The sequence below is a fragment of the Achromobacter sp. SIMBA_011 genome, from assembly GCF_046535435.1.
GTDB lineage: Bacteria > Pseudomonadota > Gammaproteobacteria > Burkholderiales > Burkholderiaceae_B > Achromobacter > Achromobacter dolens.
The window spans coordinates 1-456,008 of sequence record NZ_JAWRWN010000001.1 but is presented as its reverse complement, the minus strand read 5'-3'; the positions used below and the strand labels follow the sequence as shown (position 1 = coordinate 456,008).

The following is a 456,008-nucleotide window of genomic DNA, read 5'->3' as shown; positions in this document are numbered from 1 at the left end:
CGTCTACGACAAGACCGGGCCGCTGGAGGCCTACGCCAAGCAGACCCACAACGGCCTGATGCTGGGCCTGGAATACGCCACGCAAGGCACCATGACGGTGGCCGGGCGCAAGATCCGCGTGATCGAGAAGGACAACCAGGGCAAGCCCGACGTCGCCCGCGCCCAGCTCGCCTCGGCCTACGCCGACGACAATGCCGACATCGCGGTGGGCCCGACCTCGTCGGGCGTGGCGCTGGCCATGCTGCCGATCGCCGAGGAGTACGAGAAGATCCTGCTGGTGGAACCGGCGGTAGCCGATTCGATCACCGGCGACAAGTGGAACAAGTACATCTTCCGCACCGGCCGCAATTCATCGCAGGACGCCATCGCCAACGCCGTCGCCTTCGACCAGCCGGACACGTCTATTGCCATGCTGGCGCAGGACTATGCGTTCGGCCGCGACGGCGTCAAGGCCTTCAAGGGCGCGCTCAAGCAGGCCAGGATCGTGCATGAGGAATACCTGCCGGCCAACGCCACCGATTTCACGGCGGGCGCGCAACGCCTGTTCGATGCGCTCAAGGACAAGCCGGGCCGCAAGATCATCTTCATCCTGTGGGCCGGCGCCGGCAATCCGTTCAAGATCGCCGATCTCGACCCCAAGCGCTTCGGCATCGAGATCGCCACCGGCGGCAACACGCTGGCCGCGATGACGCCGCTCAAGTCGCTGGCCGGCATGGAAGGCGCAACCTATTACTACTACGGCATCCCCAAGAATCCGATCAACGACTGGCTGGTGGCCGAGCACCAGAAGCGCTACGGCCAGCCGCCGGACTTCTTCACCGCCGGGGGCATGTCGGCCGCCATCGCCATCGTGACGGCGCTGAACAAGAGCGCCGGCAAGAGCGACACCGACACGCTCATCAAGACGATGGAAGGCATGAGCTTCGACACGCCCAAGGGCAAGATGACCTTCCGCCCGGAAGACCACCAGGCCATGCAGTCGATGTACCACTTCCGCATCAAGAACGATGCCTCGGTGCCGTGGGCGGTGCAGGATCTGGTCAAGGAAATCACGCCCGACCAGATGGCGGTGCCGATCCAGAACAAACGCTGAGCCCTGCCCTTCATGCTGGAAACCCAATCGCTCACGATCCGCTTCGGCGGCCATGTGGCCGTCAACGCGGTGAGCTGCCGCTTCGCGCCGGGCAGCCTGACGGCCATCGTCGGGCCCAACGGCGCGGGCAAGACCACCTATTTCAACCTGATCTCGGGACAACTGCGCGCCAGCGCCGGCTCGGTGCGCCTGAATGGCCGCGACCTGACCGGGCTGTCGGCGCCGGCGCGCATGCATGCCGGCCTGGGGCGCGCCTTCCAGTTGACACAGCTTTTCCCGCGCCTGTCGGTGCGCGAGAACGTGCGGCTGGCGTTGCAGTCGCGCCAGCAGGGCCTGGGCTGGCGGCAGATCCGCTTCTGGCGCACCTGGGACGATGATCGGACGCTGCTGACGCGCGCCGACGCGCTGCTCGAACGCACCCGCCTGACGGCCCGCCGCGACCAGGCCGCGGCCGACCTGCCGCACGGCGACCAGCGCAAACTCGAGATCGCCATGCTGATCGCGCTGGAGCCGCAGGTGTTCATGTTCGACGAGCCCACCGCCGGCATGAGCGTGGACGATGTGCCCGTGGTGCTGGACCTGATTCGCGAGATCAAGGCCGACGCCTCCAAGACGATCCTGCTGGTGGAACACAAGATGGACGTGGTGCGCGAACTGGCGGACCGCATCGTGGTGCTGCACAACGGCGAATTGATGGCCGACGGCGAGCCCGCCGAGGTGATCGCCTCGCCGATCGTGCAGCAGGCCTACCTGGGCGCCGCCCTGCCGGAGAAGACGACATGAGCGGCGCCACCTTGCTGGAACTGAAGGACGTGCACACGCACATCGGCGCGTATCACATCCTGCACGGCGTGGATCTGTCGGTGCCGGCCGCCGGCGTCACCATGCTGCTGGGCCGCAACGGCGCCGGCAAGACCACCACGCTGCGCACCATCATGGGCCTGTGGAAGGCGACGCAAGGCCACATCGGCTTTGACGGCGCCGCGGTCGGCGGCCCGGGCGTGCGCACCTCGCCGCCCGACATGGCGCGCCAGGGCATCGCCTACGTACCGGAGAACATGGGCATCTTCGCCGACCTGTCGGTCAAAGAGAACATCCTGCTGGCCGCGCGCCAGGCGCGCAGCGCCGCGCAGTTGGACACCGCGCGGCTGGAATGGATCTTCGGCTTCTTTCCCGCGCTCAGGAAATTCTGGCTGTACCCCGCCGGCAAGCTGTCGGGCGGCCAGAAGCAGATGCTGGCCGTGGCGCGCGCCATCATCGAACCGCGCCGCCTGCTGCTGGTCGACGAGCCCAGCAAGGGCCTGGCGCCCGCCATCATCCAGAACATGATCGACGCCTTCATGGAACTCAAGCAGGCCTCCACCACCATCCTGCTGGTGGAGCAGAACTTCAACTTCGCGCGCCAGGTGGGCGACCACGTCGCGGTCATGGACAACGGCCGGGTGGTGCACGCCGGCGGCATGGCCGAACTGGCGCAGGACGACGCGTTGCAGACCCGGCTACTGGGCCTGTCGCTGGGAGCGCATCAGTGAGCGCCGCAGATATCGATACACCCCTGCCGCAGACCCGCGCCGACCTGCGCCCGGTGCTGCTGGTGCTGGCGCTGGCCGCCATCGCGCTGCCGCTGGTGGGTTCATTCTCGACCTGGGTGACGCTGACCTTCGCCGGGCTGGCGATGGGCATGATCATCTTCATCGTCGCCTCGGGCATGACATTGGTGTTCGGCCTGATGGACGTGCTGAACTTCGGCCACGGACTGTTCATCGCCATCGGCGCCTACATGGCTGCCACGGTCCTCGGCGCGATGTCCGACTGGACCCAGTCCGGCAGCCTGTGGCTGAACCTGGCCGCGGTGCTGCCCGCCCTGATCGTCGGCATGCTGGTGGCCGGCGCGGTGGGCGTGGCATTCGAGCGCGTGATCGTGCGGCCGGTCTATGGCCAGCACCTCAAGCAGATCCTCATCACCATGGGCGGCATGATCATCGGCGAAGAGATCATCAAGATGCTGTGGGGCCCGCAGACGCTGTCGCTGCCTCTGCCCGAGGCGTTGCGCGGCGCGCTGCTGGTCGGCGATGCGGCCATCGAGAAATTCCGCATCGTCGCGCTGGTGGTGGGCCTGGCGGTGCTGGGCGGCATGCTGTGGCTGCTGAATCGCACCAAGCTCGGCCTGCTGATCCGCGCCGGCGTCGAAGACCGCGAGATGGTCGAAAGCCTGGGCTACCGCATCCGCCATCTGTTCGTCGGCGTGTTCGTGGCCGGCTCGATGCTGGCCGGCCTGGGCGGCGTGCTGTGGGGGCTGTACCAGCAGTCCATCGTGCCGCAACTGGGCGCGCAGGTGAACGTACTGATCTTCATCGTCATCATGATTGGCGGCCTGGGGTCGACGGTGGGCTGCCTGATCGGCGCGCTGCTGGTGGGGCTGATGGCCAATTACACGGGCTTCCTGATACCCAAGGCCGCGCTGTTCTCGAACATCGCGCTGATGGTCGCCATCCTCCTGTGGCGACCGCAGGGCGTGTACCCGGTCACGAATCGCTAGGAATCGCACTCATGTCCTTCCGCCTGCTTTCCGGCGACCCGCCGCGCAGCGCGCTGCTGGCGGTCATGCTGGTCGCCATCGTCATCGCGCTGGCCGCCGCGCCGTTTCTGTTTCCCGGCCCCAAGTCGCTGGCCGTGGCGGCCAAGATCCTGGTGTTCGTGATCCTGGTGGCCAGCTATGACCTGCTGCTGGGCTACACCGGCATCGTCAGCTTCGCCCACACCATGTTCTTCGGCATCGGCGCCTATGGCGTGGCGATCGCCAGCCTGCGCCTGGACGCCAACTGGCTGTCGGTGCTGGCGGGGACGGCCGCGGGACTGGCCGTGTCGCTGGTGTTCGCGCTGGTGATCGGGCTGGCCAGCCTGCGCGTGCGCGCCATCTTCTACGCCATGATCACGCTGGCGGTCGCGGCGGCGTTCCAGACGCTGGTGTCACAGCTATCCGACCTGACCGGCGGCGAGGACGGCCTGAACTTCAAGGTGCCGCAGATGCTGCGCCCGGCCTACCGGCCATTCGCCGAGCCGCTGTTCGGCGTGACCATCGACGGCCGCATCATCACCTACTACCTGATCGCCGCCGTCTGCGTGGCGCTGTTCCTGATGCTGCTGCGCATCGTCAATTCGCCGTTCGGCCGGGTGCTGCAGGCGATACGCGAGAATCCGTTCCGCGCCGAGGCCATCGGCTACCGCACGGTGCTGTACCGCAGCCTGTCGAACCTGCTGGCGGCGGCCTTCGCCACGCTGGCCGGCGCGCTATATGCGCTATGGCTGCGCTACAACGGCCCAGACACCTCGCTGTCGTTCGAGATCATGCTCAACATCCTGCTGATGGTGGTGATCGGCGGCATGGGCACGATGTACGGCGCGGTAATCGGCGCCAGCCTGTTCGTGTTCGCGCAGAGCTATCTGCAGGACGGACTGCACGTGATCCATGACGCCGTCGCCGGCGTGGCGCCGCTGGCGCTGCTGTTCGAGCCGGATCGCTGGCTGCTGTGGCTGGGCATCCTGTTCGTGCTGTCGGTGTACTACTTCCCGACCGGGATAGCCGGGCGCTTGCGTGAGCTGGCGCGGCGGCGCTGATTGCCGGACAGGAATGCGGTGTGGCGCCAGTCACACCGCATCCCGCGCGCGTCACTTCACGCGGCTGCGCAGGTCATCCACGCTGCGCTTGACCTCGTCGATGCGGCGTTGCAGGTCCTCGACCTTGCGGCCGCCGGAATCGTTGGCGCTGCCCAGTTGCGACACGCTGCGCGACAGCTTGTCCAACTCGTTTTTCTGGCTGTCCACCTGCCGTGACAGCTTGTCCAGTTCGCCCTTCTGGCTGTCGCTGCTGCGGCCGCCGTCGCCCTGTCGGCGTTCCAGGTTGGCGATCTTCTGCGCCTGCTCCTCGATCTTGCGATTGAGCGCATCATTGCTGGCGCGCAACTGCTCCAACGCCTTGCCCTGATCGGCGACACGCTGCACCAGATTCTCCAGATCGCGCACGGTCATGCCGGCGCGCACCCGGCTGTCGTTGCCGACGACCACCAGGCTGTCGTCCCAGGGACGGGAAATGACCTGGTCCTTCAACACCGCCTGGGCCGAGGCGGCAAAGGCCGCCGAGCCTGTGGCGACCAGTAGCGCCAACCGCAACAACGCGACTTTCGAGACCGTGACACGCATATGCCTGACTCCTGATGGGGACGCTGTCCAGGCGCGGCTCGCGCCAGGTGGCCAGTTATATCAGGCCGATCGCGGTCCGATCGCGGCGCGCATTCGACAGTTGCTTCGGCGGGTTTCAAAGGACGGCGCCGCGCGGCGCCAGGCGGACAGAACGCCTAGCGCCCGCCCTGCCGCATCGTGTCGGCATCGCGCCGCAGATCATTGACCCGACGCTGCATCGTGTCCACGCTGCGCTGCGCGGCGCCGCCCAGTTGCGAGCCCGACGGCGTCGGCGCGAGCGGCGCCATGTTCATCGGCGCGCCGTTGTTCAGGGGGATCATCGCCGGCGGATAGGGGTCGACCGTGGCCGGCTTCTGCGTCAAGAGGCGCTCCAGCACCTGCAGTTGGTCGCGCTGCGCCTGCAACGCGCGTTCGTTATCCAGCACGGCCTGCTCGCCTTCATCGTCAGTGCCGAAAATGGCGGCGTGATCGAGCGACAGGCCATCCAGGCGCACGCGCGGGTCGGGGCCGGCGTTCAGGAGGCTGCGGCCGAGCGCGGCGGGGTCGGACGTGGGCATCACAACGCCGGCCGGCCCTGCCGGCGCGGCGCCCCCGGCGTCCATGGCGCCGGCCGGCGGTTGGCCTTGCGCCAGCGCGGATGCGGCGGCCAGGCCGCTCACAGCCAGCCACCCGAGCGCAAGCCCCTTCCTGAAACCTCGCATGATGTCTTCGTTCCCCGAGGGCACGCGGCGCGGCGTTCAGCGCCCGCCCGTTCATCCGTGCCGCGGGTAGTTTAACTTTCCGGCCGGCCGCGGACCACGCGCGGCCTCAGGCGGCGCATGTATCGAGCTTGTTGGCCATTTCGTCGAACGTGTCCATCAAGCGTCTGGTCTTCGCCAAGCCATGCTTGGCGCGGTAGGTGGCGGCCAGGCCCAGGAACCGCTCCGTGGTGCTCCGCGGGTCGACGAAGGCGAGGTACATGGCCATCTGTTCGCCGGTCAGTTGGTATGGGCGCACCATCGCGATCAGGCATTCGCAATCGACCACGACGATGTCGGCATCCGGATCGCGCGGCGGCTTCGCGGGAGCGGGCTGCGCCGTCGACCCCACGGGGGTCATCGCCGGGGTGGTGCACCAGTTCCGCAATGCATCCGTGCCGTCGCGGCCGGCGGCTGAAACAGCCAGAATACCGCGGCTGCGTGCGCCGATACCGAGATCCCCAGCGCCACGGGCCGCAGCCAGCCTCGCGCATACGCATGCTGTTGGACGCTCTCTATCGCCATGGCCGCCTCGACGCTGCGTGTAGACAGGCACAGGTATATCAAGCATCCGGATACAGTCCATTTCCCGCACGGCGATATTTGCTGCAACCGGTTTCATTGGCACTGGCCGCGGCGACATTCAGAACCCCACGCGGTCCTCGGCGGCCAGGGGCGCGCCCAGGTCGCGTTCGTCCATCTCCCAGATCAGGAGACGCGGCGGACTCTGCTTCCAGGCGGGACTCTTGAAGTACGACTGCGCCGCGCCGCCGAACTTGCCGCCGTCGCGGGCGAAGTTGCCGACCGCCACGCCGAGGTCCCGTGACAATTGCGGCAGGAACTCCGAGGTGCGCGAGAACGAGGTGCCCACCAGCGCCAGCGACGGCAAGGCGCTGTCGCCGAACAGGTCGTCGGCATCGCCGGCCGACGCGGCGGCCTCCGGCGTGTAGGTATGCAGCTCGACCACTTCGGCGCGCGGCTGCCAGGCCAGCGGCAGCCAATCGACCCCGGCCAGCCGCACCAGGTCGCCAGGCCGTGGCGCGGGAGGCTGGGCAGTGACGCGCCAGCGCTGCGGCGCCTGCAGCGCGACGCCGCTGGCGCGCACCTGCTCGGCGACGGCGCGCGCGGCGGCGCCGGCGCCGGCCTCGGTCCAGTGCGAGTCGTTGCGGTAATAGGCGTCCTGCGGCACGCCGCGCAGCGCGGCGCTCAGATCGACCGTCGCCACGCCCTGCGCGCGCAGCACGCCGACCCAGCTCGACAGCCGGTCCTCGAAGCCCGCCGAACGGTGCAGGCCGCACAGGCGCGCGGACTCGATGCGGCTCTTGTCCGGCACCACGGCCACCAGCAGCCGGATGCCGCGGGCAGCCAGCGCGTCGCGCAGCGACACGACGATGCGGGCCCGCTCGGCCTGGTTCTCGCGCGCGGCGGGATGGGGCTGCAGTTCATCGCCCAGGAACAGCCAACCGTCGCAGCCCCGCCGCACGCGCGGGCCCAGGTCGCCCAGCGTCAGCCAGCCCAGGCCACGTTGCAGGCGCGCGGCCTCGCTGCTGAATGTCATGTCGGCCAGGCGCAACGACAGGTCGTGCGTGACGCCGCCATCCAGCACGCGCGGCAGCGAGGTGTCGTCCGGCAGCACGTCGTGGTCCACGCTCCACCAGATGTTGCTGAGCATGGCGCCGGCCATGAAGAGCACCAGCGCCACGCCGGCGAGCTGGCTGGCGCGGCGGTTGGCCACGGAGGCATGGGCTATGGGCGGCGGGGCCGGGGTATCGTGATGGGCGCTCATCGTCTCCGGCCTCAGAATTGGAAGTAGAGGAAAGGCACGGCGCCGCGCGCCGCGATCAGCGCGTAGGCCAGCAGGAAGCCGGCCACCGGCCACACCGCGCTCCAGGCCGTGCGCAACATGCCGGCCGGCCGCGCCGACCACCACGGCTGCCAGGCGGGCAGGATGACGCACATGATGCCCAGCGCGGCGGCCAGCCAGTGGGTCGGCCGCAGCACATACAACATCGAATCGCCCAGGCCGATGCCATTCAGGCCGAACTGGCCCCGATACATGGCCAGCGCGGCATGAAAGTCGACCGCGCGGAAGATGGTCCAGGCCAGCATCACGAACAACAGTGTGGCGACGCGCGACAGCCAGCCCGGCAGCGCCGGCAGGCCATTGCCGCTCCAGGCGCGCGCCACGGCCAGCGCGGCGCCATGCGCCAGGCCCCACAGCAGGAAGTTCCAGCTCTCGCCGCCATGCCAGAGACCGGCGATGCCCATGGTCAGCAGCAGGTTGCGATAGGTCTTCCACACGCCCAGGCGATTGCCGCCCATGGGAATGTACAGGTAGTCGCGGATCCAGCTCGACAGCGACAGGTGCCAGCGCCGCCAGAAGTCCTGGATGCTGCGCGCCAGGTAGGGGTTGTTGAAGTTCTCCGGCAGGTGAAAGCCCATCATCAGGCCCAGGCCGATGGCCATCGCGCTGTAGCCGGCGAAGTCGAAGAACAGTTGCAGGGTGTAGGCGCCGCAGCCGATCCAGGCGTCGGCCAACGAGGGCGTACGCAGGGCGAAGGCGGCATCGACCACGGGCGCCAGCGTATCGGCCACCAGCACCTTCATGCTCATGCCGATCATGAAGCGGCGCGCCCCCAGGCAGAAATTGCGCCAATCCATGGTCCGATGGGCGATCTCCTTCTCGACCCAGGCCCAGCGGATGATGGGGCCGGCGATCAACTGGCCGAACATGGCCTTGTAGGCGGCGAAGTCGATGAAGTTGCGTTCGGCGCGCACGTCCTGGCGATAGACGTCCACCAGGTAGGAGATGGCCTGCAGCACGAAGAAGGACAGGCCCGCCGGCAGCGCCACCCGCTCCCAGGCCAGCGGCACGGCGCCCGCCATGGCGGCGACGTCGTTGAACGTCGACACCAGGATGTTGGCGTACTTGTACCAGCACAGCGCCGCCACATTGGCCGTCAACAGCAGGGTCAGGAGCACCTTGCGGCGATGGCCGGCGCGCAACTGCTCCAGCATCAGGCCGCCGGCCCATGCCACGACGGTGACCGCGACCAGCAGCAACAGGTAGATTGGCTTGAGCCAGCTATAGAAAATCCAGCTACCGACCAGCAGCACGAAATTGCGCGCGGGCTGCGGCGTCAGCGCGTAGACGACGAGGAACAGCGGCAGGAACAGCGTCAGGAATTCGAGGGACGCGAAGACCATGGCGGAGGGTGGCCGGAGATATTGTTATCGAAGCGGGGGCCGCGCCCCCGCCGTTAGGGGCCGGATCAGCGGGCCGTCTGGTCCGGCGCGTGCAGCAGGCGGGGACCCTGCGCCGACGGCAGCAGGAACACGGTGTGGCGTTCGCCGGCCTGCAGCGCGCCCAGATCCAGCTCCGGCCCCGCGGGCTGGCCCCCGCAACTGGCTCGCACCTTCAGGGACACGGGATTGACCAGTCGCCGCGCGGCGCCGCCATCGGCCACGTGCTCGAACATCGCCAGGTTGCGCGGCACGGCCAGCAGGCCGGCGTCGGCGCATGACGGATCGAGGTTGTAGAACCCCACCGAGACCTTGAGCGCGTTGAAGTCCTCGGGCTGCTCGCGCACGATGCGCGCCTGCAGGCCGTCCTTGCCGGGCAGGCCGACCACCGAGGCGAATTCGCCGGGCTGCACCGAAATGGCCACCTCCTGCTTGCGGCCGCCGCTTTCGAGCAGGCCCTGCATCTTCGCGCCCGCCTTGACCGGCATGAAATCCGACGCGGGATGGGCGGCGTCGAGCTGGATGCGCGCCTGCGATCCCTTGGCGCTCACCGCCATCGGCTCGGCGCCGCCGTTGACGAAGCGCACGAACGACGCGTCCTCGGCCGGGCCGGTGTCATAGAGCTGGATCTGCGCCGCGCCGGCAACGCCGGCGGCCAGGGCGAACGACAGGGCGGCCAGGCCGCGCGACAGGAGGATGCTCATCCGTTGTCCTTTGGAAGCGGGGATCGCGCGCGTCATTTCTTCTGCAGCGCCTTGACCTGCGGCAGCTCGCCCAATTGCTTGGCAATGGCGTCGCCCCAGGCCTTGTAGCCGGTGTTGGTGTAGTGCTGGCCGTCGGTGGTGGGCCACTGGCCGGGCGTCGAGAACTGGGTCGAATCGATGTACGCGCAGGGCGCCACGTTGCTGCCCAGGAAGGCCGACACCTGCTTGACCCGCGCGAAATTCTTGTTGTATTTGCCGCCCTCGGTGCCCCAGCTGGGACCGATCCAGACGCAGGCCGTGCCGGTGCCCGAGATGGCCTTGGTCAATGCGGTCGTCTGCTGCCAGGCCCAGGTCTTGGGAAAGGATGGATTGGTGTAGCCGGCCATGGTGTCGCCGAGCACGATCACCACCAGGTTGGGCTTTTTGGCCGCGATCAGGTCGGTGACCGGGGTGGTGCGGGCATCCTTGCCCTTGAGCACGATCTGGCCGTCGTTGAGGCGCTCGGCGCCGCCGCAGGTGCTGGGCGTGGTCTTGAGCCAGTCACCGGCATTGCTGCCGCACACGCCGATGGTCTGCACCACCGCGCCCTGCTTGACCAGGTCGTCCTGCAGGGTCGTGATCAGGTAACCGGGCGCGGCCAGATGGCTGTCGCCGATCAACAGGATGCTCATTCCGGCAAAAAGAGAGGTCAGCATGGCAATACTCCTTGATGAGACGTCCCTAGCGGGCGTACGGCGACTGATAGGGATTGACCGGCAGGTCCAGCGGACGCGTCTGCGGATAGAACGCGTAGCGCAGATAGAGCCCGCCCACGTATTGGCGGTAATCGGTGGCGTTGTCCATGGCCATGGTGCCGCCCAGGAACAGATTGGGCGACAACTGGTACTCGCCCGCCGCCGCCAGGTTGTAGCCCACGCCGGTGCGCGACTGCCCTTCGTAGGTCGCCGGGGCGCCATAGACGGCGCGGTTCGCCGCGTTGGCCGCCGCCTGCATGCCGCCGCTGGTCGGGAAATAGTCGGCGCCGTCTTCCTTGAAATGGCGCAGGCCGACCGAACCTTGCAGCTTGTAGGTGAAGCGGCCATCGCGCTGCGCCCAGGTCACGGGGACGCTCAGCGCGTAGAACTGCTGCGGGCTGAAATAGCCGCCGTGGCCGTAGGTGAAGAAGCGCTGGTTGTTGTCGTAGAAGATGGCGCCCAGGTTCAGGCCGGCCGTCAGCATGCGGTTGGTTTCGCGCGTCAGGTTCCAATAGATGCCGGTGCCGACCTCGGTGCGGCTGTTGGACTCGACATTGTGGCCGTCCAGGCTGCGCCACGAACCGTAGGCGTAGACGCCGTAGTCCTTGTTGTCCATGCCGATCTGGCCGCCCACGCCGGTGGCCGTGACCGCGCCCCAGCGCTGGCCGGTGCGGTCGTCGCGCGCGCCGGCGAAGGACACCAGGCTGTCGGTCACCGCGCGGCGCGACAGGTCCACGCTGTACCAGGTGCCCGCGCCGCGGTCGATGGGGCCGTTCAGGCGCACGCCACCGACCACGTTCGAATACTCGAAGCCCAGCGGCGTGGTGCCGATGTCGGCGCTCAGGCCCTGCATGGTGTAGCCGACCGACAGGCCCACGCCCGAGTCGCGCTGCTTGCCGGCTCCGCCCACCAATCCCGCCTGCTGCGCCGTGGCCGCCACCGGGCCGCCGCCAAAGCGGCTGTTGCTGGAATAGTCGTCGCCAAGGCGGCCAGCGTCCAGGGTCACTGGCGTCGCGCGCAGCGAGATCTTGCCATCGCCCGCCGGAATCAGGGCCTCGATGGGCGCGTCGATCTCGGTCATCTTGCTCATGCCGGCTTCACCGTTGTTTGACCGGACGAAGCCGCCCACGCGGACCTCGGCGCTGCGCTCCTGCATGACCTCGTCGAGTTCCCGTTGCAGGGTGGGCGACGCCGCGCCGCCGCCATAGGCCGCGGGCGGGTTGGCGGCCGCGCGCGAATCCTGCGCGCCGGCAATGACATAGGGCTCCTGACGCGACACCATGGGCGCGCCGTCATAGCTGGCGCCGTACCCTGCGGCATAGCCCGTGCCGTAGCCGGCGCCATAGGTGGGGACCTGCGGGTCGTTGAGGGCCTCTCCCATGACCTGCGTCACGCGGGTGGACCGCGAACGCTGGCCCGGCAGGCCGACGAAGGGGTTGCCGTCGGCATAGTTGGCGGGCGCCGCGCCGCTGGCCACCATGGTGCCGCCGCCGCGCGCCTGCTGGGCGGCGATGGCCTGCTGGTACAGCTCGGCGGCGCGCCCGGTCTTGCCGCGCGAACGGTAGATGCGCGCCGCGCCGGCCAGCACGTCGGGATCGTTCGGCGCCAGCGCCAGCGCCTTGTCCATCGAGGCTTCGGCCGAGCGCCAGTCATCGGCCTCGGCGGCGATGCCGGCGACGGCGATCTGCAACTGCGCGTTGTCGGGATCGCGCGCCTGCAGGCCACGATAGATGGCCAGGGCCTTGTCGCGGTCGCCGGCGGCGACATACATGCGCGCCAGCGCGCCCTGGGCCAGGGGATCGTCAGGCCGGCGCTTGAGCACCGGCTGCAGGATGTCGTAGGCAGCCACCAGGTCGCCGCGCTGGCGCATGGCCTCGGCCTGGCGCACGGTATACAGGCTGACCAGGTCCTGGAAACTGCGATGCTGGTCGGCGTCCATCGGCAGCTTCTGCACCTGGCGCAGCACGGCCGCGGTGCCGGCGTCATCGCCGCTCTTGAGCAGCACGCTGGCGTACGGGATCAACACATCCGGGCCGGCCGGCCGGCTTCCATCCACCAGCGGCCGCATCACGGCGAGCGCCTGCGGCGTGTCGCCCGCGTCGATATAGGCCTGGGCGATTGCGCCAAGCAACTCGGGATCGTTGCCCGCCGCGGCCTGCAAGCCAGCCAGGCGCTGGCGCGCCTGCGCCGCGTCGCCCGACTGCGCCAGGCGCGAGGCCTGGGCCGCCTGCTCGTGCACCCACACGTTGCGCTGAAAGCGCGTGATTTCCGGGGTGCGGCGGTTCTCCGGGATGCGCGCCAGGATGTCGTAGGCACGGCCCCATTCACCGCGCTCGGACGCGAACAGCGCGTTGGCGTGCAGCGCGTCGGCCGAGTCCGGTTGCACGCGCAACGTCTCGTCCATGATCTGTTGCGCGCGGACCGATTCACCGCTGCGCAACAGCAACCGCGCCAACTCGTAGGTGGTCCAGGGATTGCGCGGGTCCGTCCTGCGCGCGTCTTCCAGCATGCGACGCGCGCCGGCCGTGTCGCAGCGCTTTTCCGCCTCGCGCGCCTGGCCCGCCATGACGGCCGCGCGCAGGCGACTGACGTCGCCCGCCTGGCCCGCCGGCAGCGCATCGACCAGCCGCAGGGCTTCTTCGGCGCGGCCGGTCTGGGCCAGCACGTCGGCCAGGCCGCGCACCGCCTCGGGATCATTCTTGTGCCGGGCAAGCACGTAGCGATAGGTCTTCTCGGCGTTGGCCATGTCGCCGGCGCTGGCATAGGCCCGGCCGATGGCGTTGTAGGCGCCGGTGGCATTGCCGTCCAGCCGGATGGCCTGTTCGAGCAGCTTGCGCGCGCCGTCGCCGTCGCCCCGCTGGCGTGCCGCCTCGGCCTGGTCCAGCAGGTTCCAGTAGCGCACCCCCGCGAGGGCGCGGGTCCAGTTGCGCCCGGCACCGGGACGGGCCGCCGCGCGCGACAGCAGTTCCTGGGCCTCGGCGTTGCGGTCCTGCTGCATGCGCACCAGCCCCAGGCCGCCCAGTGCGTCCGGATCATTGGGGGTGGCGCGCAGCTTTTCCTGGAACGCGGCTTCGGCCGCGGCCAGGTCGCCGTTCTTCAACGCCGCGAAGCCGCGCGCCAGGCGCGCATCCTGGCGCCAGACCGGCGCCGGCGCGCCGCGTTTGGCCGACGGATTGTCGAGCACCGCGCGCACTTCCTTGTCGTCCGGATGCGCCGCCAGATAGGCCTCGAACAGCGGCTTCTCGCTGGCGTTCGGCGCGCCCAGCCAGATCAGGCCGGCGCGCCAGCTTTCGGTGGCGTCGGCGCCGACGTCCTTGCGTTGCGCCAACTGCGCCAGCATGCGCACGCCGTCGGCGCGCCGGTCTTCGTCGCGGATCAGGTGCTTGGCCAGGGCCAACTGGACGTTCGGATTGCCGGGCGTCTCGCGCGAGAGCCGCTGCAGGCCGGTGATGGCGCGCGACAGGCCTTTGTCCGAATAGCCGAGGAAACTGTAGTACTCGAGCGCGATCTCGCCCTGCGGCTCGCGGCCCTGCAGGGCCTGGTCGTAGGCCTGCATCGCCTTGTCGATCTCGCCCGAGGCCGCCAGCATGCGCGCGCGGTCGAGGTCGGCCGCGGCGGCGCCGCCGGCCAGGCCAATATCCTGCTGCAGGCGCTTGGTGAAGGTGCCGTTGGCGTTGAGCTGCTTGAGCCGGGTCAGGTAGCCCTGGGCATCGTCCAGGCGCTTTTCGCGCACCGCCGCCAGCCCAAGGCCGTACATCGCCTCCTGCTGCGAGGGATCGGACAGGAGCAGCTTTTCCCAGGCCTGCGCGGCGCGCTTGGAGTCGCCCTGGTTCTGCCAGTAGCGTCCCTGCTCCAGCAGCGAAGCGGTGGCGGCCGGTTGGGCCCAGCCACTCTGGTGCATCAGGGCGGCCAGAACGCCGATGGCCAGCTTGTGGCGGTTCAAGGACATTTCTTCTCCCACTCCAATGACACACGGCCGGTGGCACCGAACCGGTACCGCTGCTCGAACCAGCCCATCCCGAACAGGCTGAGTACGTAATCGTAATAAGGCGGCTGCTGAACCGCCAGCCGCGCAGGGGCCTGGCTGGCAGCCCAGGCCTCGCGCACGCGCCGCAACTGTCCCTGCAGCAGGTCATTCTGCCCGCGCGCCTGGAAATACGGCAACAGGGCGGCCGAGAAACCGAACGGCCCCTGGCCCTGGACTTGGCCGCTGTCCACGTCCACTGACTCGGGCGGCACGCCCGTGGCGCCGACGGCGGTGGCCATGCCTGACAGCGCAGCCAGTAGCGGCCGGGCGGCGGGATCTTCGGCCGGCGTCATGCCAGCCCACAGATACGTGCGGATCGCATCGTAGCTGCCCTTGGCGCCATGCGCCGGATCATTTTCGTAACGTCCCAGCGCCCCCCCCTCGCGAGACACATCGCGGTAGGCCACCCAGTCGGCCGCGTAGCCCTTGGGCGTGGTCGCCTGGATCACTCGCACCGTATTGTTGGCCACCTGGGTCCACGGCCCCTTCGCCGAGGCCTGCGCCAGCCGCCGCAGCACGGGAACCGGCAGGTAGCTCGGATTCAGGCGCCATAGGCCGGGCTGCGAAAAGCCCTCGGGCGCCGGCAACAGCATGCTGCCCAGGCCCGGTAATTGCGCCACTTCGCGCCCCTCGATCAAGGCCAGCAACGCCTGCGCGTCACGGGTGTAGGCCGGCTGGCGCCAGAGCCTGCCGGCCTCGAGCAAAGCATAAGCGAACCACAGGTCGGCGTCCGATGCCGCGTTGCTGTCGAGCACGCCCCAGGCGCCGTCGTCGCGCCGGCCCCAGGACCAGGCCGGCAGGCGCTGCGCGGCGTCGCCGCCGGCCAGGTTGGCCACGCTCCAGCGCCACAACCGCTCGAAGGTCTCGCGGTCATTGGCGACCAGGGCGAAGAACATGGCGTACGACTGTCCTTCAGAGGTGCTCATCTTGCGCGGCGTGCTTGCATCCACGACACGCCCGTCGGGCTGCACGAAATGTTTGACGAAGGCCGACCACTCCGGCCAGGCCACCGCCGTGCATACCGGCGCGGCCCGCGCCACGCCCGATGCCGCCAGGGCCAGGCCGAGCGCAAGCAGCGCCCGCCGGGCACGCTGGCGCCAGGCGGATCGGCGGCGAGCAGATCGGGCCGGATGCATCAGGCGTCCTTCTTGCGCAGGCGGCGTAACAGCGAGCGCAGCACGGCCAGCGCCACGGCGATGCCGACCAGCCAGAGCAGCCCCATCACCACCAGGCGCAGCAGGGTGTAGCCCGGCAACTGTGACGACACCCACCAGTCGATGCGCTTGAGCAAGGGCAACTGGCCCAGCGTATAGGTCTGGTCGCCGACCAGCGCGTCGATCTGCTTGCCGCGGATCACTGCCAGGCTGCCCTGTACGCTCTTGTCGAAGCCTTCGCCGCCGCGCAGCGCGGCCACGGCCGCGTCCAGCCCGTCGGGCTTGCTGCTGGCCAGCAACACCACGCTGCGCTTGGCGGCCAGCGGCGACTCGAAGCCGGCCACGATCGCGCTGACGCCTTCGCTGGTGTAGCTCATGGCCACGCGCGGCTCGCGGCGATCGAGACGCGGATCGGTATGGAACCAGTCGGTCACACGGTAGATCAGGTCCGACAGGCCGAAGTGCGCGCCCGACTCGTAGCTGCCCGGGATGTGGGGGGCCCAGGTCTTGAGCAGCGGATTGGCGGTGTCGCCCGCGATCACCAGCAGGTCCTTGCCGGCCTGCGCGCCGGCCTGCTGCGCCCGCGTCACGGTCACGCCGATGGCCGGATAGCCCGTGGCGTCTCCCAGGCGGCCCAGCACGTTCAGGTAGGCCGAATAGGCCGCCGCGCTGGCGCGGTCATCCAGCACCACGGCAGTTTCCGACAGGTCGGCCAGGCGCGTGAAGGGGAAGCCCGCCTGCGCGAATGCGCGCAGGTCCGGCATTTCGATGAAATGCGGATAGCCCGACAGGTCGATGGTCGACTCGGGTTCGATCATGCCGCGCACGTTGTCGATGATGATGTCGCGGCACTCGCCCTGCTTGACGTAGTCGTACATATAGCGGAACTGCAACTGGCCGTCCGACTTCAACAGGTCCAGCGGCACGTCCAACTGGGCGCGCATCGGCAGGCTCTCGTCGGGCAGCACCTCGGCGCGCAGCTTGTCGCCGCCCTCGATGCGCTCCAGCGCGAACAGCGGCATCGACTTGACGAACTCGCCGTTGACGCCGAACAGCAGCGAGGAATTGAGCGACGTCGGCTGCGGCGTATAGCGATAGCGCAGGTCGATCGGCACCTTCTTTTCCTGCCAGCCGAACAGGTCGGGCGGCACGCGCACGTCGATGCGGATGGTATCCGGGCTGAAGCCCGACACGTTCAGGCGCTTGGGGTCGATCAGGTCGCCGAAACGCACCGGACGGTCCGTTCGCAGCCAGCGCGGCGCGTCGTAGGGCTGGCGCGGCTTGACGTCGGCCAGGCGGGTGATGGCGGCCGATTGGCCGGCCAGCGTCTGGCTGCCCAGCGCCAGCGCGGCGGCTGCCTGCTTGAGGTCCTTGCCGTCGCGGCCCAGCACCAGCAGCAGCTTGCCTTCGGGATCGTTGGGGTTGGCGACGATGGCCAGCGTCGGACCGTTCACGGTGGCCTGGGTCAGCCCGGCGCTGGCCGCGCCCATCGCGAACACCACCGCATTGCCGCGGTTGGGCAACTGCGCCACCGAGGCCGGGAAATCCGAGCCGCGATAACCCGCCAGCCCGCCAAACCATGAAGACAGCGCCCCCGCGGCTTCCAGCGTGGCGTTGTCCGGCTCGGCCTGGAACACGAACGGCAGCACCAGCTTGCGCATGTCGCGGCGGTCGAAGAACGGCAGCGGCAGGTTGGCCAGCTCGTTGGGCAACGGCAGCGCGGCGGTGGCCAGGTCCAGCGTGCTCAGGTTGCTGATGTTGGCCCACAGGCTGGAATGCAGCGGATCCTCGCAATTCAGCGTGTAGTGGCCGATCAGTTGCAGGCGCAGATCGTTGTAGGGCGTGATCAGGTAGGGCGGGATCTCGATGGTCTGCCGCAGATTGCTGCCGGCCGTGTCGCGCGGCACGGCAATGGTGGCGGCCACCTCGTCGTTGACCAGCACGTTGATGTGCGACAGGTCGGGCAGCAGCGCGGGCGAATAGGCATAGCGCAGGTCGACCCGCGCGCCGGTCACCACGCGATCGTTGCGCACGCTGAAGTTCAGCGTGTTGCTGCCGTCCACGCCGCGCAGGTTGAGGGGATACTGCGCGCCGAGCTGCTTGAAGGTGTAGGTCTGGTCGGCCACGAACGGCGCCGGGGCCGGCGTGGCGGCAGGCACGGTGCCCGGCGCCTCGGCCGCGCTGGCCAGCAACGAGCAGCCGGCCAGCAACGCCAGCGAAAGGCGGCCCAGCGCATGCCCGGGGCGGCGCGGCGAACGGAACGGCGCCGCTTGCGCGATCGGCGGTTGGGTCGAACGGATTTTCTTATGCATGATCACGATCCCAGGCGGCGCTGAGCGCGGGCGCGCAGCGACAGGTAGAGCAACACGGCAATGACTAGCGCGCTCAGGAGCAACGCCCCCACGAGCGTGAGCGGATGGCGTGCGAAGAACCACTGCAGGCCCAGCCAGGTCGGCAATGAACCCACGTAATAGCTCTGCTCATCCTGCAGGGTATAGGCCTGCCCGCCGCTGATCACCGACAGGCTTCCGCCGATCCGGTCCTGAGGATTGTCGGCCTTGCTCTCGGCGTCGCGGCTGGCCAGCAGCGCCTGAACGGCGCTGGCCAGGCCATCGGCGCTGGTGCCCGACACCACAACGGCGCTGCGGCCTGACTGCAGCGGCGATTGCAGGCCAGCCAGCGTGGCCGTGACGCCGCCGCTGGAGAAGGCCAGTTGGATGTCGGCCTGGCGCTTGCGGTCGCGCGGATCGTTGCCAAACCAGGACGCGACGCCATCGACCCAGCTCGACAGGCTGAAGCGGCGCTCCTTGCCATTGAAGCCGCTCGGCAGCGCGTCGCCCCATTGCGCCAGCAGCGGCTGGTTGTCGCCGGAAGCCAGCACCAGCAGGTCCTTGTCGCGCTGCGCCGCGACCTGCGCGCCCTGGGTGACGGTGACGCCAGTGGCGGGATAGCCCGTCGCCTGCCCCATCACGCCCATCAAGGTCAGATAGGCCGAGAAGTCCGACACGCCGGCGCCCTCGGGCATGACCACCGCGGTTTCCGACAGGTCGGCCATGCGTGTGAACGGGAAGCCGGCGTCGGCAAACAGCGACAGGTCCGGCATGGCGGCATACTTGGGCAGGCCGGAAATATCGATGGTGGAACCCGGATCGATCGCGCTGCGCACGTTATCCAGGATGCTGTTCTGGCACTCGCCCAGCTTGGCGTACTCGTAGACGTAATTGAACTGCAGCGCCGTCTGCGGCGGCAGCAGATAGGTCGGCACCATCACCCGCGCCTTGCCTTCCGAGGCCGGCATGCCGGTCAGGCGGTTGTAGACGCCCGGTCCTTCGTGCAGCGCGAAACTGCGGACCAACTGGTTGCCGGCCATCATCTCCATCACCGACTGCCTGGCGCCGGGACGCGGCGAATAGCGGTAGATCAGGTTCACCGGCACGCCATCGCTATGCCAGCCGAACAGGCCCGGCGGCACGCGCAGGTTGACCTGCACCGGCGGCGGCCGATGGCCCGAGACGTTCAGGTCGCGGGTCGGCACCAGCTCGCCGAATGCCACCGGCCGGTCGCTGCGCAGCCAGTTGGGCGCGTCGAACGGCTTGCGCGGCCGCGGCGTCTCCAGGCGCGTGATGCGTGCCTGCGAGCCGGACAACGCTTCGCTGCCCAGCGCCAGCGCGGCGGCGGCCTGCCTCAGCTCCTTGGCGTCGCGCCCCATCACCAGCAGCAACTTGCCGTGCGGATCGCGCGGGTTGGTCTGCATTGCCACCGACGGGCCATCGATCGCGGGCGTCTGCAATCCGGCGACCGTGTCGCCCGGCAGCAGCAGCACGACTGCGTTGCCGGTCGCCGGCAGGTCCTGCAAATGGGCGTCGAACCTGGCGCCGCGATATCCCGCCAGGGCGCCGAACCACGAGGTCAGGATGCCGGCGCTCTCCAGCCGCGCCGCATCCGGACTAGCTCCCAGCACGATCGGCAGCGCCAGTTGGCGAATGTCTCGACTGTCGAAGAACGGCACAGGCAGCAGCGCCAGGTCATTGGGCAGGTCGACCGGCATCACGGTCAGTTCCAGCGTGCTGCGGCCAGCGACGTCGGCCCACAGGCTGGAATGCACCGGGTCTTCGCAACCCAGCGTGTAATGGCCGATCAGTTGCACGTCGAGCCGGTTGTAGTCGGCCAGCGCCGGCACCGGCAGCTCGACCGTCTGGCGGGTCGGCGTGGCCGCGGCTTCCTTCGGCAGCGCCACGCTGCCCGCCACTTCGCCGTTGAGCAGCACCTTCAAGTGCGACAGGTCGGGCAGCAGCGCGGGCGAATAGCTGTAATCCAGGTTGACGCGCGCCCCGATGACCTGCTGGTCGCGGCGCGCGCTGAAGCCCAGTCCATTGATGCCGTCCACGCCGCGCAACGGCAGCGCGCTCTGGCCGCTCAGGCGCGACAGGGGTACGGAGTAGATACGCGCGCCCGGCGGCAGGGTCGCCGCGGGCGCGGTCGCGGCGACCGGATCGGCAGCGACGGGCTCGGCCAGGGCCGGCATGACCGCCCCGAGGGCCAACAACGCCGATAGCAGCGCCCGACGCGGGACCGACTGTGCGGGGGACAGGCAAGGCCGGGGCGGCCAAGCATCAAGCCTGGGAATCATCGCTCTGTCGTCCTCTAGTTTTTGGTGGACACGGACGTGGGACGGCGCACGGCCGCAAGGCTGCGATCGCGCAACTGGCGCAGCAGCAACGAAAAACCGCGTACGCCGATGCTCGAGATCTGTCGCAATGCGACCCACGGCGAATCGGGCGCGTTATTGCCCCAGGTGCTGGCCCAGGTGTCGGCGCGGCCGAAGGTCATCTGCGCCAGCTCGCGTTCCTGCTCCAGCGTCAGTGACTGGAAGCTGATCCCCAGGCGGTCGCCGCGGCTGAACGTGACCAGCGCAGGGAACATGGCTTCCTCGTCATTGCGGAACAGCGACACGCTCAGCGGCATGCCGTTGGGCACCAGCACCCCGGGCGGCAGCACCAGGCCGAGGCCGCCCTGCGAGTAGTCGCTGGTGCGGCAGGCGACCGTGCGCCCGTCCGGCAGCAGCAGCATGGCGGCCAGCGAGATGGCCACCCGCGGCGTGTTGCGCAGTTGCCGCACTTCGCCGGCCACGGCCACGCTGGCGCTGGTCATCACGATGTTGTAGACGGTCCAGATCAGGTTCAGCACGATGGTCAGGCGTGCGTCCACGCCCCCGTACCCGGTGACCAGGCTGACCACGCCAACGATGAAGCCGGCCAGGTTCAGCCCCAGCAGCACCACGTAGGGCCGCGCCAGCGTCCAGTCGAAATACGATTCCCGGATGATGCCGCCCTTGGCCGTCACGTTGAACAGCGCCGTCTTCGGGCTGATCAGCGTCACCAGCGCCGGGCGCATGATGTACCAGGCCAGCACCGACTCGTAGACCTCGTTCCAGAACGAATGGCGAAAGCGCCCCTGGATGCGTGACCCGGTCAGGTTGGACAGAACGATGTGCGGCAAGGCGTAGGCCGCCACCATGATGGCCGACGCCTGGAACACGTTGGCATGGAAGAACAGATAGGCCAGCGGCGCCGTCAGGAACACCACCCGCGGCAGGCCGAAGAAGAAGTGCAGCATCGCGCTCAGGTAGCAAAGCCGCTGCCCGATCTTCAGGCCCTTGCCCAGCAGCGGATTGTTGGTGCGGATGATCTGCGCCATGCCGCGCGCCCAGCGCGTGCGCTGGCCGATGTGGCGCGACAGGTTCTCGGTGGCCAGCCCCGCGGCCTGCGGCACCGCCAAGTAGGCGGTATTGAAGCCCAGGCGGTTCATCTTCAGGGCGGTCAGCGCGTCCTCGGTCACGCTCTCGACCGCCACGCCGCCGACCGCGTCCAGCGCCGAGCGGCGCATCACCGCGCACGAGCCGCAGAAGAACGTGGCGTTCCACAGGTCGTTGCCGTCCTGGATCACGCCGTAGAACAGTTCGCCCTCGTTGGGCACGTTGCGAAAGGTGCCCAGGTTGCGCTCGAAGGGGTCGGGCGAGAAGAAGACGTGCGGCGTCTGCAGCAGCGCCAGCCGTTTGTCCTTCAGGAACCAGCCCATGCAGATCTGCAGGAACGAGCGCACCGTGACGTGGTCGCAATCGAACACCGCGATGAATTCGCCGTCGGTCTTGGTCAGCGCGGCGTTGATGTTGCCTGCCTTGGCGTGCTTGTTGTCCGGGCGCGTCAGGTAACCCACGCCAGCCAGCTCGCTGAACTCGCGGAACTCCTGCCGACGGCCGTCATCGAGCACGTAGACACGCAGCTTTTCCGCCGGCCAGTCCAGCGACTGCGCAGCCAGCACCGACTGGCGCACCACGTCCAGCGGTTCGTTGTAGGTGGGAATGTAGACATCCACGGTCGGCCAGAGGGATCGGTCAACCGGCAACGGCGTGGGCTTGCGGCGCAGCGGCCAAGCCGTCTGGAAGTAGCTCAGCAGCATGACCGTCAGGGCGTAGATCTCGGCCAGCAGCAGCCCGTAGCCGAAGAACGCGTCCAAGACATTGTGAAAGCCGATGGTGTCGGTGATGCGCCAATACATGTAGCGCAACGACGTGATGACCGACAGCATCACCAGCGTCAGCGTCGCCAGCCGTCCGCCCACGCGGTGCAGCAACAGCGCCACGATCACACAGAACGCCGCGAACATCATCTGTTGCGGCAGGCCCATCTCGACGGCCACCGCCAGCACCGACAGCACGCCGGCCAACATCAACGACAGCGCCCGAACCCAGCCCATCTTCCAGATGCGCCAGGACAACAGACTGTTGCCCATGCGCGAGAGACGCGGATTCTGCGCCGCGGTCTCGTTGGTCACCGACTTCATGGCTGGTCCTCCCGGGGCTCGCGCAATTGCCGCAGCAGCCATTGCGCGCTGATGCCGATGTCATTGCTGGCCTGGCTGTGCGGGGCGTGGTCGATCACGGTGGTGCCGAAGGCCAGCGCCTCGCTGACGGTGGCGTCGCGGTGGATCACGCCGGCCAGGCGGTCGGCCAGGATGCCGCGCATCACCTGCAGCGTGTCCTTGGCCAGCGGGGAGGCGCTGTCCGCCTGGTTGACCACGAAGGCATGGCCCATGAATTCCGGGCGTCCTTCGCAGTACTGCGCGATCAGGTTTTCAACCTGCGGCAGCGTCGCGTACGAGGCGGCGTCCGGCAGCGTCACGACCAGCACCAGGTCGGCGCAGCGCAGCGCCTGGCTGAGATAGATCGACGGTCCCGGCGGCGTGTCCACCAGCACCACGGTATCGGGCTCGAGATCGAGCGCCCGCAGGTGGTTCGCCAGCCAGGCGTCGTCCTGCCGCATCTGCTGTTCCAGCGCCATGCGGTCCGCCTCGTTGATCTGGCCGAATGGCAACAGGTAGGGGCCGGCGTCGCCCCGCACCACCGTTTCACGCCAGGGAATGCTGGCCAGGCTGGCGCGCGCCAGCCCGGCCTCGGCGGCCTGCGATTCGGCGCCCAGGTGAAAGCGCAACGCGTTCTGCGGATCCAGGTCAACCAGCAGGGCGGGATGGCCCGCCCGGCTCAGGGCCAAGCCCAGCGTGGCGGCTATCGTGGTCTTTCCTACCCCGCCCTTGGCGGAAACAATCGCGATGGTTTTCATTTTTTCGCCGCTTTCGAAGATGGCGGATCCTGGGCCGCGTCCACACGCGGCGTCCGCGCCAGGCGCGCGAAGACGCCTTGCAACGGCGTCGCGGCGCTGGCCGGCTCGGACTCGGGGGCCGTCGCCGCCGGCCGCTCGGGCGCGAGGGTGGGTTCGATGAGGACTTTCGGCGCGGGACGCGCGGGCGGCTCGGCGGCGCGCGGCTCCGTGGCGGGCGGCTCCGTGGCGGGCGGCTCGACGGCAGCAGGCTCGACGGCGACGGGCGCGGCGACAACCGGCGCGGCCGCAGGCGCCGGCGGGGCTTCCCGCGAGGACTGCCGCGGAATTTCCAGCGCATCCAGCGGCGGACGCTGCACGCGCGCGCCACGGATCAACGCGGCCACCTTGGCCGCATCCACCGCTGCGCCACGACGCACGGGCGAGAATCGGGACAACGGCAGCGCCGCCACGGCCGCGCCCGGCGCCAGCGGCCAGGCCGCGGCCCGCGCGGGGCGGTCGGCGGGCGAATCGCCGGCGGCGGGCGGCACGCCAGGCTGCCCCGGCCGGATGCGGCTCAGCAGCGGCCAGCGGCCGCGCGCGGCGCGGGCCCGGTCCTCGCGGCCGATCTCGCGATAGTTGCGGGGATCGCCCCCGAACTCGCGATACAGGCTGGTGATGTCGTTGTCGTCTCTCATCCGTGGTCCCGCATCCTAGCGGCCGAACCGGTAGAGAATGACACCGGATTCATCGGACGCGCGCTGCTGCGAGACCTTCAACTGCGCATCGGCGCCCAGCAGGCGCATCCACGATTCGTAGGCCCCCTCCAGGAACCCCGCGCTCCAGTCCAGGTGCGCGGCGCCGAACGCCGCGCGCAGCGGCGCGCAGTAGTGCGCCAGGGCCAGGTGATCCTCGGCCTCTTCGATCTCCACCCAGCCCCAGTCCAGCGGACGCCAGACCTGGTTGATGGCGGACTGCATCTCGGCGATCGACACGGCGCCCGACAGCGCATGCCTGTCGGCGAATGTCTCGCCGGCGCGCCGCATCAGCGCGCGCAAGCGCTGCACCGTCAAATCCTGCGACAACTCCTGGGCGAAGGCCGCCAGCACATCGCGCCACTGGCTGGCACAGAGTCGATCATCGAGGTGGGAGAGGATGGCGCTTTGCACGTCGTTCCTTCGTCATGGACAGGCGACAGGACTTGGCCCGCAAGCGTCAGCGCGACGCGCCACGGGACCAGGACAAGTGTTGAAAGGCAAGGCCGGCGGGCAAGCGACGAGCCAGGCAGAGGCCGCCATGCCGGGTTGTTTCGTACAGGCACCGACGAAAAACGAGGTCGCGCGCGGGAACCCGCGCGACACTCGACGCGAGGACGACACGAGGAACATCCTGGTTTTCAGGCTTTGCATAGCCTGCATCCGCGAGTTGGCAAGGCGGAGCTGCGGTACTTTAGGCCGCATTCTTGGAGCATGACCTTGCGTCTTAGACGGCAGCGCGCGGTGTCATCGGTTTGAAGTCTTTTCACGAATGCTCGTAAACGTTTTGTTTCGGGCAGTATTAACGCGTGCTGACTTATATTGCCGATAATAGCAAAATGCATCGATATATATGCATCCAACCTGCGCTGCGGCACAGTCTTTTAGTATAGTGAAGACAACAATCAAATTAAAGACATACACATCTTAAAGATCTTAAAGATTTGCAAACACTTTGCCACAGCCGATTGCGCAACCTTTATAGTTGAGGCCGTTGGCAGGACGTAGACCGTGTGCCGCGCCCGATAAGTACCCCCGCCCCCGCGGCGCCATGCGCCGTCAGCGACAGAATGCAAGGGACTTCCGATGTCGAGTACCACGCCGCAACTGCGTTCCGTTCTGCTGGTAGGCGGCACCGGCAGCCGCCTGTGGCCGCTGTCCCGCGGCAGCTACCCCAAACAGTTCCTCCCCCTGCTCGGCGCCCTTTCCCCGCTGCAAGCCACCTGTGAGCGCGTGGCCGGCCTTGGCAGCCAGGCGCCGATCTTCGTGGCCAACGAGGAACACCGCTTCATCGTCGCCGAACAACTGCGCCAGATCGGCCAGCAACAACCCACCGTCCTGCTCGAACCCGTCGGCCGCAACACGGCGCCAGCCATCGCCCTGGCCGCCCTGCTGGCGCAGGCCGACGGCGCCGACCCCGTGCTGCTGGTGCTGCCTTCCGACCACGCGGTGCCTGACGTCGAGCGTTTCCACGACGCCGTGCGCCAGGCGCTGCCCGCCGCCCACGCCGGCCGCCTGGTCACCTTCGGCATCAAGCCCACCTACGCCGAGACCGGCTACGGCTACATTCGCGCCGGCGCTGCCCGCGACGGCGCAGCCGACGTCGAGGCTTTTGTCGAGAAACCCGACGCGGCCACGGCAGCGCAATATCTGGCCAGCGGACAGTATTTCTGGAACAGCGGCATGTTCCTGTTCCGCGCCTCACGCTACCTGCAGGCCCTGCAGGCGCATCGTCCCGACATCCTGGCGGCCTGCCGCCAGGCCATGGCCGCGCCGCGCCAGGATGGCGATTTCCTGCGGATCGACGAGGCCGCCTTCGCCGCCTGCCCGTCCGACTCGATCGACTACGCCGTCATGGAGCGCGATCCGGACGTGGCCATGGTGCCGCTGGACGCCGGCTGGAGCGACATCGGCTCGTTCGCCTCGCTGTGGCAACTGGCGCCGCAGGACGCCGATGGCAACGCCCTGCGCGGCGACGTGGTGGCCGAGGACTGCCATGGCGTCTACGCCTATTCCAGCCACCGCCTCGTGACGCTGCTGGGGCTGGAGGACACCGTGGTGGTCGAGACCGCCGACGCCGTCCTGGTCGCCGCGCGCGACAAGGTGCAGGACGTGCGCCGCATCGTCGCCCGCCTGAACCAGGCCAACCGTCCGCAGGCCACGGCCCATCGCCTGACCTATCGGCCGTGGGGCAGCTACGACGCCATCGACAACGGCGACCGGTTCCAGGTCAAGCGCATCCGCGTGGCGCCCGGCGGTCGGCTCTCGCTGCAGATGCACCACCACCGGGCCGAACACTGGATCGTCGTCACCGGCACGGCGCGCGTCACGCGCGGCGACGAGGTATTCCTGCTGACGGAAAACCAGTCCACTTACATTCCTCTGGGTGTAAAACACCGCCTGGAGAATCCGGGTTCCATTGACCTGGAGCTGATAGAAGTGCAGTCCGGCCCGTATCTGGGCGAGGACGATATTGTGCGGTTTGATGATGTCTACGGTCGCTGATCCCCCCACCACCTTTTCCATGCTCACCTACGCGATGCCCAGCCACCCTCAGCGCTCCTTCATGGCCCTAACGGGCCTGATCTGCGCGCTGATCAACGCCGGCACCTTTCTTGGCCTGACACTGGCCGAGGAGATGGCGTCGCCCATCTTCCGCGGCTGGATTCCGGTCATTCTCGCCACGGGCGCCTTTGTCGCATTCGCCCGCTTCACGCTGCTGATCAGCGCCCGCAGCGTCTGGTGGATGCTGAGCCGCGGCGTGATGCGCTGGTTCAGCGTGCTGTTCCTGGCGCTGGTCACGCTGTTCTTCCTGCCCGGCAGCGCCACCGACACCGAATCGCTGCGCGTGCTGCTGCTGCAATGGACGGCTATCGCCCTGCCGCTGCAGGTTCTCGCCCTGTACGGCCTGCGCCGCACCGCCTATCGCCTGAACAATGCGTCCGCCAGCCGCCGTTCGGCGGTGTTCTTCGGCATGGGCCCCGAAGCGCGCAAGCTCGCCATGCGCCTGCAGCGCTCGCCCATCCTGGGCATCCACACCGCCGGCTACTACGCCGAGGAACAGGTGCGCACGCGCAAGGGCGAACCGACGCCGCCGCCCTACCTCGGCCGCTACCCGGACGCCCTCAGCCGCATCGAGGCGGGCGAGTACGGCATGGCCTTCGTCACGCTGGACGACACGAAGGACAACCCGGTCGTGCTCAACCTCATGAACCGGCTGTATGACTCGACGGCCGCCATCTATCTGATGCCAGAGTCGCCGTTCCTGGGCGAACTGACGGCCAGCAGCGCCGAAATCGCGGGCGTGCCGTTGCTGGCGTTGCACGAAACGCACATGCAGGGCCTGTCGCGCAGCCTCAAGCGCGCCATGGATTTGGCGCTGGGCGGGCTGATGCTGCTGCTGGCTTCGCCGGCCATGCTGGTGATCGCGCTGGCCATCAAGCTCGACTCGCCGGGGCCCGTCATCTTCCGCCAGATGCGCTATGGCGAACGCGGCATGCCGATCACGGTGTTCAAGTTCCGTTCCATGCGCGCCAACGCCGGCACGGAAGCCGACGGCAGCCTGCGCCAGGCGCAGCAGGGCGATTCGCGCGTGACACGCATCGGCCGCTTCCTGCGCAAGAGTTCGCTGGATGAGCTGCCGCAGTTGTTCAACGTGATGGCCGGCACCATGAGCCTGGTCGGCCCGCGCCCGCACGCGGCCGAGCACAACGAGATCTACCGCCGCATGATCCAGGGCTACATGCTGCGACACAGCGTCAAGCCCGGCATCACCGGATGGGCCCAGATCCACGGCCTGCGCGGCGAGACCGACACCACCGACAAGATGCTGCAGCGCGTGCGCTACGACCGCTACTACATCGCCAACTGGTCGCTGATGCTGGATCTGAAGATCCTGTTCCGGACCGTGCTCGTGATCTTCTGGGACCGCAACGCCTACTGAGCGCTCAGGGCTCCTCGCCCATCGGATCGCACATCGCCAGCTCCGGCCGACGCCATTGACAGTCGGTCGGCTGCATCATCAGCCGCAGGTTCTCCTTGCCGCGGCTGCCGAAGGTGTATTCCAGCCCGACGCGCACGAAATTCTGGTTGTAGCTGTCGCCGGCGGATTCGCCCATCTGCCGGTCGCGGTACACGTCCACGATCCAGCGCAGGTTGTCTTCCTGCTGCCATTGCACGCGCGCGCCGAAGCGGCGGATCTGCAGGGTCTGGTCGTTGCCGCCGGTGAAGGCGGTGTTGCGCTGGCGGGTCAGCTCGGCGCCCAACTGGAACGCGGTCTTGACCGTGGGTCGCCACGTCACCGAAGCCAGGCCGCCGGTCTGGATCGAATACAGCACCGTGGGGTCATCGTCATAGGCGTAGGGACGGCGCCAAAGCTGCAGGTCCAGGCGCGTCTTGGGCGAATAGTCCCAGGTCGCGCGGCCGGCGAAGGTGAACAGATTGGTGTCGCGATCGCCCAGGTGCACGTAGCTGCGCTTGAGAAGGCCGACGCGCGCCTGCAGCAGCGTCTTGGGGCTGTAGTCCCAGCGCGCCGCGACGAAAGCCTCGTTGTCCGTGTAGCGGTCGTCGATGGTCGGGACCAGGTCCGGCGTGCGGCCGTAGTAATCGACCTGGGTATGGCGCAGGCCCGTCTGCGCGAAGGAGCGGCCGAACCCGGCATAGCGCGCCGACAGTTGCCAGCCCTGGTCCTTGCGGTCATACAGGGTGCGGTTGATGTCCTGGTCGTAGCGCGTGCCGTTGGTGAAGACGCCGAACACCGGCAGCGTCAGCCGCTCCGAGATGCGCAGGCCCAGCTCGGCCGACTTGTTGTCGCGCGTCTGCAGGTCGCGGTCGGGCCAGGTGCGCGCCATGTTGGGATTGAGCTGGCTCTGGTAGCCGTAATCGAAGCGCCCGGCGAACAGCCGGCCGGCGCGCCAATGCAGCGTCGACAGCATGTTGCCGGGCTGGTGGTCGAGCTGCCGGTTATTGCTGTAGCGGGCATCGGCCAGCGTGCCGCCCACGTCCAGCCGGGTGTCGTCGGACAGCAGCGGCATGCGCAGCCCCAGGCCGACCGAATTGACCCAGACGCCCGCGCCCCGGATGTCGGAAGACGACTGCGGCAGGCGCGCGGGATTGCTCTGGTATTGGTAGGAACTGCCCAGTTGCACGGCGTAGTCGGCCGGCCCCGGCGCGCCCATGGCCTGGACGCCGCACATCATCAGGCTGGCCGCGGCCAGCTTGCGTCCGATCGTGACCGTGCCTCGCTTGGCCCCGCCATCCAAGGCAAGGCTGGCGCCGGGGCGCAAGATCACGGCGCCGAGCCGCGCCGCTTGCGCCATTGCCGCCAGCAAAGTCCCAGGAAGCGTGGATCGTCGACCAGATAACGGCGCCACAGGCGGCGCGGGTTGCTGGCCAGGCGCCACAGCCATTCCAGGCCGATGCGCTGCATCCACATGGGCGCACGGCGTTGCAGGCCGATGGCGAATTCCATGGCCGCGCCCACGCAAAGCAGGATCCCCCCGGGCAACTCGCCGGCGTGATGCAGCACCCAGTGTTCCTGCTTGGGCATGCCCACGCACAGGAAGACCACGTCGGGCCGGCGTTCGCGCACACGGTCGGCATAGGCCTGCCCCTCGGGTCCGAGCGGATCGAAGCGCATCGAGGGGCTGACGATATCGATGTTCAAACCCGGGTAATACTGCGCGAAACGCGCGAGCAGGTCGGGCTCGGAGCCAGGCATGCCGCCCAGCAGCATCACTTGCCAGCCCTCGCGCTGGGCGCGCTGGCACAGCGCGACGAACAGGTCGGAACCGGTGATGCGCTCGGGCAGCGGCTGTCCCAGGAAACGGCTGGCCCACACCACGGGCATGCCGTCGGCGAAGATGAAATCGGCCTTGGCGTAGCGCTCGCGGAATTCCGGCGAGGCATCCAGGCGCACCACATGATCGACATTGGGCGTGACCACGATGCGGGCGCGACCGTCGCGGCGCACGGCCGCCTGCGCCAGGCCCTCGACGGCCTCATCGAAGGAAACTGCCGCGATATCGAGGTCGAACAGCCGCACGACGGGCATGACGGGGATATCGTCGTTCGCAGTTCCGCGGGGGTCGGATACGTGCTCTGAACTGTGCAAGGAGGATCTCGCTACGAAGGGCGGTAAGCTCGGGAACAATGGTCTCACGTTTGCGTTTGAGAAAACCACATCCATCGAGCCGGCACGCGCGTATTGTATTTAAAATACCCATAGTGTGGCGTTTTGCTTCGGCTACTATTGGACGCGCGCAACCTTTAACCAAAGGATCGGAGAATAACGTGGCGTGTCTGACGACGATATGGCGGAAAGCGATGTTGGCGGCGCTGCTGGCCTGTGCGCATGCGGCGGGCGCGCAGGACCTGCCGATCCCCGACCCCGTGTCCCCGTCCCGTCCGGCGGCGCCCTCGCCCGACAACGACTTCAAGCGCTACAACGCGCCCTACGAGTCCCCCGCCTACACCCCCCCCGCCCCCATTGGCGCACCCGTGCGCCCGCAGCCGACCACGCCGGTCGCCGCTCCGCCCGCCGCCTACACGCCGCCGGCCGTGCCGCCCGCGGTCAAGAGCGGCAGCGGTGATCGCGGCACCGACCGCCACATGGCCGGCAACCGGTTGCCGGAAAACGGCGTCGTGCCCACCCCGCGCCAGGCCGCCGCGGCGCCGGCCGACCCGGCCCTGGAGCAGGCCATCGGCAGCGCCATCGGCGCGGTCGGGCCGGGCGACACGCTCAACATCAACATCCTTGGCACCGGCGGCACCCAGGCCCGCGCCACGGTCGATGCCGACGGCCAGATCGTGGTGCCGATGCTGGGCAACGTCCGCGCCTCGGGCCTGACGCCCGCGGCCATCGGCAAACGCATCGAGCAGGACCTGCGCAGCAAGGGCTACATGACCGATCCGCAGGTCGCCGTCGAGGTCGTCACGCTGCGCAGCCGCATCGTGTCGGTGCTGGGACAGGTCGCGAGGCCGGGCCGCTACCCCATCGAAGGCAAGCTGTCGGTGCTGGAACTATTGGCCATGGCCGGCGGCGCCACGGGCGGCGCTGGCGACGTTGCCACCCTGGTGCGCCGCGCCGGCGGCGGCAACGACCGCATCAATCTCTACGTGGGCAATCGCCAATCGCCCTCGCAAAGCCTGCAGGACACCGAACTGCAACCGGGCGACGTGGTGTTCGTGCCGGAAGCGCCGCGCTTCTACGTCTACGGCGAAGTCGGCAAGCCCGGCGCCTATCCGTTGGAACAGGGCCTGAACGTCATGCGCGCCCTGGCGGTCGCCGGCGGCCTGACGCCGCGCGCGTCCGACAGCCGCATCGACCTCAACCGCACGGACGCGCTGACCGGCGAGATCACCGACCGGCGCGCCAAGCTGACCGACGCGGTCCAGCCCGGCGACGTCATCCACGTCAACGAGCGCTTCTTCTGATGAACCGCCGCAGCCTGCTCTCGGCCCTGCTGCTGGCCCCGGGATGCGCCGCGCTGCCCGCATGGGCGCGCGACCAGCGCATCTACGCCGTGGTGGTCGGCGACTCCATCGCCGAAGGCGAGATCCAGCGCAAGGGCCGCCTGAACGTGCAGGGCCAGTTCGTGCCGGACTATCCGTCCAATCCGGGCCAGCTCTCCTACGACCTGGCGCGCTATTCCGGCGTGTTCCATTTCAACCATGGCATCGGCGGCCAGATGTCGGCGCAGGTCCGCGCCCGCTGGCGCCGCGACGTGCTGGCCGAGGAATACGATCCAGGCGATGGCCGCGGCGCGCGCACCCTGCCCGCCGGCTCGCGACCGAGCCTGGCGTATCTGCATGTCGGCATCAACGATGTCGCCGTCGGCATGGTGCCGCTGCAGACCCTGCAGGACAACTTCACCTACTTCGCGCAGACCACGGCGAAACTGGGCATCCCGCTGGTCGTGGACAACGTCGGCGCCTACCTCGGCATGACGCCGCCCATGATCGAGCTGACCCGCGCCTTCAACGACTGGCTGCTACAAGACCTGCCGCGCCAGTACCCGCATGTGCGGGTCGTGGACTACCTGTACTGGTCCAGCGGCGGCACCAACGATTTCCTCAAGCTGGCGCCGGGCATGTTCGCCGACGGCGTGCATCCGAACATCGCCGGCTATACCGCCTTCGCCGGCTACATCCACGAAACGCTGAAGCTGCCGGCGGGCGCCGCCGTGCGATACTGATGCCCTTGGTCCGCGCACGCGCGGCACCAGGTTTGCGGCGCCTGCCCGGAGCGACATGATGATCCTGGACGCCAACACCATTCCGAACGGCTCGACCCTCACCGCCGACCTGTGCATCGTCGGCGGTGGCGCCGCCGGCATCACGCTGGCCCTGGCCCTGCTGGACAGCGGCCTGGACGTGGTGCTGCTCGAAAGCGGCGGCCCGGCCGAGGACAAGACCACCCAGGCGCTCTACGCGGGCAGTGTCGCCGACGCCCGCATGCACCCCGAGCCCGAGCGCTACCGCCAGCGCCGCATGGGCGGCTCCACCACCATCTGGGGTGGCCGCTGCATGCCGTTCGATCCCATCGACTTCGAGCCGCGCGACTACATCGCGCACAGCGGCTGGCCCATCGGCCTGGACGACCTGCGGCCCTACTACCCGCGCGCCAACCAACTGTGCGAAGCCGGCGATTTCGCCTACACCGTCGAGACCGCCTTCCATCGGCCCGTGCGGCCGATGATCGAAGGCTTCGACAGCCCCGAGTTCTCCACCGATACCCTGGAACGCTTCAGCGTGCCCACCGATTTCGGCTGGCGCTATGCCGAGCGGCTGCGCCAGGGACCGGTGCGCGTGCTGCAGCATGCCAACCTGTGCAAGCTCGACAACGGCGCGGCCGGCGCGCCCGTTGGCCCGGCCCGCGTCCGCACGCTGGCCGGCAACAATGTCTTCACGGTCCAGGCGCGCGCCTACGTGCTCGCCACCGGCGGACTGGAAACCGCGCGGCTGCTGCTCGCCAACCCCGGCGCCAGCGGCCGCGGACTGGGCAACGCGCACGACGTGGTGGGCCGCTACTACATGTGCCACATCGCCGGCACCATCGGCAACGTCGACCTGGCCGGCGCCCGTTCCGTCTGGCACGGCTACGAGGTTTCCGACGAAGGCATCTATTGCCGCCGGCGCCTGGCGCTGCAACCCGAGGCGCAGCGCCGCCTGCACGCGGGCAACTTCATCGCGCGCCTGCACCATCCGCGCATTCCGGACCCCGGACACGGCAGCGGCGTCCTGTCGGCGCTGTACCTGGCCCGGCCCGTCGTTCCCTACGAATACGCCAAGCGCCTGTATGGCGACACGCCAGGTTCGCTCGGCCTGTGGCTCAGCCACCTGCGCAACGTGTTGCTGGGCGCCCCGGCCACCGCGCGCTTCATGTGGCACATGCTGACTGAACGCAAGCTGGCCGCGCGCAAGTTTCCGTCCATCATCGTCCACCCGCGCAACCGCCGCTACAGCCTCGATTTCCACGCCGAACAAGAGCCCAACCCCGACAGCCGCGTCACGCTGGGCAATGACGTCGACGCGCTCGGAATGCGCCGCCTGCACATCGACTGGCGCTACACGCCCCGCGATGTTGCCACCGTGCAGACCGCGCTGGCGGCGCTGGCCGAGGCCCTGGCCGCCAGCGGCGTGGGCCGCTTCGACTACGACCCTGGACAGGTCGAGGCCGAGATGACGCGCTATGGCGCCTACGGCGGCCACCATATCGGCACGGCGCGCATGGGGAACGATCCGCGCGACAGCGTCGTCAACGCTGACTGCCGCGTGCACGAAACCCCCAACCTGTACGTCGCCGGCTCGGCGGTCTTCCCGACCTCCGGCCAGGCCAACCCGACCCTGACCATCGTCGCGCTGGCCCTGCGCCTGGCCGATCACCTGCGCCGCGTTCACGCGTCCAGCGGCGCAGCCACGGAGACCCGCACATGAAACAACGCATTCTGGTCCTGGGCGCCAATGGCTATGTCGGCCGGCGCGTGGTGTCGGCGCTGGCCGCCAGCGACTGGGCCGACCCGGTGGCGGGCGTGCGCCGCGCCCGGCAGCAGGGCCGCGAGATCGTTCTCGACGCCACCGACCCCGCCGCAGTCACGCGCGCCCTGGGCGAAGTCGACGCCGTGGTCAATTGCGTGGCCGGCTCTCCCGACGCCATGACGGCCGGCGCCCGCGCCCTGGCGACCGCGCTCGACGCGCGCGAAGCGCGCCTGGTGCATTTCAGTTCCATGGCGGTCTATGGCGCGGCGCGCGGCGACATTGGCGAAGACCACCCCATGGCCGCGAACCTGCAAGGCTATGCCGGCGCCAAGGTCGAAGCCGAACGGCTGCTGGCCGCGCGCGAGACCGTCGTCACCTTGCGGCCGGGCTGCATCTACGGACCCGACAGTCCACAATGGAGCCTGCGCATCGCCGACCTGCTGCGCGCGCACCGCATCGGCGACCTGGGCGCGGCCGGCGACGGCTGCAGCAACCTCGTCTACATCGACGACGTCGTAGCGGCAGTGCTGGCCGGCCTGCGCACGCCGACCGCGGCTGCGGCCTACAACCTCGCCATGGCCGAAGCGCCCGACTGGAACGGCTACTTCCTGGCCTATGCGCGCGCGCTCGACGCCGTGCCGGTCAAGCGCATCGGCCCGCGCCGCCTGAAGATCGAAACGCATCTGCTGGCGCCGGTGCTGAAGATCGCCGAGATCGGCCTGCGACGCGTGGGCCTGCGCCTGCCGCCGCCGATTCCACCGTCGCTGGCGCGCCTCTGGCGCCAGCCCATCCGGCTGGTCTCGACGCGCGCCGAGCAGCAGCTCGGGCTGCGCTGGACCTCCCTGCAGCAGGGTCTGGCGGCGACCGTCGCCGCCGCCCGGACATGATGCCGCCAGAACCAGGAGAACCGGCCGTGGCCTACCCCTATCGCGTCGCCGCCCAGATCAGTATGTACCCCATGGACTATCCCCATGCGGCGCTGCTGCTGCCGCACCAGATCCGTGTCTGGGCGCCCATGGTCGACCGCATCCTCGTCACCATCGACACGCACCGCAGCCGATCGGGCCGCTATCGCGGCACGCACTTCGACGAATACCGCGCCAAGCTGCTGGCCCTGGCGCAAGACCTGCGCCGCGACACGCCCCAGCTCGACGTCATCGAGGTCGATTACGCCCCGGCTGCCCGGCGCGAGGTGGCGCAATCGTTCTTCGGCGTCGACGACATCCCGGTCAAGGCATGGGACGGCGGCCCGTTCTACGCCTACTTCTACGGCATGCACCACAGCCAGGCGCGCCACATCGTGCACTTCGATGGCGACATGCTGTTCGGCGGCGGCAGCCGCACCTGGGTAGAAGAGGCCATCGCCTACACCGAGCAGGATCCCACCGTGCTGCTGACCGGCCCGTTCCCCGGCCCCCCACGCGCCGACGCGGCGGTCCATGGCCACGGCCTGCCGGAACCCGAACGCGTCGATATCGCCGGCGCCCCCGCCTATCGCTTCCAGAACGCCAGCACGCGTATCTTCATGCTCGATATGGAACGGCTGCGCGCCACGCTCGGCCACCTGCCGCTGCTGCGGCCAAGCGCCGTACAGCGGACCAAATCGCATCTACTGGGCAACCCGCCGGACGTGCGCGAGGCCGAAGTCATCCTGAGCGAGGTGCTGCGCGCCAACGGCCTGCACCGCGTCGATCTGCTGGGTTCGGCGCCCGGGCTGTGGTCACTGCACCCGCCCTATCGCGGCGCGGAGTTCTACCGCAGGCTGCCGGAACTGATCGCCGCGGTCGAATCGGGCCAGGTGCCGGACGCCCAGCGCGGTCATTACGACATCCACGACAGCATGATCGACTGGACGCCGCAGCGCGCCGCGGCGCGCCGCCACAAGCGCTGGCTGCGCCTGCTCAAAGACCGGCTACGGATCGGCGGGTAGCGGCCTTGGAGGCCTCCTGCTCGCGCGGCTTCTTGAAGAGGTTGATCAGCGGCCGCTCCATCAACTGGTAGACCAGCAGCCCCACCACCGTGCAGGCCAGGATGCCGACGACGCAGAACGCCACCTGCCCGCCCGGCAGGCTGTCCAGGTGCAGCTTGCGCCAGCCCTGGCTGACGGCCGACAGCACGAAGGCGTGAGACAGGTACAGCGAGTACGAGGCGTCGCCCAGCTTGTGCAGGAAATTCAGGCGCGGCAGCGCCTGGAAGCGTTCCAGCAGAATCGCGCCCACCACGATCGCCGCCGCCGGCACGCCCTGCGCCAAGGGCCGCGAGGCGTTTGGCGCCAGCACCGACATCAGCCCGATCACCACGAAGCCGCCGAGCACCAGCGTCCAGCCCAGCCCCGCCGAGCCGCCCTTGTGCGGCCGCGAGAACCACCAGCCCACGCTCATGCCCAGCACGAACTCGAGCACGATGTCCGACGTATAGACCTTGAGAATGGGCGTGTCGTCGCCCACCACGAACCATCCCAGCATGCTCAGGCCGAGCAGCACGAGGGTCGTGGTCGCGAAGCGCCACGCCGTCGGCAGCACCAGCGTCAGGCCGAAAATGACGTAATAGAGCATCTCGTAATTAAGCGTCCACCCCACCGTCAGCACAGGTTCGATCAGGCCCGCCGGATTCGGCACCATCACGAACAGATACGAGGCAATCACATGGAACAGGCCGAAGCGGGTAGTCTGCAGCAGGTGCGGCGCGATCAACATCACCGCCACCGCCACCGAGGTCAGCACCCAGTAAAGCGGAACGATGCGCACCGCGCGACGGCGGTAGAACTCCAGCACGCCGACTTTCTTGCCGCGCGTCGTGATCCACATCAGGAAGCCGCTCAGGACGAAAAAGATGTCCACGCCGGCGGCCAGCCAATGCGGCCAGTAGCCCTGGTAGCCCATGCGCTCGAGCTGCGGATACAGGTGGACCAGCACCACCATCATGGCCGCGACGCCGCGCAGGTACTGAATCGAAAGAATGTCCATGAACGATTTACCTGGTACGGTAAGAATGGAAAGCGGGCATGCGCGCCGCCGGATGGCAAGGAGTCATGACCGCGCCTCCCGGATGGCGTAGCCGTCATCGCGCCGCACTTCGCGCCATGCCATGACGAGCACCGCCAGCCCATAGCAGGCTTCGCCGACCAGGATGCCGATGACCGCGCCAATGGGACCCAACTGCAGCATGCCGACATAGCTTATCGCCAATGCGATCAGCGCACAGACCAGGGTGGCCGCGCTCAGCGCGCGAAAGCGCTGGCGCAGCAGCGGCACCATCATGATCGGCTCGCGGATCACCATCAGCACGAACAGCCCGATCCACAGCACCAGCAGCAGGTCGCGCTGCGGAAAATCCTTGCGCATCAGGTCCAGGAAGATCCAGTCGCGCAGCAGCCAGATCACCGCCCCGTACAGCAGCGTGAACAGCGCCAGCGCCAGCGAGAACAGCATCAGGCGGCGCAGCGTACGGCGCGCGCCCATGCCGTGCATCCAGTCGGACGCCAGCGGCGTCAACTGCTTCTGCATGCCGGCCAGCAGCAGGTTGATCGGCATCAGCGTCAGGCGCGAGGCGGCCAGCGCCGCCACGGCCGCCAGGTCCAGCGTGGCCGCGGTCAGGAAGTTGTAGCCCTGGTTGAACAACCAATAGATGACGCCGCCCGAGGCAGCCCAGAACCCCATGCGGGCGATCTCGCGCAGGCGGCCGGGCGCCGCGTCGCGCTCGATATCGTTGGCCAGCACCCGGCGCAGCGCCCCGGCGCAGGCCAGCGCCGCCATCGTGCCTGCAAGCAGGGCGCCGGCCGCCGCCGCCGGCGTCCTGACCGCGAGCGCGCAGCCGGCCAGCAGCACCGCCACGTAGATCGCGTCCGCGCCCAGCACCTGTTGTGGACGGTGGTACATCAACAGGATGCCGCGCAGGTATTCGCGGTACAGCGCCGCCAGCACCAGGCCGATGGCCGCCACCACCACCAGCGTCGATCCGCCGTCGAACAGTCCCATCGCCCAGCCGGCCAGCGCCACGGCCAGCGCCAGCGCACCGCCCAGCGCCCCCAGCCATTTCTGGTCCCGCAGCAGGCTGCCCATCCACTGGCGCCGCGCCGCCTCGTCCAGGGCGGGCAGGCGGATCACCATCGGCGTGCCAATGAAGGTGCCCTGCAGCGTCGTCAGCAACATCATGGTGTTGAAGGCCAGGATGTAATAGCCGTACTGCGCCTCGGGCGCGTAGCGGATCAGGATCAGGCCGACGCCGAAGTTGGCTGCCGACAGCATGGCCTGATCGGCAATCGAGCTGCCGAACAGGCGCGCCAGGCCCGAGGCCGAAAAGCGTGTCCGCGTCACTTGGAATCCCGATCAGTTTTGATCCAATGCTTGTTGCGGCGGTTGCGCAACAGCACGTACAGTTTCCACAGCACGAAAAACGGCACGCGCAGCAGGTCCAGCAGCGCTCGCGGCCCCAGCGGCGACAGTTGCCAGCCGCGCAACGCGTGCAGCGCCAGCACGCCCAGCAGGACCAGCGCCAGCAGCGGCCATGTGGCCAGCCCGGCGCCGGGCAGCAGCCACGCGGCCAGCCCGCCCAGCACCAGCAACGCGCCGATCTGCAGCGCGATGTAGCCCAGCGGCATGGTCAGCAGGTCAATCGCCAGCTCCAGGCAGATCCAGCTCGGCCGCATGACGGCCTGGCGCAAGAGGCGGCCGACATAGGTCCGCATCACCGCCAGGCGGCCTCCCTCCCAGCGCTGGCGCTGCGTGCGCGAACCGCGCTCGGACGCCACCAGTTCCGCGTCGGCGCTGGCCTCGTCGATATAGACCACGCGGTGGCCATGCAGGCCCAGCACCACGCCATACTCCAGATCTTCGGCCATCGAATGGATATTGAACGGCACCTCGCGCAGCAACGCGTGCGTCATGCACATGCCATTGCCGCGCAGGCCGTTGGAGGCGCGCAACCGTTCACGCGCGCGGCCCCGCACCGCATGGAAGGCGCCATAGGCGATGGTGATGATGCGCGTGCGCCACGACTCGTCCGGATTGAGCACGCCATAATGCACCTGCATCACCGCCGCCCCCTGCTCGATGCGCGCGGCGTAGGCGGCCAGCAGGTTGGGCGTGACCTCGGTGTCGGCGTCGATCACCGCGACCGCATGCGCGAAGCCGTCGGCCGCGCTGCGCGCGATGCCGTACTCCAGCGCGTAGCCCTTGCCGCGATGCTGGTCGTCATGGCGCTCGATCACCTCGGCGCCCGCGGCGCGCGCCAGCGCCGCCGTGTCGTCGGTGCAATTGTCGGCGATGACGATGACGCGGTAATGCTCGCGCGGCCAGTCGATGGCCGCCAGGCTGCGCACCGTGCGCTCGATCACCGCGGTCTCGTTGTGCGCCGGCACCAGGATGTCGAAGCGCATGTCGCGCCGTTGCGGCTGTGGCCGCGGCAGGCGCGCCGACAGCAGCGTCAGCAGGCCCAGATAGGCGGTGGCCGCCGTGACGGGCAAGGCGATGATGAACAGGATCAGGTGCAGGAAGCCGGCCATGTGCTCAAGCGTACTCTTGGTAATGCCCGCCCCACAGCACGGACAGTTTTCCATAGTTGGCACAGGCGCGGCCCAGCCAGTGCACCGCGTGATGCCGGCCCAGCGGCCACGATACCAGCGCCAGGATGCCCGCGACCGCCATCTGCGCCAGCGCCCGCGCATAGAACGCCACGCGGCGCATGATCGCGGGGCGACGGTCGCGCAGGCGGCCGGCCTCGAAGTGGATGGCGAAATCCTGGCCGCCACGCAGGGCGCGCTTCAGGATCCAGCCGGTGCGCATCCGGCTCTCGGGCACGGGCTCCGTCACATACGCCTCGTCGCACCAGATCACGCGCGCGCCCTGGCCCATCAGGCGCATCAACAGGTCGCCATCCTCGCCACCGGTCAGGCCGTAGGCGGGATTGAAGACCTGCTCCTGGCGCCGCAGCCACGTGGCGGCAATGAAGCAATTGCCGGTACGCACCGCGTTGCGCGGCAAGACTTCGCCGGTACGAAAACGTGGCCAGTCGTAGAAGCGGCCTCGCCGTATCCAGGCCGGCGCGGTTGGCGGAATCTCCGGCACGACTGGCGCCTGCACCACGTCGGCGCCATGATCGCGGGCCGCCGCGGCCAGCAGTGCCAGCCACTGGGCCGGCGCGCGCTCGTCATCGTCGATCATCGCCAGCCAGTCGCCGCGCGCCAACGAGACCGTCATATTGCGGGTCAACGAAATATTCTTCTCGGGCTGGATGGCGTAGTCCAGCGCGACGCCCTGGGCCGCGAAGGCCGCGCGCCGAGCCTCGACCACGGCGCGCGCGCTGCCCTCGGCATCGTTGTCCACCACCACGATCTGCGCGGGCCTCAAGGTCTGCGCCGCAATATCGCCCAGCAGCAGGTCCAGCATCACCGGACGGCGGTAGGTGGCGATGCACACACTGATGGGGCCGGTGCTCATGGCGTTTCCTCGAAAACCAGTTCATACCAGGGGCTGGCGCCGTCATCGCGGGTCTGCACCCGCACGCGCACGCCATCGGTGCCCGAGGTCGCATCGGCGGCAGGCAGCGCCGCCCGGCGCCGGCCTTCGCCATCCAGCGGATAGACCGACAACCGGCCGGTGCGCGGCGCCAGGCCCAGCATGGCCGGCGTACGGTGCAGCCAGGCTGGCGAGCGTGTGGCGTAGCTGCCGGACGGCCCCGGCGAACCGGCGTCCGGCTCCAGCGTCGACCAGGCGCCCTGGCCGCGATAGGGCACCCGCAGCTTGGGCCGGGCCGGCATCGACCCCGGCTGCGTGCCGGTGGTGTCGTTGCCCAGGCCCAGCAGCATATGCCGCGACCGCGCCAGCGGCTGGCCGTCCAGCGGCGTAAGCATGGCGCTGGCCGCGCCCGCCGCGTCGAACTGCATCCAGACGGACGAACCGCCGATGCGGCCGCTGCCCACCGTGCCGAACACGGCCCACAGGGCCGGCGCGTCGATCACGATGCGGCCCGCCGACGCGTCGTGGCTCAGCAAGGGCGTCGCGTTCGCCAGGCTCGGCAGCGCCGCATCGGGGGCCGCGGCCAGGTCCAGTCCCACGCGGCCCCGCAACGCCCATTGCGGCTTTACGCCCAGGCCATCAGCCAGCCCGGTGGTGATTGCATCGAAGCGCCGGTCGGCGCCGAGCTGCAGGCGCTGCCGCGGCCCCACCGGCAGGGTGATCGCGTCTGGCAGCGCGGCCAACAGCGGCTGACGGAACAACCGCGCGCTCTGGCCCGCCAGCGCCATGCGTCCCCAGTCGCCGCTCAGGGCGAAGCGCGACGGCGATTGCGGCAGCCGCTGGGCGTCGCTGTAATCGAAATAGAACAGGCCATCCCAGTCCTGAAGGGCGCCGACCGCGCTCATCAGCGGCAGGATCTCGGCGCCGCGGGGGTTGGGGAAGGGCTGGTTGAATTCGCTGACCACGAAGGGCCGCTTGGCATCGCGCCGCAGCGACAGGGCCAGCACGCGGTCGAACTCGTTGCCGCTGGCGCTCAGGTCCGGGATGCGCCAGTCATTATCGGCGCGGATGTCAGGATGCCCGACGTAGAAGTGCTCATCGATATAGTCCATGGCGACCTGGGAATCGAAATTCAGCAGGCCGCCATAGCCCATCTGCGTGCCGGTCACCGGCACCCGCGGATCGGCGCTCTCATGCACCACGCGGCGCAGGCGCTCGAAATAGGCCTGGTCGGTCGCCGCCAGGAACGACAGGAAATCGCGTTCCCGCAGATCCACCTTGGCATCGCTGCCGAACAGCGCGTTGACGCGCCGCGCGATCCCCGAACGCAACTGCGCCAGGCCGCTCTCGTAGAGCGGCTGCTGTTGGCCCGGCACCGGGAACTCGACCGCGTTGTCGTTGCCGCCCGCGCAGCCGCCCCAGGCCGCGCAGGCCTGCGCCAGCGACCCATGGCGCAGCATAAGCCAGGCGCGCCACTGCCTGCGCAATTCAGGCGCATAGGCCGACGGAATCGCCGCGAGCCAATCCGGTCCCAGCCAGGCCGCCAGCAGCGACGACTCATTATTGAGCTCGACCATGGCGAGCGCCGGATTGTCTTTCAGGCCCAGCGCCTGGATCAGCCGTCGCGCATAGTCTTCCTGCATCGCGATCAGGCGCGGGTCGTACACATGGATCGGCGCTGTCAGCGGCGGCATCTCCGCGCCGCCATCCAGCGCCGGCAACCCATCCACCCGCGGGCGGAAGCGATAGCCCACGTGCAGGTTCAGGTTGACGTAGATGCCCTCGCGCGCCAGCGCCTCGATCAGTCCGCGCAGCCGCGCCACCGCCGTCGGGCTGAACGTCGGAAACGGCCCCGTCGTCAGGATGCTGATCGGTGCGTCCGGGTAGTCCGACGGCAGCGAATCCAGATGATGCAGGCGCACCGCGTTGAAACCCAGCTTGCGCAGTTGCCGCGCCAGCACGGCGGCCTCGACCGGATCGGGGAAGTTGGCGCCGAACGTCAGGTTCACGCCGAACAAGCGCACCCGCGCATCGTCGGCCGTTCCAGGCAGGCCGTCGGCGCCGACGCGATAGAAATGCCCGTCGCGCACGACAATGCGCGAGGCCGCGTCCAGCGGCCGATTCAGCGCCGACACATCCGGCGCGCCGGACAGCGCCGCCAGGTTCATCTCGAACCCGAACCAGCCGCCGGGCGCCGCCGCCGCGGCGCTCATCACCCACGCCAGCGCCAGGGCCGGGGCCAGCACGGCGCGCCAGCGCTTCATGCCTCGCGCTCCCGGCGCACGGCATAGGACCGCGCGGCGGCGGCGCGGACAGGCGGTGGCGCCGGCTTGGACGCCGCCGCCGCGCGCTGCCGCCAGCGTTCCATCGCCAGGCGGCCGCTGATCGCCAGCGACGAATAGATGAACATGATGTTCTGGAAATTGGTGTCCCGCAGAATCTGGCTTTCCGAGAAATTACTGACCATGATCGTCACGCAGATGCCCAGGTGCATCGCCGCGTCCTCGCGGTCGATCTTGAACAGGCGCATGATGCTGACCACGTGCCACAGCAGGCACCCCAGGAACAGCCCCATGCCGACCTGGCCCAGGTCCAGCAGGATATCGATATAGCCGTTGTGCGCCTGTCCCGGCAGCCAGCCCAGCTTGTCGGCGATGAACTGCGCCGGACCGCCTTCGCCCACCCAGAAGGCGCTGTAGCCGATGCCCCAGACGGGATGCCGCTGGATGGCCAGGTCCACCAGCGCCCAGATCTCGCCGCGGCCCGTCAGGTCATTGCTCTTGTTGAACAGCGACGTGACCACCAGCACCAGATCGTCGATACGCGGCATGCGGCCCACCGCCACGTAGAACATCAGCAGGAAGTACAGCGCCACCAGCAGCGCGGCCAGCATCAGGATCTGCCCGGTATGGCGGCCGCCGAAAAACCGCTTGCGCGTCAGCAGGTAGACCCCGGCGCCCAACCCCGTCACCAGCATGGCCGTCGCGCTCTTGGCCATCACCAGCATGAACACGCTGAACAGCAGCCCCACCGCGCTCAGGCGCCGGATCGACGGCGTCATCAGCCATTCGCGCAACCACAGCAGCACGGCGAAGCCGGCAATCGAGCCCAGCATGTTCTTCTGCCACGTGATGCCGCGCCAGGCGTTGCCCAGCAGGGTGTCCACCCCCATGCTCGGGATGAACACCGCCACCAGGCACGACAGCACCAGCACGATCGTGTACGTGCCCAGGATGACGCGCAGGAACTGGCGCGGATTGCTGAAGGGCGGCGCCACGGTCAGCCCAATCAGCACCAGCCCCGCGAAAATGATGGTGCGCTTGATCGTGATGTCCGGATAGGGCGACCAGGTCGCGCTGACCAGGCAATAGAGCACCAGCAGCATCAGGAACAGATTGGACGCGCGCAGGTTCATGAGCGCCGGGCGGACGTGGTGCCAGAGCACGAACAACGCGCCCAGGAACAGCGACCCGTACTGCACCTGGCGCAGCATCGAACCCTGCTCGATGGTGTGATTGGCCTCCGGACCTACCGCGTTGACCGACAGCGTGTCGGGCACGATGGCGAACAGCAGGCTCAGCCCCACCAGCAGCCAGACGGCCCAGCGATCGCCTCGGCTCTGTCCGCCAACCGCCACGACCGCGGGCGCGCCCATGGCCGTTCCCCTCAACGCCGCAGCCGCGCCGGCAGCAGCGCGCGCAGCCGGTCCTTCCAGCCACGCGGCGCATCCGGCTCGTATTCGTTGTAGACCGTGCCCAGCACGCGCACGCCGGCCGTCTCCAGCACCTCCGCGGTCCGCGTCAGGGCGCTCAGCGACGTCACGTCCTTGCGCGCCACCAGCACACAGGCATCCACCTGGCGCGCGATGCTTTGCGCGTCCGAGGAATGGGTCGCCGCCGGCGTGTTCACGATGAAGATCTCATACTGGTCGGCATAAGCGGCCAGCAGCCGGTCCAGCGCCGGCTCGCGCAGCAGTTCGGCGGGGTTGGGCGGTTGGGGCCCGGCGTCCAGTACGCCCAACGTCGGAAAACCCGGCACGGCGCGGCTGTCGCCAGCCGGCGCGCGTCCCGCCAGGATCGAGGACAGGCCCGCGCCGCTGGCGGCGCCCAGAATGTCATCCTGGCCGCTGGCGCGCAGGTTGGCATTGACCAGCAGCGTGCGGCGGCCGGTCTGCGCGAACGCCAGCGCCAGGCTGGCCGACAGGTAGGCGCGGCCCTCGCTGTCATCCGGGCTCACCACCGCCACCGCGATGCGCGGCAGGTCTTCCAGGCGGATCGAGATTTCGGCGCGCACCTGGCGGATCGCCTCGGCCTCCCGGCTGAATGGCGCCGCCGCGATCGCGAGCTGGATGTCGCCATGCTGGGCCGAGGCGTAGTCATAGCGGTATTGCTCGGCCAGCACCGACTGCACGCGCGCTTCCGACACGAAGCCGAGCTTCACGGCGGCCTGGCCAAAGCGCAGGCGCTCGGCCTGCTGCAGTTGGACCACGTGCTGCACCTGGTCCTCGGTCAGCAGGCCCAGGCGCACGAAGCGCTCGCCCATCTTCTCGCCCGGCACGGTATCGGGCGCCTGGTTCGAAGCGGGTTCGCCAGCCTGTTGCTGGTTGAGGCGGTCAAACAGAGGGCGCAGCGTGGAATCGCTCATGACGTCACCGTCGCGGGAGTCGGGTTGCGGCCGATGCGGCCCAGAACGGGCTGCCGCGTATTGCGCTCCAGGTCTTCGGCGCAGCGGATGCGGCGGCGGCTCAGCTCCAGCAGCATCGCCAGCGCCAGGCCCGCCAGCAGGCCCACCACCAGGCCCAGCGCCAGGCTGCTGCGCACCTTCGGGCGCGATGGCGAAGTCGGCACATCGGCCGCGCGCAGCACCGCCAGGTTGGGTAGGGAAATATTGCTGGCCATCAGGATACTGTCGTACTTCTGCAGCGCGGTCTGGTAAACCTGCTCGACGCCGGCGAACTGGCGCCGGTAGGCCGCGATGCGATCGCGCTTGGCCATCTGGTCCAGGACCTTGGCGCGCTGCGCATCGATATCGCGCTGCAGCGCCGCCTTCTGCGTCTGCAGGCGTTCCAGCTCGCCGCGCTGCGCCTCGATGGCGGCCTTGGACTGGCGCGAGATATCAGCCAGCATCTGCGAGCGTTGCGCCAGCAGCCCCGCCACGGTCGGGTGCCTCGGCCCCAGCGAGCCGCGCAATTGGCCGAGCTGGTGATCCACCACCGTCAGGCCGTTGCGCAGATCGTTGATGGGCGCAATCTGCCCCACCTCGGGCAGATCCTCAGGACGGATGCCGCTCTTGAGCAGGCGTTCTGTGGTTTCGTTGCGCGCCTTTGCCGCCTCCAATTGCGCGTCCAGCGTCAGCATTGACGTCGTCATGTCGTTGAGCGTGCGCACGTCGATATCGCCGCCGGTCTGTTCCGTGTCGACGATGCCGGTTTCCTGCTGGTAGCGCGTCAGCTTGTCCTGGATGGCGTCGACTTCGCCGCGCAACTGCTCGAGCTGCGCCGTGTACTGTTCGCTGCGCGCGCGGGCAGCCGCCGACGAGATGTTCTGGCTGACCGCCAGGTAGGAATTGACCACCGCGTTGGTGAATTCGCGCGCCTTCTGCGGCGTATTGGCGGAGAACGACACCGTCAGCACCCGGCTGTTCTGCTGCTTGACCACCTCCAGGTTGCGGCGGATGTAGTCCACAAGGTCGTTGTGCGCCTTGGTGCCCTGCGCCGCGTCCGGCCCCGACAGCAGCTCCAGGGTCGAGATCACGTGGTCCGCGACCGCCTGGCTGCGGATCATGTCGATCTGCGTCTGCATATAGCTTTCGTCGAGCAGCGCCGAAAACGAGCGTCCGTTGATCGGGTCGTTTTCGCGGTAGTCGATGAAGACGTCCGACGATGCCGTCCACACGCGCGGCAGCACCAGCAGCAGCAGGCAGGTCAACGCCAGCGTGGCCAGGGTCACCCGGGCGATCAACCTCGCGCGGGCGGCCAGCATTGCCCACACCTGATTCAACGAGAGCAGACTGTATTCGGGAGTCACGGCGGGATCTGGAGTCAGCGTGGCGTAATGACTGATTCTACCGGAGAGTCCGATCTGGGGGCCAGATGGGAAAAATACCGGAAATAAAACGCCCGATGACGGTATTTATGGCAAAAAAAAGGCAAGGGCCTGGACCCTTGCCTTTCTAGCCTGGAACGGCGGACCGCTCCAACAGCTTTCACTTAGATGATACGTGCGGCTTCAACCAGACGCACCACGCGCCACGACTTCGAGCGCGAGATGGGACGGCCTTCAGCGATTTCAACCGTATCGCCTTCGTTGTACTGGTTCGACTCATCGTGCGCCTTGTACTTCGCGGAACGCATGATGATCTTGCCGAAGATGGGGTGCTTGACGCGGCGTTCGACCAGAACGACGACAGTCTTGTCCATCTTGTTGCTGACGACCTTGCCGACCAGCGTACGCTGGCGCTTGGCCACTTGGGTGTTTTGGGTTTCGCTCATCTTTATTTCCCTGCCTTCTCGGTCAGCAAGGTACGCACGCGCGCGATGTCGCGGCGCACGTTACGCAGCTGGCTGGTGTTGGCAAGCTGCTGCGTGGCCTTCTGCATACGCAGACCGAATTGCGCCTTCAGCAGGCTTTCGAGCTCTTTGCCGAGCTCGGCGGCGTCTTTCGAACGGAGTTCGCTGGCTTTCATGTCTTAGTACTCCTTAAGCACCGATATGACGCGCGACGAACGTGGTCGAAATCGGCAGCTTGGCAGCGGCCAGGCGGAAAGCTTCACGCGCGAGCTCTTCGCTAACCCCTTCCATTTCGTAGAGCACCTTGCCGGGCTGAATCTCGGCGACCCAGTACTCCGGGTTGCCCTTACCGTTACCCATACGGACTTCGGCAGGCTTTTGCGAGATGGGCTTGTCCGGGAAAATGCGAATCCAGATGCGGCCGCCGCGCTTGATGTGACGGTTGATGGCACGACGAGCGGCTTCGATCTGGCGAGCGGTCAGACGGCCACGGCCGGTGGCCTTCAGACCGAATTCGCCGAACGACACGTGGGTGCCACGGGTCGCCAGACCGGTGTTGCGGCCCTTCTGCTCTTTGCGATACTTTCTGCGAGAGGGTTGCAGCATGGTTATTCTCCTTCAGGCGCCGGAGCAGCGTCCGCCTTGCGGGGACCACGGCCACGACCACCCGGACGACCGGTGCGAGCACCGTCCGGACGATCACCACGCGGAGCGCGGCGCGGACGACGTTCTTCTTCACGCGGGGCGGCGGTTTCCGGCGGCAGTTCGCCGTTGGCCAGCATGTCGCCCTTGTAGACCCAGACCTTGATGCCGATCACGCCGTACGTGGTGTGGGCTTCGGAGGTGCCGTAGTCGATGTTGGCCTTGAGGGTGTGCAGCGGCACACGGCCTTCGCGATACCACTCGGTGCGAGCAATTTCGATACCGTTCAGACGGCCCGAGCTCATGATCTTGATGCCTTGGGCACCCAGACGCATGGCGTTCTGCATCGCGCGCTTCATGGCGCGGCGGAACATGATGCGCTTCTCGAGCTGTTGCGAGATCGAGTCGGCGATCAGTTGAGCATCGGTTTCCGGCTTGCGGATTTCTTCGATGTTGACGTGCACGGGCACGCCCATCAGGCGCTGCAGATCAGCCTTCAGGCTTTCGATGTCTTCGCCGCGCTTGCCGATCACCACGCCCGGACGAGCCGAGTAGACGGTGATGCGGGCATTCTTGGCGGGACGCTCGATGATCACGCGACCGACGGAGGCGCTCTTGAGCTTCTTCTTCAGGTACTCGCGGACGCGGATGTCTTCGGCCAGCATGCTGCCGAATGCCTTGTCGTCGGCGAACCAACGCGAGGACCAATTACGGGTGACCGCGAGACGGAACCCAGTGGGGTGAATTTTCTGACCCATCGTGACTCCTTAAGCTCCGACCTTGACCGTGATGTGGCAGGTCTGCTTCTCGATACGGTTGCCGCGGCCCTTGGCGCGAGCGGAGAAGCGCTTCATCGACTGAGCCTTGTCCACGAAGATCGTGGTGACTTTCAGTTCGTCGATATCGGCGCCGTCGTTGTGCTCGGCGTTGGCGATGGCGGACTCGACAGCCTTCTTCAGGATGGCGGCGGCCTTCTTCGGCGAGAAGGTGAGGATCTCGAGCGCACGGCCGACCTTCTGGCCGCGGATCAGATCCGCAACCAGACGCGTCTTTTGAGCGGAGATGTGAACCCCACGGATAATGGCAGTAGTTTCCATCGCTTACCTCTTCGCCTTCTTGTCCGCGGCGTGACCCTTGAACGTACGGGTCAGCGCGAACTCGCCCAGCTTGTGACCGACCATGTTCTCGTTGATGTAAACGGGAACATGCTGCTTGCCGTTGTGCACAGCGATCGTCAGACCGATGAACTCGGGCAGGATCGTCGAGCGACGCGACCAGGTCTTGATCGGCTTCTTGTCTTTGCCCGCGACGGCCGTGTCCACCTTTTTGATCAGGTGAGCATCGACAAACGGGCCTTTCTTGATCGAACGTGACATAGTGTTCGCCTCTTACTTGCGCTTGCGCCGTTGGACGATCATATTGTTCGTCCGCTTGTTGCGACGGGTCTTGTAACCCTTCGCCGGGGTGCCCCACGGGCTGACCGGTTCGCGTGCTTCACCGGTACGGCCTTCACCGCCACCGTGCGGGTGGTCGACCGGGTTCATGGCCACGCCACGAACCGTCGGGCGGACACCGCGCCAACGCATTGCACCGGCCTTGCCGATTTGGCGCAGGCTGTGTTCTTCGTTACCGACTTCACCGATGGTGGCACGGCATTCGATGTGCACACGGCGGACTTCACCCGAGCGCAGACGCACTTGAGCGTAGGTGCCTTCGCGAGCCAGCAGGACGGCGGAAGCGCCGGCCGAACGGACCATCTGGGCACCCTTGCCGGGCAGCATTTCGACGCAGTGAATCGTCGTACCCACCGGGATGTTGCGGATCGGCAGCGTGTTGCCGGCGCGGATCGGGGCTTCGATGCCCGAGATCAGCGTGGCGCCCACTTCCAGGCCGCGCGGAGCGATGATGTAGCGACGCTCGCCGTCGGCGTAGCACAGCAGAGCGATGTGCGCCGTACGGTTCGGGTCGTATTCCAGACGCTCGACCTTCGCGGGGATGCCATCCTTGTCGCGACGGAAGTCGACGACACGGTAATGTTGCTTGTGACCGCCGCCACGGTGGCGGATCGTGATGTGACCGTTGTTGTTACGGCCCGAACCACGGGTCTTCTTTTCCAGCAGCGGCGCGTAGGGCTCACCCTTGTGCAGGTTCGGGCTGACAACCTTCACCATGCCACGGCGGCCAGCCGAAGTCGGCTTAACTTTTACGAGGGCCATTTACTTCACCTCCGCAAAGTCGATTTCCTGGCCGTCCTTGAGCGAGACGTAGGCCTTGCGCTCATTGCGGCGGCGGCCAACGAATCGGCCAAAGCGCTTGACTTTGCCCTTACGGTTGAGGACCTGCACGGACTCGACCTGCACCTTGAAGAGCAGTTCGACGGCAGCCTTGATTTCCGGCTTGGTAGCGTCAGCCACGACACGGAAAGCGACTTGCTGATTCTTCTCAGCGACGAACGTGGCCTTTTCGGTCACGATCGGAGCCAGAATGACTTGCATCAAGCGTTCAGCGTTCATCCCAGCATCTCCTCGAGTTGAGCGATGGCCGGCTTGGTGATCAGCACTTTCTTGTAGTGGACCAGCGACAACGGATCGGCATAACGGGGCTCGACAACGGCAACGTGCGGCAGGTTGCGGGTGGCGAGGTAAACATTTTCATCAACGTTGTCGGTGATGATCAGGACCGAATCCAGGCCCAGGCTCTTCAGCTTTGCAGCGGCGGCCTTGGTCTTGGGCGATTCCAGATCGAACGATTCGACGACGGCGATGCGGTCTTCGCGAGCCAGTTGCGACAGGATCGAGCGGATCCCGGCGCGGTACATCTTCTTGTTGACCTTCTGGCTGAAGTTCTCTTCCGGCGAGTTCGGGAAAATCCGACCACCGCCACGCCACAGCGGCGACGAGGTCATACCGGCGCGAGCGCGGCCGGTACCCTTCTGGCGCCAGGGCTTCTTGGTCGAGTGCTTGACTTCCGAGCGATCCTTCTGAGCGCGGTTGCCGGCACGGGCGTTGGCTTGGAAAGCCACCACGATCTGATGAATCAGCGCTTCGTTGAAGTCACGGCCGAAGATCGTGTCGGGCGCGCTGAAAGTCGCGGCCTGACCTTGGTCGTTCAGGAGCTTGAGATCCATTTACTTACGCTCCCTTCTTGGCCGGGGCCTTGATGGCCGGACGCACGACGATATCGGCGCCAGCGTGGCCGGGGACAGCGCCCTTGACCAGCAGCAGGCCGCGCTCCACGTCAACGCGAACGACGTCGAGGTTTTGAACGGTGCGGGTGACATCACCCAGGTGACCCGCCATGCGCTTACCCGGGAAAATACGGCCCGGATCTTGAGCTTGGCCGATCGAGCCGGGAACGCGGTGCGAACGGGAGTTACCGTGCGAGGCGCGTTGCGAGCCGAAGTTGTGGCGCTTGATGGTACCGGCAAAGCCCTTACCAATGGTGGTGCCCGTGACGTCGACCTGTTGGCCGGCTTCGAACACCGATTCCACGGCGATCACGGAACCCGCCGCAAATTCAGCGGCGCGGGCGGGATCAAGGCGGAATTCTTTGAGGATGCTACCGGCTTCAACGCCGGCCTTGGCGTAGTGGCCCGTTTGTGCTTGCGGCACGCGCGAGGCGCGACGAGCGCCATAAGCCACCTGGATCGCGGCGTAGCCGTCGGTTTCCAGCGACTTAACTTGGGTCACGCGGTTGTTCGACACGTCCAGCACGGTCACCGGGATGGATTCACCTTCCTCGGTAAAAATGCGGGTCATGCCGACCTTGCGACCCACCAGCCCCAGCCGGTGAGCGGCGGGCGTGGGTGTCGAATTCGACATCGTTTTCTCCATTCCCGACTGCGATTGGTCGGGGCTAATCAGGCAAAAGGTAACGGCCTTTGCCCTACGACTATGTTCAACCTGGCTTGGGGTTGCCGGCCCGGAAAATCCCGGACTTGCGCGCGCCTCACCATAGTTAGACCTGCCACAAAATGGCAAGCTTGGCATATTAGCACGTTTTTTTCAGGCAGCACAAGCACTTAGCGTGAAAAGGCGCCTGCCCTGCCCCCGGCGCGCCAGGCTGTGGCGCAAAAACAAATGGCCGCAGTCCCGAAGGATTGCGGCCATTCTGCACAAGTCCACTGGCGAAGGTAGCGGACTCGCGATACGCCTTACTGCAGCGCGATTTCGACGTCGACGCCAGCCGGCAGGTCCAGACGCATCAGGGCGTCAACGGTCTTGTCGGTGGGATCAACGATGTCCATCAGGCGCTGATGGGTACGGATTTCGAACTGGTCGCGCGACGTCTTGTTGACGTGCGGCGAACGCAGCACGTCGTAACGGCGAATACGCGTGGGCAGCGGCACCGGGCCGCGGACAACGGCGCCCGTGCGCTTGGCGGTGTCGACGATTTCAGCGGCCGATTGATCGATCAGCTTGTAATCGAAAGCCTTCAAGCGGATACGGATCTTTTGGTTTTTCATGGCGTTTCCTAAAGAACGAGAGGCGAGGGCTTTGATTCGCCCCCGCTGGTTGTGTGCTGCTTACGTGATCCGGATTACTTCAGGATCTTGGCGACGACGCCGGCGCCGACGGTACGACCGCCTTCACGGATGGCGAAACGCAGGCCTTCTTCCATGGCGATCGGGGCCAGCAGCTTGACGGTCATCGTCACGTTGTCGCCCGGCAGGACCATTTCCTTGTCGGCCGGCAGGTCGATCGTGCCGGTCACGTCCGTCGTGCGGAAGTAGAACTGGGGACGATAGCCGTTGAAGAACGGGGTGTGGCGGCCGCCTTCTTCCTTGGACAGGATGTACACCTCGGAGGTGAAGTCCGTGTGCGGGGTGATCGAGCCCGGCTTGGCCAGAACCTGGCCGCGCTGGACGTCTTCACGCTTGGTGCCGCGCAGCAGGATGCCCACGTTGTCGCCGGCTTGACCTTGGTCCAGCAGCTTGCGGAACATTTCCACGCCGGTGCAGGTCGTCTTGACCGTCGGGGTGATACCGACGATTTCGATTTCTTCGCCAACCTTGATCACGCCGCGCTCGATACGGCCGGTCACCACGGTGCCGCGACCCGAGATCGAGAACACGTCTTCGACCGGCATCAGGAACGCGCCGTCAACGGCACGCTCGGGCGTCGGGATGTACGTGTCCAGGGCTTGGGCCAGCGACAGGATCGCTTGCTCGCCCAGTTCGCCCTTGTCGCCTTCCAGCGCCAGCTTGGCCGAACCCTTCACGATCGGGGTGTCGTCGCCCGGGAAGTCGTACTTGCTCAGCAGTTCGCGAACTTCCATTTCCACCAGCTCGAGCAGCTCGGCGTCGTCAACCATGTCGGCCTTGTTCAGGAAGACGATGATGTACGGCACGCCAACCTGGCGGCTCAGCAGGATGTGTTCACGCGTTTGCGGCATCGGGCCGTCAGCGGCCGACACGACCAGGATCGCGCCGTCCATCTGGGCGGCGCCCGTGATCATGTTCTTGACGTAGTCAGCGTGGCCCGGGCAGTCAACGTGCGCGTAGTGGCGCGTTTCCGTTTCGTACTCGACGTGGGCCGTGTTGATCGTGATGCCGCGAGCCTTTTCTTCAGGCGCCGCGTCGATCTGGTCGTAGCCCTTGGCTTCGCCGCCGAACTTGGTCGACAGAACGGTCGTGATGGCCGCCGTCAGGGTGGTCTTGCCGTGGTCGACGTGACCGATCGTGCCGACGTTCACGTGCGGCTTGGTGCGTTCGAACTTACCTTTTGCCATGATCTCTATCCTTTGACTTTCAAGGAAACTTTAATTTCTGCCGGGACCGCCCGGATGGGGCGGGCCCGGCAAAGGGTTATTTACTTGGCCCGAGCGGCGATGACTTCGTCAGCGACGTTCTTGGGGGCCTCGGAGTAATGCTTGAATTCCATCGTGTACGTGGCACGGCCTTGCGTCAGCGAACGCAGGTTCGTGGCGTAACCGAACATCTCGGCCAGCGGAACTTCGGCCTTGATGGTCTTGCCACCGCCGACCATGTCGTCCATGCCCTGGACCATGCCGCGACGCGAGGACAGATCGCCCATCACGGTACCGGCGTAGTCTTCAGGCGTTTCGACTTCAACGGCCATCATCGGTTCCAGCAGCACGGGGCTAGCCTTGCGCATGCCTTCCTTGAACGCCATCGAGCCGGCCATCTTGAACGCGTTTTCGTTCGAGTCCACATCGTGGTACGAACCGAAGAACAGCGTGACCTTGACGTCCACGACCGGGTAACCGGCCAGGATGCCGGCGGGCAGCGTTTCCTGGATGCCCTTGTCCACCGCGGGGATGAATTCGCGAGGAACCACACCGCCCTTGATGGCGTCGACGAACTCGTAGCCGCCACCCGGCTCGAGCGGTTCGACCTTCAGGACCACGTGACCGTACTGACCACGACCGCCCGACTGCTTGACGAACTTGCCTTCGACTTCTTCGCAGGTCTTGCGGATGGTTTCGCGGTAGGCCACCTGGGGCTTGCCGACGTTCGCTTCCACGCCGAATTCGCGCTTCATGCGGTCGACCAGAATTTCCAGGTGCAGCTCGCCCATGCCGGAAATGATGGTCTGGCCGGATTCTTCGTCGCTGCGCACGCGGAACGACGGATCTTCCTGAGCCAGACGCGACAGCGCCAGGCCCATCTTTTCCTGGTCAGCCTTCGACTTGGGTTCGACGGCCTGCGAAATCACGGGCTCGGGGAACTCCATGCGCTCGAGCAGGATGTGCGAATCGACGTCGCACAGCGTTTCGCCGGTCGTCACGTCCTTCAGGCCCACCACGGCGGCGATGTCGCCGGCCAGAACTTCCTTGATTTCCTCGCGGTTGTTCGCGTGCATCTGCAGGATGCGGCCGATACGTTCCTTCTTGCCCTTGATGGGGTTGTAGACCGTGTCGCCCGACTTCAGGACGCCCGAGTAGACGCGCACGAAGGTCAACTGACCCACGAACGGATCGCTCATCAGCTTGAAAGCCAGCGCCGAGAACTTCTCGTTGTCGTCGGCATTGCGGTTGATGGCGTTGCCATCGTCGTCCTGGCCGTCGACCGGGGGAATGTCCACGGGCGAAGGCAGGTAGTCGATGACCGCGTCCAGCATGCGCTGCACGCCCTTGTTCTTGAAGGCGGTGCCGCACAGCATCGGCTGGATTTCGCCAGCGATGGTGCGTTGACGGATGGCCAGGTTGATTTCGGCTTCGTCCAAGGAACCCGTTTCCAGGTACTTGTTCATCAGCTCTTCCGACGACTCGGCGGCGGCTTCAACCAGCTTTTCGCGCCATTCGGCGGCGGCGCCTTCCAGCTCGGCCGGAATGTCCTTGTAGTCGAACTTGGTGCCTTGGCTGGCTTCGTCCCAGATGATCGCCTTCATCTTGACCAGGTCGATCACGCCTTGGAACGTGTCTTCGGCGCCGATGGGGATCACGATGGGCACGGGGTTCGCGCGCAGACGCGTCTTCAACTGGTCATAGACCTTGAAGAAGTTCGCGCCGGTACGGTCCATCTTGTTGACGAACGCCAGACGCGGCACGCCGTACTTGTTGGCTTGACGCCACACGGTTTCGGACTGGGGCTGAACACCACCCACCGCGCAGTAGACCATGCAGGCACCGTCCAGGACGCGCATGGAACGTTCCACCTCGATGGTGAAGTCCACGTGCCCCGGGGTGTCGATGATGTTGATGCGGTGCTCGGGGTAGTTGCCGGCCATGCCACGCCAAAACGCCGTCGTAGCAGCCGACGTAATGGTGATGCCACGCTCTTGCTCTTGTTCCATCCAGTCCATGGTGGCGGCGCCATCATGCACTTCGCCAATCTTGTGATTGACGCCGGTGTAGAACAGGATACGTTCGGTCGTGGTGGTTTTCCCTGCATCGATGTGCGCAGAGATGCCAATGTTGCGATAGCGCTCGATCGGGGTTTTGCGGGCCATGGTGGGTTAGTCCTTAAATTACCAGCGGAAATGGCTGAAGGCCTTGTTGGCCTCGGCCATCTTGTGCGTGTCTTCGCGCTTCTTCATCGCGGCGCCACGACCTTCGGAGGCGTCGATCAGTTCGCCAGCAAGACGCAGATCCATCGACTTCTCGCCACGCTTCTTGGCGGCTTCACGGAGCCAACGCATAGCCAGGGCCAGGCGGCGCACGGGGCGCACTTCAACCGGCACTTGGTAGTTGGCACCGCCAACGCGGCGGCTCTTAACTTCGACGATCGGCTTGATGTTGTTGATCGCCAGGCTGAACACCTCGATCGGCTCCTTGCCGGTCTTGGTGGCGACTTGCTCGAGGGCACCGTAGACGATGCGCTCGGCGACGGCCTTCTTGCCGTCCAGCATGACGACGTTCATGAACTTGGCGAGCTCGACGCTGCCGAACTTGGGATCGGGCAGGATCTCGCGCTTGGGTACTTCGCGACGACGGGGCATTGTTGCTTCCTTGTGTCTGTTCAGTTGAACCGTGTTTCATTACACGGCCATGGCCGTCCAATAAGACGACCCCTTACGTGCCGCGCACCTTCCCATGTTCCGGATGGCGCGGTTGCACTTCCCTAATGACGGATGGCCGCCACGCGGGGGTACTGCTGATTCGCGTTGCGAATCCTTAGGCCTTCTTCGGGCGCTTGGCGCCGTACTTCGAGCGGGCTTGCTTGCGATCCTTGACGCCTTGCAGGTCGAGGGAACCGCGCACGATGTGATAACGCACACCGGGCAAGTCCTTCACACGACCGCCACGCACCAGAACCACCGAGTGCTCTTGCAGGTTGTGGCCTTCGCCGCCGATGTACGAAATGACTTCGTAACCGTTGGTCAGACGCACTTTGGCAACCTTACGCAGAGCGGAGTTCGGCTTCTTGGGGGTGGTGGTGTACACGCGAGTGCACACGCCGCGGCGTTGCGGGCAGTTTTCGAGCGCGGGGCTCTTGCTTTTGATGATGCTGACTTCGCGCGGCTTGCGCACGAGTTGGCTAATGGTAGGCATGACCTTTGAAATCCCTTTTACGTACCACTGGTAAGTACTTACGTACTCGTCTCTTCGAGTGATGACTCTCGGAGAAGGCGGCTCGCGCAAATCCGCCTCAAACGTTCAGATACGTAAAAGAGCGGGCTTGCCAACAAACCATGACAAACGCACAAACCGGATGCTTCGGAGATGGCGGCGTCGGTTGACGGGGGCTCGTGACGCACCCCTGTGGCCTTGGGCCGCCAAGCTGGGCGCGAAGGCTTTGCTTGGGATATGGCCGGACCTGTCTTCCTGGCGCCTCAAATGCCAGTCCTGGCATCGACTTTGCGCGCGATTAAAGCAGTAAGCCCTTTAGCATAGCTTAGATTCTGGCGCACTGTCAAAATCTTTTGTAAGCGTTGCGTGGGGACACGTTGGCGGCAAAAGACGGCCAGTTAGGCGCAGGTCCGGCCCAGGTCGGGAAAATTGGGGCCAAATTGACGACGCAAAGGCGCGGGTCTTGGCCGCGCGGCTTTATTGGTCGGCGAACAGGTAGCCGCTGCCGTAGACGGTGCGGATCGGCAACATCAACCCCGCCATTTCCGCCTTGCGGCGCAGACGGCTGACGATCACATCGATGCTGCGCGTGCCGCTGGCGCGCGCGCCGCCGCCCTCCTGGCGCAACTCTTCGCCCAATTCGTCGCGGCCGACCGCCCTGCCCGCCACCTCGAGCAGCGAGCGCACGATCAGGCGTTCGTTGGCCGACAGCGAAATCGTGGTGCCGGACGGCGCCGCCAGGGTCCAGCCCTGGTCGCGCAGTTCCCACTGGCCAAGGGTGGGCTCCTCGGTCGCCAGATTGTCCTGTACGGCGGGCAGGCGTCGCGCCAGCGCCAGCAGGATGCAGGCCAATTCGCGAGGGTCGTGCGGCGGCGGCAGGCAGGCGTCCGCGCCGCTCTGCAGGCAACGCAGGCGGGTATCCAGGGACAGATTGTTGCCCATCACCACGATACCCAGCGGCGACGAGCCGTGCAGGCGGGCCACCAGGGCATAGCCGATTTCACCGAGGGTGCCCACATTCAGCACCACGGCGTCATAGGGACTGTTGCTGAGCAGGCCGAACAATTCCAGGGAAGTCGAGCAGCCGCGGGCCGAAATTCCAGCTTGAAGCAGCGCGGACACAGCGGTATTACGTGCAGCCTCGTCCGGCGACATCATCAGTACGCGCAATTGATTCATAGTTCTTTCCATCCCATCTGCCCCGCCCGCGCCCGGCAGACTGCGCCGGTTGACGGGAGGGGTCGGGACAGTGTGGCGCGTTGTTGTGCAACAACTCCAGTCAAGATTCGTTAAGTTTGCAATGTTTGACAGTTCTTGGCACAACGTAGCCAACAGTGACGCCACGCGAGTTATCATTCCATTACACAATCCTTTCTTCTTCTTGCAGTAGGGCGCCACAGGGCGCGCTTGCGCAGCCAACCTTCGCGAGACCACGTCTGATGAAAATCGCGTCGCTGGAAGACGACCTGGACCAGGCGAAACGTATCCAGCAAGTCCTGACTGCCGCCGGATATACCTGCACCAGCTATCAGCAAAGCCGCGACCTGCTTGCCGCTTTGCGCACTGAAACGTTCGACCTGGTGCTGCTGGACTGGCACCTGCCCGATATCGATGGCGACGATGTGGTGCGCTGGCTGCGCGCCAACATCGGCCCGCGCATTCCGGTCATCTTCCTGACCAACCGTTCCAGCGAGGACGACCTGGTCGAGGGCCTGCGCGCCGGCGCCGACGATTACATCGTCAAGCCGCTGCGGCCGCTGGAGCTGCTGGCGCGCGTCGCGGCGCTGCTGCGCCGCAGCCAGATCGCCGAGCCCGCCGATGAATCGTTCGACGTGGCCGACTACCGCATCGAGCCCGCCGCGCGCACGATCCTGCTCAAGGGCGCGGCGGTCACGCTGGCGCCCAAGGAATTCGAACTGGCGCTGCTCTTTTTCCGCAACCTCGGCCGCCTCATGTCGCGCGACGTGCTGGCCGAATGCGTCTGGAACCGCGAGATCCCCGCCACCTCGCGCACGCTCGACACGCACCTGTCGAACATCCGGCAGAAGCTGCAACTGCGCCCGGAACACGGCGTGCGCCTGAGCTCGTCCTATGCGCTCGGCTACCGGCTGGAATTGATATCCGCGTCCGAAGATAGCCCGCCCCCCGCGCCCTAGCGCCCGGCGGCATTACCTGGAGATTTGAACGACATGAGCCGCTGCCGCGCGCTTTCTTTGCTTGCCCTGCTTTCCGGCCTGCTGCTCGCAACCTCCTCCCACAGCCAACCCGCGGGCGCGCTGGGAGAGAACTTCATCTACCGCGTGCGCCAGGGCGACACGCTGATCAACATCGCCGCGACCTACACGCGCAACCAGGCCAACTGGAGCCCGTTGCAATCGCTTAACCAGGTCGCCACGCCCGAACGCCTGCCCATCGGGCTTGAACTGCGCATCCCCCTGTCGATGATTCCGGAGCGCGCCGCCGATGCGCGCGTGGTCCACGTCAGCGGCCAGGCGAACCTGGACGGCCAGGCCCTCAAGCCGGGCGCCAACGTGGCCGAAGGCAGCAAGGTCGTGACCGCCCCCAACGGCTTCGTGACCCTCGAGCTGGCCGATGGCTCCAAGCTCACGCTGCCGGCCGACGGCGCCGTCGAGCTGACGCGACTGCGACAATTCGAAGGCACCGACCTGACCGACTCGGTCATCCATGTCGAACGCGGCAGCGTCGAATCCAGCGTCGCGCCCGGCGGCCAGGGCGTGGGCCGTTTCGAGGTCCGCACGCCGGTGGCCGTGACGGGCGTGCGCGGCACGCGTTTCCGTGTGCAGAGCGGCAGCCAGGGCGTGCGCAGCGAAGTGCTGGAAGGCAGTGTGCGGCTGCAGCCGCACGCCCCCGGCGCCGCCCCGGCGCAACCGGTGGCGGTGGCCCGGGGCTACGGCGCCGCCATCGGCGCCGACGGCAGCGTGGCGGGCGTGCGGCCCTTGCTGGCCGCGCCCCAGCTCGGCGAGCCGGTGCGCGCCGGCGGTGGCAGTTGGACCAGCGCGTTCCCCCCCGTGCCTGGCGCACAGGCCTACGTCGTGCGCGTGGCCCGCGACGCCGACGGCACGCAACCGGTGTCCTCCACCCGTTTTCCCGGTCCGGACATCCGCTTCAGCGCCCCCGGTCCCGGCACTTTCTACGTTTCGGTGCGGGCCATCGACGAACTGGGCCTGGGCGGCCAGGACGCCACGGCCACCTTCACCGGGGTGAACCAGCTGATGACCAACAGCGGCCTGGGCGTCGCCACCGGCTTCGGCGGATTCGTGACGCTGAACGATTACTAGATCCACGCCCATGGCAGATGCCGCCGACCCCAACGACCGGGCCTCGCGATCAGGCCTGTGGTTGACGGTGGCGCTGGCGCTGCTGGCCGCGCTGCTCGGATCCTTCAATGGCCTGGGGCGCGTCGATCAGATCCTGTATGACCGCGCCGTCGCGCTGACAGGGCGCGACATGTCGCCCGACATCGTGATCGTGGCGATCGACGATACCAGTATCGATGCGCTCGGCCGCTGGCCCTGGCGCCGAGCAGTGCACGCGGCGTTGCTGGACCGCCTGCAGGGCGCGCGCGCGGTCGGCCTGGACCTGATCTTCGCCGAGCCCGACACCACTCATCCCGGTGACGACGCGATCCTCGCCGACAGCTTGCGCCGCAACGGCCGCACCGTGTTGCCGGTGGTGTTGGACCGCCTGGCCTACCCCTCCTCCATCAGCACGCCCATCCCGATCCTGGCGCAAGCCGCGGCGGGCAGCGGCTTCATCAACGCCAACCTCGATGCCGACGGCGTGCTGCGGTCGGCGGTACTGACGGCGCGTTTCGCTGGCGAGCGCTGGCAGCATTTCGCGTTGAGCATGCTGGACGTGGGCGGCCAGGCGGCGATGGCCGACCGACTGCTGCGCCGCGCGGGCAAGGACGGCGGCATCCTGATCCCCTACGCCGGCCCCGCGGCGCACACCCGTGCGGTGTCCTACCTGTCGGTCCTGCGCGGCGACGTGCCGCCCGAGCAGTTGCGCGGCAAGTATGTGCTGGTGGGCGCCTGGGCCACGGGCCTGGGCGACGCCTACACCACCCCGGTCTCGCACGAGGTGAGCGGCATGCCGGGCGTGGAGATCATCGCCAACCTGCTGCAGGCGGCCAACGACGACATCGCCTTCCGGCCGCCCGTGCCCTGGCTCAATGCCCTGTTCTCGGCCCTGCCGGTGCTGCTGGCCTGCCTGGCGCTGTGGCGCCTGTCGCCCAACCTCGCGCTGCTCGTCAACATCGGGCTGCTGGCGCTGGTGCTGCTGGCCAGCCTGCTGCTGCTGGGGCACAGTTATCAATGGTTCGCGCCGACCGCCGCGCTGGTGGGCGTGGCGCTGTGTTATCCCCTGTGGAGCTGGCGCAGCCAGGAGGCCGCGCTGCGCTACATGGACAACGAATTGCGCCGCCTGCAGCGCGAATACCCGCCCGTGCTGAACGAAGCCCGGGCGCAATCGGGCGGCCCCAGCGCCTCGCTGGAAAGCCGCGTCGGCGAACTGCGGCGCGCGCTGGCGCGGGTGCGCAACCTGCGGCGCTTCCTGGCCGACGGGCTGGATGGCATGCCCGACGCAACGCTGGTGTTCGACCAGGACGGCCGCATGCAATTTCGCAACCAGGCCGCCGTGATGTACTTCCAGCGGCTGGGCATGCGGCCGCCGCGGGTCGGCCATCCGGCCATCCACCTGCTGGAAAAGACCATCGGCGACGACGCCACGCGACAACGCGTGGCGCAGGTATTGAGCGGCCAGGGACACACGGCCGAGCAATCGCCCTGGAGCGCCGACCTGGAAGTGCGCGACCACGCCGGCCGCGACCTGATTCTGAAATGCGCGCCGATCCATACGGCCGAGGGCAACTTCGCCGGCACTGTCGCCACCCTGACCGACATCTCCGGCATACGCCAGGCCGAACGGCAGCGCGAAGAAACGCTGCGCTTCATCTCGCACGACATGCGCGCGCCGCAAAGCTCGATCCTGGCGCTGGTGGAAATGAAGCAGGATGGCGTGCCTCAGGACGGCCGCGACGAGACCCTCACCCGCATCGCCGCGCTGGCCAATCGCACGCTGCACCTGGTCGACGACTTCGTGCACCTGACGCGGGCCGAATCGATGGCCATCAACGCGGTCGAGCTCGACCTGGGCAGCCTGCTGCAGGACGGCGTCGATGAATTCTGGGCGGCCGCGCACAAGCGCGGCATCACGCTGGCGGTCGCGCCCTCGCTGCCGGTCGCCTACGTACTCGGCGACCAGACGCTGCTGGTGCGGGCCTTGAGCAACCTGATCGACAACGCCATCAAGTACAGCCCACCCGACACCCGCATCACCTGCGACATCGACCAGGCAGCCGGCTACTGGCGCGTGCACATCCGCGACCAGGGGCAAGGCATCGCGGCGCAGGATCTGGCGCGGCTGTTCGAACCGTTCGCGCGCGTCGGGGTCGCCACCCGCGGGGACGTAGGCGGCGCCGGATTGGGATTGGCCTTCGTGCGCACCGTGGCGCAACGCCACGGCGGCGAGGTCGAGGTGAACAGCCAGGCGGGCGTCGGCTCGGTGTTTACGCTGTGCCTGCCGGTGGCGCCCGAGGACACCACGACCCATTAGGACCTGGCGGCGTTCACATCACTGGAAGGTGTGCGAAATGACGGCCGGCTTGCCCGGCTTGACTTCCAGAGTCGCCCGATAGGGCGGCAGGTCGGCGTTGCGAAGCAATACTTGGTATTTGCCGGGAATCAGCCGCAATTCCTTGACCGGCGGACTGATGCCGCGCGCCACGCCATTGATCCACACTTCTCCCCACGGCCGGATGTCCAGGCGCACCAGCACGGGCACGGGCTTGGGTTTGGGCGCGTCGTCCTGCGGCGCCGCGGCCGACGCGGCGGGTTCCTGCACGCGTGGCGCGGCATTGGCGTCCGGCTCCGACGCGGCGGGCGGCGCGGAGGGCGCGGCCGCCCCAAGTCCGGCCGGAGGGACGGCGGGCGGCGTCGCCGCCGGGCCGCCCGCGTCCGGCGCGGGCGTATCGGGCAGGACGGCCTGCGGCGCGGGCGCAGCCGACTGTGGCGGCGTCGGTTCGGCGGCGGGAGCCGCGGGGCTGGCTGCGGGTGGCGCAACAGGCGCCGCCGGCGGATTCGGCTGCACCACTTCGGAACGGGTAATGAGGGCATTGCCGGTGCCGAGCCCCGAGCGGATCCAGGCGTAGGCGCCGGCCCCGATCAGCGCCACCAACAACAGCAGAAACAGCAGCGGCCGGCCGCCGCCGCGCGGCTTGGCGGCCACTGCCGCAGGCGCGGCCGGCACGGCCACCACCTCGGCCGCGGCCGTTTCCGGCGCGGCGGGCGACTCGTCCACGTAGACCGCGATGTCCAGCAGGGCGGCCAGCTCCCCCAGGGTCTGCGGTCGGTCGGCCGGCAGCATGGCCAGGCCACGATCGATCGCGTTCAGGAACGCCGGGCTGTATTTCGTCAGGCCCAGCGATGCCAGGGGCTCGTAACTGTCCGTGGCGCGGCGCTCCGGCGCCGGCGGCGGGCGCAGCCCGATCACCAGTGCGTGCATCACCGCACAGAGCGCGTAGACGTCTGTCCACGGGCCGCGCGGCCATTCGGCCGAATCCGTGTACAGCTCGAACGGGGCAAAGCCCGGCACGGGCGTCAGCCCCGAGCGGCGCGAGCGGGGCACCGACAGCTCCGGCAACAGGTGCGCACGCGCGCCTTCGTCCATGCCCACCGTATCCAGCGAGATGTCGCCGCATATTTCGCCTTGCGCATGCAGGCCCATCAGCGAAGGCAGCAGATCCGACAACAACCGCTTGATGCGGGTTTCCGGCACTCCGCCCGCCGCACTGGCGGCGATGGCGCTCAAGGGGCGCAACGCGAGCGGCGCGGCACCTGAAAAAGGGCTGCGCGGCGTGTGCAGGCCGGCGGGTGAGGACATGTTCAACATACTGCGCAAGGGGGCGCGAAAACGGGTTAAGGGCAGATAGGCGGAATATTATCCAATCCGTTACGCCAGGACATTGCCGAAAATGTCGGAGCGCATCAGGCTGTGGCACGATAGCGTATCGTCAAATTCCCCCACCTAGATGAAAGCCCATGAAAATTCGCCTGCTCGGCAGTTTGCTCGGATTATCGTTCGCCCTGGCCGGCTGTTCCGGCCTTCCGGTCGCCCAGCCCGACCATCCGCCCACGCCCGAGGCGCTGGAACAGTTGCAACAGGTTCGTGACCAATATAGCGCCGGGCACTACGGCGAGGTCATCCGCCGGGTAGCCAGGTCCGACGAGCTGGCCGGCTCCAGCAAGGCCGTGCGCATCGAGGCCTACAAGCTGCAGGCGTTCAGCTACTGCGTCAGCAAGTATCCGCAACTTTGCGAAGACAGCTTCAGCCGCATCCTGCAACTGGATCCCGCCTTCGAACTGGCGCCGAACGAAGCCGGCCATCCGGTCTGGGGCCCGGTATTCCAGCGCGCCAAGAACCAGGCCGCCAGGTAGCGTCAGCGCCCCGCCGCGCAGACAAAAAAAGGCCGCTGATTCGCATCAGCGGCCTTTTTGCTTCTGGCCTCCCCCGCCGGGCCTGCGCGGGGGGTGCACCGGACGTCGCCCTTATTCGGCGGCGTCCTCGCTGCCCAGGTCGGACGACGGGGCATCGGCGTCCAAGCCCACCGTGACCGGCGAGTCTTCGAACGGGTTGGCCAGCTGGCGGGCGGCTTCGCGTTCCGCGGCCTCCAGGGCTTCCTTGTCCTTGCGGGCATGGTGGTACGCCAGGCCGGTACCGGCCGGGATCAGGCGGCCGACGATGACGTTTTCCTTCAGGCCACGCAGGTCGTCGCGCTTGCCCATGATGGCGGCTTCGGTCAGGACACGCGTGGTTTCCTGGAACGAGGCGGCCGAGATGAACGAGTCGGTCGACAGCGAGGCCTTGGTGATACCCAGCAGCACGTTTTCGTACGTGGCCGGACGCTTGTCTTCAGCGTTGACGCGGTCGTTCTCGTTCAACAGCTCGGAGCGCTCGACCTGCTCGCCCGGGATGAACTCGGTATCGCCCGCATCGACGATGTTCACACGGCGCAGCATCTGACGAACAATCACTTCGATGTGCTTGTCGTTGATCTTCACGCCCTGCAGACGGTACACGTCCTGCACTTCGTCGACGATGTAGGTCGCCAGCTTCTCGATGCCCTGCAGGCGCAGGATGTCGTGGGGATCGGCCGGGCCGTCCACGATCATTTCGCCCTTGTTCACCACCTGGCCGTCGTGCACCAGCACCTGCTTTTCCTTCGGAATCAGGAACTCGTGGCTGACGCCTTCCAGGTCGGTGATGACCAGGCGCTGCTTGCCCTTGGTGTCCTTGCCGAACGAGACCGTGCCGGTGACGTCGGCGAGCATGCCGGCATCCTTGGGCGAACGGGCTTCGAACAGCTCGGCCACGCGCGGCAGACCGCCGGTAATGTCGCGGGTCTTTTGCGATTCCTGCGGAATACGCGCCAGGACTTCACCCACGGCAACCTGCTGGCCGTCACGCACCGTGATCAGCGCGCCGACCGGGAACGAGATGTTCACCGAGTGATCGGTGCCAGCGATCTTGACGTCTTCGCCGTTCTCGTTGACCAGCTTGATCTGCGGACGCATGACGATCTTGCCGCCACGGGTCTTGGGCGTGATGACGACGAGCGTCGACAGGCCGGTGACTTCGTCCACCTGCTTGGCCACGGTCACGCCTTCTTCGATGTTCTCGAAGCGGACGGCGCCACCGTATTCCGACACGATCGGACGGGTCAGCGGATCCCACGTCGCCAGGCGCGCGCCGGCCTTCACGGCCTCGCCATCGCCCACCAGCACGGTCGCGCCGTACGGGATCTTGTGGCGTTCGCGTTCACGACCGTTGTCGTCGAAGATCGCCAGTTCGCCCGAGCGCGAAATCGCGACGCGTTCGCCCTTGGCGTTGGTGACGTAGCGCATGGTGCTGGCAAAGCCGACCACGCCGCTGGACTTGGTTTCCACCGCGCTGGCCAGGGCCGAACGCGACGCCGCGCCACCGATGTGGAACGTACGCATCGTCAGCTGCGTGCCCGGTTCACCGATGGACTGGGCGGCGATGACGCCGACCGCTTCGCCCTGGTTGACCGGCGTGCCGCGGCCGAGGTCACGGCCGTAGCAGTGCGCGCACAGGCCATGGCGCGTTTCGCACGTCAGCGGCGTGCGGACCTTGACTTCGTCCACGCCGATGCGGTCGATCATGTCGACCATGTCTTCGTCCAGCAGGGTGCCGGCGGTGATCGCCGTTTCCTGCGTGTCCGGGTTGACGATGTCGATGGCGGCCACGCGGCCCAGGATGCGGTCGCGCAGCGGCTCGATGACTTCACCGCCTTCCACCAGGGCCTTCATGTTGTAGCCCTGCGAGGTGCCGCAATCGTCCTCGGTGATCACCAGGTCCTGCGTCACGTCGACCAGACGACGGGTCAGGTAACCCGAGTTCGCGGTCTTCAGTGCCGTGTCGGCCAGACCCTTACGCGCGCCGTGAGTCGAGATGAAGTACTGAAGCACGTTCAGGCCTTCACGGAAGTTCGCGGTAATGGGCGTCTCGATGATCGAGCCGTCCGGCTTGGCCATCAGGCCGCGCATGCCGGCCAGCTGGCGGATCTGGGCGGCCGAACCGCGGGCGCCCGAGTCAGCCATCATGTAGATGGAGTTGAACGACTCCTGGCGCACTTCCTCGCCGTGACGGTTGATCACGGGTTCGGTGGCCAGTTGCTCCATCATCGCCTTGCCGACCTTGTCGCCGGCCTTGCCCCAGATGTCCACCACGTTGTTGTAGCGTTCCTGGGACGTGACCAGACCCGACGAGTACTGCTTGTCGATTTCCTTCACTTCACGGCTGGCTTCGGCCAGGATGCCTTCCTTGGCCGACGGGATCAGCATGTCGCCCATGGCGATCGAGATACCGCCGCGGGTGGCCAGGCGGAAGCCCGACTGCATCAGCTTGTCGGCGAAGATCACCGTGTCGCGCAGGCCGCAACGGCGGAACGACTGGTTGATCAGGCGCGAGATTTCCTTCTTCTTCAGCGCCTTGTTCAGCACGGTGAAGGGCAGGCCCTTGGGCAGGATCTCGGACAGCAGCGCGCGGCCGACGGTGGTTTCGTGGCGGCGGATCACCGGCTGCCATTCGCCATTCTCGTCACGCTCGTGTTCCTTCAGGCGCACGGTGATGCGGCTTTGCAGCTCCACTTCACCGTTGTCGTAGGCGCGTTGCACTTCAGCGACGTCGGTGAAGAAAATGCCTTCGCCCTTGCCGTTGATGCGCTCGCGCGTCGTGTAGTACAGACCCAGCACGATGTCCTGGGACGGCACGATCGACGGTTCGCCGTTGGCCGGGAACAGCACGTTGTTCGAAGCCAGCATCAGCGTGCGCGCTTCCAGCTGGGCTTCCAGCGACAGCGGCACGTGGACGGCCATCTGGTCACCGTCGAAGTCGGCGTTGAACGCCGCGCAGACCAGCGGGTGCAGCTGGATGGCCTTGCCTTCGATCAGGACCGGCTCGAACGCCTGGATGCCCAAACGGTGCAGCGTGGGCGCACGGTTCAGCATGACCGGGTGTTCGCGGATGACTTCTTCCAGGATGTCCCAGACCACCGGTTCCTGGCTTTCCACCAGCTTCTTGGCGGCCTTGATGGTCGTGGCCAGGCCCATCATCTCCAGGCGATTGAAGATGAACGGCTTGAACAGTTCCAGGGCCATCAGCTTGGGCAGGCCGCACTGGTGCAGCTTGAGCTGCGGACCCACCACGATAACCGAACGGCCCGAGTAGTCGACGCGCTTGCCCAGCAGGTTCTGACGGAAACGACCGCTCTTGCCCTTGATCATGTCGGCCAGGGACTTGAGCTGGCGCTTGTTGGCGCCGGTCATGGCCTTGCCGCGGCGACCGTTGTCCAGCAGCGAGTCGACGGCTTCCTGCAGCATGCGCTTTTCGTTGCGCAGGATGATTTCAGGGGCCTTCAGCTCCAGCAGGCGCTTCAGACGGTTGTTGCGGTTGATGACGCGGCGGTACAGGTCGTTCAGGTCGGAGGTCGCGAAGCGGCCGCCGTCCAGCGGCACCAGCGGACGCAGGTCCGGCGGCAGCACGGGCAGCACTTCCATGACCATCCACTCGGCCTTGATGCCGGACTTCTGGAAGCCTTCCAGCACCTTCAGGCGCTTGGAGATCTTCTTGATCTTGGCTTCCGAGCTGGTGGCCTTCAGTTCGCCGCGCAGCGTTTCCACTTCGCGGTCGATGTCGATGGTGCGCAGCAGTTCGCGCACGGCCTCGGCGCCCATCAGGGCACGGAAGTCGTCGCCGTATTCCTCGGTCTTGGCCAGGAAATCGTCGTCCGACATGATCTGGCCGCGCTTGAGCGGCGTCATGCCGGGTTCGATCACGCACCAGGCTTCGAAGTACAGGACGCGTTCGATGTCGCGCAGGGTCATGTCGAGCACCATGCCCAGACGCGACGGCAGGCTCTTCAGGAACCAGATGTGCGCGACGGGGCTGGCCAGCTCGATGTGGCCCATGCGTTCACGGCGAACCTTGGCAACGGTAACTTCAACGCCGCACTTCTCGCAGATCACGCCACGGTGCTTCAGGCGCTTGTACTTGCCGCACAGGCACTCGTAGTCCTTGATCGGGCCGAAGATCTTGGAGCAGAACAGACCGTCACGCTCGGGCTTGAACGTGCGGTAGTTGATGGTCTCGGGCTTGCGAACTTCGCCGTAGGACCACGAACGGATCTTCTCGGGCGAGGCGATGCCGATCTTGATGGCATCGAATTGCTCGTCTTGCGAGACTTGCTTAAAGAGGTCGAGTAGCGCTTTCATTAGTTACGCTCCAAATCCATGTCCAGGGCCAACGAGCGGATTTCCTTGACCAGCACGTTGAACGATTCCGGCATGCCGGCATCGATGACGTGATCGCCCTTGACGATGTTTTCGTATACCTTGGTGCGGCCGGTGATGTCGTCGGACTTCACCGTCAGCATTTCCTGCAGGGTGTAGGCGGCGCCGTAGGCTTCCAGCGCCCACACTTCCATTTCCCCGAAACGCTGGCCACCGAACTGCGCCTTGCCGCCCAGCGGCTGCTGGGTCACGAGCGAGTACGGACCGGTCGAACGCGCGTGCATCTTGTCGTCGACCAAGTGGTGCAGCTTCAGGTAGTGCATGTAGCCGACGGTGACCGGACGCTCGAACTTCTCGCCGGTGCGGCCGTCGTACAGCCACGCCTGCGTGCGCGAGGGCGTCAGCGCCATGCGCTTGGCGACGTCGTCCGGATAGGCCAGTTCCAGCATCTTGGTGATTTCCTCTTCGGTCGCGCCGTCGAAGACGGGCGTCGCGAACGGCACGCCGTTCTTGAGGTTCTGGGCCATTTCCATGACTTCTTCGTCGGTCAGCTCGTCGATGCGCGCGCCGGTGCCGGTCGTGTTGTAGACCTTGTCCAGGTAAGCACGGACGTTCTTGACCTGCGCGGTGCGCTCGTCGCGCAGCATGTCGGCGATGCGGTGACCCACGCCCTTGGCAGCCCAGCCCAAGTGCACTTCCAGCACCTGGCCCACGTTCATCCGCGAGGGCACGCCCAGCGGGTTCAGAACGATGTCGGCCGGCGTGCCGTCAGCCATGTGCGGCATGTCTTCCACCGGGGTGATGCGCGAGACCACGCCCTTGTTGCCGTGACGGCCTGCCATCTTGTCGCCAGGCTGCAGACGACGCTTCACGGCCAGGTAGACCTTGATCATCTTCAGCACGCCCGGGGGCAGCTCGTCGCCCTGCGTCAGCTTCTTGCGCTTCTCTTCGAAGGCCAGGTCGAACTGGTGACGCTTCTGCTCGAGCGATTCCTTGGCCTGCTCCAGCACCACGGCGTGGGGCTCGTCGGCCAGGCGGATGTCGAACCACTGCCAGCGGTCCAGATCAGCCAGGTAAGCCTTGGTGATCGTGGCGCCCTTGGCCAGCTTGCGCGGGCCGCCGTTGACGGTCTTGCCGACCAGCATCTTCTCGATACGGTCGAACTGGTCGTTTTCAACGATGCGCAACTGGTCGTTCAGGTCCTGGCGATAGCGGCGCAGTTCATCGTCGATGATGGACTGGGCGCGCTTGTCGCGCACGATGCCTTCGCGGGTGAACACCTGCACGTCGATGACGGTGCCGGTCATGCCCGAAGGCACGCGCAGCGAGGTGTCCTTAACGTCGGACGCCTTTTCACCGAAGATGGCGCGCAGCAGCTTTTCTTCCGGCGTCAGTTGGGTTTCGCCCTTGGGCGTGACCTTGCCGACCAGCACGTCGTCGGCGCTGACTTCGGCGCCGATGTACGTGATGCCCGAATCGTCCAGGCGGTTCAGTTGCGTCTCGGCCAGGTTGCTGATGTCGCGCGTGATTTCTTCCGGACCCAGCTTGGTATCGCGAGCGACAACCGTCAGTTCCTCGATGTGCACCGAGGTGTAGCGGTCATCGGCCACGACCTTTTCGGAGATCAGGATCGAGTCTTCGAAGTTGTAGCCGTTCCAGGGCATGAACGCGATCAGCATGTTCTGGCCCAGGGCGAGTTCGCCCAGGTCCGTCGATGCGCCGTCGGCCAGCACGTCACCCTTGGCGACACGGTCGCCACGCTTGACGATGGGACGCTGGTTGATGTTCGTGTTCTGGTTGGAACGCGTGTACTTGATCAGGTTGTAGATATCGACACCGACTTCGCCGGCGACGTTTTCTTCGTCGTTCACGCGAATAACCACGCGCTCGGCGTCGACGTGGTCGACCAGGCCGCCACGCAGCGCCTGCACGGTGGTGCCCGAGTCAACGGCCACGGTGCGCTCGATACCCGTGCCCACGACCGGCTTTTCCGGACGCAGGCAAGGCACGGCCTGACGTTGCATGTTGGCGCCCATCAGCGCGCGGTTCGCGTCGTCGTGCTCCAGGAACGGAATCAGCGAAGCGGCGACCGACACGATCTGCGACGGGGCCACGTCCATGTAGTGCACGTTGGCCGGGGCGGTCAGCATGGTTTCGCCGGCTTCACGGCAAGCCACCAGGTCGTCCACGAACTTGCCTTCGTCATCGAGCGCGGCGTTGGCCTGCGCGATCACGTAATGGCTTTCTTCGATGGCCGACAGGTAGTCGATCTGGTCGCTGACGCGGCCGTCGACGATCTTGCGGTAAGGCGTTTCCAGGAAGCCGTACTCGTTCAGGCGAGCGTACAGCGCCATGGAGTTGATCAGGCCGATGTTCGGGCCTTCCGGCGTTTCGATCGGGCAGACGCGGCCGTAGTGGGTCGGGTGCACGTCACGGACTTCGAAGCCGGCGCGCTCGCGGGTCAGACCGCCCGGGCCCAGTGCGGAAACACGACGCTTGTGCGTGATTTCCGACAGCGGGTTGGTCTGGTCCATGAACTGCGAAAGCTGGCTCGAACCGAAGAACTCCTTGATGGCGGCCGAGATCGGCTTGGAGTTGATCAGGTCGTGCGGCATCAGGTTTTCGGTCTCGGCCTGGCCCAGACGTTCCTTGACGGCGCGTTCGACGCGCACGAGGCCGGCGCGGAACTGGTTCTCGGCCAGTTCGCCGACGCAACGCACGCGGCGGTTGCCCAGGTGATCGATGTCGTCGATCTGGCCACGGCCGTTACGCAGCTCGACCAGCACCTTGATGGTTTCAAGGATGTCTTCGTTGGTCAGCGTCATCGGGCCGGTGATGTCCTCACCACGGCCCAGGCGGCTGTTGACCTTCATGCGACCGACGCGCGACAGGTCGTACGTTTCTTCGCTGTAGAACAGGCGCTGGAACAGTGCTTCCACCGCTTCTTCGGTGGGCGGTTCGCCAGGACGCATCATGCGGTAGATGGCAACGCGCGCGGCCATCTGGTCGGCGGTTTCATCGGTGCGCAGCGTCTGCGAGATGTACGGGCCGCGATCCAGGTCGTTCGTGTAGAGCGTCTGGATGTCGTGCACGTTGGCGGCGCGCAGGGCGCCCAGCACGCTTTCGGTGATCTCGTCGTTGGCGTTGGCGATGACCTCGCCGGTATCGGCGTCAACGATGTTCTTGGCCAGCACGCGGCCGTACAGGAAGTCTTCCGGCACGGAGATGCGCTGGATGCCGCCGGCAGCCAGGTCGCGCAGATGCTTGGCGTTGATACGCTTGTCTTTTTCGACGATGACCTTGCCGGAGCGGTCCGCGATGTCGAAGCGGGCCATTTCGCCCTTCCAGCGCTCGGGCACGAATTCCATCATGGCGCCTTCGCTCTTCAACTCGAAGTTGTCGAAGTCGAAGAAGTTCGCCAGGATCGATTCCGGCGTCATGCCGATGGCCTTGCACAGGATCGTGACAGGCATCTTGCGGCGACGGTCGACGCGGAAGAACAGGATGTCCTTGGGGTCGAATTCGAAGTCCAGCCACGAGCCGCGGTAGGGAATCACGCGGGCCGAGAACAGCAGCTTGCCCGAGCTGTGCGTCTTGCCGCGGTCGTGTTCGAAGAACACGCCAGGCGAGCGGTGCAGCTGCGAGACGATGACACGCTCGGTGCCGTTGATGACGAACGAACCGGTGCCCGTCATGAGCGGAATTTCGCCCATGTAGACTTCCTGTTCCTTCACTTCCTTGACGGTGGGCTTGCTGACTTCGCGGTCAAGCAGCACCAGGCGGACCTTGGCTCGCAGGGGCGAGGCATAGGTCAGGCCACGTTGCTGACATTCCTTGACATCGAACACCGGTTCGCCGAGCACATAGCTCACGAACTCCAAGCGCGCCATACCGTTGTGACTAACGATCGGGAAAATCGACGAAAACGCCGCCTGCAAACCGTCGGCTACGCGATCGGACGGGGCGGTATCCGCCTGCAGGAAAGTTAGGTAGGATTGAAGCTGAGTCGCCAAAAGGAAGGGAACGTTTTGAACGTCTTCACGCTTGGCGAAGCTTTTGCGGATGCGCTTTTTTTCGGTGTACGAGTAAGGCATGAGCACTCCGACTCGAGGTTGCATGGGCCGTCAACCACGGCCCCAGGTGATACGACTCCAGGAAACCCCTCTGGAAAGGGCATAACCCCAGCAGGGGTTTCCTGGAAACGCAAAAGCCCGGGGACGGCAAATTGCGCTGTCCCCGGGCAAATTGACGCAGGTCTTACTTGACTTCGACCTTGGCGCCAGCTTCTTCCAGCTTCTTCTTGGCGGCTTCGGCGTCAGCCTTGGCAACGCCTTCCTTGACGGGCTTCGGCGCGCCGTCGACCAGGTCCTTGGCTTCCTTCAGGCCCAGACCGGTCAGCTCGCGCACGGCCTTGATGACGGAAACCTTGTTGGCGCCGGCTTCAGCCAGGACAACGGTGAACTCGGTCTGCTCTTCAGCAGCGGCGGCAGCGCCACCGGCGGCCGGAGCGGCCACGGCCACAGCGGCGGCAGCAGCCGACACGCCGAACTTCTCTTCCATTTCCTTGATCAGCTCGGACAGTTCGAGCACGGTCATGCCAGCGATGGCGTCAAGGATTTCAGCTTTGTTAAGTGCCATTTTTAAGAACTCCAAATATTGGGTAATGCCAGGGTTTGGGTGTCGCTCGGTCGTTCAGCGAATTTCCGTGAAGGGCGGGGATTAAGCCGCGGCCTTCTGGTCGCGCACGGCGGCGAGGCCACGGGCGAACTTGGTCGGAACTTCGTTGAGCGTACGCACGAATTGCGCGATGGGGGCTTGCATGGTGCCCAGCAGTTTCGACAGCAACTCTTCGCGCGAGGGCATGGTGGCCAGAGCCTTCACGCCTTCTTGGTTCAGCAGGCTGTTGGGCAGAGCGCCCGCCTTGATGACCAGCTTGTCGTTGCTTTTCGCGAAACCTGCGAGGACCTTGGCCGCCGTAACCGGATCAGCGCTGATGCCATAGATCAGCGGACCGGTCAGTTGCTCGGCCAACGGCTCGAAAGCCGTGCCGGCAACAGCACGACGGGCCAGCGAGTTCTTCAGAACACGCAGATACACGCCCGATTCACGCGCAGTTTTGCGCAGTACGGTGACAGAGGCGACGTCCAGACCACGGTACTCGGCGATAACAATCGATTGCGCCTTGGCCACTTCGGCCGAGACTTCCTCGATTACCACCGCTTTCTCTTGACGATTGAGACTCACGGTTTGAACACTCCATCAAAAGACGCCTGGGGCCGGAGCCTTGCGCGTCAACCGAATGCGGCGCCTGGTCGAGTTCTTCGGGTAAAGAAATCTTCCTGGGGACGCCGTCTACGCTGGATCCGAACTTTGCGAGCTTCGGGATTAAGCGGGGCAGCGAGGGTACTGCTTCCAGCGGAAGGAGAACCTTCGCGCTGACCTGCTCCAGCGGTCTTTGACAGCAGCATCCGGAGGAATCCGGATGCGGCCCAAAGTACGTTTACAACTGTTGGCTTAGTTGGTAGCCGACAGCGAGGCAATTTCCACGCGCGCACCGCCGCCCATCGTGGACGAAACGGCCAGCTTGCGCAGGTAGATGCCCTTGGCAGCGGCGGGACGAGCCTTTTGCAGGGCGTCGACCAGCGCGGCCAGGTTGGTTTGCAGCTGTTCCACGCCGAACGACGCGCGGCCGATCGTGGCGTGGATGATGCCGGCCTTGTCGGTGCGGTACTGAACCTGACCGGCCTTGGCGTTCTTGACGGCGGTGGCGACGTCGGGGGTCACGGTGCCGACCTTCGGGTTCGGCATCAGGCCACGCGGGCCCAGGATCTGACCCAGGGCGCCGACGACACGCATCGTGTCGGGCGAGGCGATGACCACGTCGAAGTCCATTTGACCGGCCTTGATCTGGTCGGCCAGGTCGTCCAGGCCGACGATGTCGGCGCCAGCGGCCTTGGCGGCCTCAGCCTTGTCGCCTTGGGCGAACACGGCGACGCGGACCGACTTGCCGGTACCGGCGGGCAGCACGACCGAGCCGCGGACCAGTTGGTCCGACTTCTTCGGGTCGATGCCCAGCTGCACGGCCACGTCAATCGATTCGTTGAACTTGGCGACAGCGGTTTCCTTGACCAGGGTCAGGGCTTCGGCGACCGGGTACAGCTTGGTGCGGTCGATCTTTTGCGCAATGGCGGCGGCGCGCTTGCTCAGTTTTGCCATGATTAGATCCCCTCAACCGTGATGCCCATGCTGCGGGCGCTGCCAGCGATCGTGCGGACGGCGGCGTCCAGATCAGCGGCGGTCAGATCGGGGCCCTTGGCCTTGGCGATTTCTTCAGCTTGCGCGCGGGTCAGCGTGCCGACCTTGTCGGTATGCGGCTTGGACGAACCCTTCTGCACGCCGGCGGCCTTCTTGATGAGGACCGTCGCGGGCGGGGTCTTCATGATGAAGGTGAAGCTCTTGTCGGCGAAAGCGGTGATCACCACCGGAATCGGCAGACCAGGCTCCATGCCTTGGGTCTTGGCGTTGAACGCCTTGCAGAATTCCATGATGTTCAGGCCACGCTGACCCAGGGCCGGGCCAATCGGGGGGGAGGGGTTAGCCTTACCAGCCGGCACTTGCAGCTTGATAAAGCCGACGATCTTCTTCGCCATGCTTTGCTCCTTGCGGGTTATATCGCCCTAGCGCGCGGCCAGGGCTCCCCGGGGGTTGAAATCAGGTCTTTTCGACCTGGCTGAAATCCAGTTCGACGGGGGTGGCACGACCGAAGATCGTGACAGACACGCGAACCTTGCTCTTTTCGTAGTTGACTTCTTCGACGTTGCCGTTGAAGTCCGCAAACGGACCTTCCTTGACCCGAACCATCTCGCCCACTTCGAACAGGATCTTGGGGCGGGGTTTCTCGACGCCCTCTTCCATCTGGGAGAGGATCTTTTCGACTTCCTTTTCGGAAATCGGGGTCGGACGATTGCCCGAGCCACCCAAAAAGCCGGTGACGCGGTTGGTGTTCTTGACCAGGTGCCACGTTTCGTCGGTCAGGTCCATTTCAACCAGGACGTAACCGGGGAAAATGCGGCGCTCGGTGATCGACTTCTGGCCACCCTTGACCTCGACGACTTCCTCGGAGGGCACAAGAATGCGGCCAAAAGACGTTTGCAGGCCCGCGCGCTCGATGCGCTCGTTCAGGGCCTTGTGTACGCTTTTTTCCATGCCGGAGTACACATGGACGACATACCAACGCTTACTCATTCGCCGTCCTTATTTCCAGCCCAACAACAGGCCGTAGAGAATCCATTCGATGCCCTTGTCGAGCACCCACATGAAAATGCCCATGACCGCCACGAACGCGAAAACGATGCCCGTCATCTGGGTCGTTTCCTTGCGGGTGGGCCACGAGACACGCTTGACTTCGTTGTAGGACTCGCTGGCAAAGCTCAGCGTGCGACGCCCCGGCTCGCTGAACCAGGCGATCACGGCCGCGATCACGAGGCCGCCGACAAAGACGCCGATACGAGCAGGCATCGGTTGTGCGCTGAGCACGGAAAACCCGACGATGCCAGCAATAACGACAAGAACCGCCAGCCCGAGCTTGACCCGGTCGGCGGTACTGGTTACGGTTTCTACGCTGGTATTAGACATATTGCGACGCGAGCCGCCGTGAATGCGTAACTCGCGATGATCTCCCGCGGGTTTATCCTGGCGGTGGCAGGGGCAGTAGGAATCGAACCTACAACCTTCGGTTTTGGAGACCGACGCTCTGCCAATTGAGCTATGCCCCTAAAACACTCACATTCGCACTCACGTGCACTGCACTTTCATCGTTCCGCTTCATCTATCAAGCCACTACCATGTGTAGCGGCTTGCGGAACCATACATCATACTACTTTTACAGCAAAGATGGATAGAGGGGCTTGAGAGCCCACTCTACCCATCCGGGTATTGCTTACTTCAGGATCTTGGCGACGACGCCGGCGCCGACGGTACGACCGCCTTCACGGATGGCGAAACGCAGGCCTTCTTCCATGGCGATCGGGGCCAGCAGCTTGACGGTCATCGTCACGTTGTCGCCCGGCAGGACCATTTCCTTGTCGGCCGGCAGGTCGATCGTGCCGGTCACGTCCGTCGTGCGGAAGTAGAACTGGGGACGGTAGCCGTTGAAGAACGGGGTGTGGCGGCCGCCTTCTTCCTTGGACAGGATGTACACCTCGGAGGTGAAGTCCGTGTGCGGGGTGATCGAGCCCGGCTTGGCCAGAACCTGGCCGCGCTGGACGTCTTCACGCTTGGTGCCGCGCAGCAGGATGCCCACGTTGTCGCCGGCTTGACCTTGGTCCAGCAGCTTGCGGAACATTTCCACGCCGGTGCAGGTCGTCTTGACCGTCGGGGTGATACCGACGATTTCGATTTCTTCGCCAACCTTGATCACGCCGCGCTCGATACGGCCGGTCACCACGGTGCCGCGACCCGAGATCGAGAACACGTCTTCGACCGGCATCAGGAACGCGCCGTCAACGGCACGCTCGGGCGTCGGGATGTAGGTGTCCAGGGCTTGGGCCAGCGACAGAATCGCTTGCTCGCCCAGTTCGCCCTTGTCGCCTTCCAGCGCCAGCTTGGCCGAACCCTTCACGATCGGGGTGTCGTCGCCCGGGAAGTCGTACTTGCTCAGCAGTTCGCGAACTTCCATTTCCACCAGCTCGAGCAGCTCGGCGTCGTCAACCATGTCGGCCTTGTTCAGGAAGACGATGATGTACGGCACGCCAACCTGGCGGCTCAGCAGGATGTGTTCGCGCGTTTGCGGCATCGGGCCGTCAGCGGCCGACACGACCAGGATCGCGCCGTCCATCTGGGCGGCGCCCGTGATCATGTTCTTGACGTAGTCAGCGTGGCCCGGGCAGTCAACGTGCGCGTAGTGACGCGTTTCCGTTTCGTACTCGACGTGGGCCGTGTTGATCGTGATGCCGCGAGCCTTTTCTTCAGGTGCCGCGTCGATCTGGTCGTAGCCCTTGGCTTCGCCGCCGAACTTGGTCGACAGAACGGTCGTGATGGCCGCCGTCAACGTCGTTTTGCCGTGGTCAACGTGACCAATCGTACCCACGTTCACGTGCGGCTTGGTACGTTCAAACTTGCCTTTTGCCATGGCTGACTCCTGACCTGGATTGCGCTTTTGACTGAAGCTGCTGACTGAAGATAAGACTTTGGAATTTGTGGTGCCCATGGCGCGGATCGAACGCGCGACCTCTCCCTTACCAAGGGAGTGCTCTACCACTGAGCCACATGGGCATGTGTACTGCTTGGAGCGGGTGAAGGGAATCGAACCCTCGTCGTAAGCTTGGAAGGCTTCTGCTCTACCATTGAGCTACACCCGCGGCTGTCCTTTCACCACCTCACTATCTATCCCAGACTTTCAAAACTAAGGCCTTGGAGAACCAGCCACCTTCGTTGCGAAGGCCGCCCAGTTCCCTAGGCCTACATTTTAAAATCCAGGCAAACATCGCCTGGATTCAGGTTTGGGTCTCTGGTGGAGGAGGTTGGATTCGAACCAACGTAGGCGCAAGGCCAACAGATTTACAGTCTGCCCCCTTTAACCACTCGGGCACCCCTCCAGCGGAGAACTTGAGATTATGAACACTTTCAAATCCGCTGTCAAACGCCTGGGACGAAAAATATTCAAAACTTTCGTTCTGCCTGCCGCGTTTCCGCGCAGAGGGGGCGAAGCTTACAAGATTCCGCGAACGGCTGCACGAAAAAGTTCGGCGTACTGGTCTGACGTATAGACGACGGGGTTGGTGCCGCCGGACGGATCCTCGCTGGCCATGCGCCCTACCCGCTCGGCTTGCGCGTCGTCGATGCCGATGTCGGCCAGGGTGTGCGGGATGCCGACGGTCTCGCGCAACGCCAGGACCCAGTCGAGCACGGCGCCGGGACTGTCGTCCGGCAGCGCCAGATAGCGCGCCAGCGCCTGCAGCCGCGGCGCGACCGCGTGCTGGTTGGCCTTGAGCACGTAGGGCATGAGGATGGCGTTGAGCATGCCGTGGTGGGCGTCGTACAACGCCCCCAGCGGATGCGCCAGCGCGTGCATCGCGCCGAGCCCGCGCTGGAATGCGGTGGCGCCCATGCTGGAGGCCACCAGCATCTGCTGGCGCGCCTGCAGGTCGGCGCCATCGGCCACGGCCTGCGGCAGGTATTCCTTGATCATTCGCATGCCTTCCAGCGCGATGCCGGCGGCCATCGGATGGAAGAACGGCGAACAGTAGGCTTCGAGGTTGTGCGACAGCGCGTCCATGCCGGTCGCGGCGGTGATGCGCGGCGGCAGGCCGACGGTGAGCTCGGGATCGAGGATGACGATCGCGGGCAGCATGCGCGCGTGGAAGATGATGCGCTTGACCTGCGCCGCCTCGTCGGTGATGACCGAGGCGCGCCCCACTTCCGAGCCCGTGCCCGCGGTGGTCGGCACCGCGACGACTGGCGCCATGCCGGCCACGTTCACGCGCAGGTAGTTGTCGCCCACGTCTTCGAAATCCCACAGCGGGCGTTTCTGTCCGGCCATCAGCGCGATGGCCTTGGCCGCGTCCAGCGCCGAGCCGCCGCCGAACGCGATCACGCCGTCGTGGCGGCCTTCGCGATAGCGCGCCACGCCATCGTCCACGTTCCTGCCGGTGGGGTTGCCCTTCACTTCGTGGAACAGGCCACATTCGAGTCCGGCCTGGCGGCAGCCGCGCACCGCGTCGGCGATCATGGGCAGCGCGGCCAGGCCGGGATCGGTGACCAACAAGGGGCGCGCCATGCCGAGTTCGCGGCACCAGTCGGGCAACTCCTTGATGCGGCCGGGGCCGGCCTTGATGGCGGTGGGATAGTTCCAGTTGACGCTGGGGACGGTCATGTCGGCTCCTGGTCGCGCGCTCAGGCGTTGCGGCGCAGATGGAAGGATTTGGCTTGGGTGAGCTGTTCGTAGCCGACGCGCGACAATGAAACGCCGCGGCCGGTGTGTTTGACGCCGGTCCACGCCAGCGCGGGATCGAGGTAGTCGCAGCGGTTCATGAAGACGGTGCCCGTGCGCAACTGGCGGCCGAGATGCAATGCGGCCTCTTCATCCTGCGTGAAGATGGCGGCGGTCAGGCCATAGGGGCTGTCGTTCATCAAGGCGACGGCCTCTTCGTCGCTGTCGACCGGCATCACGCCGACCACGGGGCCGAAGCATTCATCGTTCATGACGCGCATGCGGTGATCCACCTGCGTCAGCAGCGTCGGCGCCACATAAGGCGTGCCGGCGCGCGCGGCGTCGAAACGCGCGGCATCGACCAGATTGCGGGCGCCGCGCGCTTCGGCTTCGGCGATCACCTCGCGCACCTCGTCGGCGGCGCGCGTGCGCACCACCGGACCGAGCGTGGTGTCCGGCTGCAAGGGATCGCCCAGCACGTACTCCTGGGTCAGCGCCGCGGCGCGATCGATGAAATCCTGGTAGCGGTCGCGCGCCACGTAGATGCGCTGGATGCCGCAGCACGATTGGCCGGAATTGAAGAAGGCGCCGTCCACCAGCGTCTCGACCGCGTGCGCCAGGTTGGCGTCTGCGCGCACATACGCGGGGTCGTTGCCGCCCAGCTCCAGGCCCACGCCGATGAAGCGGCCGGCGGCGGCCTGCTCCACGCTCTGGCCGCCGCGCACCGAACCGGTGAAGGAGACATAGCCGATCTCGGGCGCGCGGATCAGGCGTTGCGCGATGTCGTGGTTCGCGTGCAGGTACTGGAACACGCCATGCGGCACGCCCGCTTCGCTGAAGGCGCGGCCGATGAGTTCGGCGCACAGCGGGGTCTGGTCGGAGTGCTTGAGGATGACGGTGTTGCCGGCCATCAGCGCCGGCACGATGCTGTTCACGGCCGTCAGCAGCGGATAGTTCCACGGCGCGATCGTCAACGCCACGCCGATCGGCTCGCGGCTGATGAAGCGCGTGAAGCCGGCGATCTCGGGCACCTGGATCGGCGCCAGCGCTTCGGCGGCGATGCCGATCATGTGGCGCGCGCGGGCCTCGAAGCCATCGACCTCACCCGGCGTGTAGCGCAGCGGACGGCCCATCTGGATCGTGATGGCGCGCGCGATCTCGGCCTTGCCGGCGACGAAGCGCGTCACCGCATCGGACAGGATGCGGCCGCGCTGCTCGATGCCGAGCGCGTGCCAGGCGCCCTGCGCGGCCTGCGCGTCGGCCAGCGCCTGCGCGACCTGCGCCTCGCTGGCGTAGGGACGGCGCACGACTTCGCGGCCGTCGATGGGACTGATGGTGATGAGTTCCTGCGTCATGGCGACCCTGTGCATGCGTGGTGAAAAGATGAAGCGGCGGCGTTCAGATGATCTCGAAATAACGAGCCAGTTCCCAATCGGTGACGTGACGGCGGAACTGGCGTTCTTCCCATTCGCGCGTGGCGGCGTAATGCTCGACGAAGGCATCGCCGAACAGCTCGCGCGCGGCTTCGGACTGGCGCAGGCGCTGCGCCGCTTCCCACAACGTCGTGGGCAGGCGCAGGTGCTCGGGAAACTGCTGCGTGTAGGCGTTGCCCTGCACCATCGGTTCGGGTTGCAGGCCCTGTTCGATGCCGCGCAGGCCCGACGCCAGCGCGGCCGACAGCGCCAGATACGGATTGGCGTCGGCCGAGCCGATGCGCACTTCGACACGCTGCGACTTGTCGCTGCCCGGAATGAGACGCAGCGCGGTGGTGCGGTTCTCCATGCCCCAGGTCGCGTCCAGCGGCGCCCAGTAACCCGGCACCAGGCGCGAATAGCTGTTGATGGTCTGCGCGTATAGCGCCATGAATTCGGGCAGGTAGCGTTGCACGCCGGCCATGAAGGCTTCCTGCGTCACACTCATGCCGTGCGGGCGCGACTCGTCGTGGAACGCCGAGCGGCCGCTGGTGCGGTCGCGCAGCGACAGGTGGATGTGACCGCTCTGACCGGGATGATCGTGCGACCACTTCGCCATGAAGGTGGCCATCAGGCCGTTCTGCTGCGCCAGCGCCTTGGTGAAGGTCTTGAAGAGGAAGGCCTTGTCGCCGGCGGCGGCGGCCTGGTCGACCGCGATGGCCGCCTCCAGCACGCCTGGGCCGGTCTCGGTATGCAGGCCTTCGATCGGCATGTCCATGCGCTCGCACATGTCGAGCAGCTTGCGATAGAAGTCGCCCTGCACCGTGCTGCGCAGCACCGAGTAGCCGAAGTTGCCGGGGGTCCAGTTCTCCATGTCGCGGTAGTGCTTGGCGCGCACCGAGTGCGGCGTCTCGCGGAACATGAAGAACTCGTATTCGAGCGCGGCGTAGACTTCGAAGCCCATGCCGGCGGCGCGGTCCAGCGTGCGGTGCAGCAGGCGGCGCGGGCAGATGTCGGCGGCGGGGCCTTCGAACTCGGCCAGGAACAGCAGCATGTCCTCGCCGCCGGGCCCCTGCTCCAGCGGCAACCGGCGGCAGGTGCTGGGCACGATGCGCAGCTTGGCATCGGGATAGGCCGTGTGCCAGCCGGTGTACTTGGTGTTGTCGTAGAGCTGGTCGTCCAGGTCCCAGCCGAACACCACGTCGCAGAACGCCAGCCCGCCGCGCAGCGCGGCCAGGAATTTGTCGCGCCTGACGTACTTGCCCAGCATGACGCCATCGACGTCGGACAGGCCGATCTTGATATGCGAAAGCGTGCTGGCCTGGACCAGCCGCTCCGCGTCTTCCACCGTTGCTACCCCTAGTGCATGCATGGCTCGTTCACCTTGTCGTGGCTGAAGCGTTGCGTTGACGTGCGGGGTCGCGGGGCGCGGTGTTTCAGGTCACGGCCGCCCCCAGCATCCGCATCGCCTCGCGATGCAGTTGCGGCGTGGCGGCCGCGATCACGCGGCCCTGCGACGCGAGGCCTAACGGCTGCCCCGACCAATCGGTAATGACGCCGCCCGCGCCTTCGATCACGGGCATCAGCGCCAGGTAGTCATACGGCTGCAGGCCGGCCTCGACCACCAGGTCGACATGGCCGCTGGCCAGCAGGCCATAGCTGTAGCAATCGCCGCCATAGCGGCGCATGCGCACCGAGCGCGCCAGCGCCTCGAACGCGTCCAGGTCGGCGCCTTCGAAGATGTCGGGCGAGGTGGCGTAGAGAATCGCCTGGCCCAGTTCGGTGCAGGGGCGCGCGCGGCAGGGTTCGCCATTCAGGCGCGCGGGCGAACCGGCAACGCCCAGCCAGCGTTCGGCCATCATGGGAATGTCGATCAGGCCCAGCACCGGGCGGCCGCGGTGCAGCAGGCCCAGCAGCGTGCCCCACAGGGGATTGCCGGAAATGAACGCGCGGGTGCCGTCGATGGGGTCGAGCGACCACACCCACTCGGCCTCGGCATGGCTGGCGCCGTATTCCTCGCCGAAGATGCCGTGATCCGGATACTGGCGGGCGATGGCTTCGCGCAGCGCCTGCTCGACCTCGCGGTCGGCACGGGTGACGGGACTTTCATCCGCTTTGGTTTCGACCATCAGGGGGTGGCGGAACCACTGGCGCGACAAGGGCCGGACCTGGTCCGCCAGCGTCTGGGCGAACGAGGAAAACGCGGCCAATTGCTGCGCGGTGGGCAGCGGCGAAGTTTGCATGACGAGCTCCGAGGCGTAACGCGGCGCGGAAAGACCCATGCGATTCGGGTTTTTCCAGTCTAGACACGTTGCCACAAATTTGCAAATATACCTAAAAACGCAACCCGGGAAACGCAACGTTTCCTCGCGCAACCCTACCGCCCCGCCCCGCAGGTCGCCGTTCGCAGAAAAGCAGCTTATCGCCGTTGCCGTGTATTCCTTTCCGGAGTCCCATCATGCAATGTAAGAAGAAGCTTGGTCTCGTGGTTGCAGTAATTTCCCTAGGTTTGACCCAGGCCGTCCACGCTGGCGCCATCACCGTCTACACCGCGCTGGAGGAAGACGAGATCGCCGCCTACCTGAAGGCGGCCAATGCCGCGCTGCCGGACGTGAAGGTGAACGTGCTGCGGCTGTCCACCGGCGACCTGGGTGCGCGCCTGATCGCCGAGGCCGGCAATCCGCAGCAGGACGTGATCTGGGGATTTGCCGTCAGCAACATGCTGGATCCGCGCCTGCAGAAGCTGCTGGAACCGTATGCGGCCAAGGGCATCGACGCGCTGCCCGCGCAATACAAGGCCGCCGACAACAAATGGTTCGCCGCCACCGGCTACGTGGCCGCGTTCTGTGTCAACACCGACCGGCTCAAGTCCAGGAACCTGCCGATGCCGACCTCGTGGGAAGACCTGACCAAGCCGGTCTACAAGGGCGAGATCGTCATCCCCAGTCCGGCCGCATCCGGCACCGGTTATCTGCAGATCGTGGCGCTGCTGCAGGGCCTGGGCGCCGAGAAAGGCTGGGCGCTGCTCAAGGACCTGGACAAGAACGTGGCGCAGTACACGCCGTCGGGATCGCGCCCCTGCAAGATGGCGCGCGCCGGCGAGTATGCGATCGGCGTGTCGTTCGCGTTCCCGGCGATGCAATCGATCGAGGAAGGCTTTCCGGTGAAGATGGTGATCCCGTCGAAATGGGTGGGCTATGAACTCGAGGCCTCGGGCCTGATGAAGACGGCGAAGAATCCCGCGGACGCCAAGCGCTTCCTCGACTGGACGCTGTCGGCGCAGGCCGGCGGGCTGTACAGCAAGTACAAGGAACTGGTGACGATTCCCGGCGCCGCCCCCAACAAGGCGGCCGAAGCCGCGGGCTTGCCCAAGGACCTGACCGCCGTGCTGTATCCGGTGGACTTCCAGAAATCGGCGGCGGAACGCGACGCCACCATCAAGACCTGGCAGGACACCATCAAACGCTGACGGCGCGCGCGGCCGGCGCCGCCGGCCGCCACGCCACCGCCTGGAGCGGCCATGTACCTGGAATTGCGCGGGATCCGCAAGACCTTCGACGGCGCGGTGGCGCTGGAAGGCATCGACCTGTCGGTGGGCGAACATGAATTCGTCTGCCTGCTGGGGCCCAGCGGCTGCGGCAAGACGACCCTGCTGCGTATCGTCGCCGGGTTGCTGCCGTTCGACAGCGGCACCATCACGCTGGGCGGACGCGACCTGTCGGCGCTGCCGGCGCGCAAGCGCGGCTTTGGCATCGTGTTCCAGTCATATTCACTTTTTCCCAACATGACGGTGGCCGAGAACGTCGGCTACGGGTTGCGCATCCGCGGCGAGACGCGCGAGCGCATCGACGCACGGGTGCGCGAATTGCTGGCGCTGATCAAGCTGCCGGATTATGCACAGCGTTATCCCCATCAGTTGTCCGGCGGCCAGCAACAGCGCGTGGCGTTGGCGCGCGCGCTGGCGGTGGACCCCGCGCTGATCCTGCTGGACGAACCCCTGTCGGCGCTGGATGCGCGCGTGCGCACCGACATGCGCGCCGAGATCCACGACGTGCAGCGCCGCCTGCGGATACCGACCATCATGGTGACGCACGACCAGGAGGAAGCGCTGACGCTGGCCGACAAGATCGTGTGCATGAATGAGGGCCGCGTCGAGCAGGTGGGAACGCCCTCCGATCTGTATCTGCGGCCGAGCACACGCTTCGTCGCCAACTTCGTCGGCCTGAGCAACCTGCTGCCGACCGACTGGGTGCGCGAGGCCATGCCGGCGTTGCTGGCGACCCGGCCCGATGGCGCCAGCGAGCGTTTCGAGGCCTGCCTGCGGCCGGAAAGCCTGCGCATCGCCGCCGACGAGCGCGGGCCGGGCCGGGTGCGCGAAATGACCTTCATGGGCAACCTGACGCGCGTGCGGGTGGACTGGCGAGGCCGCGAGTTGCTGGTCGAACAGCAGGGCGCGGCGGGCTTGTCGCAGGGCGCGGCCGTGCGGCTGGACATGGCGCCGGAGCAATGCGCCTGGGTTCGCGTATGAAAGCGTCCGCCACGCCGGCACGCGCGGGAGTCCGAGCATGAATACGGTTCGTATCGGCGCCGCCGCGTCGTCCCGCGCCGGCCGCGCGTCCGTGTCGCTGGACCGGGTGTTGCTCTGGACCTGCGTTGGCATCCCGATGGCCGGGCTGGCATTGTTCTTCCTGTATCCATTGGCCACGGTGGGCTGGCGCAGCCTGGTGGAAAAGGACGGCGCTATCGGCCTGGGCAATTACGCCGAGGTGTTCGCCACCCGCGGCATCCTGACCGCCACAGCCAACAGCCTGACGATGAGCGCGGCCACCACCGCCGTCAGCCTGCTGCTGGGCTTTGCCATCGCTTTCGGGCTGGACCGCAGCCGCATGCGCGGCAAGGCGCTGGTGAAGCTGGCGCTGGTGCTGCCGCTGCTGGCGCCGTCGCTGGTACAGGGGCTGGGGCTGATCTTCATCCTTGGACGCAACGGCCTGGTGCATCGCTGGACGGGCTGGGAATTCGATATCTACGGGTTCTGGGGCCTGCTGATCTCGAACGTGTTCTACGCCCTGCCCCAGGCCGTGCTGATCCTGCAGGCGGCGCTGCGCAACACCGATGCGCGCTATTACGACGCGGCCGAGGTGATGGGCGCGTCGAGCGCGCGGCAGTTCTTCGACATCACGCTGCCCAACTGCAAATTCGGGCTGCTGAGCGCGGCGTTCGTCGTGTTCGTCATCACCATCACCGACTTCGGCAACGCCGCGGTGATCGGCGGCAACTATCGTGTGCTGGCCACCGAGATCTACAGCCAGGTGTCGGGGCAGATGAATTTCGGCATGGGCTCGGTGGTCGGCATCCTGCTGCTGCTGCCGTCGCTGATCTCGGTGCAGATCGAACGAGTGGCGTCGCAGCGCCAGTTCGGCGCCGCCTCGCCCAGCGGGTTGCGCGTCACGCCGCAACCGGCGCGCGGCCGCGACCTGGCGTTCACGGCCGGCGTATTGCTGTGCGCCAGCGCCATCGTGGTGACGGTGGGCACGGTGGTGTTCGCCAGCTTCATGCGGCTGTGGCCCTACCGCATGGAGTGGACCTTGAAGCACTACGACATCACCGTCAGCGGCGGTTATGCGCCGTTGTGGACCTCGCTGTACCTGTCGCTGGCGGCCGCGGCCGGCGGGGTGCTGCTGCTGTTCTTCCTGACCTTCGGCGTGTGCCGCATCCCGCGCGCCTGGGCCAAGCTGGTGTACCTGGTGTCGGTGCTGCCCGTGGGCGTGCCGGGGCTGGTGCTGGGGCTGTCGTACATCTTCGCCTTCAATTCGCCCGCCAATCCGCTCTACGCGCTGTATGGCAGCGCCGCGCTGATCGCGCTATGCAACTTCTACCACTATCACACGCAGGGCTTCCTGACGATGATGACCGGCATGCGCGCCGTGCCGCAGGCGCTGGAGGAGGCGGTGAGCTGCCTGGGCGGCGGCACTGTGCAGGTGCTACGCGACGCGGTGCTGCCGCAGATCGCCCCAACGGTGCTGGGCGTGTTCTTTTTCCTCTTCATGCGCTCCATGGTGACGCTGTCGGCGGTGATCTTCCTGGTCACGCCGTCGGTCAGCGTCGCGCCGGTTTCCGTACTGCGGCTGGACGAAGCCGGGTTCGTCTCGCAGGCCGCGGCCTATTCGACGCTTATCATGCTGGTCGTGGGCGGTTCGCTGCTGGCGATGCGCGCGTTGATCGCGCTGCCGGCGCGACGCCGCAAATAGATTAGGAAGCATCCGATATGTGGCAAGAAGAGCGGTATCAGAGAATCCGCGCCCTGCTGTCTTCCCTGCAGCAGGTATCGACCGACCGTATCGTCGGCGAACTGGGGGTATCGCGGGAGACCGTCCGGCGCGATCTGCTGGAGCTGGAGGCGATGGGCGAATTGCGCCGCGTGCATGGCGGCGCGGTGCCGGTGCACAGCGAGCCGCCCATCACCGAGCGCGTGCACACCCGCGTCAAGTACAAGCGCGCCATCGCGCGCGCCGCCGCCGGCCTGGTGACGAGCGGCCAGACGCTGTTCCTGGACGCCGGCAGCACCACCAGCATGCTGGCGGACGAGCTGGCCAAGCTGAGCGGCCTGACCCTCATCACCAATTCGTTCGACGTGGCGCTCAAGGTCGGCGCCGCCGGCAACGGCGCCAATGAACTCATCATGCTGGGCGGATCGGTGGGCGGGCCGGTGTGCGCCACCGCCGGCGACATCACCATCGCCGAGATCCACCGCTACCGCGCCGACGTGGCGTTGCTGTCGCCGGTGGGCGTGGATGCCGAATGCGGCGCCACCAGCTACGACCTGCGCGAAGCCGAGGTGGCGCGCGCCATGGCGGCCAACGCCAAACAGCGCATCCTGCTGGCCGACTTCAGCAAGATCGGCCTGTGCAGCCGGGTGTCGTACTGCGAGGTGAACCGCATCGATCACCTCGTCACCAACACCAACGCACAGAAGCAGCCGGCCTTCGCGGCCCTGAAGAGCGCGGTCGGCAAGATGCTGGTGGTGTAGCGCCGCCTCAATCCACCGACACGCCCGCAACCTTCACCATGTCGGCCCAGTACGCGGTGTCCTGCTGCAGGCGCTTGCCGAACGCATCGGGCGCGCTGCCGACGGGCTGGCTGCCGCCGGCCTGGATCTTGGCGATCACATTGGGCGACTTCATGGCCTGCGCCACCGCCTGCGCCAGGTAGGCGACGCGTTCGGGCGGCGTGCCGGCCGGCGCGAACAGGCCGTACCAGTCGTCGGCCGTGATGCCGTCCATGCCGGATTGGCCAAGCGTAGGCGCGCCCTTGAAGATGCCGATGCCGTTCTCATGGCTCAGCGCCAGGATGCGCAGCTTGCCGGCCGCCACCATCGGCTCGGCCGAGGCCGGCGAGGTGATCAGCATGTCGACCGTGCCGCCCATCAGGTCGGTGATCGCGGGCGCGGCGCCACGGTACGGCACGTGCACCAGCTTGACGTTGGCCTTCTGCGACAGCAGCGCCCCCATCAGGTGGCTCATGGTGCCGTTGCCGGGCGTGGCGTAGGTGATGACGCCAGGTTGCTTGCGCGCGGCGTCCAGGTAGTCGCCCAGCGACTTGTAGGCGCTTTCGCTGCGCGCCACCAGCACCAGCGGCGCCGAGGTGATCTGCGAGATCGGCACGAAATCCTTGAGCGGATCGAAGCCCACGTTCTTGTACAGGCGCGGGTTGACCGCCATCACGCTGGTCTGCGACATCACCAGCGTATAGCCGTCGGGCTTGGCGCGCGAGACCTGCGAAGTGCCAACGTTGCCGCCCGCGCCCGAGCGGTTTTCCACCACCACGCTCTGGCCGGTGATGGCGCCCAGTTCCTGCGCGAGGAGACGCGCGACGCCATCGTTGCCGCCCCCCGGCGGGAACGGCGAGACCACGGTGATGGGCTGCTTGGGATAGTCGGCCAATGGCGCCGGCGCCTGGGCGTGGGCATTCATCCCCCAGGCCAGGCAGGCCAGGGCCGCGGCGGTCTTGCAGGCATGCTGCAGATTGAGCTTGTTCATCGGTATTTCCCCTTGTGGTTGGCGGCCGGATGCTCGGCCGTCCATTGCATTTCGGTTCGCCATGAACCGTCCGCGCCCCGCCGTCGAAAGCGTCGGGGCGTGCTGATCGGATGAAGCGTTGGGCGCGGCCGCCACGGCGGCCGCGAGGATCATGCAGTCACGGCGGTCACCCGGCCGGGAAGCGGTAGGCGGCGCGTTCGCGCGCGTCGATCTGCTTGACCAGGTTGGTCTCCCAGGCGAGGTACTGGCGCGCGGCGGCCTTGTTGCCGTCGTGGCGGTCGTGCACGAAGAACAGGTAGTCGATGCAATCGGCGTCGGCCGGCTCGGCCGGCGTGGACACCAGCGCCAGGCCGGCAGCCGACCAGCCCGCGGGCGTGCCCAGGTTGGCCTTGACGTCGCGCACGCCGAGCGCGCGCAGGTCCGCCGCGGCCCAGGCGGCCACCGCGCGTTCTTCGGCCAGCAGCACCAGCGGACGCGAGGGATCCAGCGCCAGGTCGGTGAAACGCGGCCGCACCGACCAGCGCGCCCCGTCGATGTGCTGCGCGCGATAGCGCATGCTGGGACGGATGTCGAGCAATTGGGCGCCTTGCGCCTGTGCGGCGGCCAGGGCCGCGTCGTCGAGCAGCGTCAACGCGGGCTCCGCCGCCGGGGCGAGAGGCGCTTGCAGGTCGGCGGCCACGCCTTCCCGCAACACGCTCGCGTCCCAGCCCATCTGGCGCAGCCAACTGGCCACCACCGGCGCGCGCACGCCTTCGCCATCGAACACCACGATGCGCGCGCCGCGCACCGCCAGGTACTGGTCGGTGGCCTGGATCAACTGGCCGCCGGGCGTGTGCTGGGCGCCCGGCAGCGAGCCGCGCGCGAATTCCTCGGCGCTGCGCACGTCGCACAGGAAGGTGCTGCGGCTGGCGTCGTTCAGCCAGGCGCGCACCTGCGCGGCGTTCACTTCCGGCACGCCGTGACGGCGGGCCAGGCCGGCCGAGCGCTGCGCCAGGTCGGGCAGGTCCGCGGCGGCCACCGTGTCGTCGTAGCGGCGGCTGGCGCCATGCTCCAACTTGAAATCGGCGAGATACCAGCCCTGCGTGCCGTTCTCCAGTGCATAGACCGGGTTGGGCACGCCCAGATTGATAAGCGTCTGTGCGCCGATGATGCTGCGCGTGCGGCCGGCGCAATTGACCACGATGGTGGTGCTCGGGTCGCGCGCCAGCGTGTGGGCGCGCAGGGCCAGCTCGCCGTTGGGGCAGCAGATGCCGCCGGGAATGCTCATCTTCTGGTATTCGCTGTAGGGCCGGCCGTCCAGCACGATCAGGTCGTCGCCGCGGCGCTGGCGCTCGGCCAGGTCGGCGGCGCTGATGCGCGGGGTGTGGAAAACCTCTTCGGCCAGTTCGCCAAAGGTCTTGCTCGGCACGTTGACCCCGGCGAAGGCGGCATAGCCGTCGCGCTGCCATTGCGCGATGCCGCCGGCGAGGCGATAGACCCGCGTGTAGCCCAGGGCGCGCAACGCTGTCGCCGAACGCGCGGCGACGTCGTCGTCGCCACCTTCGTCATAAACCACCAGGCGCACGTCGCGACGCGGCGCCAGGCGCGCGATGTCGGCCTCGAGCCGGCTGAACGGCACGGGCGCCGCATAGAACAGATGGGACTCGCCGTACTGGCCATGCTCGCGCACGTCCAGCAGCGCAATCTCGCCGCCGTCATGCAGCCAGCCCTTGAGCGTGTGCGAGTCGATATCGGCCAGTGTCAGGTGGGAATGGGAATGCATCGTTAAATCCGCAGGGAATCGGAGGAAGGGGCGTTCTGGGTCTGCAGGCCGGGCCGCAATTGGCCGAACGCCTGTTCGAGGTCGGCGATCAGGTCGTCCGGATCCTCCAGGCCGATATGCAGGCGCAGCATGGCGCCGTGCGCGGCGACGGGCAGGGAACGCGCTTTGGCCAGATTGACGGGAATCACCAGGCTTTCGAAGCCGCCCCAGGAAGCGCCGATGCCGAACAGGCGCAGCGCGTCGATGGCGCGTTCCATGTCGGCGTCGGTGATGCCGGCGGCGAACTCAAGCGTCAGCAGGCCGTTGGCGCCCGAGCATTCGCGCCGCCAGACCGCATGCGCGGGATCGTCGGGCAAGGCCGGGCACAGCACGCGCGCCACTTCCGCCCTGCCCTGCAGCCACTGGGCCAAGCGCAGGGCGCTGCGGGCGTGTTGCGCCATGCGCAGCGGCAGCGAGCGCATGCCGCGCAGCACCAGGAAGGCGTCGTCGGCGCCGACGGTCTGGCCGAAGTCGATGCTGGCGCGTTCCAACGCGCGCCAGGCGCGGGCATTGGTCACCACCGCCCCCATCATCACGTCGGCATGGCCGCCCAGGTATTTGGTGGCGGCGAGGATCGAGATATCCGCGCCCAGCGCCAGCGGCTGGCACAGCAATCCCGAGGCCCAGGTGTTATCCACAGCCAGCCAGCAATCGTGGCGCCGCGCCAACTCGGCCAGTTGCCGCAGGTCCGGCATCTCGTAGGTCAGCGAGCCGGGCGACTCGGCATAGATCATGCGCGTGTTGGGACGCAGCAATTGCGCCAGGCCGGCGCCGTCCGGCCGATAGAAGGTGAATTCGATGCCCAGCCGCGCCAGGTGCTCGGCGCAGAAGCGGCGCACCGGCTCATAGACCGCGTCGGTCACCAGCACATGGTCGCCGGCGCGCAGATAGGCCAGCAGCACGACGGCGATCGCGGCCTGGCCCGTCGGATAGAGCTGGGCGCGATGGCCCTGCTCCAGCTCGACCAGCGCGTCTTCCAGCGCGTGCGTGCTGTCGGTGCCGCGCGCGCCGTATGACGGCAGGCGTTCCTGTTCGCGGCGCGCGCGGGTGTCACGCCAGGCCGCGACGCTGTCGAACACATAGGTGCTGGCGCGCGTGACCGGGGTATTGACCCAGCCGGCATGGGGACGCCCGGCGCGCAGCAGGCGCGTCGCGGGCCGCAGGGGCTTGTTCATGATGTTCAGCGACGCGTCTGCACGCCGATCGGCATGACCTTGCAGGTGCCGGCGGCAAGGTCGAAGGCCAGGCGCTCGGTCAGCGTCTCCAGCGCGCGGCCGTACATATGCAGGTGGCGGATGACGCTGTCGCCCTGGATCTCCACGGCGTGGATGTCATCGGGCATCAGCGCGATGCCGCTGCCCGGTCCCACCACCACGGTGCCGGTCTTTTCCAGGCGGCCCACGCCCGGCACCGAGCCGTCGTCGGTGCGGTCGTAGACGTAGTTGTATTCCACGCCTTCCACGGCGGCGATACAGGCCCAGGTGGTGTGGTTGTGCGGCACGATCTGCTTGCCGGGGCGCATCACGTTCAGGTAGAGCGCGTAGCTCTTGTCGGCGTCTTCGCCGATCAGGTAGCGCGCCTGGCGCTCGCCCTCTTCCGGCGCCGGATAGCGGTCCTGGGCCCACCAGTCGGTGTGGCTGGCCAGGCCGATCAGCTCGTCCAGCACGGCCTTCAGGCTGTCGCGGTTCAGGCCCTTATTTCCTAAAGTATTTTTAATATTTCCGATGGCGCTATCGATGCCCTGCTGCTGGGGGTGCGTGGTGCTCACAGTGACTTTCCCTCGTTTTTCATGAGTTATTACGGTCACTGTATCGCCGCGCCGGGGCGCCAACAATTTAAATTGCCTTAATATTCCATAAGCACTGCTAATACTTTAGACCCACCGCCCCCATGCGCAATCTCGATCTGGACCTGCTACGCACGCTGACCGCGATCGCGCGTTACGAAACGTTTTCCGAAGCGGCCAACCGGCTGCACAAGACCCAATCGGCGGTGACGCAGCAGATGCAGCGGCTGGAAGCGGCCATCGGTTTGCCGCTGTTCGAGAAACAGGGGCGCAACAAGGCGCTGTCCACACATGGACGGCGCCTGGTCGAATACGCGCGCCACATGCTGGCCATCAACGATGAAGCGCTGCGCGCGCTGCAGGATGCGCCGCTGGAAGGCGACCTGCGGCTGGGCGCGCCGCTGGACGTGGCCGACACCATTCTGCCGACCTTGCTGACCCATATCGCGCGGTCGGCTCCGCGCGTGAAACTGGAGATCCGCACCGATCGGAGCCCGTTCCTGATGGACGCGTTGCGCGCCGGCGAACTGGACCTGACCATCTCGACCCGCTTCGACCAGGAATTCGAGGGCGTGGCGCTGCGCACCTCGCCCACGGTATGGCTGGCCTCGGCCGACTATGTGCATGACGTCAACGCGCCGGTGCCGCTGGTGCTGGCCGACGAGCCCAGCATCTTTCGCCGCCTGGCATTGACCGCGCTGGAGCAGGCGCAGGTGCGTTGGCACACCAACTACGTGGCGCCCAACCTGGTCGGCATCAAAGCCGCGTTGCGGGCCGGCCTGGGCGTGACGGCGCGCAGCGTCGAACTGCTGGCGCCGGAGATGCGGGTGCTGGGCGAAAAGGAAGGCCTGCCGCCGTTGCCGGACGTGACGTACTTCCTGTGGATAAGGCGCGACCTGATCAATCCGCTGACGCGGCAAGTCTACGACATGCTGCGCACCAGCCTGGGATTGGCGCATGGCGCCGACGCGCCGCCCAATCCCTGACAGCGGCGGTCAACGCAATGGCCCGCTGTGCGCGGCCGCGGGCGTCGCTCAGTAGCGATCGAAGCAGCGCTGCAACGCCGCGGGCTCACGCGTGACGCATAACGCCAGCATCAGCAGCACGCGGGCCTTCTGCGGATTCAAGTCGCCGGCGGCGACGAACCCCAGCGCCGCGTCATCCAGTTCGACGTCGCGCGCGACGAAACCGCTGCCGGTGCGACTGGATCGCGCCACCGCGACGCCGTTGGCGGCGGCGCGGGTCAGGGCTTCGATAGCCAGATCGGTGGCGTTGCCGTCGCCCACGCCCGCCAGCACGATGCCGTCGGCCTGGCGCGCGACGAAATCGATGACGTCGCCCTGCAGGTCGGCGTGCGCATAAACGATGTCCACGCGCGGCCAGCCTGCCTTTTCCAACAATGCGAGTGAAAACTCGCTTTGCGTGCTGTGCGTGGTGGTGTTGCGCGAATAGAAGCACGGCGTGCCGCCGTGCATGACGCCGGCGCGGCCGCGGTTGGGCGAGGCGAAGGCGTTGATCCCGGCGCTGGCGATCTTCTGCAGTTCGCGGGCGTAGTGCACGTCCTCGTTCATGACGACCAGCGGACCGCGACCGCGGGCATCGGGATGGCGCGCCAACGCGACGGCGTTGTACAGGTTTGCCGGGCCTTCGGCGCCCAGGGCGGTCGCCGGACGCATCGCGCCCACCAGCACCACCGGCTTGTCGTGCCGGATCACCAGGCTGAGGAAGTAGGCAGTCTCTTCAAGCGTATCGGTGCCGTGCGTAATGACGATGCCGGCCACCGACGGATCGGCGCACAGCGCATCGACACGGAGCGCCAGCGCGCGCCAGACGTCGTGCGTCATGTTCTGGCTGCCGACATTGGCGACCTGTTCGGCGCGGATATCGGCCAGCGTGGACAGTTGCGGCACGGCGGCCAGCAGGTCGCCCACCGAGAAGGATCCCGCCTTGTAGCCGGCGGAGGTGGCATCAGCCTGCGCGCCGGCGATGGTGCCGCCGGTGGCCAGGACCGCGACGACGGGCAATGCCTGCTCAGGCATCGACGACTCCCGAGAGGCCTTGCCGTTCCAGCAGCGAATTCAGGTGCTCCCAGCCATGGAAGTCGATGACGATCTGGCCTTTTTCCTTGGCGCCGACCTTGAGCGCCACGCGCGTGCCCAGATGGTCGGACAGCGCTTCTTCCAGGCGCGTCAGGTCGCGCGACACGCCGTTGGCCTTTTTCTTGGGCGAGGCGGCGCTCTCGGCTTCCTTGGCGGTCTTTGCGACCAGCTTTTCGGCTTCGCGCACCGACAGGCGACGCGCGATGATCTGGTTGGCCAGTTGAATCTGCGTGGCCGCGTCGACCGCCAGCAGCGCGCGCGCATGGCCCATGTCGACATCGCCGGCCAGCAGCATGGTCTGCACCGCGGAAGCCAGGTTCAACAGGCGCAGCAGGTTGCTGGTGGCCGAACGCGAGCGGCCGATGGCCTGGGCGGCCTGCTCGTGGGTCAGGCCGAATTCGTCCAGCAGGCGGCGCACGCCATGCGCCTCTTCGAGCGGATTGAGGTCTTCGCGCTGGATGTTCTCGATCAGCGCCATGACGGCCGCGTTCTCGTCGGCGACTTCGCGCACCAGCACCGGCACTTCCTTGAGGCCGGCCAGTTGCGCGGCGCGGAACCGGCGTTCGCCCGCGATGATCTCGTAGTGGCCGGGCGCATCGCTCAGCGCGCGCACAAGAATGGGTTGCATGATGCCTTGTGTGCGAATCGACTCGGCCAGCTCGCCCAACGCGCCCTCGTCCATGCGGGTTCGCGGCTGGTACTTGCCGGCCCGCATCTTCGAAACAGGCAAGGTGGACGGCAGACCCTCGGGCTTGGCCGGGGCCTTGCCGATATTGTCGATGGCAGGCGCGTCGGCGCCCAGCAAAGCGTCAAGTCCGCGACCCAATCCCTTGGGTTTCTTGGTGGCCATAGTTAAATCCTCTTTCCTTCTGTTCTTGGTATCCCGAGCCGGGCTCAGGCGGCCGCCTGCTCGGCGGGCAGGCGGTACCAATACGCGTAACAGTCTTTGAAACCGTAGCGGCCATACAAAGCGCGCGCGGCGGTGTTTTGCGGCTCCACCTGCAGATAGGCCGTGGTGGCGCCGTCTTCGACGCATGCGGCCAGCAGATGCTCAACCAACATCGCGGCATGTCCCTTGCGCCGCTGCGCGGGGTCCGTCACGATATCGAACAGTCCCGCGAGGTCGCCATCCCGCACGGCCATGCCCCCCGCCACGCATGCGCCGGCGGCGTCGAACGCCAGCACCGGCAAGATATCCACAGCCAGTCCTTCCAGGCGCGCCTGATGCTCGGCGATGTGCTCTGGCCGGGAATCGCGCATGCGTCCGACCGCCGCCGCGAAACGGGTGGCGTCCACTGTCCTGAAAAGCAGATCGCCCCGGGCGGCCAGCCTGGGGGCGAGCGGCATGCTCATGACTCGGGTCTCTTCGGTAAGGAGGAAGCCCCGCGACGCCAGTTCGGCATCCAGGGCGAAATCGGGGCCGATGGAGGTCAGGCGCACCACCATGGGCAGGCCATGACGCGCGTACAACGTTGAACAATACGCCAGCCGCTCATCGAGCGGACGTGTGGATAACCCCAGCACATTGATGCTGCGTACCCGTTTGGCGGACGACGGCGCAAAGCGCACCAGCCAGCCATCGTAGAGCACCTGAGCGCGCACTGCCGTGGCGTTGAGCGCGGCCTCTTCCAGCCGCACGCGCAGCCCGTCCCGCACGTCGGCAGGCGGCGTGTGGGTGGCGTCCGGGGACAGGCGGATGACGGCGGACATGATGCGGACAGCTTATTTGTTGAGTTCGCGGACGCGCTCGATCATCTCGGCGCCAAAAGAGATGTACGCTTGCGCGCCACGCGAGGCACGGTCGTACACCACCCCGGGCATGCCGTAGCTGGGCGCTTCGGCCAGGCGCACGTTGCGCGGCACCACGGTCTTGAAGACCTTGTCGCCGAAGTGCGATTCGAGCTGCGCCGACACCTGTTGTTGCAGCGTCATGCGCGGATCGAACATCACGCGCAGCAGGCCGATGACCCGCAGGTCGTCGTTGATGTTGCGATGCACGCGCTTGATGGTGTTGACCAGATCCGACAGGCCTTCGAGCGCGAAGTACTCGCATTGCATCGGGATGATGACGCCATGCGCCGCGGCCAGGCCGTTCAGCGTCAGCAGCGACAGAGTCGGCGGGCAGTCGATCAGGACGAAGTCGTACTGGCTGGCGACGGTGTCGATGGCGGCCTTGAGCTGGCGCTCGCGTTCATCCATCTGCACCAGGTCGATCTCGGCGCCGGACAGCTCGCGGTTGGCGGGCAGCACGTCGTAGCCGCCCGATTCCGAGCGCACGCGCGCCTGCTCGATGGTGGCTTCGCCGATCAACACCTGGTACAGATTCGACTCGAGCGAATTCTTGTCGATGCCGCTGCCCATGGTGGCGTTGCCCTGCGGGTCCAGATCCACCAGCAGCACACGTTGCTTGTGCGTGGCCAGCCCGGCCGCCAGGTTGATGGCGGTGGTCGTCTTGCCGACACCGCCCTTCTGGTTGGCGATGCAGAAAACGCGGGCGGTCGAGCTGGGGGGTAAGTTCTTCATAGGGTTCCTTGACTGCGGCGCATCCAGATCAGGCAGCGTTCTGCTTGCAGCTCCGGCACCCGGAGCGGCTGAATATGGTCGACTTGCCATTCCCCACGCGCGTGCAGCGCCTGGATCTCATCATCCGGGACCTTGCCCTTCATGGCGACGAGGGTACCACCGTTGCCCACATGTCTGCCCGCGAGCATCGCAAAATCCTCCAAGGATGCGAAGGCGCGCGACGTCACAATGTTGCAGCCGGCGGGTTCCAGCGTTTCGATGCGCGCGTGGCGCGCCTGCAGGTTCGGCAGCGCCAGCGCGCCGCTCATCTGCCGGACGAATGCGGTTTTCTTTTCAACGGCGTCGATGCAGGTCACCGACCATTCGGGCCGCATTACCGCCAGGACGACACCCGGCAGCCCGCCGCCCGAGCCGACATCGTAGACCTTGGCCGGCGTGCCGGGCGCGCCCAGGATGTCGCTGAACGGTCCCACGGCAGCGAGGCTGTCGAACAGGTGCTGCACCAGCATCTGCTGCGGATCGCGAATGGCGGTCAGGTTGTAGGTCCGGTTCCAGCGCTGCATCTGCGCCAGGTAGTCGAGCAGCTTGGCGGACGCCGCGGCGTCCGCCTGCAGTCCGAGCTGCTCGAAGGCATGCGCGAGGCGGCCGGCCATGTCCGCGCCGGCCGGGTGGAGGTGGGCGCTCATGCGGCTTGCTTGCGCGAGCCGTAGTGCAGGCGCTTCAGGTGAATCAGCAGCAGCGAGATCGCCGCCGGCGTCACGCCCGAAATACGGCCGGCCTGGCCGATGGTCTCGGGGCGATGCGTCTTGAGTTTCTGGCGCACTTCGAACGACAGGCTGGTCACGGCGTCGTAGTCGACGTCGGCCGGAATGGGCTGTTGTTCGTGCGCGATCTGCTTCTGTACTTCGTCCTGCTGGCGGGCGATGTAGCCGGCGTACTTCACCTGGATCTCGACCTGCTCGGCCAGGACTTCGTCCTCGACCACCCCCGGGCCGGCCAGCAGCGTGCCGTCGACATTCCGGGCGGTCATCAGCGCTTCATAGGAAACGTTGGGCCTTTTCAGCAGGTCTGCTAGTGAGTACTCACGTTCAATTGCCTTGCCCAGCAGCGGTTCCGCCACTTCCTGCGGCAGCACGCGGGGATTGACCCACGACGACTTCAGGCGTTCGACTTCGGCGGCGACGGCGTCGCGCTTGCGGTTGAATGCGTCCCAGCGGACATCGTCGACGATGCCGAGCTGGCGCCCGATTTCGGTCAGGCGCAGGTCGGCGTTGTCTTCGCGCAGGCTCAAGCGATATTCCGCACGCGAGGTGAACATGCGATAGGGCTCGGTCACGCCGCGCGTGACCAGATCGTCTACCAGCACGCCGAGATAGGCCTCGTCGCGGCGCGGCGTCCACTGCTCGCGATCCAGTGCGGACAGGGCGGCGTTGACGCCAGCCAGCAGGCCTTGGGCGGCGGCTTCTTCGTAGCCGGTGGTGCCATTGATCTGGCCCGCGAAATACAGGCCAGCAATTGCCTTGGTTTCCAGCGTGCTCTTCAATCCACGTGGATCGAAGTAGTCGTATTCGATGGCGTAGCCGGGGCGCAGGATATGCGCGTTCTCTAGGCCGGGCAAGGAATGGATCAGGTCCAACTGCACATCGAACGGCAGGCTGGTGGAGACGCCGTTCGGATAGACCTCGTGCGTGTCCAGCCCTTCGGGTTCCAGGAAAACCTGGTGCGATTCCTTGTCGGCGAAGCGGTGGATCTTGTCTTCGATCGACGGGCAGTAGCGCGGGCCGACGCCTTCGATGACGCCGCTATACATCGGCGAGCGGTCCAGGCCGCCGCGGATGATGTCGTGGGTCCGGGCATTGGTATGAGTGATCCAGCACGGCAGTTGCCGCGGGTGCATGGCCACGTTACCCATGTAAGAGAACACAGGGATCGGATCCAGGTCGCCCGGCTGCTCTTCCAGGATGCTGTAGTTGATGCTGCGACCGTCGATGCGCGGCGGCGTGCCGGTCTTCAAGCGGCCTTGCGGCAGTTGCAGTTCCTTGAGGCGTTGTCCCAGGGAAATTGCCGGGGGGTCACCAGCGCGGCCGCCCGAATAGTTCTGCAGTCCCACGTGGATCAGGCCATTCAGGAACGTGCCGGCGGTCAGGACCACCGTCTTCGCCCGGAACTTCAGGCCGACCTGGGTAACGGCGCCGACCACGCGGTCGCCCTCCACCATCAGGTCTTCCACGGCTTGCTGGAACAACCAGAGATTGGGCTGGTTTTCCAGGCGGCCCCGGATGGCCTTGCGGTACAGCACCCGGTCCGCCTGCGCGCGGGTAGCGCGCACGGCCGGCCCCTTGGAGCCATTCAGGATACGGAATTGAATCCCCGCCTCGTCCGTCGCCAGCGCCATGGCGCCGCCGAGGGCGTCGACTTCTTTGACGAGATGACCCTTGCCAATCCCGCCGATGGAGGGATTGCAGGACATTTGGCCTAGGGTCTCGATGTTGTGAGTCAGCAGCAGCGTCTGGGCACCGGTGCGTGCCGCAGCCAGCGCCGCTTCGGTACCGGCGTGGCCGCCACCGACGACGATGACATCGAATTCGCGGGGATAATCCATGATGGGGAGATAAGAGAGCGTTCGGTGCTCATTATAGAGGCAGGGGGTGCATGTTTCACGTGAAACATGGTTCGCTGCAGCAATGGAGGCAGTAACACTGCTGCTCGTGTGCAGATTGACAACGAGAAACCGTCGATCGGCGTTTGAATATGTCGGCATCTGCCGCTGTTGAGGGTGAGGCTCCATGGGAACATCTTGTGCCCGTAGTGAAACGAGGCAATGTTTCACGTGAAACATGGGGTGCTGCGGAGGACAACGGAGAGTCCAATACTGTTCATCGCTGGCATCGCAGCATGAGGCAGAGATCGGCCTTCCCCGCCAGCGATTCCCCTCCTCTGCGCCTCGCGTCGTGGCCGGCCGATGTTTCACGTGGAACATGTAGTGGATCCAGCGATAGAAGGAGTTTTCCGGATCGACCTCCACATCGATTCCGACCTGGCCACCGTCAATATATCGATAACCCAGACGTATCGGCCACCCCATTTCACCGATACTGGACACCGATGTTTCACGTGGAACATCGCCGTACAAGGGGCCATTCACCACGGATCCACCCGCGCCGTACTGCCAGCCGATAGATATTCCTCATCAATTGCAGATGCCTGCGTTCGATGTTTCACGTGAAACATGCCGCACCTTGCGGTTGGAGTTGGGGTGGCAATCCGCTAGTCGATCACCACTGAATAGTTGTTCCACGTGGAACATAGAGAAAAGCACATCGACCCCTGAGCGCCTGTCGCGTTGACAATGCGACGAGCCCGGGCGCTTCATGGCTCCAGCGTCCCTACAAGCCAAACAAATAATGCAGGAACAACGGTTCCTCGCTTAGTGATCGGGCAGTCGGGCATCTAAAGAAAAAAAGCGTTTTATCTTCCCCTATCCTACCCCTACCCCTAAAAAATCATCTTTTCTAGTGTTTCACGTGGAACAGCAAGTCGAGTCCGTCCAACGTGGGCGCCCCGAATCTCACAATCTTCACCATCGCATTCGCGGTCATTCATCTTGAATGTCTCTCGTCATTCATCTGAAACACCAAGGCCCTATGACAAATCCGCCACACCGGGAGCGGACGCCCGGCACCGTTCGCTTCTTCAACAGCCGAACGACAATGCCACAAGCCGACGCGCCGAAGCACATCGTCCGGAAATGGCGTGAGTGGATTCTTGGGCTAAACCGGAAAGCCGACGCAACGCCGCCGGCGCGTTGTGCACAAACCCATCCACAGCCAGGAATGCTCCCGGGACCTTGGTTTCACGTGGAACAACTTTGGGGATAACTCGAAGATGCGCCACAGCAAGAAGTCGACAACGCGGACCTGAAGCGATCGAAGGAGAATTACCCAGATTGCGGAAAGCGCACAAATTCGCAACGCGCCACCCGGCGGAAAACCTGGCTACAAGCGCAAAATTGCCATGCCTGCAACGTCTGCGATCCGGCCTGCAGGTATACCCGGGACGATACGGCGAGACGGGAAAACAGCAGTGGAAAAGATTGTGGATAAGCCGCCGCTATCGGCGCGATAAGCGTTGCCAAATAGGCCCCCGCTGCGGAAAACAAGTTGGTCCCGCTCCGGCCGCGCAGTTGAGATATCGCCTTCGACTTCACGGGGAACTTCACACCCGGTCAAAAGTCCAACCGCGCCTTAAGCTGGCGCCAGCATCTTATTCACATATTTATCCCACGCCGCTGGACCGCATCGGCGGGCTGTGCGCAACTCATGCAGGACGCTCGATCGCACAATCATCTTGCCCGTCCGCGGAGTTTCGCGCCATCATCCTTTCGGCTGACACGTGTTCCCGCAATGGCCAATCTGGGCGCTAACTGTGGAAAACTCATTGGCGAAAATTTCCGCCTAAATTTTCCTTCACATGAAATCCACAAGTACGGGGTCGCGATGCAAAACCGGACGGCAGCAGGCCACCGGCCAATCGTGGAAGACGATTTTTGATCCACTATCCCCATTTCTATCCACAGGCTGAACCCCCACCTTTTGGCTATTCGAGGTGTCATTCTGTGCATAACCCGGATGGGGATATCTTTGTGCACAACCGCGGCGCGGATGGACAAAAATGGGTCGTGGCGGGCATCACTGATGGCCTGGCAAGGCCGAGTCCCATGCCGCGAGACAGGCAAAAAAAAGCCGTAAATGCCCGCTTTTCCTAGGGAAACGCACTATTTCCCATGACGCCCGCGCGGTCCGGCGCAGCGGCGCAGCCAATGGGAAAATCGCCCTTCCGCCTCGACAGATCTTTCCAGGAATTGTGCAAAACTACGGCGCGAAAAGGCGGTGTGCTTCATTACTGCGCAGCGCAATGCACATGCCCGGGAATAATTATCCACAAACTTATCCAACGCTCGAGGATATGTTAGTAATCACTAACATCACGGCATGAGCACGCTGCGGACACGGCTGCCGCAAATGAAACAACGCCCCAGACCGCGAGGTTCTGGGGCGTTGCAGCCAGGCCAGGCCTGGCGGACGGGAAATTGGGATTTCCCGATTTAGAGCGGGCGAATTTCGGCCGCTTGAGGTCCTTTCGGACCATCCTTGACTTCGAATTCGACTTCCTGCCCTTCGTTCAGGCTGCGATAGCCGCGGCCCTGGATGGCGGAAAAGTGTGCGAAAACATCGGTGCCACCGGCATCCGGCGTAATGAAACCGTAACCCTTGTCAGCGTTGAACCACTTGACTTTGCCCTTCTGAGCCATTTTCCTAGCGTCCTGTAATTAACGAAATGCAATGAATCAAGGACGCCGTGAGAACTGAACGACCGGTAGGGATACCTGCGTTGCTGCTGCGTTCTCGCTTGCCGCAAAAGCGGCAGAACAAGTCCGCGCGCTGCTTGAATCAACTGCGGAACCAGCATACCCACCCCGCATTACAGACTCATATAGTTGTTTTCCCCAATGTCGTATTTTTCTGACTGGAACGCCAATACCGCTACGCGGAATTTGCCTGCCGCCGCGCCAGGAACGCGTACATCGGACCGGTCACGATCACCACGAACACCATCCGCGAGACATGGAATGCGGTCACCACCGGCACGCCCAACTGCAGCACCTTGGCGGTAATCGCCATCTCGGCGATGCCCCCCGGCGTGGTGCCCAGGATCAACGTCGGCACCGGCGCCGCGGACCACAATGACAATAACGCCCCCAGGCCGAACGCCAGTGCCAACGCGATGACCGTGAACACCGCCACCGCCGCGATAAATCGCGGCGCCGCGCGGAAGAAATCCGGGCGATAACGATCCCCCAGCGACCAGCCGATGAAGAGCTGTCCGATCTTGGGCACGAAATCCGGCAACGCGGACAACTCGATGCTACTTGCGGTCAGGATCATCGCCACCAGCATCGGCCCCAGCACCCATGGATTCGGCAGGCGCAGCTTCATGAAGCACAGCCCGCCAACGCAGGTCAGCGCCACCAGCGCGGCCAGGCCGGCGCCATGCACGGTCCTGGGCCCGGGCACGGTGGGGTCGATACCGGCCACCCCCCACCACTGGAAAATGAACGGCACTGTGACCACGACCAGCAGCACGCGCACGCTATGCGCGGTCGCCACGCGGTCGATGCGGGCGCCGTGTCGCTCCGCCAGGCTCGCCATTTCGCTGGCCCCGCCCATGGCCGACGAAAACCACGCCGTCTTGAAATCAGCATCGGTGTAGCGCCGCAAAATGGCGGTGCCGATGAACGCCAGCCCCAACGCGAATAGCATGCCGACGATGATGGGGCCGGCATTGCTGCCTATGTGTCCGATCACCTGCGGCGTGAAATACAGGCCTAGCGACGTGCCGATGACCCATTGGCCGGCGTTGCGCGCCGGCCGCGGGCATACGGTGCCGCCGCCCGCGATGCGCACCGCCGCTGTCAACAGCAAGGCCCCCAGCATCCATGGCAACGGCAAATGCATCCACAGCGCCAGCAAGGCGCCGGTCAACGCGATCGCCAGGCCGCCGAGGACCCTCCACAACATGTTTTGAACCACGATACCGCCCGCGCCTATAAGCTCATGAGAAACCCGAATTATGAGTTAGTGGGATACTTACGAAAACTCTCTTGCACACCCAGCGTTCCACTTCGCGTCCACCATGATCCGATCCAAACTTCCCGACGTCGGCACCACCATCTTTACCGTCATGAGCCGCCTGGCCATTGAGCACAAGGCCATCAACCTGGGCCAGGGCTTTCCGGATTTCGATCCCGATCCCGCGCTGTGCGCGCTGGTCAGCAAGGCCATGGCCGACGGCCATAACCAATACCCCTACATGCCCGGCGTGGCGCCGCTGCGCGAAGCCATCGCCGCCAAGACCCAGGCCCTGTATGGCCGCGCCTACGACCCGGAAACCGAGATCACCGTCACCAGCGGCGCCACCGAGGCGCTGATGGCCACCGTGCTGGCCGCGGTCAACAGCGGCGACGAAGTCGTCGTCATCGAGCCCTGCTACGACTCCTACCTGCCGGCCATCCGCCTGGCCGGCGGCACCGCGGTGCCGGTGCCGCTGCGCGCGCCCACCGCCGAGGATCCTTACTACCGCATCGACTGGCAGCGCGTGCGCGACGCCATCACGTCCAAGACCCGCCTGCTGATGCTGAACTTCCCGCACAACCCCACCGGGGCCGTGCTGGACGACAGCGATCTCGATGCGCTCGAGGCCATCGTGCGCGACACCGGCGTGCTGTTGGTGTCGGACGAGGTCTATGAACACATCGTGTTCGATGGCAAGCCTCATTCCAGCATCGCGCGCCGCCCACTGCTGGCCGAACATGCGTTCGTGATCTCGTCGTTCGGCAAGACCTATCACACCACCGGCTGGAAGATCGGCTACTGCTGCGCGCCGCGCCAGCTCAGCGCCGAGCTGCGCAAAGTGCACCAGTTCATGGTGTTCACGGTGCCATCGCCGATGCAGTTCGCGCTGGCCGAATTCATGCGCGATCCCAAGCCCTACCTGGACCTGCCCGCGTTCTACCAGGCCAAGCGCGACCGCCTGTCGCAAGGCTTGGCCAAGACACGTTTCAAGCCGCTGCCCAGCCCCGGCACGTTCTTCCTGCTGGCCGACTACAGCGAGATCTCCAGGCAGAACGAGGCGGACTTCGCGCGCGACCTGACGGTGCGCCACGGCGTCACGGTGATTCCCGTTTCGGCGTTCTACCAGAAGCCCGACGCGGCTGAGTCGAACCATCGCATCGTGCGCTTCTGCTTCGCCAAGAAAGACGCCACGCTCGATGCCGCGCTGGAGCGCCTGGCGCGGGTCTGAAGACGCGCCGCGCGCATCACGACGAAGCGCCCCCTCGGGGCGCTTTCCTTTTGTCTCGACCACAAATGTAGAGATGAAAAAAAGGAGCGCCGCGGCGCTCCTGAACTACCTCCGGCGTGACCCGCTCCGACGCCGCGCGGCCCCGTGCCGGCGGGGCCGCGGCGCGGAACCCGTCACACCGGTTCGGCGGCAACCTTCCTGGCCCGGCGCACGCGGCGCAGGATCTGCGGCACCACCACCACGGCGATGGCGGCGGTCCATAACGTGATGGCGACAGGGCTGGCGAACAGCACCGACACGTTGCCATCGGTCATCGACAAGGCCCGGCGCAGGTTCTGCTCCATCATGTTGCCCAGCACCACGCCGAGCACCAGCGGCGCCATCGGCACGCCGAACTTGCGCAGGAAATAGCCGAGCGCACCAATGCCCGTCACCAGCAGCAGATCGAACGTGCCGGCGTTGATGGCATACACGCCGATATAGCTGATGCACAGGATGCCCGGCACCATCAGCCAGCCCGGCACCGACAGCACTTTCGAGAACAGCCGCACCATCGGCACGTTCATGACGAACAGCAGCACGTTGGCCACGAACAGCGAAGCGATCAGCCCCCACACCAGTTCCGGCTTGGTGTCGAACAGCACCGGACCGGGCGTGATGTTGTAGAGCGTCAGCGCCCCCATCATCACCGCGGTGGTGCCCGAGCCCGGCACGCCCAGCGTCAGCATCGGCACGAACGAGCCGATCGCCGACGAGGTGGCGGCGGCTTCCGGCGCAACCAGGCCGCGCATGTCGCCCTTGCCGAACTTGGCGTTCGGATCCTTGGCTTCGATGATGCGCTTTTCCTGCGAGTAGGCGACGGCCGCGGCCACGCTGGCTCCAGCGCCCGGCAGCACGCCGACGCCGAAGCCCACCAGCGCGCTGCGCACCACGCTCCACCAGGTGAACGCCAGCTCCTTCAGGTTGAACAGCTTGCGGCCGCTGGGCTTGACCTCGACGCTGTGGCCCGCCATCACCTTCTCGAGCATTTCCAGCATCTCGCTGACCGCGAACAGCGCAATCACGACCACCACGAAATCGATGCCATCGGCCAGGTGCACGGAGTCGAAGGTATAGCGGTATACGCCCGAATTCGCATCCACACCGATGACCGAGATCGACAGGCCGATCATGGCCGCCAGCACGCCCTTGATGGGTTGCTTGCCGAGCAGGCTGGTGAGGCAGCAGAAGGCGAAGATCATCAGCACGAAGTACTCGGCCGGACCGAACGCCAGCGCCCATCTGGCCAGCAGCGGCGCCAGCAGGATGATGCCCACCACCGACACGATGGCGCCGAAGAACGCGGACCACGCCGACAGCGACAGGGCGACGTTGGCCAGTCCCTGGCGCGCCAGGGGATAACCGTCCAGCGTCGTCATGATGGCGCTGGCCTCGCCCGGCACGTTCAGCAGGATCGAGGTAATGCGGCCGCCATATTCCGCGCCCACGTAAACCGCCGCCAGCAGGATCAGCGCGGTCTCGGGCGGCAGGTTCATGGCGAACGCGATCGGAATCAGCATCGCCACGCCGTTGATGGGCCCCAGGCCCGGCAGCACGCCCACCATGGTGCCGAAGAACGAGCCGATCGCGGCCACCAGGATGTTGGTCCATGAGAACGCAACGCCAAAGCCGATCGACAGATGATCGAGGATTCCGCTCATATCAGGTTCTCCAGCAAGCCACCGGGCAGGACGACATCCAGCACCTTGTCGAACAGCACGAAAAAGAAAACGCTCATGACCACGCCGCCAAGCGCGCACTTGGCCCAGCCGCCGCCGAACAGGCGGCCGACGAAGACCGTCATCAACGCCGTCGCGATGACGAAACCGAGCCACTGGAACAGAAAGGCGTAGGCGGCGGCGAACACAACCATCAGCGCAATACGGCCATTGGCGCCGGCGGGATTGGGTTCGACCGGGTTGCCGCCCTTGTAGGCCAGCCGCAATCCGCACAGGCCGATGATCAACGCCAGCAGCAGCGGGAAGGCGCGTGGTCCCACGGGTTCGTAGGCGAATGGGGCTTCGATGCCCCACCCCGCCCAGGTCATGAAGGCCGCCAGCAGCAACGCCGCGATGCCCAGGATTCGATCGTTCATGATCAGCTTTCCGTTGGTTGAAGGACCGCGCGGCGCGAGCCCGCCCTGGCCGCCGGCTCCAGGCCGGCGGCGCTGCGGGCGCGCTGGATGCGCGCGGCGGGATGGGAGAACGCCCTGCGGCTTACTTCTTGACCAGGCCGAAGGAGCCGGCCAGTTCGGCGTACTGCTTGACCTGCTGCTTCACGTAGGCGTCCAGGTCGGCGCCGGTCTTGTTGAAGGGGAACAGGCCCTGCTGTTCGCGCAGCTTGGCGAACTCGGGCGCTTCGGTGACGCGGTTGAAGGCGTTGACCCAGAACTGGTAGTCGGCATCCGACACCTTCGGGCCGACGTAGAAACCGCGGATGATGGGCCAGACGATGTCGTAGCCCTGCTCCTTCGCGGTCGGCACCGTGCCGAGCTTGCCCGGCAGGCGCTGATCGTTGAACACGGCCAGCACGCGGATCGGTGCGCCGCCCTCGAGCATGGTGAAGGCTTCCGCGGCATCGCCCATGTAAGCCTGGATATGGCCGCCACGCAGCGCCGTCACGGCCTCGCCGCCGCCTTCAAAGGCCACGAAGCGCATCTTTTTGAAATCGACCCCGGCCGCCTTGGCGGTCAGCGCGGCCTTCATCCAGTCCTGGCTGCCCACGGTGCCGCCGGCGCCCAGCACGATCTTGGTTGGATCCTGCTTGAAGGCGTCCATCAGGCTCTTGAGGTCGGTGTACGGCGAATCGTTGCGCACCACGGCCACGCCGTAATCGGTGCCGATGGCCGCCAGCCAGCGCACGTCGTCGACGTTGTACTTGCCGAACTTGCCTTGCGCCAGGTTCAACAACGAACCGCCCGAGAACGCCACGATGGTGCCGGGCTCGTTGGGATGCTGGGCCACGATGTTGTTGTAGGCCACGGCGCCGATGCCACCCGGCATGTAGACGATGCGCATGGCGCTCTTGAGCGCCCCGCTCTGCTTGAGGCCCTCGGTGGCCAGGCGGCAGGTCAGGTCGAAGCCGCCGCCGGGCTGGGCCGGCGCAATGCACTCGGGGCGGCGCGGTTCGTCGGCGGCATGGGCGGCGCCCAGGGAAAGGGTGATCGCGCCGAGCGCCGCGACGGCGGCCAGGCGCAGCTTGAGGCTGGTCTGCATTCTTGCGTCTCCGAATTTATAGGTCTAGGCATGGCTGGCGATCGGGGCGGTCTGCCGCCGGGTCGGGCTCCAGCGGATGCAACCGTACAAAATCGAAGCTTTCCAATACCTTTCAAAAACCGCTATTTTCCTGGTGCGGCGCAACATCGGACGCCATTTTCAGGGAAAACACCAACGCGGCGCGCAGGCCGGGCAAGGGCGTCCGGTTCTCCAGCACCAGGCGGGCCCCCAGCAGCCCGGCAATGGTGTCGACGATGGCCAGTCCGAGGCCGGCGCCGGGCTTGTTCTTGCCGGCCGCGCCGCGGCGAAAGCGGATGCCGGCCCGGGCGATGTCTTCGGCTGACATGCCGGGACCGCTGTCTTCCACGGCCAGGCTGGCCTGGCCGGAATCGCCGCGCACCACCACTGTGACCACGCCGCCGGGGGCGGTGTAGCGGATGGCATTGTCGACCAGGTTGCTGACCGCCTCGCGCAACAGCCAGTCCACGCCCTGGACCACGACCGGGTCGTCGGCGGCGTCCAGGCCGATGTCGATCTGCCGCGATCGGGCGGTCGGCAGCAGGGCCCGGATGACGCCATGGGCCAGTCCCACCAGGTCGACCGGCTCGGCCGCCAGGCCGCCTTCGGCCAGCGAGGCGTCTTTGGCGCGCGCCAGGGCGAGCATCTGGTTGGTGGTGCGTACCGCCCTGTCCAACCCGTCCTGCATCGCCAGAAGGGCTGTACGGACCTCCTGGGGGCATGTTTCGCGCAAGGCATAAGCCGTCTGGGTGCGCAAAACCGACAAAGGCGTGCGCAACTGGTGCGAGGCGTCGTCCAGGAACTGGCTCTGGACCCTCGCCTGAGCCGCGTAGCGGGCCATGTGGAGGTTTACGGCCGCCACCAGGGGTAGGACCTCACCTGGCATCTCCGACGCGCTGACGGGGCTTAAATCGTCCGCGGAACGCCTCTCCACTTCCTGCTTCAGGCGCTGCAGGGGGCGCAAGGCCATGAAAACCCCCAGGACGATCACCAGGACGCTGATCAGGATCACGGCCAGATCCCGCTCCACCGAGCGCACCAGCACCTGGTGCAGGAAGGCCTGGCGGCTCTCCAGGCCTTCGGCGACCTGGACTATAACCCGTCCCCCTTTGTTCGCGTAGAGCGGCGGGTTCATCGGCCTGGCCAGGGCGGCGACCCGTACCGGGGTGCCCAGGTAGGTCGCGTAGAAAAACTGGGCTTCGCCGGATTCCAGCGGCTGGGGCGGCATCGGCAGCCCGGGATGACCGATTTCGGCCAGCCCATCCTCGGTGGCCACGCGGTAGAACACGCTGCCATTGGCCGTCAGCTCGAAAAATTCCAGCATCAGGTACGGCTGCTCCATGGCTAATCCACCGCTGGCTGTGGATATGTTGTGGTCGATCGCGCGCAGCGCGCCAGCGAGCGACCGGTCATAGGCGATATCGACCTGGTTGCGCAACTGGTGGTTGGACAGCCAGAGCGCGCCGACCATCACCAGTACCAGGGTCGGGATCAACCACCAGAGCAACTGCGTTTTCAGGGTCCGGTTGCGGTTTTTTTTCCTGGAAACCGGGTTTTTTTCCGGAAAACTAGTTGTCAACAGCGTTCTCCAGGCAGTAGCCCATGCCGCGCATGGTGGTGATCTGGACGCCGGTTTCCGCCAATTTTTTGCGCAACCGGTGCACCAGCACCTCGATGGCTTCGAGGTTGATGTCGGCATCGTCGGTCACGATGCGATCCAGGATCTGCTGCTTGTTGATCGGTTCGCCGCTTTTCTGGATCAACACTCGCAGGACCGCGTGTTCACGTGGGGATAACTGCAAAGCCTGTCCGGAGACCGTGAATTTTTGCGCGGAAGTCTCGAAAACCAGGTTTCCCAGGGTGAGTCGCGGATGGTCGCGGCCACGGCTGCGGCGCACCAGTGCGATCAAGCGCGCTTCCAATTCTTCCACGACAAACGGTTTCGGCAGGAAATCGTCCGCGCCTTCGTGAAGTGTCCCGATTTTTTCGGCCAGCGAATCGCGCGCGGTCAAGACCAGCACCGGCGTACGGTCGTCGCGCGCGCGGATCTTCGCCAGCAAGGTATGGCCATCCATGCCGGGCAGTCCCAGGTCGAGGATGACCGCATCGAATTCTTCGACCGCCAGTCTTCTTTCGGCGACCAGACCGTCATCAGCCCAGTCGACCACGAAGCCCGCGTGCCGGGCCAGGCTTCTGGAGAGCCAGCGAGCAAGTTCGGCTTCGTCTTCTATGAGAAGGATGCGCATGGACGGAGTCCGGGGGGGCGTGGCTGGGAGGTGAGAGAAAGCATGTTTGTCTTTTCCCTGTATTTCTCTTTATATAAAGACTAATGATTAATAAGGCCTGTGGATAACTACCTTAACCTTGGAAACCTGTTTTTTTTCATCAGGTTGCGAGCGTTTTTGGCTGTGCAAGAACTCTGTGTGGGAAAAGAGCCGAAGTTGGACAAGATTTGGGAGTGGACCAAAAACCCCCGCTTGTTCAACTTGCCTCCACACAATGTGCACAACCTGCCGCCCTAGGAGTTATCCACAGCCCTTTTCTGCCGAACCGGGTCGGGAAGCGGCACTTTTACCCCGAAAAAACGCCCCTTGCCTACCCTGGTTTTCGCCCCTTTCCAGGCGCGTAAAGGCCTTTGGAGGCGTTGCGGGAATCGGCCATGTGAGGGGTGGCGTCCCCGTGCGGTTGACGTTGGGCTGAACAAAAAGTGAGCAGATTTCCGCCGTAGAATCCCGCCCATGGCACGACAACTCAGAATCAAGAAACCGGCCTGGGCGACCTGGCTGAGGGGCCGTTTGCTGGCCGACAACCTGCCCGCGACCTTGTGCGCGGCCGCGCTGATGGGACTGGCCGGCGCGCTGGCGACGGTGATCTTTCGCGAACTGCTCGGCGGGATCCAGATGGTCCTGGGCGGGGTCGATTCACCGCACGGGATGGTCTCGCTGGCGCGCGGAATGTCGCCCTGGGAACGGCTGCTGCTGCCGGCGGCCGGGGGCGCGATCGCGGGGTTGATTCTGCAGGCGGCCGCCCGGCGCCTGCCGCCGCGCGGGGCCGCCGACTATATGGAAGCGATCGCCATCGGCCGCGGCGTGATCGGCTTTCGCCAGACCGTGGCGCGCAGCATTTCTTCTTTGTTTTCAATCGGTTCGGGCGCATCGATTGGCCGCGAGGGACCGATGGTGCAGTTGGCGGCGATGTTCTCGTCGCTGTCGGGCCGCTATCTCGTCCTGCCGCCTCGCCATCTGCGGCTGCTGGTGGCCTGCGGCGCCACCGCCGGGATCACCGCCGCCTACAACGCGCCGATCGCCGGCGCGCTGTTCATTTCCGAGATCGTGTACGGCGCCATTTCCTCGGCGACGCTGGTGCCCCTGGTGGTGTCGTCGGTGGTCGCCAATATCGTGACGCGCCAGATCCTGCACTACGACGCGGTGTTCCACATGCCGCCGTTCGAGTTCGTGTCCGGCTGGGAGGTGGCCAATTACCTGGGGCTGGGCCTGATCGCCGGGGTGGTGGCGCCGCAGTTCCTGCGGTTTCTCGATGGGTCGAAGGCGTTGTTCCGCCGCCAGGCCCTGCCGTTGTGGGCCAAGATGGCGCTGGGCGGACTGGTGGTCGGCGCCCTGTCGGTCTTCAAACCCGAGGTCTGGGGCAATGGCTACAGCGTGGTCAACAGCATGTTGCACACGGAATGGGCCTGGCAGGCCGTGGCGGCGATCCTGCTGTTCAAGATCGTGGCCACCGGCGCCAGCGTCGGTTCCGGCGCGATCGGCGGCGTGTTCACGCCGACCTTGTTCGTGGGCGCGGCAGTGGGCGCGTTGTATGGGTCCGGCCTGCACGCGCTGTTTCCCGTCGGCGATCTGTCGGCCGTGTCCAGCTACGCGGTGGTGGGCATGGGGGCGCTGCTGGCGGCCACGACCTACGCGCCGCTGATGTCGATATTGATGATCTTCGAGATGACGTTGAGCTACGAGGTGATGTTGCCGTTGATGCTGGCGTGCATCACCGGCTTCGTGATCGCGCAACGCATCCGGCCGGATTCGGTGTACGCGAAATCGCTGGCCAGCAATCGCATTGCGCGCGAGACGTTGAAGGCGGCGCCGGTGCCGACGGCGGACAATGCGCGGGATTCCTGACCGGAGTTTTCGACAAAACCCCTTGAAAATAAGGGGTGAGCAAAAGCTCATATTTTTTATCGATGTTCTTCAATGATGCGCAGAGTGGCGTTCTTGAAGGAAGCTGGTTTGCCTGGATGTCATTGAAATCGAAAGGAATGGCCGTGAGGAACGGCTTCGACCAGTCGGGAAGGAAGGGGCCCGGATTGATCGCGATAGGCGGGTTGGGATTTTTTCCAATAAGTGAGTTATTGCTCGCTTATTGTGGATCGGTCAATCCAGGCTTTTAGTCATGAATACGCGCTTCAGGCCGATCTCTTCGGCGCGATGCGTTTCGACATAGCCGTAGCGGTGATAGATGGCGATGTTCTCGCTCATCGCCTCCTGCGTGTAGAGCCGGATGCGGCGATACCCGGCCCGCCGCGCCGCGATTTCCGCCCATTGCATCAACGCGCGGCCATAGCCGCGCCCTTGCGCGCCAGGCGACACCGCCACATTGTCGAGCAACAGGCAATCCGCTTCGCGCACCAGGACCAGCACGGCCTGGATGCCGGTCTCGTCTTCCAGCACCTGCGTCTGGCCCTGCGCGATGCGCAGGTGGTAATCGTCGCGCATCGGTCCCGGCGTGGCGCCGATGCGCGCCACGTAATGACGGTAGGCGTCGTGGACGATGCGTTCGACCGCCGCCAGATCATCGACCGTCGCCAGGCGGATCCGGTGAGGTGTGCTGGCGGGAGCGGCCATGAGCGCTACTTCCCGATGCAGAAGCTCGAGAAGATCTCGCCCAGCAAATCGTCGCTGGTGAACTTCCCGGTGATGCTCGACAGGCTGTCATGCGCCAGCCGCAATTCCTCGGCGAACAGGTCCAGCACGCGGTCGTCCTGTTCGGCGTGCTCGGCCGCCAGCGCCAGGTGATCGGCGGCGTCCTGCAGCGCGTGCAGGTGCCGTTCGCGCGCCAGCCAGGGCGATTCGGCGCCGGGGTTCCAGCCGGCGATGCGCAGCAATTCGGCGCGCAGCGCGTCCAGGCCGGCGCCGCGCTTGGCGGAAATGCCGAGTTCGCCGGGGCCCGCGGTAAATGCTGCGGATAACAGGTCCACCTTGTTGAAAACCTTCAACACCGGCGTGCGCGGCGGCAGGCGCGCGGTGATCTGCGCGTCCAGTTCGTCGCCCGGCTGGGTGGCGTCCTGCAGGTGCAGGATGACGTCGGCGCGTTCGATTTCCTGCCAACTGCGGGCGATGCCGATGCTCTCCACCGTGTCTTCGGTTTCGCGCAGGCCGGCGGTGTCGACGATGTGCAGCGGCACGCCGTCGATATGGATCTGCTGCACCACTTTGTCGCGCGTGGTGCCCGCAATCGGGGTGACGATGGCGACGTCGTCGCCGGCCAGCGCGTTCAGCAGGCTCGACTTGCCGACGTTGGGCTGGCCCGCCAGCACCACGTGCAGGCCTTCGCGCAGGATCACGCCCTGGCGTGCCTGGGCGATGAGATGACCGAGGTCGCCGGCCAGCTTTTCCAGCGTGGGGCGCGCCTGGTATTTCTCGAGAAAGTCGATTTCCTCTTCGGGGAAATCGAGCGTGGCCTCGACCAGCATGCGCAGGTGGATGATGCGGTCTGACAGGTCGTTGACGCGCGCCGAGAAGTCGCCCGACAGCGAGGCCATGGCGCCGCGCGCGGCCGCCACCGACGAGGCTTCGATCAGGTCGGCGACCGCTTCGGCCTGCGCCAGATCCATGCGGTCATTGAGGAACGCGCGGCGGGTGAACTCACCCGGTTCGGCCAGCCGCAGCCCGAGGTCGCGGCCCGCCGCCAGGCAACTGTCGAGCACGCGGCGCAGCACGGCGGGGCCGCCGTGGCCTTGCAGTTCGAGCACGTCTTCGCCGGTGTAGGAATGCGGCCCCTTGAAGTACAGCGCGATGCCTTCGTCGAGCAGCTCGCCATCGACCGCCTTGAACGGCAGATAGTGCGCGTGGCGCGGCGTGAGTTCGCGCTGGAACAGGCGACGCACCAATTCGGACAGGTCCGCACCAGAAACGCGCACGACGCCGATGCCGCCTCTTCCGGGGGCGGTGGCAATGGCGGCGATGGGGGCGTGGGTGGACATATCGGGGATAACGCGAAGCAAGGACAATAGGGGAATATAACTGTTGCGCGGGGCCTTGTTTGCTGGTTAAGGTGCGCCAGAGGTTTAAAACCCGAAACATCCCTGGGAGATCATGATGGCATCTCGGTTTTCGCGTGCGTTGGCCTGTGGTTCGGTAGCGGTTCTATTGGCCTTCGGCACCCTCAATTCGGCGCTGGCGCGCGATCTGGTGATCGGGCTGAAGACCGAGCCATCGTCGATGGATCCGCAGTATCACGCGCTGACGCCGAACACCCAGATCTCCCAGACCATCTTCGATACGCTGGTGGCCACCGACGCGCAGCTCAAGCCGGTGCCGGCGCTGGCCGAATCCTGGACCGTCGATGGCAAGGTGTGGACCTTCAAGCTGCGGCCTGGCGTCAAGTTCTCCGATGGGTCGCCGTTCACGGCCGACGACGTGGTCTTCACCTACGACCGCGTGCCCAAGGTGCCGAACAGCCCCTCGCCGTTCACGCTGTATCTGGGCTCGGTAGCCAAGGCCGAGGCGGTGGATCCGATGACCCTGCGTATCACCACCAAGGAAGTGGCGCCGAACCTGCTGGTGAACTTGGCGCAACTGCCCATCATGTCGAAGAAGGCGGCCTCCGGCCCCGCGGCCGAAGGCAAGACCACCACGGAATTGAACAGCGGCGACGGCCTCATCGGCACCGGTCCCTACAAGTTCGTGTCGTGGAAGCGCGGCGCCGAATTCGTGCTGGCGCGCAATGAAAACTACTGGGGCAAGAAGCCCGTGTGGGACAAGGTGATCTATCGCCCGATCAGCAATGCCGCGGCGCGTGTGGCCGCCCTGCTGGCCGGTGACGTCGACATGATCGAGGATCCCCCGACCGATGACCTGCCCAAGCTCAAGGGCGACAAGAAGCTGTACGTCGAAGAGACGCCGTCGGTGCGCGTGGTGTACGTGGCGCTGGACCAGTACGCCGAGCCCTCGCCCGGCATCCAGGGCACCGACAAGAATCCGTTGAAAGACAAGCGCGTGCGCGAAGCGCTGTCGCTGGCGATCAACCGCGATGCGCTGGTCGAGCGCGTGATGGGAGGCGTGGCGCTGCCCGCCGGCAACCTGCTGCCCTACCCCATGTTCGGTTCCAGCAAGGAACACTCCAAGGCGCCCAAGGCCGATGTCGAAAAGGCCAAGGCGCTGTTGAAGGAAGCGGGCTATCCCAACGGTTTCTCGATCACGCTGGGCTCGCCCTCGGGCCGCTACGTCAACGACTCCAAGGTGGCGCAGGCGATCGCCTCGATGTGGACCCGCGTGGGCGTGAAGACCAGCGTCGACGCCATGGCGCCGCCGGTGTTCTTCAAGAACCGCGACAGCTATGCGTTCTCGGCCTATCTGGCCGGCTGGTCGGTGACCAGCGGCGAGATGTCGAACGCGCTGACTTCGCTCCTGGTGACGCGCAATCCGGAAGCCGGCCTGGGCACCACCAACCGCAGCCGCTACTCGAATCCCAAGATGGACGAGCTGGTCAAGGAAGCCTCGTCCACCATGGATGACGCCAAGCGCGCCGAGCTGTTGTCCAAGGCCAGCAACATCGCCATGGATGATTTCGCGATGCTGCCGGTGCACTTCGAACTGTCGGTGTGGGCGATGAAGAACGACATCCGCTACCAGGGCCGTCCCGACCAGGTCACGCTGGCGCAGTTCGCAACGCTGAAGAAGTGACGCGCGTCGCGGGCGGTATCCAGTGCTAGCGACAATCGTACGAAGACTGCTGCAAACCATCGTCGTCATGCTGGTCATGTCGGCGCTGGTCTTCGCCGGCATCTACATGGTCGGCGATCCGGTATCGATGCTGGCCAGTCCGGAGGCCACCGAGGCGCAGCGCGCGGCCATCCGCGCCTCGCTTGGCCTGGACCTGCCGCTGTGGCGGCAGTACCTGATCTTCATGGGCCAGGCGGTGCGCGGCGATTTCGGCAATAGCTTCCTGACCGGCGAGCCGGCCATGCGCCTGATCCTGGAGCGCATGCCGGCCACCGTCGAGCTGGCCTGTGTGGCCATGCTGCTGTCGGTGCTGATCGGGGTGCCGCTGGGCATCATCGCAGGACTCAAGCCCAAGGCGGCCGGCTCGCGCGCCATCATGACGGGATCGGTGCTGGGATTCTCGCTGCCCAATTTCTGGGTGGGCCTGATGCTCATCATGGTGTTCGCGGTGATGCTGGGCTGGGTGCCTGCCGGCGGCCGCGGCCAGACCGTCAGCATCGGTTCGCTGCAGTTGAGCGTGCTGACGTTGGACGGCTGGCTGAGCCTGGCGCTGCCGGCCGCCACCATCGCCTTCGCCAAGTGCGCCATGATCATCCGCGTGACGCGCGCCGCCACGCGCGAGGCGCTGCCGATGGACTACATCAAGTTCGCGCGCGCCAAGGGCCTGTCGGAAAAGCGTGTGCTGGGCGTGCATCTGCTCAAGAACATCCTGATCCCGGTGGTCACCGTGGCGGGCCTGGAGTTCGGCCAGGTGATGGCCTTCGCGGTGGTGACCGAGACGGTGTTCTCGTGGCCCGGCATGGGCAAACTGCTGATCGATTCCATCATCAACCTGGACCGGCCGGTGGTGGTGGCGTACCTGCTGCTGATCGTGTTCTTCCTTGTGATGCTGAACCTCGTGGTGGACATCATCTATACGGTGCTGGATCCCCGCGTACGCCTGGATAGCCGCCGATGACCGCCCCCGTGACTGCTGCCGTACCCGCCGCCGCCAGGGAACAGACGCCGTGGCGCCGTTTCGTGGGCGATTTCTTCGCCAGCAAGCTGGCCACGCTGGGCCTGGTGATGCTGGTGCTGATCGTCGGCGCCGCCTTGCTGGCGCCGTGGATCGCGCCGCAGAATCCGTATGACCTGGCATCGCTGGACATCATGGATTCCAAGCTCAAGCCCGGCAGCGAAAGCGGCGACGGCAGCATGCATTACTGGCTGGGCACCGATGGCCAGGCGCGCGACCTGTTGTCGGCGATCCTGTACGGCATGCGCACCAGCCTGCTGGTGGCCACCGTGTCGGTGCTGGCGGCCTTCGGCATCGGCGCCACCGTGGGGCTGATCGCGGCGTACTTTGGCGGGCGCATCGACGCGCTGCTGATGCGCATTGTGGATATCCAGTTGTCGTTCCCGGCGATCCTGGTGGCGTTGATGCTGCTGGCGATCCTGGGCAAGGGTGTGGATAAGGTGATCATCGCGCTGATCGTGGTGCAGTGGGCCTATTTCGCCCGCGCCGCGCGCGGCGCCGCATTGGTCGAACGCGGCAAGGAATACGTCGAGGCGGCGCGCTGCATGTCGCTGTCGTGGGGGCGGGTACTGTTCCGCCACGTGCTGCCCAACTGCATGCCGCCGCTGATCGTGATCGCCACCATCGACCTGGCGCACGCCATCGCGCTGGAAGCCACGCTATCGTTCCTGGGCGTGGGCGTGCCGGTGACCGAGCCGTCGCTCGGCATGCTGATCTACAACGGCTTCGAGTACCTGCTGTCGGGCCAGTACTGGATCTCGTTCTTCCCCGGCATCGCGCTGGCGCTGGCCATCATCGCCATCAACCTGGTGGGGGACCACCTGCGCGATGTGCTCAACCCGCGCCACGCGAACTGAGGGCGGACGCGATGCAGATACAAGCTGTGGAAAAGTCGCCGGTCCTCGATGTGCGCGGACTGAAGACGCATTTCTTCACCCGCAACGGCGTGGTCAAGGCAGTCGATGGCGTCGACCTGACGCTGGCCGAGGGCGAGATCCTGGGGCTGGTGGGTGAATCCGGCTCGGGCAAGAGCATCACCGGCTTCTCGCTGATGGGCCTGCTGGACGAGCCCGGCCGCATCGTCGAGGGCGAACTGCGCCTGAACGGCGAGGACCTGCGCGGCGCGTCGCCGGCGCGCTGGCGGCAACTGCGGGGCCAGGAGATCGCCATGATCTTCCAGGACCCGATGATGACGCTGAACCCGGTGCTGCGCGTCGATACGCAGATGATCGAAGCGGTGCAGGCGCACCACAAAGTATCGCGCGAACAGGCGCGTGAACGCGCCCTGCAGACGCTGACGATGGTCGGCATTCCGTCGCCGCAGGAACGCCTGCGCACCTATCCGCACCAGTTGTCCGGCGGCATGCGGCAACGCGTGGCGATCGCGATCGCGCTGCTGAATTCGCCGCGCGTCATCATCGCCGATGAGCCCACCACGGCTCTGGACGTGACCATCCAGGGGCAGATCCTGTTCGAAGTGCAGAAGCTGTGCCGCGAGACCGGCACCGGCCTGGTGTGGATCACCCACGACCTGGCGGTGGTGGCGGGCCTGGCTGACCGCGTGTCGGTGATGTACGCCGGCCGCGTGGTCGAGACCGGCAGCACGCGCGACGTCATCAGCCATCCGATGCATCCCTACACCCACGGCCTGATTGCCTCGATTCCGACGCCGGAATCGCGCGGCCGGCCGCTGGTGCCGATTCCCGGCATGACGCCGTCGTTGCTCAATCTGCCGCAGGGCTGTGCGTTCCGCGGGCGTTGCCCGCGCGCCAGCGAGGCCTGTCTGACCGAACCGCAGCCCGTGGAAGTGCGCCCGTCGCAATGGGTGCGCTGCTGGCATGCCGGCGCGCCGGAGGTCCAATGAACGCCGCCGATCGCAACGCCGCTCCCATCCTGTCGCTGCGCGGCGTGGAGCTGCGCTTCACGCAACACGTGGACCTGGCCGGCCGCATCGCCAACCTGCTGGGCGCGGGTTTGAAGACGCAGGTGGTGCACGCCGTGGCCGGCGTGGACCTGGACGTGCAGCCGGGCGAGGTCATCGGCATTGTCGGCGAATCCGGCTGCGGCAAATCGACGCTGGGTCGCATCGTCTCGGGCATCCTGCCGCCCTCTTCCGGTGAGGTGCACTACCAGGGCCAGGCGGTGAAGGCCATGGCGGGCCCGCAGCGGCGCGCCTACGAGCTGGGCGTGCAGATGATCTTCCAGGACCCTTACGCCTCACTAAATCCGCGCATGCGGGTGCGCGAGATCATCGGCGAGGCGCCGGTGGCGCACGGCCTGATCCGCGCGCGCGACAAGGCCGAGTACGTCGCCGGCCTGATGCGCCAGGTGGGGCTGGACCCGGCGTTCGCGCAGCGTTATCCACACCAGTTCTCGGGCGGCCAGCGCCAGCGCATCGGCATCGCGCGGGCGCTGGCGCTCAAGCCTTCGGTGATCGTGTGCGACGAGGCCGTGGCGGCGCTGGACGTGTCGATCCAGGCGCAGGTGCTGAACCTGTTCGAGCAACTGCGCGACGAGCTGGACCTGACGTATCTGTTCATCAGCCACAACCTGAGCGTGGTCAGCCACATCTCGGATCGCGTCGCCATCATGTACCTGGGCCGCGTGGTCGAGCTGGCGCCGACCGACACCGTGTTCCAGCGTGCCAACCATCCGTACACGCAGGCGCTGCTCAAGGAGTTGCCGACGCTCACGCCGGGGCGCCGCAGCTACCAGCCGATCAAGGGCGAGCTGCCGTCGCCGCTGGATCCGCCGGGCGGCTGCGCCTTCCATCCGCGCTGTCCCCAGGCGATGCCGCGCTGCAAGACCGAACGGCCGTTGCTGCGCGAGGTGGCGCCGATGCAGTTCAGCGCCTGCCACCTGAACGACGCGCGCTAGCGCCAATCCGTAACAACGCTGGACGCGGCCGGCGACGGGCGCGAGAATTTTCCGATACCCTGTCATACGACATCCGTTCTCTTCTCTCCCTTCCGCCTATCCATCGCCATGAAAACCCTAGCCGAAATCGAACGCGCCCACGGTGAACTGACCGAACTGCGCCGTGACATCCACGCCCATCCCGAACTGGCCTTCGAGGAAACGCGCACCTCCAACCTGGTGGCCGAGCGCCTGCGCCAATGGGGGCTGGAAGTCCACACGGGGCTGGGGAAAACCGGCGTGGTCGGCGTGCTGCGCGGCGGCAGCGGCGGCAAGACCATCGGCCTGCGCGCCGACATGGACGCGCTGCCCATGCCCGAGCACAACCGCTTCGCGCACAAGTCCACCATCAGCGGCCGCATGCACGGCTGCGGCCACGACGGCCACACCACGATGCTGCTGGGCGCGGCGCAATACCTGTCCAAGCATCGCGATTTCGACGGCACCGTGGTGTTCATCTTCCAGCCGGCCGAGGAAGGCGGCAACGCCGGCGCGCGCGCCATGATGCAGGACGGCCTGTTCGACAAATTCCCCTGTGACGCGGTGTTCGGCATCCACAACATGCCCGGCATGCCGGTCAACCAGTTCGGCTTTCGCGCCGGTCCCACCATGGCGTCGAGCAACCGCTGGGACATCGTCATCAAGGGCGTGGGCGGCCACGCCGCGCAGCCGCATGCGTCGGTCGACCCGATCATCGTCGCGGCCGACATGGTGCATGCGCTGCAGACGGTGATCTCGCGCAGCAAGAATCCGCTGGAGCAAGCGGTGCTGTCGATCACGCAAATCCATGCCGGCGACGCCTACAACGTGATTCCCGGCGAAGCGGTGCTGCGCGGCACCGTGCGCACCTATTCGGTCGAGGTGCTCGACAAGATCGAGGAAGACATGCGCCGCATCGCCACCACGCTGCCGCAGGTGTATGGCGGCACCGGCACGCTGGACTTCGTGCGCGCCTATCCGCCGCTGGTGAACTGGGACAAGGAAACCGCGTTTGCCGCGCAGGTGGCCGAGGACACCTTCGGCGCCGAGAACGTGGTGCGCGACATGCCGCCCTTCATGGGCGCCGAGGACTTTTCCTTTTTCCTGGAAGCCCTGCCCGGCACCTATCTGTTCCTGGGCAACGGCGACGGCGACCATCGCATGGAGAGCTATCACGGCATGGGGCCGTGCCAGTTGCACAATCCGAACTACGACTTCAATGACGCGCTCCTGCCGGTCGGCGCGACGTATTGGGTCAAGCTGGTCGAGGCCTACCTGCCCAAGCACAAGTAGCGCGCCACGGCGCTTCAGGCATGCGGTTATTTGCTTATGCGCCTTGCCGCCACAAACCGCCCGCTTGCCCCGGGCGGTTTTTCTATATGACGCCAGGCTTTGTTCAAACGCCGATAACTTCGTTTGAGATACAAGGCGCGCTTTCCATAATCGGTCATTCCTGATCCATCCGCGGATGGATCTCAGCGCCGGCGGCAACGCCGCCACGCCAACCGGAGTGACCGATGTCCCAGAGCAACGCCGTGCGGCGCGAAGAGGCCGCCCCCGTCCCGCCGCCCCCGGCCGCGCTGGCGTTCGAGCTGCGGCCGCTGGCGGGCCCCGTGGGCGCCGAGCTCATCGGCCTGGACCTGGGCCGCGAGCTGTCGTCCGCCGATTTCAAGCGCGTGCACCAGGCGCACCTGGACCACCACCTGCTGGTGTTCCGCGATCAGCGCATCACGCCGCGGCAGCACATCGACTTCAGCCGCCGCTTCGGGCCGCTGATGATCCACGTGCTGCACCAGTTCCACCTGGCCAATCATCCCGAGATCCTGATCGTCTCCAACATCGTCGAGAACGGCAAGCCGGTCGGCCTGGGCGATGCGGGCAAGTACTGGCATTCGGACATCTCGTACAAGGAACTGCCCAGCCTGGGCTCGCTGCTGCATGCGCAGGAATTGCCTGCGCAAGGCGGCGACACGCTGTTCGCCAACATGCACCTGGCCTATGACACCCTGCCCGCCGCATTGCGCAACGCCGTCGAGGGCAAGCGCGCGGTGCATTCGTACCTGGCCAAGTACGGCCAGTTGCAGAAGGAAGGCAACTGGCGGCCCAACCTGAGCGCGCAGCAGGTGGCGCAGGTGCAGGCGGTATCGCATCCGGTGGTGCGCACCCATCCCGAGAATGGCCGCCGCGCCCTGTTCGTGAGCGAAGGCTTCACTACCCACATCGAAGGCCTGCCGGAGGACGAGAGCCGGCAATTGCTGGACGAACTGTTCGCGCACAGCGTGCGGCCCGAACACATCTACCGTCACCGCTGGCAGCCGCACGATCTGGTGTTCTGGGACAACCGCTCGCTGATCCACCTGGCGGGCGGCACGCCGGATCATCTGCGCCGCAAGCTGTACCGCACCACCATCGAAGGCGACGTGCCGTTTTAGGCCGGCCCGCGACTTATCCACAAGGAACGCCATGCGTCTGTCTCCTGAACTGCGCGAACGATTGATCCGCACCGTCACGGCGGCGGGCGTGGCATTGGCGCTGGCCGTCGTGGCCCTGGCCTCGCCCACGCCCGCGCTGGCCGCCCCGTCCATCGACAGCGTCCGCGCCGATCTGTGGATATCCCAGCATCCCTAAAATAGTCCGGTACGCATCGACCGCGCCTTCGGCATCCCACGGATGCGCGCGGTTGCGCCTATCGGACTCGACATGCTGGCAACCTCTTCCATTGAACTCATCGGCAACACCCCCCTGATCACGTTGAGCCGGGCGCACGACGGTCCCGGCCGAATCGTGGCCAAGGCCGAATTCCTGCAACCGGGCGGCAGCGTCAAGGATCGCGCCGCCAAGGCCATCCTGCTGGCCGCGCGCGCCGATGGCCGCCTGGCGCCCGGCATGCCGGTGGTGGAGATGACCAGCGGCAACATGGGGGCGGGCCTGGCCGTGGCCTGCGCCGCGCTGGGGCATCCGCTGGTGGTCACCATGTCGGCGGGCAACAGCCCGGCCCGCGCCCGCATGCTGGAAGGACTGGGCGCCGAGGTGGTGCTGGTGCCGCAGGTCGATGGCGCCCCCGGGCAGGTCACCGGCGCCGACGTCCAGGCGGCGGCCGAGGTGGCGGCGGCTTTGGCGCGCGAACGCGGCGGCTTCTACGTCGACCAGTTCAACGCCGTCGAATGCATGGCCGCGCACGAAAGCGGCACCGGCCGCGAAATCCTGCAACAGCTTGGCGCGCCCGTGGACGGCTGGGTCGCGGCCGTCGGCACCGGCTGCACCTTCATGGGCGTGGCGCGCGCGCTCAAGGCGGCCAGCGCCGCCACCGTTTGCGCGGCGGTCGAGCCGCTGGGCTGCGAAGTGCTGGCCGGCGCGCCGGTGACCAAGGCGCGCCACCTGATCCAGGGCACCAGCTATGGCGCGGTGCCGCCGCACTGGGATCCGTCCCTGATGGACCTGAGCATTGCGGTCACCGACGACGAGGCGCAGGAATGGCGGCGCCTGCTGGCCGTGCGCGAGGGCCTGTACGTGGGTTATTCCGCCGCCGCCAATGTATGCGCGGCCGCCAGGCTGCTGCGCTCGGGTCGGCTGCGTGCGGACGCGACGGTGGCCACGGTGCTGTGCGATACGGGCCTGAAATACTAGCAAGCGGGTTTTCCACAGCATGCCCGGGCAAGACTATCCACAGCCCTGTGAAAATCCTGTGGATTGCCTGTGAATTGGCTGTGGACGAATGGGGATAACTTTTTCCGGCCCTGCTGTGGAAAAGTCGCTTGCGGCGGTTTCCGGAGCAAAGCGCAGGCGATAAACGCGACCGCCGCCAGGGGAACAAGCCGTGAAGGCCGGCGAAAAGCGCTCGACAGACATAGAAATCGGGCGGCCCGCGGGCCGCCCGATGTGTATTGCGCGGGGTGTCGGCCGCGCGTGGACGCGGCCCTTACCGCCTTACAGCTTCAGCCCCAGCGCCTTGGCCACGCCCGCCGCGTAGGCCGGATCGGCCTTGCGGAAGTGTTCCAACTGGCGGCGCTGGATTTCCTCGGGCACGCCGGCCATGTGGCGGCCGATGTTGCCGAACAGCAGTTCCTGCTGCGCCGGCGTCATCAGGCGGAACAGCGCGCCCGGCTGCGAGTAGTAGTCGTCATCGACGCGGTGGTTCCAGCGCGCGGCGGCCTGGCCGTCCAGCGGCAGCGGCGGTTCGCCGGCCGACGGGGTTTCCTTCCATTCACCCGCGCTGTTGGGTTCGTAGTTGAGCGTGCCGCCGACATTGCCGTCGACCCGGCCCGCGCCGTCGCGGTGATAGCTGTGGAACGGGCAGCGCGGCGCGTTCACCGGGATCTGGTGATGGTTGATGCCCAGGCGGTAGCGGTGCGTGTCACCGTAGGAGAACAGGCGGCCCTGCAGCATCTTGTCCGGCGAGAAGTCGATGCCGGGCACCACGTTGGCGGGCGTGAAGGCGGCCTGCTCGACCTCGGCGAAGTAGTTCTCCGGGTTTTTGTTCAGTTCCAGCACGCCCACTTCGATCAGCGGGTAATCGCCGTGCGGCCACACCTTGGTCAGATCGAACGGATTGATGTGATAGGTCTCGGCTTCGGCCGCGGGCATGATCTGCACCTTCAGCGTCCACTTCGGGAAGTTGCCTTGCTCGATGTTGTCGAACAGGTCGCGCTGCGAGCTCTCGCGATCGTGGGCCACGACCTGCGCGGCTTCCTCGTCGGTCAGACAGGCGATGCCCTGCTGCGACTTGAAGTGGAATTTCACGTAGAAGCGTTCGCCTTCGGCGTTGACGAAGCTGAAGGTGTGCGAGCCGAAGCCATGCTGCTGGCGCAGGTTGGCCGGAATGCCGCGGTCGCTCATCAGGATGGTGACCTGGTGCAGCGATTCGGGGCTGAGCGACCAGAAATCCCAGGCCGCCGTGGCGCTGCGCAGGTTGGTCTTGGGGTCGCGCTTCTGGGTGTGGATGAAGTCGGGGAACTTGAGCGGGTCGCGGATGAAGAACACCGGGGTGTTGTTGCCCACCAGGTCCCAGTTGCCTTCGTCGGTGTAGAACTTGATGGCGAAGCCGCGCACGTCGCGCTCGGCGTCGGCGGCGCCGCGTTCGCCGGCCACGGTCGAAAAACGCAGGAACAACGGAGTCTGCTTGCCGACCTTGGAGAAGATGCTGGCGCGGGTGTACTTGGTGATGTCGTGGGTGACGGTGAAGGTGCCGTAGGCGCCCGAGCCCTTGGCGTGCACCACGCGTTCGGGGATGCGTTCACGGTCGAAATGGGCGAGCTTTTCTATCAGCCAGAAGTCCTGCAACAGCGCCGGGCCGCGCGGACCGGCGGTCAGGGTGTTGGTGTTGTCGGCCACCGGGGCGCCCGAGGCGGTGGTCAGATGCTTCTTGTCGGTCATGGACACACTCCCTACGTAATTCCTGGAATGCGCGGCGCCGGGGCCGCGCAGCGTGATCGGATACCGCCCGGGACATTGCCGGCCGGGGGATATCTCCGACACATCATAGGGGTCAATGTTTGCAGTGTGAAGTTGATTGATCTATAAAATTTGATTGAAAATAACTATCACAAGCGCGACTTCCAGCCCATCGGCGCCAAACCCCTCGCAACGGGGACGAAAAAAAACCGGCCCCTGGGGGCCGGCTTTTCATGGCGCGAACGGGAATCAGCGGTTGGCCGCGGCTTCCGTCTTGCGCTGCATGGCGCGGGTGATGGACCACTGCTGCGCGATCGACAAGGTGTTGTTGACGCACCAGTAGAGCACCAGGCCGGCCGGGAAGAAGAACATCATCCCGCCGAACACCAGCGGCATGATCATCATGACCTTGGCCTGGACGGGGTCCGGCGGCGTCGGGTTCAGTTTGATCTGCAGGAACATGGTGGCCATCATGATGGCGGGCAGAATGAAGTACGGGTCGCGGATCGACAGGTCGTGCACCCACAGGATCCACGGCGCGCCGCGCATTTCCACGCTGGCCAGCAGCACCCAGTACAGCGAGATGAACACCGGGATCTGCACCACCATCGGCAGGCAGCCGCCCAGCGGATTGATCTTCTCGGTGCGGTACATCTCCATCATGGCCGCGTTGAGCTTCTGCTTGTCGTCGCCGTACTTTTCCTTCAGGGCCTGCAGGCGCGGGGCGACCTGCTTCATGCGGGCCATGGAACGGTAGCTGGCGGCGGCCAGGGGGTAGAACAGCGCCTTGATCAGCACGGTCAGGGCGACGATGGTCCAGCCCCAGTTGCCCAGGATGGAATGCAGCCAGGTCATCAGCGTGAACAGCGGCTTGGCGATGATGGTCAGCCAGCCGTAGTCGACCACCAGTTCCAGGCCGGGGGCGAGCGCCGCCATGGCTTTCTGGTCCTGCGGGCCGACCCACAGGTGCGAATCGACGCGGGCGGCGGCGCCCGGGGCGATCTCGCCGACGGCTTCGATGGTGCGGGCGGCGTACAGGTTCTTCTGCACTTCCAGCACTTCGTTGTTGCGCGGCTTGCCTTGCGGCGGCACCCAGGCGGTGGCGAAGTAGTGCTGCACCACGGCGATCCAGCCGTTGTCCGCCTGCTTGATGTAGTTGGCCTTCTTCTTCTCGATGTCGGCGAAGGTCATCTTCTGGAACTTGTCCTGTTCCGAGTAGACGGCAATGCCGGTGAACGTGTGATAGAAGCTGGAGGTATCGGCCGGATCGTTGCCGTCGCGCTCGAGCTGCAGGTACAGCGCCGGCGTCACGGGGGCGGCGCCGACGTTGGCCAGGTCGTGGCGCACGTCGATGTCATAGCGGCCGCGATGCAGCGTGAAGGTCTTGGTGACCTTGACGCCACCCGATTCGGCTTCGAACGCCACCACCAGGCTGTCGCCGGTCATCTGGCGGTCGGTCGAGACCACGCGGAACGGCGTCTGGTGGGTGGGGAAATTCTGGCCGTTGGTGGCGCCGACCACGCCGGTCTGGGCAACGTAGTTCAGGCCCGCGGTGCGGTCCAGCAGCACGGTGGGCTTGTCGGGCTGGCCGGTGGCCGGGTACTTCAGCAGCTCGGCGCGCACCAGTTGGGCGCCCAGCGTGTCGAAGGTCAGGCGCAGCACGTCGGTGGTGACGACCACTTCTTCCGAGCGCGTCGGCACCGGCGCGGCGGCGCCAGGCACGGCCGAAGGCGCGGCGGTGGCGGTCGCGGGCGGCGCATTGGGCACCGAGGGCGTCGCGTTGTTCGCGGCGGCCGGCGTGCCGTTGGCGGTCGTGCTGGCCGTGGGCGTGGGCGCCCCGAACAACGACGGTTTGCCGTTATGGATCTGCCAGTTGTTCCAAAGGAGCAACAGCGAGAAGGAGAAAATCATCCAGAGGACGGTTCGTCGGATATCCATGGTGCCTACTGAAGTGAATACGGGCCAGCAAAGCCCGCCAGTTTAGCGTCAATCATGCTCGGTGCGGTGGCCATGGGAGCAGCAGGCCCCGCGCTTGGTTCCCTTGTCGGCGGGAACCGGGTCCCAGCCGCCGGGCGACCAGGGGTGGCAGCGGCCAATGCGTCGCAGCATCAGCCAGAAGCCGCGCCAGGGTCCGTGGCGCTCGATCGCCTCGATCGCGTACGCCGAGCAGGTCGGGGTGAAGCGGCATTGCCGGCCGATCCAGGGACTCAGGAAAAACCTGTAGAACCGGATCGGGGCAATGAGGATTGCGGCCCCCACGGAACGCCCGCGCTGCGCGCGGCCTGCCTGCCGGGGGGATGGGCCGTTCATCGCGCGATCCGCTCGAAGTGAGCGTCCGCTTCGGCCCGGGCCGCCTGTTTCAGCGCGGTGAGCGTGGCGGGCGTTACCTTGCTGTGCAGCCGGACGACGTAGTCTTTCGCCGGCAACCCCAGCCGCCGGTGGCGGAACGCCTCGCGGATGACCCGCTTGAGGGCGTTGCGCGTGGTGGCGTGGGCGGCGAAGCGCTTGGCGATCACCAGGCCCAGCCGGGCACAGGGAGCCTGGCCGGGGGGCAGATCGTTGGAAGCGGCGCTCACAACGAAAAACGCCCCTCGGGCCAGACGCCGGCCTTTGAGGGCGGCGGCGAACTCGGAGGGGCGATGCAGCCGCGCCTCCGGCGGAAGCGTGGCGCGCGGCATGGACTGCGGGTCAGGCGTGGGTCAAGTGTCTGCGCGACAGCGAGACTTAGACGGCCAGACGCTTGCGGCCCTTGGCGCGGCGAGCGTTCAGGATGGCGCGGCCAGCGCGGGTCTTCATGCGCACGCGGAAACCATGGGTGCGCTTGCGGCGGGTAACGGAAGGTTGGTAGGTGCGTTTCATGGACGATCCACAAAAAGAACAAAAGTCAGAAGGGACCTGCCCGGAGGGTTCCTGGTCGCAAATCCGGTAGCGGGTATCTAGTAAGCGTTTCGCTGCGAATCGCATGTGATATGCGGATTCGCTGGCAAAGACAGGCTTGTAGACGGGGCTCTGGTCCGGGCAATACCCGGGCGACCTATTCAGCAAGGCACAGTTCCGGGGGCGGGGTAAGTGTAACCATTACCCTATTACCCGTGTGAACCTGGGCCTTCTGCGAAACCTTCTGACAGACAGAATTCGGAAAAGCCCACCATTTCAGCAAGTTTTCCCTGTCTTGTCAAACAGTTAAGGGGGCAGATTGTGCACGCCCATGCCCTACCCTGTGGATAACCCGTGCCCAGGCAAGGTAGAATCGAGGTTTGAATAAGAGCGACATGAAAGAATTCTGGCAGACCTGCGTCAGTCGTCTTGAGCAGGAACTCCCCCCCCAACAAATCAGCGCGTGGATACGACCGCTGGTCCCGCTTGCGTATGACGAAACGCAGGCGGTGCTGCGCGTTGCCGCCCCCAACCGGTTCAAGCTGGACTGGGTGCGCAAGAACTTCTCCCACCAGATCGAAGCGTTGGCCGCGGAGTGGTTCGAGCGTCCGGTACAGGTCCTGTTCGAATTGCCCACGCAAGGCGCCACCCCGCGCATGCCGGTGGCGCCGGTGCGCGCGCAGCCGCCCGTGCAGACCGCGCCTTCGGCCGCCGCGCCCCTGGGCGGCGCGCCACCGCCAGGCATGCCGGCGCAGCCCGCCGCGCCCGCCCCCGTCGCGACCACCGCGGCGGCCGCGGCCGTGAACGCGGACGCCGCCAACATCGTGTACGAGCGCTCGCGCCTGAACACCGACCTGACGTTCGAGAACTTCGTGACGGGTAAGGCCAACCAGTTGGCGCGCGCCGCCGCGCTGCAGGTGGCCGAGAACCCGGGCACGTCGTACAACCCGCTGTTCCTGTACGGCGGCGTGGGCCTGGGCAAGACCCACCTGATCCACGCCATCGGCAACGCCATGGTGGCGGCGGGCACCGGGGTGCGCGTGCGCTACGTGCATGCCGACCAGTACGTGTCCGACGTGGTCAAGGCGTACCAGCGCAAGGCGTTCGATGACTTCAAGCGCTACTACCATTCGCTCGACCTGCTGCTGATCGACGATATCCAGTTCTTCTCCGGCAAGAACCGCACGCAGGAAGAATTCTTCTATGCGTTCGAAGCGATGGTGGCGCAGCGCAAGCAGATCATCATCACCAGCGATACCTATCCGAAGGAACTGTCGGGCATCGACAGCCGCCTGATCTCGCGCTTCGATTCCGGCCTGACGGTCGCGATCGAGCCGCCCGAACTCGAAATGCGCGTGGCGATCCTGCTGCGCAAGGCCGAGTCCGAGGGCGTGCCGATGCCCGAGGAAGTGGCGTTCTTCATCGCCAAGCACCTGCGCAGCAACGTGCGCGAACTCGAAGGCGCGTTGCGCAAGGTGCTGGCCTACGCTCGCTTCCATGGCCGCGACGTGCTCACCGTGGACGTCTGCAAGGAAGCCTTGAAGGATCTGCTGTCCGTGTCCAACGGCCAGATCACCGTCGAGAACATCCAGAAGACGGTGGCGGATTTCTACAAGATCAAGGTGGCCGACATGTATTCGAAACGCCGGCCGGCCAATATCGCTTTGCCGCGCCAGGTCGCCATGTACCTGGCCAAGGAGCTGACCCAGAAAAGCCTGCCGGAAATCGGCGATCTGTTCGGTGGCCGTGACCACACCACCGTGCTGCACGCCGTACGCAAGATTTCCGACGCCCGCGCCAAGCAAGCGGAGCTCAACCATACCCTGCACGTGTTGGAACAAACTCTAAAAGGATGACCATGCAACTCGTACAAACCACACGCGATGCATTGCTGAAACCGCTGTCGACCGTGGCGGGCATCGTCGAAAGACGCCATACCCTGCCCATCCTGGCGAACATCCTGATGCGCAAGGAAGGCAACAAGGTTGCCTTCATTGCGACCGACCTGGAAGTGCAGATCACCACGCACGCCGACTTCGGCGTGGGTCACGACAACGAGTCCACCACGGTGGCGGCGCGCAAGCTGCTGGACATCCTGAAAGCCCTGCCGGACACCGGCGACGTGCGCCTGGCGCTGGCCAGCAACAAGTTGTCGGTGCAGTCGGCCAAGAGCCGCTTCGCGCTGCAGACGCTGGCCGCCAGCGAATTCCCCACCGTGGCCCAGCCCGAGCAGTGGGACGTGTCGCTGACCATGCCGCAACGCACGCTGCGACACCTGTTCAACATGGTGCACTTCGCCATGGCGCAACAGGACATCCGCTACTACCTGAACGGCATGCTGCTGGTGTTCGAACCGGGCCGCGTGCGCGCGGTCGCCACCGACGGCCACCGCCTGGCGCACTGCTCCACCGAAGCCGACGGCATCAGCGAGCGCCACGAAGTGATCGTGCCGCGCAAGACCGTGCTGGAAATGCAGCGCCTGCTGGAAGACTCCGACGAACCCGTCTCGATCGACGTGGCGCCGGGCCAGATCCGTTTCCGCTTCGGCGACGTCGAGCTGGTGTCCAAGCTGGTCGAAGGCAAGTTCCCCGACTTCACCCGCGTCATCCCGACCAACTACACGCGCCACTTCCTGGTGGGCCGCGAAGCCCTGCAGGGCAGCCTGCAGCGCGCCGCCATCCTGACCACCGACAAGTTCAAGGGCGTGCGCCTGCAACTGGCGCAGAACCAGATGAAGATTTCTTCTTCCAACGCCGAGCAGGAAGAGGCGCAGGAAGAAATCGACATCGACTACGGCCACGAGCCGCTGGACGTGGGCTTCAACGTCGGCTACCTGCTCGACGTGCTGTCCAACGTCAAGGTGGACAACATCCAGTGGTCGGTCATGCCCGATGCCAACGCGTCGGCGCTCATCACCCTGCCCGAAGACGACCAGTTCAAGTACGTCGTCATGCCCATGCGGATCTGAGTCCGCGCAACTGTGGGTTTGTGCCGCCCGCGGGCCCGATGGCCCGCCGGCGGTCCGGCCGCCAGGCCGTTCTTTAAAGCGTTATCGATACAGACATGTCAGATCAGCAGAACACCACTCCCGAGAACGGCGGCTACGGCGCCGACTCGATCAAGATGCTCAAGGGGCTGGAGGCCGTGCGCAAGCGCCCCGGCATGTACATCGGCGACACATCGGACGGCACCGGTCTGCACCACATGGTGTTCGAAGTCGTCGACAACGCCATTGACGAAGCGCTGGCCGGCTATTGCGACGACATCGTCGTCACCATCCACACCGACAACTCGATCTCGGTCACCGACAACGGCCGCGGCATTCCCACGGATATCCACAAGGACGACGAATTCCACCGCAGCGCGGCGGAAATCGTCATGACCGAACTGCACGCGGGCGGCAAGTTCGACCAGAACTCGTACAAGGTGTCCGGCGGCCTGCACGGCGTGGGCGTGTCGTGCGTGAACGCGCTGTCCGAGTGGCTGCGCCTGACCATCCGCCGCAACGGCGAAGTGCACCAGATGGAATTCCGCCAGGGCGAGCGCGTCGCGCCCCTGGCCGTGACCGGCACGACCGACAAGCGCGGCACCGAAGTGCGCTTCCTTGCCGACCCGATCATCTTCACCAACGTCGAATACCACTACGAGATCCTCTCCAAGCGCCTGCGCGAGCTCTCGTTCCTGAACAACGGCGTCAAGATCCGCCTGATCGACCAGCGCCAGGGCAAGGAAGAGAACTTCGCCTTCTCCGGCGGCGTGAAGGGCTTCGTCGAATACATCAATCGCGCCAAGACGGTGCTGCACCCGAACGTGTTCTCGGTCACCACCGAGTCGTCGGCCGGCGGCGTGCCGGTGGGCGTGGAAGTGGCGATGCAGTGGAACGACAGCTACAGCGAAAGCGTGCTGTGCTTCACCAACAACATCCCGCAACGCGACGGTGGTTCGCACCTGACCGGCCTGCGCGCGGCGATGACCCGCATCATCAACAAGTACATCACCGACAACGAACTGGCCAAGAAGGCCAAGGTCGAGACCTCGGGCGACGACATGCGCGAAGGCCTGGCCTGCGTGCTGTCGGTGAAGGTGCCCGAACCCAAGTTCAGCAGCCAGACCAAGGACAAGCTGGTCTCGAGCGAAGTGCGCCCGGCGGTCGAAGAGGCCGTGGCCCGCACGCTGGAAACCTGGCTGCTGGAGCATCCGAACGACGCCAAGGCGCTGTGCGGCAAGATCGTCGAAGCCGCCCGCGCGCGCGAAGCGGCCCGCAAGGCGCGCGAAATGACGCGCCGCAAGAGCGTGCTGGAAGGCGCCGGCCTGCCCGGCAAGCTGGCCGACTGCCAGGAAAAGGATCCGGCGCTGTGCGAGCTGTACATCGTCGAGGGCGACTCGGCAGGCGGCTCGGCCAAGCAGGGCCGCGACCGCAAGTTCCAGGCCATCCTGCCGCTGCGCGGCAAGGTGCTGAACGTCGAGAAGGCGCGCTTTGACCGCCTGATCGCCAGCGAGCAGATCGCCACGCTGATCACCGCGCTGGGCACCAGCATCGGCCCGGACTTCAACGTCGACAAGCTGCGCTACCACCGCCTGATCATCATGACCGACGCGGACGTGGACGGCGCGCACATCCGCACGCTGCTGCTGACGCTGCTGTACCGCCAGATGCCCGAGCTGGTGCAGCGCGGTTATGTGTACATCGCCCAGCCGCCGCTCTACAAGGTCAAGGTCGGCCGCGAAGAGCGCTACCTGAAGGATGACCAGGAAGAAGCGCAGTTCATGCTGCAACTGGCCCTGAAGGATGCCGAGATCATCGCGGGCGGCAACATCATCCGCGGCGATGAGCTCAACGAACTGGCGCGCCAGTACGTGGCCGCCGACGGCGTCATCGCGCGCCTGTCGCGCGTGTTCGACGTGGCCGCGCTGTCGGCCATGGCCGAGGGGGTCGAGATCAATCTGGACACGGCCGAGGCCGCCGCCGATTCGGCCAAGCGCCTGGCCGATGCCATGCGCGATCCGATCAGCGGCAATGGCGTCGAAGTCGTGCCCGAATTCGACGCGGCCACCGAACGCCATCGCCTGTCGATCCAGCGCATGCATCACGGCAACGTGCGCGTCAGCATCATCGACGCCGACTTCATTGGCGGTTCGGATTACGCCATCCTGTCCAAGGCCGCCAAGAGCTTCTCCGGCAAGGTCGGCCCGCAGTCGCTGGTCGCCCGTGGCGAAGGCGACAAGCGCAAGGAGCAAAGCGTCTCCGACTTCCGCGAGGCCATGCAGTGGCTGCGCAGCGAAGCCGAACGCGGCATCTCCAAGCAGCGCTACAAGGGCCTGGGCGAAATGAACCCCGATCAGTTGTGGGAAACCACCATGGACCCGAAGGTGCGCCGCCTGCTGCGCGTGCAGATCGAGGACGCCATCGCGGCCGACGAGGTCTTCACCACGCTGATGGGCGACGACGTGGAGCCGCGCCGCAACTTCATCGAGGCGCATGCGCTGTCGGCGGGGAACATCGACGTTTGATCGGCAGGGTTGCCCGCAAGCCCGACCGGGCTTCGCGGCGTGCATGAAAAAGGGGCTGCCTTGCGCAGCCCCTTTTTTTTTGCCGGCGCCTTTGCATGGGGCGCACGTCCGGCCCGTTGTCTACCCCTGCACGTCACTCGCCCAAGGTTCCGCCGTCAACCGTTCCGCCAGGTATTCAATCAGCGCCTGCACCCGCGCCGGCCGCCGGCGTCCGGGCGGCGTGACGATGTGCAGCGCGATGGGGTCGACACGCCAGTCGTCCATGGCGGTTTCCAGCGCGCCCGATTGCAGGTCTTCCCAGGCCAGGAATTCCGGTTGCAGCGCCAGGCCCAGGCCGGCCTGCAATGCCGGTGACAAGGCCTCGGCGTTGTTGACGTTCAACTGCACCGGCAGCGACTGCGAGAACTCGCCGTGCTTGTCGTGGCGGAAGCGCCAGCTCGAGCCGTTGCGCGCGTACATGTACTGCAGCGCGGTGTGCTGCGCCAGGTCGCGCGGATGCTTGGGCTTGCCGGCGCGCTTGAAGTAGCTGGGCGCGCCCACCAGCAGGATGCGCACCGAGCACAGCCGCCGCGCCAGCAGCGTCGAGTCCACCAGGTTGGAGATGCGCAGGGCCAGGTCGAAGCGTTCGGACACCAGGTCCGACTGCTTGTCGTTGAATTCGATCTCCAGGTCCACGTCGGGATGCGCCTGCATGAAGGGCGGCAGCATCGGCGCCAGGTGCGTGACGCCGAAGGACATGGGCGCGGCCAGGCGGATCTTGCCGCGCAGGCTGGTGGATTTCTCGGTGACCTCGGCCTCGACCGCCTCGCCCTCTTCCAGGATGCGCGCGGCGCGCTCCAGCGCCGCATAGCCGGACTCCGTCAACGACATGCTGCGCGAGGTGCGGTGGAACAGCATGGTCTTCATCTTGGTTTCCAGACGGGTGATGGTCTTGGACACCGTGGCCTGGGACAGGGACAGTTCGGCCGCCGCCTTGGCAAACGAGCCCGTGTCGGCGACCTTGGCGAAGATCGCCCAGCCTTCCAGATCCGGCAGTTTGTTCATGATGATTCTCGCAAAGAAAGTGGCGTCGATGATAGCGGCTGGCTATGTGACGAACAAGAACGCCCGGGGAAGGCCGGGCCGGAAACACCCGGGTCACGGGGATCATGCAAAAAATGGAAAGGATGCAATTCCCGGTTGCGGATTCTCAGGCGAAGGGCGGATCCCTAATATGCCCATACCGACAGACGACGTGAACGAAACCCCTCAAGCGGCATTCGGACACGACGGCAGCGGGGCAGGCCGGAACGGTTTGCGCAGTGCCCGAATTCACCTAGCCGCATTTCCTTGAACGATTCCTTGAAAGAGAGAGCCACCATGTCCGCCAACAAATACCTCGAAGTCCTGACCCCGCAAAACAGCCAGATCATCTTCATCGATCAGCAGCCGCAGATGGCTTTCGGCGTGCAGTCGATCGATCGCCAGACGCTCAAGAACAACGTGGTGGGCCTGGCCAAGGCCGCGCGCACCTTCAACATCCCGACCACCATCACCACCGTGGAAACCGACGGCTTCTCGGGCAACACCTTTCCCGAACTGCTGGCCGTGTTCCCCGAGAACAAGATCCTGGAACGCACCTCGATGAACTCGTGGGACGACCAGAACGTGCGCGATGCGCTGGCCGCCAACGGCCGCAAGAAGATCGTCGTGGCCGGCCTGTGGACCGAAGTCTGCAACACCACCTTCGCCCTGTGCGCCATGCTGGAAGGCGACTACGAGATCTACATGGTGGCCGACGCCTCGGGCGGCACCTCGGCCGACGCGCACAAGTACGCGATGGACCGCATGATCCAGGCCGGCGTGGTGCCGGTGACCTGGCAGCAGGTGATGCTGGAATGGCAGCGCGACTGGGCCCGCAAGGAGACCTATGACGCCGTGACCGGCATCGCCAAGGAACACTCGGGCGCCTACGGCATGGGCATCGACTACGCCGTCACCCACGTGCACAAGCTGGCCGAGCGCGTGACGCACGGCGAACGCATCGGCCCCAACCCGGCCAAGTAAGCCGCGTGCCGGGCCGGCGGCGGTAGCGCCCCGGCCGGCCCGGCGTGATTCTCTTTCGAACACGGCAGGCGGCATGATGAACGCCCCTGGCGACCCCGAGCGATCCAGGAGCGTTCCATGCCGAACAACCCCCCCCATTCCCCGGGCAGCGGCTTCGTGCCGCTGCGCCAACCCGTCTTCGCCGTACTGTGGGCGGCCGCGGTGCTGGGCAACGTCGGCAGCTTCATGCGCGACGTCGCCAGCTCCTGGCTGGTGACCGATCTGTCGGCCAGCCCGGCGGCGGTGGCGCTGATCCAGACGGCGGCGACGCTGCCGATCTTCCTGCTGGCGATTCCCGCCGGCGTGCTGTCGGACATCCTGGACCGCCGGCGTTTCCTCATTTTCGTGCAGTTGCTGCTGGCATCGGTCAGCGGCACGTTGCTGCTGCTGTCGCACTTTGGCGCGTTGACGGTGGACTACCTGATCACCCTGACGTTCGTCGGCGGCATCGGCGCGGCGCTGATGGGCCCGACGTGGCAGTCGATCGTGCCGGAGCTGGTGCCGCGCGAGGACCTCAAGGGCGCCGTGGCGCTCAATTCCCTGGGCATCAACATCGCGCGCGCCATCGGTCCGGCGGCGGGCGGCCTGATCCTGGCCAGCTTCGGCGCGGCGGTGACCTACGGCATGGACGTCTTGAGCTATGTGTTCGTGATCGCGGCCCTGCTGTGGTGGAAGCGGCCGGCCAAGGTCGATAGCGCCCTGTCGGAGAATTTCTTCGGCGCGTTCCGTGCCGGCCTGCGCTACACGCGGGCCAGCAAGGAACTGCATCGCGTGCTGCTTCGCGCCGCCGTGTTCTTCCTGTTCGCCAGCGCGGTCTGGGCCCTGCTGCCGCTGGTGGCGCGGCAGATGCTGGGCGGCTCCTCGGGCTTCTATGGCGTGCTGCTGGGCGCCGTGGGCGCGGGGGCCATCATCGGCGCGCTGGTCATGCCCAAGCTGGGCGCCAAGCTCAACGCCGACGGCCTGGTGCTGCTGGCCTCGGTCGTCAGCGCGGTGGTGATGGGCGTGCTGGTGTTCGCGCCGCCCAAGTGGCTGGCGGTGCTGATGCTGGTGCTGCTGGGCATGGGCTGGATTACCGCGTTGACCACGTTCAATGGCGTGGCCCAGGCGATTCTGCCCAACTGGGTGCGGGGCCGCGGCCTGGCGGTGTACCTGATGGTGTTCAACGGCGCGATGGCGGCGGGCAGCCTGGGCTGGGGCCTGGTGGCGCGGGAGATCGGCGTGCCGTATGCGCTGGTGGTGAGCGCGGTCGGCCTGGTGGCCGTGGCGCTGCTGTTCCACCGGGCGCGGCTGCCGGTGGGCGAGGCCGACCTGCAGGCGTCGAACCACTGGCCCGAGCCGCTGGTGTCCGCGCCGGTGGCCAATGACCGCGGTCCGGTGCTGATCCAGGTCGAGTATCGCGTTCGGCAGGCGGATCGTCCCGCCTTCCTGGAAGCGATGCAGCGCCTGTCGCAGGAGCGGCTGCGCGACGGCGCCTACGCCTGGGGCGTGGTCGAGCACACGGGCGATCCGGAGCGCGTGATGGAGTGGTTCTTCGTGGAGTCGTGGGCCGAGCATCTGCGCCAGCATCATCGCGTCTCGCACGCCGATGCCGACCTGCAGGCCGAGGCGCTGCGCTTCCATATCGGCCCCCACAAGCCCGAAGTGCATCACTTCCTGGCGTTGAAACGCTGACCGCATCGCGCGGCACCCATTCACCCGACCTGGAGTCTCGTCATGATCGAGCGCCGTCCCCTTACCACCCTGGGCCATGCCCGCCGCGGCTGGCTCGACGTGAAGCATCATTTCTCGTTCGCCAATTACCAGGATCCCGCGCGCATGCGATGGGGCGCGTTGCGGGCCTGGAACGACGAGACCATCGCGCCGGGCGCGGGCTTTCCGCCGCTGCTGCATACCGATGTGGAAATCATTACCTGCGTGCGCGAAGGCGCGCTGACGCACGAGGATGACCTGGGCAACCGCGGCCGCACGCGTGCCGGCGACGTGCAGGTCATGAGCGCCGGCAGCGGCGTGACGCACGCCGAATTCAATATGGAAGGCGGCCCCGCGCGGGTGTTCCAGATCTGGCTGGAGCCGGACCGCCGCGGCGTGCCGCCTAGCTGGGGCCGCAAGTCGTTCGCCCGCGAGGCCTGCAACGGCCGCTTCGTCACGCTGGCCAGCGGCATCGAGGGTGACGACGACGCCCTGCCGATCCGCAGCGACGCGCGGCTGCTGGCCGTGGCGCTCAAGGCCGGCGAAGCCGCCACGTATCGCTTTGCGCACGGACGGCGCCGTGGCTACCTGGTGTCTTCCAAGGGACGGCTGACCGTCAACGATGTCGAGATCGGCAGCGGCGACGGCGCCGCGATCCTGGACGAGACCGACGTGCGCATCACCGCTCTGGACGATGCCGAGCTGCTGTTGGCCGATACCCATGCATGACCCATCACACACACGAGGACGCACATGAAGATCTATCTACTTTCCCTGGGCGCCGGCCTGCTGGTCGGCGTGGTGTACAGCCTGCTGCAGGTGCGTTCGCCCGCGCCGCCGCTGGTGGCGCTGATCGGCCTGCTCGGCATCCTGGTCGGCGAGCAGATCGTGCCGGTGGGCAAGCAACTGCTCAACGGCACGGCGTTCGTTGCCGCCTGCGACAAGGAGAAGGCGGTCAGCCACGTATTCGGGCAACTGCCCGGCCGACAGGGGAAAGACAAGGACCATAGCTGATTCCCTTCCCGCACCAGAGGAGATAATCGTATGCCGACCCGCCGCGACCTTATCGGTGTTGCTTCCACGCTTGCTCTGAACAGCCTGTTGGGCGGATGTGCCACTGCCCGTTCCAAAGGAGAACCCCCCATGTCAAATGCCTCGAACGCCACTCCCGATGTCATCTTCCACAACGGCCGCATCACCACGCTGGACCGCGCCAAGCCGCTGGCCAGCGCCGTGGCCATCAAGGACGGCCGCTTCGTCGCCGTCGGCACCGACGCCGAGGTCATGGCGCTGGCCGGGCCCGGCACCCGGCGCGTCGACCTCAAGCAGCGAAGCGCCCTGCCCGGTCTGTTCGACAACCACACCCACGTGGTGCGTGGCGGCCTGAACTACAACATGGAACTGCGCTGGGACGGCGTGCGCTCGCTGGCCGACGCCATGGCGATGCTCAAGCGCCAGGTCGCCATCACGCCGGCGCCGCAATGGGTGCGGGTGGTGGGCGGTTTCACCGAGCACCAGTTCGCCGAAAAGCGCCTGCCCACGATCGAAGAAATCAACGCCATCGCGCCCGACACGCCGGTGTTCCTGCTGCACCTGTACGACCGCGCCCTGCTCAACGGCGCCGCGCTGCGCGCGGTGGGCTACACCAAGACCACGCCCAATCCGCCGGGCGGCGAGATCATCCGCGATGCGCAGGGCAACCCCACCGGGCTGCTGCTGGCCAAGCCGAATGCGACCATCCTGTACGCCACGCTGGCGAAGGGCCCCAAGCTGCCGTTCGACTACCAGGTCAATTCCACGCGCCATTTCATGCGCGAGCTGAACCGCCTGGGCGTGACCGGCGTGATCGACGCGGGCGGCGGCTTCCAGAACTATCCCGACGACTACGCCGTGATCCAGAAGCTGGCCGACGAAGGCCAGATGACGGTGCGGCTGGCCTACAACCTGTTCACGCAGAAGCCCAAGCAGGAAAAGGAAGATTTCCTCAAGTGGACTTCGAGCGTGAAGTACAAGCAGGGCACCGACTACTTCCGCCACAACGGCGCCGGCGAGATGCTGGTGTTCTCGGCCGCCGACTTCGAGGACTTCCGCGTCGAGCGCCCGGACATGCCGCCCGAGATGGAAGGCGAGCTGGAGGAAGTGGTGCGCGTGCTGGTGCAGAACAAGTGGCCGTGGCGGCTGCATGCCACCTATGACGAGACCATTTCGCGCGCGCTGGACGTGTTCGAGAAGGTCAACCAGGACACGCCGCTGACCGGCCTGAACTGGTTCTTCGACCATGCCGAGACCATTTCCGACAAGTCGATCGATCGCATCGCCGCGCTGGGCGGCGGCATCGCCGTGCAGCACCGCATGGCCTACCAGGGCGAGTATTTCATCGAGCGCTACGGCGCGGTCGCGGCCGAGGCCACGCCGCCCATTGCCAAGATGCTGGATCGCGGCGTGAAGGTCTCGGCCGGCACCGACGCCACCCGGGTCGCGTCCTATAACCCGTGGGTGTCGCTGTCGTGGATGGTGACGGGCAAGACCGTGGGCGGCACCCGCCTCTACCCGGCGCGCAACTGCCTGGACCGCGAGACCGCGCTGCGCATGTGGACCGAGAACGTGGCCTGGTTCGCCAACGAGGAAGGCAAGCGCGGCCGCATCCAGCCGGGCCAGTTGGCCGACTTCATCGTGCCGAGCAAGGACTATTTCCGCTGCAGCGAGGACGAGATCTCGTTCCTGACCTCGGACCTGACGGTGGTCGGCGGCCGCGTGGTCTACGGCGCGGGCGAATTCGGGGCCGAGGACGACAACGCGCTGCCGCCGGCCATGCCGGACTGGTCGCCCACGCGCCTGTTCGGCGGCTATGCCGCCTGGGGCGACCCCGACGGCGCCGGCCGCAATTCGCTGGGCTATCGCAACATGGCGGCCTGCGCGTGCGCCACCAACTGCGGACTGCACGGGCATGACCATGCCAAGGCCTGGGCCTCGAACGCGCCCAGTTCCGACCTCCAGGGCTTCTTCGGCGCCCTGGGTTGTTCCTGCTGGGCTGTCTGAGGGGGCCGGCCATGAACGCGACCTTTCAATGGGAGCGGCGGCTGGCCAGCCTGGCCCGGCCGCTGTTCGGCTCCTGCGCCGTGCGGTTCCTGGCCTACCTGGGCCTGTGCGCCGCGTACCTGCAGGGCGGGCTGGTCAAGCTGACCGACTTTCCCGGCGCGCTGGCGGAGATGGCGCATTTCGGGCTGGCGCCCGGACCGTTGTTCGCGGTGCTGGTGATCGCGCTGGAACTGACGGCCTCCGCCATGATCCTGAGCGGTCGCCTGCGCTGGCTGGGGGCGCTGGCGCTGGCCGCCTTCACGCTGGTGGCCACGGGCATTGCGCTGCGCTATTGGGAAATGGCGCCCGGGCAGGAGCGCTTCATGGCCGCCAATGCGTTCTATGAGCATCTTGGGCTGGCGGGGGGATTGCTGCTGGTGGCGTGGCTGGATCTGCGCGAGCCGCGCCCGGAAGGCGCGACCGCCTGACGGCGGGCCGCCGCAGGCAAAAAAAGGCCCCGATTCCGTGGCCTTGTCGTTTCCAGGCGCGGGGCCGCTGCCCTCATCGCCCCGGCCGCGCCTTCAGGTCCGCCATTTCCTCCTGCATCAACTGGTGCGCATAGCGCGAGAACACGCTCACCAGCCGGGTACGGGTATGGTACGGCGGGTACAGCAGCGCCACCGTGACCGGCACCGCCGGGCTGAAGGGGCGGACCTCGACGCCGTTGGCCTCGTATTCCTCGCGTGCCGCCAGCGGGTTGATCAGCGCCACGCCCAGGCCGGCGCCGACCAACGCGCATACCGACGAACCCAGCCCGGCCTCGGCCACCGTCTGGCGCTCGACCTTGGCGGCCTTGAAGACCGCGTCGATCTTCTCCCGCAGCGGCGTGGCGCTGGGGAAGGCGATGAAGGGCTCGCCGGCAAAGTCGGCGGGCTTGAGCTTTTTCAGCTTGGTCAGCCGGTGGCCCTTGGGCAGCACCGCCACGCAGTTCATGGTCAGCACCGGTTCGACCTGGATGCCCGGGCTGTCGCCCGACAGCATCGCCAGGCCGGTGTCGCAGAAACCCGAGCTGATCCAGTTGTGCACGGCGCTGGCGTTGCCGGAGTGGATCGAGACCATGACGTCCGGGTATTCGGTCTTGAACGCGGCCACGATGCGCGCCAGCAGGCCGCCGGCCAGGCGCGGCATGGCCGCCACGCTCAGGCGGCTGGCGCTGAACGAGCGGATGCTGGCCGCCGCCGATTCCAGGCCGGCCAGGCCGATGAAGGTCTTTTCCACCTCTTGAAAGAAGCGCGAGCCGTCCTGGGTGGGGGTCAGGCGGCTGCCGTTGCGGTCGAACAGGGGAAACTGGGTGATTGCTTCCAATTGCGCGATTAAGCGGCTAACGTGCGGCTGCGAGGTATGCACTCGTCGCGCCGCCGCCGTCATGGATCCGGTCATCATGACAGCCCGGAAAGCCTCGATGTGTCGCAAGCCCATTCGTGTAATGGCCATATCAAATCCGTATAGAGGAATACCCGATTGGAACTGGATAAAACCATAACGCTAGTTGATACTTTTTGCCAGCCGCGGGGCTCATCGCGGGACGCGGCGGTTCGCATGCAATCCGGCACCGCTGTTCGTGAACATAAACATGCGCCGCTCGACAGGCGCCAAGGGAATACGATGAAAGCATTTGCCGCGATTTCGGTCGCCGCCGTCCTGTTCGGCAGCGCCGCCGCCCACGCCGAAGGCCCCAGCCGCCTGGACAAGATCCGCGACACCGGCGTGATCACCATCGGCCACCCCGAGACCTCGGTGCCGTTCGCCTACCTGGACGGCAACCAGAAGCCGATCGGCTATACCGTCGAAATCTGCCAGGAAATCGCCCAGCACATCAAGACCGCGCTGAAACTGCCCAAGCTGGACGTGCGCTACAACCCGACCACGTCCGCCACGCGCATCCCGCTGCTGGCCAACGGCACCATCGACCTGGAATGCGGCAACACCACCAACAACCTCGAACGCCACAAGCTGGTGTCGTTCGCGCCCACCACGTTCGTGGCGCAGGTGGTGCTGGTGGCGCGCAAGGATGGCGGCGTCGATCCCAACAACCTGGCGTCGTTCCGTGGCAAGACCATCGCCGCGCAGGCCGGCGGCCAGACCTTCAAGCTGATCTCGCGCCTGAACGCCGAGGGCAACCTGGGCATCACCATGGCGCCCACCAAGGATACGGCGGAAACGCTGCTGATGGTGGAATCCGGACGCGCCGCCGGGTCGGCCAACGATGACGGCATCGCCTATGGCGTGGTGGCCTCGTCCAAGAACCCGGACGCTTTCGTGATCGGCACCAAGGGCCTGGAACTGGCGCCCTACGGCATCATGCAACCCAAGGACGACCCGGCCTTCAAGAAAGTGGTGGACGAGGCCGTGCTGGACTTGATGAAGAGCGGCCGCGTCGCCGCGATCTACGACAAGTACTTCAACTCGCCGATCCCGCCCAAGCAGATCAACCTGAAGTACCCGATGAGCGACGCGCTCAAGCGCGCGCTGGCGCATCCGACCGACTCCGGCGACCCCAAGGCCTACGAGTAAGCCGGCCCGCCGCGGCGGCCCTGTCATGGGCGTCGCGGCGCCGCGCGACCCGGGGCGCCGCCCGCCGGCGCCCTCTTCTTTGGTTGTCCACAGGTCCTGAAGCATGAATTACAACTGGAACTGGAGCATCTTCCTGGAGATGTCGCCCGACGGCGTGCATACCTTCCTGGAGACGATCCTGATCGGCGTGGGCTGGACCCTGGCGCTGGCCCTGACGGCGTGGGTGTTCTCGCTGTTGCTGGGGTCGTGCCTGGGCGTGATGCGCACCGCCTCGTCGCGCCTGGCCAATGCCGTCGGCGCGACCTATGTCGAGATTTTCCGCAACGTGCCGCTGCTGGTGCAGATGTTCCTGTGGTACTTCGTGCTGCCCGAGCTGCTGCCGCACGCCTGGGGGCTGGCCATGAAGCAGATGCCGCAGCCCTGGGGGCAGTTCCTGCCGGCGGTGCTGTGCCTGGGCTTCTACGGTTCGGCGCGCGTGGCCGAGCAACTGCGCGCGGGCATCCAGTCGCTGCCGCGCGGCCAGTTCCAGGCGGGCACGGCGCTGGGGTTGACCGAGACGCAGGTGTACCGCTACATCATCCTGCCCGAGGCCTATCGCATCGTGCTGCCGCCCCTGACTTCGGAGTTCATGGGCACGATCAAGTATTCGTCGGTGGCGCTGACCATCGGCCTGCTGGAGCTGACCGGGCAGACCCGCTCGATGGCGGAGTTCAGCTTCCATATCTTCGAAGCCTTCACGGCCGCGACCGTGATCTACCTGATCCTGAACGGCATGGTGGTCCTGGGCATGCGCCTGCTTGAACGCCATGTGGCGGTTCCCGGCCTGATCGGCGCGGCGGCCAAGAACGGACGCTAGGAATCGACATGGGCAAATTCGATTTCGACGTCATCGGCAGCGCGCTGCCGTACCTGTTCCAGACCGGCATGACCTTCACGCTGACCCTGACGCTGCTGGCGGCGGTGATGGGGCTGGCGCTGGGCACGGTGCTGGCCATGATGCGGCTGTCGCGCTTCCGGATCCTGTCGGTGCCGGCGGGCATCTACGTGAACGTGATGCGTTCGGTGCCGCTGCTGCTGGTGATCTTCTGGTTCTACTTCCTGGTGCCCTACATCGCCGCCTGGATCGTGGGTTCGCCCACGCCGCTGCGGGTGGGGGCCTTCAATTCGGCGGTGGTGACCTTCACGCTGTTCGAGGCCGCGTACTTCTGCGAGATCATGCGCGCCGGCATCCAGTCGATCTCGCGCGGCCAGGTCTCGGCCAGCATGGCGCTGGGCCTGAACCACTGGCAGGGCATGCGCTACGTGATCCTGCCGCAGGCGATCCGCAACATGGTGCCGGCGCTGCTGACGCGGGTCATCATCCTGTTCCAGGACACTTCGCTGGTGTACGTGCTGTCACTGACCGACTTTCTGGGCGCGGCGTCCAAGATCGGCCAGCGCGACGGCCGGCTGGTGGAACTCTATCTCTTCGTGGCGGTGGTGTATTTCGTGATCTGCTTCACGGCATCCCGTCTGGTCAAACGGCTGGAAAAGCGCGTGCGGGTGCTGCGCTAGGCGCCCAGGTTATCCACAGGTCCAACGATGCAACTCTCTTCGAAACCCCCGATGATCGAGATCAAGCAGGTCAGCAAGTGGTATGGCGACTTCCAGGTGCTGGATGACTGCTCCACCACCGTTGGCCGGGGCGAGGTCGTGGTGGTGTGCGGTCCGTCAGGCTCGGGCAAATCGACCTTGATCAAGACCGTCAACGCGCTCGAACCCTTCCAGAAGGGCGAGATCGTGGTCAACGGTATCCAGGTGGGCGATCCGCGCACCAACCTGCCCAAGCTGCGTTCGGTGGCCGGCATGGTGTTCCAGCACTTCGAACTGTTCCCGCACCTGACGGTGACCGAGAACCTGTGCCTGGGCCAGCTCAAGGTGCTCAAGCGCGGCAAGGACGAGGCGCGCGCACGCGCCCTGGCGCTGCTGGAGCGGGTCGGCCTGTCGGCGCACAAGGACAAGCATCCGGGCGAGTTGTCCGGCGGCCAGCAGCAACGCGTGGCGATCGCCCGCGCCCTGTCGATGGATCCGGTGGTGATGCTGTTCGACGAGCCGACCTCGGCGCTCGATCCGGAGATGGTCAACGAAGTGCTGGACGTGATGACCGACCTGGCCGGCGAAGGCATGACGATGATGGTGGTGACCCATGAAATGGGATTCGCCCGCCGCGTCGCCGACCGGGTGATCTTCATGGACGGCGGCAAGATCGTCGAGGACTGCCCGAAAGCGGCCTTCTTCGACGATGTCGAGGCGCGCGCGCCGCGCACGCGCCAGTTTCTTTCCAAAATTTTGCAGCACTGATCGTTATGACCCAGCGGATTTCCGTCGACTCCTCCAGCGCACTCGTCGACCTGCGCAGCGACACGGTGACCCACCCCACCGCCGCCATGTACGAGCGCATGCGCACCGCCCCGATCGGTGACGACGGGCTCGACGGCGATCCCAGCGTGCGCGCGCTGGAGGCCCACGTGGCCGCGCGCCTGGGCAAGGAAGCCGGGCTGTTCGTGCCCAGTTGCACCATGGCGAACCTGCTGGCGGTGCTGGCGCAGACCCAGCGCAATGAGCAGGTGGTGCTGGAATCGGCCGCGCACATGTATACGTCCGAGCGCGGCGCCGCCACCTTCACCGGCCTGTTCTACCAGGGCGTGCCGGGCACCGATGGCGCCATGGACCTGAACCGCCTGGAAGAGGCGCTGCAGTCCGGTGGCCACAAGCTCAAGACCGCGCTGGTGGCAATGGAGACCTCGCACAACAACGCCGGTGGCACGGTGCTGCCGCTGGACCACATGCAGGCGGTTCACGGCATGGCGCAGGCTTGCGGCGTGCCGGTGCACCTGGATGGCGCGCGCCTGTTCAACGCCGCGGTGGCGCTGGGCGTGGCGCCGGCCGAGATCACGCGCCATGCCGACACGGTGTCGCTGTGCCTGTCCAAGGGCCTGAGCGCGCCGGTGGGCGCGGTGCTGACCGGCGCGCGGCCGGTGATGGCGCGCGCCCGCATGCTGCGCCGCATGCTTGGCGGCACCCAGCGCCAGGCCGGCATCATGGCCGCGGCCGGGCTGGAAGGCGTGCAGACCATGGGCGACCGCCTGGTCGAGGACCACGCGCGCGCGCGTCGCCTGAGCGATGGCCTGAACCGGCTCGACCCGTCCTTGGCGGCGACGGTGCCGCAGACCAACATCGTGCAGGTCGAGACCGCCGATACCGGCATGACCAATGCGCACTGGGTCACCGCGCTGGAGGCCGCGGGCCTGTTGACCCGTCCGTGGGGCCGCACGCGGCTGCGCTGCGTGACGCATCGCCATATCGACGACGAGGATATCGACCGCGCCATCGAGGCCTTCAAAAAGGTGCTGGCAAGCCGCTGAATCGGCGTTTTTCGGGGGCGGGCAATGCGATAATGGGCGATGTCCGCCGCTACCCCACTTTCCAAGAAAGACTATCTCTGCGCCCTGACGGTGGTGGTGATCTGGGGCCTGAACTTCGTCATCATGAAGATCGGCCTCAAGGGCCTCTCCCCCATGATGCTGGGCGCCCTGCGATTCGCCCTGGCGGCCTTCCCCCTGGTGCTGTTCGTGCGTCCGCCGCGCCTGCCGTGGCAGTGGATCGCCGCCTACGGGCTGGTGCAGGGGCTGGGCCAGTTCGGCCTGCTGTTCACGGCCCTGAAATTCGGCATGCCGGCGGGCATGGCCTCGCTGGTGATCCAGACCCAAGCCTTCTTCACGCTGCTGCTGGCCGCGCCGGTGCTGCGCGAGCGCGCGCGGCCGCATCACTGGATTGGGCTGGGCGTGGCGGCGCTGGGGTTGGCGGTGATTGCCGCCGGCCGTGGCGAGGGGCCGGGCCAGATGCCCATGCTGGGATTCGTGCTGACGCTGGGCGGCGCCTCGATGTGGGCGGTGTCGAACATCATCGTGCGGCTGGCCAGCCGCACGGCGCCCGGCTACGACCCGTTTGCCTTCATTGCCTGGAGCAGCGCCGCGCCGGTGCTGCCGTTCGTGGGACTGGCGGTGCTGGCCGACGGCTGGGACGCGGTGGCGGGCATGATCCTGGGGATCGGCTGGGGCGAGGCGCTGTCGGTGTTGTACCTGGCTGTGCTGGCCACGCTGTTGGCGTATACGCTGTGGACGCAGCTCCTGACGCGTCATCCGGCCGCCAAGATCGCGCCCTTCTCGCTGCTGGTGCCGGTGGTGGGCCTGTGGGCGGCGTCGGCCGCCTTCGGCGAGCGGCTGCAGCCGCTGCAATGGCTGGGCGCGGGCTGCGTGCTCGCCGGCCTGATCATCAACCAGGTCGGCGGGCGCTGGCTGCGCAACCGCTGAGCTCATCCTTCTTCGCGCCGCGTCTCCTACCCGCTTTCGGATGAGCGTCGCAGGCCGCGGCGCGCGCCCTACAGCTGTTCGAAATGGGCATAACGCTTATCGGTGTACTCCCTTCGCGTGACCATTTCGACGACCTCGGCCCCGGGCGGGCCGCGCCGCAGCCATTCCAGCATGTGATCGACCTGGTCGGGCGTGCCCTGCACCAGGGCTTCGACCGTGCCGTCCAGCATGTTCTGCACCCAGCCGCGGGCGCCCAGCAGGTGCGCGCGCCGCACCGCCGCATGGCGGTAGCCCACGCCCTGCACGGTACCGCTGACGGTGACGTGGACGGTCTCGATATGGGTGTCTTGCATTGGTTTTCCTTCGGATGATGCGCCGCGGCGCGCGGGTGACCTAGGCGGTTCCGGCTACAGCGGATGGTCGATAGGCCCCTCGGGCATCGAAGCGATACGTTAGAGCACATGTCAAAACGTGCCAACGGGAACGCCCGCAAGCAAAGCTTGGAGAAGCCATTATGGAAGAGACCAGTTTGTTGTCGGAAGCAGAAACAGCGCGCTACAGGGACCAGGGATACCTGGCTCTGCAAGATATGTGCCCGCAGGACGAAGTGGGCTATATCCGGCGCACGCTGCTGGAACTGTTCGCGAACAAGACGGGCTACAACGAGGGGGCGCAATACGACTTCATCAGCCGCGACGACCCGTCCAAGCCGGCCAAGTTTCCCAGTTTGCACGATCCGCGCCATTATGCCCCGGGCCTGCTGAAGACCACCTATCACGAGCGCACGCTGGAGCTGGCGCGCCAGTTGCTGGGCGAGGACGCCGCGCTGTACGGCGAGCACGCGTTGCTCAAGCCGGCGCTGGTCGGCCCCGAGACGCCGTGGCACCAGGACGAGGCGTTCCGCTCGCCCGATTTCGTCTACAACGAACTGAGCATCTGGCTGGCGCTGCAGCCGGCCACGCTGGAGAACGGCTGCATGCAGTTCATCCCGGGCTCGAACAAAGGCGAGGTGCTGGAGCACCGCTCGCCCGGCGGCGACAAGACGCTGCACCCGCTTGAATGCTGCGCCGATTTTCCGCGCGAGCAGGCGGTGGCCGAGCCGCTGCAACCCGGCGGCTGCACCGTGCACGATGCGCGCACGCTGCATTTCACGGGCGCCAATACCTCGCCGCAGCCGCGGCTGGCGTACATCCTGATCTACAACACGCCGCCGGTCTACAAGCCGGGGCGGCGCGAATTTCCGTGGCTCGAAGGCCGCTGGACCGACAGCCAGACCCGCAAGAAGGAATGGCACCGGCGCGGCGGCCTGGCGGTGGACGTGCTGCGGCGCCTGCCGGGAGCGCGCCTGACCAGCCCGCGCTGGGTGGCATGGGCCACGATCCGGGCGGTGAGCAAGGTCTGGCCGCGCTAGCGGCAGGGGCGGCGGCCGCGTCGGCAGCGGCGCAAAGCGGTCGCGATGAAGGGGGGAACCGGGGCCGGCAAGGGGCGCTTGCCGGCCCCGGCGCGTATACTGGGCGGCGCCGCGGGCCTTGCCGCCCGGCGTGAACGGCGGGTGTCTGGACGACGCATGCGGGTTCGCGCGGGGCTGGCCGCCGCGGGATCGCGTCCCACTTTCCCCAGAAAAATAACCATGACCGCTGACCTCTCCACGATCACCTGCATCGAAGACCTGCGTGCGATTGCGCGCAAGCGCGTGCCGCGCATGTTCTACGACTACGCCGATTCGGGCGCCTGGACGGAAGGCACCTACCGCGCCAACGAAAGCGATTTCCAGAAGATCAAGCTGCGCCAGCGCGTGGCGGTGAACATGGAAGGCCGTTCGCTGCGCACCACGCTGGTGGGCCAGGACGCGGTGATGCCGCTGGCGATTTCGCCGACGGGCCTGACCGGCATGCAGCATGCCGATGGCGAGATCCTGGCGGCCAAGGCGGCGGCCGATTTCGGCGTGCCGTTCACGCTGTCGACCATGAGCATCTGCTCGCTGGAAGACGTGGCGGCGGCCACCGGCAAGCCGTTCTGGTTCCAGCTCTACGTGATGCGCGACCGCGAGTTCGTCGGCAACCTGATCGACCGGGCCAAGGCGGCGGGCTGCTCGGCGCTGGTGCTGACGCTGGACCTGCAGATCCTGGGCCAGCGCCACAAGGACATCAAGAACGGGCTGTCGACGCCGCCCAAGCCGACGATCCGCAACCTGATCAACCTGGCGACCAAGCCGCGCTGGTGCCTGGGCATGCTGGGCACCAAGCGCCGCACTTTCGGCAACATCGTCGGCCACGCCAAGGGCGTGAGCGACCTGTCGTCGCTGTCGTCGTGGACGGCCGAGCAGTTCGATCCGCGGTTGAGCTGGGACGATGTGGAATGGATCAAGCAGCGTTGGGGCGGCAAGCTGATCATCAAGGGCATCCTGGATGTCGAGGATGCGCAGTTGGCGGCCAACAGCGGCGCGGATGCGCTGATCGTCAGCAACCACGGCGGGCGCCAGCTCGATGGCGCGATGTCGTCGATCGCGGCGCTGCCGTCGATCGCGGATGCGGTGGGGTCGAAGATCGAAGTGTGGATGGATGGCGGTGTGCGCTCGGGGCAGGACATCCTCAAGGCGGTGGCGCTGGGCGCGCGCGGGGCGATGATCGGGCGGGCGTTCCTTTACGGCCTGGGCGCATATGGGCAGGCGGGCGTCAAGCGCGTGCTGGAGATCCTGTACAAGGAAATGGATACGACGATGGCGCTTTGCGGGCGGCGCAATATCGAAGTGGGGGATCGGAGCATTCTGCTGCCGGGGACTTATCCCGTGTGAGCGTTTCTCTGATCGGCTGGAAGCCGGTGGGTCGCGGATTGCGGCTTGCCGGCTTTTTTGTTTTCTTGCTTTGGGGTTTTTGCTTGGCGAGTCGTGCTTCGTAGGTCGGCCGGCGCGGCGAGGGGCGGGCGGGGCGCGCCTACGATTGCGGTCCGGAGCCTTCGCTCCGGACTGCCCCATCGTCATCCTCGTTGCCGCCTGAGGCGGCTGCCTACGGATTCCCTCGGGCGCATCTACACGGCGCGCCCCGCCCGCCCCTCGCCGCGCCGGCCTGCGTGCGTCGACAGTTGTGGCGCTGCTGGAGCGGAGGGGGCATGAAGAGTGTGTGTTGCCCGTCATGGCCGGCTGCGCGGGCAGCCGGCCATGACTTACGCGGTGTCTTGTGGTGGCGCGATGTGCGCTGCGCGGCGTTGATGCGGGGCTGGGTTGGCCCGGCCTTGGGGGGGGAGAGGGGGCGGTTTGGCTGGTCGTTTCAGTCGCGGTTGCCGGTTCCAAGGAATTGGCTGGGGCGTCTTAGCGCCGGGTCGAAGGGGTTGAGTTGGGCGCTGATGCCGGCGGCTTCGCGGCGCAGGATTTCGACGATGAGGGGCAGGCGTTCGTCGCTGATGCGTTCGACGGGGGCGGCGATGCTGAGGGCGGCGACGGTGACGCCGTTGGGGTCGTGCACGGGGACGGCGAGGCCGGCGATGTTGGGGAAGATGCCCTGGCCCTTGCTGCGGGCGTATTGGAGTTCCTGGCATTCCTTAATGCCGGCGCGCATCGAGATTTCGTCGACGAAGCCCAGGTGGTGCAGGCGCGGAATGTTGAAGCGCAGGACTTCCTCGCGTTCGGCTTCGGGCAGGTTGGCCAGCAGCAGCAGGCCGGCCTGGCCCAGGCCAAGCGGGACGCGGCCGCCGATGTCGCCGGTGTGCGAGCGGACCGGGAAGGCGCCGTCGATGCGGTCCAGGCAGACGGCGTCGAAGCCGCTGCGCACCAGCAGGAAGATGGTGTCGTTGAGCATGCCGCTCAGGCGCAGCATGACGGGGCGGTAGATCGAACGCAGGGTCGATTGGTGGTTGCCGGCGGCGGCGGCCAGGGAGAAGAAGGCGACGCTGAGCTGGTAGCCCTTGCTCTGCGCGGGCTGTTCGACCATGCCTTCCTGCACCAGGCCCTGCAGCACGCGGTGCACGGTGGCCTGGGCCTGGCCGGTGCGGGCGGCGATGTCGGTCAGGCGCAATTTTTCGCCCTTGGCGTCGGACAGGACACGCAGCACGGCGAAGGCGCGTTGCAGGACGCCCTGGGCGCCGGCGTCGTCGGCGGCTTCTGATTTCTTCATTGTTCAATTCCGATAATCAAAATATACGGCTGTATTTTTATCAGGAAATTCAGTTATACGGAAATAATAAGTAGAAAATTCGATTGTTCGGAAAACCCTAATTGACCGGCCTTTTCGGCCCCTCCTAGACTGCCCTGCATCGATTGCATCGCGGGCGGGTCCCGCGCACCGCGCCTTACCGGGCAGGGGGTTGGAATATGTCATTTCTGCGGCTGGACAACGTCTCCAAGAATTACGGCGACCTGCGGGTGGTCTCGGACCTGAGCCTGGCGGTCGAGAAAGGGGAATTCGTGTCCTTGCTGGGGCCGTCGGGCTGCGGCAAGACCACCACGCTGCAGATGATCGCGGGCTTTGCCGACGTGACGCGCGGCAGCATCACGCTCGATGGCCGCGACATCACCCATGCCAAGCCGAACACGCGCGGGCTGGGCATCGTGTTCCAGAGCTATGCGCTGTTTCCGCACCTGACGGTGGCGGACAACGTGGCGTTCGGGCTGAAGATGCGCAAGGTCGAGCGCGCCGAGCGCCAGGCGCGGGTGCGCGAGGCGCTGGCGCTGGTGAAGCTGGACAAGCACGCCGACCGCTTTCCGCGTGAACTGTCGGGCGGGCAGCGCCAGCGGGTGGCGCTGGCGCGCGCGCTGGTGATCCGGCCGCCGGTGCTGCTGCTGGACGAGCCGTTGTCGAACCTGGACGCCAAGCTGCGCGAGGACATGCAGTTCGAGCTGCGCAGCATCCAGAAGCAGATCGGCACCACCACCGTGATGGTGACGCACGACCAGGCAGAGGCGCTGTCGATCAGCGACCGCGTGGTGGTGATGCAGGACGGCCGCGCCACGCAGGTGGATGCGCCCTACCGCATGTACGAGCATCCGCAGAGCGAGTTCATCTCGCGTTTCGTCGGCAAGACCAACCTGCTGCCGGGCCGCGTGACGCGCTGCGGCGCGCAGGCCGAGGTGGAGACCGGCGCGCTGCGCGTGCTGGTCGACGGCGCGGGGCTGCGCCATGGCGACAGTGTGCAGTTGTCGCTGCGGCCGGAGAAGCTGGTGCCGGTGCCGGCGGGCCAGGGCAAGCTGTCCTGTGTGGTCAGCACCCGCTACTTCCTGGGCAGCCAGTGGATGTACGGGCTGGATTCGCCGGTGGGGGCGCTGACGGTGCTGACGCCCAACGACGGCCGCCCGCCGCACGACGATGGCGAACAGATCGGCCTGGACTGGGCCGAGGGGGTGCTGCGCGTGCTGCCCGTCGCGGCCGTTGCCGAAGAGGCCTGACATGGCGACGCTGACCCAACCCGGCGCCGCCAGCGCGCCCAAGCCGCGCACCGACGGGCTGCTGGCCATCCTCGGTTCGATTCCGCTGGCGATCGTGTTCCTGACGCTGGTGCTGACGCCGCTGGCGTTGACGCTGGTGCTGTCGTTCCGTCCGTTCGACTACAGCGCGGGCATCCTGCCCGGGCACACCTTCGAACACTACCTGGCGGTGGTGACCGACGGCTATTTCCTGGAGATCTTCTGGCGCACGTTCTGGATCGCGGGCGTGACCACGCTGATCTGCGTGCTGATCGGCGCGCCCGAGGCCTACATCCTGTCGCGCATGGGCAAGCCGTGGCGCTCGATCTTCCTGCTGGTGGTGCTGTCGCCGCTCTTGATCTCGCTGGTGGTGCGCGCCTTCGGCTGGAGCATGCTGCTGGGGCCGGGCGGGGCCATCGGCCGCGCGGCCGCGGCGCTGGGCCTGGGGCCGTTGCTGTACACGCCTACCGCCGTCATCATCGGCCTGGTGCACGTGATGCTGCCGTTCATGGTGATCCCGGTGTGGACCTCGCTGCAGAAGCTGGACCCGACCGTGGAGCACGCGGCGCTGTCGCTCAACGCCTCGCGCTTGCAGACGCTGCTGCGCATCGTGCTGCCGCAGGCCATGCCGGGCATCCTGTCGGGCAGCCTGATCGTGTTCGGGCTGTCGGCCAGTTCGTTCGCGATTCCCGCGCTGCTGGGCGGACGCCGCCTGAAGATGGTGGCCACGGTGGTCTACGACGAATTCCTGACCGAATTGAACTGGCCGCTGGGCGCGGCCATCGCCATCGTGCTGCTGGTGGTCAACGTCGTCATCATGATGGCGTACAACCGCGTGGTGGAACGTTCCTACCGGCGCAGCCTGGGTTGAGCGAGGACAGCGATCATGCAGAAAAACGGTCCCTTCGCTCTCCTCTTCAATGCCCTGGTGGTGCTGTTCGTGCTGGCGCCGCTGGCCATCGTGTGCCTGGTGGCGTTCACGCCCGAGTCGACGCTGACGGTGCCGACCACGCAGTTTTCGCTGCGCTGGTTCCACGCGGTGTTCGAGCATCCCAACTTCATGCAGGCGTTCAAGAACAGCCTGTGGCTGGCGTTCCTGTCGGCCAGCATCGCCGTGTGCCTGGCGGTGCCGGCGGCCATCGCCATTACGCGTTACCGCTTTCCGGGACGCGATGCGCTCAACGGCCTGTTCCTGTCGCCGCTGATGATCCCGCACCTGGTGCTGGGCGTGGCGCTGCTGCGTTTTTTCGCGCTGCTGGGCACGACCGGCAGCTTCGGCTGGCTGGTGTTCAGCCACGTGGTGGTGATCACTCCGTATGTGATGCGGCTGGTGATCGGCGCGCTGGTGGGCTTTGACCGCTCGGTCGAGCATGCCGCGCTGTCGCTGGGCGCGAGCCGCGCCACGGTGTTCTTCCAGGTGACGCTGCCGCTCATCATTCCGGGCGTGTCGGGCGGCTGGCTGCTGGCCTTCATCAACAGTTTCGACGAGCTGACCATGTCGGTGTTCATCACCGCGCCGTCGACCATCACGCTGCCGGTGCGCATGTACATGTACGCCACCGAGTCGATCGACCCGATGATGGCGGCCGTGTCGGCGCTGGTGATCGGCCTGACCGCGGTGACCATGCTGCTGCTGGACCGTGTCTACGGCCTGGACCGCGTGCTGGTGGGACAGAAATGACGATCACGCCGGGTACGCAACGGGAGACCCCGCCATCATGGCAATACTGAAACGCCTGGCCGAAACGGCCCGGCCCGCCGTCGCCTTCACGCTGGACGGCAAACCCTGCAGCGCGCTGGCCGGCGATACCGTGCTGACGGCGGTGCTGACGCAGGCCGAACGCCTGCGCGTCTCGGAATTCGGCGGCGGGCCGCGCGCCGGCTTCTGCATGATGGGCGCCTGCCAGGACTGCTGGATGCAGCGCGAGGACGGCACGCGGCTGCGCGCCTGTTCCACCTACATCGAAGCGGGCATGCGCCTGCGCAGCGCGCCGCCGCGTGCGGAATACATGCCGGGCACGTTGGCGGCGGAGGGCGAGGCATCATGAACCTGATCCTGCCCGTGATCGTGGGCGCCGGCCCCGCCGGCATCCGTGCCGCGCAGACGCTGGCGGCCCAGGGCCTGCGGCCGGTGGTGCTGGACGAGGCGCCGCGCGCTGGCGGCCAGATCTACCGCCAGCCGCCGCCGGGCTTCGCGCGATCCAAGGCGGCGTTGTACGGCTTCGAGCACCGCAAGGCCGATGCGCTGCACCGCAAGATGGACGAGCTGGCGCCACAACTGGACTACCGGCCCGGCAGCCTGGTGTGGAACGCCGAAGGCAAGACGCTCGATGTGCTGCGCGACGGCAAGAGCGCGCCCGTGCCCTACACCCATTTGATCCTGGCCACCGGCGCCACCGACCGCGTGCTGCCGTTCCCGGGCTGGCTGACGCCGGGCGTGTACACCCTGGGCGGTTCGCAGGTGGCGTTGAAGCACCAGGGCTGCGCCATCGGCGAGCGCGTCGCGTTCCTGGGCACCGGCCCCCTGCTTTATCTGGTCGCCTATCAGTACGCCAAGGCCGGCGCCCGTGTTGTCGCGGTGCTGGATACCTCGCGCTTCGCCGACCGTCTGGCGGCCTTGCCCGCCATGTTGCGCGCGCCGGGCCTGCTGGCCAAGGGGCTGTACTACATGGCCTGGCTGCGCGCGCATGGCGTGCCGATGGCCAGCGGCGTGCGGCCGGTGCGGGCCGAGGGCGAGACGCGCGTCACCGGGCTGGTCTACCGCCAGGGATCGCGGCAGCGGCGCGTCGATTGCGATGCCTTGGGCTACGGTCTGTCGCTGCGCTCCGAAACGCAACTGGCCAGCCTGGCGGGCTGCCAGTTCATTTTCAACGCGCGTGACCGTGCCTGGACGCCGCGCCTGGACGCGGCCGGACGCAGCAGCGTGGCCGGCGTGTACGTGGCCGGCGACGGCGCCGGCATCGGCGGCGCCGACGCGGCCGAGCTCGCCGGCGAGCGCGCCGCGCTCGCCTTGCTGGAGGATGCGGGCCATGCGCAGCCGGCGCAGCGGGCGCGCGAACTCGAGGCCCGCCTGGCCGCCAACGGCCGCGTGCGCGACGCGCTCGAACGCGCCTTTCCGTTTCCCGAGGATTGGGCCGCCGACATCGCCGACGACACCGTGGTGTGCCGCTGCGAGGAAGTCACCGCCGGCACGTTGCGCGCGGCGGTCCACGGCACCGGCGCGCGCGAACTGAACCGCCTGAAGGCGCTGACGCGTGTCGGCATGGGACGCTGCCAGGGCCGCATGTGCGGCGCCGGCGCGGCCGAAGTGCTGGCGCAGGCCTGCGGCGCCGGGCCGGACGGCGTCGGCCGCCTGCGTGGCCAGCCGCCGGTCAAGCCGATCCCTGTGGATATCGTCTGTCTCGACCGCACGGAGAAGGCCGCGCCATGACCGAACGCATCGACACCGAAGTCGCCATTCTCGGCGGCGGCATCGTCGGCGGCAGCGCCGCGCTGTTCCTGCGCCGGCTGGGCGTGCCGGTGGTGCTGCTGGAGGCCGCGCTGTGCGGCGCCCGCGCCAGCGGCGTCAACTACGGCGGCGTGCGCCGCCAGGGCCGTGGCCTGGAGCAGATGCCGCTGGCGCGCCGCGCGCACGAGCTTTGGGGCCAGTTGCCGCAACTGATCGGCATCGACGGCGAATACGTACGCTCGGGCCACTTGAAGCTGGCGTGCTCGGATGCGGACCTGGACGCCCTGCACGCCTACCGCGCGCAGACCCGCGGCTTCGGCATGAATCTGGAAATGCTGGACCGCGCGGCGCTGGCGCGGCGTTTCGGCTGGCTGGGCGCGCACGTGGTGGGCGGCTCGTTCTGTCCCGAGGACGGCCACGCCAACCCGCGGCTCGTGTCGCCCGCCTTTGGCCGCGCCGCCCGCGCGCTGGGCGCAGACGTGCGCGAATCGACCCGCGTCACCGAAGCGGTCCATGACGGCGACCGCTTCATCCTGCGCGTCGGCGACGCGCTGGAGGTGCGTTCGCGCTTCCTGCTCAATTGCGCCGGCGCGTGGGCCGGACGCTTCGCACAGGACTTCGGCGAAGCCGTGCCCGAGACCGCGATTCATCCGCTGATGATGGTGACCGAGCCGCTGCCGCTGTTCATGGATGTCAGCCTCGGCATGCAGGGTGGCGGCATCTATGCGCGCCAGGTGGCGCGCGGCAACTGTGTCATCGGCGGCGGCCGCGCCGTGTCCGCCGGCCCCGATTACGCCCGTCCCGGCCGCGAGGCGCTGGGCCCGCTGATGGCCAACGCCGCGCGCCTGCTGCCGCCGTTGCGCGGGGCGCAGGTCATCCGCTTCTGGACCGGGGTGGAGGGCAACATGCCCGACCACAACCCGGTGCTGGGCCCCAGCGCCACCGTGCCGGGCCTGTTCCATGCCTTCGGCCTGTCCGGCGCGGGCTTCCAGATCGGCCCCGCCGTGGGCGAAGTGCTTTCCGAACTGGTCGTTAACGGCCGGTCTTCCATTCCCATCGACGCCTTCGGCATCGGACGATACACGGGGGCCGCTCACGGCGCCGTGGCTCGGTTGGGGCCTGTTCGTGAGCAAACGCTGGAGTCACCATGAAGCATAACAAACAGGGCGTTCGCCGCCCGTCCAAGGGGAAGTGGCTGCTGGGCCTGGCGCTGGCCGCGCTGTCGGCGGGCGCCATGGCGCAGCAGAAGACGCTGTACGTCGGCATGAACGGCGGCGACATGGAGCGCGCCTTCACGCAGTACGTGTTCCCGGATTTCGAGAAGGCCAACAACGTCAAGATCGTGGTGGTGCCCGGCACGTCCACCGACGTGCTGGCCAAGGCCCAGGCGTTCAAGGACAAGCCGCAGATGCACGTCATGTTCCTGGACGACGGCATCATGGCGCGCGCCATCTCCATGGGCCTGTGCGAGCCGCTCAACGACGATCCGGTGCTCAAGGACCTGTACCCCACCGCCGTCATGAAGGACCGCATGGCCGCGGGCATCGACATCGGCATGACCGGCCTGGGCTACAACACCCGCCTGTTCAAGGAGAAAGGCTGGGCCGCGCCGACCTCGTGGATGGACCTGGCCGATCCCAAGTTCAAGGGCAAGGTGGTGTTCCAGTCGGCCTCGGGCAGCACCTTCGGCCTGCACGGCTTCCTGATGTTCAACCGCATCCAGGGCGGCAATGACCAGAACACCGAGCCCGGCTTCAAGCAGTGGCCGTCCACCATCGTCCCCAACGTGCTGGAATACATCCCCAACTCGGCCAAGCTGGCCGAGATGATCCAGTCCAACGAAGCCGCCATCTTCCCGCTCACGCCCACCGCCATCGCCCGCCTGAAGAAGCGCGACATCCCGGTGGAATACGCCCAGCCCAAGGAAGGCTCGGTGATCCTGATGGTGGCCGAGTGCGTCATCGCCAAGAACAGCGAGCCGGAACTGGCGCAGAAGCTGGCGCTGTACCTGCTGTCGCCGCAGGCGCAGGCCAAGGCACTGGAAATGGGCGGCCATTTCCCGTCCAATAAGAACGTTCAACCGCCGGCCGGCACCGAAGAGGCGCTCAAGCGCTTCCAGGGCTACATGGCCAACGCCAAGATCCTGGACTGGGACCAGATCAACGCCACCCGTCCCGCCTTCAACGCGCGCTGGAACCGCACGGTCGAACGCTGAGGACAGGCGCGCCTTCGTCCGCGACGCTGCGCGCGTCGCGGACGGCAAGGCGCCGATCACACCCAGGGCGCGCGCGCCCGCAACGCAGGAGGCCAGGCATGCGGCTCATCATCAGGTCCGGCGGCGAATCGGCCATGGAAGAATGGCGCGAGCAGTTCAAACGCCACGCGCCCGATCTGGAGATCGTCAGTTGGTTCGACGACGTCGACCCCGCCTCGATCGACTACGCCCTGGTCTGGGCCCCCGACCCTGGCCGCCTGGCCACCTTCCCCAACCTCAAGCTCATCATCAGCGCCGGCGCCGGCGTCGACCACATCGTCTCCGACCCCGCCTGGCCGCGCCACCTGCGCATCGCCCGCATGGTCACCCCGCGCACCGAAACCGAGATGGCCGAGTTCGTGCTGACCAGCGCCCTGATGCTGACCCGCGACCTCAAGCGCGCCATCGACCAGCAGGCCCGCCGCCACTGGGAACTGTACGACTCGCTGCGCGTGGCCGCCGACATGCGCGTCGGCATCATGGGCCTGGGCCACCTCGGCATCGCCGCCGCCCGCCTGCTGGCCAAGGTTGGCTTTCCCGTCAGCGGCTGGTCGCGCGGCGCGACCACCTTGCCCGACGGCCTGCCGTCCTACGCCGGCCCCGACCAGTTCCCCGAATTCCTGTCCCGCACCGACCTGCTGGTCTGCCTGCTGCCCGCCACCGAAGCCACCCGCGGCATCCTCAACCGCGACACCTTCGCCCACCTGCCGCGCGGCGCCAGCCTCATCAACGCCGGCCGCGGTAGCCACATGGTCACGCAGGACCTCCTCGACGCCCTGGACGGCGGCCACCTGCACCAGGCCCTGCTGGACGTCTTCGACCCCGAACCCCTGCCGCCCGAATCCCCCCTCTGGACCCACCCCAACATCATCATCACCCCACATTGCGCGGCCATCCCCGACCGCCAGGAACGCGCCCGCCACACCGCCTGGCTCATCACCGCCAACGAACGCGGAGAGGCCTTGCCCAACATCTACGACCCCGTTCGCGGCTATTAAAAAGCCGACCAAGCAGTTATCCACAGCCGTTGCTTCGCATCGCAAAATCCAAGCGCTGTGGACAACTCGCTTTCCTCCCCAGCGCCCGTGAAGTGAAATCAACAAGAGCCAGGAGCGCCGTGCCGAGGGGTGGGCGGGGCGTGTAGACGCGCCCGACGGAATCCGAAGGAGCCGCAGGCGACGAGGATGAGGATGGGGCAGTCCGGAGCGAACGCTCCGGACCGCAGTCGTAGCCCCGCCCACCCCTCGGCACGGCGCTCCTGGCGTCTAAAGAACTCCGCCCTCCACCAGCAAAAAACTCCATCCGCCCCACAAAAAAAACCGCAAAATCTGCAAACCAAGGCCGCCTACATTTGCTCCCCAAGGAGCCACGCACTTGAAACCCCAAACCCGCACCACCTACGCCCACCGCCTGGACCCCGTCCTGCGCTGGCTGGCCAGCCACCCCGACGCCGACCCCGACCTGTATCAGTTGGCCGATCTGGCTTGCCTCTCGCCCTATCACTTCCACCGCGTCTACCGCGCCGTGATGGGCGAAACCGTGAACGCCACCGTGCAGCGCATCCGCATGCACCGCGCGGCCGTTTCATTGGGCAGCACCGGGGATTCCTTGCGTGACGTTGCGCAGCGCGCCGGCTACGAGTCGGACGCCGCCTTCAACCGCGCGTTCGGCGCGACCTTCGGCATCCCGCCGGGGCGCTACCGCGCGACCCGCTCCCGACCCTTCGACCCCAAGGAGCCAGGCATGTACCCCATCACCATCGAAACCTTCCCCGGCGCCGTGCTGGCCGCCCTGCCGCACCGCGGCAGCTACCAGGAAATCGGCCCGGTCTTTTCCCGCGCCTTCATGCTCGCCGCCAGCCGCGGCCTGGCGCGTCCCGAGGCCATCGGCTTCGGCATCTACTTCGACGACCCCGAGCAGGTGCCGCCGGCCCAGTTGCGCTCGATGGCGGGTGTGGCGGTCGCGCCCGACGCCGAGCTGGGCGACGAACTGGAACGCTTCGAGATCCCCGCCACCCGTTGTGCGATGCTGACCTATACCGGCCCGTACAACGAGATGGACAAGGCCTACAACTGGATGTTCTCGGAATGGCTGCCCGGCAGCGGCATGGTGCCGGCGGACTTTCCCATGTTCGAGCAATACCTGAACGACCCGCGCACCACGCCGCCCGCGCAATTGCAGACGCGCATCTGCATGCCGTTGAAGTAAGCGCCGCAAGCCGCGCGATGGCCCGCGTTGACGTGGCCGTCGCGCGCGGCACGGGCTTGGCTTCGCGCCGCCGCTACCCCAGCACGCCCGCCAGGTACTGCCGCAGCCATGCATGCGCCGGGTCATCCTGGTAGCGCTCGTGCCAGTACAGCGACACGGTGATCGCCGGCAGGCTCAGCGGCGCCTTGAGCGTGACGATGCGCGCGCTGCCCGACATGGCCTTGGCGATGCTCGCCGGCATCGTGGCGATGAGGTCCGAGGCCTCGACGATGAACGGGCACACCATGTAGCTCGACAGCGTCGCCACGATGCGGCGGCTGCGGTTCTGTCCCATCAGGATGCGGTCGATGGCCTTGCTGAAGTAGCGCGTGTGGGCCGCCAGGTCCAGGTGGCCGTAGCTCAGGTAGGCGTCCAGGTTCCAGCGCTTGCGCAGACAGGGATGGCCTTCGCGCACGATGCACACCGCCGGCTCCTGGTACAGGAAGCGCGTGCGCAGGTCCGGCGCCGGGTCCGGAAAGTAGCCGGCGATCAGCTCCACATGGTTGGTGTCCAGCATGCTCAGGCCGTGCTGCGGCCGCGCCGGCACGATCAGCAATTGGAAGTGCGGCGCATCCACCGCCAGGCGCGGGATCAGCTTGGGCAGCAGCGTGTACTGCACGTAATCGGTGGCGTAGAACGACAGGCTGCGGGCCGAGTGTGCCGGGTCGAACACCTCGCGCGTGCGGGTGGCGCGGCGCCAACCTTCCAATAGCGGCAGAAAGCCCTGGTGCAGTTCGTGCGCGCGCTGCGTCGGCTGCCACGCGCCGCCTTCGCGCACCAGCAGCGGATCGCCGAACAGTTGCCGCAGACGGTTCATCGCGGCGCTCATGGCGGGTTGGCTGATGCCGAGTTGCTCGGCCGCGCGCGACACATTGCGGCAGGTCATCAACGCGTCGAAATGCACAAGCAGATTCAGGTCCGGATGCTTCACCGCCGCCCACCTATAAATGGCATCTATATCAATATAAACCGCAAGGACTGCTGGCGCGCGCCGGCCAGGCCTAGGATGTTCCCGTTGTTGCAGTGAACCCGAGGCAATGCCTCTCAGGTCCGGCGTCCATGATCGGGCCGCAAGGAAGTTCTATCAACAAGGGGAAGTCATGAACGCAGCGTTCATTCGCAGTTGCTGTCTTGCATTCGGGGCGGCCGCGCTGGCCGCCGCCGCGCTACCGGCCCGCGCCGAGTGGCCCGACAAGGTGATCCGCATCGTGGTGCCGTTCGCGGCGGGCGGGTCCACCGACCTGATCGCGCGCAAGATCGCGGAGGGCCTGGGCCAGCGCCTGTCGGCCAATGTCATTGTCGAGAACCGGCCCGGCGCGGGCGGCACCGTCGGCACCGAGTACGTGGCGCGCCAGCCGGCCGATGGCTACACCATCCTGATGGGTTCGGTCAGCACGCACGGCAGCGCGCCCTGCGTGTATTCGAAGCTGCCGTACGACGCGCTCAAGGATTTCACGCCGCTGACCGTCGTCGCCACCATTCCCAACGTCATGTCGGTGAACCAGTCGGTGCCGGCCAACAATCTGCGGGAGTTCGTGGCGCTGCTCAAGAAGGAGCCCGAGAAATACTCGTTCGCCTCCAACGGCCAGGGCACCTCCAACCACCTGGCCGCCGAGCTGTTCAAGAGCACGGCCGGCGTGTCGATGGTGCACGTGCCGTACCGCGGTTCGGGCCCGGCGTTGATCGACCTGGTGGGCGGCCAGATCAACATGATGATGGACGTGGTGATGACGTCCTATCCGTATATCAAGGACGGCAAGATCAAGGCGCTGGCGGTGACGTCGCCGCAACGCTCGCCGATGCTGCCCGACGTGCCGACGGTGGCCGAGTCCGGCTATCCCGGTTACGAAGCGATGGTGTGGTTCGGCATGCTGGCCCCGGCCAAGCTGCCCGAGCCGTTGCGCGTCAAGCTGACCGATGCGCTGGCGCAGACGCTGCACGCGCCCGCCATGAAGACCTATCTGGAACAACAGGGCGCGCAGGTCTCGGACGTGGCCGGGCCGGCCTTCGGCGCCATGATCAAGAGCGAAATCGACAAATGGTGCGGCGTGGTCAAGCAGGCCGGCATCAAGCTGGACTGAGCGCCGCCGCGCCCTTCTTTTCATTCAGGGAAGCACAAGCATGTATCGCATAGGGATAGACGTCGGAGGCACTTTTACCGACTTCACGATGATCGACGAAGATCAAGGCATCGTGCATTTTCACAAGGTGCCGTCGACGCCGTCGGACCCATCGGAAGCCATCGCCACCGGCATCGCGCAGATGCTCAAGGACCATGGCGTGGCGCCGTCGCAGGTGTCGCATGTGGGCCATGGCACCACGGTGGCGACCAACCTCATCATCGAGCGCAAGGGCGCGCGCGTCGGCCTGATCACCACGCAGGGGTTTCGCGACGTGCTGGAGATCGGCCGGCAGACGCGGCCGCACCTGTACGACTACAGCGTCGGCAAGCCGCCGGTGGCGGTGCCGCGCGAGTTCCGCGCCGAGGTTAATGAACGCGTCAATGCGCAAGGCGAGGTGCTGACGCCGCTGGATGGGGACGCGGTGCGGGCGGCGGCGCAGCGCTTTGCCGCCGCCGGCATCGATGCCGTGACCATCTGCTTCCTGCATGCCTACCGCAACCCGGCGCACGAGCAACAGGCCGCGCGCATCGTGGCCGAGGAAATGCCCGATGCGTATATCAGCCTGTCGTCGGACGTGCTGCCGGAGTTCCGCGAATACGAACGCCTGTCGACCACGGTGCTGAACGCGGCGGTGGGGCCGAAGATGGCGCGTTACCTGGAACGCTTCCTGCAGCGCGTGCGCGAGCTGGATATCGGCCACGAGCCGCACACCATCCATTCCAACGGCGGCCTGATGTCGATCGCCACGGTGCGCCAGTATCCGGTGCGCACCTGCCTGTCGGGGCCGGCCGCCGGTGTGGTGGGCGCGGCCGCGGTGGGTCGCGCCATCGGCAGCCTGAACCTGGTGACGTTCGACGTCGGCGGCACCAGCACCGACGTGTCGCTGATCTGCGATGGCCGACCGTTGTTCACCTCGCACCGCCAGGTGGCGGGCTATCCGGTGAAGACGCCGATGGTGGACATCCACGTGATCGGCGCGGGCGGCGGCAGCATCGCCTGGCTCGACGACGCGGGCGCGCTGAAGGTCGGGCCGCACAGCGCCGGCGCGGTGCCGGGGCCGGTGGGCTACGGCCGCGGCGGCACCGAGCCGACCATCACCGATGCCGAGATCGCCTTGCAGCGCCTGAATCCGGTGGCGCTGCTGAATGGCCGCATGCCGGTGCACGCCGAGGCCGCGCGCCAGGTGATCGACGAACGCGTGGCGCGGCCGCTGGGCCTGACGCGCGAGGCCGCGGCCGAAGGCATCCTGCGCATCGCGGCGGCCAACATGAGCCGCGCCATCCGCGCCGTGTCGACCGAGCGCGGCCACGACCTGTCGCAATTCGCCCTGTATGCCTATGGCGGCGCGGGCCCGCTGCACGCGGTCGAGGTGGCCGAGGAATGCGGCATCCCCACGGTGATCGTGCCGCAGGAGCCGGGCACCATGTGCGCGCGCGGCATCCTGCTTAGCGACATCTCGTTCGACTTCGTGCGCAGCGAGATCGCGCTGGCCAGCGCGGAAAGCTGGGACGGCGTATCGACGATCTTCGACGGGCTGCGCGATCAGGCCGAGCGCTGGCTGGAGGAGGAACGCGTGGAACCGGCGCTGCGCCTGTACCGCAGCGCCATCGACGCGCGCTACGAGGGCCAGAACTTCGAGGTGCAGGTGGCGCTGGACGACACCGGCGCCGGCGGCTACGCCGAGTTCGCGCGCCGCTTCGCCGAGGCGCACGAGCGCGAGTACGGCTACACCGTCGACGACCGCAAGGTGCAGATCATCAACTGCCGCATGCAGGCGGTGGGCCAGGTGGTGAAGGCGCCGCTGGCGCCGCGCCAGGTCGATGGCACGCTGGACGGCGCCCGCATCGGCGAACGCCGCGCCTATTTCGGCGAGCGCCACGGCTGGCTGGACACGCCGGTCTATGACCGCGACCGCGTGCCCACCGGGGCGCGCTTCCGCGGCCCGGCGCTGCTGGAGGAAATGAGTTCGACCACCGTGGTCGGCGCCGGCCAGGACGTCGAGGTCGACGCCTACGGCAACCTGATCATCCATTTGCAAGGAGGCTCGCATGCGTGAAGCCCATGAAGCCAATCAAGACACCGGCGTGGCCCTGGCCGATCCGGTCGGCATGGAGGTGTTCTGCAACCGCCTGCTGTCGATCACCGAAGACATGAACAACACGCTGGTGCGGGCCTCGTTCTCGACCAACATCAAGGAACGCAAGGACTGCTCGGTGGCGCTGTTCGACGCCGCCGGCCGGCTGGTGGCGCAGGGCACGCAGATCCCGCTGCACCTGGGCTCGCTGGACGGCGCCATGGGCGCGATACTGCGCGCCTTCCCGCTCGATCAGATCCGCGACGGCGACGTGTTCATCTGCAACGACCCCTACCTGGCCAATGGCAGCCACCTGCCCGACATCAACATCGTCACGCCAGTGTTCTGGGAAGGCACGCTGCGCTTTTTCGCCGCCAACATCGCGCACCATTCGGACGTGGGCGGCGCGGTGCCCGGCTCGATCGCCGGCGGCCTGAAGTCGATCTTCGAGGAGGGCATCCGCATTCCCGCCTGCCGCATCGCGCGCGCCGGCGAGGTGGATGAGGATTTGCTGCGCCTGATCTGCGCCAACACCCGCGACCCCGAGGAACGGGTGCTGGACCTGCGCGTGCAGATGGCCACCAACCGCCGAGGCGCGGCCGCGGTGCAGGGCCTGATCCGGCAGATGGGCCTGGCGGCCGTGCTGCGCTCGGTGGATGACGTCATCACGTATACGCGCCGCCGCCTGCTCAACCGCATCGGCGAGCTGGCGCAGGGCAGCTACACTTTCCGCAGCGATCTGGACGATGACGGCATGGGCGGCGATCCGGTGCCGATCCAGGTGACGCTGACGGTCAGCCGCGACCGCCTGCATTTCGATTTCGAGGGTTCCGGCAAGCAGGCGCGCGGCGCCATGAACCTGCCGTTCAACGCGCTGCGGGCCTGCGTGTATTACGCGGTCAAGGCGCTGCTGGATCCGGACCTGGCGCCCAACGCCGGCCTGTTCGACCCGATCAGCGTATCGGCGCCGGTGGGCACCATCACCAACCCCGAGCATCCGGCGGCGGTGGGCGCGCGCTCGATCACCGCGCAGAAGGTCGCGGGCGCCATCTTCGGCGCGTTCCGCGGCCTGCTGCCGGCGGAAAAGACCATGGCGTCCAGCAACGACTGCTGTCCGGCCATCGTGTTCTCGGGCCGCTGGCGCGAGCGCGCCGGGCACTTCGTCTACCTGGAGACGCTGGGCGGCGGGGCCGGCGCGCGCTACGACAGCGACGGCATGGACGCGGTGCACGTGCACATGACCAATACCTCCAACCTGCCGGTGGAAGCGCTGGAGAACGAGTACCCGCTGCTGATGGACGAGTACGCCATGATCCCCGATTCCGGCGGCGCCGGCCGCACCCGCGGCGGCATGGGCATCGCCAAGCAGATCCGCGCGGTCGGACCCGGCATCGTTTTCTCGGCGCGCTCGGACAGCCACACTGTGGGCGTGGCCGCCGGTGTCGATGGCGGCGCCGACGGCCGCCGAGCGCGGCTGGTGCGCAATTTCGGCACGCCCGCCCAAGAGGAGCTGTTCTCCAAGACCGCCAACATCACGCTGGCGCCGGGCGAGAGCGTGCGCATCGAGACCCCGGGTGCGGGCGGCTACGGCCCCGCGGCCGAGCGGGCCCGCAACCGCATCGAGCGCGATCTGGCCGACGGCAAGATCAGTCCGGAAGCGGCGCGCGCGGCCTATGGCTACGAAGCCCCCGTTACGCCACGTTGAGCGACATCGAGTACTTCATCTTGTCATGCGGAAAAGTGGTGATCGTGGCCAGCAGCAACACCCCGCCGCTGCCGTAGTAGCGGCGGGTGATGACAAAGCCCGCCGTCTGCGGCTCCACGTGGAGCTGTCTGGCGATCCCGGCCGCGATGGGCGTGGCCGAGAACTCCTGATTGACCTCGTGGATGCGGTTGCCGAAGTGGTCTTCGATCAGCCGCAGCAGCGAGATGCGCGGCTGGATGTCGGCGCGCAGGTCGGAATGCGCCGGGTCGGCATAGATCAGCGTGCACGCCACCGGCGTGTCCTGGTCGCCCAGCGTCTTGATGGAGTTGATGTGCAGCCACGGCTGGCCGGCCTCGGCGCCCAGGCTCTCGGCCAGCCGCTTGGTGAGCTTGATGGTGCGCACCTCCTGCACCAGCAGCGCGGCGTTGCGCGCGTATTGCAGCAGGTCCGGGAACTGCGAGATGCGTTGGGTGAAGCGGGTGCTGGCGTGGGCGGTTTCGACGCGCGTGCCGACGCCGGGTCGCCGCGACACCATGCCGGCCACCGTCAGCATGCGGATGGCCTCGCGGATGGTGTGGCGGCTGGCGCCGAATTGTTCGCACAGTTCGTGTTCGGTCGGCAGCAACGTCATGACCGGGTAGCGACCGCTGCCGATGTCGCGCGCCAACTGCTGGTAGATGCTCTTGTAGCGTGGACCGCCAGCCTCGTCGTCCGGCCCCGTGGCCTGGCCGCGGGCCTCGCGCGCGGCGGCCGGGTCGGGCGCGCGTTCGGAGGATCGGGTCATGGGGTGGCTCCTTTTCTCGTTCTATCGGGGTTTGTACGGACAATAACCCATTGACAGGGCCCGCCTCGCGGATCCATTATTTGTCCGGACATTCATGTACGGACAAATTGTACGGCGGACATGAGGTCGCGGGGCAAGCGGGTCCGCATTTTTTTCTGCGGCGAGTCCATCCCCGGATTCAGGCAGCACCGGCAGTTCTTGCAGTTCTCTTCCAATAAACGGGGGTTTTCATGGGCAAGGTACTCGCAGTCCTGGCGGCGGCCACAGTGGCCGTCGGTGTATGCGCCACGGCGCAGGCGCAGCAGAAGTTGGTGGTGGCCGGCTACGGCGGCTCGTTTGAAGACATCATGCGCAAGGACATCTTCCCGCCCTTCGCCAAGCAGCACGGCGTCGAGCTGGATTACGTGGCCGGCAACTCCACCAATACGGTGGCGCGCCTGCAGGCGCAGAAGAGCAACCAGCAGATCGACGTCGCCATCATCGACGACGGTCCCATGTACCAGGCCATCGCGCTGGGATTCTGCGCGCCCATCCAGGGCCTGCCGGCCGACGACATCTACGGCACCGCGCGCTACAAGGACGACAAGGCGGTTGCCATCGGCATCGTCGCCACCGGCATCATGTACAACAAGAAGGTCTTCGACGAGCGCAAGTGGGCCGCGCCCACCTCTTGGAAGGACCTGAAGGATCCCAAGTACAAAAAGCAATTGGTGGTGCCGCCGCTGAACAACACCTACGGCCTGCACGCGCTGGTCGAGTATGCCCGCGAGGGCGGCGGCGGCGAGAGGAAGATCGACGCCGGCTTCAAGACCTTCAAGGACGAGGTCGGCCCCAACGTGCTGGTGTACGAACCGTCGCCGGGCAAGATGACCGAGCTGTTCTCCAGTGGCCAGGCCACCATCGCCGTGTGGGGCAGTGGCCGCGTCAAGGCCTTCGCCGACACTGGCTTCCCGGTGGGCTTCGTCTATCCGCAGGAAGGCGCCTACGCGCTGCTGTCGTCGGTATGCCCGGTGGCCAAGGCCAACGCCAATCCGCTGGCGCAGGCCTTCGTCAACTACCTGGTGAGCCCGAAGGTGCAGGAGCAGTTGGCCAGCGCCTACGGCTATGGCCCGGTCAACAAGCAGGCCAAGGTGGCCGACGATCCGCGCGTGCCGCTGCCGATCGGCAAGCGCGCCGCCGACCTGATCGTGATCGACTGGGACACGGTCAACCAGAACCGGGACGACTGGAACAAGCGCTGGACGCGTGAAATCGAGCGTTGACGTTTCGTACACCAGGACGCAACGGCGGCGCGGGCGTGCCGCCAGCGGGAGCATCCATGAGTTATCTCGTATTGAACCGCCTGTCCAAGCGCTACGGCGACCTGACGGCGGTCGAGGACCTGAGTCTGTCGGTCGAACGCGGCGAGTTCATCTCGCTGCTGGGGCCGTCCGGCTGCGGCAAGACCACCACGCTGCAGATGATCGCCGGGTTCGTCGAGCCCAGCGGCGGCAGCATCGTGCTGGACGGCAAGGACGTCAGCCGCACGCCCGCGAACAAGCGCGGGCTGGGCATGGTGTTCCAGAACTACGCGCTGTTCCCGCACATGACCGCGGCCGAGAACGTGTCGTTCGGCCTGGAGATGCAGCGGGTCGGCAAGGACGAGCGGCAGGCGCGGGTGGCCGAGGCGCTCAAGCTGGTGGGCCTTTCGCATCTGGCGGACCGTCATCCGGCGCGCATGTCGGGCGGCCAGCAGCAGCGCGTGGCGCTGGCGCGGGCGCTGGTGATCCGCCCCAGCGTGCTGCTGCTGGACGAGCCGCTGTCGAACCTGGACGCCAAGCTGCGCGAGGAAATGCAGTTGGAGCTGCGCAGCATCCAGCGCACCGTCGGCACCACCACCATCCTGGTGACGCACGACCAGTCCGAAGCGCTGGCGCTGTCCGACCGCATCGTGGTGATGAACCAGGGCCGGGTCGAGCAGGTGGCCGAGCCGTTCGCCGCGTATGAAGGGCCGTCGAACCGCTTCGTCGGCGGCTTCCTGGGCAAGGCCAATGTGTTCACGCCCACGCCGCAGTCTTATGACGGCGAGGTGCGGGCGCGCATCGGCGAGGCCCACATCGCCATGGACGGGCAGCCCGTGCCGCAGGGCGCGGTGATCGTGCGGCCCGAGAAGATCCTGTTCGCCGAGGCCGGCGCCTGTGCCCTGCCCGGCCGCATGAAGACGCGAGTGTTCCAGGGCAACCACTGGCTGTGCCAGGTCGAGACCTCGGTGGGCGAAGTCATGGTGATCCGCCAGAACGACGGCGTGCCGGTGCCCGCCGAGGGCGCGACCGTGCACCTGCGCTGGCGCGCGCAGGACATGTGCGCGGTGGCCGGCCAGGAGCCGGCAAAATGAGCGCGCGCGCCAACCCCTGGCTGCTGAGCGCGCCGGCGCTGGCGGTGTACGCCACCTTCCTGGTGGTGCCGATGGCGCTGGTGCTGCTGATCAGCTTCTTCGACTTCCAGTTCTACGGCGGCATGCAGGTCACCTTCACCTGGAAGAACTACATCGAGATTTTCAGCGACGGCTATTACTACGAGATCTACGCCCGCACCTTCGGCGTGGCGGCGCTGGTGACGCTGGCCTGCCTGGTGCTGGGCACGGCCGAGGCCTACGTGCTGTCGCGCATGGCCAATCCGTGGAAGGGCCTGTTCCTGATGGTGGTGTTGGGACCGCTGCTGATCTCGGTGGTGGTGCGCACGCTGGGCTGGGCGCTGCTGTTCGGGTCCACCGGACTCATCAACAAGGCGCTCATGGGCATCGGCCTGATCGCCACGCCGATCGACCTGATGTACAGCAACCTGGGCGTGGGCATCGCGCTCACGCATGTGCTGGTGCCGTTCATGGTGATCGCGGTGTGGGCGTCGTTGCAGCGGATCAATCCGTCGACCGAGGCCGCCGCGCTGTCGCTGGGCGCCAGCCAGTTCACCGTGATCCGGCGCGTGATCGTGCCGCAGGTCATGCCGGGCATCCTGTCGGGGTCGATCATGGTGTTCGCGATGGCCGCCAGTTCCTTCGCCACGCCCGCCATTATTGGCGGCCGGCGCCTGAAGAACGTGGCCACCGCCGCCTACGACGAGTTCCTGAACACGCTCAACTGGCCGCTGGGCGCGGCGCTGGCGGTGGTGCTGCTGGTGGCGACCGTGGTGGTGCTGTTGTCGGCCAACCGGCTGATCGAGCGCCGCTATGGCGCGGTCTTCAATCCGTCGGGGGCCTGACATGAACTTCCGCAACGGTCCCATCGGCCTGCTGTTCCATACGCTTTTCATCCTGTTCATCCTGGCGCCCATCGTGATGGTGTGCGCGGTGGCGTTCACGTCCGAAGGCTTCATTTCGCTGCCCAGCGGGGGGCTGTCGCTGCGCTGGTTCCGCGCCATTCTCGACAACCCGCGCTTCATCGAGGCGTTCTGGTTCAGCCTGGGGCTGGGCACGCTGTCGGCCACGCTGGCGATCGCGCTGGCGGTGCCGAGCGCGCTGGCGCTGTCGCGCAACCGCTTCCGCGGCCGCGAGGCGCTGGTGGCGTTCTTCCTGTCGCCGCTGATGATTCCGCACGTGGTGCTGGGGCTGGCCTTCCTGAAGTTCTTCACCACGGTGGACCTGGCCGGCACCTACGTGGGGCTGGTGGTGGCGCACGTGATCCTGGTGATGCCCTATGCGCTGCGGCTGGTGCTGGCCTCGGCCACCGGCATCGATCCGGCGCTGGAGCGCGCGGCGCAGTCGCTGGGCGCGTCCCACTGGACCGCGTTCCGGCGCGTGGTGCTGCCGTTGCTGCTGCCGGGCGTGGTCAGCGGCTGGGTGATCGCCTTCATCACCAGCTTCGACGAGTTGACCATGTCGATCTTCATCGCCTCGCCGTCCACCACCACGCTGCCGGTGCGCATCTTCCTGCACATCGAGGACACCATCGACCCGCTGGTGACGGCGGTGTCGGCCGTGCTGATCTATGTGACCATCATCGCCATCTTCATCCTGGACCGCCTGGTCGGCCTGGAAAAGCTGTTTGTCGGAAAGGGACGCTAATGACGGAAGAAATACAACAGGCGCCGCGCGCGCCGGCGCATCGCGGCGTCTACGACGCCGTGGTGATCGGCGGCGGCCTGGTCGGCTCGGCCGTGGCCTACGGGCTGCGGCGCGAACTGGACCACGTCGCGGTATTGGACGAAGGCGACGTGGCCTATCGCGCCTCGCGCGGCAACTTCGGGCTGGTCTGGGTGCAGAGCAAGGGCATGGGCCTGCCGCGCTACGGCGTGTGGACCATGACCTCGGCCGGCGCCTGGCCGCAACTGGCGGCCGAGCTGCGGGAGCAGATCGGCGTGGACGTGCACCTGGAGCAGCGCGGCGGCCTGCACGCGTTGTTGAGCGACGAGGAAATGGAAGCGCGCGCCAACTTCATGCGCACGCTGCTGGCGCAGCCCGGCATGGCGCAGTACGACTGGAAAATGCTGGACCGCCACGAGCTTGCCGACATGGTGCCCGGCATCGGCCCCGAGGTGCGCGGCGCCACCTGGACGCCGGTGGACGGCATCGCCAATCCGCTCAAGCTGCTGCGGGCCCTGCACATGAGTTTTGCACAGCGGGCTGTGGATTACCTGCCGCGCTGCCCGGCGAAGCAGATCCGCCAGCGCGACGGCGTGTTCGAGGTGACCACGCCCACCGGCACGGTGCGGGCGCGCAAGCTGGTGCTGGCCAGCGGCCTATCGAACAAGGCGCTGGGCGACCAGGTCGGCCTGACGGTGCCGGTGCGGCCGCAGCGCGGCCAGATCGTGGTGCTGGAGCGCACCCGCCGCCTGCTGGAAACGCCACTGTCCACGCTGCGCCAGACCGACGAAGGCACCTGGCTGATCGGCGACTCGCAGGAAGAAGCCGGCTATGTGGACAACCAGGTGGGCCTGCCGATCCTGGGCACGCTGGCCGACCGCGCCGTGCGCACCCTGCCCGCCCTGCGCGAGGTGCGGGTGGTGCGTAGCTGGGCCGCGCTGCGGGTGATGTCCAAGGACGGTTTCCCCATCTATCAACAATCCGAGACGTGCCCTGGCGCCTTCGTCGCCACCTGTCACAGCGGCGTCACCCTGGCGGCCGCGCACGCGCTCAAACTGGCGCCCATGATCGCCGCCGGCCAGTTGGCCGACGACATGGCGCCCTTCTCGACCCGGAGGTTTCATGTTCAAGAGGCTTGACGAGGCGCAGCGCCAGGCGCAGGGCGCGCCGGTGCGGGTGACGGTGAATGGCGCCGAACTGCAGTGCCGCGCCGGCGACAGCGTGGCCGCGGCATTGTTCGCCGGCGGCATGCAGGCCTGTCGCGACACCGCGGTGGGTGAGGTGCCGCGCGGCCCCTATTGCATGATGGGCGTGTGCTACGACTGCCTGGTCACGATCGATGGCCAGGCCAACCAGCAGGGCTGCATGACGGCCGTGCGTGACGGCATGAAGATCGAGCGCCAGCTTGGCGCGCGCAAGGTGCAGGCATGATCGAGACGACGCAATGCGATTTGCTGGTGGTGGGCGCGGGTCCCGCCGGGTTGGCTGCCGCCACCACGGCCGCCCGGCTGGGGGTGGATACGGTGCTGCTGGATGAGCAATCCGCGCCGGGCGGACAGATCTACCGCGCCATCACCACCACGCCGGTCACCAACCGTGCCGTGCTGGGGCCGGACTACTGGCATGGCGCTTCACTGGTCGAGCCATTCAGGCAGTCGGGCGCGCGCTATGAGCCGGGCGCGACCGTGTGGGCGGTGGCCGAGCGCACCGCGCCCGAGCCGGAACGCGGCTTCGAGGTGGCGTACTCGGTGGCCGGCGAAGCGCGCATCCTGCATGCGCGGCGCCTGCTGCTGGCTACCGGCGCGCAGGAGCGGCCGTTCCCGATTCCCGGCTGGACCTTGCCCGGCGTCATCACCGCCGGCGCGGCGCAGATCCTGTTGAAGTCGGCCGGCATGGTGCCGGCCGACCGCACGGTGCTGGCCGGCTGCGGCCCGCTGCTGTACCTGGTGGCGTGGCAGTACCTGAACGCCGGCGTCAAGATCGACGCGCTGCTCGAAACCACGCCGCCCGGCCGTCTGCGCCAGGCCCTGCCCAAGGTGTGGGACTTCCTGCGTTCGCCGTATCTGGGCAAGGGGCTGTCGCTGCTGCGCGCGGTCAAGGCGGCGGTACCCATCATCAAGGGCGTGACGGCGCTGGAAGCGCTGGGTGAGAACAAGCTGGAAAGCGTGCGCTACACCGCCGGCGGCGTCACCAAGACCTTGCCGGCGCAGCAGTTGATGCTGCACCAGGGCGTGGTGCCCAACGTCAACCTGTCGCGCGCCATCGGCGCCGAGCATCGCTGGAACGCGGCGCTCGATTGCTGGGAACCGGACGTCGATGACTGGGGCCTGACCTCGGTCGATGGCGTCGGCATGGCGGGCGATGGCGCCGGCATCGCCGGCGCGCTGGCGGCTGAACAGCGCGGCCGGCTGGCGGCGTTGCAGGCCGCGCACCTGCTGGGCCGCATCGATGCGGCGCGGCGCGACAGCGAGGCCGCCGCGCCGCGTGCCGCGCTGGCGCGGTCGGTGCGCGGACGCGAGTTCTTCGATGCCCTGTACAAGGCGCCCGAGACCTTCCGCCGCCCCACCGGCGACACCATCGTCTGCCGTTGCGAGGAAGTGACGGCGGCGCAGGTGCGCGACACCGTCAAGCTCGGTTGCAGCGGCCCGAACCAGATGAAGGCCTTCCTGCGCTGCGGCATGGGGCCGTGCCAGGGACGCTTCTGCGGCCTGACGGTGTCGGAGATCATCGCCGAGGAACGCGGCGTGCCGGTGCCGGAAGTGGGCTACTACCGCCTGCGCTTTCCGACCAAGCCGCTGACGCTGGGCGAGCTGGCGTCGCTGCCGCAGACCGACGAGTCGCGCCAGGCGGTGGTGCGGCTGAAGAAATAGGAGCCCGCCATGACGGACGCTTCGCGCTCGGCCGCCGTCATCATCATCGGCGGCGGCCTGCACGGCAGTTCGGCGGCGCTGCACCTGGCGCGCGCCGGCGTGCCGGCGCTGGTGATCGAAAAGAACTACGTCGGCCGCCACGCCTCGGGCGTGAACGCCGGGGGCGTGCGCACCCTGGCGCGGCACCTGGCCGAAGTGCCGCTGGCGCTGGCCTCGCGCGAGCTCTGGTATCGCATTGGCGAGCTGGTCGATGACGATTGCGGTTTCGAACAGCATGGGCAGGTGCGCGTGGCCGAGAACGAGGCCGACGCGGCAGCGCTGCGCGCGCGCCTGGCGACCATGCAACGGCATGGCTACACGCATGAACAATGGATCGACCGTGACGAATTGCTGGCGATGATTCCCGCGCTGACGCCCACGGTGCAAGGCGGCCTGATCGCGCGCGAGGACGCCGCCGCCGATCCCTACCGCACCACGCTGGCGTTCCGCCGCAAGGCCGCCAGCCTGGGGGCGCGCTTCGTGGAAGGCGTGCGCGTGCTGCGCACCGTGCATGAGCATGGGCAATGGCGGGTCGAAACCGACGCCGGCGTCTACACCGCGCCGCAGGTGCTCAACTGCGCCGGCGCCTGGGCGGACCGCATCGCCGCCGAATGGGGCGAGCCGGTGCCGCTAATCGCAATCAGCCCGATGATGCTGGTGACGCTGCGCATGGATCATTTCCTGGACGCGGTGGTGCTGGGCACCGGCCGGCCGCTGTCGTTCAAGCAGCGCGCCAACGGCACCGTGCTGATCGGCGGTGGCCGCCGCGCCTGGGTCGATCGCGACGCGGAATGGACCGAGCTGGACTTCCGTTCACTGGCCGAGGGCGCGCGCACCGTCTGCGACCTGTTTCCGCACATGCGGCAAGCGGTCGTGAACCGCGGCTGGGCCGGCATCGAGGCCGCCATGCCCGACGAGATCCCGGTGATCGGGCGCAGCCAGCGTTACGACAGCGCCTTCCACGCCTTCGGCTTCTCGGCCCACGGCTTCGAGTTGGGCCCGATCGTCGGCCGTATCATGGCCGATCTGATCACCACTGGCGTGACCGATCTACCGATCGCGCCGTTCGCCATCGATCGTTTCGCCGGCGCCGCGGGCGCGCCGGCATCCACTTCAAAGGAGCAGCACTCATGAATGACATCGTGCGCAAGGATTCCAACGAGCGCCTGAGCCGCATCGTGATTCACGGCAACACCGTGTACGTCGCGGGCGTGACCTCGTCGGCCGAAGGCGGCATTGCCGCGCAGACGCGCGACGTGCTGGCCAAGATCGACGGCTATCTGGCGCGGGCCGATTCGGACAAGACCCGGCTGCTGTCGGTGCAGATCTGGCTCAAGGACATCGAGCGCGATTTCGCCGGCATGAACGCGGTGTGGGCCGAGTGGGCCCCGGCCAATGCGCTGCCGACGCGCGCGACCTGCGAGGCCAAGCTGGCCTCGCCCGATCTGCTGGTCGAGATCATCGTCACGGCCGCGAAGCGGCCGGGATACGTCGGCGGGCCGGCGTCGGAAGCCTGACCGGCCACAACGATCCGGCAGCGTGCTGCCGGATATTTCGAGTGGCCTCCCGTCGCGACCCTGACAGCGGCGGGTGAAGGCGAGGTCCGGCCTCGGACACGCCTTATTTCGTTATTCCGCGATGCATTTTCCCGGTTTTGCGCTTCCTCGCTGTTGATAATCGGCGCGTTGACAAGGAAGTGCTTTGGATGGGCCGGCAAGTTCGGCCTTCGGGAATTCGTAGCGTGCCAGCCAGTCAGGTTTTCATCCGCAATATCGAGCCCTCTTGCCGCGGCCATCATGGTGCGCGGCGAGGCTGGCGGCGTCGCAAGCGGGCCGCCGCGCACAGCGCCGCCAGCCTGACGCTGTGCCCTGGGTTCGCCGCCGCCGCGCGCCCGGCCCTGAACTGGGCGACTCCGACATCATCATCATCAAGCCCGGCACGGGCAAGCGCTGGCGCGCCTATGTGGGCGGGGACGACGCCGGAACCCCGCCGCCTTGCGTTGTCGAGACATTCACAACGCCAGCCCATCCTCGGTTCAACCGAGTACGCATGATGTCCAAGTTCCGTTCCCTGATCGTATGGTCCGTGGTCTTCTCGCAGGTCTGGACTCCCGTGCTGGCGCAGACCCTGCCGATCTCGGTGGCCAGGCGGCGGGCGGGGCCGACAAGGCGCGGGACCCGGGCGACAAGAGCGGGGCGTCGGCGGGCCTGCCTGTTGTCGCGCGCGCTTCCGGCAATGCCAGCTCGACCACGCGCAGCGCGATCAGCGGCGGCAGCGTCGTGATCCGTGATGAGGCCGCGCAGCAGGATTTGACGGGGATGACGGCGGTGCAAACGGTCGCCGCGCTGAATCGCGACACGTCGTCGGATACGTTGAATGCGCTCAAGCCGATCTTCGACAAGGAGAAGATCGAGGCGGGGTTCGAGATTGCGTCGGAGGCTCAGAAGCAGGTCGGGCAGTTCCTGGAAACGCGGGCCAGGATTCGGTGTCGGGCAACGTCGCCCAAGGCCGGATGAACAGCGACTTTCGATCCGCCAGCGAGCAGGTCGGCCTGAAGGCGGGCGACGGCGGCTTCCAACTGGATATCGCGCGAAACACGACCTTGGTCGGCGCGGCGATATCCAGCAGCGAGCGCGCGGCGCTGGAAGGCCGAAACGCGCTCGGGACGGGCACGCTGGATGTTCGGGAGGTAAAGAACACGGCCCCCCCCACCGTCGGTACGCAGGCTGCACTACTCGCTGGCCGACAACGAGGCCTCAACGAGCGGCTTCGCCCAATCGGGCGTGTCCCGCATCTCCGCTAGCGAAGTGGGATAGAGCACCCGGCCATCGTCCACGTAGAGGGCCAGAGCCGGCTCAGGTACGGCCTCGCCAGGCTCTACGTCCACGCTGTTGTCGTAGACCCGCAGACTGACCAGGTGCGGCATCAATTTCAGCAGATTGCGGTAGGACGTCTTACAGCGCTCGCGGATGCGTTCTTCGGGGATGTCGTGGCCACCGCGCGCCACCCGGGCCTGCACACGCGCAATATGGTGCTCGGCGTCGCGCAGGCCGCAGTACCAGACCAGCACATCGTGGGTCGACGCCGCGGCGATGAGCTTTTCCACGATGGTCTGGCCTCCCAGGGTGGTTTCGAAGGCGAACGACCCGCCCGCCGCGACTGCCGCGTCCAGCCGCCGCACCCCTTCCGCCCACGCTTCCGCATTGGCCTGATCTTGGGACCGGCCCAAGCGCTGTACAAGCTCACGAGCGAAGGTGTCAGGGTTGAACCAGGCCATGCCGGCCTGAGTCAGGATATGGCCGCCCACTGAGCTTTTGCCGGCGCCATTCACTCCCGCCAGCACATACAGAATTGGGCGTTCCATCAAAACGTGGAGCCGGCCTTAACTCGACCAGCCAACGGGCCTGGGTTGCGCATAACGCTTCGCAGGCGCTCAGCCGCGTCGGGGGCGGACAGCGCGGCAAGTCGTTGATCGAAGCTGCGGCGCAGTTCTTCGACCGGGTCCGGCACGGCGGCCTGGGCAGCGTTCAGCGCGTCTATGATGCGCGTGTACTCGGCCACCGTCATGATCACGGCCTCCGGCTCATCGTGGTTTGTGACGACGAGCTTTCCTTCGGCGGCGGCAAGACTGCGGACGACACCCCGCCAGCCGTCCTTCTTGACTGCCGAAGCAGGCTTCGCCGGCAGGCGGGCGATAGGTTCAGCGAGCAATGCGGAAGCAGCCATGATCGTTCTCCCAACGAGGGCTTTCGAATCGGCCTTGATGGCCTCTTGGTCAATTTTACCCTTTTTGGCCTTTTATCACTAATTGCCCTCTGGGACCGCTCATGCGGACCCCTTCTTATATGGGGACGGATAAACCGTGCCGCGTCACCATGTCGCGATTGGTTGCGGTGACCCAAGACACCGTCTTGAGCGTGTCGGGTTTGAGCACCATGGCGGAGAATACGGGTGCCCCCACGTCAACGCCGCGGGCCTGTTCTGACGCAAAGGCTTCTGTCGGTTGGTCGCTGTTCCATTCGGAGGGGGACAGCACAAAGCCGAAGCCGCCATGGGCCAGTCCCCCCTACATCCTCAGCGCACCTGAAAACTCACCTGCCCCGGTCGCCCCGGCAGGTTCAACGTCGCCGTGGCCGGCGGCGTCGTCGCCACCACCTGCCCGGCGCGCAACACCATCAGGCGCGTGGCGCGCAGGCGCAGCGCCTCGACCGGGTCGCGGGCCTGCAGCAGCACCAGGTCGGCGCGCTTGCCCACTTCCAGCCCGGTCTCGTCCAGGCCCAGGATCTTCGCCGGCGTGGCTGTGACGGCCTGGAAACAGGCGCGCATGGCGTCCTGGCCGGTCATCTGCGCCACGTGCAGGCCCATGTGCGCCACTTCCAGCATGTCGCCCGAACCCAGGCTGTACCAGGGGTCCATCACGCAGTCGTGGCCGAACGCCACCGGCACGCCGGCGGCCAGCAGCTCGGGCACGCGCGTCATGCCGCGGCGCTTCGGGTAGGTGTCGTGGCGGCCTTGCAGCGTGATGTTGATGAGCGGGTTGGCGATGGCCGACACGCCGGCCTCGCGCATCAGCGGGATCAGCTTGGACACGTAGTAGTTGTCCATCGAGTGCATCGAGGTCAGGTGCGAGCCCGTGACGCGGCCCTGCAAGCCCAGGCGCTGCGTGTGATAGGCCAGCGTCTCGATGTGGCGCGACAGCGGGTCGTCGCTTTCGTCGCAGTGCATGTCCACGCGCAGGCCGCGTTCGGCGGCCAGTTCGCACAGGATGCGCACCGATTCGGCGCCGTCCTGCATGGTGCGCTCGAAGTGCGGAATGCCGCCGACCACGTCCACGCCCATGTCCAGCGCGCGCTTCAGGTTATCGAGCGCGCCAGGCGCGCGCAGCACGCCGTCTTGCGGGAAGGCGACCAGTTGCAGGTCCAGGTACGGCTTGACCTGCTCGCGCACGTGCAGCAGCGCTTCCACCGCCAGCAGGCGCGGGTCGCACACGTCGACGTGCGAGCGGATCGCCAGCAGGCCGCGCGCCACCGCCCAGTCGCAATAGGCCAGCGCGCGCTCGACCAGCGCTTCCTGCGTCAGCAGCGGCTTGAGTTCACCCCACAGCGCGATGCCTTCGAGCAGCGTGCCCGACTGGTTCACGCGCGGCAGCCCGAACGACAGGGTCGAGTCCATGTGGAAGTGGGCGTCGACGAACGGCGAAGTCACCAGTTGGCCGGCGGCGTCGATGGTCTGCGCGGCCTCGGCCTTCAGCGCCGGTTCGAGCGCCGCGATGCGGCCCTGGGCCACGCCGATGTCGATGTGCTGGCGGCCGTCCGGCAGCGTGCAGTTCTTGAGGATCAGATCGAGCATAGTCAAACCTTCTGGATTACCGTTCGCCCTTGCGGTAGGGCTTCATCAGGGCCTGCGGGTAGGCGGCGCGGCGCGCCATCACCACCAGGGCCAGGATGGACAGAATATAGGGCAGCATCAGGTAGACCTGATAGGGCAGCTCGGGCAGCCCCGGCAGCGCCGCCCCACCCTGCTGCAGCCGCAGTTGCAGCGCGTCGAAGAAGGCGAAGATCAACGCGCCCAGCAGCGCCTTGCCAGGCCGCCACGAGGCGAACACCACTAGCGCCACGCAGACCCAGCCGCGGCCGTTGACCATGTTGAAGAAGAAGGCGTTGAAGGCCGCCAGCGTCAGGAAGCTGCCGGCCACGCCCATCAGCGCCGAGCCGGCGACGATGGCGCCCATGCGCAGCTTGATCACCGACAGGCCCTGGCCCTCGGCGGCGGCGGGGTTCTCGCCCACCATGCGGATCGCCAGGCCGACCGGGGTGCGGTTCAGTACCCAGGCCAGGATCGGCACCGCGGCCAGCGCCAGCAGCGTCATCGGCGTCTGCCCGGCCAGCACCGGGCCGATCAGCGGAATGCCGTCCAGGAATTTCATTTCGGCGAACGGCGTGATCGTCGGCGGCGTGTTCACGCTGGGGAAGGTGACGCGGTAGGCGAAGTAGCTCAGGCTGGTGGCCAGCAGCGTCACGCCCAGGCCCGAGACGTGCTGCGACAGGCCCAGCGGCACCGTCAGCACCGCGTGCAGCAGGCCGAATACGGCGCCCGCCAGCGCGGCCGCCAGCACGCCCACGTACAGCGGCGCGCCCAGGTACACCACCAGCCAGCCGGTGAAGGCGCCGGCGGCCATGATGCCTTCGATGCCCAGGTTCAGCACGCCGGCGCGCTCGCACAGCAGCACGCCCAGCGTGCCCAGGATCAGCGGCGTCGCCAGCCGCAACACCGCGACCCAGAAGGCCGCGGAACTCAACAGGTCCATCCATTCCATGGCGTGCTCCTCAAGCCCGGTTGCGGCGCAGGCGGTACTGCGCGAATAGCGTCGCGACCAGCATGGCGAGCAACGAGGTGGCGACGATGACGTCGGCGATGTAGTTCGGCACCGCGATGGCGCGGCTCATGCTGTCCGCGCCCACCAGCATGCCGGCCACGAAGACGCTGGCCAGGATCACGCCCAGCGGATGCAGGCCGGCCAGCATGGCCACCACCACGCCGGTGTAGCCGTAGCCCGGCGACATGTCGAGCGTGACGTAGCCGGTGCGGCCGGCCACCTCGATGGCGCCGGCCAGTCCGGCCAGCGCGCCCGACAGCATGGCCGTGCCCAGCATCACGCGGTTGACCGGCAGGCCCAGGAAGCGCGAGGCGTGGGCGTTGGCGCCGACCGCGCGCATCTGGAAGCCGAACACCGTGTAGCGGTTCAGCAGCCACAGGCCCAGCGCCAGGCCGGCGGCCCACAGCAGGCCGGTGTGGGCGCGGGTGCGCTCGATCAGCTTGCCCAGCTCCAGGTCGGGGTTGAGCGCGACCGATTGCGGCCAGCCCATCGCCATCGGGTCCTTCATGGGGCCGTCCAGCATCATCGAGACGAACAGCAGCACGATGAAGTTGCCCAGCAGCGTGGTCACCACTTCGTCCACGCCCAGGCGCGTCTTGAGCAGCGCCGGGATCAGCAGCAGCAAGGCGCCGGCCAGCGCCGCCGCCAGCATCATGCCGCCGAACAGCGCCGGCAGGGGCAGGTCGAAGCCGGTGCCGTCATGCAGGCCGCCCACCGCCACCGCGGCCAGCGCGCCCAGGTACAACTGGCCTTCGGCGCCGATGTTGTAGAAGCGCGCGCGAAAGGCCACGGCGCAGGCCAGGCCGGTCAGCATCAGCGGCGTGGCGCGCGTCAGGGTCTCGGACAGCGCGAATTTGGAGCCGAACGCGCCTTCGAACAGCAGCGCGTAGGTGCGGCCCACCGGCGCGCCGGCCCAGGCCACCAGCAGCGTGCAGACCGCCAGCGTAAAGAGGATGGCCGCGATCGGGGCCAGGGCCAGCGCGGTGCGGCTGGGCTCGGGGCGGCGTTCCAGGATCAGTTTCATTCGAGAAATGCTCAGTAGAGGGGGCACGGCGTCAGGCGCGCGTGCCCGTCATGGCCAGCCCGACGGTGGCGGGCGTCCATTGCGCGACCGGCTTGTCGGCGACCAGCTTGCCGCCGCACAGCACCGCGATGCGGTCGGCCAGCGCGAAAATCTCTTCCAGGTCTTCCGACACCAGCAGGATGCCGGCGCCGCGCCGGCGCGCGGCCAGCAACTGTTCGCGCACGTAGGCCACCGCGCCGATGTCCAGGCCCCAGGTGGGCTGGTCGGCGACGATGAAGCGCGGTTCGCGCGCCAGGGTGCGGCCCAGGATCAGCTTCTGCATGTTGCCGCCCGACAGGCTGCGGGTGCGCACATCGAGCGAGGCGGCGCGCACGTCGAACTGTTTGGCCAGCGCCGCCGCGTAGGCGCGGCCGGCCTTGGCGCGGATCAGCCCGAAGCGCGAGAAGCGCGGGTCCTTCAGGTCTTCGACGATGGCGTTTTCCCATAGCGGGCTGTCGCCGATCATGCCTTCGCCGTGGCGATCCTCGGGAATGCGGCCCACGTGGGCGGCGGTCCAGCCGGCCGGCGTGGTGGGCGCGGCGGCGTGTTCAGGGCCCAGGCGGATGGTGCCGTCGGCGGGCTGGCGCAGGCCGGTCAGCACCGACACGAGCGCCTGCTGGCCGTTGCCGGCGACGCCGGCGATGGCCACGATCTCATGCTTGTGCACCACCAGGTCCAGGCTGTCCAGGCGCGGCGCGCCGCCGCGCGGGTCGCGCACGGTGACCTGCGACAGCGTCACCACCGGCGCGGCCTGGCCGGCCGCCGCCATGGCTTCGGCGTGCGGCATGGCGACCTTGCGGCCCACCATCAGCTCGGCCAATTCGGCCGGCGTGGTGGCGGCGGTGTCGCGCTCGGCCACCAGCTTGCCCTGGCGCAGCACCGCGACGCGGCGCGACACGGCCATGACCTCGTCCAGCTTGTGCGAAATGAAGATGACGGCCAGGCCCTCGTCGACGAAGCCGCGCAGCGTGGCGAACAGGTCCTGCACTTCCTGCGGCGTGAGGACGGCGGTGGGCTCGTCCAGGATCAGCACCTTGGCGCCGCGGTACAGCGCCTTGAGGATCTCGACGCGCTGCTTCTCGCCCACCGACAGGCTGCCGACGCGCGCGTCCGGATCCACCCCCAGGCCGAAGCGCTGGCCCAGTTCCACCAGGCGGCGGCGCGCCGGGCCGCGGCCCGAGGCCAGCTTCCACAGCGATTCGGTGCCGACCATGATGTTGTCCAGCACGGTCAGGTTGTCGGCCAGCGTGAAGTGCTGGTGCACCATGCCGACCCCCGCCGCCAGCGCGGCGTCGGGCCGGCCCGGCGGCAAGGGTTGGCCGAAGACGTCGATGCTGCCGGCGTCGGCCACGTAATGGCCGAACAGGATCGACACCAGGGTCGATTTGCCGGCGCCGTTCTCGCCCAGCAGGGCCAGCACTTCGCCTTGCGCCAGCGTCAGCGAGACATCGTCATTGGCCGTCAGGCTGCCGAAGCGTTTGGTGATCCCTGCCAGCCGCAGGGCGAGAGGCGCTTGATTCATCGTGCCGACGACTTGGGTTCTTTGTCGTTGACCTGCACGCTGAAGCTGCCGTCCAGGATGGCCTTCTGCTTGGCCTGCACCTTGGCGATCAGGTCAGCGGGGATCTTGCTTTCGAAGGTGCCCAGCGGCGCCAGCGACGAACCCTTGTATTTCATCAGCGAGTACTGGCCGAAGTCGGCGGCCTTGAAGGTGCCGGCCTTGACCTGCTTGAGCGCCTCGTCGATGGTCGGTTCCATGCTCCACAGCGCCGAGGCCACCACGGTCTCGGGGTACTGCGGCTGGGTGTCGATGACGTTGCCGATGGCCAGCTTGCCGCGCTCCTTGGCGGCGTCCGACACGCCGAAGCGCTCGGCGTACAGCACGTCCGCGCCCTTGTCGATCATGGCGAAAGCGGCTTCCTTGGCCTTCGGGGGATCGAACCACGAACCGATGAAGGTCACGGTGAATTCGGTCTTGGGGTTGATTTCCTTGGCGCCCTCGATGAAGGCCTGCATCAGGCGGTTCACTTCGGGGATGGGGTAGCCGCCCACCAGGCCGATCTTGCCGGTCTTGCTCATACCGGCGGCGATCATGCCGGTCAGGTAGGCCGGTTCCTGGATGTAGTTGTCGAACACCGAGAAGTTGGGCTGCTGCGGCTTGCCCGACGAACCCATCAGGAAGGCGGTCTGCGGGTAGTCCTTGGCCACCTTGCGGGCCGCGGCCTCGACCGCGAAGGCCTCGCCCACCACCAGCTTGTTGCCCTGCTCGGCGTACTGGCGCATGACGCGCTCGTAGTCGGCGTTGGTGACGTTTTCCGAGAACGTGTATTCGATTTCACCCCGGTCGCGCGCGGCGGTCAGCGCCTTGTGGATGCGCGACACCCATTGCTGTTCCACCGGCACCGTGTAGATGGCGGCAACCTTGGTCTTGGCGGGCGCCTGGGCCTGGGCGCCAGCCGACAGCAGCAGCGCGCCGGCGGCGGCCGCGGCCAGCTTCAGCAGGCCGCGGCGGGCGATGCCGCCGGCGGCCGGGAGGGAAAGGGATTTCATGCGCAAGTCTCCTTCGCGGGGATGGAAAGGGAATGGGAGGAATGGCGGCGATGTCCGGGCGTCGCGGTGCGGCACGCGTGGGCGGGCGGGGTCGAGGGCGTGGGATCGGTCATCGGATGGGGGAGCGCCGGGGCGGCGCGCCCCATCCGAATGGGCGGGTTCGCGGCCAGTCCTGGCGAAGCAAGTTGTATGCCATGCGGCATTCCCGCGACAAGTCGGGGGAATCCTGATGGCCGGGCGCGATTATAGGCACCCTGGCGGCCAAGCGTGGCACCAGCATGGTGCGCACCGTTGCGGTGCGTGGACACTTTTCGGCGTGGAACAGCCTGTTGCGGCTGAAATGGGCCCGAAAGGCCCTGGAGGCCTATCGCCATGCGGCTATCGGCGCGGCCGCGGGCCTAAAATTCCCGCATAGCGCCGCGCCCGTGCGCGGCAAGCCGGAATCCATCATGCAAGACATTCAATTGCTGCTCGAGCAGTACGGCGGCTGGCTCGTCTTCGCCAACGTGCTGGTCGAGCAGGCGGGCCTGCCCGTGCCCGCCTACCCCATGCTGATCGCCGCCGGCGCCCTGGCCGGCGCGGCCGGCTGGCTGGTGCCGTGGCTGGCGGCCACCGTCGCCTGTCTGCTGGCCGACTCGCTCTGGTACGCGGCTGGCCAGCGCTACGGCTCGCGCCTGCTGGGCGTGATCTGCAGGATGTCGCTGTCGCAGGATTCCTGCATCCGCCAGACCCAGCGGCTGTACCTGCGCATCGGCGTGCGCGCCCTGCTGGTGTGCAAGTTCCTGCCCGGCGCCGGCGCCCTGTCCACCGTGATGGCCGGCCTGACCGGCACGCCGTACCGCCGCTTCCTGGCGTATGACCTGGTGGGCGCCATGATCTGGGCGGGCTCGGCCCTGCTGCTGGGCGGCCTGTTCCACGGCGTGGTCAACGACGTGCTGGACGTGCTGGGCACTTACGGCCCCATGGGGCTGGCCCTGCTGGCGGCGGTGCTGGCGCTGTACATCATCGCCCGCGCCCTGCGGCGCTGGGTTCTCAAGCGCCACCTGCGCGTGATTCCGCGGCTGTCGGTGGACGAGCTGATGCAGTGGCGTCAGGACGGCCGCCAGGCGCTGGTGTTCGACGTGCGGCCCGAGGCGGTGCGCGAGGAAGACCGCATCCCCGGCGCCATCGCCGTTGACCTGCGCGCCCCGCTGCCGGCGCTTGAGGCCGGCAGCGAGGAGGCCGATATCGTGGTCTATTGCGCCTGCCCCAACGAGGTTTCGGCCGCGATGCTGGCCGCGCGCCTGCGCGCCGCCGGCTACCCCAAGACCTGGGCGCTGCGCGGCGGCTACGAAGCCTGGGCGCGGCACGCGCACCCGGCCTGACGACGTGCCGCGGCGGCGTCTGTCCGGGCCATGGGCGCCCGCGCGGTTTCGGCCCGCGCCCGGCGCCGCCACGGGCGCATAATGGCTCCATCGGCCCGCGCCTTTGACGGGCCGGGGAGACAGGCATGAAGTTGTTGTTCTTGGGCGCCGGCGGAACCGGCGGCTATTTCGGCGGCCGCGCCGCCCAGGCGGGCGCGGACGTGACCTTCCTGGTGCGCGAGGCCCGCGCCGCGCGCCTGCGCGAGCAGGGCCTGCGCATCGAAAGTCCGTTCGGCGACGCCACGCTGCAGCCGCAACTGGCCACCGCCGACACGCTGAAGGGCTTCTATGACGTGGTGGTGCTCAGTTGCAAGGCCTATGACCTGCAAAGCGCCATCGACGCCATCCGCCCCGCCGTGGGTCCCGACACCGCGGTGCTGCCCATCATGAACGGCGTGCTGCAGTACGACGTGCTGGACCGCGAATTCGAGCCGCACCGCGTGCTGGGCGGCCTGTGCCAGATCAACGCCACGCTCGGCCCCGAAGGCCAGGTGATCCACCTGGGCAAGCACGCCAGCATCGTCTTCGGCGAACGCGCCGGCCCGGCCCGCAGCGCCCGCTGCGAGGCACTGGCAGAGGCCCTGGCCGGCGGCGAATACGTCAGCCGCCTGAGCGAAGACATCTACCAGGACATCTGGGAAAAATACGTGTTCCTGACGACGCTGGCCGCCGCCACCTGCCTGATGCGCGGCACGGTCGGCCAGATCGCCGCCACCGACGACGGCGCCGACATCGTGCGCGGCCTGCTGCGCGAATCGCAGGCGGTTGCCGCCGCCAGCGGCCACGCGGTGCGGCCCGAGGCCGACGCCAACGCGCTCAAGATCCTGACCGACCCGTCCCAGGCCATGACCGCCTCGATGTTCCGCGACCTGCGCCAGGGCCTGCCGGTCGAAGCCGATCACATCGTCGGCGACATGGTGCGGCGCGCGCGCACGCTGGCGGTGGATGCCACCACGCTGCGCACGGCCCACGCGCATTTGCAGGTCTACCAGGCGCAACGCGCCGCGGCTTGAGGCCAAAGGAACGGGAATCCGATTGGTGCATGGATTGCAAAAAACTCTTCCATGCCCGTGGGTTCCTGGATGCCGTCGGGCCGAATAGTATGGCTTTGCCTGAGCCCGGGCAGGCAAGGACCGCAACTCGCGGCCCCCGCCCGGCGCCCACCCTCCAAGGAGCAAGACCATGAAAATCGCTTTGATCGGAATTACCGGCCGCGTGGGTTCCCGCGTGGCGGACGAACTACTCAAGCGCGGCCACCAGGTGACCGGCATCGCCCGCAACCTGGGCGACGTCAATCCCCAGCCCGGCCTGACCATCGCCCAGGGCGACGCCACCGATCCGCACGGCCTGACGCCGCTGCTCAAGGGCCACGATGCGGTGGTCAGCGCCTCGCGCTTCGTGTCGGCCGACGCCAAGCCGCTGCTGGCCGCCGTGAAGGACGCGGGCGTGCCGCGCCTGCTGGTGGTCGGCGGCGCCGGCAGCCTGGAAGTGGCGCCGGGCAAGATGCTGATCGACACCCCCGAATTCCCCGACGCGTACAAGCCGGAAGCCCGCGGCGGCGTGGTGTTCCTGGACGCCTTGCGTCAGGAAAAGGTTCTGAATTGGACGTTCCTGTCGCCTTCCGCGCTGTTCGAGCCGGGCGAGCGCACCGGCAAGTTCCGCATCGGCGACGACACGCTGCTGGTCGATGAGGCCGGCAAGAGCTGGATCTCGATGGAAGACTACGCCATCGCCCTGGCCGACGAAATCGAGACGCCCCGGCATTCCCGCCGCCGCTTCACCGTCGGCTATTGATATCCCGCAGGCCGTGGCGCGGTGTTGTTCGCATGCGATAGCCGGCCGCCCACGGCCCCCGCCCGCCCCGGGGGGGCGTCCGCTTTTCGGGCAAGGCCGCACTGGCGGCAGGGTCGATTCAGCCGGTTTTGTTTGTAAACTGGCAGGCCGCCAAACCGGCGCACGACCCGAGTAGTCAGTATGAGCATGAAGTTGAAATCGTTGGCCCTGTGTTTGCTGCTGGCTGCCACCTGTCTGGCCCCGGTCCAGGCCGCCGCGCCGCAGTCGAACAAGGACATCGTGGTGGCGTTCTTCCGCATGATGTTCCAGGACCGCGAGATCGACGAGGCGGTGCGCCTGTATGTCGCCAGGAACAATTACACCCAGCACAATCCCTACATGCGCGACGGCGTCGAGCCGATGGTGGATTTCTTCCCCCATTACTTTGAGCAGCACCCGCAGGCCAGCGTCGACATCAAGCGCGTCATCGCCGAGGGCGACCTGGTGGTGATCCACAACCTGTGGCGCGAATCGCCCGAAGACCGCGGCCAGGCCGTGGTCGACATCTTCCGCGTCGAGAACGGCAAGATCGTCGAGCACTGGGACGTGAGCCAGGAAATCCCTGAAAACCCCGCCAACAAGAACGGCATGTTCTGAACAGGCTGCCCATGTCCGCCATCGAACCCGTCGACCTGCCCCGCGCCTACCTGCTGTTGAACCACGGTCCCACCGTGCTGGTCACCAGCGCCTACGGCGGCGAACGCAACGTCATGGCCGCGGCCTGGGCCATGCCGCTGGATTTCAGCCCGCCCAAGATGCTGGTGGTGGTGGACAAGAACACCTACACCCGCACGCTGATCGAGGCTTCCGGCGAATTCGCGCTGTGCATCCCGTCGCGCGCGCAGGCCCAGGCCACCCTGCAGGTCGGCTCGCACTCGGGGCGCGATGAAGACAAGTTCAAGGCCAGCGGCCTGGGCACCTTCCCCGCCAGCAAGATCGGCGCGCCGCTGATCGAAGGCTGCCTCGGCTGGCTCGAATGCAAGGTGGTGCCCGAGCCGCACAACCAGCAGGCCTATGACCTGTTCATCGGCGAGGTGGTGGCCGCCTGGGCCGCGCCCGACGTGTTCTCCGGCAACCGCTGGCACTTCGATGATGACGCGCGCCGCTCGGTGCACTACGTCGCGGGCGGTTCGTTCTTCGCCACCGGCGAAGCGTTCTCGGCTGCCGATCCGGAGTAAGCCCGTGCGCCGCGTCTACCTGGCCGGTTTCGACGTCTTCCTGCCCGATGCCGTGGCGCACGGCGAGCGGCTCAAGGCGCTGGCCGCCGCGCATGGTTTCGAAGGCCTGTACCCGCTGGACAACGCGGCGCCAGTCGGCCTGTCCGGCGCCGCCCTGGCGCAATGGATCTACCGGGCCAACGTGGCGATGATCCAGCGCGCCGACCTGGTCATGGCCAATCTCAATACGTTCCGCGGCGCAGAACCGGATTCGGGCACGGCCTTCGAGGTCGGCTATGCGATCGCCCTGGGCAAGCCGGTGTGGGGCTATACGGCGCAAGCCGGCAGCGTGCGCCAGCAGGTCGCGGTCGGCGTGGCCGCCGACGATCCGGACCGCGCGGTGGACGCACAGGGCTGCACGGTCGAAGACTTCGGCCTTAACCTGAACCTGATGCTGGCGTGCAGCGCCCGCATCGTGGTGGGCGACGCGGCCGACTGCCTGGCGCGCATGGCGCGCGCCTAGGACGCCGGCGCCGCGCCGTCGGCGCGCGTTCCTCGCGTGGTGTCAGGCCGCGCCGGCCTTGCGGGCCGCCGCGCGCACGGGCCGGGCCTTGGCGGCGGGGGGCGGCATGCCCAGGTATCCCATCACCGCATCCACCACCGCCCGCTCCAGTTGCTGCGGGCTCAAGCCGGCCGGCGGCTCCAGCGCCGCCGCGTGCACCAACGATTCCATGATGCGCAGCACCACGTAGGTCGCCAGCTCGCGGTCCTGCTGCGCGATCTCCTCGCGATGCAGTTCCAGCAGGTGGCGCATGCGCCGGTGGATGTCCTGGTCGGCGCGGCTGTGTTCGCGCGGCTGGTCGAACAGCGGGAATTCCCGCTCCAGCACGCGGTGCAGCGCTGGCTCCAGCAGATGCGCATGCAGCGACGCGGCGACGATCGCCGCGACCCGCTCGCGCAGCGTCGCCGCGGGACTGCCGTCCAACACCTCGTCGATGAGCGCCAGCATCTGCTGGTCATGGCGGTCGTGCAGCGCCGCGATCAGCGCATTCTTGTTGGGGAAGTACTGATACAGCGAGCCGACGCTGACGCCGGCGGTCTCGGCGATCAGGTTGGTGTTGGTGCCTGCGTAGCCGTGCTCGGCCAGAACGCGAGCTGTCGCCTGCAAAATGGTGTCCACGGTCTGTTGCGAACGTTGCTGGCGCGGCGATTTACGGGGCTGCGGGATGGATGTCATTGGGTTCGGGGAAAGCGAGTTTCAAACCTGAGCACCGGCTCATAAAATTTCGATACGCAACTGGAATTGCGTCGAGCACCGGCCGATTATGCCATCGTCGATTACGGCGAGCCGGCCATGCGGTGCCGCTTCCCCCTTTCAAGGAATCCTCATGTCGAATGCATCGACGGCCACGGCGCTGCCCGCGGCCGGCGGGACCGCGCGTCCCGTTTTCATGCAGATATTGCCCCTGGCGCTGGCGGTCTTCGTCGGCTTTTTCATGGTCGGCCTGCCCATGCCGGTGCTGCCGCTGTACGTCGACGGCGTGCTGGCGCAGGGCGCGCTGGTGGTCGGCATCGTGGCCGGCCTGCAGTTCGCGGCGGCGCTGCTGTCGCGCGCCTGGTCCGGTTCGCTGGCCGATCGTCGCGGCCCCAGGCGCGCGGTGGTCACCGGTTTTCTGCTCGGGTCGGCGGCCGGCCTGCTCTACCTGCTGGCCGATACGCTGGCCCCGCAACCACGCGCGGCGCTGGCCGCGTTGATGGCCGGCCGCGCCCTCATGGGCTGCGCCGAAAGCCTGATCGTCACCGGCGCGCTGAGCTGGGGCGTGGGCCGCGTCGGACCGCAGAACGCGGGCCGGGTGATGGCCTGGATCGGCGTGGCGATCTACGCCGCCTTCGGGCTGGGCGCGCCCGCCGGCATGCGTCTCTACGGCGCAGCCGGTTTCGAAGGCATCGCCTGGGCCACGGTGTTCATCCCGGTGCTGGCGTTGGCGCTGGTGCTGCCACAGCGCGGCGTGCCGGCGGCCGGCGGCGTGCGCACGCCGTTCTACCGCGTGCTGGGCATGGTGACGCTGCCGGGCCTGGGGCTGGCGCTGACCAGCGTGGGTTTCGGCGTCATCACCGCCTTCATCAGCCTGCTGTTCGCGCAGCGCGGCTGGGACGGCGCGGCGTGGATGTTCAGCCTGTTTGGGGCCGGCTTCATCGTGGCGCGGCTGTTCTTCGCGGGGTTGCCCGACAAGCTGGGCGGCGCGCGCGTGGCGTTGGTGTGCGTGCTGATCGAGGCGGCCGGCCAATGGCTGATCTGGATGGGCCCGACGCCGGCGTGGGCGTTTGCCGGCGCGCTGTTGAGCGGCGCGGGCTATTCGCTGGCGTTCCCGGCCTTCGGCGTGGAGGCGGTGCGGCGCGTGCCGCCGGCCAGCCGCGGCGCGGCCATGGGGGCGTATGTGGCGTTCCTGGACGTGGCGCTGGGCATCGCCAGTCCCGTTGCCGGCTGGTTGGCCGGGATGCGGGGCTATGGGGCGGTCTATGCGCTGGGCGGTGCGTGCGCGCTGGGCGCGGTGTTCGTGGCGATGGCGCTGCGGGGCCGGGTGGCCGCCGCCTAAGCGTCCGAAGACTGGTTTGACGATCGAGGCGCCCGCTATTGCGGGCGCCTTTTTCGTTCAGACCGTGGCGGCCATTTCCAGCACTTCGTCATCGACCGGCTGGGCCTGGCCGTCGCGCAGTTGCTGCAGGTGGTCGGCCAGTTCGGCGATGGTCAGGGCGACCAGGCCGTGCTGGGCGGCATAGCGCTCCAGCGCGGCGCCGCGCATCATGGTGCCGTCGGCGTTCATCAGTTCGCACAGCACGCCGGCGGGACGCAGGCCGGCCAGCGTGGCCAGGTCGACCGAGCCTTCGGTGTGGCCGCGGCGGGTCAGCACGCCGCCGGGCTGGGCCCGCAGCGGGAAGACGTGGCCGGGGCTGACGATGTCCTCGGCCTGGGCGGTGGGCGAGATGGCGGCGCGGATGGTGGTGACGCGATCGACGGCCGACACGCCGGTGCTGACGCCTTCGCGCGCTTCGATCGAGACGGTGAAGGCGGTGGCGAAGCGGCTCTGGTTGCGCTGGACCATGGGGGCCAGGTCGAGACGGTCGAGGGTTTCGCCGGGCAGGCACAGGCAGACGATGCCGCTGCCGTCGCGGATCAACTGGGCCATGACGGGCACGGTCAGCTTGTCGGCGGCGACGATGAGGTCGGCTTCGTTTTCGCGGTCGAAGTCATCCATGAGGATGACGGGACGGCCCAGGCGCAGGTGATGCAGGGCGCGTTGCAGGCGCGCGGCGAAGGGCTGGGCGGCCAGGCTGGGGAGGGGGGACTGCGGGGTAAGGGTAACGTTGGACATTGAAACGCTCTCGCGAAAAAGTGGGCGAAAAACGTTTCAGGGCTAATCGACAGCCGAACGCAAACCGATTGCCCGCGCGTGTCGGGCGCGGACAGGGGGCGTGTGACGGCACATCTTCTCTCATCCGGACTGTGACCGTCGGCCCTGGCATCTCACCAGATCTGCTGACCCCGGTGTCCTCCGTGAAGGACGCCGGGCGCTCGCGGGCTCGCCAAGTTGCTTGGCATACCGCCGGTGGGGAATTTCGCCCCGCCCTGAAGACGTACTGCTTGTTTGTCGTGTTAACGACATCGGGGATTTTACGCTGGTCTTGGGGGTGGTGCTGAATATGCTTATTGCGGGTGGGGTTTTGGGTGGGGGTGGGTTCTTAAGACGCCGGGGGTGGCGGGGCTTGGGGGGAGCGGGGCTACGATTGCGGTCCGGAGCGTTCGCTCCGGACTGCCCCTTCGTCATCTTCGTCACAGCCTTCGGCTGTTCCTTCAGATTCCCTCGGGCGCATCTACACGCCCCGCTCCCCCCAAGCCCCGCCACCCCCGGCTCGGTCGGTTGTCACTTCACGGGCGTGGGGGCGGGTGGCTTGCGGGGTCGCCAAAGGCGGCCGCGCGGGCGGCCTTCTTTGGCGTTTGGGTGTCTTGCGTCGGGGCGATGCCGGGTTGGCTGCCGGGCTGGCGTGGCTGGCGGCCGGGTGTTGGGCGAGCGCGGCCGTTGTGGCTGCGCTGTTGGCGCCCTTGCCGCTTGCTTACTTCGTGGTTTCCGGTTCCGCTGGCGCTTCGGCCTTTTTCTTTTTCTTCTTCTTTTCGGGCAGCGCCAGCATCGTGCCGCGGCACGGCGGGGTGCCGCAGAGGCACTTGTAGCCTTCCTTCAGGGCCTTGGTGATGCGGCCGTCCAGGACCAGGCCGTAGTCGTAGGAGAGTTCCGTGCCGCGCGGGATGTCCTGCAGCGCGACGATGTAGACGCGCTTGCCGTGCTTGCCTTCCTGGGCCTCGCAGTTGGGCTCGCAGGAGTGGTTGATCCAGCGGGCGTCGTTGCCCTGGTCGCCGCCGTCGATGACGCGGCCGGAGCTGAGGGCGAAGAAGAAGGTGTGGAAGGGATCGTCGGGGTTGGTGGGGTGGCGACGGTCGGCTTCCTTGGCGCTGATGCGGGCGCCGCCGTACTCGATGATGCGGGTGCCCGCGGGAATCTTGCGGGCGGCGAAGACGCCGTTGCCATGCAGCTTGGAGCGGCGCACGACGTACCAGGGCTTGATGGGGGTGTCTTCGGAGGTCATTGAGTGGCGGCAGTGTGGCGGTGAGACGAAACAGAATTATATCGGCGCGCTCATGACAGGATGACAGGCGTATAGTGGGCGCCGCCTCGTTTCTTTGTTTACTCGCACCATGATTGTCCGTCCGCGTCCTTCCGCGCTGGGTTTGTTCTTTGTTTTGCGCGGTTCGATCATTCCCCGCATCTTCAGCCGCATCCTGGTCATTACGCTGCTGTCGTGCGTGGTGGTGTGGATGTACCACCGTCAATGGTTCTCGCCCACGCACCTGTCGGCGGTGCCGTTCTCGCTGTTCGGGCTGGCGCTGTCGGTGTTCATGGGGTTTCGCAACAACGTCTGCTACGACCGCTGGTGGGAAGCGCGCAAGCAATGGGGCGACCTGATCGTGCAGGCCCGCAGCCTGGCGCGCGAGAGCGCGGTGCTGCTGGCGGCCAGCACCGCCAATCCGGTGCAGGAAAGGCTGGTGCGGCGCTGCATCGGCTTCGGTTATGCGCTGGCGGCGCGGCTGCGAGACCAGGACGTGTTGGCGGCCGTGCGGCCCTGGGTGCAGCCGGAGGAACTGGATACGCTGGCGGGCAATCGCAATGTGCCCGACGCGCTGCTGCTGGCGATCAACCGCGACCTGGCGGCCTGCCTGCGGCGCGGGGAATTGACCGACATCCTCTATCAGGCGTTGACCCAGCGCGTGGCGCAGTGCGCGGCGATCCAGGCGGCCTGTGAGCGCATCAAGTACACGCCGACGCCGTTCGCCTATTCGCTGCTGCTGCATCGCACGGCCTGGCTGTTCTGCCTGCTGCTGCCGTTCGGGCTGGTGGGCACGCTGGAATACCTGATGCCGGTGGCGGTCACCATCATCGCCTATACCTTCTTCGGACTGGACGCGCTGGGCGACGAGCTGGAAGATCCGTTCGGCCTGGAGGAAAACGATCTGCCGCTGTCGGCGCTGGCGCGGGTGATCGAGATCGACCTGCTGGACGGGCTGGGCGTGCGGCCGCTGCCCGAGCCGGCGCAGCCGGTGGACTGCGTGCTGCACTGACATCGCCGCGGCGCGGTCGCCCGGCCGCGCTCGTTCAGGTCGTCGGCCCGTTCAGCGGCAGCATGGTTTCCTTCAGGCGGCGCAATACGAAGCAGGATTTGCTGTGGCGGATGCCGGGGATGCGGTACAACTGCTCGCGCAGCAGCCGCTCGTAGTCGCGGGTGTCGCGCACGGCGATGCGGATGTAGTAGTCGTAGTCGCCCGACACCAGGAAGGCTTCCAGCACTTCCGGTATCTGCGCCAGCGCCCGCCCGAATTCATACAGCGTTTCCTCGCTGTGGCTTTCCAGGGTGACGTGGACGATGACCGTGTCCATGAAGCCCAGGCTGGCCGGGTCGATGTCGACCGTGTAGCCACGGATCACGCCAGCCGCCTCCATGCGCTTGATCCGGTTCCAACAGGGCGTGGACGACAGGCCGACCGCGGCGCCGATGTCGTTGAGGCTGGCGCGGGCGTTCTCTTGCAGCACGCGCAAAATCGCCAAGTCAAACTTGTCCAGGTTCATTTTCTTTGATTCCTCCGATCCAAAGATAAATTTACTGCGTTTGCCGGCAATGCGTGGAAAAGAAGATAAATATTCTCCCGGATTCCCAATAAGATGGATAGCATGAACGATCGCCTGCACCCCTCCGTCGCCGCCGCGCTTGCCGCCCCTGAAACTCCCCCCGCCAATGGGGCCAGGATTCTGCTGGAAACGCTGATTGCGCACGGCGTGGACACCGTGTTCGGCTATCCCGGCGGCGCCGTGCTGCCGCTGTACGACGCGCTCTATGCGGAGCCGCGCCTGCGCCACGTGCTGGTGCGCCACGAGCAGGCCGCCGTGCATGCCGCCGAGGGCTACGCCCGCACCACCGGCCGCACCGGCGTGGTGTTCGTGACCTCCGGCCCCGGCATGGCCAACACGACCTCGGGCCTGCTGGACGCCATGTGCGACTCGATCCCGGTGCTGTGCATCAGCGGCCAGGTCGCCACCAGCGCCATCGGCACCGACGCCTTCCAGGAATGCGACGCCATCGGCATCTCGCGTTCCGTGACCAAGTGGAACACCCAGGTGCGGTCGGTGGACGACGTCGCCGCCGTCACCGCCCGCGCCTTCGAACTGACGCGCCAGGGCCGGCCCGGCCCGGTGCTGCTGGACTTCCCCAAGGACGTGCAGTTGGCCGTGCCGCGCGACGCGGACGGCGACGACTACACCCCGTCGCAGCAGAAGCTGGCGGCGCTGCGCGCGCGGCGCCAGTCGGGCAAGCTGGCGCCCAAGCTGCCGCAATCGGCGGTGCGCCGCGCCGCCGCGCTGATCGCCCAGGCCAAGCGCCCCATCTTCTACGGCGGCGGCGGGCTGGTGAACGCCGGCCCCGAGGCCTGCGCCGCCTTCACCGAGCTGGTGCGCGCCAGCGGCGCGCCCTGCACCCTGACGCTGATGGGCCTGGGGGCGTTCCCCGCCTCCGACCCGCAATTCGTCGGCATGCTGGGCATGCACGGCACCGTCGAGGCCAACCTGGCCATGCACAACGCCGACCTGGTGGTCTGCATCGGCGCCCGCTTTGACGACCGCATCACCGGCAAGCTGTCCGAGTTCTGCCCGCATGCGCGCAAGATCCACATCGACATCGACCCCGCTTCCATCAACAAGGTGGTGCGCGTGGACGTGGCCCTGGTGGGCGACTGCCTGCCGCTGGTGCGCGCCCTGCAGGCCGAGCTGAGCGAGCCGCTGGACCCGGCGCGTCTGGCGCCGTGGTGGGCGCGGGTGCAGGCCTGGCGCGCGCAGGACTGCCTGGGCTACACCCCGGCGGCCGACGCCATCCTGCCGCAGCACCTGATGTCGCGCCTGAACGCGGCGCTGGCGGGTCGCGACGCCATCGTCTCGACCGACGTCGGCCAGCACCAGATGTGGGCCGCGCAGTATCTGCGCTTCGACCAGCCGTACCGCTGGCTGACGTCCGGCGGCGCCGGCACCATGGGCTACGGCGTGCCGGCCGCCATCGGCGCGCAGGTCGCGCATCCGGACAAGACCGTGGTGTGCGTCAGCGGCGACGCCTCGGTGCTGATGAACATCCAGGAGCTGTCCACCGCCATGCAGCACCAGGCGCCCGTCAAGGTCGTGCTGTGCAACAACGGCTATATGGGCATGGTGCGCCAGTGGCAGGAACTGATCCACGGCGGCCGCTACAGCCACAGCTACAACGCCTCGCTGCCCGACTTCGTGGCGCTGGCGCGGGCCTTCGGCTGGGGCGCGGCGCGGGTCGAGGACCCGGCGCAACTGGACGCGGCGCTGGCCGAATGCCTGGCGCACGACGGCCCCTACTTCCTCGACGTGGCGGTGACGGCGCAGGAGAACTGCTTTCCCATGATGCCGGCCGGCCATGGCCATCACAAGATGATGCTGGCCGAAGGCGTCTGGTACCAGGACGAGACGACCTGAGCCGGCGGTGATTGCCGGGCAGGCGGACATCCCTGCCGGGACCGCCGGAGTGATGAAGGGGCCCTTTGCGGGCCCCTTCGTTTTTGCCGCACGGCCAGCGCGCTGTCAGAACTGGATCGACAGGCCGCCGTCCACCACCAGCACGTGTCCGTTCACGTACGACGCCGCCTTCGACGCCAGGAACACCGCCGCGCCGGCGATCTCCTCCGGCTCGCCCCAGCGCCCGATCGGGTTGCGCGCCGCGATGCGCGGCCCGACGGCGGGGTCGGCCACCATCTCGGCGTTGGTCTCGGTGGCAAAGGTGCCCGGCGCGATCGCGTTGCTGGTGATGCCGCGCCCGCCGAACTCCGCCGCCAGCGCCCGCACCATGCCGGTCAGGCCCTGCTTGGCGGCCGGATAGACCGCGTCGCCGGCACGCGCCAGCTCGCCCACCACCGAGGTGATGGCGATCAGGCGGCCGCCGCCCTGGCGCGCCATGCGTTCGGCGGCGTGCTTGGCCAGCAGGATGCCGGCCACCAGGTCGGTGTCGATCAGTTCGCGGATCTCGGCGGCGCTGGTGTCGGCCAGCGTCTTGCGGTTGCGCGCGCCGACGTTGTTCACCAGGATATCCAGGCGGCCATGTTCGGTGTCGATGCGCGCGAACGCCCGCGCCATGGCCGCATCGTCGCTGACGTCGAAGGCCAGCGCGTGCGCGTCCAGGCCGTCGCCGCGCAGCGCGGCGGTGGTGCTTTCCGCGGCCTGCTCGTTGCGGCCGTTGATCAGCACGCGGGCGCCGCAGCCTGCCAGCGCGCGGGCGATACAGAAGCCCAGCCCGCGGGCCGAGCCGGTCACCAGCGCGACCTGGCCGCTCAGGTCGAAGTTGCGCAGATAGGGTAAGGAAGTCGTCATGGTTGCGGCTCGGTTCATTCGCGGAATTCGGGCGCCCAGTGCAGCAGTCGCCGTTCCAGCCAGGTCACGCAGTACACCAGCGCGATGCCGACGATGGACAGCAGCGTGACCGCCGCGAACATGTCGGTGGCGTTCAGTGTAGCCAGCGCGGTGATCATCAGGTAGCCCATGCCGGTGGTGGAGCCGACGAACTCGGCCAGCACCACGCCGATCAGCGCGAAGCTGATGGCGTTGGGCAGCGCGGCGAAGGTCCAGGCGGCGGCGGTCGGGATGCGCACGCGCCACAGGATCTGGCGCGGCGATCCGCCCAGCGTGCGGCAGAAGTCCACCAGTTCGCGCTCGACGCTGCGCCCGCCCTTGTAGGTGTTGAAGAACACCAGGAAGAACACCACGAACCACGAGGTCACCACCTTGGACGCCAGCCCCAGGCCGAAGAACATGGTGATGAGCGGCACGAAGGCGATGCGCGGCATCGAGTTGAAAGCCACGATGAACGGGTTGAACACGTCCGCCAGGAAGCGGCTGCGGCTGAGCGTCATGCCGACGATGAAGCCGCTGCCCACGCCCACCACCAGCCCGACCAGCGTGGCCTGCAACGTCAGCCACAGGTGCGGCCAGACCGAGCGCGGCCCGGGCTGCAGCCATTCCCACAACCGCACCGCCACGCGCGACGGCTGGCTGATGAAGAACGGATCGAACAGCGTGTTCTGGGTGAACCACGGGATGCGCGTCAGCGTTTCCCAGGAGCCCAGGATGAGGGCCAGGATCAGCACCTGCCACAAGGTGATGCGCAGGCGCCGCCGCGCGCTGGCGCGGCGGTCCAGCCGCAACTGGTCCTGCAGGGTATCGGTCAATTCGGGAGCGGTCATGGCGGAATCAGGCGGCGGCGCGGAACTGCTGGCCCAGCACGCTCCAGAGGCTTTGCACGTGGGTGACGAACTGCGGCGTCTCGCGCAGGGTGAAGACGTCGCGCGGATGCGGGATGGCGATGCGCTCGTCCAGCAGCACGCGGCTGGGCGGGCCGGACAGCACCACCACGCGGTCCGACAGCAGGATGGCCTCGTCCAGGTCGTGCGTGACCAGCACCACGGTCTGGCCCAGCTTGCGCCAGATCTCCATCAGCTCGCGGTGCAGGTGGGTCTTGGTGTGCGTATCGAGCGCGCCGAATGGTTCGTCCAGCAGCAGGATGCGCGGCTCCACCGCCAGGCTCATCAGCAGCGCCACGCGCCGCCGCATGCCGCCCGACAGTTGGTGCGGAAAGGCGTCGGCGAAGGCCGTCAGGTGGCCCAGTTCCAGCAGCTCGGCCACCCGGCTGGCGATGCGCGCGGCCGGCACGCCCTGGAACTTCAGGCCCAGCGCCACGTTCTTCCTGACGCTGAACCACGGCAGCAGCGTGTCCTTCTGGAAGATGTAGCCCAGCGCCGGCGGCACCTGGCCGTCGACCACCCGTCCGTCCACCACGATGCGGCCGGTGGTGGGCGGCAGGAAGCCGGCGATCATGTTCAGCAGCGTGCTCTTGCCGCAGCCCGAGGGGCCGACGATCGACACGAACTCGCCCGCCGTGATCTCCAGGCTGACCTCGCCCACCGCGTGGGTGGTGCCCTGGCGCGTCTGGTAGGCCTTGCCCACCCGGTCCAGCGTGATCATCGCTAGCCCCGAGCGCGGCGCACGAAGCGCATGTCGACGCACTTGTCGTACGGCACCGTCTTGATCTCGTCGTTCGAGAACTGGCGGCCGTCGCCCATGATGGCGGTCATGCGGTTGTAGGCGTCCTCGGTGATGACGTTGTCCCCCAGGAACACCGTGTCCTTGTACACGCCCAGCGTCTTCTCGATGGCGGCGCGCGGGAAGGCGTTCAGGTAATCGTCGTAGATCACGTCGGCGATCTCGGCGGCGCTGTGGGCGGTGATGAAGTTCTGTGCCTTCACCAGGCCGGTGACGAAGGCCTGCACGGTTTCCGGCCGCTTCTGGATGGTGTCATGCAGCGTCAGCGCGGCGATGCCCGGCACGTCGCCGCCCATGAATTCGTTCCACGAGGCCTCGGTGGTGGCGTCGAAGATCGGCACGCCCCAGCCTTCCTGCCGGGCCTGCTCCATCATCGACATGGTGGCCATGCTGGCGGCCACCGAGCCGGTCTTGAGCGCGCCCAGCATGGTGGCCAGGTCGCCCAGGGGGCGGATGTCGACCTTGTCGGCCACGCCGGCCTTCTGCATCAGGTACAGCGCCATCAGCCAGGTGCTGGACTGCGGCTGGGTCGCGCCCACGCGCTTGCCGGCCAGGTCCTTGAGCGACTTGATCTTGCCGCTGTCGAAATCCTCGCGCCGCACGATGACGTTGGCGTAGGTCAGCTTGCGGTCGAAGCCGAACACCAGCGCGGCCGGCTTGCCGGCCAGCGTCAGCGCCGGCGCGGCGGTGGCCGCGGTGGCGCCGAACGCGATCTGGCCGGCCGCCAGCAACTGGTTGGTGCGCGGGCCGCTCTGCGAATTCAGGTACTCGACCTCCAGCCCCGCTTCGCCGAAGTAACCCTTCTTGAGCGCCACGTAGCCAGCCGCGAAGAACGGGTCGATGCTGCCCTGCCCGTAGACCACGCGGCCCAGCTTGGGCTGCGCGAAGGCGACGCGGCCGCCGAGCAGGGTGACGCCGGCCAGCGCCCCGGTAGCGGCCAGCACGCGGCGGCGGGTGGTGAAGTGGGGGCTCGTGCTCATGTCTTCCTCGGTCTCGATCGGGTGTGGTTGTTTGGCGTCAACAATACCGCAGCGGCGCCTGCCGTCCAACAATGGAAAACGCCCGGTTGCCCGGGCGTTCTCGTCGTGCCACGCAAGTGTAGACCGTGGCGGCTTATGCCGCGGTCTTCTTGGGCGCGGCCTTCTTCACGGCTTTCTTGGCGGCGGTCTTGGTCGCCGTCTTGGTGGCCGTTTTCGTGGCGGTCTTGGTCGCGGTCTTCTTCACCGCGGCCTTCTTGGCCGGCGCCTTCTTCGCCGCCGTCTTGGTGGCGGCGCCGGCGGTCTTGGCCGGGGCGCGGCCGCGGCCGGGTTTCTCCGGACGCGGTTCGAACTCGAAGCCGATCTTGCCGTCGGGCTGGCGCACCAGGAACGCCTTGAACTTGCGGTTGGTGCGGCTGGACACGAAGCCGTCGAGCAGGTCGGTGCGGCCGTCGGTCAGCAGCTTTTCCATCTGCTCGCGCGAGATTTCCTGCTGCAGGATGACCTTGCCCGAGCGGAAGTCGCAGCTCTTTTCAGGGCCGACCGACTTCTCGCAGACATAGCTCATGCCGTGCTCGAACACCCGCGACTGGCACTTGGGGCAGGTGCCCACCGGCGTGTGGCCGGAGAAGTCCACTGCCTCGTTGTCGTCCTCGTCGTTCTGGCCGAAGTCGAATTCCAGCTTGTACTCGTCGCTGATGCGCAGGATGGCGGCGAACGGCCGGCCCATCTTGCTGATGAAGCCCTGCAGCGGACCGATCTCGCGCTTGGCCAGCAGTTCCTCGACTTCCGGCAGCTCGAAGGTGCGGCCGCCCGGGTGCTTGCCGATCGAGAAGTCGCAGTTGGTGCAGGCAAAGCGGCGATAGTTTTCCTTGACCACCCCGCCGCACTTGGGGCACGGCGTCTGCAGCGTGGCGTAGTCGCCGGGCACCGTGTCGCGCTCGTATTCCTTGGCGCGCTTGACGATCACCTGCGTCATCTGGGCGATCTCGCGCATGAAGGCCTGGCGGTCCAGCGCGCCCTGCTCGATCTGCTTGAGCTTGTGTTCCCATTCGCCGGTCAGCTCGGGCGAAGTCAGTTCCGACACGTCCAGGCCCGACAGCAGCGTCATCAACTGGCGCGCCTTGGCGGTCGGCACCAGGTCGCGGCCCTCGCGGCGCAGGTAGACCTCGTTGAGCAGGCCTTCGATGATGGCCGCGCGCGTGGCCGGCGTGCCCAGGCCGCGCTCGGACATGGCCTCGCGCAGTTCCTCGTCGTCCACCAGCTTGCCGGCGCCTTCCATGGCCGACAGCAGCGTGCCTTCGTTAAAGCGCGCCGGCGGCTTGGTGGTCAGGCCCACGGCTTCGACGTCCTCGGTGCGCACGGTCTCGCCGTCGCCCACCGGCACCAGGTTGGCGTCCTCGCCCTGGGCTTCCTTGCCGTACACGGCCAGCCAGCCCGGATTGACCAGCACCTTGCCGTCGGTGCGGAAGCGATGCCCCTGCACCTCGGTCATGCGGGTGGTGACGCGGTATTCGGCGGCCGGGAAGAACACGGCCAGGAAGCGCTTGAGCACCAGATCGTAGAGCTTGGCCTCGGCCTCGCTCAGGTCGTGCGGGATCTGCAGCGTCGGGATGATGGCAAAGTGATCCGACACCTTCTTGTTGTCGAAGATGCGGCGGTTCGGCTTGACCCAGTGCTGGCTGACCACGGTCTCGGCATGGCGCGACAGCCCGCCGACGGCGTTGGAGCCGCCCTTGGCCAGCGCGCGCATGGTTTCCTGCACCGTGCCGATGTAGTCCTCGGGCAGATAGCGCGAGTCGGTACGCGGGTAGGTCAGCGCCTTGTGGCGTTCGTACAGGGTCTGGGCCAGCGCCAGGGTGGTCTTGGCCGAGAAGCCGAAGCGGCCGTTGGCCTCGCGCTGCAGCGAGGTCAGGTCGTACAGGGCCGGGGACATCTGGGTCGACGGCTTGGATTCCTCGGTGACGCTGCCTGGCTGGTCGCGGCAGGCGGCCACCACGCTCTGGGCGGCGGCCTGCGACCACAGGCGCGACTCGCGCTTCTCGGGGTCGCGCTCGTCCTTCTTGAAGTCCGGGTCGATCCAGCGGCCTTCGTACAGGCCGGCGGCCGCCACGAAGGTGGCGCGCACTTCCCAGTAGTCGCGCGGCACGAAGCGGCGGATGCGTTCCTCGCGCTCGGCCACGATGGCCAGCGTGGGGGTCTGCACCCGGCCCACCGGCGTCTTGAAGAAGCCGCCGTCCTTGCTGTTGAAGGCGGTCATGGCGCGGGTGCCGTTGATGCCCACCAGCCAGTCGGCCTCGGCGCGCGAGCGGGCGGCGGCCTCCAGCGGCTTGAGCTGGCTGTCGTCGCGCAGGTTGGCGAAGGCCTCGCGGATGGCGGCCTGGGTCATGGATTGCAGCCACAGGCGCTGGATCGGCTTTTTCACGCCCGCATACTGAATGATGTAGCGGAAGATCAGTTCGCCCTCGCGCCCCGCGTCACAGGCGTTGATGATGGCATCGACGTCCTTGCGCTTGGCCAGGCGCACCAGCAGCTTGAGGCGCTCGGCGGATTTCTTGTCGGTCGGCCCGAGCTCGAATTCAGGCGGAATTACCGGCAGGTGCGTGAAGCTCCATTTCCCCTTGACCGGATCGTTGGGCGCGACCAAGCTAAGCAAATGCCCGATGCTGGACGCCAGTACGTAACGTTCGCTTTCAAAATAGTCGCCCTCGCGCGCAAAGCCTCCCAAGGCGCGTGATATATCAAGGGCCACCGAGGGCTTCTCGGCAATAATCAGCGTTTTATTCATGTGTATCCAGTGGCGGCAGTCCCGCCGTAGTAGCGCGGATAATAAGATCGGAGTTTCGCGAGATGCAAGTCGGCATTGAACGGCAAGTGGGATCGGAACTTCACGCATGGCGTCAATTCCTGGCGCGCAGCACCCTCTGGCTGGGGGTCCTGCTGCTCGGCAGCGCCGCCATCTGCTGGGTCGCGGCGAACTGGCAGGACATGACAAAAATCCAGCGCTTCGCCGGCACGCAGGGCCTGCTGGCCCTGACCGCGCTGGCGGCCGCGTGGACCGGTTTGCGCCTGCGCGCCACCCCTGGCGTGCGCCGCAGCATTCCCGGCGCGCTGCTGGCCCTGGCCGGCATCCTGCTCGGCGCCCTGCTCGCGTTATTAGGCCAAACTTACCAGACTGGCGCCGATACCTGGGAATTGTTCGCCTGGTGGGCGGTCCTGCTGCTGCCGTGGGCATTGGTGGCGGCCAGCCAGGCCGTCTGGCTGCTGTGGGCGCTGGTGACCAACGTCGCCCTGGTCCTGTGGCTGGGCGAGCGCGCCTTCGCCTGGTGGCTGATCTTCGGCGGCCCCCAGGTCGCCAGCCTGATCGTGGCTGCCTGGAACCTGCTGTTGCTGCTGGGCTGGGAACTGGCGGCGCGCCGCTGGCGCGCCAGCACCCTGATCGGACCACGGGTCCTGGCGGCGCTGGTGGTCACCCCGCTGGTGGTGGCGCTGATGTTCGGCGACTTCATGCTGCGCGGCCTGGGCTCCGTCAACAGCCTGGCCTGGATCGCCGTGACGCTGGGCCTGGGTTTCTTTTACCAGCGCGGCCGCCGTGACCTGGTCATTCTCGCCATGCTGGCGGCCGGCGCCATCTGCGTCTCGCTGCGCATCGTCGGCGAATGGCTGCTGCGGCTGGAGCCCGGCGTCTGGGCCGCCCTGCCCCTGGCGGCGCTGCTGATGGCCGAGGGCGTCTGGGCCGCGCGCTGGCTGCGCGGGCTGGCCCAGCCGCCCCGGGTCGCCGCCGCCGCGCCCGCCGACGCCGAGCCGGCCGCCGCCTCGGCGGGCAACGCGGTCGACCCCGCCGAGGCAGGCGAACCCGTCGCCCAGGTGGCGCCGCCCGCCGTGCCGCATACCGAACCGCCTTGGTATGTACAGTGCATCCTGGGCCTGAGCGCCTGGCTGGCCACGTTGCTGCTGCTGGTGTTCGTGGCCTTCTCCGGCATCATCAATTCAGAGGAAGGCGCGCTGGTGGCCGGCCTGGTGCTGTGCGCCGCCGGCGTGGCGGTGCTGCGCAGCGACGCCGGCCCGTTCTGGCGCCAGTGCGGCACGGCCATGGCCTTCGCCGGCCAGATCCTCATCATCTACGGCATGTCCAGCTCGACCTCGTTCGCCAGCGCCTGCCTGTTCGTGCTGCTGATGGCCACGGCGGTGTACGCGCTGGGGCCGGACGTGATCCTGCGCTTCCTGAGTGGCGGGCTGATCGCCCTGGCCGGCGCCGGCCTGATCTGGCGCATCCTGGCGCCCGAGCTGCTGCGCGAGGACATGATCGACTCCCTGCTGTATCTCGACATGGCCCGCGCCGCCTTCATCTGGCTGCCCATCGCCGTGACCGGCGCCTGGGCCACGGCCGTGATCCTGACCCTGGCGCACCGGCTGGGCGGCAAGCGCGGCCACGCGCTGCAACCGCTGGCCTGGGCCTTCCTGCTGTCGGTGCAGGGCATGGTGTGGCTGGCCAGCGGCCTGTCGGTGCTGCAACTGCCGGCCATGTGGCAACTGCATCCGCAGACCGCGCTGCTGGTGTGCGCGGGCGCCGTCTTGCCCGCGGCGGCCGCGATGGCGGTGCTGTGGCCGCGCCGGCATGTGCTGACCCCCGGCGTCATTTGGGGCGTGCCGATCGCCCTGCTGTTGCTGGCGCTGTTCTGGCTGCCCAGCCCCGGGGTCGGCTTCGCGCTGGCCTGGCTGCTGCTGGGTTTCGGCCTGAACCAGTTGGGCGTCACGATCTTCGGCGTACTGAGCCTGCTGGCCTACCTGGGCGTGTACTACTACCAGCTCGACGTGCCGCTGTTGCAGAAGGCGCTGTGGCTGGGCGGCGGCGCCGTGCTGCTGTTCGTGCTGCGGGTGCTGGTGTGGCTGGTGCCGCGCTTGATGCGCACCCAGGACCCGTCGCGCCGCGCGCCGCTGCCGCCGGTCTCGCCGGCCCTGCGCTGGCGCACCCTGGCGATCCTGGGCGGCCTGGCGCTGGTGCTGGTGGTGGCCAACGGCAGTATCTGGCAGCGCGAAAAGCTGCTGGCCAACGGCAAGGTGGTGATCCTGGAATTGGCGCCGGTCGACCCGCGCTCGCTGATGCAGGGCGACTACATGGCGCTCAACTTCGCCGCCGGGCGCGAAGTCACCCGGCTGCGGCTGGGCGGCGAGCGCCAGGACACGGAGGACTCCGTCATGGGCGGAGCGTCCGACGGCTACGTCATGCTGACGGGCGATTCGCGCGGCGTGTACCAGCCCGTGCGCATTCAGACCGACGCCAGGCCGCATGGCGACGGCGAAGTGCCGCTGCGCTATCGCGTGCGCGACAACCAGGTGCGCATCGTCACCAACGCCTATTTCTTCCCCGAAGGCCAGGCCAAGCGCTATGAAGTCGCCAAGTTCGGCGAACTGCGCGTGGCCGAGAACGGCGAGGCCCTGCTGGTGCGCATGCTGGGCGAGGATCTGCAGCCGTTGTAGGAGTGACAGGCCGGATCAGGGCAGCGGAAAGCGCGCGACCCAGCGCGCCGTCGCCTCACGCAGGAAGGCCGCCGTGTCCGGCGCGTCCAGCGGCGCGAATCCCAGCGCGCGCCAGGCGCCTTGCAGCGACGCCAGCGGCGCGCTCGTGTCGATGGCCGGGGCGCCGTTCTGCTTGGACAGCTTCAGGCCGCTGGCAGGGTCCAGGATCAACGGCACGTGCAGGTAGCGCACTGGCGGCAGGCCCAGCAGCCGGCCCAGCACGCGTTGGCGCGCGGTCGAACTGAGCAGGTCGGCGCCGCGCACCACGTCGGTCACGCCCTGCGCGCCATCGTCCACCACCACCGCCAGTTGATAGGCCCACAGGCCATCGGCGCGCTTCACGGCGATGTCGCCTACCGCCCGCGCCACGTCCTGCTCCTGTGGCCCCAGCCAGCGGTCCTCGAAACGCTCCACCCCTTCCGGCATGACCACGCGCCAGGCGCGCGCCTCGCGTCCCGGCGCCAGGCCGTGGCGGCAGGTGCCGGGGTATGGGCGTTCGCCGTCCGCGCCGGGCGCCGCCTGGCCGCGCAGCGCCGAATCGGCGATCTCGCGGCGGGTGCAGCCGCAGCCATAGACCAGCCCGCGGGCGGCTAGCGCGTCGAAGGCCGCCTGATAGGCGTCGCCGCGTTGCGATTGCCAGACGATGTCGCCATCCCAGCGCAGGCCCAGGGCCTCCAGTTGGCCCATGATGGTTTCGGCCGCGCCGGGCACCGTGCGCGGCGTGTCCACGTCCTCGATGCGCAGCAGCCAGCGGCCCTGGTGGGCGCGCGCATCCAGCCAACTGGCCAGCGCGGCCACCAGCGAGCCCGCGTGCAACGGGCCGCTGGGGCTGGGGGCGAAGCGGCCGGTGTAGGTCACGGGATGGCGAAGCGGAGCAAGGGGGTTGCGGCGTGGCGACGCCGCGCGCAGGAAGCGCGCGCGGCGCGGGGATACGAACGCCGGCCGGAGCCGGCGCCGTCAGTGCAGCAAGCGCACGCCGTCTTCGTCCAGCAGCTCTTCCAGGACCAGATTGTCGATCTCGGCTTCCTGGCTCCAGAGAACCATGAGGGCGATGATCTTGATCTTGGAGAGCGGCACGGGCGATTCCGGCGACGCCAGGCCCCGGTCGATGACGATCTCGCGCAAGGGCGCGGGCAGCACGCCGGCCGATTCCAGGAAGGCGATGAAGCCGATGGATTCGGAGCCGAGTTGCTGGTATTCGTTATCGGTGTAGATCCGGGTACCGGTGGCGGGGGCTTGGGCGAGATCGACGCAGCGTTCGGTGGTTTCGGCCAGGCCGTAAAGCCAGCCGAGCGCGTCATCGATGTCCTCGTGCTCGAACCCGGCGGCGGCCAGCCGTTTGGCCAGCACGTCAGCGGCGGGACAGGCTTGCGGCGTGTAGTAATTCTCGTACAGGTAAACCAGGATATCGAACATATGGCGCAGTCTTGTGCCTGTTTGCACAGTCGGCCCGCATATCGGCAGACCAGCAAACATGAATTTTACTTTACGCTGATTTATTTGCCCGGGCAACCGCCGAAAAGGCCGAGGGCGGTGGGCCGTAGTGGCCTTGCGACAGTCATGAAAACCGCGCGGAAAGGCTGACAGAATAAGGGGTTGCGCGATGCGGCCGGGGCGGACTTCCGGGGTCCGCCCCTCTTTAATGCCCCTACGCTTCAGACGGTTTTCGGCGCTGTTTCCAGTTTCAGTTGCGCTAACTGGCGGATGAACACCGGAATGCAGATGGCCAGCCCCACCAGCCCGCTGGTCAGCCCCGGCAGGATGGTCAGCAGCGCGCCCAGCGTGCACAGCCAGCGTTCCCAGCTCTTCATGCCCACCAGCATGTAGCGCGAGAACGCCGCCGACAGCAGCACCAGCCCCACCATGCAGCCGAACAGGGTCACGAAAAAGTCGTACCAGGTGAAGCCCTGCACCGAGATCAGCAGCGACGGCGAAAACACGAACACGAACGGCACGATCAGCTTGGTGATGCCCAGCCGGAACGCCGTGTTGCCGGTCTTGAACGGATCGCTGCCCGCCATGCCCGCCGCCGCGTAGGCCGCCAGCGCCACCGGCGGCGTGATGTCGGCCAGGATGCCGAAATAGAACACGAAGAAGTGCGCCGCGATCGGCTGCACCCCCAACTGCACCAGCGTCGGCGCGGCCACCGCCACCATGATCAGGTAGTTGGCGGTGGTCGGCACGCCGCAGCCCATCAGGATGCACACGATGCCCGTCATGATGAGCGCGGCGATCAGCGTCAGCGACTGCATGTTGGCGAGGCTGTCCGGAATCACCATGGCCGCGCCGCTGGCCAGCGCTTGCGAGGCCGCGATCACGATGTACGAGATCTTGAACCCCACGCCCGTCAGCGTCACCACGCCGATCACGATGCCCACCGTGCCGGCCGCCGCGCCCACCGCCAGCGCGTATTTGGCGCCGGTCTCGAAGGCCTCGTACAGATCGCGCCAGCGCAGCCGCTGGAACGGATTGAGCAGGCCGACGATGATGCAGCCCGTGATGCCGGCGAACGCCGCCAGGTACGGCGTGCGGCCGCTGGCCAGCACGCCGATCAGCAGGAACAGCGGGATCAGCGTCGGCCAGCGCATCTTGAACGACTGCTTGAGCTTCGGCATCTCGGCTTCGGTCAGCCCGCGCAGGCCCTCGCGCTTGGCCTCGAAGTGCACCTGCATGAACATGCCGAAGAAATACAGGAAGGCCGGGAAGATGCCGGCGATCGCGATCTGCTGGTATGGAATGCCCAGGAACTCGATCATCAGGAACGCCGCCGCGCCCATGATCGGCGGCGTGATCTGTCCGCCGGTGCTGCTGGCCGCCTCCACCCCCGCCGCGAAGTGGCGCGGATAGCCGATGCGGATCATCGCCGGAATGGTCAGCGAGCCCACCGTCACGGCGTTGGCCACCGACGAGCCCGACAGCATGCCGAACATGGCCGAGCCGAACACCGACACCTTGGCCGGCCCGCCGGCATAGCGTCCGGCGACCGTCGAGGCCACGTCCAGGAACAACTGGCCCAGCCCGATGCGCGTGGCCAGCACGCCGAACAGCACGAAGTGGAACACGTAGGTCGCCACCACGCCCACCGCCACGCCGTACACGCCCTGGCTGGTCAGGTACATGTGGTTGACGATCTGCGGCCAGGTGTTGCCGGCGTGCTTGAGCAGCCCGGGGAAATACGGCCCGAACATCGCATAGGCCATGAACACCAGCGCGATGATGGGCAGCGGCCAGCCCATGGCGCGGCGCGTCGCCTCCAGCAGCCCGATCAGCAGGATCGAGCCCATGAAGACGTCCATTGGCATCGGATTGCCGACGCGGAACGCCAGGTCCTCGAAGATGTAGGGGATGTACAGCACCGACAGCGCCAGCGCGATGGCGATGATCCAGTCGTACAGCGGCACGCCGCCCGGCGCATACCAGGTGGACTTCGGCTCGCGCTGGTAGTGCGACTTGGAAAAGCCGAACACCAGGAAGATCAGGCTCAGCACGAACGCCAGGTGCACGCCGCGGTGCGTGGCCTCGCGCAAGAGGCCGAAGCCGGCGGTGTAGTAGTGGAACAGCGACAGCGCGACGAGCAGCCCGGACACGAGCCAGGTGGCGGTCTGGTGCAGCGGGCGAAAGCGGATCTCGGAGTCGTACTTCTCCGCCAGTTGTTGGGTCTTCTGGTGGTCAATTTCCATGGCCTGGAATCTCGGGAAGAACACGGCGGGCAGGGCCGGACGGCCCTGCCCCTGCCACGCGACGGCGCGCGCGGATGCGTGCGGACCCACGCCGGCGCGGCAGGCCGGCGCCAACGGGTCCGCGGCGACGGGCCTACTTCAGCAGGCCGACTTCCTTGTAGAACTTCTCGGCGCCCGGATGGAACGGAATGCCCGCGCCCTTGACCGCGTTTTCCTTGGTGATGAGCTTGCCCTTGGCGTGGCCTGCGTCCAGCGTCTTGCGGGTGGCGTCGCTGTACAGCGCCTTGGTCACCTCGTACACCGTCTGCTCGGGAATCTTGGCCGACGTGACCATCTGCGCGTTGACCGAGATGGTCTTGACCTCGGGCAGGTTCTGGTAGGTGTTGGCGGCGATCACGTCGGGCGTGAAGAACTCCTGCTTGGCGCGCAGCGCGTCGATTTCCGGGCCGACCAGCGGCACCAGCTCGATATTGCCGGTGGAGGCCAGCTCGGCGATGGCGCCGGCGGGGGCGCCGCCGACGAAGAAGAACGCGTCCAGCCCGCCGTCCTTGAGCTTGTCGCCGGCCTGGTTGGGCTTGAGGTATTCGGCCTTGATGTCCTTGTCGGTCATGCCGTAGGCGCCCAGGATCAGGCGCACGTCCACCAGCGTGCCCGAGCCTGGCTCGTCCATCGACACGCGCTTGCCCTTCAGGTCGGCCACGCCCTTGATGCCGGCGCCCTTGCGCGTCACCAGGTGGATGCTTTCCGGGTACAGCGTGGAAATCAGCCGCAGGTCCTGCGCCTTGGGCTTGCCTTCGAACGTGCCGGTGCCGCTGTAGGCCCAGTACGCCACGTCCGACTGCGTAAAGCCGGCCTCGAACGAACCGCCCATGATGCCGTTGATGTTGGCGACCGAGCCATTGGAGGCGACCGCGGTGGCGATCAGCTTGCCGGGTTGCGACACGGCGTTGCCGATGATGCCGCCGACGGGATAGTAGGTGCCGGCGGTGCCGCCGGTGCCGATGCGGAAGAACTGCTGCGCCTGCGCCGTGCCGGCCGCGGCCGCCAGTGACAACGCCAGGGTCAGGGTGGTGATCCAGCTTTTCGTTTTCATGCGAGCTTCTCCAGGGAATAGATAAGGGGCATGCATTGGTGCTGCTGGGCCGTTGCGCGGCCTCGGCTCCCGCTCGGTATCGAATCGGCCCGTTGTGCGGGCGCATGGCGCGGGGCTTTATTTGTGGTGAAATTCTGGCATGGCAGCACCCCCGCGCCAATGCTTGCAAGGCTATGGTTTACCAGGGGGTCATCGCTTTCCCCGCAGTGCAGACAACGGAGTTTCCAGATGTCCCAGGAAGTCATACGCGGCATTGCGCTGCCCCCGCCCGCCCAGGCCGGCGATCCCCTGGCCAGCGTCGACACGCCCAGCCTGGTGCTGGACCTGGCCGCGTTCGAGGCCAACCTGCGCGTCATGCAGGCCTGGGCCGACCGCCACGAGGTCGCGCTGCGGCCTCACGCCAAGGCCCACAAATGCCCCGAGATCGCGCGCCGCCAACTGGCGCTGGGCGCGCGCGGCATCTGTTGCCAGAAGGTCAGCGAAGCCGTGCCGTTCGTGGCCGCCGGCATCACCGATATCCACATCAGCAACGAAGTGGTCGGCCCGGCCAAGCTGCGCCTCTTGGCCCAACTGGCGCGCGCCGCCAAGCTCAGCGTCTGTGTCGACAATGCCACCAACCTGGCGCGGATCTCGCAGGCCATGGCCGCGGCCGGCGCCGAGATCGACGTGCTGGTGGAAGTGGACGTGGGCCAGGGCCGCTGCGGCGTGTCCGACGACGCCACCGTGCTGGCGCTGGCGCAGCAGGCGCGCGACCTGCCGGGCGTGACCTTCGTCGGCCTGCAGGCCTATCACGGCTCGGTGCAGCACTTGCGCACCCGCGAAGAACGCGCCGCGGTCTGCCGCCAGGCCGCGCGCATCGCCGCGTCGTATCAACTGCTGCTGCGCGAGAGCGGCATCGCCTGCGACATCATTACCGGCGGCGGCACCGGCAGCGCCGAATTCGATGCCGCCAGCGGCGTCTACACCGAACTGCAGGCCGGTTCCTACGCCTTCATGGACGGCGACTACGGCGCCAACGAATGGGACGGCGCGCTCGCCTTCCAGAACAGCCTGTTCGTGCTGTCCACCGTGATGAGCACCCCAGCGCCGGACCGCGTCATCCTCGACGCCGGCCTGAAGTCCACCACCGCCGAATGCGGCCCGCCCGCGATCCACGGCGCCCAGGGCCTGCAATACGCCGCCATCAACGACGAACACGGCGTGGTGCGCGTGGCGCCCGACGCGCAGCCGCCGGCGCTGGGCGACACGCTGCTGCTGGTGCCGTCGCACGTCGATCCCACCTTCAACCTGCACGACGGGCTGGTGGTCTATCGCGACGGCATCGTGCAGGACATCTGGGAGATCTCGGCGCGCGGGTTCTCGCGCTGATGGCGGCCGCGCCGATCGCGATGGAGCCGTTGTCCTTCGACTGGAAGACGCCGCTGCCGGAGCTGCTGGACGGGTTGCGGCAGGCGTATGCGGCGCGCTACCCGGCCCTGGCCGCCGCGCGGCTCGATGCACTGCGCGCGGCGTTGCGCGATGACCGCGCCGACGACTTCCTGCCGCCGCTGGGCCAGGAACTGGAAGCGCAGGGGCTGGCGTTGATCGAGCAGGACGAAGACGACGACGCCATCCATCTGCTGATCGTGCCTCTGGCCGATGTTAGTGACGCGCTGGCGCGGATCGCGGCACAGGGCCGACAAGGTACGCGGCATCGGCAGGACGGCGCCCCGCAAGGCGCGCCGGCGGCATTGCCGCGCCTCGCTTCCGGTCCGCTGGCGCAGCCTGGCGATTATCTGGACATGGCGCAGTGCGTCCCGCTGGCGCCGGGCTGGGCATGCATGGCCAACCGTGACGCGGCGGCGCCGCAACTGGGGGACCTGCATGATTGGCCGGCCTTGCGCGAGGTTGGCGGCAAGTTCCAGCCGCATCGCGGCCTGCTGGCGTCGGCCGTTGCCGCCAACGGCGTCCATGCCTGGATCGAGCAAGGCCCAGACGGCATCGCCAGCACGCCCTATGCCCACCTGCTGCGCGCGCCCCGGGTCGAGGCCGCGCCGCTCAACCGTCCCGGCCTTGCGCTGCCGCCGCGCGCGGCGCAGGCGCAGCGCCGCACGCCCGAATTCAGCCTGGGCTTCGCGGGCGACGACCTGCTGCTGGTGGATCGCAGCATGGTGTTCGTGTACCGGGGCTTTGCCGCGCAGGACGAAGCGGTCGCCATCGAGCCGGCACTGCTGTACACCGCGCCGCCGCAGCGCCGCCCCGTCAGCGACCGCTCGGCGGTGATTCAGACGCCCGACGGCCGTGCCTGCGTGCTGTGCCGTGGCCGGCTTCTGCGGTGGCGCGACGGCCAGTTGCATCCCCTGGCATTGGGCCCTGCCGACGCGGCATCGGGGGATCTCTCGCATCCCGTCGCCTGCGGCAGCGGCGCCATCGCCTGGCTGGAAGACGACGCGCTTTGCCATGCGGACCTGGACGCCCTTGCCGTCAGCCGCCATGCGCCGCAACAGATGCCCGCCGGCGGCATGATCCTGCAGTCCCTGCCGCAAGGCTGGCTGCTGCTGGGCCACTGGCATGCGCCGCACCGCAGCCTGGACCTGGGCCAGTTGTGGCATCCCGATTCCGGCCAGGTCCTGCGCATCCGCCACGGCGCGCTCGATCTGGACAGCGGCATCCAGCGCGCGTGGATTTTGCCGGATGGCGGGGTGGTCGTCGGGGGGCAACTGCGTCACGTGCGCCTGGGTCGCTTCGACGCATTGTTGGGCCGATTGCCAGCCGCTTGACCCTCGGCGGCCGGGCCATGGCCACCGCCAGGATCCACGCGCCCTATCCGGCCAGGTCCGTCATCCCCAGGAACTGCCGCAGCTCCGGCGTGGCCGGCGCGGTGAACAATTCCTCCGGCGGCCCGATCTCGTGCACGCGCCCCTGGTGCATGAACACCACGCGGTCGCACACCTCGCGCGCAAAGCGCATCTCGTGCGTCACCATCAGCAGCGTCATGCCGTCGGCGGCCAGCTCGCGCACCACCGCCAGCACCTCGTTGACCAGCTCCGGGTCCAGCGCCGACGTGATCTCGTCGCACAGCAGCGCCAGGGGCTGCATCGCCAGGGCGCGCGCGATCGCCACGCGCTGCTGCTGCCCGCCCGACAACTCCTCGGGCCAGGCGTCGAACTTGTGTTCCAGCCCCACCCGCGTCAGCATCGCCCGCGCCAGGTCGGCGGCCTGGTCCTGCGGCATGCGCTTGGCCACCATCGGCGACAGCATCACGTTGCGCCCCACCGTCAGGTGCGGGAACAGGTTGAACTGCTGGAAGATCATGCCCACTTTCAGCCGCAGCGCGCGCAACCGCAACTCGTCGTCGCCCAGTTGCGCGTCCGCCACCATGATGGCGCCGCTGTCGATCTGCTCCAGCCCGTTCACGCATCGCAGCAGCGTGCTCTTGCCGGAACCGCTTTTGCCGATGATGGCGATGACCTCGCCGGGCTCGACGCGCAACGTCACCCCTTTCAGGACTTCGTTGTCGCCGAACTTCTTGCGGACGTCTTCAAGGGCGATGAGGGGCATGCAACTTCCTTTCCAGCAGCAGGCTGAGGCGCGACAGGGGCCAGCACAGCGCGAAATAGATCAGCGCGGCGCAGGCATAGACAGTGAAGGGGCTGAAGGTGGCGTTGGTGATCACCGTGCTGGCCTTGGACAGCTCCGTGAAACCGATGATGGAGGTCAGCGCCGTGCTCTTGACGATCTGCACCGCGAAACCGACGGTCGGCGCCACCGCGATGCGCAGCGCCTGCGGCAGCACCACGTAGCGCATTTGCTGCACGTAGCCCAGCGCCAGGCTGGCCGAAGCTTCCCACTGGCCTTTCGGAATCGCTTCCACGCAGCCGCGCCAGATCTCGGCCAGGAACGCGCCCGACCACAGCGTCAGCGCCGCGCCCGCGGCCAGCCACGGCGGCACCTCGACCCCGGCCAGCGACAAGCCGAAGAACGCCAGGAACAACTGCATCAGCAGCGGCGTGCCCTGGAACAGTTCGATATATGCCCAGCTCACGCGCCGCAGCAGCGCCACGCGCGAGGTTCGCATCATCAGCGCCAGCCCGCCCATCAGCGCGCCGCCAGCAAACGCCACCAGCGACAGCACGACGGTCCAGCGCGCCGCCAGCAGCAGGTTGCGGACAATGTCCCAGGTGGTGAACTCGATCATCGCGCCGCCTTGCGGAACAACCGCCTGCCCGTCATGCGCAGCAACTGGCGCAACAACACCGCCAGCACCAGATAGATGCCGGTGGTCACGAAATACACCTCGAACGCGCGGAAATTGCGCGACTGGATGAAATTGGCCGCGAACGTCAGGTCCTCGGCCGCGATCTGCGAGCACACCGCGGACCCCAGCATCACGATCACGATCTGCGACGACAGCGCCGGCCAGATGCGCGCCAGCGCGGGTTTCAGCACCACATGGCGGAACACCTGCAAGCGCGTCATCGCCAGACTGGCGCCGGCCTCGTACTGGCCCTTGGGCGTGGCGTCGATGCCGGCGCGGATGATCTCGGCGCTGTAGGCGCCCAGGTTCAGCGCCATCGCCAGGCAGGCCGCCTGCATCTCGCTGAACTGCACGCCCAGCGACGGCAGCCCGAAGAACACGAAAAACAACTGAATCAGGAACGGCGTGTTGCGCACCACCTCCACATAGGCGGTGACCGGCGCGCGCAGCCAGCGCGGCCCCTGCGTGCGGGCCCAGGCGCAGGCGATGCCCAGCGCCACGCCCGCCACCGCGCCAAACGCGATCAGCTCGACCGTCACGCCAATGCCCTTGATGAGCACCGGCGTGTAGTCGAACACGGAAGCGAAGTCGAATTGATAAGCCATGAACAGCGCTCCGGCGCGCGCGCCTGCCTTACAGATCCTTGGGCAGATCGGCGCCCAGCCACTTCTTGGAGATCGCCGTCAGCGAGCCGTCGCGCTTGGCGTTGGCCAGGATCTCGTTGACCTTGGCGCGCAGCTTCGGCTCGTCCTTGTTCAGGCCGATATAGCAGGGCGAATCCTTGATCAGGAACTTGGTCTCCGGCTTCTTCGGCGGGTTGCGCGCCAGGATCGCGGCCGCCACCACGTTACCCGTGGCGATCAGCGGCACCTGGCCCGACAGAAAGGCGGTGATGGTGCCGTTGTTGTCTTCATAGCGCTTGAGCGTGGCCGTGGGCGGCGCGATCTTGGTCAGCTCGATGTCCTCGACCGCGCCGCGCGTCACGCCGATGGTCTTGCCCGCCAGGTCGGCGGCCGACGCCACCTTCACATCGGCCGGGCCGAACACGCCGTTGAAGAACGGCGCATACGCGTCGGAGAAATCGATCGCCTTCTCGCGCTCGGGGTTCTTGCCCAGGCTGGAGATCACCAGATCCACCTTGCGGGTCTGCAGGTACGGCACGCGGTTGGCGCTGGTCACCGGCACCAGCTCCAGCTTCACGCCCAGTTGCTTGGCGATCAGCGCGGCCGTGTCGATGTCATAGCCCAGCGGCTTCATGTCGGCGCCGACCGAGCCGAACGGCGGGAAGTCCTGCGGCACCGCGACCTTGAGGGTGCCGCGCTTGACGATATCGTCCAGGGTGTCGGCATGCGTGAGCGGCGCGGCCAGCAGCGTGGCGGCGGTGCAGAGGGACAGCAACAGGGTTCTACGGTTCATGAGGAACTCTCCAGGGCGCGCCGCCCCGGGAGCGGGGTCGAGCGTTGCACACCAATTCGGTATACAAAACTGGAAAAGCAAGTTCCGTGCCATTTTGCGGCGCCGTGGCGCGCGCCTATTGCTCCTCGCTCATCGCACCGGGATGGTGCATCATGCGCCGTTGCGGCGCATGCGTGGCACCGGATCGGCACCACGGCGAGCGCCGGGGCGGGAACAGCCCCCCGCCACCGGCTCCTGCGGGACAGTCGTCAGTCCACCTGCGCGCCCGACTGCTTGACCGCCTTGCCCCACTTGTCGACCTCGCCGACGATGAACGCGCCGGTGGCCTCGGGCTTCATCGGCATCGGCTCCGCGCCGCGATCACGGAAGAACTTCTGCATCTCCGGCGTGCCCAGCACGTGGCCGATCTGCTGGCTCAGGTAGTTGGTAATGGCCGGCGGCGTGTCACGCGGCGCCAGCACCGCCGCCCAGCCGATCGCCTCGAAACCCGGATAACCGCTCTCGGCCACCGTCGGCACGTCCGGCAGTTGCGGCAGGCGCTTGGCCGTCGTCACCGCCAGCGCCACCGCCTTCTTGCTCTGCACGTGCGGCAGCCCCGCCGTCACCGAATCCACCATCAGCGGCACCTGGTGCCCCAGGAAATCCGCCTGCGCCGGGCCGCTGCCCTTGTACGGAATATGGCGGATGTCGATATTGGCCGCCGCCTTGAACATCTCGGCCGACAGATGCTGCGTGCCGCCGATGCCGGCGCTGGCATACGCCAGCTCGCCCGGATTGGCGCGCGCCTGCTTGACCAACTGCTGCAGCGACGTGATGCCCGAAGCCGGCGTCGCCAGGAACATCAGCGGCACCGAGAACACCCCCGACACCGGCGCGAAATCCTTGGTCAGGCTGTAGTTGATGGTCTTGTACAGCGTCTGGTTCACCGCCGCGGCCGAGCCCGCGATCACCAGCGTGTAACCGTCCGGCGTCGCGCGCGCGGCCTGCTCCATGCCGATATTGCTGCCGGCGCCGGCGCGGTTCTCCACCACGATCGGTTGTTTGACGGCCGTGCCCAGCTTCTCGGCCAGCGCGCGGGCGAAGATATCGGTGGCCTGCCCCGGCGGGAACGGCACGACCAGGCGGATGGGACGGTCGGGATACTCGGCATGCGCGGCCGTCGCGGCCGCCGCCAGCACCAGGCCGGCGGCAAGACTGGAAAGAATTCGTGTCATGATCGGTCAGTAAAAAGCGACAAAGCGCGGCGTCCGGCGCCGGCCCTGTTGCATAAAATAGAGAGCCCCGCGCAAGCGGCCCTTTTGGGGCGGCCGTGGGGCGGATCGGCTGGGGGTGCGTCACGATAGCATTCCCCCGCCGGTGCTAAATTCGGCATTTAGCGTTTCCCCTTCTTTTTCAACCCCTGTTCTCTCCTTTCAGCAGGAACCGCCATGGAATTCAGCCAGTACAACGTCAACGCCCTCATGGAGATCACCTCCCGCCCGGACCTCGTGTTCGTGCGCGGCCAGGGGGCCTGGCTGGAGGATCACGCGGGCAAGCGATACCTGGACTTCGTCCAGGGCTGGGCCGTCAACACCCTGGGCCACAGCGCCCCGGAAATGCAGAAGGCCCTGCTGGACCAGTCCAAGCTGCTGATGAACCCGTCGCCGGCGTTCTACAACCTGCCCTCCATCGAACTGGCCACCCGCCTGACCGGCGCCTCGGTCTTCGACCGCGTCTTCTTCGCCAACAGCGGCGGCGAAGCCAACGAAGGCGCCATCAAGCTGGCGCGCAAATGGGGCCAGGTCAACAAGAAGGGCGCCTACAAGATCATCACCATGAACCACGGCTTCCACGGCCGCACCCTGGCCACGATGTCCGCGTCCGGCAAGCCGGGCTGGGACAAGATGTTCGCGCCGCAGGTGGAAGGCTTCCCGAAGGCCGAGATCAATGATCTGGAATCGGTGCGCAAGCTGATCGACGATCAGACCGTCGCCATCATGCTCGAACCCGTCCAGGGCGAAGCCGGCGTCATCCCGGCGACGAAGGAATTCATGCAGGGCCTGCGCAAGCTGGCCGATGAGCACAAGCTGTTGTTCATTGTGGATGAAGTGCAGACGGGGATGGGCCGTACCGGCACCCTGTTCGCCTACCAGCAATCCGACGTGGTGCCGGACATCATGACGCTGGCCAAAGGGATTGGTGGTGGCGTGCCGCTGGCTGCTTTGTTGGCCCGTCAGGAAGTCTGCGTGTTCTCGCATGGGGACCAGGGTGGTACGTATAACGGGAATCCGTTGATGGCGGCTGTCGGCGTCGCGGTGTTCGACGCCCTGGCTGCTCCGGGCTTTATGGAGTCGGTCAATGCGCGTGCCAAGCAACTGTCCGAAGGCCTGCTGGCTTTGTCGGCCAAGTATAGGATGAAGGGCGAGCGCGGGATGGGGTTGCTGCGTGCGCTGGTGATGGATCGGGATGATGGTCCGGCGATCGTCGAGGCTGCGCGGAATCTGACGCCGAATGGGCTGCTGCTGAATGCGCCGCGGGGGAATTTGCTGCGGTTTATGCCGGCGTTGAATGTGACGGCTGAAGAAATCGATACGATGCTTACGCAGTTGGATGGGTTGATTGCGCAGGTGCGCAAGGCTTGATGGAAGCGATTCGTTAAGCCATGAAGATAAGGGCCGCGTTTGCGGCCCTTATCTTTTCCATCCTGTTTACGTACTTATTCGTGTAAGGCTTCTGCCAATATCGCGGCATTCAATTCAAGGTCGGGTCCTGGATTCTCCGCCAGATGCGCGTTATCTGCGCTGGACCGTAACCGACGGCTCATGGCCAAACCCTAAAACGTGTATTTCGCCGTCAACAAGAACGACCGCGGCGCGCCGAAGTGATTGTTGTCCTGGGTGCTTCCGATCGCCTGGTAGTAATACTTGTCGAACAGGTTGTACACGTTCAGGCGCAGATCCAGGTTCGGCGTGGCCCGATACGCCACCACGGCATCCCAGATGCTATACCCGGGCTGGCGCACGTTATACGCGGGCAAGCTGATCGCGCTTTGCACGCGCACCGCTCCGCCCACGCGCCACGCATTCAGTGAGCCGGGCAAGGTGTACATGGTCGAGAGCTTGAACAGATGGCGCGGAGTCTGCGTATCGTAGGCCGCGCCCGCCCGGAGGTTGCCCGAATCCTCCAGGTATTTCGACTGGTTGTACGTATAGCCGGCCGACACCTGCCAGCCCGGCGTGATCGCGCCCGCTACTTCGAATTCGACGCCCCGGCTCTGCACCTTGCCAGACGGCGCATAGCACTCGATCACCCCCGGGCTGCACATGGACGTTTCCAGCGCGACGGGACGGTTGCGCTGGCGAATCTGGAACACCGCGGCGCTGGCGTTGAGCCGCCCGCCGAAATATTCGCCCTTGATCCCCGCTTCCAGATTGGTGCCGATGACCGGGTCCAGCGGCGCGCCACCCGTCGACTGATTGCTCTGAGGCTGGAACACGCTGGTCCAGCTGGTGTAGACGGTGTGTTGGCGGTCCAGGTCATAGATCAGGCCCGCGTAGGGCGTCAACTCGTGCTTGACCTTGTAGTCCGCCGGCGGGCTGACGTAATCGCCCGACTTCAGCTGCATGTCGTACTCATACCAGTCCAGCCGCGCGCCCAGCATCAGCGTCAGCGGGTCGGCCAGGCTCAGGCGGGTGGTGGCGTAGCCGCTGACCTGGCGCTGGTATCCCTTGCGCGACCACGGGTAGACGAACGCGGGCTTCTCGACGGCGCTGGAATTCCAGTGTTCCGGGTCGACCGTCATGTTGTAGTCCAACGGCCAGCCGCCAGGGCCGTCATTGTCCTTGTTCTTCAGGAAGCTGCCGCCCAGCACCAGCTCATGCGTGCGCCCCAGCAGCCTGAACGGGCCGCTAAGATAACCGTCCACGCTGTACTGGGTCTTGTCATAGGCATACTGGCCCAGCCCCTGCCCGAAGAGCGTCGAGTCTTCCAGGGGGTACAGATAGCTGCCCAGCATATTCATCTTGGCGCGCAGCGTGCGGGCGGTCAGCTTGCCGGACCAGCCGTTCTCGAAACGGTGGTCGAGCTCGGCGAAGAAGCTGGTGTTCTCCTTGTTCCAATAGGCCCAATCCGGCGACAGGCGGGTCGAGCGTTTGAAGTCATAGAAGCTGCCGTCCCGGCGCGTCGGCAGGCCATTCCAATCCGCGCCCGGATTGTCCTCGCGGTTGTAGTAGCCGCCGATGCTGAGCGTGGTGCTGGCCGTGATGTCGGCTTCGATCGTGCCGTAGAAAAGCTGGCGCTGGTGCTCGTAGGCCTTCTTGAAGGTGTTCGAATCTTGATAGGCCACCACGCCCCGGGCGCGCAAGGTGCCGCTCTGGTTCAGCGGGCCCGAGCCGTCGACCTCGCCCCGGTAATTGTCCCAGCTTCCCGCGCTGGTCGTCACCGAGAACTGCGGCACCGCCGTGGCGCGCTTGCGCACCAGGTTGATCGTGCCCGAGGGATTGCCGGCCCCCGTCATCATGCCGGCCGCGCCGCGCAGCACCTCGATGTGATCGTACATGGCCAGCGTGGCCACACCCTGCGTGTCGTAGTCGTAGCCCAGCGGAACCCCGTCGGCCAGGAACGAACTGATCTCGAAGCCGCGAGAGAAGAACTGCGTGCGTTCACCGCCGCCGATCTGGCGCGTCGTCAGCCCCGTCGTATCGCGGGCAACGTCGTCCAGCGACTGATAGCCCCGGTCTTCGATCTGCTGGCGCGTCACCACGCTGACCGACTGCGGCGTCTCGCGCGGGGACAGCGCGAACTTGGTGGCCGTGGACATGACCGGCGTGGTGTAGGAATGGGTCCCCTCGGTCACCCCCAACGTGGCCGCTTCCACCGTCACCGGCGCCAGCGTCGTCGCGCTGGCCGGGGCCACCGTCAGGCTGCCATCCGGCGTGCGCCGCAATTCCAGTCCGCTGCCGGCCAGCGCGCGGGCAGTGGCTTCCTCCACTGACAACTGGCCGGAGACGGCGGGGGCGGACTTGCCCGCCACCAGATCGGCCCGAAACGAGATCACCGCGCCCGCTATGCGGGCGATCTGGGTCAGCGCCACATCCAGCCGGCCGGCGGGCAAGTCGTATTGACGCAGCGCCTGGGCATGGGCGGTGCTGGCGGCGGCTACGATGACGCAGGCGGCCGGAAACCTCAGGGAAAGCATGGAACACTCCGTGGATGCGTGAGCACGCGTTCCATGTATGTGCATCGGCGCCATCAAAAAAACACCTGGCGCGAAAAAAAAATTTCAAGCCAGGTCGATCATCACGTACCAACGGCTCAGCCGCTGCAACCGGATCGGCAAGGTATTCCTGAGCGCCTCCAGCGCCCGCTCGCCGTCGTCCAGCGGAAACAGCCCCGTCACGCGCAGCCGCGAAGCCTGCGGCGATATCCGCAGCCAGCCGGGCTGATAGCGGGCCAGCGCATCCACCACGGTCTGCAGCGGCTCATCATGGACTTCAAGCTCGCCGTTCTGCCAGGCGGCGGTGTGCTCCTGGCCGTTTTGTACCGTTTCGACCTGCCGCGCATCGAACCAGACGCCCTGCCCCGGCGCTAACGGCTGGCGCACGCCTTTCTGCGTGGTGACCTCGGCGGCCCCGCTCAAGGCCAGGCAGAAGCTGCGCTCGGCGCCACAGCGCACCATGGCGCTCCCCGAGGCAAGCCGGACCTCGCCTTGCGGCAGCCGCACTTGCAGTCCCTGGCTGCCCCGCAACTCAAAAATCGCCGCGCCGGCCGATACCCGCACGACATGCTGCGCTTCCCACGACGCCGCGCTGCGCGCATCCAGCGCCATCACATTGCCATCCGGCAAGTCCACGCGCCGGCGTTCGCCGGTGCGGGTCACATAGCCCGCTGTCAGATACTGCAACGGCACATAGCGATCCGCCACACCTGCGCCCAGCAGCAACGCCCCGCCCGCCAGCGCCAGCTTCCCCAGCCGGCGGCGCTGCGCAAGCTGTGGCCTCACCAGTGAACGCCGCAGCGCATCGCCATCGGCCAGCAGCCCCGGCCGCAACGCGTGCACCATGCCATCGAGCGCCGCGTTCAGCCGCTGCCAGGCCGCGCCATGGCTCGGGCTCTCCGCCAGCCACAGCTCAAACGCCGCGCGGTCCGCATCGTTGGCCTGCCCGCTGGTCAGACAGACCTGCCACTCAATCGCCGCCGCGCGGGCGCGCGCGTCCAAGGCCGTCATAGCCCAAACACCTCGCAGCAACGGCGCAAAGCCTGCATGATGTACTTGCGCACCATGGTCGGCGATACGTCCAGGCGCGCGGCGATCTCCACATGGGTCATGCCATCGAGCTGGCTATACAGAAACGCCATCCTGGCCTTGGAGGACAGCCCGTCCAGCGCCGTGTCGAGCCTCTGCAACGAGTGCAACGTCTGTACCCGTTCCTCGGCCGACGGCTCCAGCGGTTCCGGCTGCAAGCGCAACATCTCCAGCCAGGCTTGCTCCAGCTCGCGCCGCCGCCACAGCCGCCAAGTAATGCGCCGGGCGATCGTGATCAGCATCGCCCGCGGCTCGTTCAATTGATCCAGCGCGGGCAGGCAGAGGAGTTGCGTGAAGGTTTCACCGGCGACATCCTCGGCGTCTTCGCGATTGCGCAATCCATTGCGCAGCCGCCGCTCCAGCCAGGGATGGTCGTTCTTGTAAATGGTGGAAAACCGGCTATCGCGTGTCGAGTCCACGGCTTGCGCTATGAATTAATGGGAATCGTTATCAATTATCGCATGGCGGGCGCGGCCGGTTCCAGCCCATTGGAGCCCATCCAGCTGCGTCAGCCGCTCTCACCCCGCCCGCCGGAACGCCCGTCGATACCCCATCGGGCTCGTCCCCACGATCCCCGTGAAATGCTCCCGCAGCGACACCGCTGACCCGAACCCCACCTCCATCGCCACCCGTTCCACCGGCAGGTCCGTCGTCTCCAGCATTCCGCGAGCACGATTCACCCTCGCCTGGATCACCCATTGCAGCGGACTCACCCCCAGCAGTTCCTGAAACCGCCGGTTCAGGGTGCGCACGCTGACCGCGGCCTGGGCGGCCAGCGCGGCGACGGTCAGGTTCTCGGCCAGTCGGTGTTCGATCCAGTGCAGCAGCGGCGTCAGGTCGGTGTGCGAGGCCGGCGTGGGCCGGACGATGAATTGCGCCTGGCCGCCGGCGCGTTCCAGCGGCACGACGGCCAGGCGGGCGCTGTTGGCGGCGACGGCGGCGCCGTGGTCGCGCTTGATCATGTGCAGGCACAGGTCCATGCCGGCGGCGGCGCCGGCGGAGGTCAGGACCTGGCCGTTGTCGACGAAGAGGACGTTGGGGTTGACGTCGATGGCGGGGTAGCGGCGCGCGAGCAGGCTGGCGGCTTTCCAGTGGGTGGTGGCTTTGAGGCCGTCGAGGATGCCGCTGGCGGCCAGGACGAAGGCGCCGGTGCAGATGGAGGCGATGCGGGCGCCCCGGGCGTGGGCGTGGCGGATCAGGTCGAGGATGTCGTCCGGGACGCTGTCGGCAGGGTCCGCCAGGCCGGGGATGACGAGGGTGTCGGCGCCGCGCGCGGCGTCCAGGCGGTGGCGGATGTGCAGGTCGTAGGCGTGGGTGCGGACGCGGGGTTTGCCGGCGTGGACCTGCACGGCGTAGGGGCGGCGGCCGTCGAGGGTTTCGGCGAGCTGGAAGATTTCGCAGGGGATGGACAGGTCGCCCGCGACGAGGCCGTCGAAGGCGAGCACGGCGACGCGGTGCGGGGTGGGCGGGGGCATGGGGCTGGGGCCTCGGGACGGGTCGGGCGGACGGCGGCGCACGGTTGGCGGATTTCTTTCGAAGATTGGCATTTTGGCCAATGGCTGGCGATTGCGCCAGCCCGGACAATGCCGCTCATCCTGTTGCGAGACGCTGCCATGCCGCTGAAAGACTCCGATGCTTCGACCCCTGCTCTCTTCAAGTGGGCGGCCATGCTGGAAGGCGTGACGCTGTTGGCGCTGCTGGGCATCGCGGTGCCGTTGAAGCATCTGGCCGGGATGCCCCAAGGGGTGTCGTGGGTGGGGCCGGTGCATGGGGTGGCGTTCATGGTCTATATCGCGCTGGCGTGCAATGTGGCGTCGGCGCAGGGCTGGCCGCGCCAGCGGCTGGTGTGGACGTTGGTGGCGACGCTGGTGCCGTTTGGCGGCTTCGTGATCGCGCGTTCGCTGCGCCGCGCGCGGGAGGCGTGAGCGATGGCGTATCTGCTGATCAAGTCGCTGCATCTGGCGCTGATGCTGTTCTGGGTGGCGGGGATGGTGGTGCAGGCGTTCGTGCTGGCGGCGGCCGACAAGCTGCCGGGGCCGGCCTTGCCGCAGGAGCTGGCGCGCCTGCGGCTGCTGCGCAAGTGGGAACGGCTGCTGACCTCGCCGGCGATGGTGGGCGCGTTGGCAAGCGGCGTGTATCTGGCGACGAGCGCGGGCTGGTTTGGCAGCGGGTGGCTGTCGGTGAAGCTGGCGTTGGTGCTGTTGCTGGCGGCGGTGCACGGGATGCAGGCGGGACGGCTGCGGCGGCTGGCGGAGGTGGCGGGTGAGGTCACCGAGGCGAGACCTATGCGGCTGATGCCGGTGGTGCTGGCCGCGCCGGTGCTGATCATTCTGCTGGTGGTGATGAAGCCGTTCTGACCTCCACCGTGAAGCGCAGTCATTCGCTTCGTCCGAAACCCACGGCCTGCACGCGCATGGATACGTTGAAGCCCTTCAAAATGGGTTTCAGTCTATCCACGATAGTGATACGCGTGCATTGCCATGAATGCCCTGTTTGTCGAACGGCCCGAGTTCTCGCGCGACCGCGAGAGGTTCCTGGACGATGACGCATTTCGCGCGCTGCAATGCATGATGCTGAAAATGCCGGAGGCGGGCGTGGTGCTCGAAGGCACGGGCGGACTGCGCAAGCTGCGCTACGCCGATCCTCACCGCAGCCGGGGCAAGCGCAGCGGCCTGCGGGTGATCTATTACTGGTGCGATGCCGAACGGCAATTCTGGCTGTTCCGGCTGTACGTCAAGGTGGACGTGGACGAAGACACCGTCGGCCGCCGTAGGGTGTCAGGCAAGCAACTGGCGCGGGCGCTGGCCAAGCCGGGGCGGTCCCTTGAGGCCACGACACGGCAATCACGCAAGCGTTCGTCGCATTATCGGGCGCCGAAGCATTCGGCGAAGGTGGGCCTGGACTGAACGGATGGAAGGCACTGCGCGAGGCCGGCGCGGGGCTTTCGATCCCATCCACCGTGATTGCCGCCGATGCGCGGACTACCCACACAACACGTCATTCATCCGATTTTCGCGCGTGTCACGCTGAATCTCGGATCGTTCCTACGTCTTGCACGAACGGGGCACGGCTAAAAGTGAAGCCCTGCATGGCGCTTCGCGAAACGCGCAATTGCCGATCGCAGATAGCGCTGGCGATCCGTGGCGGGTGACGGGATGTGGGGGTTTCCGCAGTCATCAAGACGATTGCGACGCCCTCCCTCCAAGCCGCCTTCAACCGAGTACGAATGATGTCCAAGCTCCGTTCCCTGATGGCGTGGTCCGTGGTCTTCACGCAGGTCTGGTCGCCCGTGCTGGCGCAGACGCTGCCGATCTCGGTGGACAGAAGCGTGCCTGGCGCCAGGCCCTTCGTGAGCGTCAGCCATGGCGTGCCGGTGGTCAATATCGCGCCGCCTTCGGCCGGTGGCGTGTCGAACAACCGCTACACGCAATTCAACGTCGGCCCGTCCGGCGTGGTGCTCAACAACAGCGGCGGCGCCAGCCCGTCGCAACTGGCCGGGCAAGTGGACGGCAACCCCATGCTGGGCAATCGGCATGCGGGCACCATTCTCAACCAGGTCACCGCGCCCAATCCGTCGCAATTGCTCGGCACGTTGGAAGTGGCTGGCAATCGGGCCAACGTCATCGTCGCCAACCCGGCAGGCATTACGTGCAATGGCTGCGGATTCCTGAATGCCGACCGGGCCACGCTGACCACCGGCAAACCCCGCGTCGGGCCGGACGGTGGCATCGGCTTTGACGTGGCGGCAGGCCGGCTTGGCATCGAGGGACAAGGCCTGAACGGCGTGAACCTGAGCCAGGTGGACCTGATCGCGCGCACGCTGGAGATCAACGCGCAGGTCTGGGCGAACCGGTTGAGCGTGACGGCCGGCGCGTCGCAGGTCGACTATGGCACGGGCGCCGTATCGCCGCAGGCGGGTGATGGCCCAGCACCCGGGGTAACGCTGGACACGGCCGCGCTGGGCGGCATGTACGCCAACAGCATCCGTCTGATTGGCACCGAGGCCGGTGTGGGGGTGAACATCGGCGGCAATCTGATGGCGCTGACGGGCGATTTGCAGGTCAATGCCGCCGGCGACGTCCGCATTGCGCCGCGCGCCACCGTGCAGGCAGCGGGGGATCTGCGCGTGGAGAGTGGCGGCGACCTGGCCGTGCAGGGCGCGGCGCAGGCGACAGGCGCGGTGGCGCTCACCGCCGCAGGTAAAGTCGCGGTGTCGGGCGCGGTCGGCGCGGGCGCGGCGCTGGACGTGGACGCGCGCGGCGACGCAACTGTGGGCGCACAAGGCAGCCTGCGTACACAGGGCGCCTTGCGTGTAGCCGCCGGCAGGGACCTTTCGCTATCGGGAAGCCTGCTGACGTCGGGCCAGGACGCGCGCGTGCAATCTGGCCGCAACCTGACGGTGGCCCTTCAGACGGCCGTGCCGCAACCCGCCCAGGGCGTAACCACCGATAGTGGTGCCGATGCCGCAGCGCAGGCGGATGCGCAGTTGGGCAAGCCGTCCGACGCGCCGGCCGACTCGCGCGGCGGCGTATCCCTGGTGGCCGGCGTGGTGTCCGCAAAGGATTACGTCACGCTGCAAGCGGGACGCGACCTGGTACTGCCGCAACAGGTGTACGCGTCGGGGACGTTGCTGACCCAGGCCGACGGTAACTTGACCCTGGAGGCCGGCACGCAATTGCAGTCGACCGGCAACGTCACGCTACGAACCGGCCGGGATGCATCCTTGGGCGGGGCCGTCCTGACCGACGCGGCGTTGAGCCTGACAAGCGGCAACGATCTGGCGCAGGGTTCGGCGGGCAAGCTGCAAGGCAAGCAGGTGCGGGCCACTGCGGGCCGCGATCTCACATTGGGCGGCGCATTGGTGTCCGCGGCCGATCTCCAGGCGCGGGCGACACGCGATACGCGTGTGGACGGAACGCTCAGTGCCGGTGGATCGTTGGGTATGGACGCCGGACGCAATCTACGTATCGGCGCCACCGGGCAGGCAGACGCATCCGGCAAGGCGCGCCTGCTCGCGGCAGGCGATTTATCGGTGGCCGGCGCGACGCGCGGTGACATGGGCATGCACCTGGAGGCCGGCAGCCAGATGGACTTGGCCGGCACCGCTGCGTCCGCCAACGGGCCCCTGGATCTGATCGCCGGAAAAGGTATGAACCTGTCTGCCGACAGCCAGACGCTGGCAGGTGGCGTATTGCAAGCACGCGCGGGCAGCACGCTGATGGCCACCGGCACTATGACATCGCTGGGCGACCTGATACTGGAAGCGACCAATCAGCGCCTTGCGGGGCAGCACTTCGCCGCCGGCAACCTGATCATTCAGACGCCCGGCGGCCTGACCACCTTGGCGGGATCGCGACAGCAGGCCAATGGTTCGATCCTGGCACGGGTAGGGACCGGGACGCTGGCGGGCACGTTGGTGGCGGGTCAAGCCGCGACGTTGCGAGTCGAAAGGGACTTGACCGTGGACGGCACGGTATTGGTGGACACGGGGGCGCTCAAGGTCAGCAGCGGCGGCGCCTTGACGCTGGGTGGTGCGAGTGCGCTGCAGGCCGGCGGATCATTGCAGGCGCAGGCCAGCGGCAAGCTGCTGGCGAACGGCTCGATTTCCGGTCTGCGGGACATCATCCTGACAGTTGGCAAGAACGCGGAGTTGAACGGCAAGACCGTCGCCAACGGTACCCTGCGCACCGAGGCGAACGATGATCTGACCGTCGGCGAGACGGGCCTGGCCCAGGGCAGCGCCAAGCTGCTGCTGAGCGCGGGCCAGGACCTGCGAATCGCCGGCATCGCGGGTACCGCCAAGGGCACCGGGTCTGGTGCGAGCCTGGGTACGTTGCAAGCGCAGGCGGGCCGCGATCTGTTCATCACCGGCGCGGCGACCGCCGGCTCGCCCGTTGTCCTGGGCGCGCGGCGCGACATCCGTGTCGCCGGCATCGCGACTGCGCTGGCGGGCGGGCTTACGGCTGACGCGGGCGCAAACCTGGAAGTCGCGGCAACCGGCAGGATGCAGGCGTCGCAGAACCTGAACGCGAGTGCCGGCGCCCAGTTGGACGCTGATGGCGTCATTGCCGCCGGCGGCGGCCTGACGCTTGCCGCAAAAGGGGACGTCCGCGTGGGCGGTCTGGCGGCTGCGCTGGGCGGGCGCGCAGCGGGCGATGCCTCTCTCACGGCTGGGAGCGATGTCGTCGTCAAACAGGACGGGTCGTTGCAGGCCGCCGGTACGCTGACCGCCAACGCGCGGCGCTCCCTGTTCGTGGCGGGCGCCCTCAGTTCCGTGGGAGACATGCGGCTTGCCGCCACGCACGACGCGCACTTGAACGGGACCACCGCCACCGACGCGAGCCTGACGCTGACAGGCCGTGACGTGGCGGTGGGCACGGCCGGGCTGGCGCAAGCTGGCCGCACGTTGAACGCTTCAGCATCAGGGGCACTGGAAGTGGCTGGCCGCATGCTGGCGGGCGGCTCGCAATCTTTGATCGCGGGCGACACGCTCAGCATCGAAGGCACGGCCGTCGCCTTGCAGGGCGATCTCTCGCTGGCCGCGCGGCGCGGCGACCTCGCGCTGCGCGCCGCCTCGCGGCAGCAGGCGGGCGGTGGGCTGACGGCTCAAGCCGGTGGTGCGCTCACCGCGATGGGCTCGGTGGTCGCGCAACACGGCATGACGCTGCACGCGGGCACCGACGCAACGCTGGGCGGCCTCGCCGCGACGCAAACGGGCGATCTCGACATCCATGCCGCCGGCGCACTCAGCGCCACGACGGACGGCCGCTTGCAGTCCGGCGCGGCGCTGGACCTGAGCGCGGGCGGTGCGCTGGGCAACGCCGGTATCGCCACGGCAGCCGGGCGTGCCAGTCTGAAGGCCGGAACCACGCTGGACAACACGGGCTCGGTGCTGGCTGGCGGCGATCTGATCGCCACCGCCGCCAATCTGCGCAAACAGGGCGGCGAGCTGATTGCGACGAGCGATGCCGAGATCGAGCTTGGCGGAAATCTCGACAACACGGGTGGGCGGATTGCCGCAGCGGGCGCCGCGCGTATCGCGGCCGCCGCCATCGCCAACCGTCGCGGCACGCTGGCCGGGCGTGATGTGACCATCACCGCAACCTCCTCCCCCGCCACCACGAACGCGGTGGATAACCACGCAGGCCTGATCCAGGCCGACAACGCGCTGACGCTGCGCGCGGCCAGCCTCGATAACGGCGGCACGTTGACCGCGGCTGGCGATCCCCCCAAGGGCGTGCTGGGCAAGGTGCTCGACATTCTGGCGGACCGGGTGGGTAACCAGACGGGGTCCGTGCAAGCGCGCGAAGATCTGACGCTGTCCACCCAGGACCTGGACAACACCGGCGGCGAAATCGCCTCCCAGGGCAATGCGCGAATCCTGGCCGACCGGCTGGACAACGCCGGTGGCAACCTGCTGGCGGACAAGCGCCTGACGGTCGTCACGCAGGTTCTGCAAGGATTGGGGACGTTGCAGTCGGCGGGCGATCTGTCGTTCCAATACGCCGGCTCCCTGAACCAGGAAGGCGACATCGCCAGCGGCCGCGATCTTGCGCTGTCCGTGGGCGGCGACATGGACAACCGCGCCCGTATCAGCGCCATCCGCGATCTGACCATCACGGCGGACTCGCTGAACAATCAGGCCTCGGGCGAACTGTTGGCCGGCGGCGCCAATGCCATCACGGTCGCGCGCGGCTTGACCAACTCGGGTCTTATCGACGGCGGCTCGACGCGCATCGCCGCGGATCGCTTGGAGAACACCGGCCGGATCTATGGCGACACGTTGTCCATCCAGGCGGGCACGCTGGTCAATGGCGCCGGGGCGGGCGGCGGCGCCGTCATCGCCTCGCGCGGGAACATGAATCTCGGAGTGGCATCGCTGACCAACCGCGACCATGCTCTGATTTACTCGGGCGCCGACCTGCGCATCGGCGGCGCGCTGGATACGCACGGCGCGGCTATCGATCAGGCCGCCTCGCTCTTGAACGCCTCGGCCACCATCGAGGCTGCCGGCGATGCGCACATCTGCGCGGCGCGGATCGATAACCAGAACACCCAGTACACCAGCGGCATGGTGAAGGTGGCCGAGCAGAAAAAGGTCTATGCCAAGCCATGGAATTCCGGCGTCATGTACGACATGGCGGACAACTGGGTCTGCGACTCGGTCACCAAGCTGTGCAGTCAGGATCCCCGAAGCTTCATGGACGACGACGCCGAGCGCATGCTGCTGCTGCCGTCCGACCAATATCCGGCATCGCGCTACGGGCCGCAGTTCGATTACACGCCAGGTATTCGCAACAAGCACGGGCATATTCCGGTCACGCCTATCCGGGTTCCCCAATTGGACCGCTGCGCCCTGGAGGGGAGCGGCCCGAAGTGTTCCCGGCCCAAGAAATTCGGGAGCGGTAGGTTCGGGAGCTCGGGGCCGTCCTACGCCTACCGCGTGGATGCGAAGATCTGGCAGGTTTTCGACGTGAAGCCGCCGACAGGCCCGGCGCCGCAGTGGACGCCGCGCTACTGCGGACGCGATGGCCGATGCATTGCCGAGGAGAACGCCAGCCGGGAGGCCTACAAGCGCGCGTTCGCCGCTTACCAGGCGCCCTTCCTCGAACTGAATACCCGCATCAACGCATTCAATGCGGACTTCCAGCGCCATCTGGTCGATGACTTTACCTACTACTACCTGGATGAAACGGTCACCGAAACGCGGACGCTGAGCTCCGATCCCGGCAAGATCCTGGCCGGCGGCGCCATGACACTGGCCGGCACTGTCGTCAACGATAAAAGCCAGATTGCGGCGGGCGGCGCACTGTCCGTGCAAGGTCCGGCGATCCAGAATATAGGAGCCGGCGGGGTCCGCATCACGACGCGCGAGGGCACGCAAACCCATACCTATCCGGGCAGAAAGAACCACCGCAAAGAAAACCAATCGCGTTACCGGCGCACCGCAAGCGAAGAGAGCATCGAATTGCCGGTGGGCGCCGCAGGCGGCAACGCAGTGGTGTCACTGAGCGGCAAGACGCCGGGGGCCAGCGGCATCCCCGCACCCGGCCCCGTGCAGGTGGCCAGTGTGGACCTGCCCGGTGGCAACACGGTGCGCGTTGTTGCCAATCCCGCGAGTATTCCCGACAGCCAGCTCTTTGCCGTCAACGGCAAGCCGGATGCGCCGTACATCGTGGCTACCGACCCGCGTTTCGTTGGCCAGCGTCCGTTCGTGTCCAGCGATTACCTGCTGGACTTGTTGCGCCAGCCCGGCGCGGCGCCGGACACCACTATTGGCGCTGCGACGACAGGCAAAGCGTCGTCCGACGCGCGCCCGCCGGATTGGGACGCCCTGTTTCCCGCAAGCGCCGGATTCCTGACGCCCACGGGCCAGCCCAGACGCCTGGGTGACGGGGTCTACGAACAGAAGCTCGTGTCTGACCAGATCCTGGCTTCCTCGGGGCAGCGCTTCCTGGAGAACTACAGCGATTACGACGCGCAATACAAGGCGCTCATGGCCGAAGGCGCGCGCTTCGCCCAGCGCAATGGCCTGAAGATCGGGGTGGCGCTGAGCGAGGCGCAGCAGCGCCTGCTGACCACTGATCTCGTCTGGCTGGAGGAGGAGTCGATCACACTGGCCGATGGCAGCATCGGGAGCGTGCTTGTCCCGAGGGTCTATCTGCTGGTGCGGCCGGACGATTTGAAAGGCGACGGCACGTTGATGACCGGACGCAATGTCGAACTCGCGGCCCAAGGCGATATCGCCAACAGCGGCACCCTGGGCGCGCGCGTGGCGCTCGTGATGGGCGCGGCCAATATCGTCAACCAGGCGGGCGGGCGCATCCAGGGCGGGCGGATCGATCTGGCCGCGCGCGAGGACCTCACCAACCAGGTATCCAGGATCGTGGGCAAGACGGTTGCGCTCTTGGCCGGCCGCGATATACGCCTGACATCGACCGCCGCCAAGGAGAACCACGGCACGACCTGGGGCTCGTACCTGACCGGCATCGCGCGTATTGACGCAGGCAGTCTGGACATGCGGGCCGGGCGCGACCTTGCCTTGACGGCGGCGCAGCTAGCCGTCCAGGACGACGCGCGCCTGCAGGCCGGACGCGACCTGTCGCTGACCGCCCTCACCCAAAGCCATGGCGAAACCAATGTGCGGGACGCGCGCAATCGCTACGAGTTTCGTAGCAGTGAGCAGACCGGCACGACAATCGCCGCGGGTGGCAACCTGGCGTTGGTTGCCGGTCAAGACGTCATTGCGCGCGCGGCGGACGTCACCGCGGGCAAGCAACTGGCCGTCGATGCGGGCCGTGACATCCAGATAACCGCTGGCGAGCGGACGCTGTACGCGTATGCCGAAAGCCATAACAAGGAGCGCGGCTTTCTGCGATCCAAGTCCACCCACAAGATTCAGTCGGTGGACCAGATACTGGCGCAGGCCGCCACCTTTACTGGCGAAACGGCGGTATTGGTGGCTGGCCGCGACGCGAACCTCATCGGCTCGAACGTCGTTGGCGACCGTGACGTGCACATTGCCTTGGATAGGGACTTGCAGGTTCTGGCCAAGAGTGAAACCTACAAGGACTACCAGTACGAAAAGGTCAAGCGGTCGGGCTTCGGTGGCGGCGGCGGATTCAGCATCGGCTACAGCACGCAACAGCGCACCGATTGGATGCGCGGCGCCAGCGGGGGCTATTCGGCCAGCACGGTGGGCAGCGCGGGGGGCAACCTCGGTATCGATGCGGGACGCAATGTCAATGTCATGGCCAGCAACCTGCTGGCCCAGGATGGCAACATTTCCGTGGCCGGCAGCAACGTGGCGATCCTCGCCGGTGTCGGCGACGCGCGGCAACACGAATACCACGAGCTCAAGCAGTCCGGCCTGACCATCGGCGTGGCTGGCGGCATGCTGGGCGCGGCCCAGCAGGTCCAGGGAACCTTGCAGCAAGCCGGCGAGGCCAAGGATGGCCGCCTGGCCGCCGTCAAGGTCGGGCAGGCGGCCTATCAGGCCGTGCAGGCCAATCGGATGATGGACGCGGCGAAGGCCGACAACGCAACGGCGGCGCGGAAGGAAGCCGCCAGCGCCCAGATCCAGATCAGCCTGGGCGCCAGCAAGTCCGTCAGTGAAACCCGGCGCACCCAGGACACCGCCTTTGCCTCGTCCGTCATGGCCGGGGGCGATCTTTCCCTCATGGCCCCGGGCGAAAAAGACGCCGCCGGCACGGGCAACGTGTCCCTTATCGGCAGCGATCTGACCGGCAGGAACGTCCTGCTGGCGGCCACCAATGACTTGATGCTGCAAAGCCAGGCCGAGACCGCCACCGAAGTCTCCACCAGCAAGAACAGCGGCTGGAAGGTCGGCGTCGGCATCGGCGTGTCCGATAGCGGTAGCGGCGGCGGCATCAACATCTTTGCCAGCGGCTACGTGGGCAGTGGCAAGGCCCACGGCAACGGCACGACCCATCGCGAGACGCAGGTCAGCGCGCGAGACAACCTCGCGCTGCTTTCCGGGCGCGACACCCTGCTGGAGGGCGCCCAGGCGCGGGCCGACCGCATCCGCGCCGATATCGGCCGCAACCTGACGCTGGCGAGCCAGCAGGATTCAGACCGCTACGACGCCAGGCAAAAGCAGGTCAATGCCGGAGGGAGCTTCAGCTTTGGTTCGATGACAGGCAGTGCCTATCTGGGCGCGAGTATCGGCAAGACCAAGTCCAACTACGACAGCGTCGTCGAACAGACGGGGCTGTATGCGGGCGCGGGCGGTTACGACATCCACGTGGGCAAGCACACGCGATTGGATGGCGCGGTCATCGCCAGCGACGCCGATGCGGCGACAAACCGGCTGTCCACCGAGACGCTGGGATTCCGCGATATCCACAACACGGCGCAATACAAGTCGACCACGGTCGGCATCAACCTGGGCATGTCTGGCGCGTTCGACAAGCCAAACAAAGGCGCCGCGCTGGGCGCCGGGCCATCGGGGTTGAGCTTCGCCAGCACCAGCGGCAGCGAAACGGGCACGACCCGCGCGGCGGTGTCGACTGGCACGCTGGCGGTGCGTTCGGACGCGAGGACGGGGCGCGATAGCAGGGCCGGGCTGAGCCGGGATACGGCCGGGGCGAACGGCAGTATTGGGAAGATCTTCGACAAGGACAAGGTCCGCGAGCAACTGGAGTTCCAGCAGGCGTTTGGGCAGCTGGGGATGCAGATTGCGGGGGATGTATTAAAAGATCTGGCGAAGAAGGATCCAGAGGTCTGGGGCGAGGGAAAAAAAGGGGCGATAGCGTTGCACGCCGCCGTGGCAGGGGTTGGAGCCGCTTTGGGAGGAGCGAATGCTGCTGGTGCCATAGCAGGAACTATGGCGGGCGATCTTGCGAGTGATTTGGTCAGGGATGAAATCGCACGCGCTGTCGCTGGCCTTCCGGTGGAAACGCGCAATCAGGTTGCCAAGATAATAACAAGCGTGGTCGCCAGCGCCGCTGGAGGTGTTATGGGCGGATTAAGTGGTGCTGGAGGGGCCGCTGTAGCTGATAGCTTTAACCGTCAACTCCATGTGTCTGAACTGGAGAGAATAAAAATTGAGGCAAATGGTGATTCGTCCAAGGAGCAGCGTTTAATAAAGGCCGCTTGCTATGAGGTCAAATGTTGGGCCGAATTTCCAGAGGGCAGTCCGCTGTTCAATCAAAATTATGTTAGTGAGGCGGAAATTATGAAATATTCACAAGAGCATGCATGGGTAAAATCAATGCAGGCACTGGGAGATTTTAGTTATTCTGGGTATACGAGCTTTTCCGATTCGGTCAAAGCGCTTTCTGGAATGTCGTCCCCTTATGGAAAATTGGCTTGGCAAGGTGAATACATTGGGGCTTCTAAAGCGCCGCAATGTGGCAATGGTAACTGTGATTGCCAAGCTGGAATTCCATATGGCCGACCCGGCAATGAGTACAGCCGTCCTGATTACATGACCGCGCAAATCGCTGCGCTTGGGTTGGCTACTTCAATAACGATAAATTTATATGACGGGAAAATTTACTTTGCAGGTAGTGGAACCGTGCCAGTGTCTGCCGGTGCAAACTTGATGTTTGGCTCTATAGCAGAGAACAGAAAACTAATCGCTCGTGAACGAGCCGATATAGTTAATCGTTATTTAAAAGGTGCTAGTGTTCAAGGTTCCTATTGCGCAGGCCTTTGTGTCGGACTGAATCGCTCGATTGGGGGCGCTACATCCGTCGAAATGGGGGTTGGAACTCCTGGGCTGGGTGCTGGTGTCGGATACGGAAATGACACGGGTGTTCGGTTGCCGTTCTTGGAGTAGAAATCTAATGAAAATAAAAATATCGCGCGGATTGGTTTTTTTCTGGATCTTTTTTTGGTCGATGTCGATGATCTATATGATCTTTAGAATCCCCAGAGACGTCGTCGGTATCTCGGAAAAAATGAGTGATCTAGTTAACTTGGTGAAACTAGAAAATGGGGCGGTTTTGTCAGAAGATAGATTTGTTAAACCTGGGGCGGTGGTGCAAATATTTTTGGAGTTTTCGGCATCTGGCTGGTCTGCGAATGTCAGAGCAAGAAATGAGGGAATTTTTGAAAGCATAGGCGCGGTTTATATCTCCATGCCAGGGAGAAATATATTTTGTCGAGGGCGGGAGCAGTACGAAATTAAGGCGCCAGAAAATAATGGATTTGCGACATATTCCATATTCATGGAATACCCAGGATCCGTATGTGATTGATGCTCAAATTCGGACGAGCTATAGCTTTGCTTCTCGATGCTTCGCCGCATTTAAATTCAAGTCATGTCATTGTCTCCTGCGAATTGGTGAATGCCCAAAATTCAAATATACCAATTAAGCTATGGATAAATTTACAGAAATTATGCGTCGTATTTTTATACGTGATGACAACCTTGTGCCCGTATGTAGATATTTATTTGCAATATGTGGTGGCGCTCTTTTTTTTGCAGATATAAAACTTTGGAATACTGGCTGGATTTGGTATGTCGGCTTTGCTGTTGCCTTGGTGGGCGGGTATTCCGCTCGGGCGGCCCAATTGAAGATTCGTCCCTTTTCTTCTGCACCCTATCCGCGAGGATGGCTAAAGTCGAGGCGGAATAAGCGGTCGGCGGATGAAGATTGATATATCTTCCGCCATTTCCCGGATGATTATGTTCAACCGATTGGAGGGTTGTAATGAAGTCATCCGTCGATTCGGAAGCTGCGGTTGGAGAAAAGATGGTCGACGCGCCCTGGCTTGATGCGCTCAAGAAGGCACTTATTTCCACTGGTCTTGATTCTGAAGACCTTTACGCGTTGCTAGAGGCTTCTATAGTTACAGAGAAAATTAATTTTCCTGCGTTTATCTATGACGCCTCGCACGGATTCGGCTTCACTGTGAGCGAAGGTTTTTCCTATTCTCTTGATCAGAACTGGGACGATCCGGAGAGTTTCAACGAGGTTAGCTTTTTCTTGGGCGAAATGGAAACCTCCAGTATTTCCGTGTCTGACTACGTATCTCTTATGAAAATTGCTGCTGATATTTATTCAGCCTTCTTTCCTGATGAAGGGAATGGTGTTCTCAGATCTGCTGAAAGACTAGAAGAGCGGTATTCAAGGAGACTCTAGATCGAGGTGAATCGACGTTCAGGCAGCAGTCGGAACGGCGCCTACGTGGTTGGTGGCGGAGTTGTCCTAGCTGTGAAAGGGCTGGTGCAGTTGTTCCGGATGGGGGCATTCTATTCAACGAGCTTGGTGAATATCTGAAGGCTAGATATGCAGATTAAAACGAATTCGATTGTTGATGTGGTTTATCGAATTTTAGTGAAAGAGGGTAATGTGGCCCCTGTTTGCCGCTACTCTTTGTTAATTATTGGGGTGGCCGTAATTTTTTTGATATCAAGATCTGGAATACGGGTTGGATTTTTTATTTAGGCCTTGTATTTGCGTCGGTTGGTGGGTACTCGGCACGGGCGGCTCAGTTGAATATCCGTCCCTTCGATCGTGCGCCTTATCCACCAGGGTGGCTGAAGGCCAGAAAGAAAGAGCGAATGGATAAAACAGTCAAAGATAATGAGAGGCATTGAATCATTTGACGTCAAAAGCGCCGATTGCAAGGGTCGTTATTGTGCGTTGGCGCGTAAAGGCTATTCGAATGGAGTTCGGGGGAAGTAAGGTGGAGTTTTATAATTTGATCATTGCTGAAGGGAATTTCAAGCGCTGGTTCGCAGGTTGCTAATGTGCGTCGGGGTTGCCTTGATCCTGCTTGGACTGAAGTTTAATGTTTACATCTTGGCATTGGTCGGCGTGGTAATCGGAGCTTTAGGAATGTATGCAGCGAAGGCGTCGATGCTATGCATCAAGCCATCTGCTGATCGCCCCAAGGTGCAGTCAAGGTATGGCGTTGACAATTCTGATACGCCATAGAACGCGAAGCTGAAGTTTGGCCAGAAAGCGATGAATGAGCCAAGCGGCCCACGCGCTCCGTTATTTCAAGGACCGGCGAAAGAAACTGATGTCTGAGGATTGCCAATGGGGGGAGCAGTTGGGCAGATCGACCCTCAACGCCTCCAAGGCTGGTGGAGGGGTGATCTAGCCTTGAATACGGCCGAAGTGGCTCCGTCGAATGGAGCTATTGCAGATTGGCGGTATGGGAACGCGTGGTCTCGATGCTGTAAAAGAACGAGACGATGTGCTCGATTCAAGCCAGCCAGTTTTCCACGGCGAGTCCGGGGATACGTTCGAATTCCCGGGTATTACCCGTCACTAGCGTCAGCCCGAGCGTGCAAGCGTGCGCGCCTATCCACAGATCGTTTGCGCCAATCGGCCCGCCAGCGGCTTCCAGTTCAGCGCGCAGGCTGCCGTACTTAATGTCGACGGGCACATCCACGGGCAGTACAGGGAGCGCGCCCAGCAGGCTTGCGACTTTCGCTTGCAGCTTCGCCGACCCCTTTGGCGCAGCCGTAGCGCAGTTCCGCCGCGACGACGGCACTGGTGAAGATCACCTTTGGGCCTACCCGTTCGATGTGGCGGGCCGCCGGGCCGTTGGGATCACGCAGCAGCGCACTGATTGTCGGTGTCCAGCAGATAACTGTTCACAGGACGTCTTCCGATTTGAGCGGCGCGTCGGCGACGTCTGGAAATTGGTCTTCCGCCCCAAGCGGTTCGTCCTGTCGCCATTTGGCCAATAATTCCACGATGTCGCGTGGGTCGTTTGCCGGTTCAATAAAGAGGGATTGGTCTGGCATGGTGGTCGTCTATCGTCGGCCACAAACGCTGCAACCGACTTTTGCAGTCGATTGAAGGTAGCACCAGGGTTGCTCATCCCACATAGCCACCGGTCTGATTTGCCACGGATGTAGATCAGACCCCCTGCACAAACGCCAGCCTATATGGATCGCCCGACTGTGGTTTTATCCTTCGGGTTATCAACCTGGAATTCATCGCCGTTCCCCGAGCCGCAGAGCCCATCCCATGTCAACCCGCGACCGCCTCAAAACCTGGGCCCGGCGCATCAAGCGCGATGGCCTGACCCTCTGGTTCGCCGGCAAGCACCCCCGCACGCCGTGGCACGCCAAGGCGCTGGGCCTGTTCGTGGTGGCCTACGCGCTGAGCCCGATCGACCTGATTCCCGACTTCATCCCGGTGCTGGGCTATCTGGATGACGTGCTGTTGCTGCCGGGCCTGATCTGGCTGGCCATCAAGTTGTTGCCGCCAGATGTGCTGCGGGAATGCCGCAACCAGGCGGACGCGTGGATCCAGGCCAAGCGCGATAAGCCGCGCAGCCGGGTGGGCGCGGTGGTGATCGTGGTGTTGTGGGTGGCGGTGGTGCTGGCAGTCGGCTACTGGCTATGGCGCTGACGCGGCACGCGCTTCAATCTTCCAGAAATCCCAGCGTGCGCAACTCCGCGATCGCGCCCAGTTCCTCGTCACGCCGCTTCTTCGGCGCACCCATTGATGCGGCCAGCAGCATGGCCGGCCGGTCGGATTCGTCGAAGCCGCGCAGCACACTGTCGGCAACGGGAAAGGCCTTGGCGAAGCTCGCATCCAACACCTGCTGCCCACGATAGCGCCCGCGCTTGTCCAGGATCACCTGCGTTTGCGGGTCGCGCCGGATCAGGTGCAGCGGCACGCCTTCGCAGCGCAGCCCCAGCAGCCTGGCGTCGCTGATGTCCAGCGCCCAGTCGGTTTCGGCATAGAACGCGGCGCGGGCGGTCTCGAATTGCCGCAGGCGATCCGCGTCCGTGCAGAAGGCTTCGGGCGTCAGGTTCAAGTTGATCTTGCCGATCTTGCCCTTCAACGTGACCCGGCGAAAGAAGGCGGCCCACACTAGCAGGATGGGGTTGGTGGACAGGTCTTCGACCACCACGTCCTCGAACACGCACGGCTTGATCTCTGAATTCACGACGCGGCATTGCGACAGCGTTACGTTCCGCACGCGCGACATGCGTTGCGGATACTTGACCATGGATAGGCCGCAGTTGTCGAAGGCGCAGTTGTGCAAGTGCAGGTCGTGGAAGTGCGCGTTGCCCTTGTCCAGGGCCATGCGGAATTCGTGGCCTTCGATCTTTTGCATGGAGCGTGCGTGTCAGTTGCGGCTGGCGGTGGCCAGGCGCAGCGCCAGCGCCAGGAACACCGATCCCAGCACGTACTGCGGCCAGCGCGACAGGCGTTGGCGGCCGGCCCAGCGCCGGCTGAGCTGGTGAGCGGCCAGGATGACGGCGCCGTTGATGAACAGGCCGATGACGTTGAGGATGGTGGCCAGCACCAGGATCTGCAGGGCCACCGAGCCGTCCTGCGGGCGCACGAACTGCGGGAACAGCGCCAGCACGAACAGCGCCATCTTGGGGTTGAGCAGGTTGGTCAGCAGGCCTTGCAGGAAGACTTCGCGCACGGGCGAGCGGGCCCGGGCGGCATCGGGCACGTGCGACACGGGGCGCGAGCGGAACGCGCGCACGGCCAGGTACAGCAGGTAGAGCGCGCCGGCGAAGCGCACCGCGTCGTAGGCCATGGGCACCGCCACGAATAGCTGCGACAGGCCGAAGGCCGCCAGCAGCGCGTGGCAGTAGGTGCCGGCCTGGATGCCGGCCAGCGAGGCGAAGCCGGCGGCCCTGCCCTGCGCGGCGCTGCGAGAGGCGATCAGCAGCATGTCGGGGCCGGGCGTCATGGCCAGCGCGACGCAGGCGCCGCCAAAGAGGACGAGGGTGGCGGGGTCGAGCATGGAAGGTCCTTCGAGGGATGCGGGCCGGCGAGACGCCGATTATTGAGCCGGCGGGGGCAGGCTGCAACCGGTGTAGAAAGCCTGGCAACTGGCGCCAGCGCCTTTCTCGCAGCTTTCCAGGGCGCGCATGCGGGCCAGTTCCTCGCTGGCGGCGGTGGCGGAATTGACCAGCACGCCGCTGCCTTGGGGCGACGGGCCGTAGGCCACGGCCACGCACTGGTCGTGATAGGTGGTGTTGATGACGCAGCGCGCGCCGCCCTTGGTGGCGCATTGGCCCAGCGCGTCTTTTTCGGCCTTGGCTTTGCTGGCCCGGTCGGCCGAGATGCCGATCGCGCCGGAGAGCGCGTCATAGGCCACGGCGCCCCAGCGCTGGGCGTCGCGCGATACAGGGGTGGACGCGCCGCCCGCGGCGGGCGCGATCTCCACGGGGATCGGCACGCATTGCTGGCCGGGCGTGCCGACGCTGGGCGCGTAGCCGTCGGGGCAGCCTTGTTCGGCTTGCGCCACGGCGGCGTGGGAAAAATTCAGGGCGATGGCAAGGGAGGCAATGATCAGGGTACGCATGGGTCAACTCATTGGTTCGATAGGCCGCCCAGCAGGGACAGGGCGGCGTCCAGCGACAGCACGGTCGTGCGGGACTCGAAAGCGGTCGCGAACAGGTGGTCGTGCACGACCGGGTCGGGGTCGTAGCAACAGTCCTTGACGGTCAGGAGGCGGTAGTCGGCGTCGCTGGCGTGGGCGATGGACGACAGCATGACGCCGGTGGACGCGACGCCCACCATGATCAGGGTGTCGATGCCCTGGGCCGACAGCCGCGGTTGCAGGTCGGTGCCGAAGAACACACTGGCGCGGTGGGCCAGGATGATGGGTTCGTCGTCGCGCCGGCCGAGTTCGGGCGAGACGCGGTCATGCACGAAGCGGCCCAACTGCCGGATGCCCTGCCCGTTTTTGTTGAGCGGGCTGACTTCCGGGTAGCCGGGACTGAAATGGATCTTGGCGAAGTAGACGCTCACACCGGCGCGGCGGGCGGCATCGCATAGCTGCCGCGTGTTGGCCAGCAGCGTGGGGGCGACCGACGGGAACAGGTCCATGATGTCGGTCTGGTAGTGCATGACCAGCAGGGCGCTGCGCGCCGGGGTGATGGCCAGGGGCTGGGAGGTCATGGTTCGCTCCGTGAAGAGGGTCTGCATGACCTGTCAGTGTAGCGGCAGTCGCGGGACGGGTTGGGCGGGGCGGCGGCGCGGGCCGGCGCGCCTGCCGCGTCATCGTTTACTTCTCGGTGTACTTCTTGCCGGCTTCGTCGTAGACGTAGCTGACCGCGTCGGCGGGGCCCAGTTTGCGGGTCTTGCCCGGGCCGGAGATTTCGGTGCCGCTGGGGGTGACGGTCAGGCGCGGCATGTCGCTGCCGTTCTGCGCGGTGAAGGTCAGCTTGCCGGTCTTGGCGACGCAGGGCATGACGTCGCCGTCGGCGCAGGCGGCGCTGTTGTCGTCGCCGGTGAGAATGCTGCCCAGGTAGGTCCAGACCTTGTCCTTGAGCTCGTCGCGCGGGCCGGGATTGAAGACGAACAGGGCGTAGCCTTCGAAGCTGGTGCCGTTGTCAAAGCCCTGGGTCGGCACGGCCAGCAGCAGCTTGCCTTCCGGGGTGCGGTAGTCGAGCGGCTTGCGGCTAGTGTCGACGGCTTCAGCCCGTTCGTAGGCGCCGAACATGCCGATGGTGTGCTCCATGCCGCGGAACTTCCAGGGGCGTTCGGCGGTGGAGCCGGTCAGGGTAAAGGTGGCTTCGGCCAGGTTGACCTGGGTCTCGGGGCCGGCTTCGTCTTCGCCGGGCTTGCCGTATTTTTCGCGGGTGTCCCAGGTGAAGCCGGTGAAGTATTGCGTGCCGTTCAGTTCGAAGGCGTGGCCGAACCAGTAGGTGGCGACGCTGCCGTTGGCGACTTCGTACGAGTCGGCGCCCTTGCCGTCGATCTGGTAGATGGCGTACATCACCGTGGGGGCATCGGGCGGGGTGACGGCGGTGGCCTGGGCGGCGGCGGGCTTGGGAGCGGCCGGCTCGGCGGCGTGGGCCGCCAGGGCGCCCGGGCTGGCGAACGCGGCCAGCGTGGCGGCAAACAGGCCGGCGAGCGTGGCGCGCAGCAGCGGGCGGGGGGACGGGCAGACGTTCAGACGCGTTTTCATGTCGGACTTGTTCTCATCGGTCTTCGGTAAGCGCACGTGGCGCATGATGCGGCGCCATCTTAGTGGCCGGCCGGGGCTGGCGTCGGACAGCAATTTGCCAATTGTGTCCGACTGCAAGGCCTGCGCGCAGGCGCGTCGATGGCACGGGCGGAAAAGCAACAGTGGGCGCATCCGGCAAGGCGGCCGCCTGGCGTTCCCGCCGGGGATGGCGAATCGCCCTTGCGCGTTGCGGAGGCCTTCCCCCCCCCTACCTGTCCGTCCGGTCCGCCACCACCCGCGCTACCGCTTCCAATGCGCGCCGCAAGGCGTCCAGGTCCACCGAGCCCAGCGCCAGCCGGATCGCGTGCGGCACGTGTGAGACGGCGAAGGGATGAGCCGTGGAGACGGCGATGCGTTCGCGCATCAGCGCCATGGCGATGGCATCGGCGCGCACTTCCGGCGCCAGCGGCAGCCAGACGAAGTATGACGAGGGATGGGCGACCGGATGCAGCGGCCCCAGGATCTGCGCGGCGATGCGTTGGCGCTGCGCGGCATCGCGGCGCTTCTCGGTCTCGAGCCGCCGCACGGTGCCGTCTTCGAACCAGCCCTGGACGATGGCCGTGAGGGTGGCGGGCGTGTTCCAGGTGGTGGCGCGGATGGCGCGTTCCAGCTTGGGAATCCAGGCTGGCGGCGCGCTGACCGAGCCGACGCGCAGGCCGGTGGCGACGCTCTTGGACAGGCTGGATACGTAGAGCGTCGCCTCGGGCGCGAGGGCCGCCAGCGGCGGTGGCGCTTGCGCGGCGAGGAAGGCGTAGGCGCCGTCCTCGATCAGCATCAGGCCGTGGCGGCGCGCCAGGTCCACCAGGTTCTCGCGCCAGGCCAGGCCGGCGACCCAGCCGAGCGGGTTGTGCAGCGTCGGCATGGCGTAGACCGCGCGGACGCGGCGCCGGCGGCAGAGGTCGGCCAGCGCATCCAGGTCCATGCCGTCGTCGGCGGCGGGCACGGGCGCCAGTTCCAGCCGCGAGAATTCCGCCGCCAGCTTGAAGCCGGGGTAGGTCAGCGCGTCCACGGCCACCACGTCGCCCGGTTCGAACAGCGCCATGGCGGCGATGGTCAGGCCGTGCTGCGCGCCGCTGACGAGCAGGGTCGAGGCGGCGCTTGCCGTAAGGCCCCGATGGGCCAGGTGCGCGGCGGCGGCGGCGCGTTCGGGGGCGCTGCCGCCATGCGGGCGGTAGCGCAGCAAGGCATCGGCGTCGCCTTTGGCGGCCAGTCGGCGCAAGGCGCTGCGGTACAGCGCGGCCTGGCCCGGCAGGGTCGGCGAATTGAAGGTCAGTTCGGTGGTGTCGTCGTTCCAGGCGCGCAGGTCGATGCCGTGGCCGCGCGGCAGCGCCTCTTTGACGAAGGTGCCGCGGCCGGATTCGCCGCTGACCAGGCCCATGGTCTGCAGCTCGGCGTAGACGCGGGTGGCCGTCATCAGCGCCAGGCCTTCGCGCGCCGCCAGTTCGCGGTGCGTGGGCAGGCGCGTGCCGGGCGGCAGGCGGCCGCCGCGGATGTCGGCCGCCAGTTGATCCACCAACTGCTTGTAGCGCGACGCGGGCATGGCGAAAGCGTATCCAGGACGATTATTTTGATGGGCAGATTATCCGGCCTAGGATGGCGTCACACAACGCCGCGCGGCGGCGTTTTTCAATGTCTGCTTCTGTCTTGCCGGGCCATGGATCTGAATTTCTACGTTGTTGCGATGTCGCTGCTTGCCGTCGGGGTGATCGGTTTCATGAAGGGGGCGTTTGGCGGCGGGTTCGCCATCATCGGCATTCCGCTGATGGCGCTGGTGATGGACCCGATCACGGCCGGCAGCGTGCTGGCGCCGGTGTTCGTGGCGATGGATCTGTTCGCCCTGCGCTACTGGAAGCCGCGCACCTGGTCGCGGCCGGACCTGGCGTGGCTGGTGCCGGGATTGCTGGCGGGCGTCGCCGCGGGCTATGTGGTGCTGCGGCAGGTCGACCGCCATTTCGTCGAGGTGCTGATGGCCGTGACGACGTTGCTGTTCGCCTGGCTGTGGTGGCGCGGCGGCGCATCGGTGACGGCGCGGCCGCGTTCCAGCGGCAAGGCCTTGCTGGCGGGCGGCGCGTCCGGCATCACGACGATGGTGGCGCACTCGGGCGGGCCGCCGCTGGCCATGTATCTGTTGCCGCTGGGCCTGTCCAAGGAAGTCTATGGCGGCACCACCAGCATGTTCTTCACCATCGGCAATCTGCTCAAGGCCGGCCCGTGGCTGGCGGTGGCGGACCTGTCGCGCGGCTACTGGAGCTTGGTGGCCATGAGCCTGCCGGCGGCGTTCGTGGGGGTCTGGGCGGGGTGGCGGCTGCATCACCGCTTGAACCAGGCGCAGATGTACCGGCTCTGCTACGGGCTGCTGGTGGTGACGGCGGTGAAGCTGCTGTGGGACGGCATCGCGGGGTACGTCATGGCGCCGTCCTAGAATGGCGCATTCGGCGGCGACGCCCGCCCCACTTTCGCCAGCGCGCCGCGCCCCAGGAGGATTGCCGTCATGGACTTCACCCCGTTGCCTTCGGACCAGGACGCCCTGCGCCGTTCGCTCGACGCCACCGATCTGCCAGCCAGCGTGATCTCCCGACTGCTGGAACAGGCGCGTCCCGCGCTGGTGCTGGCGACCACCGCCCGCGAGGAGGACGCGATCCCCCTGGGCGCCAGCAAGATCGGCGGGCGCCCGGACCTGCCGCGTGGCATGGCCTGGCCGACGCGGCCGGCCTATCCAGACGCGAATGGGCGCGCCGCCGGCCATCGCAAGGAGGCCGAGCGCCTGCTGGCGGATTCGAAGAAAAAAGGATCGTGGATGACGCCGGCGCAAGGCGAGCGTTTCAGCGCGGATGCCCGCGCCCGGGCGGATGCGGTGGAAACGGCGTTTCCGCTGACGTTCCTTGGGCAGTTCGATCTGGCCGCGTTGTCGCGGGAAGCGGGATTCGACGCCGCGCTGCCGCGCGAGGGCCGGCTGCTGGTGTTCTACGATTTCCTGGAACAGGCCGAGAGCTTCACTCCGGCGGCTTCGGTGGGTTGGCGCGTGCTGTGGGACACCACGCCCGCGGCGGGACTGGAACGGGCGCCGGTGCCGCATGCGCTGGCCTCGCTGTCGGACGATGAATGGACCTGCGTGTTCCGCGCGGCGCCGGTCTCGGCCCGCACGGTGCTGACGCCGATCGGTGTCGATGACGCGGGCTGGGATGCGTTTGCCCTGGAGGACGACGAGGCCTACGAAAACTACCAGGATTGGCGGTCGCGGTTTGGCACGCCGGACATGGATGGCCGCGACAACCATCAGCTCGGCGGCTATCCACAGTCGTTGCAGAATGGCATGCAGGCCACTTGCCAACTGGTGTCGCACGGCCTGGATTGCGGCGGCAGCGCGGTCTGGCGCAGCGAGGCCGCGCAGGCCCTGTTGCCGGGAGCGAGGGACTGGCGGCTGGTGTTGCAGATCGGCGCCGACCCGCACGCCGGCATTCCGCAGCCGGGCGCCTATTACGTGCTGATGCGCGAGCAGGATATCGCGGCGCGCCGCTTCGATCTGGCGCGCGTCACGTATCAATGCGACTGACGCGTCGCCGGCGAGCCGCTATCGCGCCGGGCGGGCGTGAACCGCCCGGCCCTGTGCGTCATGCGGGAGGCCCGCCGTCATCCAGCGCCGCCGCCTGCTCGCGCAGCACGAACTTCTGGATCTTGCCGGTGGAGGTCTTGGGCAGGGCGCCGAACACCACGGTGCGCGGCGTCTTGAAGCGCGCCAGGTGTTCGCGGCAGTAGGCGATAAGGTCATCGGCGCTGCACACCGCGCCCTCTTTCAGCGTGACGAAGGCGCACGGCGTTTCGCCCCACACCGCGTCGGGTCGCGCCACCACGGCGGCTTCCAGCACGTCCGGGTGGCGGTACAGCACGCTTTCGATTTCCACGGTCGAGATGTTTTCGCCGCCCGAGATGATGATGTCCTTGGCGCGGTCCTTGATCTCGATGTAGCCGTCGGGATGCACCACGGCCAGGTCGCCGGAATGGAACCAGCCGCCGGCGAAGGCGTCGGCAGTGGCGTCGGGGTTGTGCAGATAGCCCTTCATTAACGTATTGCCGCGCAGCATGATCTCGCCCAGCGTGGCGCCGTCGGCCGGCACCGGCCGCATGGCGGCGTCCATCACCCGCACCGCTTCGACGTTGAGCTTGCGCACGCCGATGCGCGCCTTGAGCGCGGCGCGCTCGGCCAGGGGACGGTCGTCCCATTCGTCGTGCCAGGCGCAGCTGATCGACGGGCCGTAGGTTTCGGTCAGGCCGTACAGGTGGGTGACGCCCACGCCCAGTTGCTCCATCGCTTCGATGATGGCGGCGGGCGGCGCGGCGCCGCCGGTCATGGCCTGCACGCGATGCGTGGCGCGGTGGCGGACGTTGGCAGGGGCGTTGACCAGCATGTTCAGCACCACCGGCGCGGCGCAGAAGAAGCCGACCCGGTGGCGGCGGATGGCCTCGAAGATGGCCGCCGGCTCCACGCGCCGCAGGCAGACGTTGGTGCCCGCCAGCGCCGCCAGGGTCCACGGGAAGCACCAGCCGTTGCAGTGGAACATGGGCAGCGTCCACAGGTAGACGGCGTGCGGCGGCATGCCGCAGGCCAGCACGTTGCCGGTGGCGTTCAGGTAGGCGCCGCGATGGTGATAGAGCACGCCCTTGGGGTTGCCGGTGGTGCCCGAGGTGTAGTTCAGGCAGAGGTTGTCCCATTCGTCCCGCGGCCCTTCCCAGGGCGCGTCGGCCGGTTGCGCGGCGAGCCAGGCTTCGTACTCCGCATCGCCCAGGTCGCCGTGCGGGCCGGTGTATTCGCTGTCTTCGATGCGCACGGTGCGCGGCGGTGTGCGCAGGTGGCCCAGCACCTCGCGCACCAGCGGCGCGTATTCGCTGTCGTACAGCAGCGCGGTGGCGCCGCCGTGTTGCAGAATGAACGCCAGCGTGCGCGCGTCGAGCCGGGTGTTGAGCGCGTTCAGCACCGCGCCGGCCATCGGCACGCCGAAGTGCGCTTCGTACAGGGCCGGCGTGTTGGGCGCGAGGACCGCCACCACGTCGCCCCGGCGCACGCCCCAGGCGGCCAGCGCCGCCGCCATCTGGCGGCAACGGTCGTAGGTGGCGCGCCAGCTCTGGCTATGGCTGCCGTGCAGCAGCGCGGCGCGTTCCGGGTAGACGGCCGCCGCCCACGCCAGGAAGCCCAGCGGCGTCAGGGGCTGGTGGTTGGCGGCGTTGCGGGGCAGTGTGTCGTCGGACGCGGATGGCGATGCGATCATGATGCGCTCCTAGTGGCCTGCGGTGGCCAGGCGTGCGGATTCGCGTTGCGCGGCCTGCCAGCCGAGTGCGGCCAGCGGTTCGACGCGCGCGCCCATCTCCAGCGCATCGGTGGCGGCGGCGTTGCCGGCGCGGGCGCGCGCGTACACGCCCTGCAGGATGGCGGCGATGCGAAAGAAGCTGTAGGCCAGGTAGAAATCCCAGTTGGGCGGCGGCGCGATGCCGCGCGTCTCGCAATAGGCGCGCACGAACTGCGCTTCGTCGGGGATGCCCAGCGCCGCCAGGTCCAGGCCGGCGATGCCGCGCCACAGGGACGGCGGGATGCGCCAGCACATGCAGTGATAGGCCAGGTCCGCCAGCGGATGGCCCAGGGTCGACAGCTCCCAGTCCAGCAGCGCGATGGCGCGCGGTGCGTCGGGCGCGAATACCAGGTTGTCGATGCGGTAGTCGCCGTGCACCAGGCGGGTCTGGTCGTCATGCGGCAGATGCTGCGGCAGCCAGTCGATCAGCGCATCCATGGCGGGGATGGACGTGGTTTCGGTGTCGCGGTACTGGCGGGTCCAGCGCGCCACCTGGCGCGCGAAGTAGTCGCCGGCCTTGCCGTAGTCCGCGAGCCCGACGGCGGCCGGTTCCACCGCGTGCAGCGCGGCCAGCACGCGGCCGGTCTCGGCATACAACGCGGCGCGCTCGGCGGGGGCCAGGCCCGGCAGCGCTGGGTCCATGAAGACGCGGCCGCGCGCATAGCTCATCAGGTAGAACGGCGTGCCGACGATGGCGGGATCGGCGCAGTAGTGCAGCATGGCCGGCACGGGCACGGCGGTGCCGGCCAGCGCGGCCATGACGCGGTACTCGCGGTCGATGGCGTGGGCCGAGGGCAGCAGCGTGCCGGGCGGCTGCTTGCGCAGCACGCGCGCGCCGCTGTCATCTTCCAGCAGGTAGGTCGGATTGGACTGGCCGCCCGTCAATGCCCGCGCGCGCAGGCCGCTGGCGTTGCCCAGGCCCTGCGCCGACAGGTAGGCGGCCAGCGCGGGCAGCCAATCGGGGGCGGCGTTGGTGGCGTGATCGGGCGCGCTCATACCAGCGCCTTGCGCGGCGCGTCCGCGTCGTCCCACTGCCAGAACGCATCGCCCTGGTCCATCAGGTAACGCGCCAGCACCATCTTGTGCACTTCGGAGGCGCCGTCCACCAGCCGCGCCTGGCGCGCGTAGCGGTAGATCCATTCCAGCGGCGTGTCTTTGGAATAGCCGCGCGCGCCGTTCAACTGCAGCGCGGTGTCGACCACCTTGTGCAGGGTTTCCGACACCACGATCTTGGCCATGGAGATTTCCTTGCGCGCGAAGTCGCCCTGATCCAGCCGCGCGGCGGCGCGCATGGTGAGCAGGCGGCCGATTTCGATCTGCATGGCGGCGTCGCCCAGCAGCCATTGCACGCCCTCGCGGTCGGCCAGCTTCTGGCCGAAGCTGCTGCGTTCACCGACGTAGTCCACCGCCACTGCCATGGCGCGCCGCGCCAGGCCCAGCCAGCGCATGCAGTGCGTCAGGCGCGCCGGACCCAGGCGGATCTGCGTCAGCTTGAGGCCGTCGCCCACTTCCATCAGGCGGTTCTCGTCGGGGATTTCGAGGCCGTCGAATTCCAGCTCGCAATGGCCGCCGTGTTCTTCCGGGCCCATGATGGGGATGCGGCGGACAATGCGCCAGCCGGGCTGGTCGGCGTCGAACAGGAAGGCCGACAGGCCCTTGCGGGCGTCGTCCGAAGTGCGCGCGATCAGGATGAAATGCTGCGCGGCGCCGGCGCCGGTGATGAACCACTTGCGGCCATGGATCAGCCATTTGTCGCCCTGGCGGGTGGCGGTGGTGCGCATCATTGACGGGTCCGAGCCGCTGCCGGGGCTGGGTTCGGTCATCACGAAGGACGAGCGCACCTTGCCGTCGATGATGGGTTGCAGCCAGCGGTCCTGCTGGTCGGGCCGCGCCACCTGCGCCAGCACGCGCATGTTGCCGTCGTCGGGGGCGGCGGCGTTGAAGGCGGCCGGGCCGAAGATGGAGCGGTTCATCTCTTCGTAGCAGGCGGCCAGGCCCACCATCGGCAGGCCCTGGCCGCCGCGCTTGCGCGGCATCTGCAGGGCCCACAGGCCGGCCTCGCGGGCCTTGGCGCGCACGCGGTCCAGCAGGGCTGCGTCGATGTTCTCGTGGTCGTCGTAGTTGGCGCGGTCGGCTTCCAGCGGAATCAGCTCGCGGTCGACGAAGGCGCGCACGCGCTGGCGGTAGTCTTCGAGTTCGGGGGGCAGCGAAAAATCCATGGCGGGGTCTCCGGATGGGATGCGGGTTCAGAGCGAGCTGGCCAGGTGGCCGCCGTCCACGTCGATGACCGCGCCGGTCATGTAGGCGGAGGCATCGGAGGCCAGCAGCAGCAAGGGGCCGTCCAGGTCCTGCGGGCGGCCCAGGCGGCGCTGCGGGATGCGCTTGACCAGGGCCTCGCCGGCGGGCGTGGCGAAGAAGTCGCGATTCAGGTCGGTGCCGATGTAGCCGGGCGCCAGCGCGTTCACGCGGATGCCGTGGCGCGCCCATTCCAGCGCCAGGGCGCGGGTCAGGTGCAGCAGGCCGGCCTTGGCGGCGGTGTAGGCGGCCACGTGCGAGGCCACGCGCTGGCCCAGGATCGAGGCGATGTTGATGATGGCGCCGGGCCGGCCGTGGCCGTGGAAGTGGCGCGCGGCGCACTGCGCCACCCGCCACGCGCCGTTCAGGTTGACATCGATCAGGCCGGTCCACTCGTCCTCGCTGATGTCGAGCGCGGGGCGAGTCATGGCGATGCCGGCGTTGTTGACGACGATGTCGACCGGGCCGAACGCCTGCTCGACCTGGGTGAATGCCGCCAGCACGCTGTCGGGTTGGGTGACATCCATGCCCGCGACGCAGGCCTGGCCGCCCTGCGCGCGGATCTCCGTTGCCAGGGTTTCGCCCAGTTCGGTCCGGCGGCCGCACAGCGCCACGCGCGCGCCGGCCTCGGCCAGCCGCAGCGCGAAGTGGCGGCCCAGTCCGCTGTAGGCGCCGGTGACCAGCGCGGTCTTGGATTTCAGGTCTTCAAACATCGGTGCGTCTCCTTTGTTTGTGTGCCGGCGGCATTACGCCGCCTCGCTGGCGGCGGGCTGGCGCGCGGCGTTGAGTTCCACCAGCGCATCCACCGCCACCGCGCCCTGTCCCACGGCGCCGACCATCACCGGGTTGATGTCGACCGACGCCAGGCGCGGACCGGCCGCCAGGGCGTAGCGGCCCAGCGCCACCGCCTGTTGCGCCAGGGCCTGCACGTCGGCCGGCGGATCGCCGCGCACCCCTTGCAGCAGCGTGCCGATGCGCAGGCCGCGCAGCTTCTCGATCACCTGCGCGGCATCGAACGGCGGCATCAGCACAGCCACGTCGCGCAGCGCCTCGACGTATTTGCCGCCGCTGCCGATCATGACGACCGGCCCCAGCACCGGATCAACGCGCGCGCCCAGCGCGCATTCTTGCAGGCCGCGCTGCATCCGCGCGACGAGCCAGGCGCCATCGCGCACGTCCAGCTTACCCAAGGTTTGGGCTTGATGGGCAAAAGCCGTGCGCAGCGAGGCTTCGTCGTTCAGGCCCAGCGCCACCAGCCCGTGCTCGGACTTGTGCGGCAGTTGCGCCGAGCAGGCCTTCAATGCCACCGGCGCGCCGATGCGGCGCCACGCGGCAATGGCCTCGTCGGCCGTGCGGCAGACGGCGTGTTCGATCACCGCCAGCCCGTTATCGGCCAGCAGCGCAAGGCTGGCCGCCTCGGACAGGAAGCCGCCGGCCGCGTCGGGCGCCGGATCGGCCGCCACAATGCCTTGCGATGCTGGCGGCGACGCCATGCGGCCGCGTTCGCGCAACCGCCGCAGGCGCAACAGCGCCGACAAGGCATCCATCGCCTGGATCTCGTCGGCGTAAACGGGCAGGCCGCGCGCGCGGAACGCGCTGGCCACGTTGTCCTGCCATGCCACCACCACGACCGGTTTGGAGGCGGTTTGCGCGAAGCCGGCCGCATCCGCCGCGAACGAGGCCACGTCGTAGCCGCGCCCCGCCACTGGAATATCGAGCAGGAACATGTCGGCCGCCGGGTCGGCGCCGATTACGGGCAGCACTTGCCCGAACAGGCCGTTGTTCGACAGCAGCGCGGCGGTGATGTCCACGGGGTTGACGGTGGTTGCATAGCCGGGCAGACGCTCGGCCAGCGCCTGCTGGGTGGCGTCGGCCAGCGGCGCGATCTCCAGGCCGCGCTCGGCGGCCGCGTCCGAGGCCAGCACGCAGCTGGCGCCGGAGTTGCTGACCACCACCACGCGCGGGCCTTGCGGCAAGGGGCTGCGCAGGGCCAGTTCGGCGTAGCGCACCAGTTCCTGCGGATCGCGCGCGCGCAGGATGCCGTGGTGTTCGAAGAACGCATCCACCGCGCGGTCCTCATTGGCCAGCGCGCCGGTATGCGAGGCCGCGGCGCGCGCGCCGGCCTCGGAGCGGCCCGACTTGACCACGATCAGCGGCACGCCGCGCGCCCGCGCCAGCGCGGCCGCCTCGGCCAGCGGCCCTGCCTCGCGCAGCGATTCCAGGTACAGCAGCACGCAGCCGACTTCCGGATCGCGCAGCGTCGCGCAGGCCAGTTCGGCGACCGACACGTCGGCCTCGTTACCGGTGGCATGCACGTGGCGCACGCCGATGCCGCGCTGGCGCAGCAGGCCGTAGACCATGGCGCACATGCCGCCGCTCTGGCTGATGACCGCCACCGGCCCGTCGCCCGGCGCCACCTCCAGGAACATGGTGGAGAAGCTGGCGATGGCGCCGTTGCCGAAGTTGGCCAGGCCCTGCGAGTTGGGGCCGACGATGCGCATGCCGGCGGCGCGGGCGCGCGCCGTCATCGCATCCTGCAGGGCGCGCCCGGCCTCACCGGTTTCCGAGAAGCCGGCCGAGATGACGATGGCCGCCGCCACGCCCAGCGCGGCGCAGTCATCCACCGCCCGCAACGCCTGCTCGCCGGCCACCGCCACGATCGCCAGGTCCGGCGCGGCGGGCAACGCGGCCAGGCTGGGCCAGGCGCGTTCGCCCTGGACTTCGGCGCGTTGCGGGTTGATCGGGTACAGCGTGCCCGCATAGCCGTGGCGCCGCATGTAGTGGATCGGCCGGCCCCCGATCTTGTCGGGATTGTCGGAGGCGCCGACGATCGCGATCGAGGCCGGATCGAGCAGGCGCGCGAGGCTGGCGTCGCCGATGGGTACAGAAGCCATGAAACTCCCCTGGGTAGGATGAAGGCGGCCGCGCGCGGTCAATTGACCGTGGCGCCGGAAGTCTTGACCACGCCGGCCCATTTATCGACCTCGACATCGAGGAAGCGCGCCGTGTCGGCAGGCGTCTTCCATGCCGGGGCGAAGCCCTGGGCGGCGAATTTCTGCTGGATGTCGGCGCGGCCCAGCACCTTCTGCAAGGCGCCGTTCAATCGGTCCACCACCGATGCCGGCGTGCCGGCCGGGGCCAGCAGCCCGTTCCAGGCGGTGGCTTCGTAGCCCGGCAGCCCGGCCTCGGCCACGGTGGGCACGTTGGGCGCGGCGGGCGAGCGCGCCGCGCCGGTCACGGCCAGCGCCTTGAGCTTGCCGCCGCTCACGTAGGGCATCGACGACAGCATGGTGTCGAACATGATGTCGGCCTGGCCGCCCATCACGTCTGTCAGGGCCGGCGCGCTGCCGCGATAGGGCACGTGCACCATGCGCACGCCGGCCATGGCGCCGAACAGTTCGGCCGCCAGGTGGGTGGACTGGCCGTTGCCCGACGAGGCGAAGGTCAGCTTGCCCGGCGTGGACTTGGCCAGCGCGATCAGCTCGCGCACGTTGCTGGCGGGCAGGTCCGGCCGCGTTACGATCACCAGCGGGCCGCTGGTCAGCAGCGACACGGGCGCGAAGCTCTTGCGAGTGTCGTAGTTCAGGTTCTTGAACAGCGACATGTTGATGGCGTGGGCCGTGGTCGCCAGCAGCAGCGTGTAGCCGTCGGGCGCGGCCTTGGCCACCATGTCGGCGCCGATGTTGCCGCCGGCGCCGGAGCGGTTGTCGACGATGATGGTCTGCTTGAGTTCGTCGCCCAGGCCCTGCGCGACCACGCGGGCCACGATGTCGGTGGGGCCGCCCGGCGGGTACGGCACCACCAGGGTGATGGGTTTGGTCGGCCAGTCCTGGGCGGCCGAGGCGGCGGCTGCCACCAGGGAAAGCGCGGCCAGGGCCGTGCGGCATGCTGCGATTGCGCGCATGATTGTCTCCTCCGTCGTGCGGATATGTTGTTTTGCTGGGGATGGTGTTGCCGGCGGCGCTTCAAGGCGGCCGGCGCGCCTCGAAACCGAGCAATGCGCGGCCGTCGATCGTGATCGCGCGGCCCATGACCTGCTGGCCGATGGCAATGCCGGCGTCGGCATGGCCCATCAGCACCGCGCCCTCTTCCAGGCGCACCAGCACCAGCACGTAGGGAACGTGCGCGCGCCAGAAGGCGTCGGGCGCGCGGTGGATCTCGGTGCGCGCCAGCACTACGCCCGCGCCGCTGCTGCGCCGCCATGGCAGATGGGTACCGCCGCAATGGGCGCAGGCGTAGGGGCGCAGCGCCCACCAGGCGCCGCAATCCTCGCAACGCTGCAGGTCCAGCGGATCGCGCGTGCTCATCGCGCCTCCTGTGCCTGCAGCACCAGGCTGACGTGGGCGGACAGCACGCCGCCGTCCGCGTGCACCAGCGCGCAGCGGGGCGCGCCCGCCTGCCGCGATCCGGCCTGGCCCGCCAACTGCGTCCAGGCCTCGGCCACGTGCGCCATGCCGCCGGCCACGCCGGAATGCCCGAACGACAGCAGGCCCCCATGGGTGTTGAGCGGCAGCGGCCCGGCCGCGTCGAAGTCGCCGCGCCGTGCGCGATCCGCCGCGCCGCCGCGCGGCGCGAAGCCCAGTTCTTCCAGCAGCATGGCCAACGTGATGGTGAAGGAGTCGTAGATGCCCAGGTAGTCGACCTGGTCCGGGCCGATGCCGGCGTCGGCATAGGCCTGCCCGAGCGCGCGCGCCGCGCCGGTGTCGAGAATGTCGCGCAGCGCCGACAGGTGCTGGTGGCGATGCGCCTGCCCCGCGCCGCTGATGCGCACCGGCCCTTCGTCGGCGCCGACCACCAGCGCCACCGCGCCGTCGGAAATCGGGCAGCAGTCCAGCAGGTGCAGCGGCGTGGCGATGGGCCGGGACGCCAGCACCTGGTCCACGCTGATGGCTTCGTTCAGGTGCGCATGGGGGTGGCTGGCGGCGTGGCGGCGCATCAACGCGGCGAGCTCGGCCAGGTCTTCGCGGCGGGTGCCGGTCCGGTGCATGTAGGCGGAGGCCAGCAGCGCGTAATAGGCTGGCACCGACGCGCCGTTGGGCACCTCGGTATCGGCTTCGCCGACCTGCGCCAATGTCTGGATGGAGGCGTCGACGGCCTGGCCGGTCAGGCGGTTCTCGCCCGCCACCACCAGCACGCGGCGGCAGCGGCCGGCGCGCACCAGGTCGCGCGCCAGCATCACCATGGCCGCGCCGGTGGCGCCGCCCATCTGCATGCCGTGGGCGTAGCGCGGGTCCAGGCCCAGTTTTTCGCTGAGCAGCGTGGCCAGCATCAGGTGCGGAAAGGTGGTGGCGTAGCCGCACAGCACGCCGTCGATATCGGCGCGCCGCAGGCCGGACTGCGCCAGCGCGGCGTTGGCGGCCTCGGCCATCAGGTCCAGGGCCGAGCGGCCCTCGTGGCGGCCGAAGCGCGTGGTGGCCGCGGCCAGCAGGCAGGCGTGGTGAAGATCAGGCATGGGGCATCCAGGCGCGTTCGATGGCGCGGGCTTCGGCGGCCAGCGCCTGGGCCAGTTCCTGTTCGCGCGATTCGACCCGCTCGCTCAAGGCGGCCACGCTCAGCGCGGCGATGGCGCGGCCGCTGGGGCCGCGCACGGCCACGCCCAGGCCCCCCATCTTTTCCACCACCACGTCCAGCAGCATGGCGTGGCCGAGCTCGCGGGCGCGCGCCGTCATCTGTTCCAGCAGCCGCACGGGATAGCGCGGGTAGCGTTCCTGCAACCGCTGGTGCACCGGCGGCAGCACCGCCTGGGTTTCGTTCTCGTCCATGGCCGCCAGCAGCGCCAGGCTGCCGGCGCCGATGCCAAGCGGACGGCGGCTGCCGACCTCCAGGTAGTTGGCGCGGATCGGATAGTCGCCGAAGCACAGGTCCAGGCAGACCGATTCCCAGCCGGTCGGCATCGACAGGATGACGGTGTCGCCGAACTTGCGCGCCAGGCGGATCAGCGCGGGCCGCGCCAGGGCGCGCAGATCGAGGCCGTCGACCATGGCATGGTGCATGGCATAGACCTGCGGACCGAGCATGTAGTGCTTGCTGACCGGGTCTCGCTCCACGAAACCCTCGGCCTCCAGGTCCTTCAGGATGCGCAGCGCGGTGGACACGTCCAACTGCGCCGCCTGCGCGATATCGGTCAGTCGCTGGACGCGCCGGTTCGACAGGCTGGCGAGGACGCGGCAGACCTTTTTCGTCGCGGAAACAAGGCTGGTATCCGGTGTAGACATGGCAGCGGCAGGACCCGTTGGCTGAACATGGTCACAAGATAGGCAGGCCCGCCGCGAGGGTAAAGTTGCGTCGCAACAAAATTTCGCCCAGCAACAATCGCGGTTTGCCGGGCGCTGCAGGCAGGGTCAGGCCGGTTCGGTTTCGGGATGCAGCGAACGCAGCCTGCGCAGCTCCGGGAACCAGTGCATCCACAGCCCCGCCACCGCAATCGTGCCCAGGCCGCCCACCACCACCGCCGGCACCGCGCCCAGCAGCGCCGCCATCACGCCGGACTCGAATTCCCCCAACTGGTTCGAGGCGCCGACGAACAGCGTGTTGACCGCGCTGACGCGGCCCAGCATGTGGTCGGGCGTGTTCAACTGCACCAGCGACGAGCGCACCACCACGCTGATGGCGTCGGCCGCGCCCAGCACCACCAGCGCGCCCACCGAGAGCGGGATCGAGGTCGACAGGCCGAACACGGTGGTGGCCAGGCCGAACAGGATCAGCGCGCCGAACAGCAGGCGGCCGACGTGCTCGCCCAGGCTCAGCCGCGCCAGCGTCAGCGACATCAGCATGGCGCCACAGGCCGGCGCGGCGCGCAGCGCGCCCAGGGCCCACGGACCGGCGTTGAGAATGTCCTTGGCGAAGATCGGCAGCAGCGCCGTGGCGCCGCCCAGCAGCACCGCGAACAGGTCCAGCGACAGCGTGCCCAGCAGAATGCGGCGCTGGAAGATGAAGGTGATGCCCGCGAACAGCGTGCGCCAGGTGGTCGGCTCCCTGCGCGGCGGGGCGCGGTCGATCGACATGCTGGCGATGCAGGCGAAGCCGCACAGGTACAGCGCCGCCGCCACGCAGTAGATCCACCCTGCCCCCAGGCCATAGCCGATGCCGCCCAGCGCCGGGCCGGCGATCTGCGCGATCTGGCCGCCGGAGGACGACAGCGCGGTGGCGCGCGGCAGCCATTCGCGCGGCACGATGGCCGGAATCAGCGTGGTCAGCGTGGGCGCCTCGAAGGCGCGCGCCGAGCTCATGATGATGAGGGTGGCGTAGATCAGCGTCTTGCCGCCGACGCCGTGCAGCGCCGCGATCGCCAGCAGCAGCGTGGCGAGGGTCTCGACCGCCATGCAGATGGCGACGATCTTGCGGCGGTCGTAGCGGTCGGCCACGTGGCCGACCACCAGCGTCAGCGCCGCCATCGGCAGGAACTGCGCCAGACCGATCAGGCCCAGGTCGAGCGCGCTGCCCGACAGCGCGTAGATCTGCCAGCCCACCGCCACCGAGACGATCTGGAAGGCCAGCGACGCGCCGATGCGCGCGAACAGGAAGTGCAGGAAGGCGGGTCGGTAAAGCGGACTGGGCGAGTCGGGGGCGGGCATCGGGGCGGAACGCGCGGCAGGCGCGCGGACGGCGCCGGAATGCGCATTCTATAAACAGCCGGCTGACGCCAAACTAAAGCGCCCGCCGGCCGTGGGGTCTTGCGCGCCGTGGGAGCGGGGCCGCTTCAGGCGCCGATCGACACCAGTTCCGCGCCTTCCGTCACCTGGTCGCCCACCGCGTAGAACAGTTCCTCGACCTTGCCGTCGGCCGGCGCGGAGATGGTGTGCTCCATCTTCATCGCCTCCATCACCAGCAGCGGCTGGCCCTTGGCGACGCTGTCGCCGGCCTTGACGGCGATGGAGATGATCTTGCCCGGCATGGGGGCGGTCAGGCCGCCGCCGTGGTCGCCCTGGGTGTCCTGGGCGTGCGCCAGTGGGTCGTACAGGTCCAGCACGCGCGCGGCGCCGTCGCCGAAGACGTGGGCCTTGTCGGCGTGCAGCACCACGGTGCCGGCGCGTTCGCGGCCGTCCAGGGTGATGCGCAGCACGCGGGCCGGGCCGTCGCGGTCCTCGGCGCGCCAGGCGAAGGGCCGGGCGCCGTCGCCGCTGTCCAGCGTCCAGTCGGCGCCCTGGCGTACGACGGTGACGTGACGGGTCTCGCCGTTGTCGATCCACTGTAACGTGCGCTGGTAGCGGCCGCCCAGGCGCCAGCCGTCGCGCGTGTCCCACGGATCGGCCGGGGCGGCGGTCAGCGGCGCCGATTGCGCCTGGCCCTGGCTGGCCAGCACGGCGGCCGTGGCCAGCGCCAGCGTGGCGGCGTCGGCCGGCGTCGGCTCGGGCAGCAGCGTGGCGCGCTGGCGCTCGATCAGACCGGTGTCGAGGTCGGCGGCGGCGAAGGCGCTGTCGCGCATCAGGCGCGACAGGAAGGCGACGTTGGTCTGCACCCCCACCGCCTGGGTCTGCGCCAGCGCCTGCAGCATGCGGGCGCGGGCCTGGTCGCGGTCGGCGCCGTGCACGATCAGCTTGGCGATCATGGGGTCGTAGAACGGCGTGATGGTGTCGCCGGTGCGCACCCCGCCATCGACGCGGATATCGCCGTTGGCGAAGGCGACGTGGGCCGGCAGGCCCAGGTAGGCCAGCGTGCCGATCGACGGCAGGAAGCCTTTCTCGGGGTTCTCGGCGTAGATGCGGGCCTCGATGGCGTGGCCGTGGATGCGCAGGTCTTCCTGGCGCGCCGGCAGCGGCTGGCCGGCGGCCACGCGCAACTGCCATTCGACCAGGTCGTGGCCGGTGATCATCTCGGTGACCGGGTGCTCGACCTGCAGGCGCGTGTTCATTTCCATGAAGTAGAAGCGGCCGTCGGGCTCGGCGATGAATTCCACCGTGCCGGCGCCCACGTAGCCCACCGCGCGCGCGGCGGCCACGGCGGCTTCGCCCATGGCGCGGCGGCGTTCCTCGGTCATGCCGGGCGCGGGCGCTTCCTCGATCACCTTCTGGTGGCGGCGCTGCACCGAGCAGTCGCGCTCGAACAGGTAGACGCAGTTGCCGTGGCTGTCGGCGAATACCTGGATCTCGATGTGGCGCGGCTTCTGCAGGTAGCGTTCGATCAGCACGCGGTCGTCGCCGAAGCTGGAGGCGGCCTCGCGCTGGCATGAGGCCAGCGCATCGAGGAACGCGCCCGTCGATTCGACCACGCGCATGCCCTTGCCGCCGCCGCCGGCGCTGGCCTTGATCAGCACCGGGTAGCCGATGGCGTCGGCCTTTTCCTTCAGGAATTGCGGGTCCTGGTTGTCGCCGTGGTAGCCGGGCACCAGCGGCACGCCGGCCTTCTCCATCAGCGACTTGGCGGCGGACTTGCTGCCCATGGCGGCGATGGCAGATGCCGGCGGGCCGACGAAGGCGATGCCGGCCTGTTCGGCGGCTTCGGCGAAGGCTTCGTTTTCCGACAGGAAGCCGTAGCCGGGGTGGATGGCTTGGGCGCCGGTATCGCGCGCGGCCTGCAGGATGGCGTCGGCGCGCAGGTAGCTGGCGCGCGGCTCGGGGCCGCCGATGTGCACCGCGATGTCGCAGGCGGCGACGTGGCGGGCGTCGGCGTCGGCGTCGGAATAGACGGCGACGGTGCGGATGCCCAGGCGGCGGGCGGTGGCGGCGACGCGGCAGGCGATTTCGCCGCGGTTGGCAATCAGCAGGGTATCGAACATGGCGTTATCCAGACTGGGATGATTCGTTGACTACGTTGCAGCGGCGAGCGCGTTGCATCCAAAACCCTCACACGTCGCATCACGCCGACCTTACCGGGGACACCGCGGATCCGGCTTCGCCGGTCCGCCGGTGTCGCCCCCTTGAGGGGGCGCGCGCAGCGCGTAGGGGGTGGGCTTTCTTCTACATCCGGAAGACGCCGAAGCGCGTGTCTTCGATCGGCGCGTTCAGCGCCGCCGACAGCGCCAGCCCCAGCACGCGGCGCGTGTCCGCCGGCGCGATGATGCCGTCGTCCCACAGCCGCGCGGTGGCGTAGTACGGATGGCCCTCGCGTTCGTACTGCTCGCGGATCGGCGCCTTGAAGGCGTCTTCCTCGGCCGCCGACCACTGGCCGCCGCGCGCCTCGATGCCGTCGCGCTTGACCGTGGCCAGCACGCTGGCGGCCTGCTCGCCGCCCATCACCGAGATGCGCGCGTTGGGCCACATGAACAAGAGGCGCGGCGAGTAGGCGCGGCCGCACATGCCGTAGTTGCCGGCGCCGAACGAGCCGCCGATCAGCACGGTGAACTTGGGCACGTTGGCCGTGGCCACGGCCGTCACCATCTTGGCGCCGTGGCGCGCAATGCCTTCGTTTTCGTACTTGCGGCCGACCATGAAGCCGGTGATGTTCTGCAGGAACACCAGCGGGATCTTGCGCTGCGCGCACAGTTCGATGAAGTGCGCGCCCTTCTGCGCCGATTCCGAGAACAGGATGCCGTTGTTGGCGACGATGCCCACCGGCATGCCGTGGATGTGGGCAAAGCCCGTCACCAGCGTGGGGCCGAAGCGCGCCTTGAATTCGTCGAACTCGGAGCCGTCGACGATGCGCGCGATGACCTCGCGCACGTCATACGGCTTGCGCGTGTCGGCGGGGATGATGCCGTTCAGCTCGGCCGGGTCGTAGCGCGGTTCGCGCACCGGCACGGTGGCCAGCGGCGCCGGCTTCTTGCGGTTCAGGCGCGCCACGGCGCCGCGCGCCAGTTGCAGCGCGTGCATGTCGTTGGCGGCCAGGTGGTCGGCCACGCCCGACAGGCGCGTGTGCACGTCGCCGCCGCCCAGGTCCTCGGCGCTGACTTCCTCGCCGGTGGCGGCCTTCACCAGCGGCGGGCCGCCCAGGAAGATGGTGCCCTGGTTCTTGACGATGATGGACTCGTCGCTCATGGCGGGCACGTAGGCGCCGCCGGCGGTGCAGGACCCCATCACCACCGCGATCTGCGCGATGCCCTGCGCCGACATCTGCGCCTGGTTGTAGAAGATGCGGCCGAAGTGTTCGCGGTCCGGAAAGACCTCGTCCTGTTGCGGCAGGTTGGCGCCGCCGGAGTCGACCAGGTAGACGCACGGCAGGCGGTTCTGCGCGGCGATCTCCTGCGCGCGCAGGTGCTTCTTGACCGTCATCGGGTAGTAGGTGCCGCCCTTGACGGTGGCGTCGTTGCAGACGATGACACATTCGGTGCCGGCGATGCGGCCGATGCCGGTGATGACGCCCGCGCCCGGCGCGTCGCCGTCGTACATGCCATGCGCCGCCATCGGCGACAGTTCCAGGAACGGCGACCCCGGATCAATCAGGTTCTCGACGCGGTCGCGCGGCAGCAGCTTGCCGCGCGCCACGTGCTTGGCGCGCGACGATTCGCTGCCGCCCAGCGCGGTCCGCGCCAGTTGCTGGCTCAGGTCGTCCAGTTGCGCCTGCATGGCGCGCGCGTTGTCGGTGTAGTCCTGCGACCGCGGATTGATGCGGGATTCGATGATGGGCATGGGGTACCACCCGTCCTGCTTAATGGGATGTTGAAGGCGCTCGGGGTCGAGCGGTTTGTCTCGCTGCCCGCTGAACCGGGCATTCTTGTCATGGATTTATTCAGCTGCATTTCGTTGCGCCTCTCCCGCACGGCCCGCGACCGACCCGTCGCGGACTTCGCCTTGCGGAAAAGGCGCAGCGAAATGATGCCCCTCGGTGTGCCCGCCACCCGGGCTTGCGGCCTCCCGAGGCGGCACTTTTCCCAGGGATATCCAGGGAAAAAGTGCGCCTCGGGAGAAATACCGCCTTAGACCATCTCGATCGCCATCGCCACGGCTTCGCCGCCGCCGATGCACAGCGTGGCCACGCCGCGCTTGCCGCCGGTCTTGCGCAGCGCGCCGATCAGCGTGGTCATCAGGCGCGCGCCGGAGGCGCCGATGGGGTGGCCCAGGGCGGTGGCGCCGCCGTGGATGTTGACCTTTTCATGCGGCAGCTTGAAGTCGGCCATGGCGGCCATGGTGACCACCGCGAAGGCTTCGTTGATCTCGTACAGGTCCACGTCCTCGGCCTTCCAGCCGGTCTTGGCGAACAGGTTCTTCAAGGCGCCGACGGGGGCGGTGGTGAACCAGTTCGGTTCCTGCGAGTGCTGGCTGTGCGCCACGATGCGGGCCAGCGGCTTGACACCGAGCTTCTCGGCGGTGGAGGCGCGCATCAGCACCATGGCGGCGGCGCCATCGGAGATCGACGACGAGTTGGCGGCGGTGACGGTGCCGTCCTTCTTGAACGCGGGCTTGAGCGTCGGGATCTTTTCCGGCATGGCCTTGGTGGGGGCTTCGTCGGTGTCGATCACGGTGTCGCCCTTGCGGCCGGCGACCGTGACCGGGGTGATTTCCCACTTGAAGCTGCCGTCCTCGGTGGCGGCGCGGGCGCGGCGCAGCGATTCCAGCGAGAACGCATCCTGCTGCTCGCGGGTGAACGAATACTTGGCGGCGCAGTCCTCGGCGAACACGCCCATGGCCTTGCCCTTGTCGTAGGCGTCTTCCAGGCCGTCCAGCGCCATGTGGTCGTACACGGTGTTGTGGCCGTAGCGGTAGCCCTGGCGGCCCTTGAGCAGCAGGTAGGGCGCGTTGCTCATGCTTTCCTGGCCGCCGGCGACGACGATGTTGGCCGAGCCCGCGGCCAGCAGGTCGTGGCCGAACATGGCGGCCTTCAGGCCCGAACCGCACACCTTGTGGATGGTGGTGCACGCCACGCCCAGCGGCAGGCCCGCGCCCAGCGCGGCCTGGCGCGCGGGCGCCTGGCCCTGGCCGGCCTGCAGCACGTTGCCCATGATGACTTCTTCGATCTGCTCCGGCTTGACGCCGGCGCGCTCGACGGCGGCCTTGATGGCGATCGAGCCGAGTTCGTGCGCGGCCAGGCCGGACAGGCTGCCGAGCATGCCGCCCATGGGCGTGCGGGCGACGGAAACGATAACGATGGGATCTGACATGACTAGCTCCTGTGAGGGTCGGGACAGCGTCTGCTTACGAGGCCGCGCCGGCGGGTGCCGGGCGCAGGCGCCTGTCCGTATCGTAAGGGAAAAATTCTTCGATCCGGCCTTGCGCCACGTGGGCGCGACAGGCCTGCCACCATTCCGGTTCCAGCAGGTCGGCGTGGTGGCGCAGAAAGGCGCCGCGTACGCGCGCGTCGCCCAGCAGGAAACGGCCGAACTCCTCGGGGAAGACGTCGTTCGGTCCGACCGCGTACCAAGGCTCCGACGCCATTTCCGCCTCTTCATTGGGGGCGGGCGGAATCCGTCGGAAATTCATTTCGGTCATGCGCTGGATTTCGTCGTAGTCGTAGAACACGACCCGGCCCAGCCGCGTCACGCCGAAGTTCTTGTAGAGCATGTCGCCGGGGAAGATATTGGCGGCGGCCAACTGGCGGATGGCGTCGCCGTATTCGCGCACGGCCGGCTCCAGCAGCGCATCGGGCGCCTGGCTCAGGTACAGGTTCAGCGGCGTCATGCGCCGCTCGATGTAGACGTGGCGGATGACCACCGTGTCCCCGGTTTCCTCGATCAGGCTGGGCACCAGGCGCCGCAGTTCGTCCAGCAGCCGCGGCGCGAAGCGGGCGCGCGGCAGCGCCACCTGCGAGTATTCCCAGGTGTCGGCCATGCGGCCGACGCGGTCGTGCAGCTTGACCATCTGGTACTTGCGCCGCACGGTGGCGTGGTCCATGCCGTCCTTATCGATGCGGTCCTTGATCAGCTTGAACACATAGGGATAGGACGGCAGCGTGAACACGCACATCACCATGCCCTTGATGCCGGGCGCGATGTCGAAGGCGTCGCGCGAATGCGCCAGGTGGTGCAGGAAATCGCGGTAGAACAGCGTCTTGCCCTGCTTCTGCAGGCCGATCATGGTGTACAGCTCGGCCTTGGGCTTGCGCGGCAACAGGCTGGCCAGGAAGTTGACCACCGCGGCGGGCGTCTCCATGTCCACCAGGAAATACGCGCGCGTGAAGCTGAACAGCGTGCTCAGGTCGTCCGCGCCCAGCAGCAGCGCGTCCAGGTTCACCTGCCCGGCCGGGTTGCGCGTGAGCGCCACGGCGAAGGGGTAGACGGTGCCCTGGTTGATCAGGCGGCCGACGATGTAGGCGCCCTTGTTGCGAAAGAACAGCGAACCCAGCGCATGCACCTGGCAGTCGCTGGCGATGCGACGGCCGACGTGGCGCGGCAACTGCCGGCGCAGTTGGCCGATGGCGGCGCGCGCCAGCAGGCGGGTGTCGCGCGGCAGGTCCTCGAACGGCAGCGCCAGGCCGAAGTCGGCCACCATGCGGATGAGGCTTTTGTGCAGGCCCTCGGTCACCGGGTAGTAGACCCGGTACGACGGCATGCGGCTGTCCAGGTAGTCGGTGGCCACGGCCGGCCGCACGAACAGGAAATCGTTGTGGAAATAGTCGCGGTGCAGCAGCCGGCATGACACCGAGTTGAAGAAGGTCTCGGCGCATTCGGGCTGGCGGTGCTCGCCCAGCAGGCCGACGAATTCCTGCTTGATCTGCTGCCAGTAGGCGGTCTGCGCATCCGTCAGCGCGGCGCCCGCGGCGCCGTTCGCGCCATTGGGGGCATGGGCGCCGACGGCGCCCTCGGGCCGGCCGCGCAGCACGCCTTCGAGCTGGCTGGCGCATTCGCGCACCCGCATGTCGTAGTACTCGATGCGCTCGCGCGACAGGTGCTGAATGCCATGCCAGTCGCCGGATTCGAACAGCGCCTTGGCGCGCTGCGCGCTGTAGCGGAACAGCGCGTAGTGGCGGTCGAAGCCGGCCAGGATGCGATGCGCGACGTCCAGCGGCGAGGGGCCTCGGGCGGGCGCCTGCTCGATGTGCTGGACGTCGGACGTGCGGATCATGGCAAACGACTTCCGGGTGGGACTCAGGCCGTCTCGGCGAACAGCTCGCGGCCGATCAGCATGCGGCGGATCTCGCTGGTGCCGGCGCCGATTTCGTACAGCTTGGCGTCGCGCCACAGGCGGCCCACCGGGTATTCGTTGATGTAGCCATTGCCGCCCAGGATCTGCACGCCCTCGCCGGCCATCCAGGTGGCCTTCTCGGCGGTGTACAGGATCAGCGCGGCGCAGTCCTTGCGCACCTGGCGCACGTGCTCGGCGCCGAGGCGGTCGAGGTTCTTGCCGACCTGGTAGCAGAAGGCGCGGCTGGCCTGCAGCGTGGTGTACAGGTCCGCCACCTTGCCCTGGATCAACTGGAATTCGCCGATGGCCTGGCCGAACTGCTTGCGGTCATGGATGTACGGCACCACCACGTCCATCACGGCCTGCATGATGCCGACCGGGCCGCCCGACAGCACGGCGCGCTCGTAGTCCAGGCCGCTCATCAGCACTTTGACGCCGCCGTTGACCTGGCCCAGCACGTTTTCCTCGGGGATTTCGCAGTCCTGGAACACCAGTTCGCCGGTGTGGCTGCCGCGCATGCCGAGCTTGTCCAGCTTCTGCGCCACCGAGAAACCCTTGAAGCCCTTTTCCACCAGGAACGCGGTGATGCCGCGCTGGTGCGCCTCGGGGTCGGTCTTGGCGTAGACCACCAGGGTGTCGGCGTCGGGGCCGTTGGTGATCCACATCTTGGAGCCGTTGAGCACGTAGCGGTCGCCCTTCTTGTCGGCGCGCAGCTTCATGCTGACCACGTCCGAGCCGGCGCCCGGCTCGCTCATGGCCAGCGCGCCGACGTGCTCGCCGGAAATCAGCTTGGGCAGGTACTTGGCCTTCTGGGCCGGGGTGCCGTTGCGGTTGATCTGGTTGACGCACAGGTTGGAGTGGGCGCCGTAGGACAGGCCGATCGAGGCGCTGGCGCGGGAGATTTCCTCCATCGCCACCATGTGGGCCAGGTAGCCCATGTTGGCGCCGCCGTATTCCTCGCTGGCCGTCATGCCCAGCACGCCCAGGTCGCCAAACTTGCGCCAGAGGTCCATGGGGAACTGGTCGCTGCGGTCGACTTCGGCCGCGCGCGGCGCGATCTCGGCCTGCGCGAAAGTGCGCACGGCGTCGCGCAGCATGTCCAGGTCTTCGCCCAGATCGAAGTTCAGGCCAGGAAGGTTCATCGCTGTCTCCGTGATAGTGGGTACTTACATTCTTATGGGCGCCTGCGATCGCGCCGGATCTCGCCGCGTGGCCCCATGATGCGCTGATCGACGCTGGCTACGCAATGATGCAGCGCAAATATTACGTTTACGTAAACGTAAATATGAGTCGGGTTTTCCCTAGGCAAATGTTTGCGTCCACGGGAAGCGCCCTGGGTACTATTCCCCGGGTCCTTGAAACTTCAAATTTTGTTACGGAGTCAGCGGTGTCCGACCTGGCCAATCTTGACGATATCGTGGCGCTGCGGCGCGACCTGCACGCCCATCCCGAGCTCTGCTATGAAGAGCATCGCACCGCCAAGGTGGTGGCCGACGCCCTGCGCGGCTGGGGCATCGAGACCCACACCGGCATCGCCAGGACCGGCGTGGTCGGCGTCATCAAGCGCGGCACTTCTGACCGCGCCATCATGTTGCGCGCCGACATGGACGCCCTGCCGATGCAGGAAGAGAACCAGTTCGAACACCGTTCGCGCCACGACGGCAAGATGCATGGCTGCGGCCATGACGGCCACACCGCCATGCTGCTGGCCGCCGCGCGTCACCTGCAACAGGAAGGCGGCTTCGACGGCACCGTCTATTTCTGTTTCCAGCCGGCCGAGGAAGGCGGCGCCGGCGGCCGCGCCATGATCCAGGACGGCCTGTTCGAGCGCTTCCCCTGCGAGGCCGTGTTCGGCATGCACAACTGGCCCGGCCTGGAGGCCGGCTCGTTCGGCGTCTGCGCCGGGCCGATGATGGCGTCCGCCAACGGCTTCAAGATCACCGTGCGCGGTAAGGGCGGCCATGCCGCCGCGCCGCACGACTGCGCCGACCCGGTGCCGGCGCTGTTCGCCATCGGCCAGTCGCTGCAGACCATTCTGACCCGCAGCAAGCGCCCGCTGGACGCCGCCGTGCTGTCCATCACCCAGGTGCAGGCCGGCGGCAGCGTCATCAACGTGATCCCGGGCAGCGCCTGGCTGGGCGGCTCGGTGCGCGCCTACAGCACCGACGTGGTCGACCTGATCGAGCGCCGCATGCATGAGATCGCCGGCAGCATCGCCGCCGCCCATGGCTGCGAGGCCGAGGTCTATTTCGAGCGCCGCTATCCGGCGCTGATCAACACGCCGGCCGAGACCGAGTTCTGCATGCAGGTCATGCGCGAGGTGGCTGGCGCCGATCACGCCCGCGTGATCGAGCCGGTGATGGCCTCGGAGGACTTCGCTTTCCTGCTGCAGGCCAAGCCCGGCTGCTACGTGTTCCTGGGCAACGGCGACGGCGATCATCGCATGGCCGGCCACGGCCTGGGCCCGTGCATGCTGCACAACACCAGCTATGACTTCAACGACGCCCTGATCGCGCCGGGCGCGAGCTACTGGGTGCGGCTGACGCAGCGCTACCTGGCTGGCTGATTCGAGCATTACCTGACGCAGTGCTACGCAACACCACAAGGAAGCTATGAAAAAGAAGATGCTGTTCACGGCCGCGGGGGCGGCCCTGGCGATCATGACGGGCGGCGCCGCGCTGGCGCAGGGCTGGCCCGCCAAGCCTATCACCCTGGTCGTGCCCTACACCGCCGGCGGCAGCGCCGACGCGATCGGGCGCCGCCTGGGCGACGTGCTGCGCAAGGAGGCCAACGCCACCGTCATCGTCGAAAACAAGCCCGGCGCGGGCGCCTCGGTCGGCACCGACTTCGTGGCGCGCGCCCAGCCGGACGGCGCCACCCTGCTGCTGGCTTCCACCAGCCCGCTGACCATCTTCCCGCACCTGGCCAAGACCAACTACGACCCGATGAAGGACCTGACGCCGGTGGCCAGCGTGGCCGTGGCGCCCGTGGCCATCGTCGCCACCAAGGCCCTGCCGGTGAAGGACTTCGCCGGCCTGATCGACTACGCCAAGTCGCGCCCGGACGGCGTGCGCTACGGCACGCCGGGCCAGGGCACCGTGGCCCACATCGGCATGGCGGCGCTGACCACGCAGACCGGCACCAGGATGCTGCACGTGCCCTACCGCGGCAACAGTCAGGCGCTGACCGACGGCCTGGGCGGCGTGGTCGAACTGCTGGTGGTCAACACCGACGTGGTGCTGCCGCACGTGGCCAGCGGCGCGCTCAAGCCGCTGGCGGTGATGGCGCCCGAGCGCCTGGCCGCCTGGCCCGATGTGCCCACCATGGCCGAACTGAAGCTGCCGCAGGCGCAGTACTACTCGAACTTCGGCATCTTCGCGCCGGCCAATCTGCCGCCGGCGGTGTCGGGTCCGCTGCAGGCCGCGCTGGCCAAGGCCGTGGCCAGCGCCGAGTTCAAGGACCTGCTGGCCAAGTCCTACCTGCAGCCGGGCACCGCGTCCGGCGACGCCTTCGCCAAGCAGGTGCAGGCCGAGTTCGCCAACAACGCCCGCATCATCAAGGAAGGCAACATCAAGGCGGAATGACGTCGGGGCGCGTGTCCCCGCCGGGCTGCCGCGCGAGCAATGCAAAGCGCGCTCCACGGGGAGCCCGCTTTTTCATTTTCGGGGAGGCGGGCCGGCGTCGCGCCGCGTGAGTCGGACCCGCCAACGTGCGCTGGCCCGTCGTGCGCTCACGCGCCTTCGCGGCAATCGGTCAGGCCGTCTTCGGCCCGAACATGATCACCAGCATGCCGGCCAGGCAAAGCCCCACGCCGACATAATCGCTGACGCTGGGCCGCACGCCATCGACCGCCCACAGCCATAGCAGCGCCATGCCGATGTACACGCCGCCATAGGCCGCATACACGCGCCCCGACGCGGTCGGGTGCAGCGTCAACAGCCAGGCGAACAGCGCCAGGCTGACGGCGGCCGGCGCCAGCAGCCAGATGGAATGACCGCGGCGCAGCCACAGGTAAGGCAGGTAGCAGCCGATGATCTCGGCCAGCGCCGTCAGGACGAACAGCGCGAAAGTTTGCAGCATCGCCATGGCAGGCGCTTCAGGCTCGTTGCTGCGCCAGCAGCTCGCGGCACTGGCGTTCCTGCACCGCGATTTCCTGCAGCGTATCCTCGATGTCGCGGCGCTGCTGTTCCAGCGTGGCCCGGTGCTGGGCCAGCACCGCCAGGTACTGGCGCAACTGCACCTCGGTGTCGCCAGGGCCGTCGTACATGTCGATCAGCGTCAGGATCTCCGACAACTGCAGGCCCAGGCGCTTGCCGCGCAGGGCCAGCTTCAGGCGCGTGCGATCGCGCGGCCCGAAGATGCGGTTGCGGCCCTCGCGCGCCGGGCTGACGATCCCCTGGTCTTCATAGAAGCGGATCGTGCGGGGCGTGACGTCGAACTCGCGGGCGAGCTCGGAGATGGTCCAGGTTGACGGGGACATGCGACGTGTGGCAGTTTACGTAAACGTAAATTATGATGACTTGACGCGATCGTCAAGCGTGGAGAGCGAGGCAATGAACCCCAACGAACAGAAGCTGCAGTATCCCTGGGCCGATTTCCAGCCCGAAGCCGGCCGCGCCCACCAGGTGGCCGAGGGCGTCAAGTGGATCCGCATGCCGCTGCCGTTCGCGCTGGATCATATCAATCTCTGGCTGCTGCGCGATCGCATCGATGGTCGCGACGGCTGGACCATCGTCGACTGCGGCATCTCGCGCGACGAGGTCAAGACGCTGTGGGAACAGGTGTTCGAGAACGAACTGGACGGCCTGCCGGTGCTGCGCGTCATCGTCACCCACATGCACCCGGACCACATCGGCCTGGCCTACTGGCTCTGTGAACGCTGGGACGCGCGGCTGTGGATGACCATGACCGACTTCATGGTCGCGTCGCTGTGGTCGTCGCGCCGCAATGACGCCGGCGCCGGTCCCGGCGGCCAGTCGGCGGTCGACCACTTCGCCCGCCACGGCCTGACCGATCCGGACGCTCAGGAGCAGATCCGCCAGCGCGCCAACTACTTTCCCAACCTGGTGCCGGCCGTGCCGTCGCGCTACACCCGCATCATGCATGGCGACGCGGTGCGCATCGGCGCGCACGACTGGCGCGTCATCGTCGGCTACGGCCACGCGCCCGAGCACGCCTCGCTGCATTCGCCCGACCTGGGCGTGCTGATCTCCGGTGACATGGTGCTGCCGCGCATCTCCACCAATGTCAGCGTGTTCGACTACGAGCCCGACGCCAATCCGCTGCCGCTGTACCTGCGCTCGCTCGACGGCTACGCCGACGTGCCGCGCGACACGCTGGTGTTGCCGTCGCACGGCCGGCCGTTCAAGGGCCTGCACGAACGCATCGCGCAGCAGCATGAGCACCATCGCGACCGCCTGGCCGAAGTATTGGAGGCCTGTAAGGCCGGACCGCAATCGACCTCCGGCATCGTGCCGGTGCTGTTCAAGCGCAAGCTCGACCTGCACCAGTTGACCTTCGCCATGGGCGAGGCGCTGGCGCACCTGCATGCGCTGTACTTCGAAGGCAAGCTGACGCGCAGCACAGGCGCGGACGGCATCGTGCGCTTCAAGGCAGCCTGACGCCGCTCCCAGTCACGTTGCGCGGCGGCGTCCCGCGGGCGCGAACCGGCGCGTGTTGCCTCGCCGGGCCGGCCTTCGCCAGGCTCGCGCCGGCCGGCGGCCTCAGCGCGTGGCCGTCGCCAGCCGCACGGCCAGCCCCACGAACACCAGCGCCGCGACGCGGTTGAGCCAGCGCTTGGCCGTGACCGAGCGCTGCAGCAGTTCGCCGAACGCGCCCGAGAAGAAGGCGATGGCGCCGAACACCAGCAGCGTGGCCAGCATGAACACCGCGCCCAGTTGCACCGTCTGCCAGCCCACCGAACCCAGTTTGGGCGAGGTGAACTGCGGCAGGAAGGCGAAGAAGAACAGCAGCACCTTCGGATTGGTCAGGTTCATGACGATGCCGCGCCGGTACAGCGCGGAGGTCTTCATCGGCTCGGGCCGCTGGCCGTCCTCGGCATGCACCGGCGCCCGCAGGATCTGCCACGCCAGGTAGGCCAGATACGCCGCGCCCGCCAGTTTCAGCGCCGTGAAGGCCACAGGGGAGGCCGCGAACACGGCGGCCAGCCCCAGCGCCACGGCGGCGGTGTGGCCCAGCAGCCCGGTGCACAGCCCCAGCACCACGAACAGCCCGGCCTTGCGGCCCCAGATGGCCGATTGCATCAGCACGAACAGGTTGTCGGGCCCGGGCGTGAGGGCCAGCAATACGGCAATGCCGAAGAACGCGATCAGGGAATCGAGGGGCAGCATGGGGTCTCGCCAGGGTCGGGCGGCGCCTTGCGCGCCGGCAATCAAGTGGCATCATACGAGGAAACCAAGGAGACACCATGTCCGCCGTACCCGAATCCGCTGCCGCGCGCCCCGACGCCGCGCTCGAAGACTGGCTGCGCGCGCGCCACAGTTGCCGCGCCTTCCTGCCCGAGCCGGTGCCGCGCGCCACCATCGAGCGCATCCTGACGCTGGCGCAGCGCACCGCGTCCTGGTGCAACTGCCAGCCGTGGCAGGTGACGGTGGCCTCGGGCGACGGCGCGCGGCGCCTGAGCCGGGCGCTGGTGGAACGCGCCGGGCAAGCGGGCTTCACGCCCGACTTCCCGTTCCCGCGCGAGTACCGGGGCGACTACCTGGCGCGGCGCCGCGAGTCGGGTTTCCAGTTATATGGGGCCGTGGGCGTGGCGCGCGGCGACCGCGAGGCCTACCGGCGGCAGGAACTGCGCAACTTCCAGTTGTTCGACGCGCCGCACGTGGCCATCATCACCACCGACGAGGCGCTGGGCGAATACGGCGCCATCGACTGCGGCGGCTATGTCGCCAATTTCCTGCTGGCGGCGCAGGCCAACGGGGTGGCCACGGTGGCCCAGGCCTCGCTGGCGATGTATCCCGAGGTGCTGCGCGAACAGCTCGGCATCGGCCCCGAGCGGCGCGTGGTCTGCGCCATCTCGTTCGGCTATGCCGATACCGCGCATCCGGCCAACAGCTATCGCACCAGCCGCGCCGACCTGGACGCGGCGGTGCGCTGGATCGACTGACTCCGGACCGGGGGCGCGACAGCCGCGCGCGTTCCTGCTACGGTTCGGGTTCTCCCAATACGCACGCATTCCCTCTTGAAGATGGCTACCAAACACATCGATACGGTTCTGCAGCACGCGGGCACCGCCCCGTTCAACCCCGAGACGGGCACGGCCCCGGTGCCGCTGCCGCCGATGCGGGCCAGCACGGTGCGCTTCGAGAACCTGGCGGCCCTGGAAAAGGCCCAGCGCAGCAAGGCCGCCGGCGGCCGCGCCACCACCTATGGCCGCATGGGCATGGACACGCACGCGGCGCTGGAGCAGGTTTTCGCGCAGCTCGAAGGCGGCACCCACGCGTATCTGGCGCCGTCGGGCCTGTCGGCCATGACGATGGTGATGCTGGCGCTGTGCTCGGCCGGCGACCACGCGCTGATCTCCGATTGCGTCTACGGCCCGATGCGCGAGCTCGACGATGCCGTGCTCAAGCGCATGAACATCGCCGTCACCTACTTCGCCGCCGGCGAGGACCTGGACGCGCTGGTGCAGCCCAATACCAAGCTGCTGTACGTGGAATCGCCCGGCTCGCTGCTGTTCGAGATGCTCGACATGGGCGCCATGGCCGCCATCGCGCAGCGCCACGGCCTGGTGCTGGCCACCGACAACACCTGGGGTTCGGGCTACATCTACCGGCCGCTGACGCTGGGCGCGCAGGTGTCGGTCATCGCCGGCACCAAGTACGTGGGCGGCCATTCCGACCTGATGCTGGGCGCGGTCGTCACCAATGACGAGGCAATTGCCAAGAAGCTGAACCGCACCCAGTACGCCATGGGCTACTCCATCAGCGCCGACGATGCCTGGCTGGCGCTGCGCGGCGTGCGCACCATGCCGATCCGCATGGCGCAACACGCGCGCCACGCGCTGCAGGTCTGCGAATTCTTCAAGCAGCGCCCCGAGACCGTGCGCCTGTTCCACCCCGCCTGGCCGCAGGATCCGGGCCATGCGCTGTGGCAGCGCGACTGCACCGGTTCGAACGGCATGCTGTCGGTCGAGCTGCGCCTGTCGCCGGCGGCCGCGCGGGTGTTCGTCGACGAACTGGAACTGTTCGGTATCGGTTTCTCGTGGGGCGGCTACGAAAGCCTGGTGCAACTGGTGTCGCCCAAGGACCTGTCGCACCATCGCTATTGGGGCGAGGGCGACAACGCGCTGGTGCGCCTGCACATCGGCCTGGAGTCGCCGCAGGACATCATCGCCGACCTGACCCAGGCGCTGGAAAAGGCCGCGGCGGTCAAGGGCTGACCCGGGCGTGACCGCCGGCCGGGCCCGGCCGGCGCGCCAGCCCCGCCCGCCCCGCCCGGGATGAAGGCCGGCGCAAGGCCCGTGCGGCAAGGCGCCGCTGTATGTCAGGCGTTGGCGCGGACCCACGCGCCGATGCGCGCGGCGATGTCGTCGCTGTTGTCGTCCATCATCGGCATGTGCGAATTGCCGCGAATACCCATGTCGGCCAGGCGCCAGCGGGTAACGCGGCCGCCCCGTGCCGCCAACTGGTCGGCGTAGACCTGCCCCGCCGCATCCAGCCTGGCCCATAGCGGCGTGGCGTCGAGATAGTCGCCATAGACGAACAGAAAGGGCTTGCCCGCCACCGCCGCCGCGTCCACTTCCGCCGAGAACCCCGAGGGCTCGATGCCGATGACCCCGCGCACCAGTTCCGGCCGCGCCTGCAGCGCGCGGTAGGCCACTTCGCCGCCATGGCTGTGCGCCAGCACCAGGCACGGGCCGATGCGTTCCAGCGCGGCGCACAAGCCCGCCAGCGCCGCATCATTGTTGCCCAGCCAGCGCGGCACGGCGTGGCGGATGAAATCGTCGAAGGCCGCCAGCGGAAAGCGCTGGCCGTCGAAGGCGCGGCGCTGCGCGTAGTCCTCGGCGCGGCCGAAGCGGAACAGCGACCAGCTTTCCTCGGCGTTGCGCACGATGGGCGCATCCGGCCAGACCTCCTCGAACGGTGTCCAGCCGGCGCGGCCGCGCTCGACGTTGTCGACCACGTAGACCGCGTGGCCCTGCCGCAGGAAATGCTGCAGCCAGCCATGCCGGCCGTCCGGCGTCTGTTCCCACATCGCGCCGGTCATGCCGCCGCCGTGCAGCAGCACCAGCGGCAGCGGATGGCGGCGTTCGGCCGGGATGAAGTACTGCACGTACGCCTGTTCGACGTGGTACAGCCCGTTGGGGTCGTACGTCAGCGAGGCGGTCTTGGTGAAGGCGATCTCGCGCACCGGGCGGCCGCTGATATGCGCCTGCCGCCCGCCCGCGTAGAAGCTGCCGAAATCGGCCAGCGCCAGGGGGCCTACTTCTTGACCAGCGGACATTGGCTTTCCGACAGGGGCCAGGCGAGCGAGTCGCCGGGAATGGTGCGCACGATGTTGTAGTAGTCCCAGGGCGCCTTGGACTGGTCGGGCGATTTCACCTGCGCCAGCATCATGTCGCGCACCACCAGGCCGTCTTCGCGAATGTGCGCGTTCAGGCTGAACGGGTCGTCGATCGGCATCGACTTCATCTTCGCCATCACCGCGTCCGAATCGGTGGTGCCGGCCGCCTGCACCGCGCGCAGGTAGTGGCGCACCGAGCTGTACACGCCGGCCTGCAGGAAGGTGGGCGGGCGGCCCAGGCGGGCTTCGAACTTCTTGCTGAAGGCGCGCGTGCCGTCGTTCATGTCCCAATAGGACGGCACCGTCAGGTAGGTGTGCTGCGCGGCCTGCAATCCCAGGCTGTGCACGTCGGTCAGCAGCAACAGCATCGCCGCCAGTTTCTGGCCGCCGCTGGCGATGCCGAATTCGGCCGCCTGCTTGATCGCCGAGATGGTGTCGCCGCCGGCGTTGGCGACGGCGATGATCTGCGCCTTGGAGGCCTGCGCCTGCAGCAGGAACGAGGCGAAGTCCGAGGCGTTGAGCGGATGGAACACCGTGCCCATCACTTCGCCGCCGTTGGCCTTGACCACGGTCTCGGTGTCGGCGGCCAGCTGCTTGCCGAAGGCGTAATCGGACGCCAGGATGAACCAGCGCTTGTTGCCTTCCTTGACCACGGCGGTGGCGGTGCCGCGCGACAGCGCGTAGGTGGTGTAGGTCCATTGCACGCCATAGGGCGAGCATTGCGCCTGCGTCAGCGCGGTGGTGCCGGGGCTGGAGAACAGCACCAGCTTCTTCTTTTCGCGCGCGATGCCCTGCACCGCCAGCGCCACCGAGGAATTGGGCACGTCCACCACCACGTCGACGCCATCGGTGTCGTACCACTTGCGCACCATGCCGCTGCCGATGTCGGGCCGGTGCTGGTGGTCGCCCGATACCAGCGCCACGGGCTTGCCCAGCACGCTGCCGCCCAGTTCCTCGATCGCCAGGCGCGCGGCCTCGACCGAGCCGCGCCCGGTGGCATCGGCGGTGACGCCGGCCATGTCGGTCAGGACGCCGATCTTCACGCCGTCGGCGTCATTGGCTTGCGCTGAAAGGCCGGCCAGTGCCAGGCTCACGCCCAGCGCCGCGCGGCGCAGGAATTGCTGTCTCATCTTCCACCCCTTGTAGGCCGCGCGTGGCGGCGAATAATTATGGGAGGAAGTGTATATCGCGGCGGGCGCTTTGCCGCATCCGCGCGCCTTGGGGATGACCCCATGAAAAACGCCCCGGCCGGTCGGCTCGGGGCGTCGTCATGAACGCGGTTCAGGCGCGGGTCACTTGCCGCGGGCCATCGGGATCAGTTGGTTCACTTCCTTCAGGGCGCCTTCGTAGCTGTTGCCCGCCATGACCGGCGAGGTCATGAACTTGCCGCCGACGGCGAACGACGGCGTGCCTTCGATGCGATAGGCTTCGGCCAACTGGTTGGCGCGCTGGACCTGGGTCTGCACGCTGAACGAATCGAACACCGAGTCGAACTTGGCGCGGTCCACGCCCTGCGCGGCGGCCCACTCGCCCATGGCCTTCTTGTCGATCAGGCGCTTGTGCTCGCCGTGGATGGCGGTGAAGACCTTGGCGTGCAGGTCCGGGCGATCCAGGGCCACCAGGGTGTAGTAGAGCTGTTGCAGCGGCTTCATGCCGGCGTTGAAGGCGATCGGCACCTGCTTGAGCACGACGTCGTCGGGCTTGGTCTTGGCCCAGTCCTCGACCATGGGTTCCATGGCGGCGCAGTGCGGGCAGGTGTAGGCGAAGAATTCCAGGACCTCGATCTTGCCCGGGGTATCCGACGGCAGCGGCGGATTGATCGGCACATAGGCCTGGGTGCCCTGGGCGTGGCTGACCGGGCTGAAGAACGCGGTGGCGGTCAGCGCGGCGGCTGCCAGGATGCGGATGAGCTTGGGGGACAGCATGATGGGGTGAGGTTCCTGAACAAAGAGGTTACAGACAGGGCCAGGCCCGGATTAGTTCAATCAAAAACCATGATGCGGGCGCCGTGTTACTGGCGCACCACCGCCGTTTCGATCTTGTTTTCGCCGAGGCGGCCACGAGCGCGGTTCATGTCGTCCAGGCGGGCGAACGGACCGACGCGCACGCGGTTGATCGGCTTGCCGTTGACCTCGGCCTTCTGCACCGCCACCGGCAGGCCCAGCAGGATGATGCGGGCCTTGAGCGATTCGGCGTCGTCCTGGCCGCGGAAGGCGCCGGCCTGCAGGTAGTACGAGCCATTGGCCGACGCGGTCGGGGCGGCGCTGGCGACCGGCGCCTTGGCCGCGGGCGCCGGGGTAGGCGCCACCTTGGCGATGGGCGTGGGCGGGGCGCTGGCGGCCGGCGCGGGGGCGGCAGCGGGCGTGTTGTTGGAGGTCGGCAGGGTGGCGATCAGCGCGCCCAGGTCGTCCGACTTGCCCGCCGGCGCGGTGCCGCCCGCACCCGGCAGCGGCGCGGGCGCCGTGGCGGTCGGGCCGGTGGGCGGGGAACCCGCCGCGCCGTCGCGGCCGTACAGGCCGGCGTTGGGATCCGGCGCCTGGCGCGGATCGGGCAGCTTGCCGGCGTCGCCCTGGCGGGTGGCGCGATCGACAAAGGGCACGGGCGCCTTGGTGACGTAGAACGCCACGACGGCGGCGACGATCAAGCCGAGGAGCAATCCGGCCAGCGCCCCGTACAGGGTGCTGCCGCTTTCGCCGGACCGGCGGGTGGGTTTGCGCTTGGTGGCCATGTACCGATGTTACATCCGCTCGGGGGCGGACACGCCCAACAGCGCCAGGCCGTTGGCCAGCACCTGGCGCGTGGTCGCGGCCAGGCGCAGGCGCGCCAGCTTGAGCGCGGTGTCGTCGACCAGCACGCGCTCGGCGTTGTACCAGCCGTGGAAGTCCGCGGCGCAGTCGCGCAGCCAGAAGGCGATGTGGTGCGGGGCCAGTTCCTGCGCGGCCAGCGCCACCACGTGGGGGAACTCGGCCAGGCGTTGCATCAGCGCGAATTCGCTGGGGGCGGTCAGCAGGGACGCATCGGCCGCGGCCACGTCCGCCGGCGGCATGCCGGCGTTGTTGATCACCGAGCAGATGCGCGCATGGGCGTACTGGATGTAGTAGACCGGGTTCTCGTCGCTCTTGGACAGGGCCAGGTCGACGTCGAACACGAATTCGGTGTCGGCGCGGCGCTGGATCAGGAAGTAGCGCACGGCGTCGCGGCCGACCCAGTCGATCAGGTCGCGCATGGTGACGTAGCTGCCGGCGCGCTTGGAGATCTTGACCTCCTGGCCGCCGCGCATCACCTTGACCATCTTGTGCAGCACGTACGACGGGTAGTCCTTGGGAATCCCCTCTTCCAGCGCCTGCAGGCCGGCGCGCACGCGCGCCACGGTGCCGTGGTGGTCGCTGCCCTGGATGTTCACGGCGCGGTGGAAACCGCGTTCCCACTTGGCCTTGTGGTAGGCCACGTCCGGCACGAAATAGGTGTATCCGCCCTCGCTCTTGCGCATGACGCGGTCTTTATCGTCGCCCGTGCCCAGTTCGGTGGTGCGCAGCCACAGCGCGCCGCCTTCTTCATAGGTATGGCCGCCGGCGATCAGCGCCTTGACGGTGGCCTCGACCCGGCCCGAGGTGTACAGCGAGCTTTCCAGGTAATAGTTGTCGAACTTCAGCCCGAACGCCTGCAGGTCCAGGTCCTGCTCGCGGCGCAGGTAGGCCACGGCGAAGGCGCGGATGTCTTCCAGGCTGTCGATGTTGCCGGTGGCGGTGACGGGCTCGCCGTCCGAGGCCTGGATGGTCTTGCCGGCCTGGAAGTCGCGGGCGATGTCCAGGATGTAGTCGCCCTTGTAGCCGTCGGCGGGCCACTCGGGCGAGTCGGTCGTCAGGCCGCGGGCGCGCGCCTGCACGCTGATGGCCAGGTTCTCGATCTGGTTGCCGGCGTCGTTGTAATAGAACTCGCGGGTCACATCCCAGCCGATGGCGTCGTAGAGGCGGCACAGGGCGTCGCCCAGGGCCGCCTGGCGGGCGTGGCCGACGTGCAGCGGGCCGGTGGGGTTGGCGGACACGAATTCCACCAGGATCTTCTCGCCGCTGCGGGCGGCGCGGCCGAAGGCCTCGCCCTGTTCGGCCACGGCCGTGATGACGGCCTGGCGGGCGGCGGGGGTGACGCGCAGGTTGATGAAGCCGGGACCGGCGATTTCCGCGCTTTCGACCAGGTCGCGGGCGCCCGGCAGGGCCAGCAGGGCCTCGACGATGGCCTGGGCCAGTTCACGCGGATTGCGCTTGGCCGGCTTGGCCAACTGCATGGCCACGTTGGTGGCGACGTCGCCGTGGGCGGCGACCTTGGGGCGCTCCAGCAGCACGTTGGCTCGGGCCGCATCGGCCTGGGCATCGGGCAGGCTCTGCGCGACGGCGGCCTGGATCAGGGAGATAAGCTGTTTTTGTTGCTCGGGGAGCATGGGCGTCTGGAGAAGTTCTGGGTGGGTGACGAGGGCGGCGGGCCGTGGGCTCGCGCGCGGCGCCAGGGGGCGGGGTCGGCCGGCTGGCGGGCCTCGGGGGCATGACCGCGCGAGGCGCCGGATTCTCGGCCGCCGCGGATCCTGCCGTCACGGGAATCTCCTGAATCATAGCTTGATTTGGCGGCCGTTACCGCGCGGGGGCGCCGTCGGCCGGACCACCCGCCGACCCTCGCCCGGGGGCGCCAGTTGGCATCCCCAGGGTGTTGCGGTAGTGTATTGAGGGTATTCAATCCGTAGGAGACCGGAATATGCTGATTACGTTTCACTCCAAGGTCGTGGCCGAAGTCCTGATGCTCACCGACCACGCCGGCGTCCTGCTGCAAGCCGCGGGCAAGTCCTTTGGCGACAAGATCCCCGAGCGCGGCGTGTTCACCGCCGACCAGCTCGGTCCGGCCATCCAGGGTATCGAACGGGCCATTGAAGAATCCCAGGGCAATCCCGCCGAGGACGAGGAAGACGAGGACAAGCCGGCGGTGGCGCCCATGGCGCGCGCGGTCGGCCTGAAGGAGCGCGCCTTCCCGCTGCTGGACATGATGCGCCAGTCGCAGGCCGCCGGCGCCGAGGTCACCTGGGAAGTCTCCCGCGGCTGGTAGGCAATGTCGCCGGACGGACAATCTGCCCGGCGTTTTTTGCCTACCCTTTGCGGCTGACGCCATTTCAAGGAATCCCCGCCATGCGCAGCGACATCACCATCGTTTTCGACACCCGGCGCTCGCTGGACCTGTCGGCCAACGTCGAACCCAGCCCGCAGCGCCAGAACGACGCCCGCGACTGGTTCGACGGCGCCTGGGAAACCCTGGGCTGTGAACCCCTGCGCCCCAGCGGCAAGGTGCTGCTGCTGGACAAGGTGCTGGGCGTGGCCGACGCGCTCGGCTACGACATCCTGTCCACCGACGCCAAGGAAGCCCGCGAGTTCGCCGAGCACCTGGCGCTGGCGCTGGAACGCCCGCGCATCACGGTGGACCTGCCCGGCCTGACGGTCGGCTACTGACCGCCTGGCCGCGCCAACGAAAAGACCCCGCATGACGCGGGGTCTTTTGCTTTCCAGGGAAGGCTCAGCGGATGCCGGCGCGCATGAACGACTGCACGAACTGGCGCTGGAACAGCAGGAAGGCGATCAGCAGCGGCGCCGCCGACATCAGCGTGGCGGCGGTGATCACCGACCAGTCGATGCCCTGGTCGGTCGACGAGAACACCTGCAGGCCCACCGTCAGCGGCCGCGATTCCACCGAGTTGGTGATGATCAGCGGCCACAGGAAGTTGTTCCAGTGGTGGCTGACCGACACCAGCCCGTAGGCCACGTAGATCGGCTTGGCCAGCGGCACGTACACCTTCCACAGCACCTGCAGCGCGTTGGCGCCCTCCATGCGCGCGGCCTCCTCCAGCTCGCGCGGCACCGTCTTGAAGGTCTGGCGCAGCAGGAAGATGCCGAAGGCCGAGGCGAAGTACGGCAGGCCGATGGCGAACACCGTGTCGCGGATGCCGAGCTGGCTCATGGAGCGGTAGTTCTCCACCAGCAGCACGTCGGGCATGATCATCAGTTGCAGCAGCACCAGCATGAAGACGAAGTCGCGCCCGCGGAACTCGAAGCGCGCGAAGGCGTAGCCGGCCAGCGTCGACAGCACCAGTTGCGCCGCCAGCACCATCGTCACCAGCAAAAACGTGTTGGCGAAGTAGCGCGGGAACGGCGCGGCCTGCCAGGCCCGCGCGAAGTTGTCGAGCGTGAGGGGCGCGAACAGGTCGAAGCGGGTGGCGTAGGCCGGCGGGTGGAACGCGGCCCACACGGCGTACGCCAGCGGCAGGATCCACAACAGGCCAAGCGCCCACGCGCCCAGGGTATCGAGCTTGTCTTTCATTGGTAGTGCGTCCTGCGGTCCAGCCAGCGGAACTTGACCAGCGCCGTCAGCGCCAGCACCACCAAAAGCACGACGGTCAGCGTCGCGGCGTAGGCGGTGTCCCAGAAACTGAAGCCGACCTGGTAGATGTAGTACAGCAGCAGCGTGCTGGCGTTGTCGGGCCCGCCGCGGGTCATGACCACCACGTGGTCCACCAGCCGGAAGGCGTTGATCAACGCATTGATCAGCACGAACAGCGTGGTCGGCATCAACAGCGGCCACAGCACGCGCCGGAAGTACTGCCAGCGCGAGGCCCCTTCCAGCATCGCCGCCTCGCGCAGCGACGGCGACACCGTCTGCAACGCGGCCAGGTAGAAGATCATGAAGAAGCCGGATTCCTTCCACACCGTCACCAGCATCAGCGCCGGCAGCGCGGTTTCGCGGTTGCCGAGCCAGTTGGGACCGGGCGAGCCGAACAACTGCATCACCTGCGCGATCAGGCCGTACTGCGGGGTGTAGAAGAACAGCCAGATATTGGCCACCGCCACCATCGGCAGCACCGTCGGCGTGAAATACGCCATGCGCAGGAAACCGCGCCCGCGCAGGTTGCGGTTGACCCACAGCGCCATGACCAGCGCGATGCCGATCGAGGTCGGGATGGTGCCCAGGGCGAACCACAGGTTGTTCCAGAGCGATTGCCAGAACACCGGGTCGTCGCGCATGACCGCGTAGTTGTCCAGCCCGACGAAGCGGGCCGGGCGCGCGCCCTTGGGGGTGGAATAGAAACTGTGCCAGAGCGTCGCCAGCGCCGGGTAATGCGTGAACGCGGCGAGCAGCACGATGGCTGGCAGCAACAGCAGCCAGCCATAAAGCGCATTCAAGGAGCGGCTCATCGTGCTTGCGGATTTACTTGTAGGAACGCAGTATGCGGTCGGCTTCGCGCTGGGCGTCGGTCAGCGCCTGCTGCGGCGTCTTCGACCCCGTCAGCGCCGCCTGCAGGGCGTCGTTCAGGGTCTTGGTGACGCGCTGGTTCTCGTGGGTCGAGAATTCGGCCACGCTCACCTGCAACTGGTCGCGCGCCACGGCGGCGGCCGGCACTTCCTGCGCGTACTTCTTCATCTTCTCGGTCTGCCAGGCGGCCGGCGTCACGGCCACGTAGCCAGTGGCGATGCTCCAGTCGGCGGCGCGCTCGGGCGTGGTGGCCCACTGCGCGAACTTGAGCGCGGCCTGCTGTTGTTCAGGCGTGCCGCTCTTGAAGATGTAGAAGTTGCCGCCGCCGGTCGGGCTGCCGCCGCGCTTTTGCTGCGGCATCATCGCCACGCCGAACGGGAAGTCGGCGTTCTTGCGGATGTTGGTCAGGTTGCCGGTGGTGGTCCAGATGATGGCGGCCTTCTTTTCCAGGAAGTCCTTGGGCGTGGTGCCCCAGTCGATCGTGCCGGTGGGCATGACCTTGTGCTTGGCCGACAGGTCGCGCCAGAACTGCGCGGCCTCGACCACGGCGGGCTTGTCCAGGTAGACCTCGTTGCCGGCCTCGTTCATCAGGATCGCGCCGTTGGGCGTGGTCAGGGCCTGGAACAGCCAGTAGGCGAAGGCGCCGCCCGACGGGATCTCGATGCCCCACTGGGTGGTGTTGCCGCTGGCGTCCTGCTTGGTCAGCTTCTTGCCGTATTCGACCAGCTCGGCCCAGGTGGCGGGCGCGCGCTCGGGATCCAGGCCGGCGGCCTTGAACAGATCCTTGTTGTAGTACATCACGATGGTCGAGCGCTGGAACGGCACGCCCCAGGTGTGGCCGCCCGTGCGGCTGTTCTGCATGAAGGCGTCGTAGAAGCCGCCCAGCCACTTCTTGTCGGCGTCGCTTTTGGCCAGGCCGTCGATCGGCACGATGGCGTCTTCGTCGATCAGCGTGAACATGTCGGTCGACAGCAGCACGGCCAGTTGCGGCGGCGTGCCGCCCTTCAGGGCGGTCAGCGCCTTGGCGATCGAGTCCTGGTACGAGCCGGCGTAGATCGGCTTGATCTTGATGCCGGGGTTTTCCTTCTCGAAGTCCGTCACCATGTCATCGACGATCTTGGTGATCGGGCCGCCGACGGCGACCGGGTAATAGAACTCCACTTCGACGGGCTTTTGCTGCGCCCGCGCGGGCAGCGACAGGCAGGCGGCGGCAAGGCTGGCGGCCAGGGTCTTGAGTACGATGCGTCGCATGATTGCGTTTCCTTTCCTGTGGATTGGGCGTCTTCAGCGCCCGACGGTGTCGATGACCGCCGAGTCGGCGGCAAAGAAATGCTGTTGTTCGGCCGGCCACGACAGGCGCAGCGCCTCGCCGGCGCGGGCCCGCAGGTGCCCACCCACGCGCACCGCCACGCCGCCGCTGTCGCCGATGCGGCAGACCACGATGGAATCGGCGCCGAAGTACTCCACGCTTTCCACGGTGGCGGCGATGCCTTCGTTGTCGATGCGGATGTGCTCGGGCCGCACGCCCAGCTTGGCGGCGCCTTCCGGCGCACCGGCGATGGCCGGACCCTGGGTGCCGGCGATCACGGTGGCGCCCTGGAGCGGCATCAGGTTGATCAGGTTCATGGGCGGCGTGCCGATGAAGCGCGCCGCGAATTCGCTGGCCGGACGGGCGTACAGGCCGTCCGGCGTGTCGTGCTGTTCGATCTGGCCGCCGCGCAGCAGCACCACCTGGTCGGCCATGCTCATGGCCTCGGTCTGGTCGTGCGTGACGTACACCATGGTGATGCCCAGGTCCTGCTGCAAGGCGCGGATCTCGCGCCGCATCTCGTGGCGAAGCTGCGCGTCCAGGTTGGACAGCGGCTCGTCCATCAGGCACACCGGCGCTTCGGAAATCACCGCGCGTCCCAGCGCCACACGCTGCTGCTGGCCGCCCGACAGTTGCGACGGTTTGCGGTCCAGCAGATGGCCCAGGCCCAGCAGCGAAGCCACGCGCTGCAGGCGGCGGTCGTAGTCGCGCGCCGGCTCCTTGCGCACCTTCAGGCCGAACAGGATGTTCTCGCGCACCGACAGGTGCGGAAACAGCGCGTACGACTGGAACACCATGGAAATGCGGCGCTTGGCGGGCGGCAAGTGGGTGACGTCGCGGTCGCCGATGCGGATGGTGCCGGACGTGGGCGTGTCGAGCCCGGCGATCATGCGCAGGGTGGTCGACTTGCCGCAGCCCGACGGGCCCAGCAGCACGGTGAAGCTGCCGGCCGGCACGGTGAAGCTGACGCCGTGGATCGCGGCCGCGCCGCCGTATTGCTTGGTGAGGTTATCCAGAACGATGGATGACATGCTGTCTCTTGGATCTAGTTTTCTGATCCGTCTGCGGCGCGTGCGATGAAAACCTTTTCATTGTGCAGCGCAAACATGACGGAGATATGGCAGGGCTTAGTGTTTGTAATCGAGATCGGGGGCTCAGGCGAAGGGATATGGCCCGGGGTATTCCCCAATCACGGCGTGGTGGGTGACCAGCGCGCCATCGTGCCACCAGTGCAACTGGTAGCCCGGCGGCTCCATGATGTATTGCAGCGTCGGTCGGGGCCCCAGCTCCAGCGCCAACTGGTGCGCGGTGCCCGGACAGGTCGAGGCGATGGTGCCGCCGAAGCGGCGGAAGATGGTGCGGTGCAGGTGGCCGCACAGCACGCGCTCGACGCGCGGATAGCGCGCCACGATGCGTTCGAGTGCCGGGCCCCCGGCCAGCAGGCCGATGTCGTCCATGTGCTCGATGCCGGTCTGGAATGGGGGGTGATGCATCAGCACCAGCGTCGGCCGGTCGGGTTGTTCGGCCAGCCGCGCGGCCAGCCAGCCCAGGCGTTCGTCGCACAGCTCGCCGTGGCTTTTCATCGGCACCACCGTGTCCAGCGCCAGCAGGCGCAGCGGATACGTTTCCACCGCGTACTGGATGAACGGTCCCTGGCCTTGCAGGTAGCCGTGGTCGGGGAAGGCGGCGCGCAATTGCGCGCGGTCATCGTGGTTGCCGGGCAGCAGGAAATAGGGGATTTCAAGCGCCTGCAACTGCTCGCGCAGTGCCTGGTATTCATGCGGACGGCCCAGGTCCGTCAGGTCGCCCGTGATCAGCACGCAGTCGGGCCGCGGCGTCAGCGCGTTGAGCGCGCGCACAGCGGGGCCCAGGAAGGCGGCAGGGTCGATGATGCCGTAGGCCTTGTCGCCCGGGGTGCGCATATGCAGGTCGGTAATCTGTGCGATGAGCATGACGCGTGTCTCGATCGTTATTTTTGTGGATGAAGTTCAGCGGCGCACCGGCGCCGCGGTGCCGCCGACCACGATGCAGTGCGGCAGGCGATTGGATTGGGGCGGCTGGCCGTGGATCTGCGCCAGCAGGTTGGAGCAGGCGGCCTGGCCGATGCCGTCGCTGGGTTGCGCCACCGTGGTCAGCGGCGGCGTCAGCAAGGCGCCGAAGCGCATGCCGTCGAAGCCGCAGACGGAAATATCGGACGGAACCGACAGACCCAACGCCACCAGATCGGCAATCACCGCGGTGGCCAGCAGGTCGTTGGAGCAGAACAGCGCCGTCGGCGCCTGCTTGCCGCGCAATGCGGACTTGAGCGCCTCGGCATCGCTGCCGGTGTGCGAACCCATGGCGATGTGCTGGATCGGTTCCAGTCCCAGCTTCTTGGCGCAGGCGCGCGCGCCCGACAGGCGGCGGCGGGCACGATCGGAGGCCGTCAGCGGGCCGGTCACGATGGCGATGCGGCGATGTCCCAGTGCCGCCAGGTGCGACACCATGTCGATGGCGGCCGCGCGATTGTCGACCGAGGCATAGGGGTGGTCGGTGGATTCGTTGTAGACCAGCACGTAGGGCATGCCGGCGCTGTCCAGGTCGTCCAGCGTGGCGCTGCGGGCCGCGTCGGCCACCGTCAGGATCAGGCCGTCGACCTGGTGGTCGATCAGGCCCTGGACCGCGGCCGATTCCACCGCCGGGTCATAGCCGGTGGCGGTCAGCATCACGCTGTAGCCGGACTCGCGGGCGCGCCGTTCGGCGCCCTCGAAGCACTCGGCGAATACCGGATTGGACAGCGTCGGCAGAATCAATCCGATCGTGCGGGTGCTGCCCGAACGCAGGCTGCGGCCGACGCGATTGGGCCGGAAGCCCGCGCGCTTGGCGATGGCGCGGATGTGCGCCAGCGTATCCGGATGAACGATTTCGGGCTGGTTGAACGCGCGCGAAACCGTGGCGGGGGAAACCCCCGCCTTGCGGGCCACTTCGATGATGGAAAAGCGGGGCGATGCGCGCGACGCCATGGCTACATTGCTGCCGGTTTGCTGAAAACGTTTTCATCTTACAAGACAAATATGACCTTTGTGTTGCACCCGTTTGCGCTATGCTGATAACAACGCAACAACATAAGGCCAAGGCGCGGCGTGCCTCGAAATCCCTGTGAAAACCTGGTTTTTTCAGTGGTTTTCCCAATTGACGCGGCGCGCACAATGGCTGGGTTTGTCATGACGGGCGCGCATCATGCTGCGTGCCGTATCGGGACAAACCCCAGGGTCAAGGGGACCGGGTGCGGAAGTCAGTACCGCGCATATCGCGCGGCACCGGGATAGAGGAAAGGATCATGTCTACTGCCTTAAACAGACTTGGCGCGCTTGAAGCGGCGCGCAAGCTGCAACGGCGCGAATTGACCGCGGTGCAATTGGTGCGAGCCTGCTTTGCGCGCATCGAGCAACGCGAAAACACCATCCATGCCTGGACGGCGCTGCAGAAGCAGGCTGCCCTGGATCACGCGGAAGCCCTGGATCGCAGCCCCCTGCGCGGCCCGCTGCATGGCCTGCCGATCGGCGTCAAGGACCTGTTCGACACCGTCGACTTGCCCACCCGCTACGGGTCTCCCATCTACGAGCGCCATCATCCCGGGCTGGACGCGGCCGCCGTGGCGCTGTGCCGCCATGCCGGCGCCATCGTGATCGGCAAGACCGTCACCACCGAATTCGCCACCTACCAGGCCGGCCCGACACGCAATCCGCGCAACGAGGCCTACACGCCCGGCGGCTCCTCCAGCGGCTCGGCCGCGGCGGTGGCCGACGACATGGTGCCGTTCGCGCTGGGCTCGCAGACCGCGGGTTCCATCATCCGCCCCGCTTCGTATTGCGGCATCGTCGGCTACAAGCCCACGTTCGGCGCGATCCCTCGCGCCGGCGTGAAGAGCCTGGCCGAATCGCTCGACACCGTGGGCGGCTTTGCCCGCTCGGTGCCGGATGTGGCCCTGTTCGCTTCGGTCCTGATGCGCGATCCGCGCCTGCTGAACCTGAGCTACGACGCCAAGCCGCGCATCGGCATGTACCGCAGCCTGCAATGGCGCCACGCCCAGTCGGAAACCAAGGAAGCCTTCGCCCAGGCCGCCGCCACGCTGTCGCGCGCCGGCGCCCATGTCGAAGAGGTGCCGCTGCCGCCCGAGCATTGCATGCTGGTGCAACTGCACGCGGACATCATGGCGTTCGAATCTTCACAGTCGCTGGCCTACGAACGGCTGGAACACGCCGCGCAGCTCAGCCCCAAGATCCAGGCGATTCTCGAGGCCGGCGCGCAGATCTCCGCCGAGGAGCACATCAAGAATCTGGCGCGCGCCGCGGAATCGCGCGCGCGGGTGGACGGCTGGTTCGACAAGTACGACGTGCTGCTGGCGCCCGCGGCCAGCGGCGAGGCGCCGTTCGCCGACCTCGGCACGGGCGATCCGCAGTTCTCGCGCGCCTGGACCCTGTTCGGCCTGCCGTGCCTGAACCTGCCGTTCGCGACCGGCCCGCAGGGCCTGCCGGTGGGCCTGCAACTGATCGGCAAACGCTACGACGACCACCGCACCGTGGCGATCGCCGCCTGGGTCCACGAGCGGCTGCTGGCCGCGCGCGAGCCCGACATCGGCGCCTCCGACATGTGGCCGCGCGGTTGACCCGACCCGCTGCGCCTGTGGTGGCGCGGTCGAATGCGTCGCGCAAAAGAAGAAAGCCCGCCGGATAAAGGCGGGCTTTGTTTGTGCGGCGCGGCTTCACCGTAAGAAGCGCGCGGGGGACGCGGCGGCGGTAACCGCCACGTCCGCGGCCTGGCGGCGGATCACGCGGCCTCGGCGGCTTCCTGTTCGGTGGTGACGGCGCCGGCGTTGATGTGGCGGTTCACCGCGCTCAGCACGGCCTGGAACGAGGCCGTCACGATGTCGCGGTCGATGCCCACGCCGAAGCCCGTGCTCGAATCGCCCACGCGCAGTTCCACGTAGGAGGCGGCGCGGGTGTCGGTGCCGGTGCCGATGGCGTGCTCGTGGTAGTCCATGATGCGCACGGGCACGTCCAGCGCGGCCACGAAGGCCGAAATGGCGCCATCGCCCTTGCCCGTCACGATGCGGCGTTCGCCGTTGTACTCGAGCTCGGCCTCGATGCTGAAGTGCTGGCCTTCGCCGGCGGCCGGATTGCCGTCGATGCGGTGACGCACCAGTTTCCACGGGGCCTTCTGCTCCAGGTACTCGCGGTTGAAGATGGTGTGCACGTCGTCGGCGGTGACTTCGCGGCCGGTTTCGTCGGTGACGCGCTGGATGGCGCGGCTGAATTCGATCTGCAGGCGGCGCGGCAACACCAGGCCGTGTTCCTGTTCGAGCAGGTAGGACACGCCGCCCTTGCCCGACTGGCTGTTGACGCGGATCACGGCGTCGTAGCTGCGGCCGAGGTCGGCCGGGTCGATCGGCAGGTACGGCACTTCCCACACGGCGTCGGGCTGTTGCTGCGCGAAGCCCTTCTTGATGGCGTCCTGGTGCGAACCGGAGAAGGCCGTGAAGACCAGGTCGCCGGCATACGGGTGGCGCGGGTGCACGGGCAACTGGTTGCAGTACTCGGCGCAGCGGCGCACTTCGTCGATGTCCGAGAAGTCCAGGCCCGGGTGCACGCCCTGGGTGTAGAGGTTCAGGGCCAGCGTGACCAGGTCGACGTTGCCGGTGCGCTCGCCGCTGCCGAACAGGCAGCCTTCGATGCGGTCGGCGCCTGCCATCACGGCGAATTCGGCGGCGGCCACGGCGGTGCCGCGGTCATTGTGCGGATGCACGCTCAGCACGATGCTGTCGCGGCGCGCCAGGTTCTTGTGCATCCACTCGATCTGGTCTGCGTACATGTTCGGCGTGGTGGCTTCGATGGTGGCGGGCAGGTTCAGCACCATCTTGCAGTCCGGCGTGGGCTCCCATACGTCGGCCACGGCGTTCGAGACTTCCAGCGCGAATTCGGGTTCGGTCGTGCTGAAGACTTCGGGCGAGTACTGGTAGCGCCACTTGGTTTCCGGGTGCTTGGCCATGTACTGCTTGACCAGGCGCGTGCCGGTCGTGGCGATGTTCTTGATCTCGTCCTTGGTCATGTTGAAGACGACCTTGCGGAACGCCGGGGCGCAGGCGTTGTACAGGTGGACGATGGCCTGCTTGGCGCCGGCGGCCGATTCCACCGTGCGGCTGATCAGGTCCTCACGCGACTGCGTCAGCACGATGATGGTGACGTCGTCGGGGATGCGCTTTTCGTCGATGAGTTTGCGCACGAAATCGAAGTCGGTCTGCGAGGCCGACGGGAAACCCACTTCGATTTCCTTGAAGCCGATCTTGACCAGTTGCTCGAAGAAGCGGAGCTTGCGCTCGACGCTCATCGGCTCGATCAGGGCCTGGTTGCCGTCGCGCAGGTCGGTGCTCATCCAGATCGGCGGCTGCGTGATGCGGCGGCTGGGCCAGGTGCGCTCGGAAAAGTCGCGAGCGAACGGCGTGAAGGGGACGTATTTGGCGGCGGGGTTGGCAAGCATCATCACTACACCTCGATCGGTTTCTTGTGAATCCCGGGATCGGTTTCCTCGGCCGGCATGCGGCCGGATGGCGGCCTGATGCCAGGGTTGGCCGCATTCGCGCGGCGCAAGATTCAGTTTTGAAAAAGGGAATTCGCGTGTGGCAAGCGTGGCTGCCGAGCTACCACGGGGACACTAGGCCCGGCAACCGATCGGTAGGTATAGCGATAGCGCGATGAAGGCGGTACGAGCGCGCAGGCCGGCAACCGGAGCGGCGGAGCGTCCGGTGGCAATCGCGAGGGAGGTGCGGTAAGCGGCCATAGGTTGCTAGTCAAACATACTTTTGCGGACAGCGCAATCGGGAAGGCGATAAAAAAGCCGGGGACGATCCGTCCCCGGCTGGCGTCACACGCGTTATTGCGTCTGCATGTGGCCGTTCTTGACCACCTGGCCCAGGCGCTCGCGCTCGCTCTTGGCGAACTCGACGAAGCTGGCGCGCGAACCGCCGCCCGGCTCGATGCTGCTCTGGCGCAGCGCGTCCTGCACTTCCTTGGTCTGCAGCGATTTCTCGACGGCCGCGTTCATCTTGTCGAGCACGTCGGCGGGCGTGCCGGCGGGCGCGTACAGGCCGGCCCAGTGGCCGATGCGGATGGCGGGGAAACCCAGCTCTGCGGTGGTGGGGATGTCGGGCGCGCTCGCCATGCGCTTGTCCCAGGTGGTGGCCAGGGCCTTGAGCTTGCCGCTCTGCACCAGCGGCAGCGTGACGATGCTGGCTTCCGAGGTGGCGTCGACCTGCTTGCCGATCACCGCGGTCACGCCTTCCGAGCCGCTCTTGTAGGCGATCGGCTCGACCGGCAGGCCGGTGGCTTCCTTGACCATCTCGGCCACGAAATGCGGCGTGCTGCCGTTGCCGGCGGTCGAGAACGTGATACGGTCGGTCTTGGCCTGCTTGGCGCGTTCGACGAAGTCCTTCAGGTCCTTGGCGGGGTTCGACGGGTTGGCCACGATCACCGACGGCGTGATCGACAGCAGCGCGACGGGGGTCAGTTCTTCGTCCTTGTAGGGCTGGTCCGAGCGGATCAGGCTGTTGGTGACGGTGCCGTTGCTGCCCACCAGGTAGGTGTAGCCGTCGGCCGCGCTGCGCGCGACGTGCGCGGCGCCGACCACGCCGCCGGCGCCGGGACGGTTTTCGACGATGACGGGCTGGTTCAGGGTCGTGCCCACCGCCTTGGCGATGATGCGGGCGACCAGGTCGTTGGCGCCGCCGGCGCTGAAGGGCGCGACGAACGTGATGGGCTTGTCGGGCCAGGCGGCGGATGCCGGGGCGGCGACGAAGGCGGCCGAGCAGGCCAGCAGAAGGCCGGCGGCATACCGGACGGGGGTACGGAACATGTAAAGCAACTCCAGGGGCTGGCCGCGCATCCGACTGGTCTCTGCAATCGGCTTGGTCTGGTTTTAAAGGTGCGCGGCCGCGGTTGCGCGAGCCTGGAGGGCCAGTATAGGGGAGCCCGGCTGGCAGGGGACTGAAACAACCAGGCCGCCTCGCGGCGGCCTGGATCATCGGTCGGATGGCGGTGCGCGCCGGTTCAGCGGGCCGGGCCGCCGATGCGCGGCTCGATGTAGCGGGGTTCGCGGCTGTCGCGGGCATCGCGGCGGTCGTCGTTACGGCGGCCGTCATCGCGATCGTCGCGCGACGGCTTGGCGGCCGCGCCGTCGAGAATGTCGGTCTGTTCGGCCACCATGGCGATCTTGCCGATGCGGTTGTGGCGGATTTCCGACAGCGAGCGGTGCAGGTCGCCGACGGTGAAGGGTTCCTCGCGGGTGCCCCACGTCCAGCGCAGTACGCCCAGCGACTCCTGCGAGAGCTGTGGCGCCAGGTCGGCCAGCACGCCCGTGCTCACGGGGGTGGCGCGGCCGGAAGCCAGGCTGGCCGACAGCCAGGCGCGCAGGATGAAGAAGACGATCAGGGTCCAGATGCCGGCGACGACCCACCAGATGTATGGATTGACCTTCTGCACCATGTCCATGGTGGGTTGGCCCAGTGAATGCAGGAATTCGTAGTTGATGCGCTTGCCGAAATCCAGGATCCAGGAGGCGGCGAGATACCAGACGATCACGGCAACGGCGATCACGATCGCGCGCACGAGAAGTCGGGGAAGCGCCAGTTTGAGCAGGGTCTGGCCGATAAGTCGGCAATCCTGGCGAACGCGTGCGGGCGAAGTCTGATTCATCATGCAAAATATTGTACCTATGACCCGTCCTATTTTAGAACTGCGGCCCGGCCAGCATCTGACGCTGACCCCTCAACTGCAGCAATCCATCCGGTTGCTGCAGCTGTCCACGCTCGACCTCGAGGCGGAAATCTCGCAGGTGCTCGCCGATAATCCGTTGCTGGAACGCGACGATGAACCCTCATCGGCCGAAACGCAGGCCGAATCCGAGCGTGAATCTTCGGTGCAGGACGACGAGCCCGCGCCCGAACGCGACACGCCGGTGGAAGAAATGCCGGGTTCGGGTGGGGTCTACCCCGATGACGATTCCAGCCTGCCCGAGGCCGCCCGGCCCGATACCCTGCGCGAACACCTGCTGGGCCAACTGGTGCTGACGCGCGCGGCGCCGCGCGATGCCGCGCTGGCCGCGTTGCTGATCGACGAATTGGACGAGAACGGCTATCTGGGCTCGCCGCTGGAGGAAATCCTGGGCTGGCTGCCCGCCGAGATGGAGCCGGACCTGGATGAACTGCGCGCGGCGCTGTCGCTGCTGCAGTCGTTCGATCCGCCCGGCATCGGCGCCCGCGACATGTCCGACTGCCTCTTGTTGCAACTGCGCAACCCGGACCTGACGCGGCTGCCGGAGGCCGCCGACCCGAAGGCGCTGGCTTGCGCCCGTCTCATCTGCGCCCAGCATCTGGCGTTGCTGGCCACCGGCAACAATGCCCGCCTGTGCGCGGCGGTCGGTTGCGACGAGGCGACCCTGCGCGTCGCCCACGCCCTGATCCTGCGGCTTGAGCCGCGGCCCGGCCGCGCCTGGACGGTGCCGGCGGCCGATTACGCCGTGCCCGACGTGATCGTGCGCAAGACCCGTCGCGGCTGGCAGGTGACGCTGAACAGCGCCGCCGTGCCGCGCCTGCAGATCAACGGTTTGTACGCGCAGATGTTGGGCAACCAGAAGGAATCGGCCCACGCCGGCCTGCAGGCGCAACTGCAGCAGGCCAAGTGGATGATCCGCAACGTCGAACAGCGCTTCGACACGATCCTGCGGGTGGCCCAGGCCATCGTGGACCGTCAGACCGCCTTCTTCAGCCAGGGGCCGGCGGCCATGCGGCCGCTCATCCTGAAGGACATCGCGGGCGAACTGGGCCTGCACGAATCCACGATTTCGCGCGCCACGACACAGAAGTACATGCTCACTCCGTTTGGCACGCTGGAGCTCAAGCGCTTCTTCGGGGCAGGGGTGTCGACCGACGGCGGCGACGCCACTTCGGCCACGGCGGTGCAGACCTTCATCCGCCAGATGGTGGCCGAGGAGAACCGCGCAAAGCCGTTGTCGGACAGCCAGATCATGGAAAAGCTGGCCGACCAGGGCATCGTCATCGCCCGTCGTACGGTCGCGAAATACCGCGAAGCGCTGCGGATCGCGCCGGCCGCGCTGCGCAAAGCGCAGGCCGCGGCGCGATGAAATAAGGGACGTTTCAGCGGAAAAACGTCCCTTATTTCAATGGGTTAGGCGGCCGCATGGTTGCAAATTATTTACGCTGAGTACTTGCCATTGCAGGAATAAATCTCGATAATTATTCTCATGTACATTTGCGTATGTAATGCCATCACCGAACGCCAAGTCCGCGCCAGCGTGGACGCGGGCGCGACGTCGCTTTCCGACCTGCAGTTCGAGCTGGGCGTGGCCACGTGCTGCGGCTGCTGCGCGGCCACCGCCGCCGAATACCTGCCGGGCGGCCGCTGCTCCAGCGTGTGCGATGTGCGCTCGATCGCCGTTCCGGTCAACCCGCCGGCCACCATGGCCGAGCCGGGCGCGTCCGCGGCGAACAGCAGCTATCCGGTCATCCAGGTCGCCGTCGCCTGAGCGGCGTCGCCACCTGCCACGGCTTGCAGGCCCAGCCCTGCAAGCCGTTGTGTTTCCGTTTCACAAAAATCCCTGATCATCCCCGCCAACTGGCGCACCGGCTCGCGCGCCGGCTCCGACAGGCATAGCGCCAGTTCGGACGGCGGCACCGGCGGCAGCATGTCGTCGACCAGCCGATGGCCGGCGGCGATGCAGCGGCGTTCCAGCAAGGCCACCCCCAATCCTCCCGCCAGCGCGGCCTGGATTCCCATCAGGTTGGGACTTTCGTAAGCGATGCGCCAGCGCCGTCCGGCGCGTTCCAGTGCGTGGATGGCGCGGTTGCGGTAGATGCAGCCCTGTGGGAAAGCCACCAGCGGCACCGGTTCGGTGCTGGCGGGCAGCGCATGCGAGCCGGCGATCCAGTGCAGGTGTTCCGGCCAGGTCGTCAGCGCCGGACCGGCGCCGGGTTCGCGCTTGAGCAACGCCAGATCGAGGTCGCCGCGTTCCAGGCCGCGCGTCAGGGCCACGGTCAGGTCGCAGCGCACCGACAGCCTGACCGCCGGCCGGGCGCGGGCGAACTGCGCCACGATGGCCGTCAGCGTGTCCGCCGCGAAATCGTCGGGGATGCCCAGCCGGATCACCTCCACCCGCTTGCGGCCGCTGACCGCTTCGCGCACCTCGGTGGACAGTGCCAGCATGCGGCGCGCGTAGCCCAGCAGGCGTTCGCCGTCCTCGGTCAGGTGGACCTGGCGGCCTTCGCGCACGAACAGCGTGCATTCGAGGGTCTCCTCGAGTTTGCGGATCTGCTGGCTCACGGTGGACTGGCTGCGATGCACCCGTTCGCCGGCGCGGGTGAAGCCGCCCGCGTCGACGACGGAGACGAAGCTGTGCAATAGATCGAGATCGAGCATGAGAGGCGCCTTTACATCGATTTTTCAAATACTTTTGATCCAAATAAAGCGTTTGTCAATGGATAGGGCCGCGCCCAGAATGGGCTCATCTTCCTTTGCCCGGACCTGCTGCCATGAAGGCGTCATCGACTTTGCCCGCCACCGCCCTGCCCGCCGACGCGCCGATGGGGGTGGCCTGGGCGCCCATCGCGGCATTCTGTTTCCTGTGGAGCTCGGCGTTCGCGGCGGCCAAGATCGCGGTGCGCGACTGTCCGCCGCTGACCCTGCTGACCCTCCGCTTCCTGATCGCCGGGGCCCTGATGCTGGGCGTGGCGGCGGCCAGCGGCCGGTGGTCGCGGCCCGGCGCCCGCGACCTGGCGGCGCTGGTGCTGCTGGGGGTCTTGAACAACGCGGCCTACCTGGGCCTGAGCTGGAGCGGCATGACGACCGTGTCGTCCGCGTTCACGGCGGTGCTGATCAGCACCAATCCGCTGCTGATCGGGGTGCTGGCCGGGCCCGTGCTGGGCGAGCGGCTGGGCTGGCGCAAGATGCTCGGGCTGTGCCTGGGCCTGGCGGGCGTGGCGCTGGTGCTGCGCTCGCGGCTGTCGGGCATGCAGGAGGATCTGCATGGCACCCTGCTGGTGACGGGCGGCCTGGTGGCGCTGGTGGCGGGCACGCTGCTCTACAAGCGCCTCAAGCCGTCGACGGGACTGTGGATGGCGACCGGCATCCAGTCGCTGGCCGGTGCGGTGGCGCTGATGCCGGTGGCGCTGCTGCACGAGAGCCTCGGCGACGCGCGCATGACGGCCAGCCTGTTCTGGAGCATGGCCTACATGATCGTGGCGGTGTCCATCGGCGGTTATTACCTGTGGTTCATGATCCTCGGACGCGCCAGCGCCACCGCGGCCAGCGCGCTGCATTTCCTGATGCCGCCGCTGGGCTTGTTGTTCGGCTGGGTGGTATTGCGCGAGTCGGTGTCGTGGCTCGACCTGCTGGGCATCGTGCCGATCGCATTCGGCATCTGGCTGGCGACGCGGCGCGCCGCCTAGACGCGGGCAGCGCGCGCGTCAAGCTGGCCGAGGCTGGGGCGTGCGCGTGGCGCGGGACCCCGCGCAGCGCGCCAGGGTTGGGTTTGCACAACGTGGCGTGCGTTCGGAACGGTCTGATAGATTCATGGCGTCATCACGCCATTCACGCGGTGCGGCGCGCCTGAAATGCCGCGCCAAATGGGTCGCCCGTTTCCGCGCAGGCCGCGAAACCGCGATGCGCTGCCTGCACGGCATCACGCATGCATACTCATTCTCATTCGTCTGTCGCTTTCTTGTAGCGCTCGTAAAGCGGTTTACCAAATGCGCGCCAAGGCTAGTCGCGGCCCCGCGGCCGATGTTAGTCTGCCGGGGTTGCGTACTCGCGGCATCGTGCGCTTCTTGTCGCGATGCAGTGCGCGTCGCGTCTGACTGCAAGGAGTCCATCATGAAAGGCGACAAAACCGTCATCCAGTTCCTGAACAAGCAACTGACCAACGAGCTGACGGCGATCAACCAATACTTCCTGCATGCGCGCATGTTGAACCACTGGGGTTTCGACAAGCTGGGCAAGCACGAGTACGAAGAATCCATCGGCGAAATGAAGCATGCGGATCGCCTGATCGCGCGCATCTTCATGCTCGACGGCCTGCCCAACCTGCAGGACCTGCACAAGCTGCTGATCGGCGAGGACGTGCCGGAATTGCTGGCCTGTGACCTGAAGCTGGAGCAAGGCGCCCAGGCCACCGTGAAGGAAGCCATCGCCTATTGCGAATCGGTGCGCGACTATGTTTCGCGCGACCTGTTCCAGGACATCCTGGACGATACCGAAGAGCACATCGACTATCTGGAAACCCAGATCGACCTGATCGACAAGGTTGGCCTGCAGAACTACCTGCAAAGCCAGATGTCCGTGCCCGACTGATGATCGGCCCAGCATGAAAATGGCGCCCCTCGGGGCGCCATTTTTTTGGGTGATCGCGGGTGGCGCGATCCGGACGATGCGGCTTATTGCGGCCGCGCCGGGCATTCGGCCATCGTGCCCCAGGCCCGGTTCGGACCGCAGTATTTGTTGCGGGCCGCCCACGAGCACGAGGGGCGCTCGAAGAAGCCCTGCGTGGCACAGTGGGCCAGTTCGCGCTTGAGCGCATCCTGCCAGCCGGGCGCGCCGGGGGCGGGCGACGAATTGGGCGGGGGCGGCGCCTGCACCATTTGCGTATTGCCATAGCCAGCCGCCTGCTGCCCCGGGGCCTGGCCCTGCCCGCCATTGACGGCGGTGCCGGTGCCCGGCGCCTGCAGGTCGAGCGTGCTGACGTCTGACGTGCCTTGCGGCAGCGGCACTTGCGAGGCGGCGGCGATTTCGCGGGCCTGGTCCTGGCTGATGCGCTCGCGCGAGATCTTCACGGCGGGATCGCTGACGGTGTCGAACAGCGAGACGGTATTGATGGCCCACTCGCGGTCGGCCGGCTTGTCCGGCACGCCGAGCGTGCCATCGATGCGCGGCTGCGGCGGCTGCGCCACGTAGGGGCGCCCGTTGGCATCGAGCACGGGCTGCTGCGACGCGGCCGCATCCTGGCCGGGCGCGGGCGCGGCCTGCGGCGCATGCGCCACCAGCCAGTCACCCAATTGAATACCGCCCCACGCCGACGCGCCAAGCGCCAGCAGGAGCGTTGCGAATAATAAACGCCAAGACATTGCTACCCTCAATCTGCCGTGCGGTACCCGAACGGGTCTACGCCTTGTCTCCGAAAACCTTGCCGCCGTGCTCGCGCATGGCGTGGAATTTCACATCCGGATACAGTTCCTCGGCCACGCGCAACTGCGCGGGGGAACTGATCAAAAACGCCGCCGCATCGACCACATCATAGGCGATATGGGCGGCATTGGCATCCATGAACTTGCGCAGCGCCTTGGGGTTATCAGAGGTAATCCAACGTGCCATTGTGTAGCGCGAAGGCATCATCCGGGCGTCCACGCCGTACTCGGTCTTGAGGCGGTGGGCCACCACTTCGAACTGAAGCTGTCCGACCGCGCCCAGCAGCAGCGAGCCGCCGGCGGCCTCGGGCCGGAACACCTGGATGGCCCCCTCTTCGCCCAACTGCGTCAGGCCGGTGCGCAACTGCTTGGTGCGCAGCGGGTCCTTCACTTCGACGGCCTGGAACAGTTCCGGCGCGAAGAACGGCAGGCCGGTGAATTGCAGCGTTTCGCCTTCGGTCAGCACGTCGCCCAGTTGCAGCACGCCGTGGTTGGGAATACCGATCACGTCGCCGGCATAGGCCTCGTCCAGCAGTTCGCGGCGTTGCGACAGGAACGACACCACGTTGTTGGGGCGCATTTCCTTGTTGGTGCGCGCGACCTTCAGGCGCATGCCGCGCTCGAAGCGGCCGGAGCTCACGCGCACGAAGGCGACGCGGTCGCGGTGAGCCGGATCCATGTTGGCCTGCACCTTGAACACGACGCCAGTGAACTTGGGTTCCTCGGGCTGCACTTCGCGTTGCAGCGCGACGCGCGGGCCGGGAGGCGGGGCCTGCTCGACCAGCGCGTCCAGTACTTCCTGCACGCCGAAGTTGTTGATGGCCGAGCCGAAGAACACCGGGGTCTGCTTGCCCGCCAGGAACTGGTCGCGGTCGAACGCGGGCGCGGCTTCATTGATCAGCTCGATCTCGCCGCTGGCCTGGTCGAAGGCCGAGCCGAAACGGCGCGCGATCTCGGGGTTGGTCAGGCCTTCGATGAAGTCGTCGTTGTCCGAACGGCGCTCCTGGCCGGGGCGGAACACGCGCATGCGGTCGCGGCGGATATCGAACACGCCGCCGAAGGCCTTGCCCATGCCCACCGGCCACGAGAACGGCACGGCGTCCATGCCCAGGTGGCCTTCGATTTCCGACAGCAGCTCGAGCGGTTCGCGCACTTCACGGTCCATCTTGTTGATGAACGTGATGATGGGCGTGTTGCGCGCGCGGCAGACCTGCAGCAGGCGGATGGTCTGCGGTTCGACGCCGTTGGCCGCGTCGATCACCATCAGCGCGGCGTCGACCGCCGTCAGCACGCGGTAGGTGTCTTCCGAGAAGTCCTGGTGGCCCGGGGTGTCGAGCAGGTTGATGACGCAGTCGCGGTATTCCATCTGCATCACCGACGAGGCCACCGAAATGCCGCGCTGCTTTTCGATTTCCATCCAGTCGGAGGACGCGTGGCGCGAGGCCTTGCGCGCCTTGACGCTGCCGGCGATCTGGATCGCGCCTGCGAACAGCAGCAGCTTTTCGGTCAGCGTGGTCTTGCCCGCGTCAGGGTGGGAAATGATGGCGAAGGTACGGCGCCGCGCTACTTCTTGTGGGATGTTCATGATCGGAGGATTCAACCTGACGCCGCGGCTTCAGCCCGGCGCGGTCCGGTATCGTGCATCGAAACAAGCGGGGCACGCGCCGTTGCCGGCGCATGCCCCGCGCGTGGAAATTCAGGAATGGCGGCGGAACGACGCCAGGAACACGCCGGCCAGGATGAACAGCGAACCGAAGGTGCGGTTCATCCAGCGGATGTGCTTGGCATCGCGCAGCAGGCGCAGCACGCGCGCCGCCAGCAGCGTGTACACGCCCATCGCCACCAGGTCGGTGAAGGCCAGCGTGCCCGCCAGCGCCGCGTACTGCGGCGTCAGCGGCAAGGCGGTGTCGACGAACTGCGGCACCACGGCCAGCAGGAACACCGTGCCCTTGGGGTTCATGGTGTTGATCAGGAAGCCGCGCATCACCAGCTCGCGGATCGAGGCCTGCTTGGGATCGCCGGCATCGACCGCGACCGGCGCGGCGTCCGTGCGGATCTGGCGCACGCCCAGGTAGATCAGGTAGGCGACGCCGAGGTACTTGACCACGTTGAAGGCCATCTCGGAGGTGGCCAGCACCGCGCCCAGGCCGACCGCGACCACCACGAACTGGAACAGGATGCCCAGGATCAGGCCGGCCGTGTTCCAGTAGCCGCGGGCAAAGCCGTACTTCAGTCCGGAGGACATCGCGGAGATGGCCCCCGCGCCGGGCGAGAACGAAATGGCCCAGGAGGCCAGGAAGAACGTCAACCAGGTGGAAAGGGGCATGATGGCGCGGGTCCGTGGGTCGCAGTAACAGGTATGCCGCTGATATTACTTGGAGAGCAGCGCGGCGCGCGGGGCGCCGGCCGGGCGGCCGCCGTTGCCGTTGCCGTTGCCGGCGGGACGGGCGCTGCCTTCGGGGCGGCGGTGGTTCTGCTGCGGGCGGGCGTCGCCGCGGCCGGCGTGGGCCGGACGGTCGGACGGCTTGCCATCGCGCTGGCCCTGGCCGCCGCGGTTGTCGCCGCCGGCACGGGCCGGCGCCGGGGCGCGGCCGCCGTTGGCGCCGCGCGGCGCGGCGTTGGCCGGGCGCGAACGGGGCGCGCCGGCGTTGCCGCCGCGGCCGCCGTTACGGCCGCCGCCGCCACGCGGCTGGCGCGAGTCTTCGTCGCGTTCCTGGCGTTCGAAGGCGGCGGCGCTGGTGGCGGGCGGGGTCCAGTCGGCCACCGGCTTGCGCTCGATGGTCTTCTTGATCAGGCGCTCGATGTCCTTGAGCAGCTTGATCTCGCTGTTGTCCACCAGCGAGACCGCGGCGCCGGTGGCGCCCGCGCGGCCGGTGCGGCCGATGCGGTGCACGTAGTCTTCCGGCACGTTGGGCAGTTCGAAGTTCACCACCTGGGGCAGTTGGTCGATGTCCAGGCCGCGGGCGGCGATGTCGGTGGCCACCAGCACCGTCACGGTGCCGTCCTTGAAGCCGGCCAGCGCGCGGGTGCGGGCCGACTGGCTCTTATTGCCGTGGATCGCGGCGGCGGTCAGGCCGTCCTTGACCAGCTTTTCGGCCAGGCGGTTGGCGCCGTGCTTGGTGCGCGTGAACACCAGCACCTGGTGCCAGCCGCTTTCGCGGATGATGTGGCTGATCAGGTCGCGCTTGTGGTGCTGTTCGACCAGGTGCACCGTCTGGGTGACCAGTTCGGTGGCGGTGTTGCGCGGGGTGACCGAGACTTCGCCCGGGTTGTTCAGCACGCCGCGCGCCAGCGCGCGGATCTCATCCGAGAAGGTGGCCGAGAACAGCAGGTTCTGGCGCTGCTTGGGCAGCAGGGCCAGGATCTTGCGGATGTCGCGGATGAAGCCCATGTCGAGCATGCGGTCGGCTTCGTCCAGCACCAGGATCTCGACGCCGGACAGGTCGACCGTCTTCTGGCCGCAGTGGTCCAGCAGGCGGCCGGGGGTGGCCACCAGGATGTCCAGCGGCTTGCGCAGGGCGGAGATCTGGGGGTTGATGTTGACGCCGCCGAACATCACCATGGACGTCAGCGAGGTGTGCTTGCCGTAGGTCTGCACCGATTCGGCCACCTGCGCGGTCAGTTCGCGCGTCGGCGTCAGGATCAGGCAGCGCGGGCGGCCGGCCTTGCGGGCTTCCGGCTTGCGCTGCATCAGCAGATGCAGGATGGGCAGCGTGAAGCCGGCGGTCTTGCCGGTGCCGGTCTGGGCGGCGGCCAGCAGGTCGCCGCCCTTGAGGACCTGCGGAATCGCCTGGGCCTGAATGGGGGTGGGCGCGGTGTAGCCGGTATCGGCAATGGCGCGCAACAGGGAATCGGCCAGCCCGAGGTCGGCGAAAGAGGAAGAGGTAGTCAAAACAACTCCAGCGGCAGCCCGTCGCTCAAGTTGAGAGACTCCAATCCAGGCGGACGAATAAGGAGAAAAGGGAAGCGCCCCTGAGGGCGAAGCTTGGCGGCGAAGTGCCTAGCGGACGCGTGCAGATTGGCAAAGCACGCAAAGCCATTGTAGCCGATGCGGCGCCGCGGCATGTGGCGCACACGGTCTGCGGTATAGCTGCGTAACATTTTGCACTAATCGTGTACGAAATTAGTGTAATCCCTAAGCCGGCCTCCCTATAATCCGATCGCTTACCTCCATCACACAAGAATTAAGGGTTGCTATGAAAAAGGCGGCAATAGCGGGTCTGGTCGTTGCACTGGGTGCGATTTGGACCGGCACGGCCTGGTACACCGGCCAGAAGGCCGAAGCGTTCGTGAAGCAGTCGATCGAAGACGGCAACGTCGAACTGCGCAAGTTCGGTGAAAAGTGGGGCGTGACGCCGGTGATCGAACTGATGTCGTTCGAGCGCGGCGTGTTCTCGTCCACCGAGCGCTACCGCGTCAAGTTCACGCTGCCCGCCAAGGATGGCAAGCCGGCCGAGGAGCGTGAACTCCAGTTCGTCGAACACCTGTCGCACGGCCCGTTCCCGTTCTCGAACCTGGCCTCGGGCAAGCTGGCCCCGGCCATGGTCGCGAGCCGCTTCCAGATCGAGGAGACCCCGGCCGTCAAGGGCTGGTTCGCCGCCACCAAGGGCGCCACGCCGCTGACGGGCGCCTATAGCGTCAGCTACGGCAAGCAGGTCACCGGCACGTTCAACCTGGCCCCGGCCGAAGCCTCGACCGACAAGACCAAGCTGACCTTCGCCGGCATGGCTGCCGATGTCGACTTCGACACCAACACCAAGCACGGCGTGCTGGCGCTCAAGAGCGATGGCGTGACGCTGGCCGGCCCCGCCGGCGATAGCGATATCGTGGGCATGGCGGTCAAGGGCATCACGCTCAACAGCGACCTGACCCCGGGCAAGAACGACATGGCCATGGGCAGCCAGAAGCTGGTCCTCAAGGAATGGACCATCACGTCCCAGACCAAGCCGCCGGTGCTGCTCAAGGACACCAGCGTTGCCGTGGACCTGTCCGAGGCCGATACCGGCGTGAATGCCAAGATGGTGCTGGACTTTGGCATGATCAACGTCCAGGCAAAGGACATGGCGGGCCTGCAGTTGGCCATCGGCATGAAGAACATGGACCCCAAGGCGCTCAAGGCCCTGAACGACGTGTACGAGTCTTCGTCGCGCCGCATGATGCAAAGCGGCGGCCAGGAGGGTTCTTCCGAGTTCACGCCCGAAGAACAGCAGATCCTGAAGACCAACGTCGAACTGCTGCTGGCCGGCAATCCCAGCCTGTCGGTGTCGCCGCTGCAGGTGCGCACCGCCAACGGCACCTCGACCTTCAACCTGGACGTGGACCTGGCCAAGCCGGCCTCGACCGACAAGCCGGCAAGCGACCTGGCCATGGAAGCCATTCGCAAGCTCAACGCCAAACTGATCCTGTCCAAGGCCAATCTGGCCGACCTGATGGCGATCGAGCCGCAGACGCGCGGCGTGCCGGCCGACCGCGCCGTCCAGACCGCCAAGGGCCAGGCCGAAATGGTCGGCACCATGGCGGTGGCGATGGGCGTGGCCAAGGCGGAAAACGACAACATCGTTTCCTACCTCAACTACGCCGACGGCCAAGTGGACTTCAACGGCAAGAAGATGCCGCTGCAGCAGTTCATGATGATGGTCATGAGCGGCGCGATGGGCGGTATGCGCTAAGGCGCGGGCAAGACCCCGGCGCCGGCATGATGCCGGCGCCCCACGCGGGCTGCGGCGCCTTAGGGCGCGGCAGCCCGTTTTTCATGCGCGGCGTATGCTGGCGGCTTCGGTTCATGCGGGACCGGCGCAATTGGGAAGCGGGAAGGACATTATGCGGAAATGGGTGGCGGTGGGTTGCACCGTGCTGGCATTGGGCGCGATCTGGACAGGCACGGCCTGGTACACCGGCAAGCAGCTCGAGAGCGGCATGGCGCAGTTGGCCGAAAGCGCCGACGCGCAGGCGCGGCTGATCGGCGCGAAGCTGGGCGAGACGCTGTCGTTCGAACAACTGTCGTACGAACGCGGCGTGTTCACGTCGCAAGCGCGCTATCGGCTGAAGGCGCAGCCCTTGGCCAAGGATGGCCCCGGCGCGACGGGACGCGACTACGAGATAGTGGTGCGCCTGGATCACGGGCCGTTCCCGCGGTACCGCCTGTTGCAGGGCCATCTGTTTCCGGCCATGGCCGCCGCCCGCGCCGAGTTGGCGCCCACGCCGTCGCTGGAAACCTGGTTCGCCGCCGCGCAGGGCGGCGTGCCGATGACGGCCGAGGCCGTGGCGGGGTATGGCCGCGACATCGCGGCTTCCCTGGCGTTGGCGCCTGTCGAGCGCGCGCGCGACGAGTCCCGCTTCAGTTTCTCGGGCCTGACGCTGCAGACCGACGTTGCCGCCGGCGGCAAACACACCGTCGTGACGATCCGCTCGGACCGGGCCGACCTGTTCGAGCCGTTCATCAAAGACGGCGCGAACCACACGCGCCGGTTGGCCATGCGTGACCTGGCGATAAGGTACGACGCGACCCGCGCCAGCGACGAGACGGGCGTGGCCACGACCCGTGCGACCCTCAAGCAATGGACCGCCGAGATCGACGGCGAGCCGGTCACCCTGCGTGACGTCGCGGTGAACCTTGACGCCAGCGGCGCCGACAGCGCCATGCAAGGCAAGCTGGCCGTGCAGGTGGCGGGCATCGACACCCGCGCCGGACAGGTGGCCAACCTGCGCCTGGCGGCTGAGGCGCACAACCTGGACCTGGTGTCGTTTCGCGGGTTCCGCGACACCATGGAGGCCACGAAAGATGGCGGCGGCAGTATGAGCGACAAGATGGTGGGGGCAGGTCATGTGATGAAGTTTCTGTTGGCCGAACCTGGCTTCTCGCTGGCGCCGTTGCAGATCGATACCGCCAACGGCAGCGCCACGCTGCAACTGGCGGTGGGCCTGGCCGCGCCGACGCTGTGGAATCACTCGCCGGCCGCGGTGGTCAAGGAGACCGTGCGCAAGTTCGACGCGCGGCTGTCGGTGCCGGTTGCCAGCGTGGCCGACCTCATCGCCGTGCGCCTGCAGGCCGACGGCATGGCCGAGGCCGCCGCCCGCGACGCCGCGCGCCGGCAGGCCGATGGCGTGCGCGACCGCATCGTGGGCAGTCAATGGGGGCGCCTGGAAGACGGCAAGCTGCTGGCGAGCCTGAGCTACGCGGGCGGCCAGGTCGATTTCAATGGAGAGCGCATGTCGCTCGAGACCTTCCTGGCCTGGCTGATGTCGCGGGGCGAGAAGTAAAGCCTGCGCCCGACTCGCGGGCGCAGCGCGTCAGGCCGGCAAGGCGCCCGCCACCACGTCGCCGTTGCGCAGCACCGCCACATGGAAGCGCTTGTCGGCGGCCCGCATGATGTCCTCGGTCGGGTCGCCGCGCACCAGCAGCAGGTCCGCCACGGCGCCCTGCTGCACCACGCCATGGCCGTCCATGCCCATCAGGTCATGGCCGCGCGAGGTGGCGGCAATCAGGGCGTCGACCGGTGTCATGCCGAATTCCACCATGTAGGCCAGCTCCATCGCGTTCTCGCCATGCAGGTTGAACGGCGTGCCGGCATCCGTGCCCAGCGCGATGCGTCCGCCGGCCTTGTAGTACATCTGGATCGATTCGCGATGGCGCTGCTCCACCGCGCGCGCCTTTTCCACGGCATAGGCGGGAATGCCGTTGTCGGCGTTGGCGACGATGTTGCGCACGGCCGCGATGGTCGGCACCAGGTAGGTTTCGGCCGCGAGCATTTCCTCCAGGCACTGCGCGTCCATGAAGATGCCGTGCTCGATCGAGTCGATGCCGGCGCGCACCGCGTTCAGGATGCCCTGCGTGCCTTGCGCATGGCTGGCGGTGCTCTTGCGAAAGCGCTTGGCTTCGTGCACGCCCGCCTTCATTTCGTCGAAGCTGTAGTGCGCATCCATCGGGCTCACGCCCGGCGTCATGACGCCGCCGGTGGCCATGATCTTGACCAGGTCGCAGCCGGCGTGGACCTGCTCGCGCACCGCCTTCACCACTTCTTCGCAGCCGTCGGCGACGCGGCCGATGCGGTTGCCGTGGCCGCCCGTCATGCAGATGATGCGCCCCGAGGCCTTGATGGTCGGGCCCGGGAACACGCCGCGCGCAATGGCGTCGCGCACGCCGAATTCCAGGTAGTCCTTGCCGCCGCAATCGCGCAGCGCCGTGAAGCCGCCGCGCAGCGCGGCTTGCGCGTTCTCCAGCGCGGTCAGCGTAATCTGGGCCGGGCCTTGTTTCGACATCTGCGTCTGCGGGTCGGCGCCGCCGGTGTAGACCAGGTGCACGTGGCAGTCGGCCATGCCGGGCATCAGCGTCATGCCCGTGGTGTCGATGCGCCGCCCGGCGAAGCCGTTGAATTCGGCGGCCGGCGCCACCCGCGTGACCTGCCTGCCCTCGACCAGCACGCCATGGCCCGGCAGCATTGCGCCATGTCCGTCGAACACCTTGCCGCCGATGAAGAGGGTCTGTGGCAACGCACTCATGTCTCGCTCCTTGTCGTGTGGGTGAGGCTCAGCCTTCCACCTCCAGTCCCTCGCGGGACATGGATTGCAAGCGGGGCATCAGCCCCAGCAGGTGCTGGCTGTAGGGATGCTGCGGATGCTCGAACAGCGCCTCGGTGTCCGCCACCTCCAGCAGTTCGCCGTAGCGCATCACGCCGACGCGGTCGCACATCTGGCGGATCACGGGCAGGTCGTGGCTGATGAACAGCATGGTCAGGCCGAGTTGTTCCTGCAGGTCCTTGAGCAGGTTCAGGATCTGGGCCTGGATCGACACGTCCAGCGCCGACGTGGGTTCGTCGCAGATCAGGAAGCGCGGCCGCGTGGCCAGCGCCCGCGCGATGCAGATGCGCTGGCGCTGGCCGCCGGAAAACTCGTGCGGGAAGCGCTCGGCGGCGCGCTCGCCCAGCCCGACCACGTCGAGCAGGTCCGCCACCACGCGGCGCGTCTCGGCCTCGCTGGCCGCCAGCTTGTGAAAGCGGATCGGCTCGGCCACGATGTCCAGCACGCGCATGCGCGGATTGAGCGACGAGAACGGATCCTGGAAGATCATCTGGATCTGGCGCCGGAACGGGTTGAGCTGCTTTTCGCCCTTGAGCGCGGTCAGGTCAGTGCCGCCGAACGTGACCGAACCGCCGCTGGGCGTGTACAGGCCCGAGATCAGCCGCGCCACGGTCGACTTGCCCGAACCGGATTCGCCCACCAGGCCGAATACCTCGCCTTCGCCGATCGAGAAGTTGACGCGCTTGACGGCATCCAGCGTGCGCTGGTTGCGCTTGAACAAGGCGCTCTTGAGCACGAAGCGCATGCTCAGGTCCCGGACCTGCACCAGCGGGCCTTCGCCGCGTGCGCCGAAGTCGCGCCGCTGGCCGAGCCAGTGGGTGGCCAGGTCGAGCGGCTTGGCCGGTGTCTTGACGTCCTCGATGTAGGTGACCAGCGGAAAGCGCTTGAGCTTGATGTCCGGGCGCGGCACGGCCGAGATCAGGCTGCGGGTATAGGGATGATCGGGATCGCCCAGGATCTTGGCGGTGGGCCCCTGCTCGACCAGCTTGCCGTGGTACAGCACCGCCACCCGGTCGGTGACGTCCGCGATCACGCCCATGTCGTGGGTGATGATGATCATGCCGACCTGCTCCTGGCGGCAGAGCTTTTTCAGCAGCTCCAGGATCTGCGCCTGGATCGACACGTCGAGCGCGGTGGTAGGTTCGTCGGCAATGATGACCTCGGGTTCGCAGCACAGCGCCAGCGCGATCACCACGCGCTGCCGCATGCCGCCCGAGAACTGGTGCGGATACTGTTGAACGCGCAGCTCGGGCTGGTCGATGCCGACCTGCGCCAGCAATTGCACCGCGCGCTGCCTGGCCTGGTCGTGCGTCAGGTCCAGGTGCACCAGCATGGTTTCGACCAGTTGGCTTTCCACGGTCTGCAGCGGGTCGAGCGAGGTCAGCGGATCCTGGAAGATCATGCCGATGCGGCGTCCGCGCACCTTGCGCTTCTGCGCCGGGGTAAGGGTGTCGATGCGTTCGCCGTCGAGCAGCACCGCGCCGCCGGCCAGACGGCCGGGCGCTTCGAGCAGGCCGATCACGGCGTTGCCGATGGTCGACTTGCCGGCGCCGGACTCGCCGACCACGCCCAGGATCTCGCCTTTCTCCAGCGACAGCGACACGCCGTCCACCGCCACCAGCGTGCCGCGGCGGCTGGGGAATTCGATGCGGATGTCTTCGATGTTCAACAGGGCCATGGCATCCTCAGCGCAGCTTGGGGTTGAGCGCGTCGCGCAGCCAGTCGCCCAGCAGGTTGACCGACAGCACCAGCGCGACCAGCGCGATGCCGGGGAAGATCGAGATCCACCACATGCCCGAGAACAGGTAGCTGTTGCCGATGCGGATCAGCGTGCCCAGCGACGGCGCGGTCGGCGGCACGCCCACGCCCAGGAACGACAGCGTGGCTTCGGTGATGATGGCGATCGCCAGGTGGATGGTGGCGATCACCAGCACCGGCCCCATGACGTTGGGCAGGATGTGGCGGCGCAGGATGGTGACCGGGCCGATGCCGATCAGCCTTGCCGCTTGCACGTATTCCTTGTTGCGTTCCACCAGCGTCGAGCCGCGCACGGTGCGCGCGTACTGCACCCAGCCCGAGATGCCGATGGCGAAGATCAGCACGTACAGGGCCAGTTCGTCGTGCATGTCGCGCGGCAACAGTCCGCGCGCCACGCCGTCGATCAGCAGCGCCACCAGGATGGCGGGGAACGATAGCTGCACGTCGGCGATGCGCATGATGAAGCTGTCGACGCGGCCACCGGCGTAGCCGCTGATCAGGCCCAGCGTGACGCCCAGCACCATCGAGAACAGCACCGAGGCGAAGCCCACCAGCAGCGACACGCGCGAGCCATACAGCACGGCCGAGAGGATGTCGCGGCCCTGGTCATCGGTGCCGAGCAGGAAGTCGGGGCTGCCGCCCTCCTGCCATGCTGGCGGGGTGTTGGCGTCCATGATGTTCAGGGAAGCCAGGTCGAACGGATTGTGCGGCGCCACCACCGGCGCGAACAGCGCGCCCAGCAGGATGGCCAGCGTGACGGCGGCGGCGACGATGGCGCCGGGCGAGCGCTTGAAGCTGTGCCAGAGGTCGCTGTCGGCGGCGCGCGCGAAGAAGGGAGCGATGCGGGCGTTCATGAGGCGGTTCCCTTATTTGCTCTGCACGCGCAGGCGCGGGTCGACGGCGAAATACAGCAGATCGACCACCAGGTTGATGACGACGAACATGAAGGCGATCAGCACCAGGTAGGCGGCCATCACCGGGATGTCCACCATGCTGATGGCCTGGATGAACAGCAGGCCCATGCCGGGCCACTGGAACACCGTTTCGGTGATGATGGCGAAGGCGATGATGGAGCCCAGTTGCAGGCCGGTGATGGTAATGACCGGCACCATAGTGTTCTTGAGCGCATGGCGGAAATTGATCAGCCGCTCCGGCAGGCCGCGGGCGCGCGCGAACTTGATGAAGTCGGCGCGCAGCACCTCCAGCATCTCGGCGCGCACCAGCCGCATGATCAGGGTCATCTGGAACAGCGCCAGCGTGATGGCCGGCATGATCAGCGCCAGCAGGCCGGATTTGGTCAGGAAGCCCGTGGTCCACCAGCCCAGCCCGACCACGTCGCCGCGCCCGAAGCTGGGCAGCCATCGCAACTGCACGCCGAAGAACAGGATCAGCAGGATGCCGATGAGGAAGGTGGGCAGCGAGATCCCGGCCAGCGAGATCGCCATGAAGGTCTTGGACAGCACGCCGTGGCGCTTGAGCGCGGTGTAGATGCCCATGGGGATGCCAAGCGCCAGCGCCATCACGGCGGAGACGAACGACAGCTCCAGCGTGGCCGGCAGGCGTTCTTCGAGCAGTTCGCTGACCGGCCGGCGATGGCGATAGGAAATGCCGAAGTCGCCGCGCACCGCGTTGGCGACGAAATGCGCGTACTGCACCACGAACGGATCGTTCAATCCCAACTGTTCGCGCAGCTGCTCGCGCTGCTCGGGCGTGGTGTCCTGCCCCACCATGCTGGCGATCGGATCGCCGACATAGCGGAACATGGAGAACGCGATCAGCGCCACCGTCAACATCACCAGCACCGACTGGATCAGCCGCTGCGCAATAAAGGAAAGCATGGTTGGATGCCCTCTTGGTCGGATAACGCCGGGCCGCGCGTTGCCGGTCGCGGCAAGCGGGGCTGGGCCGGGCGCGCCCGGACGGCTGGCGCCGTCGCGGGGGTCGCATCAACACGGCGCCGTGCACGCCCTGCGGCGTGGCGCGGCGCCCGGGGACTACGGCAGGACCACGTCGCGCAGGTCGAGCACGTCGTCGGCGCGCTGGATGACCTTGATGTTGTCCTTCACGCCCCACGACATCGGCTGCTGATGCAGCGGCAGGTAGCCGAAGTCGCTGCGCACGATGCCGAAGGCTTCCTTGATCATCGCGTTGCGCTTGGCCTGGTCGGTCTCGACGCCGATCTTGGCGGTGAGCTCGTCGACCTTCTTGTTGCAGTAGCCGCCCAGGTTGAACTGGCCCGCCGCCGTCTTGGCGTCGCGGCACGCGGCCAGGTTCAGCAGCGTGTTGTGCGCGTCCGTCGAGCTGGGCGTCCATCCGAGCATGTACATGCTGGTCTGGTTGCCGGCCTGCAGCAGGATCTTGCCGAAGTACTTGGACTTGGTCTGCGCCAGCAGGTTGATCTTGATGCCGACGCGCGCCAGCATGCCGGCCACCGCCTGGCAGACCTTCTCGTCATTGACGTAGCGGTCGTTGGGGCAGTCCATGGTGACAGTGAAGCCCTTCGGATAACCGGCCTCGGCCAGCAGCTTCTTGGCGCGCTCCGGATCCGGCTTGTAGGGCGCGCCGAACGATTCGTCGTAGCCGTTGATGGCAGTGGCGATCAGCGAACCCAGCGGCTTGGCCGCGTTGCGCATGATCTTTTCATTGATGGCCTTGGTGTCCACGGCCAGCACCACCGCTTCGCGCACCTTGGGATCCTTGAAGGGGTTCTTGCCCTTCACGTCCGAGAACAGCAGTTCGTCGCGGTCCTGGTCCATGCCGATGAAGATGGCCCGGGCCTCGGGCGCGGTCAGCGGCTTGACGCCCTTGGCGTCTTCCAGGCGCTTCCAGTCCTGTACCGGTACCGGCTGCACCAGGTCCATCTCGCCCGAGATCAGCGCGGCCACGCGCGTGGCCTCCTGCGTGATCGGCTGGAAAATGACTTCATCGACGTTGGTCTTGATGTCCTTGTTCCAGTAGCCGTCGTAGCGCTTGAGCACGGTCTTTACGTCCGGCTGGCGCGACACCAGCATGAACGGGCCGGTGCCGTTGGCGTTGAGGTTGGCGTAGTTGCCCTGGTTGTCGCCCTTGACGTTGGTGGCCTCGGTGGTCTTGTTCTTCTCCGACCACGTCTTGCTCATGATGTAGAGGAACACCCATTCGCGCGGCAGGATCGGGTTGGGCGTGGGGGTGGTGACCTCGATGGTGTAGTCGTCGATCTTCTTGATGTCGGAGGCCTTGGCGCCGTAGCCCTTCATGTCGGAGCCCGGCGTCAGGCTGCGCTTCCAGGAGAAGATCACGTCATCGGCGGTGAACGGCGAGCCGTCGTGGAACTTCACGCCCTTGCGCAGCTTGAAGACCCATTTGGTGGGCTCCGGGTTTTCCCAGCTCTCGGCCAGCAGCGGCGTCAGTTTCAGGTTGCCGTCATAACCGGCCAGCGTTTCGTAGATGTTGCCCTGGAAGCCCAGCGTGAACGTCTCGTTCAACGCCATCGGGTCCATCGACGTGGCGTCGCCTTGATAAGACCAGTGGAAAGTCTTGGCGGCCGCGCCGGCGCTGAACGCCAACGAGGCCGTCAGTGCAGCCGCCAGCGCCGCTTGTTTCAGGTGGGGGAAAGTACGCATAGCCCTCATGCTCCGTAATGCGCGGATAGCGCGACAGAAGTGATAGGGCCCTGGCCCCACGGGGAGCCGGGGCATGGCGTTGCTGCTACGAGGAAAGGCGGTTCACGGTAGATCCAACCCCTTGTGATTGTCATGGCGGGATGGACCGCACCGATGCAGAACGAATCTTATAGATCGATTCGTTTAAGCGTCAATCGGTTTGGGTTGGGGTTAGTACTTGCTTGCTTTCGCCAATTCGCGCACCACCTGCTTGCGTCGCTCGCTGTCTTCGTGGCCGGGCGCCAGCGCCGACCATTCGGGGCGACTGCGGGCTTCCTTGAGCGCCTCGGGCAAGGGACCGCTGCGCAGCGCCTCGTTATCAGGCCGTTCCAGCCGCAGCGGCGAGCGGGCCGCGTGGCCGCGGCGCTCGAGCGCGTCGATCAACTGCCGCTGGCGCAACGCCAGCAGGCGCAGCACCGCGTCGTCGACGCTGATCTCGCGCCAGCCGCGCAGTTTGCCGGCGACGCGCTTGCCGAGCTTTTCCACGCCCTGCCACAGGCCGCCGGCGGCGGCGCCGATCAACATGCCGGTGCCCAGGCTCAAGCCTGCGCTGAGCAGGTCCACCGCGGCGCCGGCCATGGCGCCCGCGGCTGCGCCCATGCCGACCTGCACGCCCATGTCCTTGAGCGCCTGCGGGTGGAACAGGTCCATGCCCCAGCGTTCACCCTGCAGGGGCAGCGCGTCGTCATCGAAATCGGATGAACGGAAGTTGTAGAGCGCCAACAAGGCGCTGACGCAGGCCTGTTCGCGTTGCCGCACCTGCTGGCGCAGTTGCTGCGCGGTCGCGGCCAGCGCCGCTTCGTCGCTGGCGCTGGTCAGGCGCAGCGCGGCGACGTCGACCAGCAGATCGGCCAGCAGTTCGCACGCCGCCTCATGACGCTCGCGGCGCTGGCGCGCCAGGCTGTCGGCCAGTTGCGCCAGGGTGTCGGCATGGCGGTCCAGCAGCACGCCGAGCTTGGCGTATAGCTGCTGTTCGCCATCGAGCGGCGGTGCGACGGTGTCGAACTCGACCGCCGCGTGCAGCCCGAGCCGGGCCAACGCGTCGCGCCATTCGCCGGCGCGGTGCGCGGGGGCATTGACGAAGTTCAGCACTGGCAGCAAGGGGCGGCCGCAGGCGGCCAGGATGGCCAGTTCGTCGCGATGCTTGCCGAGCACGGGGTCGCGCGCGTCGACCACGTACAGCGCGGCGTCGCAGTCCAGCATTTTCTTGAGCACGCGCGCTTCCTGCTCGTAGCGGCCGTGCGCTTCCGGGGTGTCGAGAAAGCGCTGGATGCGCGCCGGTCCGTCGAGCCTTTCGCCAGGCTGGGCGAGGCGTTCCAGATACTCCAGCAAGGCGATGCTGTCTTCCATGCCCGGCGTGTCGAACCATTCCAGCACCGGACGGCCGTCCAGCCGCAGGCGCGCGCCCTCGACGTGCCGCGTGGTGCCGGGCTGGTCGGCCACTTCGCCGAAAGTGGTGTCGCGCGTCAGCGTGCGCAGCAGGGAGGTCTTGCCGGTGTTGGTGTGGCCGACCACGGCGATGCTGATGAGCGGCTCACGCATCGCCGTGCTCCAGCCAGTCCAGCGGCGCGCCGCCGGCGCTGATGATGGCGCCAGCCTCCAGGCCCAGGGCCGCCAGACGCTCGCGCCAGACGGGTTCGCGCGTGTCGGCGGCGGCGGGCGCACGCAGCCAGACGCGGGTCTGGCCAGCGTGCGCGGCCAGTTCGGCGATCAGCGCCAGCGTGCCGCGGTCGGGCGTCTGGCGCGCGTCGCAGGCGATCAGCAGGCGCGAGGCGCCGGCTTGCGACAGCGCGTCGAGCAGCCGATTGCGCTGCTCGCGGGTATCGAGATTGCCGGCCATGCGGATGGCGTCGGGCAGGCCGGCGGGCGGCCAGTCCAGATCCGTCGGCAGCTCCAGCCCCAGCAGCACGGGCTGGCCGCCCATGCTCGCCGGGACGGCCGACTCGACGCGGGGCTGATGCAGCGGATCGACCGGGCGGTCGATGCCGGTGGATTGGGCCGGCGGCTCCAGGCGGTCGCGCAGCGCCGCGTAGCCGGCCAGCGCGGGATCGATGCGCAGGCCGCGCAAGGCGCGCCGGGCGACGGCGACGCATGCCAGCCACGCCACCAGGCGCGGCAGGATGCCGTAGGTCACCAGCACGCCGATCAGCCACCACGACCACTGCACCTGCGCGTCGGCCGCCAGCGCCTGGATGCCGTCGCTGGCGCGCACCATGGCGGCGTCGGGCAGCGGAAAACCCAGATGCGCCGGCAGCCAGCCCGCCACCTGGGTCAGCCAGACGAAGGTGTCCGGCGCGAGCAGCGTGGTCGCCCAGATGAAGCGGTAGCTGGCGGTGGTCAACAGCGCCAGCAAGGTCGCCAGCGCCGCGCTCAGGCCGGCCAGCCACAGCCCGTGGCTGACGGCGCCGAACAGCGCGCGCAGCGCGCCCGCGCGGGCCAGCAGATTGAGCAGGGCCTGCGGCACCAGCGCGCTGTCCGGGCCGCGCGCCAGCTTGCGGGTGGCCCACAGCCAGAGGCGCCCCAGCGGGGTCATCGAGGCGGGCGTCAGCAGGAAGCTGGCCAGCCACAGCAGGAAAGTGAGCGCGTGCAGGCCAAGCAAGGCGCCCAGCGCCCACAGCACATTGACGGGACGGGCGCCGTCGCCCAGCGCGCCGGCGGCCACGCCCGCGCCCGACAGCAGCGCCAGCAGCAGCAACACCGCCAGCACGGCCCAGGCGCTGCGGCGCCAGCCGTCCACCAGCGGCGCCAGGCCTTCGCGTCGCGCCAGGTGTTGCGCGCGGGCCAGGATGCGGTCTGGCAGGTCGGCGTCCAACTGGCGCACCCGCCGCACCACGGCGGCGTCTTCCAGCGGCCCCCAGTGCGCTTCGCGCAGCCGGACCAGCTCGGCCACCCAATGCGCGTGCAGCGGCGAGGGGCGGGAGGCGTCGGGGACAGCGGAAACGTCGCGGGAAGTCGGCGATGGCATCGCGGGCGGGGCAGGCGATCAAGGCCGCGAAGGGCGGTGCGCCATTGTAGACCGGGCGCGCCGGCGGGGTCGGCGGTTCAGTGGCCGCGGCGGGCGGCGCGGTACTGGCCCGGCGTCACCCCGACCGCGTCGCGGAAGACGCGCGACAGGTGGCTGGCGTTGCCGAACCCGGCGGCCTGCGCGATGGCCGCCAGGTCGCCCTTGCCGGCGGCCAGCAGGCCGCGCGCATGCGCCAGGCGGCGGGCGCGCACCCAGGCGTGCGGCGGTTCGCCGAACGAGGCGTGGAACATGCGCGCGAAGTGATAGGTGGACAACGCGGCCACGCCGGCCAACTGGTCCAGCGTCAAGGGCTCGGCGAGATGCGCGTCGACATAGTCCATGACACGCCGGCGCACCGCGGGCGCCAGGCCGCCGCGCGCTGGCGGCGCGACCTTGCGCGACACACCCTGCAGCAGCAGGTGATGCAGCACGGTCTCGGCCGCGCTGCTGGCGGCCAGACGGTCGGCGGGCGCGCGCCAGTCGGTGTCGAGCAGGGCCCGGCAGACGTCGGTCAGCGAGTCGTCGTGGATATAGGTGCGGTCGCGCAGTTCGAGCGAGCGCGGCTCGCAATCGAGCCGCATCACCGCCTCGCGCGCCAGCCGCTCCGGCGCGATGTACAGATGCAGGAAGTGCACCGTGTCGTTCATGCACCAGCGGGAATAGTGCTCGGCCGGCAGCACGCAGAACTTGCCGGCGCCGCCATGCAGCGGGTTGCCCACGCGGAAGGATTTCTCGCCGCCATGCAGGTACAGCGACAGCGTGTGATGCCCGGGCATGTCGTAGCCAAGCGTCTCATGGGCGCTGCGGCTCCATTGCGAGATGGCGATGCCCTCGCCCAGCGAGGCCGCGCGCGCCAGCGTCGCGGTGGACGCGGACAGCGTGCGGAAAACGGAGAAGTCGGACGGAGCCGATGCGATGGTGCCCATGGAACCGAAATGCTACTGCGATCCTTGCGCGCGTGGATCGCGCGGAGCAAGAAAAAACCGCAAGAACCGGCAATTTTCGTGGCCCGCGCGGGCGCAGACTGCGCGACAGGGCGACGCATTTTCGCGCGCCCGGATTCCATGTCTCTTTTCGCCCTGTCGAGCGTCCGAAAGTGAATCTCTTCCTGTATGTCCTGACCGTCATCATCTGGGGCACCACCTGGATTGCCATCAAACTGCAGTTGGGCGTGGTGCCCATTCCCGTGTCCATCTTCTACCGCTTCGCGCTGGCCGGGCTGGTGCTGTTCGCCGCCCTGCTGCTGACGCGCAAACTGCAGCGCATGGACCGACGCGGGCACCTGTTGTGCCTGGGTCAGGGGCTGTGCCTGTTCTGCCTGAACTTCCTCTGTTTCTACACCGCTACGCAGTGGATTCCCAGCGGCCTGGTGTCGGTGGTGTTCTCGGCCGCGACGCTGTGGAACGCGCTCAACGCGCGGCTTTGGTTCGGCACCCGCATCGCGCCGCGCGTGCTGGTCGCCGGCGTGGTGGGATTCAGCGGGCTGGTGTTGCTGTTCTGGCCCGAACTGGCGGGCCAGCAGGCCAGCCACGAGACCCTGCTGGGCCTGGGCTTCGCGCTGCTCGGCACGTTCTGCTTCTCGACCGGCAACATGCTGTCGTCGCTGCAACAGCGCGCGGGCCTGCGGCCGCTCACCGGCAACGCCTACAGCATGCTGTACGGCGCGGCGGTGCTGCTGGCGGGCTGCCTGGCCGCGGGCGTGCCGTTCCGCTTCGACACCTCCACGGCCTATGTTGGCGCGCTGGTGTACCTGGCGATTCCGGGGTCCGTGATCGGTTTTACTGCCTACCTGACGCTGGTCGGTCGCATGGGGCCGGCGCGCGCGGCGTACTGCACCGTGCTGTTCCCCGTGGTGGCCTTGAGCGTGTCGACCTTTGCCGAGGGCTATCAGTGGACCCCTGCCGCGTTGCTGGGTCTGGCGCTGGTGATGTTCGGCAATCTGCTGGTTTTCACCAAGTGGTCGCCGTTCGCACGCCGTATCGCGGCGTAGGGCGATGGCGCCGCGGTGTGCATCGGCGCCGGGCGACGAGCGCTAGCCCTGGCGCGCCAGCATGCGCAGCGCGTCGAGCAGGCGGTCGATCTCGTCGTCGCGCGTCAGGTAGCTGACCGAGGCGCGCGCGATCTGCGTCAGCCCGCGCGCGTTCATGTCCAGCGGCGTGTACGGCACGCCGTTGCTGCCGATAATGATGCCCTGCGCCGCCAGGGCCCGCTGCACCGCGGTGGCTTCGTGCCCGGCAAGGTTGAACGACACCAGGCCCGAGCGCTCGCGGCCCTGGTCCAGGACCTCGATGCCGGCAATCGCGGCCAGTTCCGCCCGCAGGGCCTGGGCGACCGTGTCGATACGGTCGCGGATCGCTTCCAGGCCGATATCGAGCGCTTCGCGCAGCGCATTGGCCTGGCCGCAGCGCAGCGCCAGCGAGGCCTCGGCGGATTCGAAGCGCGCCGCGTCGGCGCGCACTTGCGGCTGGCCGTCGGCACCCAGCGGCGCCGAATAGGTGTCGACGAACGCCGGCGTCAGCCGTGGCAGGAAATCGCGCCGCACGTACAGCAGGCCGGTGCCGCGCGGGCCCCGCAGGGCCTTGCGACCGGCGCCGCTCAGCACGTCGCAGCCGACCTCGGCCACGTCCACCGGCAATTGCCCAACGGCCTGCGCCGCATCGATGAAATACGGCACGCCGGCGGCGCGCGCCACGCGGCCGACGGCGGCGGCCGGGTTGATCAGGCCGCCGTTGGCGGGCAGCCAGGTCAACGCGATCAGCCGCACGCGTTCGTCCAGCATGGCTTGCAGCGCGGCCGGATCGACGCAACCGCTGTCGTCCGACGGGATGGTCTCGATCGAGGCGCCGGCGCGTTGCGCCGTCAGCCGCATGGCGGAGAGATTGCCGCCCCATTCGTGGCGTCCGACCAGGATGCGGTCGCCCGCGCGCCACGGGCCCAGCGCGGCGAAGGCCGCGCCCCAGCCGGGGGAATTGCCGCCGGTCAGGGCAATCTCGTCGGGCTGGGCGTTGAGCAGGCGCGCCGCCAGTTGGCGCGCCTGTTCGGTCGTTGCGCGCGCGGCCACGCCCGCCTCCATCGGCCCTTGCTCGGCTTCGCGCCGCAGGTGGGCCTGGATGGCGTCCAGGGTGGCGGCGGACGGCAGCGAGGCGCCCGCATGGTTGAAATGGACGGTGGTGCGCGTGCCGGGCGTGGCGGCGCGCAACGCTTCCAGGGCGGCGGGGGTCAGGGCGGCGGACATGGCAATTCCAGGAAAATCGCGCCGGGCGGCGGCCCGGCGTCGGGACATCAGGCGGGGGTGAGCGCGATGACCGCTTCCACTTCCACCGCCACGCCTTGCGGCAACGAGGCCACGCCGACCGCGCTGCGCGCGTGGCGGCCGGCGTCGCCGAACACTTCGACCATCAGGTCCGAGGCGCCGTTGGCCACCGCGCTCTGGCGGTTGAAGTCCGGCGTGCTGGCGACGAATACGCCCAGGCGCACCACGCGCGCCACGCGATCGAGCCGATCGTCGGTGGCGGCGGCGATCTGCGCCAGGATGCCCAGCGCCGACAGGCGCGCGGCGGCGACCCCGTCGGCTTCGGAAATCTGGTTGCCCAACTGGCCCAGGAACGTCGCCTTGCCAGCGGCGCGCGAGATCTGGCCCGAGATGTACAGCAGGTTGCCCTCTTGCACGAAGGGGACGTAATTGGCGGCGGGCGCGGCCGCGGGGTCCAGCGCAAGGCCGAGTTCGGCCACGCGGCCGGAGATCGTACGGGTCATGGAGTCACCTGTGAAACGGAAAAGAAAGGGTGATCTCCATGCTATCGATGCGCGTCGCGCCTGACCAATCAATTATTGCGAGCGACGTATGAGTAAAAGTAATGCGTCAGCCTTGCGCCGCGGCCCGCATCAGCCACGCCAGGAACGCCTGGGCGGCGGCATCGGTCTTGCCGCGCGGACTCACGAACCACCAGCCGATACGCGGATCTTCCAGGGTGGTGCCCGGCAGGGCCTCGACCAGGGCGCCGCTAGCCAGTTGCGCGGCGATCATGCGGTGGCGGCCCATGGCCAAGCCCTGCCCCGCCAGCGCGGCTTCGACCACGATGTTGTAGTCGTGCAGGTGCACGGTCTGGGCGCGGCCGAGATCCAGGCCATGATGGCGCGACCACGTGTCCCACTCGAAGGGATGCCGGGTATGCGAGACCAGCAGGGAATGGCGCAGCAGGTCCGCCGGCGTGCGCGGACGCCGCCGGCCCGCCAGCAGCGCGGGCGCGCACACCACGGACAGCCGCTCCGCCATGATGTGGCGCGCCCGCACGCCGGGCCACGTGCCGCGGCCGTAGCGAATGGCCACGTCGACCTCGCCGCCCGCCACGTCGGCCAGGCCGATGTCGGGCAGCAGTTGCAGGTCGATGTCCGGATGCGCCGCGGCGAAGTCCGGCAGCCGCGGCGCCAGCCATCGTGTGGCGAACGATGCCAGCAGGCCGACGCGCAGCGTGTGGCGCGCGGGGGCCGGCGCGCGGATGGCGTCGGTGCCCTGGCGCAGCAGCGTGAACGCGGCGTGGACCTGCTCGTAATAAGCCTGCCCGGCCGGGGTCAGCGCCACGGCACGGGTGCGGCGCTCGAACAGCGCCACGCCCAGTTCCGCCTCCAGCCGCTGGATATGGTGGCTGATGGCGCTCTGGGTGACGAACAGCTCTTCGCCCGCCAGGCTGAAGCTCAGGCGCCGGGCGGCGGCCTCGAAGGCGCGCAGCGAGACCAGGGCGGGCAGGGATCGATTGGATCGCATGGGGCGGGCGGTGGCGGAAGGACCGGCTTGGGGGAGTATCCGGCGGGCGCCCCATTCTCGCAAATCAGGAGCGGGCAGGGAATCGGGCCAGGTCGGCCGCGTTGATCGGCTTGCTGCGCTGCACTTCGTGCCGCACGATCCGCAGCGCCTGGCGCTGCGCCTGCTCGTACGCCGGGACGTCCCAGGTGCTTGTCGACAGCGCCGAGGCCGGATCGAGCAGCCGGAAAGTGAGATCCATCAGCAGATACGCGGCCGTGGCCTGGGTGTCCAGCGGCGTCTGCGCGGGCCAGCCCGTCAGGTCGCCGGTTTCACAGATCCACAGGATCACATTGACGGCCTCGGCCTGGTGCCGCTTCATGACCGCGATGTCCGGCAGCGGGGCCGAGGCGTCGGGCACGATCCAGGGATTTTTCTGCAGTAGCCCGAACACGAGTTCAAAGGCGGTCTTTGCATCGACGGACTTCGTTGGGGAAGGCATGGGGAGAGCGGCGGGTACCCGGGTATCACGGTTGACTCGACGCCAATCGTAGAACCATTTCACCTCGCATTCGGGCCCGGACCGCTCGATTGAGGCGGAACACCGTCCGACTTTGGCGGCGTGCCGCGGGCGTTCGCCCATGCAAAAGGCCCGCAACACGTTGCGGGCCCTTCAGTACTGCATTCTTTGGCTCCCCGAGCTGGGCTCGAACCAGCGACCTGCGGATTAACAGTCCGTCGCTCTACCGACTGAGCTATCGGGGAACAGGTAGAGGGGGCGAATTATGCACAAATTTCGCGGGGAATGCAAAACGGCCCGGATGACTGGAGGGGTTATGACGCTTCGGCGCCAGGGCGATCCCTTATCATGGCAACCAGAAGGTTCGCGACCTCTCACGTTTTTTCTGGGTTTCACACATGTCTTCGTTCGACATCCAATTGTTGCTCACCGCCCTGGTGAGCGTCCTGGTGCTGGTCGCACTCATCGTCTCGCGCATCCGCATGCACCCGCTGCTGGCGCTGCTGATCGTGTCCATCGGCGTCGGCTTCGCCACCGGCATGGAGCCGACCGCCATCGTCAAGAACCTGACCGACGGCGCCGGCAAGACCCTGGGCGCGGTGGGCGTGGTGATCGCGCTGGGCGCCATGCTCGGCAAGATCCTGGCGGACTCGGGCACCACCGAGCGCCTGGCCAATGCGATCCTGAACCGCACCTCGCCGCGCATGATTCCGTGGACCATGACGCTGGTGGCATTCATCATCGGCATCCCGATGTTCTTCGAGGTGGGCCTGGTGGTGATGCTGCCGCTGATCTTCAGCGTGGCGCGCAAGCTGGAAGGCCAGGAACGCTTCAAGGGCTCGGCCTATGTGTACGTGGGCGTGCCCGTGATCTCGGCCCTGGCCGCCATGCACGGCATGGTGCCGCCGCATCCCGGCCCGCTGACGGCTATCGCCAGTCTCAAGACCACGGTCGGCCCGACCATGATCTACGGCTTTCTCGCCGCCCTGCCCGCCATGATCCTGGGCGGTCCGCTGTACGGCGCCTTCATCGCGCCGCGCATGACGACCCGCCCGGACGAAGCCCTGCTCGAGCAATTCACCGCCGTCCGCCAGGCCGATGCCGGCCATTCGGTGCCGGGCGTGGGCCTGGGCGTGCTGGCGGCCCTGCTGCCCGCGTTGCTGATGCTGCTGCACGCGGTGGCCGAGATGCTGCTGCCCAAGACCTCGCCCCTGATGCACGTGGCGGCCTTCCTGGGCAATCCGCTGGTCGCCATGTTGCTGGGCGTGCTGTTCGCAGCCGTGGCGCTGGTGCTGGCGCGCGGCGGCGACGCCGAGAAGTTGCGCGACGGGCTCGGCAAGAGCCTCAAGCCGATCGCCGGCATCATGCTGATCATCGCCGGCGGCGGGGCGTTCCAGCAGGTGCTGACCAGCGCCAAGGTCGGCGACGCCATCGTCCACCTGACCCACCAGTTCGCGTTCCCGCCGCTGGTGCTGGGCTGGCTGATCGCCATGCTGCTGTCGGTGTCCACCGGCTCGGCCACCGTCGGCATCGTCGGCGCCGCCGGCCTGCTGGCGCCGCTGGCCGGCGCCGATCCCTCGCTGAACCTGCCGCTGCTGGCGCTGTCGATCGGCTGCGGCTCGCTGTTCTTCAACTATGCCAATCACGCCGGCTTCTGGATGGTGAAGGAATCATTCGGCATGACCATGGGCGAGGCCACCAAGACGATCTCGGTGGTGCAGTCCATCGTGTCGGTGGCCGGCCTGGTGATGGTGCTGCTGTTCAACATGCTGCCGGCGCTGGGGTGAGCCGCGGCGCGGGCGGGCCGGAATGCGGCCGCTGCCTGCGTGCAAGGAAACGAAAAAAACGGCCGAATGGCCGTTTTTTTGTCGGCTGCACGCCGGAACTCAATCAGACAACGCGCAAGCGCGGCTCGCCGTGGCGATCAGACAGGTCGCGTAGACCCGCAGGAGCTGGCGCAGGTGTTCGGATTCCATGGGCATCATGGGTGCACCGTATGGGGAGTTGCCGTCTCGGCGTTCTAGACGATATCGCCCCGGTAGACGAGGTGGATCTTGTTGCCGTCGGGGTCGCGCAGGTAGGCGCCATAGTAGCCGTTGCCATAGTGGGGGCGCGGGCCCGGAGCCCCCTCGTCCACGCCTCCCGCGGCAAGCCCGAGGGCATGCGCGTGCCTCACCGCCTGCTCGTCGGGCGCGAGGAACGCCACCATGCTGCCATTACCCGCGGAGCAGGGCTTTCCATCAAACGGCGCGTAGGCGTAGAACCGAGGCAGCGTGGCGCCGGGAACCACCCAGCAGAGCGCTGCCGGCCCGCCGTCGGGTGTGACCTGCCGTTGGCGCAGGCCAAGCGGTGCGAGGATCGCATCGTAGAAAACCGAGGCGCGGGCCAGATCGCTGACGCCGACCGTGATGTGACTGAACATGGATCCGCATTTCCCAAATCAAGTGCTTCACAAGCAAGCGATCCTCGCTGCCATGGACTGTCGTGTTACCGCGGCGTTCGGGGCCTGTGCGAGGGACCGAGACAAGTATAGCCACGCCAGACTGGCCGGATGGCCGGACTTCATCGAATCGATCATTTACCGGTGGCACGGCGCGCGGCGAAATCGCGTGATTGATTGGCGAACTGGGACGTTCGGCCTGACCTTGTGCGCTGAGGGAGGATCCCGGGGGATGCTGATGGTGCCGGTGAAAGGAATCGAACCCTCGACCTTCTCATTACAAGTGAGCTGCTCTACCAACTGAGCTACACCGGCGTGGCGCGCGCGGGCCGCGCGCAGGGACTGCATTGTAATGAAAAAAGGAGATTCTTTCCGGCGTGCATGCGGGTCATTCCGGGCGCACGCCCGTCGCGCAGCGGCGCCTGGCTTCCCAGCCGCCCAGGCGCTCGGCGCGCAGGGCGCGCCAGAATTCATCCGAGCAGAAGTAGCCGCTGATGCCGCTGTGCGGATATGACGGCCGGACGCCGAATTGCCGCGGCAGGCGCCAGAAGCAGCGGTCCTGGATGGCGCCGCGGTCCAGCACCAGCGGCGTGCCCTTCAGGAACGAGAAGCAGCCGCCGGCTTCGTAGCCCGCCCGGCCCATGCCTTTGGAGAACTCGGTCTTCTCGATGATGACGGCGTCCACGCGCGGCGGGCACAGCAGCAGGTGGTAGGTGCGGAACGGCCGGCTCTTGCGGCCCACGATCATGGTCTCGGCCTCGACCGGCAGGAAGCGGTGCGTGTCGGGTTCGAGCGTTTCCATGAGTTCGCGCACCCGGGCATTGACCAGGAATGGCCCGCCGTCCCATCCGACGATCGCGGGGACGCGGCCGGTGCCGCGCAAGGTCAGTCGGATCTGACGCGGGATGCGGGCGAGATCGTCGTCCGACAGGCTATCGAACAGGCACAGCTTGGCAACCAGTTGGCGGTCTATCTGCGGCATGAACTGGGTCGATACGCCGCCGGCGGGCGTCATTCCGATCAGGTACGGCATGGGCGGTGCATCACTCCTGGAAAGCCGGGGAGCGGCGCGTGCCGCAGCGGACCCGGTTCAAGCGTATGAGACGGGATTTTTCCTGGATATGCAAATGATACGCACTCTTATCCCGTGCTTCAGAAGATCGCCATGCAATCGGGCGTCACATTGGCGGCGGCCAGACGTGACCGCGCCGCCCGGGCCTGGGGCCGGGGCGGCGCGGGGGACCTGCCGGATTACTTGACGATCGTCAGGTGCGGACGCTTGGGCTCGTCGTCGCCGCCGTCATCGCCGGGGGCGGCATCCGCCTCGGCTTCGGACGGGACGGTCTCGGAGGCGTTCTGCGCGCCCGGGGCCGGCGGTTCGTAGGGCTGCACTTCGAAGCCCATGCCGGCGCCGGTTTCGCGCGCATAGATGGCGCTGACGGCGCCCACCGGCACGTAGACGTTTTCGGTCACGCCGCTGAAGCGGGCCTGGAATTCGATGAATTCGTTGCCCAGCACCAGGCGGTTGGTGGCCAGCGTGCCCACGTTCAGGGTGATCTGGCCGTCGCGCACGTGGGCGACGGGCACCATGGTGTGCTCGTCGACCTGCACGGTGATGTACGGCGTGTAGCCGTTATCGGTGCACCATTCGTGCAGCGCGCGGATCAGATACGGTTTGGTCGAAGTTTCACCCATCACGCAACAACCTTAGCGACGCATCACTTTTTCCGAAGGCGTCAGCGCTTCGATGTAGGCCGGGCGCGAGAAGATGCGCTCGGCGTACTTTTGCAGCGGAGCCGCGTTCTTGGGCAGTTCGATGCCGTAGTGGTCCAGGCGCCACAGCAGCGGGGCCACGGCCACGTCGAGCATGGAGAATTCCTCGCCCAGCATGTACTTGTTCTTGAGCAGCATCGGAGCCAGTTGGGCCAGGCGGTCGCGGATGTTCTGGCGGGCGTTGGCCAGCTTCTTCTCGTCGGGCTTGGCGCTGCGGTCTTCCAGCGTCGAGACGTGGACGAACAGCTCTTTCTCGAAGTTGTACAGGAACAGGCGGGTGCGCGCGCGCATTACCGGATCGGCCGGCATGAGCTGCGGGTGCGGGAAGCGCTCGTCGATGTACTCGTTGATGATGTTCGACTCGTACAGGACCAGGTCGCGCTCGACCAGAATGGGCACTTGACCGTACGGATTCATCACCGAGATGTCTTCGGGCTTGTTGTACAGGTCGATGTCGCGGATCTCGAAATCCATGCCCTTTTCGAACAACACGAAGCGGCAGCGTTGCGAAAACGGACACGTGGTTCCGGAATAGAGCACCATCATGGCGAAAAATCCTTTATGAAAAACGAAAGGCCAGCGCCCTAATCTAGCAGGCGCTGGCCCCGATTGCCAGGCGGGGGGTAGGCATACAGCCCTAACCCGCCATTATCCACCCTGGCGAAAATGGGGGCGGATAAGCCTGGCGGGGCGTTGCGGTTAGCGCACGTGTTTCCAGTAAGAGGCGTTCAGGCGCCACATCACCAGGAAGAACAAGAGCAGGAACAACATGACACCGACGCCCAGTTGGACGCGGAAAGTCTGGACGGGCTCGGCCATCCAGGACATGAACGCGGTCAGGTCGGCGACGTCGTTGTCGTATGTTGCGGTTTGGGCCGGGTTGGCGGCCTTGAATTTGGCCTCGAAGGTGGCATGGCCGTGGTAGCTGGCTACCGGCTCGGCCTTGACCGTGGCAAAACCTTGCGCATCGTACACCGTCGTGACCCGTTCCCACGACTTCGGCGCGCCGTCCTTGCCTTCGACCTCGTGCATCGCCACCGTGGTCAGCTCGCGCGGACCCTGCCGTTCCCACAGCGCGTGCGGCATGCCGACGGCCGGGAACACCAGGTTGTTCCAGCCCGTGGCACGCGAGGTGTCGCGGTAGAACGTGCGCAGGTAGGTGTAGATGTAGTCGGAACCCGAGGGGCCGGCGTTGACGGATTTGGCGCGCGCGATCACGGACAGGTCCGGGGGCGTGGTGCCAAACCACTTCTTGGCGTCCTTGGGCGTCATGGCGACATTCATCATGTCGCCGACCTTCTCGCCGGTGAACAGCAGGCTTTCCTTGATTTGCTGGTCGGTCAGGCCAATGTCCTTGAGCTTGTTGTAGCGCATCGACGATGCGCTGTGACAGTTCAGGCAGTAGTTGACGAACAGCTTGGCGCCGTTTTGCAGCGACGCCATGTCGTTGACGCGGTAAGGCGCCTTGTCCAGCGGATAGCCGCCCTCGGCGGCGAACGTGGCGGTACACGTGAGCAGCATCAACGCCACGGCACCAATCAGCTTCTTGATCATGGTCAGTCCGTTATTTTCGTGGGGCTCAGTGGGCGTGGAACGTCACGCGGTCAGGCACTTTCTTGAAAGTGCCCAGGCGGCTCCAGACCGGCATCAGGAAGAAGAATGCCAGGTACAGCAGCGTGCCGATCTGCGACGTGATGTTCAACGGCGGACTGGGCGGCTGCGTACCGATGTAGCCGAGCACCAGGAAGTTGACCATGAAGATGCCGTAGATCCATTTGTGCCAGGTGGGGCGGTAGCGGATCGACTTGACCGGGGAATGGTCCAGCCACGGCAGGAAGAACAGGATGACCACGGTGCCGCCCATGGCGACCACGCCCCAGAACTTGGCGTCGATCACGCGCAGCAGCACGGCCACGACGATCAGGATGCCGGGCACCGCGATGCGCATGAAGCCCTTCAGGTTGCTCTTGACGAGCAGCGCGATGGCGCCCAGCACCGAAGCGCCGGCCAGCACCCACGTGAACTCGTCGGTGGTGGCGCGCAGCATCGAGTAGAACGGCGTGAAGTACCAGACCGGGGCGATGTGCGGCGGCGTCTTGAGCGAGTCGGCCGGGATGAAGTTGTTGAACTCCAGGAAGTACCCGCCCATTTCCGGCGCGAAGAACACGATGAAGGCGAACACCAGCAGGAAGCCCGCGACGCCGACCAGGTCGTGCACCGTGTAGAACGGATGGAACGGAATGCCGTCCTTCGGGCGACCGTACTTGTCCTTCGGGCCTTCCTTGATCTCGATGCCGTCCGGGTTGTTCGAGCCGACTTCGTGCAGCGCCACCAGGTGGGCCGCCACCAGCCCCACCAGCACCAGCGGAATGGCGATGACGTGGAAGGCGAAGAAGCGGTTCAGCGTGGCGTCGGAGACGACGTAGTCGCCGCGGATCCAGATCGACAGCTCGGGGCCGATGAACGGGATGGCCGCGAACAGGTTCACGATCACCTGTGCGCCCCAGTAGGACATCTGGCCCCACGGCAGGAGGTAGCCGAAGAATGCTTCGGCCATCAGACAGAGGAAGATCGCGACGCCGAAGATCCAGACCAGTTCACGCGGCTTGCGGTACGAGCCGTAGAGCAGACCGCGCAGCATGTGCAGGTAGACGACGACGAAGAACATCGAGGCGCCGGTCGAGTGCATGTAGCGCACCAGCCAGCCCCACGGGACTTCGCGCATGATGTATTCGACGGATTGGAACGCGCGTTCGGCGTCCGGCTTGTAATGCATGACCAGGAAGATGCCGGTCACGATCTGCAGCACCAGCACCAACAGCGCCAGTGAGCCGAAGAAATACCAGAAGTTGAAGTTTTTCGGTGCGTAGTATTCGGACAGATGCGCTTTCCAGGTGGAGGTCACCGGGAAGCGCCGATCCAGCCAGCCCAACAGGCCTGTCGTCTCGACGGTTTTCTCGCCAGCCATGTAACGGCTCCTTCTCTAATACGTGGCGTATTTGTTTTACTTACGTAATTCGGGAAAAAAGCGCGACGCGAGCGTCAGGCCTTGTTGTCTTCATCGACGCCCACGATGATGCGGGAGTCGGTGAGATACTGGTACGGCGGGACTTCGAGATTATCGGGAGCGGGCTTGTTCTTGTAGACCCGGCCTGCCAGGTCGAACGTGGAGCCGTGGCACGGACAGAGAAATCCGCCTTGCCAGGAGGCGCCCATGCCGCCACCGCCGCCCGTTTCGAAGTGCGAGGTGGGCGAGCAGCCCAGATGAGTACAGATGCCAACACAGACGAAGATCTCGGGCTTGCGCGAGCGACCTTCGTTTTCTGCGTATTTGGGAGTGAAGCCGGGGCGTTTGGATTGAGGGTCCGCCAGGAGCGCGTCCTGGGTCTTGAGGCCGGCGATCTGTTCAGGAGACCGGTGGATGATCCAGACCGGCTTGCCACGCCATTCCACGGTTTTCATGGTGCCGACCGGGATATCGCCGATGTCGACTTCGACGGGGGCGCCGGCCGCGCGGGCTTTTTCAGAAGGGGAAAACGTGCTCACAAGCGGTATTGCCGTTGCGACACCTGCTACGCCACCCACAGCACAGGCGGTGGTTACCCAGAAACGTCGCGAAGGATCGGGCGGCAGATTTGGATCAACCGCACCGTCATCATCATGCACCAGCGTATCCTGACTCATCTTCCTATCCTTGTTGATGCGCCCGCTCTACGAGTAGCATCACTTCTGCGGCATCGGCTTCGCGGGAATATGTAACAACATAGCAACCGCGTATTATAGCGCCAGCCTACTGGTGGGCGTATCACGAAGGGAGTGCTTTTATGAGCAAAGCGACTGGTTTCGTCAAAGAATTCCGAGATTTCGCTGTCAAAGGCAATGCGGTTGATTTGGCGGTTGGTGTGATCATTGGGGCGGCTTTCGGCAGAATCGTCGACTCACTGGTCAAGGATATCGTCATGCCGCTGGTGAACTTCGTGCTTGGCGGATCCGTCGATTTTTCGAACAAGTTCCTGGTGCTGTCGATGCCGGCCGGTTACAACGGGCCGATGACGTATGCCGATCTGACCAAGGCGGGAGCCAACGTTTTCGCCTGGGGGAACTTCATCACGATCATCATCAATTTCGTGTTGCTGGCGTTTGTGATCTTCTGGATGGTGAAGGCGATCTACAAGGCGCGGACCAAGGCCGAGGAAGCGCCGGCGGCGCCTGCTGCGACGCCCGAGGATGTGGCGTTGTTGCGCGAGATTCGGGATTTGTTGAAGAAGCAGCCTTGAGCTGAAATGGAAGAGCGCCCTGCGGGGCGCTTTTTTATTGGTTCAGTGGTTGGTTGCTTGCGGGGGGGGGCTTCGTAGGCCGCCCGGCGCGGGTGGTCGCGGGCGGGGCGCGCCTGCGATTGCGGTCCGGAGCGTTCGCTCCGGACTGCCCCGAGCTCAACCTCGTTGCCGCCTGCCGGCGGCTGCCTTCGGTTTCCGCCGGGCGCATCTGACGGCGCGCCCCGCCCGCGACCACCCGCGCCGGGCTACCGGTTTCGAGGTTTCATGCGCTGCTGGACCGAGGGGGCGTGGGAGAGGCTTGGGTTGCCCGCCACAACCGGCTGCGCGGGCAGCCGGTTGTGGCATACGTGCTTCTGGGGAGTGGGAGGGTGTGCGCTGCGCGCTGGCGGTGAGTGTTGTGGGTGGCCCGGCGGCGTTCAGACGCTGCGTGGCTGCGTGGCTGCGGGTGGGCGGGTACGCGCACGGATCAGCGTTGCGGCCATGCCCTTTCGTTGCCGTCACACCGGGTTGTCCAGGTCCACGAATTCCACCTTGATGCCGAAGCGTTCGGCCACGGCCTGGCCGAGGGCCTGGACGCCGTAGCGTTCGGTGGCGTGGTGGCCGGCGCCGAGGAAGGCGACGCCGGTTTCCTGGGCGAGGTGGAAGGTGGATTCGGAGGCTTCGCCGGTGATGTAGGCGGTGGCGCCGGCGTCGATGGCGTCGGCGAGCATGCCCTGGGCGCCGCCGGTGCACCAGGCGATGCGGGCGACGGATTGGTCGGGGTTGCCGACGACCAGGGGTTGGCGGCCCAGGCGTTGCTGGATGCGGGCGGCGAGTTGGCCGACGGTGGCCACGTCGGGGGCGGCGCCGAGCCAGACCAGGTTGTCGGGGCCACAGGTGCGGGGGGCGCCGTCGTCGCGGCGTTCGGGTTCGAGGCCGAGGACGCGGGCCAACTGGGCGTTGTTGCCCAGGGTGGGATGGGCGTCCAGGGGCAGGTGGTAGGCGTAGAGGTTGAGGTCGTTCTTCAGCGCCAGCGCCATGCGGGTGCGGCGCGTGCCGATGACGCGGCGGTCCTCGTTGCGCCACATCCAGCCGTGGTGGACCAGCACCGCGTCGGCGCCGCGTTCCACGGCGATGCGCAACAGGGCTTCGCTGGCGGTGACACCGGTGATAATGTGTCCGACTTCGGATCGGCCTTCCACCTGCAGCCCGTTGGGGCAGTAGTCCTTGAAACGGGCGGCTTGCAGGGTGTCGTCCAGCCAGGCGGCCAGGACGTGGGAGTCCACTTTACTCATTGCTAGTCCTATCAGAAACATGCGCCGATATTGGCTGATCTTCGCTCAGGCCGTCACGGTCTGCCTGGGTATTCTATTCGTCGTCACCACCTTGCGGCCGGATCTGCTGCGGCTGGTCGGGCCGGACGCTGCGCCCGCGGCGACGCCGCAGCCGGTTGCCGCGACCGTGCGGCCGTTGGCGGGGGCGGTTTCCTACGCCGATGGCGTGGCGCGCGCTGCGCCCTCGGTGGTCAATGTCTACACCACCAAGCACGTCGATGTGCCGCTGGTGCCGCTGCCGGACGATCCGATCCTGCGCCAGTTGTTCGGCCAGGTGCCTGGCGTCAGCCGGCGCCAGGCCAGCACCAGCCTGGGCTCGGGCGTGGTGGTGAATCATGACGGGTACGTGCTGACCAATTATCACGTGGTGCAGGCGGCCGACGCCATCGAGGTGGCGCTGGCGGACGGGCGCAAGGATACGGCCAAGGTCGTGGGCGCCGATCCGGACACCGACCTGGCGGTGCTGAAGCTGGCCAGCCTGCGCAACCTGCCCGCGGCCACGCTGGCGCCGGACCGCGGCCTGCGGGTCGGCGACGTGGTGCTGGCCATCGGCAATCCGTTCGGCGTGGGGCAGACCACCACGCAGGGGATCGTGTCGGCGCTGGGCCGCAACGGACTGGGCCTGAATACCTACGAGAATTTCATCCAGACCGATGCCGCCATCAATCCGGGCAATTCGGGCGGCGCGCTGGTGGATGCGCAGGGCAACCTGGTGGGCATCAACACCGCGATCTATTCCGAGTCGGGCGGCTCGATGGGCATCGGCTTCGCCACGCCCATCGACATCGCCCGCAAAGTGATGGACGAGATCGTCAAGACCGGCGGCGTCAAGCGCGGCTGGCTGGGCGTGGAGCCGCAGGACCTGACGCCCGAGCTGGCGCGCGCGTTCCAGTTGGACCGCGATGCGCGCGGCGTGATCATCGCCGGCGTGCTGCGCGACGGCCCGGCCGCCAAGGGCGGCCTGCGGGTTGGCGACATCGTGCGGACGGTGAACGGCAAGCCGATGATGGATACGTCGGCGCTGCTGGCCGAGATCGCGCAACTGACGCCGGGACAGCGCGCGACGCTGGGCGTGTTGCGCGGCGGCAAGGTGGCCGAGCTGACGGTGATGGTGGGCACGCGGCCGGGGCTGCCGCGATAACGTGGCGGTCACCTGGCACGCCAGCCCGGCGATGGCCGTGGATGGGCGGCGCAGGTGGCACGCTGGCCGCCGATGCCGCTACGGTCGGGCCTGAGGCTGTCGCGACGCGGCGGCGCGTCGCGGACGGCACGGGGCGTCGAGCACCAGGCGCACGACCTGCAGCACGCGCTTGCGCACGGCTTCGGGTTGATGCCGCAGCAGCGCGCAGATTTCGGCGCTGTAGGCGTCGGAGTGCGCGTCTTCCTGGGCCAGGGGCGCCGCGCCGGCCTGCGCCACCATGCCGTCGGCCAGCCAGGGGACCTGCGTGTCCAGCGCCCGCGCCAGCCGTTGCAGCGTGGCGCGGGTGGGCGCGTAGTGTTCATCGCGGGTGAGGATACGGTGGATGCAGGACTGCGGCACGCCGGAGATGCGGGCAAGCTGGTTCTGGCTTTTGATGCCGCGCCACCGCATCAGGGTGCGCAGGCGTAGGGCGAGCGACATGGCTGCAATGTAAGTTTGCAGTCGCCGCCGGACAAGCGGAAACAGTCCGTTTATGCAATGACAACGGGGCCCGCAAGGGGCCCCGTCAGGGTCGGCAGCGAGGGTTCAGTGGCGCTCGGTCAGCGAGCCGTCGTTCACGGCGTCGTCGGCGCCGGGCTTGGGCGTGACCATGCGCGCGCAGATCAGTCCCAACTCGTACAGCAGGCACAGCGGCACCGCCAGCATGAACTGGCTGACCACGTCGGGCGGCGTCACCACCGCGGCGATGATGAAAGCGCCGACCACCACGTAGCCGCGCGCGCTCTTGAGCTTGGACAGTTCCACCACGCCCATGCGCACCAGCAGCACCACCGCCACCGGCACCTCGAAGGTGATGCCGAACGCCATGAACATGGTCATGACGAAGCTCAGGTAGGCCTCGATGTCCGGCGCCGGCGTGATCGATTGCGGCGCGAAGGTGGCGATGAAGTGGAAGACCGTGCGGAACACCACGAAATAGCAGAACGCCATGCCCGCGATGAACAGCAGCGTGCTGGAGATGATGAGCGGCAGCGCCAGGCGCTTCTCGTGCTTGTACAGGCCGGGCGCGACGAAGGCCCAGGCCTGGTACAGCACCACCGGCAAAGCGACGATGAAGGCGGCCATCATGGTGACCTTGACCGGCACCATGAAGGGCGTGATGACGCCGGTGGCGATCATGCGCGTGCCCTGCGGCAGCGAGGCCAGCATGGGCTGGGCCAGCACGTCGTAGATGGCGGACGCGCCGGGGTAGATGAACAGGATGATGAACACCGCCACCACCGCGCCGACGGCGCGCAGCAGGCGGGTGCGCAGTTCGACCAGGTGGGAGATGAAGCTTTCCTGCTGGCCGTCTTCTTGGGAGGCGTCCTGGGTCACGTTGTCGTTCCGGAGGGCGTGGCGGGCTTGTTGGCCGGCGGGGTCTCGCTGGCGGCCGGGGCGCCGGGCGCCGGCGCCGGTTGCGGGGCGGGCGCGGGCTGGGCGGCCGGCGCGGCGGCGGGCGGATCCAGGTCCAGGCTCAGGTTCGGGCTGGGCGGCGCGATGGTGCGCGGCGGCTCGGCCGGCTGGGCCGCGTGCGGCGTCATCAGCGGGTCGGCCGACGCGGCAGGCGCGGCGCCGGCGCCAGCCGTATTGGCGGGCGCGGCGTGCGGGTCGGCGGGGGCGGTGGTTTCGGCGCCGGCCGTCAGCGCGGGCTTGCCGCTGGCTTCCCGGGCGACTTCGTCGAGTTCGGCGCGGAATTGCTGCACCGGCTCCTGCAAGGCGTTGTGGGTATCGTTCAGCGACTGGTGCACATCCTGTGCCGCGGTCTCCATTTCGCTCTTGAATTTGCGCAGCTCGTCCAGCTCGATCTCGCGCTGGATATCGGATTTCACGTCATTGACGTAACGCTGCGCGCGGCCCAGCAGGTGGCCGACCGTGCGGGCGACCTTGGGCAGGCGTTCGGGGCCGATGACGATCAGCGCGACGACGCCGATCACCATCAGTTCAGTGAGGCTGACATCAAACATTCGACGGCCGCTCGGGAATTGAGGCTATGAGGGCCGGCCGGTGCAGGCCGGGCCCGGGGACGCGCAGGCGCTCAGGAGTTGGACTTTTCCTTGGCCTGCACGTCGATGGTGTCGCCGGCCACGCGCTGCTGGGCGATGGGTTCGGCCGGCTTGTCGCTGTTGGCGTCCTTCATGCCTTCCTTGAAGCCTTTGACGGCGCCGCCCAGGTCAGAGCCGATGTTGCGCAGTTTCTTGGTGCCGAAGATCAGCGCCACAATGACCAGAACGACCAGCCAATGCCAAATGCTAAAGCTACCCATGATGGTTCTCCGTATTACGCAGTGGGGGCCATGCGCCCTTTCCAGGGTCGCTGACCGCCGATGATGTGGAAATGCAGATGCGGGACTTCCTGGCCGCCTTCGACGCCAGAATTGATCATGATGCGAAACCCGCCATCAGGGCCCGGGGTGCAACCGTTTTCAGCGGCAAGCCGCGGCGCCAATGCCATCATTCTACCCAACCAACCTGCGTCCTCGGCCGTAATATCCTGCATGGATGTGACATGACGTCGAGGGATCAGCAATAAATGCACCGGCGCGGCCGGGTTGATATCGTGGAATGCAACAAAGTCCTCGTCCTCGTAGACCTTCTTGGACGGGATCTCGCCGGCGGCGATCTTGCAGAAAATACAGTTGGCGCTCATTTTTCCGGTTCCGTGTCAGTCCTGGGGACGGCTGGCCTTTTCGGCCAGGCCCGACAGCCCTTCGCGGCGGGCCAGTTCGGCCAGCACGTCGTCGGGGCGCAGGTTGAAGTGCGTCAGCGCCACCAGGCAATGAAACCACAGGTCGGCGGTTTCGCTGACGATGCGTTCGGGCACGCCGTCCTTGGCGGCCATGACCAGCTCGGTGGCTTCCTCGCCGATCTTCTTGAGGAAGGCGTCGGGGCCCTTGGACAGCAGCTTGGCCGCGTACGAGGCCTTGGGGTCGCCGCCATTCTCGGGGCGGCGGGTCTCCAGCGTGTCGGCGATGCGGGCCAGGACGTCGTGGGCGGTCAGGGGCGAGTCGGTCATTTGTAGATCAGTTCGGGGTCTTTCAGCACCGGGTCCACGGTAACCCAGGCGGCCTGGTCGGTCTGCCCTTCCAGGCGGCGGTAGAAGCAACTGGCTCGGCCCGTGTGGCAGGCGATGCCGCCTTCCTGGTGCACCTTGAGCAGCACCACGTCGCCATCGCAGTCCAGGCGCAGCTCGTGCACCTGCTGCACGTGGCCGGATTCCTCGCCCTTGCGCCACAGGCGCTGGCGCGAGCGCGACCAGTACACCGCGCGGCCGGTGGCGGCGGTCTCGGCCAGCGATTCGCGGTTCATCCAGGCCACCATCATGATCTGGCCGTTGTCGGCGTCCTGGGCGATGGCGGGGATCAGGCCGTTCTCGTCGAAGACGACGTCGGCCATCCAACTGGGTTCGTTGCTCATCGTCATATCCTTACTTCGATGCCCTGCTCGGCCATGAAGCGCTTGCATTCCCCGACCGTGTGCTGGCCGAAGTGGAAGATGCTGGCGGCCAGCACGGCGCTGGCGCGGCCGGTGGTGACGCCGTCGGCCAGGTGTTGCAGGGTGCCGACGCCGCCCGAGGCGATGACCGGCACCGGCACGGCATCCGACACGGTGCGGGTCAGTTCCAGGTCGAAGCCGGATTTGGTGCCGTCTCGGTCCATGCTGGTCAGCAGGATCTCGCCGGCGCCGTAGGCGGCCATGCGGCGGGCCCAGGCCACGGCGTCCAGTCCGGTGGCCTTGCGGCCACCGTGGGTGAAGACTTCCCAGCGCGGCGCTTCGCCCGCGGCCGAGACCCGGCGCGCGTCGATCGCCACCACCACGCATTGCGAGCCGTGGTAGTCGGAGGCCGCGCGCACCAGTTCCGGATTGGCCACGGCGGCGCTGTTGATGCTGATCTTGTCGGCGCCGGCGTTCAGCAGGCGCTGGATGTCGGACACCTGGCGCACGCCGCCGCCCACCGTCAGGGGGATGAAGACCTGCGAGGCGACCTGCTCGATGATGGGCAGGATCAGGTCGCGGCCATCGCTGGTGGCGGTGATGTCCAGGAAGGTGAGCTCGTCGGCGCCCTGCTCGTTGTAGCGGCGGGCGATCTCGACGGGGTCGCCGGCGTCGGCCAGGTTGACGAAGTTCACGCCCTTGACGACCCGGCCGGCGGTGACGTCAAGGCAGGGAATGATGCGGCGGGTCAGCGCGCTCTGGGCGGGCGCGCCCGCCCCGGAGGTACTGCTGGAGGTGGTCATTTGGCCAATTCGTCGGCGCGGGCCTGCGCCGCCTGGAAGTTGAGCGTGCCTTCGTAGATGCTGCGGCCCAGGATGGCGCCTTCGACGCCCTCTTCCTCGACGGCGCACAGCGCCTCGATGTCCTGGATGCCGGCGATGCCGCCCGAGGCGAACACGGGAATGCGCACGTGCTGCGCCAGGCGCACGGTGGCCTCGACGTTCACGCCCGACAGCATGCCGTCGCGGCCGATGTCGGTATAGATGATGGCTTCGCAGCCGTAGTCCTCGAACTTCTTGGCCAGGTCGAGCACGTCGTGGCGGGTCAGCTTGCTCCAGCCGTCGGTGGCGATCTTGCCGTCGCGGGCGTCCAGGCCAACAATGATCTGGCCGGGGAAGGCGCCGCAGGCATCCTGCAGGAAGCCCGGGTTCTTGACCGCGGCGGTGCCGATGATCACGTAGGAGATGCCGGCGTCGAGGTAGCGTTCGATAGTGTCGAGATCGCGGATGCCGCCGCCGATCTGGACGGGGATGTCGTCGCCGACGGCGTCCAGGATGGCCTTGATGGGCGCTTCGTTCTTCGGTTTGCCGGCGACGGCGCCGTTCAGGTCGACCAGATGCAGGCGGCGGGCGCCCTGGTCGAGCCATTGCGAGGCCATGGAGGCGGGGTCTTCGGAGAACACCGTTGCATCGTCCAGGTCGCCCTGGCGCAGACGCACGCAGCGTCCGTCTTTGAGATCGATGGCGGGGATCAGCAGCATGGTGGGCAGCGGGAAAATATGGGGTTGAACGGGCTGGCGCGCGTCGGCCGGGTGGGCTTACGGCTGCCAGTCTACAAAATTGCGATACAGGCGCAAACCGTGCTCGGCGCTCTTCTCGGGGTGGAACTGCACCGCGAAAATGTTAGCTGCCGCCACCGCGCAGGTAAAGGCGACGCCGTAATCGGTTTCACCAACGGTCAGGCTCGTATCGGCCGGGTCGGCGTAATAACTATGGACGAAATAGAAATGCGTGTCGTCCGGAATGCCGTCCCAGATAGGGTGAGAGCGCGTCTGGCGCACTTTGTTCCATCCCATGTGCGGGACTTTCAGGCGCTCGGGGCGGACATCGACCGGGCCGGCCGTGCCGGTGTCGGCCTCGCAGGCCGCGTCGTCGGCCGCGACCGGGTCGGCGAAGCGCGGACCGGCAAAGCGGCGCACCACGCCGGGGAACAGGCCCAGGCACGGGGTGGCGCCCTCTTCGCTGGAATCGAACAGCATCTGTTCGCCCACGCAGACGCCCAGCAGCGGCTTGCTGCGGGCGGCCTTGACGACCGCTTCGCGCAGGCCGGATTCGTTCAGGGTGCGCATGCAGTCGGCCATGGCGCCCTGGCCCGGGAACACCACGCGGTCGGCCGCGTCGATTTCATGGGGCTGGTTGCAGATGCGGATGTCCGCGTCCGGGGCGGCGTACTTGAGCGCGCGCGCGACGGAGTGGAAGTTTCCCATTCCGTAGTCGACGATGGCGATAGTGGTCACTTCGGTTTACCTGATGCGTGGCGGGAGGTCGCGCAGCTTACAGCACGCCCTTGGTCGAGGGGACGACGTCGCCCATGCGCGGGTCGACTTCGATGGCCATGCGCAGCGCGCGGCCACAGGCCTTGAAGACCGTTTCGCATTGGTGGTGGGCGTTGGTGCCGCGCAGGTTGTCGATGTGCAGCGTGATCAGCGCGTGGTTGACCAGCCCCTGGAAGAATTCGCGCGTCAGGTCGACGTCGAAGGCGCCGATGTGCGAACGGGTGAACGGGATGTGGTATTCCAGGCCGGGACGGCCCGAGAAATCGACCACCACGCGCGACAGCGCCTCGTCCAGCGGCACGTAGGCGTGGCCGTAGCGGCGCAGGCCGGCCTTGGTGCCGACCGCCTTGGCGATGGCCATGCCCAGCGTGATGCCCACGTCTTCCACCGTGTGATGCGCATCGATGTGCAGGTCGCCCTCGGCCTTGATGTCGAGGTCGATCAGGCCGTGGCGCGCGATCTGGTCCAGCATGTGGTCCAGGAAGGGCACGCCCGTGTCGATCGTCTGCTTGCCGGTGCCATCCAGGTTGATGGCCACGCGGATGCGGGTTTCGTTGGTGTTGCGGGTGATCTCTGCGGTACGCATGTCAGGACTCGATTAGGCACTCAGGATGTCTTGCAGTGCCGATAGCAAAGCGGCGTTCTCGTCCGGGGAACCTACCGAGATGCGGAGGCAGCCGGCCAGGAGCGGATGGGCGTTGGAGAAGTTTCGAACCAATATTTTGCGCTGTTTCAGGGCAAGATGCACGGCGTTGCCGTCCAGCTTGCCGGAAAAGCGCGCGAGTATGAAGTTGGCCGCGGAAGGGAATACCCTGACGCCGGGCAGCGCCGCCAGCGCCGTCGCCAGTGGTTCACGGTCGGCGCGCAGGCGGGCCGCCTGCTCGTCCAGCACCGCTTTGTGGCGCAGCACCGTCAGCAGCGCGGCCTGGGTCAGCACGTCCAGGTTGTAGGGCGGGCGCACTTTGTCCAGTTCGGCGACCCAGTCCGGGTGGCCGGCCAGGTAGCCGAAACGCAGGCCCGCCAGGCCGATCTTGGACACCGTGCGCATCACCACCACGTTGGGCGCGTCCAGCAGGCGCGGCATCCAGCTGCGGTCGGTGAACGGCTGGTAGGCCTCGTCCACCACCACCAGGCCGGGGGCGGCGGCGATGATGGCGGCCATGTCGGCGTCCGACCAGGCGCCGCCGGTGGGATTGTTGGGCACGGCCAGGAACACCACCTTGGGCTGGTGTTCGCGGATCGCGGCCAGCATGGCGGGAAGATCCAGGGACAGATCTTCGGCGAGCGGCACGCCGACGAAGCGGGCGTGGTCGAAGCGCGCCGCCATGTCGAAATAGACGAACGACGGCCACGGCGCCAGCACCACCTCGCCCGGGTTGCAGCAGGCCTGCACCACGATGTGGATCAGCTCGTCCGAACCATTGCCGAACAGCACGCCCGCGCCGGCGGGCACGCCGAAGGCCGTCTTCACGGCCTGGCGCAGTTCGGACAGGTCGGCGGCCGGGTAGCGGTTCAGCGGCGTATCGCGCAGCACCCGGGCGAGGTCGTCGCGCACCGCCTCGGGCAGTTCGTAGGGCGATTCCATCGCGTCCAGCTTGATGCAGCCTTCGGCGTGCGCCACCGGATACGCGGTCAGTTTGCGGATATCGGGCCGGATGGTGCCGGCGATGCGGCCGGCGACCTCGCTCATGGCTGGTCGATCCGGTACTGGGCGCTGGCGGCGTGGGCCTGCAGGCCTTCGCCCAGCGCCAGTTCGGCGGCGATACGGCCGAGCGTCTGGGCGCCCTGGTGCGAGACCTGGATCAGGCTGGAGCGCTTCTGGAAGTCATAGACGCCCAGGGGCGACGAGAAACGCGCCGTGCGCGAGGTCGGCAGCACGTGGTTGGGGCCGGCGCAGTAGTCGCCCAGGGCTTCCGAGCTGAAGCGGCCCATGAAGATGGCGCCGGCGTGGCGGATCCTGGCGGTCCAGATTTCCGGTTGCTCGGTGGAGATCTCCAGGTGTTCCGGGGCGATGTCGTTGGCGATGCGGCAGGCTTCGTCCAGGTCGCGCACCTGGATCAGCGCGCCGCGGTTGGCCAGGCTGGTGCGCAGGATGTCGGCGCGCGGCATGGTCGGCAGCAGGCGCGCGATGGCGGCCTCGACCTCGGCGATGAAGGCGGCGTCCGGGCACAGCAGGATGGATTGGGCCAGTTCGTCGTGTTCGGCCTGCGAGAACAGGTCCATGGCGATCCAGTCGGCCGGCGTCTTGCCGTCGCAGATCACCAGGATTTCGCTGGGGCCGGCGATCATGTCGATGCCGACCACGCCGAACACGCGGCGCTTGGCGGCGGCCACGTAGGCGTTGCCCGGGCCGACGATCTTGTCCACGGCCGGCACGGTGGCGGTGCCGTAGGCCAGCGCGCCCACGGCCTGCGCGCCGCCGATGGCGAACACGCGGTCGACGCCGCTGATGGCGGCTGCGGCCAGCACGATGGGGTTGCGCGCGCCGTCCGGCGTGGGCGTGACCATGACCAGTTCCTGCACGCCGGCGACCTTGGCCGGGATGGCGTTCATCAGCACGGACGACGGATACGCGGCCTTGCCGCCCGGCACGTACAGGCCGACGCGGTCCAGCGGCGTGACCTGCTGGCCCAGCACCGTGCCGTCGGCTTCGGTGTAGGTCCAGGTCTCGGCGCGCTGGCGTTCGTGGTAGCGGCGCACGCGCTCGGCGGCGGCCTGCAGCGCGTCGCGCTGGGCGGCCGGCAGCGCGGCCAGGGCGGCGTGCCAGTCGGCCTTGGGGACTTCGAGCGTGTCCGCGGACGCGTGCGGCATGCGGTCGAAGCGCTGGGTGTATTCCACCAGCGCGGCGTCGCCGCGGGCGCGCACGTCGGCCAGGATGCCGGCGGCGGCGCGGTCGATGGACTCGTCCTCGGTGGCCTCGAAGGCCAGCAGTTTGGACAGGGCGGATGCGAATCCGGGATCGCGGGAGTCGAGACGATTGATCAGGGCCATGGCGTTCAGGCGGGTGGCGGCCGCCGCGCGGGGCGGCGGCCTGGGTCAGGCGTTGCGGGAGGCGGCGCGCTCGAAAGCGTCCAGCAGCGGTTGCAGGCGTTCGCCGCGGGTCTTCAGCGCGGCCTGGTTGACGATCAGGCGCGAGGAAATCGGCATGATGTCCTCGACCGCGACCAGGTCGTTGGCGCGCAGCGTGCCGCCGGTGGACACCAGGTCCACGATGCAGTCGGCCAGGCCCACCAGCGGCGCCAGTTCCATCGAACCATACAGCTTGATGATGTCGACGTACACACCCTTGGAGGCGAAGTGTTCACGGGCTGACTGCACGTACTTGGTGGCCACGCGCAGGCGCGCGCCCTGGTGCACCGCGGCCTCGTAGTCGAAGCCGTTGCGCACGGCCACGGCCAGGCGGCACTTGGCGATGTTCAGGTCGATCGGCTGGTACAGGCCGCCGGGCTGCTGCGCGGCGTGCTCGATCAGCACGTCCTTGCCGGCGATGCCGAGGTCGGCCGCGCCGTACTGCACGTAGGTCGGCACGTCGGAAGCGCGCACGATGATCAGGCGCAGGCCGGGATCGCTGGTCGGCAGGATCAGCTTGCGCGAACTTTCGGGGTTCTCGGGCACCTCGATGCCGGCTTCCGCCAGCAAAGGCATGGTTTCTTCGAAGATCCGCCCCTTGGACAGAGCCAGGGTCAGCGGGGCGAGCGGGGCATTGCTCATGCCGATTCCTTGCCGCTAGTGCGTTCAACGACGCGTTGAATATTGGCGCCCAGGGCGCGCAGTTTGACTTCCATCCGATCGTAGCCGCGATCCAGATGGTAGATGCGGTCGACCAGCGTGTCGCCATCGGCGGCCAGGCCGGCGATCACCAGGCTGGCCGAGGCCCGCAGGTCGGTGGCCATGACCGTCGCGCCCGACAGGCGGGCGATGCCGCGCACCACCGCGGTGTGGCCGTCGATGTCGATGTCCGCGCCCATGCGGCGCAGTTCCTGCACGTGCATGTAGCGGTTCTCGAAGATGTTCTCGACGATCACCGAGGTGCCTTCGGCCACCGTGTTCAGCGTCATCAACTGGGCCTGCATGTCGGTGGCGAAGCCGGGGTACTCATGGGTGCGAAAGCCCACGGCCTTGGGGCGCTTCGACATGGCGCCGCGGATCCAGTCGGGGCCGGTCTCGATGGCCAGGCCGGCCTCGGTCAGCTTGTCGAGCGTGGCGCCGAGGATGCCGGCGTCGGTGTTGCGCAGCACGATGTCGCCGCCCGCCGCGCCCACGGCGCACAGGAAGGTGCCGGCCTCGATGCGGTCGGAGATCACGCGGTGCTCGGCGCCGTGCAGGCGTTCGACGCCGTCGATCACGATGCGGTCGGTGCCGTGGCCCTGGATGCGGGCGCCCATTTTGATGAGCAGCTCGGCCAGGTCGACGACCTCGGGCTCGCGCGCGGCGTTTTCCAGCACGGTCTGGCCTTCGGCCAGCACGGCGGCCATCAGCAGGTTCTCGGTGCCGGTGACGGTGACCATGTCGGTGCGGATCGAGGCGCCCTTCAGGCGTTTGGCGCGCGCCACCACGAAGCCGTGCTCGATGCTGATGTCGGCGCCCAGCGCCGCCAGGCCCTTGATGTGCTGGTCCACCGGCCGCTGGCCGATGGTGCAGCCGCCCGGCAGGCTGACGCGGGCTTCGCCGAAGCGCGCCACCAGCGGGCCCAGCACCAGGATCGAGGCGCGCATGGTCTTGACCAGGTCGTACGGCGCTTCGAGGCTGTCGACGCGGTCGGCCTGCAGGGTCACGATGCCGTCGTTGGCGCGTTCGGCGCGCACGCCCATGCGGCCCAGGAGGCGCAGCATGGTGGCGGTGTCGTTCAGGTGCGGCACGTTGGCGATGGTCAGCGGGTCCGCCGTCAGCAGGCCGGCGCACAGGATCGGCAGGGCCGAGTTCTTGGCGCCGGAGATGGTGACTTCGCCATGCAGGCGCGCACCGCCGGTAATGCGTAGCTTGTCCATGGTCACTTGCCCGCCTGGGTGTATTCGGCCGGGGTCAGGGTGCGCATCGACAAAGCGTGGATCTCGGCTTTCATGCGGTCGCCCAGCGCCGCGTAGACCAGTTGGTGGCGCTGGATCAGGCGCTTGCCTTCGAAGGCGGCGCTGACGATGACCGCGTCGAAATGCGAGCCGTCGCCCTGTACGTCGAGGTGTTCACAGGGCAGGCCGTCCGCGATGTATTGGCGGACTTGCGCGGGAGTGGGAAGCATGGACGTCAGTTCCTGAGTTTGTAGCCGCTGGCCAGGAGCCGCAGCGCATAGATCGAAAGCGCGAGGAACACCCCCGTCACCACCGCCAGGCTGCGCCAGGGGGAGACGTCCGACACCGAGAAGAATCCGTAGCGGAAGCCGTCGATGGTGTAGAAGATGGGGTTCCAGTGGGACACGCCCTGCCAGAAGGCCGGGAGCGTATGGATGGAATAGAACACGCCGGACAGGAAGGTGGCCGGCATGATGAGGAAGTTCTGGAACGCCGCCAACTGGTCGAATTTCTCGGACCACAGGCCGGCGATCAGGCCCAGCACGCCCATGATGCCGCAGGCCAGCACCGCGAACACCAGCAGCCACAGCGGGTTGGACGGCACCAGCGAGACGAAGAACAGCGCCACCACCCACACGCACAGGCCCACGGCCAGGCCGCGCACCACGGCCGCCAGCACGTAGGCGGCGAAAATGTCGCGGTGCGACAGCGGCGGCAGCAGCATGAATACCAGGTTGCCGGTGATGCGGCTCTGGATCAGCGACGACGACGGGTTGGCGAAGGCGTTCTGCAGCATGCTCATCATCATCAGCCCGGGGATCAGGAACGCGGTGTACGGCACGCTGCCATAGACCATGACGCGCCCTTCCAGCACGTGGGCGAACACCAGCAGGTACAGCAGCGCGGTGATGACGGGCGCGGCGATGGTCTGGAAGCTGACTTTCCAGAAGCGCAGCAACTCCTTGCGCAGCAGGGTCGGAAAGCCGGAACCCGCGTCCAGTCGGGGCTGCACCAGCGGCTGGCTGGCATTGGCGGCGGGCTGCGTCATTGCGGAATACCTTCGGGTTGCGGGGCGTCGTCCTGGTGCATGATGCGCACGAAGGCGTCCTCGAGGTCGACGCCGCCGACGCGGGCCAGCAGCGCCTGGGTGGTGTCCAAAGCCACGATGTGGCCGCCCTTGAGCATGGCGATGCGGCCGCACAGGGCTTCCGCTTCTTCCAGGTAGTGGGTGGTCAGCATGATGGTGTGGCCGGCCTTGTTCAGGCGCGAGATGAATTCCCACAGGGTGCGGCGCAGGTCGACGTCGACGCCCGCGGTGGGCTCGTCCAGCACGATCACGGGCGGGCGGTGCACCAGCGCCTGCGCCACCAGCACGCGGCGCTTCATGCCGCCGGACAGCGCGCGCATGTTCGAGTTGGCCTTGTCGGCCAGCCCCAGGTTGAACAGGATCTCGTCGATCCAGTCGTCATTCTTGCGCAGGCCGAAATAGCCTGACTGGATCCGCAGCGTCTCGCGCACCGTGAAAAACGGGTCATAGACCAGTTCCTGGGGCACGACGCCCAGCGCCCGCCGTGCCGACTTGTAGTCGGCCACGACGTCGTAGCCACAGACGGTGGCGCGGCCGGCGGTGGCATGCGCCAGCCCGGCCAGGATGGAGATCAGGGTGGTCTTGCCGGCGCCGTTGGGCCCGAGCAGGCCGAAGAACTCGCCGTGCTCGATGTTCAGGCTGACATTGTCGAGGGCCTGGAAGCCGGCGCCAGGCGCGCGCCCGGTGAGCTTGCCCCAGCCGCTGCGGCGCGGCGAGTAGATTTTGGAGACGTTCTCAAGACTGACGGCAGACATGACGGCGGCGAGGGTGCCCGGCAAAGAGCGAATTGATCATTATATAAGCGCCCCGCTACGCGAGGCGCCGATAGCCCCGGCGGCCGTGGGGGCGTGGCGCAATGGTCCGTCCCCAAAAATGACAGGCCCGGCGGACCGCAGGGGCGCGCCGGGCCGGGACAAGCCGGACGGGATCGTTACTGGTTGCGCTGGTTCAGCGCCTGGATCAGGCCGTCGATGCCATTCTGGTTGATCTGCTGGGCGAACTGGTTGCGGTAGTTCTCGATCAGCCAGATGCCTTCGACGTTCATGTCGTAGATCTTCCAGCCCTGGGGCGTCTTTTCCAGGCGGTAGTCGACGCCGACCGGCTGGCCGTTGGGTTGGCTGATGAGCGTGCGCACGACCGCGTCGTCGGCCTTGGGGTCGCCGCGGAACGGCAGGGCCGTAATGGTGGTGCCCGACGTGACGCGCGTCAGCGCGCCGCTGTAGGTGCGCACCAGGGTGCCGCGGAAAGCGTCGGCCAGGGCGGTCCGCTGCTGTTCGGTGGCCTGGCGCCAGTAGCGCCCGGCGGCCAGCCGCGTCGTCTTCTGGAAGTTGACGTAAGGCAGGATGTGCTCGTTCACGACCTGGTTGATGCGGGCCGTGTTGCCGGCCTTGACGGCGCCGTCGGCCTTCAGGACGTCCAGCGCCTCATTGGCGGCCGCCAGCACGAAATCGTTGGGCGCGCCGTTGGCGTTGGGTTGCGCCTGCACGGCGGGCGTTGCCGCGAGCCCCAGCAGGCCGGCAAAGGCCAGGCGTTGGAGCAGGGGAAAAAAAGAAAACCGCATGGAAACTCCTTGCTGTACTGAAAACGCAATCCGACAGCTTACTTGGTTGCGGGGTTGGCGACCGGCGCGGCCGCGCCCTTGGCCTTGGCGGCGTCGTCCTCGTCGTCCTCGTAGTTGGGCAGGCTGGATTCGTCATCGACGCGCTGGCCGTTGACCATCGCGGCGCGGCGCTGCAGGTAGGCGTCGCGCACGAAGCTGTACGGGTCGAGCGCCACGCGGTCGATGGTGTCGGTGGCGTTGAGCAGGCTGGCGCGCGTGTCGACCACTTCCAGGCCCCACAGCGAATTGCGCAGGGCCACGTTGTCGATGGCGCTCACGCCCATGTAGCCGCGCATGCGGCCCTGCCAGTCGCCGACCAGGCCGACGCCATCACGCACGCTCGCCGAGCCGAAGAACGGCAGCACCAGGTACGGCCCCTGGCTGAAGCCCCAGACGCCCAGCGTGGTGCCGAAGTCGTTCGGGATCTTGCGCGCGCCGTTGGCCGAGGCGACGTCGAAGCAGCCGCCCACGCCCATGGTGGTGTTGAACAGGAAGCGGCCGAGCGTGTTGACGAAGTCGTGGCCGCGACCCTGCAGGAAGCTGTTGGTGCCCGACCAGAGATCGCCGACGTTGCTGAAGATGTTGTGGACGCAACTGCGCACGGGTTCCGGCGTGACGTAGGTGTAGGCCTGCGCCACCGGCTTGAAGACCGCGCGGTCGACCGTGTCGTTGAACTTGTACACGCCGCGGTTGAAGCCTTCCCAGGGATCGCGCGGATCCGGGTGCTGCGGCGCGGCGCAGCCCGCCATCAGCGCGCCGGCGGCGGCGACGGTGGCAATGCGGGAAAGAGCTTTCGTGTTCATGATCAGGGCATCCCTATCAGCAGATTTCTATTTTTATTGCAGCGTGCGGCGCGTCAAGCTTCGGGTTGTTGCCGGGCGTGACGGGTCCTCTTCAATTCGGGGCTTTCGCGTCGGGCGCGCCAGCCGCGTTCGTGCCTTCCTTCTCGGCCGAGCCGTACAGGAACTTGCTGATGAGCTGTTCCAGCACCACGGCGCTTTGGGTATAGCGGATTTTGCCACCCTCGGCCAGATTGTCGTCTTCGCTGCCCGGCGTCAGGCCCAGGTACTGCTCGCCGAGCAGGCCCGAGGTGAGAATGGCCGCGGAAGAGTCCTTGGGGAACTGGTAGGCGGTTTCCAGGTTCATCGCGACGACCGCCTGGAAGGTCTTGTCGTCGAAGGAGATCTTGGAGATCCGGCCGACCACGACCCCGGCGCTTTTCACGGGCGCGCGCACTTTGAGGCCGCCTACGTTATCGAAATTGGCCGTCAGCGTATAGGTGGGGGCAAAAGAAAAGGTGCTCAAGTTGCCGGCGCGCAACGCCAGGAACGCCAGCGCGGCCGCGCCCAGCAAGACGAACAGGCCTACCCAGAAATCGGTTTTTTCGCGAGACATGATCGATCCGTAATCAGTTTCCAAACATCAAGGCGGTCAGCAGGAAGTCCAGCCCCAGCACCGCCAGCGAGCCCACCACCACGGTGCGGGTGGTGGCGCGGGCGACGCCTTCGGGGGTGGGCTTGGCCTGCCAGCCTTCGTAAAGCGCCACCAGCGTCACCGTGACGCCGAAGACCAGGCTTTTGATGACGCCGTTCAGGACGTCGTTCCAGACATCGACGCCGCCCTGCATCTGCGACCAGAAGGCGCCGGCATCGACCCCGATCATCAGCACGCCGACCACCCAGCCGCCCAGGATGCCCACCATGGAGAACACGGCGGCCAGGATCGGCATGGCGATGATGCCGCCCCACAGGCGCGGCACCAGCACGCGGCGCATCGGGTCGACGGCCATGACTTCCATGGCCGACAGTTGTTCGCCCGCCTTCATCAGGCCGATCTCGGCGGTTAGCGAGGTGCCGGCACGGCCGGCGAACAGCAGCGCGGTCACGACCGGCCCCAGTTCGCGCACCAGCGACAGCGCCACCAGCAGGCCAAGCGATTCCTCGGCGCCGTAGCGGTTCAGCGTGTAATAGCCCTGCAGGCCCAGCACGAAACCCACGAACATGCCGGACACGGCGATGATCAGCAGCGAAAAGTTGCCGATGAAATGAATTTGCTGCGACACCAACCGCGGCCGCGACAGCGCGATGCCGCTGCGGGCCAGCATGGCGCCGAAGAAACGGGTGAAGTAGCCGATGCCGGCGATGCGGGTGCGCACCCAGCCGCCCAGCGCGCTCACGGCGTTGTTGGATCCGCTCATGCCTTGCGCCCTTGTTGTTGCGACAGCCACTTCTGGAAAGCCGGCGTTTCGGGATACTGGAACGCGACCGGGCCGTCGGGCTCGCCTTTGAGGAATTGCTGCACGTAGGGGTCCTGCGATGCCGAGAGGCTCTCGGGCGTGCCGGCGGCCTTGAGCTGGCCCTGGCCCACGAGATAGACCTGGTCGGCAATCGCGAACGATTCGTGCACGTCGTGGGTGATCAGCACCGAGGCGCATCCCAGGCGGTCGGCCAGGCTGCGGATCAGGCGGGCGGTGATACCCAGTGAAATCGGATCGAGGCCGGCGAAGGGTTCGTCGTACAGGATCAGTTCGGGTTCCAGCACGACCGCGCGGGCCAGCGCCACCCGGCGCGACATGCCGCCGGAGATCTCGGCCACCTTCAGGTGGGCGGCGGCGCGCAGGCCGACGGCGTCGAGCTTGTCGAGCACGCGCGCCGTGATTTCGGATTCGGCCAGCGTGGTGTGTTCGCGCAGCGGGAAGGCGACGTTCTCGAACACGTTCAGGTCGGTGAACAGCGCGCCCTGCTGGAACAGCACGCCCATGCGCTTGCGCAGCGATTGCAGTTCGGCGGGGGTGGCGCGGGCGATGTCCTGGCCGAACGCCAGCACGGTGCCTTGTTGCGCAGTGAGCTGGCCGGTGGCGGCCCGCAGCAACGTGGTCTTGCCTGAACCCGAGCCGCCCATGATGGCGACCACCTGGCCCGAACGCGCTTCCATGGAAATGTCGCGCAAGACGGTGAAATCACCGTAGCCTAGCGCCACACCTTGCAGGCGCAGGGCGAATTCCGGGGTGCTGCGGGTTTGATCGGGCATGGGCAACAAAAGGGTGTTTCGGTGGCGAATGCCCTGCCGCCACGTTCGTGCCTGGGCGGATCATCCGGCCGGCGCGAGCGAGACGGGCTGCGTCGGGAAGCGCCCTGTTACTCATATGCCGGGGACGAGGGAAGACCCGTCGCACCCGGCGGCGAGGGGCCATTGTAGCCCGACGAACTGTCATCGCAGTGCGTTAGGGTTGTCTATGGAACAGTGTTTTCGGCATTGGGAACAATCGGCGGGGCCTGTCGGCCCCCCGGAATCCCTTGCGCCGGCCCCGTTCAGGCCCGGCCGCGGCCGCGCGCCGCGGCGGTTTCGCGGGCCAGCCGCGCCACCAGCGCGGCCGTGCTTTCGCGCCGCGCCAGCGGCGCGCCCTGGCCGGCCCACAAAGACAGGACGGCGACGTTGCCGGCCTGGCCGCCGGCGGTGCGCATGGGGCGGGTCAGCGCGTTCTGCAGCGGGTAAGGCAGGATATCGTCTGAAAGTTGATCGGCGTCGCGCATGAACGAATTCGCGATGCCGCGCGCCGGGCGTCCGGAAAAGGCCCGGGTCACCCGCGACTGTTCGGAACGCGAGGCCGGCAGCACCGCCTTGTAGGCATCGCCGATGCCGGCTTCGTCCGTGGTCAGGAAGGCCGTCCCCATTTGTGCGACATCCGCGCCCAGGGCCAGCGCCGCGGCGATGCCGCGGCCGTCCATGATGCCGCCGGAGGCGATCACCGGGATCGATACCGCGTCGGCCACCTGGGGCACCAGGGCCATGGTGCCGACCAGCGAATGCTCGAAATCGTCCAGGAAGGTGCCGCGATGCCCGCCCGCCTCCGCTCCCTGCGCCACGACGGCATCGACGCCATCCTGCTCCAGGACCACCGCTTCGCGCACGGTGGTGGCGGTGCCGATCGTCAGGATGCCCAGTTCGCGGCAGCGCGCCAGCACGTCCGCGGGCAGGCGGCCGAAGGTGAAGCTCAGGACCGCCGGTTTCACGCGCAGCACGGCCTCGATCTGGCCGGGCAGCGGGTCGGCCTGCGGGCCGGGCGCGACGGGCGCCGGCAGGCCCAGTTGGGCGTGGTAGCGCGCCAGCAGCGCCAGCATGCGGCTGGCGTCGCCCTGGTACGGTTGCTCCGGCACCGCCGCGAACAGGTTGATGCCGAACGCCCGGTCGGTGCGCGCGCGGATCCCGGCGGCCGCCGTCTCGATCTGATCGGGCGACAGGTAGGCCGCGCCCAGCGAACCCAGGACACCCGCCTTGGAAGCCTCCGACACTAGTTCCACCGTCGTCGCGCCGCCCGCCATGGGCGCCTGGATGATGGGGTGGTCAAGCTTGAGCAGATCGGATAGGCGGGATGTCATGGGAAACCTCCTGGTTGGCTTATTGCAGCTGGATGTTTCCAGCCTGGATGACGTGCGCCCACTTGTCCGTTTCGCTCTTGATGAACGCGCCGAATTCCTCGGGCGTGCCGCCGCCGGCCTGGCTGCCGGTGTCGGCGATGGCCTTCTGCACGTCGGGTTCCTTCAGGATGCGGTTGAACTCGGCATTGAGCTTGGCAATGATGGGCGCGGGGGTTCCGGCGGGGGCGACGATGCCCTGCCAGTTGTACGACTCGAAGCCCGGCAGGCCGGATTCGGCCATGGTGGGCACGTCCGGCAGCACCGCCAGGCGCTTGGCCGAGGTCACCGCGATCGGGTGGATCTTCTGGCCCTGGATGGCCGGCAGCGCCGAGTAGCCCATCTCGAACATCATCGAAATATGGCCGCCCATCAGGTCGGTCGCGGCCAGGCTGCCGCCCTTGTAGGGCACGTGCACGATGTCGATCTTGGCTTGCTCGCGGAACATCTCGCCGGACAGGTGATGGGCGCCGCCCACGCCGGACGAACCGAATGACAGCTTGCCCGGCTGCTTTTTGGCCATGGCGATCAGGTCGGCCAGGGTCTTGACCGGCAGCTCGTTGTTCACGCTCAGCACCAGGGGGCTGTTCTCGATCAGGATGACGGGCGCCAGATCCTTCTGCGGGTTGTACGGCATGTCCTTCATCAGCGACGGGTTGACCGCCATCGGCGCCAGGTTGCCGGTGCCGATGGTGTAGCCGTCGGGCGCCGCCTTGGCGATCAGGTTGGTGCCGACCACGCCGCCCGCGCCCGCCTTGTTCTCGACCACGATCGGCTGGCCCAGCGATTCGCCCAGCTTGCGCGCCAGCAGGCGCACACGGGTATCGGCAAAGCCGCCCGGGGCGTAGGGCACGATCATGGTGATGGGCTTGGCGGGCCAGTCGGCGGCCTGGGCGTGGGCGGTGCCGCTCAGGGCGGCGAAGGTGGCCAGGGCGGCGACCAGGGGGCGTAGCGATTTCATGCTGGGTGACTCCTCTTTCTCTTAATGTGATGGTTCCCGGGAACCGATCGCATTATGCCCAGCGTTGCCGCCCGTGGTGCTGATTTTCCCCAAGCGCCAGGCCGACAGCGCCAGCAATGCCGCGCCTGCCGCCAGCACTTGCGGCAGCGTGGCGCCCCAGCGCGCGGCGGCGGAGGCCAGCAGCGGCCCCACGATCTGGCCGGCGGCGAAGGCCGAGGTCATGACGGCCGCGGCCCGTGGCGCGGCGCTGCCGGCCAGTCGTTGCGCCACCAGCATGCCCGATTGCGTGATGACCATGAAGGTGCCGCCCACCAGCAGCGCGGCGACGATGATCGCGGCGATGTCGTGCCATAGCGCCGCCGCCAGCATGCCCAGCGCCATCAACGCCTGCGCCCCGCGCCACACCGTCTTGTCGTCTCGGGCTTGCGCCACGCGCGGCGCCACCAGGCAGGAGAGCGCGGCGGCCAGGCCGAACAATGGCCAGGCCCAGCCGAACACGGCGGGATCGGGAATGATCTCGCGCGCCATGGCGGGCAGGAAGGTGGCGGGAATGATGTAGCCGGCGCCGAACACGCCGTAATGCAGCGCCAGGCGGCCGATACCCGGCGGCAGGCGCCCGGGCGCGGGCGCGGCGGCCAGGTGGCGGGCCGGCCCGGGGCGCTTCAGCCCGGGCCAGGCCAGGGCCGACAGCAGCAGCGCCAGCGCGCCCAGCGCGATCCAGTTTGCATTGGCGCCGACGCCGGCGGCCATCAATCCCAGACAGGCCAGGCCGGTCAGCGCGATGCCCGCGCCGACGCCGGCGTAGGTGATGGCCGACACGGCTGGCGCGCGCGGGTCGCCCGGGGCGACCGCGCGCGACGCGGCCACGCAGATGAAGGCGCTGGCGCTGCCATAGCCCGCCGCCAGCCGCAGCAGGCTCCAAGCCAGGACGCCGTGGAACGCCGGCATGGCCAGCGTCAGCACGGCCACGGCCAGCAGGCTGATCGCCAGCATGGCGCGCGGATGGCGCGGCGGCCGCACCGCCGCCGCCAGTGCGCCCAGCAGGTAACCCGCGTAATTGGCCGACGCCAGCCAACTGCCCTGAGCCAGCGACAAGCCGGCCTCCTGCGCCATCAACGGCCAGACCGGCGTGAAGGCGAAGCGGCCGATGCCCATGGCGGCGGCCAGCGCCAGCGCGGCCGGCAAGGCCAGGCGGATGGCGCCGCGCGGGGACGCGGGATCGGGGTGGGCGGCTATTGACATGGCTCCCACTCTACGGCTGTACTAATATCTTGAATAGTGAATTATTAAGAACATGAGTTCTTGAAATGAGAAATTTGGATCTCGACGCGCTGCAGATCTTCAAGGCGGTGGCCGACCACGGGGGCGTGGCGCGCGCCGCGGCCCACCTGAACCGGGTGCAGTCGAACGTCTCGACCCGCCTCAAGCAGCTTGAAGCGACGCTGGAGGCGCCGCTGTTTCGCCGCCAGAACCGGCGCCTGGTGCTGTCGGAACAGGGGCGCGTGCTGCTGTCCTACGCCGACCGCATGCTGCGCCTGTCGGCCGAGGCCCAGGTGGCCGTGCGCGACGGCGCGCCGCAGGGCCTGCTGCGCATCGGCACCATGGAAAGCACGGCCGCGGCGCGCCTGCCCCCTATCCTCGCGACGTATCACGCGGCCTGGCCGAAGGTGCGGATCGAACTGGTCACGGGCACGTCGGGCGCGTTGGCGGCCATGGTGCGCAACTACGAGATCGACGCCGCCTTCGTGGCGCAGCCCTTCGACGCGCAGGGCCTGGCGCAGCAACCGGCTTTCGAGGAAGAACTGGCGCTGATCTCGCCGCTGGCCTGGCCCGAGATCCATGGCCCCAAGGATGTCGGCGATCGCAGTGTCATCGCGTTCGCGGCGGGCTGTTCGTACCGACGCATCCTGGAATCGTGGTTCGGCCAGGAAGGCGTGGCGCCGGGCAAGGTGATGGAATTCGCGTCGTACCACGCCATCGTCGCGTGCGTGGCGGCAGGCTCGGGCGTGGCGATCGTGCCGCGCTCGGTGCTGGCGCTGCTGGGCGCGGAGCCGTCGCTGCGCGTGACGCCGCTGGCTGGCAGGCACGGCCGCGCGCAGACGCGATTGATCTGGCGCGCGGACGACGAAACGCCTGCATTGCAGGCGTTGCGGCAGCTACTGGCGCAGCGGCGCCAGTAGCCGATGGGACGTGGGTATCAGAAGCGGTAGCCGACGCCCAGCGTGGCGACCCACGGGTTGATGCGGGCGGTGCCGATGTGTTCGCCGTTGAGCTTCACCTTGGACTTGATGTCGATGTAGCGGATGTCGGCGTTCATGAACCAGCGCTCGCTGATCTTGATGTCCGCGCCCAGTTGCGCGGCCACGCCCCAGGAATCGCCCATCTTCAGGTCGGAACCCTTGAGCGCGCCCTCGGCCTTGGTGTCGAAGAACTTGGTGTAATTGACGCCGACGCCGATGTAGGGCTGAACCATGCTGTCGGGCAGGATGTGCCATTGCAGGCTGAGGGTCGGCGGCAATTGCTTGCTGGAACCGATCTTGCCCAGGCCGCTGCCGCGCACGTCATGCTGGAACGGCCAGGCGCCCAGCAGTTCGATGCCGATGTTGCGCGTGGCCATGTAGGCCAGCGTGAAGCTGGGGCGCACGTTGTTGTTGGCGTCGAGCTTGACGGTGCCATCGAGCACCGTGCCGTTGTTGGACGCGGGGCGTACCTGGGTCGCGCCGACCCGGAACAGGATGTCGCCGGCTTCGTGGGCATGGGCGGGGGCGGCAAGCATCAGGGGGGCGCCGCAGGCAGTGGCCAGGGCAAGGGCGCGCAGGCGCCAAGACATCGCGAACATTTTCCTCTCTCCGTGTATTGCGTGAATGCAGGCATTCAGGTTCGCAGAGGCGGGAAAAGCGGGCCTTGACGTGTATCAAGCGGCAACGCGGCGCGTGGTAGCGGCGCCACAAATACGTACGAATCGGACTCAACGCAAGTTGTCGGTGCCACGCGGCACGGCATACGCGTGGCGGAAATAGTCGCGCACCGCGCGCATCGGGCCGGTGATGTCCGCGCCCTTGCGCCACGCCAGCCCCACGTTCATCGGCGGGATCGGATCCTTCAACTGGATGGTCTCGATGCGCCGGCCTTCCAGCGACCACGGCCGATAGACCATGTCCGACAGCACCGCCACGCCGCCGCCATTGGCCACCATGCTGCGCACCGCTTCCACCGAAGAGGTGCGCAGGCGCACGTCGGGGCGGAACGGCGTCTCGCTCCAGTACCGCAGCGCGGTGTGCGCGGCCTCGTCGACGGTCAGCATGATGAACGGTTCGTGTGCCACGTCTTCCAGCGTGACAGTGTCGCGCGCCAGCAGCGGATGGCGCGCCGGCACCCACAGCCGCCGCGGCGAGCCGAAGAAATGCTCGACGGCCAGTTCCGGGTTCACCACGTTCGAGGTCAGCAGCACCGCCATGTCGTAGCGGTGCGCGATCAGGCCTTCCTCGATGGCGTTGCGGTTCAGTTCGTGAAGTTGGATGTCCAGGTTGGGATAGAGCTGCGACAGGCGCTGCAGGTGGTACGGCAGGAAGTAGCCGATCACGGTATAGGACGCTGCCAGCAGCAACCTCCCGCTCTCGCGACCGTCGGCGCTGGGCATGCGCAGCGCCTCGTCGACCGACGACAGGATGTTGTAGGCGTGGTTGAGGAAGCCGCGCCCGGTCTCGGTCAACGCCACGCCGCTGGCGCTGCGCTGGAACAGCGGCGAGCCCACGATCTCCTCGAGTTCGCGGATGGCGGTGGTGACGGCGGATTGCGAGATCGCCAACTGGATCGCCGCCTGCGAGATCTGCCCGAGTTCGGCGGCCGCGACGAAATACTTGAGCTGCCGGAGGGTAAGCGACATGGCGGCAATATCTGATTAATAGGTAGTCAGCCACCAGAATATCTGTTTATCCGCGCCATGGGGGTGCGCCGAATCTCAGGGAAATCCCTGAAATTTCATAGGAATCCGGTAATCGCCCTGATTTGGTGCGTAATGCGGGGCATCAAAAATTCAGATAACCGTTGATCCGAAAAAAGAACTTTTTATCCCTCGGGCGCTTCGCTACTGTGCAGGCATTGCGCGGGCCACCGGCCCGCAGATGGAAGGAGATCCTGTTTCATGAGCAAGGCGACGATAGACCTGAACTCCGACATGGGCGAGGGATTTGGTTCCTGGAAGATCGGCGATGACGTCGACGACGCCATCATGCCGCTGATCAGCTCGGCCAACATCGCCACGGGCTTTCACGCCGGCGATCCCAACATCATGAACCGCACCGTGGTGATGGCGCGCGAGCATGGCATCGGCATCGGCGCGCATCCCGGCTTTCGCGACCTGGTCGGCTTCGGCCGCCGCGATCTGAACGAGAACGCCGAGGGCCTGGTCAACGACATCGTCTACCAGGTCGGCGCGCTGCGCGAATTTGCCCGCCTCTATGGCCTGCGGCTGCAGCACGTCAAGCCGCATGGCGCGCTCTACATGCGCGCCGCGCGCGACGAAACCCTGTCGCGCCGCCTGGTGCAGACGCTGCGCGACCTGGAGCCCACGCTGATGCTGTATTGCATGGAGAACTCGCTGACCTGCAAGGTGGCGCGCGAGCTGGGCCTGCCGGTGGTGCGCGAGTTCTACGCGGACCGCGACTACGACGCCAGCGGCTCGATCGTGTTCACGCGCTACACCCAGGCGCTCGATCCGGAGCAGGTGGCCGACAAGGTGCTGCGCGCGTGCACCGACGGCAAGGTGCGCACCGTGGATGGCCGCGACATTCCGATCGGCTTCGACTCTGTCTGCATCCACAGCGACACCCCCGGCGCGCTGGCGCTGGTGCAGGCCACCCGCGCCCGCCTGGAGGCGCACGGCATCCGCATCGCGCCGCCGCGGCTGTCCTGATCCGTCCATCATTCCCATACATTCCAAGGAGAAAACCCCATGTCGCAGCAAGAAATCCAGAGCCCCCTGCCCGGCACCTTCTACCGCCGTCCCAGTCCCGACGCCGCGCCGTTCGTCGAGGTGGGCGCCGCCATCCAGCCCGGCGACGTGGTCGGCATCGTCGAGGTGATGAAGCAGTTCAACCAGATCGAGGCCGAGATCGGCGGCGTGGTCGCCGAGATCCTGGTGGCCGACGGCGACCCGGTCGAACCCGGCCAGGCGCTGCTGCGGATCGAGGGCTGAGGCATGGGCGTGCATTCCTTCTACCGGCCGCGCCGCATCCACACCCTGCTGGTCGCCAACCGCGGCGAGATCGCGCTGCGGGTCATTCGCGCCGCGCGCGAGCTGGGCATGCGCACAGTGGCGGTCTATAGCGACGCCGACCGCGACGCGCTGGCGGTGCGCCTGGCCGACGCGGCGGTGCACATCGGACCGGCGCACGCCACGCGCAGCTATCTCAACGCCGAGGCCCTGCTGGCGGCGGCGCGCGAGAGCGGCGCCGACGCGATCCACCCGGGCTACGGCTTCCTGGCCGAGAACGCCGACTTCTCGCAGGCCGTGACCGACGCCGGCCTGGTGTTCGTCGGGCCCGATGCCCGCACCATCCGCAGCATGGGCGACAAGGCCGCGGCGCGCGCCTGCGCCAAGGCGGCGGGCGTGCCCACCGTGCCGGGCAGCGAGGGTGTGGTCGGCTCGCTGGACGAGGCCCTGAGCCATGCGGCGCAGATCGGTTATCCCTTGATGATCAAGGCGAGTGCCGGCGGCGGCGGACGCGGCATCCGCGTGGCGGCCGACGAGGCGCAGCTGCGCGAGGCCATCCCCCTGGCCCAGGCCGAGGCGCGCGCCGCGTTTGGCGATGGTGGCGTTTACCTGGAGCGCTACCTGCCGCGCGCCCGTCATATCGAGGTGCAGGTGCTGGGCGACGGCGAGCGCGCGGTGCACCTGTTCGAGCGCGAATGCTCGCTGCAGCGCCGCCGCCAGAAGGTGTTCGAGGAAGCGCCGTCGCCGGCGCTGAGCCCCGCGCTGCGCCAGGCGCTGTGCGAATCGGCGCTGCGCCTGACCGAATCGGTGGGCTATCGCGGCGCCGGCACGCTGGAATACCTGTACGACGAGGCCCGCGGCGAGTTCTACTTCATAGAAATGAACACGCGCATCCAGGTCGAGCATCCGATCACCGAAGCCATCACCGGCATCGACCTGGTGCGCGAGATGCTGCGCATCGCCGACGGCGAGCCTCTGCGTCTCAAGCAAGCGGACATCGTCATGCGCGGCGCCGCCATCGAATGCCGCCTGAACGCCGAAGACCCGGCGCGCAACTTCGCGCCCGGCCCCGGCACCGTGTCGCACGTGCGCTGGCCGGCCGGTCCGGGCGTGCGCATTGACTCGATGGTGTATGCCGGCAGCGTGGTGCCGCCCTATTACGATTCGCTGCTGGCCAAGTTGATCGTGTGGGACGAGGACCGCGACGCCGCGCTGGCTCGCATGGCGCGCGCGCTGGATGAAACCGAATTCGAAGGCGTGCCGTCGACGCTGTCCCTGCATCGCGCCCTGGTGGCCGATGCGGGCGTGCTGGCCGGCGACTATCACACCAACTATCTGGAAAGCTGGATGCAGCAGCGGGAGGGGACCCAATGACGGTGCGCTACACCCATGGCGGCGATGAGTTCATCTTCGCCGAGATCAGCGAATCGATGTCGCTGGCGGCGTTCTTCAAGGGCATGGCGATCACGCGCGCGCTGCGCGAACGCGCCGTGCCCGGCGTCACCGAGATCTGCCCGGCCAACGCTTCGTACCAGATCCGCTACGACCCCGAGCAGGTCGCGCCCGAGGCCATGCTGGCCATCCTGCGCGATATCGAGGCCACCATCGACCTGGACAACCTGCGGCTCGACACCCGCGTCATCCAGATGCCGGTGCTCTACAACGACCCCTGGACCCACGAGACGCTGATGCGCTTTCGCGAGCGCCACCAGGACCCCGACTCGACCGACCTGGAATACGCCGCGCGTATCAACGGCTTTGCCGATACCGATGCATTCATCGCCGCGCATTCCACCGCGCCGTGGTTCGTGTCGATGGTCGGCTTCGTGGCCGGGCTGCCGTTCATGTTCCAGATGGTCGAACGCGAACGCCAGCTGGAAGTGCCCAAGTACCTGCGGCCGCGCACCGACACGCCCAAGCACACGGTGGGACATGGCGGTTGCTTCGCCTGCATCTATTCCGTGCGCGGCGCGGGCGGCTACCAGATGTTCGGCGTGACGCCGGCGCCGATCTTCGAGCCCGCGCAGCGCCAGGCGCACCTGCGCGACTCGATGGTGTTCTTCCGTCCCGGGGACATCGTCAAGTTCAAGCCGATCAGCCGCGCCGAGTACGACGCCGCGGTGGCGCGGGTCGAGGCCGGCACCTTCCAGCTCGACATCCGTCCCGTGTCGTTCTCGCTGTCCGAATTCATGGCGGCGCCCGAACAGTACAACGCCCGCCTTCTGGAGACGCTCCATGTCGCATGACGAACCGCTCATCGAAGTGATCAAGCCCGGGCTGGCGACGTCGGTCCAGGATCGTGGCCGCCAGGGCTACTACCACCTGGGCATTCCACCCTCGGGCGCGCTGGACCAGTACGCGCTGGCCGCCGCCAACCTGCTGGTGGGCAACCCCGAGGACGCGGCGGTGCTGGAATGCACGCTGATGGGGCCCGAACTGCGCTTCACCCGCGCGGCGGTGATCGCCGTCACCGGCGCCACCATGACGCCCAAGATCGATGGCCAGGCACAGGCCTGCAACACCGCGCTGGCGGTGCCGGCCGGCGCCAGGCTGTCATTCGATTTCGTGCAGGCCGGCGCGCGCGCCTGCCTGGCGATCGCCGGCGGCATCGACGTGCCCGAGGTGCTCGGTAGCCGCTCGACCTACACGCTGGGCGCCATCGGCGGCTTCGAGGGCCGCCGCCTGCAGGCCGGCGACCGCTTGCGCGTGGGCGCGCCGCGCCCCGGGACGCGGGTCGGCCGCGCGCTGCCGGCGGCGCTCGCCAGCGAGTGTCCGAAGGAACAGGTGCTGCGCGTGGTGCCGGGCCTGTACGACCATCGCCTGATGCCGGAATCGGCCGCATCGTTCTACGAAGACGCCTGGAGCGTGACCTCCGAGGCGGACCGCATCGGCTACCGCTACAAGAAGGGCCGCGCGCTGAAGTTCCAGCCGCGCGAACAGCCGTTCGGCGCCGGCGCCGATCCGTCCAACATCGTCGACGCCTGCTATCCCATTGGTTCGATCCAGGTGCCGGCGGGGGTGGAACCCATCATCCTGCATCGCGATGCCGTGTCCGGCGGCGGCTACGCCATGATCGGCACCGTGATCAGCGCGGACCTCGACAAGGTCGGCCAGATGCAGCCCAACCAGCAGGCCCGCTTCGAGCGGGTCACGCTGGAGACGGCCTTGCAGGCCCGCAAGGACTACCGCGCCCGCCTCGAGCGGCTGCGCGCCGCCCTGGGCTGATCTCCGCCCCGCTTTCCCGTTGATTGCCGCTTTCCTTCCGGCCCGTTCCGACGGGCCGGACGGGCGCGCTCGCGCCTGTGCATTTGAGTTTCACACGCTGCACGCCGTACCCGTCCGCATTCCGCGGTTCTTCAGCACGTCAGGAGAGCCTCCATGGCCAACCTTGCTTCCAGCTCCTCGTCCTCCGACCGGGACACTTCCCTAGCCACCGTGGCCGATGCCGACCGCATGGGCCGATTCCCGCTCACCATGGCCTGGTGGGCCGTGTGCAGCGCCATCTTCTACATCGTGGTCGGCGCCACGCTGGCGCTCAACTACGGCGCCCGCAACGCCATCATCGGCATGGTGCTGTCGGTGATTTCCTATGGCCTGATCAACGCCGTGATCTCGCGTTACGCCATCCGCACCGGCCAGTCGGTGGCGCTGTTCTCTCGCAGCGTGTTCGGCACCTCGGGCGCGGCGCTGGCCACCCTGATCTTCTTTGCCACCGCCATCTACTACGCCGTGTTCGAGGGCTCGGTGATGGCGGTCGCCGCGCACCACATGTTCCCGGCCGTGCCCTACTGGGCCTTCGCGCTGCTGGTGGTCGTCTACAGCGTGCTGCTGATCTTCGGCAGCGTGCAGCGCTGGCTCGACAAGTTCAACGGCGTGCTGCTGCCCTTCTACCTGGGCGGCCTGCTGCTGGCAGTGGCGCTGGCCACGCGCGAGTACGGCTACAGCGACGCCTGGCTGGCATTCGGCCCGGCCGGAGGGCCGGTGGCGGGCGGCTGGTGGGACGCCTACGTGTACTACATGGGCGTGTGGATCCTGATGATGTTCACCTTCGACTACGCGCGCTTCGGCCGCCGCGAAGACGCGCGCTACCACGGCCGCTACAACTTCGGCATGCCGTTCTACCTGGTGACCTTCCTGCTAAACGGCGTGGCCGGCATCTACCTGGTCGCCATCATTCCCGGCGATGGCGCCCTGAGCGAAGTGTCGGTGGTGCTGGCGCTGCTCAAGCTGATGGGGCTGGGCGGCCTGTTCTTCGTCTGGGTGACGCAGACCCGCATCAATACCGCCAACTACTACCTGGCCACCATCAACATGCAGGCCTTCTTCGCGCGCTTCGGCCGAGCGCGCCTGTCCAAGGCCGCCTGGGCGGTGATCGTGGGCGCGGTGTCATACGCGCTGATGCTGTTCGACGTGTTCGCCTATCTGCTGCAGGCGCTGGCCTACCAGGGCATCTTCGTGGTGGCGTGGGTCGCCGTGGCGCTGGTGCACATCCTGGCGGTGGACGAAGCCGCGCCGACGCCAGGCGGGGGCAGCGCCTACAACCGCCGCGGCCTCGGCGCCTGGTTCGCGGGCGCGGCCAGCGGCCTGGTGCTGATGCACCTGAACGGCGTTGCGGCGACCTTCGCGGCGCCGGCCAGCTTTGTGGTGGCGGGCGCGGTGTACTGGCTGGGGCAGGCGGCGGTCTCGGGGCCGCGCATGCAGCGCGGCGGCGCCTAGTCGCGCGGCGTCCCTCGCTGGTCGGGGCGCCGGCTCAGGCCAGCGCGGCCAGGAACACGAGCGCGCCCAGCGCCAGCATGAGGAAGGGGCTGATGCGCGTGTAGACCAGCGCCAGCGTGGAGACCGCGGCCACGCCCCAGGCCCAGGCGCCGCCTTCGGCGGCCCGCAGTACCGTGCACGACGAGGCCAGGATCATGCCGGCGGCCACCGGCACCAGGCCCGCCTCGATGGCGCGGACGCAGGTGGCCTGGCGGTAGCGCGCCCAGACCCGCGCCAGCGCGTAGATCAACAGCGAGCAGGGCAGGAAGATCGCGATCGACGCGGCAATCGCGCCCAGCCACCCGCCCACCTGCCAGCCGATCAGCGTCACCAGCAGCGACGCCGGGCCCGGCGTGATGCGGGACAGCGCAAAGTAATCCAGGAACTGCGATTCGCTGATCCAGCCATAGCTGTCCACCGCCTGGCGGTGGATGTCGGGCAGGATGCTCTGGCCGCCTCCGACCGTCAGGAACGACAGCGGCGTGAACACCGAGAACAGGTCGTGCAGCGTGGCCAGGTTCATGGTTGCCGCTCCCGGCGCCGCAGCCGCGCGTAGGCGATGCCGATCGACAGGGGCGCCATCGCGCCCACCACCCACAGCAGCGGCAGGCGCAGTAGGAAGATGGCGGCGAAGGTCGCGCCCATGACGGCGGCCGGCACCCAGCCCTGCAGCGCGCGCCGGGCGGCGCGCAGGCCGGTCTGCAGCGACACCCCGACCGCCGCCGCCGCCACGCCCGCCATGGCCACGTGCAGGCCCTGCGACTGCGCCATGCTGGCGAACAGCGCGGCCGCGCCGATGGCCACCAGCATCGGCGGCACGGTGATGCCCAGGCCGCCCAGCAGCGCGCCGGCGCCGCCGCGCAGGCGAAAGCCGATCCAGATGGCCAGGTTCACCACGTTCACGCCCGGGAACGACTGCGCCAGCGCCAGGCCGCTGAGGAAATCGGCTTCGGACAGCCAGCGCCGCTGCTGCACGAATTCGCGCATCATCCAGCCGCTCAGGCCGCCGCCGAAACTGGTCAGGCCGACCTTGGCGAAGGCCAGGAAAATCTGCGGCAGTGTCGGCGGGGCGGCAACGGCGGGGTCAGCGGAGGACATGGCGGGCGGCGCGATGGGGTCAATGACCGCATCTTACGCAATGCGAAATGTCGGCTGGCTGAAAGAATTTCGCCGCCGGGCACGACGTGCCGGGCGGCGAAAGCGGGGGCCGGTCGGTGACCGGCGCGGCAGCGCGGCGCGCTCAGCGCGGCAAGTCGCTCGACCCCATCAGGTAGGCGTCCACCGAGCGCGCGCACTGGCGGCCTTCGCGGATGGCCCAGACCACCAGCGACTGGCCGCGACGCATGTCGCCGGCGGTGAAGACCTTTTCCACGTTGGTGCGGTAGTCGTCGGTGTTGGCGCGCACGTTGCCGCGCGCGTCGCGGTCGACGCCGAAGGCATCCAGCACGGCCTGCACCGGCGACACGAAGCCCATGGCAAGCAGCACCAGGTCGGCCTTGATCTCGAATTCGGAGCCTTCGACCTCGCGCATCTTCATCTGGCCGGTCGATTCATCCTTGAACCACTCGACGCGGGCGCCGACCAGCTTCTCGACCTTGCCGTTGCTGCCCTTGAGCAGCTTGGTGGTCACCGACCAGTCGCGTTCGCAGCCTTCCTCGTGCGAGGACGAGGTGCGCATCTTCAGCGGCCAGTAGGGCCAGGTCATGGCCTTGTTCTCGGACTCGGGCGGCTGCGGCAGCAGTTCGAACTGGGTGACCGAGGCGGCGCCATGGCGGTTGCTGGTGCCGACGCAGTCGGAACCGGTGTCGCCGCCGCCGATCACCACCACGTGCTTGCCCTTGGCCAGCGTCTGGTTGGTGAGGCGGTCGCCCGCCACGGCCTTGTTCTGCTGGCGCAGGAAGTCCATGGCGAAATAGACGCCCGACAGCTCGCGGCCCGGCACCGGCAGGTCGCGCGGGGTTTCCGAACCGCCGCTCATCACCACGGCGTCGAATTCGGCCAGCAGCGAGTCCGGGGTGCGCACGGTCAGGCCGTCGGCCACCGGGTCGGTCGGCTTGCCGACGTAGGTCGAGGGCGCGAATTCCACGCCTTCGGCTTCCATCTGCGAGATGCGGCGGTCGATCTGGTGCTTTTCCAGCTTGAAGTCGGGGATGCCGTAGCGCAGCAGGCCGCCGATGCGGTCGCTCTTCTCGAACAGCGTCACCGAGTGGCCGGCGCGCGCCAGTTGCTGCGCGCAGGCCAGGCCGGCGGGGCCGGAGCCCACCACGGCGACCTTCTTGCCGGTCTTGCGCGCCGGCACTTGCGGCGTCACCCAGCCCTCGGCCCAGCCCTTGTCGATGATGGCGTGCTCGATGGACTTGATGCCCACGGCGTCGCTGTTGATGTTCAAGGTACAGGCGGCCTCGCACGGCGCCGGGCAGATGCGGCCGGTGAATTCCGGGAAGTTGTTGGTGGAGTGCAGCACGTCCAGCGCGCGGCGCCAGTCCTGCTTGTACACCAGGTCATTCCAGTCGGGGATGATGTTGTTGACCGGGCAGCCGTTGTTGCAGAACGGGATGCCGCAGTCCATGCAGCGCGCCGCCTGCTGCTTGGCCTGGTCGTCGGTCAGGTGCAGCACGAATTCGCGCCAGTTCTTCAGCCGCTTCTGCGGGGCCTCGGAGGCCTCCTGCAGGCGCTGGTATTCCATAAAGCCGGTAATCTTTCCCATGGTATCCCTCACGCAGCCAGTTGTTGCGGGTTGGCTGCACGCCACATTTCACCCAATGCGCGGCGGTAGTCCGTCGGCATGACCTTTACGAATTTGCCGCGCGAGGCTTCCCAGTCGCCCAGGATTTCGCGGGCGCGGAAGCTGCCGGTGTAGCGGAAGTGGTCTTCCACCAGGCGGCGCAGGATGGCTTCATCCGTCTCGCGCTCGCCGCCGCGCTGCGCGCTGTGCCAGACGTCGATGTTGTTCTGGGCCTGCTGTTCCGCGTGCGGCAGCACGGCTTCCAGTTCGACCATCGACAGGTTGGCGCGCTGCTTGAGCGTGCGTTCCGGATCCCACACGTACGCCACGCCGCCCGACATGCCGGCGGCGAAGTTGCGGCCGGTGGCGCCCAGCACCACCACGGTGCCGCCCGTCATGTATTCGCAGCCGTGGTCGCCGGTGCCTTCCACGACCGTGGCGGCGCCCGAGTTGCGCACCGCGAAGCGTTCGCCGGCCACGCCGTTGAAGAAGGCCTCGCCCGCCAGCGCGCCGTACAGGACGGTGTTGCCGGCAATGATGTGGTCGGGGCCGAAGCCGCGGAAGTCATTGGGCGAGCGCACGATGATGCGGCCGCCCGACAGGCCCTTGCCGACGTAGTCGTTGCCTTCGCCCACCAGGTCCATGGTGATGCCATGGGCCAGGAACGCGCCGAAGCTCTGGCCGGCGGTGCCGTTGCACTGGATGTGGATGGTGTCGTCCGGCAGGCCGTCGTGGCCGTAGCGCGCGGCCACGGCGCCCGACAGCATGGCGCCGATGGTGCGGTTGCGGTTGCGAACCGGCACGATGAACGAGACCTTCTCACCGCGCTCCAGCGCCGGCTTGCTGCGCTCGATCAACTGGTGGTCCAGCGCGCCGGCCAGGCCATGATCCTGTTCTTCGGTCTGGCGCACTTCGGCATCGGACTGCGTCTGGTGGAACACGCGGGTGAAGTCCAGGCCCTGCGCCTTCCAGTGCTCGACGCCCGAGCGCATGTCCAGCAGGTCGGCGCGGCCGATCAGGTCGTCGAACTTGCGGATGCCCAACTGGGCCATGATCTCGCGCACTTCCTCGGCGATGAAGAAGAAGAAGTTGACGACGTGCTCGGGCTTGCCCTGGAACTTCTTGCGCAGCACCGGATCCTGCGTGGCCACGCCCACCGGGCAGGTGTTCAGGTGGCACTTGCGCATCATGATGCAGCCTTCGACGACCAGCGGGGCCGTGGCGAAACCGAATTCGTCGGCGCCCAGCAGCGCGCCGATGACGACGTCGCGGCCGGTCTTCATCTGGCCGTCGGCCTGCACGCGGATGCGGCTGCGCAGGCGGTTCAGCACCAGCGTCTGCTGGGTTTCGGCCAGGCCCAGTTCCCAGGGCGTGCCGACGTGCTTGATGGACGAGACCGGCGAGGCGCCCGTGCCGCCGTCATGGCCGGCGATCACGACGTGGTCGGCCTTGGCCTTGGCCACGCCCGCGGCCACCGTGCCGACGCCGACTTCCGACACCAGCTTGACCGAGATCGAGGCCTTGGCGTTGACGTTCTTCAGGTCGTGGATCAGTTGCGCCAGGTCTTCGATCGAGTAGATGTCGTGGTGCGGCGGGGGCGAGATCAGGCCCACGCCCGGCACCGAGTAGCGCAGCTTGGCGATGTACTCCGAGACCTTGTGGCCCGGCAACTGGCCGCCTTCGCCGGGCTTGGCGCCCTGCGCCATCTTGATCTGGATCTGGTCGGCCGACGACAGGTACTCGGCGGTGACGCCGAAGCGGCCGGAGGCCACCTGCTTGATCTTCGAGCGCAGCGAGTCGCCCTTCTTGAGCGCGACGTCGGCTTCGATGCGTTCGGAGCCGAGCACCGAGGCCAGCGTGTCGCCGTCCTTGATGGTGCTGCGGCCTTCGCGCATTTCGGCGCGGTAGCGCAGTTCGTCTTCGCCGCCTTCGCCGGTGTTGGACTTGCCGCCGATGCGGTTCATGGCCACAGCCAGCACCGAGTGGGCCTCGGTCGAGATCGAGCCCAGCGACATGGCGCCGGTGGCGAAGCGCTTGACGATGTCCTTGGCCGGCTCGACGTCATCGAGCGGGATGGCGCGCGACGGATCGAAGCGGAACTCGAACAGGCCGCGCAGCGTCATGTGGCGGCGGCTCTGGTCGTTGATGATCTGCGCGTACTCCTTGTACGTGCGGTAGTTGTTGGCGCGCGAGGCGTGCTGCAGCTTGGCGATGGAATCCGGCGTCCACATGTGCTCTTCGCCGCGCACGCGGTAGGCGTACTCGCCGCCCGCTTCGAGGTCGTTCGCCAGGACCGGGTCGCTGCCGAAGGCGGCGCGGTGCTGGCGCAGCGCTTCCTCGGCCACCTGGAAGATGCCGATGCCTTCGATGTTGGAGGCCGTGCCGGTGAAGTACTTGTTCACCAGGCTGCTCTGCAGGCCGACCGCTTCGAAGATCTGGGCGCCGGTGTAGGACATGTAGGTGGAGATGCCCATCTTGGACATCACCTTGTTCAGACCCTTGCCGATTGCCTTGATGAAGTTCTTGACGGCCTTTTCCGGGTCGCTCATCTTGCCCAGCGATTCCAGCGCCAGGTAGGGGTGGATGGCTTCGGCGCCATAGCCGCCCAGCAGCGCGAAGTGGTGCACTTCGCGGGCCGAGCCGGTTTCCACCACCAGGCCGGTGTTGGTGCGCAGGCCGGCGCGGATCAGGTGCTGGTGCACCGCCGAGGTGGCCAGCAGGGCGGGGATGGCCACGCGCTCGCTGTCGACCAGGCGGTCCGACACGATCAGGATGTTGTAGCCGCTTTGCACCGCGTCCACGGCGCGCGCGCACAGCGCGGCCACGCGGGCTTCGATGCCCTCGGGGCCCCAGGCGGCCGGGTAGGTGATGTCCAGCTCGAAGCTGCGGAATTTCTTGCCCGTCACCTGCTCGATGTCGCGGATCTGCGCCATGGCGGCGAAGTCCAGCACCGGCTGCGACACTTCCAGGCGCAACGGCGGGTTGACGTTGTTGATGTCCAGCAGGTTGGGCTTGGGGCCGATGAACGACACCAGCGACATCACCATCTGCTCGCGGATCGGGTCGATCGGCGGGTTGGTGACCTGGGCGAACAACTGGCGGAAATAGTTGTAGAACGGCTTGGCGCGGTCGGACAGCACGGCCAGCGGGGCGTCGTTGCCCATCGAGCCGATCACTTCCTCGCCGGTCGAGGCCATGGGTTCGAGGATGAACTTGTAGTCTTCCTGGGTCCAGCCGAAGGCCTGCTGGCGATCCAGCAGCGACACCGACGATTGCGTGGCGACGGCGGCCTGGCGCGGGGCCGGCAGCGATTCCAGCTTGATCTGCAGGCGTTCGATCCACTGGCGGTACGGACGGCTGTTGGCCAGTTGCAGCTTGATCTCGGCGTCGTCGATGATGCGGCCCTGTTCCAGGTCGATCAGGAACATCTTGCCCGGCTGCAGGCGCCACTTCTTGACGATGCGGTTCTCGGGGATCGACAGGGTGCCGGCTTCCGAGGCCAGGATGACCATGTCGTCGTCGGTCACCAGGTAGCGCGCCGGGCGCAGGCCGTTGCGGTCGAGCGTGGCGCCGATCTGGCGGCCGTCGGTGAACGCGACCGCGGCGGGGCCGTCCCACGGCTCCATCATGGCGGCGTGGTATTCGTAGAAGGCGCGGCGGCTTTCGTCCATCTGCGTGTGCTGTTCCCAGGCTTCCGGGATCATCATCATCATGGCGTGGGCCAGCGAGTAGCCCGAGTTCACCAGCAGTTCCAGGCAGTTGTCGAACGTGGCGGTGTCCGACTGGCCTTCATAGACGATGGGGTACAGCTTCTTCAGGTCGTCGCCCAGCACGGCCGACTGCATCATGCCTTCGCGGGCGCGCAGCCAATTGAAGTTGCCCTTGACCGTGTTGATTTCGCCGTTGTGGGCGATCATGCGGTACGGGTGGGCCAGCGGCCAGGCCGGGAAGGTGTTGGTCGAGAAACGTTGGTGCACCAGCGCCAGCGCCGACACGGTGCGCGGATCGGCCAGGTCGCGGTAGTAGCGGCCGACCTGGTCGGCCAGCAGCAGGCCCTTGTAGACCACGGTGCGCACCGAGGCCGAGGGCACGAAGTATTCCTTGCCGTGCGCCAGGTGCATGTTCTGAATGGCGTGGCTGGCGGTCTTGCGGATCACGTACAGCTTGCGTTCGAGCGCGTCGGGCACCATCACATCGGCGCCGCGGCCGATGAACAACTGGCGGATCACGGGTTCGCAGTCGCGCACGGTGGGCGACATCGGCATGTCGACGTCCACGGGCACGTTGCGCCAGCCCAGCACGACCTGGCCCTCGGCGCGCACCGAGCGCTCCAGTTCCTGTTCGCAGGCCAGGCGCGAGGCGGTTTCCTTGGGCAGGAACACCATCGCCACGCCGTATTCGCCGGGCGGCGGCAGGGTGATGCCGTGCTGGGCGAACTCGTCGCGATAAAGCGTGTCCGGGATCTGGATCAGGATGCCGGCGCCGTCGCCCATCAGCTTGTCCGCGCCCACCGCGCCGCGGTGATCGAGGTTTTCCAGGATCTTCAGGCCCTGCTGGATGATGGCGTGGCTTTTCTTGCCCTTGATGTGCGCCACGAAGCCCACGCCACAGGCGTCATGCTCGTTCTTGGGGTTGTACAGGCCCTGGGCCGGCGGCAGGCCGATGCGGCTGGCATCGATCGGGGTCGCCTTGGGGGTGGGACAGGATTCGTTCGGGGTGATTTGGGGCATGGCGCGCTCCGCAGTAAGACTGCGTTCTAATGTTGCAGTGCAGGAACGGACAATACCCCCGTAGGCAGTAGGGTGCAATAGAAATATAAGGGGTGTGACCCTAATTTATTCATTGCACCGTCATAGAGCATTAATATGGGGACACAACAAGGCCCGCACCGATCAAGGCTTGCGGCGACGGTGCGCCGACTCGCACGGGCCTCAAGGGGGTGAATCCCTCGATTTCGCCATGTTTTGTCCCCAATTATTGTGATGCTTTTTGGCGAATCCGGAGGCCGGTCGGCGCCTCTCGGCTGGCGTGCGAACGCACGCGATCCTGCCGCCTCGGAGATTGCGGCGGCATGAAAAAAGCGCCCGAAGGCGCCTGGTCAGGAGGACGATCCGCTTCCGGAGGTTCCGTTGGATGGCGGTGACGCCGGCGTCGCGGCCCCCCCGGTATCGCCGCCGGACTCGGCGGCGGCCGGCGCGGCCGGCTTTTTGCGCGGCCGTCCGCGTTGGCCCGGGGCCACGCGGCGGCTGGCGGTATGGGCCAGGCTGGCGATGAAGCTCGGGCCGCCCAGCGCCCACTGGCCAGAAACAGCCTGGTCGATGCGCTGGCTTTCCTCGCGCGACAGGCCGTCCTGCAGGCGCTTGCGGTAGTTGGCCTGGCGGTCGAAGGGCGTGTTGCCGCAGGCCCAGTAGTCGGCGTGGTCGGACTGCCACTGCGCCGGCGCTGCCGTGGTATTGCCGGTATGGCTGGAGGCCGAGGACCAAGGCCAGGAATCGGGATCCTGCGACGCGCCGCTGCGCACCGGATAGGTTTCCAGCCAGACCAGCGCGGGCAGCACCCAGGCGCCGGGCTCGAGCAGGGCGGATCGATAGCGGCCCGCGAACACCCGACCGCCGCGCAGGCGCGCCGCCAGGTTGCGGCCCAGCGTCTGCATCAGGCGCGGCAGGCCTTCCTCGTCGGCGGGGGTGGCCAGCAGCAGGATGCGGTCGTTGGCGAGCAGCCAGCCATGCACCGACACGCGGTGGCGCTGGGCCGATTCGCCCAGCCACGTGGCAAGCTGATTGAGGATATCGGCCGGGGCGGGCTGCGATGCCGCCGCCAGCGGCTGAATGAAATTGGCCTGCACCAGTTGGGGCAGCCCAGGGGCGTACAGACGGGGCAGACGGGCCATAGTGTCAGGGCTTGCGCTTCCAGAAGAACGGGTTGTCTTCTCTCACGTATATAAATAGTGCCACGGTGAACGCTGGTCAAGCCCCGCGATCACAATATGGGCGCGGAATCGCTACTTTTTGTGGAAAGGACTCCGATTCGGGCAGGTTAACATTCGGCGACGGATCCTCGTACCGTGGATATACCCTAATTCCGACCGAATTTTCTTCAGCCTCAGACCCGGAGACCTCCCATGCCCGCCTCCCTGGAACTCATTTCCCAGCATCGTTGTTTCGGGGGGGCGCAGCGCTATTACCGCCATGAGTCGGCCGAGATCGGCCTGCCGATGCGGTTTTCGGTGTTCGTGCCGCCGCAGGCCGAGCATGGCCCGGTGCCAGTGCTGTTCTACCTGGCCGGCCTGACCTGCACCGAGGAAACCTTCATGATCAAGGCGGGCGCCCAGCGCCTGGCCGCCGAACTGGGCGTGATGCTGGTGGCGCCCGACACCAGTCCGCGCGGCGCCAACGTGCCGGGCGAAGACGAGAGCTGGGACCTGGGCACCGGCGCTGGGTTCTATCTGGACGCGACCACCGCGGCCTGGCGCGCCCACTACCGCATGGACAGCTACGTGACCCGCGAGCTGCATGGCATCGTCACCACCGCCCTGCCCGGCGACGCCGCGCGCGTCGGCATCTTCGGCCATTCGATGGGCGGTCACGGCGCGCTGGTGCTGGCGCTGCGTCACCCGGGCAAGTTCCGGTCGGTCTCGGCGTTCGCCCCGATCGCCGCGCCCAGCCAGTGCCCGTGGGGCCAGAAGGCGTTCGGCGCCTACCTGGGCGAGAACCGCGACGACTGGGCCGCCTACGATGCCTCGGCCCTGATGCGCGGCTTGCGCCAGCCATTCCCCGGCGGCATCCTGGTCGACCAGGGCACCGCCGACCAGTTCCTGGCCGAGCAGTTGTATCCCGAGGTATTCGAGGCCGCCTGCGCCAGCGCCGGCCAGCCCCTGGTGCTGCGCCGCCAGGACGGCTACGACCATGGCTATTACTTCATCTCGACCTTCATCGAGGATCACATCCGGTTTCACGTCGAGCGGCTTGGAAAGCCGGTCGCCTGACCCCTCGCTTCTATACTGGGCGGCCTGCCGTGGCAGGCCCGCGGCGGCTCCCGCCCGGCCCCTGGCCGCGGCGCCCTTTGCATAGGATCGGCTGATTTGATCAACGGAATCGCTCCCTTCGTCTGGATTCTGCTGGCCGCGGTGGTCGTCTTCCTGCCGGGCCTGGCGATGCTGCTGGGCAAGGGCGGCCCGCGCGACGAGCGCGGCCGGCGCACCTTCCAGTTCCGCCCCGTGCGGCGCGTGTTCGGCCTGTTGCTGCTGTTGCTGGGCGGCGTGTCGGGGCTGCTGGCGCTGTCGCTGGTCCAGTTCTTCAAGCTGACCACCGACGAACCGGTGGCCCGGATCGAGGTCCGCCAGCAGGCGGAAGGCCAGTTCCAGGTCAGCGCCGCCGCGCCGGGCGTGGGCGCCAAGCAATATGTGCTGTATGGCGACCAATGGCAGATCGACGCCCGCGTGGTGCGCTGGCGCCTGCCGGCCCTGATGGCGGGCTTGTCGCCGCTGTATCGCCTGGAGCGCCTGTCCGGCCGCTACAGCGACGCCGCGCGCGAGGCCTCGGCGACGCGTTCGGTGCATGCGCTGGACGACTGGCCGGCGCCGGACCTGGGGTCGCTCAAACAGAGCTTCCCGAACTGGTTTCCCTTCGTCGATGTCCAATTTGGCAGCGCGGCCTACATGCCGCTGTTCGATGGCGCGAAATACCAGGTCTATATGGATCCCCGCGGCGCGTTGTTCGTACGCCCGGACGGCGAGGCCACCGCGGCGGGACTGAAGCGGCTGGGGTGGTAGCCAACGCGTCCGGAGCCGTGTGACGGCCTGCCCGGCAAGGCGGATGGCCCTGCGGGCAGGTCGGAATTTAAAATGGGGTCGCATCGCGTGGAGGAAACTTTGACGCGTCGCAATAGTCGAATTAGCACTCCCTTTACTAGAGTGCTAACATCGAATCCATGTCTTTACCCCTTCGCTTTCCGGAGACCGCCGCAATGAAGCAACCCAGTACCTCGTTGGCCACGTCCGGCAACGCTCTGGCGTTGGCCATCGCCAATCCGGGCGCGCTCGGCACGATCGATGCCTACATCTCGGCCGTGAACCGCCTGCCGGTCCTGTCGGCCGAACGCGAAACCGAACTCGGCCGCCGCCTGCGCGACAGCGAAGACCTGGGCGCCGCGCGCGAGCTGGTGTTGTCGCACCTGCGCCTGGTGGTGTCGGTCGCGCGCCAGTACCTGGGCTATGGATTGCCCCACGCCGACCTGATCCAGGAAGGCAATGTCGGCCTGATGAAGGCCGTCAAGCGGTTCGACCCCGAGCGCGGCGTGCGCCTGGTGTCGTTCGCCGTGCACTGGATCAAGGCCGAAATCCACGAATACATCATCCGCAACTGGCGGCTGGTCAAGGTGGCGACCACCAAGGCGCAGCGCAAGCTGTTCTTCAACCTGCGCAGCATGCGCCCGGACGGCCAGACGCTGGATCCGGAACAGGTCGATCACATCGCGCGCGAACTCAACGTGCGCCGCGAGGATGTCAGCGAAATGGAAGTGCGCCTGTCCGGCCGCGACATGTCGCTCGAGAACCAGGACGACGATGACGACAGCTACGCGCCCATCGCCTACCTGTCCGACGAAGGCCGCCAGGAGCCGACCCGCGTGCTGGAACGCGCCGCCCGCGACCAGTTGCAGAGCTCGGGCCTGTCGAGCGCGCTGGAAGCACTCGACCCGCGGTCGCGCCGCATCGTCGAGGCCCGCTGGCTGCAGGACGACGGCGGCGCCACGCTGCACGAGCTGGCGCAGGAATTCGGCGTGTCGGCCGAACGCATCCGCCAGATCGAGGCCGCCGCGTTGAAGAAGATGCGCGGCAACCTGGCCGCCTGATTTCCCGCCGCATCCATGCCCAGGGCCGCGATTCGCGGCCCTTTCCATTTACGCCGCCGACCGCCCAGACCCACGGAAGGGGCCGTGGCGGCCATTGTCGCGTCGCACCAATAAATTGATACAAATTCGCCGCGAAATAACCGCCGATTTCAGAAACTTAATGCAGTGCGCCCCGCCTAACTTCACGTAGACCGCAAACTTTGGTTGGCAGTCTTGTCATCCGTCTCGGCTTCTCCTCTTTCCCCTCCCCTATGAGACGGATGCTTGCGGGGCACCACGCATATGGTGCCCCGTTTTTTATTGCGCGCGCGAAACGCGTCGGGCCGTTCAGGCCGCCTGCGCGCTGGCCGGACCGGGCTGCGTTGCATGCCACAGGGCGTCCTGCACGCGCCGCACGCCGGTGGCCATCGAGCCATCCTGGTAGAGCTTGATCCAGCGATACCCGGGGGCGAGGTTGTCGACCACATGCTTGCCGTCGCGGATGCTGAACTGGAAGCAGGTGGAGGGCGTGGCCAGCATGCGCAGGTTGTGGCGGCGGCGGTCGAACTCATGGTGCACGTGGCCCCACAGCAGCACACGCACCTGCGGCCAGCGCGCCAACAGCTTGAACAGCGCCTGCGGGTTGTCGATCATCATCGAATCATGCCAGTGGCTGTCGATCTGCATCGGGTTGTGGTGCATGGCCAGCAGCGTGTGTCGTCCGGGCGCCTCGGCCAGCGCCGCTTCCAGCAGATCGAGCTGGCTGTCGGGCAGGTGGCCGGCGTTCGAGCCGGGCACGGTGGTGTCCAGCGAAACCACGCGCCAGGCGCCCACGTCCGTCACGGGCACCGACCATTCGGGCAGTTCATGGCGCATCGCCACAGGCAGGTCGTGGTTGCCCGGCAGGCAACGGATCCGGGCGCCCTCCAGCGCCGGCGCGGCGCCCAGGATGGCGGCCAGGCGCTGGTAGGCGGCGGGCTCGCCGTCCTGGGACAGGTCGCCCGTGGCCAGCAGCAGGTCGGGGTGCTTGCCGTCGGCCTCGATCTGGCGCAGCACGGCGCGCAGGCTGGCATCGGTGTTGACGCCGAGCATCACGGTGTCCGGCTCGCCGAACAGGTGGCAATCGGTCAACTGGACGAGCATGGCTGGGGCGTCGGTGCGCCGGGCCAGGGTATGGACGCGTGCCAAGTGCGGCTCCTGCGAAGTTTCTGCACGGGCTCCTACCTTACCTAAAAAACATGTCCCGGCGCGTATCGCCCCACCCGATCGGGGTAACGAAACGTGCGCCGGAAATAGCCGTTCGCCGGAATCGACTGGAAAACCCGCTATTCTTGTGGAACTTCTCACAAGCTTCATGATCGGGACGCGGCGTTATCCATGGATGTAGGTTTTCTCGTATTCGGCCTGGCCGGGCTGTTGACCCTGGTGTGCTTCATGCCGCCGCTGGCTGGCCGCCTCAAGCTGCCCTACTCGGTGCTGCTGGCAATCGTCGGCTGCCTGCTGGGCATCATCGTGCACGTCCATGGCTGGGCGCCGAGCTGGATCGGCGACTTCCTGGATTCGCTGGAGCGGTTCGAGATTTCCTCCGAGACCTTCCTGATGGTGTTCCTGCCGGTGCTGCTGTTCGAAACCGCGCTGTCCATGAACGTACGGCGGCTGATGGACGACATCGGCCCGATCCTGATGATGGCGATCGTCGCCGTGGTGGTGTGCACGGTGGTGGTGGGCGTGACGCTGGACGCGATCTCGCCCTATGGCCTGGTGGTCTGCCTGCTGCTGGGGGCCATCGTGGCGACCACCGACCCGGTGGCGGTGGTGGGCATCTTCCGCGAAGTGGGCGCGCCCAAGCGCCTGACCACGCTGGTCGAAGGCGAAAGCCTGTTCAACGACGCCGCGTCGATCGCCCTGTACTCGGTGCTGCTGGCCGTGCTGGGCGGCCATGGCGAGTTGACCGCCAGCGGCATCTTCAATGACTTCATTGTGCACTTCATCGGCGGCGGCATCGCCGGTTTCGCCATGGGGCGGCTGGCCTGTTTCCTGTTCGCCTGGCTGCGCGGCTTTCCCACGGCCGAGATCACGCTGACGCTGACGCTGGCCTACCTGTCCTTCTTCATTTCCGAGCACTACCTGAACGTGTCGGGCGTGGTCGCCACGGTGATCGCCGGCCTGGTGGTGGGGTCGACCGGCCGCACCCGCATGTCGCCGACCACCTTCGAATACCTGTCGAGCGCCTGGGAACAATTCGGCTTCTGGGCCAACTCCCTCATCTTCCTGTTCGCGGCCATGCTGATTCCCAAGCTGATGGCGGCCGCCGACTGGCAGGAACTGGTGCTGGTGGCGGTGGTGTTCGTGGCGACGCTGGTGGCGCGGGCCATTGTGGTGTTCGGGCTGCTGCCGTTGCTGGGGCTGACCAAGCTGGGCACCAAGGTCAGCAATCCCTACAAGGTGGTGATGCTCTGGGGCGGCCTGCGCGGCGCGGTGTCGCTGGCCCTGGCCCTGGCCGTGACCGAGCAGACCGGCGTGCCCGAGGAGGCGCGCCAGTTCATCGCCGTGGCTACCACCGGTTTCGTGCTGTTGACGCTGTTCGTCAACGGCATCAGCCTGCGGCCGCTGATCCGCATGCTGGGGCTGAACCAGTTGTCGCCGGTCGAGCGCACCATCCGCAACCAGGCGCTGGCGGTGGCGCTGGAGGACCTGCAGGGCAAGACCGAAGAAGTGGCCAAGACCGAGCACATCGGCAGCGAGGTGCGCGACCGTATCCGCGCGGTGTTCGACGCCAGCTTGACCAGCGTGCACGATGGCCAGGTCAGCCAGATGAGCGACGAGCAGCGGGTGGCCGTCGGGCTGGCGATCGTGGCGCAGCGCGAGGAGGAAATGTTCTTCGACATCCTCAAGGCGCAGATCGTCGACTGGCGCATGGCGGAAACGCTGCTGGCGCGGGCCGAACGGCTGGAGGACGCGATCCGAATGGGCGGGGTGCCGGGCTTCGAGCGCGCCATCATTGCCGACGTGCGCTATTCCACCGGCTTCCGGCTGGCCTTGCGGCTGCACTACCTGTTCGGTTTCCAGGGCTGGCTGGCGCGCGAACTGGGCCAGCGTTTCGCCAACCTGATGAGCAAGCGATCGGTGGCCCAGCGCCTTATCGTGTTCGCGCGCGAGCAGATCACGCCGCTGCTGGGCGAAACCGCCACGCAGCGCATCGTGTCGCTGCACCAGCGCCGCCTGGACCTGATCGAAAACGCGATGCAGGCGCTGAACCTGCAATATCCGTCGTACGCGCAGTGGCTGCAGGAGAGTTACCTCGGCCGGGTGGCGCGCGAGCTGGAACGGATCCGCTATCGCGACATGCTGGAGCAGTTCCTGATCAGCGGCGAGGTCTACGCCGACCTGATGGCGCAGTTGAAGAGCCGCTGGGCGCACATCGACACGCATCCGCCGCTGGACATCGAAATGAGCGCGGCCGACCTGATCAAGCGCGTGCCGCTGTTCGAGGGGCTGTCGGCCGATTCGTTGCGCGCCATCAGCAAGCTGCTCAAGCCGCGCCTGTCGTTGCCCGACCAGCGCGTGCTGACCAAGGGGCGGCATGGCGAAGAGATGTGCTTCGTGGCGTCGGGCGCGGTGGCGGTGCACCTGCCGGACAACACCATGATCGAACTGGGCAGCGGCGAGTTCTTCGGCGAACTCGGCCTGCTGGGCGAGCAGCAGATCGCGCCCGAGGTGACCTCGCTGGGCTACAGCAAGCTGCTGATGCTGTCGTCGCGCGATTTCCACGCCCTGCTTGCCCGCGACGAAAACCTGCGCGAACGCATCCAGGTGGTGGCCAAGCAGCGCCTGCGGGCGATCGAGGTCTGGAAGCAGTTCTCGCAGGCCAACGCGACGCCCGCGCCCGCTCCCGCGCCGGCGTCGGCGCCTTCGCCCTCACAGGCGGCGGAAGCGGCCGAGGCCGCGGGGGTGCAGAGCGGCCTCGATACGCGGGCGGTGCAGGCGTTGAGGGCGGCCGAGCCGGGCGCAGCGGTGGCGTTGCCGGCAGTGGGAAGCGGGTCGGAGCCGCAGCAACAACGTCCGCGGCAGGTCGAGACACGGCCTGTCGAGGCGCATCCCGCGCAGCCGCTACAGGTCGAGACGCACGCCGCGCCGTTGCAACAAGTGGAGACGCGCCAGGCCGACGCGCACAAGGCCGATGCGCGCGAGACGGATGCGGCGCCGGGAGGCGCCAGCGCCTGATGCGGGCAGGTGCGCGCCGGCAGGCCGGCGCGGTCGTGCCGCGCGCTGTCTGAGCCCCGCGCCGCTGGGCGCATCGGCCCGCCGCGCGGGAGCGCCGGTTCAGATTTCGCCGGCCGCCCGGCGCTGCATGATGTCTTCGATGATCACCAGCGCCGCTTCGAGCGTGAACTCTCCGTCGGCCACGCGCCGCACCACGGTGTCGACGTCGGCGGCCGCGATTTCCATCACTTCGCCATCGCGGTTGGCGGGCCGCGCGTCCGCCGCCAGCACGCAGGTGCTGGTCAGCACGTCCTCGACCTGGTAGCCCTCGGGCAGGCGGCGGTGGATGCGCAGGATGGTGCGCAGCGGCGAGCGCTGCGCCAGGTCCGGCGCGTCCAGGCCGGCTTCCTCGCCGCATTCGCGCACCAGTGCAACGTCCAGGTCTTCGCCGCGGCCGGCCAGGCCGCCCACCAGGGTGTCCCACATGCCGGGGTCGGTGGATTTGCTGAGCGCGCGCCGGGCGATCCAGATGCGGCCATCGGGCGTCCAGGCGTTCAGGTGGACGGCCTTGGTCAACAGGCCCAGCGGCCGCATCGCCGCGCGTTCGATGACGCCGAGCGCGGTATCGCCATCCAGCACGTCGAGTAATTCATCGCGCCAACCGCGCAGGCAGTTGGCTTGGCGCAACAGTTGCGCGACCTGTTCGAGCGCCGCGTCGAGGGCCGGGCCGGGCGACAGCCTCGCGCCGATGTGCAAGGCGTCGGCATCGGACTCGATATGGGCGGCGCCCCGCAAGGCATCGCAGGCGGCATGCGTGGCCCAGCCGCAGCGGCGCCCCGCTATATAGAGCGCGTGCGCGCCAACCGGGGCAGGCTCCTGGGCCCGTGCGCTCAGGGCGGCATACAGATCGGACAACTGTTTGGGCATCGTGAGGCGGTGTTAATAAGACTGTCCGCGATTTTATGCCACCCCTGTTTACCCTGGGTCGTGAACGAACGCGCGCAGATGGGGGCGGGCGGTATGAATTCAAGAGCACAAACTTACATCCATTTGCGCGTCCGCTATAATCCGCCAGTTTCTTTGTGATTTCGAGTGGGAACGCGGGGGCCGCTCTATCTCCCCCTGCCTAACCCTGCCATCTAATAATTGCGCGTAGTCCTGTTGCAGTGACATCCGTGCCAACAGGCGACAAGGGCCCTCGCGCCGTGTTTCGAGGTAAGCATGAAGAAGTGGAGAGGGATACTGGGCGCTTGTGCGCTGCTGATTGGCAGCGCGGCCATTGCCCAGGTGCAAGACATGCCCGGCGGCCCGAAGGTCAATCAGCTGAACCTGCATGAAGGCGTTACGCAGATCACGCGTGATGTCATGTGGTTGCACTGGCTACTGCTCACGATCTGTATTGTGATTTTCGTGGGCGTCTTCGGAGTGATGTTCTACTCCATCTGGGCGCACCGGAAATCCCGCGGACACAAGGCCGCGACCTTCCACGAACACCTCGGCGTGGAAGTGGCCTGGACGGTCATCCCCTTCATCATCGTCATCGCCATGGCGCTGCCGGCCACCAAGACGGTCGTCGCCATGAAAGACACTTCCAGCGCCGACCTGACCATCAAGGTCACCGGCTACCAGTGGAAGTGGGGCTACGAATACCTCGACGGCCCCGCCGCTGGCGTCAAGTTCCTCGCCACCCTGTCCACGCCGCGCGCCCAGATCGAAGGCCGCGAGCCCAAGGGCCAGTTCTACCTGATGGAAACGGACAACCACATGGTGGTGCCCGTGGACAAGAAGGTGCGCGTCGTCCTGACCGCCGCCGACGTCATCCACTCCTGGATGATCCCGGACTTCGGCGTCAAGCAGGACGCGATCCCCGGTTTCCTGCGCGACGCCTGGTTCCGCGCCGAAAAGCCCGGTATCTACCGTGGCCAGTGCGCCGAACTGTGCGGCAAGGACCACGCCTTCATGCCCATCGTCGTGGAAGTCCTGGCGCAAGCGGACTACGATAAGTGGGTTGAGGACCAAAAGAAGAAGATGGCGGCAAACGCCGACGATCCCAATAAAGAGTGGACGGAAGCCGAACTGGTTGCCCGTGGCGAGAAGGTTTTCGCCGCCAATTGCGTGGCCTGTCACCAGGCCAACGGCAAGGGCATCCCGGGCAGCTTCCCCGCCCTCGATGGAGACAAGGTTGTGCTGGGCCCGAAAGCCGCCCAGATCAACACCGTGCTGAAGGGCAAGCCCGGCACCGCCATGGCGGCGTTCGGTCCCCAGCTCAATGATGTCGAGATCGCCGCGGTCATCAGCTATACGCGCCATGCCTGGAGCAACGCCGGCAAGGGGCAGGACCCGACAGTGATGCCGAAGGACGTGGCGGCCGCGCGTTGATTGCGCCCGCTTCCCAACGCAGAGCTGGTTCCGTTTAGTCAGAGATACCCTGCCGGTTCCGTGGAACGGAGCCGGCACTCAGCAGGAAGGAGTCCATCATGAGCAGCGTCACTGTAGACCACGTGTCGCCGGGCCACGGCCACGGTCACGATGACCACCACCACGCCACCCCCACCGGCTGGCGCCGCTGGCTTTTCGCCACCAACCACAAAGACATCGGGACGATGTATCTCATCTTCTCGTTCGTCATGCTGCTCGAAGGCGGCACGCTGGCGCTGCTGCTGCGTACCGAGCTGTTCGAGCCGGGCCTGCAGTTCTTCCGCCCCGAGCTGTTCAACCAGTTCACCACCATGCACGGCCTGATCATGGTGTTCGGCGCCATCATGCCGGCTTTCGTGGGCTTCGCGAACTGGATGATCCCGATGCAGATCGGCGCGTCCGACATGGCCTTCGCCCGCATGAACAACTTCAGCTTCTGGCTGCTGCCGGTGGCCGCGATCATGCTGACGGCCTCGTTCTTCGTGCCGGGCGGCGCCACCGCCGCCGGCTGGACGCTGTACGCGCCGCTGTCGCTGCAGATGGGCCCGGGCATGGACCTGGCCATCTTCGCCATGCACATCATGGGCGCGTCCTCCATCATGGGCGCCATCAACATCATCGTGACCGTGCTGAACATGCGCGCGCCGGGCATGACGCTGATGAAGATGCCGCTGTTCTGCTGGACCTGGCTGATCACCGCGTTCCTGCTGCTGGCCGTGATGCCGGTGCTGGCCGCCGCCATCACCATGGTGCTGACCGACCGCCACTTCGGCACCGGCTTCTTCAACGCCGCCGCCGGCGGCGACCCGGTGCTGTACCAGCACGTGTTCTGGTTCTTCGGGCATCCCGAGGTCTACATCATGATCCTGCCGGCGTTCGGTATCGTGTCGGCCATCGTGCCCGCGTTCGCCCGCAAGAAGCTGTTCGGCTACGCCTCGATGGTGTATGCCACCGCCTCGATCGCCGTGCTGTCGTTCATCGTCTGGGCCCACCACATGTTCACGACGGGCATGCCGGTGACCGGCCAGCTCTACTTCATGTACGCCACCATGCTCATCTCCATCCCGACCGGGGTGAAGGTGTTCAACTGGGTCGCCACCATGTGGCGCGGTTCGATGACGTTCGAGACGCCGATGCTGTTCTCGATCGGCTTCATCTTCGTGTTCACCATGGGCGGCTTCACCGGCCTGATCCTGTCGGTGGCGCCGATCGACATCCAGGTGCACGACACGTATTACGTGGTGGCCCACTTCCACTACGTGCTGGTGGCCGGCTCGCTGTTCGCGCTGTTCGCCGGCACCTACTACTGGCTGCCCAAGTGGACCGGCCGCATGTACAGCGAAAAGCTGGGCAAGCTGCATTTCTGGTCGACGCTGATCTCGTTCAACGTGACTTTCTTCCCGATGCACTTCCTGGGCCTGGCCGGCATGCCGCGCCGTTACGCCGACTACGCCGCGCAGTTCACGACGTTCCACCAGATCGCCACCATCGGCGCCTTCTGGTTCGGCCTGTCGCAACTGATCTTCCTGTGGGCGGTGCTGCGCTGCTACATGGGCAAGGGCGAGAAGGCCACCGCCAAGCCGTGGGAAGGCGCCGAAGGCCTGGAATGGACGGTGCCGTCGCCCGCGCCGTTCCACACCTTCGAGACGCCGCCCGAAGTCAAGTGAGCGCCGATCCGAAACCCGCAACAGGCAGCATGGCCATGACCCCCGAGCAGCGCCGACGCAACAAGATCGCAGGACTGGTTCTGCTGGTATTCGTCATCGCCGTGTTCGCCTGGACCGTGTTCCGCGGTTCGGCGCTGCTGGCGGGCAAGGCCATCGGCGGCTAGCGAGCCATGAGCGACGACCTGCGTGAATCCGCCCAGCGCAAGCTGAGTTTTCTTCAGACGATGAAGGCGGTGGCGTGGGGGTTTTTCGGCGTCCGCAAGGGCGCGGGCTACCGCGAGGACAGCGCCAGGCTCAATCCCGTGCACGTGATCGTGGCGGGACTGTTGGCGGCGGCGATCTTCGTGACCGTGCTGGTGTTAATTGTGCGTTGGGCGGTTTCCAGCCTGACTTGAATCACTTAATTCTATAAATCAGTACCAGGGAGAAAGCCATGAGTGCAAGCCACTCGGTTCAAGGTAAAGAGGCACCCTATTACTACGTGCCCGCCGATTCGGGTCATCCCGTGCGCACGGCGGTGGCGCTGCTGCTCATGGGCCTGGGCGCCGCCGGCTGGATCAACGGCGTGAGCTGGGCCAAGTGGTCGGTGCTGGTCGGCTTCATCGCGCTGATCGTGGTGCTGTACTACTGGTTCGGCGACGCCATCCAGGAATCCGAGGCCGGCATGAACAGCAAGCGCATCGACGGGTCGTACCGTTGGGGCATGAGCTGGTTCATCTTCTCGGAAGTGATGTTCTTCGCGGCGTTCTTCGGCGCCCTGTGGTACGTGCGCACCATCACCACGCCGTGGCTGGGCGACATGGACCACCGCCTGATGCTGTGGCCCGACTTCCAGGCGGTGTGGCCCAACTTCGGTCCGGCCGGCGTGGTCGAGCACTTCCAGACCGTGGGCCCCTTCTGGCTGCCGACGATCAACACCGCGCTGCTGCTGAGCTCGGGCGTGACGCTGACCATCGCCCACCACGCGCTGCGCGAGAACCATCGCGGCAAGACCATGTTCTGGCTGGCCGCCACGGTCATCCTGGGTTTCATCTTCGTGGCCTGCCAGGCCGCCGAATACCACCATGCGTACACCGAGCTGAACCTGAAGTTCAATTCGGGCGCCTACGGTTCGCTGTTCTATATGCTGACGGGCTTTCACGGCTTCCACGTGATCCTGGGCGCCACGATGCTGACGGTCATCCTGATCCGCCTGATGCGCGGCCATTTCCGGCCCGATCACCACTTCGGCTTCGAAGGCGCCGCCTGGTACTGGCACTTCGTGGACGTGGTGTGGCTGGGCCTGTACCTGTTCGTCTACTGGTTCTGAGGCGCGGGCCCGGCGCTGCCGGGCCGGCGGCTGGACGGGGCGAGGCTGGCGGGCCGCCGGGAAACCGGCGCCGCGGGCCTCGCCCTTCGCTCGATGGCGGTCCGTGTTCCAATAGGCGGCTGGACGCGCGCCGGGAACCGGCGGCCAGCGGGGCTATCTAAGCCCGGTGCTTTCGATCCAGCCCATGTGGTGGGCGAACAGCACGAACAGGAACAGCGCCACCGACAGGCCGATGCGCACCGTCAGCGCGTTGACCGTGCGGTTGGTGCTGCCTTTGTCCCGCATCAGGTAGACCAGGGCGGATGCCAGACTGGCCAGGATACCGATGAAGGCCAGTACGACGAAAACGCGCATGATGGTCTCCGGACAAAATCGATTGATTCAATACAGATGGCCCGACCGCATTCAACCCGCTACACGGTAGCCGCTTTGCTCCTGCTGGGGATCGCCGTGGTGATCCTGGCCTCGCTGGGCCAATGGCAACTGCGGCGGGCCGACGAGCGACGCGACATTCTGGCGGCTATCGAGGCCGGCCGCAAGCAAGCGCCGCTGGTGCTGGCGCCGTCGACCGCGCCGGCCGACCTGAAGCCGTGGCGCGTGGCGCAGGCCAGCGGCACCTGGCTGCCTGAATTCAGTGTACTGCTGGACAACCGCAACCACGATGGCAAGCCGGGCTACTGGCTGGCCACGCCGCTGCTGCTGGATGCGGAAAAGCGCACGGCGGTGCTGGTGCTGCGCGGCTGGCTGCCGCGGGTGATCCAGGGCCAGGGCGCCCCGGTGCTGCCCGCCGCGCCTGAAGGCGTACAGACCATCAAGGGCGAGCTGTCGCCGCGCGTGCCGCGCATGTTCGAGCTGTGGTCGCTGGGGGGCCAGGACGCCTCCAGCCTGCCGGCCTCGCTGCCGGCGCCCGGCGGCGTCGTGCCGCAGGTGCAGAACCTGCCGCTGGAGGCCTACGCAAAGGCCACCGGACTGACCCTGCTGCCCACGGTGGTGAGCCAGTTCGGCCTGGGCGAGGACGACGGGCTGGTGCACGACTGGCCGCAGCCGTCGGTGAATTTCCAGCAGAACACGGTGTACGCCGTCGAGTGGTTTTCCTTCGCCTTGTTTGCCGCCATCGCCTGGCTGGTGGTGCTGGGGGGCGCCATCAAGCGCATGCGCCAGCGCGCGGCCGACGATCCGGCGGCCTGACCGCCTCTCCCGACAATAGAATCCATGACCCACGTGGCTCGCGACATGACTGCTTCCAAACCCGCCCGGCGCTCGCTGACGCCGATGGTGCTGGTGTTCCTGTGCACGCTGGCGCCTATCGTGGCGGCCTTCGTGGTCTACATGAACCCGCAATGGTGGCCGGCGGACGCCAGCAACTACGGCCAACTGGTCGAGCCGCAGCGGCCCGTGCCGGCGCCGGGGGCGCTCAAGCTGACCACGCTGGACGGCAAGCCGTTCGACCTGCAGAGCCTGAAGGGCAAGTGGCTGCTGGTCGCGGCCGACGGCGCGGCCTGCCCGGAAAGTTGCGCCCGCAAGCTCTACATCACCCGCAATACCCACGCCAGCCAGGGCAAGAACGTCGATCGCCTGGCGCGCGTCTGGTTCATCACCGACGATGGCCCGGTGCCGGACAAGGTGTTGGAGGCCTACCAGGGCACGATCATGCTGCGCGCCGATCCGGACCAGTTGGCGCGCTTCCTGCTGGCGCGCGATGCCGCGGTCGGACAGCCCGGCCTGGCGCAGCCGATCTGGGTGATCGACCCCCTGGGCAACCTGATGATGCAGTATCCCGCCGACGCCGACGGCGTGAAGGTGCGCAAGGACATCAGCAAGCTGGTCTATAACTCGCGCATCGGTTGAATCGGTATTTAGTTGATTTCCATGGAACGCATCAAAGCGCGGTATCGCAAACTCGTCTTCTTCACCTGGTTCCTGACGCTGGACCTGATCATGTTCGGCGCCTTCGTGCGCCTGACGGACTCGGGCCTGGGCTGCCCGGACTGGCCCGGCTGCTACGGCAGCGTCACGCCGCTGGGGGCGATGGGCGATATCCACGAGGCCTCGCAGGCCATGCCGTTCGGGCCGGTGACGCTGTCCAAGGCCTGGATCGAGATGATCCATCGCTATGTCGGCTCGATCCTGGGCATGTTGATCATCGGCATCGTCTACATGGCCTGGCGCTACCGCCGCGAACTGGGCCGCTCGCCGGCCCTGGCGGTGACGACGCTGGTGGCGGTGTGCGTGCAGGGTGCGTTCGGCGCCTGGACCGTGACCCACAAGCTCATGCCCGCCGTGGTCACGGCGCACCTGGTGTTCGGCCTGTCGGTGCTGGCGCTGATGACCTGGCTGTCGGCGCGTGAACGCCCGCACCATGCGGTGGCCGCCGCGGCGCGGCGCTTCAAACCGTGGGTGGTCGGCGGCTTCATCCTGCTGCTGATCCAGGTGACGCTGGGCGGCTGGGTCAGCACCAACTACGCGGCGCTGGCCTGCATGGATTTCCCCATGTGCCACGGCAAGTGGGTGCCGGACATGGACTTCCATGGCGGCTATTCCATCATCCGCGGGCTGGGCGAACTGCCGTCCGGCGAAATGATCTCGCAGCCGGCGCTGACGGCGATCCACTGGGTGCACCGCAATTTTGCCTTCGTCGTGTTTGCCTACCTGGGCGTGCTGGCCTGGCGCCTGCGGGCCGACCGCGGCCTGCGGGGACCGGCCACGCTCATGCTGGCGCTGCTGGGCGCGCAGTTGCTGACCGGCCTGACGACGATCTTCTTCCAGTGGCCTTTGTTGATCGCGGTGTTGCACAATGGCGGAGCCGCCGGCCTGACGCTGGCCGCGGTGGTCCTGATGGTGCGCCTGTCCACCGCGGGCGGGGCGCCGGCCGGGGGCTACGGCCCCAATTCGGTGCGCGTTTAAAATAGGGTGCATGATGACCAGTCTTGCCGCTCCCCAATCCGGATTGCTCCGCCAGTATTTCGTTCTCACCAAGCCGCGCGTCACCCAATTGGCGGTGTTCTGCGCGGTGATCGGCATGTTCCTGGCCGTGCCGGGCGTGCCGGACATGCGCCGCGTGCTGTTCGGCACGCTCGGCATCTGGCTGCTGGCGGCCGCCGCCTTCGCCATCAACTGCCTGATCGAGCAGGAAGTCGACGCCCGCATGCTGCGCACGGCGCGGCGCGCCACCGCGCGCGGCACCATTTCCGCGTTCCAGGTGCTGAGCCTGTCCGGCCTGCTGGGCGGCGCCGGCATGTTCGTGCTGTACACGCTGGTCAACCCCCTGACCATGTGGCTGACCTTCGCCACCTTCGTCGGCTACGCCGTCATCTACACCATCATCCTGAAGCCGCGCACGCCGCAGAACATCGTCATCGGCGGCCTGTCGGGCGCCATGCCGCCGGCGCTGGGCTGGGCGGCGGTGGCCGATTCCGTGCCGGCCGAGGCCTGGCTGCTGGTGCTGATCATCTTCATCTGGACGCCGCCGCATTTCTGGGCGCTGGCCCTGTATCGCAACCATGACTACGTCAAGGCCGGCCTGCCGATGCTGCCGGTGACGCATGGCCAGCAGTTCACGCGCCTGCAGATCCTGCTCTACAGCATCGCGCTGGTCGCCACCACGCTGCTGCCCACCGCGATCCGCATGAGCGGCGCGCTGTACCTGGCGTCGGCGCTGGTGCTGGGCGGCATGTTCGTGTCGTACGCCTGGCGGCTGTACCGCAACTACAGCGACGAGCTGGCGCGCAGCATGTTCCGTTTTTCCATTCTCTACCTGGCGCTGCTGTTCGGCGCCCTGCTGGTGGACCACTGGGTCGCGCTGATCTGACCCCCTGGAGATAAGTCGATGTCCGTATTTTCCGCCAGCCGGCGCCTGGCCCTGCGCCTGGCCACGGCCGCCGCGTTCACTGCCGCCCTGGCCGCCTGCGGCGACAACGCGCCCCAATTCAAGGGCAGCGACATCAGCGGCACCCAACTGGGCCGCGGCCTGGAGCTGTCGGACTACAACGGCAAGACGCGCACGTTGCAGGATTTCGCCGGCAAGGCGGTGGTGGTGTTCTTCGGCTTCACGCAATGCCCGGACGTCTGCCCGACCTCGCTGGCCGAGCTGACCGAGGTGATGAAGAAGCTGGGCCCGGACGCCGACCGCGTGCAGGTGCTGCTGATCACGGTGGATCCCGAGCGCGACACGCCGGACGTGCTCAAGCAATACGTAACGGCGTTCGACCCGCGTTTTCTGGGTTTGACCGGCACGCCGGACCAGGTGAAGAAGGCGGCGGCCTCGTTCAAGGCCTACTACGCCAAGGCGCCGACCAAGGACGGCAACTACACCATGGACCACACCGCGGCTTTCTACCTGCTGGACGGCAAGGGCGAATCGCGCGTGCTGGCCAACAACAACATCGGGGTCGACGCCCTGGTGCACGATATCCAGGCCCTGCTCAAGGACTGATCCGGGACGCGCTTGCCTGGCCCGCCCTCAGGCGGTCCGCGGCGCACCGGCTGCTTATCCCAGTCCTGGCGCGTGCCGGCCGGGTTTACACGCCGCCCGCCGCCGTCCAGCCGGACAGCGCGGCACGGGCCTGGTCGCTGAGTTCGGCGGCGGGGATTTCGCGGCGGTGCGACATGATCATCAGGGCATAGGGGGCGGCCAGCGCGGCGGCTTCGGGGCACAGGCGTGATTCGTCGCCGGTCGACGGCGACACATTGCGCCAATAGTTGATGGCCGCTTCGATCTGAGGCAAGGTGATGGCATTCATGGTCCTATTGTCCACGAATGCCGCGGGCTGTGCACCCGCCCTGGCGCAGCAATGAAGCGTCACCATCGCAACATGCCGAAACCGCATCCGGGTGCTATACCACTGCCGGTTAGTAACGATGGAGCATCGTCATGAATTACCCCGTCCCAACCGAATCTTCCCGCCGCGGCCTGCATCCGCTGGTCGCGGCCGCCGCCATCGCGGTGATCGTCATGTGCTCGGTCGGTGTCGCCGCCGTGATGGGCTGGCTGCCGACGCCATCGGCCACGCCGCACGCCGAGGACCCGGCGCTCGCGCAGGCCGGGCCCGAGGCCGCCAACCTGGCTCCGGCGCAGCCCGCGCCCGCCCAGCCGCAAGCCCCGGGCGCACGATCACAGGCCCAGGCCCAGGCCCAGGGCCGTCCCGCGCCGGCGCCCGCTCCCGCGCCGGCGGCACAGGCCTGCCGCACCTGCGGCGTGGTGGAAACCATTCGCCAGGTGCAGGTGCCGGTCAAGGACAATAGCGACCACCTAGTCGGCACGATCGCCGGCGGCGTCGCCGGGGGCGTGGTCGGCAACCAGTTCGGCGGCGGCAACGGCAAGACGGCGCTGACCGTGCTGGGCGCGGTGGGCGGCGCTTTGGCAGGCCGTGAAGTTGAGCGTAATATCAGGCAGCAACAAACGGTGACGCACTATGAGCTCACGGTTCGCATGAACGACGGCAGCACGCGGCAGTTCCGCAGCGCGCAACCGTTCGCGTTTGCGTCCGGCGACCATGTGCGCGTGGAGAATAATCAGCTGCTGCCGGGGTGACCAGTCAGGCCGGCGGCGCTTTGCGATCTATGGGAAGACAGGAATGAGCGACCAACACAGCAACCCGTTCGTCCTGCCCGGCATGGGCCAGAATTCCGACCTGTCGGGCAATCCGCTGCTGGCCAGCATGGAAATGATGCGCCAGGCCTGGGCCGGCCTGACCGGGCCGGGCGGGCTGGCGAGCAGCCTGCCGATGGCGCCGCCCATGAACCTGGAAGACCTGGACCGCCGTATCACCGAACTGCGCTCGGTCGAAAACTGGCTGCGCATGAACCTGTCGATGCTGTCCAGCACGATCCAGGGCATGGAAGTGCAGCGCTCCACCATCAGCACGTTGCGCGCCTTTGTCGACTCGGCCGCCAATCTGGACCTGGGCGCGGTGCGCGAAAGCGGCGCGGCGTCGCCGCTGGAAGTGGTGCTGGGCCTGAAACCCGCGCCGGCCGCCAGGAACACGTCGAAAGGCGCGTCGCAAGATGCCGCCGACGCCGCGAAGGCCGAGGCCAAGGCGTCCGAGCCCGAGGGCGGCGCGGCTGGCACCCAGCCCGGCATGAGCGAGCAGATGGGCGCGGCGGCGCAATCGGCCTCCAAGGCCTGGTGGGACCTGCTGCAACAGCAGTTCAACCAGATCGCGGCGGCCACGGCCGCATCGATGCCGGGCAGCCAGCCGGCGCCCGAGGCCGACAAGTCCAAGGCCAAGCCGGGCGGCCCGCAAGCCGCGGCCGCCCCGGCGGCCAAGGCCGCCAAGACGGTCGCCAAGCCCGCTCGCAAGGCCGCGCGCAAGCCGGCGGCCAAGACGGCCGCCAAGTCGGCCACCAAGAACAACGGGCCTGCCGACGGCAAGCCCTGATTTTTTCAATCCCGTCCCGGACCGCCGGATGGCGGTAGCGGGCGCATTCAAATACCGGAACCTATGCTTAATGTAGTGATTCTCGCCGCCGGACTCGGCAAGCGCATGCAGTCCGACCTGCCCAAGGTGCTGCATACCCTGGCCGGCAAACCGATGCTGGCACACGTGCTGGACAGCGCCCGCCAGCTCGAGCCGGCCCGCGTCATCGTGGTGGTCGGCCATGGCGCCGACCGCGTCAAGCAGGCTTTCGCGGGCCAGGACGATCTGCAATTCGCGTTGCAACAGCCGCAGCAAGGCACCGGCCACGCGGTCCAGCAGGCCGTGCCGCTGCTGCGCGAAGGCGACGGCGAGGACGACGTGACCCTGGTGCTGTACGGCGACGTGCCGCTGGTGCAACCCGAGACGTTGCGCCGCCTGCTGCAGGCGCGTGGCGCCGGCGCCGCGGTGCTGACGGAAGTGCTGGCCGATTCCACCGGTTATGGACGAATCGTGCGCGACGCCGGCGGCAATGTCTGCCGTATCGTCGAGCACAAGGATGCCTCCGAAGCCGAGCGCGCCATCAAGGAAGTGAACACCGGCATCCTGGCCGCGCCGACTGCCCGGCTCAAGGACTGGCTCTCGCGCATCGACAACAACAATGCCCAGGGCGAGTACTACCTGACCGACGTGGTCGGCCTGGCCGTGGTCGATGGCGTGCCGGTGGGCGCGGCCCAGCCGGGCGCCTCGTGGGAGACGCTGGGCGTGAACAGCCGCGTGCAGCAGGCCGAACTGGAGCGCCGCTGGCAGGCCGAGCAGGCGCGTCGCCAGCTCGAGGCAGGCGTGACGCTGGCCGACCCCGCGCGTTTCGATGTGCGCGGCACGCTGAATTGCGGTCGTGATGTCTTTATCGACGTGGGCTGCGTGTTCGAGGGCCGCGTGACGCTGGCCGACGGGGTGCGCGTCGGCCCGCATTGCGTGCTGCGCGATGTGAGCATCGGCGCGGGCACGCAGATCGAGGCTTTCAGCCATCTGCAGCAGGCCCAGGTGGGCGGCGACGCGCGCATCGGCCCGTATGCGCGCCTGCGTCCGGGCGCCGAGCTGGGCGACCGCACCCATGTGGGCAACTTCGTCGAGATCAAGAAGAGCGTGCTGGGCGCCGACAGCAAGGCCAACCACCTGGCCTACATCGGCGATGCCGATATCGGCGCGCGCGTGAACGTGGGGGCGGGCACCATCACCTGCAACTACGATGGCGTCAACAAGCACCGCACCGTCATCGAGGACGACGCCTTCATCGGCTCGGATACGCAACTGGTGGCCCCGGTGCGCGTGGGCCGCGGCGCGACGCTGGGCGCTGGCACCACGCTGACCCGCGATGCGCCGGCCGAGAAACTGACGGTGTCGCGCGTCAAGCAGCTCACCATCGACGGTTGGCAACGGCCGGTCAAGAAGTCGTGACGCCGCCGGCGTCGCAAACCCCGGCCGGCGGCGCCAAGCCCGCCGCGCCGGACGGCCTGCCGGTCCCGCGCCGCTACTGGGCCGCGGCGACCGTCATGACAGGCATCAGCCTGTCAGTGCTGGACACCACCATCGCCAACGTCGCCCTGCCGACCATCGCGGCCGACCTGAACGCGTCACCGGCGCAGGCGGTGTGGGTGGTCAATGCCTACAACCTGGCGGTGGTGATGATGCTGCTGCCGCTGTCGGCGCTGGCCGAGCGCATCGGCTTTCGCCGCATGTTCACTTTCGGCTTGGTGCTGTTCACGCTGGCCTCGCTGGGCTGCGCGCTGGCCGGCTCGCTGGTGCAACTGACGGCGGCGCGGGTATTCCAGGGCGTGGGCGCCGCAACGCTGATGTGCCTGTTCGGCGGCCTGGTGCGCAATATCTATCCGCTCAAGATGCTGGGCCGCGGAATCAGCCTGAACGCCACCACGGTGGCGGTGATGTCGGTGCTGGGGCCGACCATCGGCTCGGCGATCCTGTCGGTGGCGCCTTGGCCGTGGATCTTCGCGGTCAATCTGCCGATCTGCGTGCTGGCCATGTTCGGCCTGCGCCATCTGCCTGAGGTGCCGCGCAACGACGTCAAGCTGGACTGGATCAGCGCCCTGCTCTGCATGGCAACGCTGGGCGTGTTCATCTCCGGCATCGACATGATGGGCCAGGACCTGCTGCGCGGCATCGGCCTGGTGGCGATCGCGGCCGTGGCCGGCCTGGTGCTGGTGCGCCGCGCCAGCCGCCAGCCCGCGCCGCTGGTGCCGGTCGACCTGCTGCGCATCCGGCCGCTGGCATTCGCGGTGGGCGCGTCGGCCTGCACCTTCGCGGCGCAGATGGCGTCGTATGTGTCGCTGCCGTTCTATTTCCAGCAGGTGCTGGGTCGGCCTTATCTCGAGGTCGGCCTGCTGATGGGCGCCTGGCCGGTGGGCACGGCGCTGATCGCGCCGGTGGCGGGCCGCCTGTCGGACCGTTACTCCGCCGCCACCCTGAGCGGCGTCGGCGCGGCCACCATGGTGGCGGGCATGCTGTGGCTGGCGGCGCTGCCGGCGGCCGTGGGCAACGTGCCGATCATTGCCGGCATGTTCGTGGCCGGCGTGGGCTTCGGCTTCTTCCAGACGCCCAACAACCGCGCCATGCTGTCGGCCGCGCCGCGCGCCCGCAGCGGCGCGGCAGGCGGCCTGCAGGCCACCACCCGGGTGTTCGGGCAGAGCTTCGGCACCGCGCTGGTGGCGATCGCTTTCAGCGTCAGTGCAGCGCACGGCCCCGGGCTGGCGCTGGTGCTGGGCACGATCTGCGCCGGCCTGGCGGTTGTCGTGAACACCGTGCGGTTCAGCAAGCTGCGGGCGCCGTCGGAACCATAGCGGCCGGGGCGGAGGCGGCGCGGGACCGCCGGCCGCCGCCAAACCCGTGGGCCGCACGGCTTCTATAATGGCGGCCGGCGCGGTGACGGTTCGTCCCGGCGCGACGATTACCTATTTTTAAGGCGTTCAGGCATGAAGATCACGGTCGTGGGTACCGGTTACGTAGGGTTGGTGTCGGGAGCGTGCCTGGCCGACATGGGCAACGACGTCATGTGCCTGGACGTGGACGCGGCCAAGATCGCCCTGCTGCGCCAGGGCGGGATCCCCATCTACGAGCCCGGCCTGGAAGACCTGGTGCGGCGCAACGTGCAGGCCGGCCGCCTGCATTTCACCGACGACGTGGCCCAGAGCGTGGCCTTCGGCGACGTGCAGTTCATCGCCGTCGGCACGCCGCCGGGCGAGGACGGCTCGGCCGACCTGAAGTACGTGTTGGCCGCGGCCCGCAACATCGCCCGCCACATGACCACCCGCAAGCTGATCGTGGACAAGTCCACCGTGCCGGTCGGCACCGCCGACAAGGTGCGCGCCGCAGTGGCCGAGGAATTGGCCAGGCGCGGCGTCGAGGTGCCGTTCAGCGTCGCCTCCAACCCGGAATTCCTGAAGGAAGGCGCTGCGATCAACGACTTCATGAGCCCGGACCGGGTCATCGTCGGCGCCGACGACGACTACACCATCGGCGTCATGCGCCGCATCTACGAGCCGTTCCAGCGCACCCACGATCGCCTGATGGTGATGGACGTGCGCTCGGCCGAGCTGACCAAGTACGCCGCCAACGCCATGCTGGCCACCCGCATCTCGTTCATGAACGAGATGGCCAACCTGGCCGAAGCGCTGGGCGCCGACATCGAGCAGGTGCGCCGCGGCATCGGCGCCGATCCGCGCATCGGCTATCACTTCCTCTATCCAGGCGCCGGCTATGGCGGTTCGTGTTTCCCCAAGGACGTGCAGGCGCTGGTCAACACCGCCGCCGAGAATGCGCTGCCGATGCGCGTCATCGAGGCGGCCGAGGCTGCCAACCACGCGCAGAAGTTCCGCCTGTCGGAAAAGCTGGTGGCCCGCTACGGCGAGGACCTGAGCGGCCGCAGGATCGCGCTGTGGGGCCTGTCTTTCAAGCCCAATACCGATGACATGCGCGAGGCGCCCAGCCTGACCGTGATCGCCGAGCTGACGCGCCGCGGCGCCACGGTGCGCGCCTACGATCCGGTGGCCATGCACGAGGCCGCCCGCGTCCTCGATGGCAAACCCGGCGTGAGCTTCGCCACCGACATGTACGACGCGCTGGACGGCGCCGACGCGCTGCTGATCGCCACCGAGTGGAAGGTCTTCCGCGCGCCCGACTTCGACCGCGTCAAGGCGCTGCTCAAGACGCCGCTGATCATCGACGGCCGCAACATCTACACGCCCGCCGACGTGCGCGCGCAGGGCTTCGAGTACTCGGGCATCGGCCGCGCATGAAGATCCTGCAGCTCAACTTCGAAAAGGGTTGGCGCGGGGGCGAACGCCAGACGCTGTACTGCATGCGCGCGTTCCGCAATGCCGGCCACCAGGTCGAAGTGCTGTGCCGCGAAGGCGGCCCGCTGGCCGAGCGCGTGCGCCAGGAGGGCTTCGTGGCGCACACCGTCCGCAACGTGCCGGCGCAATTGGCGTTCCTGGCGCGCGCGGGCAGCGGCTACGACATCATCCACGCCCAGACCGCCAACACCGTCACCTGGGCGGTGCTGACCAAGTGGCTGCACCGGCGCCCGGTGGCGTTTTCGCGCCGCACCTCGTTCGTGGTCAAGCCCAACGAGGAATGGAAGACCGGCTTCAAGTGGCGCCACACCGACCTGTTCGTGGCGATCAGCGACATGGCCGCGAGCGAGCCGCGGCGCCTGGGGCTGGACCCGGTCATCATCCGCAGCGCGGTCGAGCCGCACCAGATCAACCAGGAGAACGTCGCCGCGCTGGTGCGCGAGTTCGATCTGGAAGGCAAGAAGGTCATGGCCACGTCGGCCGCGCTGATCCGCGACAAGGACCCGGTGACGCTGGTGCGCGCGGTGGCCGAACTGGCCAGGACGCGGCGCGATTTCGTCTTCCTGCATTTCGGCGCCGGCGGCGACCGCGAACAGCAGGCGCGCGACGAGGCGCGCGCGCTGGGCGTCGAGGACGTCTACCGTTTCGCGGGCTTTCGCAAGGGCGTCGAGGATTTCTACAGCATCCTCGACGTGTTCGTCATGAGTTCCGAGGAAGAGGCGCTGGGCAGCAGCGTGCTGGACGCCTTCCTGCAGCGGGTGCCGGTGGTGTCCACCGATGCAGGCGGCCTGAAGGAAAGCCTGGCCGACGGGCGCGGCGTGCTGTGCGCGGTGGCCGATTTCCATGCCATGGCCCAGGGCATGGCGCGTTGCCTGGATGATGCCGCGTTCCGCCAGGAGATCACCGAGCGCGCGTATCAGTACGTGCGCGACGAGCACGACGTGCAGAAGATGGGCAATCGTTACCTGGCGCAGTTCGAGCGGTTGCTGGCGGCGAAGGGCGCGCGCTGATCGCGCGCTTCAAGGGGCGCGCATGCGGCCGCTTGCGCCCATGTCCGTCCATTGCGCCAATCTGGCCTTGGCCCATTGCGCGGCCCTGGGCGGGCCGTACTGCGCGCGGGCCTGCTGGTACAGCGCCTGCGCCTCCTCGAGTCTGACGCCTGCTTCGTAGCAGGCCCTGCCGATGAATTCGGGTTCCAGTTCTATGAACATGCTGGCTAGCAGTTCCTTGACCAAGGCGTCGCCGGAGACCGCGCCGAAGTCGCCCGCGCACAATGCGGCGGCGACATGAAATGGCGTCACGACCTGTCCGTAGGGCGCGTTCAGGTGTGTCGCGATCATTTCGAGATACCGGGTGGACTGCGTCGGCACGGCAGGCTGCTGCTTATGGCGCGTTGGCGTTGTGGACCGATCCGGTTTGTATTATCCGCCGGGCGCCCGATCATCGGTGGATTCCGTGTGGATGGCCGCCGATTACCCGCGCACGTCGATGCGGGTCTCGAACTTGGCGCGGTGCACCGAGAAGAACGTGCGCACGTTGCGCACGTTGGCGTGCGCGGTGAAGGCGCGGTGCGCCAGCGCGTGATAGGCCGGCATGTCCTTGACCTGCGCGATCACCACGAAGTCCGGCCCCGGCGACACGCGGTAGCACTGCAGCACCGCCGGTTCCGCCAACATGATCTGTTCGAAGGCGTCCAGGCTTTCGGCCGCCTGCACGTCCAGCGTGATCTCGACGATGGCGGTCAGCGTGCTGCCCAGCTTCCCGGCCGCCAGGATGGCCACCTGGCGCGCGATCACGCCTTCTTCCACCAGGCGCCGCACCCGCCGCAGGCAGGTCGGCGGCGAGGCGTGCACGCGCGCGGCCAGCTCCTGGTTGGTCAGCGAGTTGTCGTCTTGCAACTGTTCCAGGATGCGCAGGTCCAGATCGTCCAATTCCGGCAGGGTCATCGGCTGGTTTTGCATGATTAATTCATGAATGGATTATTTATGAAATATTATTTAATCACAAATATGTAAGTGAATAAACTGTCAAATATGACCAGATAAAGAAATCAAATTTCTTGTCGGGACGCGCACAATGCGTTCCGTACTCGAACTTTCAGGAGTCTCTCCTATGTGCGGCATTGTTGGCGCCGTCGCCCAGCGCGACATCACCCCGATCCTGGTCGAAGGCCTGAAGCGGCTGGAATACCGCGGCTATGACTCCTGCGGCGTCGCCGTGTACGCCGACGGCCACCTGCGCCGCACGCGCAGCACCCAGCGCGTGGCCGAGCTGGCCGAGCAGGTCGCGCAGGACCATCTGCAAGGCTTCACCGGCATTGCCCACACCCGCTGGGCCACGCACGGCGTGCCGGCCACGCACAATGCTCATCCGCACTTCTCGCGCCTGGGCAACGACGAACCGCGCATCGCGCTGGTGCACAACGGCATCATCGAGAACCACGACGAACTGCGCGCCGAGCTGCAGGCCGTGGGCTACGTCTTCGAAAGCCAGACCGACACCGAAGTGATCGCGCACCTGGTCAACCATCTGTACGCCGGCGACCTGTTCGAGGCCGTGCAGAACGCCGTGCGCCGCCTGCACGGCGCCTACGCCATCGCCGTGTTCTGCCGCGACGAGCCGCACCGCGTGGTCGGCGCGCGGCAGGGTTCGCCGCTGGTGGTGGGCGTGGGCCAGAACGAGAATTTCCTGGCATCGGATGCGCTGGCGCTGGCCGGCACCACCGACCAGATCATCTACCTGGAAGACGGCGACGTCGTCGATCTGCAACTGGCGCGCGTCTGGATCGTGGACGCCAATGGCAAGGATGTGAAGCGCGAAGTGCACACGGTGCACGTGCATACGGGCGCGGCCGAGCTCGGCCCCTATCGCCACTACATGCAGAAAGAGATCTTCGAGCAGCCGCGCGCCGTCGGCGACACGCTGCAGGACATCGAGTCCATCACGCCCGAGCTGTTCGGCGACGACGCCTACAAGATCTTCAAGGACATCGATTCGCTCTTGATCCTGGCGTGCGGCACCAGCTATTACGCCGGCCTGACCGCCAAGTATTGGATCGAATCGATCGCCAAGATCCCCGTGGCCGTCGAAATCGCCAGCGAATACCGCTACCGCGACAGCGTGCCGAACCCGCGTTCGCTGGTCGTCACGATCTCCCAGTCGGGCGAAACCGCCGACACCCTGGCCGCGCTCAAGCACGCCCGCTCGCTGGGCATGGAAAACACGCTGACCATCTGCAACGTGTCCACCAGCGCCATGGTGCGCGAGTGCAAGCTGTCGTACATCACCCGCGCCGGCGTCGAAATCGGCGTGGCCTCGACCAAGGCCTTCACCACGCAGTTGACCGCGCTGTTCCTGCTGACGCTGGCGCTGGCGCAGGTGCGCGGCCGCCTCACCGACGAGCAGGAGGCCGAACACCTGAAGGCGCTGCGCCACCTGCCCGTGGCCATCGGCTCGGTGCTGGCGCTGGAACCGCAGATCATGGCCTGGGCCGACCGCTTTGCCTCGAAGGAAAACGCGCTGTTCCTGGGCCGCGGCATGCATTACCCGATCGCGCTGGAAGGCGCGCTCAAGCTCAAGGAAATCAGCTACATCCACGCCGAGGCCTACCCGGCCGGCGAACTCAAGCACGGCCCGCTGGCCCTGGTGACCGAGCACATGCCCGTTGTCACCATCGCGCCCAAGGACGAGCTGCTGGAAAAGCTGAAGTCCAACATGCAGGAAGTGCGCGCGCGCGGCGGCGAGCTGTACGTGTTCGCCGACGCCGACAGCAAGATCCAGAGCGCCGAAGGCATGCACGTGATCCGCATGCCCGAGCACTACGGCAAGCTGTCGCCGATCCTGCACACGGTGCCGCTGCAACTGCTGTCGTACCACACGGCCTGCGCCCGCGGCACCGATGTGGACAAGCCGCGCAACCTGGCCAAGAGCGTGACGGTGGAGTGATATCGCGGCGAGGACGCGGGGCCGCCGCCGTGGCGGCCCCTTTCCATTGCCGGTCGGCGCCGACCCGAGCCGGCCCCGGCGGCTAGTCGATAATCGGGACGTGTGCGGCGGCAGTTTTCGGCAAGTCGCCGCTCAACCTCGGATCTCTCTGCACTTCCACCCGGATTGCGTACGGTTTGAAGCCCGCTTTCATGTAGAAGCGCAGTGCCGAAGGATGGTCGTAGGTGCAGGTGTGGACCCACATCCGGGTGATGGGCCGCACCCAGGCCAGTTCCACTGCCTTGCTCATCAGCGCGCGGCCCACGCCCCGGCCCGTGCACTCCGCGGTGAGCCCCAGGAACGCCAACTCGCATTCACCTTGCGTGCGGAAGTCCAACTCCAGAATGCCAACGTCCCCAAGTCCGGTCCGGACAATGTGGATGTCGACGTCGGGGTGCGCGAGGATGGCGGCCAACTCGCCGTCTTCCATGAAAAGGCGCGAAAACCACAGCCAGTCGGCCCCCACCTTGCGGAACAGCGCGCGGTAGGCATCCAGGCCGATTCCGGCAACCGGGGCCAGCTCGAAACCTTGGGGCAAGGAAGCGCCGGGCAAGTCGGGCCTGGACAGCATTTCGAGGTCGGTGACGACACTGGCAATGTGTCCGCGGGGGATGGCGGTGTAGCCGATGGGGATGGGCGAAGAGGCGGCGGTCATAGTCTGCTCGTTCAGTAACGGCAGCACTATGCCCGCGGGCGCGTGGCCCTGTCTTGAACGCTATTTCAGCCGTCGCGCCATTGGCCGGGCGGGACGCCGACGACGGCGCGGAACCTGCGCGTCAGGTGGGACTGGTCGGCAAATCCCAGGTCCAGCGCCACCGCCGCAATGTTCTCGCCTTGGGCGATTCTCTTGCGCGCTTCGGCAACCCGTTGGTTCCAGCGCCACGCCAGCGGGGGCATGCCATAGACCTTGGAAAAGGCCCGAACGAGCTGCACGGGCGTCATCCCCGCCGATGCCGCCAGGTCCGTCAGCGTCGGCAAGGCAGGGTCGTCGCGCAGGCGGTCGGCGATGCCGCCGATGGACGCCGGCACGTGCCTGGATGTCGCGGGTCCGCCCGATCCCGCCATCTGCAACAGTTCGTCGAAAACGTGGACGAGCCCTTCCTGCGCCACGCTCTCGGGCGTGTTCCGGTTCAGCGCTGACAGGATGGCGCCGCGCAGCCTGGCTGCAATGCCTGGCGCTTGCAGCAGGGGCTTGTCGAAAACGGTTTCCGGGTTGATGCCGAGCAGGACCGGGAGGGCGGCCGGGTCCACATACATGCTCGCGAATTGCCACGACTCACTGATGACATGGGAGCTTTGGACCTGCGCCGGGTTGTAGAGCGTGACGTCACCCTCGGCGGCGTCGAAGCATTTCCTGTCGAGCGTGATTTTTTCCCAGCCCCGCACATTGACGCTGATCACGAATTCGTCGTGGAAATGGGGCGCAAAGCCGCGCGTGCCGTCCGCGATGTGCGCGACCTCGATACCGGTGAATTGACGGCGATTGAACGACCCCATGACGGCCATGTTAGCGCGACGCCCTGGCGCGCCGCGCGGCCGGACGTTGCCCTGCCGGACCATGTCCCGCTGGCATGGGGGCGCCCGGCCTCGGCCAGAGCATGAGCGGAACTAATGATTTCATCCAAATAAAATCATTTTTATTCATGGAAGGCGCAACATAAAATACGGCTCGAATATTGAAAGTGTCAAGACTGCCAAATCAAAAATCCGAAGAAATTTGGAAATAAATGACGGCGGAAAATAGACGCGAGCTTTTTGTCAGAAATTTGAGCGCCGGATCAGAATGAGTAAAGAGTTTACATTTGCCATCAAGAGCATTTGTTTCGATGAGGATTATCGTCCCGCGGACAATACGCGAATCACGACCAACTTCGCCAATTTGGCCCGGGGGGAGAGCCGTCAGGAGAATCTGCGCAATACGCTCAGGATGATCGACAATCGCTTCAACGCCTTGGCGCACTGGGATAATCCCAAGGGCGATCGCTATTCCGTAAAGCTCGAGATCGTTTCCGTCGAATTGAATATCGGAGGCCAAAGCAGCGGTAACGGCCTGCCGCTGATCGAAGTGCTGAAGACGAGCATTTTCGACCGGCATACCAATGAACGCTTCGAGGGCATCGTAGGCAATAACTTTTCCTCGTACGTGCGGGATTACGACTTCAGCGTGCTGCTGCTGGAGCACAACAAGAATACGACCGCCTTCAGCACGCCGGAGAATTTTGGCGACCTGCACGGCAAGCTCTTCAAGAGCTTCGTGAATTCGAGCACCTATAAGGAAAACTTCCACAAGGCGCCCGTCATCTGTCTGAGCGTTTCGAGCAGCAAGGTCTATCAGCGCACCGAAAACCAGCATCCCGTGCTGGGCGTCGAATACCTGCAGGACGAGTATTCGTTGACGGACGAGTATTTCAAGAAAATGGGAATGAAGGTGCGCTACTTCATGCCGCCCAACAGCGCCGCGCCGCTGGCGTTCTATTTCACCGGCGATCTGCTGGGCGATTACACCAATCTCGAGCTGATCAGCACCATCAGCACGATGGATACCTTCCAGAAGATCTATCGGCCCGAGATCTACAACGCCAACTCGGCTGCCGGGAAGTCCTACCAGCCGAGCCTGAAGCACCAGGATTATTCCCTGACCCGCATTGTCTACGATCGGGAAGAGCGTAGCCGGCTGGCTGTCGAGCAGGGCAAGTTCGTCGAGGAAAACTTCATCAAGCCGTATCAGACGGTTCTTGAGCAGTGGTCCGCGGCCACCCCACATTGATTAATAAAGAGCATCAGGTCTTATTGTGAAAAAACTGCTTCCCACCTCCACCGCCGGCAGCCTGCCCAAACCTTCCTGGCTGGCAGAGCCCGAGACCCTGTGGTCGCCCTGGAAATTGCAGGATGGCGGACTGATCGAGGGCAAACAGGATGCCCTGCGCCTGTCGCTGCAGGAACAGCAGCACGCGGGCATCGACATCGTCAGCGATGGCGAACAGACGCGCCAGCATTTCGTGACGACGTTCATCGAGCACCTGGACGGCGTCGATTTCGAGAACCGCAAGACCGTCCGTATCCGCGACCGCTATGACGCGAGCGTGCCGACGGTGGTGGGCGCGGTGGCGCGCAAGAAACCGGTCTTCGTCGAGGATGCCAAGTTCCTGCGCCAGCAGACCAAGCAGCCGATCAAGTGGGCCCTGCCCGGTCCGATGACGATGATCGACACGCTGTATGACGATCACTACAAGAGCCGCGAGAAGCTGGCTTGGGAATTCGCCACGATCCTCAACCAGGAAGCCAAGGAGCTGGAAGCGGCCGGCGTCGACATCATCCAGTTCGACGAGCCCGCCTTCAATGTCTTTTTCGACGAGGTCAATGACTGGGGCGTCGCCACGCTGGAACGGGCCATCGAAGGGCTGAAGTGCGAAACCGCCGTCCACATCTGCTATGGCTACGGCATCAAGGCCAATACGGATTGGAAGAAGACGCTGGGTTCGGAATGGCGGCAATACGAGGAAGCCTTCCCCAAGCTGCAGAAGTCCAATATCGACATCGTTTCGCTGGAGTGCCACAACTCCCACGTGCCGATGGAGCTCATTGAGCTGATTCGCGGCAAGAAGGTGATGGTGGGCGCCATTGACGTGGCGAGCAATACCATCGAGACGCCCGAGGAAGTGGCCAACACCTTGCGCAAGGCGCTGCAGTTCGTGGACGCCGACAAGCTCTATCCGTGCACCAACTGCGGCATGGCTCCGCTGTCGCGTGCGATCGCGCGCGCCAAGCTGAGCTCGCTGAGCGCAGGCGCGGAGATCGTCCGCAACGAACTCTCGAACTGATTTCGAGACGGGAAATGGCCGTCGCAAGCTGCTTGCGACGGACCTGCCCGCAAGGCCTTACATAGCATTCGCGCTGCACCCAGTCGCCAGTTTTGGCAGTCCCTACCATGTCACTCCCCAGTCCCGCCATCGAGCCGTTGCGCTTTCGTGAAGCGCTCGGGCACTACGCGTCCGGTATCACGGTGGTCACCACCCACATCGATGGCGAGCCGATCGGCTTTACCTGCCAGTCGTTCCACAGCGTGTCGATGAGCCCGCCGCTGGTGTCGTTCAGCGTGATGTCCAATTCGGCCAGTTATCCCAAGATCCGCCAGGCGGGCCGCTTTGCCGTGAACATCCTGTCGGATGCGCAAGTCGAGGTGTCCAACCAGTTCGCCCGGCGTGGCACAGACAAGTGGCGCGGCATCGACTGGAAGGAATCGCCGCTGGGCAATCCGCTCATTGCCGGCAGCCTGCACTGGATCGATTGCGAGATCCACGCGGAATACGCCGCCGGTGACCACGTGATCGTGATTGGCGAAGTGAAGGCGCTGAATCTGCAGGAAGCGGCGGCCACGCAGCCATTGCTGTATTTCAAAGGGCAATATCGCAACATCGCCGCGCACGGCGCGGCTTGAGCGCCAATCGCCGCTGGCCGAATCCGTTGCGGCGCGAGTTGGCGCGGCGCCCCTGAACGACTTGGTATCGAGCTGTCTTGAGTGCATTGAAACAGGCGTTGAACGCGAGACGCTTCGCCTGCGTGCTGGAGATCATTCCTCAACAGTCTCCCGCGCGCCGGGCCGCGCTCGAGCGGATCGTGCAACGCGGGCACCTGGCCGGCTGGCCGTTGCTGCCTGCCTTCGCCGACCGCGTCGGCCTGCATTCCGACCTGAGCCCCCTGCAGGGGGCAGGGGCGCTGGGCGATCCGGCTTCATCGCTGTTGCATTTCTCGGGCAAGGATCGCGCGCGCGCCGACCTGCTGGGCCAGATGGACGCGATGCAGGCGCGGGGCCTGTCGCAACTGCTGCTGCTCAGTGGCGACCGCCTGCCTGGCCATGATCCGGGACGGGCGCCCGTGCGCTATCTGGAGTCGGTGCCCGCGCTGCAGATTGCCCGCGAGCACGGCCCGGACTGGCTGCTGGGCGCGGCGTTGAACCCGTTCAAATACCGTGAGGAAGAAGGCGCCGCGCAGTACCTGAAGGCGCAGAAGAAACTGCTGGCCGGCGCGGATTTCCTGACCCTGCAACTGGGCTTCGACGCCGCCAAGCATCTCGAAGCCCAGGCCTGGATGCGCGCCCAGGGCCGCGTCAAACCCATGCTGGCCTGTGTGATGCGGCTGACCCACAGGCGCGCGGCGGCGTTGCAGGATGTGCCCGGCATCGTCATCACCGACGCCATGCGCGAATTGCTGGGCAGGGAGCAAGAGATTTCGCCCGCCGATGCCAGCGCGCGCAGCCTCGAGCGGCTGGCGCTGCAGATCGTGGGTCTGCAATGGATGGGTTATGCCGGTGTGCATCTGTCCGGAGTGCACACGCTGGACGAATTGTTGTTGCTGGAGCAGGCGATCGCCGAGCAACGGGATGCGGTGGCCTCGCTGTCCGACTGGATGGATCGATGGCAGGCGAGTTGGCGGATGCCCGGGATGCCCCAGACAGGCTTCGCCCCTGGCATTGACGCGTGGGAGCTGGGGCAGTCCGATGTCGCGGCCACTCCCGGGGAGCGTTTGCGCTATACGCTGCTTTCCACGGTGCATGAACAGCTCTTCGATCGCACGGGATGGCTCGGCAGCGCCTTTGGCTGGAGTGTGACGCGGCCGTTCTGGAAGACCGGCGTGGCGGCGCGGGCGCTGCTCGCGGTCGAACGGACATTCAAGCGGCCGCTGGTGGGTTGTGACACCTGTGGCACCTGCCGCTTGCAGGACACACTCTACGTCTGCCCCGAGACCTGTCCCAAAGGCCTGGCGAACGGCCCCTGCGGCGGCACCCGGCTCAATCGATGCGAATTCGGCGACCGGGAATGCGTGCACAGCGTCAAGTATCGGATCGCCAAGTCCGCGGATCGGTTGCCTGCGCTGGCGCAGACGTTGATTCCCTGTATCGAGGCGGGCGACCGGCATCGCAGCTCGTGGCCCGAATGGTTCAAGCCGGAGGATCCGACGCGGGGCAATGATTGCCAATCGTTGCCAAAGTCTGGTTGATACCTCGACGCTCCCTCAGAATGCACCACGCCTTGGCGTTTGCCTGCCTGTTGCCTGACGTGGAGCCCATCCCATGCGTATCGAGACGATTTCCAGATTGGCCGTGCTGGCCGCCGTTACCGTGCTGGCGGGCTGCGCGCAACCCGTGTCGACCCGCGAAGTCGCGCTCAATGCCGATGCCTACACCGCGCGCACCCTGGTGCCCGATGCCCTGCCGCCCGCGGTGCGGGCCAGGCTGCCGGCGGCGGGCACGCAGCCCATGGGGTTTCGCGCCTTGCGCATGACGGGCACCCAGCATACCGTCGGCATCGACCACGTCGCGGTGGACAGCGAGTACGAATTGACGTTCCACAATGATCGCGACGACGGCACGTTGCGCAGTATCTATATCGGCAAGCTCAATGGCCTGCCGGTCAACTACGTGTTGGCGCTCAACTATCGCAGCCTGGCGCTGCTGATCCATCAGGCCGGCGGATTCAAGGCCGCGCAGGTGCCGCCGCGCTGGATGGCGCGCGACATCCAGCAATGGCCGGGCGATGTGTTGGCCAATCCGCCGGAAAATGCCCGGTTCACGCTCGAGAGCGAGGGCGGATGGGAAGGGCGGCGGACCGGGCCCAGGCAAACGCTCACCTGCGCCAGCGGCGCGGATTATCCCGCCAGCCGGGTCCTGACGCAGATCCCGGGGCAGGCGCTCGATGTGAACTGCGTCGAGACCAGCGAGAACGGCGTGCCGGTCCGCAAGCTGCATTACGTCTTCCTGCGCCGATTCGGCCTCACCATTACCGCCGAGATCGCGACGGCCAGGTCGGTGACTACCATGACGGTCAAATCGGTTCGGGTGGAGTAGGCGCGGAAATGGCGGGCGAACCGAACCGCCCGCGACAACGGGCGTCGACGCTTGCCAGGTTCACACGCGGAAAATACAATGAGAATCGTTTTCATTGATACGGTGCGGCCTGGAAGACCTTCCGGGGCCGCCATGCTCCCATGGCTAGCGTTCTGTCTGGCGCGCCCGGTGCCACCGGCGCGCCGCCCTTGCGGAAGATCCACCACTTGCGCCCCGGCCTGAGCCTGCAACTGGCCTGCGAGACCGATAGCGACGCGTCCACCGGGCTGGCGATGGTCGATGATCATCTGCGGATCGTGCTGGTGCTCGACGGCCGCATCGACGTCAGCTACGGACGCAGCGCCCTGCGGCTGGCTCGCGGGCAAGGAGTCGACGCGGGGGTGGTGACGTTGCGCGAGCCCGAGGAATGCAGGCGAGTGGTGCTGGGCGGCGAATCGTCGCGCCGCGTCAGCATCGGCGTGAATCGGCAGTGGCTGGAAGAATCGTTTGGCGAGACCCGGGCGCTCGCACCACATGGGGTTCCCCATCTGGCCACGCGCAGCTGGCGCGCCTCGACACGGGCCCGGCTGCTGGCCGAGCAACTCCTGAATCCACCGTCGCTGTCGCGGCAGATCGCCGGCCTGTATCTCGAAAGCCGTGCCATCGAATTGGTTATCGAGGCGTTGTCGCTCGATGGCGGGGCAGCCGGGCAGGCGACGGATCCGGCGCCGCAGCCCTCCGTTCTGCGTCGCCGCATGGTGGACCTGACGCAGTGGTTGCGGCGCCACGCCGGCGAGCCCCTGAGCATCGAGCAGATCGCGCGCCATATGAACACCACGCCCACCACCTTGCAGCGCCATTTCCGCCAGGCGCTGGGCATGACGGTATTCGACTTCCTGCAACAGGAACGCCTGCGCCTGGCGCGCCAGGCGCTCGAAGCGGAGGGGATCAACGTGACGCAGGCGGCGGCAATCGCCGGGTACGCCAATCCCGGCAGTTTTTCGACAGCGTTCCGGCGCCATTTCGGCCTGACGCCGCGGCAAGTGCGGGCGCGTCTGTAGCGGCGCCGGCGCTGGCGGCAGATCGCCGTTCGCGCGAACAAATCCGCCGTTTTCACGAACGACGCGTATCGGCACCCCATGCTCTACTCGAGTGAGAACAAATCTTATTTACTCGCAGGAGAAGTCCCGTGCCAGCCCTCGCGCCGAAGCGCCTCCCCTTCCGCCGCGCCGCTCGTCCGGCCAGGCGCCGCGCAGTCTATCCGCTGTTGCTCGCCCTGTTGGGGCAGGCTGGCGTCGCCTTCGCGGTCGACGAACCGGTCAGCCTGGAAGCCGTAACGGTCAATGCCTACCGGCCCGCCGAGACGATCGGCGGCTCGACCAAGACCGACACGCCGCTGCGCGAAGTGCCGCAATCGGTGTCGGTGATCGAGCGGCGCGAAATGGACCTGCGCGGCGTGCGTAACCTGAATGAGGCGACCCGCTACACGGCGGGTGTATTGCCCGAGAGCCAGGGCATCGACAACCGGGTCGATGATCTCTATATCCGCGGCTTCGATGCCGGCAGCTTCGGCGCGAACGTGATGCTCGACGGATTGCGCGCGCCGTCGGACAGCAGCCTGAGCTGGAACCGCACCTCGTTCAACACCTGGAACCTGGAGCGCGTCGAGGTGTTGAAAGGCCCGTCTAGCGTGCTGTACGGGCAGTTGGCGCCGGGCGGCATGGTGAACCAGGTCAGCAAGCTGCCGACGCTGGGAGAGGAGCAGGTGGTGCAGTTGCAGGTCGACGGTCACGGACGCAGGCAGACCGCGTTCGACCTGGGCGGCGCCAACGGCGACGAGAACGTGCTGTGGCGGCTGGTGGGCCTGTATGGCGACGGCGCGACACAGATCAGGCACACCGACCACGAGCAGTGGTTCATTGCGCCCAGCGCCACGATATATTTCAACGATCACGCCACGAGGTTGACGCTGCACGGCCTGTACCAGAAGGATCGGGGCGGCAGCACCTTCCAGTTCCTGCCCTACCAGGGAACGGTGGTGCCGGCCGCCGAGGGCTACATCAAGAACACCACGTTCCTGGGCGAGCCCGACTGGAACACCTACAACCGCGATATCTGGACCGCCGGCTGGCAGCTCGAACATCAGTTCAACAACGCATGGAAGTTCAGCCAGAACGCGCGCTACACGCACGTGGATTCGCTCTACCGCGCGACGGTGGGCAACGGGGTGCGCGGCGCCGCGCTCACCAACCTGAATACGCTCATCGGCGGCCGCATCCTCAATCGTCGCGCGGTGCAGGGCGAAGGCGATTCCGACGCGCAGACCATCGACACGCGCATCGAGGGCAAGTTCGGAACCGGGCCGCTTACCCACACGATGATCGCCGGCTTCGATTGGCAGAAGACCGACTGGACCTTCCTGCGCCAGGCCGCGACCGTTTCGCCGGCCGTCATCGCCATCAATGTATACGACCCGGTCTACAGCCACTACGATTTCGAGCCGACGCTGGCCAAGCAGATGTCCACTCGCGAGACCGACTCGCAGTACGGCGTGTACCTGCAGGACCAGATTGCGCTGGACCGCTGGCGCTTCACCCTGGGCGGGCGACAGGACTGGACGCGCATGGATTCCCTGAACCGTCTGACCGGTGTGCGTCAGGTGACCCGCGACGAGGCATTTACAGGCCGCGCCGGCGTCACCTACCTGTTCGACAATGGCCTGGCGCCCTACTTCAGCTATTCGGAGTCGTTCCAGCCCACGGGCGGCACGACGCGCGCAGGCAATGCCTTCAAACCGACCACCGGCACGCAATGGGAGGCGGGCCTGAAGTACGAACCGCGCTATATCGACGGCATGATCACGTTGTCGGCCTACGAGCTGTCGCAACAGAACGTGCTGACGGCCGATCCGCTCAACGAGGCCGATGAGGCCTACCAGGTGCAGACCGGCAAGGTGCGCGTACGCGGCGTTGAGCTGGAGGGCCGCATCACGCCGCTGCGGGGGCTGAGCGTCATCGGCGCCGTGACGCGCATGGATTCGAAGGTGGTGCGCAACAACGACGGCTATGCCGGCAATCGCATGATCCGGGTGCCCGACTGGATAGGCTCGATGTGGGTGGACTACACCTTCCATAGCGGTCCGCTGGCCGGCCTGGGCATGGGGGCGGGCGTACGCTATGTCGGCGCGACCTATGGCGACCTGGCCAACAACCTGCACATTCCGGCCTACACGCTGTTCGATGCCGCCCTGCGCTATGACGCGGGCAAGATCGGCGGCATGAACCTGCAGTTGGCGCTCAATGGCAGCAACCTGGCCGACAAGCGCTACGTGGCGACGTGCTCGGCGGCCACCTCTTGCTACTACGGCACCGGACGTACGGTCATGGCGACCGCGCGACTGTCGTGGTGACGGCGTGCCGCGGGCTGGCCGCGTGGCTGATGGCGCTTGCGCTGGGCCTGGGGGCGGCGGCGCATGCGGAGACGGCGCCGGATTGGCCACGACGCTTCGATAATGCCGATGGTACGCAGACCACGCTGGTTGCCGCCGCGCGGCGCGTGCTGTCGACGTCGGTGACGGTGACCGGGACACTGCTGGCCATTGAGGCACCCCTCGTGGCCAGCGCCGGCGGCGCCAATGGCCGCTTCTTCGATCAATGGGCGGCGGTCGCGCGCGAACGCGGCCTCAAGGCGCTGTGGCCGGCCGGGCAGGTCGACCTGGAAGCGGCGTACGCGGCCCGGCCCGATCTGATCATCGTCTCGGCCACCGGCGCGGACTCGGCGCGCGAGCAGCTCGATGCGCTGCGCGCCATTGCACCGGTAATCGTGGTGGATTACAGCCACCAGACCTGGCAGGAACTCGCCATGCAACTGGGCCGGGCGCTCGGCATCGAGGCCGCCGCGGCGCGCACCATTGCGGGCTTTGACGCGCGGGTCGCCGCGGCCCGCGCCCGCTTGCGCATTCCCGAGGGCGCCGTCAATATCGTCAGCTACAACGGCCCGGGCACCAATAATCCCATCGCCACGCCCGCCAGTCCGCATGCGCGCCTGCTGGCCTCGCTGGGCTTCCGCATCGAGGTGCCCGATCCGGCCTGGCACGTGGCGCTGGGCGCGCCGGGCGATTTCGTCTGGGCGCCCTACGAGGCGCTGACACGCCTGACCGCGCGCACCACTTTCGTGCTGCGCGCCGACGCCGCGGGCGCCGGCGCCCTGTTGCGCGATCCGGTGCTGGCCAACCTGCCGTCGGTGCGGGCGGGGCAGGTCTACGGCCTTGGCCGCGACGCCTTTCGCATCGATGCGTACAGTGCTGGCCAGATCATCGACACGCTGCTCGAACGCTTCGGCACATGACCTCCCCGCACCCTCCAGCCGCACGCCACCGCCTCGCATGGGCCTTGCTGCCGGCCTGCATCATCGCGATTGTCCTGCTGGCGTTGGTGAGCCTGATGGCAGGCGCGCGGCCGTTGTCGCTGGCGACGGTGGAGCACGCGCTCACCGCCTTCGATGCGCGTGACAACGAGCATCTGCTGCTGCGCTATCTGCGCTTACCGCGTACAGTGCTGGCGCTGGTTGCAGGCGGGGCGCTCGGCGTAGCGGGGGCGCTCATGCAGACCTTGACGCGCAATCCGTTGGCCGATCCCGGTCTGCTGGGTGTCAATGCGGGCGCGGCGGCGGCGATCGCCGCCGCCATGGCGCTGGGGGCCGTGCACGGGCCGGCGGGGCAGGTGATGGCGGGCTTTGCCGGCGCGGCGGCGGCCGGCGCGCTGGTCTACGCGGTGGGCGGGCTGCATCGCCGGCACGATCCCGTGCGGCTGGTGCTGGCGGGCGCAGCGATGTCGGCGATCCTGTTGGCCGTCACGCAGATCATCACCCTTAACAGCGAGGATCGGGTTTTCGATCAGTTCCGCCATTGGGTGGTCGGTTCATTGCAGGGGCGTTCCGGGCAGGTGCTGGTGGCCGTGCTGCCGGCCGTGGCGCTAGGCGCCGTTGGCGCATTGGCGTTGGCGCGCGCGCTGGATGTGCTGGCGCTGGGACAGGACCTTGGCAAGTCTCTGGGCGCGTGGCCGCGCCTGGTCTGGATCTGGACAGCCGTCGTCATTGTGTTGCTGGCCGGCGCGGCCACGGCCGCCGCCGGTCCGCTCGCCTTCGTCGGGCTGGCCGCGCCCCACGTGGCGCGCCATGTCTGCGGCCCCGGACATCGGCGCGTGATCCCCTACGCCGGGCTGGTGGGAGCCTGCCTGCTGCTGGCCGCAGATACCCTGGGCCGGGTGGTCGCGGCGCCTGACGAGATCGGCGCCGGGATCATGGCGGCGGTGCTGGGCGGACCGCTGTTCGTGGCGTTGGCGCGCCGTGCCGGGATGGGCTGACATGCGCGACACGGTCCATTCGACTGCCCGGTGGGGGCCGCGCGTGGCCGGCGCTGCGCCGCGCGCCGCGCTGGCCGGTCTGGCGTTGCTGATGTCGGCCGGAATCCTGGCGCTGGTCGCGCTGGGGACGGGCAGTGGCGGGCTGTCGCTGGGCCGCATGCTCGACATGCTGGCCGGCGGTTCGCCCGCCACGGCCGGCGAGCAACTGATCCTGGGCTTTCGCCTGCCACGCGTGCTGACCGGCCTGTTCGTGGGGGCCGCACTCGGTGTATCGGGGGCGGTGTTCCAGTCGCTGTCGCGCAATCCGCTGGGTTCCCCCGATCTCATTGGCTTCACCACGGGCGCGGCTTCCGGCGCCTTGCTGCACATCATCCTGTATGGCCCGTCCGTGATAGGCGCGGCCGGGGGCGCGGCCCTTGGCGGCCTGCTGACCGCAGCCATGGTCTGGATGCTGGCCTATCGTCGCGGCGGGATGAGCGCGCGGCGGCTGGTGCTGGTCGGTATCGGCGTGGGCACGATGCTGCATGCCGTGAACGGCCTGTTGCTGGTCAAGGGCGACCTGGATCATGCGCTGCTGGCGAATCTCTGGTTGTCCGGCTCCCTCAATGCGCGCACCTGGACGCATGCCTGGCTGGCGGGGGGCGCCCTCGCGTTGTGCCTGCCCCTCGTGTGCGCGTCGGCGCGCGGTCTGGCTTTGCTGGAAATGGGCGATGATCTGGCCAACCAGCTGGGCGTGCCGGTGGCGCGGGTGCGCGTGACGATGTTCTTCTGCGCGGTGATGCTGGCGTCGCTGGCCACGGGCGCGGCCGGGCCGATCGCCTTCATCGCGTTGGCCGCGCCGCAACTGGCCCGGCGCCTGCTGGGCGGCGCGGGCCCCTCGATCATCGGCTCGGCCGCCATGGGCGCCTGCCTGGTGATCGGCGCTGACGTGCTCGGCCAGTGGCATCCGTGGCAATTGACCCTGCCCATCGGCAAGCTGACCGGCTTGCTGGGGGGGCTTTATCTGATCTGGCTGCTGCTGCGCCGCGGCCCCCGCTGACACTATCCGATTGCGACGAGCCTGCATGCGCGACTGCCCTCCCTCCCCGCCCGCCGATGTGGTGCTGCGCGCGCGCAGACTCACGCTGGCACATGAGCTGTCGCCCGTGTGCCAGGACCTGGACCTGGATATTCCCGCCGGACGCATCACCGTCATCCTGGGGCCCAACGGCTGTGGCAAGTCGACGCTGCTGCGCGGATTGGCCCGCCTGCTGGCGCCCCAGGCGGGTCGGGTGGAACTTGAGGGCAAGGCGCTGCAGCGGTATGGCGCGCGCGAGCTGGCGGTCCGGTTGAGCCTTCTGCCCCAGGCGCCGCAAGCGCCGGACGGCATCCGGGTGCGGGAGCTGGTCGCGCGCGGCCGTTATCCGCACCAGACCTTCTGGCGGCCCTGGTGCGCGGCCGACGACGACGCGGTGCTACAGGCCCTGGCGCAGACCGGCCTGGCCGCGCTGGCCGACCGGCCGGTGCACACCCTGTCGGGCGGGCAGCGCCAGCGCGCCTGGCTGGCGTTCGCGTTGGCGCAGAACGCGCCGGTGATGCTGCTCGACGAACCCACTACCTATCTCGATATCGCCCACCAGCTCGACGTGCTGGACCTGTGCCGCCGGTTGAACCGGCAGCAGGGCAAGACGCTGGTGATGGTGCTGCATGACCTGAACCAGGCGGCGCGCTATGCCGATCACATCATCGCGCTGCGCGACGGCAAGGTCGAGGCCTGCGGGCCGCCTGTCGATGTCCTCACGCCGCAGCGGGTGCAGCGCCTGTTTGGCATCCGCTGCGTGGTGACGGCCGATCCCGTTTCCGGCACGCCGCTGGTCGTGCCCATTGCCAGCGCAGCCCGCGATTGAACGCGTATTTCAAGGAGTCCCGCGTCATGCATTCATCCCCCTTGTGCATCGGATTGTCCCTGGCCGCCACGTGGCTGTCCGCCTCGGCATGGCGGCGGTCCGACAGCCGGGTCGAGCAGTTGTGCGACCTGGATTTCTACCGTCTTATCGCGCAGCGCGCGGAGGCAGCCTGCCTGGACTTCGTGTTCCGCCCCGATGCGTTGTTCCTGGACCTGCCGGCCCTGGCGCAAGGCCCTGGTTTCAGCAGCCTCGATCCGGCGCTGTTGTTGGCTGCGCTGGCGCGGGATACGCGGCACATCGGCCTGGTGACGACCGCCGCCACCTCGTTCAATCCTCCCTACGTGGTGGCGCGGCAATTGCAATCGCTCGATTGGATCAGCGACGGCCGCGCGGGCTGGAACATCGTCACGGCGCTCGACGGCAGCCAGAACTTTGGCGATGCGCCGCTGCCGCCGTCGGCGCAGCGCTATCGCAAGGCGTTGGAGTTCACCGAGGTGGTGCAGGCGCTGTGGCGCAGCTATCCGCAGGACGCGGTGCTGGCGGACCGGACATCCGGGCGGTACGCCGATCTGGCCCGCATCGGCCCGATCGCGCATCGCGGCGAGTATTTCAGTGTGCAGGGGCCGTTGAATGTGCCCGCCCGCGCCGGCGGCCGCATTCCCCTGTTCCAGGCGGGCGCCTCGGACTGGGGGCGGGATTTCGCCGCCCGGGTGGCCGACGCGGTGTTCGCCGCAACGCCCGACGTGGCGTGCGGCCAGGCCTTGCGGAAGGACCTGCGGCGGCGCGTGGCCGCCTATGGCCGCGCGCGGGACGCTATACGGGTGCTGCCCGGCCTGAGCTTGTACCTGGCGCCCACCCGGGCGCAGGCCCTGGCGCTCCATGAGGCGACCCACGCGGGCCAGGATGCGTCGCGCAAGCGCCATTACATCGGGCAGGCACTCGGCCTGGACGTCGAGCACCTTGATCCGGCGGCGCCCATTACGGCGCGCATGCTGGGGCAGCCGCAGACGGGGTTGCGCAGCCCGACACACGCCCAGTTGCTGCGCCGCCTGATCGAACGCGAGCAACCCTGTCTGCGCGAATTGCTGGCGCGGCCCGAGGCCAGCGCGTCAGCGCATTGGACGGTGGTCGGTACCGTCGACGATGCGGTCGATGCGATCCGCCAGCGCGCCGAAGCGGAAGCGGCAGACGGCTTCATCGCGTTACCGGGCGGCGCGATGCAGTCGCTGGACCTGTTCCTGGAGGCGGTGATGCCGCGGCTGGCGGCGCTGGGGTTGGCGCGGCGCGCATACGCCAGCACGACGTTCGCGGGCAACCTGGGGTTGGCGTGACGACTGGCGGCGCGTGCGTTCGCGCCGCCGGCTAGTCGATGACCTTGCCCTGCCGATCGATCGACAGCCAGTTTCCGCCCGACCACCAGCGATGCTCGCCATCGCTTTCTTCCTTGCAGCCGAAGCCCACGCTGGCCCTGCCGTCCTTGAACGGAAAGGCGCAGTCGTAGACGGGGGCGACGACGATGGCGCCGGTTTCTTCGTCGGCATAGCCGATCTTGCCGTTCAGGCGGATGCGGTAGCGCCCGTCCTGTGGATAGTCAGGCCCGTTGTCGAACAGGTAGACCTGGTAGGGTTCGCGCAATTGCACGTCGGCGACACGGAATCCGCCGGCCTGTTTATCGAGATAGATGCAGTAGCGGAATGGATTGCTGGCAAGGAAGCACTCGTCTATCCATTCGGGTTCCAGCGACCGCTGCTTCAGGGTGGCACGGGCCTGTGCGGCGGTGTCATCGAGGTCTGCTTGGGCCATGGCCGGAAGCGGCAGGGCCAGCAGGATGAGCAGGAGCGGGCGGATGAGGGACATCGCGGTGGGTGGCGGCGGCCGCCATGGCAAGAGGGACGGAGCGTCATCATAGGCCGTTTGCCGCGGGGTGCGCGCCGCCGGGGCGCAATGTCAGGGGGCGACCGCGGGCGCCGCGAGTGGCGGTATTCCGCCGGCCGCTCAGGCCGACGCCGTCATGCCGCCGCCGGCCTCCATGCTGGCGCCGCCCACGCCGCCACTGTCCAGGCCGGCGCCGGTCGGGCCGCCGCCTTCGATCGCATGGGCCGATTTTTCGGCGTCGGCCAGGGCGTCCTGCACCTCGGCGACCTGTTTCTGGGTGGCCTTGTCCTGCATGCGCAGCTTGCTCTTGAGCATGGCGAGCAGTTCCTTCATGGCGCGGATGGCGTCGCGCACCGCCTGGGCATCGTCCTGGCGGCGCTTCTGCTCGACCTGCCGTTCCTGGCGGGATTCGGCGGCGGACGTCGACTTGTCGTCGTCGCCGCTGGCGGCATTGGGTTTGTCTTGCTCGCCGGGCACCGAGACGTCCTTGGCGGCGTCGCGCGGCGCCGGGGTCGCGGCTTGCGCCGCGGGGGCGGGATCCGCCGCTTCGGCCGTGTCGGCGGCGGTCGCGACGGCGGTGTCGCTGGCGGCGGCATAGGCCGCCACGGCGCGCGAGGCGGTGGCGGCGCTGGGCACGGCGGCCTGGGCCGATGCTGCGTCGCCGGCATCGGCTGACGCGGGCCCGGCGGCGTTGGCGTCTTCGGCCGTGGTGGCCTGCGAGACGGTGGCGGCGGGGCCGTCCGTCGCGGGGCCGCTGGCACCCTGCACCACGGGCGCCGCCGTGGCGTCGGCGGCGCTCGCGGCCGGCGCGGCGCTGGCGCTGGTTTTGAGCGCCGCGGCGGCCTGGCCGAGTTCGCCGGCCAGTTGACGTAGTTCCAGAAGGATGGATTTGGCCGCGGCCTTGCCCAGGAACATCAGCATTTTCTTGAGCATCTCGATGCGCTGCTTGATCTGCGAGACGCGGGAGCGGGCGAAATCCTGGCGCGACTGGGCCGCATCGACGGCGATCTGCGAGGCGGCCTTGCGCGCCTTGGCGGCGCGTTCGAGGGCGTCGTCGCTCAGCACCACGCGGACCGAGACCGGGCGGTCGCTGGTCGTGGTTTCCAGGTTCTGCGCCTTGGCATCGGCGTCGGCGTCGCGTCTGGCGGCGCGCGGGTCGCTGCCGGCGGGGACGGCGGGAGGAAGGAGGTTGTCGGTGGCCAATGGCTGCATGGGGATGTTCCGGTAAGGCGGGGCACATGGCATCGGGGACGGGCCGGGTCGGCCGCTGCCCGCGATGGCGAGGTGACACGATATGTACGGCTGTCCGGCGCGCATTCTTTAACCGGCGGCGGTGGGGATCGGTCCGAGATCGCGTCGCGGGCGGGCGGCGGTGGTATCTTCTGCCCCATGTCCGCCCGTGATTCCTCCTTGTCCCTGTCCAGCGCGCCGGTGGCGCCAGACGCCGCCCGGCCCTACGTGCAGGCCGCCGGCACCACACGCACCCTGCATTTTTCCGAGAAAGTCATCCAGAGCCGCATGTCGACGCTCAATCCCGACGCGCTCGACCTGGAGTACACGCGGATGATGATGGGCTTCGTGCTGTTCGCCCCGGAGCCCGCCGACATTCTGATGGTGGGGTTGGGCGGCGGTTCGCTGGCCAAGTTCTGCCATCGCTACCTGACGCGTTCGCGCATCGCGGTGGTCGAGATCGACCCGGCCGTGATCGCGCTGCGCGAGGCGTTCATGGTCCCGCCCGACAGCGATCGCTTCCGGGTGGTGCAGGCCGACGGCGCCGATTATGTGCGCGGCCTGTGCGAGGCCGCCGACGTGCTGCTGCTCGACGGTTTTGACGATGCCGGGATTCCTGACGCGCTGTGTTCGGCGGATTTCTACGCGGACTGCCATCGCGCCCTGCGCGACGACGGCATCCTCGTGATCAACTTCCACGTCAACCATCCGGATCACCACGAGTACCTGGACCGGGTGCGGACCGCGTTCGGCAGCGCCATGTTCGAGGTGGTGGACGACGACATGACCAACAGCATCGTCTTCGCCTGCAAGGGCGACCTGCTGGATGATCCCGCGGCGGCCGACCTGAAGCGACCGGCCGCGATCGCCAAGGATGCCTGGCGCCAGTTGATGCCGACCTTGCGCGTGATCGGGGCCACGCGGGAATTGAAGTAGCACCGGGGGCGGGTTGCGCGGCCGCCCTACATCTGGTTGCGGGCGGCGGACTTTGGTTGCATCTGGCCGGCCAATGTGTCGCGAGGGCTTGATAGCATCCCCGCTTTCCCCGACAGGCAGGTCGCCCACCATGAGTATCTTCTCCCGCTTTTTCGGCCGCTCCGATACGCCCGGCGAGACCGCGGCCCTCACGGCCAATCCCGATATCGACAATCCATCCAGCCTGCAGGTCGTGTTCGCGGCGCCGCTGGCCCTGAAAGCCGACGCGCTGGCGGCGGCCTTGCGCGCCTACCACCCGGAAATGCGCCAGGCGCGCGCCGAGATCGAGCCGGACATGCCGGAACTGGTGGGCATGGTCGGCTGGGGCAGGCATGTGGTGCGCATGGTGGGCTGGAACGCGCCGTTGCCCCAGGAGGCGCTGGAAGTCTGCGTGGCGCCCGCGCACTACCCCGCGCCGGTCAAGGAGCAGGTGCGCGCCCACGTCAGCCACATTCTGCTGTACTACGCGGGCTTCGACGAGGATCCGCTGGAGCAGTACGTGGCGATGGCCGCGGTGGCTGGCGCGCTGGGTCGCTTCAACGCGGTCGCGGTGCTGAACGAGCATGCGCATACCTCGTTGCCCGCCGGCGTGTTCACCGACGATTCGCTGGGAGACGAAAGCCTTGAGGTGCTGCGTTCGCTGCCGCTGACCATGCTGTATTGCGGCTTCGTGAAATACGAGGTCGAAGGCGTGCAGGGCGTATGGATGCGCACCTACGGCGGCGACCGTTTCGGCCTGCCGGATTTCGCCGTGCTGGCCGAGGGTCACCACCAGGGCGAGGAGTATTCCGGCATGTTCAATAACATCATGGCCTACATGCTGGACAGCGGCGCCGAGTTGGCCGCCGGACATACCATGCAGATCGGCGAGGCCCGCTACATGAAGCTGCGCGAGCCGCGGGAGGCCGAGTACTACCTGCAGGGGCCTGGCCCGGTGCTGGTGGCGGAGATCATCGACGCTTCGCAGATCAATCAGCCCGAAGCCGGCCCCCAACACTGACGTCCCGCCGGGCCGGCGTTCGTCCGGCCCATTGGCGCCCCGGCCGGGGCGCCGTCACATGACCTTGCTTGCCTCTCGCTGCGTTTCATTTGGAAATTATTCTGCCGCCTGCCGATGCGTTGCGGCCCAAGAAAATTCCACCCTGGCACAGCGTTTCAAAAATCGGACAAATAGAAGCGCGCACATAGGAGGGAATGGCCGAAGTTGGGGCCATTAATACGAAATAGCGCATTTCAATCCGTCACTTCCAAATATAAATTCTGTATTCAATTGTATATACTCGCCGCCGGATTTCTTTCTTTCAAACGACGCCCGGCGGGTTTGGCGCGGGCCAGCAGGAGAGTGGCATGTTGAAGAAGGCAGTACAGCTTGGCGCGGTAACGATGTTGTCGCTGGTGGTCGCGGGTTGCGCCACCGAACGCTCCCAGTCCGTGGCGGTCCCCGCCGTGGCGGCGGCCAGCAAGCCCTATCAAGGCGTGCGCAGCCCGATCTCGGTAGGCAAGTTCGACAACCGCACCAACTATCTGCGTGGCGTGTTCTCCGACGGCGTGGACCGGCTGGGCGGCCAGGCCAAGACGATTCTCGTCAGCCACCTGCAGCGCAGCGGCCGGTTCCAGGTGATGGATCGCGAGAACCTCTCCGAGATCGCCCAGGAAGCCGCCTTCAACAAGAAGGCCAGCCAGATCAAGGGCGCGCGCTACGTGGTGACGGGCGACGTGACCGCCTTCGGCCGCAAGGTGACGGGCGACCAGCAGTTGTTCGGCATTCTCGGCCGCGGCAAGGAACAGGTGGCCTATGCCAAGGTCGACCTGAACGTGGTCGACGTGACGACGTCCGAAGTGGTGTATTCCGCGTCCGGCGCCGGCGAATACAGCCTGTCCAACCGCGAAGTCATCGGCTTCGGTGGCACCGCCGGGTACGACTCGACGCTGAACGGCAAGGTGCTGGATCTGGCGATCCGCGAGGCCGTCGACCGCCTGGTCGACGGTATCGAACAGGGCGCCTGGCAGCCCGTACAACAGTGAAAGGGCGCCCCATGTTGAACAATCTGGCGATGGTTCGCCCGGTCGCGCTCGGGCGCGCCGGCCGCATCCTGGCGGTGGCCGCCCTGGCGGGCGCGCTGACTGCGTGCGCGCAACCCAAGAGCATGTATAGCTGGCAGTCATACCAGCCTTCGGTCTACGCCTACCTCAAGGACGACGGCGCCGATTACGCGGCGCAGACGCTGGCGATGGAAAAGAACATCGAGACCGCGCGGGCGACCAACGCGGAACTGCCGCCGGGCTTCCGCGCGCATCTTGGCATGCTGTATCTGAAGATGGGCGAAGGCGCCAAGGGCGTGGAGCAGTTGGAAGGCGAGAAGGCGGCTTTCCCGGAGTCCAAGCCGTTCATGGACTTCCTGCTGCGCAACGCCAGCAAGACGGCGGAAAACGCGTCGCAGGCCGCCCAGCCCGAGGCGGCGAAACCCGCGGCGCCCGCCAGCCAGGCCGCGCCTGAGCAAGCAACCAAGAAGGGAGCCTGACATGACCACGACCCTCCGTATCGCCGTGCTGGCGCTGGTGGCCTTGCTGGCCGGCTGCGCCGCGCCGCAACGCAATGTGGACTACGCCGCTTTCCGCGAGAGCAAGCCGGCGTCGATCCTGGTGCTGCCGCCGCTCAATACCTCGGTGGACGTGGCCGCGACAGCCGCGGTCTTGTCGCAGGCAACCTTGCCGCTGGCGGAATCGGGTTACTACGTGATCCCGGTGGCGGTGATGGACGAGACGTTCAAGCAGAACGGCCTGACCAGCGCCGAAGAAATCCATGAGCTGCCGGCTCCGCGGCTGCGCGAGATCTTCGGCGCCGATGCCGCGCTGTACATGACCGTCAAGCAGTATGGCTCCAGCTACGCCGTCCTTTCCAGCTCGATCACGGTCTCCATCGATGCCGCGCTGGTCGATCTGCGCACCGGCGCCAAGCTGTGGGATGGCAGCAAGCAGGTGGTGCAGGCCAGCAATGGCGGCGGCGGCCTGATCGGCATGCTGGTGCAGGCGGTGGTGGACCAGGTGGTCAACACGCTGTCCGACCGCAGCTTCGGCGTGGCGGGCATGACCAACAACATGCTGCTCAGCGCCGGCACGCCGGGCGGCATCCTGTACGGTCCGCGTTCGCCGCGCTACGCCGCGCAGTAAGTCCCCGACGTTTGCATCGGGTCGCACAGCCCTCGAACCGTTGCTCGGTTCGAGGGCTGTGTCGCATTCGACGTCCGCTGGCGCGGGCCGTCCGGTCAGGCCGCGCAGTTCGCGCCCTGCGCCACGCGGCGCCGGGCCGGCCAGAGGCGCAGGGCCAGGGCGCCGACCGCCGCGGCCGTGGCCACCGCGGTCACGCCGATCCAGCCCCAGTGCGCCAGTGCCAGGCTGCCGAGCGCGCCGCCCGCGGCCATGCCGATGAAGACGCTGACCATCAGCACCGCGTTGAGCCGGCTACGCGCGGCGGGGTCGATGCCATAGACAATGCTCTGGTGCGCGATCAGCGCCACCTGGATGCCCAGGTCGAAGCCGATGGCGCTGGCCGCGATCAGCCACAGGCCTGATTGGGCCGACAGCAACGGCAGCAACGCCATGGTGGCGAACGACACCGCGGTCAGCGCGGCGCCCAGGCGGCTGACGGCGTTGGGGCCGCGCCGGTCGGCGTAGCGGCCGGCCAGCGGCGCCGCCAGGGCGCCGGCGGCGCCGGCCAGGCCGAAGGCGCCGGCCGCCGCCGCGCCCAGGTGGAATGGCGCCTCGTGCAGCATGACCGCCAGGGTCGACCAGAAGGCGCTGAAACCCAGCGACAACAGGCCTTGCGCGGTCGCGGCGCGGCGCAGTTCGCCGTGCTGGCGCCACAGGCGGGGCAGCGAGCGCAGCAGTTCGGCGTAGGGCAGCCGGGAGGTCGGGGCGAACGCGGGCAGGCCGCGCCACAGGGCCGCGCCCAGCGCCACGATCGACACCGCGGCGGCCAGGAACATGGTGCGCCAGCCGAGCTGTTCGGCGACGAAGCCGCTGATGACGCGTGACAGCAGGATGCCCAACAGCAGGCCGGTCATCACCGTGCCGACGATGCGGCCGCGATGCGCGGGGGGCGCCAACGTGGCGGCGGCGGGCACGATGTCCTGCGCCAGGGTGGCGGACAGTCCGATGGCGAAACTGGCGGCCAGCAGCACGCCGATGGCGGGGGCGGCGGCGGCCAGCAACAGCGCCGCGGCGAGGGCGGCGGCCTTGATCAGGACGATGCGCTTGCGGTCGTAGCGGTCGCCCAGCGGCGCCAGCAGCAGGATGCCGAACGCATAGCCCAACTGGGTCAGCGTCGGAATCCAGCCAAGCTGGCTGGCGCTGGCGTGCAGGTCCGCGCCCAGGATGCCCAGCATCGGTTGGTTGTAATACAGGGACGCAACGGCCAGGCCGGCGCCGATGGCGAGCAGCAGGACCAGTCCGGCGGACGGATCTTGGGTTGTGGGCGCGGGGTGCGCCCGGGTATCGGAGGACATGATGAGGGTTCCGTTCAGGAAATAGGCCGCGAAGGGGGCACGGGGCAGATTCTGAGCGTCCGCGGGGGCCGTGGGTAGCCGTCCCCCGGGTAGATCCGTTATACGATAGGCGTATGACCAAGCCCGCCCTGCCCGCCGCAACTGGAACAGACCGCCTGCTGTTGCTGGAGACCTTCATACGCATCGTGGAGGCTGGCAGCCTGTCGGCGGCCGCTTTGCAGTTGGGAGCGACGCAGCCGACGATCAGCCGCCGGCTGCAGTTGCTGGAGCGCTCGCTGGGGGTGCGTCTGCTGCAGCGCTCGACCCACGCCATCCGGCTGACCGACGATGGCCAGCGCTGCTACGAACGCGCCCGGGAATTGACGACCACCTGGCAGTCGCTCGAGAGCGAGGTCAGTGGCGAGGGCGAGGACCTGACCGGGTCGTTGCGAGTGGTGGCGCCGCACGCGTTCGGTCAGAACCAGTTCATGGAGGCGTTGGCGCATTACCTGCGCCAGTATCCCCGCATGCGGGTGGAATGGCTGCTGCATGACAGGGCGCCGGATTTCATCGCCGAGAACATCGATTGCGCGATCAAGGTCGGGCCGGTGCAGGATCCTTCGGTGGTCGCGATCAAGCTGGGCGATGTGGCGCGCAGCGTCATGGCGGCGCCGTCGCTGCTGGGCGGCGGCCCCCTGCCCCGGCATCCGTCCGAACTGGCGGCGCTGCCGTGGCTCGCGCTGCGCACGTTCTACCGGGACGAAGTCAGCCTGACGCACGTCCGCACTGGCGAGGTGGCGCGCATCGACATCGTGCCGCGCCTGTCCACCGACGGCCTGTACGCGCTGCGCAAGGCCGCGCTGCAAGGCCTGGGCGTGGGTATCGCGTCGGCCTGGGCGCTGCGCGAGGAACTGGCCAGCGGCCAACTGGTGCAGTTGGCGCCGGACTGGTTCGCCCCGCCCTTGCCTGTCTATCTGGTCTACGCCCCATCTCGCTTGCAACCACCGCGGCTGCGGCGTTTCATCGAGGTCATGCGCGAGCATCTGCCCGCGGAGTTGCGCGCGAGTGACGCGGTTTAGGCGCAGATCGCGGCATATCAGGGATTACCAGCAGCGCCGCGGCCGGATTGCGACAAGTGGCATCGGCCGTTGCCAGAATGGCAGCTTCCTTGCATTTTGTGTGGAAAGTGGGCGCTAGGCATTGACCTGGGCATCGGACAGAATTTCTGTACCGAAACATCAGGGGAAAATAATGACGACACTGCTCACCACCACCGACGTCGCGAAGATCGTGGCCGCACAGGGCCCGCGCAAGGTATTCGAAGATCTGCTGGATTATCTGCTGGCCGATTTCCTGCGCTGGCAGGAGTTCGACAAGAGCGCGCGCGTCGCCAGCCATTCGGCGACCGGCGTGATCGAACTGATGCCCACGGCCGACAACGATCTTTACAGCTTCAAGTATGTCAACGGCCATCCTGGCAATCCGGCGGCCGGTTTGAGCACCGTGATGGCCTTTGGCGCGCTGGCGCAGGTCAGCACCGGCGAACCGCTGCTGATCAGCGAACTGACGTTGACCACGGCGCTGCGTACCGCCGCCACGTCGGCGCTGGCCGCCCGCGCCCTGGCTCGTCCGGGCTCGCGCAGCATGGCGTTGATCGGCAACGGCGCGCAAAGCGAATTCCAGGCGCTGGCGTTCCATCACATTCTCGGCATCGACACGTTGCATCTGTATGACGTCGACCCGGCCGCCACCGACAAGCTCGAGCGCAATCTGGCCGGCGTGCCCGGCCTGCGACTGCGACGCTTCGACAGCACCGCCGCCGCCGCCAAGGGCGCGGACATCGTGACCACGGTGACGGCCGACAAGGCCTATGCCACCATCCTGACCGTCGACATGATCGAGCCGGGCATGCACATCAACGCCGTGGGAGGCGACTGCCCGGGCAAGACCGAGCTGCACGCCGACGTGCTGCGGGCCGGGCCGGTATTCGTCGAATACGAGCCGCAGACGCGCATCGAGGGCGACCTGCAGCAGATGCCCGCCGACTTCGCAGTGACCGAGTTGTGGCGCGTGCTGACGGGCCAGAGCGCCGGCCGGCAGGGCGATCACGACATCACCGTGTTCGACTCCGTCGGTTTCGCGCTCGAGGACTTCTCGGCCCTGCGCTGGCTGCGCGACAGCGCAGTCAAGCATGGCATCGGCACCCGGGTGGAAGTGGCGCCGAGACTGGCCGATCCGAAGAATCTGTTCGAACTGGTGCGTGGCCGCCAGGCCGCCGCGCAGGCCGCGGCCCGCGCCAACCCGGCGCTGCTCAAGGACTGAGCCGCGCCAGGGCGCCGCGGCCTATTCGGATTGCGCCGGCTCGTGCGACACCGGCCGCCCCAGCAGGAAGCCCTGGAAGTGCGAGCAGCCTTCCTGCGTCAGCCTTTCCAGTTGGGCCGCGGTCTCCACCCCCTCGGCGGTGGTCGGGATATCGAGGCTGCGGCCGATGCCGTTGATGGCGCGGATGATGGCGAGCGCTTCCTTGCTCGATTCGACGTCCTGCGTGAAGGACTTGTCGATCTTGATCTTGTCGAATTCGAAGGTGCGCAGGTAGCCCAGCGATGAATAGCCGGTGCCGAAATCGTCCAGCGCCACTTTGACGCCCAGTTGCTTGAGCCGGTTGAGCGTGGTCAGGTTGGCCTCGGAATTGGCCAGCAGCACCGATTCGGTGATTTCCAACTCCAGCCGCCGCGCCGGCAGGCCGGAGGTGGCCAGGGCGGATTCCACCAGCGAGACCAGCGCGTTGTTGGTGAATTGCGTGGCCGACAGGTTCACCGCCACGGTTTCGTGCGCGTCCCAGGTCATGGCTTCGCGGCAGGCTTCGTGCAGCGTGAAGGCGCCCAGCTCGTGGATAAGGCCGGTCTCTTCGGCGATGGGGATGAAGTCGTTGGGCATGATCAGGCCCTTGGCCGGATGCTGCCAGCGCATCAGCGCCTCGCGCCCCACCGTGCGGACGTGGGTGATGTCCTTGATCGGCTGGTAGTACAACTGTAGCTGCTGCGACAGGATCGCCTGGCGCAGGTCCATTTCCATTTCGTGGCGCTTGAGCGCGGCCGCTTCCATTTCGGGCTTGAAAAACGCCAGGCAGTTGCGGCCATTGCGCTTGGCTTCGTACAGCGCCATATCGGCGTAGCGCAGCAGGTGATCGGCGCTGGCTTCCTGCGCGGTAGCCCGGGCGATGCCGATGCTGACGCTGACCGGCACCGTGTGGCCATCGACCTGGAACGGCTCGCGCACCGCATCGATGAGGCGCTGCGCCATATGGCGCAGGTCGTCGGTCTTCTCGATGCCGGGCAGCACCACCGCGAATTCGTCGCCGCCCAGTCGCGCCAGCGTGTCCTGCTCGCGCAGGTTCTTGGCCAGGCGCCGTGCCAATTGACGCAGCAGCTCATCGCCGTACTGGTGGCCAAGCGTATCGTTGACGCTCTTGAAATTGTCCAGGTCCAGGCATAGCACCGCGGCGCTGCGTTCCCGGCCCTCGGGCGACAGCGCCTTGAGGAGCCGCTCGCGGAACAGGCGGCGGTTGGGTATCCCGGTGAGCGTGTCATGGTGTGCCATGTAGCGCACCTGGGCCTGGGCCGCGTTCTCGTCGGTGATGTCGTCGGCGATCAGCAGCACGTAGCGCGAACGCGGGTCGCTGCTGTGAAACACCAGCGTCTTGCTGCGCAGCGTGCGCGGGCCGCGGCCGGTGACGACCTCTTCCTGACCGGCCTCGCGCAGGGCGCCGTCGGAGCGCAGGGCGTCATTGGTCAGGCGCTCGAAGAATTCATGGACCGCGGGCGGCAAACACTGCTGCATGGTGCGGCCCTGCATCTGCTCGCGGCGCGCGCCGAAGACGTTTTCGGTCTGCCGGTTGGCCAGCAGGATGCGGCGCGACACCGCGTCCAGCACGAGCACGCAGGACGGGATGTGCGAGACCACGGCTTCCAGGAAGCTGGACAGCGAGGTCAGCTCGCTGTTGTAGCGCTCGGCCAGTTCCTTGGCATGCAGCACCTGCAGTTCGCGTTCGCGGCGTTCGGTGCAATCGCGCGTGATCTTGGCGTAGCCGATGAGCGCGCCAGCGTCGTCGTGGATGGCGTCGATCACCACATGGGCCCAGAACGGCGCGCCGTCCTTGCGGATGCGCCAGCCTTCGGCCTCGAAGCGGCCCTGCTCGCGGGCGATGCTCAGGCCGCGTCCCGGCAGGCCCGAGGCCTGGTCGGCGGGGCTGTAGAAGCAGGAAAAATGCCGCCCCACGATTTCGTCCCGCGTATACCCCTTGGCGCGCTCGGCGCCGGCGTTCCAGTTGGCGACGGTGCCGTCGGGGTTCAACATGTAGATGGCGTAGTCAACGACACCCTGCACGAGGTGTCGATACATGACGTCGGAATGGTCGATGATCATTGAGAGTGGGCAGGCGTAACAGCTCAGGGTTTCATGCGTTGCTTGAGGGCCTGCGTGATCATGGGGATGTCGAGATCCTGACCCGGATGCTTCTGGCAGAAGTCGTACAACACCGCGATGTAGGCGTTGCCCAGCAGTTTGGTGATGGCGCCGGCGGTGGTGGCGGCGATGGTGCCGCCGATCGCGCTGCCGGCGCCGGGGATGAACTTCAGCAGGCCCGACACCACCGAGCGCCCGACCAGCGTGGCCGCGGACGCGCCCAGCGTGGACGTGACCAGCGTGCTGATGGCGGCGGTGTTCAGTTCCATGCCGAAGGTGATGCCGATCTTGGCGATCATGCCGACCTGAATCGGCACCAGCGCCACGGCGTCGGAGAACGGGATCGGCGCGGCGGCGGCCGAGGCGGCCAGGCCGGCGGCGACGTTGACCTCTATTTCAGCCCGCTTTTTTTTTACTTCCAGCGCTTTCTGGTTGCGGGTCGAGAGCGCGTTGGCGTAGGCGCGCTGCTGCGATTCGGGAATGAACGCGGCGGTGGCTTCGATCAGCGCGTCCAGCCCCATTGGCGGCAGGTCGGCGTCCAGTTCCTCGATGCGTTCGGGCAGCGCGCGCACCGCCACCACCTGGCGCGCGCGCGGCAGCAGCGCCCGCGCCTGTTCCAGGAAGGGGCTGTTCTTGCGCGCCTTGGTGAGCACGCCGATGACCGGTATGCCGGCATCGGCCAGCAGCGCGCACAGCTCGATCTCGGCATCTTCGACACGGTGGCTGCTGTCCTGGATGCACAGCCAGGCCACATGCAGATGCCGGTCCTGGTCTTCCGAAGCCGCGCGCTCGCGGATCAGGTCGGCCAGTTGCTGACGCGAGCGGGCGTAATCGCCAACTTCCAGGCCGCGGGTGTCGATGATGGTGAGCGGATGGCCGGGCCGCGAGAATTCCTGCGTGGTCTGCGTGACCGGCTTGCCGGCGCCGGTCTTGGCCAGGTCGCCGCGGAACACCGCGTTGATGAGCGTGCTCTTGCCTACGCCGGTCTTGCCGGCGACCAGGATGTTGACGCGGCCGGCGCCGCGCGTGGCGGTGCTGATCGCATCGGCGATCGCGTCCTGCAACTGGGGCGTGTCGTGGCGGGGCGGAGTCATGGTTGGCAAGGGCAGGGCGCGCGGCGGGCGCGGGAATCGGATATGGCTCGATTCTAGCGACAAACGCCGACTGGGCCTTACCGCCCGGGCGGACTGGGCCTTCCCGCCCGGCCGACGCGGGATCAGCCGTACAGGTGCTCCGCGTCCGGAAAGCGGCGCGCGCGCACGTCGGCGGCGTAGTCGCGGGCGGCATCTTGGATGCGGGCCGACAGGGTGTCGTAGCGCTTCACGAAGCGGGCGGTGCGGTCGAACATGCCGAGCATGTCGTCAACCACCAGCACCTGGCCGTCGCAGCCGGCGGACGCGCCGATGCCGATGGTGGGGCAGGCGATGGCTTCGGTGATGGCCAGCGCCAGCGGCTCGACCACGCCCTCGATCACCACCGCGAAGGCGCCGGCGTCGGCCACGGCCGTGGCGTCGGCGGCGATGCGGGCGTATTCGGCATCGCCGCGGCCGCGCGCGCCGTAGCCACCGAGAATGTTGACGGCCTGGGGCGTGAGGCCGATGTGCGCCATGACGGGAATGCCCCGCGCCGACAGGCAGGCGATGGCCGGCGCCATGGCCTGGCCGCCTTCCAGCTTGACGGCGCTGGCGCCGGTTTCCTTGAGGACGCGGGCGGCCGAGCGGAAAGCCTGTTCGGGGCTTTCCTCATAGCTGCCGAAGGGCATGTCGACCACCACCAGCGCCTGGCGCGCGCCGCGCACGACGGCGGCGCCGTGCGCGATCATCATGTCGAGCGTGACGGGCACGGTGGACGGCAGCCCATAGATGGTCTGCGCCAGGCTGTCGCCCACCAGCAACGCGTCGCAGTGGGGATCGAGCAATTCGGCCATGCGCGCGGTGTAGGCGGTGAGCATGACCAGCGGCTCGGCGCGCTTGCGGGCGCGAAAGGCCGGGACGGTCATGCGGCGCGTCGCGGCGGCGGCGGAATTCAAGGTGGCGGTGGTGGACATGCGGGCTCCTGGTCTGCGGCGCGCGGTGCCTGGTGCGGACGCCGCGCGGCACAGGTATATCACGGCGGCGGGGCCGGCGCCTCCAGCAGGGCCGCGCGCATGTCTTCGAGAAAGGTCGCGGCGATGTCGTCCAGGTGGCTGCGCCGTTTCGCCACCATGCTGATCTCGACATCGTAGTGGTAGACGTTGGCGTCCAGCGCATGCAGCAGGCCGGCGGCCACGTACGGCGCCGCATAGTGCTCGGGCAGGTATCCGAGGTGCGCGCCCGACAGGATCAGGATCAGCGCGGCCTCCATGTTGTCGGCCTCGGAGGTGATGTGGCGCGGCCGGCCGGCGAACGAGGACTCCGGCAAGGGGTAGGTGCGCCAGGTCCAGTCGGCGTCGGCCAGATCCTGCTCGGTGACGCGGCCGGCGCGCGCCGCCAGCGGATGGGTGGCGCCACAGTAAGCGATCTGGCGTTCCTGGAACAGCGCGGTGTAGTCCAGCATCGGCACCCGGTGCAGGAAGTAGCCGATGGCGACCTGCATCTCGTCCTTGAGGATCAGCTCTTCGAGTTCGCGCGGGCTGCGGATCAGCACCGACAGGCGCACGGCCTCGTCGCGCCGGCGGAATCTCTCGATGGCGTGGCCGATGCGCGCATTCTGCGCCATGGTGGCGTTGCCGATCAGGCCCAGCGTCAGGTTGCCCACCAGTTGCCGATGCATATTGCGCGCCTGCGCGCTGAAGTCATCCAGCGACGCCAGCGCGCGGCGCGTCAGCTTGTCGAAACGCTGTCCCTTGGCGGTCAGGCGAAAGCCGCCGCGCCCGCGTTCGCACAGGGTGAAGCCAAGCCGGGTTTCGAGCGTGGCGAGCTGGCTGCTGATGGTGGACTGGCCCACGCCCAGCAGGGCCTGCGCGGCCGACACGCCGCCAGCGTCGACGATGGTCAGGAAGACGCGGATCAGCCGCAGGTCGAGGTCGGAGACGTTCGAGAGCATAGGGTAACTACCGACAAAACATTGACGAAGATCGATGTGAATTTTCCGAACCAGATATGGATGGAAAAAGAGTGGATTCCTATTATTCCACCGGTGTTGCCGATTCAACCTGGCGCCGGTGCCGTCGGCGGCCAACAGGCAATCGGCAGCCCGGAGAATCGATTTTTTCCGGATTCACTTCTACGTAGATAGTTGTTTAGCCGGCGGCGGTCATTCAGCGCGCGGATCGCGCGCGACGAGACAAGGGGAAGGACATGTTTGTCGACATAGGCGTTGTCGTGGCCTATCTTGCCGCGATGCTGCTACTGGGCTGGTACGGCATGCGGCGGGCCAGGACGCACGAGGATTTCCTGGTGGCGGGCCGCAATCTCGGACCGGCCTTCTACATGGGCACCATGGCGGCCACGGTGCTCGGCGGCGCCAGCACCGTCGGCACGGTGCGGCTGGGGTATGTGCATGGCATCTCCGGTTTCTGGCTGTGCGCCATGCTGGGCCTGGGCATCATCGTGCTGAACGTGTTCCTGGCCCGGCCGCTGCTGAAGCTGCGCATCTTCACCGTGACGCAGATCCTGGAGTTCCGCTACAGCGCGCGCACCCGGCATGTCAGCGCGCTGGTGATGATGGCCTACGCGCTGATGCTGGCCGCGACCTCGGTGATCGCGACCGGCACGGTGATGCAGGTGCTGTTCGACATGCCCTTCTGGCTGGCGATACTGGTGGGCGGCGGCGTGGTGGTGGTCTATTCGGCGGTGGGCGGCATGTGGTCGCTGACCCTGACCGACATCGTGCAGTTCCTGATCAAGACAGTCGGCCTGATGGCCGTGCTGCTGCCGATCTGCCTGTCGCGGGTCGGCGGCTGGGACCAACTGGTGGCGAAACTGCCGGCGGCCAGCTTCGAGCCGACCGCGATCGGCTGGCCCACCATCGTGACGTACTTCCTGATCTATTTCTTCGGCATCCTGATCGGCCAGGACATCTGGCAACGCGTCTTCACCGCCCGCAGTGAGCGGGTGGCGAGGCTGGCGGGGGCGGCGGCGGGGCTGTATTGCATCGTCTATGGCCTGGTGGGCGCGCTGATCGGCATGACGGCGAGGGTCTTGCTGCCCGACCTGGACAACGTCAACAACGCTTTTGCCGCCATCGTGCAGGCCGAGCTGCCCGCCGGCATCCGCGGCCTGGTGATCGCGGCGGCGCTGGCGGCCATGATGTCAACGGCCAGCGCGGCGATGCTGGCGTCTTCCACCGTGTTGGCCGAGGACCTGCTGCCGGCCTTGCGCGGCGGCCGCGGCTTCACCCATGTGCGCAGCCATCGCCTGATGACACTGCTGGTCGGCGTGGCCACGCTCGGCATCGCGCTGGTGGTCGATGACGTGCTGGACGCGCTTACCTGCGCCTACAACCTGCTGGTCGGCGGCATGCTGGTGCCGATCCTGGGCGCCATCTGGTGGCGCCGCGGAACGACCACGGGCGCGATCGCCAGCATGCTGCTGGGCTGCGCCACGGCGATCGGCTTCATGATCCGCGACGGCCTGGCGGCCAATACGCCGATCTACGCCAGCCTGGCCGTCAGCGCCGTCAGCTTCATCATCGTCAGCCTGATGGGACAGGCGGCGGCGCCGGTCCACGGCGATTCATCTTCCAGGAGCACCCCATGAGTTTCACCCCCGAGAAGCTGGCCGCGTTGCGCGCCCGGTTCGGCGGCGCCAACGAAGCCGTCATCCACGATCCGCACTTTCGCGCGGTGGCGGCCAACGTCATCGACGACAGCGGCACGCGCAGCGCGCCCTATGCCGGCATGCCGACACTGCTGGATGCGCCGGCCCGGCAGATCGACTGGAGCCGGCCGGATTTCGGCGATCTGCAGGTGGCGCTGCTGGGCGTGCCGATGGACCTGGGGGCCAGCAATCGCAGCGGCTGTCGCTTCGGACCGCGCGCGCTGCGCGCCATCGAGCGCGTCGGGCCGTACAACCACGCGCTCAAATGCACGCCGGTGCGCGAGCTGCGCGTGGCCGACATCGGCGACGTGCCGATGCGCAGCCGCTACAGCCTGGAACAGTCGCACGAGGACATCCACGCGACCTACGAGAAGATCGTGGCGGCCGGCGTCACGCCGCTGTCGGTGGGCGGCGACCATTCCGTGACGCTGCCGATCCTGCGCGCATTGGGGGCGCGGCAGCCGGTGGCGCTGGTGCACTTCGATGCGCATTGCGATACCGGCGGTCCGTTCGACGGCAGCCGCTTTCATCATGGCGGGCCGTTCCGGCAAGCGGTGCTGGAAGGCGTGCTCGACCCGACCCGCACGATCCAGATCGGCATCCGCGGCTCGGCCGAGTACCTGTGGGAGTTCTCGTACGAGTCGGGCATGACGGTGATCCACGCCGAGGACATTCCGCGCCTGGGAGTGGACGCCATCATCGCCCAGGCGCGGGCCGTGGTCGGCGACGCGCCCGTGTATGTGTCGTTCGACATCGATTGCCTGGATCCGGCTTTCGCGCCCGGCACCGGCACGCCGGAGGTCGGCGGCGTGACCGTGCGCGAGGCCCAGGCCATGCTGCGTGGATTGGCGGGCCTGGACATCGTCGGCGGTGACCTGGTGGAAGTGGCGCCGTCGTATGACGCCACCGCCAATACGGCGCACGCGGGCGCGCAGATCCTGTTCGAGATCCTGAGCCTGATGCGGCTGCGCGGCGCGCGCTGAGGCGTCGGGACCCGGCGCGCCGATGCTTTGGCGCCGCGCAGCAGGCACGTTGGCAAGGGTTCTGTCGCCGTCGCAGATCTGTCATGCCGGAAAAAAAGGCCCGGCATGTGCCGGGCCCTCGGGAACATCGGCCGGTGTCAGAAGTGGATCACGGTGCGGATCGATTTGCCTTCATGCATCAGGTCGAAGGCCTCGTTGATGCGGTCCAGCGGCAGTGTGTGGGTGACGAACGGATCCAGGTCGATCTTGCCGTTCATCGCGTCCTCGACCATGCCGGGAAGCTGGGTGCGGCCCTTGACGCCGCCGAAGGCCGAGCCGCGCCAGACGCGGCCGGTGACCAGTTGGAACGGGCGCGTGCTGATTTCCTGGCCGGCGCCGGCCACGCCGATGATGATGCTTTCGCCCCAACCCTTATGGCAGCATTCGAGCGCGGCGCGCATCACGTGCACGTTGCCGATGCATTCGAACGAGAAGTCCACGCCGCCGTCGGTGAGCTCGACGATCACTTCCTGGATCGGCTTGTCGTGGTCCTTGGGGTTGATGCAGTCGGTGGCGCCCATGGCGCTGGCCAGCACGAACTTGTTGGGGTTGGTGTCGACCGCGATGATGCGGCCGGCCTTGGCCTGCACCGCGCCCTGGATCACCGCCAGGCCGATGCCGCCCAGGCCGAACACGGCCACGGTGTCGCCTTCCTTGACCTTGGCGGTGTTGTGCACCGCGCCCAGGCCGGTGGTGACGCCGCAGCCCAGCAGGCAGACCTTCTCGTGCGGCGCGGCCGGGTTGATCTTGGCCAGCGAGATCTCGTTGACCACGGTGTACTCGCTGAAGGTCGAGCAGCCCATGTAGTGGTAGAGCGGCTTGCCTTCATAACTGAAGCGCGAGGTGCCGTCGGGCATCACGCCCTTGCCCTGGGTGGCGCGCACTTTCTGGCACAGGTTGGTCTTGCCCGACAGGCAGAACTTGCACTCGCGGCACTCGGCCGTGTAGAGCGGGATGACGTGATCGCCCGGCTTGAGCGAGGTCACGCCCTCGCCGACCTCGACCACCACGCCGGCGCCTTCATGGCCCAGCACCGCGGGGAAGAGGCCTTCGGGGTCGTCGCCGCTGAGGGTGAAGGCGTCGGTGTGACAGACGCCCGTGTGGGTGATCTGCACCAGCACTTCGCCGCGCTGCGGGGGCGCGACGTCGATTTCAACGATTTCCAGCGGCTTGCCGGGTCCGAATGCAACTGCTGCGCGTGATTTCATAGCTTGCTCCACGATGTCGATGGCGTTATTTCAGATAGGAACGGACGATGCGCATGATCTGATCGATTTCCGCTTCGGGTTCGATCGTGGCGCCGGGCCGTCCGCCCTGGGCGGATTGGAGGAAGGTCTCCCGGAGATGGCTTTCGAGCACTTCGGCCATCAGGCCGGTGGCCGCGCCGCGCAGGGCGGCCAGTTGTTGCAGCAGCGCGCCGCATTCCGTGCCTTCGTTGACGGCGCGCTCCAGCGCCAGCGCCTGGCCCTGGATGCGGCGCAGGCGCGTTGTGACGCGCTTTTTCTCTGCGGGGGAATGGGGCACACTGGGCTCCGGTAGATACAGGGGGGGAGTATACGCAGGCATGGCGTCCGCGTCCAATGCGGGCGGCCTGTCTGTACATGTCTAGTGGCCCCTATAATCGGTTTTCGTCCAACGGCACGACACAGGATATTCCGTGGCTTCCAATCCGCCCCGGCTGCCGGCCCAGGCCAATGCCCTGCCCGCGCCGCTCTATGCGCAACTCAAGCAGATGATCGCCCAGCAGATCCGCAGCGGCGCCTGGCCGGCGCATTACCGCGTGCCGTCGGAAAGCGAACTGGTGCAGGAGCTGGGCTATTCCCGCATGACCATCAATCGCGCGCTGCGCGAGCTGACGGCCGAGGGCCTGCTGGTGCGCATGCAGGGCGTGGGCACGTTCGTGGCCCAGCCCAAGACGCGCTCGGCGCTGTTCGCGGTCAACAACATCGCCGACGAGATCGTGGCCCGCGGCCATCGCCATCACAGCCGCGTCGTGCGGCTGCTCGAGGAAGCGGCCGGCAGCGAGCAGGCCGCCGCGCTCGACATCCGCGAAGGCCAGCCGGTGTTTCATTCGCTCATTGTGCACTTCGAGGACGACGTGCCGATCCAGCTCGAAGACCGCTACGTCAACGTGCGGTTGGCGCCCGACTACCTCAAGCAGGATTTCACTCGCCACACGCCCTATGAATACCTGACGCGCGTGGCGCCGCTGACCGAAGGCGAGCACGTGGTCGAGGCCATCGTCGCCAAACCGCGCGAATGCCAGTTGCTGCAGATCGAGCGCAGCGAGCCGTGCCTGCTGATCCGCCGGCGCACCTGGTCGGGCGAGCGCGCCGTCACCCTGGCGCGCCTGATCCACCCTGGCTCGCGCCACCGCCTGGAAGGAAAATTCTCCACATGACTTCGCCAGACGTGCGCCTGTACCGCGCACAGGACTATCCCCGCATGCCATGGCGCAATGGCGGGGGCACCACGCAGGAGGTGGCGTGCAACGCCGGAGGCAGCAGCGCCGCGTTCACCTGGCGCCTGTCGATCGCCGAGGTGGCCCAGGACGGCGGCTTTTCCGCGTTCAATGGGTTGCAGCGCGTCATTACCGTGCTGGAAGGCGCGGGCATCGCGCTGACCGTCGACGGCCGCGCGCAGGCGCCATTGCGGGCGCGCCAGGCCTACGCCTTCCCGGGCGACGCGCGGGTCGATTGCCGCCTGCTGGACGGCCCCATCCGCGATTTCAACCTGATCTATTCGCCGCGCCACCACCACGCGCGGCTGCAATGGATTGGCGGCGCGCGCGACTGGACCTTCCACAGCGCGGCCACCACCGTGCTGCTGTTCAATGCGGGCGACGCGCTCACGGCGCGGCGCGACGGCCATGTGCTGCCGGCGCCGGCGCGCTACGACTGCCTGCACCTGGAGAGCGCGGAAGGGCTGGCCGAATACCGCCTGGAATCGGCCACGGTGCTGGACGCCTGCCTGATCGAGCTGCAGCCGCGCCAGGGCTGATGCCGGGGTGCGACGCCCGCCGAGCGCGGCGTCGTACGGGAAATCCCTGATCGGTAACCGGGTCCGGCCAGCTTGTATATACAAGCATAGGCGTCCTATGATTCCGCCAGCAGGCCGCGCATCGCGCCGCGCCATCGATCATGGAGACCGCCTTGGAACAATCGAACCGTTACCGCGACGTCGAGATCCGCGCGCCGCGCGGCAACCAGCTCACCGCCAAGAGCTGGCTGACCGAGGCGCCGTTGCGCATGCTGATGAACAATCTCGATCCGGACGTCGCGGAGAATCCCAAGGAACTGGTGGTCTATGGCGGCATCGGCCGCGCCGCGCGCGATTGGGATTGCTACGACAAGATCGTCGAGACGCTCAAGCGCCTGGAGGACGACGAGACCCTGCTGGTGCAGTCGGGCAAGCCGGTAGGCGTGTTCAAGACCCACGCCAACGCGCCGCGTGTGTTGATCGCAAATTCCAACCTGGTGCCGCATTGGGCCACCTGGGAGCATTTCAACGAACTCGACGCCAAAGGCCTGGCCATGTATGGGCAGATGACCGCCGGCAGTTGGATCTACATCGGCAGCCAGGGCATCGTGCAGGGCACCTACGAGACCTTCGTCGAGGCGGGGCGCCAGCATTACGACGGCAAGCTCGCCGGCCGCTGGGTGTTGACCGCGGGCCTGGGCGGCATGGGCGGCGCGCAGCCGCTGGCGGCGACGCTGGCCGGCGCCTGCTCGCTGACGATCGAATGCCAGCAGGCCAGCATCGACTTCCGCCTGCGCACCCGTTATGTCGACGAACAGGCCGCCGACCTGGACGACGCGCTGGCCCGCATCGCGCGTTATACCAAGGCGCGTCGCGCCGTGTCGGTGGCGCTGTGCGGCAATGCCGCCGAGGTATTGCCCGAGCTGGTGCGGCGCGGCGTGCGCCCGGACATGGTCACCGACCAGACCAGCGCCCACGATCCGCTCAATGGTTACCTGCCCGCCGGCTGGACCTGGGCCGAATACCGCGAGCGCGGCAGGCGCGAGCCCGCCGCCGTGGTCAAGGCCGCCAAGCAGTCGATGGCGGTGCACGTCCAGGCCATGCTGGCATTCCATCGTCGGGGCGTGCCGACGTTCGACTACGGCAACAACATCCGCCAGATGGCCATGGAAGAAGGCGTCGCCAACGCCTTCGATTTTCCGGGGTTTGTGCCCGCCTACATCCGCCCGCTGTTCTGCCGCGGCGTTGGCCCGTTCCGCTGGGCCGCGCTGTCGGGCGACCCGCAGGACATCCACAAGACCGACGCCAAGGTCAAGGAACTGATCCCCGACGACGCCCACCTGCACCGCTGGCTCGACATGGCGCGCGAGCGCATCCGGTTCCAGGGCCTGCCGGCGCGCATCTGCTGGGTCGGCCTGGGACAACGCGCCAGGCTGGGCCTGGCATTCAATGAGATGGTGCGCAGCGGCGAGCTGTCGGCGCCGGTGGTGATCGGCCGCGACCATCTGGATTCCGGCTCCGTCGCCAGTCCCAACCGCGAAACCGAGGCCATGCGCGACGGTTCCGACGCGGTTTCCGACTGGCCGCTGCTCAACGCGCTGCTGAACACCGCGGGGGGCGCCACCTGGGTGTCGCTGCATCACGGCGGCGGCGTCGGCATGGGCTTCTCGCAGCACGCCGGCATGGTGATCGTGTGCGATGGCACCGATGCGGCGGCCGAGCGTATCGCGCGTGTGCTCACGAACGATCCGGGCACCGGGGTGATGCGTCATGCCGACGCGGGCTATGAGGCCGCGGCCGATTGCGCCCGCGAGCAGGGCCTGGACCTGCCCATGGTCAACGCGCAACGCTGATCCGGGGCCGGCGGCCACGGCACCACAACCGGGCTCCACCGCGCGGCGCCCGCCAGGAGACAACGCATGGAGCAGGACAGCGAGGCGCGCAATGGGGCGCACGACGGAGCGCTGATCGAGCGGCGCTCGATCGACTTCATTCCGGAGGCCGAACGCCATGGCAGGCTCTACAGTCAGTTCACGCTGTGGCTGGGCGCCAATCTGCAGATCACCGCCATCGTCACCGGCGCGCTGGCGGTAGTGCTAGGCGGGGACGTGTTCTGGTCGCTGGTCGGGCTGTTCATCGGCCAGGTCTTCGGCGGCGCCGTCATGGCGCTGCACGCGGCCCAGGGGCCCAGGCTGGGCCTGCCGCAGATGATCTCCAGCCGCGTGCAGTTCGGCGTCTACGGCGCGGCCATCCCGATCGTGCTGGTGTGCCTGATGTATCTGGGGTTCACGGCTACAGGCGCCGTGCTGTCGGGGCAGGCCATCGGCCAGTTGCTGGGCGTCAGCGACAGCGCAGGCATCCTGCTGTTCGCCGCCGTCATCGTGCTGGTCACGGTGTTCGGTTACCGCACGATCCACATGATCGGGCGCGTGGCCAGCGTGCTGGGGCTGATCGCGTTCGTCTACCTGTTCAGCCGTGTGATGACGCTGGGCGACGTGGGCCAGTTGCTGCAGATCCGCCATTTCAACTGGACCTCGTTCCTGCTGGCGGTGTCGCTGGCGGCCTCGTGGCAGATCGCCTATGGCCCCTACGTGGCGGATTACTCGCGCTACCTGCCCAGCCGCACCTCGTCGTCCAGGACCTTCCTGGCGGTGGGCCTGGGTTCGGTCGCGGGCGCGCAGATCGCGATGACGCTCGGCGTGCTGGCGGCGGCCATGGCGGCGGGCCAGTTCGCCGGCCGCGAAGTGGCCTACATCGTCGGACTGGGCGGCGCCGGCGCCACCGCTGCGCTGTTGTACTTCAGCATCGCCTTCGGCAAGGTCACCATCTCGACGCTGAACTCTTACGGCAGCTTCATGTGCATCGCCACCATCATCAGCGGCTTTCGCGGCCATGTGGAGATCTCGCGACGCCAGCGGCTGGTGTTCGTGCTGTTGATCGTCGGCGCGGCCACCTGTGTGGCGCTGGTGGGGCAGCATTCGTTCCTGAACGCGTTCAAATCGTTCATCCTGTTCCTGCTGGCCTTCTTCACGCCCTGGAGCGCCGTCAACCTGGTTGACTACTATTTCATCAACCGCGAGCGCTACGACGTCGCCGCGCTGTCGGATCCCGATGGCCGCTACGGGCGCTGGAACTGGCCCGGCATCCTGGTCTACGTGGCCGGCGTGCTGGTGCAGATGCCCTTCATCTCGACCAGGCTCTACACCGGTCCGATGGTCGCGCGCCTGGGCGGCGTGGACATCTCGTGGATCATCGGGCTGATCGTGCCAGGCCTGCTCTATTACGTGTTCGCCCGCCGCGGGCAGACGCCTGCGCCCCACCCGACCCTGCGCGGACACGACATCGCATGACATCGGATATCCGTCCTGGAGAATAAGAAATGGATCTGCACTTGAATCCTGGCCACCTGACGCTGGCGCAACTGCGCCAGGTGTACCAGCAAGCGGGCCGCGTGACGCTGGATCCGGCCGCCTACGGCCAGATCGACGCCAGCGTCGCCTGCGTCGAGCGCATCATTGCCGAAGGCCGCACTGCCTATGGCATCAACACCGGCTTCGGCCTGCTGGCCTCGACCAAGATCGCCCGCGAAGACCTGCAGGCGCTGCAGAGCTCGCTGGTGCTGTCGCATGCCGCCGGGGTGGGCGAGCCGCTCGACGACGCCATGGTGCGGCTCATCATGGTGCTCAAGATCAACAGCCTGGCGCGCGGCCGCTCGGGCATCCGCCGCCAGGTCATCGACAGCCTGATCGCGCTGGTCAATGCCGGCGTGTATCCGCATATCCCGCTGAAAGGCTCGGTGGGCGCTTCCGGCGACCTGGCGCCGCTGGCGCACATGTCGCTGCTTTTGCTGGGCGAGAGCCGCGCCCGCTGCGACGGCGAGTGGCTGCCGGCCAGGGCGGCGCTGGCCCGCGCCGGACTGGAGCCCCTGACGCTGGCGGCCAAGGAGGGCCTGGCGCTGCTGAACGGCACCCAGGTGTCCACGGCCTACGCGCTGCGCGGCCTGTTCGAGACCGAGGACCTGCTCGCCGCGGGCCTGGTGTGCGGCAGCCTGAGCGTGGAAGCGATGCTCGGCTCGCGCGTGCCGTTCGACGCCCGCATCCACGAGGCGCGCGGCCAGCCGGGCCAGATCGACGTGGCCGCGGTCTACCGCGACCTGCTGACCGAAGACAGCGAGGTCGGCCATTCGCACGTGGACTGCGACAAGGTCCAGGACCCCTACTCGCTGCGCTGCCAGCCGCAGGTGATGGGGGCCTGCCTGACGCAGATCCGCCACGTGGCGCAGGTGCTGCAGATCGAGGCCAACGCCGTGTCCGACAACCCGCTGGTGTTCGCCGAACAGGGCGACGTGCTGTCGGGCGGCAACTTCCATGCCGAGCCGGTGGCGCTGGCGGCCGACAACCTGGCTCTGGCGCTGGCCGAGATCGGCGCGCTGTCCGAGCGCCGCATTTCGTTGATGATGGACAAGCACATGTCGCAACTGCCGCCGTTCCTGGTGAGCAACGGCGGCGTCAATTCGGGGTTCATGATCGCGCAGGTCACGGCGGCCGCGCTGGCCAGCGACAATAAGGCGCTGGCGCATCCTGCCAGCGTCGACAGTCTGCCGACCTCGGCCAACCAGGAAGACCACGTGTCGATGGCGCCGAATGCCGGCAAGCGGCTCTGGCCGATGGCCGACAACGTGCGCGACATCCTGGCGATCGAGTGGCTGGGCGCCTGCCAGGGGCTGGACTTCCGCGCCGGGTTGAAGACCTCTCCCAAGCTGGAACGCGCCCGCGGCCTGCTGCGCGAGCAGGTCGCGCACTACGAGAAGGACCGCTTCTTCGCGCCCGACATCGAGGCCGCCAGTCGGTTGATCGCTGGCCGTCACCTGAACGCGCTGATGCCGGCTGGCCTGTTGCCCAGCCTTTGAGCGCATCGACGATAAGGGGAGTACGCGCATGAAACAGATCTGGCGCAACTGCCACGTGGCGACGATGGCCGGCGGCGAATACGCCGCCGTCGAACGCGCCGCGCTGGTGACGCGCGGCCAGCACATCGAGTGGGTCGGCGCGGAAGCCGACCTGCCGCGCGGCGACGAGGCGGCCGAGCACGACCTGGGCGGCGCCTGGGTGACGCCGGGGCTGATCGACTGTCACACGCATCTGGTGTTCGGCGGCGACCGCAGCCAGGAGTTCGAACAGCGCCTGCAGGGCATGGACTACGCGGTGATCGCGGGACAGGGCGGCGGCATCGCCAGCACGGTGCGCGCCACCCGCGCCGCCACCGAGGCGCAGTTGTACGCCAGCGCTCGGCGACGCGCGCTGCATCTGCTGCGCGATGGCGTCACCACGCTGGAGATCAAGTCCGGCTACGGCCTGGACCTGCCCAATGAGCGCAAGATGCTGCGGGTGGCGCGCCACCTGGGGCAGACGCTGCCGTTGACGGTGCGCGCCACCTGTCTGGCGGCGCATGCGCTGCCGCCTGAATTCGCCGGCCGCGCCGATGACTATATCGACGAGGTCGCGCGTCGCATGCTGCCGGTGCTGGCGGCCGAAGGGCTGGTGGACGCGGTGGACGCTTTCTGCGAGCACCTGGCCTTCTCGCCGGCGCAGGTCGAGCGGGTATTCCAGGCCGCGGCCCAGTTGGGCCTGCCGGTGAAGCTGCATGCCGAGCAATTGTCGTCGCTGCACGGCGCCAGCCTGGCCGCGCGCTACGGCGCATTGTCCGCCGACCATCTGGAATACCTGACCGAGGCCGACGTCCGCGCCATGGCGGCGGCCGGCACGGTGGCGGTGCTGTTGCCGGGCGCGTTCTACGCGCTGCGTGAAACGCAACTGCCGCCGATCGACCTGCTGCGGCGGCACGGCGTGCCGATCGCGATCTCCAGCGACCTCAACCCGGGCACCTCGCCTGCGTTGTCTCTGCGGCTGATGTTGAGCATGGCATGCACTCTGTTCCGCTTGACGCCGCAGGAGGCGCTGGCCGGCGCTACGGTCCACGCGGCGCGCGCGCTGGGCCTGCAGGCCAGCCACGGCGTGCTGGCGCCGGGCAAGGTCGCCGACTTCGTGGCGTGGGACATCGCCCATCCGGCCGAGCTGGCGTACTGGATCGGCGGCGAACTGCCCAAGCGGGTCATCCGCCACGGCGAGCCGGTCTGCGCGACCGCGCTGGACTGACCCGGCGCCGGTCCGCGGCCGGCGCCGCGCGCGCGGATCAGGCCGACAGCGCCAGGCGCTCACGCGCCGGCAGGGCCGGCGGCGCGTACTCCTGCTGGCCAGCCGGCAGCCGGAAGGTGCTGACCGAATGCTGCAGGCGCTGCGCCTGCGATTCCAGCGAGGCCGCGGCGGCGGCGGCCTGTTCGACCAGCGCGGCGTTCTGCTGCGTCACCTGGTCCATCTGGGTCACCGCGGTGTTGACCTGATCGATGCCGGTGACCTGTTCGTGCGAGGCGCTGGCGATGTCGCCGACCAGCGTGGTCAGCCGCTCGATCGCCGCCTGGATTTCCTCCATGGTGCGGCCGGCGGTCTCGACCTGGGCCGCGCCGGCCTGCACCGTCGCGCCCGAGGCGCCCAGCAACTGCTTGATTTCCTTGGCGGCGCTGGCGCTGCGTTGCGCCAATGAGCGCACTTCGCCCGCCACCACGGCGAAGCCCTTGCCCTGCTCGCCGGCGCGCGCGGCTTCGACCGCCGCGTTCAGCGCCAGGATGTTGGTCTGGAAGGCGATGCCGTCGATCACGCCGACGATGTCTTCGATGCGCCCCGAGTCCTGCGCGATTTCTCGCATCGTGGCGACTGCGCTCTGCACCGCGGCGCCGCCACGGCGGGCCACTTCCGACGCCTCGGCGGCCATGGCGTTGGCCTGGCGCGCGTTGTCGGCGTTGCTGGTGACGGTCGACAGCAACTGTTCCATGCTGGCCGCGGTTTCCTCGAGCGCGGCGGCCTGTTGCTCGGTGCGGCTGGACAGGTCCTGGTTGCCGGCGGCGATCTCGCTGGAGCCGGTGTTGATTTCAGCCACGCCGTCGCGCACCGAATGCACCGTCCGCACCAGGCTGGCCTGCATTTCCTGCAGGTAAGGGATCAACTGGCCGACGCAGTTGTTGCCAAACGGGGCAATGGGCGCGGTCAGGTCGCCCGCGGCGATATGCTGGAAGTGGCGCTTGACCACGTTCAATGGCCGCTGCATGAAGTGCACGACATAGCGGTCGCCCAGCACCAGCAGCAGCAGGCTGACGCCCAGCACGATGCCGATGCCCGCGAACGCTTCGCGGCGCTCGGTCATGGACCGTTCGATCAGGGCCTCCTGGCGCTGCCTGGCGTAGGCCTGGTAGTTTTCGATGCTTTTGCCGAAGGCGCGGCTGGCGGTGACGACCGGTCCGGCGGCGTGGGCGCGCGCCTTCTCGATGTCGTCCTGCGCCAGGAAGTTGCGCTGCACCGCGATGCCGCCATTGACCAGCGCATCGAAGTCGTTGCGCAATGGGTCGAGGATCGACGCGGGCGTATCGTTCTTGGCCGACTCCAGGAATGCCTGCTGGTTCTTGCGGGCTTCCTCCAGCGCCGCGTCGATCGCGCGGCCTTCTTCGGCGGCGGGCGCGGCCAGGCCGTCGCGGGCGTATTCAAGCTGCCGCGCCAGCCGCAGGCGGGCGCGCATGATCTGGTCGTTGATGAGGGAAAGCGAGGAAACTTCGTTCAGCAGGTCGTTGCTGGCTTCGAGGGCGTCGCTGGCGTGGCGCAACCCGTTCACGCTGATGGCTGCCTGGCCGGCGAACAGGACACTGATCAGGAGCAACGTGCTCAGGATCATGCGGCGGATGGTGATGTCTTTCAGGAACTGTGTCATACGCGTCTTTCTTGGGGGTAGGAGACTGCCTCACCCCGGACAACGGCCCGGCCCCTTTGATATTTAGCGCGTGTTGCACATCTTACGTATGTGTCGGCCTGTCAGCGATATATAACGACATTAACCGCAATAAAAGCGTCTTTTCATCGCGTGGCGGGCGTTTCGGCCGGCTCGATCGCGCCAAAGCGCAGCCGCGCGAAGCTTGCCAGGCTGGCCAGCGCGGCGCACAGGCCGCCCAGCCACAGCGCGATCACGGCGCCGTGGGTGGTCGATACGTTGAAGCAGGCGGCCACCAGCGCCGCGCCGGTGGCCTGGCCCAGCAGCCTCACCGTGCCGATCATGCCGCTGGCCCCGCCCGCGCGCGAGGGCGGCGCGGAGGTCATGATGGCGCGCAGGTTGGGCGACTGGAAGAAACCGAAGCCGGCGCCGCACAGTGCCATGCGCCAAGAGATGTCCCAGGCCGAGGGCGCGGCCGGCAGCAGCGCCAGCGACGCCATGCCCAGGGCCAGGAGCGCCAGCCCCACGCCGCCCAGCATGCCGGCCGGATAGCGGTCGGACATGCGCCCGGCGATGGGCGCCATGATCGCCACCACCACCGGCCACGGCGTGATGAGAAAGCCGGTATGCACCTGGGTGTAGCCGAGCACCGTCTGGAACAGGAACGGCAGCGACACGAACGCCAGCGCCTGCGCCGCGAACGCGCACACCGCGGTGGCGGCGGACAGTGCGAACAGCGGTCGGCGCAACAGGTCCACCGCCAGGATCGGCGCCGGGTGGCCGGCCTGGCGCCGCATCAGCAGCCACAGGCTGGCCGCCGCCAGGCCCCATTCCAGGGTGACGCGCGGCCACGGCGCGCTATGCGCCAGTTCGTTCGAGCCGAGCACGAACAGCCCCAGCGTCATGGCGCACAGCGCCGCGGCCAGGCCGTCGAAGCCGTGCGGCGCGCGCGTGGTCAGGGGCAGGCCGCGCAGGCCCAGCGCCACCGCCAGCAGGCCGATCGGCACGTTGATCAGGAACAGCCAGTGCCATGACCCCAGCAGCAGGATGGTGGAGGCCGCGGTCGGCCCTGCGGCGAACGACAGGCCCACCACCATCGCGTTCAGGCCCATGCCGCGGCCGAGCACCGGGGCTGGATAGATGAAGCGCAGCAAGGCCGCGTTCACGCTCATGACGCCGGCCGCGCCCAGGCCCTGCAGGATGCGGGCCGCCACCAGCACCGGCAGGGAGGGCGCCAGCCCACAGGCCAGCGAGGCCAGGGTGAACACCACGATGCCGACCATGTAGACGCGCCGGTGTCCCAGGATCTCGCCCAGCGCCGCCGCCGGCAAGAGGCCCGCGACCATCGCCAGTTGGTAGCCGCTGATGACCCAGATGGAACCCGCGTCGCTGGCCTGCAGGTCGCGAGCGATGGTGGGCAGCGCGGTGTTGGCGATGGCGGTGTCGAGGCTGGCCATGCAGACCGCCAGCATGACGGCCAGCAGCGCGCCCAGGCGTTCGGACGCGGGCAGGCCGCGGCCCGCCGGATGGATGGTGTTGCTTGAGAAGGAGAACATGAGGAGACGCGCGGCGAAACGCCGGGGCCGACGGCTGTGGGTGAGCGTTGATTCTAGTGCGACATGTCGATTCAACGCTTCGTCAGCCGGGCGGACGTGGCCGTGCCGTGGGCGCCCGGGCGGCCAGCGCGCCGGGACGGCACGCGCAATGGCGGACGCGCGGTGATTATCGGCCGCTCGGCATTAATGCGACCGGGCGGTCACGCGGCGGCGTCGGAATAATCATCAACGAATAATCCCGCGGCCGGGATTTCTCTCGTTTTTGGGAACGCCGGTTACTAATTGAAATTGTCCTGTGTGCTGAATTACAACAAAATATCCCATCCCGGATTAATCGTGTTTTCATAGAGATAATTCAATTCGTTGTCCGGGATTCTTAATCCGTCTGGTGAGAAGTGGTAAGCGATGCGAGTTTGAATTTAACCAAATTGTGCCCGGCCACTTTATTCGCCGTACCATGGTTGTTATGCAGGTCTGACAGTGCAGCAGTATTTCGTGGGAGTGATTCATGAAACGCTTGTCCTTGTGCGCGACGACTCTGACTTTGACGCTTGCGGCGGCCGGCGCCCTGCCCCAGGCGGCGCTGGCCCAGACCACGGCCAACATGACGGTGACGCTGACCATTACCGCCAATTGCACCATCGCCGCGAATAACCTGAGCTTCGGCAGTCACGGCCTGCTCACCACCGCGGTCACGGGCAATACCACGGTCAACGTGACCTGCACCAATACCACGCCCTATACCGTCGGTCTGAGTGCAGGGACCGGTTCGGGATCCACCTTCGCCACCCGTTATATGAACGGGACCGCGACGGGCAATACCGCCAGCACGGTGCGATATCAGTTGTACCAGCCCGCGCCCAACCAGACGGTGGTCTGGGGCGATACCGGCTCCAGCGATCGCGTCGGCGGCGTCGGCAATGGCTCATCGCAGGCGCTCACCGTGAACGGCACGGTGCCCGTGCAGAGTACGCCGGCGCCCGATACCTATTCCTCGACCGTGACCGCGACGGTGTATTTCTAGTGGGCCGCCCATTCGCGGGCCGCCCATTCGTGGGGCGTATCTTCCGCATACTGGTCGGCGCGGTTTTCGCCTGGAGCGTCCTGGCCGTGCCGGCGCGGGCGGCGACGCTGCAGATATCGCCCGTGCTGGTGGACTTGCAGCCGCAGCAGAGCGCCACCGGCATCATGCTGCGCAATCCGGGCGTGACGCCCGTCTACGGCCAGGTGCGCGTCTACGCCTGGGACCAGGCGCAGGGTGAAGACGTGCTGACGCCGACGCAGGAGATCCTGGCCAGCCCGCCGATCATCCAGGTGCCGCCCAAAGGTGAACAACTGGTGCGTCTGGTGCGTGCCGGCAAGGAACTGGCGGCGCTGGAACAGAGTTACCGGCTGGTGATCGACGAGATTCCCGATCCGTCCACGCCAATGGTCAATGGCGTGGTGCTGCGCATGCGCTACTCCGTGCCGGTCTTCGTGGCCGGCGCCACGCCCGAGCCGGTGCCCGAGCTGGCCTGGCACCTGTCGCGCCAGGGCAAGGAATGGGTGCTGCGGCTCGACAACTCCGGCACCCGTTATGCGCAGGTGGCGTCGCTGCAACTGCTGTCCGGCGCCGACGCGCCGCTGGCGAAAGTGGACGGCCTGCTGGGATATGCGCTGGCCCGCCGCGAGCGGCTTTGGCGCTTTCCCGCCAAACAGGACGCGGCCGGCCAGATCAGGATCCGGGCCATGGTGAACGGCAGCACCGTCACCGTCACGCCGCGAGTCGACTGACTGATTGCGTCCCGCGCCGCCCTTTTGGCGGCCGTTGGGGTAAGAGAAGGCAGCCCATGGCAGTACGTGCGATCCGTGCTTGCGGGCGCTGCGCCTGCCGCCTCGCGCTCGCACTGTCCGGCGCGACGTCGGCGGCGGCGGATTTGCCCATCCAACTGGTGTCGTTCGGCAATATCGCCGAGCGCGATGTGTATTTGGAGGTAAGTATCAACGGCGTGAATACCGCGCAGCTATTGCGTTTCCGGGATGCGCAGGGCCGGCTGTCCGCCAGCCCGGGCGCGCTGGGGTCCGTCGGGGTGGACGTGAGCAAGCTGGGCGCGCCCCGCGATAGCGAGATCCCGCTCGATGACATTGCCGGCCTGCGCTACACCTACAACGCCGCCATGCAGACGGTGAATCTGGTGGTGCCCGACGCGTTGCGCCTCCCATTCCAGGTGGATACCCGCGGCTTGCCGCAGACGCCGCGCGCCACCTCGGGCCGCGGGCTGGTCCTGAACTACGAGGCCTATGCGCAGACCGATGCCTACAACAAGGTGTCGATGTACACCGAGCAGCGCTACTTCGATCCGCGCGGCACGTTCAACAACACCGGCACGGCCTACCTCGGCGGTCGGGCCGACCGCTACATCCGCTATGACACCTACTGGACCCATTCCGACCAGGACACGTTGCGCACGCTGCGGGTCGGCGACACCATCACCTCGTCGTTGAACTGGTCGCGCTCGGTGCGGGTGGCCGGAGTCCAGTGGGGGCGCAATTTCGCCTTGCGTCCGGATCTGGTGACATTCCCGGTGTCGTCCCTGAGCGCTTCATCGGTGGTGCCCTCCTCCGTGTCCCTGTACGTCAATGGCGTGCAGCAGTATTCGGGCAACGTCCCGGCCGGCCCTTTCGTGGTCAACCAGATTCCCGGCGTCACGGGATCGGGCCAGGCCACGCTGGTCACGCGCGACGCGCTGGGACGCAGCGTCAGCACCTCGGTGCCGCTCTACATCGATACGCGCATGCTGGCGGCCGGCCTGTCCAGCTATTCCGTCGAGGCCGGCTTCGCGCGGCGCCAGTTCAGCGTGCGCTCGTTCGACTACGACAAGCGGCCCGCCGTCACGGCGTCGGGGCGTTATGGCCTGGACGATGCGCTGACCCTGGAGGGCCACAGTGAAATGAGCGCCGGCGTCTACAACGTCGGCGCGGGCGCGCTCGTCAGGCTGGGACAGGCGGGCGTGGTCAATGGCGCGCTGTCCGGCAGCGCGGGCCACTACGACGGCGGCCAGGTCAGCCTGGGCTACCAATACGTCGAGCCGGCCTTCAGCGTCGAATTGCAAACGGTGCGCGCCCTGGGAAATTACGGCGACCTGGGCTCGCGCGAGGACGCGCCGGTGCCGCGGCAGACCGACCGCGTCACGTTCTCGCTGCCGCTGACCCAGTCGCAGAGCGTGTCGCTGAGCTACATCGGCTTTCGCATGCCGCAGGTGCCGGCCGCCAAGATCGGGTCGGCCTCGTACACCGCCAATCTGCACAGCCGCGTATCCATGAACCTCAGCGCGTACAACGATTTCGCGCAGACCAATTCACACGGCGTCTATCTCGGCTTTTCCATCCTGCTGGGCGACAACACGCAGTTCAACGCCTCGGTTGGCCGTCAGGGTGAGCAGGATACCTATAGCGTCGGCGCGCAGCGCAATGTGGATTACGACGGCGGCTGGGGCTGGGGCGTGGAGAATGGCCGCAGCGGCGGCAGGCAGTACAACCAGGGCAAGCTGCAGTTCCTGGGCCGCTATGGCCAGTTGACCGCGCTGGGGCAGGACTACGGCGGCAAGAGTCAGGCGGCGCTGCAGGCCGTCGGCGCGGTGGTGCTGATGGATGGTTCGCTGACGCCGTCGCGCCGGATCAACGACGGCTTCGCGCTGGTCAGCACCGACGGCACGCCGGACGTGGCGGTGCTGCACGAGAACCGCAAGCTGGGCCGCACCAACAGCGCGGGCCACCTGCTGGTGCCGGACCTGAATTCCTATCAGATCAACCGCCTGTCCATCGATCCGGACGAACTGCCGGTCGACATGAAACTGGAGTCGACCAAGGCGGTGGCGGTGCCGCAGGCGGGGTCCGGCGTGCTGGTCAAGTTCCAGTTGCAGCGCTATGCCGCGGCGTCGGTCATCCTGCACCTGCCGGACGGCTCGGTGTTGCCGGTGGGGGCGCGGGTCGCGCACGTCGAAAGCGGCAAGCAGTCGGTGGTGGGCTACGACGGCATCGCTTTTGTCGAAGACCTGCAGGTCGAGAATCATTTGCGCGTGAAAGGCAGTGGCGTGTCGTGCGTGGCGGAATTTCCATACCGTCACGATCCGGCGCGCCCGCTGCCCACGCTGGGGCCGTTCGTATGCCAGCCGCTGAAGGAGCCCGGCCAATGAAATCCGCCTTGTTCGTTCTGGGTGCCTTGCTCGGGCTGGGCGCGACCGTCGATGCGCAGGCCAGTTCATGCTCGTTGGGGGCGGGCACGACGTCGACGATCAACTTCGGCTCGGTCAATCCGCTGTTGGCCACCGATACCTTCGCGGATGCCAACAGCGTCGTCGTCAATTGCAATTTCACCGCGCTGGCGCTGGGCGCGCGGCTGTGCTTCTACATGGGCGTGGGCAACACCAGCCCCAGCACCGCGGCAAGGGCCCTGGGCGCGGGCGCCTTGCGCATGAATTACAACCTATACACGGACAGCGGCCACACTCAGGTGTGGAGCACTGCGGGCACGACGGCGCCGACCTCGGTGCTGCTGAGCGGGCCCGCGCTGGGGGGCAACGCGTCGGCGACGTTTTCCTATTATGCCAAGCTGCCCGGCGGCCAGAACATGGTCTCGACCGTCGGCAACGCCAATACGCTCTACAGCGAGAGCTACACCACCACCGGCTATGTGGATATCGCCATCGGGTTGCTGGCCTCCCTGCTGGTGAATTGCCCGCTTGCCGCGCCGACGCAGCGGCTGTCCATCCCGCTGACCGTGCAGGCCACGGTGCAGAAGAACTGCACGATCAACACCACCAACCTGGCGTTCCCGCCGCAGGGTCTGCTCAATCAGGCCGTCACCGGGAATGCGCAGGTCACGGTGCGATGCACCAACAGCAATGCGTTTGCGGTCGCGCTCAATGGCGGCTCGGTGGCCAACAATGTGTCGGCGCGCAAGATGAAGCATGAGACACAGGCCGATACGGTCGGCTATCAGCTTTACCAGGATGCGAACTACGCGACGGTCTGGGGCGACGGCGTGACCGGAGGCACCACGCTCAACCGCACAGGCACCGGCGCCAATCAGGTGTTCACCGTGTATGGGCGGGTGCCCGCGCAGACGACGCCGCGCCCCGGCAATTACAAGGACACCGTGCTGGTCACCATCACTTTCTGAGTGGCGCCGCGCCCGGCATCAGGCCGCGGGCGGCGCGACGCGCGGCTTGACCGGCCAGAACAGCGTGGCCGGCCGTTGCCAGATGCGTTGGCGCACTCCCAGCGCCAGCGCCTGCCGATCGCCGCGGCGCAGGTTGCGCGAGCGCAGCGCGACATTGAAGGCCAGCGCGAAACTCACCCCGACATTCAACAGCCCGGTCACGGCGGTGCCGGCCACCGCCATCCAGAACGCATGCGTGTGCACGACTTCCCATCCCAGCGCGCCGATGGCTGAACCGATCTGGCCGGCGCTGAGCGTGACGTGGCGGACTTCGACGTGGGGACCGAAGAAGCTGACGATGGTCGGTCCCAGGCCCAGCATCAGCCCGAGCGACACGTTGCCGGCGATGCCCGAGATGTTGCGCTGCCAGAAGCCAGCCCAGCGCGCCGCGCCGCGCGCGCCGAACAGATGGCGGATGCGGCGGTCGTAGGCCATGACGTCGTGCACGCGATGCAGGGCGAACCAGTTGTCGGCCCAGCCCGCGATCAGGCTGGACAGCCACAGCAGCACGGCGGTGGCGGCGGCGTAGATCGGCGTCGGTCCCCACAGGGAAAACGAGTCCAGCGTGGCCTGAGCCTTCTCGGCATCGATCAGGGGCCGTTGCAGCCAATGCTGCGCCACCCACTGCACGGCCCACGCCAGCGGGAACACCACGGCCAGGTTGCCCAGGATGGCCGCCGCGTTCGAGCGGATCATCGACAGGGTGTCGTCCAGGAAGGCCTCGCGACCTTCGGGGGTGTTGGCCTCGTCGAGCCGGTGCGCCAGCGCCGGGCCGGTCATGGCCGGCTGCTTGGTGGCCAGCGTGAAATGCGCGAAATGGATCGCCAGGAAGCCGCCGGCATAGTTGAGCGAGGCCAGCAGGCCCTCGATGAACTTGTCCAGGTGCAGCGAGACGATGAAGAACTTCAGGTAGACGGTCAGCACCATCACCAGGCCGCCGCCCGCCGATGCCTTCAGCATCGACAGGTATTCGGCGGCGTCGCGGGCGATGTAGTGCTCACCGGTCTCGGCGGTGCGGTCCATGACGCGCCGCGCCAGTTGCGCGAACGACGACGCCGCCAGGTGACGGATGCTGCTGCGCGCCTGGGTCGAACGGACCAGTTCGGCGATCAGGTGGGCATACTTGTTGCGCTGGGTGGGATCGACCCACACGCCCAGAAGCAGTTCGATGCGGGCCAGCCGCAGCTTCATGCGCTCGATCTGGAACACCACTTCGACCGATACGCCGTTCTGTTCCAGCTCGGCGTAGACGCCGCGGGTGGCGTCGCGGCAACTGTCCAGCAACGCCCGGAACACGTTCAGCCGCCTGCCGAAGACGTCGCGCGGCGTATCCGGGCCGCTGTCGCAGAGTTCCGCCGCGGCGCCGGCCAACGCGAAGAATGGACTCTCGCGCACCCGGCCCGGCAGGCGGCTGCGGATGTCCTGGCTCAGGCCGGTGGCGCGCACCTGGCTGGCCAGGACCTGGATGCTGCTGGTCAGGGCCTCGACCAGGTGCTGCGGCGGTGGCTCGGGCGCCATCGGGTCGGCGTGGGCAAGGCCGTCGCCCTGCCGCAGCAGCCGGCGCAGGCGGGCGCGGGTCTCCTCGTCCAGGGCTTCGATCCAGGCGGCGTCGTGGGCCTTGCGGAAGATCAGCGAGAACAGGCCGAACATGTCGCTGCGATTGGGCGGGGGCGGCAGCAGCCGCGCTTGCGCCCGTTCCCAGAACTCGCCCCAGAAACCGGGGTGCGAGGCCACGCCGGTATCGCACAGCAGCGAAGTGGGGTCGTTGTCGGTGATGAGCGAGCGCAGCGTGGCGGCCACCGGCGCGGCCAGCGCCGGATTATTCTCGAGCACCTGCAGCACGTAGCGCAGGCGGGCGTGTTGCGGATGGCGTCCGTCCTCGGCCGGGTCGCGCGCGGGGCGGTCGATCCAGCGGCACAGGTCGACCATCCAGAGGTTGCGCTGCGCCAGGGGCGCGTCCGGGTCGGCGCTCGCCAGCAGGGTGTCCAGTTGCGGGCCGCCATGGCGCGCTGCGCGCCATTTACGCCAGAGGGAGATCGCCATGGTCGGACCTCGCGGGTCAGAGGGATTCGGGTTCCCGGCGCAGCGAGAAGCCCTGCGCCTCGTTCATTGCCAGATAGCTGACGTTGCGCGACACCACTGGCGGCGTGTCGCCCTCATGCAGCGCCAGCAGGCCGTCCAGCACCATTTTGTCTGCCAGCGTCATGCGGTCGATCATGCGCAGGTATTGCATCCAGCTTTCCACCAGGAACACTTCCCGCCAGACGCCGTCGCGCTCCAGGTCGCGGAACAACTGCCATTGCTGCGCGCCATTGCGCAGCCGCAACAGGCGCAACGGCCGCGCCGCGTCGATCAGGGCCGACAGCTTTTCCCTGGGGATCAGGTATTGCACCGCCACCAGCACGGCGCCGTGCCGGGTGTCGAAGCCGGCGGCCGAGAGCGCCGGTTCGGTGGCGTCGGCGCGCGCCAGCGATTGCGTGTTGACCTGCTCCGGCAGCCGCGAGCGGTACAGCAGCGCGACGGTGATGGCCAGCATCACGCCCGCCGCCGACAGCGCGCCGGACACGCCCATGGTGCCGGCGAAGTGGCCCCACATGAACGAGCCCGCCGCGAGCCCGCCGAAGATCGCCGTCTGGTAGAGCGCCAGCGAGCGCGCCTTGACCCAGTCGGGCACCAGCATCTGCACGGTGGTGTTGTAGGTGGCCAGCACGCCGATCCAGCAGGCGCCGGACACCAGCAGCGCCGGAAACGCCAGCCACAGCGTGCTGGTCAGGCCCAGCATCAGCAGGCAGGCGGCCAGCAGTCCCGCGGCGACCGTCACCAGCCCGCTGGCGCCCCAGGCCGCCTGCAGGCGACGCACCACGGCGCTGCCGAGGATGGCGCCGACGCCGAGCGCGCCCAGCATGTAGCCGTACAGCAACGCGTTGCCGTTTTCGTGGGCGTACGCCAGCAGCGGCAGCAGCGCCCACAGCGCGCTGGCCGACAGGCCGAAGGCGAAGGCGCGCAGCATCACCACGCGCGTCACGGTGGAATGCTGGGTGTAGCGCAGGGCGGCGACCACGCCTTCGAGCAGCCGTTCGGGCGGCAGCCGCCGTGGCGGCACATCGCGGCGCCAGCGCCAGATGGCCCAGATCAGGCTGCCGTAGCAGACGCAGTTCAGCAGGAACACGACAGGCGCGCCGGCGGCGCCCAGCAGCAGGCCGCCGATGGCCGGCCCCACCGCGCGCGCCACGTTGTAGTTGACGCTGTTGAGCAGCACCGCGCTGCCGATGTGCTCGCGCGGCACCTGCTCGCCCACCGCCGCCTGCCAGGCGGGGGTGACGATGGCGCTGCCGATGGCGATGCAGAAGACCGACACGATCAGGGTGATGGGGTGCAGCAGGCCGATGAACGCCAGCACGGTGATGAAGATGCCGCCGGCCAGCTCGAGGAGCATGCCGACCAGCATGACCTTGCGGCGGTCGTAGTTGTCGGCCAGCACGCCGGTCAGGATCGACAGCGCCACCAGCGGGAAGGCGGCGGCCACCTGGATCATGGCGACCATCAGCGGGCTGCTCTGCTCTGTGGTGATGACCCAGGCCGCGGCGACCGATTGCGCCCAGGTGCCCAGGTTGGCGAACAGGTTGGCGATCCAGATGATGCGGAACGCCGGGAAGGCGAAGGGGGATAGCGTGCTGACCCGCAGGACGGGTTTGGGGGCGGCGGCGGCCGCGCCCGGCGAGGAAGGAGGCAGATCGTTGTTGGCCGAAACGGGCTGGAGCATGGAAGCCTCGGTGATCGCCCGGCGACGGCGGGCGGGGGCTGTCCAATGGTACGCCTATTGAGGGTCCGGGTTAAGGCAAGACGCCGCGCGCCCGTCGAGCGCGGCGCGGCGGACGCGATCAGGGTTTGGCGGGGGCCGGGCCGGGGTAGGCCTGGTTCAGGTACTCGACGATCAGGGGGACCTGTTCGGCCGGAATCGGCGCCCCGTAGGTGCCGACCATCTTTCTGACCTCGGCATCCCAGAAGCCCAGGGGCATGGGCGGCTGAGATGACAGGTAATCGACCGAATGGCACATCAGGCACAGGGTGGCGGCCTGGGCGCCGGGGCCGGCGCCGGGATGCAGCGTGGCGGTTTCCTGGGGCAACTGGATGTCCAGGGCGTACGCGGGCGCGACGGCGCCGGCGGCGGCCAGCGCCAGGGCAAGGCGGGCGAAGGGGATCATGGCGGGCTCCTGGCTCAGGCGGCGTCGATGCGCACGGTTTCGACCACGTTGCGCATGTAGCCGGCCGGATTCCACAGCGGTTCCAGCGGTTGGGTGTCGCCGGCCTGGTTGGTGGCGCGCGCCTTGAGCGCGTAGCGGCCGGCCCGGGCCGGCGTGAAGTCGGCATGCCATTCGCGGAAGGAGTAGCGTCCCAGATCCGGGCCCAGCGTGGCGGCGCGCCAGGTCTTGCCGTCGTCGGCCGAGAACTGCACCTCGCGGATGCCGCGGCCGCCGTCGAAGGCGATGCCGCGCACCTGCATCCGTGCGCCCTTGGCGACGCGGGCGCCATCGGCCAGGCTGGTGATGAAGCTGCGCACGTTGTAGCGGCCGATGGGGCGGGTCTTCTCCGGCGCCTTGCCCGCGGGCGTACAGGCGCAGTCGTTGTCGGGGATGCGATAGGCCTTCTGCATCCAGAAGCCGTCGAACTCCTGGTCAAGCACCTGGATGTCCGCCAGGTGCTTGACCCAGTACGTGCCGTAATAGCCGGGCACCACCAGCCGCACGGGATAGCCATTTAGCATCGGCAGATCGGCGCCGTTCATGGCGTAGGCCAGCATCACCTCGCCGTCCAGCGCATGGGCCGCGTCCAGCGCCTTGACGAAGGCGGGCGTGCCCTGCAGCACCGGGCGGTCGAGCCCCTGGAACGTGACCTGGCGCGCGCCGGCCTGGATGCCGGCCTTCTCCAGCACGCGCTTGAGCGGGATGCCGAGCCAGCGGGCGTTGCCCATGGCGCCATTGCCGAGCTGGCCGCCGCCCACGCGCGGCTCGAAGAAGCCGCGGCTGTTGCCGGAACACTGGGTTACGGCCACCAGCTCGACCGGCTGGCCGAATTGCTGCTTCAGGTCCGCCAGCGACAGTTCCAGCGGCGTGTTTACCCGCCCGCCGATGCGCAGCCGGTAGGCGGCGGCATCGATGGCGGTGGGGATGTTGCCCAGGTGATAGCGCACGAAGAAGGCGTCGTTGGGCGTGATCACGCTGTCGTTGAAGACCGCGAACGGCGTTTCCAACTGCGGCGGCCGCGATGTCTGGCGGATCAGGGGGCGTTTCTGGGGGTAGGCGATCAGGTCGCGTTCGCCATTGGCGAATGGCAGGGTGACGGTGGCGGGGGCCGCCAGGCTGGCGAGGGCGTGGCCGGCGAGTGTGCCGGTCGCGCCCAGGGTACAGGCTTGGCGCAGGAAGCGCCTGCGCCCATCCGTATCGAATGCGCTCATGCATGTCTCCTCGTGTTTTTCTAGTACCCTCGCCTGCGGCGTGGTCGAATCAGGCTACGCCCGCCGGCCTGACAAATGCGTTAACAGTTGCGTCGGCCGTTCCAATAACCGCGTTTTCCGCGCCCCGCGCGCCTGACCTCCCGATGCGACTGACCTTCGACCGATCGGCGTTCGCCGCCCTGCTTGCCGTGACCGTGGTGGAGGCGCTGATCGCCACCCTGGGCAAGCCCTACCCACTGTTGCGCGGGTTCGTGGGCGATGTGGTGGCGGTGGGGTGGGCCTATCTGGTGTATCGCAGCTTCATCCGTGCCGGCGTGCTGCCGCTGGCCATCGCCGCGCTGTTGACCGGCTACGCGGTGGAGTTCGGACAGTACCTGGCGCGGCTGTTCGGCTGGCGCCTGGAACAGCCGGTGCTGCGCATCCTGCTGGGCAGCGTGCCGGACTGGTGGGATGTGCTGGCCTACACGCTGGGGTTCTTCCTGGTGCTACTGCTGGCCGGGGCGCGGCGGCGGTGGCAGTCGGGTCGCCAATCGGTCGGCTCCCGGGTCGCCGGGACCTAGGCCGTCGGGCCTCGAGCAATCAATTTTCAGGCGACGGGGCGCGCGAGGCGCCCCGGATGGATCGCGCCCGTCGTGACGGGAACGCAGGCGGCCGGCGTCAGCCCGGCTGGATGGCCGGGGTGCGCTTGTCGGCCTGGGCCGACGGCGCGGCTTGCGGCCGCAGCCGGGCGTTGCGGAACGGCGCCAGGCATTCCGACCACGACGAGGGGAACAGGGGCGTGGCATGGCGCACGGCATCGCGGCCGGCGTAGTGCGCCAGCAACTGCTGGCCGATGGGGGCGTCTCCCAGGGGATGGCGGGTGGTCATGGTATTTCCGTATTGCATTGAAAGTGTATTCATTGTACCAGTCGGTCGCCCTCGCCGCCAACCGTGGCAACCGGCGCCAAGTCCTTGATACCAGAGGAGGCCGTCCCTTTTATGGGCGACCCGCAACGGGAATACCCTAGTCGATCAAAACGGTAGATGGTATACAATGTTCATCATCGGTCGAAGACTTCGGCCGCCCCTCCCTCACCAGACCTGGAGCGTGTCATGGCTGAACTGATGAACCGAGATGAATTCCGTACCGCGTTGGAAAACGCAATCAAGGGCAAGAGCGCCAATGCCTCGCCGTTCTCGATCGCCTGGGCCGAAGGCAAGCTCAGCCGCGAACACCTGTCGCGCTGGGCCGAGAACCACTACCACTACGTCGGCCCGTTCGCCGACTACCTGGGCTACCTGTACGCCCGCACGCCTGACACCTACACCGAGGCCAAGGATTTTCTGCTGGCCAACATGTATGAAGAGGAAATCGGCGGCGACCGCCATACCGACCTGCTGATCCGCTTCGCCGAGGCCTGCGGCACCACCCGCGAACGGGTCACCAATCCGGACAACATGTCGCCCACCACGCGAGCGCTGCAAAGCTGGTGCTACGCCGTGGCGATGCGCGAAGACCCGATCGTGGCCGTGGCCGGCCTGGTGGTGGGCCTGGAATCGCAGGTGCCGTCGATCTACCGCAAGCAGACGCCGACCCTGCGCGAGAAATATGGCTTCACCGACGAGGAAGTCGAGTTCTTCGATCTGCACATCGTGTCCGACGAGATCCATGGCGAGCGCGGCTACCAGATCGTGCTGGAGCACGCCAACACGGTGGAGCTGCAGCAGCGCTGCCTGAAGATCTGCGAGATCGGCGCGCAGATGCGGCTGCTTTACACCACCGCGCTCTATACCGACTACGTGCAGCAGGAAATCGCGCTGCCCGAGCTCGGCCTGGCCGCCTGAGTCCCCAGCCCGCCGCCGTCCGCCCGCGCGGGCGGCGGCGGGCGCTACCGGATACCTGATCCATGCCTACCGTCGTATTCCACAAAGACGGCCAGACCCATACCGGGGTGGTGCCGGACAACGCCAACCTGGTGGTGCGCGCCGGCATCCGGCAGTTTCCCTTTCCGCACCTGCGTTACGAATGCGGCATGGGCAAATGCGCCAAATGCGCCTGCCGCGTGCTGTCGGGGGGGGAACACCTGCCGCCGGTGAACTGGAAGGAAAAGAAGCAGTTGGGCGAGCGCATCGACGCGGGTTACCGGCTGGCCTGCCAGCTATGGCTCGACCACGATATCGAACTGGCGCAGGACGTCGAGACGGCGCCGCCGCGCGAGGTCGTTGCCGCCGCCGAGCAGCGCTAGCCGTCGTCCACGGCGGCAGCCGCCAGGCCCTCCCCGAACACAATCCGCAAAGGAACCCCGCATGACCCGCGACGCGAATGACGCCGTGTTCGTGATTCTGACGTCCAAGCCGGGCGTGTACCGCACCGAGGCGGACGCGCTGGCCGAGATCGTCGAGACCTACGACTACGCCTGCGATGGCCGCCTGCGCGCCGTCTTCAGCATCGCGCGGCTGCGCGGACCGAGCCGGCTGGTGGTCACCGAGGAAACGCCGCCCTATGTGGTGAACCGGGTGCCGTCCAAGTTCCTGGAGGCCTTCGCGTCGCTGGACGCCGCGCGCCAGGAGCTTATCCACCTGACCCGCTTCGGCAGCATCGATACCACCCTGACGCGGCATCCCGACCGCGTCGCCGCGGAGCAATGAGCAGCATGGTCAAGATCACGTTTATATCGAATGGCGGCAAGGTGGCCGAGGCCCCGGAGAACAGCAATCTGCTGCGCGTGTCGCTGAAGGAAAAAGGTGGCATTCCTTTCAAGTGCGGCGGCGGCCTGTGCGGCACCTGCAAGTGCCGCATCGAGCAGGGGATCGAGAACACCGACGCCATCAAGCCCAAGGAACGCAAGCACCTGCGGCCCGAGGACTTCGAGGCCGGCTATCGCATGGCTTGCCAGACCTTTGTGCTGGGCGATGTGGCCGTGTCGTGGGTGGTGCGCGACGGCAAGGGCGTGGTGACGGACGCGGCGGCGCAAGCGGCGCCCGCCGCGCCATGACGGTCGCGCGCTGGCCGCCACATCGCAACGGTCGGGCGGCGGCGAACGCGCCGGGGTGCCGCGCCCGCGCTCAGGCGGCCGATGAGTGCGCCTGGCGCGTCTCGGTGTAGGCCTTGGCGGCGTTGTGCACGTGCTGGCTGGCCAGCAGCGCTGCCAGGTCGCCGTTGCCGGCGATGACGGCGTTCAGGATCTGCGAGTGCTCGTCCCAGTTCTGCTTGGCGCGGTGCATGTTGCTGGGGGCGAACAAGAGCGCGGTGCGGTCGCGCAGCGAACGCATCAGGTCGGTCAGCACCACGTTGCCGCCGATGGTGGCCAGCATTTCGTGGAACTGCGAATTCAGCGCCAGGAACTTGTCCAACTGCTCGCTGCGCGCGGCCTCGGTGCCTTCGCGCAGGAACGCCTGCAGGCGTTCGACGGTCTTGTCGTCGCGGCGTTGCGCGGCCAACTTGGCGTTCAGGCCTTCCAGCGTGGCGCGCACTTCCACCATGTCGTAGGCCACCGCGTCCGACAGCACCGACACCGACGCGCCGCGGCGCGGCTCGATGGTGACCAGCCCTTCGGCGGCCAGCGCCCGCAGCGCTTCGCGCACCGGGATGCGCGACACGCCCATTTCCTCCGACAGGCGTCCTTCGACCAGGCGGTCGCCCGGCGTGAATTCGCCGCTGAGGATGCGCTCGCGCAGCTTGTCGCGGATGACCGCGAACAACTGCGGGTGCTGCTCGCCGATCTTCAGCGGAGCAGATTGCTGCATGTCTACGGCTTGCGAGCTGACGGGCGAAGTGGTCATGGCGAGCGGGTCTGGCGGAATGGATACAGTCTTCATTGTATTACCGGGCGGCGCGTCGACGGTGTTGGCGAGTGGCGTCAGCCGAGCCACAGGGCCTTGGCGATCACCCCGA

The 456,008-nt window shown here is 67.3% G+C and carries 413 protein-coding genes, 6 tRNA genes, 1 pseudogene and 1 riboswitch (1 of these 421 running past the window's edge); of the genes and pseudogenes, 176 read left to right on the top strand and 244 right to left on the bottom strand.

Features of this window, described 5'->3' with window-relative positions; translation table 11 throughout:
* The 5 genes in view from SB816_RS02100 to SB816_RS02080 are tightly spaced (at most 12 nt apart) and all read left to right on the top strand, a layout consistent with a single transcriptional unit that may run on beyond the window.
* Positions 1-1,093 carry the 3' portion of a substrate-binding domain-containing protein gene (locus SB816_RS02100; RefSeq protein WP_049077246.1) on the top strand. 80 nt of this gene lie to the left of the window's left edge, so 1,093 of the gene's 1,173 nt are visible here — the last part of the coding sequence; its start codon lies off the left edge, out of view; it ends in the stop codon at positions 1,091-1,093.
* 12 nt (positions 1,094-1,105) lie between these two features.
* The gene (locus tag SB816_RS02095) at positions 1,106-1,876 is read left to right on the top strand and encodes an ABC transporter ATP-binding protein (RefSeq protein WP_144656143.1); all 771 of its coding nucleotides are present in this window, start codon (positions 1,106-1,108) and stop codon (positions 1,874-1,876) included.
* Positions 1,873-2,625 carry an ABC transporter ATP-binding protein gene (locus SB816_RS02090; RefSeq protein ID WP_054500239.1) on the top strand — a complete coding sequence of 251 codons (753 nt, stop codon included), beginning with the start codon at positions 1,873-1,875 and terminating at the stop codon, positions 2,623-2,625. The genes SB816_RS02095 and SB816_RS02090 overlap by 4 nt, the downstream gene beginning before the upstream one ends.
* Positions 2,622-3,632 carry a branched-chain amino acid ABC transporter permease gene (locus tag SB816_RS02085; RefSeq protein ID WP_144656146.1) on the top strand — a complete coding sequence of 337 codons (1,011 nt, stop codon included), beginning with the start codon at positions 2,622-2,624 and terminating at the stop codon, positions 3,630-3,632. The genes SB816_RS02090 and SB816_RS02085 overlap by 4 nt, the downstream gene beginning before the upstream one ends.
* An 11-nt stretch (positions 3,633-3,643) precedes the next feature.
* Positions 3,644-4,711, top strand: coding sequence for a branched-chain amino acid ABC transporter permease (locus SB816_RS02080; protein ID WP_054500237.1), 1,068 nt, complete (start codon positions 3,644-3,646; stop codon positions 4,709-4,711).
* Positions 4,712-4,762: 51 nt separating this feature from the next.
* Here the strand turns inward: SB816_RS02080 and SB816_RS02075 are convergent, their stop codons facing one another.
* The 15 genes from SB816_RS02075 to bcsD all read right to left on the bottom strand — a co-directional run bounded on the left by SB816_RS02075 (position 4,763) and on the right by bcsD (position 24,656).
* Positions 4,763-5,293, bottom strand: a complete 531-nt coding sequence (locus SB816_RS02075; RefSeq protein WP_116791311.1) for a hypothetical protein — start codon at positions 5,291-5,293, stop codon at positions 4,763-4,765.
* A 155-nt stretch (positions 5,294-5,448) separates the two neighbouring features.
* Complete coding sequence (locus SB816_RS02070; protein WP_410546458.1) at positions 5,449-5,994, bottom strand: hypothetical protein; 546 nt, start codon at positions 5,992-5,994, stop codon at positions 5,449-5,451.
* 106 nt (positions 5,995-6,100) lie between these two features.
* Positions 6,101-6,652: a hypothetical protein gene (locus SB816_RS02065; protein WP_410546457.1), complete on the bottom strand. Its 552-nt coding sequence runs from the start codon at positions 6,650-6,652 to the stop codon at positions 6,101-6,103.
* 21 nt (positions 6,653-6,673) lie between these two features.
* Positions 6,674-7,816: an alginate O-acetyltransferase AlgX-related protein gene (locus SB816_RS02060; RefSeq protein ID WP_410546456.1), complete on the bottom strand. Its 1,143-nt coding sequence runs from the start codon at positions 7,814-7,816 to the stop codon at positions 6,674-6,676.
* Positions 7,817-7,827: 11 nt separating this feature from the next.
* Positions 7,828-9,237 carry an MBOAT family O-acyltransferase gene (locus SB816_RS02055; RefSeq protein ID WP_054500233.1) on the bottom strand — a complete coding sequence of 470 codons (1,410 nt, stop codon included), beginning with the start codon at positions 9,235-9,237 and terminating at the stop codon, positions 7,828-7,830.
* A 65-nt stretch (positions 9,238-9,302) separates the two neighbouring features.
* Positions 9,303-9,977: a cell division protein FtsQ gene (locus SB816_RS02050; RefSeq protein ID WP_054500232.1), complete on the bottom strand. Its 675-nt coding sequence runs from the start codon at positions 9,975-9,977 to the stop codon at positions 9,303-9,305.
* A gap of 32 nt (positions 9,978-10,009) precedes the next feature.
* A complete protein-coding gene (locus SB816_RS02045) occupies positions 10,010-10,672 on the bottom strand; it encodes an SGNH/GDSL hydrolase family protein (RefSeq protein WP_081273406.1) in 663 nt (220 codons plus the stop codon).
* Between the two features lie 25 nt (positions 10,673-10,697).
* Positions 10,698-14,660: a cellulose synthase subunit BcsC-related outer membrane protein gene (locus SB816_RS02040; protein ID WP_410546455.1), complete on the bottom strand. Its 3,963-nt coding sequence runs from the start codon at positions 14,658-14,660 to the stop codon at positions 10,698-10,700.
* A complete protein-coding gene (gene bcsZ, locus SB816_RS02035; RefSeq protein WP_410546454.1) occupies positions 14,651-15,874 on the bottom strand; it encodes a cellulose synthase complex periplasmic endoglucanase BcsZ in 1,224 nt (407 codons plus the stop codon). Before bcsZ ends, SB816_RS02040 begins: the two co-directional genes overlap by 10 nt.
* Positions 15,874-18,204: a cellulose biosynthesis cyclic di-GMP-binding regulatory protein BcsB gene (gene bcsB, locus SB816_RS02030; protein ID WP_410546453.1), complete on the bottom strand. Its 2,331-nt coding sequence runs from the start codon at positions 18,202-18,204 to the stop codon at positions 15,874-15,876. The genes bcsZ and bcsB (SB816_RS02030) overlap by 1 nt, the downstream gene beginning before the upstream one ends.
* 2 nt (positions 18,205-18,206) lie before the next feature.
* The gene (bcsB, locus tag SB816_RS02025; protein ID WP_276608456.1) at positions 18,207-20,522 is read right to left on the bottom strand and encodes a cellulose biosynthesis cyclic di-GMP-binding regulatory protein BcsB; all 2,316 of its coding nucleotides are present in this window, start codon (positions 20,520-20,522) and stop codon (positions 18,207-18,209) included.
* Between the two features lie 14 nt (positions 20,523-20,536).
* Positions 20,537-22,735, bottom strand: a complete 2,199-nt coding sequence (bcsA, locus tag SB816_RS02020; protein WP_116791304.1) for a UDP-forming cellulose synthase catalytic subunit — start codon at positions 22,733-22,735, stop codon at positions 20,537-20,539.
* Positions 22,732-23,511: a cellulose biosynthesis protein BcsQ gene (bcsQ, locus tag SB816_RS02015; protein ID WP_064523943.1), complete on the bottom strand. Its 780-nt coding sequence runs from the start codon at positions 23,509-23,511 to the stop codon at positions 22,732-22,734. Before bcsQ ends, bcsA begins: the two co-directional genes overlap by 4 nt.
* On the bottom strand, positions 23,508-24,185 hold the full coding sequence (gene bcsP / locus SB816_RS02010) for a cellulose biosynthesis protein BcsP (protein WP_410546452.1): 678 nt from the start codon (positions 24,183-24,185) through the stop codon (positions 23,508-23,510). The genes bcsQ and bcsP overlap by 4 nt, the downstream gene beginning before the upstream one ends.
* A gap of 15 nt (positions 24,186-24,200) precedes the next feature.
* A complete protein-coding gene (bcsD, locus tag SB816_RS02005; RefSeq protein ID WP_064523939.1) occupies positions 24,201-24,656 on the bottom strand; it encodes a cellulose biosynthesis protein BcsD in 456 nt (151 codons plus the stop codon).
* Positions 24,657-25,328: 672 nt separating this feature from the next.
* Between bcsD and SB816_RS02000 the strand changes: the two genes are divergently transcribed.
* Together SB816_RS02000 and SB816_RS01995 are read left to right on the top strand one after the other, a co-directional pair.
* Entirely contained in the window at positions 25,329-26,747 is a 1,419-nt protein-coding gene (locus SB816_RS02000) for a mannose-1-phosphate guanylyltransferase/mannose-6-phosphate isomerase (protein ID WP_410546451.1), read from the top strand.
* A gap of 61 nt (positions 26,748-26,808) precedes the next feature.
* The gene (locus SB816_RS01995) at positions 26,809-28,185 is read left to right on the top strand and encodes an undecaprenyl-phosphate glucose phosphotransferase (protein ID WP_054501168.1); all 1,377 of its coding nucleotides are present in this window, start codon (positions 26,809-26,811) and stop codon (positions 28,183-28,185) included.
* Between the two features lie 4 nt (positions 28,186-28,189).
* On the opposite strand, the gene SB816_RS01990 is transcribed toward SB816_RS01995, so the two are convergent.
* Together SB816_RS01990 and SB816_RS01985 are read right to left on the bottom strand one after the other, a co-directional pair.
* A complete protein-coding gene (locus SB816_RS01990) occupies positions 28,190-29,533 on the bottom strand; it encodes a hypothetical protein (RefSeq protein WP_410546450.1) in 1,344 nt (447 codons plus the stop codon).
* A complete protein-coding gene (locus SB816_RS01985) occupies positions 29,530-30,294 on the bottom strand; it encodes a WecB/TagA/CpsF family glycosyltransferase (protein WP_054500222.1) in 765 nt (254 codons plus the stop codon). The genes SB816_RS01990 and SB816_RS01985 overlap by 4 nt, the downstream gene beginning before the upstream one ends.
* A 272-nt stretch (positions 30,295-30,566) precedes the next feature.
* Between SB816_RS01985 and SB816_RS01980 the strand changes: the two genes are divergently transcribed.
* Genes SB816_RS01980 through SB816_RS01960 form a run of 5 tightly spaced genes read left to right on the top strand, consistent with a single transcriptional unit; the run spans position 30,567 to position 36,150 of the window.
* A complete protein-coding gene (locus SB816_RS01980; protein WP_395757202.1) occupies positions 30,567-31,676 on the top strand; it encodes an SLBB domain-containing protein in 1,110 nt (369 codons plus the stop codon).
* Positions 31,676-32,437 carry an SGNH/GDSL hydrolase family protein gene (locus tag SB816_RS01975; protein WP_054500220.1) on the top strand — a complete coding sequence of 254 codons (762 nt, stop codon included), beginning with the start codon at positions 31,676-31,678 and terminating at the stop codon, positions 32,435-32,437. The genes SB816_RS01980 and SB816_RS01975 overlap by 1 nt, the downstream gene beginning before the upstream one ends.
* A gap of 55 nt (positions 32,438-32,492) precedes the next feature.
* Positions 32,493-34,178, top strand: coding sequence for an FAD-dependent oxidoreductase (locus SB816_RS01970; RefSeq protein ID WP_240317234.1), 1,686 nt, complete (start codon positions 32,493-32,495; stop codon positions 34,176-34,178).
* On the top strand, positions 34,175-35,107 hold the full coding sequence (locus SB816_RS01965) for an NAD-dependent epimerase/dehydratase family protein (protein ID WP_064527438.1): 933 nt from the start codon (positions 34,175-34,177) through the stop codon (positions 35,105-35,107). The genes SB816_RS01970 and SB816_RS01965 overlap by 4 nt, the downstream gene beginning before the upstream one ends.
* 26 nt (positions 35,108-35,133) lie before the next feature.
* Positions 35,134-36,150 (top strand): capsular biosynthesis protein, encoded by a 1,017-nt coding sequence (locus SB816_RS01960; protein WP_144656178.1) that lies wholly within the window; start codon positions 35,134-35,136, stop codon positions 36,148-36,150.
* Here SB816_RS01960 and SB816_RS01955 read toward each other — a convergent pair.
* From SB816_RS01955 to SB816_RS01840, 24 genes are all read right to left on the bottom strand, one after another.
* Complete coding sequence (locus SB816_RS01955; protein WP_054500217.1) at positions 36,122-37,186, bottom strand: acyltransferase family protein; 1,065 nt, start codon at positions 37,184-37,186, stop codon at positions 36,122-36,124. The genes SB816_RS01960 and SB816_RS01955 overlap by 29 nt on opposite strands.
* 63 nt (positions 37,187-37,249) lie before the next feature.
* Positions 37,250-38,536 (bottom strand): lipopolysaccharide biosynthesis protein, encoded by a 1,287-nt coding sequence (locus tag SB816_RS01950; RefSeq protein WP_054500216.1) that lies wholly within the window; start codon positions 38,534-38,536, stop codon positions 37,250-37,252.
* Positions 38,533-39,723 (bottom strand): glycosyltransferase family 2 protein, encoded by a 1,191-nt coding sequence (locus tag SB816_RS01945; protein WP_144656186.1) that lies wholly within the window; start codon positions 39,721-39,723, stop codon positions 38,533-38,535. The genes SB816_RS01950 and SB816_RS01945 overlap by 4 nt, the downstream gene beginning before the upstream one ends.
* A gap of 4 nt (positions 39,724-39,727) precedes the next feature.
* Complete coding sequence (locus tag SB816_RS01940; protein ID WP_410546449.1) at positions 39,728-40,657, bottom strand: glycosyltransferase family 2 protein; 930 nt, start codon at positions 40,655-40,657, stop codon at positions 39,728-39,730.
* Positions 40,654-42,939 (bottom strand): capsular biosynthesis protein, encoded by a 2,286-nt coding sequence (locus tag SB816_RS01935; protein ID WP_410546448.1) that lies wholly within the window; start codon positions 42,937-42,939, stop codon positions 40,654-40,656. The genes SB816_RS01940 and SB816_RS01935 overlap by 4 nt, the downstream gene beginning before the upstream one ends.
* A complete protein-coding gene (locus tag SB816_RS01930; protein ID WP_054500212.1) occupies positions 42,936-44,330 on the bottom strand; it encodes an O-antigen ligase family protein in 1,395 nt (464 codons plus the stop codon). Before SB816_RS01930 ends, SB816_RS01935 begins: the two co-directional genes overlap by 4 nt.
* 11 nt (positions 44,331-44,341) lie before the next feature.
* On the bottom strand, positions 44,342-45,319 hold the full coding sequence (locus tag SB816_RS01925; protein ID WP_064527432.1) for a CpsD/CapB family tyrosine-protein kinase: 978 nt from the start codon (positions 45,317-45,319) through the stop codon (positions 44,342-44,344).
* Positions 45,316-46,701, bottom strand: a complete 1,386-nt coding sequence (locus SB816_RS01920; RefSeq protein WP_258955644.1) for a GumC family protein — start codon at positions 46,699-46,701, stop codon at positions 45,316-45,318. Before SB816_RS01920 ends, SB816_RS01925 begins: the two co-directional genes overlap by 4 nt.
* A 182-nt stretch (positions 46,702-46,883) precedes the next feature.
* Positions 46,884-47,165 carry a 30S ribosomal protein S17 gene (rpsQ, locus tag SB816_RS01915; RefSeq protein WP_006216549.1) on the bottom strand — a complete coding sequence of 94 codons (282 nt, stop codon included), beginning with the start codon at positions 47,163-47,165 and terminating at the stop codon, positions 46,884-46,886.
* Between the two features lie 2 nt (positions 47,166-47,167).
* Positions 47,168-47,359: a 50S ribosomal protein L29 gene (gene rpmC, locus SB816_RS01910; protein WP_003806912.1), complete on the bottom strand. Its 192-nt coding sequence runs from the start codon at positions 47,357-47,359 to the stop codon at positions 47,168-47,170.
* 13 nt (positions 47,360-47,372) lie between these two features.
* Positions 47,373-47,789, bottom strand: coding sequence for a 50S ribosomal protein L16 (gene rplP / locus SB816_RS01905; RefSeq protein WP_006389610.1), 417 nt, complete (start codon positions 47,787-47,789; stop codon positions 47,373-47,375).
* Between the two features lie 2 nt (positions 47,790-47,791).
* Complete coding sequence (gene rpsC, locus SB816_RS01900; protein WP_006389609.1) at positions 47,792-48,583, bottom strand: 30S ribosomal protein S3; 792 nt, start codon at positions 48,581-48,583, stop codon at positions 47,792-47,794.
* Between the two features lie 9 nt (positions 48,584-48,592).
* Positions 48,593-48,922 carry a 50S ribosomal protein L22 gene (gene rplV / locus SB816_RS01895; protein WP_006389608.1) on the bottom strand — a complete coding sequence of 110 codons (330 nt, stop codon included), beginning with the start codon at positions 48,920-48,922 and terminating at the stop codon, positions 48,593-48,595.
* 3 nt (positions 48,923-48,925) lie between these two features.
* A complete protein-coding gene (rpsS, locus tag SB816_RS01890; protein WP_006216555.1) occupies positions 48,926-49,201 on the bottom strand; it encodes a 30S ribosomal protein S19 in 276 nt (91 codons plus the stop codon).
* A 12-nt stretch (positions 49,202-49,213) separates the two neighbouring features.
* Complete coding sequence (gene rplB / locus SB816_RS01885; protein ID WP_006389607.1) at positions 49,214-50,041, bottom strand: 50S ribosomal protein L2; 828 nt, start codon at positions 50,039-50,041, stop codon at positions 49,214-49,216.
* Positions 50,042-50,338 carry a 50S ribosomal protein L23 gene (gene rplW / locus SB816_RS01880; RefSeq protein ID WP_006216557.1) on the bottom strand — a complete coding sequence of 99 codons (297 nt, stop codon included), beginning with the start codon at positions 50,336-50,338 and terminating at the stop codon, positions 50,042-50,044.
* Positions 50,335-50,952, bottom strand: a complete 618-nt coding sequence (rplD, locus tag SB816_RS01875) for a 50S ribosomal protein L4 (protein WP_006389605.1) — start codon at positions 50,950-50,952, stop codon at positions 50,335-50,337. The genes rplW and rplD overlap by 4 nt, the downstream gene beginning before the upstream one ends.
* Positions 50,953-50,956: 4 nt before the next feature.
* Positions 50,957-51,646, bottom strand: coding sequence for a 50S ribosomal protein L3 (gene rplC / locus SB816_RS01870; protein ID WP_006392074.1), 690 nt, complete (start codon positions 51,644-51,646; stop codon positions 50,957-50,959).
* Positions 51,647-51,978: 332 nt separating this feature from the next.
* Positions 51,979-52,290, bottom strand: coding sequence for a 30S ribosomal protein S10 (rpsJ, locus tag SB816_RS01865; protein WP_003806903.1), 312 nt, complete (start codon positions 52,288-52,290; stop codon positions 51,979-51,981).
* Between the two features lie 74 nt (positions 52,291-52,364).
* The gene (gene tuf / locus SB816_RS01860) at positions 52,365-53,555 is read right to left on the bottom strand and encodes an elongation factor Tu (RefSeq protein ID WP_020925806.1); all 1,191 of its coding nucleotides are present in this window, start codon (positions 53,553-53,555) and stop codon (positions 52,365-52,367) included.
* Between the two features lie 80 nt (positions 53,556-53,635).
* Complete coding sequence (gene fusA / locus SB816_RS01855; RefSeq protein ID WP_054504556.1) at positions 53,636-55,738, bottom strand: elongation factor G; 2,103 nt, start codon at positions 55,736-55,738, stop codon at positions 53,636-53,638.
* Positions 55,739-55,756: 18 nt separating this feature from the next.
* Positions 55,757-56,227 (bottom strand): 30S ribosomal protein S7, encoded by a 471-nt coding sequence (rpsG, locus tag SB816_RS01850; RefSeq protein ID WP_006389600.1) that lies wholly within the window; start codon positions 56,225-56,227, stop codon positions 55,757-55,759.
* Between the two features lie 175 nt (positions 56,228-56,402).
* Positions 56,403-56,780: a 30S ribosomal protein S12 gene (gene rpsL, locus SB816_RS01845; protein WP_005017264.1), complete on the bottom strand. Its 378-nt coding sequence runs from the start codon at positions 56,778-56,780 to the stop codon at positions 56,403-56,405.
* A gap of 495 nt (positions 56,781-57,275) precedes the next feature.
* Positions 57,276-57,977 carry a response regulator transcription factor gene (locus SB816_RS01840; protein WP_054504555.1) on the bottom strand — a complete coding sequence of 234 codons (702 nt, stop codon included), beginning with the start codon at positions 57,975-57,977 and terminating at the stop codon, positions 57,276-57,278.
* 260 nt (positions 57,978-58,237) lie between these two features.
* Here SB816_RS01840 and SB816_RS01835 point away from each other — a divergent pair, with 260 nt between their 5' ends.
* Genes SB816_RS01835 through SB816_RS01825 form a run of 3 tightly spaced genes read left to right on the top strand, consistent with a single transcriptional unit; the run spans position 58,238 to position 62,432 of the window.
* The gene (locus SB816_RS01835) at positions 58,238-58,954 is read left to right on the top strand and encodes a response regulator transcription factor (protein WP_054504554.1); all 717 of its coding nucleotides are present in this window, start codon (positions 58,238-58,240) and stop codon (positions 58,952-58,954) included.
* Positions 58,955-58,987: 33 nt separating this feature from the next.
* A complete protein-coding gene (locus SB816_RS01830) occupies positions 58,988-60,097 on the top strand; it encodes a FecR domain-containing protein (RefSeq protein ID WP_054504553.1) in 1,110 nt (369 codons plus the stop codon).
* Positions 60,098-60,107: 10 nt separating this feature from the next.
* Positions 60,108-62,432: a CHASE2 domain-containing protein gene (locus SB816_RS01825; protein WP_410546447.1), complete on the top strand. Its 2,325-nt coding sequence runs from the start codon at positions 60,108-60,110 to the stop codon at positions 62,430-62,432.
* 18 nt (positions 62,433-62,450) lie between these two features.
* Here the strand turns inward: SB816_RS01825 and SB816_RS01820 are convergent, their stop codons facing one another.
* Entirely contained in the window at positions 62,451-63,758 is a 1,308-nt protein-coding gene (locus SB816_RS01820; RefSeq protein ID WP_054504557.1) for a hypothetical protein, read from the bottom strand.
* 158 nt (positions 63,759-63,916) lie between these two features.
* Between SB816_RS01820 and SB816_RS01815 the strand changes: the two genes are divergently transcribed.
* Positions 63,917-64,312, top strand: coding sequence for a TssQ family T6SS-associated lipoprotein (locus tag SB816_RS01815; protein ID WP_064527425.1), 396 nt, complete (start codon positions 63,917-63,919; stop codon positions 64,310-64,312).
* A gap of 111 nt (positions 64,313-64,423) precedes the next feature.
* Here SB816_RS01815 and rpoC read toward each other — a convergent pair whose 3' ends face one another.
* From rpoC to hisN, 17 genes are all read right to left on the bottom strand, one after another.
* A complete protein-coding gene (rpoC, locus tag SB816_RS01810) occupies positions 64,424-68,668 on the bottom strand; it encodes a DNA-directed RNA polymerase subunit beta' (RefSeq protein ID WP_054504550.1) in 4,245 nt (1,414 codons plus the stop codon).
* Complete coding sequence (gene rpoB, locus SB816_RS01805; protein WP_020925808.1) at positions 68,668-72,780, bottom strand: DNA-directed RNA polymerase subunit beta; 4,113 nt, start codon at positions 72,778-72,780, stop codon at positions 68,668-68,670. Before rpoB ends, rpoC begins: the two co-directional genes overlap by 1 nt.
* Before the next feature lie 163 nt (positions 72,781-72,943).
* Positions 72,944-73,324, bottom strand: coding sequence for a 50S ribosomal protein L7/L12 (gene rplL / locus SB816_RS01800; protein WP_006389590.1), 381 nt, complete (start codon positions 73,322-73,324; stop codon positions 72,944-72,946).
* Positions 73,325-73,405: 81 nt separating this feature from the next.
* Positions 73,406-73,930 carry a 50S ribosomal protein L10 gene (gene rplJ, locus SB816_RS01795; protein ID WP_006389589.1) on the bottom strand — a complete coding sequence of 175 codons (525 nt, stop codon included), beginning with the start codon at positions 73,928-73,930 and terminating at the stop codon, positions 73,406-73,408.
* Between the two features lie 270 nt (positions 73,931-74,200).
* Positions 74,201-74,902, bottom strand: coding sequence for a 50S ribosomal protein L1 (gene rplA / locus SB816_RS01790; RefSeq protein ID WP_006389588.1), 702 nt, complete (start codon positions 74,900-74,902; stop codon positions 74,201-74,203).
* Positions 74,903-74,904: 2 nt separating this feature from the next.
* Positions 74,905-75,336 carry a 50S ribosomal protein L11 gene (gene rplK / locus SB816_RS01785; RefSeq protein WP_006389587.1) on the bottom strand — a complete coding sequence of 144 codons (432 nt, stop codon included), beginning with the start codon at positions 75,334-75,336 and terminating at the stop codon, positions 74,905-74,907.
* Between the two features lie 61 nt (positions 75,337-75,397).
* The gene (gene nusG, locus SB816_RS01780) at positions 75,398-75,931 is read right to left on the bottom strand and encodes a transcription termination/antitermination protein NusG (protein ID WP_006389586.1); all 534 of its coding nucleotides are present in this window, start codon (positions 75,929-75,931) and stop codon (positions 75,398-75,400) included.
* 9 nt (positions 75,932-75,940) lie between these two features.
* On the bottom strand, positions 75,941-76,321 hold the full coding sequence (secE, locus tag SB816_RS01775) for a preprotein translocase subunit SecE (protein ID WP_006389585.1): 381 nt from the start codon (positions 76,319-76,321) through the stop codon (positions 75,941-75,943).
* Positions 76,322-76,385: 64 nt separating this feature from the next.
* Positions 76,386-76,461 (bottom strand) — tRNA-Trp (locus SB816_RS01770).
* A gap of 164 nt (positions 76,462-76,625) precedes the next feature.
* A complete protein-coding gene (tuf, locus tag SB816_RS01765) occupies positions 76,626-77,816 on the bottom strand; it encodes an elongation factor Tu (RefSeq protein ID WP_020925806.1) in 1,191 nt (396 codons plus the stop codon).
* Positions 77,817-77,884: 68 nt separating this feature from the next.
* Positions 77,885-77,959: transfer RNA gene (locus SB816_RS01760), tRNA-Thr, on the bottom strand.
* Between the two features lie 12 nt (positions 77,960-77,971).
* Positions 77,972-78,045, bottom strand: a tRNA-Gly gene (locus SB816_RS01755).
* Positions 78,046-78,195: 150 nt separating this feature from the next.
* A tRNA-Tyr gene (locus SB816_RS01750) sits at positions 78,196-78,282 on the bottom strand.
* Between the two features lie 113 nt (positions 78,283-78,395).
* On the bottom strand, positions 78,396-79,559 hold the full coding sequence (locus SB816_RS01745; RefSeq protein WP_064527423.1) for an iron-containing alcohol dehydrogenase: 1,164 nt from the start codon (positions 79,557-79,559) through the stop codon (positions 78,396-78,398).
* 20 nt (positions 79,560-79,579) lie between these two features.
* Positions 79,580-80,971, bottom strand: coding sequence for an aldehyde dehydrogenase family protein (locus SB816_RS01740; protein WP_054504503.1), 1,392 nt, complete (start codon positions 80,969-80,971; stop codon positions 79,580-79,582).
* 43 nt (positions 80,972-81,014) lie between these two features.
* Positions 81,015-82,400 carry a glutamine synthetase family protein gene (locus SB816_RS01735; protein WP_054504504.1) on the bottom strand — a complete coding sequence of 462 codons (1,386 nt, stop codon included), beginning with the start codon at positions 82,398-82,400 and terminating at the stop codon, positions 81,015-81,017.
* Positions 82,401-82,464: 64 nt separating this feature from the next.
* The gene (gene hisN / locus SB816_RS01730; protein WP_116791300.1) at positions 82,465-83,271 is read right to left on the bottom strand and encodes a histidinol-phosphatase; all 807 of its coding nucleotides are present in this window, start codon (positions 83,269-83,271) and stop codon (positions 82,465-82,467) included.
* 215 nt (positions 83,272-83,486) lie between these two features.
* On the opposite strand from hisN, the gene SB816_RS01725 reads away from it, so the two are divergent.
* Genes SB816_RS01725 through SB816_RS01710 form a run of 4 tightly spaced genes read left to right on the top strand, consistent with a single transcriptional unit; the run spans position 83,487 to position 88,055 of the window.
* The gene (locus SB816_RS01725; protein ID WP_144656210.1) at positions 83,487-84,497 is read left to right on the top strand and encodes an ABC transporter substrate-binding protein; all 1,011 of its coding nucleotides are present in this window, start codon (positions 83,487-83,489) and stop codon (positions 84,495-84,497) included.
* A gap of 51 nt (positions 84,498-84,548) precedes the next feature.
* Positions 84,549-85,556 (top strand): ABC transporter ATP-binding protein, encoded by a 1,008-nt coding sequence (locus SB816_RS01720; protein ID WP_410546446.1) that lies wholly within the window; start codon positions 84,549-84,551, stop codon positions 85,554-85,556.
* Between the two features lie 37 nt (positions 85,557-85,593).
* A complete protein-coding gene (locus SB816_RS01715; RefSeq protein ID WP_410546445.1) occupies positions 85,594-87,276 on the top strand; it encodes an ABC transporter permease subunit in 1,683 nt (560 codons plus the stop codon).
* 17 nt (positions 87,277-87,293) lie between these two features.
* Positions 87,294-88,055: a DeoR/GlpR family DNA-binding transcription regulator gene (locus SB816_RS01710; RefSeq protein ID WP_026382442.1), complete on the top strand. Its 762-nt coding sequence runs from the start codon at positions 87,294-87,296 to the stop codon at positions 88,053-88,055.
* Between the two features lie 7 nt (positions 88,056-88,062).
* On the opposite strand, the gene SB816_RS01705 is transcribed toward SB816_RS01710, so the two are convergent.
* From SB816_RS01705 to SB816_RS01690, 4 genes are all read right to left on the bottom strand, one after another.
* Positions 88,063-89,064 carry a Bug family tripartite tricarboxylate transporter substrate binding protein gene (locus SB816_RS01705; protein WP_054504508.1) on the bottom strand — a complete coding sequence of 334 codons (1,002 nt, stop codon included), beginning with the start codon at positions 89,062-89,064 and terminating at the stop codon, positions 88,063-88,065.
* Positions 89,065-89,230: 166 nt separating this feature from the next.
* A complete protein-coding gene (locus SB816_RS01700) occupies positions 89,231-90,826 on the bottom strand; it encodes a rhodanese-like domain-containing protein (RefSeq protein WP_175167888.1) in 1,596 nt (531 codons plus the stop codon).
* 2 nt (positions 90,827-90,828) lie between these two features.
* Positions 90,829-92,040, bottom strand: coding sequence for a cystathionine beta-lyase (gene metC, locus SB816_RS01695; protein ID WP_410546444.1), 1,212 nt, complete (start codon positions 92,038-92,040; stop codon positions 90,829-90,831).
* A gap of 5 nt (positions 92,041-92,045) precedes the next feature.
* Complete coding sequence (locus tag SB816_RS01690) at positions 92,046-92,633, bottom strand: cysteine dioxygenase family protein (protein ID WP_054504511.1); 588 nt, start codon at positions 92,631-92,633, stop codon at positions 92,046-92,048.
* Positions 92,634-92,755: 122 nt separating this feature from the next.
* Between SB816_RS01690 and SB816_RS01685 the strand changes: the two genes are divergently transcribed.
* Entirely contained in the window at positions 92,756-93,637 is an 882-nt protein-coding gene (locus tag SB816_RS01685; RefSeq protein ID WP_054504512.1) for a LysR substrate-binding domain-containing protein, read from the top strand.
* Positions 93,638-93,685: 48 nt separating this feature from the next.
* Here the strand turns inward: SB816_RS01685 and SB816_RS01680 are convergent, their stop codons facing one another.
* From SB816_RS01680 to SB816_RS01645, 8 genes are all read right to left on the bottom strand, one after another.
* On the bottom strand, positions 93,686-94,690 hold the full coding sequence (locus SB816_RS01680; protein WP_175143565.1) for an asparaginase: 1,005 nt from the start codon (positions 94,688-94,690) through the stop codon (positions 93,686-93,688).
* Positions 94,683-95,600 (bottom strand): ParB/RepB/Spo0J family partition protein, encoded by a 918-nt coding sequence (locus SB816_RS01675; RefSeq protein ID WP_026382435.1) that lies wholly within the window; start codon positions 95,598-95,600, stop codon positions 94,683-94,685. The genes SB816_RS01680 and SB816_RS01675 overlap by 8 nt, the downstream gene beginning before the upstream one ends.
* A 44-nt stretch (positions 95,601-95,644) precedes the next feature.
* On the bottom strand, positions 95,645-96,460 hold the full coding sequence (locus SB816_RS01670; protein ID WP_054504514.1) for a GNAT family N-acetyltransferase: 816 nt from the start codon (positions 96,458-96,460) through the stop codon (positions 95,645-95,647).
* Between the two features lie 12 nt (positions 96,461-96,472).
* Complete coding sequence (locus SB816_RS01665; protein ID WP_054504515.1) at positions 96,473-97,273, bottom strand: ParA family protein; 801 nt, start codon at positions 97,271-97,273, stop codon at positions 96,473-96,475.
* Positions 97,270-97,959 carry a 16S rRNA (guanine(527)-N(7))-methyltransferase RsmG gene (rsmG, locus tag SB816_RS01660; protein ID WP_054504516.1) on the bottom strand — a complete coding sequence of 230 codons (690 nt, stop codon included), beginning with the start codon at positions 97,957-97,959 and terminating at the stop codon, positions 97,270-97,272. The genes SB816_RS01665 and rsmG overlap by 4 nt, the downstream gene beginning before the upstream one ends.
* Positions 97,956-99,875 (bottom strand): tRNA uridine-5-carboxymethylaminomethyl(34) synthesis enzyme MnmG, encoded by a 1,920-nt coding sequence (mnmG, locus tag SB816_RS01655; RefSeq protein ID WP_054504517.1) that lies wholly within the window; start codon positions 99,873-99,875, stop codon positions 97,956-97,958. The genes rsmG and mnmG overlap by 4 nt, the downstream gene beginning before the upstream one ends.
* 2,502 nt (positions 99,876-102,377) lie before the next feature.
* Positions 102,378-102,584, bottom strand: coding sequence for a cold-shock protein (locus tag SB816_RS01650; protein ID WP_006389561.1), 207 nt, complete (start codon positions 102,582-102,584; stop codon positions 102,378-102,380).
* A gap of 232 nt (positions 102,585-102,816) precedes the next feature.
* Positions 102,817-103,851, bottom strand: coding sequence for an AbrB family transcriptional regulator (locus SB816_RS01645; RefSeq protein WP_116791278.1), 1,035 nt, complete (start codon positions 103,849-103,851; stop codon positions 102,817-102,819).
* A 115-nt stretch (positions 103,852-103,966) separates the two neighbouring features.
* On the opposite strand from SB816_RS01645, the gene SB816_RS01640 reads away from it, so the two are divergent.
* Positions 103,967-105,133 (top strand): pyridoxal phosphate-dependent aminotransferase, encoded by a 1,167-nt coding sequence (locus SB816_RS01640; RefSeq protein ID WP_144656230.1) that lies wholly within the window; start codon positions 103,967-103,969, stop codon positions 105,131-105,133.
* A gap of 173 nt (positions 105,134-105,306) precedes the next feature.
* Here the strand turns inward: SB816_RS01640 and SB816_RS01635 are convergent, their stop codons facing one another.
* From SB816_RS01635 to SB816_RS01615, 5 genes are all read right to left on the bottom strand, one after another.
* The gene (locus SB816_RS01635; protein ID WP_054504520.1) at positions 105,307-106,833 is read right to left on the bottom strand and encodes a tripartite tricarboxylate transporter permease; all 1,527 of its coding nucleotides are present in this window, start codon (positions 106,831-106,833) and stop codon (positions 105,307-105,309) included.
* A complete protein-coding gene (locus SB816_RS01630; RefSeq protein ID WP_054504521.1) occupies positions 106,830-107,267 on the bottom strand; it encodes a tripartite tricarboxylate transporter TctB family protein in 438 nt (145 codons plus the stop codon). Before SB816_RS01630 ends, SB816_RS01635 begins: the two co-directional genes overlap by 4 nt.
* A gap of 121 nt (positions 107,268-107,388) precedes the next feature.
* Positions 107,389-108,387 carry a Bug family tripartite tricarboxylate transporter substrate binding protein gene (locus tag SB816_RS01625; RefSeq protein WP_054504522.1) on the bottom strand — a complete coding sequence of 333 codons (999 nt, stop codon included), beginning with the start codon at positions 108,385-108,387 and terminating at the stop codon, positions 107,389-107,391.
* Between the two features lie 112 nt (positions 108,388-108,499).
* Positions 108,500-109,876 carry a sensor histidine kinase gene (locus SB816_RS01620; RefSeq protein WP_410546707.1) on the bottom strand — a complete coding sequence of 459 codons (1,377 nt, stop codon included), beginning with the start codon at positions 109,874-109,876 and terminating at the stop codon, positions 108,500-108,502.
* 97 nt (positions 109,877-109,973) lie between these two features.
* The gene (locus tag SB816_RS01615; RefSeq protein WP_054504523.1) at positions 109,974-110,651 is read right to left on the bottom strand and encodes a response regulator; all 678 of its coding nucleotides are present in this window, start codon (positions 110,649-110,651) and stop codon (positions 109,974-109,976) included.
* Between the two features lie 492 nt (positions 110,652-111,143).
* On the opposite strand from SB816_RS01615, the gene SB816_RS01610 reads away from it, so the two are divergent.
* Positions 111,144-112,535 carry a ClcB-like voltage-gated chloride channel protein gene (locus tag SB816_RS01610; RefSeq protein ID WP_054504524.1) on the top strand — a complete coding sequence of 464 codons (1,392 nt, stop codon included), beginning with the start codon at positions 111,144-111,146 and terminating at the stop codon, positions 112,533-112,535.
* A 252-nt stretch (positions 112,536-112,787) separates the two neighbouring features.
* Here the strand turns inward: SB816_RS01610 and SB816_RS01605 are convergent, their stop codons facing one another.
* The gene (locus SB816_RS01605) at positions 112,788-113,258 is read right to left on the bottom strand and encodes a GNAT family N-acetyltransferase (protein ID WP_064527393.1); all 471 of its coding nucleotides are present in this window, start codon (positions 113,256-113,258) and stop codon (positions 112,788-112,790) included.
* A gap of 5 nt (positions 113,259-113,263) precedes the next feature.
* On the bottom strand, positions 113,264-114,616 hold the full coding sequence (gene mnmE, locus SB816_RS01600; protein ID WP_410546443.1) for a tRNA uridine-5-carboxymethylaminomethyl(34) synthesis GTPase MnmE: 1,353 nt from the start codon (positions 114,614-114,616) through the stop codon (positions 113,264-113,266).
* A gap of 115 nt (positions 114,617-114,731) precedes the next feature.
* Here mnmE and SB816_RS01595 point away from each other — a divergent pair, with 115 nt between their 5' ends.
* The 9 genes from SB816_RS01595 to SB816_RS01555 all read left to right on the top strand — a co-directional run bounded on the left by SB816_RS01595 (position 114,732) and on the right by SB816_RS01555 (position 123,894).
* Positions 114,732-116,318, top strand: a complete 1,587-nt coding sequence (locus SB816_RS01595) for an ABC transporter substrate-binding protein (protein ID WP_049077332.1) — start codon at positions 114,732-114,734, stop codon at positions 116,316-116,318.
* 22 nt (positions 116,319-116,340) lie between these two features.
* Positions 116,341-117,315 (top strand): ABC transporter permease, encoded by a 975-nt coding sequence (locus SB816_RS01590; protein ID WP_006389548.1) that lies wholly within the window; start codon positions 116,341-116,343, stop codon positions 117,313-117,315.
* The gene (locus SB816_RS01585) at positions 117,312-118,229 is read left to right on the top strand and encodes an ABC transporter permease (RefSeq protein ID WP_006389547.1); all 918 of its coding nucleotides are present in this window, start codon (positions 117,312-117,314) and stop codon (positions 118,227-118,229) included. The genes SB816_RS01590 and SB816_RS01585 overlap by 4 nt, the downstream gene beginning before the upstream one ends.
* An 11-nt stretch (positions 118,230-118,240) precedes the next feature.
* Positions 118,241-119,236: an ABC transporter ATP-binding protein gene (locus SB816_RS01580; protein ID WP_054504527.1), complete on the top strand. Its 996-nt coding sequence runs from the start codon at positions 118,241-118,243 to the stop codon at positions 119,234-119,236.
* Entirely contained in the window at positions 119,233-120,249 is a 1,017-nt protein-coding gene (locus SB816_RS01575) for an ABC transporter ATP-binding protein (protein WP_081273599.1), read from the top strand. The genes SB816_RS01580 and SB816_RS01575 overlap by 4 nt, the downstream gene beginning before the upstream one ends.
* Positions 120,250-120,357: 108 nt before the next feature.
* Positions 120,358-121,560 (top strand): M20 aminoacylase family protein, encoded by a 1,203-nt coding sequence (locus SB816_RS01570; RefSeq protein WP_144656236.1) that lies wholly within the window; start codon positions 120,358-120,360, stop codon positions 121,558-121,560.
* Between the two features lie 224 nt (positions 121,561-121,784).
* Positions 121,785-122,699: a TauD/TfdA dioxygenase family protein gene (locus SB816_RS01565; protein WP_144656239.1), complete on the top strand. Its 915-nt coding sequence runs from the start codon at positions 121,785-121,787 to the stop codon at positions 122,697-122,699.
* 31 nt (positions 122,700-122,730) lie between these two features.
* A complete protein-coding gene (locus SB816_RS01560) occupies positions 122,731-122,895 on the top strand; it encodes a hypothetical protein (protein WP_162876564.1) in 165 nt (54 codons plus the stop codon).
* A 72-nt stretch (positions 122,896-122,967) separates the two neighbouring features.
* On the top strand, positions 122,968-123,894 hold the full coding sequence (locus SB816_RS01555; protein WP_049077340.1) for a PLP-dependent cysteine synthase family protein: 927 nt from the start codon (positions 122,968-122,970) through the stop codon (positions 123,892-123,894).
* A gap of 300 nt (positions 123,895-124,194) precedes the next feature.
* Here SB816_RS01555 and SB816_RS01550 read toward each other — a convergent pair whose 3' ends face one another.
* The 5 genes from SB816_RS01550 to rpmH all read right to left on the bottom strand — a co-directional run bounded on the left by SB816_RS01550 (position 124,195) and on the right by rpmH (position 128,517).
* The gene (locus SB816_RS01550) at positions 124,195-125,640 is read right to left on the bottom strand and encodes a catalase (protein WP_049077346.1); all 1,446 of its coding nucleotides are present in this window, start codon (positions 125,638-125,640) and stop codon (positions 124,195-124,197) included.
* 267 nt (positions 125,641-125,907) lie between these two features.
* Complete coding sequence (gene yidC, locus SB816_RS01545) at positions 125,908-127,596, bottom strand: membrane protein insertase YidC (RefSeq protein ID WP_410546442.1); 1,689 nt, start codon at positions 127,594-127,596, stop codon at positions 125,908-125,910.
* Positions 127,597-127,644: 48 nt separating this feature from the next.
* Complete coding sequence (gene yidD, locus SB816_RS01540; protein ID WP_049077350.1) at positions 127,645-127,968, bottom strand: membrane protein insertion efficiency factor YidD; 324 nt, start codon at positions 127,966-127,968, stop codon at positions 127,645-127,647.
* The gene (locus SB816_RS01535; RefSeq protein WP_026382422.1) at positions 127,965-128,336 is read right to left on the bottom strand and encodes a ribonuclease P protein component; all 372 of its coding nucleotides are present in this window, start codon (positions 128,334-128,336) and stop codon (positions 127,965-127,967) included. The genes yidD and SB816_RS01535 overlap by 4 nt, the downstream gene beginning before the upstream one ends.
* Before the next feature lie 46 nt (positions 128,337-128,382).
* The gene (rpmH, locus tag SB816_RS01530) at positions 128,383-128,517 is read right to left on the bottom strand and encodes a 50S ribosomal protein L34 (protein WP_003816025.1); all 135 of its coding nucleotides are present in this window, start codon (positions 128,515-128,517) and stop codon (positions 128,383-128,385) included.
* Between the two features lie 413 nt (positions 128,518-128,930).
* On the opposite strand from rpmH, the gene dnaA reads away from it, so the two are divergent.
* From dnaA to gyrB, 3 genes are all read left to right on the top strand, one after another.
* Positions 128,931-130,391 carry a chromosomal replication initiator protein DnaA gene (dnaA, locus tag SB816_RS01525; protein ID WP_049070320.1) on the top strand — a complete coding sequence of 487 codons (1,461 nt, stop codon included), beginning with the start codon at positions 128,931-128,933 and terminating at the stop codon, positions 130,389-130,391.
* 2 nt (positions 130,392-130,393) lie between these two features.
* Positions 130,394-131,503: a DNA polymerase III subunit beta gene (gene dnaN, locus SB816_RS01520; RefSeq protein WP_024067306.1), complete on the top strand. Its 1,110-nt coding sequence runs from the start codon at positions 130,394-130,396 to the stop codon at positions 131,501-131,503.
* 95 nt (positions 131,504-131,598) lie between these two features.
* Positions 131,599-134,046, top strand: a complete 2,448-nt coding sequence (gyrB, locus tag SB816_RS01515) for a DNA topoisomerase (ATP-hydrolyzing) subunit B (protein ID WP_049070322.1) — start codon at positions 131,599-131,601, stop codon at positions 134,044-134,046.
* A gap of 120 nt (positions 134,047-134,166) precedes the next feature.
* Here gyrB and SB816_RS01510 read toward each other — a convergent pair whose 3' ends face one another.
* Positions 134,167-135,090, bottom strand: coding sequence for a LysR family transcriptional regulator (locus tag SB816_RS01510; RefSeq protein ID WP_054418849.1), 924 nt, complete (start codon positions 135,088-135,090; stop codon positions 134,167-134,169).
* A 315-nt stretch (positions 135,091-135,405) separates the two neighbouring features.
* Here SB816_RS01510 and SB816_RS01505 point away from each other — a divergent pair, with 315 nt between their 5' ends.
* The 6 genes from SB816_RS01505 (at position 135,406) to SB816_RS01480 (ending at position 141,326) form a co-directional block, all read left to right on the top strand.
* Positions 135,406-136,092 carry a hydrolase gene (locus tag SB816_RS01505; RefSeq protein WP_047992354.1) on the top strand — a complete coding sequence of 229 codons (687 nt, stop codon included), beginning with the start codon at positions 135,406-135,408 and terminating at the stop codon, positions 136,090-136,092.
* 117 nt (positions 136,093-136,209) lie between these two features.
* A complete protein-coding gene (locus SB816_RS01500) occupies positions 136,210-137,802 on the top strand; it encodes an MFS transporter (protein WP_410546441.1) in 1,593 nt (530 codons plus the stop codon).
* Between the two features lie 42 nt (positions 137,803-137,844).
* The gene (locus SB816_RS01495) at positions 137,845-138,549 is read left to right on the top strand and encodes a pirin family protein (RefSeq protein WP_410546440.1); all 705 of its coding nucleotides are present in this window, start codon (positions 137,845-137,847) and stop codon (positions 138,547-138,549) included.
* A gap of 24 nt (positions 138,550-138,573) precedes the next feature.
* On the top strand, positions 138,574-138,834 hold the full coding sequence (locus tag SB816_RS01490) for a XapX domain-containing protein (protein WP_054504466.1): 261 nt from the start codon (positions 138,574-138,576) through the stop codon (positions 138,832-138,834).
* Between the two features lie 129 nt (positions 138,835-138,963).
* Positions 138,964-140,859: an amidohydrolase gene (locus SB816_RS01485; RefSeq protein ID WP_217484235.1), complete on the top strand. Its 1,896-nt coding sequence runs from the start codon at positions 138,964-138,966 to the stop codon at positions 140,857-140,859.
* An 11-nt stretch (positions 140,860-140,870) separates the two neighbouring features.
* Positions 140,871-141,326: a DoxX family protein gene (locus tag SB816_RS01480; protein ID WP_175189548.1), complete on the top strand. Its 456-nt coding sequence runs from the start codon at positions 140,871-140,873 to the stop codon at positions 141,324-141,326.
* 73 nt (positions 141,327-141,399) lie between these two features.
* On the opposite strand, the gene SB816_RS01475 is transcribed toward SB816_RS01480, so the two are convergent.
* A complete protein-coding gene (locus SB816_RS01475) occupies positions 141,400-142,332 on the bottom strand; it encodes a LysR substrate-binding domain-containing protein (RefSeq protein ID WP_006389526.1) in 933 nt (310 codons plus the stop codon).
* 171 nt (positions 142,333-142,503) lie between these two features.
* On the opposite strand from SB816_RS01475, the gene SB816_RS01470 reads away from it, so the two are divergent.
* The 6 genes from SB816_RS01470 (at position 142,504) to SB816_RS01445 (ending at position 147,764) form a co-directional block, all read left to right on the top strand.
* The gene (locus SB816_RS01470; RefSeq protein ID WP_054504469.1) at positions 142,504-143,412 is read left to right on the top strand and encodes an amino acid ABC transporter substrate-binding protein; all 909 of its coding nucleotides are present in this window, start codon (positions 142,504-142,506) and stop codon (positions 143,410-143,412) included.
* A gap of 103 nt (positions 143,413-143,515) precedes the next feature.
* The gene (locus SB816_RS01465) at positions 143,516-144,268 is read left to right on the top strand and encodes an amino acid ABC transporter permease (RefSeq protein ID WP_054504470.1); all 753 of its coding nucleotides are present in this window, start codon (positions 143,516-143,518) and stop codon (positions 144,266-144,268) included.
* An 8-nt stretch (positions 144,269-144,276) separates the two neighbouring features.
* A complete protein-coding gene (locus SB816_RS01460) occupies positions 144,277-144,966 on the top strand; it encodes an amino acid ABC transporter permease (protein WP_049070337.1) in 690 nt (229 codons plus the stop codon).
* 51 nt (positions 144,967-145,017) lie between these two features.
* Positions 145,018-145,752, top strand: coding sequence for an amino acid ABC transporter ATP-binding protein (locus SB816_RS01455; protein ID WP_047992361.1), 735 nt, complete (start codon positions 145,018-145,020; stop codon positions 145,750-145,752).
* 5 nt (positions 145,753-145,757) lie between these two features.
* Complete coding sequence (locus SB816_RS01450; protein ID WP_116791265.1) at positions 145,758-146,816, top strand: threonine aldolase family protein; 1,059 nt, start codon at positions 145,758-145,760, stop codon at positions 146,814-146,816.
* Positions 146,817-146,855: 39 nt separating this feature from the next.
* A complete protein-coding gene (locus tag SB816_RS01445; RefSeq protein WP_054504472.1) occupies positions 146,856-147,764 on the top strand; it encodes an EamA family transporter in 909 nt (302 codons plus the stop codon).
* Positions 147,765-147,832: 68 nt separating this feature from the next.
* Here SB816_RS01445 and SB816_RS01440 read toward each other — a convergent pair whose 3' ends face one another.
* Positions 147,833-148,117 (bottom strand): acylphosphatase, encoded by a 285-nt coding sequence (locus tag SB816_RS01440; protein WP_054504473.1) that lies wholly within the window; start codon positions 148,115-148,117, stop codon positions 147,833-147,835.
* 161 nt (positions 148,118-148,278) lie between these two features.
* Between SB816_RS01440 and SB816_RS01435 the strand changes: the two genes are divergently transcribed.
* Both SB816_RS01435 and SB816_RS01430 read left to right on the top strand, forming a co-directional pair.
* A complete protein-coding gene (locus tag SB816_RS01435; protein ID WP_054504474.1) occupies positions 148,279-149,175 on the top strand; it encodes a phytanoyl-CoA dioxygenase family protein in 897 nt (298 codons plus the stop codon).
* Between the two features lie 219 nt (positions 149,176-149,394).
* Complete coding sequence (locus tag SB816_RS01430) at positions 149,395-150,558, top strand: alpha-hydroxy acid oxidase (protein WP_054418839.1); 1,164 nt, start codon at positions 149,395-149,397, stop codon at positions 150,556-150,558.
* 472 nt (positions 150,559-151,030) lie between these two features.
* Here SB816_RS01430 and SB816_RS01425 read toward each other — a convergent pair whose 3' ends face one another.
* On the bottom strand, positions 151,031-151,873 hold the full coding sequence (locus SB816_RS01425) for an IclR family transcriptional regulator (RefSeq protein WP_054504475.1): 843 nt from the start codon (positions 151,871-151,873) through the stop codon (positions 151,031-151,033).
* Between the two features lie 197 nt (positions 151,874-152,070).
* Here SB816_RS01425 and SB816_RS01420 point away from each other — a divergent pair, with 197 nt between their 5' ends.
* From SB816_RS01420 to SB816_RS01380, 9 genes are all read left to right on the top strand, one after another.
* Positions 152,071-153,141 (top strand): ABC transporter ATP-binding protein, encoded by a 1,071-nt coding sequence (locus SB816_RS01420; RefSeq protein ID WP_063584720.1) that lies wholly within the window; start codon positions 152,071-152,073, stop codon positions 153,139-153,141.
* 1 nt (position 153,142) lies between these two features.
* Positions 153,143-154,030 carry an ABC transporter permease gene (locus SB816_RS01415; RefSeq protein WP_049070352.1) on the top strand — a complete coding sequence of 296 codons (888 nt, stop codon included), beginning with the start codon at positions 153,143-153,145 and terminating at the stop codon, positions 154,028-154,030.
* 15 nt (positions 154,031-154,045) lie between these two features.
* A complete protein-coding gene (locus SB816_RS01410; RefSeq protein ID WP_054418835.1) occupies positions 154,046-154,840 on the top strand; it encodes an ABC transporter permease in 795 nt (264 codons plus the stop codon).
* Positions 154,841-154,877: 37 nt separating this feature from the next.
* Entirely contained in the window at positions 154,878-155,207 is a 330-nt protein-coding gene (locus tag SB816_RS01405; protein ID WP_054418833.1) for a (2Fe-2S)-binding protein, read from the top strand.
* Positions 155,204-156,589: an NAD(P)/FAD-dependent oxidoreductase gene (locus tag SB816_RS01400; RefSeq protein WP_054504477.1), complete on the top strand. Its 1,386-nt coding sequence runs from the start codon at positions 155,204-155,206 to the stop codon at positions 156,587-156,589. Before SB816_RS01405 ends, SB816_RS01400 begins: the two co-directional genes overlap by 4 nt.
* Entirely contained in the window at positions 156,586-157,758 is a 1,173-nt protein-coding gene (locus SB816_RS01395; RefSeq protein WP_064527378.1) for an NAD(P)/FAD-dependent oxidoreductase, read from the top strand. The genes SB816_RS01400 and SB816_RS01395 overlap by 4 nt, the downstream gene beginning before the upstream one ends.
* Entirely contained in the window at positions 157,755-158,822 is a 1,068-nt protein-coding gene (locus SB816_RS01390) for an ABC transporter substrate-binding protein (protein WP_410546439.1), read from the top strand. The genes SB816_RS01395 and SB816_RS01390 overlap by 4 nt, the downstream gene beginning before the upstream one ends.
* A gap of 98 nt (positions 158,823-158,920) precedes the next feature.
* The gene (locus SB816_RS01385) at positions 158,921-159,859 is read left to right on the top strand and encodes a 2-hydroxyacid dehydrogenase (RefSeq protein WP_410546438.1); all 939 of its coding nucleotides are present in this window, start codon (positions 158,921-158,923) and stop codon (positions 159,857-159,859) included.
* A 376-nt stretch (positions 159,860-160,235) separates the two neighbouring features.
* The gene (locus SB816_RS01380) at positions 160,236-161,069 is read left to right on the top strand and encodes a GyrI-like domain-containing protein (protein ID WP_410546437.1); all 834 of its coding nucleotides are present in this window, start codon (positions 160,236-160,238) and stop codon (positions 161,067-161,069) included.
* 73 nt (positions 161,070-161,142) lie between these two features.
* Here SB816_RS01380 and SB816_RS01375 read toward each other — a convergent pair whose 3' ends face one another.
* Positions 161,143-162,039 carry a LysR family transcriptional regulator gene (locus SB816_RS01375; protein ID WP_234353609.1) on the bottom strand — a complete coding sequence of 299 codons (897 nt, stop codon included), beginning with the start codon at positions 162,037-162,039 and terminating at the stop codon, positions 161,143-161,145.
* 169 nt (positions 162,040-162,208) lie between these two features.
* On the opposite strand from SB816_RS01375, the gene SB816_RS01370 reads away from it, so the two are divergent.
* Genes SB816_RS01370 through SB816_RS01360 form a run of 3 tightly spaced genes read left to right on the top strand, consistent with a single transcriptional unit; the run spans position 162,209 to position 167,010 of the window.
* On the top strand, positions 162,209-163,189 hold the full coding sequence (locus SB816_RS01370) for a Bug family tripartite tricarboxylate transporter substrate binding protein (protein WP_238874632.1): 981 nt from the start codon (positions 162,209-162,211) through the stop codon (positions 163,187-163,189).
* A gap of 40 nt (positions 163,190-163,229) precedes the next feature.
* The gene (locus SB816_RS01365; RefSeq protein ID WP_410546436.1) at positions 163,230-165,287 is read left to right on the top strand and encodes a hydantoinase/oxoprolinase family protein; all 2,058 of its coding nucleotides are present in this window, start codon (positions 163,230-163,232) and stop codon (positions 165,285-165,287) included.
* A complete protein-coding gene (locus SB816_RS01360) occupies positions 165,280-167,010 on the top strand; it encodes a hydantoinase B/oxoprolinase family protein (RefSeq protein WP_410546435.1) in 1,731 nt (576 codons plus the stop codon). Before SB816_RS01365 ends, SB816_RS01360 begins: the two co-directional genes overlap by 8 nt.
* Here the strand turns inward: SB816_RS01360 and SB816_RS01355 are convergent.
* A complete protein-coding gene (locus SB816_RS01355; protein ID WP_410546434.1) occupies positions 166,997-167,794 on the bottom strand; it encodes a GntR family transcriptional regulator in 798 nt (265 codons plus the stop codon). The two genes, SB816_RS01360 and SB816_RS01355, sit on opposite strands and share 14 nt — an antisense overlap.
* Before the next feature lie 230 nt (positions 167,795-168,024).
* On the opposite strand from SB816_RS01355, the gene SB816_RS01350 reads away from it, so the two are divergent.
* The 10 genes from SB816_RS01350 to SB816_RS01305 all read left to right on the top strand — a co-directional run bounded on the left by SB816_RS01350 (position 168,025) and on the right by SB816_RS01305 (position 177,276).
* On the top strand, positions 168,025-169,056 hold the full coding sequence (locus SB816_RS01350) for an ABC transporter substrate-binding protein (protein ID WP_410546433.1): 1,032 nt from the start codon (positions 168,025-168,027) through the stop codon (positions 169,054-169,056).
* Positions 169,057-169,112: 56 nt separating this feature from the next.
* Entirely contained in the window at positions 169,113-170,168 is a 1,056-nt protein-coding gene (locus SB816_RS01345; protein WP_020925745.1) for an ABC transporter ATP-binding protein, read from the top strand.
* Positions 170,165-171,031: an ABC transporter permease gene (locus tag SB816_RS01340; protein WP_054504485.1), complete on the top strand. Its 867-nt coding sequence runs from the start codon at positions 170,165-170,167 to the stop codon at positions 171,029-171,031. The genes SB816_RS01345 and SB816_RS01340 overlap by 4 nt, the downstream gene beginning before the upstream one ends.
* Position 171,032: 1 nt before the next feature.
* A complete protein-coding gene (locus SB816_RS01335; protein WP_054499250.1) occupies positions 171,033-171,833 on the top strand; it encodes an ABC transporter permease in 801 nt (266 codons plus the stop codon).
* Positions 171,833-172,990: an NAD(P)/FAD-dependent oxidoreductase gene (locus SB816_RS01330; RefSeq protein WP_410546432.1), complete on the top strand. Its 1,158-nt coding sequence runs from the start codon at positions 171,833-171,835 to the stop codon at positions 172,988-172,990. The genes SB816_RS01335 and SB816_RS01330 overlap by 1 nt, the downstream gene beginning before the upstream one ends.
* A complete protein-coding gene (locus SB816_RS01325; protein ID WP_006389495.1) occupies positions 172,974-173,282 on the top strand; it encodes a (2Fe-2S)-binding protein in 309 nt (102 codons plus the stop codon). The genes SB816_RS01330 and SB816_RS01325 overlap by 17 nt, the downstream gene beginning before the upstream one ends.
* Positions 173,279-174,721 carry an NAD(P)/FAD-dependent oxidoreductase gene (locus tag SB816_RS01320; protein WP_269875325.1) on the top strand — a complete coding sequence of 481 codons (1,443 nt, stop codon included), beginning with the start codon at positions 173,279-173,281 and terminating at the stop codon, positions 174,719-174,721. The genes SB816_RS01325 and SB816_RS01320 overlap by 4 nt, the downstream gene beginning before the upstream one ends.
* A 9-nt stretch (positions 174,722-174,730) precedes the next feature.
* The gene (locus tag SB816_RS01315; protein ID WP_269875327.1) at positions 174,731-175,894 is read left to right on the top strand and encodes an NAD(P)/FAD-dependent oxidoreductase; all 1,164 of its coding nucleotides are present in this window, start codon (positions 174,731-174,733) and stop codon (positions 175,892-175,894) included.
* A complete protein-coding gene (locus tag SB816_RS01310) occupies positions 175,891-176,277 on the top strand; it encodes a RidA family protein (protein WP_054504489.1) in 387 nt (128 codons plus the stop codon). The genes SB816_RS01315 and SB816_RS01310 overlap by 4 nt, the downstream gene beginning before the upstream one ends.
* Positions 176,278-176,838: 561 nt before the next feature.
* Positions 176,839-177,276, top strand: a complete 438-nt coding sequence (locus SB816_RS01305; protein ID WP_054504490.1) for a hypothetical protein — start codon at positions 176,839-176,841, stop codon at positions 177,274-177,276.
* A gap of 215 nt (positions 177,277-177,491) precedes the next feature.
* Here the strand turns inward: SB816_RS01305 and SB816_RS01300 are convergent, their stop codons facing one another.
* The 8 genes from SB816_RS01300 to SB816_RS01265 all read right to left on the bottom strand — a co-directional run bounded on the left by SB816_RS01300 (position 177,492) and on the right by SB816_RS01265 (position 184,749).
* Positions 177,492-178,124 (bottom strand): AAA family ATPase, encoded by a 633-nt coding sequence (locus tag SB816_RS01300; protein WP_054504491.1) that lies wholly within the window; start codon positions 178,122-178,124, stop codon positions 177,492-177,494.
* Positions 178,124-178,486 (bottom strand): hypothetical protein, encoded by a 363-nt coding sequence (locus tag SB816_RS01295; protein ID WP_049070384.1) that lies wholly within the window; start codon positions 178,484-178,486, stop codon positions 178,124-178,126. The genes SB816_RS01300 and SB816_RS01295 overlap by 1 nt, the downstream gene beginning before the upstream one ends.
* A gap of 115 nt (positions 178,487-178,601) precedes the next feature.
* Positions 178,602-178,820 carry a type VI immunity family protein gene (locus SB816_RS01290; RefSeq protein ID WP_144657069.1) on the bottom strand — a complete coding sequence of 73 codons (219 nt, stop codon included), beginning with the start codon at positions 178,818-178,820 and terminating at the stop codon, positions 178,602-178,604.
* 14 nt (positions 178,821-178,834) lie between these two features.
* Positions 178,835-180,109, bottom strand: coding sequence for an amidohydrolase family protein (locus SB816_RS01285; RefSeq protein ID WP_395757227.1), 1,275 nt, complete (start codon positions 180,107-180,109; stop codon positions 178,835-178,837).
* A gap of 16 nt (positions 180,110-180,125) precedes the next feature.
* A complete protein-coding gene (locus SB816_RS01280) occupies positions 180,126-181,076 on the bottom strand; it encodes an ABC transporter permease (RefSeq protein WP_410546431.1) in 951 nt (316 codons plus the stop codon).
* 10 nt (positions 181,077-181,086) lie between these two features.
* Positions 181,087-182,160 carry an ABC transporter permease gene (locus tag SB816_RS01275; RefSeq protein WP_063569805.1) on the bottom strand — a complete coding sequence of 358 codons (1,074 nt, stop codon included), beginning with the start codon at positions 182,158-182,160 and terminating at the stop codon, positions 181,087-181,089.
* A gap of 31 nt (positions 182,161-182,191) precedes the next feature.
* Complete coding sequence (locus tag SB816_RS01270; RefSeq protein ID WP_410546430.1) at positions 182,192-183,721, bottom strand: ABC transporter ATP-binding protein; 1,530 nt, start codon at positions 183,719-183,721, stop codon at positions 182,192-182,194.
* Positions 183,718-184,749: a BMP family protein gene (locus SB816_RS01265; RefSeq protein WP_054418762.1), complete on the bottom strand. Its 1,032-nt coding sequence runs from the start codon at positions 184,747-184,749 to the stop codon at positions 183,718-183,720. The genes SB816_RS01270 and SB816_RS01265 overlap by 4 nt, the downstream gene beginning before the upstream one ends.
* Positions 184,750-185,198: 449 nt before the next feature.
* Here SB816_RS01265 and SB816_RS01260 point away from each other — a divergent pair, with 449 nt between their 5' ends.
* From SB816_RS01260 to SB816_RS01235, 6 genes are all read left to right on the top strand, one after another.
* Positions 185,199-186,113 carry a VTT domain-containing protein gene (locus SB816_RS01260; RefSeq protein ID WP_054504501.1) on the top strand — a complete coding sequence of 305 codons (915 nt, stop codon included), beginning with the start codon at positions 185,199-185,201 and terminating at the stop codon, positions 186,111-186,113.
* 125 nt (positions 186,114-186,238) lie between these two features.
* Entirely contained in the window at positions 186,239-187,165 is a 927-nt protein-coding gene (gene panE, locus SB816_RS01255; RefSeq protein WP_410546429.1) for a 2-dehydropantoate 2-reductase, read from the top strand.
* 169 nt (positions 187,166-187,334) lie between these two features.
* The gene (locus tag SB816_RS01250) at positions 187,335-187,946 is read left to right on the top strand and encodes an NAD(P)-dependent oxidoreductase (RefSeq protein ID WP_116793567.1); all 612 of its coding nucleotides are present in this window, start codon (positions 187,335-187,337) and stop codon (positions 187,944-187,946) included.
* 180 nt (positions 187,947-188,126) lie between these two features.
* Positions 188,127-188,582 (top strand): nuclear transport factor 2 family protein, encoded by a 456-nt coding sequence (locus SB816_RS01245; RefSeq protein ID WP_054504495.1) that lies wholly within the window; start codon positions 188,127-188,129, stop codon positions 188,580-188,582.
* 11 nt (positions 188,583-188,593) lie between these two features.
* On the top strand, positions 188,594-189,163 hold the full coding sequence (locus tag SB816_RS01240) for a flavin reductase family protein (RefSeq protein ID WP_410546428.1): 570 nt from the start codon (positions 188,594-188,596) through the stop codon (positions 189,161-189,163).
* Positions 189,164-189,167: 4 nt separating this feature from the next.
* Complete coding sequence (locus SB816_RS01235; protein WP_410546427.1) at positions 189,168-189,665, top strand: nucleoside 2-deoxyribosyltransferase; 498 nt, start codon at positions 189,168-189,170, stop codon at positions 189,663-189,665.
* A gap of 42 nt (positions 189,666-189,707) precedes the next feature.
* On the opposite strand, the gene SB816_RS01230 is transcribed toward SB816_RS01235, so the two are convergent.
* Positions 189,708-190,379, bottom strand: coding sequence for a TetR/AcrR family transcriptional regulator (locus tag SB816_RS01230; RefSeq protein ID WP_054504498.1), 672 nt, complete (start codon positions 190,377-190,379; stop codon positions 189,708-189,710).
* Between the two features lie 151 nt (positions 190,380-190,530).
* On the opposite strand from SB816_RS01230, the gene SB816_RS01225 reads away from it, so the two are divergent.
* Positions 190,531-191,739 (top strand): MFS transporter, encoded by a 1,209-nt coding sequence (locus tag SB816_RS01225; RefSeq protein ID WP_410546426.1) that lies wholly within the window; start codon positions 190,531-190,533, stop codon positions 191,737-191,739.
* 57 nt (positions 191,740-191,796) lie between these two features.
* Here SB816_RS01225 and ribB read toward each other — a convergent pair whose 3' ends face one another.
* Both ribB and SB816_RS01215 read right to left on the bottom strand, forming a co-directional pair.
* Entirely contained in the window at positions 191,797-192,516 is a 720-nt protein-coding gene (gene ribB / locus SB816_RS01220) for a 3,4-dihydroxy-2-butanone-4-phosphate synthase (protein WP_054518256.1), read from the bottom strand.
* Positions 192,517-192,624: 108 nt separating this feature from the next.
* Positions 192,625-192,782, bottom strand: a riboswitch (FMN riboswitch).
* Between the two features lie 473 nt (positions 192,783-193,255).
* Entirely contained in the window at positions 193,256-193,783 is a 528-nt protein-coding gene (locus SB816_RS01215) for an SET domain-containing protein (protein WP_006389476.1), read from the bottom strand.
* A gap of 109 nt (positions 193,784-193,892) precedes the next feature.
* On the opposite strand from SB816_RS01215, the gene SB816_RS01210 reads away from it, so the two are divergent.
* Positions 193,893-194,813, top strand: a complete 921-nt coding sequence (locus SB816_RS01210) for a bestrophin family protein (RefSeq protein WP_054504561.1) — start codon at positions 193,893-193,895, stop codon at positions 194,811-194,813.
* A gap of 34 nt (positions 194,814-194,847) precedes the next feature.
* Here SB816_RS01210 and SB816_RS01205 read toward each other — a convergent pair whose 3' ends face one another.
* On the bottom strand, positions 194,848-195,318 hold the full coding sequence (locus tag SB816_RS01205; protein ID WP_006389474.1) for an Lrp/AsnC family transcriptional regulator: 471 nt from the start codon (positions 195,316-195,318) through the stop codon (positions 194,848-194,850).
* A 93-nt stretch (positions 195,319-195,411) separates the two neighbouring features.
* On the opposite strand from SB816_RS01205, the gene ilvB reads away from it, so the two are divergent.
* Positions 195,412-197,232, top strand: a complete 1,821-nt coding sequence (gene ilvB, locus SB816_RS01200) for a biosynthetic-type acetolactate synthase large subunit (RefSeq protein ID WP_155755450.1) — start codon at positions 195,412-195,414, stop codon at positions 197,230-197,232.
* Between the two features lie 105 nt (positions 197,233-197,337).
* Here the strand turns inward: ilvB and SB816_RS01195 are convergent, their stop codons facing one another.
* The 5 genes from SB816_RS01195 to SB816_RS01175 all read right to left on the bottom strand — a co-directional run bounded on the left by SB816_RS01195 (position 197,338) and on the right by SB816_RS01175 (position 203,610).
* Positions 197,338-198,120 (bottom strand): SDR family oxidoreductase, encoded by a 783-nt coding sequence (locus tag SB816_RS01195; protein WP_410546425.1) that lies wholly within the window; start codon positions 198,118-198,120, stop codon positions 197,338-197,340.
* Positions 198,121-198,134: 14 nt separating this feature from the next.
* Complete coding sequence (locus tag SB816_RS01190; RefSeq protein WP_054517841.1) at positions 198,135-198,989, bottom strand: ABC transporter permease; 855 nt, start codon at positions 198,987-198,989, stop codon at positions 198,135-198,137.
* A 7-nt stretch (positions 198,990-198,996) separates the two neighbouring features.
* Complete coding sequence (locus tag SB816_RS01185) at positions 198,997-199,767, bottom strand: ABC transporter ATP-binding protein (protein WP_410546424.1); 771 nt, start codon at positions 199,765-199,767, stop codon at positions 198,997-198,999.
* 2 nt (positions 199,768-199,769) lie between these two features.
* The gene (locus SB816_RS01180) at positions 199,770-200,825 is read right to left on the bottom strand and encodes an ABC transporter substrate-binding protein (protein ID WP_410546423.1); all 1,056 of its coding nucleotides are present in this window, start codon (positions 200,823-200,825) and stop codon (positions 199,770-199,772) included.
* Between the two features lie 133 nt (positions 200,826-200,958).
* Positions 200,959-203,610, bottom strand: coding sequence for a DNA topoisomerase III (locus tag SB816_RS01175; RefSeq protein ID WP_054485405.1), 2,652 nt, complete (start codon positions 203,608-203,610; stop codon positions 200,959-200,961).
* 62 nt (positions 203,611-203,672) lie between these two features.
* On the opposite strand from SB816_RS01175, the gene SB816_RS01170 reads away from it, so the two are divergent.
* Positions 203,673-206,303 (top strand): GDYXXLXY domain-containing protein, encoded by a 2,631-nt coding sequence (locus SB816_RS01170; RefSeq protein ID WP_343719463.1) that lies wholly within the window; start codon positions 203,673-203,675, stop codon positions 206,301-206,303.
* A 15-nt stretch (positions 206,304-206,318) separates the two neighbouring features.
* Here the strand turns inward: SB816_RS01170 and gluQRS are convergent, their stop codons facing one another.
* The 4 genes from gluQRS to SB816_RS01150 all read right to left on the bottom strand — a co-directional run bounded on the left by gluQRS (position 206,319) and on the right by SB816_RS01150 (position 211,115).
* Positions 206,319-207,200, bottom strand: a complete 882-nt coding sequence (gene gluQRS, locus SB816_RS01165; RefSeq protein WP_162876607.1) for a tRNA glutamyl-Q(34) synthetase GluQRS — start codon at positions 207,198-207,200, stop codon at positions 206,319-206,321.
* A gap of 99 nt (positions 207,201-207,299) precedes the next feature.
* A complete protein-coding gene (locus SB816_RS01160; protein WP_054504336.1) occupies positions 207,300-207,758 on the bottom strand; it encodes a DUF494 family protein in 459 nt (152 codons plus the stop codon).
* A gap of 239 nt (positions 207,759-207,997) precedes the next feature.
* On the bottom strand, positions 207,998-210,022 hold the full coding sequence (locus tag SB816_RS01155; RefSeq protein WP_054504389.1) for a TRAP transporter permease: 2,025 nt from the start codon (positions 210,020-210,022) through the stop codon (positions 207,998-208,000).
* A gap of 133 nt (positions 210,023-210,155) precedes the next feature.
* Positions 210,156-211,115, bottom strand: coding sequence for a TAXI family TRAP transporter solute-binding subunit (locus tag SB816_RS01150; RefSeq protein ID WP_054504337.1), 960 nt, complete (start codon positions 211,113-211,115; stop codon positions 210,156-210,158).
* 228 nt (positions 211,116-211,343) lie between these two features.
* Here SB816_RS01150 and SB816_RS01145 point away from each other — a divergent pair, with 228 nt between their 5' ends.
* Positions 211,344-212,483 (top strand): DSD1 family PLP-dependent enzyme, encoded by a 1,140-nt coding sequence (locus tag SB816_RS01145; protein WP_410546422.1) that lies wholly within the window; start codon positions 211,344-211,346, stop codon positions 212,481-212,483.
* On the top strand, positions 212,483-213,874 hold the full coding sequence (locus SB816_RS01140; RefSeq protein WP_410546421.1) for a hypothetical protein: 1,392 nt from the start codon (positions 212,483-212,485) through the stop codon (positions 213,872-213,874). The genes SB816_RS01145 and SB816_RS01140 overlap by 1 nt, the downstream gene beginning before the upstream one ends.
* A gap of 43 nt (positions 213,875-213,917) precedes the next feature.
* Here SB816_RS01140 and SB816_RS01135 read toward each other — a convergent pair whose 3' ends face one another.
* From SB816_RS01135 to SB816_RS01115, 5 genes are all read right to left on the bottom strand, one after another.
* Positions 213,918-214,655, bottom strand: coding sequence for an amino acid ABC transporter ATP-binding protein (locus SB816_RS01135; protein ID WP_020925708.1), 738 nt, complete (start codon positions 214,653-214,655; stop codon positions 213,918-213,920).
* Positions 214,636-215,292, bottom strand: coding sequence for an amino acid ABC transporter permease (locus SB816_RS01130; RefSeq protein ID WP_054418790.1), 657 nt, complete (start codon positions 215,290-215,292; stop codon positions 214,636-214,638). The genes SB816_RS01135 and SB816_RS01130 overlap by 20 nt, the downstream gene beginning before the upstream one ends.
* A complete protein-coding gene (locus SB816_RS01125; protein WP_006389456.1) occupies positions 215,289-215,957 on the bottom strand; it encodes an amino acid ABC transporter permease in 669 nt (222 codons plus the stop codon). The genes SB816_RS01130 and SB816_RS01125 overlap by 4 nt, the downstream gene beginning before the upstream one ends.
* A gap of 28 nt (positions 215,958-215,985) precedes the next feature.
* Positions 215,986-216,768, bottom strand: coding sequence for a transporter substrate-binding domain-containing protein (locus SB816_RS01120; protein ID WP_054418795.1), 783 nt, complete (start codon positions 216,766-216,768; stop codon positions 215,986-215,988).
* A gap of 248 nt (positions 216,769-217,016) precedes the next feature.
* The gene (locus SB816_RS01115) at positions 217,017-217,982 is read right to left on the bottom strand and encodes a Bug family tripartite tricarboxylate transporter substrate binding protein (protein WP_410546420.1); all 966 of its coding nucleotides are present in this window, start codon (positions 217,980-217,982) and stop codon (positions 217,017-217,019) included.
* A 213-nt stretch (positions 217,983-218,195) separates the two neighbouring features.
* On the opposite strand from SB816_RS01115, the gene SB816_RS01110 reads away from it, so the two are divergent.
* Complete coding sequence (locus SB816_RS01110) at positions 218,196-219,389, top strand: acetylornithine transaminase (RefSeq protein ID WP_410546419.1); 1,194 nt, start codon at positions 218,196-218,198, stop codon at positions 219,387-219,389.
* A 191-nt stretch (positions 219,390-219,580) separates the two neighbouring features.
* On the opposite strand, the gene SB816_RS01105 is transcribed toward SB816_RS01110, so the two are convergent.
* The 4 genes from SB816_RS01105 to SB816_RS01090 all read right to left on the bottom strand — a co-directional run bounded on the left by SB816_RS01105 (position 219,581) and on the right by SB816_RS01090 (position 224,526).
* Positions 219,581-221,944, bottom strand: coding sequence for a TonB-dependent siderophore receptor (locus tag SB816_RS01105; protein WP_410546418.1), 2,364 nt, complete (start codon positions 221,942-221,944; stop codon positions 219,581-219,583).
* A gap of 84 nt (positions 221,945-222,028) precedes the next feature.
* Positions 222,029-222,973, bottom strand: coding sequence for a FecR family protein (locus SB816_RS01100; protein ID WP_175189679.1), 945 nt, complete (start codon positions 222,971-222,973; stop codon positions 222,029-222,031).
* Complete coding sequence (locus SB816_RS01095; protein ID WP_035359833.1) at positions 222,970-223,470, bottom strand: sigma-70 family RNA polymerase sigma factor; 501 nt, start codon at positions 223,468-223,470, stop codon at positions 222,970-222,972. Before SB816_RS01095 ends, SB816_RS01100 begins: the two co-directional genes overlap by 4 nt.
* A 99-nt stretch (positions 223,471-223,569) precedes the next feature.
* Positions 223,570-224,526: a GlxA family transcriptional regulator gene (locus tag SB816_RS01090; RefSeq protein ID WP_410546417.1), complete on the bottom strand. Its 957-nt coding sequence runs from the start codon at positions 224,524-224,526 to the stop codon at positions 223,570-223,572.
* 138 nt (positions 224,527-224,664) lie between these two features.
* On the opposite strand from SB816_RS01090, the gene SB816_RS01085 reads away from it, so the two are divergent.
* From SB816_RS01085 to SB816_RS01060, 6 genes are all read left to right on the top strand, one after another.
* Positions 224,665-224,976, top strand: coding sequence for a DUF3817 domain-containing protein (locus SB816_RS01085; protein ID WP_054473138.1), 312 nt, complete (start codon positions 224,665-224,667; stop codon positions 224,974-224,976).
* Positions 224,977-224,979: 3 nt separating this feature from the next.
* Entirely contained in the window at positions 224,980-225,408 is a 429-nt protein-coding gene (locus tag SB816_RS01080) for a CopD family protein (RefSeq protein ID WP_410546416.1), read from the top strand.
* A 123-nt stretch (positions 225,409-225,531) separates the two neighbouring features.
* Positions 225,532-225,957: a toxin gene (locus tag SB816_RS01075; protein ID WP_175143531.1), complete on the top strand. Its 426-nt coding sequence runs from the start codon at positions 225,532-225,534 to the stop codon at positions 225,955-225,957.
* Positions 225,958-226,277: 320 nt separating this feature from the next.
* Positions 226,278-236,354 (top strand): hemagglutinin repeat-containing protein, encoded by a 10,077-nt coding sequence (locus SB816_RS01070; protein ID WP_410546415.1) that lies wholly within the window; start codon positions 226,278-226,280, stop codon positions 236,352-236,354.
* 7 nt (positions 236,355-236,361) lie between these two features.
* Positions 236,362-236,775 carry a hypothetical protein gene (locus SB816_RS01065; protein WP_410546414.1) on the top strand — a complete coding sequence of 138 codons (414 nt, stop codon included), beginning with the start codon at positions 236,362-236,364 and terminating at the stop codon, positions 236,773-236,775.
* Positions 236,776-237,231: 456 nt separating this feature from the next.
* On the top strand, positions 237,232-237,663 hold the full coding sequence (locus SB816_RS01060; RefSeq protein ID WP_175143528.1) for a hypothetical protein: 432 nt from the start codon (positions 237,232-237,234) through the stop codon (positions 237,661-237,663).
* 1,072 nt (positions 237,664-238,735) lie between these two features.
* Here SB816_RS01060 and SB816_RS01055 read toward each other — a convergent pair.
* Positions 238,736-239,133, bottom strand: a pseudogene (locus SB816_RS01055) (type II toxin-antitoxin system VapC family toxin).
* Entirely contained in the window at positions 239,130-239,282 is a 153-nt protein-coding gene (locus SB816_RS01050) for a hypothetical protein (protein ID WP_155755596.1), read from the bottom strand. Before SB816_RS01050 ends, SB816_RS01055 begins: the two are co-directional and overlap by 4 nt.
* Positions 239,283-239,508: 226 nt before the next feature.
* Here SB816_RS01050 and SB816_RS01045 point away from each other — a divergent pair, with 226 nt between their 5' ends.
* Entirely contained in the window at positions 239,509-239,895 is a 387-nt protein-coding gene (locus SB816_RS01045; RefSeq protein WP_410546413.1) for a YkvA family protein, read from the top strand.
* A gap of 13 nt (positions 239,896-239,908) precedes the next feature.
* On the opposite strand, the gene SB816_RS01040 is transcribed toward SB816_RS01045, so the two are convergent.
* The 6 genes from SB816_RS01040 to SB816_RS01015 all read right to left on the bottom strand — a co-directional run bounded on the left by SB816_RS01040 (position 239,909) and on the right by SB816_RS01015 (position 245,009).
* Entirely contained in the window at positions 239,909-240,610 is a 702-nt protein-coding gene (locus tag SB816_RS01040) for a hypothetical protein (RefSeq protein WP_410546412.1), read from the bottom strand.
* Between the two features lie 12 nt (positions 240,611-240,622).
* On the bottom strand, positions 240,623-241,255 hold the full coding sequence (locus SB816_RS01035; protein ID WP_410546411.1) for a LysE family translocator: 633 nt from the start codon (positions 241,253-241,255) through the stop codon (positions 240,623-240,625).
* Between the two features lie 39 nt (positions 241,256-241,294).
* The gene (locus tag SB816_RS01030) at positions 241,295-241,819 is read right to left on the bottom strand and encodes a DUF4189 domain-containing protein (RefSeq protein ID WP_054504350.1); all 525 of its coding nucleotides are present in this window, start codon (positions 241,817-241,819) and stop codon (positions 241,295-241,297) included.
* An 8-nt stretch (positions 241,820-241,827) separates the two neighbouring features.
* The gene (locus tag SB816_RS01025) at positions 241,828-242,418 is read right to left on the bottom strand and encodes an isochorismatase family cysteine hydrolase (RefSeq protein ID WP_064527475.1); all 591 of its coding nucleotides are present in this window, start codon (positions 242,416-242,418) and stop codon (positions 241,828-241,830) included.
* 106 nt (positions 242,419-242,524) lie between these two features.
* On the bottom strand, positions 242,525-243,430 hold the full coding sequence (locus tag SB816_RS01020; protein ID WP_410546410.1) for a hypothetical protein: 906 nt from the start codon (positions 243,428-243,430) through the stop codon (positions 242,525-242,527).
* A gap of 247 nt (positions 243,431-243,677) precedes the next feature.
* Positions 243,678-245,009 (bottom strand): PLP-dependent aminotransferase family protein, encoded by a 1,332-nt coding sequence (locus SB816_RS01015; protein ID WP_410546409.1) that lies wholly within the window; start codon positions 245,007-245,009, stop codon positions 243,678-243,680.
* A 114-nt stretch (positions 245,010-245,123) separates the two neighbouring features.
* Here SB816_RS01015 and SB816_RS01010 point away from each other — a divergent pair, with 114 nt between their 5' ends.
* Both SB816_RS01010 and SB816_RS01005 read left to right on the top strand, forming a co-directional pair.
* Complete coding sequence (locus SB816_RS01010) at positions 245,124-245,891, top strand: sulfite exporter TauE/SafE family protein (protein ID WP_020925688.1); 768 nt, start codon at positions 245,124-245,126, stop codon at positions 245,889-245,891.
* A 69-nt stretch (positions 245,892-245,960) separates the two neighbouring features.
* On the top strand, positions 245,961-247,022 hold the full coding sequence (locus tag SB816_RS01005) for a YwqG family protein (RefSeq protein ID WP_410546408.1): 1,062 nt from the start codon (positions 245,961-245,963) through the stop codon (positions 247,020-247,022).
* Positions 247,023-247,080: 58 nt separating this feature from the next.
* Here the strand turns inward: SB816_RS01005 and SB816_RS01000 are convergent, their stop codons facing one another.
* The 15 genes from SB816_RS01000 to SB816_RS00930 all read right to left on the bottom strand — a co-directional run bounded on the left by SB816_RS01000 (position 247,081) and on the right by SB816_RS00930 (position 267,181).
* Positions 247,081-248,733 carry an AMP-binding protein gene (locus SB816_RS01000; protein ID WP_410546407.1) on the bottom strand — a complete coding sequence of 551 codons (1,653 nt, stop codon included), beginning with the start codon at positions 248,731-248,733 and terminating at the stop codon, positions 247,081-247,083.
* Between the two features lie 9 nt (positions 248,734-248,742).
* Entirely contained in the window at positions 248,743-249,807 is a 1,065-nt protein-coding gene (locus SB816_RS00995) for a phosphotransferase family protein (protein ID WP_175167296.1), read from the bottom strand.
* Positions 249,804-251,030, bottom strand: coding sequence for an acyl-CoA dehydrogenase family protein (locus tag SB816_RS00990; RefSeq protein ID WP_006389424.1), 1,227 nt, complete (start codon positions 251,028-251,030; stop codon positions 249,804-249,806). Before SB816_RS00990 ends, SB816_RS00995 begins: the two co-directional genes overlap by 4 nt.
* A gap of 27 nt (positions 251,031-251,057) precedes the next feature.
* Positions 251,058-251,819 carry an SDR family NAD(P)-dependent oxidoreductase gene (locus SB816_RS00985; protein WP_020925681.1) on the bottom strand — a complete coding sequence of 254 codons (762 nt, stop codon included), beginning with the start codon at positions 251,817-251,819 and terminating at the stop codon, positions 251,058-251,060.
* A 33-nt stretch (positions 251,820-251,852) separates the two neighbouring features.
* Positions 251,853-254,000, bottom strand: coding sequence for an acetate--CoA ligase family protein (locus SB816_RS00980; RefSeq protein WP_175143518.1), 2,148 nt, complete (start codon positions 253,998-254,000; stop codon positions 251,853-251,855).
* Between the two features lie 38 nt (positions 254,001-254,038).
* Complete coding sequence (locus SB816_RS00975; RefSeq protein WP_410546406.1) at positions 254,039-255,010, bottom strand: tripartite tricarboxylate transporter substrate binding protein; 972 nt, start codon at positions 255,008-255,010, stop codon at positions 254,039-254,041.
* Between the two features lie 61 nt (positions 255,011-255,071).
* Positions 255,072-255,413: a Zn-ribbon domain-containing OB-fold protein gene (locus tag SB816_RS00970; RefSeq protein WP_064527695.1), complete on the bottom strand. Its 342-nt coding sequence runs from the start codon at positions 255,411-255,413 to the stop codon at positions 255,072-255,074.
* Positions 255,410-256,558 (bottom strand): thiolase family protein, encoded by a 1,149-nt coding sequence (locus SB816_RS00965; RefSeq protein WP_144656420.1) that lies wholly within the window; start codon positions 256,556-256,558, stop codon positions 255,410-255,412. Before SB816_RS00965 ends, SB816_RS00970 begins: the two co-directional genes overlap by 4 nt.
* Entirely contained in the window at positions 256,551-257,321 is a 771-nt protein-coding gene (locus SB816_RS00960) for an IclR family transcriptional regulator (RefSeq protein WP_020925677.1), read from the bottom strand. The genes SB816_RS00965 and SB816_RS00960 overlap by 8 nt, the downstream gene beginning before the upstream one ends.
* 126 nt (positions 257,322-257,447) lie before the next feature.
* Entirely contained in the window at positions 257,448-258,680 is a 1,233-nt protein-coding gene (locus tag SB816_RS00955) for an MFS transporter (protein ID WP_054515622.1), read from the bottom strand.
* A gap of 125 nt (positions 258,681-258,805) precedes the next feature.
* On the bottom strand, positions 258,806-260,821 hold the full coding sequence (locus SB816_RS00950; protein WP_410546405.1) for a biotin carboxylase N-terminal domain-containing protein: 2,016 nt from the start codon (positions 260,819-260,821) through the stop codon (positions 258,806-258,808).
* A 181-nt stretch (positions 260,822-261,002) separates the two neighbouring features.
* Positions 261,003-262,610: a carboxyl transferase domain-containing protein gene (locus SB816_RS00945; RefSeq protein WP_063569672.1), complete on the bottom strand. Its 1,608-nt coding sequence runs from the start codon at positions 262,608-262,610 to the stop codon at positions 261,003-261,005.
* A gap of 287 nt (positions 262,611-262,897) precedes the next feature.
* Entirely contained in the window at positions 262,898-264,079 is a 1,182-nt protein-coding gene (locus SB816_RS00940; protein WP_064527688.1) for an acetyl-CoA C-acetyltransferase, read from the bottom strand.
* Between the two features lie 34 nt (positions 264,080-264,113).
* A complete protein-coding gene (gene aceK / locus SB816_RS00935; RefSeq protein WP_054504370.1) occupies positions 264,114-265,979 on the bottom strand; it encodes a bifunctional isocitrate dehydrogenase kinase/phosphatase in 1,866 nt (621 codons plus the stop codon).
* 23 nt (positions 265,980-266,002) lie between these two features.
* Positions 266,003-267,181 carry an isovaleryl-CoA dehydrogenase gene (locus tag SB816_RS00930; protein ID WP_006386961.1) on the bottom strand — a complete coding sequence of 393 codons (1,179 nt, stop codon included), beginning with the start codon at positions 267,179-267,181 and terminating at the stop codon, positions 266,003-266,005.
* A 245-nt stretch (positions 267,182-267,426) separates the two neighbouring features.
* On the opposite strand from SB816_RS00930, the gene SB816_RS00925 reads away from it, so the two are divergent.
* Positions 267,427-268,605 (top strand): M20 aminoacylase family protein, encoded by a 1,179-nt coding sequence (locus tag SB816_RS00925; RefSeq protein WP_116791572.1) that lies wholly within the window; start codon positions 267,427-267,429, stop codon positions 268,603-268,605.
* 46 nt (positions 268,606-268,651) lie between these two features.
* Complete coding sequence (locus SB816_RS00920; protein ID WP_116791571.1) at positions 268,652-269,623, top strand: Bug family tripartite tricarboxylate transporter substrate binding protein; 972 nt, start codon at positions 268,652-268,654, stop codon at positions 269,621-269,623.
* A gap of 169 nt (positions 269,624-269,792) precedes the next feature.
* Here the strand turns inward: SB816_RS00920 and SB816_RS00915 are convergent, their stop codons facing one another.
* Both SB816_RS00915 and SB816_RS00910 read right to left on the bottom strand, forming a co-directional pair.
* Positions 269,793-270,125 (bottom strand): YnfA family protein, encoded by a 333-nt coding sequence (locus SB816_RS00915; RefSeq protein WP_006386964.1) that lies wholly within the window; start codon positions 270,123-270,125, stop codon positions 269,793-269,795.
* A 10-nt stretch (positions 270,126-270,135) separates the two neighbouring features.
* On the bottom strand, positions 270,136-270,519 hold the full coding sequence (locus tag SB816_RS00910; RefSeq protein WP_049070466.1) for a MerR family transcriptional regulator: 384 nt from the start codon (positions 270,517-270,519) through the stop codon (positions 270,136-270,138).
* A 73-nt stretch (positions 270,520-270,592) separates the two neighbouring features.
* Between SB816_RS00910 and SB816_RS00905 the strand changes: the two genes are divergently transcribed.
* Entirely contained in the window at positions 270,593-271,660 is a 1,068-nt protein-coding gene (locus tag SB816_RS00905) for an MBL fold metallo-hydrolase (protein ID WP_410546404.1), read from the top strand.
* A gap of 102 nt (positions 271,661-271,762) precedes the next feature.
* Here the strand turns inward: SB816_RS00905 and SB816_RS00900 are convergent, their stop codons facing one another.
* Entirely contained in the window at positions 271,763-272,389 is a 627-nt protein-coding gene (locus SB816_RS00900) for a LysE family translocator (RefSeq protein WP_049070470.1), read from the bottom strand.
* A 77-nt stretch (positions 272,390-272,466) separates the two neighbouring features.
* On the opposite strand from SB816_RS00900, the gene SB816_RS00895 reads away from it, so the two are divergent.
* Positions 272,467-273,165: a nitroreductase gene (locus SB816_RS00895; protein ID WP_054504374.1), complete on the top strand. Its 699-nt coding sequence runs from the start codon at positions 272,467-272,469 to the stop codon at positions 273,163-273,165.
* A gap of 81 nt (positions 273,166-273,246) precedes the next feature.
* A complete protein-coding gene (gene metC / locus SB816_RS00890) occupies positions 273,247-274,440 on the top strand; it encodes a cystathionine beta-lyase (RefSeq protein ID WP_054419502.1) in 1,194 nt (397 codons plus the stop codon).
* A 104-nt stretch (positions 274,441-274,544) separates the two neighbouring features.
* Here metC (SB816_RS00890) and SB816_RS00885 read toward each other — a convergent pair whose 3' ends face one another.
* From SB816_RS00885 to argS, 5 genes are all read right to left on the bottom strand, one after another.
* A complete protein-coding gene (locus SB816_RS00885) occupies positions 274,545-275,504 on the bottom strand; it encodes a hypothetical protein (RefSeq protein ID WP_410546403.1) in 960 nt (319 codons plus the stop codon).
* Positions 275,483-276,694 (bottom strand): ABC transporter substrate-binding protein, encoded by a 1,212-nt coding sequence (locus SB816_RS00880; RefSeq protein ID WP_054504375.1) that lies wholly within the window; start codon positions 276,692-276,694, stop codon positions 275,483-275,485. Before SB816_RS00880 ends, SB816_RS00885 begins: the two co-directional genes overlap by 22 nt.
* A gap of 162 nt (positions 276,695-276,856) precedes the next feature.
* The gene (locus SB816_RS00875; RefSeq protein WP_054504376.1) at positions 276,857-277,489 is read right to left on the bottom strand and encodes a thiol:disulfide interchange protein DsbA/DsbL; all 633 of its coding nucleotides are present in this window, start codon (positions 277,487-277,489) and stop codon (positions 276,857-276,859) included.
* Between the two features lie 86 nt (positions 277,490-277,575).
* Positions 277,576-278,292, bottom strand: coding sequence for an SPOR domain-containing protein (locus SB816_RS00870; RefSeq protein ID WP_049070479.1), 717 nt, complete (start codon positions 278,290-278,292; stop codon positions 277,576-277,578).
* A gap of 9 nt (positions 278,293-278,301) precedes the next feature.
* Entirely contained in the window at positions 278,302-280,002 is a 1,701-nt protein-coding gene (argS, locus tag SB816_RS00865; protein WP_064523927.1) for an arginine--tRNA ligase, read from the bottom strand.
* A 308-nt stretch (positions 280,003-280,310) separates the two neighbouring features.
* Here argS and SB816_RS00860 point away from each other — a divergent pair, with 308 nt between their 5' ends.
* Both SB816_RS00860 and SB816_RS00855 read left to right on the top strand, forming a co-directional pair.
* Positions 280,311-280,655 (top strand): DUF1840 domain-containing protein, encoded by a 345-nt coding sequence (locus SB816_RS00860; RefSeq protein WP_049070483.1) that lies wholly within the window; start codon positions 280,311-280,313, stop codon positions 280,653-280,655.
* 80 nt (positions 280,656-280,735) lie between these two features.
* Positions 280,736-281,053 (top strand): hypothetical protein, encoded by a 318-nt coding sequence (locus SB816_RS00855; RefSeq protein WP_006386976.1) that lies wholly within the window; start codon positions 280,736-280,738, stop codon positions 281,051-281,053.
* Positions 281,054-281,117: 64 nt separating this feature from the next.
* On the opposite strand, the gene SB816_RS00850 is transcribed toward SB816_RS00855, so the two are convergent.
* From SB816_RS00850 to SB816_RS00825, 6 genes are all read right to left on the bottom strand, one after another.
* Positions 281,118-281,918, bottom strand: coding sequence for a carbohydrate ABC transporter permease (locus SB816_RS00850; protein ID WP_006386977.1), 801 nt, complete (start codon positions 281,916-281,918; stop codon positions 281,118-281,120).
* Complete coding sequence (locus tag SB816_RS00845) at positions 281,915-282,790, bottom strand: carbohydrate ABC transporter permease (protein ID WP_026384938.1); 876 nt, start codon at positions 282,788-282,790, stop codon at positions 281,915-281,917. The genes SB816_RS00850 and SB816_RS00845 overlap by 4 nt, the downstream gene beginning before the upstream one ends.
* Positions 282,791-282,803: 13 nt before the next feature.
* Positions 282,804-284,099, bottom strand: coding sequence for an ABC transporter substrate-binding protein (locus SB816_RS00840; RefSeq protein ID WP_175143509.1), 1,296 nt, complete (start codon positions 284,097-284,099; stop codon positions 282,804-282,806).
* A 33-nt stretch (positions 284,100-284,132) separates the two neighbouring features.
* Positions 284,133-285,188, bottom strand: coding sequence for an ABC transporter ATP-binding protein (locus tag SB816_RS00835; protein ID WP_064522603.1), 1,056 nt, complete (start codon positions 285,186-285,188; stop codon positions 284,133-284,135).
* 123 nt (positions 285,189-285,311) lie between these two features.
* Entirely contained in the window at positions 285,312-286,109 is a 798-nt protein-coding gene (locus SB816_RS00830) for a phosphodiesterase (protein ID WP_054504380.1), read from the bottom strand.
* 36 nt (positions 286,110-286,145) lie between these two features.
* The gene (locus SB816_RS00825; RefSeq protein WP_054419491.1) at positions 286,146-287,159 is read right to left on the bottom strand and encodes a LacI family DNA-binding transcriptional regulator; all 1,014 of its coding nucleotides are present in this window, start codon (positions 287,157-287,159) and stop codon (positions 286,146-286,148) included.
* Positions 287,160-287,476: 317 nt separating this feature from the next.
* On the opposite strand from SB816_RS00825, the gene SB816_RS00820 reads away from it, so the two are divergent.
* Positions 287,477-288,805, top strand: coding sequence for an amidase (locus SB816_RS00820; RefSeq protein WP_054504381.1), 1,329 nt, complete (start codon positions 287,477-287,479; stop codon positions 288,803-288,805).
* 161 nt (positions 288,806-288,966) lie between these two features.
* Here SB816_RS00820 and leuA read toward each other — a convergent pair whose 3' ends face one another.
* From leuA to SB816_RS00805, 3 genes are all read right to left on the bottom strand, one after another.
* On the bottom strand, positions 288,967-290,676 hold the full coding sequence (gene leuA, locus SB816_RS00815; protein ID WP_054504382.1) for a 2-isopropylmalate synthase: 1,710 nt from the start codon (positions 290,674-290,676) through the stop codon (positions 288,967-288,969).
* Positions 290,677-291,066: 390 nt separating this feature from the next.
* Positions 291,067-292,044, bottom strand: coding sequence for a tripartite tricarboxylate transporter substrate binding protein (locus tag SB816_RS00810; RefSeq protein WP_064522604.1), 978 nt, complete (start codon positions 292,042-292,044; stop codon positions 291,067-291,069).
* Positions 292,045-292,238: 194 nt separating this feature from the next.
* Positions 292,239-292,886: a hypothetical protein gene (locus SB816_RS00805; protein WP_054504383.1), complete on the bottom strand. Its 648-nt coding sequence runs from the start codon at positions 292,884-292,886 to the stop codon at positions 292,239-292,241.
* Here SB816_RS00805 and rpoN point away from each other — a divergent pair.
* Positions 292,885-294,330 carry an RNA polymerase factor sigma-54 gene (gene rpoN / locus SB816_RS00800; RefSeq protein ID WP_054504384.1) on the top strand — a complete coding sequence of 482 codons (1,446 nt, stop codon included), beginning with the start codon at positions 292,885-292,887 and terminating at the stop codon, positions 294,328-294,330. The two genes, SB816_RS00805 and rpoN, sit on opposite strands and share 2 nt — an antisense overlap.
* Positions 294,331-294,450: 120 nt before the next feature.
* On the top strand, positions 294,451-294,732 hold the full coding sequence (locus tag SB816_RS00795) for a bacterioferritin-associated ferredoxin (RefSeq protein ID WP_049070497.1): 282 nt from the start codon (positions 294,451-294,453) through the stop codon (positions 294,730-294,732).
* Here SB816_RS00795 and SB816_RS00790 read toward each other — a convergent pair.
* Entirely contained in the window at positions 294,702-295,622 is a 921-nt protein-coding gene (locus SB816_RS00790) for a LysR substrate-binding domain-containing protein (protein ID WP_064522601.1), read from the bottom strand. The two genes, SB816_RS00795 and SB816_RS00790, sit on opposite strands and share 31 nt — an antisense overlap.
* 113 nt (positions 295,623-295,735) lie before the next feature.
* Between SB816_RS00790 and SB816_RS00785 the strand changes: the two genes are divergently transcribed.
* A complete protein-coding gene (locus SB816_RS00785) occupies positions 295,736-296,650 on the top strand; it encodes a DMT family transporter (protein ID WP_054504386.1) in 915 nt (304 codons plus the stop codon).
* 424 nt (positions 296,651-297,074) lie between these two features.
* Positions 297,075-297,551, top strand: coding sequence for a bacterioferritin (gene bfr / locus SB816_RS00780; protein ID WP_006386993.1), 477 nt, complete (start codon positions 297,075-297,077; stop codon positions 297,549-297,551).
* A gap of 83 nt (positions 297,552-297,634) precedes the next feature.
* Here bfr and SB816_RS00775 read toward each other — a convergent pair whose 3' ends face one another.
* The 4 genes from SB816_RS00775 to SB816_RS00760 all read right to left on the bottom strand — a co-directional run bounded on the left by SB816_RS00775 (position 297,635) and on the right by SB816_RS00760 (position 302,273).
* Positions 297,635-298,321, bottom strand: a complete 687-nt coding sequence (locus SB816_RS00775) for a hypothetical protein (RefSeq protein WP_006386994.1) — start codon at positions 298,319-298,321, stop codon at positions 297,635-297,637.
* Between the two features lie 37 nt (positions 298,322-298,358).
* The gene (locus tag SB816_RS00770) at positions 298,359-299,966 is read right to left on the bottom strand and encodes a peptide chain release factor 3 (protein WP_049070505.1); all 1,608 of its coding nucleotides are present in this window, start codon (positions 299,964-299,966) and stop codon (positions 298,359-298,361) included.
* Between the two features lie 111 nt (positions 299,967-300,077).
* Positions 300,078-300,707 carry a LysE family translocator gene (locus SB816_RS00765; RefSeq protein WP_049070507.1) on the bottom strand — a complete coding sequence of 210 codons (630 nt, stop codon included), beginning with the start codon at positions 300,705-300,707 and terminating at the stop codon, positions 300,078-300,080.
* A 45-nt stretch (positions 300,708-300,752) separates the two neighbouring features.
* Entirely contained in the window at positions 300,753-302,273 is a 1,521-nt protein-coding gene (locus SB816_RS00760) for a DEAD/DEAH box helicase (RefSeq protein WP_116791561.1), read from the bottom strand.
* Between the two features lie 304 nt (positions 302,274-302,577).
* Here SB816_RS00760 and SB816_RS00755 point away from each other — a divergent pair, with 304 nt between their 5' ends.
* Together SB816_RS00755 and SB816_RS00750 are read left to right on the top strand one after the other, a co-directional pair.
* Positions 302,578-304,050 (top strand): YdgA family protein, encoded by a 1,473-nt coding sequence (locus tag SB816_RS00755; protein WP_054503762.1) that lies wholly within the window; start codon positions 302,578-302,580, stop codon positions 304,048-304,050.
* Positions 304,051-304,201: 151 nt separating this feature from the next.
* Positions 304,202-305,641, top strand: a complete 1,440-nt coding sequence (locus SB816_RS00750; RefSeq protein ID WP_410546402.1) for a YdgA family protein — start codon at positions 304,202-304,204, stop codon at positions 305,639-305,641.
* A gap of 30 nt (positions 305,642-305,671) precedes the next feature.
* On the opposite strand, the gene SB816_RS00745 is transcribed toward SB816_RS00750, so the two are convergent.
* The 8 genes from SB816_RS00745 to SB816_RS00710 all read right to left on the bottom strand — a co-directional run bounded on the left by SB816_RS00745 (position 305,672) and on the right by SB816_RS00710 (position 316,287).
* The gene (locus SB816_RS00745; RefSeq protein ID WP_054503761.1) at positions 305,672-306,880 is read right to left on the bottom strand and encodes a metal-dependent hydrolase family protein; all 1,209 of its coding nucleotides are present in this window, start codon (positions 306,878-306,880) and stop codon (positions 305,672-305,674) included.
* A 28-nt stretch (positions 306,881-306,908) separates the two neighbouring features.
* Positions 306,909-308,636 carry an ABC transporter ATP-binding protein gene (locus tag SB816_RS00740; protein WP_054503760.1) on the bottom strand — a complete coding sequence of 576 codons (1,728 nt, stop codon included), beginning with the start codon at positions 308,634-308,636 and terminating at the stop codon, positions 306,909-306,911.
* Between the two features lie 7 nt (positions 308,637-308,643).
* Positions 308,644-309,570, bottom strand: coding sequence for an ABC transporter permease (locus SB816_RS00735; protein ID WP_054503759.1), 927 nt, complete (start codon positions 309,568-309,570; stop codon positions 308,644-308,646).
* 12 nt (positions 309,571-309,582) lie between these two features.
* A complete protein-coding gene (locus SB816_RS00730) occupies positions 309,583-310,554 on the bottom strand; it encodes an ABC transporter permease (RefSeq protein ID WP_024067408.1) in 972 nt (323 codons plus the stop codon).
* 156 nt (positions 310,555-310,710) lie between these two features.
* Positions 310,711-312,318, bottom strand: coding sequence for an ABC transporter substrate-binding protein (locus SB816_RS00725; RefSeq protein ID WP_064527542.1), 1,608 nt, complete (start codon positions 312,316-312,318; stop codon positions 310,711-310,713).
* A gap of 210 nt (positions 312,319-312,528) precedes the next feature.
* Complete coding sequence (locus tag SB816_RS00720; RefSeq protein ID WP_064527545.1) at positions 312,529-313,899, bottom strand: GTPase/DUF3482 domain-containing protein; 1,371 nt, start codon at positions 313,897-313,899, stop codon at positions 312,529-312,531.
* Complete coding sequence (locus SB816_RS00715) at positions 313,892-315,322, bottom strand: DUF2868 domain-containing protein (protein ID WP_410546401.1); 1,431 nt, start codon at positions 315,320-315,322, stop codon at positions 313,892-313,894. Before SB816_RS00715 ends, SB816_RS00720 begins: the two co-directional genes overlap by 8 nt.
* A 77-nt stretch (positions 315,323-315,399) precedes the next feature.
* A complete protein-coding gene (locus SB816_RS00710; RefSeq protein ID WP_054503755.1) occupies positions 315,400-316,287 on the bottom strand; it encodes a helix-turn-helix domain-containing protein in 888 nt (295 codons plus the stop codon).
* 170 nt (positions 316,288-316,457) lie between these two features.
* Here SB816_RS00710 and SB816_RS00705 point away from each other — a divergent pair, with 170 nt between their 5' ends.
* On the top strand, positions 316,458-317,351 hold the full coding sequence (locus tag SB816_RS00705; protein ID WP_410546400.1) for a DMT family transporter: 894 nt from the start codon (positions 316,458-316,460) through the stop codon (positions 317,349-317,351).
* Positions 317,352-317,393: 42 nt separating this feature from the next.
* Here the strand turns inward: SB816_RS00705 and SB816_RS00700 are convergent, their stop codons facing one another.
* From SB816_RS00700 to SB816_RS00680, 5 genes are all read right to left on the bottom strand, one after another.
* A complete protein-coding gene (locus SB816_RS00700) occupies positions 317,394-318,596 on the bottom strand; it encodes an aminotransferase class V-fold PLP-dependent enzyme (RefSeq protein WP_054503753.1) in 1,203 nt (400 codons plus the stop codon).
* Between the two features lie 47 nt (positions 318,597-318,643).
* Positions 318,644-319,117, bottom strand: a complete 474-nt coding sequence (locus SB816_RS00695) for a RidA family protein (RefSeq protein WP_054503752.1) — start codon at positions 319,115-319,117, stop codon at positions 318,644-318,646.
* 106 nt (positions 319,118-319,223) lie between these two features.
* On the bottom strand, positions 319,224-320,126 hold the full coding sequence (gcvA, locus tag SB816_RS00690; protein WP_410546399.1) for a transcriptional regulator GcvA: 903 nt from the start codon (positions 320,124-320,126) through the stop codon (positions 319,224-319,226).
* A gap of 64 nt (positions 320,127-320,190) precedes the next feature.
* On the bottom strand, positions 320,191-320,604 hold the full coding sequence (locus SB816_RS00685) for a hypothetical protein (RefSeq protein WP_410546398.1): 414 nt from the start codon (positions 320,602-320,604) through the stop codon (positions 320,191-320,193).
* Between the two features lie 187 nt (positions 320,605-320,791).
* Positions 320,792-320,867, bottom strand: a tRNA-Asn gene (locus SB816_RS00680).
* A 153-nt stretch (positions 320,868-321,020) separates the two neighbouring features.
* Between SB816_RS00680 and SB816_RS00675 the strand changes: the two genes are divergently transcribed.
* Complete coding sequence (locus SB816_RS00675; protein WP_054503749.1) at positions 321,021-322,409, top strand: GntP family permease; 1,389 nt, start codon at positions 321,021-321,023, stop codon at positions 322,407-322,409.
* A gap of 233 nt (positions 322,410-322,642) precedes the next feature.
* On the opposite strand, the gene SB816_RS00670 is transcribed toward SB816_RS00675, so the two are convergent.
* The 8 genes from SB816_RS00670 to petA all read right to left on the bottom strand — a co-directional run bounded on the left by SB816_RS00670 (position 322,643) and on the right by petA (position 328,519).
* A complete protein-coding gene (locus SB816_RS00670) occupies positions 322,643-323,044 on the bottom strand; it encodes a VOC family protein (protein ID WP_054503748.1) in 402 nt (133 codons plus the stop codon).
* Between the two features lie 257 nt (positions 323,045-323,301).
* Positions 323,302-323,377 (bottom strand) — tRNA-Thr (locus tag SB816_RS00665).
* Positions 323,378-323,450: 73 nt separating this feature from the next.
* Positions 323,451-324,095: an imm11 family protein gene (locus tag SB816_RS00660; protein WP_054503747.1), complete on the bottom strand. Its 645-nt coding sequence runs from the start codon at positions 324,093-324,095 to the stop codon at positions 323,451-323,453.
* Positions 324,096-324,313: 218 nt separating this feature from the next.
* Positions 324,314-324,757 (bottom strand): ClpXP protease specificity-enhancing factor, encoded by a 444-nt coding sequence (locus tag SB816_RS00655; protein WP_054503746.1) that lies wholly within the window; start codon positions 324,755-324,757, stop codon positions 324,314-324,316.
* 12 nt (positions 324,758-324,769) lie between these two features.
* Positions 324,770-325,381 (bottom strand): glutathione S-transferase N-terminal domain-containing protein, encoded by a 612-nt coding sequence (locus SB816_RS00650; protein ID WP_006388039.1) that lies wholly within the window; start codon positions 325,379-325,381, stop codon positions 324,770-324,772.
* A 153-nt stretch (positions 325,382-325,534) separates the two neighbouring features.
* Positions 325,535-326,389 (bottom strand): cytochrome c1, encoded by an 855-nt coding sequence (locus SB816_RS00645; RefSeq protein ID WP_049070548.1) that lies wholly within the window; start codon positions 326,387-326,389, stop codon positions 325,535-325,537.
* 25 nt (positions 326,390-326,414) lie between these two features.
* Positions 326,415-327,803, bottom strand: coding sequence for a cytochrome b (locus tag SB816_RS00640; protein WP_049070550.1), 1,389 nt, complete (start codon positions 327,801-327,803; stop codon positions 326,415-326,417).
* 74 nt (positions 327,804-327,877) lie between these two features.
* Positions 327,878-328,519 (bottom strand): ubiquinol-cytochrome c reductase iron-sulfur subunit, encoded by a 642-nt coding sequence (gene petA / locus SB816_RS00635; protein WP_006388042.1) that lies wholly within the window; start codon positions 328,517-328,519, stop codon positions 327,878-327,880.
* Positions 328,520-328,659: 140 nt separating this feature from the next.
* On the opposite strand from petA, the gene mscL reads away from it, so the two are divergent.
* A complete protein-coding gene (mscL, locus tag SB816_RS00630) occupies positions 328,660-329,112 on the top strand; it encodes a large conductance mechanosensitive channel protein MscL (protein ID WP_006388043.1) in 453 nt (150 codons plus the stop codon).
* 497 nt (positions 329,113-329,609) lie between these two features.
* On the opposite strand, the gene SB816_RS00625 is transcribed toward mscL, so the two are convergent.
* Entirely contained in the window at positions 329,610-330,386 is a 777-nt protein-coding gene (locus SB816_RS00625; protein WP_410546397.1) for a Nif3-like dinuclear metal center hexameric protein, read from the bottom strand.
* A 19-nt stretch (positions 330,387-330,405) separates the two neighbouring features.
* Between SB816_RS00625 and SB816_RS00620 the strand changes: the two genes are divergently transcribed.
* A complete protein-coding gene (locus tag SB816_RS00620) occupies positions 330,406-331,566 on the top strand; it encodes a trypsin-like peptidase domain-containing protein (protein WP_410546396.1) in 1,161 nt (386 codons plus the stop codon).
* A 78-nt stretch (positions 331,567-331,644) separates the two neighbouring features.
* On the opposite strand, the gene SB816_RS00615 is transcribed toward SB816_RS00620, so the two are convergent.
* From SB816_RS00615 to SB816_RS00490, 26 genes are all read right to left on the bottom strand, one after another.
* Positions 331,645-332,046, bottom strand: coding sequence for a helix-turn-helix domain-containing protein (locus tag SB816_RS00615; protein WP_054503742.1), 402 nt, complete (start codon positions 332,044-332,046; stop codon positions 331,645-331,647).
* Positions 332,047-332,151: 105 nt separating this feature from the next.
* Positions 332,152-332,943 carry a twin-arginine translocase subunit TatC gene (gene tatC, locus SB816_RS00610; protein ID WP_054503741.1) on the bottom strand — a complete coding sequence of 264 codons (792 nt, stop codon included), beginning with the start codon at positions 332,941-332,943 and terminating at the stop codon, positions 332,152-332,154.
* Positions 332,940-333,572, bottom strand: a complete 633-nt coding sequence (gene tatB, locus SB816_RS00605; RefSeq protein WP_054503740.1) for a Sec-independent protein translocase protein TatB — start codon at positions 333,570-333,572, stop codon at positions 332,940-332,942. Before tatB ends, tatC begins: the two co-directional genes overlap by 4 nt.
* A 71-nt stretch (positions 333,573-333,643) precedes the next feature.
* The gene (tatA, locus tag SB816_RS00600; RefSeq protein WP_049070561.1) at positions 333,644-333,871 is read right to left on the bottom strand and encodes a Sec-independent protein translocase subunit TatA; all 228 of its coding nucleotides are present in this window, start codon (positions 333,869-333,871) and stop codon (positions 333,644-333,646) included.
* Between the two features lie 14 nt (positions 333,872-333,885).
* Positions 333,886-334,254 (bottom strand): histidine triad nucleotide-binding protein, encoded by a 369-nt coding sequence (locus SB816_RS00595; RefSeq protein WP_049070563.1) that lies wholly within the window; start codon positions 334,252-334,254, stop codon positions 333,886-333,888.
* A 15-nt stretch (positions 334,255-334,269) separates the two neighbouring features.
* Positions 334,270-334,620 carry a phosphoribosyl-ATP diphosphatase gene (locus tag SB816_RS00590; protein WP_006392326.1) on the bottom strand — a complete coding sequence of 117 codons (351 nt, stop codon included), beginning with the start codon at positions 334,618-334,620 and terminating at the stop codon, positions 334,270-334,272.
* Positions 334,617-335,021: a phosphoribosyl-AMP cyclohydrolase gene (gene hisI / locus SB816_RS00585; RefSeq protein ID WP_025139940.1), complete on the bottom strand. Its 405-nt coding sequence runs from the start codon at positions 335,019-335,021 to the stop codon at positions 334,617-334,619. The genes SB816_RS00590 and hisI overlap by 4 nt, the downstream gene beginning before the upstream one ends.
* A gap of 2 nt (positions 335,022-335,023) precedes the next feature.
* Positions 335,024-335,842 carry an imidazole glycerol phosphate synthase subunit HisF gene (gene hisF / locus SB816_RS00580; RefSeq protein ID WP_006388053.1) on the bottom strand — a complete coding sequence of 273 codons (819 nt, stop codon included), beginning with the start codon at positions 335,840-335,842 and terminating at the stop codon, positions 335,024-335,026.
* Positions 335,839-336,579 carry a 1-(5-phosphoribosyl)-5-[(5-phosphoribosylamino)methylideneamino]imidazole-4-carboxamide isomerase gene (gene hisA / locus SB816_RS00575; protein WP_006388054.1) on the bottom strand — a complete coding sequence of 247 codons (741 nt, stop codon included), beginning with the start codon at positions 336,577-336,579 and terminating at the stop codon, positions 335,839-335,841. Before hisA ends, hisF begins: the two co-directional genes overlap by 4 nt.
* A gap of 57 nt (positions 336,580-336,636) precedes the next feature.
* On the bottom strand, positions 336,637-337,335 hold the full coding sequence (gene hisH, locus SB816_RS00570; protein WP_054503736.1) for an imidazole glycerol phosphate synthase subunit HisH: 699 nt from the start codon (positions 337,333-337,335) through the stop codon (positions 336,637-336,639).
* A 37-nt stretch (positions 337,336-337,372) separates the two neighbouring features.
* Positions 337,373-337,960 (bottom strand): imidazoleglycerol-phosphate dehydratase HisB, encoded by a 588-nt coding sequence (gene hisB, locus SB816_RS00565; RefSeq protein WP_006388056.1) that lies wholly within the window; start codon positions 337,958-337,960, stop codon positions 337,373-337,375.
* 12 nt (positions 337,961-337,972) lie between these two features.
* On the bottom strand, positions 337,973-339,064 hold the full coding sequence (hisC, locus tag SB816_RS00560; protein ID WP_410546395.1) for a histidinol-phosphate transaminase: 1,092 nt from the start codon (positions 339,062-339,064) through the stop codon (positions 337,973-337,975).
* Positions 339,061-340,365 (bottom strand): histidinol dehydrogenase, encoded by a 1,305-nt coding sequence (gene hisD, locus SB816_RS00555; protein ID WP_410546394.1) that lies wholly within the window; start codon positions 340,363-340,365, stop codon positions 339,061-339,063. The genes hisC and hisD overlap by 4 nt, the downstream gene beginning before the upstream one ends.
* A gap of 45 nt (positions 340,366-340,410) precedes the next feature.
* Positions 340,411-341,085, bottom strand: a complete 675-nt coding sequence (gene hisG / locus SB816_RS00550; RefSeq protein WP_020925616.1) for an ATP phosphoribosyltransferase — start codon at positions 341,083-341,085, stop codon at positions 340,411-340,413.
* Positions 341,082-342,362 (bottom strand): UDP-N-acetylglucosamine 1-carboxyvinyltransferase, encoded by a 1,281-nt coding sequence (gene murA, locus SB816_RS00545; RefSeq protein WP_054503733.1) that lies wholly within the window; start codon positions 342,360-342,362, stop codon positions 341,082-341,084. Before murA ends, hisG begins: the two co-directional genes overlap by 4 nt.
* Positions 342,363-342,364: 2 nt before the next feature.
* Positions 342,365-342,610: a BolA family protein gene (locus tag SB816_RS00540; protein ID WP_054503732.1), complete on the bottom strand. Its 246-nt coding sequence runs from the start codon at positions 342,608-342,610 to the stop codon at positions 342,365-342,367.
* Between the two features lie 5 nt (positions 342,611-342,615).
* A complete protein-coding gene (locus tag SB816_RS00535; protein WP_006388063.1) occupies positions 342,616-343,428 on the bottom strand; it encodes an ABC transporter permease in 813 nt (270 codons plus the stop codon).
* Positions 343,425-344,222 (bottom strand): ABC transporter ATP-binding protein, encoded by a 798-nt coding sequence (locus tag SB816_RS00530; protein WP_054503786.1) that lies wholly within the window; start codon positions 344,220-344,222, stop codon positions 343,425-343,427. The genes SB816_RS00535 and SB816_RS00530 overlap by 4 nt, the downstream gene beginning before the upstream one ends.
* Before the next feature lie 176 nt (positions 344,223-344,398).
* Complete coding sequence (locus tag SB816_RS00525) at positions 344,399-345,028, bottom strand: phospholipid-binding protein MlaC (RefSeq protein WP_054503731.1); 630 nt, start codon at positions 345,026-345,028, stop codon at positions 344,399-344,401.
* A 38-nt stretch (positions 345,029-345,066) separates the two neighbouring features.
* Positions 345,067-345,870, bottom strand: a complete 804-nt coding sequence (locus tag SB816_RS00520; RefSeq protein ID WP_054503730.1) for a VacJ family lipoprotein — start codon at positions 345,868-345,870, stop codon at positions 345,067-345,069.
* A gap of 91 nt (positions 345,871-345,961) precedes the next feature.
* A complete protein-coding gene (gene mlaD, locus SB816_RS00515; RefSeq protein WP_006392340.1) occupies positions 345,962-346,462 on the bottom strand; it encodes an outer membrane lipid asymmetry maintenance protein MlaD in 501 nt (166 codons plus the stop codon).
* A 13-nt stretch (positions 346,463-346,475) separates the two neighbouring features.
* Positions 346,476-347,264 (bottom strand): lipid asymmetry maintenance ABC transporter permease subunit MlaE, encoded by a 789-nt coding sequence (mlaE, locus tag SB816_RS00510; RefSeq protein ID WP_006392341.1) that lies wholly within the window; start codon positions 347,262-347,264, stop codon positions 346,476-346,478.
* Positions 347,261-348,097 carry an ABC transporter ATP-binding protein gene (locus tag SB816_RS00505; protein ID WP_054503785.1) on the bottom strand — a complete coding sequence of 279 codons (837 nt, stop codon included), beginning with the start codon at positions 348,095-348,097 and terminating at the stop codon, positions 347,261-347,263. The genes mlaE and SB816_RS00505 overlap by 4 nt, the downstream gene beginning before the upstream one ends.
* 281 nt (positions 348,098-348,378) lie before the next feature.
* Positions 348,379-349,446: an NAD(P)H-dependent flavin oxidoreductase gene (locus SB816_RS00500; protein WP_175189697.1), complete on the bottom strand. Its 1,068-nt coding sequence runs from the start codon at positions 349,444-349,446 to the stop codon at positions 348,379-348,381.
* Between the two features lie 19 nt (positions 349,447-349,465).
* Positions 349,466-350,443: a Bug family tripartite tricarboxylate transporter substrate binding protein gene (locus tag SB816_RS00495; protein ID WP_054503728.1), complete on the bottom strand. Its 978-nt coding sequence runs from the start codon at positions 350,441-350,443 to the stop codon at positions 349,466-349,468.
* Between the two features lie 21 nt (positions 350,444-350,464).
* Complete coding sequence (locus SB816_RS00490; protein ID WP_410546393.1) at positions 350,465-351,685, bottom strand: YbfB/YjiJ family MFS transporter; 1,221 nt, start codon at positions 351,683-351,685, stop codon at positions 350,465-350,467.
* A gap of 65 nt (positions 351,686-351,750) precedes the next feature.
* Here SB816_RS00490 and SB816_RS00485 point away from each other — a divergent pair, with 65 nt between their 5' ends.
* The gene (locus tag SB816_RS00485; protein WP_144656510.1) at positions 351,751-352,623 is read left to right on the top strand and encodes a LysR family transcriptional regulator; all 873 of its coding nucleotides are present in this window, start codon (positions 351,751-351,753) and stop codon (positions 352,621-352,623) included.
* Positions 352,624-352,640: 17 nt separating this feature from the next.
* Here the strand turns inward: SB816_RS00485 and SB816_RS00480 are convergent, their stop codons facing one another.
* Positions 352,641-353,282 (bottom strand): OmpW/AlkL family protein, encoded by a 642-nt coding sequence (locus SB816_RS00480; RefSeq protein ID WP_410546392.1) that lies wholly within the window; start codon positions 353,280-353,282, stop codon positions 352,641-352,643.
* A gap of 129 nt (positions 353,283-353,411) precedes the next feature.
* A complete protein-coding gene (locus tag SB816_RS00475) occupies positions 353,412-354,329 on the bottom strand; it encodes a LysR family transcriptional regulator (protein WP_049070599.1) in 918 nt (305 codons plus the stop codon).
* A 258-nt stretch (positions 354,330-354,587) separates the two neighbouring features.
* Between SB816_RS00475 and SB816_RS00470 the strand changes: the two genes are divergently transcribed.
* The 6 genes from SB816_RS00470 to SB816_RS00445 all read left to right on the top strand — a co-directional run bounded on the left by SB816_RS00470 (position 354,588) and on the right by SB816_RS00445 (position 360,374).
* Positions 354,588-355,358: a 5-oxoprolinase subunit PxpA gene (locus SB816_RS00470; RefSeq protein WP_049070601.1), complete on the top strand. Its 771-nt coding sequence runs from the start codon at positions 354,588-354,590 to the stop codon at positions 355,356-355,358.
* A gap of 39 nt (positions 355,359-355,397) precedes the next feature.
* Positions 355,398-355,640 carry an acetyl-CoA carboxylase gene (locus SB816_RS00465; protein WP_049070603.1) on the top strand — a complete coding sequence of 81 codons (243 nt, stop codon included), beginning with the start codon at positions 355,398-355,400 and terminating at the stop codon, positions 355,638-355,640.
* Between the two features lie 3 nt (positions 355,641-355,643).
* A complete protein-coding gene (locus tag SB816_RS00460; protein ID WP_410546391.1) occupies positions 355,644-357,032 on the top strand; it encodes an acetyl-CoA carboxylase biotin carboxylase subunit in 1,389 nt (462 codons plus the stop codon).
* Complete coding sequence (locus SB816_RS00455) at positions 357,029-357,904, top strand: 5-oxoprolinase subunit B family protein (protein ID WP_410546390.1); 876 nt, start codon at positions 357,029-357,031, stop codon at positions 357,902-357,904. The genes SB816_RS00460 and SB816_RS00455 overlap by 4 nt, the downstream gene beginning before the upstream one ends.
* The gene (locus tag SB816_RS00450; RefSeq protein ID WP_049070609.1) at positions 357,894-358,883 is read left to right on the top strand and encodes a biotin-dependent carboxyltransferase family protein; all 990 of its coding nucleotides are present in this window, start codon (positions 357,894-357,896) and stop codon (positions 358,881-358,883) included. Before SB816_RS00455 ends, SB816_RS00450 begins: the two co-directional genes overlap by 11 nt.
* A 153-nt stretch (positions 358,884-359,036) precedes the next feature.
* On the top strand, positions 359,037-360,374 hold the full coding sequence (locus tag SB816_RS00445) for a purine-cytosine permease family protein (protein WP_064524555.1): 1,338 nt from the start codon (positions 359,037-359,039) through the stop codon (positions 360,372-360,374).
* Positions 360,375-360,408: 34 nt separating this feature from the next.
* On the opposite strand, the gene SB816_RS00440 is transcribed toward SB816_RS00445, so the two are convergent.
* From SB816_RS00440 to SB816_RS00420, 5 genes are all read right to left on the bottom strand, one after another.
* A complete protein-coding gene (locus tag SB816_RS00440) occupies positions 360,409-360,936 on the bottom strand; it encodes a chromate transporter (protein ID WP_054503721.1) in 528 nt (175 codons plus the stop codon).
* Entirely contained in the window at positions 360,933-361,511 is a 579-nt protein-coding gene (locus SB816_RS00435; RefSeq protein ID WP_054503720.1) for a chromate transporter, read from the bottom strand. Before SB816_RS00435 ends, SB816_RS00440 begins: the two co-directional genes overlap by 4 nt.
* Positions 361,512-361,653: 142 nt before the next feature.
* The gene (locus tag SB816_RS00430) at positions 361,654-363,120 is read right to left on the bottom strand and encodes a glutamate synthase subunit beta (protein WP_054503719.1); all 1,467 of its coding nucleotides are present in this window, start codon (positions 363,118-363,120) and stop codon (positions 361,654-361,656) included.
* Between the two features lie 8 nt (positions 363,121-363,128).
* Entirely contained in the window at positions 363,129-367,868 is a 4,740-nt protein-coding gene (locus SB816_RS00425; protein ID WP_054503718.1) for a glutamate synthase-related protein, read from the bottom strand.
* A 368-nt stretch (positions 367,869-368,236) separates the two neighbouring features.
* Positions 368,237-369,028 (bottom strand): hypothetical protein, encoded by a 792-nt coding sequence (locus SB816_RS00420; protein ID WP_054503717.1) that lies wholly within the window; start codon positions 369,026-369,028, stop codon positions 368,237-368,239.
* Between the two features lie 231 nt (positions 369,029-369,259).
* Between SB816_RS00420 and fghA the strand changes: the two genes are divergently transcribed.
* The 3 genes from fghA to rpoH all read left to right on the top strand — a co-directional run bounded on the left by fghA (position 369,260) and on the right by rpoH (position 371,988).
* Positions 369,260-370,123, top strand: a complete 864-nt coding sequence (gene fghA, locus SB816_RS00415) for an S-formylglutathione hydrolase (RefSeq protein WP_410546389.1) — start codon at positions 369,260-369,262, stop codon at positions 370,121-370,123.
* A 96-nt stretch (positions 370,124-370,219) separates the two neighbouring features.
* Complete coding sequence (locus tag SB816_RS00410; RefSeq protein ID WP_116791684.1) at positions 370,220-370,909, top strand: hypothetical protein; 690 nt, start codon at positions 370,220-370,222, stop codon at positions 370,907-370,909.
* A 194-nt stretch (positions 370,910-371,103) separates the two neighbouring features.
* Positions 371,104-371,988 (top strand): RNA polymerase sigma factor RpoH, encoded by an 885-nt coding sequence (gene rpoH / locus SB816_RS00405; protein WP_006388088.1) that lies wholly within the window; start codon positions 371,104-371,106, stop codon positions 371,986-371,988.
* A 327-nt stretch (positions 371,989-372,315) separates the two neighbouring features.
* Here rpoH and cpdA read toward each other — a convergent pair whose 3' ends face one another.
* Positions 372,316-373,155, bottom strand: coding sequence for a 3',5'-cyclic-AMP phosphodiesterase (gene cpdA / locus SB816_RS00400; protein ID WP_054503714.1), 840 nt, complete (start codon positions 373,153-373,155; stop codon positions 372,316-372,318).
* Between the two features lie 189 nt (positions 373,156-373,344).
* Between cpdA and SB816_RS00395 the strand changes: the two genes are divergently transcribed.
* A complete protein-coding gene (locus SB816_RS00395) occupies positions 373,345-376,191 on the top strand; it encodes a cation:proton antiporter (RefSeq protein ID WP_064524562.1) in 2,847 nt (948 codons plus the stop codon).
* 99 nt (positions 376,192-376,290) lie between these two features.
* Here the strand turns inward: SB816_RS00395 and SB816_RS00390 are convergent, their stop codons facing one another.
* Positions 376,291-377,097, bottom strand: coding sequence for an NUDIX hydrolase (locus SB816_RS00390; RefSeq protein ID WP_054503712.1), 807 nt, complete (start codon positions 377,095-377,097; stop codon positions 376,291-376,293).
* A 294-nt stretch (positions 377,098-377,391) separates the two neighbouring features.
* Here SB816_RS00390 and coxB point away from each other — a divergent pair, with 294 nt between their 5' ends.
* The 5 genes from coxB (at position 377,392) to SB816_RS00365 (ending at position 381,564) form a co-directional block, all read left to right on the top strand.
* Positions 377,392-378,549: a cytochrome c oxidase subunit II gene (gene coxB, locus SB816_RS00385; RefSeq protein WP_049070634.1), complete on the top strand. Its 1,158-nt coding sequence runs from the start codon at positions 377,392-377,394 to the stop codon at positions 378,547-378,549.
* A 98-nt stretch (positions 378,550-378,647) separates the two neighbouring features.
* The gene (gene ctaD, locus SB816_RS00380) at positions 378,648-380,255 is read left to right on the top strand and encodes a cytochrome c oxidase subunit I (RefSeq protein WP_049070636.1); all 1,608 of its coding nucleotides are present in this window, start codon (positions 378,648-378,650) and stop codon (positions 380,253-380,255) included.
* A gap of 35 nt (positions 380,256-380,290) precedes the next feature.
* Positions 380,291-380,419, top strand: a complete 129-nt coding sequence (locus SB816_RS00375) for a cytochrome oxidase small assembly protein (RefSeq protein ID WP_020925592.1) — start codon at positions 380,291-380,293, stop codon at positions 380,417-380,419.
* Positions 380,420-380,425: 6 nt separating this feature from the next.
* The gene (locus SB816_RS00370) at positions 380,426-380,650 is read left to right on the top strand and encodes a DUF2970 domain-containing protein (protein WP_006392371.1); all 225 of its coding nucleotides are present in this window, start codon (positions 380,426-380,428) and stop codon (positions 380,648-380,650) included.
* Between the two features lie 38 nt (positions 380,651-380,688).
* Positions 380,689-381,564, top strand: a complete 876-nt coding sequence (locus SB816_RS00365; RefSeq protein WP_026383359.1) for a cytochrome c oxidase subunit 3 — start codon at positions 380,689-380,691, stop codon at positions 381,562-381,564.
* Between the two features lie 153 nt (positions 381,565-381,717).
* Here the strand turns inward: SB816_RS00365 and SB816_RS00360 are convergent, their stop codons facing one another.
* Positions 381,718-381,918: a twin transmembrane helix small protein gene (locus SB816_RS00360; protein ID WP_006392373.1), complete on the bottom strand. Its 201-nt coding sequence runs from the start codon at positions 381,916-381,918 to the stop codon at positions 381,718-381,720.
* 36 nt (positions 381,919-381,954) lie between these two features.
* Between SB816_RS00360 and SB816_RS00355 the strand changes: the two genes are divergently transcribed.
* The 5 genes from SB816_RS00355 to SB816_RS00335 are packed head-to-tail and all read left to right on the top strand — an operon-like array spanning position 381,955 to position 385,996.
* Positions 381,955-382,752 carry an SURF1 family protein gene (locus tag SB816_RS00355; RefSeq protein ID WP_054503711.1) on the top strand — a complete coding sequence of 266 codons (798 nt, stop codon included), beginning with the start codon at positions 381,955-381,957 and terminating at the stop codon, positions 382,750-382,752.
* 45 nt (positions 382,753-382,797) lie between these two features.
* Entirely contained in the window at positions 382,798-383,412 is a 615-nt protein-coding gene (locus tag SB816_RS00350) for an SCO family protein (RefSeq protein WP_244976885.1), read from the top strand.
* Between the two features lie 21 nt (positions 383,413-383,433).
* Complete coding sequence (locus SB816_RS00345) at positions 383,434-384,468, top strand: COX15/CtaA family protein (protein WP_054503709.1); 1,035 nt, start codon at positions 383,434-383,436, stop codon at positions 384,466-384,468.
* 13 nt (positions 384,469-384,481) lie between these two features.
* Positions 384,482-385,372 (top strand): heme o synthase, encoded by an 891-nt coding sequence (gene cyoE, locus SB816_RS00340; RefSeq protein WP_006392377.1) that lies wholly within the window; start codon positions 384,482-384,484, stop codon positions 385,370-385,372.
* Positions 385,373-385,390: 18 nt separating this feature from the next.
* Positions 385,391-385,996, top strand: a complete 606-nt coding sequence (locus SB816_RS00335; RefSeq protein WP_410546388.1) for an SCO family protein — start codon at positions 385,391-385,393, stop codon at positions 385,994-385,996.
* An 85-nt stretch (positions 385,997-386,081) separates the two neighbouring features.
* Here SB816_RS00335 and SB816_RS00330 read toward each other — a convergent pair whose 3' ends face one another.
* Positions 386,082-386,303 (bottom strand): DUF3717 domain-containing protein, encoded by a 222-nt coding sequence (locus SB816_RS00330; RefSeq protein WP_054503707.1) that lies wholly within the window; start codon positions 386,301-386,303, stop codon positions 386,082-386,084.
* A gap of 131 nt (positions 386,304-386,434) precedes the next feature.
* Between SB816_RS00330 and SB816_RS00325 the strand changes: the two genes are divergently transcribed.
* The 6 genes from SB816_RS00325 to SB816_RS00300 all read left to right on the top strand — a co-directional run bounded on the left by SB816_RS00325 (position 386,435) and on the right by SB816_RS00300 (position 393,297).
* Positions 386,435-387,094 (top strand): glycine zipper 2TM domain-containing protein, encoded by a 660-nt coding sequence (locus SB816_RS00325; RefSeq protein WP_064524568.1) that lies wholly within the window; start codon positions 386,435-386,437, stop codon positions 387,092-387,094.
* A 43-nt stretch (positions 387,095-387,137) separates the two neighbouring features.
* A complete protein-coding gene (locus SB816_RS00320; RefSeq protein ID WP_116791688.1) occupies positions 387,138-387,941 on the top strand; it encodes a PhaM family polyhydroxyalkanoate granule multifunctional regulatory protein in 804 nt (267 codons plus the stop codon).
* A 63-nt stretch (positions 387,942-388,004) separates the two neighbouring features.
* Entirely contained in the window at positions 388,005-389,378 is a 1,374-nt protein-coding gene (glmU, locus tag SB816_RS00315; protein ID WP_175167261.1) for a bifunctional UDP-N-acetylglucosamine diphosphorylase/glucosamine-1-phosphate N-acetyltransferase GlmU, read from the top strand.
* A complete protein-coding gene (locus SB816_RS00310; protein ID WP_054503703.1) occupies positions 389,375-390,775 on the top strand; it encodes an MFS transporter in 1,401 nt (466 codons plus the stop codon). The genes glmU and SB816_RS00310 overlap by 4 nt, the downstream gene beginning before the upstream one ends.
* A gap of 132 nt (positions 390,776-390,907) precedes the next feature.
* Entirely contained in the window at positions 390,908-392,230 is a 1,323-nt protein-coding gene (locus SB816_RS00305; RefSeq protein ID WP_269874774.1) for a UDP-glucose dehydrogenase family protein, read from the top strand.
* On the top strand, positions 392,227-393,297 hold the full coding sequence (locus tag SB816_RS00300; protein ID WP_395757273.1) for a glycosyltransferase family 4 protein: 1,071 nt from the start codon (positions 392,227-392,229) through the stop codon (positions 393,295-393,297). Before SB816_RS00305 ends, SB816_RS00300 begins: the two co-directional genes overlap by 4 nt.
* Before the next feature lie 9 nt (positions 393,298-393,306).
* Here SB816_RS00300 and SB816_RS00295 read toward each other — a convergent pair whose 3' ends face one another.
* Positions 393,307-393,657, bottom strand: a complete 351-nt coding sequence (locus tag SB816_RS00295) for a hypothetical protein (protein ID WP_410546387.1) — start codon at positions 393,655-393,657, stop codon at positions 393,307-393,309.
* A gap of 102 nt (positions 393,658-393,759) precedes the next feature.
* On the bottom strand, positions 393,760-394,248 hold the full coding sequence (locus tag SB816_RS00290; protein ID WP_410546386.1) for an Lrp/AsnC family transcriptional regulator: 489 nt from the start codon (positions 394,246-394,248) through the stop codon (positions 393,760-393,762).
* A 151-nt stretch (positions 394,249-394,399) separates the two neighbouring features.
* On the opposite strand from SB816_RS00290, the gene glmS reads away from it, so the two are divergent.
* Positions 394,400-396,232 carry a glutamine--fructose-6-phosphate transaminase (isomerizing) gene (gene glmS / locus SB816_RS00285; RefSeq protein WP_064524576.1) on the top strand — a complete coding sequence of 611 codons (1,833 nt, stop codon included), beginning with the start codon at positions 394,400-394,402 and terminating at the stop codon, positions 396,230-396,232.
* An 82-nt stretch (positions 396,233-396,314) separates the two neighbouring features.
* Here the strand turns inward: glmS and SB816_RS00280 are convergent, their stop codons facing one another.
* Complete coding sequence (locus SB816_RS00280) at positions 396,315-396,926, bottom strand: GNAT family N-acetyltransferase (RefSeq protein ID WP_410546385.1); 612 nt, start codon at positions 396,924-396,926, stop codon at positions 396,315-396,317.
* 65 nt (positions 396,927-396,991) lie between these two features.
* Positions 396,992-397,777 (bottom strand): AraC family transcriptional regulator, encoded by a 786-nt coding sequence (locus SB816_RS00275; RefSeq protein WP_054503698.1) that lies wholly within the window; start codon positions 397,775-397,777, stop codon positions 396,992-396,994.
* Between the two features lie 277 nt (positions 397,778-398,054).
* Here SB816_RS00275 and SB816_RS00270 point away from each other — a divergent pair, with 277 nt between their 5' ends.
* The 12 genes from SB816_RS00270 (at position 398,055) to SB816_RS00215 (ending at position 411,674) form a co-directional block, all read left to right on the top strand.
* Positions 398,055-399,038, top strand: a complete 984-nt coding sequence (locus tag SB816_RS00270; RefSeq protein ID WP_410546384.1) for a DUF1852 domain-containing protein — start codon at positions 398,055-398,057, stop codon at positions 399,036-399,038.
* 25 nt (positions 399,039-399,063) lie between these two features.
* Complete coding sequence (locus tag SB816_RS00265) at positions 399,064-400,092, top strand: methionine synthase (protein ID WP_175143653.1); 1,029 nt, start codon at positions 399,064-399,066, stop codon at positions 400,090-400,092.
* A gap of 107 nt (positions 400,093-400,199) precedes the next feature.
* Positions 400,200-400,709 carry a flavin reductase family protein gene (locus tag SB816_RS00260; protein WP_054503695.1) on the top strand — a complete coding sequence of 170 codons (510 nt, stop codon included), beginning with the start codon at positions 400,200-400,202 and terminating at the stop codon, positions 400,707-400,709.
* A gap of 86 nt (positions 400,710-400,795) precedes the next feature.
* A complete protein-coding gene (locus SB816_RS00255; protein WP_205760204.1) occupies positions 400,796-402,268 on the top strand; it encodes a methylenetetrahydrofolate reductase C-terminal domain-containing protein in 1,473 nt (490 codons plus the stop codon).
* A 73-nt stretch (positions 402,269-402,341) separates the two neighbouring features.
* A complete protein-coding gene (locus SB816_RS00250) occupies positions 402,342-403,115 on the top strand; it encodes a hypothetical protein (RefSeq protein ID WP_410546383.1) in 774 nt (257 codons plus the stop codon).
* A 140-nt stretch (positions 403,116-403,255) separates the two neighbouring features.
* The gene (locus tag SB816_RS00245; RefSeq protein WP_410546382.1) at positions 403,256-404,155 is read left to right on the top strand and encodes a helix-turn-helix domain-containing protein; all 900 of its coding nucleotides are present in this window, start codon (positions 403,256-403,258) and stop codon (positions 404,153-404,155) included.
* A 128-nt stretch (positions 404,156-404,283) separates the two neighbouring features.
* A complete protein-coding gene (locus tag SB816_RS00240; protein WP_254607704.1) occupies positions 404,284-406,503 on the top strand; it encodes a TonB-dependent siderophore receptor in 2,220 nt (739 codons plus the stop codon).
* Positions 406,497-407,441 (top strand): Fe2+-enterobactin ABC transporter substrate-binding protein, encoded by a 945-nt coding sequence (gene fepB, locus SB816_RS00235; protein WP_081273449.1) that lies wholly within the window; start codon positions 406,497-406,499, stop codon positions 407,439-407,441. Before SB816_RS00240 ends, fepB begins: the two co-directional genes overlap by 7 nt.
* Positions 407,438-408,457, top strand: coding sequence for a FecCD family ABC transporter permease (locus tag SB816_RS00230; RefSeq protein WP_410546381.1), 1,020 nt, complete (start codon positions 407,438-407,440; stop codon positions 408,455-408,457). Before fepB ends, SB816_RS00230 begins: the two co-directional genes overlap by 4 nt.
* 1 nt (position 408,458) lies before the next feature.
* Positions 408,459-409,496 carry a FecCD family ABC transporter permease gene (locus SB816_RS00225; protein ID WP_064524590.1) on the top strand — a complete coding sequence of 346 codons (1,038 nt, stop codon included), beginning with the start codon at positions 408,459-408,461 and terminating at the stop codon, positions 409,494-409,496.
* A gap of 25 nt (positions 409,497-409,521) precedes the next feature.
* Positions 409,522-410,343, top strand: coding sequence for an ABC transporter ATP-binding protein (locus SB816_RS00220; protein ID WP_175143658.1), 822 nt, complete (start codon positions 409,522-409,524; stop codon positions 410,341-410,343).
* A gap of 26 nt (positions 410,344-410,369) precedes the next feature.
* Positions 410,370-411,674 (top strand): NtaA/DmoA family FMN-dependent monooxygenase, encoded by a 1,305-nt coding sequence (locus SB816_RS00215; protein WP_372413158.1) that lies wholly within the window; start codon positions 410,370-410,372, stop codon positions 411,672-411,674.
* Between the two features lie 31 nt (positions 411,675-411,705).
* Here the strand turns inward: SB816_RS00215 and SB816_RS00210 are convergent, their stop codons facing one another.
* A complete protein-coding gene (locus SB816_RS00210) occupies positions 411,706-412,200 on the bottom strand; it encodes a hypothetical protein (protein ID WP_410546380.1) in 495 nt (164 codons plus the stop codon).
* Between the two features lie 138 nt (positions 412,201-412,338).
* On the bottom strand, positions 412,339-413,430 hold the full coding sequence (locus tag SB816_RS00205; RefSeq protein WP_410546379.1) for a hypothetical protein: 1,092 nt from the start codon (positions 413,428-413,430) through the stop codon (positions 412,339-412,341).
* Positions 413,431-413,607: 177 nt separating this feature from the next.
* Here SB816_RS00205 and SB816_RS00200 point away from each other — a divergent pair, with 177 nt between their 5' ends.
* From SB816_RS00200 to SB816_RS00180, 5 genes are all read left to right on the top strand, one after another.
* Positions 413,608-414,384, top strand: coding sequence for a fused MFS/spermidine synthase (locus tag SB816_RS00200; RefSeq protein WP_175190336.1), 777 nt, complete (start codon positions 413,608-413,610; stop codon positions 414,382-414,384).
* 130 nt (positions 414,385-414,514) lie between these two features.
* Positions 414,515-415,423, top strand: a complete 909-nt coding sequence (locus SB816_RS00195) for a DUF4261 domain-containing protein (protein ID WP_064528775.1) — start codon at positions 414,515-414,517, stop codon at positions 415,421-415,423.
* Positions 415,424-415,770: 347 nt separating this feature from the next.
* A complete protein-coding gene (locus SB816_RS00190) occupies positions 415,771-416,448 on the top strand; it encodes a CsgG/HfaB family protein (RefSeq protein ID WP_054503684.1) in 678 nt (225 codons plus the stop codon).
* Positions 416,449-416,459: 11 nt separating this feature from the next.
* A complete protein-coding gene (locus tag SB816_RS00185) occupies positions 416,460-416,945 on the top strand; it encodes a DUF4810 domain-containing protein (RefSeq protein WP_054503683.1) in 486 nt (161 codons plus the stop codon).
* Between the two features lies 1 nt (position 416,946).
* The gene (locus SB816_RS00180) at positions 416,947-417,594 is read left to right on the top strand and encodes a DUF799 domain-containing protein (protein ID WP_054503682.1); all 648 of its coding nucleotides are present in this window, start codon (positions 416,947-416,949) and stop codon (positions 417,592-417,594) included.
* 95 nt (positions 417,595-417,689) lie between these two features.
* Here SB816_RS00180 and SB816_RS00175 read toward each other — a convergent pair whose 3' ends face one another.
* Positions 417,690-418,928: an MFS transporter gene (locus SB816_RS00175; RefSeq protein ID WP_064528777.1), complete on the bottom strand. Its 1,239-nt coding sequence runs from the start codon at positions 418,926-418,928 to the stop codon at positions 417,690-417,692.
* A gap of 113 nt (positions 418,929-419,041) precedes the next feature.
* On the opposite strand from SB816_RS00175, the gene SB816_RS00170 reads away from it, so the two are divergent.
* The gene (locus SB816_RS00170; protein WP_064528779.1) at positions 419,042-419,986 is read left to right on the top strand and encodes a LysR family transcriptional regulator; all 945 of its coding nucleotides are present in this window, start codon (positions 419,042-419,044) and stop codon (positions 419,984-419,986) included.
* Positions 419,987-420,158: 172 nt separating this feature from the next.
* A complete protein-coding gene (locus tag SB816_RS00165) occupies positions 420,159-421,229 on the top strand; it encodes an ornithine cyclodeaminase (protein ID WP_144656572.1) in 1,071 nt (356 codons plus the stop codon).
* A 21-nt stretch (positions 421,230-421,250) separates the two neighbouring features.
* Here the strand turns inward: SB816_RS00165 and SB816_RS00160 are convergent, their stop codons facing one another.
* From SB816_RS00160 to SB816_RS00145, 4 genes are all read right to left on the bottom strand, one after another.
* Positions 421,251-423,332, bottom strand: a complete 2,082-nt coding sequence (locus SB816_RS00160; RefSeq protein ID WP_116791698.1) for a GGDEF and EAL domain-containing protein — start codon at positions 423,330-423,332, stop codon at positions 421,251-421,253.
* Positions 423,333-423,355: 23 nt separating this feature from the next.
* Positions 423,356-424,465: a YcjF family protein gene (locus SB816_RS00155; RefSeq protein WP_054488422.1), complete on the bottom strand. Its 1,110-nt coding sequence runs from the start codon at positions 424,463-424,465 to the stop codon at positions 423,356-423,358.
* A 122-nt stretch (positions 424,466-424,587) separates the two neighbouring features.
* Positions 424,588-425,418: a 3-methyl-2-oxobutanoate hydroxymethyltransferase gene (panB, locus tag SB816_RS00150; protein WP_054503678.1), complete on the bottom strand. Its 831-nt coding sequence runs from the start codon at positions 425,416-425,418 to the stop codon at positions 424,588-424,590.
* A 59-nt stretch (positions 425,419-425,477) separates the two neighbouring features.
* Positions 425,478-426,395, bottom strand: a complete 918-nt coding sequence (locus SB816_RS00145) for a LysR family transcriptional regulator (protein ID WP_410546378.1) — start codon at positions 426,393-426,395, stop codon at positions 425,478-425,480.
* Positions 426,396-426,416: 21 nt separating this feature from the next.
* On the opposite strand from SB816_RS00145, the gene SB816_RS00140 reads away from it, so the two are divergent.
* The 3 genes from SB816_RS00140 to speB all read left to right on the top strand — a co-directional run bounded on the left by SB816_RS00140 (position 426,417) and on the right by speB (position 429,093).
* Entirely contained in the window at positions 426,417-426,587 is a 171-nt protein-coding gene (locus SB816_RS00140; RefSeq protein WP_167517681.1) for a hypothetical protein, read from the top strand.
* Between the two features lie 62 nt (positions 426,588-426,649).
* Positions 426,650-428,050 (top strand): sodium:solute symporter, encoded by a 1,401-nt coding sequence (locus tag SB816_RS00135; protein ID WP_054503676.1) that lies wholly within the window; start codon positions 426,650-426,652, stop codon positions 428,048-428,050.
* Entirely contained in the window at positions 428,047-429,093 is a 1,047-nt protein-coding gene (gene speB, locus SB816_RS00130) for an agmatinase (protein ID WP_054503675.1), read from the top strand. Before SB816_RS00135 ends, speB begins: the two co-directional genes overlap by 4 nt.
* Positions 429,094-429,230: 137 nt before the next feature.
* Here the strand turns inward: speB and SB816_RS00125 are convergent, their stop codons facing one another.
* Both SB816_RS00125 and SB816_RS00120 read right to left on the bottom strand, forming a co-directional pair.
* Positions 429,231-430,340 carry an S-(hydroxymethyl)glutathione dehydrogenase/class III alcohol dehydrogenase gene (locus SB816_RS00125; protein WP_054503674.1) on the bottom strand — a complete coding sequence of 370 codons (1,110 nt, stop codon included), beginning with the start codon at positions 430,338-430,340 and terminating at the stop codon, positions 429,231-429,233.
* 25 nt (positions 430,341-430,365) lie between these two features.
* A complete protein-coding gene (locus SB816_RS00120; RefSeq protein WP_006392430.1) occupies positions 430,366-430,656 on the bottom strand; it encodes a metal/formaldehyde-sensitive transcriptional repressor in 291 nt (96 codons plus the stop codon).
* A gap of 133 nt (positions 430,657-430,789) precedes the next feature.
* On the opposite strand from SB816_RS00120, the gene hutC reads away from it, so the two are divergent.
* The 6 genes from hutC (at position 430,790) to hutI (ending at position 438,266) form a co-directional block, all read left to right on the top strand.
* Positions 430,790-431,533 (top strand): histidine utilization repressor, encoded by a 744-nt coding sequence (gene hutC, locus SB816_RS00115; RefSeq protein ID WP_175167250.1) that lies wholly within the window; start codon positions 430,790-430,792, stop codon positions 431,531-431,533.
* Positions 431,530-432,132 carry a HutD family protein gene (locus SB816_RS00110; RefSeq protein WP_054503673.1) on the top strand — a complete coding sequence of 201 codons (603 nt, stop codon included), beginning with the start codon at positions 431,530-431,532 and terminating at the stop codon, positions 432,130-432,132. The genes hutC and SB816_RS00110 overlap by 4 nt, the downstream gene beginning before the upstream one ends.
* Before the next feature lie 140 nt (positions 432,133-432,272).
* Positions 432,273-433,964: a urocanate hydratase gene (hutU, locus tag SB816_RS00105; protein WP_410546377.1), complete on the top strand. Its 1,692-nt coding sequence runs from the start codon at positions 432,273-432,275 to the stop codon at positions 433,962-433,964.
* Positions 433,965-434,030: 66 nt separating this feature from the next.
* Positions 434,031-435,461 (top strand): purine-cytosine permease family protein, encoded by a 1,431-nt coding sequence (locus tag SB816_RS00100; protein WP_054503671.1) that lies wholly within the window; start codon positions 434,031-434,033, stop codon positions 435,459-435,461.
* Positions 435,462-435,490: 29 nt separating this feature from the next.
* Complete coding sequence (gene hutH, locus SB816_RS00095; protein WP_054503670.1) at positions 435,491-437,020, top strand: histidine ammonia-lyase; 1,530 nt, start codon at positions 435,491-435,493, stop codon at positions 437,018-437,020.
* 28 nt (positions 437,021-437,048) lie between these two features.
* Positions 437,049-438,266, top strand: a complete 1,218-nt coding sequence (gene hutI / locus SB816_RS00090) for an imidazolonepropionase (RefSeq protein WP_054503669.1) — start codon at positions 437,049-437,051, stop codon at positions 438,264-438,266.
* 37 nt (positions 438,267-438,303) lie between these two features.
* Here hutI and SB816_RS00085 read toward each other — a convergent pair whose 3' ends face one another.
* Together SB816_RS00085 and SB816_RS00080 are read right to left on the bottom strand one after the other, a co-directional pair.
* Positions 438,304-439,926, bottom strand: a complete 1,623-nt coding sequence (locus SB816_RS00085) for a methyl-accepting chemotaxis protein (RefSeq protein WP_054503668.1) — start codon at positions 439,924-439,926, stop codon at positions 438,304-438,306.
* A gap of 143 nt (positions 439,927-440,069) precedes the next feature.
* Positions 440,070-441,479, bottom strand: coding sequence for an MFS transporter (locus SB816_RS00080; protein WP_054503667.1), 1,410 nt, complete (start codon positions 441,477-441,479; stop codon positions 440,070-440,072).
* A 508-nt stretch (positions 441,480-441,987) separates the two neighbouring features.
* Between SB816_RS00080 and SB816_RS00075 the strand changes: the two genes are divergently transcribed.
* From SB816_RS00075 to SB816_RS00060, 4 genes are read left to right on the top strand one after another with little or no spacing between them, the layout of a single operon-like run.
* Positions 441,988-442,503, top strand: a complete 516-nt coding sequence (locus tag SB816_RS00075; protein ID WP_064527227.1) for a spore coat U domain-containing protein — start codon at positions 441,988-441,990, stop codon at positions 442,501-442,503.
* Positions 442,504-442,532: 29 nt separating this feature from the next.
* Entirely contained in the window at positions 442,533-443,252 is a 720-nt protein-coding gene (locus tag SB816_RS00070) for a molecular chaperone (protein ID WP_196767563.1), read from the top strand.
* A 56-nt stretch (positions 443,253-443,308) separates the two neighbouring features.
* A complete protein-coding gene (locus SB816_RS00065; protein WP_410546376.1) occupies positions 443,309-445,654 on the top strand; it encodes a fimbria/pilus outer membrane usher protein in 2,346 nt (781 codons plus the stop codon).
* Positions 445,651-446,640, top strand: coding sequence for a spore coat protein U domain-containing protein (locus tag SB816_RS00060; protein WP_410546375.1), 990 nt, complete (start codon positions 445,651-445,653; stop codon positions 446,638-446,640). Before SB816_RS00065 ends, SB816_RS00060 begins: the two co-directional genes overlap by 4 nt.
* A gap of 18 nt (positions 446,641-446,658) precedes the next feature.
* Here SB816_RS00060 and SB816_RS00055 read toward each other — a convergent pair whose 3' ends face one another.
* The 4 genes from SB816_RS00055 to SB816_RS00040 form a co-directional block, all read right to left on the bottom strand.
* A complete protein-coding gene (locus SB816_RS00055) occupies positions 446,659-448,722 on the bottom strand; it encodes a site-specific recombinase (RefSeq protein ID WP_410546374.1) in 2,064 nt (687 codons plus the stop codon).
* Positions 448,723-448,738: 16 nt separating this feature from the next.
* On the bottom strand, positions 448,739-450,442 hold the full coding sequence (locus tag SB816_RS00050; protein WP_054503663.1) for an MFS transporter: 1,704 nt from the start codon (positions 450,440-450,442) through the stop codon (positions 448,739-448,741).
* Positions 450,443-450,560: 118 nt separating this feature from the next.
* Complete coding sequence (locus SB816_RS00045; RefSeq protein WP_054503662.1) at positions 450,561-450,884, bottom strand: hypothetical protein; 324 nt, start codon at positions 450,882-450,884, stop codon at positions 450,561-450,563.
* A gap of 14 nt (positions 450,885-450,898) precedes the next feature.
* Positions 450,899-452,134 carry a molybdopterin-dependent oxidoreductase gene (locus SB816_RS00040; protein WP_269874836.1) on the bottom strand — a complete coding sequence of 412 codons (1,236 nt, stop codon included), beginning with the start codon at positions 452,132-452,134 and terminating at the stop codon, positions 450,899-450,901.
* A gap of 143 nt (positions 452,135-452,277) precedes the next feature.
* Here SB816_RS00040 and SB816_RS00035 point away from each other — a divergent pair, with 143 nt between their 5' ends.
* Complete coding sequence (locus SB816_RS00035; protein ID WP_054503660.1) at positions 452,278-452,694, top strand: DUF2809 domain-containing protein; 417 nt, start codon at positions 452,278-452,280, stop codon at positions 452,692-452,694.
* 97 nt (positions 452,695-452,791) lie between these two features.
* On the opposite strand, the gene SB816_RS00030 is transcribed toward SB816_RS00035, so the two are convergent.
* On the bottom strand, positions 452,792-453,001 hold the full coding sequence (locus SB816_RS00030) for a hypothetical protein (RefSeq protein WP_054503659.1): 210 nt from the start codon (positions 452,999-453,001) through the stop codon (positions 452,792-452,794).
* 225 nt (positions 453,002-453,226) lie between these two features.
* Here SB816_RS00030 and SB816_RS00025 point away from each other — a divergent pair, with 225 nt between their 5' ends.
* The 4 genes from SB816_RS00025 to SB816_RS00010 all read left to right on the top strand — a co-directional run bounded on the left by SB816_RS00025 (position 453,227) and on the right by SB816_RS00010 (position 455,109).
* Positions 453,227-453,958 (top strand): TenA family transcriptional regulator, encoded by a 732-nt coding sequence (locus tag SB816_RS00025; protein WP_006387284.1) that lies wholly within the window; start codon positions 453,227-453,229, stop codon positions 453,956-453,958.
* Positions 453,959-454,020: 62 nt separating this feature from the next.
* Positions 454,021-454,359 (top strand): 2Fe-2S iron-sulfur cluster-binding protein, encoded by a 339-nt coding sequence (locus SB816_RS00020; protein WP_054503658.1) that lies wholly within the window; start codon positions 454,021-454,023, stop codon positions 454,357-454,359.
* 61 nt (positions 454,360-454,420) lie between these two features.
* Positions 454,421-454,762, top strand: a complete 342-nt coding sequence (locus SB816_RS00015) for a ferredoxin (RefSeq protein ID WP_081273588.1) — start codon at positions 454,421-454,423, stop codon at positions 454,760-454,762.
* Positions 454,759-455,109, top strand: a complete 351-nt coding sequence (locus tag SB816_RS00010) for a 2Fe-2S iron-sulfur cluster-binding protein (RefSeq protein ID WP_054503657.1) — start codon at positions 454,759-454,761, stop codon at positions 455,107-455,109. The genes SB816_RS00015 and SB816_RS00010 overlap by 4 nt, the downstream gene beginning before the upstream one ends.
* Before the next feature lie 70 nt (positions 455,110-455,179).
* On the opposite strand, the gene SB816_RS00005 is transcribed toward SB816_RS00010, so the two are convergent.
* Entirely contained in the window at positions 455,180-455,896 is a 717-nt protein-coding gene (locus tag SB816_RS00005) for a GntR family transcriptional regulator (protein ID WP_054503656.1), read from the bottom strand.
* Positions 455,897-456,008: the final 112 nt, after the last annotated feature.

Coding starts and splice junctions, on each gene's coding strand:
- SB816_RS02095 (WP_144656143.1), top strand. CDS start 1,106: ATGCTGGAAACCCAATCGCTCACGATCCGCTTCGGCGGCCATGTGGCC.
- SB816_RS02090 (WP_054500239.1), top strand. CDS start 1,873: ATGAGCGGCGCCACCTTGCTGGAACTGAAGGACGTGCACACGCACATC.
- SB816_RS02080 (WP_054500237.1), top strand. CDS start 3,644: ATGTCCTTCCGCCTGCTTTCCGGCGACCCGCCGCGCAGCGCGCTGCTG.
- SB816_RS02075 (WP_116791311.1), bottom strand. CDS start 5,293: ATGCGTGTCACGGTCTCGAAAGTCGCGTTGTTGCGGTTGGCGCTACTG.
- SB816_RS02070 (WP_410546458.1), bottom strand. CDS start 5,994: ATGCGAGGTTTCAGGAAGGGGCTTGCGCTCGGGTGGCTGGCTGTGAGC.
- SB816_RS02065 (WP_410546457.1), bottom strand. CDS start 6,652: ATGAAACCGGTTGCAGCAAATATCGCCGTGCGGGAAATGGACTGTATC.
- SB816_RS02060 (WP_410546456.1), bottom strand. CDS start 7,816: ATGAGCGCCCATCACGATACCCCGGCCCCGCCGCCCATAGCCCATGCC.
- SB816_RS02055 (WP_054500233.1), bottom strand. CDS start 9,237: ATGGTCTTCGCGTCCCTCGAATTCCTGACGCTGTTCCTGCCGCTGTTC.
- SB816_RS02050 (WP_054500232.1), bottom strand. CDS start 9,977: ATGAGCATCCTCCTGTCGCGCGGCCTGGCCGCCCTGTCGTTCGCCCTG.
- SB816_RS02045 (WP_081273406.1), bottom strand. CDS start 10,672: ATGCTGACCTCTCTTTTTGCCGGAATGAGCATCCTGTTGATCGGCGAC.
- SB816_RS02040 (WP_410546455.1), bottom strand. CDS start 14,660: ATGTCCTTGAACCGCCACAAGCTGGCCATCGGCGTTCTGGCCGCCCTG.
- bcsZ (WP_410546454.1), bottom strand. CDS start 15,874: ATGCATCCGGCCCGATCTGCTCGCCGCCGATCCGCCTGGCGCCAGCGT.
- bcsB (WP_410546453.1), bottom strand. CDS start 18,204: ATGCATAAGAAAATCCGTTCGACCCAACCGCCGATCGCGCAAGCGGCG.
- bcsB (WP_276608456.1), bottom strand. CDS start 20,522: ATGATTCCCAGGCTTGATGCTTGGCCGCCCCGGCCTTGCCTGTCCCCC.
- bcsA (WP_116791304.1), bottom strand. CDS start 22,735: ATGAAGTCGGTGACCAACGAGACCGCGGCGCAGAATCCGCGTCTCTCG.
- bcsQ (WP_064523943.1), bottom strand. CDS start 23,511: ATGAAAACCATCGCGATTGTTTCCGCCAAGGGCGGGGTAGGAAAGACC.
- bcsP (WP_410546452.1), bottom strand. CDS start 24,185: ATGAGAGACGACAACGACATCACCAGCCTGTATCGCGAGTTCGGGGGC.
- SB816_RS02000 (WP_410546451.1), top strand. CDS start 25,329: ATGTCGAGTACCACGCCGCAACTGCGTTCCGTTCTGCTGGTAGGCGGC.
- SB816_RS01995 (WP_054501168.1), top strand. CDS start 26,809: ATGGCCCTAACGGGCCTGATCTGCGCGCTGATCAACGCCGGCACCTTT.
- SB816_RS01985 (WP_054500222.1), bottom strand. CDS start 30,294: ATGCCCGTCGTGCGGCTGTTCGACCTCGATATCGCGGCAGTTTCCTTC.
- SB816_RS01980 (WP_395757202.1), top strand. CDS start 30,567: ATGTTGGCGGCGCTGCTGGCCTGTGCGCATGCGGCGGGCGCGCAGGAC.
- SB816_RS01975 (WP_054500220.1), top strand. CDS start 31,676: ATGAACCGCCGCAGCCTGCTCTCGGCCCTGCTGCTGGCCCCGGGATGC.
- SB816_RS01970 (WP_240317234.1), top strand. CDS start 32,493: ATGATGATCCTGGACGCCAACACCATTCCGAACGGCTCGACCCTCACC.
- SB816_RS01965 (WP_064527438.1), top strand. CDS start 34,175: ATGAAACAACGCATTCTGGTCCTGGGCGCCAATGGCTATGTCGGCCGG.
- SB816_RS01955 (WP_054500217.1), bottom strand. CDS start 37,186: ATGGACATTCTTTCGATTCAGTACCTGCGCGGCGTCGCGGCCATGATG.
- SB816_RS01945 (WP_144656186.1), bottom strand. CDS start 39,723: ATGGCCGGCTTCCTGCACCTGATCCTGTTCATCATCGCCTTGCCCGTC.
- SB816_RS01940 (WP_410546449.1), bottom strand. CDS start 40,657: ATGAGCACCGGCCCCATCAGTGTGTGCATCGCCACCTACCGCCGTCCG.
- SB816_RS01935 (WP_410546448.1), bottom strand. CDS start 42,939: ATGAAGCGCTGGCGCGCCGTGCTGGCCCCGGCCCTGGCGCTGGCGTGG.
- SB816_RS01930 (WP_054500212.1), bottom strand. CDS start 44,330: ATGGGCGCGCCCGCGGTCGTGGCGGTTGGCGGACAGAGCCGAGGCGAT.
- SB816_RS01925 (WP_064527432.1), bottom strand. CDS start 45,319: ATGAGCGATTCCACGCTGCGCCCTCTGTTTGACCGCCTCAACCAGCAA.
- rpsQ (WP_006216549.1), bottom strand. CDS start 47,165: ATGAGCGAAACCCAAAACACCCAAGTGGCCAAGCGCCAGCGTACGCTG.
- rpmC (WP_003806912.1), bottom strand. CDS start 47,359: ATGAAAGCCAGCGAACTCCGTTCGAAAGACGCCGCCGAGCTCGGCAAA.
- rplP (WP_006389610.1), bottom strand. CDS start 47,789: ATGCTGCAACCCTCTCGCAGAAAGTATCGCAAAGAGCAGAAGGGCCGC.
- rpsC (WP_006389609.1), bottom strand. CDS start 48,583: ATGGGTCAGAAAATTCACCCCACTGGGTTCCGTCTCGCGGTCACCCGT.
- rplV (WP_006389608.1), bottom strand. CDS start 48,922: ATGGAAACTACTGCCATTATCCGTGGGGTTCACATCTCCGCTCAAAAG.
- rpsS (WP_006216555.1), bottom strand. CDS start 49,201: ATGTCACGTTCGATCAAGAAAGGCCCGTTTGTCGATGCTCACCTGATC.
- rplB (WP_006389607.1), bottom strand. CDS start 50,041: ATGGCCCTCGTAAAAGTTAAGCCGACTTCGGCTGGCCGCCGTGGCATG.
- rplW (WP_006216557.1), bottom strand. CDS start 50,338: ATGAACGCTGAACGCTTGATGCAAGTCATTCTGGCTCCGATCGTGACC.
- rplD (WP_006389605.1), bottom strand. CDS start 50,952: ATGGATCTCAAGCTCCTGAACGACCAAGGTCAGGCCGCGACTTTCAGC.
- rplC (WP_006392074.1), bottom strand. CDS start 51,646: ATGTCGAATTCGACACCCACGCCCGCCGCTCACCGGCTGGGGCTGGTG.
- rpsJ (WP_003806903.1), bottom strand. CDS start 52,290: ATGAAAAACCAAAAGATCCGTATCCGCTTGAAGGCTTTCGATTACAAG.
- tuf (WP_020925806.1), bottom strand. CDS start 53,555: ATGGCAAAAGGTAAGTTCGAACGCACCAAGCCGCACGTGAACGTCGGC.
- fusA (WP_054504556.1), bottom strand. CDS start 55,738: ATGGCCCGCAAAACCCCGATCGAGCGCTATCGCAACATTGGCATCTCT.
- rpsG (WP_006389600.1), bottom strand. CDS start 56,227: ATGCCCCGTCGTCGCGAAGTACCCAAGCGCGAGATCCTGCCCGATCCC.
- rpsL (WP_005017264.1), bottom strand. CDS start 56,780: ATGCCTACCATTAGCCAACTCGTGCGCAAGCCGCGCGAAGTCAGCATC.
- SB816_RS01840 (WP_054504555.1), bottom strand. CDS start 57,977: ATGAATCAATTGCGCGTACTGATGATGTCGCCGGACGAGGCTGCACGT.
- SB816_RS01835 (WP_054504554.1), top strand. CDS start 58,238: ATGAAAATCGCGTCGCTGGAAGACGACCTGGACCAGGCGAAACGTATC.
- SB816_RS01830 (WP_054504553.1), top strand. CDS start 58,988: ATGAGCCGCTGCCGCGCGCTTTCTTTGCTTGCCCTGCTTTCCGGCCTG.
- SB816_RS01825 (WP_410546447.1), top strand. CDS start 60,108: ATGGCAGATGCCGCCGACCCCAACGACCGGGCCTCGCGATCAGGCCTG.
- SB816_RS01820 (WP_054504557.1), bottom strand. CDS start 63,758: ATGTCCTCACCCGCCGGCCTGCACACGCCGCGCAGCCCTTTTTCAGGT.
- SB816_RS01815 (WP_064527425.1), top strand. CDS start 63,917: ATGAAAATTCGCCTGCTCGGCAGTTTGCTCGGATTATCGTTCGCCCTG.
- rpoC (WP_054504550.1), bottom strand. CDS start 68,668: ATGAAAGCGCTACTCGACCTCTTTAAGCAAGTCTCGCAAGACGAGCAA.
- rpoB (WP_020925808.1), bottom strand. CDS start 72,780: ATGCCTTACTCGTACACCGAAAAAAAGCGCATCCGCAAAAGCTTCGCC.
- rplL (WP_006389590.1), bottom strand. CDS start 73,324: ATGGCACTTAACAAAGCTGAAATCCTTGACGCCATCGCTGGCATGACC.
- rplA (WP_006389588.1), bottom strand. CDS start 74,902: ATGGCAAAACTGAGCAAGCGCGCCGCCGCCATTGCGCAAAAGATCGAC.
- rplK (WP_006389587.1), bottom strand. CDS start 75,336: ATGGCGAAGAAGATCGTCGGCTTTATCAAGCTGCAAGTGCCGGCTGGT.
- nusG (WP_006389586.1), bottom strand. CDS start 75,931: ATGAGTAAGCGTTGGTATGTCGTCCATGTGTACTCCGGCATGGAAAAA.
- secE (WP_006389585.1), bottom strand. CDS start 76,321: ATGTCTAATACCAGCGTAGAAACCGTAACCAGTACCGCCGACCGGGTC.
- tuf (WP_020925806.1), bottom strand. CDS start 77,816: ATGGCAAAAGGCAAGTTTGAACGTACCAAGCCGCACGTGAACGTGGGT.
- SB816_RS01745 (WP_064527423.1), bottom strand. CDS start 79,559: ATGACCGTCCCCAGCGTCAACTGGAACTATCCCACCGCCATCAAGGCC.
- SB816_RS01740 (WP_054504503.1), bottom strand. CDS start 80,971: ATGACGCAGGAACTCATCACCATCAGTCCCATCGACGGCCGCGAAGTC.
- SB816_RS01735 (WP_054504504.1), bottom strand. CDS start 82,400: ATGCATGCACTAGGGGTAGCAACGGTGGAAGACGCGGAGCGGCTGGTC.
- hisN (WP_116791300.1), bottom strand. CDS start 83,271: ATGCAAACTTCGCCGCTGCCCACCGCGCAGCAATTGGCCGCGTTTTCC.
- SB816_RS01725 (WP_144656210.1), top strand. CDS start 83,487: ATGCAATGTAAGAAGAAGCTTGGTCTCGTGGTTGCAGTAATTTCCCTA.
- SB816_RS01720 (WP_410546446.1), top strand. CDS start 84,549: ATGTACCTGGAATTGCGCGGGATCCGCAAGACCTTCGACGGCGCGGTG.
- SB816_RS01715 (WP_410546445.1), top strand. CDS start 85,594: ATGAATACGGTTCGTATCGGCGCCGCCGCGTCGTCCCGCGCCGGCCGC.
- SB816_RS01710 (WP_026382442.1), top strand. CDS start 87,294: ATGTGGCAAGAAGAGCGGTATCAGAGAATCCGCGCCCTGCTGTCTTCC.
- SB816_RS01705 (WP_054504508.1), bottom strand. CDS start 89,064: ATGAACAAGCTCAATCTGCAGCATGCCTGCAAGACCGCCGCGGCCCTG.
- SB816_RS01700 (WP_175167888.1), bottom strand. CDS start 90,826: ATGCATTCCCATTCCCACCTGACACTGGCCGATATCGACTCGCACACG.
- metC (WP_410546444.1), bottom strand. CDS start 92,040: ATGAACAAGCCCCTGCGGCCCGCGACGCGCCTGCTGCGCGCCGGGCGT.
- SB816_RS01685 (WP_054504512.1), top strand. CDS start 92,756: ATGCGCAATCTCGATCTGGACCTGCTACGCACGCTGACCGCGATCGCG.
- SB816_RS01680 (WP_175143565.1), bottom strand. CDS start 94,690: ATGCCTGAGCAGGCATTGCCCGTCGTCGCGGTCCTGGCCACCGGCGGC.
- SB816_RS01675 (WP_026382435.1), bottom strand. CDS start 95,600: ATGGCCACCAAGAAACCCAAGGGATTGGGTCGCGGACTTGACGCTTTG.
- SB816_RS01670 (WP_054504514.1), bottom strand. CDS start 96,460: ATGTCCGCCGTCATCCGCCTGTCCCCGGACGCCACCCACACGCCGCCT.
- SB816_RS01665 (WP_054504515.1), bottom strand. CDS start 97,273: ATGAAGAACTTACCCCCCAGCTCGACCGCCCGCGTTTTCTGCATCGCC.
- rsmG (WP_054504516.1), bottom strand. CDS start 97,959: ATGAGCGCCCACCTCCACCCGGCCGGCGCGGACATGGCCGGCCGCCTC.
- mnmG (WP_054504517.1), bottom strand. CDS start 99,875: ATGGATTATCCCCGCGAATTCGATGTCATCGTCGTCGGTGGCGGCCAC.
- SB816_RS01650 (WP_006389561.1), bottom strand. CDS start 102,584: ATGGCTCAGAAGGGCAAAGTCAAGTGGTTCAACGCTGACAAGGGTTAC.
- SB816_RS01645 (WP_116791278.1), bottom strand. CDS start 103,851: ATGTTGTGGAGGGTCCTCGGCGGCCTGGCGATCGCGTTGACCGGCGCC.
- SB816_RS01640 (WP_144656230.1), top strand. CDS start 103,967: ATGATCCGATCCAAACTTCCCGACGTCGGCACCACCATCTTTACCGTC.
- SB816_RS01635 (WP_054504520.1), bottom strand. CDS start 106,833: ATGAGCGGAATCCTCGATCATCTGTCGATCGGCTTTGGCGTTGCGTTC.
- SB816_RS01630 (WP_054504521.1), bottom strand. CDS start 107,267: ATGAACGATCGAATCCTGGGCATCGCGGCGTTGCTGCTGGCGGCCTTC.
- SB816_RS01625 (WP_054504522.1), bottom strand. CDS start 108,387: ATGCAGACCAGCCTCAAGCTGCGCCTGGCCGCCGTCGCGGCGCTCGGC.
- SB816_RS01620 (WP_410546707.1), bottom strand. CDS start 109,876: ATGGTCGGCGCGCTCTGGCTGTCCAACCACCAGTTGCGCAACCAGGTC.
- SB816_RS01615 (WP_054504523.1), bottom strand. CDS start 110,651: ATGCGCATCCTTCTCATAGAAGACGAAGCCGAACTTGCTCGCTGGCTC.
- SB816_RS01610 (WP_054504524.1), top strand. CDS start 111,144: ATGGCACGACAACTCAGAATCAAGAAACCGGCCTGGGCGACCTGGCTG.
- SB816_RS01605 (WP_064527393.1), bottom strand. CDS start 113,258: ATGGCCGCTCCCGCCAGCACACCTCACCGGATCCGCCTGGCGACGGTC.
- mnmE (WP_410546443.1), bottom strand. CDS start 114,616: ATGTCCACCCACGCCCCCATCGCCGCCATTGCCACCGCCCCCGGAAGA.
- SB816_RS01595 (WP_049077332.1), top strand. CDS start 114,732: ATGGCATCTCGGTTTTCGCGTGCGTTGGCCTGTGGTTCGGTAGCGGTT.
- SB816_RS01585 (WP_006389547.1), top strand. CDS start 117,312: ATGACCGCCCCCGTGACTGCTGCCGTACCCGCCGCCGCCAGGGAACAG.
- SB816_RS01580 (WP_054504527.1), top strand. CDS start 118,241: ATGCAGATACAAGCTGTGGAAAAGTCGCCGGTCCTCGATGTGCGCGGA.
- SB816_RS01575 (WP_081273599.1), top strand. CDS start 119,233: ATGAACGCCGCCGATCGCAACGCCGCTCCCATCCTGTCGCTGCGCGGC.
- SB816_RS01570 (WP_144656236.1), top strand. CDS start 120,358: ATGAAAACCCTAGCCGAAATCGAACGCGCCCACGGTGAACTGACCGAA.
- SB816_RS01565 (WP_144656239.1), top strand. CDS start 121,785: ATGTCCCAGAGCAACGCCGTGCGGCGCGAAGAGGCCGCCCCCGTCCCG.
- SB816_RS01560 (WP_162876564.1), top strand. CDS start 122,731: ATGCGTCTGTCTCCTGAACTGCGCGAACGATTGATCCGCACCGTCACG.
- SB816_RS01555 (WP_049077340.1), top strand. CDS start 122,968: ATGCTGGCAACCTCTTCCATTGAACTCATCGGCAACACCCCCCTGATC.
- SB816_RS01550 (WP_049077346.1), bottom strand. CDS start 125,640: ATGACCGACAAGAAGCATCTGACCACCGCCTCGGGCGCCCCGGTGGCC.
- yidC (WP_410546442.1), bottom strand. CDS start 127,596: ATGGATATCCGACGAACCGTCCTCTGGATGATTTTCTCCTTCTCGCTG.
- yidD (WP_049077350.1), bottom strand. CDS start 127,968: ATGAACGGCCCATCCCCCCGGCAGGCAGGCCGCGCGCAGCGCGGGCGT.
- SB816_RS01535 (WP_026382422.1), bottom strand. CDS start 128,336: ATGCCGCGCGCCACGCTTCCGCCGGAGGCGCGGCTGCATCGCCCCTCC.
- rpmH (WP_003816025.1), bottom strand. CDS start 128,517: ATGAAACGCACCTACCAACCTTCCGTTACCCGCCGCAAGCGCACCCAT.
- dnaA (WP_049070320.1), top strand. CDS start 128,931: ATGAAAGAATTCTGGCAGACCTGCGTCAGTCGTCTTGAGCAGGAACTC.
- dnaN (WP_024067306.1), top strand. CDS start 130,394: ATGCAACTCGTACAAACCACACGCGATGCATTGCTGAAACCGCTGTCG.
- gyrB (WP_049070322.1), top strand. CDS start 131,599: ATGTCAGATCAGCAGAACACCACTCCCGAGAACGGCGGCTACGGCGCC.
- SB816_RS01510 (WP_054418849.1), bottom strand. CDS start 135,090: ATGAACAAACTGCCGGATCTGGAAGGCTGGGCGATCTTCGCCAAGGTC.
- SB816_RS01505 (WP_047992354.1), top strand. CDS start 135,406: ATGTCCGCCAACAAATACCTCGAAGTCCTGACCCCGCAAAACAGCCAG.
- SB816_RS01500 (WP_410546441.1), top strand. CDS start 136,210: ATGCCGAACAACCCCCCCCATTCCCCGGGCAGCGGCTTCGTGCCGCTG.
- SB816_RS01495 (WP_410546440.1), top strand. CDS start 137,845: ATGATCGAGCGCCGTCCCCTTACCACCCTGGGCCATGCCCGCCGCGGC.
- SB816_RS01490 (WP_054504466.1), top strand. CDS start 138,574: ATGAAGATCTATCTACTTTCCCTGGGCGCCGGCCTGCTGGTCGGCGTG.
- SB816_RS01485 (WP_217484235.1), top strand. CDS start 138,964: ATGTCAAATGCCTCGAACGCCACTCCCGATGTCATCTTCCACAACGGC.
- SB816_RS01480 (WP_175189548.1), top strand. CDS start 140,871: ATGAACGCGACCTTTCAATGGGAGCGGCGGCTGGCCAGCCTGGCCCGG.
- SB816_RS01475 (WP_006389526.1), bottom strand. CDS start 142,332: ATGGCCATTACACGAATGGGCTTGCGACACATCGAGGCTTTCCGGGCT.
- SB816_RS01470 (WP_054504469.1), top strand. CDS start 142,504: ATGAAAGCATTTGCCGCGATTTCGGTCGCCGCCGTCCTGTTCGGCAGC.
- SB816_RS01465 (WP_054504470.1), top strand. CDS start 143,516: ATGAATTACAACTGGAACTGGAGCATCTTCCTGGAGATGTCGCCCGAC.
- SB816_RS01460 (WP_049070337.1), top strand. CDS start 144,277: ATGGGCAAATTCGATTTCGACGTCATCGGCAGCGCGCTGCCGTACCTG.
- SB816_RS01455 (WP_047992361.1), top strand. CDS start 145,018: ATGATCGAGATCAAGCAGGTCAGCAAGTGGTATGGCGACTTCCAGGTG.
- SB816_RS01450 (WP_116791265.1), top strand. CDS start 145,758: ATGACCCAGCGGATTTCCGTCGACTCCTCCAGCGCACTCGTCGACCTG.
- SB816_RS01445 (WP_054504472.1), top strand. CDS start 146,856: ATGTCCGCCGCTACCCCACTTTCCAAGAAAGACTATCTCTGCGCCCTG.
- SB816_RS01440 (WP_054504473.1), bottom strand. CDS start 148,117: ATGCAAGACACCCATATCGAGACCGTCCACGTCACCGTCAGCGGTACC.
- SB816_RS01435 (WP_054504474.1), top strand. CDS start 148,279: ATGGAAGAGACCAGTTTGTTGTCGGAAGCAGAAACAGCGCGCTACAGG.
- SB816_RS01430 (WP_054418839.1), top strand. CDS start 149,395: ATGACCGCTGACCTCTCCACGATCACCTGCATCGAAGACCTGCGTGCG.
- SB816_RS01425 (WP_054504475.1), bottom strand. CDS start 151,873: ATGAAGAAATCAGAAGCCGCCGACGACGCCGGCGCCCAGGGCGTCCTG.
- SB816_RS01420 (WP_063584720.1), top strand. CDS start 152,071: ATGTCATTTCTGCGGCTGGACAACGTCTCCAAGAATTACGGCGACCTG.
- SB816_RS01415 (WP_049070352.1), top strand. CDS start 153,143: ATGGCGACGCTGACCCAACCCGGCGCCGCCAGCGCGCCCAAGCCGCGC.
- SB816_RS01410 (WP_054418835.1), top strand. CDS start 154,046: ATGCAGAAAAACGGTCCCTTCGCTCTCCTCTTCAATGCCCTGGTGGTG.
- SB816_RS01405 (WP_054418833.1), top strand. CDS start 154,878: ATGGCAATACTGAAACGCCTGGCCGAAACGGCCCGGCCCGCCGTCGCC.
- SB816_RS01400 (WP_054504477.1), top strand. CDS start 155,204: ATGAACCTGATCCTGCCCGTGATCGTGGGCGCCGGCCCCGCCGGCATC.
- SB816_RS01395 (WP_064527378.1), top strand. CDS start 156,586: ATGACCGAACGCATCGACACCGAAGTCGCCATTCTCGGCGGCGGCATC.
- SB816_RS01390 (WP_410546439.1), top strand. CDS start 157,755: ATGAAGCATAACAAACAGGGCGTTCGCCGCCCGTCCAAGGGGAAGTGG.
- SB816_RS01385 (WP_410546438.1), top strand. CDS start 158,921: ATGCGGCTCATCATCAGGTCCGGCGGCGAATCGGCCATGGAAGAATGG.
- SB816_RS01370 (WP_238874632.1), top strand. CDS start 162,209: ATGAACGCAGCGTTCATTCGCAGTTGCTGTCTTGCATTCGGGGCGGCC.
- SB816_RS01365 (WP_410546436.1), top strand. CDS start 163,230: ATGTATCGCATAGGGATAGACGTCGGAGGCACTTTTACCGACTTCACG.
- SB816_RS01360 (WP_410546435.1), top strand. CDS start 165,280: ATGCGTGAAGCCCATGAAGCCAATCAAGACACCGGCGTGGCCCTGGCC.
- SB816_RS01355 (WP_410546434.1), bottom strand. CDS start 167,794: ATGACCCGATCCTCCGAACGCGCGCCCGACCCGGCCGCCGCGCGCGAG.
- SB816_RS01350 (WP_410546433.1), top strand. CDS start 168,025: ATGGGCAAGGTACTCGCAGTCCTGGCGGCGGCCACAGTGGCCGTCGGT.
- SB816_RS01345 (WP_020925745.1), top strand. CDS start 169,113: ATGAGTTATCTCGTATTGAACCGCCTGTCCAAGCGCTACGGCGACCTG.
- SB816_RS01340 (WP_054504485.1), top strand. CDS start 170,165: ATGAGCGCGCGCGCCAACCCCTGGCTGCTGAGCGCGCCGGCGCTGGCG.
- SB816_RS01335 (WP_054499250.1), top strand. CDS start 171,033: ATGAACTTCCGCAACGGTCCCATCGGCCTGCTGTTCCATACGCTTTTC.
- SB816_RS01330 (WP_410546432.1), top strand. CDS start 171,833: ATGACGGAAGAAATACAACAGGCGCCGCGCGCGCCGGCGCATCGCGGC.
- SB816_RS01325 (WP_006389495.1), top strand. CDS start 172,974: ATGTTCAAGAGGCTTGACGAGGCGCAGCGCCAGGCGCAGGGCGCGCCG.
- SB816_RS01320 (WP_269875325.1), top strand. CDS start 173,279: ATGATCGAGACGACGCAATGCGATTTGCTGGTGGTGGGCGCGGGTCCC.
- SB816_RS01315 (WP_269875327.1), top strand. CDS start 174,731: ATGACGGACGCTTCGCGCTCGGCCGCCGTCATCATCATCGGCGGCGGC.
- SB816_RS01310 (WP_054504489.1), top strand. CDS start 175,891: ATGAATGACATCGTGCGCAAGGATTCCAACGAGCGCCTGAGCCGCATC.
- SB816_RS01305 (WP_054504490.1), top strand. CDS start 176,839: ATGGTCCGTGGTCTTCTCGCAGGTCTGGACTCCCGTGCTGGCGCAGAC.
- SB816_RS01300 (WP_054504491.1), bottom strand. CDS start 178,124: ATGGAACGCCCAATTCTGTATGTGCTGGCGGGAGTGAATGGCGCCGGC.
- SB816_RS01295 (WP_049070384.1), bottom strand. CDS start 178,486: ATGGCTGCTTCCGCATTGCTCGCTGAACCTATCGCCCGCCTGCCGGCG.
- SB816_RS01285 (WP_395757227.1), bottom strand. CDS start 180,109: ATGCTCGATCTGATCCTCAAGAACTGCACGCTGCCGGACGGCCGCCAG.
- SB816_RS01280 (WP_410546431.1), bottom strand. CDS start 181,076: ATGGAATGGATGGACCTGTTGAGTTCCGCGGCCTTCTGGGTCGCGGTG.
- SB816_RS01275 (WP_063569805.1), bottom strand. CDS start 182,160: ATGAAACTGATCCTGGAACGCCGCCCCGAGCCCAGCCGCACCGCGCTG.
- SB816_RS01270 (WP_410546430.1), bottom strand. CDS start 183,721: ATGAATCAAGCGCCTCTCGCCCTGCGGCTGGCAGGGATCACCAAACGC.
- SB816_RS01265 (WP_054418762.1), bottom strand. CDS start 184,749: ATGAAATCCCTTTCCCTCCCGGCCGCCGGCGGCATCGCCCGCCGCGGC.
- SB816_RS01260 (WP_054504501.1), top strand. CDS start 185,199: ATGCAAGACATTCAATTGCTGCTCGAGCAGTACGGCGGCTGGCTCGTC.
- panE (WP_410546429.1), top strand. CDS start 186,239: ATGAAGTTGTTGTTCTTGGGCGCCGGCGGAACCGGCGGCTATTTCGGC.
- SB816_RS01250 (WP_116793567.1), top strand. CDS start 187,335: ATGAAAATCGCTTTGATCGGAATTACCGGCCGCGTGGGTTCCCGCGTG.
- SB816_RS01245 (WP_054504495.1), top strand. CDS start 188,127: ATGAGCATGAAGTTGAAATCGTTGGCCCTGTGTTTGCTGCTGGCTGCC.
- SB816_RS01240 (WP_410546428.1), top strand. CDS start 188,594: ATGTCCGCCATCGAACCCGTCGACCTGCCCCGCGCCTACCTGCTGTTG.
- SB816_RS01230 (WP_054504498.1), bottom strand. CDS start 190,379: ATGACATCCATCCCGCAGCCCCGTAAATCGCCGCGCCAGCAACGTTCG.
- SB816_RS01225 (WP_410546426.1), top strand. CDS start 190,531: ATGTCGAATGCATCGACGGCCACGGCGCTGCCCGCGGCCGGCGGGACC.
- ribB (WP_054518256.1), bottom strand. CDS start 192,516: ATGTCCAACGTTACCCTTACCCCGCAGTCCCCCCTCCCCAGCCTGGCC.
- SB816_RS01215 (WP_006389476.1), bottom strand. CDS start 193,783: ATGACCTCCGAAGACACCCCCATCAAGCCCTGGTACGTCGTGCGCCGC.
- SB816_RS01210 (WP_054504561.1), top strand. CDS start 193,893: ATGATTGTCCGTCCGCGTCCTTCCGCGCTGGGTTTGTTCTTTGTTTTG.
- SB816_RS01205 (WP_006389474.1), bottom strand. CDS start 195,318: ATGAACCTGGACAAGTTTGACTTGGCGATTTTGCGCGTGCTGCAAGAG.
- ilvB (WP_155755450.1), top strand. CDS start 195,412: ATGGATAGCATGAACGATCGCCTGCACCCCTCCGTCGCCGCCGCGCTT.
- SB816_RS01195 (WP_410546425.1), bottom strand. CDS start 198,120: ATGACGACTTCCTTACCCTATCTGCGCAACTTCGACCTGAGCGGCCAG.
- SB816_RS01190 (WP_054517841.1), bottom strand. CDS start 198,989: ATGACCGCTCCCGAATTGACCGATACCCTGCAGGACCAGTTGCGGCTG.
- SB816_RS01185 (WP_410546424.1), bottom strand. CDS start 199,767: ATGATCACGCTGGACCGGGTGGGCAAGGCCTACCAGACGCGCCAGGGC.
- SB816_RS01180 (WP_410546423.1), bottom strand. CDS start 200,825: ATGAGCACGAGCCCCCACTTCACCACCCGCCGCCGCGTGCTGGCCGCT.
- SB816_RS01175 (WP_054485405.1), bottom strand. CDS start 203,610: ATGAATAAAACGCTGATTATTGCCGAGAAGCCCTCGGTGGCCCTTGAT.
- SB816_RS01170 (WP_343719463.1), top strand. CDS start 203,673: ATGCAAGTCGGCATTGAACGGCAAGTGGGATCGGAACTTCACGCATGG.
- SB816_RS01160 (WP_054504336.1), bottom strand. CDS start 207,758: ATGTTCGATATCCTGGTTTACCTGTACGAGAATTACTACACGCCGCAA.
- SB816_RS01155 (WP_054504389.1), bottom strand. CDS start 210,022: ATGGAAATTGACCACCAGAAGACCCAACAACTGGCGGAGAAGTACGAC.
- SB816_RS01150 (WP_054504337.1), bottom strand. CDS start 211,115: ATGAAAACGAAAAGCTGGATCACCACCCTGACCCTGGCGTTGTCACTG.
- SB816_RS01145 (WP_410546422.1), top strand. CDS start 211,344: ATGTCCCAGGAAGTCATACGCGGCATTGCGCTGCCCCCGCCCGCCCAG.
- SB816_RS01140 (WP_410546421.1), top strand. CDS start 212,483: ATGGCGGCCGCGCCGATCGCGATGGAGCCGTTGTCCTTCGACTGGAAG.
- SB816_RS01135 (WP_020925708.1), bottom strand. CDS start 214,655: ATGCCCCTCATCGCCCTTGAAGACGTCCGCAAGAAGTTCGGCGACAAC.
- SB816_RS01130 (WP_054418790.1), bottom strand. CDS start 215,292: ATGATCGAGTTCACCACCTGGGACATTGTCCGCAACCTGCTGCTGGCG.
- SB816_RS01125 (WP_006389456.1), bottom strand. CDS start 215,957: ATGGCTTATCAATTCGACTTCGCTTCCGTGTTCGACTACACGCCGGTG.
- SB816_RS01120 (WP_054418795.1), bottom strand. CDS start 216,768: ATGAACCGTAGAACCCTGTTGCTGTCCCTCTGCACCGCCGCCACGCTG.
- SB816_RS01115 (WP_410546420.1), bottom strand. CDS start 217,982: ATGACACGAATTCTTTCCAGTCTTGCCGCCGGCCTGGTGCTGGCGGCG.
- SB816_RS01110 (WP_410546419.1), top strand. CDS start 218,196: ATGGAATTCAGCCAGTACAACGTCAACGCCCTCATGGAGATCACCTCC.
- SB816_RS01105 (WP_410546418.1), bottom strand. CDS start 221,944: ATGCTTTCCCTGAGGTTTCCGGCCGCCTGCGTCATCGTAGCCGCCGCC.
- SB816_RS01100 (WP_175189679.1), bottom strand. CDS start 222,973: ATGACGGCCTTGGACGCGCGCGCCCGCGCGGCGGCGATTGAGTGGCAG.
- SB816_RS01090 (WP_410546417.1), bottom strand. CDS start 224,526: ATGCCCCCGCCCACCCCGCACCGCGTCGCCGTGCTCGCCTTCGACGGC.
- SB816_RS01085 (WP_054473138.1), top strand. CDS start 224,665: ATGCCGCTGAAAGACTCCGATGCTTCGACCCCTGCTCTCTTCAAGTGG.
- SB816_RS01080 (WP_410546416.1), top strand. CDS start 224,980: ATGGCGTATCTGCTGATCAAGTCGCTGCATCTGGCGCTGATGCTGTTC.
- SB816_RS01075 (WP_175143531.1), top strand. CDS start 225,532: ATGAATGCCCTGTTTGTCGAACGGCCCGAGTTCTCGCGCGACCGCGAG.
- SB816_RS01070 (WP_410546415.1), top strand. CDS start 226,278: ATGATGTCCAAGCTCCGTTCCCTGATGGCGTGGTCCGTGGTCTTCACG.
- SB816_RS01065 (WP_410546414.1), top strand. CDS start 236,362: ATGAAAATAAAAATATCGCGCGGATTGGTTTTTTTCTGGATCTTTTTT.
- SB816_RS01060 (WP_175143528.1), top strand. CDS start 237,232: ATGAAGTCATCCGTCGATTCGGAAGCTGCGGTTGGAGAAAAGATGGTC.
- SB816_RS01050 (WP_155755596.1), bottom strand. CDS start 239,282: ATGCCAGACCAATCCCTCTTTATTGAACCGGCAAACGACCCACGCGAC.
- SB816_RS01045 (WP_410546413.1), top strand. CDS start 239,509: ATGTCAACCCGCGACCGCCTCAAAACCTGGGCCCGGCGCATCAAGCGC.
- SB816_RS01040 (WP_410546412.1), bottom strand. CDS start 240,610: ATGCAAAAGATCGAAGGCCACGAATTCCGCATGGCCCTGGACAAGGGC.
- SB816_RS01035 (WP_410546411.1), bottom strand. CDS start 241,255: ATGCTCGACCCCGCCACCCTCGTCCTCTTTGGCGGCGCCTGCGTCGCG.
- SB816_RS01030 (WP_054504350.1), bottom strand. CDS start 241,819: ATGCGTACCCTGATCATTGCCTCCCTTGCCATCGCCCTGAATTTTTCC.
- SB816_RS01025 (WP_064527475.1), bottom strand. CDS start 242,418: ATGACCTCCCAGCCCCTGGCCATCACCCCGGCGCGCAGCGCCCTGCTG.
- SB816_RS01020 (WP_410546410.1), bottom strand. CDS start 243,430: ATGAAAACGCGTCTGAACGTCTGCCCGTCCCCCCGCCCGCTGCTGCGC.
- SB816_RS01015 (WP_410546409.1), bottom strand. CDS start 245,009: ATGCCCGCGTCGCGCTACAAGCAGTTGGTGGATCAACTGGCGGCCGAC.
- SB816_RS01010 (WP_020925688.1), top strand. CDS start 245,124: ATGGATCTGAATTTCTACGTTGTTGCGATGTCGCTGCTTGCCGTCGGG.
- SB816_RS01005 (WP_410546408.1), top strand. CDS start 245,961: ATGGACTTCACCCCGTTGCCTTCGGACCAGGACGCCCTGCGCCGTTCG.
- SB816_RS01000 (WP_410546407.1), bottom strand. CDS start 248,733: ATGATCGCATCGCCATCCGCGTCCGACGACACACTGCCCCGCAACGCC.
- SB816_RS00995 (WP_175167296.1), bottom strand. CDS start 249,807: ATGAGCGCGCCCGATCACGCCACCAACGCCGCCCCCGATTGGCTGCCC.
- SB816_RS00990 (WP_006389424.1), bottom strand. CDS start 251,030: ATGGATTTTTCGCTGCCCCCCGAACTCGAAGACTACCGCCAGCGCGTG.
- SB816_RS00985 (WP_020925681.1), bottom strand. CDS start 251,819: ATGTTTGAAGACCTGAAATCCAAGACCGCGCTGGTCACCGGCGCCTAC.
- SB816_RS00980 (WP_175143518.1), bottom strand. CDS start 254,000: ATGGCTTCTGTACCCATCGGCGACGCCAGCCTCGCGCGCCTGCTCGAT.
- SB816_RS00975 (WP_410546406.1), bottom strand. CDS start 255,010: ATGCGCGCAATCGCAGCATGCCGCACGGCCCTGGCCGCGCTTTCCCTG.
- SB816_RS00970 (WP_064527695.1), bottom strand. CDS start 255,413: ATGAGCACGCGCGATCCGCTGGACCTGCAGCGTTGCGAGGATTGCGGC.
- SB816_RS00965 (WP_144656420.1), bottom strand. CDS start 256,558: ATGCCTGATCTTCACCACGCCTGCCTGCTGGCCGCGGCCACCACGCGC.
- SB816_RS00960 (WP_020925677.1), bottom strand. CDS start 257,321: ATGTCTACACCGGATACCAGCCTTGTTTCCGCGACGAAAAAGGTCTGC.
- SB816_RS00955 (WP_054515622.1), bottom strand. CDS start 258,680: ATGCCCGCCCCCGACTCGCCCAGTCCGCTTTACCGACCCGCCTTCCTG.
- SB816_RS00950 (WP_410546405.1), bottom strand. CDS start 260,821: ATGTTCGATACCCTGCTGATTGCCAACCGCGGCGAAATCGCCTGCCGC.
- SB816_RS00945 (WP_063569672.1), bottom strand. CDS start 262,610: ATGCCCATCATCGAATCCCGCATCAATCCGCGGTCGCAGGACTACACC.
- SB816_RS00940 (WP_064527688.1), bottom strand. CDS start 264,079: ATGTCAGATCCCATCGTTATCGTTTCCGTCGCCCGCACGCCCATGGGC.
- aceK (WP_054504370.1), bottom strand. CDS start 265,979: ATGATCCGCACGTCCGACGTCCAGCACATCGAGCAGGCGCCCGCCCGA.
- SB816_RS00930 (WP_006386961.1), bottom strand. CDS start 267,181: ATGAACCTTCCTGGCCTGAACTTCGATCTGGGCGAAGACCTGGACATG.
- SB816_RS00920 (WP_116791571.1), top strand. CDS start 268,652: ATGAAAAAGAAGATGCTGTTCACGGCCGCGGGGGCGGCCCTGGCGATC.
- SB816_RS00915 (WP_006386964.1), bottom strand. CDS start 270,125: ATGGCGATGCTGCAAACTTTCGCGCTGTTCGTCCTGACGGCGCTGGCC.
- SB816_RS00910 (WP_049070466.1), bottom strand. CDS start 270,519: ATGTCCCCGTCAACCTGGACCATCTCCGAGCTCGCCCGCGAGTTCGAC.
- SB816_RS00905 (WP_410546404.1), top strand. CDS start 270,593: ATGAACCCCAACGAACAGAAGCTGCAGTATCCCTGGGCCGATTTCCAG.
- SB816_RS00900 (WP_049070470.1), bottom strand. CDS start 272,389: ATGCTGCCCCTCGATTCCCTGATCGCGTTCTTCGGCATTGCCGTATTG.
- SB816_RS00895 (WP_054504374.1), top strand. CDS start 272,467: ATGTCCGCCGTACCCGAATCCGCTGCCGCGCGCCCCGACGCCGCGCTC.
- metC (WP_054419502.1), top strand. CDS start 273,247: ATGGCTACCAAACACATCGATACGGTTCTGCAGCACGCGGGCACCGCC.
- SB816_RS00885 (WP_410546403.1), bottom strand. CDS start 275,504: ATGTCCGCTGGTCAAGAAGTAGGCCCCCTGGCGCTGGCCGATTTCGGC.
- SB816_RS00880 (WP_054504375.1), bottom strand. CDS start 276,694: ATGAGACAGCAATTCCTGCGCCGCGCGGCGCTGGGCGTGAGCCTGGCA.
- SB816_RS00875 (WP_054504376.1), bottom strand. CDS start 277,489: ATGCTGTCCCCCAAGCTCATCCGCATCCTGGCAGCCGCCGCGCTGACC.
- SB816_RS00870 (WP_049070479.1), bottom strand. CDS start 278,292: ATGGCCACCAAGCGCAAACCCACCCGCCGGTCCGGCGAAAGCGGCAGC.
- argS (WP_064523927.1), bottom strand. CDS start 280,002: ATGCTCCCCGAGCAACAAAAACAGCTTATCTCCCTGATCCAGGCCGCC.
- SB816_RS00860 (WP_049070483.1), top strand. CDS start 280,311: ATGCTGATTACGTTTCACTCCAAGGTCGTGGCCGAAGTCCTGATGCTC.
- SB816_RS00855 (WP_006386976.1), top strand. CDS start 280,736: ATGCGCAGCGACATCACCATCGTTTTCGACACCCGGCGCTCGCTGGAC.
- SB816_RS00850 (WP_006386977.1), bottom strand. CDS start 281,918: ATGAAAGACAAGCTCGATACCCTGGGCGCGTGGGCGCTTGGCCTGTTG.
- SB816_RS00845 (WP_026384938.1), bottom strand. CDS start 282,790: ATGAGCCGCTCCTTGAATGCGCTTTATGGCTGGCTGCTGTTGCTGCCA.
- SB816_RS00840 (WP_175143509.1), bottom strand. CDS start 284,099: ATGCGACGCATCGTACTCAAGACCCTGGCCGCCAGCCTTGCCGCCGCC.
- SB816_RS00835 (WP_064522603.1), bottom strand. CDS start 285,188: ATGTCATCCATCGTTCTGGATAACCTCACCAAGCAATACGGCGGCGCG.
- SB816_RS00830 (WP_054504380.1), bottom strand. CDS start 286,109: ATGCTCATCGCACAGATTACCGACCTGCATATGCGCACCCCGGGCGAC.
- SB816_RS00825 (WP_054419491.1), bottom strand. CDS start 287,159: ATGGCGTCGCGCGCATCGCCCCGCTTTTCCATCATCGAAGTGGCCCGC.
- SB816_RS00820 (WP_054504381.1), top strand. CDS start 287,477: ATGTCTACTGCCTTAAACAGACTTGGCGCGCTTGAAGCGGCGCGCAAG.
- leuA (WP_054504382.1), bottom strand. CDS start 290,676: ATGATGCTTGCCAACCCCGCCGCCAAATACGTCCCCTTCACGCCGTTC.
- SB816_RS00810 (WP_064522604.1), bottom strand. CDS start 292,044: ATGTTCCGTACCCCCGTCCGGTATGCCGCCGGCCTTCTGCTGGCCTGC.
- rpoN (WP_054504384.1), top strand. CDS start 292,885: ATGCAAAATATTGTACCTATGACCCGTCCTATTTTAGAACTGCGGCCC.
- SB816_RS00805 (WP_054504383.1), bottom strand. CDS start 292,886: ATGATGAATCAGACTTCGCCCGCACGCGTTCGCCAGGATTGCCGACTT.
- SB816_RS00795 (WP_049070497.1), top strand. CDS start 294,451: ATGTACATTTGCGTATGTAATGCCATCACCGAACGCCAAGTCCGCGCC.
- SB816_RS00790 (WP_064522601.1), bottom strand. CDS start 295,622: ATGCTCGATCTCGATCTATTGCACAGCTTCGTCTCCGTCGTCGACGCG.
- SB816_RS00785 (WP_054504386.1), top strand. CDS start 295,736: ATGAAGGCGTCATCGACTTTGCCCGCCACCGCCCTGCCCGCCGACGCG.
- bfr (WP_006386993.1), top strand. CDS start 297,075: ATGAAAGGCGACAAAACCGTCATCCAGTTCCTGAACAAGCAACTGACC.
- SB816_RS00775 (WP_006386994.1), bottom strand. CDS start 298,321: ATGTCTTGGCGTTTATTATTCGCAACGCTCCTGCTGGCGCTTGGCGCG.
- SB816_RS00770 (WP_049070505.1), bottom strand. CDS start 299,966: ATGAACATCCCACAAGAAGTAGCGCGGCGCCGTACCTTCGCCATCATT.
- SB816_RS00765 (WP_049070507.1), bottom strand. CDS start 300,707: ATGCCCCTTTCCACCTGGTTGACGTTCTTCCTGGCCTCCTGGGCCATT.
- SB816_RS00755 (WP_054503762.1), top strand. CDS start 302,578: ATGAAAAAGGCGGCAATAGCGGGTCTGGTCGTTGCACTGGGTGCGATT.
- SB816_RS00750 (WP_410546402.1), top strand. CDS start 304,202: ATGCGGAAATGGGTGGCGGTGGGTTGCACCGTGCTGGCATTGGGCGCG.
- SB816_RS00745 (WP_054503761.1), bottom strand. CDS start 306,880: ATGAGTGCGTTGCCACAGACCCTCTTCATCGGCGGCAAGGTGTTCGAC.
- SB816_RS00740 (WP_054503760.1), bottom strand. CDS start 308,636: ATGGCCCTGTTGAACATCGAAGACATCCGCATCGAATTCCCCAGCCGC.
- SB816_RS00735 (WP_054503759.1), bottom strand. CDS start 309,570: ATGAACGCCCGCATCGCTCCCTTCTTCGCGCGCGCCGCCGACAGCGAC.
- SB816_RS00730 (WP_024067408.1), bottom strand. CDS start 310,554: ATGCTTTCCTTTATTGCGCAGCGGCTGATCCAGTCGGTGCTGGTGATG.
- SB816_RS00725 (WP_064527542.1), bottom strand. CDS start 312,318: ATGCGTACTTTCCCCCACCTGAAACAAGCGGCGCTGGCGGCTGCACTG.
- SB816_RS00720 (WP_064527545.1), bottom strand. CDS start 313,899: ATGCGTGAGCCGCTCATCAGCATCGCCGTGGTCGGCCACACCAACACC.
- SB816_RS00715 (WP_410546401.1), bottom strand. CDS start 315,322: ATGCCATCGCCGACTTCCCGCGACGTTTCCGCTGTCCCCGACGCCTCC.
- SB816_RS00710 (WP_054503755.1), bottom strand. CDS start 316,287: ATGGGCACCATCGCATCGGCTCCGTCCGACTTCTCCGTTTTCCGCACG.
- SB816_RS00700 (WP_054503753.1), bottom strand. CDS start 318,596: ATGTCCGCCGCCCTGACCCCCGCCGCCCTGGAAGCGTTGCGCGCCGCC.
- SB816_RS00695 (WP_054503752.1), bottom strand. CDS start 319,117: ATGACCCGTACGATCTCCGGCCGCGTGGCCGAACTCGGCCTTGCGCTG.
- gcvA (WP_410546399.1), bottom strand. CDS start 320,126: ATGCGATCCAATCGATCCCTGCCCGCCCTGGTCTCGCTGCGCGCCTTC.
- SB816_RS00685 (WP_410546398.1), bottom strand. CDS start 320,604: ATGCCTTCCCCAACGAAGTCCGTCGATGCAAAGACCGCCTTTGAACTC.
- SB816_RS00675 (WP_054503749.1), top strand. CDS start 321,021: ATGTCTTCGTTCGACATCCAATTGTTGCTCACCGCCCTGGTGAGCGTC.
- SB816_RS00670 (WP_054503748.1), bottom strand. CDS start 323,044: ATGTTCAGTCACATCACGGTCGGCGTCAGCGATCTGGCCCGCGCCTCG.
- SB816_RS00660 (WP_054503747.1), bottom strand. CDS start 324,095: ATGCCGTACCTGATCGGAATGACGCCCGCCGGCGGCGTATCGACCCAG.
- SB816_RS00655 (WP_054503746.1), bottom strand. CDS start 324,757: ATGGGTGAAACTTCGACCAAACCGTATCTGATCCGCGCGCTGCACGAA.
- SB816_RS00650 (WP_006388039.1), bottom strand. CDS start 325,381: ATGATGGTGCTCTATTCCGGAACCACGTGTCCGTTTTCGCAACGCTGC.
- SB816_RS00645 (WP_049070548.1), bottom strand. CDS start 326,389: ATGATCAAGAAGCTGATTGGTGCCGTGGCGTTGATGCTGCTCACGTGT.
- SB816_RS00640 (WP_049070550.1), bottom strand. CDS start 327,803: ATGGCTGGCGAGAAAACCGTCGAGACGACAGGCCTGTTGGGCTGGCTG.
- petA (WP_006388042.1), bottom strand. CDS start 328,519: ATGAGTCAGGATACGCTGGTGCATGATGATGACGGTGCGGTTGATCCA.
- mscL (WP_006388043.1), top strand. CDS start 328,660: ATGAGCAAAGCGACTGGTTTCGTCAAAGAATTCCGAGATTTCGCTGTC.
- SB816_RS00625 (WP_410546397.1), bottom strand. CDS start 330,386: ATGAGTAAAGTGGACTCCCACGTCCTGGCCGCCTGGCTGGACGACACC.
- SB816_RS00620 (WP_410546396.1), top strand. CDS start 330,406: ATGCGCCGATATTGGCTGATCTTCGCTCAGGCCGTCACGGTCTGCCTG.
- SB816_RS00615 (WP_054503742.1), bottom strand. CDS start 332,046: ATGTCGCTCGCCCTACGCCTGCGCACCCTGATGCGGTGGCGCGGCATC.
- tatB (WP_054503740.1), bottom strand. CDS start 333,572: ATGTTTGATGTCAGCCTCACTGAACTGATGGTGATCGGCGTCGTCGCG.
- tatA (WP_049070561.1), bottom strand. CDS start 333,871: ATGGGTAGCTTTAGCATTTGGCATTGGCTGGTCGTTCTGGTCATTGTG.
- SB816_RS00595 (WP_049070563.1), bottom strand. CDS start 334,254: ATGAGCGCCAACTGTATTTTCTGCAAGATCGCCGCCGGCGAGATCCCG.
- SB816_RS00590 (WP_006392326.1), bottom strand. CDS start 334,620: ATGACCGACTCGCCCCTGACCGCCCACGACGTCCTGGCCCGCATCGCC.
- hisI (WP_025139940.1), bottom strand. CDS start 335,021: ATGAGCAACGAACCCAGTTGGATGGCCGACGTCGTCTTCGACGAGAAC.
- hisF (WP_006388053.1), bottom strand. CDS start 335,842: ATGACCACCTCCAGCAGTACCTCCGGGGCGGGCGCGCCCGCCCAGAGC.
- hisA (WP_006388054.1), bottom strand. CDS start 336,579: ATGCTGCTGATCCCCGCCATCGATCTCAAAGACGGACGCTGCGTGCGT.
- hisB (WP_006388056.1), bottom strand. CDS start 337,960: ATGCGTACCGCAGAGATCACCCGCAACACCAACGAAACCCGCATCCGC.
- hisC (WP_410546395.1), bottom strand. CDS start 339,064: ATGAGCGAGGTCGCCGGCCGCATCGCCGGCACCATCCGGCCCGATATC.
- hisD (WP_410546394.1), bottom strand. CDS start 340,365: ATGGCCCTGATCAATCGTCTCGACTCCCGCGATCCCGGATTCGCATCC.
- hisG (WP_020925616.1), bottom strand. CDS start 341,085: ATGAGCAATGCCCCGCTCGCCCCGCTGACCCTGGCTCTGTCCAAGGGG.
- murA (WP_054503733.1), bottom strand. CDS start 342,362: ATGGACAAGCTACGCATTACCGGCGGTGCGCGCCTGCATGGCGAAGTC.
- SB816_RS00540 (WP_054503732.1), bottom strand. CDS start 342,610: ATGCTTCCCACTCCCGCGCAAGTCCGCCAATACATCGCGGACGGCCTG.
- SB816_RS00535 (WP_006388063.1), bottom strand. CDS start 343,428: ATGACGCAGCCCGCCGCCAATGCCAGCCAGCCGCTGGTGCAGCCCCGA.
- SB816_RS00530 (WP_054503786.1), bottom strand. CDS start 344,222: ATGTCTGCCGTCAGTCTTGAGAACGTCTCCAAAATCTACTCGCCGCGC.
- SB816_RS00525 (WP_054503731.1), bottom strand. CDS start 345,028: ATGCGGTTTTCTTTTTTTCCCCTGCTCCAACGCCTGGCCTTTGCCGGC.
- SB816_RS00520 (WP_054503730.1), bottom strand. CDS start 345,870: ATGAACACGAAAGCTCTTTCCCGCATTGCCACCGTCGCCGCCGCCGGC.
- mlaD (WP_006392340.1), bottom strand. CDS start 346,462: ATGTCTCGCGAAAAAACCGATTTCTGGGTAGGCCTGTTCGTCTTGCTG.
- mlaE (WP_006392341.1), bottom strand. CDS start 347,264: ATGAGCGGATCCAACAACGCCGTGAGCGCGCTGGGCGGCTGGGTGCGC.
- SB816_RS00505 (WP_054503785.1), bottom strand. CDS start 348,097: ATGCCCGATCAAACCCGCAGCACCCCGGAATTCGCCCTGCGCCTGCAA.
- SB816_RS00500 (WP_175189697.1), bottom strand. CDS start 349,446: ATGACATCCCGCCTATCCGATCTGCTCAAGCTTGACCACCCCATCATC.
- SB816_RS00495 (WP_054503728.1), bottom strand. CDS start 350,443: ATGAAATCGCTACGCCCCCTGGTCGCCGCCCTGGCCACCTTCGCCGCC.
- SB816_RS00490 (WP_410546393.1), bottom strand. CDS start 351,685: ATGTCAATAGCCGCCCACCCCGATCCCGCGTCCCCGCGCGGCGCCATC.
- SB816_RS00485 (WP_144656510.1), top strand. CDS start 351,751: ATGAGAAATTTGGATCTCGACGCGCTGCAGATCTTCAAGGCGGTGGCC.
- SB816_RS00480 (WP_410546392.1), bottom strand. CDS start 353,282: ATGTTCGCGATGTCTTGGCGCCTGCGCGCCCTTGCCCTGGCCACTGCC.
- SB816_RS00475 (WP_049070599.1), bottom strand. CDS start 354,329: ATGTCGCTTACCCTCCGGCAGCTCAAGTATTTCGTCGCGGCCGCCGAA.
- SB816_RS00470 (WP_049070601.1), top strand. CDS start 354,588: ATGAGCAAGGCGACGATAGACCTGAACTCCGACATGGGCGAGGGATTT.
- SB816_RS00465 (WP_049070603.1), top strand. CDS start 355,398: ATGTCGCAGCAAGAAATCCAGAGCCCCCTGCCCGGCACCTTCTACCGC.
- SB816_RS00460 (WP_410546391.1), top strand. CDS start 355,644: ATGGGCGTGCATTCCTTCTACCGGCCGCGCCGCATCCACACCCTGCTG.
- SB816_RS00455 (WP_410546390.1), top strand. CDS start 357,029: ATGACGGTGCGCTACACCCATGGCGGCGATGAGTTCATCTTCGCCGAG.
- SB816_RS00450 (WP_049070609.1), top strand. CDS start 357,894: ATGTCGCATGACGAACCGCTCATCGAAGTGATCAAGCCCGGGCTGGCG.
- SB816_RS00445 (WP_064524555.1), top strand. CDS start 359,037: ATGGCCAACCTTGCTTCCAGCTCCTCGTCCTCCGACCGGGACACTTCC.
- SB816_RS00440 (WP_054503721.1), bottom strand. CDS start 360,936: ATGAACCTGGCCACGCTGCACGACCTGTTCTCGGTGTTCACGCCGCTG.
- SB816_RS00435 (WP_054503720.1), bottom strand. CDS start 361,511: ATGTCCTCCGCTGACCCCGCCGTTGCCGCCCCGCCGACACTGCCGCAG.
- SB816_RS00430 (WP_054503719.1), bottom strand. CDS start 363,120: ATGGGAAAGATTACCGGCTTTATGGAATACCAGCGCCTGCAGGAGGCC.
- SB816_RS00425 (WP_054503718.1), bottom strand. CDS start 367,868: ATGCCCCAAATCACCCCGAACGAATCCTGTCCCACCCCCAAGGCGACC.
- SB816_RS00420 (WP_054503717.1), bottom strand. CDS start 369,028: ATGGCCCGTCTGCCCCGTCTGTACGCCCCTGGGCTGCCCCAACTGGTG.
- fghA (WP_410546389.1), top strand. CDS start 369,260: ATGCCCGCCTCCCTGGAACTCATTTCCCAGCATCGTTGTTTCGGGGGG.
- rpoH (WP_006388088.1), top strand. CDS start 371,104: ATGAAGCAACCCAGTACCTCGTTGGCCACGTCCGGCAACGCTCTGGCG.
- SB816_RS00395 (WP_064524562.1), top strand. CDS start 373,345: ATGGATGTAGGTTTTCTCGTATTCGGCCTGGCCGGGCTGTTGACCCTG.
- SB816_RS00390 (WP_054503712.1), bottom strand. CDS start 377,097: ATGCCCAAACAGTTGTCCGATCTGTATGCCGCCCTGAGCGCACGGGCC.
- coxB (WP_049070634.1), top strand. CDS start 377,392: ATGAAGAAGTGGAGAGGGATACTGGGCGCTTGTGCGCTGCTGATTGGC.
- ctaD (WP_049070636.1), top strand. CDS start 378,648: ATGAGCAGCGTCACTGTAGACCACGTGTCGCCGGGCCACGGCCACGGT.
- SB816_RS00375 (WP_020925592.1), top strand. CDS start 380,291: ATGACCCCCGAGCAGCGCCGACGCAACAAGATCGCAGGACTGGTTCTG.
- SB816_RS00370 (WP_006392371.1), top strand. CDS start 380,426: ATGAGCGACGACCTGCGTGAATCCGCCCAGCGCAAGCTGAGTTTTCTT.
- SB816_RS00365 (WP_026383359.1), top strand. CDS start 380,689: ATGAGTGCAAGCCACTCGGTTCAAGGTAAAGAGGCACCCTATTACTAC.
- SB816_RS00360 (WP_006392373.1), bottom strand. CDS start 381,918: ATGCGCGTTTTCGTCGTACTGGCCTTCATCGGTATCCTGGCCAGTCTG.
- SB816_RS00355 (WP_054503711.1), top strand. CDS start 381,955: ATGGCCCGACCGCATTCAACCCGCTACACGGTAGCCGCTTTGCTCCTG.
- SB816_RS00350 (WP_244976885.1), top strand. CDS start 382,798: ATGACTGCTTCCAAACCCGCCCGGCGCTCGCTGACGCCGATGGTGCTG.
- SB816_RS00345 (WP_054503709.1), top strand. CDS start 383,434: ATGGAACGCATCAAAGCGCGGTATCGCAAACTCGTCTTCTTCACCTGG.
- cyoE (WP_006392377.1), top strand. CDS start 384,482: ATGACCAGTCTTGCCGCTCCCCAATCCGGATTGCTCCGCCAGTATTTC.
- SB816_RS00335 (WP_410546388.1), top strand. CDS start 385,391: ATGTCCGTATTTTCCGCCAGCCGGCGCCTGGCCCTGCGCCTGGCCACG.
- SB816_RS00330 (WP_054503707.1), bottom strand. CDS start 386,303: ATGAATGCCATCACCTTGCCTCAGATCGAAGCGGCCATCAACTATTGG.
- SB816_RS00325 (WP_064524568.1), top strand. CDS start 386,435: ATGAATTACCCCGTCCCAACCGAATCTTCCCGCCGCGGCCTGCATCCG.
- SB816_RS00320 (WP_116791688.1), top strand. CDS start 387,138: ATGAGCGACCAACACAGCAACCCGTTCGTCCTGCCCGGCATGGGCCAG.
- glmU (WP_175167261.1), top strand. CDS start 388,005: ATGCTTAATGTAGTGATTCTCGCCGCCGGACTCGGCAAGCGCATGCAG.
- SB816_RS00305 (WP_269874774.1), top strand. CDS start 390,908: ATGAAGATCACGGTCGTGGGTACCGGTTACGTAGGGTTGGTGTCGGGA.
- SB816_RS00300 (WP_395757273.1), top strand. CDS start 392,227: ATGAAGATCCTGCAGCTCAACTTCGAAAAGGGTTGGCGCGGGGGCGAA.
- SB816_RS00290 (WP_410546386.1), bottom strand. CDS start 394,248: ATGCAAAACCAGCCGATGACCCTGCCGGAATTGGACGATCTGGACCTG.
- glmS (WP_064524576.1), top strand. CDS start 394,400: ATGTGCGGCATTGTTGGCGCCGTCGCCCAGCGCGACATCACCCCGATC.
- SB816_RS00280 (WP_410546385.1), bottom strand. CDS start 396,926: ATGACCGCCGCCTCTTCGCCCATCCCCATCGGCTACACCGCCATCCCC.
- SB816_RS00275 (WP_054503698.1), bottom strand. CDS start 397,777: ATGGCCGTCATGGGGTCGTTCAATCGCCGTCAATTCACCGGTATCGAG.
- SB816_RS00270 (WP_410546384.1), top strand. CDS start 398,055: ATGAGTAAAGAGTTTACATTTGCCATCAAGAGCATTTGTTTCGATGAG.
- SB816_RS00260 (WP_054503695.1), top strand. CDS start 400,200: ATGTCACTCCCCAGTCCCGCCATCGAGCCGTTGCGCTTTCGTGAAGCG.
- SB816_RS00250 (WP_410546383.1), top strand. CDS start 402,342: ATGCGTATCGAGACGATTTCCAGATTGGCCGTGCTGGCCGCCGTTACC.
- SB816_RS00245 (WP_410546382.1), top strand. CDS start 403,256: ATGGCTAGCGTTCTGTCTGGCGCGCCCGGTGCCACCGGCGCGCCGCCC.
- SB816_RS00230 (WP_410546381.1), top strand. CDS start 407,438: ATGACCTCCCCGCACCCTCCAGCCGCACGCCACCGCCTCGCATGGGCC.
- SB816_RS00225 (WP_064524590.1), top strand. CDS start 408,459: ATGCGCGACACGGTCCATTCGACTGCCCGGTGGGGGCCGCGCGTGGCC.
- SB816_RS00220 (WP_175143658.1), top strand. CDS start 409,522: ATGCGCGACTGCCCTCCCTCCCCGCCCGCCGATGTGGTGCTGCGCGCG.
- SB816_RS00215 (WP_372413158.1), top strand. CDS start 410,370: ATGCATTCATCCCCCTTGTGCATCGGATTGTCCCTGGCCGCCACGTGG.
- SB816_RS00210 (WP_410546380.1), bottom strand. CDS start 412,200: ATGTCCCTCATCCGCCCGCTCCTGCTCATCCTGCTGGCCCTGCCGCTT.
- SB816_RS00205 (WP_410546379.1), bottom strand. CDS start 413,430: ATGCAGCCATTGGCCACCGACAACCTCCTTCCTCCCGCCGTCCCCGCC.
- SB816_RS00200 (WP_175190336.1), top strand. CDS start 413,608: ATGTCCGCCCGTGATTCCTCCTTGTCCCTGTCCAGCGCGCCGGTGGCG.
- SB816_RS00195 (WP_064528775.1), top strand. CDS start 414,515: ATGAGTATCTTCTCCCGCTTTTTCGGCCGCTCCGATACGCCCGGCGAG.
- SB816_RS00190 (WP_054503684.1), top strand. CDS start 415,771: ATGTTGAAGAAGGCAGTACAGCTTGGCGCGGTAACGATGTTGTCGCTG.
- SB816_RS00185 (WP_054503683.1), top strand. CDS start 416,460: ATGTTGAACAATCTGGCGATGGTTCGCCCGGTCGCGCTCGGGCGCGCC.
- SB816_RS00180 (WP_054503682.1), top strand. CDS start 416,947: ATGACCACGACCCTCCGTATCGCCGTGCTGGCGCTGGTGGCCTTGCTG.
- SB816_RS00175 (WP_064528777.1), bottom strand. CDS start 418,928: ATGTCCTCCGATACCCGGGCGCACCCCGCGCCCACAACCCAAGATCCG.
- SB816_RS00170 (WP_064528779.1), top strand. CDS start 419,042: ATGACCAAGCCCGCCCTGCCCGCCGCAACTGGAACAGACCGCCTGCTG.
- SB816_RS00165 (WP_144656572.1), top strand. CDS start 420,159: ATGACGACACTGCTCACCACCACCGACGTCGCGAAGATCGTGGCCGCA.
- SB816_RS00160 (WP_116791698.1), bottom strand. CDS start 423,332: ATGATCATCGACCATTCCGACGTCATGTATCGACACCTCGTGCAGGGT.
- SB816_RS00155 (WP_054488422.1), bottom strand. CDS start 424,465: ATGACTCCGCCCCGCCACGACACGCCCCAGTTGCAGGACGCGATCGCC.
- panB (WP_054503678.1), bottom strand. CDS start 425,418: ATGTCCACCACCGCCACCTTGAATTCCGCCGCCGCCGCGACGCGCCGC.
- SB816_RS00145 (WP_410546378.1), bottom strand. CDS start 426,395: ATGCTCTCGAACGTCTCCGACCTCGACCTGCGGCTGATCCGCGTCTTC.
- SB816_RS00135 (WP_054503676.1), top strand. CDS start 426,650: ATGTTTGTCGACATAGGCGTTGTCGTGGCCTATCTTGCCGCGATGCTG.
- speB (WP_054503675.1), top strand. CDS start 428,047: ATGAGTTTCACCCCCGAGAAGCTGGCCGCGTTGCGCGCCCGGTTCGGC.
- SB816_RS00125 (WP_054503674.1), bottom strand. CDS start 430,340: ATGAAATCACGCGCAGCAGTTGCATTCGGACCCGGCAAGCCGCTGGAA.
- SB816_RS00110 (WP_054503673.1), top strand. CDS start 431,530: ATGACTTCGCCAGACGTGCGCCTGTACCGCGCACAGGACTATCCCCGC.
- hutU (WP_410546377.1), top strand. CDS start 432,273: ATGGAGACCGCCTTGGAACAATCGAACCGTTACCGCGACGTCGAGATC.
- SB816_RS00100 (WP_054503671.1), top strand. CDS start 434,031: ATGGAGCAGGACAGCGAGGCGCGCAATGGGGCGCACGACGGAGCGCTG.
- hutH (WP_054503670.1), top strand. CDS start 435,491: ATGGATCTGCACTTGAATCCTGGCCACCTGACGCTGGCGCAACTGCGC.
- hutI (WP_054503669.1), top strand. CDS start 437,049: ATGAAACAGATCTGGCGCAACTGCCACGTGGCGACGATGGCCGGCGGC.
- SB816_RS00085 (WP_054503668.1), bottom strand. CDS start 439,926: ATGACACAGTTCCTGAAAGACATCACCATCCGCCGCATGATCCTGAGC.
- SB816_RS00080 (WP_054503667.1), bottom strand. CDS start 441,479: ATGTTCTCCTTCTCAAGCAACACCATCCATCCGGCGGGCCGCGGCCTG.
- SB816_RS00075 (WP_064527227.1), top strand. CDS start 441,988: ATGAAACGCTTGTCCTTGTGCGCGACGACTCTGACTTTGACGCTTGCG.
- SB816_RS00065 (WP_410546376.1), top strand. CDS start 443,309: ATGGCAGTACGTGCGATCCGTGCTTGCGGGCGCTGCGCCTGCCGCCTC.
- SB816_RS00060 (WP_410546375.1), top strand. CDS start 445,651: ATGAAATCCGCCTTGTTCGTTCTGGGTGCCTTGCTCGGGCTGGGCGCG.
- SB816_RS00055 (WP_410546374.1), bottom strand. CDS start 448,722: ATGGCGATCTCCCTCTGGCGTAAATGGCGCGCAGCGCGCCATGGCGGC.
- SB816_RS00050 (WP_054503663.1), bottom strand. CDS start 450,442: ATGCTCCAGCCCGTTTCGGCCAACAACGATCTGCCTCCTTCCTCGCCG.
- SB816_RS00045 (WP_054503662.1), bottom strand. CDS start 450,884: ATGATCCCCTTCGCCCGCCTTGCCCTGGCGCTGGCCGCCGCCGGCGCC.
- SB816_RS00040 (WP_269874836.1), bottom strand. CDS start 452,134: ATGAGCGCATTCGATACGGATGGGCGCAGGCGCTTCCTGCGCCAAGCC.
- SB816_RS00035 (WP_054503660.1), top strand. CDS start 452,278: ATGCGACTGACCTTCGACCGATCGGCGTTCGCCGCCCTGCTTGCCGTG.
- SB816_RS00030 (WP_054503659.1), bottom strand. CDS start 453,001: ATGACCACCCGCCATCCCCTGGGAGACGCCCCCATCGGCCAGCAGTTG.
- SB816_RS00025 (WP_006387284.1), top strand. CDS start 453,227: ATGGCTGAACTGATGAACCGAGATGAATTCCGTACCGCGTTGGAAAAC.
- SB816_RS00020 (WP_054503658.1), top strand. CDS start 454,021: ATGCCTACCGTCGTATTCCACAAAGACGGCCAGACCCATACCGGGGTG.
- SB816_RS00015 (WP_081273588.1), top strand. CDS start 454,421: ATGACCCGCGACGCGAATGACGCCGTGTTCGTGATTCTGACGTCCAAG.
- SB816_RS00010 (WP_054503657.1), top strand. CDS start 454,759: ATGAGCAGCATGGTCAAGATCACGTTTATATCGAATGGCGGCAAGGTG.
- SB816_RS00005 (WP_054503656.1), bottom strand. CDS start 455,896: ATGACCACTTCGCCCGTCAGCTCGCAAGCCGTAGACATGCAGCAATCT.